Annotated in this window: 382 protein-coding genes, 19 tRNA genes, 18 pseudogenes and 1 riboswitch (2 of these 420 cut by a window edge); of the genes and pseudogenes, 214 read left to right on the forward strand and 205 right to left on the reverse strand. The window is 57.5% G+C overall.

Features of this window, described 5'->3' with window-relative positions; all coding sequences use genetic code 11:
- Together ygfK and mocA are read right to left on the reverse strand one after the other, a co-directional pair.
- Positions 1 to 2,187: the 5' portion of a putative selenate reductase subunit YgfK gene (gene ygfK / locus WJM78_RS10235; protein ID WP_339015507.1), read on the reverse strand. Its footprint begins 924 nt before the window's first position; the window shows 2,187 of its 3,111 coding nt (coding positions 1-2,187); it begins with the start codon at positions 2,185 to 2,187; the stop codon falls past the left edge of the window.
- 402 nt (positions 2,188 to 2,589) lie between these two features.
- Positions 2,590 to 3,228, reverse strand: coding sequence for a molybdenum cofactor cytidylyltransferase (mocA, locus tag WJM78_RS10240; RefSeq protein WP_339015509.1), 639 nt, complete (start codon positions 3,226 to 3,228; stop codon positions 2,590 to 2,592).
- On the opposite strand from mocA, the gene yqeC reads away from it, so the two are divergent.
- Both yqeC and yqeB read left to right on the forward strand, forming a co-directional pair.
- Complete coding sequence (gene yqeC, locus WJM78_RS10245; RefSeq protein WP_339015511.1) at positions 3,221 to 4,075, forward strand: selenium cofactor biosynthesis protein YqeC; 855 nt, start codon at positions 3,221 to 3,223, stop codon at positions 4,073 to 4,075. The genes mocA and yqeC overlap by 8 nt on opposite strands.
- A 27-nt stretch (positions 4,076 to 4,102) precedes the next feature.
- Positions 4,103 to 5,695, forward strand: a complete 1,593-nt coding sequence (gene yqeB, locus WJM78_RS10250) for a selenium-dependent molybdenum cofactor biosynthesis protein YqeB (protein ID WP_339015513.1) — start codon at positions 4,103 to 4,105, stop codon at positions 5,693 to 5,695.
- Between the two features lie 107 nt (positions 5,696 to 5,802).
- On the opposite strand, the gene WJM78_RS10255 is transcribed toward yqeB, so the two are convergent.
- From WJM78_RS10255 to fadI, 13 genes are all read right to left on the reverse strand, one after another.
- Positions 5,803 to 6,888 (reverse strand): calcium/sodium antiporter, encoded by a 1,086-nt coding sequence (locus WJM78_RS10255; protein ID WP_339015515.1) that lies wholly within the window; start codon positions 6,886 to 6,888, stop codon positions 5,803 to 5,805.
- A gap of 167 nt (positions 6,889 to 7,055) precedes the next feature.
- Entirely contained in the window at positions 7,056 to 7,979 is a 924-nt protein-coding gene (locus WJM78_RS10260; protein ID WP_339015517.1) for a DMT family transporter, read from the reverse strand.
- Positions 7,980 to 8,202: 223 nt separating this feature from the next.
- On the reverse strand, positions 8,203 to 9,135 hold the full coding sequence (gene arcC, locus WJM78_RS10265; protein WP_042037628.1) for a carbamate kinase: 933 nt from the start codon (positions 9,133 to 9,135) through the stop codon (positions 8,203 to 8,205).
- 95 nt (positions 9,136 to 9,230) lie between these two features.
- A complete protein-coding gene (gene hydA / locus WJM78_RS10270; RefSeq protein ID WP_339015520.1) occupies positions 9,231 to 10,682 on the reverse strand; it encodes a dihydropyrimidinase in 1,452 nt (483 codons plus the stop codon).
- Positions 10,683 to 10,798: 116 nt separating this feature from the next.
- Positions 10,799 to 12,016: a YgeY family selenium metabolism-linked hydrolase gene (locus tag WJM78_RS10275; protein ID WP_339015521.1), complete on the reverse strand. Its 1,218-nt coding sequence runs from the start codon at positions 12,014 to 12,016 to the stop codon at positions 10,799 to 10,801.
- Between the two features lie 138 nt (positions 12,017 to 12,154).
- Complete coding sequence (gene dpaL, locus WJM78_RS10280) at positions 12,155 to 13,354, reverse strand: diaminopropionate ammonia-lyase (protein WP_339015523.1); 1,200 nt, start codon at positions 13,352 to 13,354, stop codon at positions 12,155 to 12,157.
- Positions 13,355 to 13,479: 125 nt separating this feature from the next.
- A complete protein-coding gene (ygeW, locus tag WJM78_RS10285; protein ID WP_339015525.1) occupies positions 13,480 to 14,667 on the reverse strand; it encodes a knotted carbamoyltransferase YgeW in 1,188 nt (395 codons plus the stop codon).
- Positions 14,668 to 15,083: 416 nt separating this feature from the next.
- Complete coding sequence (locus WJM78_RS10290) at positions 15,084 to 16,976, reverse strand: sigma 54-interacting transcriptional regulator (RefSeq protein WP_339015527.1); 1,893 nt, start codon at positions 16,974 to 16,976, stop codon at positions 15,084 to 15,086.
- Between the two features lie 208 nt (positions 16,977 to 17,184).
- Entirely contained in the window at positions 17,185 to 18,069 is an 885-nt protein-coding gene (locus tag WJM78_RS10295; RefSeq protein ID WP_339015528.1) for an AEC family transporter, read from the reverse strand.
- Positions 18,070 to 18,080: 11 nt separating this feature from the next.
- Positions 18,081 to 18,638, reverse strand: coding sequence for a YaeQ family protein (locus WJM78_RS10300; protein WP_042037313.1), 558 nt, complete (start codon positions 18,636 to 18,638; stop codon positions 18,081 to 18,083).
- A 193-nt stretch (positions 18,639 to 18,831) separates the two neighbouring features.
- Positions 18,832 to 18,972 carry a TIGR02808 family protein gene (locus WJM78_RS10305; RefSeq protein ID WP_005301193.1) on the reverse strand — a complete coding sequence of 47 codons (141 nt, stop codon included), beginning with the start codon at positions 18,970 to 18,972 and terminating at the stop codon, positions 18,832 to 18,834.
- A gap of 289 nt (positions 18,973 to 19,261) precedes the next feature.
- Entirely contained in the window at positions 19,262 to 21,409 is a 2,148-nt protein-coding gene (fadJ, locus tag WJM78_RS10310; protein WP_339015530.1) for a fatty acid oxidation complex subunit alpha FadJ, read from the reverse strand.
- Positions 21,409 to 22,719 carry an acetyl-CoA C-acyltransferase FadI gene (gene fadI, locus WJM78_RS10315; protein WP_339015533.1) on the reverse strand — a complete coding sequence of 437 codons (1,311 nt, stop codon included), beginning with the start codon at positions 22,717 to 22,719 and terminating at the stop codon, positions 21,409 to 21,411. The genes fadJ and fadI overlap by 1 nt, the downstream gene beginning before the upstream one ends.
- A gap of 182 nt (positions 22,720 to 22,901) precedes the next feature.
- Between fadI and WJM78_RS10320 the strand changes: the two genes are divergently transcribed.
- The 11 genes from WJM78_RS10320 (at position 22,902) to WJM78_RS10370 (ending at position 35,298) form a co-directional block, all read left to right on the forward strand.
- Positions 22,902 to 23,852, forward strand: coding sequence for an AAA family ATPase (locus tag WJM78_RS10320; protein ID WP_042037316.1), 951 nt, complete (start codon positions 22,902 to 22,904; stop codon positions 23,850 to 23,852).
- Positions 23,849 to 24,739: a DUF58 domain-containing protein gene (locus WJM78_RS10325; protein WP_339015830.1), complete on the forward strand. Its 891-nt coding sequence runs from the start codon at positions 23,849 to 23,851 to the stop codon at positions 24,737 to 24,739. Before WJM78_RS10320 ends, WJM78_RS10325 begins: the two co-directional genes overlap by 4 nt.
- Positions 24,724 to 25,287 (forward strand): DUF4381 domain-containing protein, encoded by a 564-nt coding sequence (locus WJM78_RS10330; protein ID WP_339015535.1) that lies wholly within the window; start codon positions 24,724 to 24,726, stop codon positions 25,285 to 25,287. Before WJM78_RS10325 ends, WJM78_RS10330 begins: the two co-directional genes overlap by 16 nt.
- Positions 25,284 to 26,279 (forward strand): VWA domain-containing protein, encoded by a 996-nt coding sequence (locus WJM78_RS10335; protein WP_339015537.1) that lies wholly within the window; start codon positions 25,284 to 25,286, stop codon positions 26,277 to 26,279. The genes WJM78_RS10330 and WJM78_RS10335 overlap by 4 nt, the downstream gene beginning before the upstream one ends.
- A 24-nt stretch (positions 26,280 to 26,303) precedes the next feature.
- A complete protein-coding gene (locus WJM78_RS10340) occupies positions 26,304 to 27,818 on the forward strand; it encodes a VWA domain-containing protein (RefSeq protein ID WP_339015539.1) in 1,515 nt (504 codons plus the stop codon).
- A 2-nt stretch (positions 27,819 to 27,820) separates the two neighbouring features.
- The gene (locus WJM78_RS10345; protein WP_422388449.1) at positions 27,821 to 29,356 is read left to right on the forward strand and encodes a hypothetical protein; all 1,536 of its coding nucleotides are present in this window, start codon (positions 27,821 to 27,823) and stop codon (positions 29,354 to 29,356) included.
- Between the two features lie 34 nt (positions 29,357 to 29,390).
- On the forward strand, positions 29,391 to 29,981 hold the full coding sequence (locus WJM78_RS10350; protein ID WP_339015543.1) for a sigma-70 family RNA polymerase sigma factor: 591 nt from the start codon (positions 29,391 to 29,393) through the stop codon (positions 29,979 to 29,981).
- Positions 29,974 to 30,717: a DUF3379 domain-containing protein gene (locus WJM78_RS10355; RefSeq protein ID WP_108535738.1), complete on the forward strand. Its 744-nt coding sequence runs from the start codon at positions 29,974 to 29,976 to the stop codon at positions 30,715 to 30,717. Before WJM78_RS10350 ends, WJM78_RS10355 begins: the two co-directional genes overlap by 8 nt.
- Before the next feature lie 419 nt (positions 30,718 to 31,136).
- Positions 31,137 to 32,435, forward strand: coding sequence for an outer membrane protein transport protein (locus tag WJM78_RS10360; protein ID WP_042037322.1), 1,299 nt, complete (start codon positions 31,137 to 31,139; stop codon positions 32,433 to 32,435).
- A 252-nt stretch (positions 32,436 to 32,687) separates the two neighbouring features.
- Positions 32,688 to 33,944 (forward strand): OmpP1/FadL family transporter, encoded by a 1,257-nt coding sequence (locus tag WJM78_RS10365; RefSeq protein WP_339015546.1) that lies wholly within the window; start codon positions 32,688 to 32,690, stop codon positions 33,942 to 33,944.
- 130 nt (positions 33,945 to 34,074) lie between these two features.
- Positions 34,075 to 35,298 carry an EAL and HDOD domain-containing protein gene (locus WJM78_RS10370; protein WP_042037324.1) on the forward strand — a complete coding sequence of 408 codons (1,224 nt, stop codon included), beginning with the start codon at positions 34,075 to 34,077 and terminating at the stop codon, positions 35,296 to 35,298.
- On the opposite strand, the gene WJM78_RS10375 is transcribed toward WJM78_RS10370, so the two are convergent.
- A complete protein-coding gene (locus WJM78_RS10375; protein ID WP_339015548.1) occupies positions 35,295 to 36,458 on the reverse strand; it encodes an acetyl-CoA C-acyltransferase in 1,164 nt (387 codons plus the stop codon). The genes WJM78_RS10370 and WJM78_RS10375 overlap by 4 nt on opposite strands.
- A gap of 132 nt (positions 36,459 to 36,590) precedes the next feature.
- Here WJM78_RS10375 and WJM78_RS10380 point away from each other — a divergent pair, with 132 nt between their 5' ends.
- Positions 36,591 to 37,007: a MerR family transcriptional regulator gene (locus WJM78_RS10380; protein ID WP_212513099.1), complete on the forward strand. Its 417-nt coding sequence runs from the start codon at positions 36,591 to 36,593 to the stop codon at positions 37,005 to 37,007.
- A gap of 46 nt (positions 37,008 to 37,053) precedes the next feature.
- On the opposite strand, the gene WJM78_RS10385 is transcribed toward WJM78_RS10380, so the two are convergent.
- On the reverse strand, positions 37,054 to 38,292 hold the full coding sequence (locus tag WJM78_RS10385) for a dicarboxylate/amino acid:cation symporter (protein WP_042037327.1): 1,239 nt from the start codon (positions 38,290 to 38,292) through the stop codon (positions 37,054 to 37,056).
- Between the two features lie 269 nt (positions 38,293 to 38,561).
- Between WJM78_RS10385 and WJM78_RS10390 the strand changes: the two genes are divergently transcribed.
- The 3 genes from WJM78_RS10390 (at position 38,562) to WJM78_RS10400 (ending at position 42,088) form a co-directional block, all read left to right on the forward strand.
- The gene (locus WJM78_RS10390; RefSeq protein WP_042037328.1) at positions 38,562 to 38,846 is read left to right on the forward strand and encodes a pyrimidine/purine nucleoside phosphorylase; all 285 of its coding nucleotides are present in this window, start codon (positions 38,562 to 38,564) and stop codon (positions 38,844 to 38,846) included.
- Positions 38,847 to 39,058: 212 nt separating this feature from the next.
- Positions 39,059 to 40,441, forward strand: coding sequence for an L-serine ammonia-lyase (locus WJM78_RS10395; RefSeq protein ID WP_042037329.1), 1,383 nt, complete (start codon positions 39,059 to 39,061; stop codon positions 40,439 to 40,441).
- 276 nt (positions 40,442 to 40,717) lie between these two features.
- Positions 40,718 to 42,088, forward strand: coding sequence for an L-serine ammonia-lyase (locus WJM78_RS10400; RefSeq protein WP_042037330.1), 1,371 nt, complete (start codon positions 40,718 to 40,720; stop codon positions 42,086 to 42,088).
- A 175-nt stretch (positions 42,089 to 42,263) separates the two neighbouring features.
- Here the strand turns inward: WJM78_RS10400 and WJM78_RS10405 are convergent, their stop codons facing one another.
- Entirely contained in the window at positions 42,264 to 43,223 is a 960-nt protein-coding gene (locus WJM78_RS10405; RefSeq protein WP_339015552.1) for a lytic murein transglycosylase, read from the reverse strand.
- Positions 43,223 to 43,501: a YcgL domain-containing protein gene (locus WJM78_RS10410; RefSeq protein WP_042037332.1), complete on the reverse strand. Its 279-nt coding sequence runs from the start codon at positions 43,499 to 43,501 to the stop codon at positions 43,223 to 43,225. The genes WJM78_RS10405 and WJM78_RS10410 overlap by 1 nt, the downstream gene beginning before the upstream one ends.
- A gap of 107 nt (positions 43,502 to 43,608) precedes the next feature.
- Here WJM78_RS10410 and minC point away from each other — a divergent pair, with 107 nt between their 5' ends.
- The 6 genes from minC (at position 43,609) to WJM78_RS10440 (ending at position 47,412) form a co-directional block, all read left to right on the forward strand.
- Positions 43,609 to 44,325 carry a septum site-determining protein MinC gene (gene minC / locus WJM78_RS10415; RefSeq protein ID WP_339015555.1) on the forward strand — a complete coding sequence of 239 codons (717 nt, stop codon included), beginning with the start codon at positions 43,609 to 43,611 and terminating at the stop codon, positions 44,323 to 44,325.
- A gap of 18 nt (positions 44,326 to 44,343) precedes the next feature.
- Positions 44,344 to 45,156 carry a septum site-determining protein MinD gene (minD, locus tag WJM78_RS10420; RefSeq protein ID WP_042037334.1) on the forward strand — a complete coding sequence of 271 codons (813 nt, stop codon included), beginning with the start codon at positions 44,344 to 44,346 and terminating at the stop codon, positions 45,154 to 45,156.
- 2 nt (positions 45,157 to 45,158) lie between these two features.
- Entirely contained in the window at positions 45,159 to 45,425 is a 267-nt protein-coding gene (gene minE / locus WJM78_RS10425) for a cell division topological specificity factor MinE (protein ID WP_042037335.1), read from the forward strand.
- A 193-nt stretch (positions 45,426 to 45,618) separates the two neighbouring features.
- Positions 45,619 to 45,945 carry an HI1450 family dsDNA-mimic protein gene (locus WJM78_RS10430; protein ID WP_041205707.1) on the forward strand — a complete coding sequence of 109 codons (327 nt, stop codon included), beginning with the start codon at positions 45,619 to 45,621 and terminating at the stop codon, positions 45,943 to 45,945.
- Between the two features lie 53 nt (positions 45,946 to 45,998).
- Positions 45,999 to 46,706 (forward strand): monofunctional biosynthetic peptidoglycan transglycosylase, encoded by a 708-nt coding sequence (mtgA, locus tag WJM78_RS10435; protein ID WP_157013414.1) that lies wholly within the window; start codon positions 45,999 to 46,001, stop codon positions 46,704 to 46,706.
- A gap of 382 nt (positions 46,707 to 47,088) precedes the next feature.
- Positions 47,089 to 47,412, forward strand: a complete 324-nt coding sequence (locus WJM78_RS10440; RefSeq protein ID WP_339015558.1) for an HI1450 family dsDNA-mimic protein — start codon at positions 47,089 to 47,091, stop codon at positions 47,410 to 47,412.
- 39 nt (positions 47,413 to 47,451) lie between these two features.
- Here the strand turns inward: WJM78_RS10440 and WJM78_RS10445 are convergent, their stop codons facing one another.
- Both WJM78_RS10445 and WJM78_RS10450 read right to left on the reverse strand, forming a co-directional pair.
- Positions 47,452 to 47,763, reverse strand: a complete 312-nt coding sequence (locus WJM78_RS10445; RefSeq protein WP_339015560.1) for a DUF1289 domain-containing protein — start codon at positions 47,761 to 47,763, stop codon at positions 47,452 to 47,454.
- A complete protein-coding gene (locus WJM78_RS10450) occupies positions 47,764 to 48,642 on the reverse strand; it encodes a CvfB family protein (RefSeq protein ID WP_108536807.1) in 879 nt (292 codons plus the stop codon). It lies immediately after the preceding gene.
- Between the two features lie 213 nt (positions 48,643 to 48,855).
- On the opposite strand from WJM78_RS10450, the gene WJM78_RS10455 reads away from it, so the two are divergent.
- The 4 genes from WJM78_RS10455 (at position 48,856) to WJM78_RS10470 (ending at position 51,238) form a co-directional block, all read left to right on the forward strand.
- The gene (locus WJM78_RS10455; RefSeq protein WP_339015562.1) at positions 48,856 to 50,070 is read left to right on the forward strand and encodes a UPF0149 family protein; all 1,215 of its coding nucleotides are present in this window, start codon (positions 48,856 to 48,858) and stop codon (positions 50,068 to 50,070) included.
- Between the two features lie 170 nt (positions 50,071 to 50,240).
- On the forward strand, positions 50,241 to 50,711 hold the full coding sequence (locus WJM78_RS10460) for a MarR family winged helix-turn-helix transcriptional regulator (protein WP_042037342.1): 471 nt from the start codon (positions 50,241 to 50,243) through the stop codon (positions 50,709 to 50,711).
- Positions 50,708 to 50,896: a DUF4250 domain-containing protein gene (locus WJM78_RS10465; protein WP_212513473.1), complete on the forward strand. Its 189-nt coding sequence runs from the start codon at positions 50,708 to 50,710 to the stop codon at positions 50,894 to 50,896. Before WJM78_RS10460 ends, WJM78_RS10465 begins: the two co-directional genes overlap by 4 nt.
- Positions 50,897 to 51,058: 162 nt before the next feature.
- The gene (locus WJM78_RS10470; RefSeq protein ID WP_042037344.1) at positions 51,059 to 51,238 is read left to right on the forward strand and encodes a hypothetical protein; all 180 of its coding nucleotides are present in this window, start codon (positions 51,059 to 51,061) and stop codon (positions 51,236 to 51,238) included.
- Positions 51,239 to 51,370: 132 nt separating this feature from the next.
- Here the strand turns inward: WJM78_RS10470 and WJM78_RS10475 are convergent, their stop codons facing one another.
- Positions 51,371 to 51,958: an FMN-dependent NADH-azoreductase gene (locus WJM78_RS10475; RefSeq protein ID WP_181364742.1), complete on the reverse strand. Its 588-nt coding sequence runs from the start codon at positions 51,956 to 51,958 to the stop codon at positions 51,371 to 51,373.
- A 226-nt stretch (positions 51,959 to 52,184) separates the two neighbouring features.
- Between WJM78_RS10475 and WJM78_RS10480 the strand changes: the two genes are divergently transcribed.
- The 4 genes from WJM78_RS10480 to WJM78_RS10495 all read left to right on the forward strand — a co-directional run bounded on the left by WJM78_RS10480 (position 52,185) and on the right by WJM78_RS10495 (position 55,488).
- Positions 52,185 to 53,075: a DMT family transporter gene (locus WJM78_RS10480; protein ID WP_339015568.1), complete on the forward strand. Its 891-nt coding sequence runs from the start codon at positions 52,185 to 52,187 to the stop codon at positions 53,073 to 53,075.
- Positions 53,076 to 53,172: 97 nt separating this feature from the next.
- Positions 53,173 to 54,351: a formate-dependent phosphoribosylglycinamide formyltransferase gene (gene purT, locus WJM78_RS10485; RefSeq protein WP_339015570.1), complete on the forward strand. Its 1,179-nt coding sequence runs from the start codon at positions 53,173 to 53,175 to the stop codon at positions 54,349 to 54,351.
- Between the two features lie 125 nt (positions 54,352 to 54,476).
- Complete coding sequence (gene hxpB / locus WJM78_RS10490; RefSeq protein ID WP_339015572.1) at positions 54,477 to 55,136, forward strand: hexitol phosphatase HxpB; 660 nt, start codon at positions 54,477 to 54,479, stop codon at positions 55,134 to 55,136.
- 148 nt (positions 55,137 to 55,284) lie between these two features.
- The gene (locus WJM78_RS10495; RefSeq protein ID WP_005336871.1) at positions 55,285 to 55,488 is read left to right on the forward strand and encodes a CPXCG motif-containing cysteine-rich protein; all 204 of its coding nucleotides are present in this window, start codon (positions 55,285 to 55,287) and stop codon (positions 55,486 to 55,488) included.
- Between the two features lie 128 nt (positions 55,489 to 55,616).
- Here the strand turns inward: WJM78_RS10495 and WJM78_RS10500 are convergent, their stop codons facing one another.
- Positions 55,617 to 56,234 (reverse strand): riboflavin synthase subunit alpha, encoded by a 618-nt coding sequence (locus WJM78_RS10500; protein WP_339015574.1) that lies wholly within the window; start codon positions 56,232 to 56,234, stop codon positions 55,617 to 55,619.
- 130 nt (positions 56,235 to 56,364) lie between these two features.
- Here WJM78_RS10500 and WJM78_RS10505 point away from each other — a divergent pair, with 130 nt between their 5' ends.
- The 7 genes from WJM78_RS10505 (at position 56,365) to WJM78_RS10535 (ending at position 58,774) form a co-directional block, all read left to right on the forward strand.
- Complete coding sequence (locus WJM78_RS10505; protein ID WP_042037351.1) at positions 56,365 to 56,571, forward strand: YaeP family protein; 207 nt, start codon at positions 56,365 to 56,367, stop codon at positions 56,569 to 56,571.
- Positions 56,572 to 56,721: 150 nt separating this feature from the next.
- Positions 56,722 to 58,101 (forward strand): MATE family efflux transporter, encoded by a 1,380-nt coding sequence (locus WJM78_RS10510; protein ID WP_339015577.1) that lies wholly within the window; start codon positions 56,722 to 56,724, stop codon positions 58,099 to 58,101.
- Positions 58,102 to 58,261: 160 nt separating this feature from the next.
- Positions 58,262 to 58,338 (forward strand) — tRNA-Val (locus WJM78_RS10515).
- A gap of 12 nt (positions 58,339 to 58,350) precedes the next feature.
- A tRNA-Val gene (locus WJM78_RS10520) sits at positions 58,351 to 58,427 on the forward strand.
- 18 nt (positions 58,428 to 58,445) lie between these two features.
- A tRNA-Val gene (locus WJM78_RS10525) sits at positions 58,446 to 58,522 on the forward strand.
- Between the two features lie 63 nt (positions 58,523 to 58,585).
- Positions 58,586 to 58,662: transfer RNA gene (locus WJM78_RS10530), tRNA-Val, on the forward strand.
- Between the two features lie 35 nt (positions 58,663 to 58,697).
- Positions 58,698 to 58,774: transfer RNA gene (locus tag WJM78_RS10535), tRNA-Val, on the forward strand.
- Positions 58,775 to 58,881: 107 nt separating this feature from the next.
- Here WJM78_RS10535 and WJM78_RS10540 read toward each other — a convergent pair.
- Positions 58,882 to 61,329 (reverse strand): DNA polymerase II, encoded by a 2,448-nt coding sequence (locus WJM78_RS10540; RefSeq protein WP_339015579.1) that lies wholly within the window; start codon positions 61,327 to 61,329, stop codon positions 58,882 to 58,884.
- Between the two features lie 184 nt (positions 61,330 to 61,513).
- Here WJM78_RS10540 and WJM78_RS10545 point away from each other — a divergent pair, with 184 nt between their 5' ends.
- A complete protein-coding gene (locus WJM78_RS10545) occupies positions 61,514 to 62,005 on the forward strand; it encodes a prolyl-tRNA synthetase associated domain-containing protein (RefSeq protein WP_339015580.1) in 492 nt (163 codons plus the stop codon).
- Positions 62,006 to 62,328: 323 nt separating this feature from the next.
- Positions 62,329 to 62,850 (forward strand): GNAT family N-acetyltransferase, encoded by a 522-nt coding sequence (locus WJM78_RS10550; protein WP_339015582.1) that lies wholly within the window; start codon positions 62,329 to 62,331, stop codon positions 62,848 to 62,850.
- A 75-nt stretch (positions 62,851 to 62,925) separates the two neighbouring features.
- On the opposite strand, the gene WJM78_RS10555 is transcribed toward WJM78_RS10550, so the two are convergent.
- The 4 genes from WJM78_RS10555 to WJM78_RS10570 form a co-directional block, all read right to left on the reverse strand.
- The gene (locus WJM78_RS10555; RefSeq protein ID WP_042037356.1) at positions 62,926 to 63,786 is read right to left on the reverse strand and encodes a PA4780 family RIO1-like protein kinase; all 861 of its coding nucleotides are present in this window, start codon (positions 63,784 to 63,786) and stop codon (positions 62,926 to 62,928) included.
- A gap of 178 nt (positions 63,787 to 63,964) precedes the next feature.
- Complete coding sequence (locus WJM78_RS10560) at positions 63,965 to 64,960, reverse strand: lauroyl-Kdo(2)-lipid IV(A) myristoyltransferase (RefSeq protein ID WP_339015585.1); 996 nt, start codon at positions 64,958 to 64,960, stop codon at positions 63,965 to 63,967.
- 139 nt (positions 64,961 to 65,099) lie between these two features.
- A complete protein-coding gene (gene lpxM / locus WJM78_RS10565; protein ID WP_042037392.1) occupies positions 65,100 to 66,089 on the reverse strand; it encodes a lauroyl-Kdo(2)-lipid IV(A) myristoyltransferase in 990 nt (329 codons plus the stop codon).
- Between the two features lie 272 nt (positions 66,090 to 66,361).
- On the reverse strand, positions 66,362 to 67,354 hold the full coding sequence (locus tag WJM78_RS10570; RefSeq protein ID WP_339015587.1) for a TDT family transporter: 993 nt from the start codon (positions 67,352 to 67,354) through the stop codon (positions 66,362 to 66,364).
- 99 nt (positions 67,355 to 67,453) lie between these two features.
- Here WJM78_RS10570 and WJM78_RS10575 point away from each other — a divergent pair, with 99 nt between their 5' ends.
- Complete coding sequence (locus WJM78_RS10575) at positions 67,454 to 68,383, forward strand: LysR substrate-binding domain-containing protein (RefSeq protein WP_339015589.1); 930 nt, start codon at positions 67,454 to 67,456, stop codon at positions 68,381 to 68,383.
- A 112-nt stretch (positions 68,384 to 68,495) separates the two neighbouring features.
- On the opposite strand, the gene WJM78_RS10580 is transcribed toward WJM78_RS10575, so the two are convergent.
- From WJM78_RS10580 to WJM78_RS10600, 5 genes and pseudogenes are all read right to left on the reverse strand, one after another.
- Positions 68,496 to 69,470 carry a Gfo/Idh/MocA family oxidoreductase gene (locus tag WJM78_RS10580; RefSeq protein ID WP_339015832.1) on the reverse strand — a complete coding sequence of 325 codons (975 nt, stop codon included), beginning with the start codon at positions 69,468 to 69,470 and terminating at the stop codon, positions 68,496 to 68,498.
- 36 nt (positions 69,471 to 69,506) lie between these two features.
- The gene (gene nfo, locus WJM78_RS10585; RefSeq protein WP_339015834.1) at positions 69,507 to 70,352 is read right to left on the reverse strand and encodes a deoxyribonuclease IV; all 846 of its coding nucleotides are present in this window, start codon (positions 70,350 to 70,352) and stop codon (positions 69,507 to 69,509) included.
- A 69-nt stretch (positions 70,353 to 70,421) separates the two neighbouring features.
- Positions 70,422 to 70,757, reverse strand: a pseudogene (locus WJM78_RS10590) (transposase); the annotation flags it as partial.
- Positions 70,758 to 70,922: 165 nt separating this feature from the next.
- Positions 70,923 to 72,752, reverse strand: coding sequence for a leukocidin family pore-forming toxin (locus WJM78_RS10595; protein ID WP_339015591.1), 1,830 nt, complete (start codon positions 72,750 to 72,752; stop codon positions 70,923 to 70,925).
- A gap of 528 nt (positions 72,753 to 73,280) precedes the next feature.
- Positions 73,281 to 73,534, reverse strand: a pseudogene (locus WJM78_RS10600) (transposase); the annotation flags it as partial.
- A gap of 491 nt (positions 73,535 to 74,025) precedes the next feature.
- Between WJM78_RS10600 and WJM78_RS10605 the strand changes: the two are divergent.
- A pseudogene (locus WJM78_RS10605) lies at positions 74,026 to 74,256 on the forward strand (IS4 family transposase); the annotation flags it as partial.
- Positions 74,257 to 74,517: 261 nt separating this feature from the next.
- On the opposite strand, the gene WJM78_RS10610 reads toward WJM78_RS10605, so the two are convergent.
- Positions 74,518 to 78,411 carry an amino acid adenylation domain-containing protein gene (locus WJM78_RS10610; protein ID WP_339015593.1) on the reverse strand — a complete coding sequence of 1,298 codons (3,894 nt, stop codon included), beginning with the start codon at positions 78,409 to 78,411 and terminating at the stop codon, positions 74,518 to 74,520.
- A gap of 873 nt (positions 78,412 to 79,284) precedes the next feature.
- Between WJM78_RS10610 and WJM78_RS10615 the strand changes: the two genes are divergently transcribed.
- Complete coding sequence (locus tag WJM78_RS10615; RefSeq protein ID WP_339015595.1) at positions 79,285 to 79,671, forward strand: MAPEG family protein; 387 nt, start codon at positions 79,285 to 79,287, stop codon at positions 79,669 to 79,671.
- A gap of 109 nt (positions 79,672 to 79,780) precedes the next feature.
- Here the strand turns inward: WJM78_RS10615 and WJM78_RS10620 are convergent, their stop codons facing one another.
- On the reverse strand, positions 79,781 to 81,184 hold the full coding sequence (locus tag WJM78_RS10620) for a DEAD/DEAH box helicase (RefSeq protein ID WP_339015597.1): 1,404 nt from the start codon (positions 81,182 to 81,184) through the stop codon (positions 79,781 to 79,783).
- Between the two features lie 343 nt (positions 81,185 to 81,527).
- Here WJM78_RS10620 and WJM78_RS10625 point away from each other — a divergent pair, with 343 nt between their 5' ends.
- On the forward strand, positions 81,528 to 82,364 hold the full coding sequence (locus WJM78_RS10625; protein WP_339015599.1) for a substrate-binding periplasmic protein: 837 nt from the start codon (positions 81,528 to 81,530) through the stop codon (positions 82,362 to 82,364).
- Between the two features lie 109 nt (positions 82,365 to 82,473).
- Here the strand turns inward: WJM78_RS10625 and aroC are convergent, their stop codons facing one another.
- Positions 82,474 to 83,562 (reverse strand): chorismate synthase, encoded by a 1,089-nt coding sequence (gene aroC, locus WJM78_RS10630; RefSeq protein WP_042037367.1) that lies wholly within the window; start codon positions 83,560 to 83,562, stop codon positions 82,474 to 82,476.
- Between the two features lie 16 nt (positions 83,563 to 83,578).
- Positions 83,579 to 84,514, reverse strand: a complete 936-nt coding sequence (prmB, locus tag WJM78_RS10635) for a 50S ribosomal protein L3 N(5)-glutamine methyltransferase (RefSeq protein WP_108536442.1) — start codon at positions 84,512 to 84,514, stop codon at positions 83,579 to 83,581.
- 84 nt (positions 84,515 to 84,598) lie between these two features.
- Between prmB and smrB the strand changes: the two genes are divergently transcribed.
- A complete protein-coding gene (smrB, locus tag WJM78_RS10640) occupies positions 84,599 to 85,123 on the forward strand; it encodes an endonuclease SmrB (protein ID WP_108536440.1) in 525 nt (174 codons plus the stop codon).
- Positions 85,124 to 85,270: 147 nt separating this feature from the next.
- Here the strand turns inward: smrB and WJM78_RS10645 are convergent.
- Together WJM78_RS10645 and WJM78_RS10650 are read right to left on the reverse strand one after the other, a co-directional pair.
- Positions 85,271 to 85,569: pseudogene (locus tag WJM78_RS10645) on the reverse strand (transposase); the annotation flags it as partial.
- A 148-nt stretch (positions 85,570 to 85,717) separates the two neighbouring features.
- Positions 85,718 to 86,947 carry a methyltransferase gene (locus WJM78_RS10650; RefSeq protein WP_339015836.1) on the reverse strand — a complete coding sequence of 410 codons (1,230 nt, stop codon included), beginning with the start codon at positions 86,945 to 86,947 and terminating at the stop codon, positions 85,718 to 85,720.
- A gap of 191 nt (positions 86,948 to 87,138) precedes the next feature.
- Between WJM78_RS10650 and WJM78_RS10655 the strand changes: the two genes are divergently transcribed.
- Positions 87,139 to 87,717: a PhnA domain-containing protein gene (locus WJM78_RS10655; protein ID WP_339015603.1), complete on the forward strand. Its 579-nt coding sequence runs from the start codon at positions 87,139 to 87,141 to the stop codon at positions 87,715 to 87,717.
- 434 nt (positions 87,718 to 88,151) lie between these two features.
- On the opposite strand, the gene WJM78_RS10660 is transcribed toward WJM78_RS10655, so the two are convergent.
- Entirely contained in the window at positions 88,152 to 89,162 is a 1,011-nt protein-coding gene (locus tag WJM78_RS10660; protein ID WP_339015604.1) for a Wadjet anti-phage system protein JetD domain-containing protein, read from the reverse strand.
- Positions 89,163 to 89,416: 254 nt separating this feature from the next.
- On the opposite strand from WJM78_RS10660, the gene WJM78_RS10665 reads away from it, so the two are divergent.
- On the forward strand, positions 89,417 to 90,706 hold the full coding sequence (locus WJM78_RS10665) for an alpha/beta hydrolase (protein WP_339015605.1): 1,290 nt from the start codon (positions 89,417 to 89,419) through the stop codon (positions 90,704 to 90,706).
- A gap of 86 nt (positions 90,707 to 90,792) precedes the next feature.
- Here the strand turns inward: WJM78_RS10665 and WJM78_RS10670 are convergent.
- A pseudogene (locus WJM78_RS10670) lies at positions 90,793 to 91,101 on the reverse strand (PhzF family phenazine biosynthesis protein); the annotation flags it as partial.
- 241 nt (positions 91,102 to 91,342) lie between these two features.
- On the opposite strand from WJM78_RS10670, the gene WJM78_RS10675 reads away from it, so the two are divergent.
- A complete protein-coding gene (locus tag WJM78_RS10675) occupies positions 91,343 to 91,546 on the forward strand; it encodes a hypothetical protein (RefSeq protein WP_042037373.1) in 204 nt (67 codons plus the stop codon).
- 79 nt (positions 91,547 to 91,625) lie between these two features.
- Here the strand turns inward: WJM78_RS10675 and WJM78_RS10680 are convergent, their stop codons facing one another.
- The 8 genes from WJM78_RS10680 to cmoM all read right to left on the reverse strand — a co-directional run bounded on the left by WJM78_RS10680 (position 91,626) and on the right by cmoM (position 101,689).
- A complete protein-coding gene (locus WJM78_RS10680; RefSeq protein WP_339015838.1) occupies positions 91,626 to 92,429 on the reverse strand; it encodes a hypothetical protein in 804 nt (267 codons plus the stop codon).
- 69 nt (positions 92,430 to 92,498) lie between these two features.
- Positions 92,499 to 93,002: a peptide deformylase gene (gene def, locus WJM78_RS10685; protein WP_339015607.1), complete on the reverse strand. Its 504-nt coding sequence runs from the start codon at positions 93,000 to 93,002 to the stop codon at positions 92,499 to 92,501.
- A gap of 43 nt (positions 93,003 to 93,045) precedes the next feature.
- A complete protein-coding gene (locus tag WJM78_RS10690) occupies positions 93,046 to 93,624 on the reverse strand; it encodes a hypothetical protein (RefSeq protein ID WP_339015609.1) in 579 nt (192 codons plus the stop codon).
- 80 nt (positions 93,625 to 93,704) lie between these two features.
- Positions 93,705 to 94,091, reverse strand: coding sequence for a septal ring lytic transglycosylase RlpA family protein (locus WJM78_RS10695; RefSeq protein ID WP_181364723.1), 387 nt, complete (start codon positions 94,089 to 94,091; stop codon positions 93,705 to 93,707).
- 219 nt (positions 94,092 to 94,310) lie between these two features.
- A complete protein-coding gene (gene mukB / locus WJM78_RS10700; RefSeq protein ID WP_339015611.1) occupies positions 94,311 to 98,738 on the reverse strand; it encodes a chromosome partition protein MukB in 4,428 nt (1,475 codons plus the stop codon).
- A gap of 27 nt (positions 98,739 to 98,765) precedes the next feature.
- Positions 98,766 to 99,503, reverse strand: coding sequence for a chromosome partition protein MukE (mukE, locus tag WJM78_RS10705; protein WP_339015613.1), 738 nt, complete (start codon positions 99,501 to 99,503; stop codon positions 98,766 to 98,768).
- Positions 99,484 to 100,818 carry a chromosome partition protein MukF gene (mukF, locus tag WJM78_RS10710; protein ID WP_339015615.1) on the reverse strand — a complete coding sequence of 445 codons (1,335 nt, stop codon included), beginning with the start codon at positions 100,816 to 100,818 and terminating at the stop codon, positions 99,484 to 99,486. Before mukF ends, mukE begins: the two co-directional genes overlap by 20 nt.
- 94 nt (positions 100,819 to 100,912) lie before the next feature.
- The gene (cmoM, locus tag WJM78_RS10715) at positions 100,913 to 101,689 is read right to left on the reverse strand and encodes a tRNA uridine 5-oxyacetic acid(34) methyltransferase CmoM (RefSeq protein WP_339015617.1); all 777 of its coding nucleotides are present in this window, start codon (positions 101,687 to 101,689) and stop codon (positions 100,913 to 100,915) included.
- A gap of 98 nt (positions 101,690 to 101,787) precedes the next feature.
- Between cmoM and elyC the strand changes: the two genes are divergently transcribed.
- From elyC to WJM78_RS10735, 4 genes are all read left to right on the forward strand, one after another.
- Positions 101,788 to 102,588 carry an envelope biogenesis factor ElyC gene (gene elyC / locus WJM78_RS10720; RefSeq protein ID WP_339015619.1) on the forward strand — a complete coding sequence of 267 codons (801 nt, stop codon included), beginning with the start codon at positions 101,788 to 101,790 and terminating at the stop codon, positions 102,586 to 102,588.
- Between the two features lie 135 nt (positions 102,589 to 102,723).
- Positions 102,724 to 103,479 (forward strand): triose-phosphate isomerase, encoded by a 756-nt coding sequence (tpiA, locus tag WJM78_RS10725; RefSeq protein ID WP_042037381.1) that lies wholly within the window; start codon positions 102,724 to 102,726, stop codon positions 103,477 to 103,479.
- A gap of 151 nt (positions 103,480 to 103,630) precedes the next feature.
- Positions 103,631 to 104,602 (forward strand): 6-phosphofructokinase, encoded by a 972-nt coding sequence (pfkA, locus tag WJM78_RS10730; RefSeq protein WP_212514498.1) that lies wholly within the window; start codon positions 103,631 to 103,633, stop codon positions 104,600 to 104,602.
- A 1,284-nt stretch (positions 104,603 to 105,886) separates the two neighbouring features.
- Positions 105,887 to 107,149, forward strand: a complete 1,263-nt coding sequence (locus WJM78_RS10735) for an amidohydrolase (protein ID WP_042037383.1) — start codon at positions 105,887 to 105,889, stop codon at positions 107,147 to 107,149.
- 68 nt (positions 107,150 to 107,217) lie between these two features.
- Here WJM78_RS10735 and yjjG read toward each other — a convergent pair whose 3' ends face one another.
- From yjjG to WJM78_RS10790, 11 genes are all read right to left on the reverse strand, one after another.
- The gene (gene yjjG, locus WJM78_RS10740) at positions 107,218 to 107,898 is read right to left on the reverse strand and encodes a pyrimidine 5'-nucleotidase (RefSeq protein WP_339015624.1); all 681 of its coding nucleotides are present in this window, start codon (positions 107,896 to 107,898) and stop codon (positions 107,218 to 107,220) included.
- Between the two features lie 8 nt (positions 107,899 to 107,906).
- Entirely contained in the window at positions 107,907 to 109,403 is a 1,497-nt protein-coding gene (locus WJM78_RS10745) for a leucyl aminopeptidase family protein (protein ID WP_339015626.1), read from the reverse strand.
- A 190-nt stretch (positions 109,404 to 109,593) separates the two neighbouring features.
- A tRNA-Met gene (locus WJM78_RS10750) sits at positions 109,594 to 109,670 on the reverse strand.
- A 101-nt stretch (positions 109,671 to 109,771) separates the two neighbouring features.
- Positions 109,772 to 109,848 (reverse strand) — tRNA-Met (locus WJM78_RS10755).
- 102 nt (positions 109,849 to 109,950) lie between these two features.
- Positions 109,951 to 110,027 (reverse strand) — tRNA-Met (locus WJM78_RS10760).
- 102 nt (positions 110,028 to 110,129) lie between these two features.
- Positions 110,130 to 110,206: transfer RNA gene (locus tag WJM78_RS10765), tRNA-Met, on the reverse strand.
- 102 nt (positions 110,207 to 110,308) lie between these two features.
- Positions 110,309 to 110,385: transfer RNA gene (locus WJM78_RS10770), tRNA-Met, on the reverse strand.
- 102 nt (positions 110,386 to 110,487) lie between these two features.
- Positions 110,488 to 110,564: transfer RNA gene (locus WJM78_RS10775), tRNA-Met, on the reverse strand.
- A 102-nt stretch (positions 110,565 to 110,666) separates the two neighbouring features.
- Positions 110,667 to 110,743: transfer RNA gene (locus tag WJM78_RS10780), tRNA-Met, on the reverse strand.
- A 102-nt stretch (positions 110,744 to 110,845) separates the two neighbouring features.
- Positions 110,846 to 110,922 (reverse strand) — tRNA-Met (locus WJM78_RS10785).
- Positions 110,923 to 111,014: 92 nt separating this feature from the next.
- Positions 111,015 to 111,091: transfer RNA gene (locus WJM78_RS10790), tRNA-Met, on the reverse strand.
- 196 nt (positions 111,092 to 111,287) lie between these two features.
- On the opposite strand from WJM78_RS10790, the gene glgX reads away from it, so the two are divergent.
- On the forward strand, positions 111,288 to 113,351 hold the full coding sequence (gene glgX, locus WJM78_RS10795; protein ID WP_339015628.1) for a glycogen debranching protein GlgX: 2,064 nt from the start codon (positions 111,288 to 111,290) through the stop codon (positions 113,349 to 113,351).
- A gap of 72 nt (positions 113,352 to 113,423) precedes the next feature.
- Here glgX and WJM78_RS10800 read toward each other — a convergent pair whose 3' ends face one another.
- From WJM78_RS10800 to WJM78_RS10810, 3 genes and pseudogenes are all read right to left on the reverse strand, one after another.
- A complete protein-coding gene (locus WJM78_RS10800) occupies positions 113,424 to 114,143 on the reverse strand; it encodes a hypothetical protein (RefSeq protein ID WP_339015630.1) in 720 nt (239 codons plus the stop codon).
- A gap of 197 nt (positions 114,144 to 114,340) precedes the next feature.
- Complete coding sequence (locus WJM78_RS10805; protein WP_042034831.1) at positions 114,341 to 115,978, reverse strand: ATP-dependent endonuclease; 1,638 nt, start codon at positions 115,976 to 115,978, stop codon at positions 114,341 to 114,343.
- Between the two features lie 262 nt (positions 115,979 to 116,240).
- A pseudogene (locus WJM78_RS10810) lies at positions 116,241 to 116,378 on the reverse strand (helix-turn-helix domain-containing protein); the annotation flags it as partial.
- On the opposite strand from WJM78_RS10810, the pseudogene WJM78_RS10815 reads away from it, so the two are divergent.
- Both WJM78_RS10815 and WJM78_RS10820 read left to right on the forward strand, forming a co-directional pair.
- Positions 116,370 to 116,707 (forward strand): annotated as a pseudogene (locus WJM78_RS10815) (EamA family transporter); the annotation flags it as partial. The pseudogenes WJM78_RS10810 and WJM78_RS10815 sit on opposite strands and share 9 nt — an antisense overlap.
- A gap of 117 nt (positions 116,708 to 116,824) precedes the next feature.
- Positions 116,825 to 117,712 (forward strand): LysR family transcriptional regulator, encoded by an 888-nt coding sequence (locus tag WJM78_RS10820; protein ID WP_339015632.1) that lies wholly within the window; start codon positions 116,825 to 116,827, stop codon positions 117,710 to 117,712.
- A 41-nt stretch (positions 117,713 to 117,753) separates the two neighbouring features.
- On the opposite strand, the gene WJM78_RS10825 is transcribed toward WJM78_RS10820, so the two are convergent.
- From WJM78_RS10825 to WJM78_RS10840, 4 genes are all read right to left on the reverse strand, one after another.
- Positions 117,754 to 118,533, reverse strand: coding sequence for a TSUP family transporter (locus WJM78_RS10825; RefSeq protein WP_212514264.1), 780 nt, complete (start codon positions 118,531 to 118,533; stop codon positions 117,754 to 117,756).
- A gap of 198 nt (positions 118,534 to 118,731) precedes the next feature.
- Entirely contained in the window at positions 118,732 to 119,496 is a 765-nt protein-coding gene (locus WJM78_RS10830; protein ID WP_339015634.1) for a tRNA-uridine aminocarboxypropyltransferase, read from the reverse strand.
- A 235-nt stretch (positions 119,497 to 119,731) separates the two neighbouring features.
- Positions 119,732 to 120,721: a D-alanine--D-alanine ligase gene (locus WJM78_RS10835; protein ID WP_339015636.1), complete on the reverse strand. Its 990-nt coding sequence runs from the start codon at positions 120,719 to 120,721 to the stop codon at positions 119,732 to 119,734.
- A gap of 192 nt (positions 120,722 to 120,913) precedes the next feature.
- Positions 120,914 to 121,522, reverse strand: a complete 609-nt coding sequence (locus WJM78_RS10840) for a 2OG-Fe(II) oxygenase (RefSeq protein WP_042034837.1) — start codon at positions 121,520 to 121,522, stop codon at positions 120,914 to 120,916.
- Between the two features lie 292 nt (positions 121,523 to 121,814).
- Between WJM78_RS10840 and WJM78_RS10845 the strand changes: the two genes are divergently transcribed.
- The 6 genes and pseudogenes from WJM78_RS10845 to WJM78_RS10870 form a co-directional block, all read left to right on the forward strand.
- A complete protein-coding gene (locus tag WJM78_RS10845; RefSeq protein WP_108536750.1) occupies positions 121,815 to 122,291 on the forward strand; it encodes a glutathione peroxidase in 477 nt (158 codons plus the stop codon).
- A gap of 217 nt (positions 122,292 to 122,508) precedes the next feature.
- On the forward strand, positions 122,509 to 123,912 hold the full coding sequence (locus WJM78_RS10850; RefSeq protein WP_108536749.1) for a DEAD/DEAH box helicase: 1,404 nt from the start codon (positions 122,509 to 122,511) through the stop codon (positions 123,910 to 123,912).
- Positions 123,913 to 125,303: 1,391 nt separating this feature from the next.
- Positions 125,304 to 125,691, forward strand: a pseudogene (locus tag WJM78_RS10855) (IS30 family transposase); the annotation flags it as partial.
- 98 nt (positions 125,692 to 125,789) lie between these two features.
- Positions 125,790 to 126,719, forward strand: a complete 930-nt coding sequence (locus WJM78_RS10860) for an MBL fold metallo-hydrolase (protein WP_339015840.1) — start codon at positions 125,790 to 125,792, stop codon at positions 126,717 to 126,719.
- A gap of 93 nt (positions 126,720 to 126,812) precedes the next feature.
- A pseudogene (locus WJM78_RS10865) lies at positions 126,813 to 126,926 on the forward strand (IS6 family transposase); the annotation flags it as partial.
- Between the two features lie 176 nt (positions 126,927 to 127,102).
- Positions 127,103 to 127,602 (forward strand): annotated as a pseudogene (locus WJM78_RS10870) (transposase); the annotation flags it as partial.
- Here the strand turns inward: WJM78_RS10870 and WJM78_RS10875 are convergent.
- Positions 127,599 to 128,039 (reverse strand): acetyltransferase, encoded by a 441-nt coding sequence (locus WJM78_RS10875; RefSeq protein ID WP_339015641.1) that lies wholly within the window; start codon positions 128,037 to 128,039, stop codon positions 127,599 to 127,601. The pseudogene WJM78_RS10870 and the gene WJM78_RS10875 sit on opposite strands and share 4 nt — an antisense overlap.
- 263 nt (positions 128,040 to 128,302) lie before the next feature.
- Positions 128,303 to 129,148, reverse strand: coding sequence for a DUF5718 family protein (locus WJM78_RS10880; protein ID WP_339015643.1), 846 nt, complete (start codon positions 129,146 to 129,148; stop codon positions 128,303 to 128,305).
- A gap of 408 nt (positions 129,149 to 129,556) precedes the next feature.
- Here WJM78_RS10880 and cyaB point away from each other — a divergent pair, with 408 nt between their 5' ends.
- The 6 genes from cyaB (at position 129,557) to WJM78_RS10910 (ending at position 133,587) form a co-directional block, all read left to right on the forward strand.
- The gene (cyaB, locus tag WJM78_RS10885) at positions 129,557 to 130,099 is read left to right on the forward strand and encodes a class IV adenylate cyclase (protein ID WP_275930829.1); all 543 of its coding nucleotides are present in this window, start codon (positions 129,557 to 129,559) and stop codon (positions 130,097 to 130,099) included.
- Positions 130,100 to 130,178: 79 nt separating this feature from the next.
- Positions 130,179 to 130,691, forward strand: coding sequence for a DUF4823 domain-containing protein (locus WJM78_RS10890; RefSeq protein WP_339015645.1), 513 nt, complete (start codon positions 130,179 to 130,181; stop codon positions 130,689 to 130,691).
- A gap of 25 nt (positions 130,692 to 130,716) precedes the next feature.
- The gene (locus WJM78_RS10895) at positions 130,717 to 131,109 is read left to right on the forward strand and encodes an NUDIX domain-containing protein (protein ID WP_339015647.1); all 393 of its coding nucleotides are present in this window, start codon (positions 130,717 to 130,719) and stop codon (positions 131,107 to 131,109) included.
- Positions 131,110 to 131,286: 177 nt separating this feature from the next.
- Entirely contained in the window at positions 131,287 to 131,793 is a 507-nt protein-coding gene (locus tag WJM78_RS10900; protein WP_339015649.1) for a GNAT family N-acetyltransferase, read from the forward strand.
- A gap of 225 nt (positions 131,794 to 132,018) precedes the next feature.
- Complete coding sequence (locus WJM78_RS10905) at positions 132,019 to 133,137, forward strand: glycerol dehydrogenase (protein WP_339015651.1); 1,119 nt, start codon at positions 132,019 to 132,021, stop codon at positions 133,135 to 133,137.
- Positions 133,138 to 133,254: 117 nt separating this feature from the next.
- Positions 133,255 to 133,587 (forward strand): antibiotic biosynthesis monooxygenase, encoded by a 333-nt coding sequence (locus WJM78_RS10910; RefSeq protein WP_339015653.1) that lies wholly within the window; start codon positions 133,255 to 133,257, stop codon positions 133,585 to 133,587.
- Between the two features lie 135 nt (positions 133,588 to 133,722).
- On the opposite strand, the gene pdxY is transcribed toward WJM78_RS10910, so the two are convergent.
- The 3 genes from pdxY to WJM78_RS10925 form a co-directional block, all read right to left on the reverse strand.
- Complete coding sequence (gene pdxY, locus WJM78_RS10915) at positions 133,723 to 134,586, reverse strand: pyridoxal kinase PdxY (protein ID WP_339015655.1); 864 nt, start codon at positions 134,584 to 134,586, stop codon at positions 133,723 to 133,725.
- Between the two features lie 403 nt (positions 134,587 to 134,989).
- Positions 134,990 to 135,745 carry a DUF429 domain-containing protein gene (locus WJM78_RS10920; protein ID WP_339015657.1) on the reverse strand — a complete coding sequence of 252 codons (756 nt, stop codon included), beginning with the start codon at positions 135,743 to 135,745 and terminating at the stop codon, positions 134,990 to 134,992.
- A 78-nt stretch (positions 135,746 to 135,823) separates the two neighbouring features.
- The gene (locus WJM78_RS10925) at positions 135,824 to 136,387 is read right to left on the reverse strand and encodes a VC2662 family protein (protein ID WP_108536740.1); all 564 of its coding nucleotides are present in this window, start codon (positions 136,385 to 136,387) and stop codon (positions 135,824 to 135,826) included.
- A gap of 316 nt (positions 136,388 to 136,703) precedes the next feature.
- Here WJM78_RS10925 and WJM78_RS10930 point away from each other — a divergent pair, with 316 nt between their 5' ends.
- The 4 genes from WJM78_RS10930 to ybcJ all read left to right on the forward strand — a co-directional run bounded on the left by WJM78_RS10930 (position 136,704) and on the right by ybcJ (position 139,808).
- Positions 136,704 to 137,054 carry a phasin family protein gene (locus tag WJM78_RS10930; protein ID WP_042034856.1) on the forward strand — a complete coding sequence of 117 codons (351 nt, stop codon included), beginning with the start codon at positions 136,704 to 136,706 and terminating at the stop codon, positions 137,052 to 137,054.
- 92 nt (positions 137,055 to 137,146) lie between these two features.
- A complete protein-coding gene (locus WJM78_RS10935) occupies positions 137,147 to 138,931 on the forward strand; it encodes a class I poly(R)-hydroxyalkanoic acid synthase (RefSeq protein ID WP_339015660.1) in 1,785 nt (594 codons plus the stop codon).
- Entirely contained in the window at positions 138,928 to 139,332 is a 405-nt protein-coding gene (locus WJM78_RS10940) for a MaoC family dehydratase (RefSeq protein WP_339015662.1), read from the forward strand. The genes WJM78_RS10935 and WJM78_RS10940 overlap by 4 nt, the downstream gene beginning before the upstream one ends.
- A gap of 242 nt (positions 139,333 to 139,574) precedes the next feature.
- Complete coding sequence (ybcJ, locus tag WJM78_RS10945) at positions 139,575 to 139,808, forward strand: ribosome-associated protein YbcJ (protein WP_042034860.1); 234 nt, start codon at positions 139,575 to 139,577, stop codon at positions 139,806 to 139,808.
- A gap of 39 nt (positions 139,809 to 139,847) precedes the next feature.
- Here the strand turns inward: ybcJ and WJM78_RS10950 are convergent, their stop codons facing one another.
- From WJM78_RS10950 to WJM78_RS10965, 4 genes are all read right to left on the reverse strand, one after another.
- The gene (locus WJM78_RS10950; protein ID WP_212514908.1) at positions 139,848 to 140,321 is read right to left on the reverse strand and encodes a DUF4442 domain-containing protein; all 474 of its coding nucleotides are present in this window, start codon (positions 140,319 to 140,321) and stop codon (positions 139,848 to 139,850) included.
- Between the two features lie 155 nt (positions 140,322 to 140,476).
- Complete coding sequence (locus WJM78_RS10955) at positions 140,477 to 142,228, reverse strand: ABC transporter transmembrane domain-containing protein (RefSeq protein ID WP_339015666.1); 1,752 nt, start codon at positions 142,226 to 142,228, stop codon at positions 140,477 to 140,479.
- Between the two features lie 76 nt (positions 142,229 to 142,304).
- On the reverse strand, positions 142,305 to 144,041 hold the full coding sequence (locus tag WJM78_RS10960; protein WP_042034864.1) for an ABC transporter transmembrane domain-containing protein: 1,737 nt from the start codon (positions 144,039 to 144,041) through the stop codon (positions 142,305 to 142,307).
- Positions 144,042 to 144,182: 141 nt separating this feature from the next.
- Positions 144,183 to 146,984 (reverse strand): response regulator, encoded by a 2,802-nt coding sequence (locus WJM78_RS10965; RefSeq protein WP_339015668.1) that lies wholly within the window; start codon positions 146,982 to 146,984, stop codon positions 144,183 to 144,185.
- Between the two features lie 155 nt (positions 146,985 to 147,139).
- Between WJM78_RS10965 and trxC the strand changes: the two genes are divergently transcribed.
- On the forward strand, positions 147,140 to 147,580 hold the full coding sequence (trxC, locus tag WJM78_RS10970; protein ID WP_042034866.1) for a thioredoxin TrxC: 441 nt from the start codon (positions 147,140 to 147,142) through the stop codon (positions 147,578 to 147,580).
- A gap of 154 nt (positions 147,581 to 147,734) precedes the next feature.
- Complete coding sequence (locus WJM78_RS10975) at positions 147,735 to 149,120, forward strand: SLC13 family permease (RefSeq protein WP_042034867.1); 1,386 nt, start codon at positions 147,735 to 147,737, stop codon at positions 149,118 to 149,120.
- A gap of 65 nt (positions 149,121 to 149,185) precedes the next feature.
- Here WJM78_RS10975 and WJM78_RS10980 read toward each other — a convergent pair whose 3' ends face one another.
- Positions 149,186 to 151,663 carry a glycogen/starch/alpha-glucan phosphorylase gene (locus tag WJM78_RS10980; RefSeq protein WP_339015671.1) on the reverse strand — a complete coding sequence of 826 codons (2,478 nt, stop codon included), beginning with the start codon at positions 151,661 to 151,663 and terminating at the stop codon, positions 149,186 to 149,188.
- Between the two features lie 388 nt (positions 151,664 to 152,051).
- Positions 152,052 to 152,249, reverse strand: a complete 198-nt coding sequence (locus WJM78_RS10985) for a DUF4250 domain-containing protein (protein ID WP_042034869.1) — start codon at positions 152,247 to 152,249, stop codon at positions 152,052 to 152,054.
- 233 nt (positions 152,250 to 152,482) lie between these two features.
- Between WJM78_RS10985 and WJM78_RS10990 the strand changes: the two genes are divergently transcribed.
- On the forward strand, positions 152,483 to 152,974 hold the full coding sequence (locus tag WJM78_RS10990; RefSeq protein ID WP_212514914.1) for a cell division inhibitor SulA: 492 nt from the start codon (positions 152,483 to 152,485) through the stop codon (positions 152,972 to 152,974).
- A gap of 464 nt (positions 152,975 to 153,438) precedes the next feature.
- Here the strand turns inward: WJM78_RS10990 and WJM78_RS10995 are convergent, their stop codons facing one another.
- Positions 153,439 to 154,962 (reverse strand): fumarate hydratase, encoded by a 1,524-nt coding sequence (locus WJM78_RS10995; RefSeq protein WP_042034872.1) that lies wholly within the window; start codon positions 154,960 to 154,962, stop codon positions 153,439 to 153,441.
- 295 nt (positions 154,963 to 155,257) lie between these two features.
- Here WJM78_RS10995 and pabB point away from each other — a divergent pair, with 295 nt between their 5' ends.
- From pabB to WJM78_RS11010, 3 genes are all read left to right on the forward strand, one after another.
- Positions 155,258 to 156,544, forward strand: coding sequence for an aminodeoxychorismate synthase component I (gene pabB / locus WJM78_RS11000; protein WP_339015842.1), 1,287 nt, complete (start codon positions 155,258 to 155,260; stop codon positions 156,542 to 156,544).
- Between the two features lie 82 nt (positions 156,545 to 156,626).
- On the forward strand, positions 156,627 to 157,193 hold the full coding sequence (locus tag WJM78_RS11005) for a CoA pyrophosphatase (protein ID WP_108537642.1): 567 nt from the start codon (positions 156,627 to 156,629) through the stop codon (positions 157,191 to 157,193).
- 216 nt (positions 157,194 to 157,409) lie between these two features.
- On the forward strand, positions 157,410 to 158,708 hold the full coding sequence (locus WJM78_RS11010; RefSeq protein WP_339015674.1) for a serine/threonine transporter: 1,299 nt from the start codon (positions 157,410 to 157,412) through the stop codon (positions 158,706 to 158,708).
- A 271-nt stretch (positions 158,709 to 158,979) separates the two neighbouring features.
- On the opposite strand, the gene WJM78_RS11015 is transcribed toward WJM78_RS11010, so the two are convergent.
- Both WJM78_RS11015 and sstT read right to left on the reverse strand, forming a co-directional pair.
- Positions 158,980 to 159,528 carry a hypothetical protein gene (locus WJM78_RS11015; RefSeq protein WP_339015676.1) on the reverse strand — a complete coding sequence of 183 codons (549 nt, stop codon included), beginning with the start codon at positions 159,526 to 159,528 and terminating at the stop codon, positions 158,980 to 158,982.
- A 94-nt stretch (positions 159,529 to 159,622) separates the two neighbouring features.
- Positions 159,623 to 160,873 carry a serine/threonine transporter SstT gene (sstT, locus tag WJM78_RS11020; protein ID WP_108537643.1) on the reverse strand — a complete coding sequence of 417 codons (1,251 nt, stop codon included), beginning with the start codon at positions 160,871 to 160,873 and terminating at the stop codon, positions 159,623 to 159,625.
- A 337-nt stretch (positions 160,874 to 161,210) separates the two neighbouring features.
- Between sstT and WJM78_RS11025 the strand changes: the two genes are divergently transcribed.
- The 4 genes from WJM78_RS11025 to WJM78_RS11040 all read left to right on the forward strand — a co-directional run bounded on the left by WJM78_RS11025 (position 161,211) and on the right by WJM78_RS11040 (position 168,452).
- Complete coding sequence (locus WJM78_RS11025) at positions 161,211 to 163,136, forward strand: RecQ family ATP-dependent DNA helicase (RefSeq protein ID WP_339015679.1); 1,926 nt, start codon at positions 161,211 to 161,213, stop codon at positions 163,134 to 163,136.
- 568 nt (positions 163,137 to 163,704) lie between these two features.
- A complete protein-coding gene (locus WJM78_RS11030) occupies positions 163,705 to 165,627 on the forward strand; it encodes a PrkA family serine protein kinase (RefSeq protein WP_042034879.1) in 1,923 nt (640 codons plus the stop codon).
- A gap of 25 nt (positions 165,628 to 165,652) precedes the next feature.
- Positions 165,653 to 166,924, forward strand: a complete 1,272-nt coding sequence (locus WJM78_RS11035) for a YeaH/YhbH family protein (protein ID WP_108537660.1) — start codon at positions 165,653 to 165,655, stop codon at positions 166,922 to 166,924.
- Positions 166,925 to 166,934: 10 nt separating this feature from the next.
- On the forward strand, positions 166,935 to 168,452 hold the full coding sequence (locus WJM78_RS11040; RefSeq protein WP_042034881.1) for a SpoVR family protein: 1,518 nt from the start codon (positions 166,935 to 166,937) through the stop codon (positions 168,450 to 168,452).
- A 58-nt stretch (positions 168,453 to 168,510) separates the two neighbouring features.
- On the opposite strand, the gene fadR is transcribed toward WJM78_RS11040, so the two are convergent.
- A complete protein-coding gene (gene fadR / locus WJM78_RS11045) occupies positions 168,511 to 169,224 on the reverse strand; it encodes a fatty acid metabolism transcriptional regulator FadR (protein ID WP_042034882.1) in 714 nt (237 codons plus the stop codon).
- A gap of 332 nt (positions 169,225 to 169,556) precedes the next feature.
- Here fadR and nhaB point away from each other — a divergent pair, with 332 nt between their 5' ends.
- Together nhaB and dsbB are read left to right on the forward strand one after the other, a co-directional pair.
- Positions 169,557 to 171,137 carry a sodium/proton antiporter NhaB gene (nhaB, locus tag WJM78_RS11050; protein WP_108537661.1) on the forward strand — a complete coding sequence of 527 codons (1,581 nt, stop codon included), beginning with the start codon at positions 169,557 to 169,559 and terminating at the stop codon, positions 171,135 to 171,137.
- An 85-nt stretch (positions 171,138 to 171,222) separates the two neighbouring features.
- Positions 171,223 to 171,744, forward strand: coding sequence for a disulfide bond formation protein DsbB (dsbB, locus tag WJM78_RS11055; RefSeq protein WP_042034884.1), 522 nt, complete (start codon positions 171,223 to 171,225; stop codon positions 171,742 to 171,744).
- A 44-nt stretch (positions 171,745 to 171,788) separates the two neighbouring features.
- Here dsbB and WJM78_RS11060 read toward each other — a convergent pair.
- From WJM78_RS11060 to WJM78_RS11085, 6 genes and pseudogenes are all read right to left on the reverse strand, one after another.
- Positions 171,789 to 172,076: pseudogene (locus WJM78_RS11060) on the reverse strand (IS4 family transposase); the annotation flags it as partial.
- 278 nt (positions 172,077 to 172,354) lie between these two features.
- On the reverse strand, positions 172,355 to 173,410 hold the full coding sequence (gene aroG, locus WJM78_RS11065) for a 3-deoxy-7-phosphoheptulonate synthase AroG (RefSeq protein WP_339015685.1): 1,056 nt from the start codon (positions 173,408 to 173,410) through the stop codon (positions 172,355 to 172,357).
- A 230-nt stretch (positions 173,411 to 173,640) separates the two neighbouring features.
- The gene (aroA, locus tag WJM78_RS11070; RefSeq protein ID WP_042034886.1) at positions 173,641 to 174,924 is read right to left on the reverse strand and encodes a 3-phosphoshikimate 1-carboxyvinyltransferase; all 1,284 of its coding nucleotides are present in this window, start codon (positions 174,922 to 174,924) and stop codon (positions 173,641 to 173,643) included.
- A gap of 171 nt (positions 174,925 to 175,095) precedes the next feature.
- Positions 175,096 to 176,184 carry a 3-phosphoserine/phosphohydroxythreonine transaminase gene (gene serC, locus WJM78_RS11075; protein WP_339015688.1) on the reverse strand — a complete coding sequence of 363 codons (1,089 nt, stop codon included), beginning with the start codon at positions 176,182 to 176,184 and terminating at the stop codon, positions 175,096 to 175,098.
- Between the two features lie 223 nt (positions 176,185 to 176,407).
- Positions 176,408 to 177,337 (reverse strand): electron transfer flavoprotein subunit alpha/FixB family protein, encoded by a 930-nt coding sequence (locus WJM78_RS11080; protein WP_042034889.1) that lies wholly within the window; start codon positions 177,335 to 177,337, stop codon positions 176,408 to 176,410.
- Between the two features lie 94 nt (positions 177,338 to 177,431).
- Positions 177,432 to 178,184 carry an electron transfer flavoprotein subunit beta/FixA family protein gene (locus WJM78_RS11085; protein ID WP_042034890.1) on the reverse strand — a complete coding sequence of 251 codons (753 nt, stop codon included), beginning with the start codon at positions 178,182 to 178,184 and terminating at the stop codon, positions 177,432 to 177,434.
- Positions 178,185 to 178,310: 126 nt separating this feature from the next.
- Between WJM78_RS11085 and WJM78_RS11090 the strand changes: the two genes are divergently transcribed.
- The 3 genes from WJM78_RS11090 to WJM78_RS11100 all read left to right on the forward strand — a co-directional run bounded on the left by WJM78_RS11090 (position 178,311) and on the right by WJM78_RS11100 (position 182,023).
- The gene (locus WJM78_RS11090) at positions 178,311 to 179,969 is read left to right on the forward strand and encodes an electron transfer flavoprotein-ubiquinone oxidoreductase (RefSeq protein WP_339015690.1); all 1,659 of its coding nucleotides are present in this window, start codon (positions 178,311 to 178,313) and stop codon (positions 179,967 to 179,969) included.
- Positions 179,970 to 180,462: 493 nt separating this feature from the next.
- Positions 180,463 to 181,410: a magnesium/cobalt transporter CorA gene (corA, locus tag WJM78_RS11095; RefSeq protein ID WP_042034893.1), complete on the forward strand. Its 948-nt coding sequence runs from the start codon at positions 180,463 to 180,465 to the stop codon at positions 181,408 to 181,410.
- A 151-nt stretch (positions 181,411 to 181,561) separates the two neighbouring features.
- A complete protein-coding gene (locus WJM78_RS11100) occupies positions 181,562 to 182,023 on the forward strand; it encodes a DUF2919 domain-containing protein (RefSeq protein ID WP_021139146.1) in 462 nt (153 codons plus the stop codon).
- A gap of 15 nt (positions 182,024 to 182,038) precedes the next feature.
- Here the strand turns inward: WJM78_RS11100 and WJM78_RS11105 are convergent, their stop codons facing one another.
- Positions 182,039 to 182,791 carry a hypothetical protein gene (locus WJM78_RS11105; RefSeq protein WP_339015693.1) on the reverse strand — a complete coding sequence of 251 codons (753 nt, stop codon included), beginning with the start codon at positions 182,789 to 182,791 and terminating at the stop codon, positions 182,039 to 182,041.
- Between the two features lie 259 nt (positions 182,792 to 183,050).
- Here WJM78_RS11105 and WJM78_RS11110 point away from each other — a divergent pair, with 259 nt between their 5' ends.
- The 5 genes from WJM78_RS11110 (at position 183,051) to WJM78_RS11130 (ending at position 189,292) form a co-directional block, all read left to right on the forward strand.
- A complete protein-coding gene (locus WJM78_RS11110) occupies positions 183,051 to 184,286 on the forward strand; it encodes a siderophore amonabactin export MFS transporter (RefSeq protein WP_275929880.1) in 1,236 nt (411 codons plus the stop codon).
- A 56-nt stretch (positions 184,287 to 184,342) separates the two neighbouring features.
- On the forward strand, positions 184,343 to 186,316 hold the full coding sequence (locus WJM78_RS11115) for a siderophore amonabactin TonB-dependent receptor (protein ID WP_212513867.1): 1,974 nt from the start codon (positions 184,343 to 184,345) through the stop codon (positions 186,314 to 186,316).
- Between the two features lie 74 nt (positions 186,317 to 186,390).
- Entirely contained in the window at positions 186,391 to 187,407 is a 1,017-nt protein-coding gene (locus WJM78_RS11120) for an amonabactin ABC transporter permease subunit 2 (protein WP_042034899.1), read from the forward strand.
- 14 nt (positions 187,408 to 187,421) lie between these two features.
- Entirely contained in the window at positions 187,422 to 188,489 is a 1,068-nt protein-coding gene (locus WJM78_RS11125; protein ID WP_339015698.1) for an amonabactin ABC transporter permease subunit 1, read from the forward strand.
- Positions 188,489 to 189,292, forward strand: a complete 804-nt coding sequence (locus WJM78_RS11130) for an amonabactin ABC transporter ATP-binding protein (protein ID WP_339015700.1) — start codon at positions 188,489 to 188,491, stop codon at positions 189,290 to 189,292. The genes WJM78_RS11125 and WJM78_RS11130 overlap by 1 nt, the downstream gene beginning before the upstream one ends.
- 75 nt (positions 189,293 to 189,367) lie before the next feature.
- Here WJM78_RS11130 and amoD read toward each other — a convergent pair whose 3' ends face one another.
- A complete protein-coding gene (gene amoD, locus WJM78_RS11135) occupies positions 189,368 to 190,093 on the reverse strand; it encodes an amonabactin biosynthesis phosphopantetheinyl transferase AmoD (protein WP_339015702.1) in 726 nt (241 codons plus the stop codon).
- A 158-nt stretch (positions 190,094 to 190,251) separates the two neighbouring features.
- Here amoD and WJM78_RS11140 point away from each other — a divergent pair, with 158 nt between their 5' ends.
- The gene (locus WJM78_RS11140; RefSeq protein ID WP_339015704.1) at positions 190,252 to 191,196 is read left to right on the forward strand and encodes an amonabactin ABC transporter substrate-binding protein; all 945 of its coding nucleotides are present in this window, start codon (positions 190,252 to 190,254) and stop codon (positions 191,194 to 191,196) included.
- Positions 191,197 to 191,278: 82 nt separating this feature from the next.
- On the opposite strand, the gene WJM78_RS11145 is transcribed toward WJM78_RS11140, so the two are convergent.
- From WJM78_RS11145 to WJM78_RS11175, 7 genes are read right to left on the reverse strand one after another with little or no spacing between them, the layout of a single operon-like run.
- On the reverse strand, positions 191,279 to 192,841 hold the full coding sequence (locus WJM78_RS11145) for an amino acid adenylation domain-containing protein (protein ID WP_339015706.1): 1,563 nt from the start codon (positions 192,839 to 192,841) through the stop codon (positions 191,279 to 191,281).
- Positions 192,838 to 199,101, reverse strand: a complete 6,264-nt coding sequence (amoG, locus tag WJM78_RS11150; protein ID WP_339015708.1) for an amonabactin biosynthesis non-ribosomal peptide synthetase AmoG — start codon at positions 199,099 to 199,101, stop codon at positions 192,838 to 192,840. Before amoG ends, WJM78_RS11145 begins: the two co-directional genes overlap by 4 nt.
- An 8-nt stretch (positions 199,102 to 199,109) precedes the next feature.
- Positions 199,110 to 199,859, reverse strand: coding sequence for a 2,3-dihydro-2,3-dihydroxybenzoate dehydrogenase (dhbA, locus tag WJM78_RS11155; protein ID WP_042034237.1), 750 nt, complete (start codon positions 199,857 to 199,859; stop codon positions 199,110 to 199,112).
- A gap of 29 nt (positions 199,860 to 199,888) precedes the next feature.
- The gene (gene amoF / locus WJM78_RS11160; RefSeq protein ID WP_339009248.1) at positions 199,889 to 202,993 is read right to left on the reverse strand and encodes an amonabactin biosynthesis non-ribosomal peptide synthetase AmoF; all 3,105 of its coding nucleotides are present in this window, start codon (positions 202,991 to 202,993) and stop codon (positions 199,889 to 199,891) included.
- Positions 202,990 to 203,901 (reverse strand): isochorismatase family protein, encoded by a 912-nt coding sequence (locus tag WJM78_RS11165; RefSeq protein ID WP_339009249.1) that lies wholly within the window; start codon positions 203,899 to 203,901, stop codon positions 202,990 to 202,992. The genes amoF and WJM78_RS11165 overlap by 4 nt, the downstream gene beginning before the upstream one ends.
- Positions 203,902 to 203,918: 17 nt before the next feature.
- Positions 203,919 to 205,595: a (2,3-dihydroxybenzoyl)adenylate synthase gene (locus tag WJM78_RS11170; RefSeq protein WP_339009250.1), complete on the reverse strand. Its 1,677-nt coding sequence runs from the start codon at positions 205,593 to 205,595 to the stop codon at positions 203,919 to 203,921.
- Positions 205,592 to 206,755, reverse strand: a complete 1,164-nt coding sequence (locus WJM78_RS11175; RefSeq protein WP_339009251.1) for an isochorismate synthase — start codon at positions 206,753 to 206,755, stop codon at positions 205,592 to 205,594. The genes WJM78_RS11170 and WJM78_RS11175 overlap by 4 nt, the downstream gene beginning before the upstream one ends.
- Before the next feature lie 325 nt (positions 206,756 to 207,080).
- On the opposite strand from WJM78_RS11175, the gene WJM78_RS11180 reads away from it, so the two are divergent.
- Positions 207,081 to 207,632, forward strand: a complete 552-nt coding sequence (locus WJM78_RS11180; RefSeq protein WP_042034245.1) for a lipoprotein — start codon at positions 207,081 to 207,083, stop codon at positions 207,630 to 207,632.
- A gap of 145 nt (positions 207,633 to 207,777) precedes the next feature.
- Positions 207,778 to 209,775: a hypothetical protein gene (locus WJM78_RS11185; RefSeq protein WP_339009252.1), complete on the forward strand. Its 1,998-nt coding sequence runs from the start codon at positions 207,778 to 207,780 to the stop codon at positions 209,773 to 209,775.
- A gap of 96 nt (positions 209,776 to 209,871) precedes the next feature.
- On the opposite strand, the gene glgC is transcribed toward WJM78_RS11185, so the two are convergent.
- Positions 209,872 to 211,146, reverse strand: a complete 1,275-nt coding sequence (gene glgC, locus WJM78_RS11190; RefSeq protein WP_042034247.1) for a glucose-1-phosphate adenylyltransferase — start codon at positions 211,144 to 211,146, stop codon at positions 209,872 to 209,874.
- Between the two features lie 188 nt (positions 211,147 to 211,334).
- Here glgC and WJM78_RS11195 point away from each other — a divergent pair, with 188 nt between their 5' ends.
- Positions 211,335 to 212,975 carry an EAL domain-containing protein gene (locus WJM78_RS11195; RefSeq protein ID WP_339009253.1) on the forward strand — a complete coding sequence of 547 codons (1,641 nt, stop codon included), beginning with the start codon at positions 211,335 to 211,337 and terminating at the stop codon, positions 212,973 to 212,975.
- Here the strand turns inward: WJM78_RS11195 and WJM78_RS11200 are convergent.
- The 13 genes from WJM78_RS11200 to WJM78_RS11260 form a co-directional block, all read right to left on the reverse strand.
- A complete protein-coding gene (locus WJM78_RS11200; protein ID WP_042034250.1) occupies positions 212,938 to 213,432 on the reverse strand; it encodes a hypothetical protein in 495 nt (164 codons plus the stop codon). The two genes, WJM78_RS11195 and WJM78_RS11200, sit on opposite strands and share 38 nt — an antisense overlap.
- A gap of 169 nt (positions 213,433 to 213,601) precedes the next feature.
- Positions 213,602 to 213,964, reverse strand: a complete 363-nt coding sequence (locus WJM78_RS11205; RefSeq protein WP_339009254.1) for a DUF2750 domain-containing protein — start codon at positions 213,962 to 213,964, stop codon at positions 213,602 to 213,604.
- Positions 213,965 to 214,146: 182 nt separating this feature from the next.
- Entirely contained in the window at positions 214,147 to 215,451 is a 1,305-nt protein-coding gene (locus WJM78_RS11210; protein WP_339009255.1) for an inosine/guanosine kinase, read from the reverse strand.
- A gap of 185 nt (positions 215,452 to 215,636) precedes the next feature.
- Positions 215,637 to 216,029, reverse strand: coding sequence for an MAPEG family protein (locus WJM78_RS11215; RefSeq protein ID WP_042034254.1), 393 nt, complete (start codon positions 216,027 to 216,029; stop codon positions 215,637 to 215,639).
- A gap of 73 nt (positions 216,030 to 216,102) precedes the next feature.
- The gene (hemH, locus tag WJM78_RS11220) at positions 216,103 to 217,077 is read right to left on the reverse strand and encodes a ferrochelatase (protein WP_042034256.1); all 975 of its coding nucleotides are present in this window, start codon (positions 217,075 to 217,077) and stop codon (positions 216,103 to 216,105) included.
- 88 nt (positions 217,078 to 217,165) lie between these two features.
- Positions 217,166 to 217,810, reverse strand: coding sequence for an adenylate kinase (adk, locus tag WJM78_RS11225; protein WP_108535583.1), 645 nt, complete (start codon positions 217,808 to 217,810; stop codon positions 217,166 to 217,168).
- Between the two features lie 256 nt (positions 217,811 to 218,066).
- On the reverse strand, positions 218,067 to 219,980 hold the full coding sequence (gene htpG, locus WJM78_RS11230) for a molecular chaperone HtpG (RefSeq protein WP_339009256.1): 1,914 nt from the start codon (positions 219,978 to 219,980) through the stop codon (positions 218,067 to 218,069).
- 195 nt (positions 219,981 to 220,175) lie between these two features.
- Positions 220,176 to 220,778, reverse strand: a complete 603-nt coding sequence (gene recR / locus WJM78_RS11235; RefSeq protein WP_042034260.1) for a recombination mediator RecR — start codon at positions 220,776 to 220,778, stop codon at positions 220,176 to 220,178.
- 196 nt (positions 220,779 to 220,974) lie between these two features.
- Positions 220,975 to 221,826, reverse strand: coding sequence for a formate dehydrogenase accessory sulfurtransferase FdhD (gene fdhD, locus WJM78_RS11240; protein WP_287146473.1), 852 nt, complete (start codon positions 221,824 to 221,826; stop codon positions 220,975 to 220,977).
- Positions 221,823 to 223,955 carry a sigma 54-interacting transcriptional regulator gene (locus WJM78_RS11245; protein ID WP_339009257.1) on the reverse strand — a complete coding sequence of 711 codons (2,133 nt, stop codon included), beginning with the start codon at positions 223,953 to 223,955 and terminating at the stop codon, positions 221,823 to 221,825. The genes fdhD and WJM78_RS11245 overlap by 4 nt, the downstream gene beginning before the upstream one ends.
- 402 nt (positions 223,956 to 224,357) lie before the next feature.
- Complete coding sequence (locus tag WJM78_RS11250; RefSeq protein ID WP_042034265.1) at positions 224,358 to 224,756, reverse strand: hypothetical protein; 399 nt, start codon at positions 224,754 to 224,756, stop codon at positions 224,358 to 224,360.
- Between the two features lie 100 nt (positions 224,757 to 224,856).
- The gene (gene fdhF / locus WJM78_RS11255; protein WP_339009259.1) at positions 224,857 to 227,001 is read right to left on the reverse strand and encodes a formate dehydrogenase subunit alpha; all 2,145 of its coding nucleotides are present in this window, start codon (positions 226,999 to 227,001) and stop codon (positions 224,857 to 224,859) included.
- A gap of 119 nt (positions 227,002 to 227,120) precedes the next feature.
- The gene (locus WJM78_RS11260; RefSeq protein ID WP_339009261.1) at positions 227,121 to 227,735 is read right to left on the reverse strand and encodes a 4Fe-4S dicluster domain-containing protein; all 615 of its coding nucleotides are present in this window, start codon (positions 227,733 to 227,735) and stop codon (positions 227,121 to 227,123) included.
- A 499-nt stretch (positions 227,736 to 228,234) separates the two neighbouring features.
- On the opposite strand from WJM78_RS11260, the gene WJM78_RS11265 reads away from it, so the two are divergent.
- Both WJM78_RS11265 and WJM78_RS11270 read left to right on the forward strand, forming a co-directional pair.
- On the forward strand, positions 228,235 to 229,620 hold the full coding sequence (locus WJM78_RS11265; RefSeq protein WP_339009263.1) for an AAA-like domain-containing protein: 1,386 nt from the start codon (positions 228,235 to 228,237) through the stop codon (positions 229,618 to 229,620).
- Entirely contained in the window at positions 229,586 to 230,236 is a 651-nt protein-coding gene (locus tag WJM78_RS11270; protein WP_339009265.1) for a hypothetical protein, read from the forward strand. Before WJM78_RS11265 ends, WJM78_RS11270 begins: the two co-directional genes overlap by 35 nt.
- Before the next feature lie 430 nt (positions 230,237 to 230,666).
- Here the strand turns inward: WJM78_RS11270 and WJM78_RS11275 are convergent, their stop codons facing one another.
- From WJM78_RS11275 to WJM78_RS11295, 5 genes are read right to left on the reverse strand one after another with little or no spacing between them, the layout of a single operon-like run.
- Positions 230,667 to 231,251 carry a DUF1349 domain-containing protein gene (locus WJM78_RS11275; protein WP_042034272.1) on the reverse strand — a complete coding sequence of 195 codons (585 nt, stop codon included), beginning with the start codon at positions 231,249 to 231,251 and terminating at the stop codon, positions 230,667 to 230,669.
- A gap of 33 nt (positions 231,252 to 231,284) precedes the next feature.
- The gene (locus tag WJM78_RS11280) at positions 231,285 to 232,430 is read right to left on the reverse strand and encodes an MFS transporter (RefSeq protein ID WP_042034274.1); all 1,146 of its coding nucleotides are present in this window, start codon (positions 232,428 to 232,430) and stop codon (positions 231,285 to 231,287) included.
- 44 nt (positions 232,431 to 232,474) lie between these two features.
- Complete coding sequence (locus tag WJM78_RS11285) at positions 232,475 to 233,110, reverse strand: HAD-IA family hydrolase (protein WP_339009266.1); 636 nt, start codon at positions 233,108 to 233,110, stop codon at positions 232,475 to 232,477.
- 16 nt (positions 233,111 to 233,126) lie between these two features.
- The gene (locus tag WJM78_RS11290) at positions 233,127 to 234,188 is read right to left on the reverse strand and encodes a zinc-dependent alcohol dehydrogenase (protein ID WP_339009267.1); all 1,062 of its coding nucleotides are present in this window, start codon (positions 234,186 to 234,188) and stop codon (positions 233,127 to 233,129) included.
- Positions 234,188 to 235,432, reverse strand: a complete 1,245-nt coding sequence (locus WJM78_RS11295; protein WP_339009268.1) for an aspartate aminotransferase family protein — start codon at positions 235,430 to 235,432, stop codon at positions 234,188 to 234,190. Before WJM78_RS11295 ends, WJM78_RS11290 begins: the two co-directional genes overlap by 1 nt.
- A gap of 1,027 nt (positions 235,433 to 236,459) precedes the next feature.
- Here WJM78_RS11295 and WJM78_RS11300 point away from each other — a divergent pair.
- From WJM78_RS11300 to hypB, 17 genes are all read left to right on the forward strand, one after another.
- Complete coding sequence (locus WJM78_RS11300) at positions 236,460 to 237,155, forward strand: 4Fe-4S dicluster domain-containing protein (RefSeq protein WP_339009269.1); 696 nt, start codon at positions 236,460 to 236,462, stop codon at positions 237,153 to 237,155.
- Positions 237,155 to 239,038, forward strand: coding sequence for a hydrogenase 4 subunit B (gene hyfB, locus WJM78_RS11305; protein ID WP_339009270.1), 1,884 nt, complete (start codon positions 237,155 to 237,157; stop codon positions 239,036 to 239,038). The genes WJM78_RS11300 and hyfB overlap by 1 nt, the downstream gene beginning before the upstream one ends.
- A gap of 1 nt (position 239,039) precedes the next feature.
- Positions 239,040 to 239,993: a respiratory chain complex I subunit 1 family protein gene (locus tag WJM78_RS11310; protein WP_339009272.1), complete on the forward strand. Its 954-nt coding sequence runs from the start codon at positions 239,040 to 239,042 to the stop codon at positions 239,991 to 239,993.
- A 64-nt stretch (positions 239,994 to 240,057) separates the two neighbouring features.
- A complete protein-coding gene (locus WJM78_RS11315; protein ID WP_108536148.1) occupies positions 240,058 to 241,776 on the forward strand; it encodes an NADH-quinone oxidoreductase subunit C in 1,719 nt (572 codons plus the stop codon).
- A 9-nt stretch (positions 241,777 to 241,785) separates the two neighbouring features.
- On the forward strand, positions 241,786 to 242,364 hold the full coding sequence (locus WJM78_RS11320) for a formate hydrogenlyase complex iron-sulfur subunit (protein WP_339009275.1): 579 nt from the start codon (positions 241,786 to 241,788) through the stop codon (positions 242,362 to 242,364).
- Positions 242,364 to 243,179, forward strand: coding sequence for an NADH-quinone oxidoreductase subunit B family protein (locus WJM78_RS11325; protein ID WP_212513349.1), 816 nt, complete (start codon positions 242,364 to 242,366; stop codon positions 243,177 to 243,179). The genes WJM78_RS11320 and WJM78_RS11325 overlap by 1 nt, the downstream gene beginning before the upstream one ends.
- The gene (locus tag WJM78_RS11330) at positions 243,172 to 243,585 is read left to right on the forward strand and encodes a formate hydrogenlyase maturation HycH family protein (protein WP_339009276.1); all 414 of its coding nucleotides are present in this window, start codon (positions 243,172 to 243,174) and stop codon (positions 243,583 to 243,585) included. Before WJM78_RS11325 ends, WJM78_RS11330 begins: the two co-directional genes overlap by 8 nt.
- Positions 243,585 to 244,076: a hydrogenase maturation peptidase HycI gene (gene hycI / locus WJM78_RS11335; RefSeq protein WP_212513347.1), complete on the forward strand. Its 492-nt coding sequence runs from the start codon at positions 243,585 to 243,587 to the stop codon at positions 244,074 to 244,076. The genes WJM78_RS11330 and hycI overlap by 1 nt, the downstream gene beginning before the upstream one ends.
- A 212-nt stretch (positions 244,077 to 244,288) precedes the next feature.
- A tRNA-Sec gene (locus WJM78_RS11340) sits at positions 244,289 to 244,380 on the forward strand.
- A gap of 302 nt (positions 244,381 to 244,682) precedes the next feature.
- Positions 244,683 to 246,122, forward strand: coding sequence for an L-seryl-tRNA(Sec) selenium transferase (selA, locus tag WJM78_RS11345; RefSeq protein ID WP_339009279.1), 1,440 nt, complete (start codon positions 244,683 to 244,685; stop codon positions 246,120 to 246,122).
- 4 nt (positions 246,123 to 246,126) lie between these two features.
- Positions 246,127 to 248,061, forward strand: a complete 1,935-nt coding sequence (gene selB, locus WJM78_RS11350; protein ID WP_339009282.1) for a selenocysteine-specific translation elongation factor — start codon at positions 246,127 to 246,129, stop codon at positions 248,059 to 248,061.
- The gene (gene hypF / locus WJM78_RS11355; RefSeq protein ID WP_339009283.1) at positions 248,058 to 250,472 is read left to right on the forward strand and encodes a carbamoyltransferase HypF; all 2,415 of its coding nucleotides are present in this window, start codon (positions 248,058 to 248,060) and stop codon (positions 250,470 to 250,472) included. Before selB ends, hypF begins: the two co-directional genes overlap by 4 nt.
- A gap of 5 nt (positions 250,473 to 250,477) precedes the next feature.
- Positions 250,478 to 250,729 (forward strand): HypC/HybG/HupF family hydrogenase formation chaperone, encoded by a 252-nt coding sequence (locus WJM78_RS11360; protein WP_021140358.1) that lies wholly within the window; start codon positions 250,478 to 250,480, stop codon positions 250,727 to 250,729.
- On the forward strand, positions 250,723 to 251,835 hold the full coding sequence (gene hypD, locus WJM78_RS11365; protein WP_339009284.1) for a hydrogenase formation protein HypD: 1,113 nt from the start codon (positions 250,723 to 250,725) through the stop codon (positions 251,833 to 251,835). Before WJM78_RS11360 ends, hypD begins: the two co-directional genes overlap by 7 nt.
- A gap of 85 nt (positions 251,836 to 251,920) precedes the next feature.
- Entirely contained in the window at positions 251,921 to 252,925 is a 1,005-nt protein-coding gene (gene hypE / locus WJM78_RS11370) for a hydrogenase expression/formation protein HypE (protein ID WP_212513341.1), read from the forward strand.
- Between the two features lie 69 nt (positions 252,926 to 252,994).
- Entirely contained in the window at positions 252,995 to 253,336 is a 342-nt protein-coding gene (gene hypA / locus WJM78_RS11375; RefSeq protein WP_339009286.1) for a hydrogenase maturation nickel metallochaperone HypA, read from the forward strand.
- A gap of 1 nt (position 253,337) precedes the next feature.
- Entirely contained in the window at positions 253,338 to 254,351 is a 1,014-nt protein-coding gene (gene hypB / locus WJM78_RS11380) for a hydrogenase nickel incorporation protein HypB (protein ID WP_339009288.1), read from the forward strand.
- A 101-nt stretch (positions 254,352 to 254,452) separates the two neighbouring features.
- On the opposite strand, the gene WJM78_RS11385 is transcribed toward hypB, so the two are convergent.
- From WJM78_RS11385 to hybO, 11 genes are all read right to left on the reverse strand, one after another.
- The gene (locus WJM78_RS11385) at positions 254,453 to 255,094 is read right to left on the reverse strand and encodes an ATP-binding cassette domain-containing protein (RefSeq protein WP_339009290.1); all 642 of its coding nucleotides are present in this window, start codon (positions 255,092 to 255,094) and stop codon (positions 254,453 to 254,455) included.
- Positions 255,094 to 255,882 (reverse strand): ATP-binding cassette domain-containing protein, encoded by a 789-nt coding sequence (locus tag WJM78_RS11390; RefSeq protein WP_339009292.1) that lies wholly within the window; start codon positions 255,880 to 255,882, stop codon positions 255,094 to 255,096. The genes WJM78_RS11385 and WJM78_RS11390 overlap by 1 nt, the downstream gene beginning before the upstream one ends.
- Entirely contained in the window at positions 255,876 to 256,688 is an 813-nt protein-coding gene (locus WJM78_RS11395) for an ABC transporter permease (RefSeq protein ID WP_339009293.1), read from the reverse strand. The genes WJM78_RS11390 and WJM78_RS11395 overlap by 7 nt, the downstream gene beginning before the upstream one ends.
- Positions 256,678 to 257,688: an ABC transporter permease gene (locus WJM78_RS11400; protein ID WP_339009295.1), complete on the reverse strand. Its 1,011-nt coding sequence runs from the start codon at positions 257,686 to 257,688 to the stop codon at positions 256,678 to 256,680. The genes WJM78_RS11395 and WJM78_RS11400 overlap by 11 nt, the downstream gene beginning before the upstream one ends.
- On the reverse strand, positions 257,673 to 259,280 hold the full coding sequence (locus WJM78_RS11405) for an ABC transporter substrate-binding protein (RefSeq protein WP_339009297.1): 1,608 nt from the start codon (positions 259,278 to 259,280) through the stop codon (positions 257,673 to 257,675). Before WJM78_RS11405 ends, WJM78_RS11400 begins: the two co-directional genes overlap by 16 nt.
- A gap of 115 nt (positions 259,281 to 259,395) precedes the next feature.
- A complete protein-coding gene (gene hybE, locus WJM78_RS11410; RefSeq protein WP_339009298.1) occupies positions 259,396 to 259,911 on the reverse strand; it encodes a hydrogenase-2 assembly chaperone in 516 nt (171 codons plus the stop codon).
- The gene (locus tag WJM78_RS11415; protein WP_339009299.1) at positions 259,893 to 260,423 is read right to left on the reverse strand and encodes a HyaD/HybD family hydrogenase maturation endopeptidase; all 531 of its coding nucleotides are present in this window, start codon (positions 260,421 to 260,423) and stop codon (positions 259,893 to 259,895) included. Before WJM78_RS11415 ends, hybE begins: the two co-directional genes overlap by 19 nt.
- The gene (gene hybC / locus WJM78_RS11420; protein ID WP_339009301.1) at positions 260,423 to 262,126 is read right to left on the reverse strand and encodes a hydrogenase 2 large subunit; all 1,704 of its coding nucleotides are present in this window, start codon (positions 262,124 to 262,126) and stop codon (positions 260,423 to 260,425) included. Before hybC ends, WJM78_RS11415 begins: the two co-directional genes overlap by 1 nt.
- Complete coding sequence (gene hybB / locus WJM78_RS11425) at positions 262,123 to 263,310, reverse strand: Ni/Fe-hydrogenase cytochrome b subunit (protein ID WP_339009303.1); 1,188 nt, start codon at positions 263,308 to 263,310, stop codon at positions 262,123 to 262,125. The genes hybC and hybB overlap by 4 nt, the downstream gene beginning before the upstream one ends.
- A complete protein-coding gene (hybA, locus tag WJM78_RS11430) occupies positions 263,303 to 264,322 on the reverse strand; it encodes a hydrogenase 2 operon protein HybA (protein WP_339009305.1) in 1,020 nt (339 codons plus the stop codon). Before hybA ends, hybB begins: the two co-directional genes overlap by 8 nt.
- Positions 264,323 to 264,324: 2 nt before the next feature.
- Complete coding sequence (gene hybO / locus WJM78_RS11435; protein ID WP_108536220.1) at positions 264,325 to 265,458, reverse strand: hydrogenase 2 small subunit; 1,134 nt, start codon at positions 265,456 to 265,458, stop codon at positions 264,325 to 264,327.
- A gap of 696 nt (positions 265,459 to 266,154) precedes the next feature.
- Between hybO and WJM78_RS11440 the strand changes: the two genes are divergently transcribed.
- The 5 genes and pseudogenes from WJM78_RS11440 to WJM78_RS11460 form a co-directional block, all read left to right on the forward strand.
- Positions 266,155 to 266,523, forward strand: a complete 369-nt coding sequence (locus WJM78_RS11440; protein WP_042034315.1) for a response regulator — start codon at positions 266,155 to 266,157, stop codon at positions 266,521 to 266,523.
- Positions 266,524 to 266,539: 16 nt separating this feature from the next.
- Positions 266,540 to 267,322, forward strand: coding sequence for a methyl-accepting chemotaxis protein (locus WJM78_RS11445; RefSeq protein ID WP_339009309.1), 783 nt, complete (start codon positions 266,540 to 266,542; stop codon positions 267,320 to 267,322).
- 440 nt (positions 267,323 to 267,762) lie between these two features.
- Positions 267,763 to 268,917, forward strand: a complete 1,155-nt coding sequence (gene alr / locus WJM78_RS11450) for an alanine racemase (RefSeq protein ID WP_209418471.1) — start codon at positions 267,763 to 267,765, stop codon at positions 268,915 to 268,917.
- A 412-nt stretch (positions 268,918 to 269,329) separates the two neighbouring features.
- Entirely contained in the window at positions 269,330 to 270,538 is a 1,209-nt protein-coding gene (locus tag WJM78_RS11455) for a tyrosine-type recombinase/integrase (protein WP_339009315.1), read from the forward strand.
- Between the two features lie 288 nt (positions 270,539 to 270,826).
- Positions 270,827 to 270,949, forward strand: a pseudogene (locus WJM78_RS11460) (IS3 family transposase); the annotation flags it as partial.
- A 94-nt stretch (positions 270,950 to 271,043) separates the two neighbouring features.
- On the opposite strand, the gene WJM78_RS11465 reads toward WJM78_RS11460, so the two are convergent.
- On the reverse strand, positions 271,044 to 271,943 hold the full coding sequence (locus tag WJM78_RS11465; RefSeq protein ID WP_339009317.1) for a LysR family transcriptional regulator: 900 nt from the start codon (positions 271,941 to 271,943) through the stop codon (positions 271,044 to 271,046).
- Positions 271,944 to 272,052: 109 nt separating this feature from the next.
- Between WJM78_RS11465 and WJM78_RS11470 the strand changes: the two genes are divergently transcribed.
- The 3 genes and pseudogenes from WJM78_RS11470 to WJM78_RS11480 form a co-directional block, all read left to right on the forward strand.
- On the forward strand, positions 272,053 to 273,351 hold the full coding sequence (locus WJM78_RS11470; protein ID WP_339009319.1) for a serine hydrolase: 1,299 nt from the start codon (positions 272,053 to 272,055) through the stop codon (positions 273,349 to 273,351).
- Positions 273,338 to 273,508 (forward strand): H-NS family nucleoid-associated regulatory protein, encoded by a 171-nt coding sequence (locus tag WJM78_RS11475; protein WP_339009321.1) that lies wholly within the window; start codon positions 273,338 to 273,340, stop codon positions 273,506 to 273,508. Before WJM78_RS11470 ends, WJM78_RS11475 begins: the two co-directional genes overlap by 14 nt.
- Before the next feature lie 310 nt (positions 273,509 to 273,818).
- A pseudogene (locus tag WJM78_RS11480) lies at positions 273,819 to 274,022 on the forward strand (integrase core domain-containing protein); the annotation flags it as partial.
- A gap of 115 nt (positions 274,023 to 274,137) precedes the next feature.
- On the opposite strand, the gene WJM78_RS11485 reads toward WJM78_RS11480, so the two are convergent.
- Positions 274,138 to 274,947, reverse strand: coding sequence for a LysR family transcriptional regulator (locus WJM78_RS11485; protein WP_339009323.1), 810 nt, complete (start codon positions 274,945 to 274,947; stop codon positions 274,138 to 274,140).
- Between the two features lie 1,135 nt (positions 274,948 to 276,082).
- On the opposite strand from WJM78_RS11485, the gene WJM78_RS11490 reads away from it, so the two are divergent.
- Genes WJM78_RS11490 through WJM78_RS11515 form a run of 7 tightly spaced genes read left to right on the forward strand, consistent with a single transcriptional unit; the run spans position 276,083 to position 292,405 of the window.
- Positions 276,083 to 283,612: a neuraminidase-like domain-containing protein gene (locus tag WJM78_RS11490; RefSeq protein WP_339009325.1), complete on the forward strand. Its 7,530-nt coding sequence runs from the start codon at positions 276,083 to 276,085 to the stop codon at positions 283,610 to 283,612.
- Positions 283,613 to 283,666: 54 nt separating this feature from the next.
- Positions 283,667 to 287,977 carry a SpvB/TcaC N-terminal domain-containing protein gene (locus WJM78_RS11495; protein ID WP_339009327.1) on the forward strand — a complete coding sequence of 1,437 codons (4,311 nt, stop codon included), beginning with the start codon at positions 283,667 to 283,669 and terminating at the stop codon, positions 287,975 to 287,977.
- A 57-nt stretch (positions 287,978 to 288,034) separates the two neighbouring features.
- Positions 288,035 to 288,349 (forward strand): phage holin family protein, encoded by a 315-nt coding sequence (locus WJM78_RS11500; RefSeq protein WP_339009328.1) that lies wholly within the window; start codon positions 288,035 to 288,037, stop codon positions 288,347 to 288,349.
- On the forward strand, positions 288,346 to 288,732 hold the full coding sequence (locus WJM78_RS11505) for a M15 family metallopeptidase (RefSeq protein WP_339009330.1): 387 nt from the start codon (positions 288,346 to 288,348) through the stop codon (positions 288,730 to 288,732). Before WJM78_RS11500 ends, WJM78_RS11505 begins: the two co-directional genes overlap by 4 nt.
- Positions 288,729 to 289,094: a hypothetical protein gene (locus tag WJM78_RS11510; protein WP_339009332.1), complete on the forward strand. Its 366-nt coding sequence runs from the start codon at positions 288,729 to 288,731 to the stop codon at positions 289,092 to 289,094. The genes WJM78_RS11505 and WJM78_RS11510 overlap by 4 nt, the downstream gene beginning before the upstream one ends.
- Positions 289,039 to 289,320: an Rz1-like lysis system protein LysC gene (gene lysC / locus WJM78_RS22820; RefSeq protein ID WP_422388450.1), complete on the forward strand. Its 282-nt coding sequence runs from the start codon at positions 289,039 to 289,041 to the stop codon at positions 289,318 to 289,320. Before WJM78_RS11510 ends, lysC (WJM78_RS22820) begins: the two co-directional genes overlap by 56 nt.
- A complete protein-coding gene (locus WJM78_RS11515) occupies positions 289,310 to 292,405 on the forward strand; it encodes an RHS repeat domain-containing protein (RefSeq protein ID WP_339009334.1) in 3,096 nt (1,031 codons plus the stop codon). The genes lysC (WJM78_RS22820) and WJM78_RS11515 overlap by 11 nt, the downstream gene beginning before the upstream one ends.
- A 294-nt stretch (positions 292,406 to 292,699) precedes the next feature.
- On the opposite strand, the gene WJM78_RS11520 is transcribed toward WJM78_RS11515, so the two are convergent.
- Both WJM78_RS11520 and WJM78_RS11525 read right to left on the reverse strand, forming a co-directional pair.
- Positions 292,700 to 293,617: an IS5 family transposase gene (locus WJM78_RS11520; protein WP_339009335.1), complete on the reverse strand. Its 918-nt coding sequence runs from the start codon at positions 293,615 to 293,617 to the stop codon at positions 292,700 to 292,702.
- Between the two features lie 131 nt (positions 293,618 to 293,748).
- Positions 293,749 to 293,877 (reverse strand): annotated as a pseudogene (locus WJM78_RS11525) (IS4 family transposase); the annotation flags it as partial.
- A gap of 327 nt (positions 293,878 to 294,204) precedes the next feature.
- Here WJM78_RS11525 and WJM78_RS11530 point away from each other — a divergent pair.
- Positions 294,205 to 295,479 carry a hypothetical protein gene (locus tag WJM78_RS11530; protein ID WP_339009337.1) on the forward strand — a complete coding sequence of 425 codons (1,275 nt, stop codon included), beginning with the start codon at positions 294,205 to 294,207 and terminating at the stop codon, positions 295,477 to 295,479.
- 29 nt (positions 295,480 to 295,508) lie between these two features.
- Positions 295,509 to 296,645 carry an ISAs1-like element ISKpn31 family transposase gene (locus WJM78_RS11535; RefSeq protein ID WP_339009338.1) on the forward strand — a complete coding sequence of 379 codons (1,137 nt, stop codon included), beginning with the start codon at positions 295,509 to 295,511 and terminating at the stop codon, positions 296,643 to 296,645.
- Between the two features lie 228 nt (positions 296,646 to 296,873).
- Here WJM78_RS11535 and WJM78_RS11540 read toward each other — a convergent pair whose 3' ends face one another.
- The 3 genes from WJM78_RS11540 to WJM78_RS11550 all read right to left on the reverse strand — a co-directional run bounded on the left by WJM78_RS11540 (position 296,874) and on the right by WJM78_RS11550 (position 300,691).
- Positions 296,874 to 298,583, reverse strand: coding sequence for a relaxase/mobilization nuclease domain-containing protein (locus WJM78_RS11540; protein ID WP_339009340.1), 1,710 nt, complete (start codon positions 298,581 to 298,583; stop codon positions 296,874 to 296,876).
- Positions 298,574 to 299,272, reverse strand: coding sequence for a plasmid mobilization protein (locus WJM78_RS11545; RefSeq protein WP_339009341.1), 699 nt, complete (start codon positions 299,270 to 299,272; stop codon positions 298,574 to 298,576). Before WJM78_RS11545 ends, WJM78_RS11540 begins: the two co-directional genes overlap by 10 nt.
- Before the next feature lie 282 nt (positions 299,273 to 299,554).
- Entirely contained in the window at positions 299,555 to 300,691 is a 1,137-nt protein-coding gene (locus tag WJM78_RS11550) for a tyrosine-type recombinase/integrase (RefSeq protein ID WP_059112249.1), read from the reverse strand.
- A gap of 333 nt (positions 300,692 to 301,024) precedes the next feature.
- Between WJM78_RS11550 and WJM78_RS11555 the strand changes: the two genes are divergently transcribed.
- Positions 301,025 to 301,942 carry an IS5 family transposase gene (locus tag WJM78_RS11555; RefSeq protein ID WP_339009342.1) on the forward strand — a complete coding sequence of 306 codons (918 nt, stop codon included), beginning with the start codon at positions 301,025 to 301,027 and terminating at the stop codon, positions 301,940 to 301,942.
- 104 nt (positions 301,943 to 302,046) lie between these two features.
- Here the strand turns inward: WJM78_RS11555 and WJM78_RS11560 are convergent, their stop codons facing one another.
- The 3 genes from WJM78_RS11560 to dauA form a co-directional block, all read right to left on the reverse strand.
- Complete coding sequence (locus WJM78_RS11560; protein ID WP_339009343.1) at positions 302,047 to 303,321, reverse strand: tyrosine-type recombinase/integrase; 1,275 nt, start codon at positions 303,319 to 303,321, stop codon at positions 302,047 to 302,049.
- Between the two features lie 83 nt (positions 303,322 to 303,404).
- Positions 303,405 to 303,492: transfer RNA gene (locus tag WJM78_RS11565), tRNA-Ser, on the reverse strand.
- 458 nt (positions 303,493 to 303,950) lie between these two features.
- Positions 303,951 to 305,687 carry a C4-dicarboxylic acid transporter DauA gene (dauA, locus tag WJM78_RS11570; RefSeq protein ID WP_339009344.1) on the reverse strand — a complete coding sequence of 579 codons (1,737 nt, stop codon included), beginning with the start codon at positions 305,685 to 305,687 and terminating at the stop codon, positions 303,951 to 303,953.
- A gap of 589 nt (positions 305,688 to 306,276) precedes the next feature.
- On the opposite strand from dauA, the gene WJM78_RS11575 reads away from it, so the two are divergent.
- The 11 genes from WJM78_RS11575 (at position 306,277) to WJM78_RS11625 (ending at position 318,337) form a co-directional block, all read left to right on the forward strand.
- Positions 306,277 to 306,352, forward strand: a tRNA-Asn gene (locus tag WJM78_RS11575).
- A gap of 2 nt (positions 306,353 to 306,354) precedes the next feature.
- A tRNA-Asn gene (locus tag WJM78_RS11580) sits at positions 306,355 to 306,430 on the forward strand.
- Between the two features lie 285 nt (positions 306,431 to 306,715).
- The gene (locus WJM78_RS11585; protein ID WP_042035645.1) at positions 306,716 to 307,204 is read left to right on the forward strand and encodes a YqhA family protein; all 489 of its coding nucleotides are present in this window, start codon (positions 306,716 to 306,718) and stop codon (positions 307,202 to 307,204) included.
- A gap of 123 nt (positions 307,205 to 307,327) precedes the next feature.
- On the forward strand, positions 307,328 to 307,777 hold the full coding sequence (locus WJM78_RS11590; RefSeq protein ID WP_339009346.1) for a hypothetical protein: 450 nt from the start codon (positions 307,328 to 307,330) through the stop codon (positions 307,775 to 307,777).
- A 4-nt stretch (positions 307,778 to 307,781) separates the two neighbouring features.
- On the forward strand, positions 307,782 to 310,787 hold the full coding sequence (locus tag WJM78_RS11595) for a hypothetical protein (protein WP_339009347.1): 3,006 nt from the start codon (positions 307,782 to 307,784) through the stop codon (positions 310,785 to 310,787).
- Entirely contained in the window at positions 310,787 to 311,626 is an 840-nt protein-coding gene (locus WJM78_RS11600; protein WP_339009348.1) for an FTR1 family iron permease, read from the forward strand. The genes WJM78_RS11595 and WJM78_RS11600 overlap by 1 nt, the downstream gene beginning before the upstream one ends.
- Positions 311,627 to 311,713: 87 nt before the next feature.
- Entirely contained in the window at positions 311,714 to 313,138 is a 1,425-nt protein-coding gene (locus WJM78_RS11605; protein WP_339009350.1) for an NAD(P)/FAD-dependent oxidoreductase, read from the forward strand.
- Between the two features lie 142 nt (positions 313,139 to 313,280).
- The gene (locus tag WJM78_RS11610; protein WP_339009352.1) at positions 313,281 to 313,847 is read left to right on the forward strand and encodes a hypothetical protein; all 567 of its coding nucleotides are present in this window, start codon (positions 313,281 to 313,283) and stop codon (positions 313,845 to 313,847) included.
- Between the two features lie 152 nt (positions 313,848 to 313,999).
- Positions 314,000 to 315,367, forward strand: coding sequence for a hypothetical protein (locus WJM78_RS11615; RefSeq protein ID WP_339015845.1), 1,368 nt, complete (start codon positions 314,000 to 314,002; stop codon positions 315,365 to 315,367).
- A 15-nt stretch (positions 315,368 to 315,382) separates the two neighbouring features.
- Positions 315,383 to 317,053: a hypothetical protein gene (locus tag WJM78_RS11620; RefSeq protein ID WP_339009354.1), complete on the forward strand. Its 1,671-nt coding sequence runs from the start codon at positions 315,383 to 315,385 to the stop codon at positions 317,051 to 317,053.
- Positions 317,054 to 317,140: 87 nt separating this feature from the next.
- Complete coding sequence (locus WJM78_RS11625) at positions 317,141 to 318,337, forward strand: Bcr/CflA family multidrug efflux MFS transporter (protein WP_339009356.1); 1,197 nt, start codon at positions 317,141 to 317,143, stop codon at positions 318,335 to 318,337.
- A gap of 111 nt (positions 318,338 to 318,448) precedes the next feature.
- On the opposite strand, the gene WJM78_RS11630 is transcribed toward WJM78_RS11625, so the two are convergent.
- Entirely contained in the window at positions 318,449 to 318,916 is a 468-nt protein-coding gene (locus tag WJM78_RS11630) for a DUF4357 domain-containing protein (RefSeq protein WP_042035635.1), read from the reverse strand.
- A gap of 197 nt (positions 318,917 to 319,113) precedes the next feature.
- Here WJM78_RS11630 and WJM78_RS11635 point away from each other — a divergent pair, with 197 nt between their 5' ends.
- The 5 genes from WJM78_RS11635 to WJM78_RS11655 all read left to right on the forward strand — a co-directional run bounded on the left by WJM78_RS11635 (position 319,114) and on the right by WJM78_RS11655 (position 325,236).
- A complete protein-coding gene (locus WJM78_RS11635) occupies positions 319,114 to 319,794 on the forward strand; it encodes an ABC transporter ATP-binding protein (protein ID WP_339009359.1) in 681 nt (226 codons plus the stop codon).
- A gap of 27 nt (positions 319,795 to 319,821) precedes the next feature.
- Positions 319,822 to 322,263, forward strand: coding sequence for an ABC transporter permease (locus tag WJM78_RS11640; protein ID WP_339009361.1), 2,442 nt, complete (start codon positions 319,822 to 319,824; stop codon positions 322,261 to 322,263).
- Complete coding sequence (locus WJM78_RS11645; RefSeq protein ID WP_339009363.1) at positions 322,260 to 323,324, forward strand: lipocalin-like domain-containing protein; 1,065 nt, start codon at positions 322,260 to 322,262, stop codon at positions 323,322 to 323,324. Before WJM78_RS11640 ends, WJM78_RS11645 begins: the two co-directional genes overlap by 4 nt.
- A 234-nt stretch (positions 323,325 to 323,558) precedes the next feature.
- A complete protein-coding gene (locus WJM78_RS11650; RefSeq protein ID WP_181364658.1) occupies positions 323,559 to 324,041 on the forward strand; it encodes an MgtC/SapB family protein in 483 nt (160 codons plus the stop codon).
- Positions 324,042 to 324,426: 385 nt separating this feature from the next.
- Positions 324,427 to 325,236 (forward strand): DUF2971 domain-containing protein, encoded by an 810-nt coding sequence (locus WJM78_RS11655; RefSeq protein WP_339009366.1) that lies wholly within the window; start codon positions 324,427 to 324,429, stop codon positions 325,234 to 325,236.
- Positions 325,237 to 325,729: 493 nt separating this feature from the next.
- Here the strand turns inward: WJM78_RS11655 and WJM78_RS11660 are convergent.
- From WJM78_RS11660 to WJM78_RS11685, 6 genes and pseudogenes are all read right to left on the reverse strand, one after another.
- A pseudogene (locus WJM78_RS11660) lies at positions 325,730 to 325,906 on the reverse strand (alpha/beta hydrolase); the annotation flags it as partial.
- 171 nt (positions 325,907 to 326,077) lie between these two features.
- The gene (locus tag WJM78_RS11665; RefSeq protein ID WP_339009368.1) at positions 326,078 to 328,897 is read right to left on the reverse strand and encodes an FAD-binding and (Fe-S)-binding domain-containing protein; all 2,820 of its coding nucleotides are present in this window, start codon (positions 328,895 to 328,897) and stop codon (positions 326,078 to 326,080) included.
- Entirely contained in the window at positions 328,897 to 329,541 is a 645-nt protein-coding gene (locus tag WJM78_RS11670; RefSeq protein WP_339009370.1) for a LutC/YkgG family protein, read from the reverse strand. The genes WJM78_RS11665 and WJM78_RS11670 overlap by 1 nt, the downstream gene beginning before the upstream one ends.
- Position 329,542: 1 nt before the next feature.
- Positions 329,543 to 330,979: a LutB/LldF family L-lactate oxidation iron-sulfur protein gene (locus tag WJM78_RS11675; RefSeq protein WP_339009372.1), complete on the reverse strand. Its 1,437-nt coding sequence runs from the start codon at positions 330,977 to 330,979 to the stop codon at positions 329,543 to 329,545.
- The gene (locus tag WJM78_RS11680; protein WP_339015847.1) at positions 330,972 to 331,748 is read right to left on the reverse strand and encodes a (Fe-S)-binding protein; all 777 of its coding nucleotides are present in this window, start codon (positions 331,746 to 331,748) and stop codon (positions 330,972 to 330,974) included. The genes WJM78_RS11675 and WJM78_RS11680 overlap by 8 nt, the downstream gene beginning before the upstream one ends.
- A gap of 12 nt (positions 331,749 to 331,760) precedes the next feature.
- Positions 331,761 to 333,458, reverse strand: a complete 1,698-nt coding sequence (locus WJM78_RS11685; RefSeq protein WP_275931214.1) for an L-lactate permease — start codon at positions 333,456 to 333,458, stop codon at positions 331,761 to 331,763.
- Between the two features lie 60 nt (positions 333,459 to 333,518).
- On the opposite strand from WJM78_RS11685, the gene WJM78_RS11690 reads away from it, so the two are divergent.
- Complete coding sequence (locus WJM78_RS11690) at positions 333,519 to 334,496, forward strand: LysR family transcriptional regulator (protein WP_339009374.1); 978 nt, start codon at positions 333,519 to 333,521, stop codon at positions 334,494 to 334,496.
- Here the strand turns inward: WJM78_RS11690 and WJM78_RS11695 are convergent.
- Positions 334,484 to 335,281: an alpha/beta hydrolase gene (locus WJM78_RS11695; protein WP_339009376.1), complete on the reverse strand. Its 798-nt coding sequence runs from the start codon at positions 335,279 to 335,281 to the stop codon at positions 334,484 to 334,486. The two genes, WJM78_RS11690 and WJM78_RS11695, sit on opposite strands and share 13 nt — an antisense overlap.
- A 106-nt stretch (positions 335,282 to 335,387) precedes the next feature.
- Here WJM78_RS11695 and WJM78_RS11700 point away from each other — a divergent pair.
- The 4 genes and pseudogenes from WJM78_RS11700 to WJM78_RS11715 all read left to right on the forward strand — a co-directional run.
- Positions 335,388 to 335,612: pseudogene (locus WJM78_RS11700) on the forward strand (MmcQ/YjbR family DNA-binding protein); the annotation flags it as partial.
- A gap of 241 nt (positions 335,613 to 335,853) precedes the next feature.
- On the forward strand, positions 335,854 to 336,558 hold the full coding sequence (locus WJM78_RS11705; RefSeq protein ID WP_339009378.1) for a hypothetical protein: 705 nt from the start codon (positions 335,854 to 335,856) through the stop codon (positions 336,556 to 336,558).
- A gap of 9 nt (positions 336,559 to 336,567) precedes the next feature.
- Positions 336,568 to 337,191, forward strand: a complete 624-nt coding sequence (locus WJM78_RS11710) for a TIR domain-containing protein (protein ID WP_339009379.1) — start codon at positions 336,568 to 336,570, stop codon at positions 337,189 to 337,191.
- Between the two features lie 92 nt (positions 337,192 to 337,283).
- Positions 337,284 to 337,361, forward strand: a pseudogene (locus WJM78_RS11715) (MmcQ/YjbR family DNA-binding protein); the annotation flags it as partial.
- 73 nt (positions 337,362 to 337,434) lie between these two features.
- On the opposite strand, the gene WJM78_RS11720 reads toward WJM78_RS11715, so the two are convergent.
- The 12 genes from WJM78_RS11720 to WJM78_RS11775 form a co-directional block, all read right to left on the reverse strand.
- Positions 337,435 to 337,950 (reverse strand): hypothetical protein, encoded by a 516-nt coding sequence (locus tag WJM78_RS11720; RefSeq protein ID WP_339009381.1) that lies wholly within the window; start codon positions 337,948 to 337,950, stop codon positions 337,435 to 337,437.
- Positions 337,951 to 338,147: 197 nt separating this feature from the next.
- Complete coding sequence (locus tag WJM78_RS11725) at positions 338,148 to 338,504, reverse strand: hypothetical protein (protein WP_331484940.1); 357 nt, start codon at positions 338,502 to 338,504, stop codon at positions 338,148 to 338,150.
- A 130-nt stretch (positions 338,505 to 338,634) separates the two neighbouring features.
- Positions 338,635 to 342,252, reverse strand: a complete 3,618-nt coding sequence (locus WJM78_RS11730) for a phage tail tip fiber protein (protein ID WP_339009386.1) — start codon at positions 342,250 to 342,252, stop codon at positions 338,635 to 338,637.
- 333 nt (positions 342,253 to 342,585) lie between these two features.
- Positions 342,586 to 343,617 (reverse strand): IS630 family transposase, encoded by a 1,032-nt coding sequence (locus WJM78_RS11735; RefSeq protein ID WP_339009389.1) that lies wholly within the window; start codon positions 343,615 to 343,617, stop codon positions 342,586 to 342,588.
- Positions 343,618 to 343,903: 286 nt separating this feature from the next.
- A complete protein-coding gene (locus WJM78_RS11740; protein WP_339009391.1) occupies positions 343,904 to 344,293 on the reverse strand; it encodes a hypothetical protein in 390 nt (129 codons plus the stop codon).
- Positions 344,293 to 344,820, reverse strand: a complete 528-nt coding sequence (locus WJM78_RS11745; RefSeq protein ID WP_339009393.1) for a hypothetical protein — start codon at positions 344,818 to 344,820, stop codon at positions 344,293 to 344,295. The genes WJM78_RS11740 and WJM78_RS11745 overlap by 1 nt, the downstream gene beginning before the upstream one ends.
- Positions 344,820 to 345,425: a hypothetical protein gene (locus tag WJM78_RS11750; protein ID WP_339009395.1), complete on the reverse strand. Its 606-nt coding sequence runs from the start codon at positions 345,423 to 345,425 to the stop codon at positions 344,820 to 344,822. Before WJM78_RS11750 ends, WJM78_RS11745 begins: the two co-directional genes overlap by 1 nt.
- Positions 345,426 to 345,519: 94 nt before the next feature.
- On the reverse strand, positions 345,520 to 345,762 hold the full coding sequence (locus WJM78_RS11755) for a hypothetical protein (RefSeq protein WP_339009397.1): 243 nt from the start codon (positions 345,760 to 345,762) through the stop codon (positions 345,520 to 345,522).
- Between the two features lie 12 nt (positions 345,763 to 345,774).
- Positions 345,775 to 346,173: a hypothetical protein gene (locus WJM78_RS11760; RefSeq protein WP_339009399.1), complete on the reverse strand. Its 399-nt coding sequence runs from the start codon at positions 346,171 to 346,173 to the stop codon at positions 345,775 to 345,777.
- A gap of 40 nt (positions 346,174 to 346,213) precedes the next feature.
- Positions 346,214 to 346,513: a hypothetical protein gene (locus WJM78_RS11765; protein WP_339009401.1), complete on the reverse strand. Its 300-nt coding sequence runs from the start codon at positions 346,511 to 346,513 to the stop codon at positions 346,214 to 346,216.
- Positions 346,514 to 346,603: 90 nt separating this feature from the next.
- Complete coding sequence (locus tag WJM78_RS11770) at positions 346,604 to 347,326, reverse strand: hypothetical protein (RefSeq protein ID WP_339009403.1); 723 nt, start codon at positions 347,324 to 347,326, stop codon at positions 346,604 to 346,606.
- A gap of 96 nt (positions 347,327 to 347,422) precedes the next feature.
- Positions 347,423 to 348,097 (reverse strand): hypothetical protein, encoded by a 675-nt coding sequence (locus tag WJM78_RS11775; RefSeq protein WP_339009404.1) that lies wholly within the window; start codon positions 348,095 to 348,097, stop codon positions 347,423 to 347,425.
- A 169-nt stretch (positions 348,098 to 348,266) separates the two neighbouring features.
- On the opposite strand from WJM78_RS11775, the gene WJM78_RS11780 reads away from it, so the two are divergent.
- A complete protein-coding gene (locus WJM78_RS11780; RefSeq protein ID WP_339009406.1) occupies positions 348,267 to 348,743 on the forward strand; it encodes an endonuclease domain-containing protein in 477 nt (158 codons plus the stop codon).
- 100 nt (positions 348,744 to 348,843) lie between these two features.
- Here WJM78_RS11780 and WJM78_RS11785 read toward each other — a convergent pair whose 3' ends face one another.
- The 6 genes from WJM78_RS11785 to WJM78_RS11810 all read right to left on the reverse strand — a co-directional run bounded on the left by WJM78_RS11785 (position 348,844) and on the right by WJM78_RS11810 (position 353,316).
- Positions 348,844 to 349,638, reverse strand: coding sequence for a hypothetical protein (locus WJM78_RS11785; protein WP_339009407.1), 795 nt, complete (start codon positions 349,636 to 349,638; stop codon positions 348,844 to 348,846).
- A 583-nt stretch (positions 349,639 to 350,221) separates the two neighbouring features.
- A complete protein-coding gene (locus tag WJM78_RS11790; RefSeq protein WP_339009408.1) occupies positions 350,222 to 350,473 on the reverse strand; it encodes a Rha family transcriptional regulator in 252 nt (83 codons plus the stop codon).
- Positions 350,474 to 350,588: 115 nt separating this feature from the next.
- Positions 350,589 to 351,707 (reverse strand): DUF3800 domain-containing protein, encoded by a 1,119-nt coding sequence (locus WJM78_RS11795; RefSeq protein ID WP_339009409.1) that lies wholly within the window; start codon positions 351,705 to 351,707, stop codon positions 350,589 to 350,591.
- A 173-nt stretch (positions 351,708 to 351,880) separates the two neighbouring features.
- Positions 351,881 to 352,150, reverse strand: a complete 270-nt coding sequence (locus tag WJM78_RS11800; protein ID WP_339009411.1) for a hypothetical protein — start codon at positions 352,148 to 352,150, stop codon at positions 351,881 to 351,883.
- Positions 352,150 to 352,788 carry a DUF3289 family protein gene (locus tag WJM78_RS11805; protein WP_339009414.1) on the reverse strand — a complete coding sequence of 213 codons (639 nt, stop codon included), beginning with the start codon at positions 352,786 to 352,788 and terminating at the stop codon, positions 352,150 to 352,152. The genes WJM78_RS11800 and WJM78_RS11805 overlap by 1 nt, the downstream gene beginning before the upstream one ends.
- 3 nt (positions 352,789 to 352,791) lie before the next feature.
- On the reverse strand, positions 352,792 to 353,316 hold the full coding sequence (locus tag WJM78_RS11810) for a PAAR domain-containing protein (RefSeq protein ID WP_339009416.1): 525 nt from the start codon (positions 353,314 to 353,316) through the stop codon (positions 352,792 to 352,794).
- A gap of 868 nt (positions 353,317 to 354,184) precedes the next feature.
- Between WJM78_RS11810 and WJM78_RS11815 the strand changes: the two genes are divergently transcribed.
- The 29 genes from WJM78_RS11815 (at position 354,185) to WJM78_RS11955 (ending at position 376,650) form a co-directional block, all read left to right on the forward strand.
- On the forward strand, positions 354,185 to 354,700 hold the full coding sequence (locus WJM78_RS11815) for a GIY-YIG nuclease family protein (RefSeq protein WP_339009418.1): 516 nt from the start codon (positions 354,185 to 354,187) through the stop codon (positions 354,698 to 354,700).
- 57 nt (positions 354,701 to 354,757) lie between these two features.
- Positions 354,758 to 355,003: a hypothetical protein gene (locus WJM78_RS11820; RefSeq protein ID WP_339009420.1), complete on the forward strand. Its 246-nt coding sequence runs from the start codon at positions 354,758 to 354,760 to the stop codon at positions 355,001 to 355,003.
- 59 nt (positions 355,004 to 355,062) lie between these two features.
- A complete protein-coding gene (locus WJM78_RS11825) occupies positions 355,063 to 355,341 on the forward strand; it encodes a hypothetical protein (RefSeq protein WP_339009422.1) in 279 nt (92 codons plus the stop codon).
- Positions 355,342 to 355,351: 10 nt separating this feature from the next.
- Complete coding sequence (locus tag WJM78_RS11830; RefSeq protein WP_339009425.1) at positions 355,352 to 355,510, forward strand: hypothetical protein; 159 nt, start codon at positions 355,352 to 355,354, stop codon at positions 355,508 to 355,510.
- Between the two features lie 127 nt (positions 355,511 to 355,637).
- On the forward strand, positions 355,638 to 356,774 hold the full coding sequence (locus WJM78_RS11835; protein WP_339009338.1) for an ISAs1-like element ISKpn31 family transposase: 1,137 nt from the start codon (positions 355,638 to 355,640) through the stop codon (positions 356,772 to 356,774).
- A gap of 190 nt (positions 356,775 to 356,964) precedes the next feature.
- Entirely contained in the window at positions 356,965 to 357,405 is a 441-nt protein-coding gene (locus WJM78_RS11840; protein ID WP_339009427.1) for a hypothetical protein, read from the forward strand.
- Positions 357,406 to 357,603: 198 nt separating this feature from the next.
- The gene (locus WJM78_RS11845; RefSeq protein WP_339009430.1) at positions 357,604 to 358,002 is read left to right on the forward strand and encodes a P27 family phage terminase small subunit; all 399 of its coding nucleotides are present in this window, start codon (positions 357,604 to 357,606) and stop codon (positions 358,000 to 358,002) included.
- Positions 357,992 to 359,746: a terminase large subunit gene (locus tag WJM78_RS11850; protein ID WP_339009432.1), complete on the forward strand. Its 1,755-nt coding sequence runs from the start codon at positions 357,992 to 357,994 to the stop codon at positions 359,744 to 359,746. The genes WJM78_RS11845 and WJM78_RS11850 overlap by 11 nt, the downstream gene beginning before the upstream one ends.
- A gap of 46 nt (positions 359,747 to 359,792) precedes the next feature.
- Complete coding sequence (locus tag WJM78_RS11855) at positions 359,793 to 360,980, forward strand: phage portal protein (RefSeq protein WP_339009434.1); 1,188 nt, start codon at positions 359,793 to 359,795, stop codon at positions 360,978 to 360,980.
- Complete coding sequence (locus WJM78_RS11860) at positions 360,949 to 361,620, forward strand: HK97 family phage prohead protease (RefSeq protein ID WP_339009437.1); 672 nt, start codon at positions 360,949 to 360,951, stop codon at positions 361,618 to 361,620. The genes WJM78_RS11855 and WJM78_RS11860 overlap by 32 nt, the downstream gene beginning before the upstream one ends.
- 75 nt (positions 361,621 to 361,695) lie before the next feature.
- The gene (locus WJM78_RS11865) at positions 361,696 to 361,950 is read left to right on the forward strand and encodes a hypothetical protein (protein ID WP_339009440.1); all 255 of its coding nucleotides are present in this window, start codon (positions 361,696 to 361,698) and stop codon (positions 361,948 to 361,950) included.
- Positions 361,928 to 362,752, forward strand: a complete 825-nt coding sequence (locus tag WJM78_RS11870) for a phage major capsid protein (RefSeq protein ID WP_339009442.1) — start codon at positions 361,928 to 361,930, stop codon at positions 362,750 to 362,752. Before WJM78_RS11865 ends, WJM78_RS11870 begins: the two co-directional genes overlap by 23 nt.
- Before the next feature lie 53 nt (positions 362,753 to 362,805).
- Positions 362,806 to 363,345, forward strand: coding sequence for a head-tail connector protein (locus WJM78_RS11875; RefSeq protein ID WP_339009443.1), 540 nt, complete (start codon positions 362,806 to 362,808; stop codon positions 363,343 to 363,345).
- 2 nt (positions 363,346 to 363,347) lie between these two features.
- A complete protein-coding gene (locus WJM78_RS11880; protein WP_339009445.1) occupies positions 363,348 to 363,680 on the forward strand; it encodes a phage head completion protein in 333 nt (110 codons plus the stop codon).
- Positions 363,677 to 364,210 (forward strand): hypothetical protein, encoded by a 534-nt coding sequence (locus WJM78_RS11885; RefSeq protein ID WP_339009447.1) that lies wholly within the window; start codon positions 363,677 to 363,679, stop codon positions 364,208 to 364,210. Before WJM78_RS11880 ends, WJM78_RS11885 begins: the two co-directional genes overlap by 4 nt.
- Positions 364,188 to 364,550 carry a hypothetical protein gene (locus WJM78_RS11890; RefSeq protein WP_339009449.1) on the forward strand — a complete coding sequence of 121 codons (363 nt, stop codon included), beginning with the start codon at positions 364,188 to 364,190 and terminating at the stop codon, positions 364,548 to 364,550. Before WJM78_RS11885 ends, WJM78_RS11890 begins: the two co-directional genes overlap by 23 nt.
- A 5-nt stretch (positions 364,551 to 364,555) precedes the next feature.
- The gene (locus WJM78_RS11895) at positions 364,556 to 364,996 is read left to right on the forward strand and encodes a hypothetical protein (RefSeq protein WP_339009450.1); all 441 of its coding nucleotides are present in this window, start codon (positions 364,556 to 364,558) and stop codon (positions 364,994 to 364,996) included.
- A gap of 63 nt (positions 364,997 to 365,059) precedes the next feature.
- Entirely contained in the window at positions 365,060 to 365,362 is a 303-nt protein-coding gene (locus tag WJM78_RS11900; protein ID WP_339009452.1) for a hypothetical protein, read from the forward strand.
- Between the two features lie 236 nt (positions 365,363 to 365,598).
- A complete protein-coding gene (locus WJM78_RS11905) occupies positions 365,599 to 365,850 on the forward strand; it encodes a hypothetical protein (RefSeq protein ID WP_339009454.1) in 252 nt (83 codons plus the stop codon).
- Between the two features lie 31 nt (positions 365,851 to 365,881).
- The gene (locus tag WJM78_RS11910) at positions 365,882 to 368,464 is read left to right on the forward strand and encodes a hypothetical protein (protein WP_339009457.1); all 2,583 of its coding nucleotides are present in this window, start codon (positions 365,882 to 365,884) and stop codon (positions 368,462 to 368,464) included.
- Between the two features lie 64 nt (positions 368,465 to 368,528).
- A complete protein-coding gene (locus WJM78_RS11915) occupies positions 368,529 to 368,909 on the forward strand; it encodes a hypothetical protein (RefSeq protein WP_339009460.1) in 381 nt (126 codons plus the stop codon).
- 9 nt (positions 368,910 to 368,918) lie between these two features.
- Positions 368,919 to 370,604, forward strand: coding sequence for a hypothetical protein (locus WJM78_RS11920; RefSeq protein WP_339009462.1), 1,686 nt, complete (start codon positions 368,919 to 368,921; stop codon positions 370,602 to 370,604).
- Between the two features lie 59 nt (positions 370,605 to 370,663).
- The gene (locus WJM78_RS11925; protein WP_339009464.1) at positions 370,664 to 372,106 is read left to right on the forward strand and encodes a pyocin knob domain-containing protein; all 1,443 of its coding nucleotides are present in this window, start codon (positions 370,664 to 370,666) and stop codon (positions 372,104 to 372,106) included.
- A 48-nt stretch (positions 372,107 to 372,154) separates the two neighbouring features.
- The gene (locus tag WJM78_RS11930) at positions 372,155 to 373,291 is read left to right on the forward strand and encodes an ISAs1-like element ISKpn31 family transposase (protein ID WP_339009338.1); all 1,137 of its coding nucleotides are present in this window, start codon (positions 372,155 to 372,157) and stop codon (positions 373,289 to 373,291) included.
- A gap of 170 nt (positions 373,292 to 373,461) precedes the next feature.
- Positions 373,462 to 375,087: a tail fiber domain-containing protein gene (locus WJM78_RS11935; RefSeq protein WP_339009466.1), complete on the forward strand. Its 1,626-nt coding sequence runs from the start codon at positions 373,462 to 373,464 to the stop codon at positions 375,085 to 375,087.
- A 17-nt stretch (positions 375,088 to 375,104) separates the two neighbouring features.
- A complete protein-coding gene (locus WJM78_RS11940) occupies positions 375,105 to 375,563 on the forward strand; it encodes a hypothetical protein (protein WP_339009468.1) in 459 nt (152 codons plus the stop codon).
- A gap of 11 nt (positions 375,564 to 375,574) precedes the next feature.
- Positions 375,575 to 375,943, forward strand: a complete 369-nt coding sequence (locus tag WJM78_RS11945) for a D-Ala-D-Ala carboxypeptidase family metallohydrolase (RefSeq protein ID WP_339009470.1) — start codon at positions 375,575 to 375,577, stop codon at positions 375,941 to 375,943.
- Between the two features lie 42 nt (positions 375,944 to 375,985).
- Entirely contained in the window at positions 375,986 to 376,285 is a 300-nt protein-coding gene (locus WJM78_RS11950; RefSeq protein ID WP_339009472.1) for a hypothetical protein, read from the forward strand.
- Entirely contained in the window at positions 376,285 to 376,650 is a 366-nt protein-coding gene (locus WJM78_RS11955) for a hypothetical protein (protein WP_339009474.1), read from the forward strand. The genes WJM78_RS11950 and WJM78_RS11955 overlap by 1 nt, the downstream gene beginning before the upstream one ends.
- An 11-nt stretch (positions 376,651 to 376,661) precedes the next feature.
- On the opposite strand, the gene WJM78_RS11960 is transcribed toward WJM78_RS11955, so the two are convergent.
- Together WJM78_RS11960 and WJM78_RS11965 are read right to left on the reverse strand one after the other, a co-directional pair.
- Positions 376,662 to 377,189, reverse strand: coding sequence for a hypothetical protein (locus tag WJM78_RS11960; RefSeq protein WP_339009475.1), 528 nt, complete (start codon positions 377,187 to 377,189; stop codon positions 376,662 to 376,664).
- Between the two features lies 1 nt (position 377,190).
- Entirely contained in the window at positions 377,191 to 378,687 is a 1,497-nt protein-coding gene (locus WJM78_RS11965) for a recombinase family protein (RefSeq protein WP_339009476.1), read from the reverse strand.
- 36 nt (positions 378,688 to 378,723) lie between these two features.
- On the opposite strand from WJM78_RS11965, the pseudogene WJM78_RS11970 reads away from it, so the two are divergent.
- From WJM78_RS11970 to WJM78_RS11980, 3 genes and pseudogenes are all read left to right on the forward strand, one after another.
- Positions 378,724 to 378,867: pseudogene (locus tag WJM78_RS11970) on the forward strand (MmcQ/YjbR family DNA-binding protein); the annotation flags it as partial.
- A gap of 17 nt (positions 378,868 to 378,884) precedes the next feature.
- Entirely contained in the window at positions 378,885 to 379,361 is a 477-nt protein-coding gene (locus WJM78_RS11975; protein ID WP_339009477.1) for a GNAT family N-acetyltransferase, read from the forward strand.
- Positions 379,362 to 379,416: 55 nt separating this feature from the next.
- Positions 379,417 to 379,752 carry a DUF3802 family protein gene (locus tag WJM78_RS11980; RefSeq protein ID WP_042036798.1) on the forward strand — a complete coding sequence of 112 codons (336 nt, stop codon included), beginning with the start codon at positions 379,417 to 379,419 and terminating at the stop codon, positions 379,750 to 379,752.
- A 368-nt stretch (positions 379,753 to 380,120) separates the two neighbouring features.
- Here WJM78_RS11980 and msrA read toward each other — a convergent pair whose 3' ends face one another.
- Positions 380,121 to 380,753 carry a peptide-methionine (S)-S-oxide reductase MsrA gene (msrA, locus tag WJM78_RS11985; RefSeq protein ID WP_042036796.1) on the reverse strand — a complete coding sequence of 211 codons (633 nt, stop codon included), beginning with the start codon at positions 380,751 to 380,753 and terminating at the stop codon, positions 380,121 to 380,123.
- A gap of 270 nt (positions 380,754 to 381,023) precedes the next feature.
- Here msrA and argA point away from each other — a divergent pair, with 270 nt between their 5' ends.
- Positions 381,024 to 382,352, forward strand: coding sequence for an amino-acid N-acetyltransferase (gene argA, locus WJM78_RS11990; RefSeq protein ID WP_042036795.1), 1,329 nt, complete (start codon positions 381,024 to 381,026; stop codon positions 382,350 to 382,352).
- Between the two features lie 108 nt (positions 382,353 to 382,460).
- Positions 382,461 to 382,685, forward strand: a riboswitch (Lysine riboswitch).
- 89 nt (positions 382,686 to 382,774) lie between these two features.
- A complete protein-coding gene (gene lysC / locus WJM78_RS11995; RefSeq protein WP_339009481.1) occupies positions 382,775 to 384,127 on the forward strand; it encodes a lysine-sensitive aspartokinase 3 in 1,353 nt (450 codons plus the stop codon).
- A 95-nt stretch (positions 384,128 to 384,222) separates the two neighbouring features.
- Here the strand turns inward: lysC (WJM78_RS11995) and WJM78_RS12000 are convergent, their stop codons facing one another.
- The gene (locus WJM78_RS12000) at positions 384,223 to 385,311 is read right to left on the reverse strand and encodes a hypothetical protein (RefSeq protein WP_339009482.1); all 1,089 of its coding nucleotides are present in this window, start codon (positions 385,309 to 385,311) and stop codon (positions 384,223 to 384,225) included.
- Positions 385,312 to 385,565: 254 nt separating this feature from the next.
- Here WJM78_RS12000 and WJM78_RS12005 point away from each other — a divergent pair, with 254 nt between their 5' ends.
- On the forward strand, positions 385,566 to 387,827 hold the full coding sequence (locus WJM78_RS12005) for an LTA synthase family protein (protein WP_339009483.1): 2,262 nt from the start codon (positions 385,566 to 385,568) through the stop codon (positions 387,825 to 387,827).
- A gap of 69 nt (positions 387,828 to 387,896) precedes the next feature.
- On the opposite strand, the gene WJM78_RS12010 is transcribed toward WJM78_RS12005, so the two are convergent.
- Complete coding sequence (locus WJM78_RS12010; protein WP_339009484.1) at positions 387,897 to 388,910, reverse strand: S66 peptidase family protein; 1,014 nt, start codon at positions 388,908 to 388,910, stop codon at positions 387,897 to 387,899.
- Between the two features lie 346 nt (positions 388,911 to 389,256).
- The gene (locus WJM78_RS12015) at positions 389,257 to 389,574 is read right to left on the reverse strand and encodes a heavy metal-binding domain-containing protein (protein WP_042036789.1); all 318 of its coding nucleotides are present in this window, start codon (positions 389,572 to 389,574) and stop codon (positions 389,257 to 389,259) included.
- 418 nt (positions 389,575 to 389,992) lie between these two features.
- On the opposite strand from WJM78_RS12015, the gene WJM78_RS12020 reads away from it, so the two are divergent.
- Genes WJM78_RS12020 through WJM78_RS12030 form a run of 3 tightly spaced genes read left to right on the forward strand, consistent with a single transcriptional unit; the run spans position 389,993 to position 393,049 of the window.
- Entirely contained in the window at positions 389,993 to 391,102 is a 1,110-nt protein-coding gene (locus tag WJM78_RS12020; RefSeq protein WP_339009485.1) for a hypothetical protein, read from the forward strand.
- A gap of 24 nt (positions 391,103 to 391,126) precedes the next feature.
- Positions 391,127 to 392,203, forward strand: coding sequence for an HBL/NHE enterotoxin family protein (locus WJM78_RS12025; RefSeq protein ID WP_042036787.1), 1,077 nt, complete (start codon positions 391,127 to 391,129; stop codon positions 392,201 to 392,203).
- Between the two features lie 45 nt (positions 392,204 to 392,248).
- A complete protein-coding gene (locus WJM78_RS12030; protein ID WP_212513836.1) occupies positions 392,249 to 393,049 on the forward strand; it encodes a hypothetical protein in 801 nt (266 codons plus the stop codon).
- 81 nt (positions 393,050 to 393,130) lie between these two features.
- Here the strand turns inward: WJM78_RS12030 and WJM78_RS12035 are convergent, their stop codons facing one another.
- Positions 393,131 to 394,423, reverse strand: coding sequence for an NAD(P)/FAD-dependent oxidoreductase (locus WJM78_RS12035; RefSeq protein ID WP_042036783.1), 1,293 nt, complete (start codon positions 394,421 to 394,423; stop codon positions 393,131 to 393,133).
- 78 nt (positions 394,424 to 394,501) lie between these two features.
- Positions 394,502 to 395,041, reverse strand: a complete 540-nt coding sequence (gene ycfP / locus WJM78_RS12040) for an alpha/beta hydrolase YcfP (RefSeq protein WP_181364808.1) — start codon at positions 395,039 to 395,041, stop codon at positions 394,502 to 394,504.
- A gap of 483 nt (positions 395,042 to 395,524) precedes the next feature.
- Here ycfP and WJM78_RS12045 point away from each other — a divergent pair, with 483 nt between their 5' ends.
- Positions 395,525 to 396,922, forward strand: coding sequence for a nucleobase:cation symporter-2 family protein (locus WJM78_RS12045; RefSeq protein ID WP_339009491.1), 1,398 nt, complete (start codon positions 395,525 to 395,527; stop codon positions 396,920 to 396,922).
- Positions 396,923 to 396,978: 56 nt separating this feature from the next.
- Here the strand turns inward: WJM78_RS12045 and WJM78_RS12050 are convergent, their stop codons facing one another.
- Both WJM78_RS12050 and WJM78_RS12055 read right to left on the reverse strand, forming a co-directional pair.
- Complete coding sequence (locus WJM78_RS12050; RefSeq protein WP_339009494.1) at positions 396,979 to 398,787, reverse strand: M3 family oligoendopeptidase; 1,809 nt, start codon at positions 398,785 to 398,787, stop codon at positions 396,979 to 396,981.
- A 155-nt stretch (positions 398,788 to 398,942) separates the two neighbouring features.
- Positions 398,943 to 400,721, reverse strand: coding sequence for a M3 family oligoendopeptidase (locus WJM78_RS12055; RefSeq protein WP_339009497.1), 1,779 nt, complete (start codon positions 400,719 to 400,721; stop codon positions 398,943 to 398,945).
- A gap of 311 nt (positions 400,722 to 401,032) precedes the next feature.
- Here WJM78_RS12055 and WJM78_RS12060 point away from each other — a divergent pair, with 311 nt between their 5' ends.
- Positions 401,033 to 401,635 carry a DUF924 family protein gene (locus WJM78_RS12060; RefSeq protein WP_042036777.1) on the forward strand — a complete coding sequence of 201 codons (603 nt, stop codon included), beginning with the start codon at positions 401,033 to 401,035 and terminating at the stop codon, positions 401,633 to 401,635.
- 67 nt (positions 401,636 to 401,702) lie between these two features.
- Here the strand turns inward: WJM78_RS12060 and secF are convergent, their stop codons facing one another.
- The 9 genes from secF to hinT all read right to left on the reverse strand — a co-directional run bounded on the left by secF (position 401,703) and on the right by hinT (position 409,895).
- On the reverse strand, positions 401,703 to 402,617 hold the full coding sequence (gene secF / locus WJM78_RS12065) for a protein translocase subunit SecF (RefSeq protein ID WP_181364867.1): 915 nt from the start codon (positions 402,615 to 402,617) through the stop codon (positions 401,703 to 401,705).
- A gap of 115 nt (positions 402,618 to 402,732) precedes the next feature.
- A complete protein-coding gene (secD, locus tag WJM78_RS12070) occupies positions 402,733 to 404,535 on the reverse strand; it encodes a protein translocase subunit SecD (protein ID WP_042036775.1) in 1,803 nt (600 codons plus the stop codon).
- A gap of 156 nt (positions 404,536 to 404,691) precedes the next feature.
- The gene (locus WJM78_RS12075) at positions 404,692 to 405,165 is read right to left on the reverse strand and encodes a hypothetical protein (RefSeq protein ID WP_287147033.1); all 474 of its coding nucleotides are present in this window, start codon (positions 405,163 to 405,165) and stop codon (positions 404,692 to 404,694) included.
- Positions 405,166 to 405,272: 107 nt separating this feature from the next.
- A complete protein-coding gene (locus WJM78_RS12080) occupies positions 405,273 to 406,130 on the reverse strand; it encodes a DUF6279 family lipoprotein (RefSeq protein ID WP_339009510.1) in 858 nt (285 codons plus the stop codon).
- 116 nt (positions 406,131 to 406,246) lie between these two features.
- Positions 406,247 to 407,080 (reverse strand): phosphotransferase, encoded by an 834-nt coding sequence (locus WJM78_RS12085; RefSeq protein ID WP_339009512.1) that lies wholly within the window; start codon positions 407,078 to 407,080, stop codon positions 406,247 to 406,249.
- Entirely contained in the window at positions 407,070 to 407,666 is a 597-nt protein-coding gene (gene lpoB / locus WJM78_RS12090; RefSeq protein WP_339009514.1) for a penicillin-binding protein activator LpoB, read from the reverse strand. The genes WJM78_RS12085 and lpoB overlap by 11 nt, the downstream gene beginning before the upstream one ends.
- The gene (locus WJM78_RS12095; protein WP_042036812.1) at positions 407,666 to 408,058 is read right to left on the reverse strand and encodes a YcfL family protein; all 393 of its coding nucleotides are present in this window, start codon (positions 408,056 to 408,058) and stop codon (positions 407,666 to 407,668) included. The genes lpoB and WJM78_RS12095 overlap by 1 nt, the downstream gene beginning before the upstream one ends.
- 62 nt (positions 408,059 to 408,120) lie before the next feature.
- Positions 408,121 to 409,545: a hypothetical protein gene (locus WJM78_RS12100; protein WP_339009516.1), complete on the reverse strand. Its 1,425-nt coding sequence runs from the start codon at positions 409,543 to 409,545 to the stop codon at positions 408,121 to 408,123.
- Positions 409,545 to 409,895, reverse strand: coding sequence for a purine nucleoside phosphoramidase (gene hinT / locus WJM78_RS12105; RefSeq protein WP_042036766.1), 351 nt, complete (start codon positions 409,893 to 409,895; stop codon positions 409,545 to 409,547). Before hinT ends, WJM78_RS12100 begins: the two co-directional genes overlap by 1 nt.
- A 250-nt stretch (positions 409,896 to 410,145) precedes the next feature.
- Between hinT and WJM78_RS12110 the strand changes: the two genes are divergently transcribed.
- Entirely contained in the window at positions 410,146 to 412,158 is a 2,013-nt protein-coding gene (locus WJM78_RS12110) for a methyl-accepting chemotaxis protein (protein ID WP_339009521.1), read from the forward strand.
- 84 nt (positions 412,159 to 412,242) lie between these two features.
- On the opposite strand, the gene WJM78_RS12115 is transcribed toward WJM78_RS12110, so the two are convergent.
- The gene (locus WJM78_RS12115; RefSeq protein WP_339009523.1) at positions 412,243 to 413,142 is read right to left on the reverse strand and encodes a 6-pyruvoyl trahydropterin synthase family protein; all 900 of its coding nucleotides are present in this window, start codon (positions 413,140 to 413,142) and stop codon (positions 412,243 to 412,245) included.
- Between the two features lie 79 nt (positions 413,143 to 413,221).
- Between WJM78_RS12115 and WJM78_RS12120 the strand changes: the two genes are divergently transcribed.
- The 4 genes from WJM78_RS12120 (at position 413,222) to WJM78_RS12135 (ending at position 417,009) form a co-directional block, all read left to right on the forward strand.
- Entirely contained in the window at positions 413,222 to 414,565 is a 1,344-nt protein-coding gene (locus WJM78_RS12120) for a dihydroorotase (RefSeq protein WP_042036761.1), read from the forward strand.
- A 239-nt stretch (positions 414,566 to 414,804) separates the two neighbouring features.
- Positions 414,805 to 414,881 (forward strand) — tRNA-Pro (locus WJM78_RS12125).
- A gap of 231 nt (positions 414,882 to 415,112) precedes the next feature.
- Positions 415,113 to 415,544: a CC0125/CC1285 family lipoprotein gene (locus WJM78_RS12130; protein WP_422388451.1), complete on the forward strand. Its 432-nt coding sequence runs from the start codon at positions 415,113 to 415,115 to the stop codon at positions 415,542 to 415,544.
- Positions 415,545 to 415,749: 205 nt separating this feature from the next.
- Complete coding sequence (locus WJM78_RS12135; protein WP_042036811.1) at positions 415,750 to 417,009, forward strand: dicarboxylate/amino acid:cation symporter; 1,260 nt, start codon at positions 415,750 to 415,752, stop codon at positions 417,007 to 417,009.
- 387 nt (positions 417,010 to 417,396) lie between these two features.
- On the opposite strand, the gene WJM78_RS12140 is transcribed toward WJM78_RS12135, so the two are convergent.
- From WJM78_RS12140 to WJM78_RS12170, 7 genes are all read right to left on the reverse strand, one after another.
- The gene (locus WJM78_RS12140; RefSeq protein ID WP_275930027.1) at positions 417,397 to 418,347 is read right to left on the reverse strand and encodes a TerC family protein; all 951 of its coding nucleotides are present in this window, start codon (positions 418,345 to 418,347) and stop codon (positions 417,397 to 417,399) included.
- Positions 418,348 to 418,648: 301 nt separating this feature from the next.
- Positions 418,649 to 419,644: a murein tripeptide/oligopeptide ABC transporter ATP binding protein OppF gene (gene oppF, locus WJM78_RS12145; protein WP_043141223.1), complete on the reverse strand. Its 996-nt coding sequence runs from the start codon at positions 419,642 to 419,644 to the stop codon at positions 418,649 to 418,651.
- Entirely contained in the window at positions 419,645 to 420,625 is a 981-nt protein-coding gene (locus tag WJM78_RS12150) for an ABC transporter ATP-binding protein (protein WP_108535802.1), read from the reverse strand.
- Positions 420,626 to 420,679: 54 nt separating this feature from the next.
- On the reverse strand, positions 420,680 to 421,591 hold the full coding sequence (gene oppC, locus WJM78_RS12155) for an oligopeptide ABC transporter permease OppC (protein WP_042036753.1): 912 nt from the start codon (positions 421,589 to 421,591) through the stop codon (positions 420,680 to 420,682).
- Between the two features lie 14 nt (positions 421,592 to 421,605).
- Positions 421,606 to 422,526 (reverse strand): oligopeptide ABC transporter permease OppB, encoded by a 921-nt coding sequence (gene oppB, locus WJM78_RS12160; protein WP_339009532.1) that lies wholly within the window; start codon positions 422,524 to 422,526, stop codon positions 421,606 to 421,608.
- A 96-nt stretch (positions 422,527 to 422,622) separates the two neighbouring features.
- The gene (locus WJM78_RS12165; RefSeq protein WP_042036750.1) at positions 422,623 to 424,242 is read right to left on the reverse strand and encodes an ABC transporter substrate-binding protein; all 1,620 of its coding nucleotides are present in this window, start codon (positions 424,240 to 424,242) and stop codon (positions 422,623 to 422,625) included.
- A 279-nt stretch (positions 424,243 to 424,521) separates the two neighbouring features.
- Positions 424,522 to 425,157 carry a YchE family NAAT transporter gene (locus tag WJM78_RS12170; RefSeq protein WP_042036749.1) on the reverse strand — a complete coding sequence of 212 codons (636 nt, stop codon included), beginning with the start codon at positions 425,155 to 425,157 and terminating at the stop codon, positions 424,522 to 424,524.
- Between the two features lie 348 nt (positions 425,158 to 425,505).
- Between WJM78_RS12170 and WJM78_RS12175 the strand changes: the two genes are divergently transcribed.
- The 11 genes from WJM78_RS12175 (at position 425,506) to WJM78_RS12225 (ending at position 439,856) form a co-directional block, all read left to right on the forward strand.
- Entirely contained in the window at positions 425,506 to 425,706 is a 201-nt protein-coding gene (locus WJM78_RS12175; RefSeq protein ID WP_249126588.1) for a 2OG-Fe dioxygenase family protein, read from the forward strand.
- A 295-nt stretch (positions 425,707 to 426,001) separates the two neighbouring features.
- Positions 426,002 to 428,671, forward strand: coding sequence for a bifunctional acetaldehyde-CoA/alcohol dehydrogenase (gene adhE, locus WJM78_RS12180; RefSeq protein ID WP_212513525.1), 2,670 nt, complete (start codon positions 426,002 to 426,004; stop codon positions 428,669 to 428,671).
- Between the two features lie 110 nt (positions 428,672 to 428,781).
- Entirely contained in the window at positions 428,782 to 430,017 is a 1,236-nt protein-coding gene (locus WJM78_RS12185) for an HD-GYP domain-containing protein (RefSeq protein WP_339009533.1), read from the forward strand.
- Positions 430,018 to 430,370: 353 nt separating this feature from the next.
- Entirely contained in the window at positions 430,371 to 432,041 is a 1,671-nt protein-coding gene (locus tag WJM78_RS12190) for a sensor histidine kinase (protein ID WP_042036745.1), read from the forward strand.
- Positions 432,038 to 432,742, forward strand: a complete 705-nt coding sequence (gene btsR, locus WJM78_RS12195; protein WP_108536265.1) for a two-component system response regulator BtsR — start codon at positions 432,038 to 432,040, stop codon at positions 432,740 to 432,742. The genes WJM78_RS12190 and btsR overlap by 4 nt, the downstream gene beginning before the upstream one ends.
- Before the next feature lie 140 nt (positions 432,743 to 432,882).
- On the forward strand, positions 432,883 to 434,298 hold the full coding sequence (locus WJM78_RS12200) for a carbon starvation CstA family protein (protein ID WP_042036743.1): 1,416 nt from the start codon (positions 432,883 to 432,885) through the stop codon (positions 434,296 to 434,298).
- Positions 434,299 to 434,591: 293 nt separating this feature from the next.
- The gene (locus WJM78_RS12205; RefSeq protein ID WP_042036741.1) at positions 434,592 to 434,930 is read left to right on the forward strand and encodes a DUF3302 domain-containing protein; all 339 of its coding nucleotides are present in this window, start codon (positions 434,592 to 434,594) and stop codon (positions 434,928 to 434,930) included.
- A 3-nt stretch (positions 434,931 to 434,933) separates the two neighbouring features.
- Positions 434,934 to 435,971, forward strand: coding sequence for an HlyD family secretion protein (locus tag WJM78_RS12210; RefSeq protein ID WP_339009537.1), 1,038 nt, complete (start codon positions 434,934 to 434,936; stop codon positions 435,969 to 435,971).
- 113 nt (positions 435,972 to 436,084) lie between these two features.
- The gene (locus tag WJM78_RS12215) at positions 436,085 to 437,845 is read left to right on the forward strand and encodes a DEAD/DEAH box helicase (protein WP_339009539.1); all 1,761 of its coding nucleotides are present in this window, start codon (positions 436,085 to 436,087) and stop codon (positions 437,843 to 437,845) included.
- A gap of 133 nt (positions 437,846 to 437,978) precedes the next feature.
- Positions 437,979 to 439,415 carry a D-alanyl-D-alanine carboxypeptidase/D-alanyl-D-alanine endopeptidase gene (dacB, locus tag WJM78_RS12220; RefSeq protein WP_339009540.1) on the forward strand — a complete coding sequence of 479 codons (1,437 nt, stop codon included), beginning with the start codon at positions 437,979 to 437,981 and terminating at the stop codon, positions 439,413 to 439,415.
- A gap of 177 nt (positions 439,416 to 439,592) precedes the next feature.
- Entirely contained in the window at positions 439,593 to 439,856 is a 264-nt protein-coding gene (locus WJM78_RS12225) for a GrxA family glutaredoxin (RefSeq protein WP_042036732.1), read from the forward strand.
- Between the two features lie 60 nt (positions 439,857 to 439,916).
- Here WJM78_RS12225 and WJM78_RS12230 read toward each other — a convergent pair whose 3' ends face one another.
- On the reverse strand, positions 439,917 to 440,129 hold the full coding sequence (locus tag WJM78_RS12230) for a DUF1653 domain-containing protein (RefSeq protein WP_042036731.1): 213 nt from the start codon (positions 440,127 to 440,129) through the stop codon (positions 439,917 to 439,919).
- Between the two features lie 362 nt (positions 440,130 to 440,491).
- Here WJM78_RS12230 and WJM78_RS12235 point away from each other — a divergent pair, with 362 nt between their 5' ends.
- Positions 440,492 to 441,706, forward strand: a complete 1,215-nt coding sequence (locus WJM78_RS12235; RefSeq protein WP_029300366.1) for a pyridoxal phosphate-dependent aminotransferase — start codon at positions 440,492 to 440,494, stop codon at positions 441,704 to 441,706.
- 194 nt (positions 441,707 to 441,900) lie between these two features.
- Here WJM78_RS12235 and fabV read toward each other — a convergent pair whose 3' ends face one another.
- The 9 genes from fabV to WJM78_RS12280 all read right to left on the reverse strand — a co-directional run bounded on the left by fabV (position 441,901) and on the right by WJM78_RS12280 (position 455,527).
- Positions 441,901 to 443,094, reverse strand: coding sequence for an enoyl-ACP reductase FabV (fabV, locus tag WJM78_RS12240; protein WP_275930036.1), 1,194 nt, complete (start codon positions 443,092 to 443,094; stop codon positions 441,901 to 441,903).
- A gap of 219 nt (positions 443,095 to 443,313) precedes the next feature.
- Positions 443,314 to 443,538, reverse strand: a complete 225-nt coding sequence (locus WJM78_RS12245) for a hypothetical protein (RefSeq protein ID WP_139742731.1) — start codon at positions 443,536 to 443,538, stop codon at positions 443,314 to 443,316.
- On the reverse strand, positions 443,535 to 445,484 hold the full coding sequence (locus WJM78_RS12250) for a hypothetical protein (protein ID WP_339009547.1): 1,950 nt from the start codon (positions 445,482 to 445,484) through the stop codon (positions 443,535 to 443,537). Before WJM78_RS12250 ends, WJM78_RS12245 begins: the two co-directional genes overlap by 4 nt.
- A 12-nt stretch (positions 445,485 to 445,496) precedes the next feature.
- Positions 445,497 to 445,901: a hypothetical protein gene (locus WJM78_RS12255; protein ID WP_339009549.1), complete on the reverse strand. Its 405-nt coding sequence runs from the start codon at positions 445,899 to 445,901 to the stop codon at positions 445,497 to 445,499.
- Between the two features lie 2 nt (positions 445,902 to 445,903).
- Positions 445,904 to 446,707 carry a hypothetical protein gene (locus WJM78_RS12260; RefSeq protein ID WP_339009551.1) on the reverse strand — a complete coding sequence of 268 codons (804 nt, stop codon included), beginning with the start codon at positions 446,705 to 446,707 and terminating at the stop codon, positions 445,904 to 445,906.
- Positions 446,708 to 447,487: 780 nt separating this feature from the next.
- Positions 447,488 to 448,693 carry a hypothetical protein gene (locus tag WJM78_RS12265; protein ID WP_339009553.1) on the reverse strand — a complete coding sequence of 402 codons (1,206 nt, stop codon included), beginning with the start codon at positions 448,691 to 448,693 and terminating at the stop codon, positions 447,488 to 447,490.
- A 38-nt stretch (positions 448,694 to 448,731) separates the two neighbouring features.
- Positions 448,732 to 452,325: a curculin (mannose-binding) lectin protein gene (locus tag WJM78_RS12270; protein WP_339009555.1), complete on the reverse strand. Its 3,594-nt coding sequence runs from the start codon at positions 452,323 to 452,325 to the stop codon at positions 448,732 to 448,734.
- Positions 452,322 to 452,690, reverse strand: a complete 369-nt coding sequence (locus WJM78_RS12275; protein WP_339009556.1) for a hypothetical protein — start codon at positions 452,688 to 452,690, stop codon at positions 452,322 to 452,324. The genes WJM78_RS12270 and WJM78_RS12275 overlap by 4 nt, the downstream gene beginning before the upstream one ends.
- Entirely contained in the window at positions 452,687 to 455,527 is a 2,841-nt protein-coding gene (locus WJM78_RS12280; protein WP_339009558.1) for a tape measure protein, read from the reverse strand. Before WJM78_RS12280 ends, WJM78_RS12275 begins: the two co-directional genes overlap by 4 nt.
- Positions 455,528 to 455,673: 146 nt before the next feature.
- Here WJM78_RS12280 and WJM78_RS12285 point away from each other — a divergent pair, with 146 nt between their 5' ends.
- The 3 genes from WJM78_RS12285 (at position 455,674) to WJM78_RS12295 (ending at position 458,384) form a co-directional block, all read left to right on the forward strand.
- On the forward strand, positions 455,674 to 456,363 hold the full coding sequence (locus tag WJM78_RS12285; RefSeq protein ID WP_339009560.1) for a helix-hairpin-helix domain-containing protein: 690 nt from the start codon (positions 455,674 to 455,676) through the stop codon (positions 456,361 to 456,363).
- Positions 456,364 to 456,425: 62 nt separating this feature from the next.
- Positions 456,426 to 457,271, forward strand: coding sequence for a hypothetical protein (locus tag WJM78_RS12290; protein WP_339009562.1), 846 nt, complete (start codon positions 456,426 to 456,428; stop codon positions 457,269 to 457,271).
- Positions 457,272 to 457,475: 204 nt separating this feature from the next.
- A complete protein-coding gene (locus WJM78_RS12295) occupies positions 457,476 to 458,384 on the forward strand; it encodes a DUF4145 domain-containing protein (RefSeq protein ID WP_324043926.1) in 909 nt (302 codons plus the stop codon).
- A 73-nt stretch (positions 458,385 to 458,457) separates the two neighbouring features.
- Here WJM78_RS12295 and WJM78_RS12300 read toward each other — a convergent pair whose 3' ends face one another.
- The 5 genes from WJM78_RS12300 to WJM78_RS12320 all read right to left on the reverse strand — a co-directional run.
- A complete protein-coding gene (locus WJM78_RS12300) occupies positions 458,458 to 459,207 on the reverse strand; it encodes a hypothetical protein (RefSeq protein ID WP_339009565.1) in 750 nt (249 codons plus the stop codon).
- Positions 459,207 to 459,665, reverse strand: coding sequence for a phage tail terminator protein (locus WJM78_RS12305; RefSeq protein WP_339009567.1), 459 nt, complete (start codon positions 459,663 to 459,665; stop codon positions 459,207 to 459,209). Before WJM78_RS12305 ends, WJM78_RS12300 begins: the two co-directional genes overlap by 1 nt.
- On the reverse strand, positions 459,662 to 460,078 hold the full coding sequence (locus WJM78_RS12310) for a gp436 family protein (protein ID WP_339009569.1): 417 nt from the start codon (positions 460,076 to 460,078) through the stop codon (positions 459,662 to 459,664). Before WJM78_RS12310 ends, WJM78_RS12305 begins: the two co-directional genes overlap by 4 nt.
- Positions 460,075 to 460,383, reverse strand: coding sequence for an HI1506-related protein (locus WJM78_RS12315; RefSeq protein WP_339009570.1), 309 nt, complete (start codon positions 460,381 to 460,383; stop codon positions 460,075 to 460,077). Before WJM78_RS12315 ends, WJM78_RS12310 begins: the two co-directional genes overlap by 4 nt.
- A gap of 102 nt (positions 460,384 to 460,485) precedes the next feature.
- Positions 460,486 to 461,373, reverse strand: the 3' portion of a protein-coding gene (locus WJM78_RS12320) for a Mu-like prophage major head subunit gpT family protein (protein WP_042037288.1). The gene runs 21 nt beyond the window's last position; 888 of the gene's 909 nt are visible here — the last part of the coding sequence; its start codon lies off the right edge, out of view; its stop codon occupies positions 460,486 to 460,488.

The following is a 461,373-nucleotide window of genomic DNA, read 5'->3' on the forward strand; positions in this document are numbered from 1 at the left end:
CGCTTCCAGAACCTCCTCGCGATAGGCGGGCATCTCTTTTTCGCTGCGACGGTAGATCACGGTCACATCGCTCACACCCGGCACCTTGAGGGCGGCGCGGGCGCAGTCCATGGCGGTGTTGCCAGCGCCGATCACCGCCACATGGCGGCCCAGCGGCAGCGGTTTGCCCTGATTGAAGCTGCGCAGGAAGTTGAATGACTTGTAGACCCGATCATGACCCCCTTCGAGACGCATGCCGCCATTCTTGTCGGCGCCGATGCCGACGAAGACATAGGTAAAGCCCTGGGCGTGCAGCTTGTCGATGGTGAGCGCCGGATCGCAGTCAAACTCGAACTTGACCCCGTGGGCGGCGACAAAGTCGATATCGTGCTGGATAAGCTCGGCCGGAATACGGAACTCGGGGATGATGTGTTTGACCACGCCACCGGCATCCGCTTCGCGCTCGAACACGGTGACCGGATGACCGGCACGGGCCAGGAAGTAACCGGCGGAGAGACCGGCAGGGCCTGCGCCAATCACCGCAACCGGGTGCTTGTCACCGCTGCCTGCCGGCTTGTGCCAGCGCGCCTTGTACCCTTCCCAGCCGCGCTCCAGCGCGACCTTCTTGAGCTCGCGGATATTGAGCGGGCTGTCGTAATCCAGACGAGTGCAGTTGTACTGGCACTGGTGATCGCAAATATGGCCGGTGATGGCGGGCAAGGCGTTGCGCTGATAGATGAGTTCCAGCGCAGCCACATACTCCCCCTCGCCCATCAGACGAATGTACTCGGGGATATCCTGATGCACGGCGCAGGCGGTGACGCAGGGCGCTACGTAGCAGTCGGTCAGCGGCAGGCCGCCACCCACTTCGATGCGATCGTCGGACTTCCACTCCTTCTGGGTGTAATCCATAGTCAGCGCCTTGGCGGCAAGCGCTTCCAGCTTGGCCACATCCACCTGACTCATGCCCCAGCTATCGGAAGCGTCGATCTCTTTGAGGCACTCGATCTGGCGCAGGTAGCCACCCGGTTTGAGCAGGTCGGTGGCCATGGTGATGGGGCGAATACCGGTCTCGAAGATCTCCGCGATATTGAACTTGCTGGCACCGCCCGAGTAGGAGATGGGCAACTTGCCATCGAAGGCGCGGGACAGCACAGCAGCCACGTTGATGGAGAGCGGGAACAGCGCGCGGCCGGACATGTACATCTCATCACCCGGCAGCGCCCCCTTGCGGTTGATGGTGCCCAGGGTGTTGGTGAGCTTGACCCCGAAGGTGAGCCCCTTCTCGGCCCCCAGCGCCAGCAGGCGGGTCAACATGGCCTTGGCCTGATCCAGCTTGAGGTCGTGATCGAACGACGCTTCGCTCAGACCAATGTAATCAAAGCCGCAGGTATCGAGGATCTCGCGTACCCGCGGGTAGCCCAGCAGGGTCGGGTTCAGTTTGACGAAGGTGTTGAGCCCCTTATCTTCCAGCATGTAGCGGCAGATGGCCTCGATCTCGTTGGGCGGGCAGCCATGCATGGTAGAAAGGGTAACGCCGTGCACCAGATCGGCCGGAATGCGATCCGCCAGTTGTTGCAGGCGGCTGCGGCGCTCCCCCAGTCCCAGATCGGCGATAAACTGCGGGTCGGCCACCAGCTCGCGCACCACCTGCTGATACTCGGCAAATTGCGGGCTGCTGCTTGCATCCTTCAGGCTGTGGATGAACTGCTGCATTGGCGGCTGTTTGATGCCATCGAGGTTGTACCCCACGCTCATGTTGAAGATGAAGGACTTGGCCTCCCCCTCAAGGCGCGGGTCAAACACCTCTTCCAGCAGATAGAGGGCAAACCAGGCTTTCAGGTACTCGTCAAATGCCTTGGGCAGGGTGAACTCGGTAGACCACTCGGTGTTGAAGCACTCGTCTTCGGCATCAATGCAGGGCTTTGCCAGTTCGAGACGGTCCAGGATCTGCACCGTCTTGAGCTCGATAAAGCGCCCGCCGGTCAACCAGGAAGTGACGATATTCTGGGCCAGCTGGGTATGGGGGCCAGCCGCCGGGCCTATGGGGGTTTCGCAGGTTTCACCGAACACAGTGATCTTGCGCGCGTCCTGCTTGCGATAGAATTGCGCGGCGGGAATACCGAAAATGCTCTGACTCTCTTTATATTCCGCGAAAATACGGGTCAGAAGGTTCTTGAACGGAACGGGTCGCATAATATCGCCCATGGTGATCTCCTTGCTGCGGCTTTGCTCATTGACTGGGTGAATAAATGGGGTTCATTCACAAGGCAACCCCTTGAAACAGACAAGAGCAACAATCAGGCCAGTGCTGGCACATTTAAATTTGTGAGCGTAAAAGCGTGAGGCACCTCGAATTAATGATGTATCGACTTGCAATACCGGCCTCGGGGATGAGAGTGGCTATCAATAACGTGAATTAATAACATTGTAAGAGCGCCAGATGCTGAGAAAGTCTCACGTTAGCGGGATTGAATATCAGTTTGATAATCTCGTGACGCCTGCCTTTATCAGGCCATGCAGGGTGATAATGTCTGCCACCATACCGGCAAAAAAGCCCTGTTAGCCCTGGCTCAGAGTTTCATAATTATGCATTCCAGACAGCCAGGCTCAGCCCGCGCCGTCTGCCCGCAGCAGTGCCTGATAACGCTCCTGGGTGTCCACATCCAGCAGGATGGCGTCACTGTGTGCCTCGACGAAGCGATGGGGATGTGCCATCAGCCAGCGGCGGATGGAGCCCTGAACAGGTGCCTCGGCCAGCGCCTTGCCAAGCGATGATGGCAGCAACACCGGGTGCCCTGACTCTCCCTGATAGCGGGGGAAAAGTGTGTGGGGGCCCCGTGCCTGCCAGAGCCTCTGGTAGACATCGAGGGGAATGCAGGGCAGATCGCCGTGGGAGATGAAGAGATAGTCGCTGCTGCTGGCCGCCAATGCCAGCCGGATGGAGCTGCCGAGCCCCTGTGCATAATCATGGTTTTCCACCAGCAGGATCTCGGGTCTGTCAGCATAGCGTGCCTTCAGCTCGTCACCCCTATGCCCCACCACCAGAATAATCCGATCACAGAAAGCGAGGGCATTTTTGAGACTTTCATCAAGAATCGTGCTCTGGCGATACGGTAGCATCAGTTTCCACGCGCCCATTCGCGACGAGAGGCCGGCTGCCGTTATTATGCAGTCGCATCTCGCTCTGGAATGACAGTGCTGTTCACTGCTTGCGCCCTTATTTGAATCGGTCGTTGCCATGCCCATTACCTCACCTGTCCAGCGTGCCTTTCCTGATATTGACACGCTATTAAACCCGCTCACCGAAAATATAGATAGCCGTACTACCTTAATTAGCCTATGTGGCGCAGGCGGCAAAACCAGCACCCTGTTCTGGCTGGCCGAATATTTTTATCAGCAGGGTAAAAGGGTGTTAATTACCACCACCACCCGGATGTTTCTGCCAGCCCAGTCACACTATCGGGAATTGATCCTGGAAGCCGACCCCGTCCGCCAGCTTACCCGCTGCCAGCAAGTGCCCGATGGCCCCACCCTGGTCGCCCTGTTCAGCCATATCGATCGGACCAGCGGCAAGGTGGCAGGCCTGACACCCGAGCAGATCGATCTGCTCAAGGGGCAGCAGCGCTTCGATCTCATCCTGGTAGAGGCAGACGGCGCCCATCACAAGTTATTGAAAGTGCCCGCTTTGCACGAACCTTGCATTCCCCTGAGCAGCGACTGGGTGATCGCCCTGGTGGGTGGCGCCATGGTGGGGGCCAAGGCAGACCCGCAGCAGATCCACCGCTGGGCCGAGCTCCAGGCCCTGTGCGGGATTACAGCCGGTGAGCCGCTGGATTGGACGCTGTTTGACCGGCTCATATCCCACCCTCAGGGGATGTTCAAGGGCACCCCGGCCAGGGCGCGGCGGATCTGGTTTATCAATGGCGATTATCAAAATGAGGCGTCATGGCAGCCGCAGTTGATAAGGCTGCTGGCCCGTCACCCCGAGCTCCACGCCATCTGGCAGGGGGCGGTGCGCGAGCCTATCGCCATTCGTCATGTGGTGCGCCAGGCCCCTCTGGATGGCGAACTGGTGGCGTCACCGCGCGCCTGACCCGTTAAGGATGAAATGAGGTACCTTATGAATCTTTTTTCACACGCAGCCCGACTGGAACAAGCCAACACCCCGTTCGCCATTGCCCAGATCATCGAGAGCCGTGGCTCCACCCCCCGCCATCAGGCCCAGATGCTGGTGATGGCCGATGGCCAGATCCTCGGCACCATAGGCGGGGGCATGATAGAGCGGCTGGTGATCGAAGAGGCGGTGGCCGCCATTGCCGAGCGCAAGCCGCGCATCTTCCACGGCCGGATGGCCCGCAACGGCGAACATGCGGTGGGGTCGGATTGCGGCGGCGCCATGTCGGTCTATATCGATGTCTACGGTCTGCGCCCCCATCTGGTATTGATTGGCGCCGGTCACGTCAACCGGGCGCTGGCCCATGCCGCCGCGCCGCTCGGCTTTGATATCCATGTGGGCGACTGTTTTGAAGGGAGCCTCAACCCCGACCACTTCCCCGCTGGCACCCATCTCAAGCAGGCCGACTCCATCAGCGCGGTGATCGAGGCGCTGGCCATCGAGCCCGCCAACTTCGTCATCATCGCCACCAACCATCAGGACAAGGAGGCGCTGGATCGGCTCATCACCCGTCCCCTCGCCTATCTGGGGCTGCTCGCCAGCAAGCGCAAGGTACAGACCTTCACCCAGGCCCTGCGCCAGCAAGGGGTGAGTCAGGAGCAACTGCAGCGCTTGCACGCTCCCATCGGCTACAACATAGGTGCCGAGACCCCCGAGGAGATCGCCATCAGCATCCTCGCCGAACTCTTGCAAGTGAAAAACGGCAAGACAGGTGGCCTGATGCAGGACGATGTGCGCCTCAAGCGGGATCAGCTGGTGGTGATGCGCGGCTCCGGCGACATCGCCACCGGGGTGGCGCTGCGGCTGCACAATGCGGGCTTCAAAGTGGTGATGCTGGATCTCGACAAGCCTACCGTGATCCGCCGCACCGTCGCCTTCGCGCAAGGGATGTTTGACGGTGAAACCAGCGTCGAAGGGGTGCGCGCCAAGCGGGTCGAGAGCGTCGAGCAGGCGTTCGAGCAGCTGGATAGGGGCATTATCCCGCTGCTGGTTGACCCCGACTGCGCAACCCTGAGTGAGCTCAAGCCCCGCTATCTGGTGGATGCCATCCTGGCCAAGCAGAACCTCGGCACTCACAAGGAGATGGCCCCCATCACTGTGGCCCTCGGCCCGGGCTTTGAGGCGGGGCGCGACTGCGATGCAGTGATCGAGACCAACCGCGGCCACCATCTGGGACGGGTCATCTATCAGGGCCCCGCCCAGCCCAACACCGGCATTCCCGGGGTGATCGAGGGGCACTCCGCCCGCCGGGTGGTGCGCGCCCCCGCCCCCGGGGTGATGAAGAGCACTATCAAGCTCGGCGATCTGGTGCAGGAGGGCGATGTGATTGCCCATGTGGGGGATGCCCCCATCATAGCGCCGCTCTCGGGCATGGTGCGGGGGCTGCTCAGCGATGGCATCGAGGTGCCGGTCGGCTTCAAGATCGGCGATATCGACCCCCGCGGCGAGCGCGCCGATGCGACGACTGTCTCTGACAAGGCCCGCGCCATCGGTGGCGCCGTACTGGAGGCCATGATGCACTTGGCCAAGCGTAGATAAGGGATGAGCCACGAGTTGCTGACTCGCAACCCGCCACACAAAGAGAAAGCCCCACAGTGATGGTGGGGCTTTTTTCGGCCTGTCACGTTACTGCGCTCAAACGTATATCACGGCATGACCCGCTGCTGACGCCAGGCACGAAACGCCAGCACAGCCAGGGTAATCGCCGTCAGGGGTAGCACAAAGCCGATCAGCGCCGCACTGAACTGGCTTTGCAGCGGATTGGATGTGGCTTGGAGGATAAGCCAAGTGGTGTAACCGATGTAAAAAGCCAGAAACAACGCCCCTTCCCAGCGGGCGATGGTGTAACCGGTAAAGAAGATGGGCAGGCAGGCGATCGCCACCGCAATCATCACCGGAATATCGAACTGCAGGGCGGTGGCCGACACCTCAAGTCCCCCTGGCGTCACCATGGAAGTAAGCCCCAGTACGCAGAGAATATTGAAAATATTGCTGCCTACCACGTTACCCACCGCGATATCACGCTCACCGCGCAGGGCCGCGACGATGGAGGTCACCACTTCCGGCAGCGAGGTACCGGCTGCCACTATGGTCAGGCCAATCACCAGATCGCTGACCCCGAAGTAGTGGGCAATCTCTACCGCGCTGCCGACCAGCAGCCGGGAGCCCAGGATCAACAGCGCCAAGCCTGCCACGATAAAGAGCAGATTGCGGGGCAAGCTGGCTGAAGTCACCGGCTCTTTTTGGCCAAACTCCTGCTCATACTCGGCCTGCACTGCCTTGGTTTCACGGCGGCTCTGGACAAACAGAAAGACGGTGTAAGCAAGGATACCGGCAAACAGCAAGGCACCTTCGAAGAAAGAGATACGGCCATCCCAACCAAACATCAGCACCAGCAGCGATACGGCTATCATCAAGGGCACATCGAAACGCACCAACTGCTGTGAAACCACCAGCGGCACGATCAAGGCCGAGACGCCGAGAATAAACAGCACGTTGAAGATATTGCTGCCGACCACGTTACCCACGGCGATCCCCGCCTGCCCCTCGAGGCCCGACTGAATGCTCACCGCCAATTCAGGGGCACTGGTACCAAAGGCCACTATGGTCAATCCCACCACCAACGGGGAGATGCCCATCATGGTGGCAAGGCGTGATGCCCCCCGCACCAGGTATTCAGCTCCCACCACCAGACACACCAGGCCCATGGCCAACCACAACAACGTCATCATACGGTTTCATCCTTGCAGTTAAAGTCCTTGAAATTATCATTTCAAATCAGATGCCTGCGCGCCTGCACAACTATCTTTCGCCATTGTAACTGGGCCTTGTGCCCCTGTCTCGGGCTCTGTTGAGTGGCCGGTCATTTACCTGCAAGAGGCCCTCGCCGCCGCGACCGTCACACCAGCTTGACGCGGGTTGCCCCCGCCACCGACACCACGGAGCGCTTGCCCTTGCGGCTGATCACCAACAGCGCCAGCACGATGAGTGCGATGCCGCTGCCCTCCACCGGCCCCGGGCTTTCGCCGAGCAGCCACCAGGAGAGCAGTACACCGGTCACAGGCACCGCCAAGGTGCTGAGGCTGGCAATCCCCGCCGGCAATTTTTTCAGCACAAACAGCCAGAGGCTCCAGGCCAGCGCGGTGGCGAAGATGGCGCTGTAGGCGAGTGCACCAAACACATAAGGCTGCCAGTCGATGGGCCGCTCCGGCACCAGCGCCGCCACCAGTGCCATCACTATGGTTGCGTAGATCATCTGCCAGGTGGTGAGGGACATCAGATCCACCTCGGGGTAGCGGGCATACATCCGCTTGGCGATGATGGCGCTGATCCCCCAGCAGATGCCAGACGCGATCCCCAGCAGCGCGCTCTTGAGGGATTCAAGGTGCAGCAGCCAGGGCTGGATCACCAATAGCAGCCCGCAGGCGGCCACCCCGACCGCCAGATAGTGCAACTTGCGCATCCGCTCACCGAGAAAGAGCGCCGCGAAGATCACCACCCAGAACGGCATGGTGTAGCTCAAAATGGCCACCTTGCCCGCCCCGCCGCTGATAAGAGCCCACTGGGCCAACCCCACCATGCCGCAGGTCTGGAACAGGGCGATGGCCAGGGTATAGCGAAATGGAGTAGGCCTGAGATAACGGCGCCCGCGCAGGGTCAATACCAGCAACAACACCAGAGAACCGCACAGGCAGCGCAGGGCTGTGAACTCGAATGCCCCCGCGTAGAGCATCACCTGCTTCATCACGATCCAGCTGTAACTCCAAATAGCGGTGAGCAGGACCAGCCCCCCCAGCGCCGCCATATTGATCTTTGTGCTCATTTCGTACCACGCATTGCTCTGCCTTTCGCCTTTTGTTCAGTTGGTCACCCTTTCTCGGGGTGGCCATCTTACCCCTGTGCTCGCGGGCTGCCCACGATCTATGGGCAAATAGCCTACGGACAAATAGCCTGCGGGCAAATCGGCCTCAGCCACGGCAGCGCCCTTGCCAAAAACAGCAGGGGGCCAAGGCCCCCTGTCTATCAACCCGCCATCGCGCAGCACACTACAGGCTGATCAGGGTACCTGTCTTGCCGGCGATCCCCTCGGCCGCCTTCTCCAGCAGGGTGATCAGGGATTTTCGCCCAGGCAGGGAGGTGGCGAACGAGAGCGCTGCCTCCACCTTGGGCAACATGGAGCCCTTGGCAAACTGCCCCTGGGCGATAAAGCTGTTGGCATCGGCCACGCTCAGGGTATCGAGCCACTGCACATCGGGCTTGCCGAAGTTGATGGCGACCTTCTCTACCGCGGTGAGGATGATCAGCATGTCAGCGTCGATCAGTTCCGCCAGCTTGGCACTGGCCCAATCCTTGTCGATCACCGCACTGACGCCGCGCAGGTGGTTCCCCTCCCGCAGCACCGGAATGCCGCCACCACCGACTGTGATCACCACCTGACCGGCGGCCAGCATGGCAGCGACTGTCTCTTTTTCGATGATGTCGATGGGTTTGGGGGAGGCCACCACCCGGCGATAACCGCGACCGGCATCCTCTTTGAGCCGCTCCCCCTTGGCCATCAGTACCTCGGCCTCCTCCTTGCTGAAAAAACCGCCGATGGGCTTGCTGGGGTCGAGGAAGGCGGGATCGTTTTTATCCACCTCAACTTGCGTCACCAGAGTGGCGACCGGCTTGTGGATGCCGCGAGCAAGCAGCGCCTCGCGCAGGGCGTTTTGCAGGTCATAACCGATATAACCCTGACTCAGGGCCACGCAGACCGACATGGGCAGATGGGGGGACTTGGGGTCGTGGCGGGCCGCCACCTCGAACGCCTGCTGGATCATCCCCACCTGCGGCCCGTTGCCGTGGGTGACCACCACCTCGTGCCCTTGGGCAATCAGGTCGGCGATGGTGTGCGCCGTGCTCTGCACCGCCTTCATCTGCTCGGGCAGGTTGTTGCCCAGAGCGTTGCCCCCCAGGGCCAGTACGATACGCTGTTTCATCTTGTGCTCTCCGATGATGAGGGTTGGCCGGCGTCATACCGGCCCGATTGTTCGCTCTATCGCTGCTTTTTGTGCCGTGGCAAACGGCCCCCGCCCTAACGGGTTACCAACTGCGTGGCGCAAGGGGGTGGCGCGCTGACCGCTTTGCCCAGCAGCGGATCAACCAGCTGCGGATCAAAAGGTGCCCGGGCCAGAAAGCGGCCATGCCCCCGTTGCCCGGTAAATTCGCCGTCGCGGGCCACTATCTCGCCGCGACTCAGGGTCATCCTGATCCGGCCGGAACAGCGCATCCCCTCGTAGGGGCTGTAGTCGCCGTTATCGTGCAGTGCGGCGTGGCGGATTTGGGTCTCACCACGGGGATCCATCAGCACCAGATCGGCGTCAGACCCCGGCTGCAGGTTGCCCTTGCGCGGCCAGAGGCCAAACAGGCGCGCCGAATTGGCGCTGGTGAGCGCCACGAAGCGCGACGGCGAGATGCGCCCACCGAGCACCCCGTGGGCAAACAGCAGCAGCATCCGGTTCTCGACCCCGGGCAAACCGTTGGGGCAGCGGCTAAAATCGCCGCCTGATAGGGTCATGCGCTGGGCGTGGGAGAAGTTGCAGTGATCGGTCGCTACCGTATCGATGTCGCCCGCAGCGACGCCGACCCACAGCTTGTCCTGCTCGCGGCGTGAGCGCAGCGGCGGGCTCAGCAGGAAGTCGACCCCGTCTTCGCGGTAGTAGCAGGCGTCATCGAGCAGCAGATATTGCGGGCAGGTCTCTACCCAGACCGGCTGACCCTGACGGCGCGCCAGTTTCAGATACTCCAGCCCCAAGCCGTTGGAGAGGTGAACGATATAGAGCGGCGCATTGCCCGCCAGCCCTGCCAGATTGATCATCCGGGCAATCGCCTCCGCCTCGCACTCCAGCGGACGGCTTTGCGGGTGATACCAGGGTTCATGGTGGCCCGCAGCCAACAGGGCCGCACGGCGCGCCGCGATGGCAGCATCGTTCTCAGGGTGGACGGTGGCGAGCGCCCCCACCTCTTTGAGGCGGGCCAGGGCGCGCAGCACGTCATGGTCCCCCAGCTTGTACTGGTAGGTGAGGTAGAGCTTGAAGCTGCTTATCCCCTCCTCCTGTACCATGGTGGCCATCTCATTAAGGATGGCGTCATCCACATGCTGGATCACGCCGTGAAAGCTGTAGTCGATCACCGCCTGATCGGCGGCGTAGTCGTGATAGCGGGCCAGCTGGTGATGCAGATTGCACCCCGCCGGGCCAAATCCCATGTGATCGACGATGGTGGTGGTGCCACCACAGGCGGCGGCACGGGTACCGCTGAAAAAGTCATCGCAACTGCGGGCGATGCCCACATCGATATTGAAGTGGGTGTGGACATCGATGCCGCCCGGCATCACGTAACAGCCGCTGGCATCGATCACCTCGGTCTCGCCATCGGGCTGGATATCGGCGGCGCGCGCGCGGATCACCCCGTTTTCGATCAGCAGATCCTGACGATATTCCCCTTGTGAATCGACCAGCACACCGTTTTTGATCAGCCGTTTCATCCCCACCACCTCGAACCTCAGATCGCTTCAAACACCAAGGCCCCGCCTGACCACAGACGGGGCACTTGCCACACTTGCAACAGTAGGGCGGCGATAGCGCTCGCCCTCCGCCCCCCTTACTTGTCCAGCTCGGCCAGATAGAGCATGGGGATCACCGCGTACATGGCGGCGCACTTGACCAGATGCTCTTTCCAGGTCTTCTCGTTCGGCGCGTGGGCTTCCGGCTCTTTACCCGGGCCAAAGCCGATGACCGGAATACCGTGGCGACCCATGATGGAGACCCCGTTGGTCGAGAAGGTCCACTTGTCCACCACCGGCTCCTTGCGGAACAGCTCGCGATAGGCCTTGGAGAGGGTTTTGACCGTGATGTGATCCTCTTCCACCTTCCAGGTCGGGAAGTAGCACTCGGTCGGGTAGACCAGACCTGTGTAGGCCGGACGGTCGTACTGGTACATGGAGACCTCGGCTCCGGCGGCTTGCACCGCAGGCAGGGCGCGGATCTCGTCCAGCGCACCTTGCCAGCTCTCGCCCCAGGTGAGGCGGCGGTCGATGGAGACGGCGCAACTGTCCGCCACGGCGCAACGGCTTGGCGACGTGAAGAAGATCTCGGAGACGGTCAATGTGCCCTTGCCGAGAAAGTCATCGTTGCCGAGGTTGTGGCTGAGCGCCTGCAACTCGCCCAGGATCGGGCCCATCTTGAAGATGGCGTTGTCACCACGCTCCGGCGCGGAGCCGTGGCAGCTCACCCCTTGCACCTCGACACGGATCTCCATGCGGCCGCGCTGGCCACGGTAGATCTGGCAGTCGGTGGGTTCGGTACTGACCACGAACTCGGGGCGGATCTTGCTCTGCTCTATGATGTACTGCCAGCACAGACCGTCGCAGTCCTCCTCCTGCACTGTGCCGGTCACCAGCAGGGTGTATTGATCTTCCAGCCCCAGATCCTTGATGATCTTGCCGGCATAGACCATGGAGGCCATGCCCCCTTCCTGATCGGAGGCGCCACGGCCGCCGATGATCTCGTGATCTTCCATCCCCTCATAGGGGTCGAAGGTCCAGTTGGCGCGGTTGCCGACCCCTACGGTATCGATGTGGGCATCCATGGCGATCAGGTGCGGGCCCTGGCCGATATAGCCCAGCACGTTGCCCATGGGGTCAATCTCGACCTTGTCGAACCCCACTTTTACCATCTCCTGCTTGATGCGCAGCACGACGCGCTCTTCATCGCAGCTTTCACTCGGGATGGCGATCATGTCGCGCAGGAACTGACTCATCTCGGCCTTGTACTGGTAAGCCTTCTCCAACACCATTTCAAACGGAATTTGCTTGCTCATTGTAATTCTCCAAACATTCGAGAGTGCGCGGCCTGTTCGTCGGCAACGCCCTGTACCCGTCACCGCGCCCCGTGGGCGAGGCGCGATCTGTTCTTTAATTCGTGTCTCTGTTCTTGCAGGGAGTGACTCGCAGCCGGGTTAATCGCAGGCCGGGTGTTTGCCTTCCCACACCACTTCCCGATAGTGGGTCACATCGGTATCCCCTTCGGTGTTGATGATCAGCACCACCGAGTCGCGCTCCAGCCCGAGGCGAGCCATCAGCGCCTCACGATCCGGGTGGTGACGCACTGCCGCCAGCACGCCGGTACCGACCGAGCCGGACTCACCGGAGATGATGCGAGGGTCATTGCCAAGGGGATTGCCCAGCACCCGCATCCCCAGCGCCGACACCTTGTCGTGGCAGGAGATGAACTGGGTGGTACAACTCTTGAGCAACGGCCAGCCGAGGGGATTGGGTTCACCGCAGGCGAGACCGGCCATGATGGTGCGCATGTCGCCCCCCACGTTGACCATCTCCCCCGCCACGCCGGAGCGGTAGATGCAGTCGGCCTGATCCGGCTCGATAACTATGCTGTGCAGGTTTCTCGCCCCGAAGCAGTCCACCAGATAACCGAGCACCCCGCCCGCCAGCGCCCCGACTCCGGCTTGCAGCAGCACGTGAGTGGGCTGTTTAATGCCCATCCCCTGCATCTGCTCGACCGCTTCATCGGCCAGAGTGGAGTAACCCTGCATGATCCAGGTCGGGATCCTGGTGTAGCCCTCCCAGGCGGTGTCTTGCACTATGTGCCAGCCGCGCTCTTGGGCCATCTTCATGGTCAGGCGCACGGTATCGTCATAGTTCATGTCGGTGACGATGCACTCGGCCCCCAGCGCCAGGATGTGATCCACCCGCTCCTGCGTGGAACCCTTGGGCATGTAGACCACCGCATGCTGCCCCACCTGCTTGGCGGCCCAGGCAACGCCGCGACCGTGGTTGCCATCGGTTGTGGTGGCGAAGGTCATCGGCTCCTTGATGGTGCGTTTGATGAGATCGAAGGAGAAATCCTCGATGGCCACCCCGTATTTTTCACAGAGCAGGTTGGCGATGGCGTAGACGCCACCCAGCATCTTGAAGGCATTGAGGCCAAAGCGCTTTGACTCGTCCTTGACCAATATATTTTTCACCCCGATATAGGCGGCCAGCGCTTTCAGGTCGCACAGGGGGGTCGGCTCATAACCGGCCAGTTTTTTATGAAAGGCACGCGCCTTTTGTGCTTCAACACGGGAAAACAGCGGTGATGGCTCGGCGGTAAAAAAGCGGTTATCGGCAATATCCATCTTCAGAGAAAATTGGGACATGAATACCTCACAGAGAGTCATCTCGCCGGGGATCATTGATTAAAAGGGGCACCGGGGAGAGAACCCGTGATAATAATTTCACCATGATGGCCGGGCGGGGAAATGTTCCCGGCCCGGCCCAACCATTATTTGACGCGCTTCTGCGCCTCTTTGAGCAAGCCCTCAAGCGCGGCACCCGGCGCCGAGAATTTACGGGCAACTATCATGGCGGCGATAATATAGGGCTTCCAGCTGGCCTCTTTATAAGTGGCGATGCGGTATTTCTCGAATACCCCTTCGCTCACCTCGCCCGCCTGACAGGAAACGCCGGAAATATCGGCGGGCAGGCAGTGCATATAGAGCGCTTCGCCCCCCTTGGTAAGGGTCATCATCTCCTCGGTGCAGTGCCAATCCTTGTGCTTGGCGTTCTGCTCCAGACAGTGTTTCTCCAGCTCTTTGAGGCCGGCGTGGTCGTTGGCACGCAGCAGCTCGGTGCGCTGCTCCATCACCTTGTAGGGAGCCCAGGACTTGGGATAGACGATATCGGCGTCCTTGAACGCCTCTTCCATGGAGGTGACCTGACGGAAACTGCCGCCGGAGGCCTTAGCGTTCTCATGGGCCACCGCGATCACGTCCGGGATCAGGTCATACCCTTCGGGATGCGCCAGGGTCACGTCCATGCCAAAGCGGGTCATCAGCCCTATGATGCCCTGCGGCACGGAGAGCGGCTTGCCGTAGCTCGGGGAGTAGGCCCAGGTCATGGCAATCTTCTTGCCTTTGAGGCTCTCCAGGCTGCCGAAGTGCTCCTGCAACCAGGCGAGATCAGCCATGGACTGGGTCGGGTGATCAATGTCGCACTGCAGGTTGACCAGGGCCGGGCGCTGGGGCAGCACCCCCTTCTCGAACCCTTCATCCAGTGCGGCGCCCACTTCACGCATATAGGCGTTACCGGCACCGAGGAACATGTCGTCACGGATCCCGATGGCATCGGCGCAAAACGAGATCATGTTGGCGGTTTCACGGACGGTCTCGCCGTGGGCGATCTGGGATTTGCCCTCATCCAGATCCTGCTGGGTGAGGCCAAGCAGGTTCAGGGCCGAAGCATAGGAGAAACGGGTACGGGTCGAGTTGTCACGAAACACCGAGATACCCAGGCCGGTATTGAACAGCCTGGTGGCGATGTTCTCGGCCCGCAGCCCCTTGAGGGCCTCGGCTAGCTTGAGGACCAGCGCCAGCTCCTGGGGGGTCTGCTCCCAGGTCAGCAGAAAGTCCTTTTCATGCAGGTTGGATTTGAGCTTATTGATCTCTTTGATTAACTGGTTCACTGCTTTCATCGTTAGCCCCAATCTGTTGATGAGATATGGATTGCTCCCCTTCCACTCACAAGGTCACCGAAAATAGGGTCATTGGGTGAGTTCATCGGTCAGCGTCAAATAAAAGCAATCAATAAGCGTGCCAATGCGGTATTTCAGGAGAAATAACGAAAAACAGAGAAATAGATGTGCGCCAGCGCACATGAAAGCGCCATTTAGCCATACTGGGTGGCACTTTCACGATAAATGCCGGCACACCTCAGTGACATTTAAAATAGTGCCAGGATAAGCGCTGATAATTATCACCCTGGCTATCAGATACGGGCAGCGAATTGATAGGCAAGGCGGGTAAATTATCATAATGATAATTTCCGTGCCCCAGACGCAGCCATTATCTGCGAGCAAACCGCCGCTTGCGACCAGCGGCGGTGTGAGGATCAGGCTTGCGCGGCGATCTCGTACTTCTTGATCTTGCGATAGAGGGTCGCAATTCCAATGCCCAGCGCCTGGGCAGCCAGCTTCTTGTTGCCAAGGCGCAGCAAGGTCTCCTCTATTGCCTGCTTCTCCATGCTCTCCAGCCCGTTTTCCCCGAGGGGCAGCTCCCGGCTGCGCTCGGACGGGCCGGTTTCAGCCATGGCGGGAGAGGCAGTGGCCGGCGCGGGACGACCCGCAGCCACCGGGTTCTCCCCGGCGCCGGGCCATTGATTGTGCAAAAGATGGGAGGGCTGCTGCAAATCCTCAGATATCGCCTCTGCATCACGGCGCTGGTTGCGCAATATGTTGGGGGGCAGGAGTATGCTCTCGATCACCTCCCCCGCCTGCACCACGTTGACCAGGTATTCGATGAGGTTGCTGAGCTCGCGCACGTTGCCGGGCCAGCGATATCCCTCAAGCAGGCCCATCACCTCCGGGCTCAGCCCCGGATAGATGAGGCCAATGCGGCTGGTGTGCAAGTTGAGGAAGTAGTGGGTCAGCAGCGCCACATCCCCTGCCCGCTCACGCAGCGGCGGCAGGTGAATGGGGATGACGTTGAGACGATAGAAGAGGTCTTCGCGAAACTTGCCCTCGGCAATGTACTGCTCCAGATGCTGGTGGGTCGCGGCTATGATGCGAATGTCCACCGGCACGGGGCGGCTGGCACCTATCGGCGTCACTTCCCGCAGCTCCAGCACCCGCAGCAGTTTGGCCTGCATGGTGAGCGGCATGTCCCCTATCTCGTCGAGAAACAGGGTGCCCTGATGGGCGGCCTGGATCAGCCCCTGCTTGCCGCCACTGGAAGCGCCGGTGAAGGCCCCTTTCACGTAACCAAACAGCTCACTCTCCAGCAGTTGCTCCGGAATGGCGGCGCAGTTGATGGCGATGAAAGGCTTGTCATGGCGAGGGCTGAGGCGGTGAATGGCGCGGGCCACCACCTCCTTGCCGGTGCCGCTCTCACCGCAGACCAGCACGCTGGAGGGGCTCAGGGCGATGCGATGGAGCAGTTTTTTCAACGCCCGCATCGGCTTGCTTTCGCCGATCAGGAGCGCCATGCCCTCGTCCGGCTCCAGCGGTTGGCTCAGGGCCGGATGGGACTGGTGAAACGCCATCAGAAACAGCTGCTGGCCCTGCACATGGTGCAGCTGGCCTATGATGAGCTCCTGGCGATCAGCCAGTGTGATGATGTGCTGCATGTGCCCGGTCAGCCCCTGCTGGGCGAAGGTGAGCGGACGCACGCCAATCTCGCGCCCCAGCAACTGCTCTTGCTGGCAGTTGAGCTGCTTGAGCGCCACCTCGTTGGCATAGCACAGCTGGCTCTTCTCGTCGAGCAGCAGGCACCCCTGATCCATGTGACTCATCAGGGTCAGGAACACCTTGTTGACCCCGTCTGACAAGCCACGGGAATCGAGCAGCTTGGCCACGAAGATGCTGGAGATGTGCTGCACATAGTCGCACACCTCCTGCAGGTTGTTATTGAGGCGGGCCTGCTGCTCGGCGTTGAAGGCCACCAGGCTGATGACCCCGATGCAGGTCTCCTCCACCATGATGGGCACCCCGAGGAAGGCGCGTTCCCGGCAGCTATCCTTGCAGCTGCACCCCTCACAGACAGGATCCTCGCTGGTGTGGGTGACTATCTTCTCGCTCTGGTGTTCGATCACGTAGCGCAACAGGCGGGAGTCCCCCTCCAGCTGGCGGCCGAAAAACGTGCCGTAAGGGCCGGTTCCCGCCACCCGCACCATGTTGGCGTCGACGATTTCCACTTCCAGTTGCAGCACGCTGGCCAGCATCTTGGCAAAGCGCAAGATGGTGGGCTGGATCTGCATCAACAAACATTGGTTACTGACGGACATCATGCTGTTAATCCCTTGGCTCCCACCCAGGGTGGGATTCATGCTGGCCAGATACTATGCCAATTCGACGGCAGCAACTTCGCCGAGGATCACGAAAAGGGAACTTGCACTCCCCCCTCTGCCGGGAGTGAGAGTTGGCGCAGACTGGGGAAAATGAGAGCGAAGGAGCAAGCCAGGGACGCCAGCAGGCGTCCTTGCAAGCAACACAGGGTCAACCGCTCAGATGCAGGGCCAGCCAGACCGCCAACGGGATCACCACGACCGAGAGCGCATTGCCGCCGAGCACGATACTGGCCACCTTCTCGGGCTGGCACTGGTACTGCTCGCACAGCATGTAGTTGAGCACCGCAGGGGGCAGCGCCACCGACAGCATCAGCAGCGGGATCCACTCCGCCTGCAACGGCAGCAACCAGACCGCCAGCCAGAGCGAGACGCCGCCCGCCAACAGGTAGAGCAGGTTGCACTTGAGGGCGAGCCCCAGGTGGTCAAGCTCCCCTTCCATCAGGCGGATACCGAGGGCAAACAGCATCAGGGGCACCGAGATCTGGCCGAGCAAGGAGGCGCTGGTCACCAGGTATTCCGGCAGCGCAATGTGCAGGTTAGCCACCAGCAAACCGGCGAGGGCGGCCCACAGCACCGGGCTGCGCAGCCAGAGCCAGCGGGAGGTGTTAGCCGAGAGGATGAACATGCCCACCGAGAAGTGGAGCAGGTTGGAGAGCACGAACAGTATGATAATGGCGCCCAGCTGCTGCTCGCCAAAGGCCAGCACCATCAGCGGAATGCCGAGGTTGCCCGTGTTGCGAAACATGGCGGGCAGGATCAGCGCCGGCCGGCTGATGCTTGTTAGCCTGAGCAAGGAGAGCAGCAAACCCGGCAACAGGATAACCAAGGCCCCCGCCGCGATGAGCGGCAGGTGGGCCATCAGTGCCAGCGGGTACTTGACCAGTGCCGAAAACACCAGCGCCGGGGTAAACAGCTCGATATTGGCTCGGTTGACATAGCCCAATGCCCCGCCCGGTCGCAACCGGCCATAGAGCGCGCCGAGGCCCACCACGGCAAACACAGGGATGACGATATTGAGCAGTGCGCTGAACATGGGCGGGCTCTTTACAGTTCGCGGGCGGGTGGCCCCATCAGCAAGACGGGATCCAGTGTCACTTCCAATGTGCCGTTGCTGACCCAGAGCTGACCGTCGGAGATGGTGCAGGTGAGGTGCATGGTGCGCGCCACCATGGCGGTCAGTGGCAGGGTCTGACTGTCGGAAAGCTCGATCACCGTGAGGTTGTCGTGCTGGCTGAGCTTGCCCTGATTCTGCTTCCACCAGACGTGGGTGCCACGGCCACCGTAGAGGTAGAGCACCACATGACGGGAGCGGTTACACGCCTTCTTCAGACGGCGCTCGTCGGGCTGGCCCAGTTCGATCCAGAGCTCGATTTCGTCGGAGTAGTTCTTGCGCCACAGCTCGGGCTCGTCGTCGGCACTGAGCCCCTTGGTGAACTCCAGCCGCTCGGCGGCGTGCCAGGCGAAAGCCGCCAGCCGGATCATCATGCGCTCATCGGTCTCGGAAGGGTGACGAGCCAGGGTCAGTGAGACGTCCTGATATTGGTGGCGGTCCATGTCGGACAGGCTGAGTTGAGCCTTGAATACGGTTGCCTTGAGAGCCATAGAAACCTTGAATACCTTGAGTGATCAATCCGGGGTGGAAAAACTGCGCGTCAGTGTAATCAAAATCGGCGATCGGTTCGACCACCTTGACCACACATTTGGCCTGAGTCTCGCGGATAAGTGTCGAAAAAGGCTAAAAAAACAAATGCCAGTCCGAAGACTGGCATTTGGCGGTATGAACGAAAGAAGCGTATCACTTCTCGGCGGACTTGACCCCGAAGGCATTGAGCAGCAAGCAGCAGGTCACTGCCACCGCCACAAACCCGCTCAGGAAGATAAAGGGCATGGCCCCGTATCCCAATACAGTCCAGATGGTTTGTTCAAGCAGACTCATTATGTGTCCTTCATCCAGTGAAATGGGTGTTCCTTTCGTGACGGGGTTATCTCCCCGTTCCTGATGACGCTATTTGACCCCAACCGGCGCCTGAGTCCTATGCCACCAAAGTAATAAATAGGGGGCTACTTTGCGCTGGATCAACAATTTAGCCCTTGGCCAGGCCAAATATGGACACAATTCAACCCATGTTGCCTGCCGCCCCTTCAGGGATCGCACAAAATGCAGGAGGCGACCCGGGGGTCGCCTCCTTGAGATGGGCCCTGCCGTCACCGGCACGACACTCTGCTTAGTAGAAGCTCAACTGCTCCGCCGCCATCGCCTTGAGACGTTCACAGGGTGCAAAGCGGTCGCCGTAGCGTTTCTGGTAGTGATCGAGGCGCCCCACCAGATGTGCTATGCCGAGCGTGTCCATGTAGCGGAACGGGCCACCGAGGAAGGGCGGGAAGCCGATGCCGAAGATGGCGCCTATGTCGCCGTCACGGGCCGAGGCCACCACGCCGCTGTCCAGCGCCATGGCCGCTTCGTTGAGCATCATCAGCACGCAGCGTTCGGCCATCTCCATCCGGGATTGCTTGGGCACAGGCTTGACTCCCAGCACGGCGTAGACGCTCTCGTCCACCGTCTTTTTGCCCTCTTTGCCGGTCAGCTTGTTGCGCGGCGCCGCCTTGCCGTAGAGGTAGAAGCCCTTGCCGTTCTTGCGTCCCTTACGATCGTTTTGCAGCAGCTTGTCGAACGCCTTGGGCGCCTGGAACTGCTCACCGCCCAGCTCTTTCTCCAGAATGGGGGAGATCTTGGCCCCCACGTCTATCCCCACCTCGTCGAGCAGGGCGATGGGGCCGACTGGAAAACCGAAATCGAGCAGGGCGCCATCCAGCACCTCCACCGGCTCCCCTTCCAGCACCAGCCGCGCCGCCTCGTTCATGTAGGGGGCCAGGATACGGTTGACGTAGAAACCGGCCTCGTCTTTCACCACGATGGGCGTCTTGCCCTGGGCACGGGCAAACGCCAGCGTGGTGGCTATCGTCTCGGCACTGGTGCCAGCGTGCGGAATAATCTCGGCCAGCGGCATCTTGTCCACCGGGCTGAAGTAGTGCAGCCCCACGATCCGCTCCGGGTGCGCCGCCTCGGCCGCTATCTGGTGGATGGGCAGGGAGGAGGTATTGGAAGCAAAGACGGTGTGGTCACCGCACTCACGCTCCACCTCCTTCACCATCTGATGTTTAAGCGCGAGATCTTCAAACACCGCCTCCACCACCATGTCCACCCGGTGAAAACCCGAGTAGTCCAACGTGCCTGACAGCAGGCTCATCTGCTTCTCCAGCTCGCTGCGCAACATGTGGCGACGCTTGAGCTTCTTGGCCAGGATCTCGTAGCTGTAGCGCATGGCATTACCGATACCACTACTTGCCACATCCTTGATCCGCACCGGCACCCCCGCCTTGGTGGCGGTCACGAAGGCGATGCCGCCCCCCATCAGGCCCCCGCCCAGCACGGCGGCGTGAGTGACCTTGCGCGGTTCGGCCCCCAGATAGGTGACCTCCTTCTTCATCTCGGTGGTGGCAAAGAAAATGGAGCGCAGGGCGGCGGATTCCGCCGTCATCACCAGCTCGCCAAAGTGGCGGGATTCGGCGGCAAGGCCTGCCTGCATGCCCTCTTCCACCCCGATGCGTACCACCTCGAGGATCCGCTCCGGCGCCGGGTAGTTGCCCCGGGTCTTGGCTTTGACCCCCTTGTGGGCCTGATCGAACAGGACCTTGCGACCCAGCGCATTGGTCTCCAGCAGCTTGCCCTGCAGATCCCGCTTCAGCTCGTGGCGGGGTTTGCCCTTCTTGGCCAGCTTGATGGCGGCCTCAAGCAGGATGGAAAGTGGTACCACATCGTCCACCAGCCCCAGTTTTTTGGCCTGCTTGGCTCTTACCTGCTTGCCGGTCAGCATCAGATCCAGTGCCTTGGCCACCCCGATGAGGCGCGGCAGCCGCTGGGTCCCGCCGGAGCCCGGCAGCAAGCCCAGTTGCACTTCCGGCAGCCCCAGCACAGTTTTAGCGTGATCGGTCACCACCCGGCCATGGCAGGCCAGCGCCAGCTCCAGCCCGCCGCCAAGGCAGGGGCCATGAATGGCGGCGATCACCGGGATGGCCAGCGACGCGATCTCGGCAAAGATCACCTGCCCTTCCCGCGACAGCGTCTGGGCATCCGGGGCACTGCTACAGGCCGCCAGCATGCTGATGTCGGCACCGGCGATGAAAGAATCCTTCTTGCCGGAGACCACCACCAGACCGATCAGCTCCTTGTTGGCCTTCACCTCGGCCAGCACGGTGCGGACCTCGTCCACGAAGGCGGCCTTCAGGGTATTCATGCTCTCGCCCGGTACATCCATGGTGAGAATACCGATGCCATCCTGGCGTACCGCCAGGGAAAAACTCTTCTCGCTCATCACTCTACCTCCAACACCATGGCCACACCGAGCCCACCCGCCGCACAGGCGGTGTTAAGCCCCAATCCCCCACCTCGACGACGCAGCTCGTGCAGCGTCTGGGTGATCATGCGCGCGCCCGTCGCGGCAAAAGGGTGGCCGTAGGCCAGGGAGCCACCGAGGACGTTGAACTTGTCCATGTCCACTTCACCTATGGCTTGGCTGCGCCCCAACTTGTCACGGGCAAACTCGGCGCTCGCAAACATCTTGAGGTTGGCCAGGGTCTGGGCGGCAAACGCTTCGTGCATGTCGATCAGGGTGAGATCGGCGAGGGTGATGCCGGCGCGGTCCAGCGCCAGCGGCGTAGCATAGGAGGGACCCATCAGCATGTCCTGCCAGACATCGATGGCAGAGAAGGCGAAGCTGCGGATATAACCAAGCGGCTCAAGTCCCAGCTCTTTGGCCCGCCCTTCGCGCATCAACAGTACGGCGGCGGCGCCGTCGGTAAGCGGGGTGGCGTTGGCGGCAGTCACTGTGCCATGCATCCGGTCAAACACGGGTTTGAGCTTGGCATAGCTCGCCAGATCGGACGCTTCGCGGATGTTGTTGTCTCGCTCCAGCGGCGACGTGTAAGGGGGCACATGGGCGGTAAACACCTCGCCGCTCAACTTGCCATCGGCCCAGGCTTGCGCCGCCAGGCTGTGGGAGCGGTGGGCCAGCGCATCTTGCGCCTCGCGGCTGATCTGGTGGCTCTTGGCCATCTGCTCGGCGGTCTGCCCCATGGAGAGGCCAGTGGAATACTCGGCCACAGCGGGCGGCACCGGCATCAGATCCTTGATCCTCAATGTCCGCAGAATATTGAAGCGCTGCTGCAGGTTACGTGCCTTGTTGAGGTCCACCAGGGCGCGCGCCAGCTTCTTGCTAACGCCGATGGGCAGTACGGAGGAGGAGTCTGCCCCGCCGGCGATGGCGATGTCGACCGTGCCGGCCATGATGGATTCGGTGACGTTAGCCACCGCCTGGAAACTGGTGGCGCAGGCGCGCGACACGCTATAGGCATCCGTGGTAACGCTCATGCCGGTGCCGAGCACGATTTCGCGGGCTATGTTGGGCGCTTCCGGCATCTGTACCACCTGGCCGAACACCAGCTGGTCGATGAGTGTGGGATCGAGATCGGTGCGGGCGAGCAGCTCGCTCACCACCAGCTTGCCAAGATCCACCGCGGGCACGCCGTGAAAGGCGGTGGCCTGCTTGGCAAAGGGGGTACGCAAACCCGCCACGACGGCAATCCGTTCGCCCTGGCGAGTCGTCAGTTTCAATGGCTGTTTCATCCTGGCTCCTTGGGTTAAAAGGCAGAGGTCTGACCTCATTGCGCCACATCTTAACAATCCACTCACAAATTTCATACGGCTGATTGAAACTTAATTGGCCCCATCTTTGCCCCCTCCCTCGCCCTCGGGGGCCAACTGGAGTATAAAAAGAGCAACCTCCATAAAAACAACGGGTTCATCACATGGCAGCAGCCGAGTTCAGACAGCTTGGGGACTATCTTGGCAGTCAAATTCTGGGACAGGGAGCACTGATAGAAGGGCTGCTGATCGCCCTGCTATGTGAAGGACATGTGTTAATCGAAGGCGCCCCCGGTCTTGCCAAAACCCGCGCCGTCAAGGCGCTGGCCGGGGCCGTGGAGGGGCGTTTCGCCCGCATCCAGTTTACCCCCGACCTGCTGCCTGCCGATCTCACCGGCAGCGAGGTGTTTCACCCGCAAGACGCCAGCTTCGTGTTCCAGCCCGGCCCCCTGTTCAACCACCTGGTGCTGGCGGACGAAATCAACCGGGCCCCCGCCAAGGTGCAATCCGCGCTGCTGGAAGCCATGGCCGAGCACCAGATAACGGTGGGCAAGAAGAGTTGGCGCCTGCCACCGCTGTTCATGGTTGCGGCGACCCAAAACCCCATAGAGCAGGAAGGGACCTACCCGTTGCCGGAGGCCCAGCTCGACCGCTTCCTGCTCAAGCTGCTGGTGGAGTACCCCAGCCCTGCCATGGAGCTCGCCATCTTGCAACTCAACGCCCGGGGCGAACAGCTGACGCCACCGCCAGTCACCCTGAGCCAGGCCGACCTGCTGGCGGCCCGCTCGGCGGTACAGGCAGTCCAGATGCAGGGGCGACTCGAGCACTATCTGGTGCAATTGGTGTGCGCCACTCGCCCGGACAGCGGCCTTTGCCCAGAGCTTGCGCCCCTTATCGCCGTGGGTGCCAGCCCCAGGGCCAGCATAGGCCTGGCCCGCGCCGCCCGCGCCAAGGCTTGGCTCGCCGGACGGGACTTCGTGCTGCCGGAAGACATACAACAACTGGCACCGGCCATACTGCGCCACCGCCTCATTCCCAGCTATCAGGCACTGGCAGACAACCTGGACAACGACATCCTGATCGCCCGACTACTGGACGCAATACCGTGCCCTTGACTTCCCACCCGGCCCCCCGCGCACATCCCGATATTGCCCTCACCCTGGCCCAGTTGCTGGCCATCCGGCTGTGGGCGAGACAGGGGCCGAAGCCGCGTGTCCAAGCGGCCCAGCAGGGCCGGCTTGGCCGCATGCCGGGGCTCACCTTTCGCGAGCTGCGCGCCTATCAGGCGGGGGATGAGGTGCGCCACATCGACTGGCGGGTCACAGCCCGGCTCGGTCGCCCCTACACCCGACTCTACAGCGAGGAGCAGGATCAGGCCCACTGGCTGCTGCTCGATCTCTCCCCCGCCATGTACTTCGGATCCCGTTGCCAACTCAAGGCACGCCTGGGCTGCGAGCTGGCGGCGGCCCTCTTGTGGCAGGGGGAGAAACAGGCCAACACCCTGATCTGCCACGGCGTTGAGTGCCATGTCCACCCCCAGCGCGGCCCCCTGGTGCCCTTGCTGGAGGCCCTGTGTCACCACTACGACAAGGGGCTGGATCGCACGCCCCTGCCGCGATCACTGGCCCAGACCCTGGCACGGCTCACCCTGCCTCATGGCGCCAGATTGACGATCATCACGGATCACCAACCCTGCGATGCGGCCCTCTGCCAGCAGTTGCAACTGCTCGGTCGACGCCACGACATCCACTGCTGGCAGATCCGGGATCCGCTGGAGGCAGACCTGCCCGACCAGGGACGGCTGGCGGTGCAAGCGGGCAGACAGAGAGGCTGGCTCGACGCCACCCAGCCAGGCTTTGCCCACCGCTACCAACGGGCGGCCGAGCGGCTGGCCCGGCAAAGCCATCAGCAACTGCTGCCGCTGGTGCAGCGTCTCTACCGGCTCGACAACGGCCAGCCGCTGCAACGCCAGTGGCAGGAGGGTGCGTGTCGCCAGTTCTGAGCCTGCTCGCCGCCATCTCCAGCGCGCCTCCCGTGTCCGCGCTGGCGGCGCAGCTGCGCGACATCCACCCTGGCCCCATGTTGGTCCAGGCACCGGATCCCCGCCTTCAGGGCTGGTGGGCGCTGCTGATCATACTGCTGATGGGGGCGCTGATCGGCGCGGCCCTGCTCAGCCTGCTGCGCTATCGCCGCTGGCAGCGACAAATCGACTGGCAGGCGCCCGAGCTGGTGCCCCGACTGCAGGCCGCGCTGCGCGAGGCCACCCTTGGCCGCTGGCCCGAGGTGCGCACCTTGCAAGGGGAGGCCTGGCTCGCGTTTCTGGACAGGCAGGGAGGCAGCCAGTTCCGTGAGTTTGCCCCCCTGTGGCCACACTGGCTCTACGGTCAGGGGATACCGGATCCCCGCCAACGGGAGGCGCTGCGCCGCGCCTACCTCCGTTGGGGGCGAGCCTGCTGCTGCCTGCCACAGAGGGTGATCACACTGAGGATCCGTTGGCAACAGGGTCTGGCGCGCCTGCGCACCAGCACTAGGACCGGGAGATCATCATGATCCTCGCCTGGCCCTGGTTTGCGCTGGCACTGGTAGTGCCACTCCTGGTGCGCTTCGGCCTGCCGCCGCGTTCAACCGACCAGCACCATGGAACTACGCTGGCGCACGACGGCTTTCCTCTGTTGCGTGCCCACGCCGGCCAGCCACTCTGGCGCATGGCCCTGTGCTGGTGCGCCCTGGTGCTGGCCCTGTGCCGCCCCCAATGGCAGGAGCCGCCCCTCGTCAGTTACCAGAGCAGCCGGGATCTGATCCTGGCGGTGGATCTCTCCGACAGCATGCGTACCCAGGACATGCTGGATGAGGGGGAGCAACGGGACAGGCTCAGTGCGGTGCGCCAGCAGATAAGTCAGCTGATCCAGGCCCGCCCCGGCGATCGCATCGCCCTCATCGTCTTCGCCGATCACGCCTACCTGCTTTCGCCCCTGACCCAGGAGACCCAGGCTCTGCTCACCCTGGCCCGCGAGCTGGACTTCGATCTGGTGGGCCGCACCACGGCACTGGGGGAAGCCATACTGCTGGCCCGCCAGCACGCCGACCCCAACCGCCCCACCGCTCTGCTGCTGGTCACCGATGGTCGCAACACGGCGGGCAGCGCCGATCCCCTGAGCGAGGCAAAACGGGCCGCTGCCAGCGGCATGACCCTCTATACCCTGGGGGTGGGGGCCGATCCCGATACCTTCGCCGAGGCACTGGCTCCGGCTCAGAGCGATCCCAGCACCGAGCTGGACGAGGCCCTGCTGCAACAACTGGCCAAGATGGGCCATGGCCGCTATTTCCGCGCCCGCACCCAAAGCGATCTCGATGCCATCAACCAGACCCTGGATACCCTGGAGCCCGTCGCCACGCCCCACACCCACTATCGACCCAACGTCGAGCTCTACCCCTGGCCGCTGGCGCTGGCCTGGCTGCTGCTGATCTGGCCCGCCCGGCTGCGCTGGCCCCGCTCCTTGCGTCTACGCTGGCGACTGCCACGGGGGCAGGCTCATGATTAAACAACGCTGCCAGGGATGGCCGTCATGGAGCTGATCCTCTTGCGCCCGCTCTGGCTGCTGGCCCTGCTGCCCTGGCTGTGGCAGGGCTGGCGTCGTCGCCGGCAGCCACCGTTGCTCGCCCCTGCCATGCAGGCCTACCTGCTGCCGGGGCGCCGCCGTACCCTGCCCTGGCTCTGGCTGGCGGGTCTGCCCGTCATACTGGCCCTCAGCGGCCCCGCCCTGCGCCAGCAGAGCCAGGCCATCCCGACACCGGCCCTCGACATCTGGTTACTGGATCTCTCCCGCTCCATGCTGGCTACCGATCTGCTGCCAGACAGAGCCACCCGGGTGCGGGTGCTGCTGCAGGATATGTTGGCCGAGGCCCACCCGGGCAAGGAGGGGCGCCCCATCGCCCTCATACTGTTTGCCGGCGATGCCTACCTCGCCATGCCTGCCACCCGGGATCACCAGGCCATGGCGCTGCTGTTGCCCGACCTGCGCCCGGCCATCATGCCCAAACAAGGGAGTGCCCCCGAGCGCGCCGTGGCGCTGGCGCTCGACCAGATCCCCCCGGGCCAGCAAGCACGCCTGCTGCTGGTCACCGACGGTCTCTCGGCGCAGCAGGCAGAGAGGATCCGTGCGCTCTGGCCCTGTCAGGGCAGCCTGTTTTGTCATCAGCAGGCGGCGCCCCGCCTCGATATCCTGCTCGCCAACGGCGGCAAAAGCAGCAGACTGCCGCCCGCCACCAGCGAGGTACAAGGCTTTGGCGCAACCTTAGGCCGCGAGCTGCCCGCCCCCGATGTGGCGACCATGCAGCAGCTGGCCAGCGAGCTTGGCGGTCAGTTGCAATGGCTGCAGGCCGGGCTGCCACGCTTTGCCCCCCTCCCCATGAGCCAGACGCTGACGGCCCATCAGTCACGGGATCTGGGCCCCTGGTTGCTGCTGCCCCTGCTGCCCTTGGCCCTGCTGGCCCGCGTCGGCACGCTCTGGCTGCTTCTGCTGGCCGCAGGTACTGGCCTCTTCAGTCCACCTCCCTTGCAGGCCAGCCCAGCCTCCGCGTTATCCACGCAGGAGAGCCAGGCCTGGCAAGCGTTCCAGCAGGGGCACTATCTGGCAGCGGCTCGCCGCTTCCAGGACCCCGTCTGGCAGGGGAATGCCTGGTACAGAGCCGGTGACTACGCCCGGGCCGTCGCCGCCTACACCCGTGCCAACAGTGCAACCGCCCACTACAACCGGGGCAATGCGCTGGTACAGCTCGGGGATCTTGCCGCCGCCGAGCAAGCTTATCTGGCAGCGCTGGCGCTAGAGCCCGGCCACCAGGATGCACTCTATAACCTCGCCCTGCTGCGAGCCCAGCCGCCCCAGGCCAGCCCGGCTGCGCAAGATCCCAAGCCCATCGACGCCCCCGAGCAGGCCACCACCCCGGACGCGCCGCTGCCGCCAGCCCCCCCCGTGGTGCTGCTGGAGCAGCGGCTGCGCAAGGAGGCCGAGCGTCGTCAGCTCAAGGAAGAGGTGAAAGGCACCTGGAATAGAGCACTGAAAGGGGATGACACCTGGTGAAAATCAATCCTCTGCTGTGTGTGCTGCCTTGCTGGCTGCTGCTCTGCCTGCTTTCAACCCCTGTGCTGGCCGCGCCGCCAAGGGCAGAGCTGTTGCCGGGGGCCGACAGCCGTGACTGGCTGCTGGTCATAGAGGCGGACGGGGAGCGCCAGAGCAACGAACTCGTCATCGCCCCCCTGCTGCGCCAGTTCGCAGTGGGCAAGGTAACCATGAGCCGGGTCACCACTCCCGTGCACAGCCTGACCCGTTGGCAGATCCCGCTGCACACCCTGGATACGAGCCCCGAGGTTGTGCCCTCCCTATCACTTGGGCAGGAGCAGACTCCAGCCTTGCCCCTGCCGCTGCGCCGCCAGGCGGGCACACTGGTAGCGCAACCCAGCCAGGCCATCTCCCCCATAGAGCTGCAGGCCAGGGTGCTGCATCAGGGGCCGCTTTATCCGGGCCAACCCTTCATCTATCAACTCAGCCTCTGGTTACCCGCCAACATGGAGGCCCCCAACCTCACAGAGCCAGCCAGCGACGCCTTCACCATTCGCCGCCTGGGCGAGGATCAGTGGCAGGCCCCGGCAGGGTCAGGACTGCCGGGCCGGCTGACCCGCAACTGGCTGCTGCAGGCCAGAGAGCCCGGGCTACATCCGCTGGTATCGCCGCGTTTTCAGGGCCGTCTGCCCCAGGATAACGGCACCAGTGACCCCCTCTCGGCCAGAGCGGACACCCTGTTTGTGAAAATCGACCTGGCGCCGCAGCAACCAGTGGCCAGCCAGTTGACCCTGAGCCAGCAGTTAAGTCCGGCCTCGGGTGCCAGGGTGGGAGAGCCGGTGATCCGCACCCTGACGCTGGTGATGGAAGGGGGCGATGGCAACCGGCTCACCCTGCCCAAGCTCACCGGGCCCTCAGCCCTGCCCGCCGCAATGGCGGCAAGACCGGATGGAGAACAGCAGCAGGAGCGCTTTCTCGCCAAGGGGGTGCTGCGCTTCGAGCGCCAGTGGCGTCAGGCCTTGACGGCCACAGCGCCAGGCGACTACCTGTTGCCAGCCATCACGCTGCCCTGGTTCAACACCCGGAGCGGGCGCATCGAATACGCCCGTCTGCCCGCCACCCCGCTGCGCATCGAGGCAGTCACACCGACACAGGAAGCCTTCACCGGACCAAACCATGAGAGCCTTTACTGGGTGATCTGGGCCCTGCTGCTGCGCGCCCTCTGGCAAGGGTGGCCACGCTGGCACGCCTTCTATCGCTTGCAGCGGGCACTGCGGCGCGAGGATGCAAACCATGCCAGAGCGACCTTGCTGGCATGGGCCAGCCTGCGCTGGCCACGACGCTATGCGCACCGCACCGCACACCTCACTGACTTGCCCTGTCGCCATGCCCCCGCGCTTGCCACCGGACTCGCCGCACTGGATCGCGCCTGTTTTGCCACCCAGGCCTCCCCCTTTGACCGTCAGCCCCCATGGCAAGGCCTCGCCGGCCCGCTATGCGCGTATGAACCTGTTGCGATAGCCTCTGGCCTCATGCTACTGGCACGCCTGGGTCAATGACCCTTGGGGACACTCATATAAAGGAAGCCCAGCGATGGCGTTAGGTATTTTCAAAAAAAAAGGAGCCACCGTCGGAAAGGATCCCACGGTTTCCCCGGTCTATGGAGGCATGGCAGACAAACAGACCAAATACGAAGCCCTGGTGCATGCCCTGCACGGGGACATTTATCGCTACGCCTACTGGCTATGCCGGGATCCGCAGGTAGCGGAGGATCTGGTGCAGGAGACTTTCCTGCGCGCCTGGAAGGGCATCGACTCGCTGTTCGATGACAAGGCCGCCAAGACCTGGCTCATCACCATATTGCGACGGGAGAATGCCCGCCGGTTCGAGCGCAAGCAGTTCGATCTCATCGATCTCGACGAGCATCCCCAGAGCGATCCGGATGCCTTGCACAACGAGCAGGAGATGGAAAACGAGTGGCTCAGACGCCACATAGCCCGCCTGCCCGCCGAGTATCAGGAGCCCCTGCTGTTGCAGGTGTTGGGGGGCTTCAGCGGCGACGAGATAGCGGCGCAACTGGGATTGAACAAGAACACCGTCATGACTCGCCTGTTTCGGGCCCGCAACCAGATCAAAGAGGCCATGGAGTCAACGACACAACAGAGAGGACACACCAATGGATGAGCTGGAATTTCGCCGGCGGGCCATCACCCATCCGCTGGAGCATGACCCCGCCTTTCTCGATGCGGCGCAGGCCACCCCCGCCAATCGCAAGCATCTGGACGAGATGAAGCAGCTGGACCGTCGCCTGCATCAGGCGCTGGAGGTCGAGGTACCGGCCGGGCTGGCCGAGCGCATCCTGCTCAGGCAGGCGCTGAACGCCGAACAGGAGAGCCAGGTTCCCCTGCAAGTAAGCCCGCGCAGCCAATGGCGCCCGCTGGCCATGGCTGCTTCGGTCGCCTTCCTGCTCGGCATGAGCACCCGCTGGCTCAGCTGGCCGCTGACGCCACCGGCTGAACTCTCCCTTGCCCAGGTCGCCATGGCCCACGTCTACGGGGAGGAGCCCTTCATCAAGGATGTGGATGAGAAGGTGAGCCTGCGCACCATCAACGCCAAGATGGAGAAATATGGCGCCACCCTGATGGGCATGCAAGACCTGAACGTCACCTACGTCAATCACTGTGCTTTTTACCAGGGACCGGCGCTGCACATGGTGTTCCAGGGCAAGATGGGACCCGTGACCCTGTTCCTGGTGCCCAAGCATGTGCCACTCACCCTGCAGCCCACTTTCGAAGATGGCCAGCTCAAGGGGGAGATAGTACAACTCAAGGGGGCCAACATGGTGTTAATCGGTGACATGCAGGAGCCACTGGATCCGATGGTGCAGGCGCTGGGGTCCCGTCTGCACTGGTCGATTTAACAGGAGTTAACCCAATCCTGACTCGCATCGCATCGCATCGCATCGAGTCAACTGCACGGGCAGACAATCCGGTTGTCTGCCCGTTCCTCTCCTTTCCCACCACAATCCTCACTCATTTGCCGCCCAATCACTGCAAATGGTCAAAATTATTTTTGTGATGCGGATCAGCATTAACGCTCGGATTTCATTCAATAAGTGGCAAAAGAGACTATTTAAACGCCAAGTTAAAACAAATGATTAACACAATAGTCACTTTTATGTATTCTGCTGTCACTGGTCTGATTTCTTACCTCCTACCAGAACCATAGAATCACGCCAGAATTGAATGGGAAGAAGCTGAAATAACAACAGATCTTGTCATATACGGTGGCAAAAAAGCCCTGATGCTGACAGAAAATCTGCCTACAAGAGAGAACACTATGACAACTGCCTTTTTCAAAAAGAGCCTGATCGCTGCCGCCGTCACCCTGGCCAGTACCCAAACCTTCGCCTCCGCGTTCCAGCTGAACGAACACTCAGCCTCCGGTCTGGGTCGCGCGTACTCAGGGGAAGCCGTCGTGGCGGACAATGCCTCCGTGGTGTCACGCAACCCGGCAGCCATGACCCGCTTTGACAAGATGGCACTCTCCGTCGCCGGCACCTATATCAAGCCGGATGTGGATGTAAATGGTGATATCTATGCCGGCCCCACCAAGTTGGCAAGCGCCAGCGAAAGCGGTATCGCGCCAAGCGCCTTCGTGCCTGCCACCTACTTCATCCAGCCGCTGAACGATCAGTGGGCATGGGGTATCGGCATATTCTCCAACTACGGTCTGTCCACCGAATATTCCGACAACTTCAACGCAGGCTCCATTGCCGGCGATACAGAGCTGCTGACCGTCAACATCAACCCGAACATCGCCTACCGCGTCAACCAGCAATTCAGTGTCGGTGCGGGTCTGAACCTGGTGTATGCCGAGGCTGAATTGAACCGCCGAGCCGGTGTGCTGGCCGCCGTGCCGCCACTGAGTGGCGTGCCGGGCATCGGCAAGGACACCATCGTCAGCCACATGAAAGGGGATGACTGGGGTTACGGCTGGAACGTGGGCACCATGTATGAGGTGAACGAGAACAACCGTTTCGCCCTGACCTATCGCTCCCAGGTAGACCTGACCTTCAAGGGTGACTATCGGGGAACCTCCTCCGGCTTCAAGACAGTCGGTGGCGAACTGCCGCTGGAGCTGCCAGCCCAGGCCGAATTCGCCGGTTACCACCGCCTGAACCAGCAATTTGCCACGCATTACTCGGTGAGCTGGACCGACTGGAGTGCCTTCCAGGAGCTCAAGGCCACCAGCGGCCAGTGCAACAGCGCTGACGGTGTCGGTGTCTGCCTGCACAAGCCGGAGAAGTTCAAGGACTCCACCCGTTACTCGCTGGGCGGCACCTGGTACGTCAATCCCGCTTGGGAAGCTCGCATCGGCTTCGCCTACGACAAGACTCCGATCACGCAGGAATACCGCAGCCTGAGTATCCCGGACTCCGATCGCATATGGTACAGCGCCGGTGCCACCTACCACATCGACAAGGACATGAGCGTCGATTTCGGTATGGCCTATCTGGACGGCAAGAAAGTTGACGTCAACGAGAAGCTGGTCGAAAACAGCGAAGCGCTGCGCTGGAAGGGTACCTCCCACGGTAACGCCCTGCTGGCCTCCGCTCAGTTCAACATGAAATTCTGATCGTCAGCCAATTGACAAGAGCGCCTACGGGCGCTCTTTTTTATGCCCAATTTCGTTTTCAGCGTACATCTGTAGCAAACAGTTGTTCACTTTTCCTTTTTTATCAAGCTATTAGCCCCCTATCCTTCAGCATTTAATCTTGTTTTTCTCCCCACAACGCCTCTGCCGTTGCCTTACTGGTCATACCATATAAAATCCTGCACCCGACCATAAGACAGATTGAACGCCAAGTTCACTTTCAAGGACCATCCCATGCACTCCACCATGACGCCGTCTCTCATCGCCCTGCTGATGCTATCAAGCCAGGCCCAGGCGGCAGGTTTCCAGCTGGCAGAACAATCCGCCACCGGCATGGGCCGCGCCTTCGCAGGCGAGGCCGCTATCGCCGACAATGCCAGCGTGCTCTCCCGCAACGCCGCCGCCATGACCCGCTTCGATCGCATGGCCTTCTCCGGCGGCTTCATCTATGTGCGCCCCGACGTCAACATCCAAGGGATCACCCGGGTCCCCACCGCCATGGGACCCGTTACGCTGGATGCGAGCGCCCACGACATTGCCGATGATGCCTGGATACCGAACGCCTACCTGATAGTGCCGCTCAATGAGCAGTGGCGACTGGGGCTGGCAGCGACCGCCTACTACGGCCTCGGCGTCGAGATGCCGGACAACTATAATGCCGGTCACTTCGGCAATGTCTCCGATATCAAGACCCTGGATCTGAGTGCCTCACTGGCCTATCGCATCAACCGTGTCTGGTCTGTCGGTGCCGGCATATCCGCCATTCAGGGGGAAGGGGAAGTGGGTGGCACCTTCCCCTCCAACAACAAGATCGCCAAGCACCTGAAGGGGGATGGCTGGGCCATGGGCTGGAACCTGGGTACCCTGCTGACGCTGTCGGATGCGACTCGCATCGGCCTCTCCTACCGCCACGACGTGACCCTGAGGCTCTCTGGCGATGCCATCGGCATCGATCAAAACGATCAGCCATTTACCGATACCGGCAGCCTGGAACTCCCCCTGCCCGCCACCGCCGAACTGGCGCTGTTTCATCAGCTGACGCCTAGCCTGGCGCTGCACTCAAGCATCAACTGGACCAACTGGAGCAAGTTCGTGCAGCTCGAATCCGAGCTAGACCACCACGGCGTCATGCACATCAAGGACGAACATTGGGAAGACAGCTGGCGCTACGCTCTGGGCCTGACCTATCAGCTGGCACCACAATGGCAACTGCGCTCCGGCCTGGCCTATGACCACAGCCCGGTGCCGGCAGATCGCCGTACCATCTCAATCCCTGACTCTGATCGGGTCTGGTATAGCGCCGGGGTGGGTTACCAGATCGACCGCCACCTCTCGCTGGATCTGGGTCTGACCCTGATCGATGGCAAGAAGGTGGAGGTGACCGAAACCATGCAGCTGAAACCCGGGCTACCGCAGACCACCTCCACCTTCCAGGGTACCTCGGAAGGGGATGCCTGGCTGGCCGGCCTGCAGTTGAATTACCTCTTCTAGCCCAAGCAGAGGCAGATCTCTCCTGCCATACAAGCACTATGCCAGTTATTGACCGTTTCCAGTCCGGTAGCACTGGCATAGTGCGCATCTTCACAATAAAATCAGTCCAGTACCCACACTGGAGAGATGCATGTATTCATACGTAGCAAGGCAGCCCATCCTGGATCGGGAATTGAATACCCACGCCTATGAGCTGCTGTTCCGCGACAGTCTGAATAATGTCTTTCCGGTGATCTCCTCCCAACAAGCCACAGCCAGACTGGTGGTCGAGCAGTTCCTGCAACAGAACATCGATCAGCTGCTCGGTGGGCATCCCTGCTTCATCAACTTCCCCCACTCCCTGTTGCTGGAGGGGCTGGCCGAATGCCTGCCACAAGATAAGGTGGTCATCGAGATCCTGGAAGATGCCGATCCCGATGATGCCCTGCTGGCCAAGGTGCAGCAGCTGCATGGGCTAGGTTATCAGCTGGCGCTGGACGACTTCACCATGTCGGACGAGTGGGAGCGCTTCCTGCCCTATATCCACATCATCAAGTTCGATCTGCGCGCCACCTCGCTGTTGCGGATCAAGATGTTCATCCAGCAGCATAAGCACCTCTCGCTCACCTATCTGGCGGAGAAGGTAGAAGACAAAGCGGAGTTCGAACGGGTGAAAAAACTCGGTATCGATCTGTTCCAGGGTTTCTTCTTCAGTCGACCCGAAATGGTGAAACAGGCCACCATGCAGCCCGCTCAGGTGGTGGTGATGCAACTGCTTAATGTGGTCAATCAGGAGGAACCCGACCTCAATCGCATCGAGCAACTGCTAAGTCAGGACATATCGCTGTCACTCAAGCTGCTGCGTTACGTCAACCACCTGAAGAGCCACGCCAATCCGATCTCCTCCTTTCGCCAGGCGGCCGTCTATCTTGGCCACGCCCAGCTCAAGCGCTTTGTAACCCTGGTCGCCACCACCAGTGCCGGCCATGGCAAGAGCGCCGAGCTCTATCAGATGTCCATGATCCGGGCCCGTTTCTGCGAGCTGCTGGCCCACGCCCATGCCCCTACCCAGCAGGCACAGCAAGCCTTCATCACAGGGTTGTTCTCGCTGCTGGATGTGCTGATGGAACAGCCGATGGACAAGCTGCTCGGCACCATTCCCCTGATCGAGGAGATCCGGGTCGCCCTGCTGGAACGCAAGGGCAACCTGGGATTTTATCTCTCGTTCTGTGAGGATTATGAGAGTGCAAACTGGCAGCGCATCACCGCCAAAACGGCCCGGCTCGGGCTCAATGAAGAGAAGGTCAGCCAGCTCTATCTGGCCGCAACGGCCTGGGTCAACCAGCAACTCCAGGCCATGGCAGACACGGATTAACCCAGCTCGATGGCAACCGCCGTCGCCTCTCCCCCACCGATACACAGGCTAGCCACTCCCCGCTTCAGGCCACGCGTGCGCAACGCATGAATGAGGGTGACCAGGATCCGGGCGCCGCTTGCCCCCAGGGGATGACCCAGCGCGCAGGCCCCGCCGTTCACATTCACCTTGTCATGGGGCAGCTTGCAGCCCGCCATTGCCAGCATACTGACCATGGCAAACGCCTCATTGACTTCGAACAGGTCAACCTCTTCCACTCGCCAGCCCACCTTGGCCAGCAAGCTGTGGATGGCGCCGACCGGGGCGCTGGTGAACTCGGCAGGGGCGGCCGCATGACTCTGATAACCCACCAATCGTGCCAGCACGGGCAGACCCAGTTGCGCGGCCGTCTCGGCCCGCATCAGGATCAGCGCCGCCGCCCCATCCGAAATGGAGCTGGCGTTGGCTGCCGTGATGGTGCCCTGCTTGCTAAATGCCGGTTTCAAGTGAGGGATCTTATCGGGCCTGGCCTTGGCGGGTTGCTCATCCTCGGCAAGCAGCAGGGTATCTCCGGCCAGCACCGGTGCCAGCTCATCCCTGAAGGCACCGCTTTGTTGCGCCGCCAGGGCGCGCGCCAGGGAAGCGATGGCAAAAGCGTCCATGTCGGAGCGGGCCAGACCGGCGCGATCAGCACTCACCTGAGCGTAATGTCCCATCAGTTGTCCTTCATAGGCATCCTGCAGGCCATCAAGGAACATGTGATCCAGCACACTCTGATGCCCCATTCGAAAACCGCTGCGCGCCTTGTCAAGCAAGTAGGGCGCACGGCTCATGCTTTCCATACCGCCTGCGATCACGATGTGAGTGTCACCGAGGCGCAAGCCATCTGCCGCCAGCATCACCGCCTTCATGCCGGAACCACACACCTTGTTGACCGTGGTACAGGGGATGCTGTCCGGCAAGCCGGCCTTGAGCACCGCCTGACGCGCAGGCGCCTGGCCCACCCCGGCACTGAGCACATTGCCCATATAAGCTTCATCTATCTGCTCCCCCTTGAGGCCGGCTTGCACCATGGCGGCCGCAATGGCGCAAGCGCCCAGCTCAGGGGCAGACACATTGGCCAACGCCCCCTGGAAGCCCCCCATGGGGGTGCGTTTGGCCGCAACAATCACAATATCCATCAATTGCACTCTCCTTGTTACCTGGACATAACATATGCTGCTCCCGCTGCGGGAACAAGACTTGCGGGGCAGTTGACGTTTGGGTAAGGTGCCAGCCTGCATTGACAACAAAATGACAGTCAAGATAGCGCCATGAACCGAACCAAGGATGACTCACGGACCTACAGCATCAGCGAACTGGCCCGTGAATTTGATGTGACGACCCGAAGTATTCGTTTTTATGAAGATCAGGGACTTTTGAATCCCGCCCGTCAGGGACAGACCCGGATCTACAGCCGGCAGGACCGGGTACGCCTCAAGCTGACCCTGCGCGGCAAGCGGTTGGGTTTCAGCCTGGCGGATATACGCGATCTGTTCGATCTCTACGATGCGGACAAGAGTAGCCGAACCCAGCTGCAGACCATGCTGGGGTTGGTTGCCGACAAGCGGGAGATGCTGGAGCAGCAGCTGGAAGACATCAAGATGGTGCTGCTGGAACTCGATGCCGCCGAGCAGCGCTGCCAGCAGGCACTGAACCAGTTGCAGAGAAGCACTGGGGATAAACCATAAAAAGGGGCCGAACGGCCCCTTTTTCAATGACTCGTTTGTGTTCTTGTTATTTTGACCAACGATCCGGATCGTAATCCGGGCTGTAGCGGTCGACGATAATGGCGCAGGCCGCGTCCCCTGTGATATTCAGGGCGGTACGGATCATGTCGAACAGGCGATCCAGTGCAAACAACAGCGGCAGCCCCTCGATCGGGATCCCGGCAGCCAGCAGCACGGCCACCACCAGGAAGCTCGGGCCCGGCACTCCGGCCTGACCAATAGCTCCCAGGGTCGAGGTCACTATGATGGCGGCCCAGGCACCCATGGAGAGATCTATGTTGTAGACCTGGGCGAAGAAGATGGCGACCAGACCGTAATAGATGGCATTGCCGCTCATGTTGATGGTGGCACCGAGCGGCAACACAAAGGAAGCCGTGGCGTTGGTCACCTTCAGATCCCGCTCGCAGGTTTCCATGTTCACCGGCAGGGTCGCCATGGAAGAGGCGGTGGAGAAGGCGACGATCTGCGGCTTCTTCATGGCAGAGAAGTACGTCATCACCGGCGTATTGGAGAAGATCATCACCAGCAGCGGGTAGACCACAAAGCCGAAGATCAGCGTGGCAGCCACATAGACCACGAACAACTTGAGTACCAGGGTCAGCACGTCGAAACCGTAGGTGCCTATGGCCTCGGCCATCAGACCAAATACCCCGAGCGGTGCTATCAGCATCACCTTGTTGATCATCCAGACGAAGGCGTCCACCAGCGTGTTGAGCCCGTCCACCAGCGGCTTGGCGCGCTCGCGGGGCTGCTTGGCCAGCGCGATGCCGAGGAACATGCAGAACACCAGGATCTGCAAAATGTTGGCCTCGTTCAGTGCCTGGAACACGTTGGTCGGGATCATGCCAAGCAGGGTCGACACCGCATCCGGCAAGGCGCCCTTGTCAGCGTAGTCACCGGAGAACATGGAAGCCATAGAGCCAAAATCGACCCCGACGCCCGGTTTGAACATTTGCCCCATGACCAGCGCCAGCAGCACGGCCAGCGCAGAGGTACCGAGGAAGAAAACCAGGGTGGTGACCCCTATCTTGCCTGCCGCCGGGCTGGCGCCCAGATTGGCCGCGCCCGACAGTATGGCGACGGCCACCAGCGGGATCACCAGCATCTTGATCAGCTGGATAAAAAGGGTACCGAGCGGCGCAAAGATGGTGGCTTGTTCACCCATGAACGCCCCCACCAGTGCCCCCAGCACCATGGCCACCACAACCTGGAAGCCAACGTTCTTTATGAGTCCTTTTGTTAACACAGAATGTTCCTTTTATTAGCAAATATTCACACTTTCCCAGTGTAATTAACCAAACAGGGGAAGAAACCTTGTTCATTCCCCTGAGCGCGCGCTTTATCTCACATTTATCTGCTATTTTAAATCGCCAGATCGTTAACGGGAGTTATTGATAAGTTTGCAAAAAAGTAAAGATTCAAAAGGAACATGGTGATTTTTGCTGCTTTGTTCATGACAACTGACAAAAAAATGTGCTATTTTTGCTATTCAAACGTGCATACAGGGATGGAAACATGCTGAAAGTTAACGAATATTTTGACGGAAATGTAAAATCCATTGGTTTCGAGCAAAAAGGAGATAAAGCCACGGTCGGCGTGATGAATGCGGGCGACTACCAGTTCAATACCGCCGCCCCCGAGCGGATGACGGTGGTCAAGGGTGCCCTCACCATACAACTGGCCGATGAGGATGAATGGCGCACCTACAGTCAGGGCCAATCCTTCGACGTGGCGGGCCACTCCTCTTTCAAGCTGGAGGTGAAAACCCCCACCGCCTATCTGTGCGAATTCCTCGACTGAGTGACCGAATGCAGATGAGTGGCTGAACCGTGCCAAGGAGCGGGCCCAAGTCCCGCTCCTTCTCTTTGACGCCCGCGCGCTCATTCCAACCTTTCCTGCCCGCTGCCAGCCACTCATTTGTATGCCGCCATCACACGCCTCAGCTTCCCTGCTTTCCATCGACTACAAAAAAATTACAATGTTTAGACAAACCCCATAATCGGAGTGGTGTCATGATCAGTGTCTTCGACCTGTTTTCCATCGGGATCGGCCCTTCTTCTTCGCATACCGTGGGGCCGATGCGGGCCTCCTGCACCTTTGTTAAAGAGCTCAAGCGACAGGGTCTGCTACCCCGGATCGAACGGGTAGAAGTGGAATGCTACGGCTCCCTTGGTCAGACCGGCAAGGGCCATGGCACCGGCAAGGCCATCATTCTGGGGTTGGCCGGCTTTGATCCGGAATCAGTGGACATAGAGGCGATTCCCGCCTTCCTCAGCGAAGTGGATCGCAACCAGTCGCTGCTGCTGGCAGGCGAGCAGCCATGCCAGTTCGCCCGAAGTGGCGCCATCATCTTCAATCGCCGCAAGACACTGCCCGCCCACTCCAACGGCATGACGCTGCGGGCCTTCGCCAGCGAAACCCTGCAGTTCGAGCAGACCTACTACTCGGTCGGCGGCGGCTTCATTATAGAAGAGAGCCACTTTGCCAACGCCAAAGAAGAGGCGGCCCGCTTCGATGCCGCCCATCCCATTCCCTACCCGTTCGAGAGCGGCGCCCAGCTGCTGGCCCATTGCCAGGAGAGTGGCCTCTCCATCTCGGGTCTGATGCTGGCCAACGAGAAGGTGTTTCGCAGCGAACAAGAGATAAAAGCGGGACTGCGCAAGATCTGGCAGGCGATGCAGGCCTGTGTCGAGCGCGGCTGTCGCAGTGAAGGGGTACTGCCAGGTGGCCTCAAGGTGAAACGCCGGGCCCCGGCCCTCCATCGTCAGCTCAGTTGCGAGACCAACTTCAACAAGGATCCCCTGATGGTGATCGAGTGGGTGGACTTGTTTGCGCTGGCCGTCAACGAAGAGAACGCCGCCGGAGGCAGGGTGGTCACCGCCCCCACCAACGGCGCCGCCGGCATCATTCCCGCCGTGCTGCACTACTATGATCGCTTCGTACGCAAGGTGGATGATGAACTGCTGCTGAGCTACTTCCTTACCGCCGCCGCCATCGGCATCCTATATAAGAAGAACGCCTCCCTGTCGGGGGCCGAAGTGGGCTGCCAGGGGGAAGTGGGCGTCGCCTGCTCCATGGCCGCCGGCGCCCTGACCGAAATCCTGGGTGGCAGTCCCGCCATCGTCGAGAATGCCGCCGAGATCGGCATGGAACACAACCTGGGCCTCACCTGCGATCCGGTGGGCGGGCTGGTGCAGGTGCCCTGCATAGAGCGCAACGCCATGGGCGCGGTCAAGGCCATCAATGCCTCCCGCCTGGCCCTGCGTGGCACGGGTGAGCACAAGGTGTCCCTGGACAAGGTGATCAAGACCATGTGGGAAACCGGCAACGACATGAAGACCAAGTACAAGGAAACCGCTCGCGGTGGCCTGGCGGTTAACATTACAGAATGTTAATAACAGCCAATTGACTCCACTTCGTCCCAAAATACCCGGCCTGGCCGGGTATTTTTATGGGCAAACGCTTAACAAAATGGATAAGCATCAAAATAAATTTTATACTCGCGTCTCTGATTCAACAAAAATAGATCTATTTCAACTTTTTTTAGGCTTTGAACCGTTACACTGCGGTTATCTGGTTCATTGACCTCGGCGACGACGCCCTCGTCCCATGGATCACCCCGTTTCTGCGAGTGGGCATGGCGCCCCCTTCTATCCTGAGGTAATTGTTACATGATCAGCGTTTTTGATATCTTCAAAATCGGTGTTGGCCCCTCCTCTTCCCACACTGTCGGCCCGATGAAAGCTGCCAAACAGTTCGTGGATGAACTGCGTGCAGGCGGCAAGATCCGTGACATCACCCGGATCCAGGTCGATGTTTATGGCTCACTCTCCTGGACCGGTAAAGGTCATCACACCGATACCGCTATCATCATGGGTCTGGCGGGTAACCTGCCGGAAAACGTCGACATCGACGCCATCCCTGAATTCATCTCCCGCGTAGAGCAGACCGGCCGCCTGCCGATCGGCCTGCACTGCCACACTGTCAGCTTCCCCAAGGGTGCCATGGTCTTCCATGATGAGGCCCTGCCGCTGCATGAAAATGGCATGAAGCTGACCGCCTTCATCGAAGATGACGCTGTCTACAGCAAGACCTACTACTCCATCGGTGGTGGTTTCATCGTCGACGAAGAGAACTTCGGCAAGGCCGACAGCGGCGACATGTCTGTCAACTACCCGTTCAAGAGCGCGGCGGAGCTTATCGCCCACTGCAGCCAGACCGGGCTCTCCATCTCCACCCTGATGCTGGAGAACGAGAAGTGCTTCAACACCCCGGAAGAGATCTACAAGAAGCTCGGCAAGATCTGGAACACCATGCGTGAAGGGATTGAGCGTGGCTGTCGCACCGAAGGTGTGCTGGCCGGCCCGCTGCGTGTGCCCCGCCGCGCGGCGCCCCTCTACCGTCAGCTGACCACCAACGAAAATCTCTCCAACGATCCGATGAATATCATCGACTGGGTCAACATGTTTGCCCTTGCGGTGAGTGAAGAGAACGCCGCCGGTGGCCGCGTCGTCACGGCACCGACCAACGGCGCCGCCGGTATCATCCCGGCCGTGCTGGCCTACTACGACAAGTTCATCCAGCCGGTGGGTCGCGACGAATACACCCGTTTCTATCTGGCTGCCGGTGCCGTGGGCATGCTCTACAAGATGAACGCCTCCATCTCCGGCGCCGAAGTGGGTTGCCAGGGTGAAGTGGGTGTCTCCTGCTCCATGGCCGCCGCGGGTCTGACCGAACTGATGGGCGGCAGCCCGGAGCACGTGTGTGAAGCCGCCGAGATCGGCATGGAGCACAATCTGGGTTTGACCTGTGATCCGGTTGCCGGTCAGGTGCAGGTACCTTGCATCGAGCGCAATGCCATCGCAGCCATGAAGGCGGTCAACGCCTCCCGCATGGCCCTGCGTCGTACCTCCAAGCCCCGCGTCTCCCTGGACAAGGTCATCGAGACCATGTACATCACCGGCAAGGACATGGACTCCAAGTACCGTGAAACCTCCCGTGGTGGCTTGGCCATCAAGGTGATGCAGGTTGCCTGCGAATAAGCAGCGGCTGCCAAAAATACAAAAAGGCGGGAATTCCCGCCTTTTTGTTGCCCGTTATTTCGATTGCCTCGCCTGACTTGTCATCCCTGCTCATCCCATATTCCCGCGCCCCATTCATCCCTCAAGATAAATACAGTGTTCCACACACCACCTGAATCGTCCGGGTCTGCACCGATTATTCCACGAGGCGATCGGCCAGGGTGCCCACCGCCACCACGAAATAGTGGGAGCGATTCCAGTGGCGCAACACCAGATAGTTGGGATAAGCCAGATAGGCGCGGCCCTTGGCATCATCGGGGCGCACCAGAGAGGCCTGCATCTCGACCCCGGGCAAGGGTGAACCATCAAGCTGACGAACGCCGAGAGCCTGCCACGCCGACAGCTGCCGGGTCTGCTCCAGCCCGAGCAAGGCGGGATCCAGCCCCTCTGGCAACTTGACCTGACGCCCCCAGGTTTCATCGCTGTGCCAACCATTCTGCTGCAGATAATTGGCTGCCGAACCAAACACATCCGCGAGATTGCCCCACAAGTCCTTCTTGCCATCCCCATCCTGATCGACCGCGTACTTGAGGAAGGAAGATGGCATGAACTGCACCTGCCCCATGGCACCGGCCCAGGAGCCCTTGAAGGCGGATGGGGTCACATGCCCCTGCTCTATGATGCGCAGGGCATCCAGCAGTTGCCCCTTGAAAAAGTCCTCCCGCCGACCATCCCAGGCCAGGGTTGCCAGCGAGGAGATCAGCGGATAGGTGCCGGTCAATTTACCGAAATTGGTTTCTATGCCCCACAAGGCGACAATAAAACGGGGCTGCACGTCATATTCTGCCCCTATTTTTGTGAGCAGCGGCAAATGCTGACGATATAGGGCCTTGGCCTGATTGACTTTCCATTGCGGAACCGCGCGTGGAATATAGCTGTCCAGCGTCAGTTTAAATTCTGGCTGGTTTTTATCGTGTTTGATGGCGGGCTCGATGACCCGAATATTGGCAAAGGCAGCGGCCACCGTTTCGGGCTTGATACCGGCGGCCAGGGCCTGCTGTTTGAGTCCAGCCACATAGGCGTAAAAATCGGGGCTGGCCTGCAACGGGGCACTTAACAGCCCGCTGAATAATAACAGAGCCAGCCGACACTTCATCAGCGCGAGGCCTTTAATTGTGCCTTGTGCTGTTCCAGCAGATTTTCCGGCGGCGGTGGCACCTGCAGATAGAAGCCCTGGCTTGTCAGCGCCGCCATCACCCGGCTGGTCGAAGCAATCCCCAAGGGCCTGGCTGGGTCCAGCTTGGTCATCAATACCAGCTCAGGGCGACCAAATGTCCTCATCAGCACCTCGGGTACACGGGAAAAATCCTCTCTTCTTTCAACAAAAAGATAGGTCTCGGCTTTTTTGCGACTTTTATAGACTGCACATAACATGGAAATTGATATAATCCGACGGGTTTATTGCCTCTGATGGTGGCAAACTATAACATCAGGAATTGAATAACAATAACGGATTACCGTCTCTGTCTCGGGGAAGATTCATGGTTGAGCGCGATAACGAATTGAAAGGGACCACCTTCACTATTTCTGTGTTGCATATCAGCGATGGCAAGCCTGAGCGGATCCGCCAGTTGCTGGCGGCAAAGGTCGCCCAGGCACCCCTGTTTTTTAATTGTGCTCCCCTCGTCATCAATGTGGAACGGCTTGCGGATATTCCCGACTTCGAACAGCTTAAGGAGCTGGTGGAGTCTGAGGATTTCGTGCTGGTCGGGATCACAGGGACACAAAATGAGGCGATGAAGACGGCCGCCAAAGCGGCGGGGCTGGCGGTGATGGCCTCTGGCAAGAGCCGCAAGGCCGAGCATCCGCCGGAAAAAACACCCATCCCGGCGCCCGTGGTCGAGGTAAACGCCACCCCGGCGCCTCTGGTGCCGAGCAAGGTACACGTGGGCCCGGTGCGATCCGGCCAGCAGCTCTATGCTGCTGGCACCTCGCTGGTGATACTGGGCTCGGTGAGCCCGGGAGCCGAAGTCATCGCCGATGACAGCATTCATATCTATGGCACCCTGCGCGGCAGGGCCATAGCCGGTGCCAAGGGCAACACCCAGGCACGGATCTATTGCCAGCAATTACAGGCTGAGCTGCTATCCATCGCAGGCACGTTTCAACTGAGCGATGCACTGCCGGCCGGCCTGATACAACAGCCAGTACATGTCCGGCTGGATAACGAACAACTCCGAATAGACCATATCAAATAGAGTTACAAGGAAGCGAGAATGGCGCGAATCATAGTCGTTACATCGGGTAAAGGTGGCGTTGGCAAGACCACAACCAGCGCGGCCCTGAGCACAGGTTTGGCTCAGCGTGGCCACAAGACGGTGGTCATCGATTTTGACATTGGCCTGAGAAATCTGGATCTCATCATGGGCTGCGAGCGGCGCGTGGTGTATGACTTCGTCAATGTGATCAACGGTGAGGCCAACCTCAATCAGGCCCTCATCAAGGACAAGCGCTGCGAAAATCTGTTCATCCTGCCTGCCTCCCAGACCCGGGACAAGGACGCCCTGACCCGTGAAGGGGTCGAGAAGATCCTGGATCAGCTGGCGGAGATGAAGTTCGATTACATCGTCTGCGATTCGCCAGCCGGGATCGAAGCGGGTGCCTTGATGGCGCTCTACTTTGCCGACGAGGCGATCGTCACCACAAACCCGGAAGTCTCTTCCGTGCGTGACTCGGATCGCATCCTCGGCATCCTGGCCTCCAAGTCCCGTCGTGCCGAGCGCGGCGAAGACCCGATCAAGGAACACCTGCTGCTCACTCGCTACTGCCCGACCCGCGTCAGCCGTGGCGACATGCTGAGCGTGCAGGATGTACAAGAGATCCTGGCTATCAAGCTGCTTGGGGTGATCCCGGAGTCCCAGGCTGTACTGCGCGCCTCCAACTCGGGGGAGCCGGTCATCCTGGACAAGGAGTCCGATGCCGGTCAGGCCTATGAGGATGCCGTTGCCCGTCTGTTGGGCGACACCAAGGATTTTCGTTTTCTGGAAGAAGAAAAGAAGGGCTTCTTTAGCCGACTGTTCGGGAGTTAAACATGTCATTATTGGATTATTTTCGTTCCAACAAGAAACAAAACACCGCACAACTGGCCAAAGAGCGGTTGCAGATCATAGTCGCGCACGAGCGTTCATCCAGAGGGGGGCCGGATTACCTGCCCCAGCTCAAACAGGACCTGCTCGAGGTGATCCGCAAATATGTGCAGATAGACCCTGACAAGATCACGGTCCAGCTGGACAAGAAGAGTGATGAGCTGTCGGTGCTGGAGCTCAACATCACCTTCGCCGATGACAAGAAGGGATGAGCTGACGCCCCATGCGTGACCCCTTCCCTCAATGAAGACCGGATCCTGTACCAGGATCCGGTTTTTTATTGTCACAGATGGGGCCGGCTCGCGGAGCAGATCTCGCCAAGGGAGAAGGGGCCAGCTAGAATAGCGCGCGCCACCGTCCGGCATCGCCAGCGGGGCTTCTTTTTTTATTATCTGGAACAGACCAATGTCTTTGAACGACGAAATGCACAGCGTCGAGGAACTGCTCGACACCGCCCTCGAACTCTTCATGGAGCTGGCCTCCGACAACCTGCCGGAGCAGGAGATAGCCCTGTTCAACCAGGCGTTCAACGATCGGGGTCTGCTGGCGGAGACCGATCCGGCCGATGACTGGGAAGCGGACGTGGGTTTTGCGGTGAGCGATGCCGAGTACGCCGAGATTTGGGTCGGGCTTGGCAATGCCGAGCAAGAGTATGAGCATCTGTTTGCCCGCATGCTGCTCTCCCGCCGTGTTGACGAGAAATTCTGCCACATCGAATGGCTGCCCCAATAATTCCGGATCCCGATGATCCGCGCCACTACATCTGGGAGAGCGAGCCCGAGCCCGTGCGACCCGCACTGGGGCGACGCCTGCTGAGCTGGCTCGGCAGGCTGCTGCTGGCAGCGCTGGTCAGCTCCATCGTCTCGGTGGCACTGCTGCGCTTCATCGATCCCCTCATGTGGTCATGGCGCATCGAGCGGGCCCTGTTTCCGCCCGCCAAGGTGGCCGAGGTCAAGCACGACTGGGTGCCGCTCGAGCGCATTTCGCGGGAGCTGCAGCTGGCGGTGATCGCCGCCGAGGATCAGCGCTTCCCAGACCATAACGGCTTCGACATGAATGCCATCAGCTCGGCGCTCAAGCACAACCAGCGCAGCGAGCGGGTGCGGGGCGCCAGCACCCTCAGCCAGCAGACGGCCAAGAATCTCTTCATGTGGAGCGATCGCAGCTTCTTGCGCAAGGGGATCGAGGCCTGGTTCACCCTGCTGATGGAGCTGGGCTGGGACAAGTCACGCATCCTCGAGGTCTATCTCAATATCGTGGAGTTCGGTCCCGGCATCTATGGCGCCGAAGCCGCCGCCAGGCACTATTTTGGCAAACCGGCCGCCCGCTTGACCCGCTATGAAGCCTCCCTGCTGGCCGCCGTCCTGCCCAATCCCTGGCGCTATCGGGTCAAGCCGCCCTCCCCCTATGTGCAGCAGCGTTCGGCCTGGATCCGCCGCCAGATGGGGCAGCTGGGCCAGGTCACCCTCAACAGGGTGCACCAGGCCGACTAAGGCATTCGGGCTCGGTAGGCGCACCTCAAACCTATGGGCTCGACCCCATCACGCTCCCCGGCCACAGAAGGTCAGTCAGAGTTCGGCGGGGAAGTCTCGGCCGGTGGGCCCAAATGACCGCCAACCGTGCTCTGGTGCAGCGGTAGATAGTGCCACCACCAGGCCTCCCGCCGTCGCTTGATCTGCTGTCGCCGCACCCGTCGCTTCATGTTCTCACTCCTGTGAACACGGACCGGGCTCAGCCAGCCCGGGTTAACCACCTCATCAACCATACCTCCTGTCCGCTTCGTTGGATAGGCAACAAGCGGCCATCCGCACTGGTCTGGCCGCCACCGTCAATACTTGCTACAGTAGCGAACCTCGATGTATCTGGAGTGATTTCATGGAACAGCGTACCCCGGATCAGCTGGTCGAATGGGCCTATGATCAGTTTCTTGAGCAGGCCGCAGACATGCTGGCCCCCGAACAAATCGTCGACATCACTCTGGAGTTCGAACAGCGTGGCGCCGTCGAGGCGACTCTGCCCAACGGAGACTGGTCAACCGAACTCGGTGTACCGGTCGACATGGAGCGCTGGGTCGAAGTGTGGGTTGGCTTGCTGGACCATCAGGATGAGTTTGAGGTGATCTATGCCACCTTCCTGCTGCCCCGTTATCTGAACGAGCACCCTGTTCATGTGCGCTGGCACCGCCAGCAACAGGCATAAAAAAGGCGCCATGGGCGCCTTTCTTGTTTTTGTTCTTCGCTAAGCCTGCGCCGCTATGGCCTTGGCCAGACAGCGTCGACACCAGCAGGTGCTGGCCTGTTGCATCGGCAAGGCAGGCAGCTGGCTGCACCAGCACTGATCTATGGTCTGACCGGCCGAGACGGCGCAAAACGCCGGTTCGCCACAGCCAGGGCACACATGGGTGCTTTTTAACCCATCCAGCTCTGCCATCACCGCCAGCTGGGCGTCGCTCTCCATGGCCGACCAGTGCCCTATCTCGGTCAGGGTACGACCACAGCCGAGACAGAGCCCATCCCTGGCCTGACACTGGCCGATACAGGGACTCGGCATTTATTCGCCGTCCGGCGACGCTGCGGTCTCTGCCTCGACCAGCGTGATGCAGTTGTCTTCGATGACAATCTTACCCTGCTTGTAGAGACCGCCGATGGCCTTCTTGAAGGTGCCCTTGCTCATGTTGAACAGCTTGTAGATGAGCTCGGGTTCACTCTTGTCGCCCACGGCCAGGCTGCCACCCTGCTTCATCAGCCGGGTCAGGATCCGGCCACCTGCGTCGTCCATCCGATCCATTCCCGGCTTTTGCAGGGTCAAGTCCAGTTTGCCATCATCACGAACCTGCTTGACCCAGGCGGTCAGCGGTCGACCTGTCATCACCCGGCCAAACACCTCGTTCTTGAACAGCATGCCGGAGTATTCACCGTTGACGACAGCCTTGATGCCAAGCGGAGTGTGTTCGCCCGGCAGCGCCGTGACCTCGTCGCCAGCCTTGAAGGGTGGCTGATCAGTGCGCAGGAAACGTTCCAGCCGGCTGGTGCCCACCATGCGGCCCTCGTTGTCGAGCATCAGGTGCACCAGATAGACGTGGCCCACCTGCATGGGTTTGTTCTGCTCGCGAGTCGGCACAAACAAATCCTTTTTCATGCCCCAGTCGAGGAAGGCCCCGATCTTGTTGGCATTGACCACCTTGAGGCCGACTATGTCGCCCACCATGGCAAAGGGCTTGTCGGTAGTGATCACCGGCTCGCAGTCGGCATCCAGATAGAGAAAGACTTCCACACCGTCATCCTCGGCCACGCCTTCCGGCAGCTGACGCTTGGGCAGCAGCAGCTCGCCATATTCGTCGGCCGCAAGCCAGGCGCCCCTGTCTTCTAGCTCGATTACGGTGAGGGTGTTCATCTTGCCAATCTGTAACATGGTGATCTCTTCTTTCATTATCCGGATGGCCAATATTTCATTGCCCGTATGGGCGCGCATGTTACCTCAAGAGCGGTAACCGGGCCTAGTCCCCTTGCCCTTCTCCCACACGATTTTCGGGGTAGCCAGCTCGGCTTGTGGCGATATCATCGCCAGTCAGCCAGGGCTTGGCTGCAAATAACCCCACTTTTTGGTAGACTGCGCCGCTGTTAAAATCCAGAGGAACTGTCGATGAATCCATCCACTCGTACCCGTCATCTCAATCAATGGATCCAGACCCACAGTGGGCAGGACATGACCTACCCGGCGCTGCACGGTTTTCTGTGTGCCCGCCTGGTGGGACCGGATGCCCCTGACTGGCAAGCCCCGCTGGCGGGACTGCTGGAACAGGATGCCGAGCTGGATGAGAAGAGTGCCGAGGCATTGCACCACCTGATCGCCGAGCTGGAAGCACAGGCTGACGTGGCCCAGCTCGCCTTGCCAAGCCAGTGCCGCCTCCCTACCGACAGCCCGGAGCAGGTGTTTGCGCAGAGCCACCCCCTTGGCCAGTGGTGTTACGGTTTCAGCCAGGGGTTTGCCTGCTGGCCCAAGCCGAAGGATCTGAACGATCCTACCACCCAGTACCGCTTCAGTCTGGCCGCCGAACTCAGCCTGTTTCGCGACAAGCCCATGGCCCAGATGCTGCACGTGGCGGCTGGCAGCGAGCTGCCCTTCATGGAGTTTTGCAAACGCCAGCGTCAGAACATGAAGACGGCGCTCAATCAGCTGCTGCAGTTGGATGAGTATCAGGCAGTGCCCGACGCTCAGGCAGCCCTCGACAGCAAGCAGGCCGAGCAGTGGCAACAGTGGTTCGAACTGGCCGATGCCTGCCGCGATCCCCAGGCTCGCCTTGGCTGGTTTGACAAGGTGATTATCGATGCCGAGCCCCTGTTCGACGACACCTTCTGGCAACAGATGGCTGGCCACAGCTGGAGTGCCTACGAGGCCCGCCCCCTGCTCGCCGCCAGGGCCGGCCGGGCCGATTGTCTGTTGCGCCTCGGCCAGCTGGAGCAGGCTCGCCAGGAGTATCTGGCGCTGCTCGACCTGTGCATCGCCGATGAGCTGGGCTGCCGTTATACCCTCTCCAGTCTCTATGCCCTGCAAGGGGATTGGAGCGCCCTGCGCGCCTTGCTGGTCCGCTTCGACGAGGCCTCCAGCTGGCTGCTCTACAACAGGGCGTTGATGGCCTTTGTCTGTGATGGCCCCGAGGCGGCGCTGCCACAGCTGGATGCGGCCATCAAGGCCAACGCCCACGTGCCGGCCTGTCTGCTGGGTCAGCGCAAGCTGCCCAAGCAGGAGCCCCAGAGCTGGCAGGCAGGCAGTCGCGATGAGGCGGCGCGCTACACGTTGCAGAGCCGCGAGGCTTGGCTCAAGCACAACGCCTTGATCTGGCTGCGTAAAGGCTGACCAGCCCGAGGCAAAAACCAGCCTCGAACAGACCCGGTTGCGGCGGATGACGTGCGCAACCGCACATTTCTCTGGTGCTTGTTCAGACAAATGTCCTTGTGTTACGTATCATCAAGGTCAAAGTATCAAGAGAAACTGCACCCGATGCAGCCGTCACAGCAGGATGTCATATGTCAAAGATCATAGAGCTGCTTGCGCACTACCCTCCTTATCAGCTGGTTCACGCCGCCGAAATGGTGCGCGATACCTTTGAGCAGTTTTACCAGCAGCGCTATCAGCTGACGGTGCCCCAGTGGCGCCTGATGATGGTGCTCGGCCCCAACTACCCCATTAGCCAGAAAGAGCTGGTAGAGGCAAGCGGGATGGACAAGGTGCGGATCTCCCGCGAAATCCACCGCCTGGTGGAGAAGGGGATCCTGTTTACCGAAAGCAGCGAACAGGACAAGCGGGTCAGTCTGGTGTCACTCACCCAGGCCGGGCTCACCTTGTTCCAGCAACTCAAGACCGAAGCGGGCAGCTGGCAGCATACCCTCACCGACTATCTGCCCACCGAGGCGCGCCAGACCATTCGCCTGCACCTGCAAAGCGTCAGCGACGCCATCGAACAGCTCCATCTGCTGGATAACGAGCACACGTCATGAACCTGAATAACGTCGCCACCATGGACATCAACATGCTGCTGAGCCTTGTCAACATGCAGCTGCGTGATCGTTTTGATGATCTGGATGATCTCTGCAAGGCACAGGAGATCGACCAGAAAGCCTTGGTCGCCAGGCTTGCCAGCGGCGATTTCCACTACCGGCCGGATCAGAAACAGTTCAGATAGGGATCCGGATCACAACCCGGCCAACGGCACTGGCTCTGGCGGTAAAAGCTGATATGTTGATGGTTGCCCCGTGCAATGACACCCAGCGACATGTATGGATACATCAAGCTGTCATACTCGGTGGTTAGCCTTTCACTCGCGACCGCTAGCCAAGGACGACCCATGATGCTCCTGACCCGACAGACCAGCCTGATCACCCTCTGTAGCCTGCTCATCATCAGCCTGTTTTACCCCCGCCTGCCCGACAGCGCCGAACAGTGGCTCAGCACCCTGTTACTGGGCTCCCTGGTCGCCGTGTGCCTGATGGTGGGCAGTGGCTGCCGCCGCTTCATTCGGGATTGACTCGCGCCCTCTGCTCCTGTTGATCCATGTCTCTGCGCCCGCACCAAACCAAACAACGCAGCCCGAGGGCTGCGTTGTTTGGTTGGACATGGCGGGGGCGCCATGCCGCACTCGCCATGGCCAGTCTTTTGATCAGAGTGCCAGAGTTTCCAGCTGCCCCTTGGCCTGCGCCATGCCTTTGGCTTGTGCATCCGGGCCCATCCCCATTCCCTCGGCGTAGATGAAATCCACCTCTTTGATGCCGATGAAACCGAGCACGGTACGCATGTAAGGTGTCACCAGATCGGTGGCGCTGCCGACGTGCATGCCGCCGCGGGGGCTTATCACCAGGGCACGGGTGTTCTCTACCAGACCGACCGGACCGGTTTCGGTATAACGGAAAGTAACGCCAGCGCGAGCCACCAGATCGATCCAGTTTTTCAGCTGGGTCGGGATGTTGAAGTTGTACATGGGGGCCGCAATCACCACCAGATCGCTCGCTTTGAGTTCGGCGATCAGCTCGTCGGACTGGGCGATCACCGCCAGCTGGCGCGCATTGAGGTTGTCACCACCACGCAGGCCGGAGGCCAGCTCGCCATCCAGCACCGGCAGGTTGAGGGCGGCCAGATCCCGCACGGTCACGGTATCGCTCTGATGCTGGGCGAGGAAGCCGTCGATCAGGGCGTTGGATTGGGAATATTGACCCAGGATACTGGATTTGAGTACGAGGATATTGGCCATGGTGAAACTCCATTTGGTTGTCGGTTGAACAGCGTTGCTGTCGATGGAGGTCACTCTAAACATTGTGCTTATTTGCTGATAGCGAAAATAGATGCTCAACTTGTTCAAAATTTTTGATGCAAGGCCACTTCCTCGCCAGCCAGCCCCGCGGCCGCGCTTCAACCCTTGGCAGAACAAACGATTGCCGTTATGATCCGCCGCACTTTTTTCCAGCGACCCGGATCCCATGATACCCTCGCGCAGGCACTCTCCTCTGGCCGGTGCAGTCTGGATGATGGTGGCAGGACTCTGCTTCGCCGCCGTCAACAGCCTGAGCCAGTATGTCAGCTTCACACTCGGCCTTGCCTCTACCCAGGTCGCCTTCCATCAATACCTGATCGCCCTGATCTGCCTGTTGCCCTGGCTGGTTCGTCACGGCCTGCGCCAATCCCTGATGACCAATCAGTTCCGGTTGCACCTGCTGCGGGTGTTGCTGGCAGTGATCGGCATCCAGCTCTGGCTGTGGGCACTGGCGGTGCCCGTTCCCATCTGGCAGGGGATCGCTCTGCTGATGACCTCACCGCTGTTTGCCACCTTGGGCTCCGCCCTGCTGCTCAAGGAGCAGGTGAGCCGGGCCCGTATTCTGGCCACCCTGGCGGGCTTTGCCGGCGCCATGCTGATCCTCGCCCCCTGGGCTGACGATTTCAGCTGGGCCTCCCTGCTGCCGGTGGCGGCGGCGCTGTTCTGGGCGGGCTACTCCCTGCTGGTACGCTATCAGGCGGCCAACGAATCATCCCACACTATCGTGGTCTACCTGCTTATTTTCAGTACCCCGTTCAACGCCATGCTGGCGCTGCCAGTGTGGCAGTGGCCCACCGAGCCACAATGGCTGCTGCTGGCGGCAGCGGGCATTCTGTCGGCACTCGCGCACATGTCCATCGCTCGCGCCTACAGCGTGGCGGAAGCCTCCTTCGTCCAGCCTTTCGATTTTGCCAAGCTGCCGATGAACGTGCTGGCAGGCTGGCTGGTCTTTGGCTGGGCGCCTCCCGGTAGGCTGTGGCTGGGCGCCGCCATCATCATTGGCGCCATTACCTTGCTGACCCATCTGGAGCAGCGCGCTCACAAACCCGTTTCCTGAGGTACGCCATGCGTGCCTCTTTTTTTGCCCGCTATTCCCGCAATCAAGTGTGCAATAGCGGCCATCAACAGTGACCATCGACATCAGGAGAGATCGTATGTTTGGAACCGCAACCCGCCCCGGCGCCACCCGTGCCCTGCTGCTGGGCTCCGGCGAACTTGGCAAGGAGGTCGCCATCGAGTTGCAACGGTTCGGGATCGAAGTGATCGCCGCCGACCGCTACCCCAATGCCCCCGCCATGCAAGTAGCCCATGCCGCCCGGGTGCTGGATATGCTCGATGGCAACGCCCTGCGCGAGCTGGTCGCCGAGATCAAACCCGACCTCATCATCCCCGAGATTGAAGCGATCGCCACCGATACCCTGGCCGCCCTTGAGCAAGAAGGGGTCAAGGTGGTGCCCAACGCCCGCGCCACCCAGCTCACCATGAACCGGGAAGGGATCCGCCGCCTCGCCGCCGAGACCCTGGGTCTGCCCACCTCCCCCTACCGTTTTGCCCAGAGCAAGGAGGAGTTTGTCGCCGCCGTTGAGGCCATCGGCCTGCCCTGTGTGATAAAGCCGGTAATGAGTTCATCTGGCAAGGGGCAGAGCGTCTTGCGCGATCTCGCCAAGCTGGATGAGAGCTGGACCCATGCCCAGGAGGGTGGCCGCGCCGGTCGTGGCAAGGTGATTGTCGAAGGCTTCGTTCCTTTCGAGTACGAAATCACCCTGCTCACGGTACGCGCCGTCGATGGCATTCACTTCTGCGAGCCGATCGGCCACCGTCAGGAAGATGGCGACTACCGCGAATCCTGGCAGCCGCAGGTGATGAGCGAACTGGCGCTGGCTCGCTCCAAAGAGGTCGCCGCCAAGGTGGTCGAGGCGCTGGGCGGCTATGGCCTGTTCGGAGTCGAGCTCTTTATCAGGGGCGATGAGGTGTGGTTCAGCGAAGTCTCCCCTCGTCCCCACGACACCGGCATGGTGACCCTGATTTCTCAGGATCTCTCCGAATTCGCCCTGCACGTACGCGCCATTCTGGGGCTGCCGGTCGGCACCATCACCCAGTACGGGCCGAGCGCCTCTGCCGTGGTGCTACGCGACGGGCACAGCCAGAATATCCGCTATCAGGGGATTGGCGAGGCATTGGCGCTGGTACCGGGTGCCCAGCTGCGGCTGTTTGGCAAGCCGGAGATCGCCGGTCGCCGCCGTCTCGGCGTGGCGCTGGCCCGCGCAGAGGATTGCCCGGCTGCGGTGGAAAAAGCCAAAGCCGTGGCCGCCAAGGTCGAGGTGATGTTCTAAGGGCTTTTTTTGCCACAGAAAAACAAACGTTTGCCGAGTGATCGGGCGCAAGGGGCATGGCACTGCCCCTTTTGCATTTGCCGGTCAGGCTTATAATCCCCCTTCCAATCTGTCAGGAGTACAAGATGTTAGCTGCGGTGATCTTCGATATGGATGGTGTTCTGATCGACTCGGAACCCTTTTGGCAACAGGCCCAGATGGCCGTCTTCTCAGAGCTGGGGCATCCCCATAGCGAGGAGGATTGCAACGCCACCATAGGCGTGCGCATCGATCAGCTGGTCGCCCACTGGCATCGGCTCCGCCCCTGGGTGGGCCCCAGCCAGGAAGAGGTGGTGCAGCGCATCCTGGATCGGGTCAATGCCCTCATTCTGAGCGAAGGTCAGGCCAAGGCGGGTGTGCTGGACGCGCTCGACCTTATCGAGGCGCGCGGCCTCAAAGTGGGTCTGGCCACCTCCTCCCCGTTCGCTATGGTGGAGGCAGTACTCGGCAAGCTCGGCATCCGCGATCGCTTTATGGCGGTTCACTCCGCCGAGGTGGAGCGCTTCGGCAAGCCGCACCCGGATGTCTATATCCACGCCGCCGAGAAGCTCGGCGTCGAACCTGTGCACTGTCTGGCCATCGAAGACAGCTTTACCGGCCTGCTGGCGGCCAAGGCGGCCTCCATGAAAGCACTCATCGTGCCGGATCCCGCCCTGGTGGGCGATCCCCGTCTGGCTATCGCCAACTACCAGCTAAGCTCGCTGGCCGAACTGGATGCCGACATGCTGGCCAGCTGGGTGGCGTGAACGCGCGCGCCTGGGGCGCATAGGGCCAGAAAGCCTGAAGCACCCCACCTTGATCTTGGTCATAAACGTGCACTTGCTCGCGGTTAACCCCCTCCTGGCCGACTAGAATCAGGGAAGATAGGCGGCCACTCGGCCCCAGGAGGTCACTATGATCGAGTACACCAGCAAGCGTATCGTCTGCCCCCACTGTGGCCACCACACCCGGGTCGAGCTGGATGCCAGCCAGGGGGATCAGGAGTTCTACGAAGATTGCATGGCCTGTTGCAACCCCATCCACCTGCGGCTGCACCGGGATGAGGCCCGCGACTGCCTGCAGCTGTTTGTGGATGCCGACGACGAGCAGCTGTTCTGACTGCGAATCACAAAAAACAGTCACGCGGTTTTGACTGCAATCGAACACGAACAAGGGATCACAAAGGGCCTGCAGGATGCAGGCCCTTTTCTATGGCAAGTCGCCAGAAGCGAGCAAAACCTGGCAGATCACCCCGGCTGGCGCGCCGCCAGCACCCGCTCCACCGTATCGACGATGGCCTGGGTCTGGGGATCGATCTCGATATTGGTGTGCCAGCCCGCTTTGACCCAGCCCTGGTTGGTACGGGCCAGGGTCTCCGGGATCAGGTTGACGCAAAATGTGTTCTCACGCACCTCCCCCACGGTCAGGCTGATGCCGTCGATACCGATGTAACCCTTGGTCAGCACATATTTCATCAACTCGGGGGCCAGGCGATACCACACCTGACGGTTGTTGGGGGTGTCGATGACGGAGATCACCTCAGCCGTGCCCATGATGTGGCCAGACATAGCATGGCCGCCAATCTCGTCACCAAAGCGGGCCGCCCGCTCCACGTTGACCTTGTCCCCCGTTTGCAACTGACCGAGGTTGGTCAAACGCAAGGTTTCCTGCATCAGATCGAAGCTGACCAGATCCCCTTCCACCCGGGTAACCGTCAGGCAACAGCCGTTATGGGCCACGGAGGCGCCGAGCGCCAATCCCTCGCCCCAAACCCGGCTTGGCATACGGATCACGTGGATGCGAAAGTTGGGCTGCTCTTCAATGGCCACCAGTTCGGCGGTCCCCTGCACTATGCCGGTGAACATGTCTCGTCTCCTGCTACGAAAAAAAGGCAGGTTAACCCCGCGTTGCGGCACTGACAAGCGCACCAGCTGACAAGCCAGCCCTCGATCGCTATAGTGGCGGCGTTTACATTCGGGTTAACGAGGAAAAGAAATGCAGGTATATCAATGTTGTGAGGCCATTCGCATCGCCTATAACCAGATCGGCTCAGGTGATCAGGGCTATGTGCCGCAGGCCATCGCCGCGACCATCAGGGCGCTCAACGCCGTGGCCTCTGACGAGCGGGTGCCAGCCGACCTGCGCGAGCAAGCCGCCTATGCCGCCGCCAATCTGCTGATCAGCGATCACGAAGACGCCTGAACCCGCTACAAAGCCATGGCTCAACCGTTTCGCGATGGTTGATTTTCAGGCTAGAATGCCCCCCCGCATGTTGTCTCCCCGCAGTGGGGAGACAAAAGCCCATCCGTTACCCGCTCTTTCTCTTTTTATCTGATCCACTCGGAGGTGTCAGTGCAACGTTACTTGTCCGAGGCGAGGCAGCTCGTTCGTTTAGCCAGCCCCATTCTGGTGGCCCAGGTGGCCCAGATCGCCATGAACTTTGTCGATACCGTGATGGCGGGACAGGTCAGTGCCGTGGATCTGGCGGCTGTGTCGGTTGCCTCCAGCTTCTGGTTGCCGATCATCTTGCTGGTGCAGGGCATCATCATGGCGCTCACCCCCATCGTCTCCCAGCTCAACGGCGCCCGTAAACGGGACGAGATCCGCCCGGCCGTGCACCAGGGTTTCTGGCTGGCCCTGATGGTGACCCCCATCGCCATGGTGGCGCTCTATTTCAGTCCGCTGGCGCTGCACTTCATGGACGTGGATCCGGTCATGGCTGCCAAGACTGCCGGCTACCTGCACGCCATTTTGTGGGGCCTACCCGCCTTCGTGATGTTCCAGGTGCTGCGCAACTTCAGTGAGGGACTCTCCCACACCATGCCAACCATGGTGATCGGCTTTGTCGGGCTGGCGGTCAATATTCCCGCCAATTACATTTTCATTCACGGTCATTTCGGTATGCCCAAGCTCGGCGGCGTCGGCTGCGGTGTGGCCACCGCCATCGTGCTGTGGGCCATGCTGCTGGCGATGATCGTCTACGTGAAGCTCTCCCCCCACTTCAAGAAGATCAACTTGTTCGCCCAGCTTGCACGCCCCAACGGCAGCCGGATGTGGCGACTGTTTCGCCTCGGCTTCCCCATCGCCATGGCCATTTTCTGCGAAGTGACCCTGTTTGCCGTGGTGGCCCTGATGCTGGCCCCCTTTGGCGCAGAGACGGTAGCGAGCCACCAGATTGCGCTCAACTTCTCCAGCCTGGTGTTTATGCTGCCCCTCTCCATCGGGGTGGGTGTCACCATCCGGGTCGGCCACAGCATAGGTGAAGGCCAACCCCATCACGCCCGGGTGGCCGCCCGTACTGGTCTGATGCTGGGCATGGCCGTCGCCGTCTGCACCGCTGCCCTGACCGTGCTGCTGCGCGAACAGATAGCGACTATCTACACCGACGACCTGCAGGTGATCACGCTGGCCGCTACCCTGCTGTTCTTTGCCGCCATCTATCAGGTTTCCGATTCGGTGCAAGTGGTGGCGGCCGCGGCACTGCGCGGGTACAAGGATACCCAGGCGATCTTCTACGTCACCATCGTCGCCTACTGGGGACTGGGGCTGCCGACCGGCATGATCCTGGGTCTGACCGACTGGCTGGTACCGCGGATGGGGCCGCAGGGCTTCTGGATCGGCTTTATCGTCGGCCTCACCAGTGCCGCCCTGATGCTGGGGGCGAGATTGCGCTACATCTACGGTCGTTTTGCCACCCCGGAGGCCTGCACTACCTTGTCGCGGGCCCAGTAACAGGGCGTTGGAAGCGACAACTCGCCTGCAAAATCAACAGGCTGCGCAAGAACTGGGCAAACAGTCTCCTTTGTGCGTGCGGCCTGTTGACAGCCTTGGGGGGCATGGGTAGTATGCCGACCACGTCAGCAGTGCTGGCGTAGTGAAGAAACAATGAAGTGGGTTTATAGCTCAGTTGGTTAGAGCACTACCTTGACATGGTAGGGGTCGTTGGTTCGAATCCAATTAAACCCACCACTTTTCTGTGATGCGTCCTTAGCTCAGCTGGTTAGAGCACCACCTTGACATGGTGGGGGTCGGTGGTTCGAATCCACTAGGACGCACCATCACAGAATACCGAGTATGCGTCCTTAGCTCAGCTGGTTAGAGCATCACCTTGACATGGTGGGGGTCGGTGGTTCGAATCCACTAGGACGCACCATATTCCCGTGAGTTGACCTCCTTCAGGTTCAACCTCATGCGAATAGAAAAAGTTGCCTGATGTGGGTTTATAGCTCAGTTGGTTAGAGCACTACCTTGACATGGTAGGGGTCGTTGGTTCGAATCCAATTAAACCCACCACTTCTCGCAAATGGAAAAGCCGCATCGCGCACCCTGCGTCCTTAGCTCAGCTGGTTAGAGCATCACCTTGACATGGTGGGGGTCGGTGGTTCGAATCCACTAGGACGCACCAGATTAGAAAAGCCCGCTCATCGAGCGGGCTTTTTGCATTCTGCTTTACTGCCATCGCTTCCCCGCCATCCTGACACAGCCCCGCCCCTGGTTGCGGGTGCGACGTCGCTAGAAGAGATCCAGCTGCTGGCCGCAGATCCGGTCGAATGACTCGCCGATGAAGGGCAGTATAGCGTCGGCGATGGGCCTTAGCTGCTTGTCGATGTAGTGCTCGTAATCGATGGCACTGCGTCTGTATTCCAGCGGCTCCGGGCCGCCCAGCGTCATCAGATAGGCGATGGTGCCCCTGTGCTGATAACGTTGGGGCTGACCGCGGCGCAGGTTCTCCTCGTCGGCCAGCCGCGCCGCCCGCACATGGGGCGGCACATTCTTCTGATACTCTTCGAGCTTCTGGCGCAGCCGCTTGCGGTAGATAAGCAGATCATCGTGCAGGCCAGTCCGGGTCTGATCCACTATGGTGCGCACATAACCGCTGGGGTCCTCATCGTGAAACACCAGCTCGTAGAGCCGGGTCTGGAATTGCTTGGCCAGCATGGTCCAGTCGGTGCGCACCGATTCCAACCCCTTGAACACCAGGTGCTCCTCCTCCCCTCGCCCCTCTTCCTGTTTTCCAACCAGGCCGGCGTAGCGCTTCTTGCTCCCCTTCTCCAAGCCGCGAATGGTGGGCATCAAGAAGCGACGATAGTGGGTCTCGTACTGGATCTCCAAATGGCTCGGCAGGTCGAATTCACGCTTGATCAGCGCACTCCAGTTGTCGTTGATCATTCGGGCCAGCTCATGGCCAATTTCATCCGCCTGCTGCGGGCTTGTCTCCCTCCCCAGGTGGACGAAGGTGGAATCGGTGTCACCGTAGATCACCTCAAACCCCTGCGCCTCGATCCACTCCCGGGTCTGCTGCATGATGCTGTGGCCGCGCAAGGTGATGGAAGAGGCAAGCCTGGGGTCATAGAAACGACAGCCACCCGAGCCCAGTACGCCGTAAAAGGAGTTCATGATGATCTTGATAGCCTGGGAGAGCGCCTTGTTGCTGGCTGCCTTGGCCCTGTCCCGCGCCGCCCACAGGGTGGCGATAAGATCCGGCAGAAAGTGGCGAGTACGGGAAAACAGGGCGCCGCGAAAGCCGGGAATGGCCTCGTCCGGGTGCTGCAACCCCTCAATCAACCCCATGGGATCGATGCAGAAGGTGCGAATGATGCTGGGATAGAGGCTCTTGAAATCGAGCACCAGCACGTGACGATAGAGACCGGGTTTGGAGTCCATCACATAGCCGCCGGGGCTCGCGAGCCCGCCATCGGCAGGCAGATTGGGCGCCACGTAGCCGCCGCGGTGGAGCCGCGGCAGGTAGAGGTTGGTGAAGGCCGCCACCGATCCCCCCACCCTGTCCAGCTCAAGCCCGGTGAGAGAGGCCCGCTCGATGGCAAAGGGGATCAGGTGGCAGTAGTCGAAGATCTCCCACACCAGCCTGCAATCTTCCAGGTTGTAGCGGGCGAGCGCCTCCTTGTCGGAGTGGAACAGTTCGGTGATCTTCTCTCCCCGATTGGCCACATCCTCGATATCCTTGCCGCGGCCGAGCAACTCGCTTGCCACCGCATCCAGGCTGTAGCTGGCAAACTGCCAGGTGGCGCTTTTGAGGGTATCGATGCCGTCGAGCACCATGCGGCCCGGGATGATGACGTTGCCGGTCTGGGGATCGTTTCGCGATGAGCGCCAGAAGCAGAGTTCACGCCCCCGCCCAAGGCGCAGCCGCCGCTTGTTGAGCTCGGCGCGGCGCAGCAGCAGACGAAAATCGAAATTGACCACGTTCCAGCCGATCACCAGATCGGGGTCGTGCTGGCTGAACCAGGTTTCCAGCGCGCTCAGCAGGCCATTTTCATCCGCCACCCACTCGATGCGAGTCTCCCACGCCTCGGCACCGGCTTCGGGGGCGCCAATCATGATGACCCGCGCATCCTCACGGCTATAGAGCCCTACCGAGAAGAGGGCCCCGTCCATGGCACACTCCACGTCCAGCGACACCCAGGAGAGGCTCGGCGTCACCGCCTGCGGGGCGCAGCGCGCCTCGTTCACCTCCCAGTAGCCACGCTTGCCCCCCTTCTGCAAGGCATGGCCGCCAAAACGCACCCCGGCGGTGATGAAGCGCTCCATCAGGAAACGCTCCGGCAGCCGGATATCCGCCTCGAAGTGCTCCAGCCCGCGAATGAGCAGCAGCTCGATGGCACGGTGAAAGGCGCTCAGGGTCGAAAAATAGCAGCCCACCACGGCACGCCCGTCGAAGGTGTGCATCGGCAGGCGGCGAAATCGCCCGCTCACCCCAGCCCCCTTGAACAGCTCGGCCGCCTCCTGCATGTGGCTCTGCGGCAGGAAGAACACGGGCTCTTGCCCCGGCACCACCAGCCGCACCGGCCCCTGCGCGCTCCAGAGCCACATCACTATCTCGGTGCGCCCCCCTTGCCCGGCACGGCCACGTAGGTCCCGGCCATGACGGGTCAGGATAAAACCGTCGCGAGGAGGCGTGGCAGGAGAGGTGACAGTCACAGTGGGCTGGGTCGCAGTCATTCAGGATAAAGAGGTCGGCCTTGGGATGAGACTATTGTACGTTCATACAGTGCCTGGCCGCAATCGCCACGCCAGGCTGCGCGGCAGGCGCCAAGCTGGTAAGCTCGACCCTCTGCCCATGCGCCGGGTGCCCAGTCATAACGGCCCGTTCCCTGCGCCTATTTGCCTACTACAAGGAGCCCTGGTGACACTCTATTCCCTGCTGGACCGGCTGACCATTTCCTACCAGCGCATCGACCATGCCCCTGTCTTCACCTGTGAGGAGGCGAGCACACTGCTGCCCGATCTGCCCGCCGCCAGGACCAAGAACCTGTTTTTGCGCGACCCGAAAAGTGAACGGCTGTTTTTGGTGGTGGCGCCGGAGGAGAGTCGGGTCGATCTCAAGGCGCTGGCCATGGCGCTCGGGGTCAAGCGGCTGAGCTTTGGCTCCCCCGAGCGGCTCAATGCGGTGCTCGGCCTCACCCCCGGCGCCGTCACCCTGCTCGCCATGGTGCGCGACACAGAACGGGCGGTGACGCTGGTGGTGGACCAAACCATCTGGCATGCCGAACAGGTGCAGTGCCATCCGCTGGTCAACACCGCCACCCTCATCATCACGCTGGACGATGTGCGCCGCCTGCTGGCCCACCTGGGTCGGGAGGCCACCATCATGGCGCTGCCGGTGCAGCCAACCTGACCCACTCAGATCAGTAGCGCGATCGACGCCCCCCGTCTCGAGTTCTTGATGAATCGAATCAGCTGCCGCCATCGTTCCGATTGTGGTCGCTATCGGACTACAACAGCTCAAGCCATTGATAATGAGCGGGATGCATCTTGTCATCCAGCACTGTCATGGCGACCCTCAGGGTCGAGACACAGTGACCGGCAGGACGAAGCCCATAGAGACCCCTTGATGCAAAATCTGTTTTCCTCAGTACAGTTGTCGAGGCTGGTGCTGTTTGTCACGCTGTCGCACGTCGGTGGCGCGGCCAAGCCCCTGCAGACGGCAGCGCTGCGCGCATGACGGCCACCATAGTGTGCCGGGCCGCGCAACGTGCCGATGCGCCCGCCTATCGCCGTTATGTGGCCGAATGCGGTGAAGCAGGCCTGCCGCTCTATCAGGTGGCGCAGTTTGATCCCGATGGCTGGCTGCAAAGCCTGCTCCATCATGCCGAGGGACGCCAGCTGCCCACGGGGTATCCGCCTACCACTACCTACTTTGCGCTTGAGAAAGGGGAGATCCTCGGGGCCCTGCGCCTGCGCCACGGCGACAATCCGGCCACCCGGGCGTGGCTTGGCCACATCGGCTACGAGACCCGCCCCTCCCGCCGTGGTGAAGGGGTCGCCCGTACCCTGCTGCTCTGGTTGCAGCAACATGTATTGACCAGCCCAGTACTCATCAGCTGCGACGAAACGAATAGAGCCTCCCTCAAGATCATTGAATCTGCCAACGGACAATGGCTGGATCGCCGCTACCATGCCGGAGATAACTGCTGGGTGCGGTTTTACCGGATCTCTCCCTCTGGATGGCGGCCAGCCTGACTCTGTGCGGGCCCAATAAAAAGAGCGCCGCTAAGGCGCTCAGGGTGTGACTGATGAGGTGATGATGAGGGGCGATCAGTAACTGTCTTCCTGCTCGGCGTTCATTCGGGCCAGACGGGCATGGGCTTCCTCTTCGGCGCTCTCGATTTCATGCAGCACGGCATCGATATCGATGGCCTCGGTGCTCTCCTCGAACAGGCCGGTCAGCTCGCTCTCGGGGGTCAGCTTGCCATCTTCGAACAAGGCCCACATCTCCTTGGCGTAGCGGGTCTTGAGCAGCTCGGGGGCATACATGCCGTAGTAGTTGCGCATGTTGTTGACGTCCCGCTCCAGCATGGCCTTGGCCTGGTTGTTGGCGGCGGCATCCACCACCTGGGGCAGATCTATGATGACGGGCCCCTGGCCATCCACCAGCACGTTGAATTCGGAAAGATCGCCGTGGATGAGGCCGGCACAGAGCATGCGCACCACGTAGCGGATCACCTTGGCGTGATCGGCGATGGCCTGCTCGGACGAGAGCGCCACATCGTTGAGACGGGGGGCCACGTTGCCCTCCTCATCGGTGATGAGCTCCATCAGGAGCACGCCGTCGAGGCAGACATAGGGCTGTGGCACCCGCACCCCGGCCGCCGCCAGCTTGAACAGGGCATCGACCTCGGTGTTCTGCCACACCTCTTCGTGTTGCTTGCGACCGTACTTGGAGCCCTTCTCCATGGCGCGGGCGCTGCGGCTGTTGCGTACCTTGCGCCCTTCCTGATAGACCACAGCCTGCTTGAAGCTGCGCTTGGACGCCTCTTTATAGACCTTGGCGCAGCGGATCTCGTCACCGCAGCGCACCACATAGACGTCGGCCTCTTTGCCGCTCATCAGCCGGCTGATGACGTCATCGACCAGGCCGTCATCAACCAGAGGTTGGATTCGATTTGGAATTTTCATGGCCGCCCTTTTACCCTATTTGCGCATCAGAAGATAGCCCCTGTGGGGCCAGCGTGCATATCCCTGTTATCTGGCGCCCTGCGGCGCCCTAATTGCCGACTTTTTGCCCACCACACGGCTTGCAAGACAAGCGCTTGTCGCCACCCTGTGCCCAACATGCCAACCGATGTCTTTCCCTTCAGGGTTCGGGTGGCAGACCGCGGCGGATCCGCTTAATCCCCTCTTCATAGAGACCGTCCGGCCCCGCCTGATGCTCCTGGGTTTCGAAGATCTTGAGAAACCACATGTACTGCTCGGGATAACGGCGCAACTGTCGCTCCACCATGCAATTCATGGCGTTGACGTCGGCGGTCAAATCGTCCGTGGGGTAAGGATCAAACGGGGGGTCAATCTCAAGCCGGTAGCACTCTTCATCCTCGTCGTAGCAGGCGAAGATGGGCACAGCCCTGGCGCCGGTCAGCGTCACCAGCTTGGGCAGGGCCGGCAGGGTCGCCTTGGGGTGGCCGAAGAAGGGGATGAACAGGCTGGCCTCGCGGCCATGATCCTGATCCGGCAGATAGAAGAAACTGGCGCCGCTGCGAATGGCCTTGATGGCCGGCTTGATGCCGACACTGCGCTCATACACCTTGCCCCCCTTGGCCCGTTCGCGGTTGATGTACCAGTCAAATACCTGATCTTTCGGGCTCTTCATCATGGTGCACAGAACAAGCCCCTCGTCGCTCAGGTAGCGGCCAATCATGTCCACCGCCCAGGTGTGAGGCACCACCAGTATCATGGGACGCCCGGCGGCCTGTTCCGCCGCTATATGTTCCCAGCCCCGCACCTTGATGCGGCTTTTAAGATGCGCGGCGCTGCGCAGGGTCAGCTCGCCAAAGCCCATGAAGGTCTTGAGGCCGGTGCGGATCGCTTTGAGCAAGAGAGTGCGGCGTCCGGCCGCATCCAGCTCGGGAAAACAGATCTTGAGATTGGTCTCGGCAATGTAAGCCTGCTTTTTGGAAAGGCGCAGCAACGCCGGGGCCATGGCATTGGCAAACCACCCGCGTACGCCGTGAGGCACCAGGGCCAGCAGGCACAAAAAACCAAGCGCCAGCCAACTGCCCCACCAGCGCGGATGGAGCAGACGGGCATGAAATGAGGAGTCAAAAACCGGATCGTGTGAGGACATGGCCACCATCAAGTCATAAAAAATAAACGGTTATTGTAATTATCCTGATATTTTTTTCCACTTTGGGGTGCCACGGGCTGCGCAAGCCCAGGCGTGGCGCCCACAAAAATGGCCCCGAAGGGCCATGACAAACAGCGCTGACACCCGCTCAGGGACGAGGGGGAAGATCGCCCCGGATCCGCTTAATGCCCTCTTCGTAGAGGCCATCCGGCCCTTCCTGATCCTCACGGGTATCGAAGATCTTGAGGAACCACATGTACTGGCCGGGATGGCGGGTCAGCTGCTGCTGCACCATGTCATTCATGCGACAAGTATCCGCCATCAGATCGGCGCTGGGATAATCCGTAAACGGCGCCTCTATCTCCAGACGGTAGCAGTAGTGCGCCTCGTCATAGCAGGCCAGCAAGGGCACAGCCCGGGCACCGCTGAGCTGCACCAGACGTGGCAGGGCTGGCAGAGTTGCCTTGGGATAGCCGAAGAAGGGAGCGAAGATACTCGCCTCACGGCCATGATCCTGGTCCGGCAGATAGAAGAAACTGTGTCCACGCTTGATGGTTCTGATCACCGACTTGATACCGGCACTGCGTTCATAGACACGGCAGCCATTCTTGGCCCGCTCCCGATTGATGTGCCAGTCAAAGACCGGATTGCGGGCACTCTTCATCATGGTGCACATGGGCACGCCGCGCTGAGTGAAGTAGTAGCCGGCAGCATCGACCGGCCAGCTATGGGGGACCACCAGGATCATGGGGCGGCCGGCGGCCTGCTCCGCCTCGATATGCTCCCAGCCACTCACCTGGATGCGCTTCATCAGGTAGGCGGGACTGCGCACCGTGAACTCACCAAAGCCGAGCAGGGTCTTGAGACCGATGCGAATCGAGGTCATCAGGATGGCATCACGCTCGGCTTGGCTCTTGTTGGCAAAGCAGATATCCAGATTGGTTTTGGCGATGTAGATCTGTTTCTTGGAGACCTTGAGCACCAGCGGCGCCAGCCATTCTGCCAGCTTGTCACGCCAACGCGGTGGCACGAAGGCAAGCAGACACAGCGCACCCAGTGCCAACCAGCTTGGCCAGTAACGCGGTCGCAATAAACGGGTCTGAAAAGAGGTGTCAAACACAGGATCTAGGGAAGACATGAATGAGGTCAAACGAAGAAAATGGGGTTGCATTGTATTCATCCTGACAGGTAATACCAGTGAAATTCATCATGAGCACCTCAGGGTGAGCGCTGGTTCAAAAAATGGATTCCCCAGCGGCAAAAAAGTCTCCTTCGACACTTAACAGCAGACAAAAAAGCGCTCCGACTGGCGAAGCGCTGTCACTAGGTCTGGCCAGTGGAGTATGTCATCACCCATGCTCTTCTCGTTGACTGACCCCTTATCCCCTTGCTCTCCAACAGGATCTTTACCTAGCGGCGGGCTTCATACCGAGCCATGCCGGACACCCTGCCACTCTCACCCAGCGGCAGGAAGAACATCAGATAACGCAAGGCCACGTAGCCGACAATCAGGGTGGCGACGCCCAGTTCGAAGTGGGCAAGCAGATTGATCTGCGCCACATAGTGGGTCGCTTGCGGCCACTGCGCCAGCAGGTGTCCCACCTTGAACAGGGCGGTGGCACCTATCACCAGCGGGAAGGTGAAAGCGGCATACCCCGGCGAGAACGGCAGACGCAGCAGCTTGAAGAAGGCGAGGTAGATGATGCCGGTCATCAGGATGGCGATCCCCAGCAGCACGGCCACCAGCAGCAGGGAAGGATCCTCGGTCACCGTCAGGTAGCCCGCCAGTGACAGGCTGGCAGGGGCTGCCAGAATGGCGATGGTCGGCTTGGCGGCATCCGGCACTTCATGGCTGAAGATAAGGCGGTAGAGCATCAACGGCAACATCAGGCCGTAGCAGAGCAGGCCGAACCAGAGCAGAGCGTCGGCCAGCACGGCAAACTGGCCGCCGGGAAAGGCGACGTCAGCCACGATAATGCCCACCGGCGGTACAAACCAGCTCGGCACCATGTGATGGATCTCGAACTGCTTGGCCCTGTGCCAGATGAAGGTCGCCAGGAAGAGAAGGTGCAGTACCACGGCAAACAACCAGAGCCCCTCGCCCATGCCCGGGCTCAACATGCCAACGGCTTTGGAGACCACCATGGTGGCCATGGCATAAGTCGGCACCACGCTGCCCACCACGGGGTGAGCCAGATCCTGCCACAGCAGGCGCGGATGGAGCAGAAACTTGAAGGTGAGGATCATCAGCAGCACGGCGGCGATGGCGGCGCCCAGCAACTGCAGGCGACCATCGAACTGACCGGCATTTTCCCAGCACCAACCTAGACTGGCGATCCCGAGTGCCAGGCCCGCCATGGGGGTCGGGGCTTTGCCCAAGGATTGACGGGTTCTTGCGATCATGTCTGAAACCTCTTGTGAGAGACGATGGGCATAGGATAAAGAGCAGCTATCGTTTACGATATCTAAATGAATCGAACCAATCGTTCAGGCTAACCAAACATGAAGCTGACCCTGCAACAACTCAAGGTATTCGCCACCATCGCCCGCTACGGCAATCTGGGGCTGGCCGCCAACGAGCTCTGCCTGAGCAAGGGCGCCGTCTCCCAGTCGTTGCAGGAGTTGGAGCGCCAGCTCGCCACCCCCTTGTTCGATCGCATCCATCCCAGATTGCAGCTCAACAACGAGGGGCGCTTGCTGCAACCGGCCGCCGAAGAGCTGCTGACCCGGATGCAGGATATCGAAACCCTGTTCAGCCCCGACGCCGAGCCGAGCGGCCAGCTGCGCCTCGGCGCCAGCCAGACCATAGGCAACTACCTGCTGCCCACCCTGCTGGCCAGCAGCCAGCAGGAGCTGGGCCTGCCCCCCAGGGTCACCATCACCAACACCCACCAGCTCTGCCATCTGCTGGCCAACTTCGAGCTGGATCTGGCCTTGATAGAGGGGCTAAACCACCACCCGGATCTCGTCAGCGAACCCTGGCTCAATGACGAGATGCTGATCGTGGCCCACCCCGGCCACCCCCTCGCCCGGCGCAACCGCCTGTCGCTCACCCAACTGAGCGATGAGACCTGGGTGCTGCGCGAACCCCGGTCGGGCAGTCGCGAACAGTTCGAACAGCAGATCCTGCCCGAGCTGCCCCGCTGGCAGGCGGGGCTGGAGCTCAACACCCTGGAGGCGGTGATGCTGGCGGTTGAAAAAGGGCTGGGGATCTCTTTCATCTCCCGCCTGGCGGTATCGGACAGGTTGCAGGCCGGTCGGCTGGTCGCCTTCTCCCTTGCCCGGCGGTTTCCCCGCCAGCTCTCCCTCATCTGGCATCGGCAAAAATACCACTCGGCCACCCTGCGCCGCTTCCTGCAGTTTTGCCGCGCACAAGAGGGTGCCCTGCCTCAACCTCAGGCGGCCACAGCAGGGTCACCAACGAGCAGATAGGGTGCTCGACACCCCTCGCGCGCCAGCCTGTCTCTCGCCGCTTCCCGCTCAAGCCGGCAAAAGATCAGATAAAAAGAGAGGGCGCTCCGGCGCCCTCTCTGCATAGCCATGATCACGAGCCGACTTGCAAGCCGCGCTCGACCCACCCCAGCACGTCTCTGGTCAGGGCCTGCGGCACCCAGGGGGAGTCGTTCAATCCCTGCCTGACACAGGCGGCGAAATGATCCGCCTCATGCTGCATGCCACCGCCTGCCACCGGCTCTGCTATGTCTCCCGGCCAGGCAGGCAAGGGATCGCCCGTGAGCCAGCGAACCTGTTGTGGGTTCCACCACTTGCCGACCAGTTGCAGGGCCCAGCCCTCGCCGCCCAGATACGCCGCCTTGTCGAGATCCTGGACGATGGAGGCATCCAGCTCAGCCGCAAGGGGGCCGGTAAAGGCAAAATGCACTGACTCATCCACCTCGCCCGTTTGGCGTACCAGACGCACCTCTGGCTCCCCCGCCGGGAGATCCCGCTGCAGGCAGATCGCGGCGTAGAGCCAGAGCGGATAGACACCCACATCCCAGGCGGCGCCCCCGGCCAATGCAGGATCAAACAGCTTGCCGTCTCGCGCCTGTACCGAGCCGAAGGCCGCCCGCAGCCGGTTGGGTGCCGGCAAGGCACTGAGCCGCTGGAGCAACGTGCGCATGGCGGGGAAGCACATCACCTTCATCGCCTCCATCAGCAGCAGGCCACGGGCCTGGGCGAGCTGCACCAGCACATCCCAATCAGCGACGTGAGTCACTGCCGGTTTTTCCACCAGCACGTGCTTGCCCGCCAGCAACATCTGCCTGATCAGGGCGGCATGCTCGGGATGGATCACCGCAACATAGACAGCCTCCACCTCCGCACTTGCCGCCAGCGCCTGATAGCCATCATAGGCAAGAGGCAACCCCTGCTCCTCGGCAAAGGCCCGGGCCCGCGTCTGATCACGGGCGGCGATCGCCACCACTTGCCCCAGGCGGGCATGTTCATTCACGTCCCGGCAGAAGCGACGAGCAATGGCCCCTGCTCCGGCAATGCCCCAGCGCAGTGGCGCCCCGCTCAGTCCCTCTGTTTACATCCGTTCTGTCTCCTGCACGGGTTATGCCTTGGCCAGACTGCGCAGCCAGCGGATCTCGTCGCCCCAGATCGTCTCGTCGATGGTCTCCAGGATCAGCGGAATGCCGTCGAAGCGGTCGTCATTCATGATGTGGTGGAATACCGCCTCCCCCAGATTGCCTTCACGCAAGCTATGGTGGCGGTCGACCCGGCTGCCGAAGGTGCACTTGGCGCCGTTGATATGCATCCCCTTGAGATACTGGAAGCCGACGATGCGATCGAAATCGGCGAACACCTGAGCACAGGACTCAGGGGTACGCAAGTCATAACCGGCGGCGAAGGCGTGGCAGGTATCGAAGCAGATACCGACCCGACTCTTGTCCTCCACCCCGTCGATGAGGGTGGCCAGGTGTTCAAACGACCAGCCGAGGTTGGTGCCCTGCCCGGCGGTATTTTCGATCACCGCTGTTACCCCTTGGCTGCGTTCCAGCGCCCAGTTAATGGACTCGCTCACCAGTGTCAGGCTGGCCGCTTCCGGGATCTGTTTGAGGTGGCTGCCGGGGTGGAAATTGAGGTAGCAAAGCCCGAGCTGCTCGCAGCGCTTGAGCTCATCAAGGAAGGCATCGCGAGACTTGGCGAGTCCATCGGGATCGGGATGGCCCAGATTGATGAGGTAACTGTCATGGGGCAGGATCTGCTCCGGGCGAAAGCCGGCTTTCTCGCAGGCCAGCTTGAAGGCGCGAATGCTGGCCTCCGACAGCGGCGCGGCCTGCCACTGGCGCTGATTCTTGGTAAACAGGGCGAAGGCGTTTGCGCCGATAGCCTCTGCGCGGGCGATGGTGTTCTCCACCCCGCCGGCGGCACTGACGTGGGCTCCGATATATTTCATGAGATCTCCTCTGCTCTGTGAGAGCGCCATTATGCCGATCTCCCCCGCCAGCGCCAAACCGGGATCCTCGATAGCCGCCATAGACGCACTGTATGTTCGCAGACTGATTTTGCCCGCCATCAACTGTTTAAACCGGCACATCGCCGTTTCCACCAGCGAGCGACGGTGAGACCTCGACATCTTCTTCCAGTGCGCCACCCCTTCCTTGCGCATCACCAGCGCCGCCTCATGTATCGGATCTCCCTTTTTCCATAACCCCGCACGCTTGCGAGGTGAAATACAGGCTGTCGCTCCTTTGTGCGCGATCAGCTGATGGCTGGCTTTGCTGTAATAGGCGCCATCTGCATAAACTCGCCCCAGCTTGCGCCGCAGTGGGCTGAGCAATGTCGGCAGCACCTCAGCGTCAGTGGTGTCCCAGCCCCCCTCGGTACAGACCTTCTACAAGCTGGCCGAGCGGCTCACCCCGCTGATCGAACCCAAGGCCTGACTCTCGGCTGACCCTCATGAAAACGCCGGCAAGTTGCCGGCGCTTTTATTGGTCAAGATACTAACATTCAATCACTTGCCGGTTTACTTTTCTAAGGCGAAAACCTGGGTGTAGTTGGTCAGGGTACGCAGACTGACGTCACCAGGCAGGCCATTCTCGTCATAGAGCGCCAGCGCCCCCGTCTGCGTGTTGTGACCCAGCAGCTGATGGGTGCTCTTGTTGCTGAGCGCATCACTATTAGGCTTCCACTCCCAATGTTGTCTCAGGTCTAGGCTGCAGACCTGCATCTTTCCGAGGTTGCTGGCATCCAGGCAGTAGCCGGTATCCCGTGCACTAACATAGCGGCCGTACTGGTCATAGATGAAAGACTGGTCGGTCGAGGTCTCGTTACACATCACGGCGCTCACGTTTTGCTGGGTATTGACGCTCAGGCAACGGTTGCTAAAGCCCCCCAGCTGCAAGTTGACCGGGCGACCGCCGGTAAACACCGGGTGCTTCCAATCCACCGTGAAACTGGTGGATGCAGTCACCCGTCTGCGCATATTGGCATCGTCGAAGCCATAGTATTTCGTCATAAATGCAAAATCGTATCCGGTGTAAATGGGACGGATGTTGACCGAGGAGTCAATGTAAAAGTCGGTGGAGCCCGTCTCGCCCGCGCTCGCCTTGTAGATGACGTCAAGATTCGGCACGAATCCCATGTAGCTGAGCGGCTTGATGCGATTGTGATCCACAGGGTAGCCTTTGTCCTTATTCAGGGACTCATTAGAGTAGAGCAGAGACTGCGCAGTGGCATATTGCTCCCGCACCCAGCTGAAATTCACCTGCTGGGCGCTCCCCGAGTAATTGACCCTATAGTCCTGAGTGTCATAGGTGAGCGTGCGACTCTGGGTGAAGGTGCCCGAGCCATTCAGCATGGCCTTGGGCCCAGCCTTGCTCAGATCGCCACCGCCGCTTACCCCCACAGTGACGCCGGAGGTCACACTCTGCTTATACTCGGTGTTGAGGTTGGTGGGCTCGCTCTTGAGCACAGACGCCTTGGTGTTGGAGGCTGCGATGGTGAAACTGTAATCCTGGGCGATGGCGTCTGTGCCAAAGTCCATGTTTTCTGGCGTCCTCCAACTAGGGTTGTTGGTTGCAACATAGTCCAGCCTATTGTTGAGGTGGATGCCGGCACCGGCCGACTCCTCATCCAGCGAGATCCGCACCAACTTGGCGTCCGGCGTGGCGGCGCCCGTGGTGTCAGATTTCAGGGAGCGCATCAGATTGACCCGATAGACCAGCGAGATGTTCGGCGAGTCACAAAAATGCCAATCCCCCTGACCCCAACGGTAAGAGCGCGGGAAGGTGCACTCGGCGTTACTGATCGGGCGGTTGACGTTGAGATAGAAGGCCACGTGAGGCAAGCTGGCGTCAGCGGCGGCCGGCTGGATCAGGGAGCGTTTGCCCCGCTTGGCAAGACTCTCGACCCGCTCCATCACCTGATAGAAGGCCGGATCATCGACGCCCCCCAACGGAGTAAACATCAGCGCTCCCTTGTAAGCGGAGACCAATACCCAGTCCGCATCGAACGAAATACCGGTCAGCCGCTCCATGGCTTTTTTGGCCTGTTGCCGCTCGTCCTTATCCGTGATGGCGCTGAAATCGATGAAGACGCGCTCACCCTTCACCAGCACGCGTTCGTGCAGCTGCTCAGGGGTCAGCCCCTTGGTGGCTTGCTGCTCATCCAGCCAGATGCTGGCGTTGAAGTAGACAAGTCCCTGCTCCGATTGCAGGCTGGCCAGCATGGTGATGCCCTGATCGGTACGCTCGCCTATGTCTTCGGCCTGCACGCTGCCTGCCAGCAAAGCCAGGGTGAGCAAACTGAGAGTGGGAACCCGAGTGATGATTTTACGTGGTTTTTTATTTTTCATTGTTAATTCCTTGTCGAAGCACGCCAGACTATTTCCATCATGAGGTGGAACAGCACAACCCTATTGTTGATGATTATATTTCGGCGTGATACTGCTTGCTTGCCGAACAATGCCAACCATTTTTATCGCCGTGAATGAGCAGATGTTCATGGTAGGTCTTTCATATGGCAAAACAAGGACTACGATACAGTCCAGGGTGGAATATTCGGCGCTCGCCGATGCTATTACACGGTGGTCGCGCTGTCATAGCGCTGCCCCTTTTTGATGCGGGCGACACCTGTTTTTAGCCTCGCGTTCCGGTTCATCGCCTGAACGATGAAGCGGGAGCCTGATGTCTTGCGCATTCTGCCGCGAGGAAACACTCAGGGCTATGAGATCAATATCATGGGGTGACCCTCCTCTGTCTGGTGATATTATATTGTCAGCCAACGCCCGCCACAGGCTGAATATTGCCCAGTGAACCGATGATGGAAATAAATTCAGATATATTTCGTTTTCTGTCATCCTATTGATGACGGGCGTGGCATGTCTCGCTATCAGCTGATGGCAGGCTTTGCTGTCGTAAGCACCATCAGCATCAACATGGCCCAGCGTGCGCCGCAGTGGGCTGAGCAATATTGGCAGCACCTCGGCGTCATGGACATTTTCCAACTGCAATGCTGCCGCACGATATCCGGGCTCGCTGGATCAATCGCCAAATGCAACTTACGCCAGACTCGCCGCTTTTCAGCACCGTGTTTTACGACTTTCCACTCGCCATCACCAAATACCTTGAGGCCAGTTGGTGATGGGGTGAAGCGACTTGCCCATGATGCAGACTTGAAGGGAATAGTGGTGATCAGATCGCCACATTTTCAGTTAGTTCCATGCAAGCTGCATCGATTTTGGAAACAACGCCATAAAGTAACCAAAAGAAATTTCTTCCTATTTTTATCCTGTTAGGATAAACGTCACTATTAACTTTTATGCCAATAAGAAGATACTATCTATCTTGATACTTCGTTCGGGTCCTGATGGAGTTTAATTAGGTTTTGTTCGAAAGAAACTAATTACCCGCGACTTTGTGATGCAGTTCTTAACTATATATTATTTGTTTTTTTTTATGTGGCTGGTTAAGGTTCTGTGCAGCTTTATTTTGTTATCTGATTTGTGTTGATCCGCATGGATCTGATTAGAGGGTGAGAATAAGGACCTCATGAACAAAAAATGGAAAATTTATCCATTTAAAATCAATTGGTTAGGAGGTGGCGTTTTTGTGTCATATGACTTGTTCGCACCTTCCCTGAGTGCTCACATGGCGTTGGTCTTCCCTATCCATGATTTTGAGCTGCATGCGGTATGTGTTACCGGGGCATCTCCCGAGGTGGGTGGCAGGCTTCGGTAAACAAGCGGGCAATTCGTATTACCCGCGAGAAGAGAGCGACGTTACCCCCGCAGGGTAACGCCAAGAGCACAGCAGTACAGTGTGAAACAAGCCCATAAAAACAATGCCAGTCAGGCTTAACTGACTGGCATTCAGGCAGATGCCTCCCTTTGTTCTATCAGGTCGGCGGCAGGTTCGTGAACGGGTGACTCATGCTGAACCTCATCCCTGCGATCTCAGACCAAGGACTTTTTCGTACCTCCCTAACCAGAACGGACATTCTCGTCTCAGGCGCCCTACGCTGCGCTCCAATATCGCGGGGTGAATTCGGCCGGTTCAGCCGAGTGGCATCCTCGCCATGACACCGGAAAGATCTCGCGGCAAGCCGGGCGCCCCCGAAACCTACGCCCATTCTACCAGGGCTTGCTGGCTGGCCCTGACGATCGGGGCCCGCCGCTGCAACTCGGCAGAGAATTGAGCGCCAAACTGTTCCAGATACTGGCGTTGCAGCAGGCATTCATGGGGCGCGTTCACCTCGTACTCTATCAACTTGCCGGAGATATAGGGCTGCCACAGCGACGGCTGCTGATCCTCGGGACGCAGGATGTCGGTGGTGGCGCGGATGAAGATCAAGTCGCCGTCGTAGCGTTGGTAGCGGCAGCGAGCGAGCAGCTCCAGCATCAGCTTTGAATCATTCACCAACCGGGTTAGGAACTCCTCGCCAACCTGGCTGCCGCCCAGCACCTCCTCCATGGCACTCTTCAACCCTTTGATGCCGGCGCGCGGCGCGCCGACGATGGCGCGAGTCATCCGGGTGATGATGGTGGCGTCGTCCAGTTTCAACGAGGCCGGCCCGCCTTGCAGCGGATAGCTGTCGAACATGCACAGGAAGCTGACCTCGTGGCCGTCGGCCTGCAGCATGGCGGCCAGGCGCAGCGCCAGATTGCCGCCCACCGACCAGCCGGCCAGCTGGTACGGCCCACGCGGCTGCACCGCCTGGATACGCTGTCGGTATTCCTGTGCCAACTCGTCCAGCGATCCGATGACGCGGTCCGGATCGCGCAGTATCGGTGACTGGATGGCGTACAGCGGCTGATCCTCCGACAAGAAGGGCAACAGGCCGGCATAGGGCCAGGCGATGCCGCCGCCCGGATGGATGCAGAACAGCGGTGGTCGGCCACCCTGGACGCGCAGCGGCAGCATGGCGTCGAAGGGGTCGCTGAAAGCGGCTGGCCGCTCCAGGCGCTGAACCAGCTGGCGCGGGGTCGGGGCGGCCAGGAAGTCGGCGATACCCAAGGAGACGCCGAAGGTTTCCCTGATGTTGTTAATCAGCTGCAGACCTAGCAGCGAATGCCCGCCCAGCGCGAAGAAATTCTGATTGGCGTAGACCTCGCCGCATTCCAGCACAGTCGCGAACAGCCGGCACATGATCTCTTCTTCCGGGGTGCGCGGCGGCGTTTGCTCGCCGTCGTCCTGCAGCGTCGGCGTGGGCAGTTCGCCAGTGGCCAGTTTGCCGTTGGGCGTGAGCGGGAAGACCGGGACCACCATGATGACACTGGGGATCATGTGATGGGGCAATTGACGGCTCAACGCCTGTTTCAGCCCCTCGCTGTCCAGCTCCAGCTGCTGGTTGGCCACATAGCCGACGATGGCCGGGCCTTGAGGCAGATCGCGCAGCAAGGCGACGGCATCCTCTACACCGCTACAACCCAGCAGGGCGTTTTTGATCTCGTCCAACTCGATCCGCAGCCCGCGCAGCTTAATCTGGTTGTCCTGGCGGCCTTGATAATGGATGCGGCCGGCATGGTCGAAAAATACGCGGTCGCCGGCCCGGTACATGGTGTTGCTGGGGTCCAGGATATCGGGGACGAAGCCTTTGGCCGTCAGCTCCGGACTGTTGCGGTAACCGCGGGCCACGCCGGGTCCGCCGATGAACAAGTCTCCCCAGGCGCCAGGCGGCAACAGCCGTTGCCGTGGATCCACCACGTAGAGCCGGGTGTTGGCGGTGGCGGTACCGATGGAGAGGTCGCCATCGCCATAGTCGGCGTTGATCGAGGTAGCGAAGGAGGTTTCGGTCGGGCCGTAGACATTGAGCAGGCGGCAGTGGGAGAAGCGCGCCAGCAGCGCCGGCGTGCAAGGTTCGCCGCCCAGCATCAGGACGGTGTCCCGGGGGAAGTCTTCGGTCTGGTGGTAGGCCAGCAGGCTGGGCGTCATCACCAGCAATTTGATGTTTTCCCGTTTCACCAGAGCGGCCAACGCCTTGCCGGGCGCGCTGGATACTTTATCACAGATGACCAGCGTGGCGCCGGCCAGCAGCGTCATCATGATTTCCAGAACCGACATGTCAAAACCGGCTGCGATGAATTGCAGCACACGTTGGCCTGCTTGCAGCTCAGCCGCCCGGATGGCGGTGTCCGCGATGGGCACCAGGTTGCGGTGAGTCACTTCCACGCCCTTGGGTTTGCCGGTGGAGCCCGAGGTGTAGATCAGATAGCTGAGAGCCGCAGGGGCCACGCGGGGGAGCGGGAGAGCGGCAGGCGGCAGCGCATCCAGCGCCGCAGCGTCCAGGAAAAGCAGTTTCTCCGGCGCGAGCGCGGTGTTGACGGCGTTGCCGGCGGTAACGATGACCGCGGCCGGCGCGGCATCGGCCAGGATGTATTCGATGCGGGCCTCCGGCAGTTCAGGATCAACCGGCACATAACCGGCGCCGAGCTTGAACAGCGCCACCGCCGCCACCGCCCATTCGATGCTGCGCGAGACGATGACGGCAACGTCGTCGCCGGGCCGCACGCCACGCGCCAGCAGCAAGCTGGCCAGGCGGTCGGCGCGGTCATCCAGCTCGGCGTAGCTGAGTTCGCGCTCGCCTTGGCGCAGGGCCGGCAGGTGACCATGGCTCCTCACGGAAGCAGTGAAGGCATCGGCAAAGACAGGTGAAGCGTCTGCCTGCGCCAACAACGGGTAATAGCGTTCGCGCTCGCCGGGCAGCAGCAACGGATAATCCTCGGCGAGGGTGTCCGGCCCAGTGGCGAAATGCTCCAGCAACTGGGTCATCCGCGCGTAATGCAATTCCAGCGCCTCAAGCGGGTAGAGATCGGCGTTGGCGTTGAAGCCTATCTCCAACCGGCCGTCAACGTTGCGGTCGAAGATGTCTATACCGAGATGATCGGCAGGGCCGTTGGCGACGTTCTGAACCGTGGCTTCACAGCCATCGAAGCCCATGTCCTGCTCATAGGCAACGATATTGAGCAGGGTGTTGAACAGTGGTTTTTGGCCGCGTTCCGCGTACAGGTCGCGGATCATGGCTTCCGAACGGTAGCCTTGGTGCAGCAGATGACGCCGCAACTGGCGTTGGATGTCCGCCGCGACCGACAATATTGTGGATGCTGGCGTAAACGAAATGCGCAGTGGCAATATGTTGGCCACCATGGCTGGGATCTCGCGCAGGGCCTTTAGCTGGCGGGCTGCTACCGGCATGCCCACCGCCAGATCGCTCTGGCCAGTCATCCTGTAAAGATAGGTAGCGCAGGCCGCAAGCAACACGCTGGACAGGCGAAGTCGATGCAAAGTGGCGGCTTCGCGCAACCCTTCCACCGCTGCGCCGGAAAAGGTCTTGCGCAGCCGGTTCAGCTTGCGTAGAGGCATGTCGCCGGGCACCAGCTGAGTGGGAGCGGGCAGCTCCAGACAGTATTGGCGCCAGTAAGACTGGTCCTTGAGATAGGACTCGCTCTGGCGATACGCCTGTTCTGCTTCGAAGACCCGGCTCAGCGGCTGCGCAGGCAGAGACTCGATTGCCTCACCACGCGCCAACCGGACATAGCAGTCGGTGATGTGCTTGAACAAGATGGCGTGGCCGAAGCCGTCCACCACCAAGTGGGACCCCAGCTCTACCATGCAGTGGCGGCGGTCAGCCAGCTTGACGACCAGAAATCGAATCAGCGGTTGATGGGCAAGATCCATATCGCTGGTCAGCAACGCCTCTAACATGGCCGAGTAGGCCTGCTCCGGATCCGGTGTGGTGGACAGGTCGTGCCAGGAAAAATAGGTGTCGTGCAGTGTCGAGTTGAGGCGTTGTCGGTATTGCCCGGTAGCCTGGTCCTTTTCGAACGCGGCGCGCACAGTTTCGGCCTGCTGGCACACGGTTCTGATGGCCTGTTCCAGCAACGATGTCTGCAAATTTCCGTTGAATTCTATCACATCACACAGGTGATAATGGAGGTTGCGGCCTTCCTGACCAATAGCGAGACAGACTTCCTGCTGGGCCGCGCTCAGCGGGCAGCTTAATTCTTCATTTAACATATTTAACAAAATCCTGATGGCGATTTTTGGTTTGCAGGAGGTGGCCTGTGACAAACAGATGAGTTACAAGAGCAATAACCTAAGAGGCTTCTCCACTGGGGGAGAAAAATGGTCTCACGTGAACCCCATTCATGGCAATTTATTTTTTAATTGGTTGCTTAAGGAGGGTGCGAATGAGTGGAATGAGTGGATCTGTCTTTATCATGAGTAACGGGACTGGAAGCAGGCGATGAGCCCATTTGTCCCTGATGGAATTGGCTGGCGCCTCTATCAACGCGACGTACCCGAGCGCCCAGTTTCACCTCGGGTTTTGCCAGCCAGGGTCTGACCCACCTCGTTATCACGTCATGATTGCCTGCGTAACTGGTGGTTCTTCTCAACTCTGCTTGCTGTGAGCTTGTGACTCTCCCCCGCTTGCTCAGGGCGCCCTCGTTACCGGAGGTCGCCCCTTTTCATACCGCTATTCCAAAATCGGCTTCAAATTCTCGATCATGGGCGAGCGCGACCACAGCCACATGGTGGTGAGATCTCGCTGTGTCAGCCCATCACGCCTGCCCGCCAACTACCTGCGTGCTGAGCCTTGCGAACCGCCCTGCGTAGCGCAGCTCATGCCCCGTGAACGAGTAGAATGCGCAGATAACTGTCGTCACGCTTACCGATGCCCAATCAGGTTTGCTTGCCACCACTAGCATGTTGCCGTGGCGCCAGTGGCCACCAGCGCGCTCGGCAGTTGATGAGCCCATGGCGGGTCAATCTGCTGCAATTTGCTGCTACCCTCAGAGGCAAACCATTGAGGCGCCAGCAATATCGGGGCAATCAACGCGAAAGCGGCTTGCAAGCGACTCGACATCATCAAACCGGGAGCCAGATACCATGACCATACTGCCTGTTTACGCGGCCCTGCTCGCCCTGCTGTTTGTGTTGCTGAGCATACGCACCATTCGTACTCGCCACCGTCAGGGGGTGGCGCTGGGGCATGGCGATGATCCTGCCATGCTGCGGGTCATGCGGGTGCACGCCAACTTTGCCGAGTATGTCCCCCTCGCCCTGCTGCTGATCTATTTTGTCGAATCCAGCCACCACACCCCCTGGCTTATCCATCTGCTGGGGGCCGCCCTGCTGTGCGGCCGCCTCAGCCATGCGTTTGGCATGAGCCGCACGCCAGAGAACTTCCGCTACCGGGTGGTAGGCATGGGGCTGACCTTTACGGTGATCCTGGTGAGCGCGGCCCATATCCTGATCACGGCGCTGATCCCCTAACCGTTTGCCGACCGGCTAAGCGCTGACTCGCGGACAAAAAAAAGCCCTGCCAGATTGGCAGGGCTTTTTAGATCAACCGATCAGCTGGGGAGAGAGGCTCCCGAGCCGCTTACTGGTTGTGGGTAGAGCGACGGGGGCGACGGGCCTGAGCCGGTTTACCCGCGCCATCAGCCGGACGCTGACCGCCCTGCGGCTTTGGCTTGCCACCGTTACCGGTGCGGGCACCGCCGGCGTTGCCGCCATTGGCGGAGCGACCGGCGCCCTGACGCTGGCCCTGACCCTGCGGACGCGGCGCAACACGGCGCTGCTCGCTCGGATCACGGGGCTCTTTGCGCAGCGGCGCGCCGATACCACGGGCTATGTTGTCCAGCGTTTCGCGGGAGGCTTCGAAACCGGCCACCTGCTCGCACGGGATGTTCTGCTTGGTCAGACGCTCGATGGCCTTGATAAGCTTCCCTTCGTCGGCAGCGACCAGGGAGATGGCGTGACCGGCAGCACCGGCACGACCGGTACGGCCGATGCGGTGAACGTAATCTTCCGCCACGTTGGGCAGCTCGAAGTTGACCACTTGCGGCAACTTGTCGATATCCAGACCACGGGCAGCGATGTCGGTCGCCACCAGCACCTTGACGTTGCCATCCTTGAAACCGGCCAGGGCACGGGTACGGGCACCCTGGCTCTTGTTGCCGTGGATGGCGGCGGCGCTGACGCCGTTCTTGTCGAGGGTCTCGGCAACACGGTTGGCCATGTGCTTGGTACGGGTGAACACCAGTACCTGCTGCCAGTCATTGCTGGTGACCAGATGGCTCAGCAGACCGATCTTGTTGGCCTTGTCGCACGGGTGCACCAGCTGCTCGATACGCTCGGCAGTGCTGTTGCGCGGCGCCACTTCGATCACCGCCGGGTTGTTGAGCAGGCCAGTGGCCAGCTCGCGGATCTCTTCGGCAAAGGTCGCGGAGAAGAGCAGGTTCTGACGCTGCTTGGGCATCAGGGCCAGGATCTTGCGGATGTCGCGGATAAAGCCCATGTCGAGCATGCGGTCCGCTTCGTCCAGCACCAGGATCTCGACTTCGTCGAACTTGACAGCATTCTGGTTGTAGAGGTCCATCAGGCGGCCAGGGCAGGCAACCAGCACGTCCAGACCACGGCGAGTCGCCATCATCTGCGGGTTGATGCTGACACCACCGAAGACCACGTGGCTGCGCATCGGCAGATGCTTGCCGTAGTTGCGCACGCTCTCGCCCACTTGGGCTGCCAGCTCACGAGTCGGGGTCAATACCAGGGCGCGGATCCGGTTGGGAGAAACTTTACGCTTGCTCTCCATCAGACGCTGCAGCATCGGCAGGGTAAAGCCTGCGGTCTTGCCGGTCCCTGTTTGGGCCGCCGCCATCAGGTCGCGGCCAGCCAGAACGGCGGGGATCGCTTGCAGCTGAATGGGAGACGGGGTGTCGTAGCCTTGCTCGGCAACGGCACGCAACAAGGGTTCGGCCAGACCGAGGGAAGAAAAACTCATAATTACCTGCTAGGGATAGTGGCGCCGGGGATTTGTGGTGGGGCTCCTCTGCTGAGCCGATGCCATCTCACAAGATCTGGGCCTATTGAGAAAACAACGATTTCCCCGGGGAGCAGAGCAAAGGGGAAAGAATAGAGGCGCAGTCTAACGGAGTTGCTCGGGATAAACGAGAAAAATGTGATGCTCCTCCCAGCACGAACAGAAAAGTCCCACACTCCCCTGCGAATAATCCTGTTGATAACAGACGCACATACCACACTATTAACTGGTAACACAATAACCACCCTCGCACGCATGGGGGGCAGAAGCACGGAATAGAAGAACAGAGTAACGAGGTTTAGCTATGACCACGCGATATTGTCCCCTCGGCAATTCCCGCAGCAGATGGCAGGCAGGGATCGGCATGCTGCTTCTGCTGCTAGCCCCTGCGCTGCAAGCCAGTCAGACCATGACCGTGGCCTGGAGCCACTGGCCTCCTTTTAGCCACATAGACAACCGGGGCGAGCTGGATGGGCTGGACATCACGCTGACCCGCCAGATCCTGCAACAAGCAGGTGTTACCCCCAAGTTTCGCGAGCTTCCCTGGGCACGGGCGGTGCATCTGGTGGAACACGATCAGCTGGACGTGGCGATGGCGGCATTGCCGCTGCCGGCTCGTCAGAAGTATGCCCGCTTCTCAGCGCCCTATCGCCAGAGCGCCTATGTACTACTGAGTCATAATCCCATCCCCGGTCAACAGGATCGCTGGGAGAAGCTCGATACCCTGCCGACCCTCTGTCACGAGAAAGGGCTCAAGATTGGCAAGCTGCGCGGAACTCGCCCCATCCATCAAATGGATGAGTGCCCCGCCCTCAAGGTGGCAACCGAGTACAATACCGATGATCGGCTGATCGATCTGCTGCTGGCCCATCGGCTCGATGGCATCATCATGGAGTGGCAATATGCCGGTTATCGGCTCTCCCAACTGGGTGCCAAAGGGGTGATCCGCTGTCAGTTACTGCTGCACCACCAACCGGTCAGTCTGATGTTTGCCAAGGAGAGTATCAGCGATGAGCAGCTGACCCGGGTCAATCAGGCCATCACTGCCCTGCCTAAAACCCATGGCCAGTTTTCGCCCCCCACCTGCCGCCTAGATGCTGATCCCCAAGCGGCCGATCTGCTGACCCGGCACCAACCATAGCCCTGCAACTGCCAACAGGCACTGCACAGACATGACAAAGGCGACCCAAGGTCGCCTTTGTCATTCGTGACCGCTCATCAGCCGATGATGCGACAGGGTGCTATACCGATCAACGCAGTTGCGGGGTATGGGTCAACACACCCTGATTCTGGGCGCGGTGGCGCAGCAGGTGATCCATCAACACCAGCGCCAGCATGGCTTCGGCGATGGGGACAGCACGGATGCCGACACAAGGATCGTGTCGACCCTTGGTGATCATCTCGATGGCCTCGCCTTCGGTATTGATGCTCTTGCCCGGCACAGTGATGCTGGAGGTGGGCTTTAAGCCTAAGCTCACTACGATATCCTGACCGGATGAGATGCCGCCCAGAATGCCGCCCGCATGGTTGCTGGCAAAGCCGGCCGGGGTCATCTCGTCACGGTGCTCCGAGCCTTTTTGCTCTACCACTGCGAAGCCGTCGCCAATCTCCACCCCTTTCACCGCATTGATGCCCATCATGGCGTGGGCGATGTCGGCATCGAGGCGATCGAAGACCGGCTCGCCGAGGCCCACCGGTACATTGCGCGCAATAACTTGCACTTTGGCACCAATGCTGTTGCCCTCTTTTTTCAGATCGCGCATGTACTGATCGAGCGCTTCCAGCTTGCCCGCATCGGGGAAGAAGAAGGGATTCTGCTCAATCTGCGCCGCGTCGAACGCCTCGGCCTTGATGGGGCCAAGCTGGGAGAGGAAACCGGTGAGCTCGATGCCATGCATCTGCTTGAGGTACTTCTTGGCGATGGCGCCCGCCGCCACCCGCATGGCGGTCTCACGGGCGGAGGAGCGACCACCGCCCCGATAATCCCGCTGACCATATTTCTGGTGGTAGGTGTAATCGGCATGGCCCGGGCGGAACACATCCTTGATGTCGGAGTAGTCCTTGGAGCGCTGATCAGTATTCTCGATGAGCAGCCCGATGGAGGTCCCCGTGGTCTTGCCCTCGAACACCCCGGAGAGGATCTTCACCTCATCCGGTTCACGGCGTGGGGTAGTGTAACGGGAGGTGCCGGGCTTGCGCCGATCCAGATCTCCCTGCAGATCCGCTTCGCTTATCTCGAGCCCGGGCGGGCAGCCATCGACGACGGCGCCCAGCGCCAAGCCGTGGCTCTCGCCAAAGGTGGTGACCCGAAAGAGTTGGCCAAAACTGTTTCCTGCCATGGGTGCTCCTTGCTGCTTAGCTCTTGTAAATCGCGAAATGGTCCTGGTATTGCTCCAGCTCGGCCTTGGTCATCACGAACACGCCGTGACCACCGTTCTCGAACTCGACCCAGGTAAAAGGCACTTCCGGGAACTGGGCTTCCAGGTGGATCATGCTGTTGCCCACCTCGACCACCAGCACGCCGTCATCCTTGAGAAAGTCAGCGGCATTGGCCAGCAGGCGCTTGGTGAGCTTGAGACCATCGGAGCCGGAAGCCAGCGCCAGTTCGGGCTCGTGGCGGAATTCATCCGGCAGATCCGACATGTCTTCGGAGTCCACATAGGGCGGGTTGGAGACGATGAGATCGTACTTGTCACCCGCCGGCAGATCACGCATCAGATCGGAGCGGATAGGAATGACCTGCTGCTCCAGACCGTGATCTGTGATGTTGCGCTCAGCCACATTCAGCGCATCCACGCTGATGTCGATGGCATCCACTTCCGCATCCGGGAATTCATGGGCCATGATGATGGCGATGCAACCGGAACCTGTGCACAAATCCATGATCCGGGTCGGCTCATGCTTAAGGAAAGGGGCGAAGCGGTTGGCCACCATCTCGGCAATCGGTGAACGGGGGATCAGTACTCGTTCGTCCACGTAGAACTCCCAACCGGCATACCAGGCCTTGTTGGTCAGGTAGGCGGCCGGCACGCGCTCCTGCACACGGCGAATGACGAGCTCGGCGATGCGATGACGCTCGCTGGTGGTGAGGCGGGAGTGGCGCATGCCAGGATCCGCGTCCGGTGGCAGATGTAGCGTGGGCAGTACCAGCAGCACAGCCTCATCCCAGGCGTTGTCGGTACCATGTCCGTAGAAAATCCCGGCGTCGTTGAAACGACTCATGGCCCAGCGCAACATGTCCTGGATGGTGTGCATCTCGGCAACCACCTCATCGATAAATATCTTGTCCAAATCCACCTCCAAGTCGAGTAATATCCGGCCCGAGCACCCACTTACAGTAGCGGGCAAGACGCATACCTAATAAATGAGCATCTGATGAAAAAAACGCCCTCACCGACGATCGAGGAAAGCCTGCTGTTTCGCGATGCGGTCAAAGGTACCCGGAAAATTAAGCAAGATACCATAAGGGCCGACCTGCGCCCGGTCAAGCAGAAACGCGAACTGCGCGAAAGCCGCGAAAAGCTTGGGGTTGGCCACTTTTTCAGCGACGAGTACCAGCCTCATCTGGACGAGGATGGCCCGACCCGTTACGTGCGTGACGATGTGTCAAAATTCGAGCTCAAAAAGCTCAAACGCGGCATCTATCCGCCGGAGATTTATCTGGATCTGCACGGCATGAACCAGCAGCAAGCAAAACAGGAGCTGGCCGCCCTGCTCACCCTCTGCCAAAAAGAGAACATCCATGTCGCCTCCGTGATGCACGGCATCGGCAAACATATTCTCAAGCAGCGCATTCCCAGCTGGTTGGCCCAGCACCCCAATGTGCGAGCCTTCCATCAAGCCCCCCGTGAATGGGGCGGTGACAGCGCCATTCTGGTATTACTCGATATCGAAGAGTAGTTGGCCACGCATGCGCCCCACATTCGATATCAATATGTTATTGACAGTGGAGGTCGCATGTTTACTCAGGGTTCCCATGCAGACATGCCGTCATCCCTTGATGCCGATGCCATAGGTGCCGCCAGCAACAACTTGTACCGGGACATACCAGACTCGCCGTTTCTCGGCACTGTGTTCTCTGACTTTCCACTCGCCTTCCTCAAACACCGCCAGGCCTGTCGAGTCGATCGGTGATACGACCCTTTGAGGGCTGCCGATTGGCCACCTGCACAGTGCAAGCATGCTGCTGACCAGCCAGGGGCGGGGGCACACAGTGGCCACTCGAACAGGGAGTTGAGTTGCCCCTGAGCTACTCGCAAAGTCAGATTGAAAATCCCCTTGAGCATCAGGAAGGTGCCGATGGTCTGGCCGGTGTATGGCTGGCTGCAGCGCCGTCGCACGTGATGGGTGCACCACACAGCAGCTTATTTTGAAGCTGAGCGGTGTTTCCCATACCGATGCGGCTGTGGGCCCTGAAACGGACGCTGACTTGTCTGATGAGCCACAGTATGCCCCGCTGGCAGCAGGGCAATCCGGGGCATATCACTGAGGGGTTTATGCGAGCGAGGATCGCACGGCGCGGATCAAGATATTTCTGGGGGTCATGGGTTTGTCGCAAAACTCGCCCACTTCCACCCGGTAGCCCTGTTCTTGCAGGAAGAGCGCCCGATCGAGCGCCAACCAGATCTCGAGCGGCCGACGAAACAGATGGCGTACCAGCTCCATGCGGGCGACATCGCCATAACGCGCCTCCCCCTGCGCCAGAAAAGTGGCAAGGTCCATTCCCGCAGGCAGGGCTATCCCCTTGCGATCGGCCGCCCATTCACAAAACGCCTCGAAACTGCCGGTAAGCAGGCTTTTTTGCATATTGGGCACCGGCAGGTATTCGTTCACCCCGCGCACCTGGCGCTGCAGGCAGTCAAACCCGAGCCGCCACACCACCTCCAACTCGCGCAGGCGCGAGATGCGAGCACCTGAGGTCACCGTCTCCTGCAGCGGCAACCGCAGATCCGCCTTGGCCAGGTGCAGATCACTGGCTCGAGCGGCGGCGGACAGGGGGACATAGTGAGAGCCACGGATCAGGTGATAGCAGCAAGGGGATATGGTCACCCCCTGGGCGCCACGCTCGGCCACCAGCGCCAGCAGATGGGTGTGCAGCTCGCCGCAGGCGTGCAGCGCCATGGCATGATGCTCGGTGGCAAGCAACTGGCCGGCATCGACCGCAAAGGCATCCGCCTGCACAAACTGCATGCGGGCCCCGTCACGCGCCGCCAGCCGACGCCCCTCCTCACAGAGCGGGCCTTGCAGCTCCAGACTCAGGATCTCTGCCCGGCGATGCAGGGAAACCAGCCGCCCCAGATGCCCCTTGCCCGCGCACCACTCCAGATAGGAGCCTTGATGGGGTGGCAGGCAGCCGGTAAAGGCCTCTATCTGTGCCTGCTTGCGTCCCGGCATGTGCAGCGCCATCTCCTTGGCGCACTGGATGGGCTCGGGGGTAAAGCGCGCGAGTTCACTCAGGGCATGCAGCGTCTCCCCCGCCGGGATCCAGGGGGCTAGCAGGCCGCACAGCGCCACCATGTCACCATCGAGTCGATTGATCTGCTCAAGGGGCATGGCATTGAGCCGTGCGGCCAGCGCAGGGGCCTCGTCGGCGAATGCCAGGTTCAGGTGATGATAGGGTTGGTATTGCCACCAGCGCCGGGTCTCGGTCAGCAATCTATCCAGTTGTTGAAAACGTTGAGCCAGCACGCGTGCCCCTGTCTTGCAGTCAAAAAAGAGGCTTATTCTAGCGATCCCTCCCCAAAAAGCACTCGCCAATGCGGGTCTGTCGCCGTGAGCACAGGTGTCAGCCTGGCAAACAACCTGTAGCCCGGGCGTTGGCCTGACAAAGCGAGGGGTTTTATGCTATGTTTCGCCCCCTCTTTACCCTGGTTCGCTCAGGCGGGCCATTTCACCAACATTAATGGAACCAAAACATGACCATCAATGCCATCCTGCAAGCGCGCGCAGACGCCAAGTGTGAACTGTGCGGCGCCGAACAGGCACTGACTGCCTTCACTGTGCCCCACTCACCGGCCAGCGATGATGATCACAGCCTTGCCCTGTGTGACACCTGCCGTAGCCAGCTGGAGCAGCCGGAGACCACAGTGGTCAATCACTGGCGTTGCCTGGGCGACAGCATGTGGAGTCAGGTTCCTGCGGTGCAGGTCATGGCGTGGCGTCAGCTGAAAAATTTGTCCGGCCAGGGCGAAGTGTGGGCTCAGGACATGCTGGACATGATGTACATGGAAGACGAAACCAAGGCTTGGGCCGAAGCCGGTCAGGCTGGCGACGATGACGACAGCGTACCGACCCTGGATTCCAACGGCGCTATGCTGGTCGAAGGCGATTCGGTTACCTTGATCAAGGATCTGGACGTCAAGGGCGGCGGCTTCACCGCCAAGCGCGGCACCCTGGTCAAGGGCATCCGCCTGACCAACAACCCGCTGCACATCGAAGGCAAGGTCAACGGCGTGCAGATAGTGCTGGTCGCCGCCTACCTGAAAAAAGCCTGATATAACCCGGTTTGCCCGTGATACCAAGAGCGCCCCACGGGGCGCTTTTTGCTGGCCACGCTATGCCGCATATACCTTCTGGTCATAGCCCAACCCAAACCGACGTCTCCTGCAACCGAGGCTATACGCAGCTAATGCTGCCCTGTTTTGCCTCCCCCCCCAGGCTGAAATGTGCAGTTTTTTTCGACAGAAACTTGCCTCATACGGAAACCTTGTGGCACTCTGGGACGTCGATGGACAGACTCACGGACACCCATGGTGTCCCCACTGCAAAAGGAGCAACACAGATGGCCAAAACCAGCAAGAAAGATATCAAGAAGAAGATCGCCGCTCGCCTCGAGAAAATTGCCAAGCACGAAGGCAAGATCAAGAAGCTGAAAAAAGCCCTGAAGTAAGGGCCGGCATGATAAACAAACCGCCATCAGGCGGTTTTTTTATGGCGACATTAGCCGCAAGCCCCCCCCCAATGGCCATGGCTGCCAACGCCTGGCCAGCACCAACACCTCTTGCTCCAGCCACAACCCGTGTGCGATCAGATGCGTGAGCGCCTCCGCCAATGGATCACCGGGCCTGCCTGCCGCAAGTTCGGTACACCAAGGGATTTTACCTCTGTTGACCTGTTGCCCCTCAAGCCGATGGGTCAGAGGGCGAGCATAGTGATGGATATACGCCATCAGAGTGTCGGGCAACCAGAGTGCGAGGGGCCGATGAATGGCACCGGCCAGCTCGGTGGCAATATCCAATCCCCGCAGATCCAGATCGCCAAAGTGAGCCCAGGGCACAGCCGCAGGCAACAGCGGAATCACTTGCCGTGCCAGCTTGGTATTTCGGCCAGGCACATAAAGCAGCAGGTCCCCCGCTTGCAGTGGGTAATCCACGAAGGCGCCCTTGTTCTCCACCGTTACTATCTGCCGCCCTTGCCACTCAATGCCCTGCAACCTGGCCACGCTGCGCTCCGGCAAGGCCAGCTCTCCCAATAGCGCCATCTGTGCCGTCATCTCGTGGTGCTGACCGCCCAGATCGATGAGTGACAGCGGGCTCAGGGTACGCAGCCGGATCACTTCATCCTGCGTCAGTGCTATGTCCATCGCACCTTGAACTGGGCCTGTGTCGCTACGTGGATGCTTGCTATCCCCATGCCAGAGGGCATGAAAACTGGCCTGATTCAGGGGCGATGGCAGCGTCAATCCTAGGGTCTGCACGCTGTCTCGTTTGTCCAGCATCTGAGGCATTGTTTGGGTCAGCTGCTTTGCAAGATAGTCGTGCCCTTCGGGGGTCAACATATAGCGAGCGCTGCGCCCCACCGGCTTGACACCGCCCACAGCCTGCAACAAGGCAAGCAGCTCTTGTCCATGCTTGCTATCGAGTGAATACCCCTTCTCATTTGTGCTATCCAACAAACGGGCACAGAGATCCTGTACTTTGCGATCATCAAACAGTGACATCCTCGCCTCCTCATTACGGTGCCATATGACCAAGTAGAGAGGATTTTACTGTCCGTTACCGTGACCCGTCTCGCACCAGGAAAAGCCCTCTCGCGGCCCCCACGCAGTAAGAGGTTCGGCCCCGCAGGATCTGCCCGCGGCTTCACTGGTAAACCCGAGGTAAACACGGCAAGCTGGATGGGTCTGTGCCAGCCAGCACGCCACCCAGTTGGTACAAGCCTGCTTGCTGACACCATCTCTCCGAGGGCGACCCCATGACCCAGTCGACAAAACAGCCGCCGGTTTCCTCCTGGCATCTTTCCGATATCCGCGAGCTGGCCCACTTGCTCACCCAGGCCCTGCCTGCGGCAGTGCAGATCACCGAGGCCGTCCATCAGGCTGTGTTGAGTGGCATGGGAATAAGGGGTAAGGCCCAGGGTCAGACCCGGGGGATCACGGGTCTGGTCTACAAGGGGGTACACGGCGCTGCCCATACCCTGAGCGGTGGCATCCATGCCCTGCTTGCCCGTTTGCCGCCAACGCCTCCCTTGCACCAGATCCCCGAAACGCCCAAACGCGCCGCCCTGCTCGCCACCCTCAATGGGGTGATGGGGGACAAGCTGGTCGAGAGCCACAATGCCCTCGCCACCCCCATGACACTGCGCTATCACGGTGAGCCCCTGGACTGGCACGCCATGCCGTCGAGCCTGCCCGCCGAGAGCCGGGTGCTACTGATGGTGCATGGCCTGTGTATGAACGATCTGCAGTGGCAGAGCCAAACCAGGGGGAAGGAAAAAGAAAAAACGCTCAACCTGGGGGAGAGGCTGGCCGACGAACTGGGCTATGTGCCCGTCTATGTGCGCTACAACTCGGGCCTGCCCGTTGCGCAAAACGGGCGGGAGCTGGCTAGCCAACTGGCCCAGCTGACACGCCATTGGCCTGGCCAGATCAGGGAGATTAGCGTGCTGGCCTACAGCATGGGGGGGCTGGTGATCCGCAGCGCCTGTCACCATGCCCGCCAGCGTGAGATGGACTGGCCCGACGTCCTGAAAAACATGGTGTTTCTCGGCACGCCGCATCATGGCGCCCCCCTTGAACACGCCGGCCACTGGCTGGAGCAGCTACTGCCGGCCACCGCCTATACCCAGCCCTTTGTCAGGCTGGCACAGCTGCGCAGCGCCGGTATCAAGGATCTGCGTCACGGCAAGGTGATGGACTCGCCGCCCCCGCAGGGCGATACGCACACCTTGCCCGATCCTCGCCCTCCCATGCCCTTGCCCACCGGCGTGGCCTGCTTCACGGTAGCGGCCACCACGGCGGCCAAGCGCGGTCTGCTGGCTGATCGGCTGATCGGCGATGGCCTTGTGCCCCTGCGCAGCGCCCTCGGCCAACATGACGAGGTGCGCCACCAGCTGGCATTCCCCCCTTCCCACTGCTGGATTGCCTACCGCACCAACCATATGGCCCTGCTCGGCAGCCTGCAGGTCAGTCGTCAGCTGCTGCAGTGGCTCACCCCCGTTCACGCAAAGTGCTGCCCGTCTGGGGAGCATGGCCAGAACGCATAACGGGCGCAATAAGCCGAGACTCGCTGAAGTTCGCACCAGCACAAGGTCAAAAAACGCCCGTGGGCGGTTATTTCATTGCGTGTCACTCACATCAATCTGGCTCGACCAAATACCCGGATTGAGCTGCCGGGTTCGGCCGGGATCTCGGCGTGCAGGTGCGACGCCATCCCCATATCCTCCCCCTGGAAGAGATCTATGATGCCGCCGTGGGGCCAATGGATATCTCGCAGGTAACCGGCAAAGGCAGCGGTGGCTGCACCTGTGGCAGGATCCTCATAGACGCCACCATAGGCGAAGGGGTTGCGGGTATGAAATAGCTGATCCCGGGCTGCATGGGCCAACAATATGGTGACCAATCCTTCCCTTTGCATCAGGGTTCGCCCCTGCGCCAACTCCTTCATGACCACTCCTTGCTTACGTGCTGAAAAAGGCGGGAGCCTCACCCTGTCCCCTGTTATGGAACCCCAGCGAGGGACACGTGTGAACGCAGGCCATGCCGCCATCCATAAGATAAGCAGACCCAGCTTACCCGTTAAATTAAATGCCGCACAGGTGCCGCTTGGGCGCCGCGGATCCGGACAATGGCAACTAGCCTTGTAATGCGTGTCTGTATACGGTCCTGCAATGGAGAACCCTATGTATTCGTACACCCTCACCTTCAAGGAAGAGATCGACAAGTTGACCGCCCCCGAGCAGGAGATCACCTTGCAAAGCCCTGCCCAGGCTGGCGACTTTATCATTCTCTCCGACGGCAGCCGCCATCAGGTGATGTTTGTCACCCACCGCGCCCACTACAGCAGCCTCTATCTCGATAAAGGGGTCAGAGTGCCGCAAAGCTAGCGAAGATCATCCCTCAGTTTGCGAAAGCAAAAGAGCGGCACCTGGCCGCTCTTTGATCTCTCTGTATGTGGATTTGCTGTCACAGCACCTTGATCACCGGTTGGTGCACTATCTCGACGTCGTTTTTATAGACCACCAGCTCACCCGGTGGCACGCCACGCTCACCCAGTACGGTGACGACGCACTCGTAGCGGTAGGGGCCGCTTTTGAATTGATAGGTATGGTTGCCCCCCGTCCCATCCACCCTGACAGTGCCATGTTTCAGCACCAGATCCGGCTTGTCACTGAGCGCTTTGCCCTTGGCCCAGGAGGCGTAGCGATAGCGGCTATCACCCAACTCGTCGATGCGGATAGTGAATTTCTCGGTCTGCCACATCAGCTCGGGGCTCTTGTACTCCCGCACACTGGGATGCAGACCGCTTTTCTGCCTGGCGATAAGCTCCCCTTTCAATTTGGCGGCCCGCGCCGTCTGATGATGGATACCGATCACCTTGCCATCAAAATCCAGCCACACCTCGCCACTGCCCAGCATGATGCCGCGCCAGCCCATGGTCTGCCAATCCTGCCCGACCCGGGAGCTGGCAATGCTGTTTAAAATGGCGTCATCAAACACCTCGTCAAAACGGGTCAGCGTCTCCGCCGGGGTTTTGATGGCGGGAATGGGATACTCCAACTTGAAGGGGTATTTCATTTGATTGGCAAGGGCCTGATGATCCCGGGCTTCTGCCGCATCGACCAACTGCTGCACAAAGGGACGATACTCGGCCGGCAACTGCTCTTCGTCGGCAGATACGGGGAGCGCTCCCCAAAATGTACTCAGCAACACAGTAGCCAACAACCCAATGCGTCTGCCAGTTCGGTTAAATAGCACCTTGATATTCATGGCAATACTGTGTGTCAGTTTCACGCCTCCCCATATCCATAAACCATCAAACGTTCTCATCAGAGAGTGCTAGCTTGCAGACTTGATGGATTTTTTCACTTTTTTCAGTGCCATCTGCCGCTTGAGTGGAGAAAGATAATCAATAAACAGATTTCCATGAAGATGGTCAATTTCATGTTGCATGACAATCGCCAAAAACTCACTGCTCTCGATGGTAATGGGTGTGCCCTCTCGATCCAGTGCAGATACCACCACCGAGCGGTAACGCTCAACATCCGCATAATAATCGGGAACAGATAGACATCCCTCTTGCCCAAAAGCCTTGTCAGTCCCACTGTTCACTTCCGGATTGATCAATACCAGCGGTTGATCCCTGCTCTCTGACAAGTCGATAATAACGATTGCCTCTTGACGGCCGACTTGGGTTGCGGCCAAGCCAATACCATTTTCCGTCGCATACAGGGTCTCCAGTATGTCATCAATCAGACTCTGCACGGCAGTGATATCCTCAACCCGTTCGGCCTTGAGCCTCAATTTGGGGTCGGGAGCCGTCAAAATATTCAAAATTGCCATCACAACTCTCCAAAATGGGATCTTTACGTGTCAATCATGCTTTCTATAAAGGAGGAATACCCAATGCTTTCAGTGCTTTATTTAACTCCAATTGATTGTCATGGTCCTCAGAATACTTAAAGATTGATGTATTGTTCAGCTTGTTGCAGATCCAATAAATACTTGCCGCAGACTTTATGGATTTTTTAAAGTCCAGTGACACTTCATTTTTACTTGAAACCAAATTAACCAATTGATTATTGAACCCATTAAATTCTTTGACAAGACAAATCAACGCTTTAATTGCTTTGCGCTCATCGAAACTAATTTGTGAATATGCAGATTTAAGAACATCATTTAAAAAATAGACATCGATAGTATTTAGCCCCTTGAAAATAGCTGTGTCACTTTCACCAGACTTATAGCTGGTAAGTTCGACTTGGGAATCATATAAATCAATGGCGAGTTTTTTGGCTTGTCTCTCAACATCTTTCAATTCTTCTTGATAATTTAATAAAAGCTGTAAAGTAGCAGCTTTACTTTTCATTTTCTCTGTTATTGGTACTAAATAAACCCCACAAGCAACACCAATAAGTGGAGTGATAACCTTCACGATATTGTCTACTACATCGACTGTACTCATTTTTTTCAATTACCTTATGAAAAATAACGTCTCGTTACTCTCAACATTTCAATACATCAACTTTGACGCCAGGAGTTCCCTTACAGCACCTCGACCTTTACCTTGATAATCCCATCGCGAATATTGCCGATGGTGCTAAAGGCAGACTTGGAGAGATCGATAATGCGCCCGTTTTTAAAGGCGCCGCGGTCATTGACCTTGACCACCACGCTCTTGCCATTGGCGAGGTTGGTGACGCGCACCATGGCCCCAAAAGGCAAGGTCATATGGGCGGCACTATTGAGGTTATTGCGATAGCGCTCGCCGCTGGCGGTCTTTTTACCGTGATAGCGGTCGGCATAATAGCTGGCGTAACCGGTCTCGCTATAGCCGCGCCAGCTGCCGCCGTGACTCTCGTCATAACGGCTGCTACAGGCTGCCAGCAGCAGGCAAAGAGATAACAGCAGCCCTTTCTGGATATGTTGCACCTTTCCCCTCTCTTCTTCTTTCTGTTCTTCTATGTGGTTCGTGACACTGGTGGCACGTTCGCAGGCAGGCTCACCTTGCCATCGGTCCAATGCACTCACCATGTTGCCACGCAGTGACCGCGCGGCTACTTTGCCATATCTTCCACGCAAAAAGGGAGGCAAATGCCTCCCTTTCACCTATTTACCCGTCATCCCTTGTCAGGATGAGCCAGAAACAGGTCAGGCAATCAGCTTGTCATCGCTAAAGCCAAAGCCGCGCAGCCCCACCACATGCACATGCTCGTGCTTGCCCTGTACCTTGCGGATGAGCTTGTAGGTGGTGCCCTTCTCGGGACTGATGTTCTCCGGCGCCGCGATAAGCAGCTGCATATCCTGCCGCTCGCACAGCTCGAACAGGGTGGCGATGGATTTGCCATCCAGACGGGCCGCTTCATCGAGGAACAACAGGCGGCAGGGGGCGATATCCTTGCCGCGCAGACGGCGGGACTCCTCCTCCCAGCTGATCAGCACCATCAGCAAGATGGCCTGACCGGTACCGATCGCTTCACCGGTGGAGAGCGCGCCGCTCTCGGCCCGCAACCAGCCATCGGCGCCGCGCTGCACCTCGATCTCCAGCTCCAGATAGTTGCGATAGTCGAGCAGCACGTCGCCCATCACCTGATAACTGCGATCCCCCTGCTCGGTTTGCGGGTTGAGGCGCTGGAACAACTTGGCCATCGCCTCGGAGAAGCTGAGCTCCTTGTCGGCGAACAGATCGTTGTGCATGGCACTCTGATCCGCGAGCGCCGTCAGCAACCGAGTGTGGGCCTCGCGGATATTGACGTTGAGCCGCACCCCACGCACCAGACCGAAGGCGATGTTCTGCAAGCCCTGGTTAAGCACCCGGATGCGGTTCTGCTCGCGGCGGATGATGTTGGTGATCTTGGCCGCCACCTCATGGGAGGAGAGCGACAGGTGATTTTCCCGCTGCTTGAGCTCGTCAGCCAGACGGGCCAGCTCGATCTCCATCTCCTCGATCGCTTCGACCGGATCATCGGAGCGGATGATGTCGTTGCGGATGCGATCTTTGAGGTAACGGTAAACCTGCACGTAGAAGGCGACCTTCTGCTCGGTGCTGCGGTTGCCCTCCGACAGACGCAGCGCATCGCGCAGCGCTTCGTCGTGCGCCACCGCCACCCGCAGGGCACCGAGGGCCTTGTCCGACATGGAGCGCAGCTCGTCGCTGTCGAGATAAGCCAGCTCGCGCTTGTTGAGGCGCTTCTCGACGTCGGTCTCCCGCGCCAGCCGCACCACCCGCGACCAGCTCGCCTTGTGACCCACCAGGGATTTGCGGGCGCTGTAGTAATCCTTGCCCTCCAATTTGAGACGACCGCCAAGGGATTCGATTTCGCGCTTGGTCACCTGCAACTGGGCCTCGGCGCTGGTGCGACGGGAACGGGTGCGAATGAGCAGCTCTTCAATCTCTTTCTTGTGGGCGCGGGACTTCTCTTCCATGTCCTCCGACAGCGTCAGCCCCATGGCCGCCAGCTCCTGCTCGAACTCGGTCAGGGTCTGGCGCTTGGCCGAGGCGCTGGAATCGAGCGCGGTGCGCAGCTGCAACGCTTCTGTGTGGCGCTGGGCAATTTGCTTGTGCTGCTCCCCGGCAGTGCGGGCCGCCAGCTCGGCGGCTTTGAGCTTCTCTTTGAGTCGCTCGCTCATCTCGGAAGCCTTGCCCAGCAGGTCTTGCGCATCCTGATAGGCAAAGTGCGGCAAGCGGGCCACCAGCTGATCGAGGGCATAGCAACGGCGCTTCTGCTCGGCCAGCAATTCGCTCGTCTCGTCGAACGCCGCCTGCAGGGCGGCGAGATCCTGCGGATCCTGACGCAACACCTGCACCATGGTTTCAAGCTTCTCGAGCGCCTTGCCGTGCTTGGCGATAAAGGCTTCGGCCTGTTTCAGGGCTTCCACGTCGGCGTGGGCCGCCTCGAGGCGGGCTGCCAGGTCTGTCTCGGCAAACAGGTGGGCAAAGGGCAACATCCCCTGCACCAGCTGGATATAGCGGGCCAGCTGGGCGGTGGCCGCTTTGGCCTCGGCCAGCTGCTTGTCGCACTCGGCTATGGTTTCTTGCAGCTTGCGCTGCTCATGCTGTTTGGCCTGCACTTCGGCTTCGGGATCGGGGCGGAAGGCGATATCCAGATGCTGACCGATAAAGTCACGGAAGTGACCGTAGAGACGGTGGTACTTCTGCTGCTCAAAGGCGGCCTTGGCATAGCCCTCAATCAGGTTTTCCCGCTCGAGATCGAGCTGCTCGATCCGTTTTTCCCGGGCGGCGCGACCAAACAGCGGCAGCTCGGGGTAACGGGAGAAGCGCACCTGACGCTTGCTGGTGCGCACCAGCACGGCGTCCCCCAGTTCGTCCGCTTCCACCAGATCCTCGTCAAAAGAGTCGGGATTGCCCTGAATGAGGTAGATATCCTCCGGGCAATCTTCCAGCTTTTGCAGCCGCTCGATGGCGCCCTCAAGGTCGAGCACCACCAGGGCGCTGCGGGCCGGGCCGTAGAGCGCGGAGTAGTAAGGGGCATCGTCGATGGAGATGTCGTCATAGACATCGGAGAGCAGCACGCCCCCCACCTGCTCGGCGATGCGGGCCAGGCGCGGATCCGCCTCGCCAGCCCCCAGTTGCAGGTTGCGAATTTGCAGCTCCAGCGCCTGCTTCTGCGCCGCGATGCGGTTGCTCTCCTGCTCGAACTCGCGCTCCTTGTCGAGCACGCTCTGCATGCCGGACGAGAGCGCCTCGGCGGTGGCGAGTGGCAGACCACTCTGCTCGCGCAGCTGCTCGAGCTTTTCAAAGGATTTCAGCCAGCGCGGGGCCAGCTTGGTCAGCTCCGCGATATCACGGCCCAGCTGGGCGCCCTGATGCTCGAGGCTGGCACGGCGCTGGTTGACCTCCGCCTGCTGATCGGCGAGCTCTTCCTGACGGGTACGCTGGGCCTCAAGAAACAACTCCAGCTCGTCTTGGCTCGCGATCAGCTGGCCAGATGCCTCAGCCAGCTCGTCGCGCAAGCGCAGCAGCGCCTGCTGGCTGTCGCTCTCTTTCTCAAGGCGAGCCAGCGCGGCGCGCAGTCCCTGCCCCTGATTGACGCGGGCCTTGTCTTCGATATGACGCTTGAGCAGCGCCTGCGCGGTGGGCCAGGCGGCATCGCGGGCGGTTTCGGGGGCAATGCTGAGCAGCAGCGTCAGCGCGGCCTGATGCTCGGCTACCGCCGCCTTGGCCAGCGCCAGCTGTTGCTCGGCCCCCAGCATCCGGCTGGTGAGGCTCTGCTCGGCGGCGCGGAACTGGTGCAGGGTGTCGCTCGCCTGTTCGGCGCTCAACCCCGGCAGCTCGCACTGTGCGCGGGCATTTTCCAGCGCCTGCACCGCCTGACGGTACTGGATGGCGCGGGTCTGCTGAATGTCCAGCGCCTGCTGGTAGTCGGCGAGCTGCGTCTTGAGGCTGTCTACTTCGGCCTGCGCCAGCTCCTTGCGCTCTTCCACTTCCAGCAGCTGGCTGTGGATCTCTTCTACTACTGCTTGTTGCTGTTCGAGTTTGTCAGTGAGATCCGCCAGATCGGCGCGATACATCTCGATCTTCTTCTGCAAGCTGACAGCAGCCATCACCTTGGCCAGATGCTCGGCAGCCGATTCCAGCTCGTCGGTCAGCAATTTCTCGCGGTTGGTGAGCTGCTCCACCTCGTCGGCCAGATAGATGGCGCGCTGGCGCTCTTCGGCCAGAATGCGGCGTTTCTGTGCCAGCTCCTGACGCGCCTTGAGCGCCAGCTCGGAGAGACGGTTCTTTTCAGCGGCGTTGCGCACATAGTCCGCCGCCACATAGTGGGTGGTCTCGGTGATCAGGTTCTTGAACAGATCCCGCTGACCTTGCGTCTCTTTAATGGCTTCCAGGGTGCGGCGGTTCTCGTAGATGGCCGCCTCCATGTCCGCAAACGCCTTGCGCACGCCGGAGTTCTCCGGCAGCAGGTATTCGCGCAAGGATCGGCTGATGGACGAGGAGATGCCACCGTAGAGAGAGGCTTCGATCAGACGGTAGAACTTGCCGCGATCTTTTTGATCCCTGAGCTTCTTCGGGGTGATGCCGAACTCGAACATAAAGTTGTGATAGTCGGTCACCGTATTGAACTTGGCGACCTTCAGCGCCCCCAGCTCGGCGGCGGCCCCTTTCAGATCGGCAAAGGCACGAATACGCCCCTTGCCACCATCGAGTTTTTCCAGCAGCAGATCTGTGGGTTGCAGCTGCTCCGGCACATCCACCAGCGCGAACGGGGTGATGTTGACCTTGTTGTCGCGGTTTTGGATCTGCTCCAGGTGCACGCCGACCCAGATCCGCTGTTCGCGGCTGTTCATCACCTCCAGCACGGAGTAACAGGAACCCCGTTGCAGCTTGCCGTAGAGCCCCTTGTCGCGCGACGCACTGGAGGAGCCCGCTTCCGTGGTGTTGCGAAAATGGAGCAGAGACTGGTCGGGAATGAGCGCCGCAATAAAGGCCGCCATGGTGGTGGACTTGCCCGCCCCGTTGCCGCCGGAGAGCGTCGTCACCAGCTGGTCGAGATCGAAGGTGCGGGCGAAGAAGCCGTTCCAGTTGACCATGGTCAGGGATTTGAATTTGCCTCTCACGACGTTGCCTCCATCAGGGCCTTGTATTTAACGCGGCAGGTCATCTTCTACCTCCAGTTCAAGCTGTTCTTCATCAAGATCCGCTTCAATGTCTTCAAACAGCGAGTCGCTGCTCGGCATCTCGTCATCGTGGAAGATCGCCTCCCCTTCCTGGATCATCCGCAGCTGCACGGCGCGGGGATCTTCGTCGGAGCGCACGTCGGCGGCAAAGCGGAATACAGATTCGTTGACCCGAAATTTGTCGCTGTTGCCAAGGGAGGTGATCATGCCAAGGCGGCGCAGGCGGCGCATGGAGGTGCGGATCTTTTCGAGCAGCTTCTTCTTGTCGAGATCGGTGCCGCCGGAGCGGCTGTTGACCATCCGCAGCAGCTGCTTCTCGTCGGCCAGGCTCAGCACCTCTTCTTGCAGCTCGCCCATGGCGAACACCCCTTCCGAAGCGAGCCGGTCAGGGCTTAAGAACAGGTAGCAGAGCACCTTGCCCACCAGCATATCGAGCTCGGAGAGCACAGTGGTGCCGATGTCGGCGCTGGGGCGCGGACGCAGGTAGAAGAAGCCTTCCGGCGCCTTGATGAGTTCCACCTGATAACGGCCGTAGAAGATCTCCAGCTCGTTGTGGTACTCCACCAGCGCCGAGTGCTGTTCGAAATCGTCGGCACTGATGTGACGGCCCGAACGCAAGGCGGTGTCGATGCGCGGAAACAAGGGGTTGGCAATCGCCTCTGCAAGCCGCAGCGGCAAGGGAAACTCAGTATTGATCAATGACATAGGCCTGAACCTTGGATCCAGCTTGGTTAATGGGTTTCCATGCGGGTTGGTGGTGCAGCTCGCGCTCACCGCTGGCATGGCCCAGGCGCACGGCCTGGTCGATCAGAAGACGCGCCACATCGAAATGGGCGTGAGCCGGGTAATCCAGCAGGTATTCCCGCAGCACATCGGCCAGGTCCAGCTGATGGCCCTGTTCGGGGTAACGGGCCAAGTAGCGCTCGATGCGCTCGGCCAGCTCCTGGTTGATGTCCACCATCTCCATGTACTCCATCTCGAGGGGCACCTCGCCGGTCACCTCCTCGTCGTGAATGGCAATGGTTTCATCCCGCAGCTCCAGCAGACGGGGCTCCTCGGCGATACGCAGCAGCCAGTTATGCTGCTCGAAATTGCGGATGGAGTCGCGCAGCCGCTGGCTGAAGGCGCGGTTCTTGTCCATGTCAATGGCGTTGCGGATAAATTTGTGAACGTGCCTGTCGTAGCGGGACCAGAGCTCGATGCACTGCTGGCCCCAGCTGGTGATGACGTCAAGCCGCCCTTGCAGGGCATGGGTCAACTCCTCGACGTGGAACAGATCGTCGCGTCCCTGGGCCACTTCCTGAATGTTGAGCAGCCCCGCCTGCAGGCGGTGGCCGGCGGCGTCCAGGGTATCTTGCAGCTCGCGCAGGGTCTGGCCGGTCTCGTGCAGCAGTTTTTCGCAGCTGTGAATGGCATCGATCCAGTTCTGGGTCAGCAGGGCCGCTATCTCGCTCTTGACCTGATTTTGCTGCTCATCCATGGCGCGCTGGGTGAGATCGATGCGCCCCAGGGTCTCTTCCAGTGAGAAGGTGAGCCGTGGCAGCACCTCGGCATCCCACTGCTCGCGGGTATTAGTCTCGAGCGCCGCCTTGCGGGCGGTGTCGAGCTCAGTCGCCAGGTGTTCGAGCAGGATGGAGAGCTTGATGGAGTCGATCTGGCGCTGATCCATGAAGAAGTCGACGATCCCCATTCCCAGCCGCGACAGACGATAGAGACTCTCCCCCGCCACCATGTCGGTGTTGAAGCGCGACAGCAGCTGCTGGCGAATGAGGTCGTTGATGGCGTTGTTGGCGCGACCGGTCAGAGTCTCGTCCATCTGGCCAAAGGCGTTGCTGACGTAGCCAAAGGCATCGTGCAGCGCCGCTTCCGACAAGTCCGACTCATCTTCGGACAGTGTCTTGATTGCAATCAGAAAGGCCAGCCGGTCGGTAGGCAGGCTCAGCGCCAGCTCCTCCTGCCTGACCCACCCTACTATCTCCGGCAAAAAACGCTCGGGCAGGGTACGGGATGTACTCATCATGACGTCATCATCTCGTTGTTATCCATTTGGATGGCCTCATCATGGAAATCTGGCCATCTCGTTGTTATTACAAGGCTGCCAGACAGACTGCTTGTCAGCTTGACGGTTTCTGCGCCATCACATGGATATAGCGACCCAGGGAGATAAACGGCTCCTGGCGGCAATATTGCTGCTCCATGGCCAGCAGATCATCGAATTTCTCGACCTGATCCTGCTTGTGGCGCATGTAGTCATGGATGACCCGCACCCCTGTCTTGCCGATGATCTTGAGCCCCCCTCGCCCAATCCAGTCGTACACCTGCTCCGGCAACTGCGGATTGGTAGGGGTCAGGGCGGTCTGGCGTTTCTTGCGAAGGCCGAGGCGCACATAGTCAAAATTACCCACCACCAGGCTCTGAAACAGCAGGCCATGACGGTTGTAAAAAAGCAGCGACAGTATGCCCCCTGCATTGACGAAAGGGAACAGACCGAGCAAGGTCTGGCGCGGCTCGGCGAGCCACTCCAGCACGGCGTGACAGAGCACCAGATCAAAGGTACCGGTCACGTGGCTCTTGAGATCCTGAATGGGGCACTGGATGAGACGAATTCTCTCTTCCAGCCCCTTTTCAGCGATCTGGACCCGTGCAAGTTCAAGCATGTCGGCGGAGAGATCGCACAGCTCCACCTGATGACCCATGGCCGCCAGCTTCTGGGCAAAGTAGCCAAATCCGCCCCCCGCATCCAGGATGCGCAGGGGCCGGTTGCCAAGGCGAGCCAAGCAGGCTTCGATATCGCTCCACACCACAGTGGTGCGAATGCGCCCCTTGGTGGAGTCATAAATGTTGCGAGCGAACTTGTCGGCGCGCCCGTCAAAACTCTGATCTTGCTTCAAGACACACTCAACTTTTGGCCACAGGATTGGGCCTGACGAAAAAAGAGGGGTATTCTGTCACATCCCGAATTTGCTGAAAACTCAAGGACGACATCCCGGTGTTTGAGCTCAACCTGTTTGCTGCCAACTTATTTGTTATCAAGAAATGGCTAGGCCAATTGCTGATGCCGCTATCCTTCTCCCTCTCATTGTTGTTGCTGGCGCTCTTGCTGCTCTGGTTCACCCGTTTTCAAAAAACCGGCAAGCTGCTGGCGACCCTCTCCTTGCTGGTCGTCGCCCTGATGGGCATGCGACCAATAAGCTATGAGCTGGCTCGCCCGCTGGAGCAGACCTTCCCGCCCTTCGAGATAAGCCAGCACCCGGATATAACCGCTATCGTGGTGCTGGGCAACGGCCATGTGAGCGATCCGGCGGTGCCCGAGCGCGCCTGGCAGAACAATATAGCCCTCGCAAGAACCCTGGAGGGTGTGCGGCTGGCCATGGCCTATCCACAAGCGGAGCTCATCTTCTCCGGTTATGTGTCCGGAGATCCCCTCTCCAACGCCGAGGTCAATGCCCGCATGGCGATGAGTCTGGGCATTCCCCGCTCGCGGATGACGTTGTTTGAAAACAACAAGGATACCCATGACGAAGCCGTCAGCATCAGCCGTTATCTCAAGGGCAAGCGGGTGGCGCTGGTCAGTTCGGCCACCCATTTGCCACGGGCCATGGCGCTCTATCAGGGACAGGGACTCAACGCTGTGCCGGCCCCTACCGACTACACCGCCAAGCAAAGTCAGGTGGCGCAACCCCTCTACAGCTACCTGCCGAAGGGGCGTTATCTGATGTATTCCGAGGCTGCCATTCACGAATGGATTGGGGTATGGTGGGCCCGTTTGCGAGGGCAGGTTAACGATTGAGCAATCGAGCCTTTCATTCCTGATTTGGATCAGGAAAGCGAAAAAAAATTACGTTATTTGCCGCCGGGTCAGCTATCTTGGGCTCGGTTCAATTCATATAATGTCGCGCAATCAAATGCCTAGGAGATATACAAGATGAGACAGCACCTGGTAATGGGTAACTGGAAACTGAACGGCACCAAAGCTTCTGTCGAAGCTCTGATCAAAGGACTGACCCCGGCTGCTGCCGCTCATCCTTCTGTGCAAGTCGCCGTCTGCCCGCCGGTTATCTTTTTGGGTCTGGTTGAGCAGCTGACCGCCGGCAGCAAGATTGCCTACGGTGCCCAGAATGCCGACGTTCACGAGTCCGGTGCCTTCACCGGCGAGAACGCCCCCTCCATGCTCAAAGCCTTCGGTTGCACCTACTCCCTGGTCGGTCACAGCGAACGCCGCACCCTGCATGCAGAGAGTGACGACGTGGTCGCTGCCAAGTATGAAGCCATTCAGAAAGCGGGTCTGGTTCCCGTATTGTGCATCGGTGAGACGCTGGAACAGTTTGAAGCTGGCGTGACCAAGAAAGTGGTTGAAGCCCAGCTGAAAGCCGTCATTGACCGTTGTGGCATCGCCTCCTTCAGCAACGCCGTGGTTGCCTACGAGCCGGTATGGGCCATCGGCACCGGCAAGACTGCCACGCCGGAAATCGCTCAGTCCATCCACGCCCACATCCGTCAGTACCTGGCCGGGTTTGACGGCGCCGTGGCTGCCAAGGTACAGATCCTGTACGGCGGTTCCGTCACTGGCGCCACTGCAGCCGACCTGTTCGGTCAGCCGGACATCGACGGCGGCCTGGTGGGTGGTGCGTCCCTGAAAGTGGACGACTTCTCCCAGATCATTGCTGGCGCAGCCAAGTAAGCTGTCGCCCTGGAGGGGGCGCTTGCCCCCTCCTGCATATCGCTTTTCCTATGGTAGCCCCCGCATCCCATACGAAAGCCGATTATAGTCAATGTGGCTTATCTCATATTTTCAAAACTTCGTATTCGACAACTTAGATCCAGAGGCACTCATGACCAAACAAATCAAACGTATTGGTGTTTTGACCAGTGGTGGTGACGCACCGGGTATGAACGCAGCCATCCGCGCCGTGGTGCGTGCTGGTCTGCACCATAACCTGGAAGTTTACGGCATCTATGATGGCTACCTCGGCCTGCATCAGGGCAGGATCGTCAAGCTGGAACGTCACAGCGTCTCCGACGTGGTAAACCGTGGTGGTACCTTCCTGGGTTCCGCCCGTTTCCCCGCCTTCAAAGACCAGAAAGTGCGCGCCGAAGCGATCGAGAATCTGAAAAAACACGGTATCGACGCCCTGGTAGTGATCGGGGGGGATGGCTCCTACATGGGTGCCAAGAAGCTGACCGAGGAGGGTTTCCCCTGCATCGGCCTGCCGGGTACCATAGACAACGACATCGCCGGTACCGACTTCACCATCGGCTTTGATACCGCCCTGAACGTGGTGGTCGACGCCATCGACCGTCTGCGCGACACCTGCAGCTCCCACCACCGTATCTCGGTGGTCGAGATCATGGGCCGCCACTGCGGCGATCTGGCCATGTCTGCCGCCGTTGCCGGTGGTGCAGAGTACGTGATAGTGCCAGAAGTGACCTTCGACAAGGACAAGCTTCTGCAGCAGATCAAGGAAGGCGAAGCAAAAGGCAAGAAGCACGCCATTATCACCATCTGTGAGCACGTAACAGACGTGAACGCCCTGGCCAAGGACATCGAAGCCATGACAGGCCGCGAGACCCGCGCCACCATACTGGGCCACATCCAGCGTGGCGGCTCACCCACCGCGCGCGATCGCATCATGTCCAGCCGCATGGGTGCCTTCGCCGTTGAACAGCTGCTGGCAGGTCAGGGTGGCCGCTGCGTCGGGATCCAGGGCAACGAGATGGTGCACCACGACATCATCGACTGCATCGAGAATCTCAAACGCCCGTTCGATCAGGAGCTGTACGATCTCTCCACCACCCTGTTCTAAGCGTCCGTCGCTTGCTCAGCCTGTGTGACAAAAAACCCTCCGCTGGAGGGTTTTTTTATGCGAGTCCTGTACCCGGCAACGGGCGAAACTGGCAGTTGTAGGCCCCCTCTCTCTTACCGCACTACTGCTGCGCTGTTTCCCCCCAGTCTTGTCCCCATGCCCACCATACCGGCGAACGGAGCCGACCCCCGCCTCCTAAACCCGCGAATAGTCAGTGGCGACCCTCTCGCCGTTGGTGAATGGACGCCGGTTTGTTGCCAAGGTTAGCCGCTCACGCCTCTCGGGTATGCCGACTGGCTGGATAGCCTCTACCGGCATCGGGCGCAAGGTCAGCCCCCGGACCTCCTCCCACCACCACAGGCAACCGGTGACGCCGGGGCACACAGACACATGGCATGAGCAAATGTTCGCCCTGCAGGGGCCACCATACGCCCCACCCTCAATGGCAAACCTCCCGTTTTGTTCGCTATTTTTACGCGCTGACTGAGAAGCGGGTGCAGCCCCCGCCCCCTGAAGGAGGCGTCCTGTCAGGCTTCACGGTACAAGATGCGACAAAAAATGGATGCAGCCTTCACATTCAGCCAAGGAATAAGCCAACCTGCTTTCGACGACAACTTCAGACGCCAAAGAGGGGCTTGAAACCGAATTAAATTTCAATCAACCCCGAAAAGCCTCATATAAAACCCATCAAAAAACCAACGTGACAAACATATAACAATATGAATTTTATAGACTTACACCTCAAACCCAAAGCGCTCATCAGCATCACAGAGAAGGCAAGATGATAAAATAGACGCCAAAATGCAAAAATGAGGCTTTAGACCCACCACCACTCAAAATGGCAACATAAATACATTTTACTATTGTTTTACCGCACAGTTATGGTATCTTTGTTCCATCAACAGTCAGCCAAGGGAGACAAAATATGAAAGAGTTTGTTGTTACTGCCGTTTTTACCGTGTTTTTCACTCTGGTTGCCGTCTCTCTGCCGTCGTTGTCACAGCTTTGAGCCGGTTAGTCATCCAGCATCTTGTATGACTGAATGACAGCCAGAGCACAGGCGCTGACTAATTCACCACTCTCTGTCTTTTTTGGCTACTTCACCCTGTGTGATACCGAAAGCCTTATTTAGAACTGGTTGATGCACACTATATAAGCTGCATGTCACTGCCACCGCCCACAAGGGGAGCCTCATCGCTCCCCTTGTTGCATTTCCTCTCCGGGATTTACTCTTGCTCCCCTGCCCGTCACAATATCCGCTTGATTCGCCATGCAGGAATTACCATGACCCAAGATGCTCTACGCCAGTGGCGTCGTGATCTTCATCGTCTGCCCGAAGCGGCCTGGTGTGAATTTCGCACCAGCTCCCTCATTGCTCACCATCTTTCGGAACTCGGTTTCTCCGTCATGCTCGGTGACAAGCTGCTGGCCAGCAACCTCATCATGGGACGGGAGGTAGACGTACAAGCCCAGAAGGAGCGGGCCCTGCGTCAGGGGGCCCATCCCGACTGGCTGACCCGCATCAAAGAGATAACGGGAGTAATGGGGGTATGGGACAGCGGTCGTCCAGGCCCGACCCTGGCTTTTCGCTTCGATATCGATGCGGTAGAGGTCGATGAGAGCCAGGATGAGCTGCATCCCCCCAGTCAGGAAGGGTGGCAATCTCGCAATGCCGGCTGGATGCACGCCTGTGCCCATGACGGTCATACCGCCATCGGGCTGGTGCTGGCCGAGCGGATCGCCGCCCAGGCAGAGCAACTCAACGGCCGCATCAAGCTGTTTTTCCAGCCCGCCGAAGAGGGGTGCCGTGGTGGCAAGGCGCTGGCAGCCGGCGGTCAGCTCGACGATGTGGATGCCCTGCTGGCGCTGCACATCGGCATTCATGCCAACAGTGGCGAGCTGGTGGTCAATCCCACCGAGTTTCTCTGTTCAACAAAATTTGACGTGGAGTTTATGGGGCGCGCCGTCCATGCCGGTCTTGAGCCCAATGCGGGCAGCAATGCGCTGGCGGCAGCCTGTACGGCGACCACCGCCATGCTCGGCATTGCCCGTCATCGCGATGGCATGACCCGTATCAACGTGGGCCAGCTCAGCGGTGGCAGCGGTCGCAACGTGATCCCGGGCCATGCCCGCCTGCAGGGGGAGACCCGAGGTGCCACCCCGGCGCTTAACGATTACATGTTCGGCCAGGTACAGCAGATAGTGGAAGGGGCTGCCATGATGCAGGGCGCCACCTACCTCATTCGCAAGCAGGGGGAAGCCATCGGCATCGAGAACAGCCCGGCCCTGCTCGAAGAGATAGTGCCGCTGGCTCAGGCGCTCAAACTTGAGACCATCCACACCCGCCGCTTTGGCGCCAGCGAGGATGCCGGCTTTCTCATCGAGCGGGTGCAGCGCAATGGCGGTCAGGCCGCCTACCTGATCCTGGGGGCCAATCTGGCGGCGCCTCATCACCACCCAGAGTTCGACTTCGACGAAGCCGTGCTGGAACACGGGGTCGCCCTGCTCGAATCCTGGCTGCTCAGTCGTCTGGTGCCTGATACATGACAAGATGACAAAAGGCAGCGCTGGCGCTGCCTTTTGTGTTGCTGACGATCTGCTCGCCGCCTTGGGGCTTACTGCCCCAGCACTATGGTGGAGAGATGAGCGAAGTGGTGGATCTCGTGGGTCGCCTCGCACGCGGTATCGTGACGGGCCGGGTTGTACCAGCAGGTAGCCAGCCCCTGCGCCGCAGCACCGGCGATGTCGGTCTTGGGGTTGTCCCCCACCATCAACACCCGCGCAGGGCTCGGCTGCCCCATCAAGGCAAGGGCATGCTGGAAAATGGCGGCGGCAGGCTTGGTCACCTGCACCTCGTCCGAGATGACCAGGGGCTCGAACCAGCTGCTCCAGCCCAACTTACTGAGGCGACCCCGTTGCGGCAGGCTGAAGCCATTGGTGATGATCCCCATTCGCACCCGGCTCTTGAGAGCGTGCAGTGTCTCCAGCACCCCCTCCAGCGGCACACTCAGAGCGATGATCTGCTGCAAGAAGGTGTCATTCATTGCCATGGGGGCCACGTCGACCTGCTCGGCAAACAGGGCGAAACGGGTCTGCTGCAGGTGGGCCGCATCGATCTCACCCGAGTTGTACTGCTGCCACAACCTGTGATTCAGTACCTGATACTCCGCCATCGTGGGCGGTGTCGGCGTCACGCCATAAAGCTGCAGGGTCTGCTCCAGAGCCTGGGCGACCGGGAAATCGAGCAGTGTTTCGTCCAGATCGAACAACACCCAGTCATAACTTGGTACTTTCACACGATTCCTTACTGTTCTTGTTTGTCGAGTTCATGGCGGCGGCCCAGCGGGCTGGCGAGCAAGTCCAGCGTCAGCCTGACCCCGAATCCGGTCACTTCGCTGCTGACCACGCCGTTGCCCCCCTTGCTGCGAAAACCGCTCAAATCGAGGTGCAGCCAGGGGGTCTGGGCAGGCACGAAGCGGTTGAGAAAACGGGCGGCGTCGATGTGATCCGGCGATGCGCCCGGCGCACACTGTAGCAGATCGGCCCACTCGCTATCGAGGTTGTCGTCATAGTCCTCATCCAGCGGGAAGGGCCAGACTCGCTCACCGCTGCGCTGGCCCAGGCTTATCAGCTCGGTGAACCAGTGGGGCCGATTGGTGAAGGCGCCACTGTAACGGCTGCCCAGCGCCCGCTTGCAGGCCCCCGTCAGGGTGGCGTAATCGATCAGCAGATCCGGATTGTCCTGCACTGCCATGCAGAGGGTGTCCGCCAGCACCATGCGCCCCTCGGCATCGGTGTCCACCACCTCTATGGTGGTGCCGTTGAGTGCCGTGACTACCTCTCCCGGCCGGTACGCGAGCGGGCCTATGTGGTTCTCGGCGATGGCAAGCCAACAGTGCACTTCGTAGGGCAGGCGGGCGCGGCTGATCGCATAGAGGGCGCCCAGTGCCACGGCGCTGCCGCCCATGTCCAGATGCATGCCATACATACTGCCAGCGACCTTGAGGTTGTAGCCACCCGAGTCATGACAGATCCCCTTGCCCACTAGGGCTATCCGGCGCACCGGATTGGGCGGGCAGTAACTGAGCTTGACCATGGCGGCCTGGTTGTCTTCCGAGCCTTTCGCCACCGCGATGAAGGCGCCGGCCCCCCGTTCTGCCAGTTGAGCCTGATCGTACTCGTGCCACTGCCAGCCTTCGACCTGGGCCAGCTGGCGAGCCCACTCCCGATAGCTGCGGGCGGTGAGATCGGAGGCTGGCGATACCGCCAGATGCCGCGCCATGCCATTGCCTTCTGCCTCGGCGTAGATCCGCGCCAGATCCAGCACGCAGCGCGGCGACACCGCAATCTGCTGATAGCGCCACTCATCTTCGGCACGATGCTTGTGGCTCGGCAGCGGCACATTGGCCGCCAACAGGCAGGCCAGTGTCAGCTCGGCGAGCTGTGCCCTCTCCCCCTCGTCAAACCCTTCCAGATGCAGCCCCATCCGCTCGATCTTGAGACCGGCCAGCGGGGCTATCCAGGATCTGGCCTGTTTGTAGAGGGCGTGATCCCGGGTGGGATGGGCTCCGATGAAAATCACCAATTGCAGGCTGTTGTGCAGCACCAGGCTGTAGGGCGCCTTCTGCCCCAGCGCTATCTGGGTTGCCACAGCGGCAAACTCCGGCCTGGCCAGCACAGGGTCGCGCAGATCTTCAGCAATCAGCAGCAGGTTAGCCGAAAGCCCATTGCCCATGGCCTGGCTCAGGGTGGCATCCTGAATATCGATCTGGGGGGGGAAATAAGTGAACTGTTGCATCATTGGGCAGGGGCCTCGTCCATGAAGAGATATCGCTGATGATACCCAACAAAGCGCGGGGACAGCCAGATTTTCACTTGAAAATCAATATCAAACGCGATTATACGCACAAATGATGAGCGACCGGAAACGGCACAAAAAATATGGAGGGGAAAACAAGAGGAAAAACGAAATAGGAGAAACAGAAGAAAGTTGGTTGCGGGGGCCAGATTTGAACTGACGACCTTCGGGTTATGAGCCCGACGAGCTACCGAGCTGCTCCACCCCGCGTCCGAATTGTACTGCCTTTATCACCGCGCACTACCGAGCAGAGGTAGTTCGCTGTCTTTAGTTCACCGCTTGGCATCAGCCTCGCCATGAGCACAAATAGTTGGTTGCGGGGGCCAGATTTGAACTGACGACCTTCGGGTTATGAGCCCGACGAGCTACCGAGCTGCTCCACCCCGCGTCCGAATTGTACTGCCTTTATCACCGCGCACTACCGAGCAGAAGTAGCTTGCTGTCTTTACGTTCACCGCTTGGCATCAGCCAAGCCATGAGCACAAATAGTTGGTTGCGGGGGCCAGATTTGAACTGACGACCTTCGGGTTATGAGCCCGACGAGCTACCGAGCTGCTCCACCCCGCGTCCGAATTGTACTGCCTTCATCACCGCGCACTACCGAGCAGAGGTAGTTCGCTGTCTTTACGTTCACCGCTTGGCATCAGCCTCGCCATGAGCACAAATAGTTGGTTGCGGGGGCCAGATTTGAACTGACGACCTTCGGGTTATGAGCCCGACGAGCTACCGAGCTGCTCCACCCCGCGTCCGAATTGTACTGCCTTTATCACCGCGCACTACCGAGCAGAAGTAGTTTGCTGTCTTTACGTTCACCGCTTGGCATCAGCCTCGCCATGAGCACAAATAGTTGGTTGCGGGGGCCAGATTTGAACTGACGACCTTCGGGTTATGAGCCCGACGAGCTACCGAGCTGCTCCACCCCGCGTCCGAATTGTACTGCCTTTATCACCGCGCACTACCGAGCAGAGGTAGTTCGCTGTCTTTACGTTCACCGCTTGGCATCAGCCTTGCCATGAGCACAAATAGTTGGTTGCGGGGGCCAGATTTGAACTGACGACCTTCGGGTTATGAGCCCGACGAGCTACCGAGCTGCTCCACCCCGCGTCCGAATTGTACTGCCTTTATCACCGCGCACTACCGAGCAGAGGTAGTTCGCTGTCTTTACGTTCACCGCTTGGCATCAGCCTCGCCATGAGCACAAATAGTTGGTTGCGGGGGCCAGATTTGAACTGACGACCTTCGGGTTATGAGCCCGACGAGCTACCGAGCTGCTCCACCCCGCGTCCGAATTGTACTGCCTTTATCACCGCGCACTACCGAGCAGAAGTAGTTTGCTGTCTTTACGTTCACCGCTTGGCATCAGCCTCGCCATGAGCACAAATAGTTGGTTGCGGGGGCCAGATTTGAACTGACGACCTTCGGGTTATGAGCCCGACGAGCTACCGAGCTGCTCCACCCCGCGTCCGTATTTTTCCGACTTGGCTGAGCAGTAGCCAGTTCGAATTCTCTTTATCTTCAATGCGTTAATCGGCGTTGTTGACTCAGATATTCAGATGGTTGCGGGGGCCGGATTTGAACCGACGACCTTCGGGTTATGAGCCCGACGAGCTACCGAGCTGCTCCACCCCGCGTCTGAGGTCGCCAATAATAGGCGCCAGCGCTCAGATTGCAAGTAAATATCCTAAAAAAACTTCATTCGTAGGTTAAAGCGGCACAAATTGAAGGATTTTGCAACAGAGCGCTGTTATTTAAGACAAGCAGGTTTGGGGCCAGCATGGCGCACTACACTGCATTGGATTGTGACTCCTCCTTTTGGGTAGGTTTATCATGCGTATATCCGCCGGTCATTGCCGTCAATTGGGGGCCACGCCCGAGCACGACGGCGTCAATTTTGCTATCTGGGCCCGCCTGGCCAGTCGGGTCGAACTGCTGCTGTTCGCCAGTGCCGACGATACCACCCCAGAGGTGATCCCTTTGTCACCCCGTCTCAACCGTACCGCTTATTACTGGCACATCCATATAGAAGGCATACCACTGGGTCAACGTTACGCCTATCGCATTCAGGGTCCGTGGCGTCCCTACTACGGCACCCGCTTCGATGCGGACAAGGTGCTGCTGGACCCCTATGGTCGCAGCATTGAGCTGGGGCCGACTTACGACCGCAGGGCTGCGGCTCGCCCCGGCAGCAACCTGGCGGAATGTGCCAAGAACCGGGTGGTGGATACCCGTGACTACGACTGGGAGGGTGACAAGCTACCCGCTCACTCCCTCTCCCGTTCGGTGATCTACGAACTGCATCTGGGGGGATTTACCAAGTCGCCGAGCTCCGGCGTGGCCCCTGCGCTGCGCGGCACCTATCTTGGCCTCATCGACAAGATCCCCTATCTGCAATCCCTCGGCATCACCGCCGTCGAGCTGCTGCCGGTGTTCCAGTTCGATCCCCAGGATGCCCCCAAGGGGCTCTCCAACTACTGGGGTTACAGCCCGATGTCGTTTTTTGCCCCCCACGCCCAATATGCCAGCGGCCCTGATCCGCTCACCGAGTTTCGTGACATGGTCAAGGCGCTGCACAGGGCCAATATCGAGGTGATCCTGGACGTGGTTTACAACCACACGGCCGAGGGTGGGGGCGATGGCCCCACCTTCTCGTTTCGCGGCATAGACAACGAGGCCTACTACATCCTCGACAGCAATCAGCAGGACACCAACTATTCGGGCTGCGGCAACACGTTCAACGGCGCCCATCCAGTGGTGCTGCGCATGATCATGGACAGCCTCCACTTCTGGCGCCAGGAGATGCACGTGGACGGCTTTCGATTCGATCTGGCCGCCATCTTGTCGCGAGATGAGTCCGGTATGCCCCAAGCCAATGCGCCGACCCTGCGCACCATAGACACGGATCCCCGCATCGCCGATATCAAGCTCATCGCCGAGGCCTGGGATGCTGGGGGACTCTATCAGGTGGGCAGCCTGGCTGGCGCCCGCTGGCGTGAGTGGAACGGCCAGTTCAGGGACGATGTACGCCACTTCCTGCGCGGGGATGACAACGCCATCGCCACCTTCGTGGAGCGACTGTGCGGCAGCCCGGACATCTACCACTATCACCACGCCGATCCGGAGAAGAGCATTAACTTCGTCACCTGCCATGACGGCTTCACCCTGTGGGACTGGGCCAGCCATGACCACAAGCACAACGAGGCCAACGGTGAAGAGAACCGGGACGGCTGCGATCACAACTTCAGCTGGAACCATGGCCAGGAGGGGCCGACCGAGGATCCCCAGATCAATGCCCTGCGGGTGCGTCAGGCCAAGAACATGATGGTGGCGACCCTGCTGTCGGTGGGCTCCCCCATGCTGCTGATGGGAGACGAGGTGCTGCGTACCCAGCACGGCAACAACAACGGCTACTGCCAGGACAACGAGACCTGCTGGATGAACTGGCAGCCCAGCATCATGGGACAGGAGATGTTCCGCTTCATAAAGGAGCTGATCCAGTATCGCAAGCACCTGTTCCAACGACCCGAGCAGGAGAGCATGCCACTGTCGCTGACCGAGATCCTGCGGCACAGTGAGATCTGCTGGCACGGGGTCAATGCCGCCCAGCCAGACTTCAGCCCCCACTCCCACGCCATCGCCATGTCGGCGCTCTCCAGCGAAGCCAAGCTGGCGCTCTATGTACTGTTTAACGCCTACTGGGAGCCACTCACCTTTAACCTGCCAAGCCCGCCCAAGGGGGTGGGTGGCTACTGGCGCCGGATCCTGGATACCGCCCTGCCCTCACCCCATGACATCGGTACTTTCGGTATGCCGCTGGAGGGGCTGACCCGGGAATACCTGGCCCAACCGCGCAGCAGCTGCCTCTTTATCTGCGGGGCCGACGCCTTCTACTAGGCCCGGGTTACAGCCAACAAAAAGCCCCCCTGACAGACTCAGGGGGGCTTTTTTCATTCATGCGGCGACGGCTCAGGCCAGCTGGTGCAGCACGCTGGTCGCCGCTATCTGGGCTATGATGAGGCCGCACAGGGCGGTGGAGACCACCACGGGCGCCGTCTCCCGCTGTAGATAGATGGGGCTGAACCAGAGCAGCAGGGCCACAATCAGCAAGATGGTCTGGGTCAGCACACCGGGGATCAAGGCATCCAGCTCAGCGCCACTGCCCTGCCATCCCACCAACACCGCCAGCCAGAGCAAGCTCAGAATAGCGGCCACCAGCCCGGCCAAGGGCAGCAGCAGGTTGAAGGCCTGCAGGCGGTGACGCGCCCGCAGCAGCATCAGGTGCGCAAAGGCCGCCCCCAGCACAGTCATCTGCAGCAGGCCGCTCAGCCAGCCCTGTATTTGCAGCAAGCCAACGCCATAGACCAGCAGCGGCATGGCAGGCAACCAGAGCAGGGTGGACGGAATGGCACGCTTGCCCTCCAGCCGGGATTGGGCCAGCGACAGCACTATCCCCAAGATCAGGGCAGCACCACCACTCCAGATCAACCAGCTCGCCATCCGGGCCTCCACCGCCAGCATCAGGGAGAGGCCGGTGATCACCCAGATGGAGAAGAGCTGAGCCGTGATCCGCGAGCGCTGGCCCGGGCAGAGGTCACCGCGCCACAGCACTATGCCAAGGGCGATGAGTGCCCCCAGCGCCATCAGACCGGTCAGGGGAAAGAGCCAAAAAGGGAGTTGGACGAACATGACGCCTCCAGCAGCAAGGATTCAGGATGCGCCTGTGGGGCGCCCGGGAAGGGGGCGAGTATACCCAAACCCAGGCCCATCCCCAATCCCTGCAACCGCTGGCCAGGGATTTTGTGGCGGCGCCTTGTCAGCCTGCCGGGGCAACAGGGCCATTCCCCTGTTCTGCGGCTTCATACGCCCGGGGGCAGACGGGCGGATCAGCCCTGACCGCGCGCCAGCGCCACCACCTTGGCAAACATCTGGCGGATCACCGGCGGAATGTGCTCGCCACCGAGTCGCTCCGCCTCCTCCACCACCGCCAGCGCCATGCCCGGTTTGCTGCGGTGGTGAATGGCCTTGTTGATGATGCGCCCGGCATTGAGGGTCGAGCGGCCGCCGACGCCGGCCTCGCGCCTGAACACCGCCTCGAAACCGTTGTGATAGAGGTAGTGCTCTATGTCCGCCGCCGGCAGCTGGGTCAACCGATCCCGCTCCCGCTCTCCCTTGAGCAGTGCCCTGGCCGAGGTGGCGTATTTGAGCCCCGCTTCGTCGCCATCGGTGAGCAGGTGCCACTCTATGCCAAAGTCGCGCGCCACCTTGATGAGCGGCGACTGGCCGCATTGGGCGAACTCTATGATGCGCACCCCTTCCGCCCGCAGACTGTAACCGCAGATCTGGGCCAGCTCGGAGAGCAGCCAGATCTCTGTCTCCCCCTCCACCAGCAGCCAGCAGCGGGCAAACATCGACATGGGTCGGTTGATGCGCACGTGAAAGGCAATCTTGCGCAGATCATCGCTGCTGTAATGTTCGCCACCGAGCTGATGGCAGACGATATCCTGCTGGCGACGCACCAGCCGGCGCACCTGATTCAGGGGCAGGGAGGAGAGCAAGTCGCCCGAGTTGGTGGTGAGCAATTTCTGACCAGGCAGCTGCTCCAGCAGGCCCCAGGCCAGGGCCAGCATGGTGGGGTGCAGGCGACTTTCGGGATCTTCCAGGATCATGATGGGGCGCGCGCCCTGCTCCAGCTCGCGGTTGCCACGGGCGTTGAGCAGGGTGGCCGCCATGCCCGCCATCGCCAGCTGCAGCGCCCGATTGTCGGCATTGCGCAGCAACGCCTGCAGATTGCCGGGGTTACGCAACGTCATGGGGCGGTTGACGATGTCCCGCTGACTGCGGGGCTTGTTCTTGATGGGGGCAAGGGCATTGAAGTAGTGATCCATCAGCTGGCGCACCGCCTGCAACGCTTCTTTGAGCTCGGGCTCGCCGATGCGCTGAGGCTCGTCGATCAGCTTGTTGGCCAACTGACTCAGCCGGTTCTGCGACAGGTCGTTCCACTTCAGCACCTCCACCCCACTGCGGGCAGTGCGGGCATCCCGCAGCCGGAACACCGGGTTCATGGTGATCAGCAGGCAGACCAGTTCATGGGCATTGTCGATGGGCAGGCTCTTGCCGATGCCGTCGAGAAAGTCATGGGTGGTGGTCACGGATCCGTCAGCCTCCAGCTCGGCGCTGGCGCGATAGTGGATGCGATGGAATTTGTCTTTGTGCTTGACCCAGGAGGCACCCAGTCGGGCCAGACGATGGGAGTGCAGGCACATCTGGGGTCTGTGCTCACTGAAGGTAAGCACCAGTTGCAGATTGCGGGCGGGGGCGAGTTCGGGATCTTCCGGTTGGTGAAAATCGTCGGCCTCGAACTGATAGGGTTCGGCATCCTGCCCCAGCAAGCACCAGAGGGCGCGCAGCAGGCTGGACTTGCCCCAAGCGTTCTCACCGATGAGAACCGTGGTGTTATCCAGCCCGAGCGAGAGGCGATTTATCCCGCGAAAACCTTTGACTTCAATGCGTTCCAGAAACATGCGGCCATATCCAGTCCATCCTGATGGCGCAATAGTGGCAAAGTTGCCGGAAAAATCCTATCGGGTCGTGTCGATTTTCAGCGGGAACTGTGAGGCACTACGGGTTCGGGAGGGGTGGGAACACAGGTGCGATCTTGGGGGGCATTCCAGTGGCTGAACCAAAGGTGGCGGGTACGGATCTGACGTTTGCGATAATTCAATGGGCATTCCTTTCAATGGGTAAGCGGTCAATAGTACACCAGTTTTACCCAGAGTCTCAGCGTTATCTGTGACGATAGGATGACAATTGTGCGCGCCACTGGCCCGGCGTGAGGCCAAATGCCTCGCGAAAACGGTTGCCAAAGTGGGCCTGGGAGGAGAATCCGTACAGGATGGCGATGCTGGCCAGGGGCTCGGGCCCATTCCCATCGAGGTGTCCGTGCTCTATCGCTTCCTGCTGGCGGTGCTGGCACTGTTTGCCCTGCTCACCGTCAGCGGCCGTTTTCCGCGCCTGCCCTGGGCAGGTCAGCGCTACGCAGCCCTGCTCGGCGCCTTGCTCTTTTCCACCAACGTCCTCTGTTTCTATCACGCCACCCTCTATATCCGAGTGGCATGTCGGCAGTGATTTTCGCCAGCGCCACTATCTTCAACGGCCTCAATCTCTGGCTGTACGAGGGATTTGTCTGGCAGACGGTCTCTGTGGTGGGAGTGGTGTTCAGTTTGCTCGGCAATCTGGTGATCTTCGCCCCGCCCGTGCGGGAGTGGCGCTGGCGGCCAGCCAAGGCGGTGAACGACACTTGCTCCTGAGACCATCAGCCTCTAAGGTAGCGCCATTCGATCTGCGTGATGGCACCACTAGGGGGCAAGATGTTACTGGAAGGGCTGGAGACGCTCAGCCTGCTGGCAAACGAGGGCACCATGGCCAAGGTGGCCAGCCGCCTCTACATCAGTCAGTCGGCGGTGAGCAAGCGCATTGCCCAGCTGGAACAGCGCCTTGGCAAGAAGCTGATAGAGCCGGATGGCCGCCAGATCCGGCTCACCCCGCAGGCGCGGGAGCTGCTCGACCGGGTGGCCCCGAGTCTCGCCGAGATGAAGGGAGTGCTGGCCGACAGCCAGACGCTCACCGATCTGACTCCCCTGCCCGTCGCCTGCTCCGAAACCCTGCTGGCGGGCTACCTCGCCCGCTTCATGCACGACTACCTTGGCCGCGATCCTCACATTGCCCTCTCCACCCATCACACCCCCGTGATCCTGGCGCGGGTGCGCAGTGGCGACGCCCTGCTCGGCATCTGTGCCGGACGTCTGCCGCCCGGCCATGGCCTGGGCGCCGAGCTATTGCTGGAGGAACCCTTCTATCTGGTGGGCAACGATCAGGCTGAGGGGATTGCGACAGATCAGCGGCCATTCGCGCAGGGTCAGGGGCACAGACGCAAGATCCTGACCATGGATCTGGATAACCCCTCCAACCGCTACCTGCGTGACCCCTTGGCGCAATTGGGCTTGGTGCCGGCCATGGAGCTGGACTCCTATCTGGCCTTGATCGAGCTGGCCAAGGCGGGCATAGGGCCAGTGCTCTTGCCGGCGGGCTTGCTGGCACTGGTGGGGGAGCCGGGAGAGAAGGCGCGCCCCTTGCCCGGTCTGGGGCGCCCACTGCACCTGGTCTACCGCCAGAGCAGCCTGAAGCGGGAGCGCATTGCCCGGCTGGTGAGTGCGCTGCGCGCGCAGTTTCGCCACCTCGGCGACGCGGCGCAATAACCCCACACCCGCGCGTGGGGGCTGGCGGTCAATCTGCCGCCTCACGGGATCCAGGCAAACAGCTCGGGATACTGGCTCCACACCAGCTTGGCAGACATCAGCAAGGAGACGGTCACCAGCAGCGGCTTGATCAGCTTCACTCCTTTTTTCAGCACCATCTTGGAGCCGAAACGGGCGCCGATAAACTGCCCCAGTGCCATGCAGAAACCGACACTCCACACCACCTTGCCCCCGAGGGTGAAAAACAGCAGGGAGGCGATGTTGGAGGTGAAGTTGAGCAACTTGGTGTGAGCCGTGGCCCGCGCCATGCCAAACCCCGCCAGCGCCACGAAGCCGATGGCAAAAAACGACCCCGTGCCCGGCCCGAAGAAGCCGTCATAAAAGCCCACCCCGCCCCCCACCAGCAGCGCAAACAGCATGGGGGTGAGACGGCGGGAGCTCTCGGCATCGCTCACCCTGGGGGAGAAGAAGAAGTAACAGGCAAATGCCATCAGCAGAAAGGGCAGCAAGCGCTCCAAAATGGCGGCATCTATGGTCTGCACCGCCAGGGTGCCGATGGCGGCGCCGATGAAGGTGCAGATCACCGCAGGCCAGATCATGGTCCACTCCAGCAGCCCCTTGCGGGCAAAGAACCAGGTGGCAGAGAAGGAGCCAAAACTGCTCTGCAGCTTGTTGGTGCCCAGTACCAGCGCCGGCGGCATGCCGGTGGCCAGCAGGGCTGGCACGGTCAAGAGACCACCACCGCCGGCGATGGCATCGATAAAGCCGGCGATAAGGGCCACCCCGAACAGGGCAAGCAGGGTTAACAGTTCCAATTCCATCCATAGGCCTCGCGAGATTGGAGTGCCCGACACGGGGGCAACCCGGGTTTAACTGACTGAGTGAACGCGCCGGACAAGCAGGCGTGAACGCTATCCTAAAGGGCGCGCGTCCATGAGGCTAACGAAACAGTGGCAGCCAATTGATTCCTGATTTTCATCATTCTTGTTGGCCTCACCTTGTTTGTCCCTTCGCCGCCATCAGGCGACGCTATCGACCAGCTCCGCGAGAACGCTGCCCCTTATCGCGGCCAACGCCTGTTGCAGCTGCATTTCATCCTCACCCGGTGCCCGGCTTACGCGACCGGCCATGTAGCGGCGGCTGAACAGATTGAACCAGAGCTGCAACGCCTGCCCTGCCTGCAGCTGACCGGCCACCTCCAGCACGCAGGCCGCCACTTCGGCGGTGCAGAGGTGCTCGTCGCAGTTGGCGACCCGCATGCCATAAGTGGAGAGCGCATCCGGCCTGACCGCCAACACCGGGAAGCCATCCAGATAAGGGCTCATGTTGAACATCTTGCGTGCCTCGGGCCAGGTACCATCCAACAGGATGAAGAGCGGCTTCTTGCCAGGGGCGAGCGTGACCTGTTCGGTCACTCGCGCCGGGTTTTTCTCACACGCGGGGAACACCACATAGGGCTGCCAGGCGGGATCGGCCAGCAGTGCCAACAGATCGGGATGGGGCTTGGTACGCGACCAGAGGAAGGCCCAGGTGGTCTCCGGCAACACATCGGCGATGAGGCGACCCGTGTTGGAGGGCTTCATGGGCTCGCTGTCATACATCAGCAGGCAGAAGCCGGCCTCGGCCTTGAGCTCGGGGCGCCATTCGCAGGCGCACCAGTCGCGACGCAGCTGACAGGCATCGCAGCGTGGCACTGTGCCGCCACGGGCGAGAAAAGGACGGGTGGAGATGCTCTTGCGCCATGCGCGCAGGCGATTGACGGCGTGATCTGGAATTGGCTTCATGGGGCGCGGCTCGGGCGGTGCACTTTTGCGGAAAAAAAGGGGGCAGATTGTAACGAGCCGCCCGCCGCGCAGCAAGGCCCCCCCTCCGGGACAAGCCGGAGTGTCGGCACATGGCCCTGCTCGCGGATCCAACAAGGGTACATATCTGGTTGTTCACCCTGCAAGCCAGTGATATCGCCAACCGCGATAACGACAGAGGGGCCCGTGGGCCCCTCTGTCGTTATCGGCAAGCCTGTCAGGCGGCCTTGCGCAGGATCTGCTCAAGGTAGTGGGCGAAGCTGTGACCGTGATGCTCCAGCAGTTTCGGGAACATGGAGATGGAGGTCATGCCCGGGAAGGTGTTGATTTCATTGAGCAGGATCTCCCCTTCGTCGGTCAGGAAGAAGTCGATACGCGAGAGGTGTGTCAGTTTCAGCTGACGGAACGCCTTAAGGGCATACTCGTGGATCGCATCGGCCTGCGCCTGGGTCAGGCCTTCAGCCGTGAGACTGGTCGCCGTGTGGCTGGCGCTGCTGTACTTCTCTTCATAGGTGTAGAACTTGTCCTGCGGGACACAGATCTCGCCAGGATAGGTGGCAATGAGCTCGTCACCGAACTGGTAGACAGCCACTTCCAGCTCCCGTGGCTTGACCGCTTTTTCGATCAACACCTGCTCGGAGTAACCGAAGGCATCCTTGATGCCCTGCACCAGGTCAGCTTCGTTGCTGGCGGAGTAGCAGCCCACGGAAGAACCCTGGGAGGCGGCCTTGATAAAGACCTTGCCCCACTTGGCCAGCGCAGCTTTCGCCTCGGCAAGCGCCGCTTCATTTTGCTCGGTCAGGAACAGGTACGGGGTGTTGGGGATGCCGATGGCGGAGAGCCACAGCTTGGTGCTGATCTTGTTGAAGCAGATCTTGCTCGCCTCGGCATCGCAACCGAGATAAGGCAGGCCCGCCAGTTCGAGGAAAGATTGCAGATCGCCGGTCTCACCCGGGTAGCCGTGGATGCAGGGCACCACGTAGTCCACCGGACGGGCCACGCTGTCAAACGAGAGCAGCTTGTCCAGCCCCAGCTTGCACTCGCGGCCGTCGGCACAGAGCCAGCGGTCAGCGAACATCTCGACCCGGGTCACCTCGACGCCGGGCAGGAAACCGAGTTGTTGCTCGAGGAAATTGGCGCTGCGCAGAGAGACTTCGTGCTCTGAACCACCGCCGCCGCACAGCAGCAAGACATGCATGTTCTTCATTAGATGTGATCCCTTGGGAAAAGCGGCCTCGTCATGACCATTTGATAATCCAACCGTACTGAAAAACCGGACGAAGCCAAGTGCGGGCCAGTGTAGCAAGGGAAATAAAGCCTTGTCAGCTGATGGGCCCCCCATCCCTCGGCTCTTGGCCGTAAAAATTCCCCCGTGTGTCAAAAATTGGACGAAAAGGCGTCAGCGGGGCGGATCCAGGCGTCCCACGCCGTTGCCATTGACCCTAAACCAGCCGGCGATGCTGTAACGCTCCCGATTGGCGGGCAACACCTCGTGGGGAAACTCCTCCGACAGGAACAATACCAGCCGCCCCCCCTTGGGAGAGACATCCATCAGCAACTGCTCGTCGTTGTCGTAGACCCTGAGTACACCGCCCGCCTCCGGTTGCCAGTCGTTGTTGAGATAGAAGACCGACGTAAGGCGGCGGTTGGAGCGACCGGCGAAGGCATCGCGGTGGGTGGCATAGAAATCCCCGCTGCGATAGCGGGCGAAGTGGGCTTCGTAATCGAACAGCCCCAGCATCAGCTGGCGGTTGGCGGCGAGGCGCAGGGATTCCATGCGCGCAAGATAGGCCGCCACCGGCGCACCAAGGTCGGGATCCAGCCAGTGGATCTGATCACGGCGAATGTCGGGGTTACCCTGATGCAGCGCGGCGCGGCCAATCCCGGCCGGTTGCCACTCGCACGGCAAACAGGCTTTGAGGGCATCCACGTCGGCGGCGGTTAAAAAATCATCCACTATCACCCATCCCCGGGTGTAAATGGCATCCATGACGGCTTGATCGTCCAAGGGTGACTCACAATAAGTGGAGAGAGGGCGCTTTTTAGCGACTTCCCGGTCAAGACACAAACCAGATTGCTTCTCCTGAGAAGTCCCACCATCAATACGCTATCGCGCCACAGAAGGCGCCCTTTATCGTACCGGCTTGGCAGCCCTGTGATCCGGATCCACAAAAAGATGAAGACATGCCGCGCGAGAGCCATGGCGCAAACGGGGCACATGCCCCTTGCCCCCGCCGCCCTGGCCAGTTAACGTGCATGACAACCGCCCTGAATGGGCCCTATTCCCCCAGGAGTGCACCATGTCTTTGCCCGACTTCACCCTGCAACACCTCGACGGCTCCGAGCTCTCACTTACCGCCCTGCAAGGCCAGGTCATCCTGGTGGTCAACGTGGCCAGCCGCTGCGGTTTTACCCCCCAATACACAGGGTTGGAGGCGCTCTACCAGCAGCTGGGACCCAAAGGGCTGGTGATCTTGGGCTTCCCCTGCGATCAGTTCGGCCATCAGGAACCGGGGGATGCGGACGACATCGCCCGCTTCTGCTCGCTGGATTACCCGGTGAGCTTCCCCATCATGGCCAAGTGTGAGGTCAACGGCGAGCACGCCCACCCCTTTTACCGCTGGCTGAAACAGCAAAAACCCGGGCTACTGGGGCTGGAAAACGTCAAATGGAACTTCACCAAGTTCCTCATCAACCGCGAGGGCAAGGTGGTCGAGCGCTTCGCCCCCCAGACCAAACCAGAGAGCCTGCTGGACGAGATAAGCGCACTGCTCTGAGACTCGTCACGGAACCAGACTCACACTGCGGCCCGGGCAAGTAATACGGCTACTGCGTGCAGGCCGCATATCTGCTATATTGCGCCCCCATTATCTTTTCTATGTTGCGGCTGGCTGCCAAGGTGGCCCGCTGCATCTTATGTTGTGGCAGACCAGGCGTTAGCGCATGTCTGTCACGCGTTGAGCCCAAGGCTCACCTCAGGAGTCTCTCTCGAACATGTCATTTAACGAACTGGGTCTGTCACCGCACATTCTGCGGGCCGTCAAGGAATTGGGTTACGAACAGCCAACCCCCATCCAGCAGCAAGCCATTCCGGCTGTGCTGGCAGGTCAGGATGTGCTGGGCGGCGCCCAGACAGGCACAGGCAAAACGGCCGGTTTCACCCTGCCCATGTTGCACCGTCTGCTGGCCAACCATGGCCGCGGTGGCCGTCGTCAGGTACGTGCCCTGGTGCTGACCCCGACCCGTGAACTGGCCGCCCAGGTGGGCGAAAGCATCATCAAGTACGCCCATCACCTGCCGTTTCGCACCCTGATCGCCTACGGTGGCGTCAGCATCAAGCCCAACCTGGAGGCCATCAAGCTTGGCGTCGACATCCTGGTCGCGACCCCGGGTCGCCTGCTGGATCTGCTGACCCAGCGCGCCCTCACCCTGACCGAGCTGGAAGTGCTGGTGCTCGATGAGGCGGATCGCATGCTCGACATGGGCTTCATCACCGACATTCGCCGCATCATGAAGGCGCTGCCGGAAGAGCGGCAGACGCTGCTGTTCTCCGCCACCTTCTCAAACGAGATCAAGGAGCTGGCCGACGATCTGCTAAAGAGCCCGACCCTGATCGAGGTGAGCCCGAGCAACACCACAGCCGAGCAGGTCAACCAGCGCATCATCAAGGTCGACCGCGAGCGCAAGCGCGAGCTGCTCTCCCACATGATCGGCCGCAATAACTGGCAACGGGTGCTGGTGTTCGTGCGCACCAAACAGATCGCCGACCGCCTCGCCCACCAGATGGAAAAAGACGGCCTCAATACCGTCGCCATCCACGGTGACAAGAGCCAGGGTGCCCGCAACCGGGCGCTGGCAGATTTTCGGGAAGGCAAGGTGCGGGTGCTGGTCGCCACCGACATCGCCGCCCGTGGTCTCGATATCGATCAGCTGCCCCATGTGATCAACTTCGAGCTGCCTCAGGTGGCCGAGGATTATATCCACCGCATCGGTCGTACCGGCCGTGCCGGTCGGGGCGGCGAAGCCATCTCCCTGGTCAGCCAGGATGAGCAGGATCAGCTCAAGGCCATCGAGTCCCTGATCGGCCTCACCATACCGAGCGAGATCCAGGCAGGTTATGAGCCGAGCGGCAAACCGACTCGCCAGACCCTGCCAGGCAGCAAGCCGGTACAAAACCCGCCGCGGGATCGCGGTCATGCCAACGCCAAGCACAATGCCAAGGCGTCCGCCAAGGGCAAAGGCAAGCCGGGAGCCGGCAAACCCAAAGCCGATGGCAGCAAGCAACCGGCACCGGCGCGCCAGAAGGATCGCGGTGGCGTAGACGCAGGGCACACCCCGATGCGCCGCCTGCCCCGGGCCCAGCGCGACAGCTATCAGGACAACTCCAACGAGGAGTAATGCCAGCCGTGAGCGGTCTGCACTGAAAAACAAAAAAACCGCCTTTCGGCGGTTTTTTTGTTGGCGGGATAGTGCATGCGGAAAGACCCTTTCGAAGCGCTCCAACATCCCCTCTTTGACTCGATGACTGTCCAACAAACAACTAAGTGAGACGATAACTGATATAGCAACCATCTGTTTCTATAGAACTTTATTATATTTTTCATCTAAAAAAGCTATGGTGCTGCTTGTATACAAACAAATATTTATGTTGACAATATGAATAAATAGTATACTGTGCTTTTTCAAATGAAAAATGAAAATTCTGGCTAATGGTTGATCGACAGCGGATTGCTAAATGGTTTTTATATCTAACTTGCTTAGTTGTGCTAACTTGCATGACACAGCGAGTCGCTGTGTATCATCAGTCAGAAATTGCTATAGAGTTGCCTAATGCAAGCGTAAATGAATCTTCGATTAGCAGTGATGAAGATCCGACTTCCTCTGTTCCATGTAAGCCAAAATTGCTGACGACCGCCTCCCTGGTGATGTTTGAGACTGTATTACTTTCCATGGGAATGCTGTTCCTGATTCAGTCCCTGTTCATTGTTCCTTGCCGACGTCTCCCCCCTTCAAGAGTTATATCTCCAACTACCCTCCGACTACATCTTCAACTATGCGTGTTCCGAGAATAAGTTAATCGTCTCGCTATACAAGGCGCTTTGTTTTTATTTAAAAAAGCATTGACTTTACTTGAAATCATATCTATCACCTATACACAAGGTGTAAAAAATATCGGTTTGAGTGAAGCGCATATTTCATATTTTAAATATGTGACAATGACTTTAAAAAAACAATAAATGTGCTTGCTTTACATCTCACATTAACGATAGCCTCGTATAGCTTGGTAAACATAAAGCTCACCAAGTGTTGTGTTAAAGATATACTCAACTTCATTCAAGATGCAGGTGGTCGATAATATAAATAAACATCAGAAGCATAGCGTTCGATGTGACTGAGTAGATAAGGCTCCGCCAACTATCTGGCACCTTGAATAACAACTGACATCATCTAACCAATGAACTTAAGATGGATTTCCACTCTCAACCTTTGTTGGGCTAAATGAGATTCCTTCGTGAATCAAGACAATAAGTTCAACGTTCTGTCATGATGGTAAAGTGGGTGTTAGCTGCTGATAGGCCATCCCTCTTTCTGCGAAAAGAATATGAGCGGGTCGTCATGAACTACCGGCCGCAAACAGAAGGGAAACGATACCAAATTACTCTACTGTATGAAGATAATGTTACCCCGGCAGAGTTAAGAAAACACCTTGGTGTTTACAAGTCTACTGTATCGCGCAATTGAGCGTCTGAGGGCTATGAGCCCAATCCTTGGTGACGGGGAGGCTGACCGCTATCGTGCCACTCGCAGAGTATAAGAGCCTTATTTATCTGACGAAAAAGTTTTTATAAAGCAGATAACGAGGTCAGTAATGCCATTATCTCGCTACTGAATGATAACTCAGACGTCTGCCATTGCATCACGTTCGATAATAGTGGTAATAGCCAAAGCATTGGACGCTGAGATGTACTCCGCTCATCCCTGCGCCTCCTATGAGCGAGGGCTGAATGAGAACACAAACAGGCTTCTTCACCAGCTTATCCCGACGGGGGCTGACCAGAAGAAGATTTACAACGCTATCAGGGGACGCTAAACAGCAAGCCACGCAAGTGGTTTGGGTTCAGACAACCTTCGGTGGTGTTTGCAGAGCTAAGAAAGGCGGCTTGGCGTTGCACTTAGGACTTAAATCCGCCGTTACCTCAAAAAAGGTTAATTTTATGTTTTTAAAAAAACTTACAAGCTTGAGATTTACTCTGCTTACTATTATTACAACTGTCATGTTACTTAATGCGCCTTCTGTCTTTGCAGAAAGCAAACCTTCTATAAAAGTCACGTTGCTTGGTACAGGAAATCCAGAACCATCTATTCAGCGCTTTGGCCCAAGTGTACTCGTAGAGGCAGGGTCGGAAAAAATGGTTTTCGATGCTGGGGCTGGTACGGCAAAACGGTTATGGCAGCTAGGTATTCCTCTCGGTAACGCCGGTCCCTTTTTCCTGACACATCTTCATTCCGACCATACAGTTGATATCCCTGATATTTGGTTGAATGGTTATGTTGCAACTCCCTACGGCGGTCGTAAAACTCCGTTGGAAGTTTATGGACCTGAAGGGACTAAAAATATGATGATGTACTTAAGGAAAGCGTTTGATTGGGATATCCATGGTAGGGAACGTGGCCCAGGAAAGCCTGTTGTCGCTTTTACCGCAACAGAAATTAAAGAAGGTGTTGTTTTTAATAGAAATGGCGTAGTGGTGACTGCATTTCTTGTCGACCATGGACATCCTGATCTTACCCCTGCATTCGGTTATCGAGTAGACTATGCTGGGAAATCTGTTGTTATCTCTGGCGATACTCGCTTTAACAAAAACCTGATAAAATTCGCAAAGGATACGGATGTTATTATTCATGAAGTAATCGCAGCAAATCCAAAATTATTAGCCCAATCTGAAGCGGTTAGAGGTATCGTGGGATTGCATACCCCCCCTGATGATGCTGGAAGAGTATTTAGTGCTGTCAAGCCAAAACTTGCTGTTTATACTCATATTGTTCTGTTAGGTAATAGTTCTTTTCCGGCACCTAGCGTCGATGAACTGGTCCCTCTTACCAGAGAGACATATATAGGGCCGGTAGTAGTTGGCGAGGACTTAATGAGAATTAACATTGGTGATACAGTTAGCATTGAAAAATTGACACTTCCAGCCCATTAACATGATTCTTTTTCATTAAAATGTCGTCGGGTAACAGGGTTTTGTCGCATTAATTCGTTGTCAGGTAACATACTGTCGTGATGCTACTCACAGATGTCTCTGATCCGCAAAGCGTTCAAACCTCGGAATTATCCCGTAGATATGATGGCTCAGTGTATATACGGATACCTCGCCTATTCACTGAGCCAGCGAAACGTCGAAGAGATGACAGGCCAACCGCATCAATGATTAACATTCATTTTGCTGTCAAAATCCTTCGCTCAGTATCTGGGGCAAGAGCATGAGTGGGTTATTTTTAATCAACCCACGAATTCAGATAATAAGGGCCGCGAATAAAACCGAATTGATTCGAATGATGCCAATCCCCACATAGGCGGGATGACTGCTGGCGTCGCCTGCCTGATTGGCAGGCTCAAGGTATCTGGCAACGACGTCACGTAGCTATGCTGACCCAGCGACACCAAGATGGCGCATAGTGTTGGAACGTCAGGGCATCGCACTCGCAGTGCTTGTCTCAAGTGCCCATCGCCATGACTCAATGATGTTCGAGCCACTGCTAGATGTTCTCCCCGTGTTAGCAGGTAAGAGAGGACGGCCAAGGCGCCGCCCAGACAAGTTGCACGCAGACAAGGGATATGACTTTCGCCGTGACTGTGATTATCTGAGGCAACGGGGAGTCAATGCTCACATTGCCCGGCGGGGCATCGTCGATAGCAATGAGCGATTGGATCGTCATCGCTGGGCCGTAGAGCGAACTCATGGGTGGTTAGCCGGCTTTGGCGAGCTGCGTATTGGTTTCGAACGACGGCTGGATATCCCTTTTGCATTGCTAATGCTGGCGTGTGCCGTGATCTGTTTGCGCTTTGTGGAGAGGTTTTGTTAGCAGGATGCCAGCACCATATGCAACAGCGGATAGGGCTTGCCCTGGCCATCCAGTGGCGAGCGTCCCGTCATGACGAAGCCCATGCGTTGATAGAAGCCGAGTGCCTGCCCATTCTGTTCGTTGACGTCCACCCGGGTCGCCCCTTGGCAGCTGATGGCATGGGCCACCAGCTGGCGCCCGATACCACAGCCTCTTGCCTCGGGTGCGATAAACAGCATCTCGATATTGCCATCGAGCACACCGCAAAAGCCGACGATACCAGCAGCCTCATCCCTGGCACAGACCAGATCGACGGCGGCGAAATAGTGCTCCAGGAGCAGCGGCTTGAGGGCATCAATCTCAGCCTCTGGCAGAAAATGGTGAGTGGCACGCACCGAGGCTTCCCAGAGGGCGATAAGGGTCAGGTGATCCCGCGTATTTGCTTGTTCAATCTGCATGATATGACTCTTGTTATGTGGGACGGACAGCCTTACCAAGAAGTCTCGACTGTGTCACTGCCATCCGCTTGCTGGATGACAAATCCCTGCTCGATAACGACCTGGAAAACCAGCTGTTCATACCGTCGGTGGACCGCCTCCCGCCCTTCCCCCGACAACCGCATCACCTGATAGCAATCCTGTTGCCAGACGATGGCCACCGTGGGGAACGGGATGGCAGGAGGGCGAGTCTTCCCCCGCAGACACGGGGGAAGGGGGTGGCATCAGCGGGTCTTGACCGCCTGCAGCAGGACTGACACGTCAGGCCCGAACTGGCGGCTGCGAATGGCGTCGCGGATGTCACTTTCGCCATAGCGGCTGGCCGGATAGACCAGCACGCAGGCGGTGTCGCCCGGTTTGAGGAAGTGGGTCTCGCCAAAGGGGGTATAACGGGTAGCCCCTATGCTGATGAGCGCATGGGACGGGTAGCCAGCCTGAGCCAACAGCCCCTGGATATGCTCCGCCGGGCCCTCATCCTGCTGATGGTTGAACTTGTCGATGGCCCAGTCCAGCAGCTGTTGATGAAAATAGCTGTAATCGACGGCAGCGCTGTCTACCCCATAAGCGTGCAGCTCGCCGTCACGCTCAAGGTAACAGGCGATGCGATAGTCATCGAGCTCGCAACCGGCTGCGAAATGGGAAAGTGGCAACAGATTGGCCGCCAGCCCCTTGCTCTCTTCCCCCCAGTTCTTCTTCTCGCTGATTTTTTTGGCATTGGGACGACGGATGGAGCAGTCGTTGTAGGCACCAAAGGCGCGGGGATGGATGGCCGACACCTGAGTACCCGCATATTCCAGCTCGCACCAGAGCACCACTTCCGGCTCGATCTGCACCTTCTCGTCACCGCTGACCGCCGCCTCTGGCAAGAAGATCGCCTTCTCGCTCAGGGGAAAGACACCGAGCTGGCCCGGATGACCCGGCACATAAAAGGGGAACAGCGCCTTGGGTGCGCTGGTGTCACGTACCACCACAGCCACGAAATCCGAGGCTTCTCCTGCCTGCTCCAGATGACCGGCGAAATTACCCGCCACCCCGAGTCCGATAAACTTGCTCTCTGTTGTCACTTGCATCTGATCACCTGCATCTTGCCAAAGGACCCACCCAACGGGATCCGCTACCACGAAAGTGGCAAGGATTAAACCACAGTGACTGGCCCTCGCCCAGCCCGGACGCCCCATCCTGTGCGCCAGCCCGAACTTTTCGGCGCCCATTGGCGACTCTCTAACCAGGACCCACCACCTGTTAACACCCGTTTTTCATTCTCTCTCTTGCTGACAGACTGGCGGCCAGCCGCATCACTGACAAAGGCAATCCGCCGATCAGCAACGCCTGCAGAAAAGCGCTCTGCTGGAAAATCGCAAAGCGCAAACGAGCCCGACGGGAAACAGATCGTTTTCACCTCCAGCAAGGCTGATCCCTTGGCCCAACCCGTCAACTTTGGTAGGCTGCCGTCCAGCAAGCTTACAAGGACAGCCTCTATGTCACAGGATCATTTTCAGGGCCGCTATGAAGTCGAATTCAAATATCGACTGGATGACAGACCCGCCTTCATCTCCGCGCTCAAGACGCTGGATCCGGAAGTCATGCTGGAAAACAATCTGGAACAGGACAGCTACTTCGACACACCGGAACCTACCCTGGCCAGAGAGGGCAAGAGCTTGGTGATCCGTACCATGCAGCCTTCCGGCATAAAGCTCTGGATCGTCAAGGGGCCCGAGCGGGATCGCTGCGAGGCGGTCAATATCACGGACGCCGACAAGGCTGCGAGCATGCTGCAGACCTTGGGTTATCAGCAGGTGCTGGCCATCAGCAAGCGGCGCAGCATCTACTTTGTTGGCCCTTTCCACGTCACTCTGGATCACTTGGACGGGCTCGGCGATTTTGCCGAGCTGGCCATCATGACCGATGACGAAGATCGGTTGGAGGAATATAGAGCCGAGTTGGAGCATCTGGCGATAAAGCTGGGCTTGAAGCAGCGAGAATATCGATCCTATAAGGAGTTATGTGAGCTTAATCAATAAGTTATATTTTTAACTTTGGTATAAAAATCACACTTTATCTAAAAATCAAAAAACAACTGATTAAACAAAGGAATGTATTTTGAAGCCCTATCTCGGTGCCCTTTTTTCCTTGCTTGCTGTCGGCTGCAGCTCGACCTATCAACAAGCTGATGTACAAACGATGGCTAATAAACTCGATGCCAGTCAGGGGGTACTCATTTCGCAACCCCAAGATGGGTCATATGAAACTACGCAGTATCAGAATTCGGGACAAATGACAGCCCAAGCAATCTATGCTGCATTTTCCAAGAAAGCCCACAAAGTCGAGATCACGACCAGTTGTCATGGAGATCCTTGCCTGAACAACATTGAACCGACTCAGTTCAGATATTATGTGAAACCCGTCATTCTACATTGGGAGGAGCGGGCAACAGAATGGTCTGGAAAACCGGATGTAATTGAAATTCAGGTAGTTATCTACGACACAATGAGCAAAAAGAGCATAGCAAACAGCTCATTTAAGGGAAAAAGCAAATGGGCTACATTTGGTGGCGATCATCCACAAGATCTACTGCCTGAACCGACCGAAAAATACGTGAATGCTCTCTACTGACCATTTCAACCACCGGGACAAAACCATGATCGACAAACTCGCTTGGCTGACCTTCCAGGATCAGCAACTGCTCTGCGCCCGCTCCCATGGCAAGGCCATCTACTACATTCCCGGCGGCAAACGCGAGACGGGAGAGAGCGATGAAACTGCGCTGGTGCGGGAAATAGAGGAAGAGCTGAGCGTGACCCTGCAAGCCGACAGCCTGCGCCTTGTCTGCGAGTTCCGTGCCCAGGCCGATGGCAAGCCTGAAGGCGTACAAGTCCGATTACGCTGTTACACCGGCGAGGCCAGCGGTACGCCTGTTGCATCGGCCGAGATCGCCGAGCTGCGCTGGTTGGACAGCCGCCATCTGGCCGAGATCTCCCCCGTCTCACGCCTGCTGTTTACCTGGCTGGCAGAGCAGGGGCTCATTCGCTGAGGCATAGCGCAGGCAGGCAAGCGTGATCCGGCGCAACCAACTGGGGCCTTCGGCTTGAAATCGGCGTCAGAAACGGCGAGGCTAACCAGTCATGCGGTAAAACACGGATACCTTATCTCTGTTTGCCGCACAGCGGCGCATGCCCGCTGTCGTGACCACGTTTGACAAGGACTCCCGATGGACATAGTTGAGGTTGATTCCACCCTGGGCATCAAGCCTGCGCTCATCACCCTGCTGCAAGACAGCGTGGCAAGCGGCGCCTCCGTGGGATTTTTACCGCCGCTGACGGAAGAGCAGGGGCTGGGATACTGGCAAGGGATCGAAACGGAGCTGGCGGCAGGCCGCCGTCGGCTCTGGGTCGCCTTCGAGCAGCATCAGCTGGTCGGCGCCGTGCAACTGGCGCTCTGTACCAAGGCCAACGGCCGCCACCGGGCAGAGGTGGAGAAACTGATGGTACACAGTCACGCCCGTGGCAAGGGGATCGGCCGCGCCCTGATGGCCGCCCTGGAGCAAGGGGCCCGTGACGCCGGGCGTACCCTGCTGGTGCTCGATACCCGGGTCGGCGATGTGGCTTCCCGCCTCTATCGCCAGCTGGGCTATCAGGAGGCTGGCCAGATCCCGGACTTTGCCCGCAGTGCCGACGGCCCCCTGGCGGCCACCCTCTTCTTCTACAAGCCGCTCTGAGTTTCCCCTGCAAAGATGGCCTTGCGCCCGGCTCCCAGAGAGGGTGCATGCTTGCCATCGGCATCTCATTGCCCCGAGCAAACCATCAAACAGGCGCCTTGATTAATTTAATCGAGAGATGAGTCCCACTCTCCCTTCACCTGATGGCGGACGAGGCGTATGGTGTGCAAGAAAGACCCGTTTGCATACCAACCGGGTACCACTCACAGCCTTGAGGAATCCTGCATGCCTATTCTGCCTCGTACCGTCACCTCCCCAAAAAAATTCATCATCGGTCATGACCTTCTGCCCCAACTCCATGATCATGTGAAAGATTTTGGCGACAACGCCCTGCTCGTCAGCGACGAGTTCATCCTGGAACGGGTGCGTGAAGAGGCGCTGGCCGGCCTGCTGCAAGCAGGCTTGACGGGTGCGGTCGAGAAGTTCAACTACGAATGTACCGACATCGAAATCCGCCGCCTCTGCGATCTCGCCGAACAGCAGGGCGCTAACGTGATCGTCGGGATCGGCGGCGGCAAGACCCTGGACGTGGCCAAGGCCGTCGCCTTTTATCTGCGCCGCCCCGTGGTGCTGTTCCCCACCATCGCTTCCACCGATGCCCCCTGTACCGCGCTGGCGGTCATTTACAATCAGGCGGGCGAGTTCGAGCGCTATCTGTTCCTGCCCCAGAACCCGGACGTGGTGATCGCCGACACCGCCATCATAGCGGCGGCCCCTGTCCGCTTCTTCGCCGCCGGCGTGGGGGATGCGCTGGCCACCTATTTCGAAGCCCGCGCCTGTTATCGGGCCGATGGCATCAACCTGGTGGGAAAACGCCCCTCCCGCACCGGGCTTGGCCTGGCCCGGCTCTGCTATGAACTGCTGGGGGAAAATATCGAGATGGCAATGGACGCGGTGCGTCATCATGTCACCACGCCGGCGCTGGAACAGATCATCGAGGCCACCATCTACCTGAGCGGGGTCGGCGCCGAGGCCGGTGGTCTGGCGGCGGCCCATGCGGTCAACAACGGCATGTCGGTCGTGCCCGAGCTGCACCGTGCCCAGCACGGAGAGAAGGTGGTCTTCGGGCTGCTGACCCAGCTGGTGCTGGAGCGCGCCCCCCAGGCCGAACTCGACGAGGTGATGCGCATCATTCATGTCGCCGGTCTGCCCATGACACTGCAGGAGATGGGGCTGACCCGCTTTGTCGAGAGCGAGTGGCGCCAGGTGGCAGCGCTTGCCTGCGATCCCCTCGACACCATGGGCAACATGCCCATGGCCGTGAACGAGCAGGATGTCTACGGCGCCATGATCGCGGCCAACGCCATGGCAGAGCGCTATCGGGCCCGCCACCCCAACCATTGATCAATGGATAAAACGCATCCCTGATCAACAATGACAAGGCCAGCCGTGCGGCTGGCCTTGTCTATTGCGCCCCGAAATGCTGGAATGCCCCTTCCCCTCTCAGAACAAGGAGTCACCATGATATTGGAAGTCGCTCATCTGCAGGTCATCCCGGGGCAGGCTGCCGCCTTCGAGCAAGCCTTTGGCCAAGCCCAGGCCATCATCAGTGCCATGCCGGGTTACGCCGGGCACCAGTTGCAGCACTCGCTGACCGATCCCCACCGCTATCTGCTGTTGGTCAGCTGGCAGCGGCTCGAAGATCACACTCAGGGCTTTCGCGGCTCACCCCAGTACCAGCAGTGGAAGGCGTTGTTGCATCACTTCTACGACCCCTTCCCCACGGTGGAGCACTATCAGGCGGTGGCACAGTGCCAGAGGACCGGACCAGGCCAGAGCATCAGGAGCTCATAGCAAGCAGCCAAGGCCCGCGGGCCACACATTTATTACCCGCAGAGCCTGGCACTGACATAGCCATCTGGCCCATGCGGAATCACCAGCTGGGCTATCCGGATAATCACGCCACCCGGTTCTTAAAGGGAACCGGTATCAGGCCAGCCGTTCGGCCCGCGCCGTGATCACAGGCTCGGCAAATGCCGCCTGCGCCGTGATCAGCTGCAACTCATAAGCCTGTGCCTGCCAGGTGTGCAACAGCACAGTGTCCACCGCCGCATTGGTGCGTTCAAACGCCGTCACGGCATCAAAGCCCGCCTGCAGATTGGCCAGCATCAGGGCACTGATGAGATCCCCCACTCCCACCGGCTGACGGGCAAATTCATAGAGCGGACGGGCGATCAGGTAATCCCCATCCGGGGTAGCCAAGAGCATCTCGAAGCGACCCGGCTCGCGAGCGGCGCGACCCAGATGCTTGACCAGCACCATCTTCACCCCCCGGGCCAGCAGCTGATGCGCCGCCGCGCGCGTCTGGATCAGATCCGCCAGGTGCGTGTCACACAGTGTCTCCAGCTCCAGCAAGTTGGGGGCCATGATGTCGGCCACCGGCAGCGCCTGCTCGGTGAGAAAACGGGTGACGCCGGGGGCGACTATGCACCCTTTCTCCGGGTGTCCCATGACGGGATCGCAGAAATAGATGGCATCAGGATTGGCGGCCTTGACCGCAGCCACCACAGTCAGGATCTCGTCCCCCTGCTCGGCAGAGCCCAGATAGCCGCTCAGCACGGCGTCGCACTGGCCCAGCACCTCGATATCCCCCAGCCCCTTGCACAGGGCACTGATGTGACCGGCAGGCATCGCCATCCCCTGCCAGCCTGCCGCGTATTGGGTGTGGTTGGAGAACTGCACCGTGTTGACGGGCCACACCTCCATGCCGAGACGGCGCATGGGAAACACGGCGGCGCTGTTACCGGCACAGCCAAACACCACGTGGGACTGGATTGAGAGAATGCGTTTCATCGACATCACCGCAGAGAAGAGTCAGGGGAAAGGCGCAATATATCGGATGAAGATATTGAACTTCCACTTTTGTGCAGCACAAAGCCGTATTTGGCCTTAAAAACTGCCCACGGAAGGTTCATTTGCCCAACCAGCCTCTTTAGGCACAGTCGCCGCGGCTTTCTGCCTTACCAGATGTGAATCGGATAAGGGGTCACGGTTTATGCTTTGTGAGGTGGTTTCAGCCTCTTGTTTGATGGCATATGAGCATGATAAAGCAGCGCAGCACGTGGCCAGTGCTGAAGGGAAAGAGAATAAGATCCCGCTGGGCAATCAGCTGATATCAGCACCTGCCAGCCAGGCGTGGCGGGCGCAGAGTGGGAAGAGGGAAAAATCCGCTGTCACCATCAGGCCCACCTTCTGCTCAAGGGCGCGCGAAGTGATAAACCCAGCCTTCATCCAGTGCCATGTCAGCGGGGGGCTGTATCAGGGTCGGCAACAGAGACACACTCCCCTTGGCGGCGTATTGCAGCGCCATCAGGGCGCAGATCGCAGCATCGTAGCGATCCGTACCCGTAACCAACTCTGCAGGCAGATGGGGTTGCAGCTCGGCCCTGACCGCAGAGGCCTTGCCACCCACTTTGGCCAGGGCGGGATAGACCTCCAGCACGGCGCGATCGGCCTCTGGCTGCTGCCTGGGTACCAGTTGCAAGTCCGCCAGCCTGGGCAGCATGGCGAGCGCCAGGGTGGCGTTGTTACCAAGCCGGTCGAAGGTGGCAGAAAGGGGCTTCTTGCCATATTGCTGGTGCAACCAGCGCTCACAGTCGCGATAGGCATAAGGGTTGTCTATCTCCCGCTGCGGCACGGCGCACCCGGTCGCCCTCCCTGCCAGCAGATCGCCCAGAGCGCGTGGAAACGCAAGCGGCGCATCGATCCCCAACGCCAGCTGCGGGCAAGCTAACACCTGCATCAGGTTCATCTCATCTTGCAGCGCCGGGCGCAGCAAGGCATCCAGATCCGGCGCCACCCGCGAGCTCAGCCGGAACAGGGGCGACACTCCAAACCAGTGCAGGCGTTGCTCGCGCGCCTGCCAGCCCACCACAGCCACCGCCTGGGCATTGCCCTGCCAGCCTCTCACATCCCAGCCGATACCGATGGCGTCCATGTGTTTCATTGTCATGCCCGTGTCACCTCTGCGCACTATCAATGGAGCACAGGGTAATGGCTGCGTCCCCTAAAGCAAGGCTAGGCGCGCACCTTAGAAGGATTTCTTGAAATTGATCAGCGGCAGTATGGGGAAAATGCCGTTCTCGGCGTAGTTGGCCAGGCCTATCTGCAACCCGTCCAGATGCTTGGTGGCGTTGATGAACCCCAGCTGGAAGGTGGTGCGCTCGGCATAGTTGACGAAGCCCACGTTGGCCAGGGCATTGCCCTTGGCGATGTTGACGGCGCCCCAGTTCAGGCCCTGTACATTGTTGGTCAGGTTGACGAAGCCAAAGTTGATCCCCCTGTCCTGTCCCTCGTGCCAGTTGACGGCGTTGATGGCCACCCCATTGAACTGGTGGCGCACCCGTCCGGCACCGAGGAAAACGCCAAGCTGCAGGCCGCTGAACTGATCCACGTCGGAGAGGGCCAAGATGGGCAGGTCTATCCCCTTCACCTGACCAGTGCGGCCATAGAGAAAGGAGGCCCTGACACCTTCGACCTGATGGGAGGCGGGCAGATTGACACCGGGCAGCGAGACCTGGATGGGTGTGCTGGCATGGGCAACACCACCCAGGGCAAGGGAGCCGCAGGCAAGCAGCAAATAGGCAGGTTTCATCGGGGCTTTCCTTCACAATCAGAGAGAGGCCAGCCTATCAGCACTCGCGTGCGGGAACGAGGCCAGGCCAGCGCTGCTGCGTCACTCCCCGTCTGAATTCATTCGCATAAACTGGACAAACCAGAGTCAAGTTTTAAGCAAAAATTAACATTTATATTATTTACACCAAGCCTCATTTGGTAACACAATACCGAAACGTACGTTTGAACAGAGCAAACGACACGTAACGACTTAAGGATGTAGTCGAACGGATGTAACCGAAGAATGGGCCTGTCGGCCTGTTGCCATACCCTTCTGTCAACCACGGAGACACGCGATGAATATGGACGTAATCAAGACCTTTACCGAGCAGATGCAAGACTTTGCAGCCCCCCTCACCCGTTATAACCAGCTGCTGGCCAGCAACATCGAACAGCTGACCCGGCTGCAGCTGGCCTCCGCCAATGCCTATGCCGAACTGGGATTGAGCCAATTGCAAGCCGCCGGCAAGGTGCAGGATGCCCAAAGCCTGGCGGCTCTCGGCACAGTGCAGCTGGAAACCGCCAGCCAGCTCTCCCGCCAGATGCTGGATGACATCCAGAAGCTCAATACGCTGGGTCTGCAGTTCAAGGAAGAGCTGGATACCCTGGCGGCCGACGGCATCAAAAAGAGCACGGGCAAGGCCTGATATCCCCCGGCTGCCCGGTGCGGGCAGCCACATCTCCCCATGACCCGACACGACAGGCTCGCCCTGCCACGGGCGTGGGTGAAGGAGAGAACATGAGCCAATCATCTTACGGCCCGCTGTTCGAGGCCCTGGCCCACTATAACGACAAGCTGCTGGACATGGCCAAGGCACAGACAGAGCGTACCGCGCAGGCGCTATTGCAGACCAATCTGGACGATCTCGGCCAGGTACTGGAGCAGGGCAGCCAGCAACCCTGGCAACTGATCAACGCCCAGATGAACTGGTGGCAGGATCAGCTCAAGCTGATGCAGCACACCCTGCTGAAAAGTGCAGGCCAGGAGAGCGAGCCGGTGATCACGCCGGAGCGCAGCGATCGCCGCTTCAAGGACGACGCCTGGCGTGATCAGCCCCTTTATGACTACCTCAAGCAATCCTATCTGCTGACTGCCAGGCACCTGCTGGCGTCGATAGATGCGCTGGAAGGGTTGCCCCAGAAGACCCGGGAACGGCTGCGATTTTTTACCCGCCAATACCTCAATGCCATGGCACCCAGCAATTTTCTGGCCACCAACCCCGAGCTGATCAGACTCACGCTGGCATCCAACGGCCAGAATCTGGTGCGCGGACTGGCCCTGCTGACCGAAGATCTGGAGCGCAGCGCCGATCAGCTCAACATCCGCCTCACCGACGAGTCCGCCTTCGAACTGGGGCGGGATCTGGCGTTGACGCCGGGCCGGGTGGTGCAGCGCACCGAACTCTACGAGCTTATCCAGTACAGCCCAACCACAGAGACGGTGGCCAGGACGCCGGTGCTGATAGTGCCGCCCTTCATCAACAAGTACTACATCATGGACATGCGTCCCCAGAATTCTCTGGTCGCCTGGCTGGTCGCCCAGGGCCAGACGGTATTCATGATCTCCTGGCGCAACCCGGGAACAGAGCAGGCCAATATCGATCTCGACGACTACGTGGTCGATGGAGTGATCGCCGCCCTGGACGGCGTGGAAGCAGCCACAGGTGAACGTGAGGTGCACGGTATCGGTTACTGCATCGGCGGCACGGCCCTGTCGCTCGCCATGGGCTGGCTGGCGGCGCGGCGCCAAAAGCAGCGGGTACGCTCTGCCACCCTGTTCACCACCCTGCTTGATTTCTCCCAGCCGGGGGAGATCGGCATCTTCATCCACGAGCCCATCATAGCGGCACTGGAGGCCCAAAATGAGGCTAAGGGCATCATGGATGGACGCCAGCTGGCGGTCTCCTTCAGCCTGCTGCGAGAGAACAGCCTCTACTGGAATTACTACATCGACAGCTACCTCAAGGGTCAAAGCCCGGTGGCATTCGATCTGCTGCACTGGAACAGCGACAGCACCAACGTGGCGGGCAAGACTCACCGCAGCCTGCTACGCCGTCTCTATCTGGAAAATCAACTGGTGAAGGGGGAGCTCAAGATCCGCCACACCCGCATCGATCTCGCCAAGGTGAAGAGCCCTGTACTGCTGGTCTCGGCCATGGACGATCACATTGCCCCCTGGCAGGGCACTTGGCAGGGCATGAAGCTGTTTGGCGGCGAGCAACGCTTCATCCTGGCCGAATCGGGTCACATCGCCGGCATCATCAACCCGCCAGCGGCCAACAAGTACGGTTTCTGGCACAGCGATGCAAGCAGTGACACACCCGCCGCCTGGCTCGCGCAGGCCACCCATCAGAGCGGCTCCTGGTGGCCACAGATGGCCGCCTTCATCCAGGCGCGAGAGGAGGAGGCCACGCCTGTGCCCGCCCGCATCCCGAGCGAGGGAATGGAAGCGGCGCCCGGCGGCTACGTCAAGGTGCGGCTCAACCCCGTTTTTGCCAAGCGTCCAGAGGCGGAGCCGGCATGAGCCCACTCCCCTTTGAAATTGGGCAAAAAGCCAGCCTGACCAAGCGCTTCAGCGCGGCAGAAGTCGGGGCATTCGCCGGCTTGTCGGAGGATTTCAATCCCCTGCATCTGGACCCGGCCTTTGCCGCCACCACGCCGTTCGAGCGACCCATTGTGCACGGCATGCTGCTGGCCAGCCTCTTCTCGGGGCTGCTGGGCCAGCAGTTGCCGGGCAAGGGCACCGTCTACCTGGGGCAGAGCCTCTCCTTCAAGCAACCGGTGTTTGTGGGGGATGGGGTGACGGCCGAGGTGGAGATCATTGCTCTGCGGGCCGACAAGCCCATCATCACCCTGGCCACCCGCATCGTGATAGCGGCCGGGGCCCTCGCCGTGACTGGCGAGGCGGTGGTGAAGTTTGGCTAAGTGCTGATCACAGCCCCCTCCTTCAGCCCGGCCCCACCGGGCTGAATTTTATAGATCCCGCCCTGATGACGGCGGCTCTCCTCAGCCATTATTCCCTAGCCTGCTCGCCCTGACGCGGATCCCCTCTCATTGGCCACCGGCATTGCCTGAAGATAGACGCCCTGCCCCTTTCATTGACGGCCCGAACTGCCTAGAATAACCGCCCTGCTGTTTCAGCCATTCATCCATCTAGAGGATTTCCCATGGAGACGTTTCTGCTCGAAGGCCACCCCTTCGTTGCCTTGTGTGACCTTATCAAGCATCAGGGCTGGGCCGATTGTGGCGGCGCGGCCAAGGCCCTTGTCGCCGATGGTCTGGTGGAAGTGGACGGCCAGATTGAAACCCGCAAGCGCTGCAAGATAGTGGCCGAGCAAGTGGTCAACTTCAATGGCATGAAAGTCGTGGTGAAAGCGGGTGTGAGCCCGGAGATCCTCTGATACCGGCTTGAATAAGGGCGCCGACGCGCCCTTTAGCATTCAGCTGGCCTTGATCGACAGGGTCAGCACGAAACGCGCCATCGCCTCATCTCCGTTCAATGACGGACAGGTGGCCACCACCTGGATGGGGCGATTGACGCGCTGACCGCTCGCCAGCGACTCGTCGATCATGGCGTCAATCTCCTCCCCCGCCGCGCAGTCAAACTGCACGTCCCCCTCGGGCCGCTTCAGAAACTCCCCCTGCACATCCTTGAAGGCGAAGTGTACCTTCTTGCCCCTCGACCGTCCCTTCTCCATCACCAGCAGGCCGCCCACCAGATCGGCGCCGGTCGCCAGGGCACCAAAATACATGCTGCCCAGGTGATTGCGGGTACGCCAGCCAAGGGGAATGCGAATGCACAGCGCCTTGGCGTCCATCCGTTCGATAACGGGGGCACAAAAGCCGATGACGGGAATATAACGCCAGGCAAACAGCCGTAGCGCCATATTGGCTTTGAAACGTTGCAAGTCCATATGCGAACTGATCCGACGAGTTAATGTAAACAGCATGTTGCCACGCAACCCCCTGCTCTACAAGGTTGCCGAGCACGCTTCTGCGGCTTGTCGGCAAACACAAAAAAGAGAGGTGACCCTGGGGCAACCTCTCTTTTATACGACTGGCCTCGCCATCAGGCCCGCTTCTCTTCCAGCCAGGCCCCCTGACTCTGCATCTCGAACAGCTGGGCGTAGTGCCCTCCCTGCGCCATCAGCTCACCATGAGTACCCCGCTCGCTTACCTGGCCACGGGAGAGCAGCAGGATCTCGTCGGCATCGACTATGGTCGAGAGCCGGTGGGCGATGGCAATGGTGGTGCGGCCACGGCGTGCCGCCGAGAGCGCCAGGGAGAGCGCCAGCTCGGTCTGGGAGTCCACGCTGGCGGTGGCTTCATCCAGAATGAGGACGCGCGGATCGCCGACCAGCGCACGCGCAAACGAGAGCAGTTGGCGCTGACCGGCGGAGAGGTTCTTACCCCCCTCCTCCATCAGGGTGTCCAGCCCATCTGGCAGACTCAGCACGAAATCGGCCAGCTGTACCTCGGTCAGCGCCTGCCAGAGCCGCGCCTCATCGAGGCCGTCACGACCCAGACGCAGGTTTTCCGCCAAAGTCCCAACGAAGATAAAGGGATCCTGCTGCACCAGACCTATGCTGCGCCGCACCGCCGCCAGCGACAAGGTGTCCATGGGGCGATCATCGAAACGAATGGTGCCCTGATCCAGCGGGTAGAAACCCATCAGCAGGCTGATGATGGTGGACTTGCCACTGCCGGTGTGGCCCACCAGCGCCAGCATCTGCCCGGGGTGCACGACAAAGCTGACCTCGCGCAGCACCTGTTGCTGACCATCGTAGGAGAAGCTCACCTTGTCAAAGCTGACCCGCCCCTGCAGGGACTGGGTCTCGCCCTCAGTGCTCTCACGGGGCTCGTCAAGCAGGGCAAATACCCGCTCCCCGGCCACCATGGCCTGCTGCAACTGATTGAGCTGGTTGGTCATCTCGATCAGCGGCTCAATCATGCGACCCAAATAGCTGATGAAGGCGTAGAGCACCCCCACCTGGATAGCGCCGCCCGCGTTCAATCCTTCGTGAGCAAACAAGGCGAGCAAGCCTATCAGCACCATCATGTAGAACAAGTCGATGAGGGGGCGCAGCAAAATACCGTTGATCTTGAGGCCCTTGAGCCGCGCCGACCAGTGCTGCTGGTTCACCTCGGCAAAGGCGTTGGCGAAGTGGCGCTCCTGCACCATTGCCTGGATAACCGGCATCCCCTGCAGCGACTCGTTGAGGCGACTGTTGATCTCGGACAGCAAGCTGCGGGTCGTTCGCACCACGGGCACACTCAGTTTCTGGTAGAGCCACATCACAGCGGCCACTGCCGGTAACAGGAAGGCGCACACCAGCATCAGCCGCATATCCAGCAGGGCCATGGAGATGAGGATGCCGCACAGCAGCACCACCTTTTGCACCAGCAGGCCAATCACCTGCACATAGAGGTTCATGATCGCCTCGGTGTCGTTGGTGATACGGGAGATGAGCGAGCCCGAGCGATGTTTGTCAAAGTAGCGGGCCGGCAAGCGTATAGCAGTGGCAAATACCTGCTCGCGCAGGGTCTGTACCACTGCCTGGGCGATGCGGTTAAAGCGCAGGGATTGCAGGTAGAAACCCGCCGCCGAGAGCACCTGCAGGCCGAGATACCCGGCCGCAATGGCGGCAATGGCAGGCCACACCAGCTGACGCGGCGCCAGGTAGTCATCGATGAAGAGCTTGATGAGCAGAGGGCCCGCCACTTCGGCACCGGTGGCCAGCAGCAGGCAGATCCCGGCCTGAATCAACCAGCGGGGATAACGGGCACAGTAAGCCAGCAGGCGTTTAATCGTTGGATTCACCGGCGCCCCCCACATCTTGTCCCAGACGTAAATAACGGGTTCAGCAAGACCACCAGCCGCCGTTTCATGGTCAGGTTCACAGGCTCTCCTCCACGTCTTGTTCCAGCCGCTGATAGCGAACCATGTCTGCGTACCAACCGTTGTGAGCCATCAGGACGCCGTGACGGCCCCGCTCGCTGACGCGCCCCTGCTCCAGCACCAGGATCTCGTCAGCCTGCTCCACCGCCGTCATACGGTGACTGACCAGGATCAAGGTGCGTCTGTGAGCCTTGAGCGCTTGCAAGATCTGCAGCTCAGTATGGGCATCTACCGCCGACAGGGCATCGTCCAGCACCAGGATCGGCCCCTCCAGCAGCAGGGCGCGGGCAATGGCGAGCCGCTGCTTCTGGCCGCCGGAGAGGGTCACCCCCTTCTCTCCCACGTCGGTCTCATAGCCCCTGGGGAAGCGGCGGATGTCATCGTGCACGCAGGCGATGCGCGCCACCCGCTCTATCTCCTCAGCGCTGGCATCGGGCCTGCCAAGGGCGATGTTGGCGGCTATGGTGGTGGAGAACAAAAACGGCTCCTGCGGCACATAGGCAAACTGGTCACGCAGCTCGCCAAGGGCCAGCTGCGCGATGGGCACGGCGCCCATGGTGAGCTCGCCGGCAGTGGGGTTGGCAAGGCGCATCAGCAACTTAAGCAAAGCGCTCTTGCCCGCCCCCGTGCGACCAACCACCCCCAGCATGCCGCCGCGGTGCAGGGTGAAATCGATATCCTGCAGCAAGGTGCGCTGCTCCAGCTGGTAGCTCACCCCCTTGGCCTTGAGCGGCAAAGCAGAGGTAAACGTGGCCGGCTGGGCAGGCTCTTCAATATCGCTGCGCTCGGCCAGCAGGCTCTCGATGCGGGAGTAGGCAGCACTGCCCCGCTCTATGATGTTGAACAACCAGGCGATGGCAAACATGGGCCAGATGAGCTGACCCAGATACATGGTGAAACTGGTGAGCTCCCCTAGGGTCAGCTCGTCACGCACCACCAGCACGCTGCCACCGGCAACGGCGAGAAAATAGGAGCAACCGATACAGAGATAGATGACGGGGTCGAACTTGGCATCGATGCGGGCCACCGCCATATTGCACGCCCCCGCTTGCCGGGTCAGCTCGGCAAAACCCTTGTCCTCCAGAGATTCAACCGCATAGGACTTGAGTACACGCACGCCGGAGAGCGCCTCTTGGGTCTTATTGTTAAGGCGGGAAAAGGCCCCCTGCGCCGCCTTGAACTCCTTGTAGATCTGGGTGCCAAAGCGGTTCATGAAAAACGCCATCACGGGCAGGGGCAGCAGGGAGAGCAGCGTCAACTGCCAGGAGTACTGGCTGCACATGATGGAGAGCACCAGCGCCCCGACTATGATGGAGTCCACCAGGGTCAACACCCCTTCCCCGGCCGTCATCTCCACCGCCTGGATATCGTTGGTGGCGTGAGCCATCAGATCGCCGGTGCGGTGACGCTGGTAAAAATCGGGGCTCATACGGGTGAAGTGGCTGAACAGGCGGTTGCGCAGCACATAGGCCAGCCGGTAAGAGGCGCCAAACAACATGACCCGCCACACGTAGCGCAGCAGATAGATAAGCAGACCCAGTACAAACAGCCCCGCCAGGTAGCGTATCAGGGTATCGTTATCGAGAGAGCCCTTGGCGATGCCATCCACTACCCAGCCCACCACCCTCGGGGGGATCACGGTCAACACGGCCACCATCATCAACAAGGAAATGGCGACCAGATAACGCCGCCACTGCTCCTTGAAGAACCAGCCCAGCCTTGAGAATACGCTCACGTAGATATCCTTTGTCGCGATCAGCCAGAGGCTGCCGCCCGTCACGGGAACACGCAATGCAATCGCCCCCAGAAGGGGGCGATACGAGAGGGCCATGATAGCCTGAAGTGGCTGGCTTGAGAATAATTGCTATTTATCCCGTTACGATAAGCGATCATCTCGCTGTTCAAAGGGACTGTATGGCGTTTCCTGCTGCTCACCGGTCAGCAAGAAGTGAGACACCTCATCCCGGGTCAAGCTGAATACACGCTGCAATTGCTCCAGATCCGGCTCGGTCAGCTCCTCCTGCTGACGCAAGCGCCACTCCAGCTCCCCCGCCATGATCTGCAAGCGGGAGGCCGAAATATTGGCCGACCCCCCCTTCAGGGTATGCAGCAACCGGCAGGCGATATCTGGCTGCTGACGGCGCAGGGCGGAACGGATCTCCCACAGATCATCCTTGTGCTCGGACATGAACAGCTTGAACAGGATTTGCAGTGCCTCCTTATCCTGCTCCAGCCGTTTGAGGGCATCCTCCAGATCCAGCACCCCCATCAGATCCGGCGGCTTCACCTCCAGCGGGACCCGGCATTCGCCGCTGGCACTCTTCACCCACTGCAGCAGGTTGTTGTAGAGATCCAGCTTGCTGACCGGTTTGGTGACATAGCCGTTCATGCCGACCCCGAGACAACGCTCCCGATCACCGGGCATGGCGCTGGCGGTGAGCGCTATGATGGGAACATCGTGCTTGTCCACCATCTTGCGGATCTGGCGGGTCGCATCCAGGCCATCGAGCACCGGCATCTGCAAGTCCATCAGGATCACGTCAAATAGCTGCTCGGAGACCCGCTCGACCGCCTCACGGCCGTTGCTGACCACTGTCACCACGGCATCCACCCGGCGCAGGTATTCGATGATGAGCTGCTGATTGACCCTGTTGTCCTCCGCCAGCAAGACCCTGACGCCTTGCAGCAGCTCACGGAAGTGTTGCTGATCGCCCTGGGCTTCGGCCTGGCGGATCTGCTGATCGTGGGAGCTGCCATTGAGCAGCTCATCCACCTTGGCCAGCAGGGCATTCTCTGTCATGGGTTTGGACAGGAAGTGGGTCAGCCCCATGCTCTCCATACGCCCGTGCAGTCCCTCTTTGGCCCAGGCGCTGGTCATCAGGATGGGCAAGCGCCTCCACTGGCTGTGCTGGTACATCTCGAGGGCCAGATCCAGGCCATCCTCCTGCCCCATACGCCAGTCCAGGATGGCCAGCCGTATGTTCTGGCCCTCCTCGCGCAGCACCTGACGAGCCCGGGAGAGGCTGTTGACCGCCTCCACCCGGACACCGGCACGACCGAGAATGTCCTTGGCAAGATCCAGCACCAGTTCATTGTCATCCATCACCAGAATGAGCGGTTGATGCTCGAAGAAGACCCGACGACCAGACACCCCATAGACGGCCTTGGTCATGGGGATCTCGAACTGGAACACAGAGCCTGTGCCCGGCTTGCTCTGTACTGTGATCCGCCCCCCCATCAGCTCGACCAGCCGCTGGGAGATGTTGAGACCAAGGCCGGATCCCCCATATTTGCGGGTGTTCCCCGCCTCCAGCTGGGTGAAAGGCTGGAACAGCTGGGCCTGCTTCTCCTCGGCGATGCCGATCCCGGTATCCCGCACGCTAAAACGCACCCGCATGGGATGCTGGTTGACCAGGGTGATGGCCACTTCCACCTCCCCCCGCTCGGTAAACTTGATGGCATTGTTGACCAGATTGACCAGCACCTGACCAAGTCGCAGCGGATCGCCGCGCAGGAAATCGGGCACGGCCTGTGACTTGTTGATGATGACCTCGATCTGCTTGCGCTCGGCCAGATCGGCAAACATGCCGGCGAGCGAATCTATCTGCTCGCTGAGATCAAAGTCGATCTCTTCCAGAGTCAGCTTGCCGGACTCGACCTTGGTCAGATCCAGAATGTCATTGATAAGCAACAGCAAGGTATCTGACGAAGATTTGATCTTGCTGAGGTAATCCCGCTGCTGCTGATCCAGCTCGGTCTGCAGCGCCAGCGAACTGAAGCCTATGATGGCGTTCATGGGGGTGCGGATCTCGTGGCTCATGTTGGCCAGAAAATCACTTTTCGCCTGGGCCAGCAAGCCGGTCTGACGCGACAGATCGCTCAGCTTCTGGTTGCGACGCCACAGGGTGACGGCCACCAGCGCGAAACAGAGCATGGCCCCCCCCAGCACGATCAGATAGAAACGGCTCTTGAGGGAGGAGGCCTGATCCATCTTGCTCTGCTTCCAGACCGACAACCCATCAAGCTCATGCATGTCGATAACCTGGTTGCGCAGCACGTGGTAGTCCACCACCTGGTGGCTGACGTCTTCGCTCAACTGGGCAAGACCTGCCACCTCGGGAAGGGAAGGATAGGCCGTCTTGAGCCGTTGTTGCAGCTTTTCCAGCTGCTCCTGCTCGCCCTTGTCCCAGCTGCGCTTGAGGTAGCGACTGAGTTGTGCCAGCTCGGTCAGATCTATGGCCAAAGGAGCATCTGCTGGCAGGGTCGCCAGCAAGGCGTTGAGCTGTTTTTGAAACGGCTGCTCTATGTACTCGATGGCCATCTCCATGGAGTAGAGTTTGGCCAGATCCAGCAGGTAGCTGTCGATGTCGTGCAGCAGGGATTGGGAGTGAGGATTATCAGCAGCGTCGGGGTCATTACGCACCTCGCGCACGAAGCTGTCGAGATTGCTCGACAGCTGGTTGAGACGCTGCTGCACATTGCCATCATTGGCCTTCTCTCGTCCCAGCAGATAAACGGTATCCGTGTTGACCCGGTTGAGGATCAACTCCGCTGCCACGCTGAGTTCGGAGGCCTTCTGCTGCTGACTGAGCAGTTGCCAGCAATAACCGGAGAATGCCAGCAGCGCTACGATGATCAGGCTCAGGACAACACGATTGACCCGTGTCACATTATTCATCCCGTCTAGATTCTCATGTCATGGCCGTGTATCCGCCGACAGAATGCCGAAACCGGATCACTGGCAGTGAAAGATAACTGACTGCTATGTTACCGTTACTCGGCCCTGTCAGTGCAAGAAAGATGTTGCAGGGCTTACGCATACAGGAATCAATTATGTCATTTATCACTACCTATTGTAGTCATTGCTTCACCAAGAACCGCCTGCCTGACGAAAAACTGGATTCAAACGCGAAATGTGGCCGTTGCAAGGCACCGCTGTTTGGTATCACTCCCGTCATGAGCCGTGAGGAACAGTTCGATACCCTGATCCAATCCGACCTTCCGGTCGTGGTCGACTTCTGGGCCAGCTGGTGCGGGCCATGCATACAATTTTCACCAATTTTTCAACAAGTTGCCAGTGAACTTGAACCTAACATTCGCTTTGCCAAGGTCGATACCGAGCAGCAGCAAGCCATCGCGGCCCGCTACGCCATCCGCAGTATCCCCACCCTGATAGTATTCAAGCAGGGCAAGATAATGGCGCAGCGCAGTGGTTCCCTGCCCAAGAGCCTGTTCAAGGAGTGGCTCGCCTCCTTCATTCCTTCCGCCAAATGATAATTAAATGTTTAATTTTTGTTTTTTTAATGTTTTCACCCACCTTGACTCTGTGAGTCTCGGCATGATTTGACGACTTCCCCCTGTTTCACACAGCGGGATAAATGTAATCTCGGCAACACAACAACAACCATAAATTAACCGAGAGAACGCTATGCACACATCTGCTGTCCCCCCCGCTACCCCATCTCGCTGGCTAGACATCAAATCCGGGATTGTCATCCTGGATACGCTGCTGCTCTGTGCCATGCTGGCCTGGCTACCGTTTGATCCCATGGTCAACAAGGGGCTGGGTATTCTGGTCTTCATCGCCATTCTCTGGCTGACTGAAGCCCTGCACGTGACCATCACGGCCCTGCTGGTGCCACTGCTGGCGACCGTGCTCGGGGTGTTTGACATGAGCAAGTCCCTCACCGACTTTGCCAACCCCATCCTATTCCTGTTCTTCGGGGGGTTCGCCCTTGCGGCCGCCCTCTCCAAACAGGGGCTGGACACCCTGATGGCGGGCAAGGTGATGCACCTGGCCAACGGCCATCTGGGTTGGGGCGTCATACTGCTGTTTACCATCACTGCAGCCATGTCCATGTGGATCAGTAACACGGCCACCACCGCCATGATGCTGCCACTGGCCATCGGCATGCTGGCACGGCTCGACAGCAAGCAAGATCGCGCCACCTTCGTGTTCGTGCTGCTGGGGATCGCCTACAGCGCCAGCATTGGTGGCATCGGCACCCTGGTCGGCAGTCCGCCCAACGCCATCGCCGCCGCCCAGATGGGGATTGGCTTCACCGACTGGATGAAATTCGGCATCCCTGTGGTGCTGATCCTGATGCCCTGCGGCATTGCCCTCCTCTATCTGGTCACCCGTCCACAACTCAACCACAGGGTTGAAATCCAGGATGTCACCATCAACTGGACTCGTGAACGCAAGGTCACGCTGGCCATCTTCCTGACCACAGTGGTGCTCTGGATTGGCTCGCAGCCCATCTCCAACGCTTTCGGCGGCGTTCCTCAACTCGATACCCTGATCGCCATGGGCGCCATCGTGGCCATCGTCGTTAGCCGCGTCGCCAGCTGGGATGACGTCAACCAGAACACCGACTGGGGCGTGCTGATGCTGTTTGGCGGCGGCCTGACCCTGAGCGCCATCCTCAAGGCCACCGGTACCAGTGCCTTCCTGGCCAGCCACCTGTCGGCCGTGCTCTCCCATGCCAACATCTTCATCGTGTTGTTGATGCTGGCGGCCTTCGTGGTGTTTCTGACCGAACTGGTCTCCAATACCGCCACCGCCGCCCTGCTGATCCCGCTGTTTGCCGGGGTGGCCGAGGCGCTGGGCGTATCCCCCATCGTCATGGCGGTACTGATCGCCATCGGGGCCTCCTGCGCCTTCATGCTACCGGTGGCCACCCCACCCAATGCCATCGTCTTCGCCAGCGGTCATATCCGCCAGAAAGAGATGATGAAGGCGGGGATGGCACTGAATATCGTGTTCACCGTGCTGCTGGCAGTGCTTGCCTACTTTGTCGGAGACATTCTCTGATCCGCTGACTCGCACCCAGCAAAAAGCCCTCGCAATGCGAGGGCTTTTTCATATCAAGACGGTGATCAACCCGTAATGTTGCAGCGCTTGAGGTTCCAGATCCGATCCACGTAGTCCTGGATGGAACGATCCGAGTTGAACTTGCCCATGGTGGCCGAGTTGATGATGGCCTTCTTCGCCCACAGTGCAGGATCCCGATACCAGGTATCGATGAGCTTGTGAGCTTCGGAGTAGGAGGCAAAATCGGCCAGGGTCAGGTAAGGATCGCCCCCTTCCAGCAAGGAGCGCTTGATGGAGGAGAGTTCACCCGGCCGACCCGGCGTGAAGTAGTCGGTATCGAACCAGTCCAGCACAGCCTTGAGCTCGGAGTTGGCATAGTAGAAGTCATACGGGTTGTAACCGCGTCCCTTCAATGCCTTCACCTCGTCCACATTCAGACCGAAGATGGCGCAGTTTTCGGCACCCGCCTCTTCCGCGATCTCGATGTTGGCCCCATCCAGCGTCCCTATGGTGATGGCGCCGTTCAATGCCATCTTCATGTTGCCGGTACCGGAGGCCTCGTAACCGGCGGTGGAGATCTGCTCGGAGACATCGGCAGCCGGGATCAGCTTCTCGGCCAGGCTGACGCGGTAATTCGGCATGAACACCACCTTCAGCTTGCCCTGAATGCGAGCATCGTTATTGACCCGCTCAGCCAGCTTGTTGATGGCATAGATGATGTCTTTGGCCAGCTTGTAACCGGGCGCCGCCTTGGAGCCGAAGATGAACACACGCGGGTGCATGTCATAGTCCGGGTTGGCCAGCAGACGACGGTAGAGTGCCATGATGTGGATAAGGTTAAGCTGTTGGCGCTTGTACTCGTGCAGACGCTTGATCTGGACGTCAAAGATCGCCTCAGCGCTCACATCAATGCCGGTTTCGTCCTTGATGACCTTGACCAGCTTCTCCTTGTTATGACGCTTGATGGTCATGAATTGCTGCTGGAACGCCTTATCGTCGGCAAATTTCACTACGCCACGCAGTTTGTCCAGTTGCAGCGGCCACTCCTTGCCCACCACTTCGTTGTAGAGGCCAGCCAGTTCCGGGTTGCACGCCAGCAGCCAACGACGCGGGGTCACACCATTGGTAACGTTGCACAGCTTCTCTGGCCACAGCTCGGCATACTCAGGGAAGAGATCCTCTTTCACCAGCTTGGAGTGGATCTCGGCCACGCCGTTCACCTTGGAGGAGCCGATCACCCCCAGGTTGCCCATGCGCACCTTGCGCACATCTCCCTCTTCGATGATGGAGAGCTTGGCCTTGATGGCATCGTTGCCCGGCCACTTGGGCTCGACCAGCTCGCTCAGGAAGCGGGCATTGATCTCGTAAATCACTTCCAGATGACGAGGCAGTACTTTCTCGAACAGACTGACCGACCACTTCTCCAGCGCTTCCGGCAGCAGGGTGTGGTTGGTGTAGGAGAAGACCTGATAGCAGATGGCCCAGGCAGCATCCCAGTTCAGATCTTCCTCATCCACCAGCACCCGCATCAGCTCGGGGATGGCCACGGTCGGGTGGGTATCGTTGAGCTGAATGGCGATCTGAGCGGCAAAGTTGCTGAAATCCGAGCCATGCACCCGCTTGTAGCGGCGCATGATGTCCTTGATGGAACAGGCACAGAAGAAATACTGCTGGATCAGGCGCAGCTCCTTACCCGCGTCTGTCTCATCGTTCGGATAGAGTACCTTGGAGATGGTTTCAGCCTGGGCTTTCTCGGCCTGGGAGTCGATGTAACCACCGGCGTTGAACACGTCCCAGTCAAAAAACTCGGAGGCGCGGGATTCCCACAAACGCAGTATGTTGACGGTATGTCCACCAAAGCCCACCACAGGGATATCCCAAGGCACCCCTTTGATCTTGCGACCAGCGTGCCACACCTTCTTCAGACCACCGTTGTCACCAAACACGGTCTCGACATAACCGTAGAGTGGCACGTCTTGCACGGACTCGGGACGGCAGATCTCCCAGGGGTTGCCATATTCACGCCAGGAGTCCGGACGCTCTATCTGACGACCATCCTGGATCTCCTGACGGAACAGGCCGTGCTCATAATGGATGCCGTAACCGACAGCCGGGTAATTCAGGGTCGCCAGCGAATCGATGAAGCAGGCGGCCAGGCGGCCAAGGCCACCGTTGCCGAGCGCCATGTCCGGCTCTTGTTCACACAGGTCGGTCAGTTCCAGACCGAGTTCACCCAACGCCTCTTCACACACTTTGTACAGGGAGAGGTTGTGCAGGTTGTTGGAGGTCAAACGCCCCATCAGGAATTCAGCAGAGAGATAGTGAATGGCACGAGTATCTTTCTTGAAGTGAGTCTGCTGAGTGCGGGTCAGGCGCTCGTACACCTGTTCGTTGACGGCGGCTGCGGTCGCTTTCCACCACGCTTCTGGCGAGGCTTTCTGTTCGCTTGTACCCAAGGTAGAACGCAGGTGACGCACGATACTCGCCTTGAGCTGATCTTTATCCAGTTGGAGATCCTGGTCTGTCTTCTTCTTGGTAGCCATAAACCATTTCCTTCGTTACAGAATAATAAAATTGTTATCCCATTAGGGACCGGTGCTGTTGTTCTCTCAGAATATGTTCCGGCGTGGGCATACTAGCTAAAGCTGATGGTTGAAAAGTTAACGCAAGTCACACTTTAACGCATAAAAATGACAGTTCAAGCTTGAAAACCCTTTCCTGAAACTGATTAACTACGGCCACTCATTTCATTTAAAATCAGTAACTTAATAAATAAATGAAAATATAAACCCGTGAATAGGTTTTCAATCATTGCCAAGTACTGAAAATCCATGAAAATAACTGAAAATACAGTGCGCATTGAAATCGTTTTCAATGCGCACTGTTCATAGGACCAGACTGACGACAATCTATGATGGCGATCTCCCCCCTTTAACCATGTGCCTTGAACTGATTGCTCATGGGGTCGTAGTGATAGCCTATCTGCAATAAACGGGTCGCGAGCTGATCCTCCGTCATGTCGTAATAGGCCAATAACTCCTCCAGACCATCGCACTCCAGCCGCAGCTTCTCATTGATGATCCCGAGCAGAATATTGGCATCTATTCGTTGCAAGGTGCTAACGTCCATCCTCATCTCTCCTCTTCACAAAGTGACTGTATAACCATGGGCGCCGGCTCCCACTTTGTCCATAGCCTAAAAAACACCCACATTCAGCGAAAAATAAATATCTTTTAAAATCAATTGCATGAATATAATTCCTGCCAGCTTGATCACATTATTGACCATAAATGGCTTGTCACTGGTGTGAGTTGCAACTACTGTATGCACATACAGCATGGTTATTCATACAGGAAAAGCATATGAGCCAGCCCATGAGTCATCCCCTTTTTGCCGCCTCTGTCAGCATGAGCAATCCTTGGCCCACTCGGCATCAAGGCAAGATCGAAGATGAACCTCTCACGGCATCTGCCAGCCAGGAACCGCCGCTGCTCGATGAGCTGGTGAGACTGAGCCACGGCGACACGGGCTGGATCCTGCTCATTGCGCCGCCGGGTCTGCCGGTAGCCAAACAGCTGCAGGCACAGGGGATCAATCCTGATCGCGTGCTGGTGGTACACAGCCCCAAGATCAAAAACTGGCAACGCATGCTGGAGCAGAGTCTGGGTAATGGCCACTGCGCGGCCGTCCTGACCTGGCTGCCTGAGCAGGTCTCGCTGGATCGCGCCAAGCTAAGCAAGCTGGGACAACGCTTCGGGGTGCTGACTCGCTTCTTCGAACCGGCAAGGACCGCCCTCCCCGTTCACAACGGCGCACTGGCCTATGGCGGACAGGATGTCTATCTCAACCATTGATACCGGGCCGATCGAGCGAAAGGATAAAACCGTGCAAAGGCAGAGTGGGATGAACAGTCGTAGGCACAGACGAGGTCATCAACAAAGATTACAGGGGGGCAAAATACCCCAGTGAGCAACGTTCAAGCAGGACGACCCCGCCCATGAGCAGGTCGCCAATCTGGCCTGCCACGCATAGAAAAAGGCGCCCCTGGGGTCTAATGCAAGTCAGTTAAGAGAGTGTGAGTCTCAGCCCGCGAGGGATAAGGGCCAAAGAGTGAGGGAGGCATCATGCCTCCCTCTTTTTATTGGATGCCAGTCAGGGCAAAGGTGTCAGCCAGATTGACGTGTTAACCCTGGCACAGCTCCTGTTATTCAACATTTCGAATACTCAGTCACAAAAATGCTTAACTGACTGGCATCAGACCCTGGGGTCACTTTTTTACGCAGTGCCTATTGTTGAATAGGACCTGCGAGTTGGCGACTCAGGAGAGCTTGGTATCGAGCTCGGCAATCTTGGCTGACCAGTAGGCCGGGCCTGTTTCATGTATGTTGTTGCCCCGAGAGTCTACCGCCACTGTTACCGGCATGTCTTCCACCTCGAATTCATAGATGGCTTCCATCCCCAGGTCGGCAAAGGCCACCACACGCGCCTTCTTGATCGCCTTGGCCACCAGATAGGCGGCGCCACCGACGGCCATCAGATAAACGGCCTGGTGCTGCTTGATGCTCTCGACCGTCTTGGGGCCACGCTCGGATTTGCCGATCATGCCGATGAGGCCGGTTTCACCCAGCATCATGTCGGTGAACTTGTCCATCCGGGTGGAGGTGGTGGGACCCGCGGGGCCAACCACTTCGTCACGTACTGCATCGACCGGGCCGACGTAATAGATGAAACGGTTGGTAAAATCGACCCCTTCCGGCAGACCTTCTCCCTTCTTGAGCATGTCGGCGATGCGCTTGTGGGCGGCATCACGACCGGTGAGGATCTTGCCAGAAAGCAGCACGGTATCACCGCTCTTCCAGCTGGCAAGCTCCGCCTTGGTGATGCCGTCGACGTTGACGCGACGCACGTTGCCACCCGCTTCACGGGTGATTTCCGGCCAGTCGCTCAGTTTCGGCGGGGTCAGTTCGGCGGGGCCTGAACCATCCAGTTCGAAGTGAACGTGACGGGTGGCGGCGCAGTTGGGGATCATCACTACCGGCTTGGAGGCCGCGTGAGTCGGGGCGCTCTTGACCTTCACGTCCAGCACTGTGGTGAGGCCGCCCAGACCCTGGGCGCCAATCCCCAGCTTGTTGACCTTGTCGTAGAGCTCTACCCGCAGCTGCTCTTCGGTGGTCTCGGGACCACGGGCGATCAGCTCCTGAATGTCGATGTGCTCCATCAGGGCCTCTTTGGCCAGTACCGCGGCTTTTTCGGCGGTACCGCCGATACCGATGCCCAGCATGCCGGGCGGACACCAGCCGGCGCCCATGGTCGGCACGGTTTTCAGCACCCACTCAACCACATCATCAGAGGGGTTGAGCATCACCATCTTGGATTTATTCTCGGAGCCGCCACCTTTGGCCGCGATGCTCACTTCCACCTTGTTGCCGGGGATCATATCGATATGCACGACAGCAGGGGCGTTATCCTTGGTGTTCTTGCGGCTGCCGGCCGGATCGGCCAGTACCGAGGCGCGCAGCGGGTTGTCAGGATTGGTGTAAGCGCGGCGGGTGCCCTCGTCCACCATCTCCTGCACTGTCATGTCGCTGTCCCACTGGACTTGCATGCCGATCTTGACGAAACAGGTGACAATGCCGGTGTCCTGGCAGAGCGGACGATGCCCTTCGGCGGACATGCGGGAGTTGATCAGGATCTGGGCCAGGGCATCCTTGGCGGCCGGGTTGATCTCGCGGTCATAGGCAGCCTTGGCAGCATGGACGAAATCGAGGGGGTGATAGTAGGAGATGTACTGCAGGGCGTCGGCGACGGAATCGATAAAATCCTGTTTTTTAATGATGCTCATATCATCCTCACTGGTCCTTGTCTTCACCATGACGGCAGAGCAAGGGCTTCCATATAAGCCGTGCTTCGGTGTGGTGGTGCCAGGCGAGGTGCCTGCCGATCCGAGAGACAACGGCGTGTTTTTTCTAAAAATTCCGGCGCCTATGATACGCTTGCCCCCCCGTACCGGCTAGGGAGCAGGGTGCAAACTGTTGCCTGTGTAACAAAAAATGAAACCAACTCTTCATATCCACCATTTTGATCACCAGACGGCGCTGCATGCGCTGTTTACTCGTCTGCATCATCAGCCCTGGGCCATGTTGCTGGAGTCGGCCGGCCCTCAAGGGGCGGACAACCGTTTTGACATCATCACAGCCGACCCGCTGGCGACCCTGCAGACCGAGGGGCCCTTGACCTGGATAGCCCAGGGTGAACAGCGCCGGTCGTTTGATGCCGATCCCCTGACCCTGCTGGCACAACGGCAGCGCGAACTGCTGGGTGAAATGGCGCCACACAGCGACACGCTGCCTTTTATTGGCGGCGCCCTCGGGCTGTTTGGCTATGATCTGGGCCGCCGCTTCGAACGGCTGCCGGTGCAGGCGGAACAGGATCTGTCTGTGCCAGACATGGCGGTGGGCATTTACGACTGGGCGCTGCTGCGAGATGTGGCGAGCGGCGCCTGGCAGCTGGTGCACTGGGGTGACAAGGCCGGCCTCAATCGCCGGCTGCAGTGGCTGGCCGCGCAGTACGAGATACCAACACCGCCATTTGCCCTGCAGGGGGAGTGGCGCAGCAACATGAGCCGCGCCGAATATGGCGAGAAATTTGCGCGGGTACAGGCTTACCTGAGTGCCGGGGACTGTTACCAGATCAACCTGACCCAGCGCTTCAGCGCCGCCTATCGCGGTGATGAATGGCAAGCTTATCAGGCGTTGTCACGCGCCAACCGGGCCCCCTTCTCGGCCTTTATCCGACTGCCCCAGAGCGCCATCCTGAGCCTCTCCCCCGAGCGGTTCCTGCTGCTCGATGATCGCCATATCGAAACCAAGCCCATCAAGGGCACTCGCCCACGGCTTGCCGATCCACGGCAAGATCAGGCCAGCGCCCTCGAACTGGCTGGCGCCGACAAGGACAGATCGGAAAATCTGATGATAGTGGACCTGCTGCGCAACGATATCGGCAGGGTGAGCCGCCCCGGCTCAGTCCACGTGCCGAGCCTGTTCGCGGTGGAATCATTCCCGGCGGTGCATCATCTGGTCTCCACCATCCACGGTGAGCTGGACAGCTGCTGGCAGGCGGTGGATCTGCTGCGTGCCTGCTTCCCGGGCGGTTCCATCACGGGTGCCCCCAAGATCAGGGCGATGGAGATCATAGAGGAGCTGGAGCCCCAACGACGCAACGCCTACTGCGGCAGCATCGGCTACCTGAGTCAGCATGGCCGGATGGATACCAGCATCTGCATCCGCACCCTGATAGCGGCAGATGGTCAGCTGCACTGCTGGGCCGGTGGCGGCGTGATCGCCGACTCCGAGGTAGACAGCGAGTATCAGGAGACCTATGACAAGGTGGCTCGCATACTACCGCTGCTGAATGCGCTGCGCTAAGCACCTGACGCATGGACAGAAAGGGCGCCACGCGAGAGACTCAAGGACAGAACCAGGCAAAGAGTTGAGAGACATAGCCGAGATGGACCGCACCGAACTGTTGACCCGCTTCTTGCTGCAATGCCCCGCCCCGGCCCATCGGCTGACGGAGGCAGGGCTCAAGCCCGCCGCCGTCTTGCTGCCGCTGGTAGCCCGGGCCGACGGCCTGCAGCTACTGCTGACCCGTCGCAGCCCGTACCTGCGCCATCATGCGGGGCAAATCAGTTTCCCCGGTGGCAGGCAGGATCCCGACGACCGGGATCTGATCCACACGGCATTGCGGGAAACCCAGGAAGAGCTCGGCATCGCGCCCGCCCAGATCGAGATCATCGGCACCCTCAGCTCCCTCAATACTGTCTCCCAATACGAGGTGCTGCCGGTGCTGGGACTGGTTGCAGCCGATTATCAGCTCACCTTGAGCCAGGATGAAGTCGAGCACGCATTTGAAGTGCCGCTGACCCATCTGCTGGATCGGCGTCACCATATCGCCCTCACCATCCCAAGAGGTGGCAAGCAGCACACCATCTACTGGATCCCCTGGCAGCAGCACTTTATCTGGGGGGCCACCGCCAGCATGATTAACCAACTTGCCCAACACCTTGCGAGATAACAATTTACTTACATTTGACCGAGCGAGATTTAATCATTAACACTAAAATAACGTGCCAATTGATAAACAAAAATTGAACTTTTCTTGTTTTGATCACATTTCCATAAGAAAGTGCGGTTTTCTGTGCCGTAAAGATGAATTTGATCAACATTTTTGATTAAAAAAATCGTATCCTTGCGCCGACTTAATAAGAACCACACATTCGGGGTGAGATAGATGTCAAACACAGTCAATGGCACGCAGGAAGTTGCGTCGTCAACAGAGCAAGGGACCCGCTCTACTCAAGCTACTCGTTGGGAAAAACGCGACTCTACCTGGGTCATCAGCCTGTTTGGCACCGCCGTTGGCGCCGGGATCCTGTTCCTGCCGATCAACGCCGGTATGGGTGGCTTCTGGCCACTGGTAGTGATGGCGCTGCTGGTTGGCCCAATGACCTACCTGGCTCACCGTGGTCTGGCTCGCTTCGTCCTCTCCTCCAAAAAGCCCAATGCCGATATCACTGAAGTGGTAGAAGAGCATTTCGGCGTCGGTGCAGGCAAGTTGATCACCCTGCTCTACTTCTTCGCCATCTACCCCATAGTGCTGATCTACGGCGTGGGTATCACCAACACTGTCGAGAGCTTCATGGTCAACCAGCTGCAGATGGTGGCACCACCACGTTGGCTGCTCTCCATCGTGCTGATCATGGGCATGATGTCGGTAATGCTGGCCGGCGAGAAGCTGATGCTGAAAGTGACCGAGGTCCTGGTCTACCCGCTTATCGTCATTCTGGCCGGTATCTCTTTGTACCTCATTCCTGACTGGACCGGCGCTGCGCTGGAGCAAGTGCCCTCTGCCAAGGATTTCGCCACTACCCTGTGGCTGACCATCCCGGTACTGGTCTTCTCCTTCAACCACAGCCCGGCTATTTCCAGCTTTGCAGTGGCCCAGCGCCGCGACTACGGTGACCAGGCGGTCCAGAAATCTGATGCCATCCTCAAGCGCACCGCTGGCGTACTGCTCTGCTTCGTGATGTTCTTCGTTTTCTCCTGCGTCATGAGCCTGACACCGGCTCAGCTGGCTGAAGCCAAGTCCCAGAATATCGCCGTGCTCTCCTATCTGGCCAACCAGCATGCCAGCCCCCTCATCTCCTACTTCGGTCCGCTGGTTGCCTTCGTGGCCATCGTCTCCTCCTTCTTCGGTCACTATCTGGGTGCCCGAGAAGGTCTGAAAGGGATGATCGTGCAGAACATGCGCAAGTCAGGCAAAGAGCCAAATGCCAAGAAAGTCGAGATGTTCATCATCGCCTTCTTCATCCTGACCCTGTGGGGCACTGCGGTGGCCAACCCATCCATCCTCGGTATGATTGAATCTCTGGGCGGCCCCATCATCGCCACCATCCTCTTCATCATGCCGATGTACGCCATCAAGCGCGTGCCCGCCATGGCGAAATATCAGGGCCATATCAGCAACGTATTTGTCGCTGTAATGGGGATGATCGCTATATCCGCCATTCTGTTCCAGCTGGTTGGTTAATCCCCCCACCTGCCTCTGATAGCAAAAAGCCAGCCGAACATTCGGCTGGCTTTTTTATTGCGCTTGTCCCGCCCTGAATATGCTTAACGCCTCATCACGCAGTTACTGCGGTGACGTAAAAGCCCAACTCACACAACGACCAGGGGCACAGCCCTTATCCGGCAACAGCATCATGATGTTGTCAGCGACCCGCGGCGCACCTCAGCCAACAAAAATGCCAGTCGGGTGAGCGACTGGCCTCTCTTGAAAAACACCGACTCTCTCTTGCTGACTAGAGTGGCTGTGCTTCCAAAACGAACGGCGTGATGCCGGTGATCTCAGGGATGCCGAGTAGCAGGGTGTCTTTCTGACCATGGCTACCGGGCTTCATGGTCAGATATACGGTGACACTGGCGTCGCGATTGGCAAATTCGCGCATCTTTTTCTCCCACATCCCCTCATATATTTTTCCATCCTTGATATCAGCAGACCCTGTTAGGGTATTGAAGCTGCACGACCGGTTACTCCAACCACTCAATGTCAGCTTGTTCAGACCTTGAGTGTTGGCCTCTGTCTCACCGCTGACAGAACACCCCTCTTTAAACAAGATGGTCGGCTTGATCCCCGAACCCTTGTTGCTGCGCTCGGTTTTAACATCCTGAAACAGCGCACTCTCCCCAAGGTTGTACCAGGAGTCTGCGTTGATCGCTGCTGTTGCCATCGGTTGCAATGCAATCTGACCGCCCCAATTCTGAATAGTGAGCGCTGAATCGATGTTGGCTTTGACGGATCGATAATCCAGAACCCTGAGTGACTGGCTGCTTCCCGCTGCACCTGACACTTTTCTTGTGAGCACCTCCCCCAATCAATCTCGGCGAGTGGATGTAAAAAACCCCTCGAAAAGAGGGGCTGAATCAAACACTTAATCTATCGGATCACGCCTCGCCGCTGGGCAGTGCTGCGGGTTCCAGCAGCGATTCATCCTCGGCCATACAGGCAGCAGCGGTGAACAACACGTCGGTGGAGCTGTTAAGCGCTGTCTCGGCAGAATCCTGCAGCACGCCGATGATAAAGCCCACGGCCACTACCTGCATGGCGATGTCGTTGCCGATGCCAAACAGGCTGCACGCCAGCGGGATCAGCAGCAGTGAGCCACCGGCCACGCCGGAGGCGCCGCAGGCACTGACCGTCGCGACCACGGAGAGCAGCACGGCAGTGGCCAGATCCACTTCCATGCCTAAGGTGTGTACCGCCGCCATGGAGAGCACGGTAATGGTGATAGCGGCACCAGCCATGTTGATGGTGGCGCCCAGCGGGATAGAGACCGCGTAGGTATCTTCCGGCAGGCGCAGTTTTGCACACAGCGCCATGTTGACCGGGATATTTGCGGCAGAGCTGCGGGTGAAGAAGGCGGTCATGCCACTCTCTTTAAGGCAGGTCAGCACCAGCGGATAGGGGTTACGCTTGATCTTCCAGAACACGATCAGCGGGTTGACCACGAAAGCGATAAACAGCATGCAGCCAATCAGTACCATCAGCAGTTGGGCATAACCAAACAGCGCATCAAAGCCGGTTTCGGCCAGGGTCGAGGCAACCAGACCCAGAATACCCAGCGGCGCACAGCGGATCACCGCTTTCACTATGGTGGAGACACCCTGGGAAAGATCGGTGATCAACGCCTTGGTGCTCTCGTTGGCATGGCGCATCGCAATGCCCAGGCCGATGGCCCACGCCAGGATCCCGATATAGTTAGCATCCATCAGCGCCTTGACCGGGTTGGTCACCACATTGAACAGCAGCGTCTGCAACACCTCTGTGATGCCACCCGGCGGGGTGATCTCGGCAGTATTGGCCACCAGATGCAGGTTGGTGGGGAACAGGAAGCTGGCGATCACCGCCACCATGGCGGCAGCAAAGGTGCCAAACAGGTAGAGTGCGAGCAGCGGGCGAATGCGGGTCTTCTGACCTTGCTTGTGACCGATGATCGCTGCCATTACCAATACAAAGACCAGCAGTGGAGCAACCGCCTTCAACGCGCCAACAAACAGGCTGCCAAGCAGACCCGCTGCCTTGGCCCATTCCGGCATGAACATGGCAAGGAGGATACCGAGTACCAGACCGACCAGGATCTGGCTAACCAGACTGGTGCTGTTGACCAGTCGCATGAGGGGGGGGTGTTGTGTCATCAAATAGTCCCTGAGCACCGAAGTGCGTGAATCATTAGTCCTGTTGGCAATCGCTACGCCAGGCGACACCCATGTCACAGGCTGGCGTCATCTGCCCCGGCAAACCTTCTATTGAGCCTGTCCGGAAACACACGGGATTGCGGACAAGGAATATCCCATCTGCAATCGCTTTTTTCCACATAATCACTGAAAAATATCCGGTCAACCTCACAAAAAACCGACAACAATACGACAACACAATATCAACAGCACCCAATTGGGTGCCGTTTTCCCCTGGTTAGCCGTCCAGATACTCCCCGGCGGTGGTATCATGGGGGTTTTACACTGGAGTCCTGCCATGATCTCGTCCCTGTTGACCCGCCACTTCGGCTTCGACCAGTTAAGGCCCGGTCAGGAAGCGGTGATCAGCCGGTTGCTGGCAGGCCAGAGCGCAGCCGCCATCTTTCCCACCGGCTCCGGCAAGTCTCTCTGTTACCAGCTACCCGCCCTTGCCTTGCCCCACCTGACCCTGGTGATCTCCCCGTTGATCGCGCTGATGCACGACCAGCTCGCCTTCTTGCGCAGCAAGGGGATAGCCGCCGCGACCCTGGATTCGAGCCAGACGCCGGAGGAGAGCCGCCATGTGATGCAACAGGCCAGCGACGGTCAGCTCAAGATCCTGATGATCTCGGTAGAGCGGCTCAAGAACGAGCGCTTTCGCCGCTTCATCCAGCAGGTGCCGCTGTCGATGCTGGTGGTAGATGAGGCGCACTGCATCTCGGAGTGGGGTCACAACTTTCGACCCGACTACCTCAAGCTGCCGACTTACCGCCGCGAGCTGAAGATCCCCCTGGTGTTGCTGCTGACCGCAACGGCAACGCCGGCGGTCATGGCAGACATGCAGGCCAAGTTCGATATCGAGGATGAAGGGCTCATCGTCACCGGTTTCTATCGCGCCAACCTGGATCTGGCCGTCGTCCCCCTGCCCGCCGAGGCGCGCGATGGCTGGCTGCAAGCGGAAGTGCGGCGCGAACCCGGCGCCCCCACCATCGTCTACGTCACCTTGCAGCACACGGCGCAGCAATGTGCCGCGCTGCTGCAACGGGCGGGGATCCGGGCGTGTGCCTATCATGCCGGGCTCGACTCGGCCCTGCGCAGCCAGATCCAGCATGACTTCATGGCAGGCAAGGTGGATTGCATCGTGGCCACCATCGCCTTTGGCATGGGTATCGACAAGGCGGATATTCGCCGGGTCATTCACTACGATCTGCCCAAATCCATCGAGAACTACAGTCAGGAGATCGGCCGTGCCGGGCGGGATGGGCTCCCTTCCCGCTGCATAGTGCTGGCCAATCGCGCCCAACTTCCCGTGCTGGAGAATTTCGTGTACGGGGATACGCCCGATCGCGCCGCCATAGTAACGCTGCTCGAGATCTTGCAACAAAGCGGCAGCGAGTGGGAGTTTGGTCTGCTGCGCCTCTCCAACGACACCAACATCCGTCAGTTGCCGCTCAAGACACTGCTGGTCTATCTGGAGATGGCAGGCATCATAGCGCCAGCCTACAGCTATTTCGCCGAGTATCGCTTCAAGTTCGTGCTGGATAAGGCCGAGATCCTGGCCCGTTTCAATCCGGATCGCCGCCAGTTTCTGGAGCAGCTGTTTACCTGCGCCCCGCAGGCGCGCAGCTGGTGTACCATGGACTTCGATGCACTCTGGCAAGGTTACCAGGGAGAGCGGCAGCGAGCCGCTGCGGCTCTGGATTATCTGCAACAGCAGGGCTGGATAGAGCTGGAAAGCAAGCAGATGACAGATGTCTATCGGATCCTGCCCCAGGCAGTGGACACCGACGTTCTGGCCAATGAGCTGTATGCCCTGTTCGAGAAGAAGGAGTTGAGTGAACTGGCCCGGTTGCAGGCCTTGCTCGCGTTTTTTACATCGACTCGCTGCCTGAGCCATGAACTGGCCCGCTACTTTGCCGATGAGCAGGCGCCAAGCCAATGCGGGCACTGCTCCGTCTGCCGTGGCGAGGTCGCCATCCTGCCACCACTACCAACCCTCACCCTGCCCAACGAAAACGGGTTGCTCGCCTGGTGCGATCCCCTGATAGCCTTGTGCCACACTCGCCATCCTCGCATTCTGACCCGTTTTCTGTGCGGCATAGCCACGCCACTGACCACCCGGGTAAAGGCAAAAAGCCTGGCGGGCTTTGGCCAGCTGGCCGCACATCCGTTTGCCGACGTGCTGGCAGCGGTGTCACGGATCTACCCCGCCCATCACGACTGAGCATCTCTGTGCTCATGCACACTGCGTTGAAAAAATAAGACCCTCGCTGTTGCGAGGGTCAAGCCAACGGAAACGTGCTTAAACAGAGCTTTGTATCCGCAGCCAACACTCTCTTGCTAAAGCGCTGACTGCCTGACACAGGGCCAATCTAGAGCAGCCTCAATGTAGCGTCAATGTAAAAATTAGAGCGGAGACACCAAGCCATTAGCATTACGCTGACGTAAACGTAATAAATTTCCTTCTTGCTATTTTCCCTCCCCCTTGCCCCGTCTAGGCTGCAGCCAGATGACCCGATAAATTCGATCTTCTTTCCATTTTCTGGCAAAAATTTATTTTTATGTCTTTGACATTTACCTCACTATCGTGGCAAAAATAATTTAACAGTCAGTAACATAGGTGTGTCACTGATTGCGCCTTCCCGCATCAGGATCGGGAAGTACCCTTGCAAATTTAAACCAATAGATGGTGATGGATTACTGAGGGCTGTTGACTAGGCTTAATGAGGTAAACAGAACAAAAGTAGTGATCCACTCTTTTCAGGGTAAGCGACTATAACGAGGGCAAAGTTATGGGCATCTTCGAGCATTATCAACAGCGATACGAGAAAGCCAGGGAAGAGGAGTACAGCATCCAGGAGTTTCTGGATATGTGTAAGCAGGACAAAGCCTGCTATGCCTCCGCTGCCGAGCGCTTGCTGGTCGCCATCGGCGAGCCGGAAATGATCGACACCTCGGTCAATCCCAGACTCAGTCGTCTTTTTTCCAACCGCGTCGTCGCACGCTATCCCGCCTTCAAAGATTTCTACGGTATGGAAGAGGCCATCGAACAGATCGTCTCCTACCTCAAGCACTCGGCTCAAGGGCTGGAAGAGAAGAAGCAGATCCTCTATCTGCTGGGGCCGGTTGGCGGCGGCAAATCCTCTCTGGCTGAAAAGCTCAAGTCTCTGATGCAGAAAGTGCCTGTCTATCGTATCAAGGGCTCACCGGTCAACGATCACCCCTTCTGTCTGTTCGACATCGAAGAGGATGGCGAGCTGCTGGAAAAAGAGTATGGCATTCCACGCCGATACCTGCGCCCCATCATGTCGCCCTGGGTGGCCAAGCGACTGCACGAGTTTGGTGGCGACATCTCCAAGTTCAAGGTAGAGAAGGTCAACCCTTCCATCCTCGATCAAATTGCCATCGCCAAGACGGAACCGGGTGATGACAATAACCAGGATATCTCCTCTCTGGTCGGCAAGGTCGACATCCGCATGCTGGAGCATTTTGCCCAGGATGATGCCGATGCTTACTCCTACTCGGGGGCGCTGTGCAAGGCGAACCAGGGGATCATGGAGTTCGTGGAGATGTTCAAGGCACCGATAAAGGTACTGCATCCACTGCTGACCGCCACCCAGGAGGGGAACTACAACGGCACAGAGGGACTTTCCGCCCTCCCCTTCGACGGTATTCTGCTGGCTCACTCCAACGAGTCCGAGTGGCAGCAGTTCCGCAACAACAAGAACAACGAGGCCTTCCTCGACCGTGTCTACATCGTCAAGGTGCCCTACTGCCTGCGTGTTTCGGAAGAGGTGAAGATCTACGAAAAACTGCTTATAAACAGCGAGTTGACTGACGCCAAGTGCGCACCTGGCACCTTGGAACTGTTGGGTCAGTTCTCCGTCCTCTCCCGACTGAAAGAGCCGGAAAACTCCAGCCTCTACTCCAAGATGCGGGTCTATGATGGCGAGAGCCTGAAAGACACGGATCCCAAGGCGAAGAGCTATCAGGAGTACCGTGACTACGCCGGTGTAGACGAGGGTATGAATGGCTTGTCAACCCGCTTTGCGTTCAAGATCCTCTCCCGCGTCTTCAACTTCGACCACGCGGAAGTGGCAGCCAACCCGGTGCATCTCTTCTACGTGCTGGAACAACAGATAGAGCGTGAGCAGTTCCCGCAGGAGCTGCACGATCGCTACCTCGAGTTCATCAAGGGCTATCTGACGCCGCGCTATGTGGAGTTCATTGGCAAGGAAATCCAGACCGCCTATCTCGAGTCCTATTCCGAGTACGGCCAGAACATCTTCGATCGCTACGTCACCTACGCCGACTTCTGGATCCAGGATCAGGAGTACCGTGACCCGGAAACCGGTCAGCTGTTTGATCGCTCGTCGCTCAACAGCGAGCTGGAGAAGATTGAGAAACCCGCCGGGATCAGCAATCCGAAGGATTTCCGTAACGAAATCGTCAACTTCGTGCTGCGTGCTCGGGCCAACAATGCAGGCCGTAACCCCAACTGGACCAGTTACGAGAAGCTGCGCACCGTGATCGAGAAGAAGATGTTCTCCAACACGGAAGAGCTGCTGCCGGTTATCTCCTTCAACAGCAAAACCTCGGCCGAGGAGCAGAAGAAGCACGATAACTTTGTCGAACGGATGATGGAGAAAGGCTACACCCGCAAACAGGTGCGACTGCTCTCCGAATGGTATCTCAGGGTACGCAAGTCATCCTGACCCTGCCGTGGTTCAAGGGGGAGTTATGGCGCATTTTATCGACCGCAGGCTCAACGGCAAAAACAAAAGCGCTGTCAATCGGCAGCGCTTCATCCGCCGCTACAAGAAGCAGATAAAACAAGCGGTCTCGGATGCTGTCTCCAAGCGCAGCATTCAGGACGTAGACAAGGGCGAAAGTATCAGCATCCCGACCAAGGATATCGGCGAGCCCCATTTTCATCAGGGGCACGGCGGTAAACGGGAGATGGTGCATCCCGGCAATGACCAGTTTGTCTCCGGTGACAAGATTGACCGCCCCAAGGGAGGGGGCGCAGGTCAAGGAGCGGGAGAAGGCCAGGCATCCAATCAGGGGGAAGGCGCTGACGATTTTGTATTCCAGATCTCCAAGGATGAGTATCTCGATCTGCTGTTTGAAGATCTGGAGCTGCCGCGGCTGCAGAAAACCCAGCTCAACCAGCTCATGGAAGTGAAAACCTACCGGGCGGGCTACACCTCCAACGGGGTGCCCGCCAACATCAACGTGGTGCGTTCCCTGCAAAACTCGCTTGCTCGGCGTATGGCGTTGCAAGCCGGCAAAAAACGCCAGCTGCATGAACTGGAAGAACGGCTGGTACTGCTGGCGGCCGATCCCAACGAACATTTCGCCGAAATCACCCTGCTTGAGAAGGAGATCAGGGAGCTGAAACGGCGGATCGCAGCGGTGCCTTTTATCGACACCTTCGATCTCAAATTCAACAACTTCGTCAAACGGCCCGTGCCTTCCAGCCAGGCGGTGATGTTCTGCCTGATGGACGTGTCGGGTTCCATGGATCAGGCTACCAAGGAGATGGCCAAGCGCTTCTATATCCTGCTCTATCTGTTCCTGAGCCGGACCTACAAGAACGTGGAAGTGGTCTATATACGCCACCATACCCAGGCCAAGGAGGTGGATGAGCACGAGTTTTTCTACTCCCAGGAGACCGGCGGCACCATTGTCTCCAGCGCGCTCAAGATGATGAACGACATCATCAACGAGCGTTACCCCGCCCATCAATGGAACATCTATGCCGCGCAAGCGTCCGATGGTGACAACTGGGCCGATGATTCACCGCAATGCCGGGAGATCCTGATGCGGGACATAATGCCGCAGGTGCGGTACTACTCCTATATCGAGATCACCACCCGCGCCCACCAGACTCTGTGGCACGAATATGAGTCGGTGGCCAGCCAGTTCCCACATTTCGCGATGGAGCACATTCGCAAGGTCGAGGATATTTATCCGGTATTCCGGGAGCTGTTCAAGAAGCAAGCGGCGTGAGGGAGGTCATATGGTAGAAACCGCAAGAAAAATAGCGCCATTGGACGATGGCCCTGACTGGAACTTCGATCTGCTGGAAACCTATCATCAGGAGATCGCCCGGGTCGCCAAGTTCTATCGACTGGATACCTACCCCAACCAGATCGAGGTGATCACGGCAGAGCAGATGATGGACGCCTACTCCAGCGTCGGCATGCCCATTGGCTACCAGCACTGGTCATTTGGCAAGCGCTTCATCCACACCGATCGCAACTACAAGCGCGGCCAGATGGGGCTGGCCTATGAGATCGTCATCAACTCGGATCCCTGTATCGCCTACCTGATGGAGGAGAACACAATGCCGATGCAGGCGCTGGTGATGGCGCACGCCTGCTATGGCCACAACTCCTTCTTCAAGAACAACTATCTGTTCAAGACTTGGACCGATGCCTCTTCCATCATCGACTACCTGTTGTTCGCCAAGAACTACATCACCGAATGCGAAGAGAAACACGGTATCGATGCGGTGGAGAAACTGCTCGACTCCTGCCATGCGCTGATGAACTTCGGCGTTGACCGTTACAAGCGACCGCAAAAGATCTCGCTGGCAGAAGAGAAGCGTCGCCAGAAAGCGCGGGAAGACTATCTGCAAACCCAGGTCAACGAACTGTGGCGCACCCTGCCCAAGCAGCATAAGGCCCTGGGAGTCGAAGACAGACGCTACCCGGCCGAACCACAGGAGAATATCCTCTACTTCATCGAGAAAAATGCCCCCCTGCTTGAGCCCTGGCAGCGCGAGATAGTGCGCATAGTGCGCAAGATCAGTCAGTACTTCTACCCGCAAAAACAGACTCAGGTCATGAATGAAGGGTGGGCCACCTTCTGGCACTACACCATCCTCAACCACCTGTATGACGAGGGCAAGATCAGTGATCGATTCATGATAGAGGTGTTGCACAGCCACACCAACGTGGTGTACCAGCCCCCCTACAACAGTCGCTACTACTCGGGGATCAACCCCTACGCCCTCGGTTTTGCCATGTTTACCGATCTGCGCCGCATCTGCGAGAACCCGACGGAGGAGGACAGATACTGGTTCCCCGATTACGCCGGCACCAATTGGGTGGATACACTGCATTTCGCCATGCAGAACTTCAAGGACGAGAGCTTCATCAGTCAGTTCCTGAGCCCCAAGGTGATGCGGGAGATGAAGCTGTTCGCCATCGACGATGACGATCTGAAGAACTACCTCAAGGTCTCCGCCATCCACAACGAGGAGGGTTATAGACTGGTGCGCAATACCCTGTCAGCCCAGTACAACTTGAGCAATCTGGAGCCCAACATTCAGGTCTACAACGTTGCAGTAAAAGGAGATCGGTCGCTGACTCTGCGCTATGTGCCACACAATCGGATCCCGCTGGGGGATTCTCGCCACGAGGTACTCAGGCATCTGCATCAACTCTGGGGATTCGATGTGGTACTGGAGCAGGATAACGGCGACTTGCCCGCTGACATCATAGGCCGCTGTCCGGAGAAAAAACCGGTCTAAGGCCACTTTCAGCCATAAAAAAACGCGCCAGAAGGCGCGTTTCTCTTTGCATCAACAATCAGTTATCGCACAGATTGCTCGGCATGTCCTGGCGCAAGCGGGTCCACAGCTTGCCGGACTCTATCCCGTACTGGCGTACCGTCATGAACACGGCTTCATGATTCTTGGTCTCGGCCAAATCCAACAAAGTCTTGTAATAGGCATCCGCCGTTTCACGAGCCTGCTTGTCAGAGAAGTAGTAACGTCCAACCCGACTATAGAGCCCCTTGAAACCATTGAGGATCAAGGCGTAGATCGGGTTGCCGGAAGCAAAGGAGAGCTGATGGTGCAGACGATAATCAAACTCCGCATACGCCTCCGGAGTGCTATCCACAGCCTTGGCACCACGCAGTATCTCGGCAGCTTGCTCAGGATTATTGCGAATCGCACCACGGATGAAAATGGTGCAGATATTGGTACGCGCCGACAACAGCTGAGCCACCAGATCCGGCACCTTGTCCTGATCCAGACGGGCCAGAGTTTCCAAGATGTTGAGACCCGAGGTCTCCCAGAAATTGTTCACCTTGGTCGGTTTGCCATGCTGGATGGTGAGCCAGCCATCGCGGGCCAAACGCTGCAACACTTCGCGCAAGGTAGTACGAGTCACCCCGATCAGCTCGGACAGCTCACGCTCGGCCGGCAATATGGATCCTGGAGGAAAGCGATTGTTCCAGATGGACTCGATAATGTATTCCTCGGCAAACCCTGCAGGGCTCTGCGCTTTTATGACCATGTAGTGACTCTGTTGTAGTACGTAAAAAGGCCCCCGAATAATAGCAAAGCAGAGAGGGCTGGCAAGCAGAAGGTCAGTCCTCTGCTCACATAAGCAGGTCGCCTTGTTAAAAAAATGTATAAAACCACGCGATAGGTGCCAGCCAACCCCGCCGTCTGGCGATAAAACAGACATTCTCTTGGGCAAGGGGCACTATGTTATTTATAGTTACGCCTCTTTTTGATTAAAATCATGAGGAATCAATCTGATAAGGGACAACATCCGGATGTTCTGGTCGAGCCTGTCTTGACTGCATAGACGCAGATACCAACAACAAAACAGAGACCCATATTATGCCAATCAGCTTAGGGCAAGCCTTTGCCAAGAACTTCCTGGGCAATGCACCCCAGTGGTACAAGGCCGCCATTTTGCTATTTCTGCTAATCAACCCGATCGCCTTCTATCTTGATCCTTTCGCCGCCGGCTGGCTGCTGGTGGTTCAATTCATCTTCACCCTGGCCATGGCGCTCAAGTGCTATCCACTGCAACCCGGTGGCTTGCTGGCTATCGAGGCTGTGCTGATCGGCATGACCTCGGCAGAGCAGGTCAAGCATGAGCTGGTGGCCAACATAGAGGTGCTGCTGCTACTGGTGTTCATGGTGGCCGGCATCTACTTCATGAAGCAGTTGCTGCTCTACGTGTTTACCAAACTGCTGATCCGGATCCACTCCAAGACCCTGCTCTCCTTGGCGTTTTGTCTGGTATCGGCCTTCCTGTCTGCCTTCCTTGACGCCCTGACAGTGATCGCCGTGGTGATCAGCGTCGCGACAGGCTTCTACGCCATCTACCACAAGGTCTCCTCTGGCAAGGAGTTCGGCAATCAACACGACTACACCAATGACAATTCCGTCAACGAGCTCAATCGCCAGCATCTGGACGACTTCCGTGCCTTCCTGCGCAGCCTGATGATGCACGCAGCCATAGGGACAGCCATCGGTGGCGTCTGCACCCTGGTGGGAGAGCCGCAAAACCTGATCATAGGTGAGCAAGCTGGCTGGCATTTTGGTGAGTTTGCCATCCGTATGTCACCGGTCACAGTTCCCGTGTTTTTCTGCGGCCTGCTCACCTGCATCCTGGTCGAGAAGTGCCGCTGGTTTGGCTATGGCGCCCAGTTGCCGGATGCGGTGCGTCGCATCATGGAAGATTACAACCGCTACGAAGAGGCCGAGCGCTCCCCGCAAGACAAGGCCAAGCTGATAGTACAGGCGCTGATCGCCCTCTGGCTGATCACAGGGCTGGCCATGCACCTAGCGGCGGTGGGGCTGATCGGGCTATCTGTCATAGTGCTGGCTACCTCACTGACTGGCATCACAGATGAGCATTCGCTCGGCAAGGCGTTCCAAGAGGCACTGCCCTTCACCGCCCTGCTCGCCGTCTTCTTCAGCATAGTGGCCGTCATCATCGATCAGCAGTTGTTCAAACCCGTGATCCAGTGGGTACTGGCCGCCGAGCCGGACGATCAGCTCGCCCTCTTCTATCTGGCCAACGGCCTGCTCTCCATGGTCAGTGACAACGTCTTCGTCGGCACCGTCTACATCAATGAGGTAAAGACGGCCCTGCTCAACAACGCCATCAGCCGTGAGCAGTTCGATCTGCTGGCTGTCGCCATCAACACCGGCACCAACCTGCCATCCGTCGCCACCCCCAACGGCCAGGCGGCCTTCCTGTTCATGCTGACCTCGGCACTGGCTCCATTGTTGCGCCTCTCCTATGGCCGTATGGTATGGATGGCTCTGCCCTACACCCTGGTGCTGGGAGTGGTGGGTTTCCTCTCGGTGGAGATGCTGCTCGGCCCGATGACCGAGTGGTTCTATCAGGCTGGCTGGCTGGTACTTGACAACGTCACGCCTGCGGTTCTGCCTGCGCTGCATTGACCCCATAAGGGCCCGCCAGGGCCCTTTCTTTTTAGCCACTGCTCTGCTCTAATTCAGCCACTGTTTTTTCTGTGAGATCAACCAGATGATTGAGTTTCTGCGACGTATTGCCGCCCATCGACTGGCATGGGGCCTGCTTGCCGCCTCCGCCCTCTTCCTCGAGTTGAGCGCCCTCTTCTTCCAGCACGTGCTGGGTCTGCATCCTTGCGTCATGTGCATCTATGAGCGTATCGCCACTCTGGGGGTCATACTGGCAGGCTTGCTCGGCATGGTAGCGCCGCAGAAGTGGTATGTGCGCTGGAGTGCCCTGCTGCTGTGGGGCTACAGTGCCTTCCGCGGCCTCCAGCTGGCACTGCAGCATGTGGATTACCAGATGAACCCCTCCCCGTTCAACGTCTGCAGTCCCTTTGCTGATTTCCCGAGCTGGGCCCCCCTCGATCAGTGGATCCCCTGGCTGTTCTTCCCGGATGGGGATTGCAGCGAGATCAGCTGGCAGTTCCTGGGCTTTTCCATGCCCCAGTGGCTGGTGGCCATCTTCGCCGCCTACCTGCTGGTCTTCGTAGTGGTCGCCATCGGCAACCTGGTCAAGGGGCGCTGCTGCAGCTGACGGTATCACATAAAAAAGGGTCTACTGGCTCTAATGCCAGTCAGTTAAGCCTGACTGGCATTGTTTTTATTGGCTTTTTTCACACTGTACGGCTGTGGTCTCGGCTTCACGCTGCGGGGATAACTGCGCTCTCTTCTCTGTGGTCATACGAACTGTGCCGCTTGTTTCTCCAGATCTGCCCCTCGCCCCGGGATATACCCCGGTAACACATAGGCCATACAGCTCAACTCATGGACAAGGTAGACCGACGCCATGTGAAAACTCAGCTGATTTACCGTGTATCCCGCCGCCATCTTCGTCATCTGGCTACGTAGCGGGTTGTGCACCAGCAACCGGTGCTTGATGCTTTTGTCCCCAACCATTTGGCGCGCTTGCAGGAAGGCGCTGGGGGGCGACAACGGGGCTGCACCTGGCAGCATGACTGGCGTGAAGAAAACCGATAGCCTGTGTAATAGGCATAAAAAATCCGAAACCAATCAACAGGTTTCGGATTTTCACACATCAGAAGAAGCGGTCACTGGCCCCTGAACTGATCCACATTACGGACCCGGGTCGCGCTTTGTGTATTGTCTGGCTGCTGCCGCAGGCAGTCAGCCGGGACAGTGCAGGATCAGCCTGCGTTGCGAGTCGCCACCGCATCGGCCAGCGTACGCAGCAGCACGTCGGTATCGGCCCAGCCAATGCAGGCATCCGTGATGCTCTGACCGACGGTGAGCTCGCACCCGTCCACCAGATCCTGGCGCCCTTCCACCAGGTGACTTTCCACCATGACGCCAAATACCGCCTTGCTGCCGGCGCGCAGCTGGCCAGCCACATCCTCGGCCACCACCATCTGGTTCTTGAACTGCTTGCTGCTGTTGGCGTGGCTAAAGTCGATCATCACCTTCTGCGGCAGACCGGCCTTGTCCAATCCCTTCACCACCTCATCAACATGCGCGGCGCTGTAGTTCGGCTCGCGGCCGCCGCGCAGAATAATGTGGCAGTCCGGGTTGCCCCGGGTCGCAACAATGGCGGAGTGGCCATACTTGGTGACCGACAGGAAATGGTGTGGCGCGCTGGCGGCGCCGATGGCATCGATGGCCACCTTGATGGTGCCATCCGTGCCGTTCTTGAAGCCCACCGGGCAAGAAAGACCGGAGGCCAGCTCACGGTGCACCTGGGATTCGGTGGTACGGGCACCGATGGCCCCCCAGCTCATCAGATCCGCCACGTATTGCGGGGTGATCATGTCGAGGAACTCGGAGGCGGTCGGCAGCCCCATGTCATTGAGATCCAGCAGCAGCTTGCGACCGATGCGCAGGCCGTCGTTGATCTGGCAGCTGTTGTTGAGGTAGGGGTCATTGATCAGCCCCTTCCAGCCGACCGTGGTGCGTGGCTTCTCGAAGTAGACCCGCATCACGATTTCCAGCTGCCCCTTGAGCTCGTCACGCAAGGTCTTGAGACGCTTGCCATATTCCAGCGCAGCTACGGGGTCGTGGATGGAGCAGGGACCGATCACCACCAGCAGGCGCTGATCGTCACCGGCCAGGATCCGGTGAATGGCCTGGCGGGATTCGAACACGGTAGACGAGGCGGTCTCGGTGGCCGGAAACTTCTCAAGCACCGCAACCGGGGGTAATAACTCTTTGATTTCACTGATACGAACGTCGTCGGTTTGATGCTGCATGACAAGACTTCCTGCTAGATGACTGCGATAAAGAAACCTCAATCTAGCCCGCAGTCGGGACGGTGTAAATAGAAAATTACATTATCTCATCAGGAATTTTCAGATCGTGTCTTGCAAGTTTGCATATTACTGCTAGCGCTCAGGGGCAAGTGTGCTGAGCAGAGCAACAATGGGGCAGTCACAAGCGGGGCTGATATGAAAAGGCCCGCACCAAGGCGGGCCCAACAGGGTCACATGGCCTGACTGACGCTGGCCAATTTGTCGAAGTAGTCCGGGAAGGTCTTGGAAGTACAGCCCGGATCATTGATGGTGACGGCGGTATCTGACAGCGCCACCAGCGAGAAGCACATGGCGATACGGTGATCGTTGTAAGTGTCGATCTCGGCATGCTTGAGCTGGGTCGGCGGGGTCACTGTGATGAAGTCATGTCCCTCCTCCACCTCCACACCCAGCTTGCGCAGCTCGGTGGCCATGGCGTGCAGACGATCGGTCTCCTTCACCCGCCAGTTGTAGATGTTGCGAATGGAGGTGGGCCCCTCGGCAAACAGCGCCGCAACGGCAATGGTCATGGCCGCATCGGGAATATGGTTCATGTCCATATCCACCCCGTGCAGCGGTGCCTGCTCCGCCTCGATGAAATCATCGCCCCAGGTGATGCGCGCGCCCATCTTCTCCAGCACGTCGGCGAAGTGAATGTCGCCCTGGATGCTGTGCTTGCCGATGCCCGTCACGCGCACCTTGCCCTTGATGGCGCCGGCCGCGAGGAAGTAGGAAGCGCTGGAGGCATCCCCTTCCACCAAGAAATCGCCCGGGCTGATGTAGGTCTGGTTGCCCTTGATGTAGAACAGCTTGTAGTTGTCGTGCTCAATCACCACCCCGAACTGCTTCATGATGTGCAGGGTGATGTCGATGTAGGGCTTGGAGACCAGCTCCCCCTTGATGTGGATGCGGGTGTCACCGGCCGCCATGGGCGCCGCCATCAAAAACGCCGTCAAAAACTGGCTGGAAACTGAGCCGTCGACGTGCACGTCACCGCCCCACAAGCCCTTGGCGTCCACCACCAGCGGTGGGTAGCCGTCTTTTTTCAGGTACTGGATATGGGCACCCGCTTCGCGCAGGGCATCCACCAGATGGCCGATAGGACGCTCTTCCATGCGCGGCTCGCCGCCCAGGGTGTATTCGCCGGAGCCGAGACACAGCGCGGCGCAGAGCGGACGCATGGCGGTGCCAGCGTTGCCGAGGAACAGATTGACTGGTTCCTTCACCGCGAAGCTGCGGCCCAGACCGTGCACAGTGCACGCTGTCTTGTCGGCGGAGAGCTTGTACTTGACCCCGAGCTGGGTCAGTGCCGCCAGCATGTGACGTATGTCATCGCTGTCGAGCAGGTTGGTCAGCCGGGTAGTGCCGCGGGCCAGGGCCGCCAGCAGCAGGGCCCGGTTGGACACGCTCTTGGAGCCGGGCAGATTGACCTCACCGGCCACACGAGAAATAGGTTCCAAACGCAACGAATTCATAGACTTCCTGTACTGTCTCAAATAATTCACCTGACCGGACGTTAGCAGCCCGCGCCTTGCTCGGCAAGACCGCTCACTGCACAAAAGCGGGCCAGACTCGCGGTTGATCAGGATCCACTGAAAAAACAGACGCCGGGGAGTCCCCGGCGTCTGTCATGGGGGAAAAACGCCTCAGCCGTGACGTTTGGCAAAGCCATCCATAAAGCTCACCAGGGCCTTCACCCCTTCCAGCGGCATGGCGTTGTAGAGGCTGGCTCGCATGCCACCGACGATACGGTGCCCTTTCAGTGCCAACAGACCGGCCGCTTCCGACTCGGCCAGGAACTGCTTGTCCAGGGCATCGTTCTTGAGCTGGAACGGGATATTCATGCGGGAGCGGCAGCTGGCATCCACCTTGTTGCCATAGAAGCTGGACTGGTCGAGATAGCCGTAGAGGAAATCGGCTTTTTCCTTGTTGCGCGCCTCCATCGCCTCGAGCCCGCCCTGTTCTTTCAGCCACTCGAACACCAGACCGGCCAGATACCAGGCGTAGGTGGGCGGCGTGTTGAACATGGAGTCGTGCTTGGCGGTGAGCTGGTAGTCAAAAATCGAGGGCACGTCGGCTCTCGCCTGGTTCAGCAGGTCGTCACGTACGATGGCGATAGCCAGCCCTGACGGGCCTATGTTCTTCTGGGCACCGGCGTAGATAACACCAAAACGGCTCACATCCATGGGACGGGAGAGAATGGTGGAGGAGAGATCCGCCACCAATGGCACATCGCCGGTGGCCGGGATGTCAAACATCTCTATGCCATCGATGGTTTCGTTCGGGCAGTAATGTACAAAGGCCGCATCGGCGCGAAACGCCGGGGTCGGCAGCAGGTGGGAGATCCCCTGCGCATTCTTGGCAACCCCCGGGAAGGTCTGGATGTCACCGTACTTGTGGGCTTCATCGACGGCGCTCTGGGCCCAGACACCGGTCAGCAGATAATCGGCCTTTTTGTTGGCGCCACCCAGCAGGTTCATGGGCACGGCGGAGAACTGGCCACGACCACCACCGTGCATGAAGAGCACCTTGTAGTTGTCCGGCACCGCCAGCAAGTCGCGCAGGTCAGCTTCGGCCTTCTCGGCGACCGCCATATAGGGCTTGCCGCGATGGGAGAGCTCCATGACCGAGGCTCCCAGCCCCTGAAAATTACAAAATTCGCGCTGGGCGCGCTCCATGACTTCAACCGGCAACATGGCGGGGCCGGCGCAGAAGTTGTAAATCTGTTTGCTCATGACGCTTTCCGTGAGTGGATGAGAGTAATCGATGACGTGTCTGGTTTTACACAAGAGCCGCCCCAGGATCAAAGGCTTTTTGGGCGCTGGCTCAAGCTTTTATCGCCCGGGTCAAGTCGGGCTGCCATCGAAAAAGCCCTGAACAGGTCAGGGCTTGCAGGGAACATGCATGGAAATGGGGGCAGACCGCATCAATGGCAGGTAAGGCCTCTTTTCAACAAATTCACAGCTTGGCTGTGAGTTCGGGCAGCAGGGTGAACAGATCCCCCACCAGACCGTAGTCAGCCACCTGAAAGATGGGGGCCTCGCTGTCCTTGTTGATGGCCACTATCACCTTCGACTCTTTCATGCCTGCCAGATGCTGAATAGCCCCCGAAATGCCAACCGCGATATAGAGTTCAGGCGCGACCACCTTGCCGGTCTGACCCACCTGCAGATCGTTGGCCACATAACCCGCATCCACCGCCGCCCGCGACGCCCCGACCGCGCCGCCCAGCTTGTCGGCCAGCGCCTCGATAAGGGCAAACTGCGCCTTGGAGCCAAGCGCCCGTCCGCCGGAGACCACCACCCGCGCCGCCGCAAGCTCGGGCCTGGCGGATCGCACGGCGCACCGCTCGACCAGCCGGATCCGGCAGGCCACATCGGCCACCGGCAGCCGCTCGACAGCAGCCTGCCCAGCCCCGACTTCGGCCTTGGCAAAGGCGGTCGGCCTGATGGTGAGCACCTTGATGGGAGCACTGCTCGCCACCCGGGCAACGGCATTGCCCGCGTAGATAGGGCGCAGGAAGGTATCGCCGCTCTCTATACCAGTCACCTCGGAGAGCATCTCCACCCCGAGCCTGGCCGCGACCCGTGGCAGCAGATCCTTGCCCTGGGTGCTGGCCGCCATCAGACAGTGCTGATAGTCACGTGCAATGTGGGCGAGCAGCGGATCAACCCCGTCGTTCAGCCGTTCCGCCAGTATGGGATGCTCGGCCAGCAGCACCCTGTTCACCCCTTGCAGACAAGCGGCCTGTTCGCCCGCCTCGGTCAGCCCCTGACCCAGCAGCAACAGATGCACCTCGCCGCCAAGCTGGCCTGCCGCCGTGACCAGTTGGGCCACGTTGTCGGCAAGCCTGCCCTGATGATGTTCCGCAATAACCAGTACGCTCATGGCAGCACCCTATCGTTAGTAACGCTTTCCATCGCGCCAACCCTCATACCAACCAGGGGCAGGCACGCACTATGTTTCACCATCATCAATGCGCTCATGGCAGTACCTTGGCTTCGTGCTTGAGTTTGTCCAGCAGCTCGTCCACCGAGCCGACCCGGATGCCGGCACGACGCCCCGGCGGCGCCATCACACCAAGCAGCCGGGTATGGCCAGCGGGTTCGACGCCGAGGGTCGCGAAGGGGGCACTCTCGAGCGGCTTGCGCTTGGCCTTCATGATGTTGGGGAGCGATGCAAAGCGAGGTTCGTTCAGGCGCAGATCCACCGTCACCACGGCAGGCAACGGCATACCGAGGGTCTCCAGGCCACCGTCGATCTCGCGGGTCACCTGCAACTCCCCCTCCACCAGCTTGATGGCGGAGGCGAAGGTAGCCAGCGGCCAATCGGTGAGGGCTGAGAGCATCTGGCCCACCTGGTTGTTGTCAGAATCGATAGACTGCTTGCCAAGCAGCACCAGATCCGGCCGCTCCTGCTCACACACCTGTTGCAGGGCGCGCGCCACGGTAAGCGGAGTAAGGGTCTCATCGATCACATAATGGCGGGCCCGATCCGCCCCCAGCGCCAGGGCATGGCGCAACTGCTCGACCGCCGCCTCCGGTCCGAAGGTCACCACCACCAGCTCGGTCGCGATGCCGGCTTCACGTAGCCTCACCCCCTCCTCCACCGCAATTTCACAAAACGGGTTGATCCCCATCTTCACATTGGCGAGCTCCACGTCGGAGCCATCGCTCTTGACCCGGATCTTGACGTTGTAATCCAGTACCCGCTTGATCGCGACCAGCAGCTTCATGACGCGCATCCCTCGCTTCGGTTGAGTGAATCCATTGACGAGCCCTCGCATTTTTTTGCTTACAATTGCTTTACGTTTACGTAAACTACCAGCACTACCCTAGGCCAAGTCAAGCGCAGAGGCAAGATGGAACGCGAAGCAATGGAATTTGATGTCGTCATCGTCGGTGGCGGCCCGGCAGGCCTCAGTGCCGCCATCGCCCTGAAGCAGCACAATGCCGATCTCTCGGTCTGTCTGCTGGAAAAGGGGGCGGAAGTCGGCGCCCATCTGCTCTCCGGAGCCCTGTTTGATCCCGTCGCCCTCAAGGAGCTGTTGCCGGACAGCTGGCAGCAGGCGCCCCTTGGCATACCCGTTAACGATGATCAGGTGCATCTGTTACAAAACGAGCGGCGCGCCCTGCAACTGCCCCATTGGGCTGTGCCGCCGCGCATGCACAACGATGGCAGCCATATCCTCAGCCTGGGCAACCTCTGCCGCTGGCTCGGTCAACAGGCCGAGCAGCTGGGAGTCGAAATATACCCGGGTTTTACCGCAAGCAAGCTCATCATGGAAGCGGGACGGGTGAGAGGTGTGATCACCGGCGATCTCGGGCTGGACAGAGCTGGCAATCCCAAGGCGGATCACGTGCCCGGCATGGCGCTCTATGGCCGCTACACCCTGTTTGCCGAAGGGGCTCGCGGCCATCTGGGCAAGCAGTTGATCGCCGAGTTCAATCTGGAAAACAGCGCCCAGCCGCAGCACTATGCTATCGGCTTCAAGGAGCTCTGGCAGGTGCCCGCAGAGCAGGCCAAGCCGGGTCTGGTGCTCCATGGCAGCGGCTGGCCACTGGTCGAGCGCCGAGCCAGCAAGAGCCAGGGCGGCTTCTACCTCTATCACATGGAAGGCAATCAGGTGACGGTCGGGCTCATTGTCGATCTTAACTACAGCAACCCCTGGCTCAGCCCGTTCGACGAGTTCCAGCGCCTCAAGCACCATCCACTCATCGCGCAGACCCTGCAGGGCGGCGAGCGCATCAGCTACGGTGCCCGCGCCATTACCAAGGGCGGCTGGCACTCCCTGCCGCGCATGCACTTTCCCGGTGGGCTGCTGATCGGCTGCGATGCCGGCACCCTGGACTTTTCCCGTATCAAGGGCATTCACACCGCCATGAAATCAGGCATGCTGGCGGCGAAAACCGTCGCCATGAGTCTGCGCGGCGGCGATGAGGGGGGCCAGGATCTGGCCGAGTACAGCGATGCGTTGCAACAGAGCTGGCTGGGGCAGGAGCTGAAGAGTGCCCGCAACTTCGGCGCAGCCCTGCATCGCTGGGGCCCCTTGCTTGGCGGCGCCTTCAACTGGCTGGAGCAACGGCTGCCTCGGTCTCTGCTCTCCCTGCGGGGATCCCCCTTTACCCTGCTGGACAGGGAGCCGGACTACCGTCAACTGCGCATGGCCAGCCGCTGCGATCCCATCGATTATCCCAAACCCGATGGCAAACTCAGCTTTGACAAGCCCTCCTCCGTCTATCTGGCCAACACCAGTCACGATGAGGATCAACCCTGCCACCTCACGTTGCAGGACGCGAGTATCCCGGTGGCGGTCAACCTGCCCACCTGGGCCGAGCCCGCCCAGCGTTACTGCCCGGCCGGGGTGTTCGAGATAGTGGAAAGCGAGCGCCAGCCTTACTTGCAGATCAACGCAGCCAACTGCATTCACTGCAAGACCTGTGACATCAAGGATCCCAGCCAGAACATCATCTGGACGCCACCGCAAGGAGGGTCCGGGCCCAACTATCCCAATATGTGACAAGGCCCGGCAGAACTTGAGACCCACCATATGAAGGATGCCCTATTCCAGCACATCGTCTGGACGCCACCGCAAGGAGGGTCCGGATCCAACTATCGCAATAGGTGACAAGGCCCGGCAGAACTTGAGACCCGCCATATCAAGAATGCCCTATTCCAGAACATCGTCTGGACGCCACCGCAAGGAGGGTCCGGACCCAACTATCCCACTAAGGTCTGTCCCCCCAGACGGGCACTCGGCGCAATGCGGCAGTCAACAGGCTGTCACTTTTACGGCCAGATCCGCTGATCCGACCTCGCTGTTTTTTTGAGCGAACAGGCTGAACCTCGGATGAATAGGCCCTGACAAGCACGCCCCGCCCCTGTATAGTTCGCCGCATTCAGGTTTTCCATCGGCCCGTTTTGCTTATCCACGGGATCGCTTTCTATGCGATCTAGGCCGCATGACCTGTGCAACCATCCCTGATTACCCATGACTTTTTAAGGGGGGACAGATGATCACCGCCTACATTCTCAATAACAAGGTACTGGACATCATCACGCTCGGGCCTGACGACATAGTGCCTGACAACACCGTCTGGCTGGATGCCTATAAGCCGGACACGGCAGAGCGAGAATGGTTGACGGGCCTGTTTCTGGAAGAGGTCCCCGACAAGGAAGAGCTGGACGACATCGAAGCATCCGCCCGTTTCTACTGGGATACCGATGGTCTGCACATTCACTCCCTGTTCCCCCAGCGGATCGGCCGTGACACCAAGGGTGTTCACGTCTCTTTTACCCTGCGCAACAACCTGCTGATCAGCATCCGCGAGGATGACATCGGGCTGGTGCGCCTGCTGCGCCACTATATGCGCCAGGACAGGCTGGAGGTGGAGGATGCCCTCGACATCCTGCTGGAGGTGCAAAATCTCAAGGTGGAATACCTCTCCGACCTTATCGAAGATGGTTACAAGACCTTGGAAAACACCGCCGATCAGATCTTCGAGCCGGATCAGATCAATCCCATGCTGAAAGAGTTGATGGCGCAGGAAGAGGCCAACGGCCAGATCCGTCTCTCTCTGCACGATACCCGCCGCGCCCTGCGGTTTCTCAAGCGCAGCCTGCGCCAGCGCATGAGCCTTGAGCAGAACAAGTGGATCGACGAGATGCTGCACGACGTGGAGTCCCTCTTGCCCCACACCCAGTTCCTGTTCGACAAGATCAACTTCCAGCTGGAGGCCTCCATGGGGGTCACCAATCTGGAGCAGAACAAGGTGATCAAGATCTTCTCGGTTGCCGCCGTGATCTTCCTGCCGCCGACCCTGATCGCCAGTATCTACGGCATGAACTTCGGTCGCATGCCGGAGCTCGCCTGGGAGTATGGCTATCCCATGTCGCTGGTGTTGATGGTGATGTCATCGCTCGGTACCGGCCTCTTCTTCAAGCGCCGAGGCTGGCTGTAAACACCGCCAGACAGTGCGATAACAAGAGACGATGAATTGGGGGGCATTGGCCCCCGATTAATTCGTGTCCCCCGGCACGCCTTGCAAAGGGCCCCAGCCTGCCTCATATCCTCTTCATCATTTGCACAACCCAAGCGGATAACGGGCGACCATGACCCTCTACCCCGAACACAGATATGACGATCACGGCCAGCTGCGCCCTCCCCTCTGGTTTTGGCCCATCGCCCTCTTGCTAACCCGCTCGGTCTGGCTGTTTCTGATGGCCGGCGTCACCCGCGAGAGCGGCAGCGAGATCCTGACCCTCTTCTATCCGGACAAGATCAGCCTCTACATCAGCCTGCTGACCGACGTACCCGCCATGCTGGCGCTGCTCGCCTTTGGCGGCACCTATCAACAGACTGACAGCGTACGGGCCTGGCTCAGACGCCACAGCCGCGGCCTCTTGCTCTGCTCCACCATCAGCGGCCTGGTGATGCAGCTGCACAGCCTCAACCTGCAGAAATGGTCGTTCAGCTGGCCAACCGCCCTGGTGCTGATCGGCAGCCTCTGGGCACTCTGGTACCTGCTGCGCAGCCGCCAGATCCGCGAATACGCAGCCGATCAACCCCACTGATCACGCAGAGGTCACTCATTGACGAGTGACCCGGATCTGCAGGGTCTGGCGATCGCTCTGGCTGCTGCGGCCCCCCTGCAACTGGGTGCCCAGGCTGCTTCCTTGCTGGGCTGAAGTGGTGGATAGTTCCCCCACCGTCAGCCACTGGCCCGGGGCCCCGCTCACCTCGGTGGCACTCTGCCCCCTGCTGACAGTGCCCTGATCCAGCCTGGCCTGCTCGCTGCTCAGCGCAATCTGCACCCGCTCCCCAATCAGGGTGGCGGTAGCATAGAGGCCGTTGATGATCGGCATCAGACCCACCACCTGACCGCCGCGCCACTGATAGAAGGTGACCGGCTGGTAGGAGCCCATCTGCAGTAACACGGGCCGCCCCGACAGGCCGCGCACCTGCCAGCTGTCGTTCTGGCGACGCTGGTATTGGCGGGCATCGCCTTCCAGCAGCCACTGCCGCTTGGCCGCATCACGACCGATCCCCGCCTCCATCTGCTGGCCGCTTGCGGCGCCATCCACCCGCCATTCGATAAGCAGGCTCTGGGGCGGCTGGTTGAGTTTGGCCAGGGTCGCTTCGGCCTCTTGCAACTGGGCCACACTGCCGCTCAGCACCAGCTGGTTGCCCATGGCACTCACCCCGAGATCCGGGTAGATCTCCTTGAGGGTCTGCACCATGGCCTCGGCCTCGAATACCGGGATCACCTTGACCTCGGCCCGCAGCGGCAGACACCAGAGCCCGCACAGCAACAAGATCCCGCTCCAACGCCACCTTTTCATCTCTCTCTCCTGTCCGGGGACCCGGCTCACCGTCTCTGCCTGTCTGGCTATCACCATCATGATGCATCTGCCTCACTTTTCAATGACGTAGCCCCCACAAGCGATGGCGACATGGACCAGAGCCCCTCCCCCCTTGACAGCCTGCGAGCCAAAAGGGACCGAGATGGATCGAATAACACAAATAAAAATGATTACCATTTGTTGTCACGAAAAAGTCGCTCGGATACAATTCGGTCTCATTTTTTCGAGCCACCTGCTGATGAAGCCTGTTACCGCCACTCCCCCCCCTGCCATCATCCATCTGGCGATGCTGATCAATATGCTCTCCATGGGCAGCATGATGATGGTGATGCCCCTTGGGCCGGATCTGGTCATCAGCCTCGGCATGCAACCGGAGCAGACCGGTTATTTCAGCGGCGGTGCCACCCTGGGCGCGGCCCTGATGGGGCTCATTGCTGCCCCCTGGCTCGATCGCGTCAACCGCAAACCCGCCCTGCTGGTGCTGCTGACCCTGCGCTTCTTGCTGCTGATGGCCTGTGCCTTGGTCCAGCACAGCCAGCAGCTGTTGATACTGTTCATTCTGTCGGGCTGCGTGGCCGGGCCCCTCTCCGCCATCCTGATGGCCGCCGTGCTGGATCTGGTACCAACCGCCGAACGGGGCCGCCGCCTCGCTTATGTTGGTATGGCCTTCTCGCTCGCTGCCATCCTGATAGTGCCCATCGCCCTGGTGCTGTCCCAATGGCTCGGCTGGCAGAGCCCCTTCCTGCTGTTTGGCGCTGGCGGCCTGCTGCTGGCCCTGCTCTGCGCCCTGCTGCTGCCCTCCCTGCCGGTCACCCGCTATCCCCACGGCAGCGGGCTGCGCCAGCTGCTGGGATCGCCGCTATGCCAGGGCGCTCTACTCATTCTCTGCTTACAGATGTTCGGTCACTTCCTGCTGATCCCGCACTTTGCCAACTACTTCCAGTTCAACCTCGCCTTCCCCCGCGAGCAGATCGCCGCGCTCTACCTGTTTGGCGGTCTGGCCAGCATGGCGACTATGCGTGTGTGCGGCAGCTGGATAGATCAAGGCCGGGCGCTGGCCGCCATTCTGATCACCAGCCTGTTGCTGGCCCTGATCACCTTGCTCGGCTTCGCCGCCCCCGTTGGTGTGCCCATCTACCTGCTGTTTACCCTCTTCATGGCGCTGAGCTCGGCCCGCTCCAGCACCACCCTGGCCATCACGGCGGCCATTCCGGCCCCCCATCAGCGCGCCGCCTTCATGTCCTTCCAGGGCACGGTGACCAACGTGGCGGCCGGGCTCGGCAGCCTGCTCTCGGCAAGGTATCTCGTCTCGGACAGCACGGGTGCCCTGCACGGCTTTGCTGGGCTCGCCTGGATCAATATTGGCTGTGGCCTGCTGGCCTGCGGCGGTGTCTGGCGCTTGCTCAAGGGGCTGGCGCAGACAAGGAATAACAATAACCCCGCGTCTGGTACCGCCAGACAGGGAAGTCAGTGAGCTACCGGCCCCAGAGCCGGACCCCATAACCTCTGTTTATTCATGGAGTTTTGACAATGCAGTTGCAGCATGGCGTATTTCGTTTGAACCCGATTCTGCTCTCCCTCGGCCTGTTTGCCTTGCCGGGCCTGGCCCAGGCAGAATCGGTCAAAGCCAACGAGACCATGGTGGTCACCGCCACCCAGACCCAACACACCGAGCTGTCCGCCCCGGCCAGCGTCTTCGTGGTGACCCGTGCAGATCTGGACAGGATGAACGTCAACAACATCGGCGATGCCCTCAGGCGCGTACCTGGCGTCAACATCATTGCCACCAACCCCACCGGCCGCAACGAGATCAAGATCCGCGGCTTGGGGGGTGACTACACACTGCTGCTGATCAACGGCAAGCGGGTCAACGCCCGCGAGACCCTGGGCAGCGCCTACGGCAACGACTTCGACCTGAGTTCCATCCCCATGGCCGCCATCGAGCGCATCGAGGTGATCCGGGGCCCCGTCTCCTCCCTGTACGGTGCCGATGCGCTGGGTGGCGTGGTCAACGTGATCCTGCGCCAGGCCAGGGAGAAGACAGAAGCGGCCTTCGGCTACACCCACACCATGCCCACCAAGGGCGACGGTGGCGATGCCAACCAGGGCAGCGCCTTTGTCTCCGGAGCCCTCATCGACAACAAGCTGCTCGGCAGTGTGGTGGTGGAAGGCTATCAGCGTGACCGCTGGCACAGCGATCAGTCCAACAACCCGGATGCCGATGCGCTGGAAAAACGAGAAGTGGTCAACGTGCTCTCCAGCCTGAAGTGGCTGGTCAGTGACAATCAGGATATCGATTTCGATCTGGGCTACAACCAGAACGACATGGACAGCTACTTCAACAATGTGCCCCGTGCCCCGACGGCGCCGGCGACCCCGCATAACGTGCAAAAGCTCGAACGCCTGAGCCTGGGTGTGACCCACAACGGCCATTGGCAGCACGTTGATAGCCGTGCCCGCTACTACTTCGAACAGACGGATCTGATGGATGACTCCCAGCTCAATGGCGGCGCCGCCGATGTCACCCAGACCAACCACACGGTCGATGGTCAGCTGAGCGGCTATCTGGGGGATCACCTGCTGACCTCGGGCGCCGAGCTGCGCAACACCGAGCTGGAGCACAGCCGCAGCATCACCAACGGCAGCGTGGATGCGAGCCAGAGCGCCCTCTATCTGCAGGACGAATTCAGCTTGGGGGATCTGGCGCTGACCCTGAGCGGCCGCCTCGACCACCATGAAACCTATGGCAACGAGTTCAGCCCGCGCGCCTATGCCCTCTACAAGCTGAGCGACGAGTGGGTGATCAAGGGGGGCGCCGGCAAGGCGTTCAAGGCACCGACCCTGGCCCAGTCCAGCGAAGGCTTCGCCACCACGGCCTGCCGTGGCGCCTGCAAGGTGGTCGGCAACCCGAACCTGCAACCGGAAACCGCCGTCAGCTATGAGCTGGGCACTGCCTACGAGAGCGAGCGTTTCGGCGCAGGGGTGACTGGCTTCCACAACGACATCGAGGACTTGATCCAGAGCGATCAGTGGGGCCCGGGCTACCGTCCGAGCGTCATGACCTACCTCAACGTCAAGAAGGCGCGAGTGAAAGGGCTGGAGCTGACCGGCTGGGTCGATGTGCGAGACGACGTCAAGCTGACCGGTAACTGGAGCCTGCTGGATTCCGAAGACAAGAGCACGGGTGACGATCTGACCAAAACCCCGGATCACACCGGCAACCTCAGCCTGGATTGGCAAGCCACCGAGATCGTCAGCACGCACCTGGCCTGGCAATACGTGGGCAGTCAGTTCATCAAGGTGCCGATGCACAACTCTGAGGCGTTAAAGTCCAAGCACTATCAGACTCTGGATCTCAACACCAACTGGACAGTCACGCCAGCGCTCGACTTCAAACTCGGCATCACCAATCTGACCAGCACCCAGCGTGACCAGGTCGCCACCGACGCCGACTTCATTCTGGAAGGTCGTACCGTCTATGCAGGGGTGAATTACAAGCTGTAATCCTCCGTTCGGGAGCCCTGCCGACAGGGCTCCCTTTTTCCGTTTTTATCGCCTCGACAATAAGGAGTATCCGGGTGCTCAGACACCAAACACAGCTGTTCTGGCTGGGAGTTGTTCTCCTGTTCATGCTGATCTGTCTGTCACTGGCCACGGGGGCCGGTGTCTATGGTGGCCGCGAGGTCGCCGGATTTTTGCTGGGCGATCCCGCCCTCATGGCCGACCAAAAGCTCGCCATGATCATTCATACCCTGCGTCTGCCCCGCACCCTGTGTGCACTGGTGGTGGGCGTCTGTCTCGCGCTGGCGGCCTCCATGCTGCAAAGTGCTACCCGCAATCCGCTGGCCGAGCCCGGCCTGCTCGGCGTCAACGCCGGCGCCGTCTTCGCCCTGGTGATAGGGCTGACCTATTTCGGGGTCGAATCGGCCTACGGTTATCTGCTCTGGTCCGGCATGGGGGCCCTGCTTGGCAACCTCATCGTGCTGGGCCTCGGCCTGATGGTGGGCCGTTCCAACCCGCTCAAACTCATCCTGGTGGGGGTCGCCCTCTCCGCCACCTTTGGCGGCCTCTCCAACTTCCTGCTGCTCTCCAACAAGGTGGTGCTGGAGCAGTTCCGCTTCTGGAACCTGGGGTCTCTGGCGGCCTCGGATCTCGACGCCGTGCTGACCGTGGTGCCCTTTGCCCTGGCCGGTCTGCTGCTGACCCTGGCGCTCTGCCGCCAGCTCACCCTGATGCAGATGGGAGACAACCAGGCACAGGCCCTCGGCATACGACCGACCCGGGTGCGGATCGGCGTGCTGCTGGCCGCCACCCTGTTTACCGCCTGCGCCATCGCCATTGCCGGCCCCATCGGCTTCGTCGGCTTTCTGGCCGCCTACTGCGCCCGCCTGGTGGAGCCGGTGCGCCTCGCCATCCAGGTGCGTTTCTCCGCCCTGTTTGGCGTGCTGTTCCTGCTCGGCGCCGACATCCTGGCCCGCTGGCTGATCCAGCCATTCGAGCTGCCCAACGGGGTGATCCTGGCGCTGATCGGCGCCCCTGTGCTCATCATGGTGGTGCGCAGCGGCGGCTTCCGCTCCCTGCTGGCCGTCAAATAAGGTCACCCTGCCTCATGAACAATTCAATGAACACATCGCTGAACGCTTCCCTTCCCTCCGGCACCCTCTGCCTGCGCCTCGGCAGCCGCACCCTGTTGCTGCACCGCCGCGCCTGGCTTATCACGCTGGGGCTGCTGGTGGTCCTGGTGCTGCTCTCCCTGCTGGCGCTGACCCTGGGCTCAAGCAAGCTCACCATGCTGGGGGTAGTAAAGACCCTGCTTGGCGAGGGGAGCCGACTCGATGAGGTGACCGTCTTCAAGATCCGGCTGCCGCGCATCGTCGCCGTGCTGGTGGCCGGCGCCGCCATGGGCCTCTCCGGCAGTCTGGTGCAGACCCTCATTCGCAATCGTCTCGCCACCCCGGACATGATAGGGGTGAACGAGGGCGCATCGCTCGCCATCATCGCTTTCTCCCTCTACCTCACCCTCGGCAGCTGGCCCTGGTGGGCCGCTCCGCTCGGCGCCCTGTTTGCCGCCGCCGTGCTCTACGCCCTGTGCAACAAGCTGGGAGAGCAAGGCTATCTGTTCGTGGTGATCGGCATCGGCGTCTCCGAGCTGATGAACGCCATCGGCCAGTTCGTGATGTCTACCCAATCGCTGGTGCACCTCACCAGCCTCTACCTGTGGAACATGGGCAACTTTGTCGGCCAGGGCTACAACACTGTCGTGCCGGTGGGGATCCTGATCCTGCTGGTCTGCCCCTGGATCATTTATCTCTCCCGTGCCCTCGGTGTGCTGCGTCTGGGCCCTGTCACCGCCCAGAGCCTGGGAGTGAACGTCAACCGGGTGCAACTCGGCGTGCTGGCCCAAGCCATCGTGGTGGCGGCCCTTGGCACCGCCATCGGCGGCCCCGTGGTATTCATCGCCATGGCCGCCCCCATACTCGCCTCCTGGATGAGCCGGGATCGCATTGTGCCGCTGTGGATTGCCGCCCTGTGCGGCGCCCTGCTGCTGCTGGCGAGCGATACCCTGGTGCGGGTGCTGGCCAGCCCCCATGAGGTCGCCACCGGCATCATGACCCGTATTCTTGGCGGCATACTGCTGCTGTTTATTCTGATCAAAGACAGACAGAGAACCGACTGATGACCCTCACCCTAAATCGCCTCCACTTCGGCTATCAGCAAAAACCCGTCTTCAACGACATCTCCTTCACCATTCCCAAGGGCAAGCTGATTGGCATCGTCGGCCCCAATGGCGGTGGCAAATCCACCCTGCTCAAGCTGCTGGCGGGCCAGGAGCAGCCCCAATCCGGTGAGATACTGCTCAAGGGCAAACCGCTGGAGAGTTACGGCATGAAGGCGCTGGCCCGGGAGCTCGCCTACCTGCCCCAGCGCCCCCTGGTGCCCGCCGGCATTCAGGTCGAACAGCTGGTGCAGTACGGCCGCCATCCCCATCAGGGCTGGTTCAATCAGTGGAGTGAAGAGGATGCTCGCATGGTGCGCTGGGCCTGTGAGCGGATGCAGCTTGGCGACATCTTGGCGCAGAGCGCCAGCTCCCTCTCCGGCGGCCAGGCCCAGCGGGTGTGGCTCGCCATGGTACTGGCCCAAGACGCGGACATTATCTTGCTGGATGAGCCCACCAGCGCGCTGGACATAGGCCACCAGACGGAGGTGATGGAGGCCATCCACCAGATCACCGCCGAGGGCAAAACGGTGCTCATCGTCATTCACGATCTCGCCACCGCCGCCCGCTACTGCGACGAGCTGATCGCCATCGGTGAGGGCAAGATCCAGGCCATAGGCCCGGCTCGCGAGGTGGTGACCAAGCCGCTCATCGACCGCCTCTACCAGACAGACGTGGACATACTGCATGCCCCCGGCGATGGCGCTCCCATCATAGTGCCGCGCCGCCGCCCGCAGGCGTTTGCCATGCAGCGGCAGGCCTGAGCGCAGGACCAAAAAACCGCCTTGATGGCGGTTTTTGACTGGCGCCGTGAACGGGATGATGAGTCCTGTCACCGCTCACAGCAGCAGGGTCGTGAGCACGCCCCCCGGCAATCGCTGCCAGTGCAGGGTGCAGTGCCAACCGGCGGACAGCTCCGGGGTCAGCGCACTTTTGAGTTCGAAAGTGAGGGTCTGCTCCGTCATGGTCAGCCAGCGGGCATCGAGAAAGTCGAAGTAACGCCCCACTCTGGGGTAGAGCGCCTTAAACAGGCTCTCCTTGGCTGAGAACACCAGAGTCAATCCTCGGGCCGGGCCGACCGGACAGTGCTGCAGCCTCGCCCATTCAATGTGATCCACAATGCCGGGCCAGAGCTCGCACGCCTGCTCGTCTTCCAGCCAGGCCTCCAGATCCAGACCCATCCCTGCCTGGCCGGGGCGTACTGCGCACAAGGCCATACCCCGCCCCTGCAGCAGGCTGTGGCTGATGCTGCCCTCAAACCCCAGAGGCCAGCGCGGCTCGCGGGCCGCCCCGATGGCGACCACATGATCAGCCAACCCAAAGCGGTGCAGGGCCTGGCGCGCCGCCAGCCGGCCAGCCAGAAACTCCCCCAGCCGCTTGGGCACCGCTCGCTGCAAACTGTCAGGTAGCAGGATCCCGGCCTGCTGATAGCAGGCCGGGGTGAAGGCGGCAGGATCGAAGCAGACTCGCTGCAGCGGAAGTTCAGCAACACCGGGCAGCGGCAGGCTGTCGGCATGCAGGATAAAGCTACCTGGGGATGTGGCAGCCAGGGAAGCGATTGACATCGAAAAGGCCCTTGGTTCGAGAGCGGCCATGATAGCAAATCGCCCCTCCCAAACGCCACAAACGCAAATGACAACTTTTATCATTTGAATTTGTGATAAGATAAGTCCGCCCGTTTGGGGCCCGGTTTTTCGCTGATTTCACCAAGAAGGATGTAACGATGAAGATCTCCTCCCCCCTGGCCACCGCGCTCATACTCGCCAGCCTGGTCGGTTTTCAGGCCGAGGCCAACACCGAAACCCGTCAGGTGACCGATGCCAATGGCAAGACCCAGGTCGTGCCCGCCCAACCCAAGCGGGTCGTGGTGCTGAGCGAAATCGATCTGGATACAGCCCTGACCCTGGGGCTGCAGCCGGTCGGCACCGTCAACGGTCGCGGTCAGGGCACACTGCCCCGCTACCTGCTGAACAAGGCGGGCGAGCATATCGCCGTGGTCGGCGATCTGGACAACCCCAATCTGGAGCGGCTGATCGATCTGGAGCCGGACCTCATCCTGACCGGCCAGACCAAACCCGAGCTGCTGACTCTGCTGCAAGAGATAGCCCCCACCGTCGTCACCGGCAACTGGGGCGACTCCTGGAAGGAGATCTTCAATCGCAGCGCCCACGTGCTGAACCGGGACACCGAGGGCAAGGCCTTCCTCGCCCAGTATGACGCCCGCCTGCAGGAGGCACGCAGCAAGCTTGCCAAGCATCAGGGCGAGCGCCTGAGCATAGTGCGCTGGAACCCGAAGGGCCCGAGTTACATGCACAGCGGCACCTTCGCCAGCAGCGTGGTGGAAGAGATGGGGCTGACCCGTCCCACCCACCAGATCGGCGACAAGACCCCCCACTCCCCGGCCCTGAGTCTGGAGTCCCTCAACCTGCTGGACGGTGACTGGCTGGTGATCGGCACCCTGAGCGCCAGCGGCGATGCGGTGGATGCCATGAAGCAGGCCGAGCAGACCCCCGCCTTCCAGCAACTGAACGCCATCAAGGGCAAGCGCTTTGACGCCGTGGACGGATCGCTGTGGACCTCCACCGGCGGCCCCCAGGCTGCCCTCAAGGTGATCGATGATGTCGAGCAGCTGCTCGCCAAACCGGACGCGGCCCCCATCACCCAATAAGCCCCTGCGCCACCTGCGCTCCTGTGGCAAATAAAGAAGCCCGCATCCTGCGGGCTTCTTGTTGATGAGCTTTTCGGTCGCCCTATTCAGGCAGTGGCAGCGCCTTTCTATCGAGCTTACCGCTGCCAGTCTTGGGCAAGGCATCGAGCAAAAGAATGCGCGCTGGCACCATATAGTGCGGTAACGTGGCCTGCAGCCCCTTGCGCAGGGCAAGGCGATGGAGGATCACCCCGGCGTTGGCCTCCACATAGCCCACCAGCATGGCCTCGTCCCCCTCGCCGACGAGGCGCACCGCCGCCTCCTGCACCCCGGGTTGACGACGAAGGCCCGCCTCTACCTCCCCCAGCTCGATACGAAAACCGCGCAGCTTGACCTGATCGTCGCGCCGCCCCAGATAGAAGAAGCGATCCATCCCCAGTCGGCGCACCCGGTCTCCGGTGCGATAGAGGCGATGGGCATCGACCCGCAGGAAAGCCGCCGCCGTCAGGCCGGGCTTGCGCCAATAGCCTTCACACAGGGCCGGGCTCTCGATGCAAAGCTCCCCACACTCCCCCTCAGATACCGGCAACCCCGCCTCGTCCAGCACCCAGTGGCGGTAGCCGGGCAGGCTGTGGCTGATGGTGATCTGCCCATTGGGTGGGGGCCAGCGCACCTCGCTCACCAGGGACCAGACGGTGGCCTCGGTCGGCCCGTAGCAGTTCCACAGCCGTTTGGTGCAGCCGCAGAGCTGCTCGGCCAATCCCGAATCCAGCGCCTCGCCGCCACACAGGGCGGTGAGGCGCGCGTCCCCCTGCCAGCCTGCTTTGAGCAGCATGCGCCAGCAGGCTGGCGTGGCCTGCAACCAGTTGATGGAAGGGTCGGCCTCGAGCAACGCCATCATTCCCAGGGGATCCTTGTTGTGCTGGCTGCCAGCCACCGTCAGCCGGCCACCGCCCCAGAGCGGCCCCAGCATCTCCAGCAGCGAAATATCAAAGGCTGGCGTAGTAATAAAGAGCCAGTGGCAGTTCGGCGAGAGCCCGAGCCGCTCGCGGATCCCGTCGAGGAAGCAGAGCAAGGCCCGCCGGCTGATGACCACCCCCTTGGGCTCGCCGGTGGAGCCCGAGGTGAACATCATGTAGGCCGCCAGCGCATCGTCCACCCTGGGCCACTCAACCTCCGCGTGACCCAGACCGGCGAGGGAGCGCAGCGGACAGCCGCAGGCTGGCACCGCCCTATGCCCATCGCAGATCACCGCCGAGAGATGGGCCTGACGGGCGATGCCCTGCAGCCGCTCCACCGGAAAATCCGGCTCAAGCGGCACAAAAGTGAGGCCAAGCCGCAGGCAGGCCAGCACGCTGGCCACCAGATCCGGGCCTCTCTCCAGATAGAGGCCGACCCGCTCTCCCACCGCCAACCCCTTCAGACGGGCGGCGATCTGACCGACCCGCTGGTTAAGTTCGCCATAGTTGAGCCAGGCACCGGGGCCTTGCTCACTCATACCGACCCCGCCCATGCCGATGGCGGGGGCCAGCGGGGTGGCGGCGAGGCAATTGGCCAGACGCGAGCTCAGGGTCTGCTCGGCGGCCAGCCTGCCTTGCGGCGAGCCCACCGCCCGATTGGCTTTCTGTTTGACGAAAGGTTGGTCAACCTGGTTCAGGGCACTCATAGCACCTCCTCGGGCAGCCGCACCAGCCAGTGCTGATAGAGCCGACTGGGGGACGGGTGGGCCTTGAGATCTCGCAGGGTGAGTGGTGCACGCTCGCCGGCGAAGGCGGTATTGAGGGCCGCCAGCAGGGCGAGCTGTTGCACCGAATCCACCCCAAGTTCACACAGGGTCTGCTGCCAGACACCGGGCACACCGCATTGCCACTCCCACAGGGCCACCAGCGGACGGGCCGCAGGCGGACAGGGCTTGGCGACTGGCGCTGCGGAGCGCCCTGCCACAGGGGCAGGCAGGCTCATCTCATCGAGTCTGGCCGGCAGCGCAAGGTTCGCCCCCGCCAGCCAGCCGAGTTCAGCCAGCCAGGCGGCCAGCACAGCGTCTGCCTGCGCCATGGGGATCAGATCCCCGTCGAACTCGAGGCGCAGGCTGAGCTGGCCCCCTCGGGCATTCACCACCAGGGAGAGCGGCAGTTCTACCTTCTCCACCACGGCGCCGAAGTGCGGCACCAGTTGATGGGGCTCGGGCTGCTCCGGCTGCGCCAGCACAGGGTAGTTTTCGAACACGAACAGGCTCTGGAACAGACGGGCCCTGCCCTGCGTCAGCGCTGCGAGCGACTGGGTACCGTGCTCATTGAGTGCCATCAGGTCCGACTGCAGCCGGGCGATATGCTCGGCCAGGGTCGCCTCGCTGCGCCAATCCAGGGCGAGCGGCAGGCTGTTGATATAGAGGCCAACACTCTCGGTGATCCCCTCGATGGGGAAATCCCGGCCCGGGGTCACGTTGCCCACCAGGGTGATGTCGTCGCCACAGCAGCGCGCCAGCAGGCGATGCCAGGCATACTGGGCCAGCAAGCCCGTGGTCACCCCCAGCTCGCGAGCACGGGCTTCCAGTTGAGCCGACACGTGTGGCGCCAGGGGTTGGCCGCACACCGCAGGCCTGTGCTGTGTCAGCTGCGGCTCCAGCGCCACCCCGAACAGGCAGGAGAGATCGTTGGGCCGGGCCAGCAGCTCGGCGCGCCCCTGCCAGTAGGCCTCGCTGGCGCGGGTTTGGCTGGCAATATGGCGGCCAAATTCGAGCCAGGCCCCATCCGGTTCGGCGTGCGGCAGCAGGCCGTTCATCAGGGCTTGGTAGCAGCGATGCAGGGCGCCCAGCAGCACGGGGCCACTCCAGCCATCCAGCACGCCATGGTGGGCACTGAAGATAACCTTGTGGTGATCGGGCGCCAATTTGAAGCAGGCGACCCGCAACAAGGGAGCCTGTTCCAGCGGGATCGGGCGGGCCAGATCCTGCTGGCGATAGGCTGCGATGCGCGCCTCGGCCTGCTCATCCCCCACCAGATCCTGATAGTGGAATGGCAGCTCGGCATGGCACAGGATACGTTGTAGTGCCACCCCATCCGCCAGCACCAGTTCGCTGCGCAGGGCCGGCCAGCGGGCGATCTGCGCCTGCCAGGCCTGGCGGTAGACGGCCAGGTCCAGCGGCTGGCGATACGCCATTTCGGTCTGCAGATGGTAAGCCGTGTCACGAGGCGCCAGCGTCCTGTGATAGAGCATGCTCTGCTGCAACGAGGTCATGGGCAACAGTGTCTCCACCTCGCGCCCGCTCAGCACCTGGTCGAGCGCCGCTTGCGAGAGACCAAGCCCCGGGAAGTCGCTCGGGGTGTGGCGCGGGGCGCTCACCCCACAGCAGTGATCCACCAGGGCACGCAGGTTGGCCGCCAATCTCACCATCAGGGCGTCGCTCCCTTGCTGGTTGAGGGCGCCGACCTGGCGCAGAGTGAGGCAGCCGTCATAGATGCCCCCGTGCAGACTGATGAGCTCGCGCGGCAAGTTGTCCGGCGACGTGGGCGCCCCTGGCGCCATGGGCAGAGGCTGCCAGGGCTGACCTGCGGCACCCTTCGCTCGTGATGCCTGATGGCTGCCCCCCAGGTAGTTGAAGACGATGAGGGCCTCGGGCAGCTCCCAGCCACGGGGATGGTGCAGACGCAGGGCATTGAAGCCCACCCCCTTGTCCGGCACGACCCGCAGCCGCTCCTTGGTGGCGCACACCAGCGCATCCCACTCTGGCTCATCGGCCAGCGCCAGCGGATAGGTACTGGTGAACCAGCCCAACGTGCGGCTCACATCGAGCTCGGCGTCTATCGCTTCACGGCCATGCCCTTCCAGCATCACGCAGTGCCGGCTACCGTAACCGAGATCGCTCAGGGTGCGCGTCAGGGCGGCCAGCAACAAGTCGGGCACCCGGGTGAAGAAGGCCTGATTGGCAGGGTCAATCAAGCGGGCCGTGGTCTCCTTGTCCAGTTGCAGCAGGCTGGCGGCGGCGCGGCCATCGGCGGCGCGCTGCGCTTCCAGCAGGCCTCGCTGGCTGCCCTCCCCCTGGGCCAGCCAGAACGCCAGCTGATCCTCTTCGCGCAGGGCGTAGGCGGCCAGCCCTTCGCCCCACTGGCGATAGCTGCTGCCCTTGGCGGGCAGGGGCTCGCCCCTGCTCGCCCGGGCGAGATCCTCGGCCAGAATGCGCCAGGAGACGGCATCGATAACCAGATGATGGAAGGCGAGGAAGAGCCCCTCCACCGGCTCTGCCTCACCCTCGATGGTCAGGTTGCGCAGGCGGGCCCAAGCCAGGGTGTGGCCACTGGCGGGATCGAGATCCCCCTGCAGTTCGGTCAGCCGGGCCTGCAGTTCAGCCGCGCCGAGTGCCCCTGCATCCAGGGTCGGCAAGGATGGCAGCGCCAGCTCGGCCAGATAGCGCTGGCCGCCCGGGGTCACGGCCAGGCGCAGGGCGTCGTGGTGCTGGCGCAGGGTGGTCAGCCAGCCATGCAGGGCGGCATCGTCCACCCCGGCGGGCAGGCGCAGTATCACCCCCTGATTCCAGTGGCCCGGCCTCGCGAAGCCCTGCTCGAAGAACCAGTGCTGGATGGGATGAAGTGGGAAGTCACCTGTCAGGCAGCCCTGCTCCGTCTGGTGATTGACCGCCTGCTGCTGGCCGAGCTGACGGCAGAGATGGCGCACGGTTTTGGCCTCGAACACGTCCTTGACGCTGCAGTGCAGCCCCGCATCCCGCAGCCTTGTGGTGAGCTGGATGCTGAGGATGGAATCCCCCCCCAGACGGAAGAAGTCATCCTCCACCCCAAGCGGCTGCTTGAGCACCCCCTGCCAGATGGCGAGCACGGTTTGCTCCAGCTCGCTTTGTGGCTCGCGCTTGCTCTGTTGCCAGTCAATGGCTGGCAGGCGGCGCAGGTCCAGCTTGCCATTGGGGGTAAGCGGCATCTCGGTGAGCCAACAGAGCCGCACCGGCACCATGTATTCGGGCAGGCATTCGCCCGCCTGTTGCAGCAGGGCCTCGCCGTCCGGCTCACTCGCCCCCGCATGCAAACAGGCGTACGCCAGCAGGCGGCCGTCTTGCACCACTACCTTGATCTGGCGAATGGCCGGGCACAGCGCGGCGACTTGCGTCTCTATCTCGCCGGGCTCGATGCGATAGCCCCGCAGCTTGATCTGCTCATCAATCCGGCCCAGATATTGGATATTGCCGTCGCGGCGCAGCAGGGCCCGATCGCCGGTGCGGTAGAGGCGATGGGCACGACCGTCGAGAGCCAGCTCGATAAAGGCCTCTTGGGTTCGCTCAGGCAGATTGAGGTAGCCGCGGGCAAGGCCGAGACCACTCAGGCAAAGCTCGCCGGGCACCCCCACCGGGCAGAGGTTGCCCCCTTCGTCCAGGATCAGCGCTTTTAAATTGCTGATAGGCTGGCCTATGGTGATGGGCTGACCCAGCACGAGCCGCACGCAGAGCGCCGTGACGGTGCACTCGGTCGGGCCATACATGTTGTAGAGCGCAACCCGCTCCCCCCAGCGTTCCACCAGGCTGCTCGGGCAGGCTTCGCCGCCAAAGCCGATGGCCTTGAGGGAACCGAGATCGGTCGGTGGCAACAGGTTCGCCAGCAGGGCGGTGGGCAGGATCATATGGCTGGCGCCACAGTTGATCGCGGCCGTGATGGCTCCTTCGCCCGGCTCGCCAAAATGCAGGGCTGCGCCGCAGTAGAGTGGCAGCAGGGTGGTCATGTTGCCCGCATCGAACGACAGAGACATGCTGTTGAACATGGTCCCGTTCTGATCAAGGGCGATGCGTTCTGCATGATCTGCCATCAGGTTGACCAGGCTGCCCTGCTCCACCATGACCCCCTTGGGCAGGCCTGTACTGCCGGAGGTGTAGATGATCTGGGCCAGCATGGCGGCGTCCCGGGGGATGGCGGGAACCTTGCTTGGCAGCCCATCCAACGCCAGCCGATGCAGGTTGTGGTAACCGACATCTGTGTCCATAAGGGTCTCGGCGAGCCGGGCGTCCGGCTCCCCTCCCAACACCAGCACAATGGCGGCGTCGCTCAGGATATGGGCCAGCCGCTCGGCGGGATAGGCGGGATCCAGCGGCACATAAGCCGCCCCCGCCTTCCAGCTGGCGAGCAGGGCGACCACGAAGGCGATATCCCGTCTGGCCTGGATGCCGATGGCGGCCCCATGCGTCACGCCTCGGGCCAACAGCCAGTGGGCCAGCCGGTTGGCGCGCTCTTCCAGCTCGCCGTAACTCAGGGCACCCTCGCCGTCACTCACCGCCAGCGCGCCCGGGAACTGCGCGGCCCGCCGTTCGATATGGCAGAGCAGGGTGTCGCGGCTGGGGTAATCCAGCGGCAGGCTGGCGAGCTCAGCGGCGAGCGCCGCCTGGTCTTTACCTGCCTCCAGCGGCAGTTGCCAGATATCGGTCTCGGGGGCCGCCACCACGGCGCGCATCAGGTGCAGCAGCCGGTCCGCATAACGTTCAATAGTGTCACGCTCGAACAATGCGGTGGCGAACAACCAGTCCACCCGTACCGAGTCCATCAGCTCGGTCACCTTGACCGAGATGTCAGTCTTGGCGGGCAGCACGGGGGAGGTCTCCTCCACCAGCTGGCAGCCGGGGATGAGATCGTTGAAATCTACCTTGGCCTGATAGACCAGCATGATCTGGAAGATGGGGTTGATGGCGGTGGTGCGATCGGCGCCAATGGCCTCGGCCAGCGCCTCGAAGCGGTAGAGCTGGTGATCGAAGGCCGCCAGATCCTCTTCCCGGCACTGTTGCAGGTAGTCGACAAAACTGGGGTGACCGTCTAGCCGGGTGCGCAGCACCAGGGTATTGACGAAGAAGCCCACCAGTGACTCGATTTCGTGGCGCTCGCGATAGGCGAGCGGCGTGCCGATGACCACCTCCTTCTCGCCGCTCTGGCGCACCATCAACAGGGCAAACAGGGCGTGCAGGCCGATGAAGTTGGAGGTGTTGTGGCGCTGGCACAGCCGCTTGAAGCTCTCCCACAGGGCGTTGTCGATGATGGAGAAGACCAGCTCGCCGCCGCTGGCCTGATGGGCCGGCCGCGGCTTGTCGAGCGGCAGGCCGTGCACCTCGGGGCTGCCACCGAGGCGGTCAACCCAGAACGGCTTGAACTCGGCGTGATAGTCGAGAAAGCGCGGCGAGTTGAACCAGTGGGCATAGTCAAGATAGGTGAGCGGCAACTCGGGCACGCTCAAGGGCTCCCGGTTCTGATGGGCCAGGAAGGCGCGCTTCAAGTCGGCAAACATGTTCTTGACCGACCAGCCGTCCGAGATGATGTGGTGCTGGGTGATAAGCAGCACGTGCTCGCGCTCGCCGAGGCGAATCAGCTGTACCCGGCTGAGGTCCCCTTTGGTCAGGGAGAAGGGGCGCCCTATCTCTTCGCGTACCCGTCTGGCCACATAGGCCTCGCGCTCGGCTTGCGGCTGCTGGCTGACGTCTTCCACAGGCAAGGTGAAGGGAACATGCGGCAGTATCTCCTGAGCCCCCCTGCCCGCCTCGTCCTTGACGAAACGGGTGCGCATGCTGGGGTGGCGGGCAAAGAGGTGATCGAAGGCGAACGCCAACGCCGCCGTATCCAGCTCGCCGTGTACGCGAAAATAGACCGGCATATTGTAGAGGTGGGAGGCCTCCTCGTACTGCTCGATAAACCAGAGTCCGCTCTGGGAGGAGGAGAGTGGCCCGCGCAGAGCCCCTTGCGCTTCACTTTGCGCAAGAATGGGCGCCTCGAAGGCGGCGCGGGCGGCCAGACAGCGCACCAACTCAGCCTTGTGCGCCTTGATGGTGGCGCCAATGGCGGGGGTCAGCGCCTCCTTGCTCGACTGGGAGACCAGCTGCCCCTTGTCGTTGAGGGCCAGCTTGATCCCCTGGCGTTCCAGCTGTTTTAGCAGCGTTATCATATTGTTCATCACTTACCTCAGGCGCTCAGGGTGGCGCCGCCGTCGACGACCAGATCCTGCAGCGTGATATGGCTGGCCAGGCTGGATGCCAGGAAGAGCACGGTATTGGCGATCTCCGCCGGGGTGGCGATTTTGCGCAGGGGAATGCCGAGCTTGAACTGATCCGGCAGCCCGGCAAGGGTGCGGGCCATGGCCCCCTCGTCCGGCAGCATGCCCCGCAGCATGGGGGTATCCGTCGAGCCCGGCGACACCAGGTTGACCCGCACGCCAAAGGGGGCCAGCTCCAGCCCCACCGTCTGGGTCAGACTAGTGACCGCCGCCTTGGAGGCGCAGTAAGCCGCCATCTGCATGCGCGGCACATGGGCGGCGTTGGAGCCGATGGTGACGATGGCGCCGCGCCGCTGCGTCTTGAAGTGGGGCACCAGGGCCCGCAGCAGATAGAAGACGCCGCTGGCGTTGACCGTCATGCAGTCGTGCCAGTCGTCATCGCTCAAGGCTTCGGTGGGACCGAGGCGCAAGACCCCGGCTCCGTTGACCAGCACATCCAGTCCGCCGTCTGCCAGCAGTGCTGCGCAACAGGTGTTGACCGCTGCGGCATCACCGATGTCGAGCAGCCGGGTGGCATAGGGGTAGTCTGCCTCGGGGAACGCCAGATCCAGCCCCACCACGGCGGCGCCAGCGGCCACGAACTGCTCCGCCACCTCGCGCCCTATGCCACGGCCGGCCCCGGTCACCCAGACCCGCTTGCCACTGAAATCAAAGGCCATTTTTTGCTGTTCCATCTTCACGCACCCCATCACCAGACCATCTCCACGCTCTCTTCATCCTCGGTCAGCTTGCCGTCGAGGAAGCGGCAGAAGTCATCGAGACGGGGATGATCGAACACGTCGGAGACCTTGACCTGCACCCCGAACTCGGCACCGAGCCGGTTCACTATCTGTATGGTCTGCAGGGACTGGCCCCCCAGCTCGAAGAAGTTGTCCGCAGGCGCCATGGTGGCGAGCCCCAGGATCTGCTGCCAGATGGCGCCAACCCGGTTCTCCGTCTCGCTGCCGAGGGATTCTTTGCCAAGGAGTAGCGCCTCGCCCCCCCCCTGGTACTGAGCCAGCAGGGCCTTGCGATCCAGCTTGTTGGAGCCGGTACGGGGCAGCTGGTCATAGTGGCGATAGTCGGTGGGGATCATGGCGACGGGCAGCACCTTGGCGAGCTGCGCCTTGATGGCCCGGCTGTCGCGCTCGGAGCCTGCCACGAAAGCCACCAGCCGGCGCACGCTGCCAAGGCTAATGCCCTGCACGCAGGCCTCGTCCACCCCGGACAGGACCAGCAACTGGGCCTCCACCTCGCCGGGCTGGATGCGATAGCCGCTGATCTTGAATTCGTTGTCGCGCCGACCGAGATAGACCAGGCGGCCAGCCACCAGCCGCACCCTGTCGCCAGTGCGATAGACGGGCAGCGCCTGCTCACCGACCCGAAGGGTCTCAAAGCTCCCCTGCACGCCACCCACATAGCCGTTGGCAAGCTGCGGGCCGAACAGCACCAACTCACCCTCGCTGGCTGGCTGATCCCCTGCCCCCAGAATGAGCGCCTGCATGCCGGGCAGCGGCAGGCCGATGGGCAGCTGGGTCTGGTTCGGGTCTTCCTGCTGCAGCTCCTGGGTGGCGACCACCACAGTGGTCTCGGTGGGGCCGTAGGTGTTGAACAGGCGCACGTCGGCGCGACCCTGCCGCTGCCACTGGGCCAACTGCTCGGGGTAGACCGCCTCGCCGCCTATGATGACGGTGGCCAATCCCGAGGGAATGTGGGCCTGGCCCGCCGTCAGCGCCACCACCCACTCGTTCCAGAACGCCGTGGGCAGATCGAGGTGGGTGATCCCCATCTCCTCCACCCCGGCTGCAAAGGTGGGCATGGATTCGAGCAGGGTGTCGGTGCGCAGCACCAGGGTAGCGCCAGCGCTTAAGGTGGCGAACACCTCCTCTATGCTGGCGTCGAAGTTGAAGGGGGCAAATTGTAGCATCCGCGCTCCTTCATCCAGGTGATAGCGGCAGCGGGCGGCGGCGGCGAAGTGATCGAGCGCCCCGTGACTGACCGCCACCCCCTTGGGCAGACCGGTCGAGCCCGAGGTGAACATCAGGTAAGCGACGGCGCGACCAGCGGCCGGCTGATTCAAGCGGTTGTCGCTCAGCAGATCCCCCGCCAAGAGGGTACGGCCTTCAAACAGGCTGGCCAGCTTGTGGCGATACTCCGCCTGGGTGATCAGGGTCTTGACCTCGCCAAGGCGCAGGATATGGCCCTGGCGCTCCAGCGGCTGCTCGGGGTCGAGCGGCACATAGACGGCGCCCGCCAACAGCACCGCCAGCTGGGCGAAGATGGCCTGGGGGCTGCGGGCCAGCATGACGCCCACCTTGTCGCCGGGGGCAACGCCGGCAGCCTGCAGGGCCGCTGCCATCTGCTCGCAACGAGCCAACAGCACCTCATAGCTGACGCTCGCCTCCCCCTGTATCAGGGCGATCTTGTTCGGGGTCTGGGCGGCGAAGTGGCCGAGCGCGTCCAGCACAGGGCGCACCTTGATCACTTCGTGAGCCGGAGCCGTGATCATGGATCCCAGCCGCTGCTCGGCCAGCCAGTCGGCCTTGAGGGTGCCCAGGGTCTGGGCGGGCTCGGTGAGCCAGCGGCCCAGCAGGGCGAACAGGGTATCGGCGATAGTCGCCAGATCGGCCTGCTGATAGCAACCGGGATTGGCATCCAGATCCAGTCTGGGTTGACCATCGGCCCCCACCTGCACCTCTATGGTGAGGTCCTCCACCGGCCCGGCGCTGATGTTGAGGATATGGGCACTGAGCGGCCCGAAGCGGCGGGCGTGATCGAACGGCATGATGTTGACCAGGGGGCCGAACAATCGCTTGTCTCCTCCCACCAGGCCCAGGTCTCGGCGCAGCAGCTCATAGCGGTAGTGCTGGTGCTTGCGCACACCGCGCTTGGCCTTGGCCACGGCCCCAGCGGCCCCCGCCAGATCCAGCCCCTCGTCGAGCACCAGCGCCAGCGGCGTGATGTTCATCTGCATGCAGGGCACGGTTAGCGACGCCGACCCGATGCGGTTCATCATCATCAGGCCGAGCAGGGTCTGTTGCTGGCCGCTGGCAAGGGAGAGCTGGGCCGAGAGGCCGGCCAGCAGCAGATCGGGCCAGCCCAGCTTATGTTCGTCGGCAAAGCCGGTCAGCGCCTGCCACAGCGCCGCCGGCAGGGGCCGGCTCTCGCGAATAAATTCGGCGGCGATGGGGGCGCGAGTGTCGCTAAAGGATGTCACCTCGGGCCAAGCCTGCAATTGCGCCTGCCAGAAGGTGCGAGCGGCGGCGTTCTTGCCGCTCTCCTCGCGGGCCCGCTCTTCGGCCAGTACCTCATCCAGCAGGCCAAACGGCGATGGCGACGGCGCAGCCCCGGCCAGCCCTTCGCCATAGAGTTCGGCGATGCGCTGGAACAGCAAGGTGGTGCCAAAGCCGTCCAGGGCGATGTGGTGCACACAGCTGTAGAGGTAATCCCGGCCGGGGCCACGCAGCAGAGCGAAGCGGCAGGGAGCCGCCTCGGTCAATGCGAACGGGCGGCGCAGATCGGCCCAAGCCCAGTCGCGGGCGGCAGCCTCGTCGTCGCTTTTAAGGTTCACCTCGTCATAGGTGAGTGGCGCATTGGAGGAGACGAAACCGACCGCCTCCCCATCGTCTTCAAAATGGCCCTTGAGCGCCTCGCACTCACCCACAGCCCGGGTGAGTGCCGCCACCAGCAGGGCTGCGTCGACCTTGCCATCGAAGGCGATACACTCGGCGGTGTTGAACATCGCCTTGTCGTCGTTGAGTAGATGACCGGACCAGAGCCCCTGCTGGGGTATGGTCAGCGGGAAGCGACTCATGGGGTCACCTCCAGGGTCTTTTGTTCGGCAAGCTTTGTTTCGATCACACGCCACCAGCCGTTAAGGGTCGGCAGCTTGGCGAGATCCACGAAACCCAGCTCCACCCCGGCGGCGCGCCACTCGGTGAGCAGGGACATGAAGCGCACCGAATCCAGACCGTAGTCGATGAGGTTCTCGTCCGGGTCAAACTCCCCTTCGTCCTCATCGATATGGCTCAACAGCCGCGCCTTGAGTCCCTCGTAGGTCAGTAATGGATTGGTCTGGGCGGCGAAAGTGGAAGCTGGTGCAAGTGCCAGCACCTCCTCGCAGGGGATCACCTTGCCGCAGCGGGTCGCCACATAGTCCAGTGCCATCTGGTGATCGGCCTGGGAGAAGTCCGCCACCCCGTCTGCCAGGAAGAAGGGCTGGATGTCGCGCATGAAGGCGTCGCAGGCGGTCATCATGCAGCCGATGTGACCATAGATGCCGCCGATGATGAGCTGATCCCGCCCCTGGGCTTTGAGCACCAGCTCGAGTTCGGAGCGCTGGAAGGCGCTGTAGCGCCACTTGACCAGCACGCTATCGTCGCTCTCAGGGCGCAGCCCTGCCACCACCTGCTGCAGCTCGGGGCGCGTGTTCAGACCCGGGCCCCACATGTCGTTGAGCAGGGCGCGATCGTCGGGGGATTGATCCTTGGGCTGGGCCGTGTAGTAGACCGGGATGCCGAGGGCCTTGCACTGTTTGCGCACCGCGGCCAGACGCTCGGTGAGCGTGGCGATCAGCGGGCTGTTCTCGCCATAAAACGCGGTGAAGTACTCCTGCATATCGTGAATGAGCAAAGCAGCGCGTTTGGGCTCCAGCGTCCAGTTGACCTTGTTGGCCTTCCACTGCTTGGGCATGGCGTAGTTGTTCAGGGTTGGGATAGCCATAACGTCATGATTCCTTTTTAGTTTTGAGCTGTTGTCAGGGGCTGGCTTGCGGCGATGATCTCGGCGATACGTGCACGCAGCCCCTGTTTGTCAATCTTGCCCACCGCCGTCATGGGCAGGGCATCCAGGGTTTCGAAACGGTCGGGCAGCTTGAAGTCCGCCACGCCGCGCGCGCGCAGAAACTTGCGCAAGGCCAGCGGCTTTAACCCGGGATCCGCACTGACGATAAAGGCGCAGCTCTTCTCCCCCATGGCGCTATCGGGCATGGAGACCAGGGCCGCCTGGGTGATGGCCGGGTGGTGCAGCAGCTGGTTTTCCACCTCTTCCGCCGCTATCTTCTCGCCGCCCCGGTTGATCTGATCCTTTTGCCGCCCCACCACCGTCAGGTAGCCGTCCTGGTCTTGCACCACCAGATCGCCGGAGCAGTAGAAGCCCTCGCTATCAAACACCCGGGCGTTGTGGGCCGGGCTCTGGTAGTAACCACGGAAGGTGTAGGGGCCACGAGTGTGCAGGGCACCGGGCTGGCCGGGGGCGACCGGGTTGCCCGCCTCGTCCAGAATGCGCACCTCGTCGTCCGGGCTCATGGGGCAGCCCTGGGTGTGAATGATCTTCTCGTCGGGGTCAGAGAGCCGGGTGTAGTTGACCAGCCCCTCCGCCATGCCGAACACCTGTTGCAACCGGCAGCCGAGCAGCGGGGTGATCTTTCTGGCCACCGCTTCGGCCAGCTTGGCGCCCCCCACCTGCAGCACGTCGAGGCTCGCAAGCTGGCTGCGCACGGCCGGGTCAGATTCGGCCGCTTGCAGCCAGAGGGCGACGGCTGGCGGCACCAGGGAGGTGAGGTTGATGCGGTGGCGGGCTACCAGCGGAAAACAGCTCATGGGACCGGGATCTGGCGCCAGCACCACGGCGCCGCCCGCCTCGAACACCCCCAGCGCCCCGGGGGAGCTCAGGGGGAAGTTGTGGGGGGCCGGCAGGGCGCACAGATAGCGGGTATGGGGGCCCAGCCCGCAGAGATCAACGCTGCGGCGCACGCTGTAGTAATAGTCGTCATGGGTGCGGGGGATGAGCTTGGGGGTGCCTGTGCTGCCGCCGGAGAGCTGGAAGAAGGCCACCTCGTCCGCCGGACTCGGGCCATAGGCGGGGACGGCCCATCCCTCGCTCTTGGCCTGATCACTCAGCCAATGAGTCAGCCCCAGTTCCCCGTTCTCGCCATCAAGCAGCGCCAGCTCGGCGCCTATGCTTCGCAGCAAGTCACTGTTGCGATCCCCATTGGCAAACAGCGAATGGGCGAGCGAGCCAATAAAGAGCCGGGGTCGGATCTGCTCGGCGTAAGAGGCCAGCTCCAGCCGGTTGTGGCTAAAGAGGGCGTTGACCGGCGCAATCCCCGCTTTGAGCAGGGCGAAAAACACCAGATAGAACTCGGCCACATTGGGCAGCTGCACCAGAGCTGTGTCGCCCACCTTGAAGCCATGACGAACGAGCCGCCCGGCCAGCCGACTGGCGCCTTCATCCAGCTCGCGATAACTGACACTGCGCTCGCCGCAGAGGATGGCAGTGGCATCCGGCGCCACTTCACACTGGCGATCCAGCATGATGGTCAGGGGCTCACCGCGCCAATAGCCCTTGGCACGATACTGCTCGGCCAGTTCCCGGGGCCAGCGGGTGTAAGGCAGGAAGCGGTTGGCCTGAGTCATAGCGCCACCTCACTGCCAAGGCCCAGGGCGTTTAACATGGTGCCCAGCTTGGTGCCGGTCTCGGCCCACTCCATGGCGGGATCCGAGCCTGCCACTATGCCGGCGCCGGCAAACAGCTCCACCTGATGGCCATTGAGCACACCGCAGCGGATCACCACGGCCCACTCCCCATTGCCCTGGCTGTCACACCAGCCGACGATGCCGCTGAACAGGGCGCGTCTGAAGGGTTCCTGCTCGCGGATAAACTGACGCGCCAGCTCGGTGGGATAACCGCACAGGGCCGGGGTCGGATGCAGCTGGCAGGCCAGGGAGAGCACAGAAGCCTGACCCGGATGCAGCTGGCCAGCGATGGGCGTGCCCAGATGCCAGAGGGTATCCGTGCTCATCAGGGTGGGATTGGCGGGAATGGCCAGCTCGCGGCAGTGCGGGGTCAGCACCCGGCGGATCTCGTCGATCACCAACTTGTGTTCATGCTGATCCTTGCGGGAGGCCAGCAGATCGCGGGCCACCTGCCGGTCCTGCTCCGGCTCGCCGTAGCGCTTGGCAGAGCCCGCCAGCGGATGGGTGAAGACCTCGCCCCCGCTGACCCGCAGCAGCAGCTCCGGGCTGGCGCCGAGCAAGCGGCGATCTTGCCCGAGCGGCAGGGAGAAGTGAAAGGCATGGGGGTTCTGGCTCATCAGGCGGGCCAGCACCTGCTCGGGATCGGCGGGCTTGTGCAGCGTGAGGATCAGCTTGCGCGACAACACAACCTTGGCAAGGTGACCCTGTGCAAACGCATTTAGCGCCGAGCTGACCGAGGCCTTGAATTCGGCCGCCGCCGGCGTGCTCTGCACCGAGATGACCTGGTTGGTCTCGGCGGCACGCTCCGCTGCGGGCGTTCGCACTCCCCGCTCATAACGGCCGGGCACATAGAGGCAGGAGGCGTCGGCCGGGTCGAACGCGAAGGCGCCGATCAGCAGCGGATTAGCTTGCCCTGCGGCCTCGGCCGCCGCCAGAGCCCTCGCTATCTGTCGCTCCAGCAAGGACCATTCGCAGGCGGGCGTGGTGATAGGCTGACCCAGGTCGTAGGCGCTGATCGTGCCCTGACTTGAGGTAAACAAGAAATCGGGCGGGGACGCAGCCTGGGCAGGCGCGCTATTTTCCATCACAAGAGTATCCACGTTACACCCTCAAATATGATTCAAAATGATAATGATTATCAGTTTGCATTTGTGGGGCGGTAAAATACTCGCTTTGAAATCACCCGGTCAATGGGATTTTTATATCGATAAAACTGGAACTTATCTGTGGATATTGGACAAACCGCGCCACTGGCGGCCTGCCATGCCAGGCATCTAAGGGGTTGCTCGTATGAATACATATTCCATACCCCATATGAGGCGGCGGCAAAAACGGGAGCCGCGTGCTCAGACTGGCAGCCAGGGGTATTTCCCCCTAAGATGGCGCCCTCTGTTTGGTCACGTCCCTCAACTTACGGAACTGTCGATGTTAAAGTACCTGCTTCTGCTCCCTCTCAGCCTGCTGCTGGCAGCCTGTTCGCTCACCCAGTACAACGTCAGCGAAGGTGAAATCAACCAATACCTCAAAGAGAGGGTCGCCTTCGAGAAACAGCTGGGGATCCCCGGCATCATGTCGAGCAAGATCCGCCTGGATGAGATGCACAGCCGCATCGGCCGCGCCAGCGCCGATCGGGTGGAACTTGATGCTGCCGGTGATCTGCAGGTCAGCAGCCCCCTTGGCAGCCAGCAGGTGAAGATCCGCATCTCCCTCAGCGCTCGCCCCGACTATGTGGCCGAGCAGGGTGCCATCTACCTGCGTGACCTCGAACTCATCTCAATCCAGACAGAGCCAGCCGACGTGGGTGCCGCCCTCACACCACTGCTGCCCACCTTCAACCAGTCGCTCTCGCTGTTCCTCTCCCAGACGCCCGTCTACCGGCTGGATGACAGTCGCAAGAACGAAGCCAGGATCAAGGAGAAAGTCGGGGCACTCAAGGTGGAGCCCGGCCGACTGGTCATCCCCTTCAAACTGCTGTGACCCCCAAGCCGTGCCCCTCTGCTCTTAAACCCCCGGGCGCGGCTTTTTCTTCTCAAGCCCCCCACCTTGGTACATAATGCGCACCATTCTCATTTAGATTCATGAGAAGCGTCATAATAAAATCAAACATATGGTGAGAAGGGACATGAGAAAAACCGTACTGGTCCAGGCGATCGCCTGCGCCCTCCTGAGCGGTGCCGCACACGCCGCCGTCAAAGTCGAAGACAAAACATTCAATACCGCCGCCAACATGCTGGCCTACACCGAGTTCGAACTCTCCGGCGAGCCGCTGGCCGAGGCCCTCGGTCTGGATCTGGATGTGCTGGACGCCAACCGCGCCAATGAGCCAACTCCGTTCGACTTCGCCGCTGGCATCGAATCCTACGAGTACTCCGAAGAGGCCATGTACGCCCTCAACTACCAATCCGGCATGGGTCCTCATCTGGTGAACGGGCCGCAAAACCTGGCCCGTGGCGGCACCATGGCCTCTCTGGGGCAACGGGTACTGGCCATGGCCGATGCCGTTGGCTTCCCGGCCGATGAAGTGCCACAAGGCATGTATCCCCTCTCCCTGCCCTATGCCTCCGCCAATCCGGAGTTTGCGCAAGCGGTGAACACCACCCCGGTCAACGGCGATCAGATCACCATCAAGACCGCCAAGGGCAACGAGAAGAGCGTCAGGACACTGATACCGGCCTACTTCCGCGACTACACCACCCTGCGCTGGAGCGGCAGTGACAACCTGCTGGTGCCCGCAGCCGTGGGCGGCATATTGCTCAAAGAGGTGATGTGGTCCCAGGATTTCCTCGGCGGTATGCACGTGGCGGAAACCGATGAAGAGGTGGAAGCGGCTTCCGCCACCATGGATCAGGATGGCAAGCACAAGCTGGGCGTCTCCGCCGCTGACGGTTTCAACGGCATGATGCTGACCGAGCAATCCATCGACAAGCTGACCATCATGCAGAACCAGCTCGGCTTCGACGGCAAGCAACTGGGCGCCAGGATCACCCCGCAATACGATCCGGCCAAGGGCGTCGTCTACTTCCCCCATCAGGTGAAAGTGACCGAAACCAGCAAGCATGACGTGGGCGCCATCGGCAAGCTGGAAGTGGTGGATGACTCCGCCCAGCTACGCGATGCCTGGATGATGCTGTGGCCGCTCTCCGAGTTCTATGCCTTCAGCGATCAGCGCAGCGCCAACACCAACCAGAACGCGGCCTTCCACGCCGTGTTTGACGGCGCGCCGTTTGCCGCCGCCCCGGCTGCCAACCAGGCCAATGATCTGGGCAAGGCAGTCGCGGGCAGCGATGCCTTCTCGCTGGCGATCAATCTCTCCAACCTCACCTTCAAGAACCTGGCCGCCCTGCACTTTGATGCCAAGGCCGGCACCCTGGTCGACAGCTGGCAGGCGGGCAAACAGGGCAAGCACGTCACCACCTTTGACGCCGCTTACGCCCTGGTCGCCCTGCAGATCTTCCAGCGCGCTCAGGATGCGCTGCCAGTCGGTTACGCCGCCGGTGACAATGGCGAGCTGAACCTCAAGACCAAACAGGGTCAGCAGGCACTCGATTTGATCCGCAAGCAGGCCGATTTCATCCTTGCCAATCTCAAGGGCAAAAACGGTCTGGTGCATGACGGCGCCACCCTGGGCGGCAAGCTCGACGCTGGCCACTCCATCGATGCGCAGTTCGCGGCCATCCGTGGTCTGACCGCCGCCTTCCTCGCCACCTCCGATGCAAAGTACCGCACGGCCGCCCGCGAGCTGTTCATCGCGACCGACAAGGCCTACTTCAATCAGAAAGCCGGCACCTGGCTGGCGGGTAAACAGGGTGAATACACCCCCTGGACCCAGGCTGCCATCTCCGGCGCCCTGCGCTCTGCCATGCTGAACCTGCGCAACGAAGGGGCCGAGAAGGCGCCCGAGCTGGAGCTGGCCAAGCTGACCGGTCAGTACGTCAGCTGGTTCCGTGGCACCGTCAACGGCGGCATGCAGATGGCCGAGTGGATCGGTGACTCCGGCGAGAACATCATCGAAGGTGCCGGCAGCGACACCGACGAAGATGGCGTACCGCAAGTGACCGCCGCCGGTGGCCAGCACGGCACCGCCATGGTGATGGCCGCCAAAGCGGTGGTAAGCGAGTAATCATCGCCCTTCACCAGCATGAAAAAGGGAGCCAATCTGGCTCCCTTTGCATGACAGCGTCTGACACAGTTTCAAGGTACTTTTTTCACAACCCGGCTAAACCAGCTTGTCCAGCATCTCCTTGGTCACCAGCACGATCCCCTGCTCGGAGCGGTAGAAGCGGCGGCTATCCTCATCGGCATTCTCGCCCACCACCAGCCCATCGGGCAGGACACACCCTTTATCCACGACCACCCGGCGCAGACGGCAACCGGCGCCAATCTCGACCCCGGGGAAGATGATGGCCTGATCCAGGGTGCAGAAGGAGTGCACCCGCACATTGGTAAAGAGCACCGAGTTGAGCACGAACGAGCCGCTGACGATGGTGCCGCCCGAGAACATGGAGTTGATGGTCATGCCGTGCTGACCATTGCGATCCTGCACAAACTTGGCCGGTGGCGTCAGGGTCTGGCTGGTCCAGATGGGCCAGTTCTGATCGTAGATATCGAGCTCGGGCAGTACAGAGGCGAGATCCATGTTCGCTTCCCAGAACGAATCCAGGGTGCCCACGTCACGCCAGTAGGGCTTTTGCCCCTCGCGCGCCCCGACACAGGACATGTTGAAGGGGTGAGCAAACGCCATCCCCTCCTCCACGATACGGGGGATCACATCCATCCCGAAGTCGTGTTTGGAGTCCTGATTGAGAATGTCCTCCTCCAGCAGCTGATAGAGGTACTCCGCCTCGAAGATATAGATCCCCATGGAGGCCAGCGAGCGATCCTCGCAACCCGGCATGGCAGGCGGATTGGCCGGTTTCTCCACGAAGGCGCGGATCTTGCGCTGCTCGTCAATATCCATGACCCCGAAGGCAGACGCCTCTGCCCGTGGCACCTCGATACAAGCCACTGTCACCTTGGCACCGAGACGCACGTGATCAAGCAGCATGGCGGCGTAATCCATCTTGTAGATGTGATCCCCCGCCAGCACCACCAGGTATTTGGGGCCGTAGTCACGGATGATGTCGACGTTCTGGTAGATGGCATCGGCGGTGCCGCGATACCAGTGCACCTCATCTACCCGTTGCTGGGCAGGCAGCAGGTCGATGAATTCGTTCATCTGGTAACGCAGGAAGGACCAGCCCGATTGCAAGTGGCGCAGCAGGCTGTGAGACTTGTATTGGGTGACCACACCAACGCGGCGGATCCCCGAGTTGATACAGTTGGAGAGCACAAAATCAATGATCCGGAATTTGCCACCGAAATGGACGGCAGGCTTGGCGCGGTTGTCAGTCAACTGCTTCAGGCGACTGCCACGTCCACCCGCCAGCACCAGTGCCATACTCTGGTTCAATAATTGTCGTGCTTTGGCACTATTTTCGGGCTCTAACAACATGATTTACCTCTGCCTTGTTTGATCTATTTTCAACCCATCTTCGCCTGTTTCGGCACCTGTGAAAGTGGTTTCACTCACAATTAACCGATTTCAATTGGCCCTTTTCCAGGAGGTGAGCGGGATCCCATGCTTTACACCCTGAGCTTGGTTAGAATTTCAACATCACACGAATCATCAAGGATGACAAGATGTTGAACAAGCTCGGGAGTAACCTGTTACTGATCGCGGCCATCACCTGTGTTGCTCTGCTGTTGTTACAAGGTATCTGGCTCGCCGTACAGGCAACCCCCTTCACCCTGATCCTCATCGTCGGCACGACCCTGCTCGGCTTTGGCCTGCTGTTCATGCTGGCCTATCGCGCCCGCAACGCCGAGCGTGATCAGCAGGAACAAGTCTGGCTCACGGCACTGCGACTGCGCGATCCCGCCTGTCTGGAGAGCCCGGCGGCCCAGGAGGCCTTGCAACAACTGCTGACCCGGTTCAGTGAAGCCGAGCTCGACGCCCACCGTCAGATCAGCGAGCTACACCATCAGGCGACCCAGGATGAGCTGACCCAATTGCAAAACCGCCACGCGTTCCGGCGCGACATGACGGCGTTGCTGCAGCGGGATCAGGATACCCAGACCGCCACCCTGGTGCTGATCCGCGCCACCGAACTTGGCAAGCTCAATGCCCAGCGCGGCTTTCAGTCGGGGGATGCCTATATCAAGGATATTGCCAATCTCATCACCCGGGTGGTCGGCCGATTCCCGGGTCATCAGGTCTATCGCATCTCGGGAGCCGACTTCGCCGTGCTGGTGCAGCCGGTGGCCAACATACCGCCGCCCCTGCTCGGCCGGGATCTGAAAGTCGCCTTCGACCACTATCAGCAGCAACATGAACTGGAGAGCGCCGCCTACTCGGGGCTAACACGCCTGAGCAGCGGGCAGAAGATAGAGGCGATTCTGGCACGGGCGGATCTGGCTCTGGCCCACGCCCAGACCGAAACGGTCAACGGCTGGGCCATTCAACAGGACGATGACGTGGTGGAACTGCAGGGCCAGCACCACTGGAAGCTGGTGCTCAATGATCTGCTGGAGCAGGAGCACATCAGTTTTACCTATCAGCCCATCCAGCCCATGCACCCCAGCATGCTGGCCTACAACGAGATCTATGCCCGCTTCAGCGGCGCCGACGGCACTGTGTTGCCGACCGACACCCTGTTTGCCATGGCTCAACGGCTGGACATGGTGATGCGACTGGAGCAGATGCTGATCATCCACGTCATGCGCCAGTACCGGGCATTCGGCGCCAACCAGAGCCGCTGGGGCATCAGCCTCTCCAGCAACCTGTTGCAAAACAGCGCCTTCCTGATCTGGCTCGACCGGCAATTGCTCAAGGATCCCAACACCAGCGCCAATCTGGTATTCGAGCTGGATGAGGAGCATCTGGAGCGCAACATGACGGGGGCCAAGCGGGTGTTCGAGCTGCTCAGACGCAACGGCAGTCGTTCCGCCATCTGCAACTTCGGCAAGGGGATAGGGTCGTTTACTCTGTTTCGCGAGCTAAAACCCGACTACATCAAGCTGGATCCTGCCCTGCTCACAGGGCTGGAGCAGGACCTGACCAATCAGCAGTTCGTGCGGATGATCGTTGATGTATCACACCGCATGGGCTGCCAGGTGATAGCGGAAGGGGTGGAGCAGCTTGGCCAGAAACAACTGCTACAGAGCATGTACGTGGACGGGTTGCAAGGTTATCTCATCGCCAAGCCCCAGCCGTTGCGGCCGGATATCAGCCACCTTGGCCTGTTTACTGAGGACGCTTCAACTTCAGCAGAGTCAGAATGATGTCATTGAGCTGGCGATAACGTTCCAGCTCCTTCTGATCGTAACGGGTCGCCAGGGTGGTGGGATTGTGGCGATTCTTGAGGTAACGGTTGATCTGCAGGCGGTTGAACCCCGCCACCTGATAGATCTGGCCCAGCAGGCCATTAAGCTCTTCGTGCTCGAAGCCGGCCCTGGCGAGGTAATCGCTCTGGGCAGGGCTCTCCAGCTGACTGCCCTGTTTGGCGATGCGGCCAGTCTCTTGCAAATAGGAGAGCCACTGTTCGAGATAAAGCGGCTTGCAGCCCGCCAGCAGATTGAAGAAACCCACTGCATCGCAGCGGCACCCGGTTAACAGCAGCACGGCCAGTTGATCGTCATCGCAGCTGAAGGTGACGGGGCCGCTCTGCCCCCAGTCCAGCGCCTGGACCCGGATCTCGGCGCGCTCCCCTGCGATGCCGGTTACGTCGAATACAAACATGGCTCCTCCCGCTCGGCAAAAGGTTGATGATGGACCATACCCCCTACAGGTGCAAAGCCAAATCGCCTTTTCATTCAGCATTCTGTACGCGGGCCATAAAAAAACCGACATCCTCGCGGATATCGGTTCTTCAGGCATCCGATGGCCGTGGCCATCAATGCAGAACGGTTCAGGCGTCCAGTTCGACCAGTGCCTTGGCCAATTCTATGGGTTCGATCTCCTGGCCTTCCAGATCGGCATTCCAGTTCGGGCCGATCAGCACATCGTCCTCGTCCAGATCGTTGATCCAGATGTCGAGGAACTCTTCCAGCTCGATCACTTCCGGCTCGTAGTCGGCCCACTCGTCCACACAATGCAGGCGGGCATCGACCTCGGCCGACCAGAGCGGCATCACATCGGCATCTTCAAATTCGGCAGAGCGGCAGACGACCCAGTCTTCACCGTAACGCAAGCCCCACACCTGACCCGACTCGCGGACTTCTTCGATGAACAGTTGGAAATTGGCGTCAAGATTGTCAGTTAACTTACTCATGGGGCTCTCTCTTTATCGGGTGCTGCGGCCACGGCAGTGCCGAGTGGCAATGCGGTGGCCAAATGGTGTCGCAAAAGTGACATGGACTCAAGCATCTTGGGATTATTCGCACAAAAAACTGCCCGATGCCGTGTTTTACCTGATAAAACGCCTCCCGAAGGAGGCGTTTGCCATGGCCGGGATTAACGCTCCCAGTAAACCTCTTCCAGGCTGTCTTCCTTCTCGGGCAGACCACGAGAGAGGCGCGGGCTGCTCTGGGCCAGCACCTCATAGCTGACCCGGTTGGCGTACTTGCACACCTGGGCCAGGGAGGAGTAGGTCAGAAACTCGGACATGTGCTTGGCGGAGTTCGGCACATTCATGCGGTGATAGGCGTTGGCCACCATGTCGTGCAGCACGGCAGAAAGCGCGCCATCCCCTGCCCCGTTGGTGTTCTTGATCTTCTCCGGGCCCCCCATGTAAGGGGAGATGTGGGAGTAGATGCGGGCAGGCTTGCGGCACTTGTCACGGGCCATGGGACGACTGAACTCATACATGTTGAACTCGGGGATGACACCGGGCAGCAGGGTATGAGTGGTCTCGCGCTTGTAGTCTTCCTCCGTGTAGCTCGCCATGTAGAGGCCGATGGGACCGGCAGTGCAGAGCACCATGTCGGCCCAGTCCAGCGCCTTGTCAGCGGCGCCAAGGGGATCGGCAATGCCGGTCAGGGCCTCGGCCTCATCTTCATTCATCGCCAGCACAGTCACGTTCTCGGCGATGAAATCGCGCCACCACTGGGGATTCTCGGCAATGACGAAGCGGGTGCCCAGCGTCAGCACCACGGGCACGCCAGCCTCGCGGGCGTAGCGCACGGCAGCCATGGCGGCCTCCTTCATGGGAGTGCCATCTTCACCGCGCACCAGATAGGCGGTGATCACCAGGGCGGAGGACTCCTTGATGACGGCTTCGGGAATGTGCGCCACATCGAGGTGATCCATCTTGCCGGCGTTGATGCCAAAGCTGCGCTCACCGCACTCGGTGATGAAGGTGAAGCAGCGACCGACCGGGCCATCCACCGGCTGCAGGTAATCGAGGTTGACGCGGGAAGAGGTGTTGCACAGATAGCGGTAGGCGTAGCTGCCGATGCGGATATCCTGGCTCATGACGCCAAGCAGGATGGAGTGGGAATCCGCCAGCACAGAGTAGTTGTGCATGGTGTTGCCTATGGTGCCACCGGCAAACTCGCTCACCACCATGTTGTTGGCCTTGAGCTCTTCGTAGACCCGTTCGGCCACATCGTCACTGATCACCACAGAGTGGCCCTTGCTCAGACCATAACGGTTCAGGAAGTCCTCATCCACATGGGCTTCGATGTCCACCAGGGTCTGATCGATTCCCACCACATAGGCTTTGCCAAGTTCGGTAAGCAGGGGATTTTGCGGGATCAGGGGATCACGCCTGTCGACCGGGAAGTAGTGTTTGGACTTGCGCTGACCGGGAAATTTCATGGCAATGTTCTGTGCTCTGGGGGAAAGAGGGGCGGGATTTTAACACAATCCGCCGCGCCGAAAAGTCGCCTGATTAAAATAGGGCGTCAGTATAGACAAGGGCTGCAGAGGAAAACGTTTATCCCATTCCCATCAAAAAACCACTTCACCGTGAAGTGGTTTTTCAGTCAGCAAAGACCAGGAGATCAGCCGAACGAGAGCCCCTGCACCAGGGCCAGCACGGAGAAGAGTCCCAGGGCCAGCCAGAACAGCAGGGTACCAAACAGCCGTGGCATATTGGGGGCCCTGGGGATCTGGATACCGATGGCATGCAGTATGCGCCCTACCAGCAGGCAGAGACCGCCAAGATGCAACCAGAGCGCACCGACCCCCGCCAGTTCACACAGGGCCATCAGCAGCAGGGTCAGCGGCACGTACTCGGCGAAATTGCCGTGGGCGCGGATCGCAGAGCGCATCTCGGGCGCCTCCCCTTCCCCTATCATCACCTTGAACTGGGCACGGCGCTTGACCACCCAGAAGGAGAGCAGCAGGAACAACAGCCCCAGCAGGCCCGCGTAAATCAGCGTGATATGCATCATCATAGCACTCCTTATCCTTGGATCTTGAACGCGGAAAAAACCTGGTCGGCTCGCGCTGCGGGCAAGGTGCTCATCATGCCAGCTCGCGGCAGATGAGGGACACCATCATGCGAATGTGGGCCTGATCGCTGTTGAGAGCCGGTATGTATTCAAACTGCTCGCCACCGGCGGCCATGAAGATCTCCCGGTTCTGCACCTCGATCTCTTCCAGGGTTTCAAGGCAGTCGGCAGAAAAGGCCGGGCAAACCACATCGAGCCGCTTGATACCGGTCGCCGGCAAGCCGGCGATGGTCAGGTCCGTGTAGGGCTTGAGCCACTCCTCCTTGCCAAAACGGGACTGGAAAGTGGCGGTCCACTGGCCGGCCTCGAGCCCGAGCGCCTCAGCCAGCAGAGAAGCAGTGTGGCGACACTGGTGACCATAGGGGTCGCCTTCGTTCTCGTAACGCTCCGGAATACCGTGGAACGACATCAGCAGGTGATCTCCCTGCCCGTGCAGCTCCCAATGGCGGCGCACGCTCATGGCCAGCGCCTGAATGTATTCGGGGTGGGCATGGTAATCACGAATGAGCCGTACCACCGGCAGGTTGCGCTCTTTCTTCATCGCTTTGGCCCAGGCATCGAACACCGGGGCCGTGGTGCTGACCGAATATTGCGGATAGAGCGGCAGCAGGATAACCCGGTTGACCCCCTTGGCCTTGAGCGCCTGCCAGCCATCGTTGATGGAGGGCGAGCCATAGGTCATGGCCAGCTCCACCGGCACCTCGACCCCTTCCCGCTTGAGCTCCTGCTCCAGCGCCGCGCGCTGCTGCTTGCTTATCACCATCAACGGCGAGCCCTGCTCTGTCCACACCTGCTGATAAAGCTTGGCCACCCTGGGGGAGCGCGTCGGCAAAATGATAAAGTGGAGCAGCGGGCACCAGAGGTAGCGAGGCAGGTCGACCACCCGCGGGTCGTGCAGAAACTGGCTGAGAAAGGCCTTGACGGCGGCCGTGGTTGGCGCGGCTGGGGTCCCCAGATTGACCAGCAAGATCCCGGTTTTCGTGGTCACGTTAGCGTCCTGTCTTCCTGTCTGAATGCAAGAAAGGGCCCATGCCGGGCCCTTGTCTCAATTGCCATCGGCACGAGCCATGGCGGGCTTAGCCCAGTATGGTTGCCAGCTGCTTGCTGACCAGATCCACCGGCTGAGTGCCGTCGATCTTGACGTAACGGGTGTTGCCCGCGTCCGCCTCTTTACCGTAGAAACCGATGAGCGGCGCGGTCTGCTGATGGTAGACATCCAGACGCTTGCGCACTGTGGTCTCTTCGTCATCGGCACGGATCACCAGATCCTCACCGGTCACGTCATCCTTGCCTTCCACTTTCGGCGGGTTGAACACCACGTGGTAGGTACGGCCCGAGCCGGAGTGGACACGACGACCGCTCATGCGCTTGACGATCTCTTCGTCCGGCACAGCAAACTCCAGCACGAAGTCGACCACAACACCGGCATCCTTCATGGCTTGCGCCTGGGGAATGGTGCGCGGGAAACCATCCAGCAGGAAGCCGTTGGCGCAATCCGGTTGGGCGATACGCTCTTTGACCAGGCCGATGATGATGTCGTCAGAGACGAGCTGACCTGCGTCCATCACGGCTTTGGCCTTGAGGCCCAGCTCGGTGCCCGCCTTGATCGCCGCACGCAGCATGTCGCCGGTGGAGATCTGCGGAATACCGTGTTTTTCCATGATGAACTGAGCCTGAGTACCTTTACCGGCACCCGGAGCCCCCAACAGAACAATGCGCATACACGCTCCTATTGCTTGGTTATTCAATTCTTGAGAAGGCAAAAAACTACACGGTTTCGCTCATTTTCACAAGCTTGCCCCGTGTGAGTGGCTTATTTTTCACCATGTTACCAAAGCGGCGAGGCGACTCGAGCCGCAACGCTACCCTGAAAAAATGAGTGAAAATGCAGCGCCCTCCATAACAAGGAGAGGCGCTTGCCCCTTGTCAGGCAAGCGCCATATAAAAAAGGCCCACTGCATGCAGTGGGCCGAAACATCATGCCAGGAGTAACAGACGGTTGATACGGGAGACGAAGCTCGCCGGATCATTCAGACCGCCCTGCTCTGCCAGCTGGGCCTGTTCGTGCAGCAGGGTAACCCACTCGCCGAACAGCGCCTCGTCTTCGATGGTGTCGAGCTTCTTCACCAGCGCATGGTCGGGGTTGAGCTCCAGAATGTACTTCTGCTCAGGTACCGGCTGGCCGGCTGCGCGCATCAGCTTGATCATCTGGGTGCTCATGCCGTGATCGTCGGTGACGATGCAGGAGGGTGAATCGGTCAGACGGTGGGTGACTCGCACCTCTTTCACCGCATCGGCCAGGCTCTGCTTGACGCGCGCGACCAGACCGGCGTTGACCTTCTCGGCCTCTTCTTGCGCCTGCTTGGATGCCTCGTCCTCCAGCTCGCCGAGATCCAGCTCGCCACGGGTCACCGAGACCAGCTGCTTGCCATCGAACTCGGTCAGGTGGCTCATCAGCCACTCGTCGACGCGCTCCCACATCAGCAGCACTTCGACGCCCTTCTTGCGGAAGATCTCGAGGTGCGGGCTGTTCTTGGCGGCAGCGTAGGAGTCAGCAGTGATGTAGTAAATCTTCTGCTGGCCTTCCTTCATGCGGCCCACGTAATCCTCGAGAGAGACGGTCTGGGCTTCGCCCTCGCCCGCCGTGCTGGCAAAGCGCAGGAGCTTCGCGATCTCTTCGCGGTTGGTGTGATCCTCGGCCGGGCCCTCTTTGAGCACGTTGCCGAACTCGCTCCAGAACTTGGCGTACTTCTCGCTGTCATCCTTGGCCAGCTTGGCCAGCATGGTCAGCACCCGCTTGGAGCAGGCCTTGCGCAGGGAGACAGTCACCTTGTTGTCTTGCAGAATTTCACGGCTGACGTTGAGCGGCAGATCGTTGGAGTCCAGCACCCCTTTGACGAAGCGCAGGTAAGCCGGCATAAACTGCTCGGCGTCGTCCATGATGAAGACGCGCTGCACGTACAGCTTCAGGCCGTGTTTCTGATCCCGGTTGTAGAGATCGAAGGGAGCACGGGCCGGCACGTAGAGCAGGCTGGTGTACTCCTGCGCCCCTTCCACCCGGTTGTGACCCCAGAGCAGCGGATCTTCAAAATCGTGGGCGACGTGCTTGTAGAACTCCTGATACTCCTCGTCCTTGATCTCTTTCGGGCTGCGCGTCCACAGGGCAGTGGCACGGTTGACCTGCTCCCACTCGCCCGGCGTGCCGACGATGGTTTCGCCATCCTCTTCACGGTCCGGGGTGCCCTCTTTGTACATCTCCACCGGCACGCTGATGTGGTCGGAATACTTGGCGACCACGGCGCGCAGACGCCAGTCGTCGAGGAACTCACTCTCTTCTGCTCGCAGGTGCAAGATGACGTCGGTACCACGACCGGCTTTGGTCACATCGGCCACGGTGAAGGAGCCTTCCCCTTCCGATTCCCACTGCACGCCTTGCTCAGGCTCGGTACCGGCGGCGCGGGACACCACGGTTACCTTGTCGGCCACGATGAAGGCGGAGTAGAAACCGACCCCGAACTGACCAATCAACTGGGAATCCTTGCCCTGATCACCGGACAAGTTTTTGAAAAAGTCAGCGGTGCCAGACTTGGCGATGGTACCCAGATGCTCAATCACCTGATCCCGGCTCATACCTATGCCGTTATCGGAGATGGTCAGGGTCCGATTCTCTTTATCAACCACCAGGCGAACGCGCAACTGGCCGTCGTTTTCAAACAAAGAGGCATCGGAAAGCGCCTTGAAGCGCAGCTTGTCCGCCGCATCGGAGGCGTTGGAGATCAGCTCGCGCAGGAACACTTCTTTGTTGGAGTAGAGGCTGTGGGCCATCAGGCTCAGCAGTTGTTTGACTTCAGTCTGAAACCCGTGGGTTTCGGCATGAACGCTTTGGGTCATCGACACTATCCTCAGGCGATTCGGGTTGAACACATTCCTGATACAAGATGGGGCCTGGGATCCCCATTTCAAGGGGGACAAGTCTGCTGACGGTGCGAATGGCGATTTTTGCGCCAGCGCACTGACAAACGCAGCCCATCGGCCAAACAAAAAACCCGCCGGGGCGGGTTTGAAAAACAAGTGACTGACGCGAACTTAGTTAAGGGGCTGACGCCCCATCAAGGAGTGAGAAAGCGTGGTGCCATCCACCAGCTCCAACTCGCCCCCCACCGGCACGCCGTGGGCAATCCGGCTCACCTTGACGCCGGCAGCGCGGGCCATGTCGGCTATGTACCAGGCGGTGGCATCCCCTTCAATGGTGGGGTTGGTGGCCAGGATCAGCTCGCTGATGGACTCCGCCTTCAGACGCCGCTCCAGGATCTCCAGCCCCAGCTCTTCCGGGCCTATGCCATCGAGGGGTGACAGGTGTCCCATCAGCACAAAGTAACGACCGGAGAACTGGCCTGTGTGCTCGATGGCGGCCACGTCCGCCGGACTCTCCACCACGCACAGCAGGCCGCTCTCTTCCCGCTTGGGATTGGTGCAGATCTCGCAAAGCGTGTTTTCGGTGAAGGTGCGGCAATGGCTGCAGTGGCCTATCTCGGTCAGCGCCCGGTTGAGCAGCTGGGCCAGGCGAAAACCGCCACTGCGTTCGCGCTCGAGCAGGGTAAACGCCATGCGCTGGGCCGACTTGGGACCGACCCCCGGCAGCACTTGCAGGGCCTTCATCATCTCATCCAGCAAGGGGCTGAATTTCATGGGCTAAGTATCCTTTGACGCTGTGTCGGCGGGCGGTAACCGCAGGCGGCCCTTGCGGGTGCGGGTTGCTCTTCGCCCAGCCGAACCAATCTTGTTGGCGCAGGACTATACCCGAGCCGCCCCCCGTCCGCCAATGGCCTTGTGCCTGCCGGCCCGATGACGTCGCCCACCGCATGAGACAGCGGCCATGACCAGACTACCCCAGCCCGATACGCTGACGGCCGCAGTAGATCTCGGCGCGGCCCGGACGGCAAAACCCCACCAGGGTGAGCCCGGTCTGCTCGGCCCGCTCGACCGCCAGCTCAGTGGCGGCCGAGATGGCGAGCAAAATCTCCACCCCGGCGCTGGCGCACTTTTGCACCATCTCGAAGCTGGCGCGGCTGGTCACCAGAATGGCGCCATCCCGTCGACCGGTGCGGCACAAATGCCCCACCAGCTTGTCCAGCGCGATATGGCGCCCCACATCCTCACGGATGGCGAGAATATTGCCCTCCCCGTCCAGATGCACCGCGGCATGGGTGGCGCCGGTGCGCAGGCCTAGCAACTGGAGCGGGCGCAGGGCGGTCAGCACCTTGTCGATATGACCCACCGCCAGACGCTGGCTGTCGGGCAGCCTTGGCTGGGTGCGGATCACCTGCGCCAGACTCTCGCTGCCACAGATGCCGCAACCGGTGCGCCCCGCCATGGTGCGCCGCTTCTCTTTAAGGCGATGCACACAGCGGTTGGCCAGGGTGATATGAAGCTCAATCCCCTGACAGCCGTCAATCTGCTCGATGTCGTGCATGTCGTGGAGGCTGTCGATGATCCCCTCAGAGAGCGAGAAGCCGATGGCGAAATCCTCCAGATCAGAGGCCGAACACATCATGACGCTGTGGGCGATGCCGTTATAGACCAGCGCCACTGGCGTCTCGGAGGGCAGTTCCATCTCGCTGTCGCAGGTCAGTGTATCGGCACGATAGTGCACCACCTCACGATGGATGGCGCAGCGGGACAATTCGCTTTGCTCTGCGTGTTCCTCCGGCAGGCTTGTCTCTGTCTCCCCCCTCATGAGGCGACCCCATCGATGATCTCGGGATCTCTGGCCGAGATACCGAGCCGCTTCATCTTCGACAGCAGGGTGGTGCGTTTCATGCCAAGGCGTGCAGCGGCCCCCCTGTCACCTGCGACGATGCCGTTGCAATCGCGCAGGGCGGCGATGATCGCCTCGCGCTCATCGGTCGGCGCCTCGTTGGCAAACAGCGGCGAGGCGGGTTCGTCATACACCAGGGTCTCTATCTTGTGATAGCCCTTGAGCGGCATCAGCTCGTCGGGGGAGAGGTTGAGCACATGGCCCCGGGTCATCACCACAGCGCGCTCTATGATGTTTTCCAGCTCGCGAATGTTGCCGTACCAGGGGAGCGACACCAGCATCTTCATGGCATCTGCGGGGATCGAGGTGATGTTGCGGCGCATCCGCTTGGCGATCTTCTTGATAAAGAAATTGACCAGCAGCGGTATGTCTTCACGCCGCTCGCGCAGGGGCGGCAGCTCGATGGGAAAGACGTTGAGCCGGTAGTAGAGATCGCTTCTAAAACGCTTGTTCTTGACCATGGAGAGCAGATCGCAATTGGTGGCGGCCACCAGCCGCACATCGATGGCGATGGGGTTGCTGTTGCCGACCCGCTCCAGCTCGTGCTCCTGCAACACCCGCAAGAGCTTGGGCTGCAAGTCCAGCGGCATGTCCCCCACCTCGTCGAGAAACAGGGTGCCCTTGTGGGCCCGCTCGAAGCGACCGATGCGCTGGGCCAAGGCGCCGGTGAAGGCCCCCTTCTCATGGCCGAACAGATCGCTCTCGATAAGCCCGGTGGGAATGGCGGCGCAGTTCACCTTCACCATCTCCTGCTCGTGGCGGGCACTCAGCCGATGAATGGCCTGGGCAATCAGCTCCTTGCCGGTGCCGGTTTCCCCCAGGATCAGCACGGAGCAGTCGCTCTGGGCCACCAGTTTCACCTTCTCCAACACGCTCGCCATGGCGGCGCTTTGATAGATGATGCTGGAGAAATCGGCGTTGGGTTCGAGCTCCGCCACCCGGATCGTCTTCTCGCGGGCCCCCGTGGTGTTGGAGATCTCCTGCTGCGCCTGCACGTTGTTCATGGCAATCGCCGTGCGGGCCGCCACCTGCTCCAGCAGGGAGATATCGATGTCGGCAAAAAAGTCCGCATTCCGGTGAGAGAGGATCAAGACCCCCAGCAGATTACCCCGATAGCGCAGCGGCAGAATGCAGGAGCTGTCCGCATCGGTCGGCAATATCTGGGAGGTGAAGCGGCAACTCGCATCACAGCCGTGGCCCTGATCCCGATAGATGAAGAAGGGTTCGCTGTGGCCAAGCGCCCCCTGCAAACAGCGCTTCTCGAAACAGGAGTGGTTGATGATACCGGGCTGATCGCACGCCTGCTGATTGACCAGATAGCTCTTGAAACTGTCGGAGGTAGCGTTGTACTCCGCCAGACACAGGCTGCTGATGGCGAAGTGATGCTGCAAGATGGCAAACAGGCTCTTGGGCAACTCGGCGATGCGCACTAATTTAATCACCGCATTGGTCACATCCACCAGGATCTTGCAGCTGTCGCGCTCAAGGCGCAGGGAGTTGGCCTGCTCCAGGGTGCGCTCCTTGTCGAGCACGTTTTCGAGCGCAATGGCGACGATGGCCGCCAGCTGGGTCAGCTTGGCCAGCGTCTCCATGGTGAAATTGTCGAGCCGGGTGTTGATAAACTCGACCCCACCAAGATGGCTGCGGGCGGTGGTGATGGGGAGCTGGCAGTAGGAGCGCAGCCCGGCATAAATGCCTTCTGCCTCAAGGGAGGGGCTGCGATTCTCAAAGTGGGCGGCCGCAAGAATGATGGCCTGCTCCTGGGCTTCTCGGGCGGGACAAGGGGGAAAGTGCAGTTCTGCCTTGGGGCAGACAAGGTGCTTTGGGCCGGAATGTCCCATGAAGTAGAAGATGGCCTCCTCACCTGCACCCATGTTGAGGATCAGGTTGACCCGGGTCACGCCGCCAAAGCTTGCATCTATCTTGTTGAGTTTGTGGATAAAATCATCGAGCGTCACGGCCGACAGGAGGGATTTGGAGAGCAGGAGGAAACCGTCGTCCCAGATGGGAGAGATCTCGTCCAGGGGGATGGCACTCACATTTAGCATTGCGGCCTCGCGTTATATCGATTTAGTCACCCGTCAGGCTGTCCATGCCATCGCATCACGACCAGATCACGTCACCAACATAAATAGCCGCAGCCCATCAAGAGGGCTGCCAATAAGAAAAGCGGTGACGAAACGTGTCGCATGTTGCCATTCCAGAGCGGTTATTAACGAACGACAACAAAAAATAACATTGCTATCGGGGATATATTGGAACGGCGACTTATCATAGATGAGCACTAATTTCATTACAATCCGATTTAATATATCTGATGGCCATATTTAGCCAGTGATGACACCAAACCTTGATCCGCATTATGGCGGCCGATAAAACGGCTGTCGTCAACTGTCAGATCTACCCATCGCGGCCCCTGCAGCCGGATCCCGGCCCTCGTTGGTGGCGAGTCACGAGCTGATAAGCCGACTGTGGCAGCACTTCAACCCGCCGAAGATAAAGAGGGCCGACAGGCTCTGGAAGGCCATCAGCAGCCAGCTGGCGTTGTCGGCAAGCTCGGCGGTGACGCTCTGGTGAGTGAGGTAAACCAGCAGGGTGACCGCCCCCAATAGCAGGCAGTTGATCAGGGTGGTGGAGACAAAGGCGATGAGCCAGGCCACCGGCACACTCAGGGCGGCCAATACGCTGCCCATGGCGAGCCGTGCCGCCATAAAACAGCCGAAGAAACCGAAGCCGAGCAGAAATATCATCTCGTCGTGCCACATATAGCAGCCCATGCCAATCAATATCGCCGCCAGATAGGTGCCAATATAGAAAAGTCCGAATAATCGGCTAATTTCGCTGTGCATCATTCAATTCCCATCAAATGGTGGCAATAAAAGGGGACCCGACTCAACCATATAAGTCGGGAACACCTTATTTATGCAGGATGACCCTGTTGTCGCCGGACTAACCTTTGACTGCGCTGCGCAATTTCGCCTTGAGCGCGCTGTACTCGGTCTGGACGTACACCTCCGCCTCAGCCTGACCTTCAATGCGCTCGATTTTCACCGCGCAGTACTTGTACTCGGGGGTGTAGGAGACAGGATCAAGGTGCTCTATGGTCAGCTCGTTGCACGCCCCGATCCACCACTGGTAGGTCATGTAGACCACACCGGCGTTGACCCGCTCGTTGTAGTTGGCCCGGGTGATCACCTTGCCGCGCCGCGACGAGATCCATACCAGCGCCTGATCCTTCACCCCGAGCTTTTGCGCATCGCTCGGGTGGATCTGCACATAGCCCGGCTCATCGGCCAGGGTTTGCAGCGCCGAACAGTTGCCGGTCATGGAGCGGCAGGAGTAGTGCCCGACCTCCCGCACGGTAGAGAGCACCAGCGGATACTCGGCGCAAGGCTGCTCCAGCGGCGCCCGCCACTCGGAGGCAATCAGCTGGCCCTTGCCGCTCGGGGTAGTGAACACATTTCCCTCGAACAGGGTGCTGGTGCCCGGGTGATCCTCGGTCGGGCACGGCCACTGCACGCTCTTGAGATCCGCTATCTTGTCGTAGCTGACCCCGGCATAGAGCGGGCAAAGGGCGCGCATCTCGTCCCAGATCTCTTGCGTGTTCTGGTACTCCATGGGATACCCCATGGCGGTGGCCATCAGCGAGAAAATAGCCCAGTCCGGTTTCACGTTCTGTGGCGGAGTCACCGCCTTGTAGAAGCGCTGGAAGCCACGATCTGCCGAGCTGTAAACCCCCTCGTGCTCGCCCCAACTGGTGGCGGGCAGGATCACATCCGCCATCTCGGCGGTCTGGGTCATGAAGATATCCTGCACAATCACCAGATCCATGCCGCCCAAGGTGCGGCGGAACTGGGCCAGATCAGCCTCGGTCTGCGCCGGATCTTCGCCAAAGATATAGAAGGCCTTGCACTTGCCCTCCTCCACCTTGTGACTCAGCTCCGTCAACCGGTAGCCGGGCTTTTGGGAAAGAGACGGCACGCCCCACGCCTTGGCAAACTTGGCGCTGATGGCCGGATCGCTCACCGACTGATAACCCGGGAACTGATGCGGCAGCATCCCCATGTCGCAGGTGCCCTGCACGTTGTTCTGCCCGCGCACCGGACCGCAACCGGTGCCACGGCGACCGAAGTTGCCGGTCAGCAGCGCAAGCCCTGCCAGCCCCTTGACCACATCCACTGCCTGACCGTATTGGGTCACCCCCATGCCCCACAGGATCATGGAGGCAGGCGACGCGGCATAGGTGCGAATGGCGGCGCGGATATCGGCGGCTTTGAGGCCAGTGATCCCCTCCACATATTCCGGGGTGTACTTGGCGACCGTGGCCTTGAAGGTGTCGAACCCTTCGGTGTAGTTGGCGACGAACGCTTTGTTGTAGAGCCCTTCACTGATCAACACGTTGGCAAAGGCGTTAACCAGCGCCATGTTGGAACCGTTTTTGAGCGGCAGCCACTGATCGGCGATGCGGGCGGTCTCCACCATGCGGGGATCACACACAATCACCTTGGCCCCGTTCGCCTTCGCCTTGAGGATATGGCGGGCGACGATGGGGTGAGAATCAGCAGCATTGTAACCAAACACCAGCAGGCACTTGGTCTCTTGAATTTCGGGAATGGCGTTGCTCATGGCGCCGTTGCCTACCGTTGTCTCCAGACCGGAGACTGAGGGTGCGTGTCACACCCTCGCGCAGTGGTCGACGTTGTTCGTTCCCAGCACTGCGCGGGAAAATTTTTGCATCACATAGTTGGCTTCGTTACCCGGGCCACGGGCCGAGCCGGTGGTCATGATGGCGTCGGCACCGTAGGTCGCCTTGATGGCCGCCAGACGGCTGCTGGCAAAGTCGATCGCCTCATCCCAGGAGACGGATTCGAGCTTGCCACCGCGCTCGCGGCGGATCATCGGGCTCTTGAGACGGGGGGTCAGCAGGTTGGTGTCGTTCAAGAAATCCCAACCGTAATAACCCTTGAGGCAGAGCTGCCCCTCGTTGGTCCGGCCGTTGGCGCCTTCGGCCCCCACCACCTTGTCGTTTTCAACCAGCAGGTTGATCTTGCAACCGGTGCCGCAATAGGGGCAGACAGTAATGACTTTTTTCATGACTCACACTCTTGTTTGTTAACGGTAAAAGGCCTTTAACGAAAATGGCTGGTCAGGGGTAGACAGCACAGGGGCGCAAGCGTCAGTCAGCAAGGGGCTGCGCACGCCATCCCGATGCGTTATCCCTGTGCCAACACCGGCTGGCGCTGGCAGGCCCCCATCGCCTCGGCACTGGCCAGTTGCTTCTGGCGATTCATCTCGCCGAGCGATGCCGGGGTCACCAAACGCAGCGCCTGGGTCGGGCACACCTCGACACAGGCCGGGCCCGCGTCACGGTGACGGCAGAGATCGCACTTCAAGGCTTGCGCCTTGGTCTGCGGGCGCTTGAACAGCGCACCGGCAGCGGGCGCCACCTCTTTCACCACCACAGCCATGGCACCGTAAGGACAGGCCACCACGCAGGATTTGCAGCCGATACAGCGCGCCTGCAACACCTTGACGCAACCATCTTCGGTCACGATGGCATGGTTGGGGCAGGCCAGGGCGCACGGCTTGTCTTCACACTGGCGGCAGAGCACAGGCGTGGTCACCTTGCTGCCCACGATCACCTTCAGCCGCGGCTGGAAATAGCTGTCTTTGGAGACCAGATGTCCATCCTCAATGGCAAGCTGCAGGCCCCCCTCCCGCTCAAGGGTCCCGCTGCCGGAGCTTGACTGGTGTGACACGGCGCAGGCCACCTCACAGGTACGACACCCAATACAGAGACTGGGATCTGCAATCACGAAGCTGTTCATAGAGAGGGATCCTAAATGGTTCGTTACTGCCGCACTGGCATCGCCCGGCGCGCCCAGGTGCCAGCCCCGGGGGGCCCACACTCACACACCGGCGACGCAGCCGACCTACTCACCGAGCATTTATCAGACCAAAAACGGACATGAGCGAAATAAAATTCACAAGCCACTGAAAATAAAGGGGTAATCAGAATATTGGGCGGAGAATATCAGGCCAGTGACGATGACGACAGCCCCGCAGAACGAGGTCGACACGACAAAAGTGACGAGCTCGACACTGGCTGACAAAGGCGTATTACCCTACCCTTTCATGCCAACCGAACAAATAACAACCAATCAATAAGTGATTTGTTGATCTCGGACAGATTTTACTCCGATCGCCCTTTTTACCTCCTACCCAATTGGATAGCATGCCTCAGTTGGCAACCTTTTCCATTAGAGGCGATTTTATTCATTGCTAACGAACACTGAATACATTCATAACAACAGCTATAGGATTTTTATGCTGGATAAAACAGTTACAAACCCAGGATTTCACAAACAATTTTTGCTAGAACGATTTAATTCTGAGGAAAAGAAAATCCTTAATTCCCTTTCTCAAAAATGGTATCTAACCAGTTCAGGTGAATCGCTTAAAGTCGCACAATCAACATATAACTACTTTTTGATGAAACCTACACAAAAAACTTCTGAAATGTTTAATATTGAACGCGAGGTTGTTTGTGTATTAAGTAACTATGCTAATTTTGAACCTAGGTCTTTGGACTTTTTTGAACAAGTATATCGCCGCCTACCAAAAATGCGGGCAGAAACAGTATGTGCAATTTTAATAAGTCGTGCAGATGATGTAGAGGAAAAAGTTGAGGGATTACTAAAGGCGGACCCAGAGCATCAAATAATCATACCTATCACATATAATGAAATGAGTGGAACGGAAGCAACTAAAACCCTTGAGAATAGAATACGAAAACATTTCTACTCTAGAGATTTATTTTCTTTCTTATCTCCACTTAAAAAAGACACTTACTTTTTTGGACGTTCAAACTTAATAAATGAAATAGTTAGCAGATATCAATCTGGAGAGCATACAAGTCTTTTTGGCCTTAGGAAAAGTGGAAAAACCTCTATCGTTTACGCAATCCAAAGACGCTTAGAATCAAATAATGACTGTGTTGTCTCACTAGATTGTGAAAGCCCATCTATTCATGGGCTTCGCTGGAATGAACTACTTGAACGACTTGTTTTGCAATACCACAAAACAAAGAGTTCCAAAGTAAAAATAGATACAACAGGACGGTACGACTCTAAAAATGCAGCAGATAGTTTCGAAAATGACATTCAAAAAATATATAATTCAAAAAAGAAATCTAGCACATTATTTATATTCGATGAGATAGAGCGTATTTCACCAAAGACAGGCTCATCAATACACTGGAGAGAACACGAAGATTTCATATATTTCTGGCAAACTATGAGAGGATTTTATCAAAAACATCCCCATATATTTTGCTATATGCTAGTTGGTACAAACCCAAGCTGTATTGAATCACCAACCCTACTCAATCATGACAACCCAATATATGCGTCAATACCTAGTCAATATGTCCCACCATTTACATCGGAACAAGTGCATCAGATGGTCACTAAACTTGGCGATTACATGGGGCTAAAGTTCGATTCTCTTATTTCAGCCAAACTTACTGAGGATTATGGTGGCCATCCATTTTTAATTAGGCAAGCGTGTAGTCACATTAATAGACTGGCAAAGTCTGAAAGGCCATTCTTCATTGATAAAGCTATATATCAGAAAGCCAAGGGCGAGTTCAGAAAACACTCACGAGATTATCTCGATAATGATGATTCAAGTGCTATCAGAGTGGTATCCTGACGAATATGACATGCTTTGCATGTTAGCACAAGGTGATATATCTACTTTTAATTCATTCGCAAATGAGCATGTCAGTCAGACTTTACATTTAGAAGGATATGGGTTAATACAAAGTAGCGATTCCGGGTTCTTTTTCAATCTTGAAGAAGTTTCGGAGTTACTTCGAAAAAAACATAAACATGAAAAAATAAATTTAACGGATGAAGAAAAAGTTCAAGAGGTATCATTGCGAAGAAATAGAATTGAAAAAGGTCTTCGTATATTAATAAGAAATTCTCTGAAGATATCCATGGGGACACAAAAAGCTAAAGCAGCAATCATAGCTTCGGTACCAGAAGCAAGAAGAACTCATTTACAGAACCTTGATATTTCTGATTTGTTAGATAGGGACTCATCACCTTTATTTTTCCTTGAACTCATAAACATATTAAAAAGAACCTGGGAGAATTTCAGCAATATTTTTGAAATGGAAAAAACAAAACTAATTGTAATGCTGGAGGACATAAATAATTTTGGCCGTCCTGATGCTCATGCAAAATCAATTTCAAGTGATGATTTTCAACAATTAAGAATATATTTTAACAAACTGGAGTGTGTTATTGATGATTGGGTTTGAGTAAACTCATAATTATAGTGTCGTAGAGTTTAATAAGCACAGCGTATTGCACCTCTACTCTTACGCATTTAATTAGTGGTGCAATTCACTTCGTTCATTGCACCCTACGTATATATCCTCTCTCCTTTAATCATCATACTCACCTTGCAAGTGTGATTATTTATCACGGTTTTCCTGATAGTGCGCGCCGGATCTGTTCGAGATCCTGCCCAACCGGGTGATAAGCCAGGCTCGCAGGTGGATATTGGCGGGGCGCCCGCCGTGACAAAAGTCACCATACTGGCACGGCAGTCACTGACGGCTTGGCAGAAGTGGGGCGGATGGGCTGGCTGGTGTCATTTATTACGCGGCCAGCTATCAGCAATGGCGGTGCAATGGCAGATGCCAATGCACCGCACTGCGCTGTTATGGTGACAGCGCCCTGCCCTGACTAGCTCAGATCGTGCAGTGCTTTGCCAAGCGGAGGGGAAAGACGCATATCAGAGAAGGTCACCGCCAACCCTTCACGCTCCGGCGTACAGCACATGATGCCGATAAAGTTGCATGATGCCGCCGAGAAGGGACAGAGGCGCAACAAGGGCCAATGCTCACCATCGCAGGAATACTGCAACCGCAAAGCGCCATTGGCTAACGTCAAGCGCAGCCAGAAGCGGCCTGCATGGCCTGTAAACACGCCCGTTGCCCAGTCAGAGCAAGGGTTGGTTAATACACTCCCTATCATGGGTTGCGCATCATTGAACTCAATGCCTGCTTTTAACCAGTGCTGCTCGTTCTGAATCAACATCAGGCCAGCCTGGTCATATAGCGTGGTGTAGTCACCTTCGACGCACACTTGAAACGTAAAATCGCCCTCCACTTCACAGCCATAAACATGGCCAGAGTGGCGCTGAAAGTCGTACCAGGTCGTTTGCCAAAAATCACTCTTGTGGTCGGTCACCACCTGCAATTTACCTTCGTTCAAGTGCCAGGTGGCTGGCTCGTTGAGCCAATACCATTTCTTTGTGTCGCATTTCATCGAATTCGCTTCCTTAGCAATATAGGCGGGGCCTCAATCAAGCTGTACCTTGCGATAACTGAGAAACAGTGCGCAAGAGAGCAAGGTTACGCAGGTAAACGCACCAATTAAAGAGAAGATGTGAGCAAGCCCCCCTATGATGGCCGGCCCAATCAGAATACCTGAGTACCCCATCGTTGACACCGCAGCCACCGCCAGCGCATCTGGCATGGCCTTCTGGCGACCAGAGGCGGTAAATAACATGGGGGCGACGTTGGCCAGCCCGAGACCAATCAACAAAAAGGCACACGCCAGCATCCAGAGAGAGGTACTGAGCACCAATATGGTAAATCCACCGGTCGCCAATATTGCACTGGATACAAACACTCGTTTATGGCCAAACATGGCGATCACACGATCACCGGTAAATCGGCCAATCGTCATGGTCACGGCAAACAGGGTATAACCGACCCCGGCTTGATTGGCATTAACATTTGGCTGACCCAGCAACAGTATGCCACTCCAGTCGAGCATCGCCCCTTCCATGATGTAGGCAATAAAGCACAGGGCGCCCAAAATGATGACACTGCCATGTGGCAACACAAAAAATGGCGTATCACGTTGTTCCGATTCATTGAGCAATCCCTGCCAGGCCGACAGGATTAACAGCACCAGAAAAAATTGCACCATAAAAACGACGTTCAGCGACGAGACGCCGAGCGCCAATAGCGCACTGACCACCCCTGCCCCGGTAATGCCGCCCAGACTGAACAGAGCATGGAAGCCTGACATGATGGGCTTGTTCGCACGTTTTTCAGTGATGACGGCATGAATATTGACCACCACATCCATGGCGCCTATTCCTGCCCCAAATATGAATAACGCTATCGCAATTGGCAAAACCTGATCCAACACAACCAGTGCCGGCAAGGTGAGCAGTACAACCAATAACGCCGAGGTAAAAACACGTCTGCAGCCATAGCGTGACGCCAGCATCCCTGATAGTGGCATCATCAGCAGTGAACCGAGACCAAAGGCCAGCAATATCGCCCCCATGGTGCCATTCTCGACTTGCAAACGTTCTTTTACGAGTGGGATAAGCGGGGCCCATGTGGCCAGACTGAAACCTGCAATAAAGAATGCTTTTCGCGTTGCCTGTACGGGTTGCTGGATAAAAAGCGGTATGGCTAACTCTGACATAATGAACTTCCTAAAACAGCTCCCTGTATTCAGGGAGCAAGAGATCAGACTGCGGGGTAAAACGATTTAAAAGCATCAATGTCGCTTAATCGTTCAATGATGGCGACAGCATTTTTATAGTGTTGTTGATCAGATAACGCATGTGGCCAGGCATATACATGTTCAATCCCGGCACGTATTGCTGCCAGCACGCCAAGATCGGTATCTTCGATCACCACCACCTTTTCCGCAGACGTATTCAATAACGCCAGCATGGCCAGATAGGGGTCTGGATGCGGCTTGGTTCGTGCCACATCATCACCAGAAATCAGCACAGGCGTCTCTGTTAGGCCGAGTAATGCGATATTGGCCAAGCAGATATCTCTGGGGGCGGTAGAGACAAATCCAAACTTGATATTTAACTTTTGCAAGGCCGCCGTCAAAATCACGACACCCGGGCGAAGATATGCCTCGTTTAACTTTTCCTTATAGGTGGAAATTGTTTTTGAAACAATGTCTGATTGAAGCGCCTGCGGGACTTTTATATGTTCAAGCGTCTCTTCCAAACTTAAGCCAATCAATTGCTGAGGCTGATAGTAACAGGCATGGTCTGGAGCCAAATGGCGTAATACATCAAAGTGAAGTTGTTCACTGTCAACGATGACGCCATCAATATCAAATATAACCGTAATGGGCTGCATGATGTTTCTCTAACCGTTATTTTATATCTGACAGACGCACCAGCACCTTACAGTTCGGCGTAAAAAATGGCGTCATTGTCTTATTGGCAATATCACAGCCAACTGTTTTGAAGGCTGCCTGATAATCTGAAAAATCGAACACATGACTGATCAGCTTTGCCACTGGAATGTCACCATCCCGGATCATCACGTAGGCCCGCTCAAAACTGTTATTCAAGGAGTCGATGGATCCAATGACAGACAGACTTTTATCTGCAATTTTCAACACATCCAATTTGGCATGTTTGTCTTTCAACGCCACATTCAGTAGTTTCCCACCCGGAGCCAAATGGGAGAAAACAAGCTCGGTAAGTTGGCCAGTCGTATCGACACACAAGTCGATCTGACTCTGTTTACTGCCGTATTCCTGTTCCAGTGCCTGCTCGAAATCACTATATAACATGGTCGATGGCGGCAGGCATTCCCTGGCGAACTCGCTACGGCCCGGATTGTTTTCCACCAGGAAGGGTTTGAGGCCTTGATGATACAAAACCCACAGATAGAGCATCCCCATTGGTCCTGCCCCGACCACGGCGGCCCGAATATTGGTGTGGGTAATCGCCAGCTTATCGACACCGGTAATGGTACAGCTCAGGGGTTCGGTCAGAGAAGCGGCTTCCATACTGACGTGGTCATCCAGTTTGCGTAGAAAAGCCTCTTTGGCGCGATACTGATGAGCAAAAGCGCCATCATAGGACACACCGGCTTCGGTCCCCATTTTTTGTTCGCAGTGGTTGGGATTACCCGTCTGGCACATCCTGCACTCGCCACAGGCATAAGTCGGGTTAACCACAACACGATCCCCAACCTTGAGCCTTGTCACTCTCTGACCAATCCGGGTCACAACGCCACTGGTCTCATGACCCAGCGTGGTGCCCGGCACGGCGACCGGATATGCGCCACTGATGATGCCAACATCAGTCCCACAAATACCGCATACCGCAATATCGACCACAACGTCATCCGCCTCAAGACAAGCAAGATCGTTTACCTTCACTACATCGACTTGCCACGACTTTGAATATTTGAGTGCCAGCATTATGCGACTTCCTTCACTAATGAATGAACTTTGCTCATTACAGAAAATGTTTCATCCAGCTTTAAAATAATTTCAGCCAAATGTTGACGGGTACAAATCAAGGGTGGACGAACTTTTAACGCCCGGCTTTTTCCATAACGCGCACCACGGATAATCAAGCCACGACTGGCAGCAATTTCTATTGCCTTGGCTGCATATTCTGCTGATGGTGTGTCAAAGCCAAACATGTAGCCTAATCCGCGAACACCTGAAATATCACGGTATTTGCTCTGCAGAGACAATAAACTATCACGCAAAAATTCTTCATTCTCTGTCACGTTTGCCAGAATCGCCTCGTCCTCAATGATGTCAATGACCTCATTAAGCGCCACCAGGGAGAGTGGGTTGGCCCCTGACGTGCTGGAGTGTTCAAAAGATTCCAATACATCAAGCTCTGGTTTCATCAATACCCCGGCAGTCGGGATCCCAATACCACCAGCACCTTTGGCAAATACTATGATGTCCGGGTCCAGCTCTTTTGCATAACCATTAGAGGCAAAAAATGTTCCGGTACGGCCAAACCCCGTCTGAACTTCATCAGCAATAATAACAATGCCATTTTTATGGCAGAACTCTCTGAGAGACCGGTAAAACTCTTGCGGGATAACGATATTTCCACCATTACCCATAATCGGCTCGATAATAAGGCATGCTATATTATCGTTGGAACCTAACTGCAGCATTTCATCCAGATCAGGGTAACTCGCCAAAGAGGTATCATCAGCATTCATCGCCATGATACTTGGCGGGGTAGGTATTTTTAATGAACCCGCTATGTTGATGTTGAAATTCTTGATACGGAATGCATTGCCTGAAATCTGGGCGGTAGCGAGAGATTGTCCATGATGTGACAAATAAAGTGATATGACACCCGAACGCTTTGTATATTTTTGTGCCATTCTGATTGCACATTCAACTGCACCAGAGCCAGACACATCACGCAACCAGATTCTATCTATTGCGGGTGGTGTATGCTTACGCAGTTTTTTAAGTATGTGTTGCGACATTTCCCATGTGTAAGCAGAACTAAGGTGAGCGCATCTGTCTATTTGCTTCTTCAGTTTATTGGCCAGTCGCGGATGGGTATAGCCAAGCGGAAGATTGAATGTTCCAGATGCCGCGTCTATATTCTTGACATCATCGACATACAGATATGGACCATCACCACGATAACGCGACATGTTTTTTGTGAAAAAGTCTTCCATTTATACACTCCTTAGTTTGCTTACATACAAGCATCACATTTACCACAGCACTCTATTTATATGCAGATAAACCAGACTAGGCCCGGCCATTATTTGCATAAAAAATTGGACGTGGTTTTCCCCTGCCGAATAATTAAATCAGCAGTTATTACACGAGCAAGCGTGCTGAACGTTACAGAATAAAGCACAGTGTATGAAGAGTCGGCGCTTATTAAAACGCACACAGCCAAGACATGCAATAATTAACAATTGCATCAGCTAAAGTATTGGCCAGCGTAATTAATACTGATGATTTTGTTAAATAACATACATCACTCTACAGACACACTCAGTGATTAAGCGTCTATGTTACATATCACACCCCATCCAAATACCAAGCATCTTGAACAATAAACATCCGAGAGGAAAGTGACCGGTTCAATCAAGCATCAGCAGGAACTGAAACCCATCAAAGATTGATCTTCAGCTGCCACTTTAAAAAATGACCAACATTGCAGACACAAATAATCGATGCCCAAAAACACTAATAATACTAATATCCCATACAGATTCACATGTCACCAAATAGTTTCCAATGAGCCCCGAGAAAGCGATTTCATTGGGTCATGAATGACAATTAAAAACTTTAAAATCAGATTTAAATTTCATCATAGTTGAAAAAAACAAACTCTCTAACTTTGATATAACAATTTAATAGTTATTTATTTCATTTTTAGCTACTTCTTAAGCGTGACCTCCTCATTGAGAGTCTAACAGCGGAGAGTGTTCTGTTTTAATCCATTAAATGACAATTAAGATATTAATGTTTCAGGTGTGCACCTTATTGTGACGAGCCCTCCTCTCCCTTCGTCACAAATGACGAACGTCAGATGTCGACACAGTGCCGCGTCCTTATTACGGCGCAATGCTAAATTTAAACCCTATTTAAAACAGCATCTTGGAATCAATTTCACGATCCGGACCAATCTGGCCCGCATTTTGCCATCTTGCCCCTATTCTCTCCGTTCGCGACACGACAAGGTAGGCTATGAACCGCTTCGTTATCGCTGACCCCAAGCTGTGTATTGGCTGTGGCACCTGTATGGCGGCCTGCAGCACGGTGCACAAGGCGCAAGGTTTACAGCAAGCCCCCCGTTTAACCGTCATGCGACACGAGCAGGCGACCATGCCGGTTCAGTGCCGTCACTGTGAAGAGGCCCCCTGCATCAAGGTGTGTCCGGTCGAGGCTATCTGCCAGACCGACGACAGCGTGCAGCTCAACGAGTCGCTCTGCATCGGCTGTAACCTCTGCGCCGTAGCCTGCCCGTTCGGTGCCATCCAGAGCGGTGGCAGCCGTCCGGTGGCCATGGCCAATAGCTACGACACCTATATCCCCTGCTCCATCCGCTCCAGCAACCCCTCTACCTCCGCCGGTCTGCGCTGCTTTGGTTCAGATCTGCTGAGCTGGGAGCCCGGCGTGCGCAGCATCGCAGTCAAATGCGATCTGTGTGAGTTCCGCGCCGATGGCCCCGCCTGCATCGAGGCCTGCCCCTCCCAGGCGCTCTCTATCGTCAACGACACTGCCTGTGCCAACGCCGCCCGCGATCGCCGCCTGCAAGCGGCCAATGCCCACCCACAAGGTGCGCCCGCATTCTCGGCGTCTGCTTGCGCGACCTCAGCTTGCTCAACCGCCACGGCGACGCCTGTTTCATCCGACGCTTCACTCACTGAGGGATCCTGCTGATGTTGTCCCCGCTTGTTATGGGCACCCTTGTGCTCTTCCTATTGGGCGCCGTGGCCGGTCTGCTGCTGCAAACGTACGCCTCTTTGGCCAACCGCCTCAATAGCGGCTTTGCCCTGTTGGGTTCGCTGGCCGGTGTGGTTGCCGCCATCAAGGCCCTGGCCCAAGACGCACCTATCGACGGTCAACTCTGGCTGCTGGGCTCGGTGCATCTGGATATGCTCTCTGCCCTGATGCTGCTGGTAATAACGCTCGTGGGCGTCGCCGTCTCCCTCTACTCCTTTGCCTATATTCGCGAATATCAGGGCAAGGGGGATGTGGCCATTGGCGTGCTGATGAACCTCTTCCTGTTCGCCATGGTGGGCATGGTGCTGGCCGACAACGCATTGGGCTTTTTGCTCTGCTACGAGCTGGTGACCCTCACCACCTACTGGCTGGTCAAAACCAACCCGGAGGCAGCCAAACAGAGCCGCCTTTACCTGGTGATGAACCATATCGGCATGGCGCTGGTGCTGGTAGCCTTCTGGCTGCTCTGCCGCGAGTCAGGCTCGCTGGAGTTCGCAGCCCTTCGTGAGCACCATCTGGCGGGCGGCTTGGCATCCTTGGTGTTCCTGCTCAGCTTCTGCGGCTTTGGCCTGCGCGCCGGTTTCGTGCCGCTGCACGGCTGGCTGCCGGTGGCCGAGCCCGTCGCCCCCTCCCATATCTCGGCGCTGATGTCTGGCGTCATGGTGAAGCTCGGGCTGTTCGGCATTTTGCGGGTCAGCATCGATTTTCTCGGCGCCAGCCAGCTCTGGTGGGGTTACATGGTGCTGATCTTCGGTGCCTGCTCGGCAGTGCTCGGGGTGCTGTTCGCGCTCGCCGAGCACGATCTCAAGCGGCTGCTCGCCTACCACACGGTCGAGAACATCGGCATCATCCTGATGGGGATGGGGATCGGCATGACTGGCATCGCCAACCAGCAACCGGCACTGGTGGTGCTGGGGCTGCTCGGTGCCCTCTATCACCTGCTCAACCACGCCATCTTCAAGAGCCTGCTCTTTATGGGCACCGGCTCTGTGATGTTCCGCCTGCACACCCGTGACATGGACAAGATGGGGGGCCTTGCCAAGCTGATGCCCTGGACTGCGCTGGCGTTCCTTATCGGCGCCATGGCCATCTCGGCGCTGCCGCCGCTCAATGGCTTTGTCAGCGAGTGGTTTATCTATCAGGCGCTCCTTTCCATGACCAGGCTCGGCACCTCTGTGGTGGCCCCACTGGCAGTGGTGATGCTGGCAGTGACTGGCGCCATGGCGGTGATGTGTTTCGTCAAGGTCTACGGCATCTGCTTTTGCGGTGCACCGCGCAGCGAAAAAGCGAGTCAGGCCCGCGAAGTGCCCCATGCCATGGTGGCAGGCACCCTGCTGCTGGCCGCAGCCTGTCTGGTGCTGGGTCTGGGCGCCCCCTGGATTGCCCCCTTTGTCAGTGGCTACGGTCAGGCCCTCGTCTCCGCTCACGTCACGGGCCAGATGAGCGTTGCCACCGGTGCGACCCTGCTACCGCTCGACAGCTCTCAGGCGATCCTCTCACCGCCCGTGATTGCCATCACCCTCTTTGGCCTCTTCCTGATCCCGCTGCTGGTCGTGGCGCTGTTCAAGGGACCCAAGCTCGGTCGTCGTCACGCTGGCACGCCGTGGGCCTGTGGTTACGCCTACGAGGAGCGCATGAGCCTCACCTCCGGTGGTGTCACCCATACCCTGCGCCAGCTCTGCGCCCCCCTCTATCGCAAACAGCCCCTGCTCGATCTGGCCACTGCGCTGCATGGGGTGAGTGCGTCGTCCTCTGCCGCTGGCTGGCTCTTGCACGGCCTTGTGCTGGCGTTCTTTATCCTGATGGCTGTAGGAGTCTGATATGCCTGTTCTTGAAATGCCGAGCTGGGGCATGGTGGCCCTCGCCCTGACCCAGGCCATCGCCATGCTGGCGCTGGCGCCGCTGGCCACCGGGTTCAACCGGGTGCTGCGGGCAAAAATGCACTCCCGTCAGGGGCCTGGTCCGCTGCAGGATTACCGCGATATCGGGAAGCTACTGCGCCGTCAGGAGGTCACCCCGGAGCCTGCCGGCATCCTCTTCAACCTGATGCCTGCACTGCTCATCGCCGCCTTGATGCTGGTGGCGATGGCGCTACCTACCCTGACCCACAAGTCTCCCTTTCCCATCGCCGGGGATCTCATCACCGATATCTACCTGTTCGCCATCTTCCGCTTCTTCTTCTCCCTGGCGGGGCTCGACAGCGGCAGCATGTTTGCAGGGATAGGTGCCCGCCGCGAGCTGACGCTGGGCATTCTGGTGGAGCCTATTCTGATGCTCGCCTGCTTCATCATGGCGATGATGGTGGGCAGCTCGGATCTGGGCAACATCAGCAGCTATGTGGCCACCCAGCCGCTGGCTGCGCCCATCGCAACCCTGTTGGCCGGGGCCGCCTGCGCCTTTGCGGTGTTCGTGGAGATGGGCAAGCTGCCCTTTGACTGCGCCGAAGCAGAGCAGGAGTTGCAGGAAGGGCCGCTCACCGAATACTCAGGCGCGGGACTGGCGCTGCTCAAGCTCGGCATCGGCCTCAAACAACTGGTGGTGGTGCAGCTCTTTTTGGTGATCTTCCTCCCCTTCGGCAAGGCGGCGAGCTGGAGCCTGCCCGCACTGGCACTGGCAACCCTGATCCTGCTCTGCAAGCTGCTGGTGGCCTTTGGGCTGGCGGGCATTATCGAAAATGCCATGGCCCGCACCCAATTCGTGCGCACCCACAAGCTCACCCGCTATGGCTTGGGGCTGGCCCTGCTGGCGCTGCTTGCCTATCTGGTCGGGGTGTGAGCCATGACGGCCTTTACCTCCTCTTTTTCCGATTGCTCATTCCAGAACATAAAGTGAGAACTGCATGACCATCGCCATTTCGGATCGCATCGGTTGCGACTATATCCAGCAACTGCGAGCGCAACTGCCCCACGCCATCATCGACGAGCAGTGGCAGACCGCCGATCAGGCCACCCTGACCGTCAAGCCCACCAGCCTGGTGGCCCTCACCAGCCTGATCTTCCACAAGCAGGGGGGCTGGCTCTCGGTTTCGTTTGCCAATGACGAGCGCAGCCTCAACGGCCACTTCGCCGTCTACCACGTCTTCTCCATGGAGGGCGAGACCAAGAGCTGGATCACAGTCCGGGTGCTGGTCAACGCCATTGAACAGGAGTACCCCTCCATCACCCCGACCATACCGGCGGCGGTGTGGGGCGAGCGGGAGATCCGCGACATGTACGGCCTGCGCGCCGTCGGTCTGCCGGACGAACGCCGTCTGGTGCTGCCGGATGACTGGCCCGAAGATATACACCCGCTGCGCAAAGACGCCATGGATTACCGCCAGCGCCCCATGCCCACCACCGACACCGAGACCTACCCCTTCGTCAATGAGCTGGGCAATGAGGCCAACCGCATCGTGCCGGTCGGCCCGCTGCACATCACCTCGGACGAGCCGGGACATTTTCGTCTGTTTGTCGATGGGGAAGACATCATCGACGCCGACTACCGCCTCTTCTATGTCCATCGCGGCATGGAGAAGCTGGCAGAAACCCGCATGGGCTACAACGAAGTGGCGTTTCTGACCGACCGGGTCTGCGGCATCTGCGGCTTTACCCACAGCGTCGCTTACACCACCTCGGTAGAGAACGCCATGGGCATTAAGGTGCCCGAGCGGGCCAAGATGATCCGCGCCGTGCTGCTGGAGGTGGAGCGCCTGCACAGCCACATCCTCAACATCGGCCTGTCGAGCCACTTCACCGGCTTCGACACCGGCTTTATGCAGTTCTTCCGGGTGCGGGAAAAGTCCATGACCCTGGCCGAGCTGCTGACCGGCGCACGCAAGACCTACGGCCTCAACCTGATTGGCGGGGTGCGCCGCGACATCTTCAAGGAAGATCGCATCAAGGGTGCCCAGCTGGTGCGGGAACTGCGTGATGAGCTCAAACCCCTGGTGGCCATGCTGCTCGACACCGCCAACATCACCTCCCGTCTGGTGGGGATAGGCCGCCTCGACCCGCAAATCGCCCGCGATTTCAGCTGTGTCGGCCCCATGGTGCGGGCCAGCGGCTTCAAACGCGATGTGCGCCGGGTCCACGACTTTGCCGCCTATCGCGAACTGCCGATGGAGATCCAGACGCTGGCGGGTTGCGACGTGCAGTCCCGGGTGCTGGTGCGCATCCACGAGCTCTACGACTCCCTCGACATGATTGAGTTTGGCCTTGAGCACCTGCCGGAAGGGCCGCTTTTGACCGAAGGGTTCACCTATCAGCCGGGCAAGTTTGCGCTGGGCTTTACCGAAGCGCCCCGTGGCGAGAACGTCCACTGGAGCATGACCGGGGATAACCAGAAGCTGTTCCGCTGGCGCTGCCGCGCCGCCACCTACGCCAACTGGCCCGCCCTGCGCTACATGCTGCGTGGCAATACCGTCGCCGATGCGCCGCTCATTATCGGCAGTCTGGATCCCTGCTACTCCTGTACCGATCGGGTCACCCTGGTCGACCCCAAGAAGGGCAAGTCCACCGTGGTCTCCTACAAGGAGATCGAGCGCTACGGTATCGACCGCAAAAACTCTCCGCTGAAATAAGGGGTCATCATGATCAAGTTGTTCAAGACCATACTCCAGGCGGGCACACCGACCGCCAAGTACCCCTTCGCCCCCTATGAGGTGAACCGGGATTTTCGCGGCAAACCGAACTATCAGGCGGATCAGTGCATCGCCTGCGCCGCCTGCACCAAGGCCTGCCCGGCCAATGCGCTGGTGATGGAAGTGGACATGGAGACCGGCGAGCGGCGCTGGGAGCTCTCCATGGCGCGCTGCATCTTCTGCGGCCGCTGCGAAGAGGTGTGCCCGACCCGCGCCATCGCCCTCTCCCCCGAGTTCGAGCTGGCGGTGACCAACAAGGCCGATCTCTATGAGGAGGCCCGCTTCGCGCTGGCCCCCTGCACCCTGTGCGGCACCTACTTTGCCCCGAGCAAACTGGTGGCGCTGGTGGAGGACACCCTCAAGCAGGCAGGTACGCCGCTCGCTCGCGATGCCAAGCCGCTAGCGCCGCCAGAGCGACTGCACCACTGCCCCGACTGCAAACGAAAACAGAGCATGCTGAGCCAGCCTGACTCGGCCATGACCACACCGATGGCCACACCGATAGCCGCACAACAGGAGTGGATGTGATGAGCAAGATCAAAGGCATAGAACCGGTTGTCGGCCATGCCCATACCCGCGCCGTGCCACTGGCACAGGATCCCGAGATCACCAAACTTAAAAAAACCCTGCTCAAAGACATCCGCCGCTCGGCCTATGTCTATCGGGTCGATTGCGGCGGCTGCAACGCCTGCGAAATAGAGATCTTCGCCACCATCACCCCGCTGTTCGATGCCGAGCGCTTCGGCATCAAGGTGGTCGCCTCCCCCCGTCACGCCGACATCCTGCTCTTTACCGGCGCTGTGACCCGGGCGATGCGAGTCCCTGCCCTGCGCGCCTATGAGGCAGCCCCCGATCCCAAGATCTGCATCGCCTACGGCGCCTGCGGCTGCGATGGCGGCATCTTCCACGATCTCTACTGCGTCTGGGGCGGCACCGACAAGATCGTGCCGGTGGATGTCTATATTCCGGGCTGCCCGCCCACGCCGGCGGCCACCATCTACGGCTTTGCGGTGGCGCTCGGCCTGCTTGAGCAAAAACTCAAAGCCACCAGCCACGAGGTGCAACCGGGGGCGCGGGTGGAGCTGCGCCACACTGGCATCCCCAATGAAATTCGGGTGATGATCGAGCGTGAAGCGCGCCGCATGGCCGGTTATCGTCAGGGACAGATCATCGCCGATGAGTTTATGGCCCTGCTCGAAGGGGCGACCCAGCAGGATGTGGATCTGCGCATCCAAAGCTATCTCGATCAACATGACGACCCGCGCCTGTCGGAGATCGTCAACAACCTGGCGGGCGCCTGCCTTAACCGGGCGGCAGGTAAGGGAGAGGCAGTGCATGGCTGACCAGGTTTACTTTTACCGTCTCTCCCGCAAGTTTGTGGACGAGCAGTTTGACGTACCGGAAGAAGCCAAGGAGGTGATCTACTACAGCCTCGCCATCGGCCACCACCTCGGTATTGTCGATTGCCTGAGCGCCGATCTGGTCTGCCCGCTGGCGGGTTATCGCGACTGGGTGGCCAAGCTACCCGTAGGCAGCGAGGCGCGCCGCAAGATGGAGGGGTTTCTCACCTTTGGCGAGATCACCATCTATCGCGAGCACTGCCATATGCTGGCCTGTGCCTTCGACCGGCTGCGTAAAGCCGAAGGCGTGCTCGATGAGCAGCTGCTGAGCTGGACCAACACCTTTATGGATCAGCTCACCGCCCTCTATAACGATCCCCATATGTACCTGATGGTAAGGAGCCGCTGATGGGCTGCAATCTCGTGTTGACCGTGGGCAATGCCATGATGGGGGACGACGGTGCCGGCCCTTGGCTGGCGGACAAACTGCAAGCCGCCCCCCTGCCCGGCTGGATCCATATTGACGGCGGCATCGCGCCGGAAAATGCGGTCTACAAGGTGCGGGAGCTGCAACCGGCGCGGGTGGTGCTGGTGGATGCCGCCGAGATCGGCGAGAAGGCGGGCACCTTGCAGGTGATCCCCCCCGACACCATCGCCGAGATGTTTATCTTCTCGACCCACAACATGCCGCTCAATTTCCTGATCGACGAGCTCAAGACCTTTGTTCCCGAGGTGATCTTTGTCGGGGTGCAACCGGCCATCGTCGCCTTCTCCTTCCCGATGACCGAGATGGTGAGCGAAGCGATGGATTATCTTTATCAACATCTTGATGCCGCCAAGGACACCCGCTTATTAATAGCGCGGCTGGACCAGTGGAATATTACCAACGCCGAGCGATGACTATGCACAGGCCTGTTAACGCCCGTTATTGACTGACTGCTTTGGCAATGTGATAAACACCCGGTGTTAAATTAAAAACATCGGGTTAATCGTGCTGAACTTGATATAAAACAAGGTTCTTTTGATTTTTCAAAAAACCGCTAACTCTCGCTTTTTTATGATAAAAAAGCGTTGCCAGTCACAAAAAATTGCCACAAAATAGCGTCCATAGTGGAAGTTGATGGGGTCTGGTGGCCTCCTCGGTCTTCAAAACCGATGTGAGCCGAGAAGGCTTTGGCAGGTTCGATTCCTGCCTCTTCCGCCAATTTCATATATTGAGCAAATGTCATCTCGCTGATGTTTATTGGCCTGAATGCTACTTTTAATCGCTTGTTCAATATGTTTGAAGCAATACCTTTAAAGAAGGTGCTTGCCGCTTGCCAATATAATCCGAACACAGGTTATTGCTCTGGCCAACTATTAATTTATCAGCATAAATAGACCATTTATTTATGCACTATGTTTGCAACAATCCGCAAACCGCCAGCACTGAAATAACCCGTCAGCTCGGCCTCTCTATCGGCGACCGGTGTGCATGTCAAACCCACGCACTGCCCTGGTAATCCCATGCCGAACCCATCTCATGCGCCAGCCCTCGCCCACAGCCAGTCCGAAGCACGTCCGACTGCCGACGATTCACTGCCACAGCGTCGCTTACCGCAAGTGGAACAGCTGCTGCAGCAACCCTTTCTCGCGACCTATATCCATGCGCTGAGCCGCCCGCTGGTGACCCAGGCGGTGCGCGAGACCCTGAGCGAACTGCGCCAGAGCGAGGCGTTTCACCAGCACGGGGTTGCCCCCGAGCACATCGAGGCGCTGATTGCCAAGCGCTGCCAGCAGCAGCTGCGCCAGCGTCAGACTAGGGTGATCAACGCCACCGGCACCCTGGTGCATACCAATCTGGGGCGCTCGCCGTTAAGTGCCGATCTGTGGGACGAGGTGCGCGACCTCAACACCGGTTACAACAATCTGGAGCTGGATCTCGCCACCGGCAAGCGCGGCGGGCGCAAGGGGCTGATTGCCCCCCTGCTCGGCTGCCTCACCCAGGCGGAGGATTCACTGGTGGTCAACAACAACGCCGCCTCCCTCTTTTTGCTGCTGCAGGAGATAGCCAAGGGGCGCGAGGTGATCGTCTCGCGGGGCGAGCAGATCCAGATTGGCGGCGGCTTTCGCATCCCCGACATTCTGGCGCTCTCCGGCGCCAAACTGGTGGAGGTGGGCACCACCAATATCACCACAGCCCGGGATTACCTCGATGCCATCACAGATCAGACCGCGCTGGTACTGATGGTGCACAAATCCAATTTCGCCATTCGCGGCTTTACCGAATCCCCCGATATTGGCGAGGTGGCCCGCGCCCTGCCCGAGCACGTGGTGCTGGCGGTGGATCAGGGCTCGGGCTTGACCACCGAAGAGTTTGCACCGGATGAAACCTCGGTGCGCCAATACATCAAGGCGGGGGCGGATCTGGTCTGCTACTCCGGCGACAAGCTGCTGGGGGGCCCGCAATCGGGCATCATCAGCGGACGCAGCGACCTCATCAAGCGGCTGGAAAAACACCCCATGATGCGCACCTTCCGCCCAAGCCGCATCGTCTATTCCCTGTTAGAGCGCCTGCTCATTCACAAGCTCAACAAATCCCCCGTCGGCGAAGGGATTGCCCAGCGCACCTTGAGCAACCCTGCCGCCATGCAGGCGAGAGCCTCCCAGCTGATGGCCGCCCTGCCCGGCTGTTTTGTGCCCATTCCCGCCCAGCTGGTGGTGGGCGGTGGCACCTTGCCGGACGAGTTCTACCCCGCGCCAGCGCTCGAATGCACCGACCCGCGCCCGGCCCAGCAGCTGCTCGATGCCCTGCGGGAACTGCCGGTGCCGGTCATCGCCACCGTGCGCCAGCAGAAGGTGCTGCTCAATATGGCGACCCTGCTGCCGACCGAGATGGATCTGTTGATCGCCCAGCTTAACGAGCTGCTGCTACCTGCCTCGATCAACGCAACAGAGGAGTCCTGATCCCATGACCTCCTATCGCGCCGTTATCGGCCTTGCCGGCCACGTGGATCACGGCAAGACCCTGCTGATCAAGGCCCTCACCGGCATCACCACCGCCCGCGCCCACGAGCAGGCCATCGGCATGACCCAGGATCTCGGCTTTGCCCACTTCGACGACGGTCAGGGCAACACCATAGGCGTCATCGATGTGCCCGGCCACGAACGCTATATCCGCAACATGGTGGCGGGGCTCTGGAGTCTGGATCTGGTGCTGCTGGTGATTGCCGCCGACGAGGGGTGGATGCCGATGACCGGCGATCACCTGCGCCTGCTCAAGGCGATGGGGGTGCCGCGCCTCTTGGTCTGCATCAACAAGTGCGATCTGGTCTCCCCCGACGAGTTGGATCTCCTTGAAGAGAGTCTGCTGGAACGGGTGATGGACGAGAGCGGCATGGTGCCCGACATCGTCAGCGTCAGCGCCAAAACCGGCGCCAATATGGCTGCCCTGCACGCCGCCATTGTGCGCCAGTTGAGGGATATGGCCGAGCATCATGCCCTCCGCGAACAGGCCGCCCCGCGACTGTATGTAGACAGGGTCTTTACCGCCAACGGCACCGGCACAGTGCTCACCGGCACCTTGCAGCAGGGCAGCCTCAAGGTGGGGGACAAGCTGCGCCTCTACCCCGCCGATCGGGAGGTGCAGGTGCGCTCCCTGCAGGCTTATCACCAGAGCGTCGAGGAAATTGGCGCCGTCTGTCGGGTGGCAGTGGGCCTTAAAAAAGTGCCCCACAAGGAGGTGACTCGCGGCTATTGCCTTACCAGCGCAACAGGCCAGTGCGAGGCGGCGACTCACCTGATCGTGCGACTCAACGCCGAGAGCCTGAGCACCAAGACGCTACGCACGCAGGAGGTGGAAGTGGCCCTCGGCAGTTGGCATGGCCGGGCGCGCTTTGTGCCGATTAAAGAGGCACCTATAAACGAGCTGCCGATCAAGGACACCCGGCTGGCGCGGCTGATCTTTACCAGCCCCATCCCCTGCTTCTTCGGTCAGCCCCTTGCCATCATTCGCCACGGCAGCAGCGAACTGTTGCACGGCGCCCGCATCGTCTGGTGCGGCGACATCCATCCTGCCAGACGCAAGACGCTGCACGCCCTGCTGGGCGAGCTGCCAGATCCGCTGGATCGCTACAACCCCGCCACCCTGCAGCTGGGGCTCAACGGCTATGTGCTGGCCAGCCGCTTTGACCAGCAACCTGCGCAGGTCACCCCCCTCGCTGACTGGCTGCTTGATAACCACTGGCTGGCCCAGAGCCGCGACCAGCTGCTCGCCACGCTGGCCAGCGAACCGCTGAGCGCCGCAGAGCTGGCGACCCGCTTTGGCATCGCCCTGCCGGTCATTCAAGCCCTGCTCCAGCAGCTCAAAAGCGAGCAGCTTGTTCGCCTGCACCATGACAAGTGGCAACCGGGCAGCGGCGAGTCGGAAGATGATCTGGGGGAAGAGGCGCAGCTGGTACTCAAGGTGGTGCGAGATCAAGGCAAGGAGGGTTACGAGCCCGGTAAACTGGGCCCCGGCGGCGTGGCGCTGGATCCCTTTATCACCCGCAAGCTGCCCGCAGCCCTGCAGCAGGGCTTGCTGCGCAATGGTTTACAAAAAAACTGCGCGTTGCAAAAGCAGCTGCGCAATCTGGCAAGGCTTCAGTATCTGGTGCAACTCGATGGCCCCATCTACTACGACACCGCCCTTTACAACCAGATGGTTGCCGCCGTGCTGGCGGGCCAGCAGGTGGGAGATCTGATCGACATGGCATCCTTAAAGGAGATCACCCGCTTGTCGCGCAAATACGCCATTCCGTTCTGCCTGCGCATGGAGATGGATGGCTGGGTGCGGCGCGAGGAGAATGAGCGTCGGGTGCTGCGTTTGCCACAGACTCAAGATGCCTTGCAGCAGGAGCCGGCATGACGGCCACCCGACTGCGCCGCGAATTTCATATGGACGGCATAGTGCAGGGGGTCGGCTTTCGCCCCTTCGTCTATGGGCTGGCACTGCGCCACGGCCTTACCGGCTATGTCTTGAACGATGCCAACGGCGTCACCGTAGGTGCCGAGGGTTCCCCCGAGCAGCTAGCCACCTTTGCCCGCGAACTGCGGGAATTGGCACCGCCGCTCAGCCGAATCGATCATTTCAGTGAGCGGGAGCTTCCCCAAGATGCTGACCCCGACCATAATCCCGACTACGATGGCCAATTCCATGGCCAGTTTCGAATTAAAGCGAGCCAGCAGCAGAGCGCCGCCACAGTCGCCATCTCGCCGGATCAGGGGATGTGCGAGGCGTGCGCCACGGATGTGGCCAACCCCGTTGATCGCCATCATCACTACCCCTTTACCAACTGCACCCACTGCGGCCCGCGCTACACCATCATCCGCCGCCTCCCCTACGACAGACCCCACACCGCCATGGCGAGCTTTGCCATGTGCCCGCGCTGCGCGGCGGCCTATGAAAACCCGCTGGACAGACGCTATCACGCCCAGCCGGTGAGCTGCCCCGAGTGCGGGCCCCATCTCAGTTGGCGCAGCGGCCACGGCGATGCCCTGGCCGAGCGCGAGGATGCGCTACAAGCGGCCGCCCGCACCCTACAAGCGGGCGCCCTGATTGCGGTCAAGGGGATGGGGGGCTATCACCTGATATGTGATGCGCGCAGCGAGTCCGCCGTGGCACGGCTGCGCCAGCTCAAGCGGCGCGCGCGCAAGCCGCTGGCGGTGATGATGGGCTCCCTAGCCGAGGCCAAATTGCATGTCACCGGCTGCGAGGCAGAGTGGAAGCTGCTCGCCTCTCAAGCCAGACCCATTACCCTGCTGCGCAAGCGCACTAACGATGATCGGCTCTCAGGATCCCGACAGTCAGCCGCGCCGCTGGCCGAGGGGATAGCCCCCGGCATCCCCTATCTCGGGGTCATGCTCCCCTATACCCCGCTGCACCAGCTGCTGCTGGACGCCTGCGCCATGCCATTGGTTGCCACCAGTGCCAATGGTCGCGGCAGCCCGATCCTCATCGAGTGCGAGGCGGTGATCAGGGAACTCGGCAACGAGATCGACGGCATCCTGGATCACAACCGTCCCATCCTGCATCCCTGCGACGACAGTCTGGTGCAGTGGGCGGGCGGACGGCGCCAGACCCTGCGGCTGGCCCGTGGCTATGCCCCCTGCACCCCCAGCCTGAAACAGGCGGTCAAGGTGCCGCTGCTGGCGGTCGGGGCGCAGCAGAAGAACCAGCTGGCACTCGCCTTCGGCCGCCAGCGAATCTACAGCCCCTATATCGGCGATCTGCACAGCCTGCCGATGCAGGGTCACTTCGAGCAGACCCTGGCTACCTTCCGCGATCTCTACGATCTCAAGCCCGAGCTGCTGGTGTCGGACTGCCACCCGGGCTACCTCAGCCATCAGTGGGCCAAAAGCTATTGCCACGATCACGGGGCAACCCACCTCGAGGTGCAGCACCATCACGCCCACCTGATGGCGGTGATGGCCGAGCACGACATCACGGGCCCGGTGCTGGGTTTTACCTTCGACGGCACCGGCCTTGGCGATGACGGCACCCTTTGGGGCGGCGAGCTGCTGATCGCAGACGTTCAGGGATTTGAGCGGGTCGCCCACCTCGCGCCCTTCAAACTGATCGGCGGCGAGGCGGCCATCCGCGAGCCGGTACGCCAGCTGCTGGGGCTGCTGTTTGAATCGCATAACCCTGAGGAGATCAGTGCCCTCGATATTCCGGCGATCAAGCAACTGCCAGCAGAGCGGATCAACAACCTGCACCAGCTCTGGCGCTTGGGTCGCAACACCCCCTATACCAGCTCTATCGGCCGTCTGTTCGATGCCGTGGCGACGCTGCTGGGGGTGATCGATACCCCGGATTACGAGGGAGAAGCGGGACTCCTGCTGGAGGCGGCCGCCTTGCAGCTCGCCCCCGATGAACAGCCCTTCCCCCTCGCCTTTGGCCTGAGTCAATCAACAGGGGAGGCACTGCAGATCGAATGGGCCGAACTGCTCAATACCCTTATCAACGAACAACGCAAAGGCACCTCCACTGCCAGCCTGGCCGCTGGTTTTATCCGCGCTGTCAGCGCTCTGGTTGTTGCTCTGGCCGAGCGTTTTCCCGGTTATCCGGTGGCGCTCGGGGGCGGCGTCTTTCAAAACCGGGTACTGATGGACCAGCTGGTGCCTGCTCTCGAAGCGACCGGACGGCAGGTATTGACCAGCGAAACCCTGCCGCTCAATGACGGTGGCATCGCCGCCGGTCAGCTCTGGTTTGCCATCCACCATCTTGCCACGCACCAGCCTGCCACTGCCGGTTGTGCTACCTTGTCGGAGTCCTGAAATCCATGTGTCTATCCATCCCCTCTCAGGTGGTGCAGTTGCACCCCGAAGATAACTGCGTCACCGTCGATACCCTGGGGGTGCAGCGGCGCGTCAGCTGCATGTTGCTCGAAGAGCCCCTCAACCTCGGCGACTATGTGCTGCTCCATATCGGCTTTGTGATGAGCAAGATTGACGAAGAGGAGGCGCAGGCCAGCCTCGAGAGCTTCCGCCAGATGGTGGCCCTGATGCCAGAGCAGGATATCTTGCCATGCTGACACTCAATGATCTCTTTCAGGGCTTTCGTCAGCCCGACGTCATCCGCGCCCTCGCAGCCCAAATTACCGAACTGGCCAAAGATCTGCCCGAACCGCTGCGGGTGATGGAGGTGTGCGGCGGCCATACCCACACCATCATGAAATACGGCCTGCACCAGTTGCTGCCAGCCAGCATCGAGTTTGTCCACGGCCCCGGCTGCCCGGTCTGCATCATGCCCAAAGAGCGCATCGATCAGGCCATCGAGCTGGCCCGCCAACCCAACGTCATTCTGGTCACCCTGGGGGACATGGTCCGGGTGCCGGGCTCCAAAGGCACGCTGGCCCAGCAACGGGCCAAGGGGAGCGATATCCGCCCGGTTTATGACCCCCTCGACGCCCTGCGCATCGCCCGTGAGAACCCGGAAAAAACCGTGGTCTTCTTTGCCATCGGTTTCGAGACATCCACCCCGATGACTGCGGCGCTGCTGGCAGCCGCGGAAGAGCAAGGGGTCGATAACCTCTTGTTTCATATCAACCATGTGCTGGTGCCCCCCGCCATTCACGCCGTGATGGCCGACGGGGTTGCCAAGGTCAACGCCTTTATCGGCCCCTCCCACGTCAGCGTCATCACAGGCGCCGATATCTACCTGCCCATCGTCGATCGCTATCAGGTACCGGTGGTGGTGAGCGGCTTCGAGCCGGTGGATGTGATGGAGGCGCTCTTGATGATGGTGCGCCAGAAGGTGGAGGGTCGCTACGCCCTGGAGGTGCAGTACACCCGCGCCGTGACCGCCAGTGGCAATAAAGCTGCCCAGCGGCTGGTCGAGCGCTTTTTCGAGACCCGCGAGCACTTTCGCTGGCGAGGTCTGGGGGATATCAACGCCTCTGCCCTGCGCCTGCGGGATGCCTTTGCCAAACGCGATGCGGAGCGTCACTTCCAACTGGACCAGACCCCCATCGATGACCACAAGGCGTGCCAGTGCGCCGATATCCTGCGCGGGCTGGCCAAGCCCAACCAGTGCAACGTCTTTGGCCGGGGCTGCACCCCGACCCAGCCCATGGGCAGCTGCATGGTCAGCTCCGAAGGGGCCTGCAATGCCTACTACCGATATATGGGGATCCAATGAGAGAAATTCAGTTAAGCCACGGCGGTCAGGTGATGGGTGGAGATGAACCAGCCTGTTTCGGCAATATTCTGGAGAACCAGACCCGATGAGAGAAATCCAGTTAAGCCACGGCGGCGGCGGTGTCGAGATGAACCAGCTGATCAACCAGCTCTTCTTTCGCCACTTTGGCAACGAGATCCTGCTGCGCGGTGAAGATGCCGCCCTGCTGCCGGTGAGCGGGCCCATCGCCTTCACCACCGACAGCTTTACCGTCTCGCCGCTGTTCTTCGAGGGGGGCGATATCGGCAAGCTGGCCATCGCTGGCACGGTCAACGATCTCGCCATGATGGGGGCCAAGCCAGAATATCTGAGCGCCGGCTTTATCATTGAGGAGGGCTTTCCCTACGCCGATCTCGCCCGCATCGTCGAGTCGATGGCCGCAGAGCTGGCCAAGAGCGGCGCCCGCATCGTCTGTGGCGACACCAAGGTGGTGCCCAAGGGGGCGGCCGACAAGATCTTTATCAACACCAGCGGAGTCGGCACTTTCCCGCTGCCCGAACAGAGCCGGGGCATCTCGGTGCGCAACATCAAGGCCGGTGACGCCATTCTGGTGTCGCGGGATATCGGCAGCCACGGCGCCTGCATCCTGATGGCCCGCGATGCCCTGCAGCTGGGGTCGGATCTCAAGAGCGACTGCACCACCCTCTGGCCGCAGGTAGAAGCGCTGCTGCAAGCGGGGATCACCCCTCACGCCCTGCGCGATGCCACCCGCGGTGGCCTCGCCGCCGTGCTCAACGAGTGGAGCACCGCCTCCGGCGTTGCCATCGAGCTGGAGGAGTCCGCCATTCCGGTGTGCGATCCAGTGCGCGGCCTGTGCGAACTCTACGGTTTCGAGCCCCATGATCTCGCCAACGAGGGGACCATGGTGCTGGCCCTGCCTGCCGAACAGGCGCAGGACGCGCTGGGCATCTTGCGGCAATTCAACCCCGCCGCCAGCCAGATCGGCGTGGTGCAGGCGAGTGATCGCCACAAGGTGATCCTCAATAACCCCTGGGGCAGCCGCCGTTATCTGGAGCTGCCGCAGGGGGAACTGCTGCCGCGGATCTGTTGATCGGCCATGCCGTTCACCCAATGACCGGGAGGAGTCACTCCTCCTCCCCATATCGGTTAAGGAGCCACCATGCACGAAATGTCTCTGGCCATGGCCGCCATCGATCTGGCGGCCGAACAGGCCACCCAGCGGGGCTTTAACAAGGTGACCGCCCTCTGGCTGGAGGTTGGCAGCTTCTCCTGCGTTGACCCGGACACCATTGCGTTCTGTTTCGAGGCGGCCGCCAAGGGCACAGTCGTCGAGGGGGCCCAACTCCACTTTCAGCACCAGGTGGCCGAAGCCTGGTGTTACGACTGCAACAAGACGGTCACCCTCACCGAGCGCGGGCAAGCCTGTCCCGAGTGTGGCGGATACAAATTACGCGTCGCGCAGGGGAACAGCCTGCGCATCACCGACATCGAGGTAAGTTGATATGTGTAGCGTATGCGGATGCGGCCAGGCGCGGATCGCCGGCCATAAAGATGATCACGACCATGAGCACCACCATGAACATGGTCATAAGCACGATCATCATCATGCCCATGAGCAGAGCGCACCGCGCACCCTGATCATTCACCACCACTATCACCATCAGGGAGATGTCCATCACCACTACCACGGCGTACGGGCACCTGCGGGTGTAGAAGATCATGAGCACCATCATGATCATCCCCACTCTCATGATCACGGCCATTCCCACGCGCATCCTCATGACCATGACCATGACCATGACCATGACCACCAGCAGGGTGATCTGCACTACGGCAAAGGGGAAGCGGGATTGTCGGTCCCCGGCATGGGGCAGCGTCAGCTGATCGCCATCGAGATGGATGTGCTGGCCAAAAACAACGCCCTGGCCGCTCACAACCGCGAACACTTCGACGAGGCGGCCCAGCTGGTGCTCAATCTCGTCTCTAGCCCGGGTTCAGGCAAGACCACCTTGCTGTGCGAAACCCTGCGCCAGCTGGCCGACAAACGCCCTTGCGCGGTGATTGAGGGGGATCAACAGACCAGCGCCGATGCGGATCGCATCCGTGCCACCGGCGTCCCTGCCGTGCAGATCAACACCGGCAAGGGCTGCCATCTGGACGCCAAAATGGTCCACGACGCCTGCCACCAGCTGCCCGCCAATGAAGGGGGCATCCTCTTTATCGAAAACGTGGGCAATCTGGTCTGCCCCGCCAGCTTCGACCTCGGCGAGAAGTACAAGGTGGCTATCCTCTCCGTCACCGAAGGGGAAGAGAAGCCCCTCAAATACCCGGACATGTTTGCCGCCGCCCAGCTGATGGTGATCAACAAGATTGATCTGCTGCCCTACGTCAGCTTTGACGTGGCCCGCTGCATCGAGAACGCCAAACGGGTCAATCCCTATATTCAGGTGATCCAGGTCAGCGCCACAACGGGTGAAGGGATGGATGCCTGGCTCAACTGGCTGGCCACGGCCTGAACCGGTTAAACGCCACTGATAACTGTGGGTAACAAAAGAAGGAGGCTGATGCCTCCCTCTCTTTTATTGTGCTGACTGCGCCCCCCCCTCACCCCCAGCCCTCAGGCCACATTGCAGACCATCGGCTCCTGCTCAGCAGGTGCCTCACCAAAGCGCAGCACCCGATGACAGATCTGGCGCAGCAGCGCCTGCTGGTGACTGAAGACAAGCATGGCGAGCCCACGCTGCTCGCACTCACGCATCAACTCCAGCCAGAGCTGGCGCTGGATTTGCGGATCCAGCTGGGCAGTCACCTCATCGGCGACAAGCAACCGGGTGCGGGGTTCGAGGGCGCGCAGCAGCGCGATGCGGGCCAACTCGCCACCGGAGAGCTGACCGGGTTTACGACCAAGCCACGCAGGCTTGACCATAAAGCGAGCCAGCATGGCGTCATCGGGGCGCCACACATCCCACAGCGCCTGCCCGGTGGTGCGATAGGGATTGAAAGTGAGTTCCGGGTGCTGGGGCACCAGCTGGATGGGGTTATAGCCTTTAACCTGTTCAGGCACCGGCTGCCCATCCAGCAGGATCTGCCCGCCCGCCCTAACCGGTTGCCAACCGGCCAATACCCGCCCCAGCGTGGTTTTGCCATAACCGCTGGGGGCGGAGATACCGAGCCGCTCGCCCGCTTTCACCGTCAGCGATAGCTCCTGCCAGAGGGGGCGTTCCCCCTGCGCGATGGTGAGATCCCGAACTTCAAACATCAGCAGACCTCCGGCACAGAGAAGAGCGCATTGAACTCGGGCAGCGCCTGCCAATGGGCACGGAGCATCTCGCTCCCCTGCCCCTGGCGCAGATGGTGGCAGCTCAAGGTATCGCTCACCTGCCCCTGATGCAGCGCCACAATGCGATCGGCAAAACGGGCCGCCAGCGCCAGATCGTGGGTGACCCAGAGGATGCCGCTGCCCTGATTGGCCAATTCGCGCAACTGGCTGAGCAGCAGACAGGCCAGCCCCTCGTCGAGCCAGGCGGTGATCTCGTCCGCCAGAATGTAGCGGGCGCCGCCGAGTGCCGCGCTGCAGGCCAGAATGCGCTTGGCCATGCCGCCGGAGAGCTGGCGCGGATAGCGGTCCAAGGTGGCCGCAGGCAGCTGGTAGCGCAGCAGTTGCTCGCCGAGCCGCGAGCGGGAACCGTTCTGGCCACAGAGGCGCGCCGCCCGGCCCAGCTGGTGCTCCACCGTCAGCAGCGGATTGAGGGCGCTCACCCCCTGCGGCACATAGCAAAGAGTGTGGCCGCGCAGACGGGCCCGGCTCGCGTCGCACAGAGGCGTCCCATAAAGAGAGATGGCGCCGCGCATCCGCAGGTTGTCCGGCAGCAGGGTCAGGGCGCTTTGCAGCAACAGGCTCTTGCCCTCGCCGCTCCCCCCCACCAGCGCCACTATCTCCCCCGGCGCCAGTTGCAGGCTGATATCGGTCAGCAATGGCTGCCAGCTGCGCCGCCCCAGCCAGGAGTAGTGGGCCGCCTCTATGGTCACATGGTCAAAACTCAGCATGGTTCACCCCCAAACCAGAGCTGCTGCAGGGCGCGGGTAGCCTGATCAAACAGCAGTACCAGCAGCAGCAACATCAGCCCCGGGAAGAGGGCCAGCCACCAGCCGCCGCCGGCCAGATAACGCAAGGCATCCGCCAGCAACAGGCCAAGGGAGGCCTCATGGGCCGCCAGACCAAAGCCGAGAAAACTTAAGGCCGCGCTGTGTAGCACCGCATGAGGAAACATCAGCAAGGTGCCGATAAACCACTGGGGCAACAACCCCGGCAGCAGGTGGGTACGCCAGCGACGTAGCGCCCCCATCCCCTGACAACGGGCCAGCACCACATAGTCGCTGCAGGCGATCCGCCGCGCTTCTGCGCAGAGAATGAGCGCCAGCTTGGGCCAGTGGGTCAGCGCCACCGCCAGGATCACCCCGCGCATGCCGCCCCCCACGGTAAAACAGATCAGGATCAGCAGCAGCATATGGGGCAGCGCCAGCATGGCGTCGATGAGCAGCCGCACTGCCACATCGCATCTGGGGTGAATAAGCGAGACGCTTGCCGCCACCATGGCCAGCAGGCCACTACAGAGTGCAGTGCTGATGCCCAGCTCCAGACTGGTGAGGGTGCCCTGAAAGGCCCGCAACCAGAGATCCCGCCCCATCTGATCGGTGCCAAACCAGTGGGCCAGCGAGGGGGGTTGCTGGCGCGCCAGCAGATCCATCGGTACATCCTGATGAGAGAGGCTCCAGCCATAAGCAGCCAGCAGCGCCAATCCGATCAGGGCCACGGCCAAGCGCACCATGGAGGGAAGCGGATTAAACAGCATGCTCACCCTCCCAGCCCCGATTGATCCGCGCCAGCAGCAAACTGGCCACCGTGTTGCCAATAAAGACCAGCAAGGTGCAAAAGAGCACTATGCCCATCAGCAAGGGGATATCTCCCCGCAGCCCCGCATCCACGGTGGCTTGCCCGAGCCCCGGATAGGAGAAGACCTTCTCCGCCAACAGCGATCCGCCAATCAGCTCACCGAGGGAGGCAAACTGCAGGCAGATCGCCGGGGTCAGGGCATGGCGCAACACATGGAAGCGCAGCATGGGCCAGCCGCCATCCCCCTGGGCGCGAGCGTAGCGGATAAAGTCGCTCTCCAGCACCTCGGCCACCCGTCCCCGGGTATGCAGGGCAATGTTGCCCACCCCGAGCAACGCAAGCGTGGTGACCGGCAGCAACAGATGGCGCAATCGCATCAGCCAGTCCGCCTCATCGGCAGAGAGCCCCGGCGTCCAGGCGCAGCAGACCGGCAACAGCGGCCAGTGCACCGCAAACAGGGCAAGCAGCAGCAGGCCAACCCAGAAGGTGGGCAGGGAGGCAAGCAGATAGGCAAAGCGGCAAATCAAGCGATCGGGCCAGCGGTTGAGATAGCGACCGGCGCACAGCCCCAGCAGAATGCCGAAAAAGCCGGAGAGCAGCCAGGCCCCCGCCAACAGCAGGAAGGAGGCAGCAAAGCGGCTGCCGATCACCTGAGCCACAGGCGCGTTGTAGAGCATGGAGTAGCCGAGATCCCCCCGCAGCACCTGGCTAAACCAGTGCCAGTAGCGCAGCCAGAGCGGCTGATCCAGCCCCCAACGGGCGGCAATGCGGGCGTACTGCTCGGGCGGCACATGGAGCAGATCGTTGCCGATATAGGCCTTGATGGGATCAATGGGGGAGTAGCTGAGCAGCACAAAGGTGGCGACAGAGACCAGACACAAGAGCCCTGCCAGACGCAGCAGGGCTTTTACCAAGATGTAACCGGAAGAGCTAACGGGCGAACTTAACTGCACGTCCACCGCCAATCCTGCAAGTTGTTGAGCAAAGACCAGCTACCGTGAATTTCCGGCGCCCCCTTGCCAAGATCGATACAGCGGTTGGCCAGATAGGTGTGCTGTACATTGAGCAACCAGGCCCAGGCAGCATCCCCCTGCACCCCGGCGCCGCTCTTGCCATCCCACTCCACCTGCTGCCAGAAGGGCACCGCCGCCTGCCAATCGGGGGCATCCAGCGCCTGCTTGAGGTGGCCATCCACCACAGGGTTGCGGTAGTAGCCAGGGTTGTAGAACTCAACGCCGCTCGAACCGCTCTGGTAGTGGTGATAGAGCTCCATGGGATCCAGACTCCCCCACCCCATCAACACCGGGTTGGCGTGCATCTCCCGCTCCACCTGCTCCCAGCTGCCGGATTTGAGGCTCACGTCAAAACCGATGGGTTTGAGCATGGCCCGCACCGCTTCCGCCAGATCCCGGCGGGTGCTGTCACCACTGGTGTACCAGAGGGTAAAGGCGGCGCGCAGGTCGCCCTTGTGGCGAATGCCATCGCTGCCCATCTTCCAGCCTGCCTCGTCGAGCAGGGCGTTGGCATGGGCGGCATCCCCATCCTTGAAGGCGGTGGCTTTATTCAACCAGGGCAACCCTTCCACTGCGCTGTAAGCGGGGATGGCGTGCCCTTCCAGCAGCTGATCGGCCAGCAGCTTGCGGTCGATGGCGTAGTTGATGGCGCGACGCACCGCCACATCGGCCGTCACGTCGTTGCCGACGGGATAACCCTTGGCATCCTTGCCGCCCGCAGGGGGGACCGGGAAGACGATGCCACGGTTCTCCACGCTCGGCCGTACCCAGAGCTTGAGGGAGGCAGGCACAGTGAGCGCCAGCGACGGGGGTATGCGCACCAGATCGAGCTGGCTGCTCTGGGCGGCGGCATAGGCGCTCTCTTCATCGATAAAGACAAACACCAGCCGTTTGAAATCATTGTTGCCACCGGCGTAATAGGGGTTTGCCTCCACCACCAGTTGCTGACCGGGCAGGAAGCTCACCAGTCGGTAAGGGCCGGCACCGACAGGCTGTTGGGCGTACACCTTGGGATCGTAATCGCGCTTTGACACTATCCCCAAGGAGCCCAGCACATTGACAAAGGTGCTCTGGGGGGCACTTAAGACGATGGCCACCTCGGTGGGCGACACCACCTCGGCCTTCACGAAGTTGCCCATATCGATCTTGCCGCCGCCCTTGGCTGCGCTGTTGTAGGTAAAGGCCACATCCTCGGCAGTGAGCGGCGCGCCATTGGAAAATGTCAGGCCGGGCTTGAGAGTGATGAGCCACCCCTTGCCATCCTGGTTCGGGGTCACCGATTGGGTGAGCAGATCCTGCCAGCTGAGATCGGCGTTTTGTTTAAGCAGCGGGCTGTGCAGCAGCAGGTAGCTGCCGTGACTCCAGCCAAGCAGGGGGTCAAACCCTTCGGTGGGCTCTGCGCCGATGGCGAGTGTGAGTTCGGCAGGCACAGGCTGGGCGGCCAGTGCCGAATGAGCGTGTCCGCCCGAGAGCAGGGCCAGCAAAGTGGCAGCGACGACAGGCACGCCCTTGCGGCGGCCATGGCATTGAATGGTCATAAGATTCCTTGTTCGTTTGTACCACTCACCTCGAAGAAAAACGTCAGACGAAGAAGCGAGTGAGGGGCCAAAACGGGCCCCTATTCTAAACTTGATTTCGCGTGAAACCTAGCGGCTATGCCGGTTGGCCACGCCGGGCACCGAATAGCCGTCTGCGACCCAGATCCACGCCGCCAGCCCCTTGCTGAACCGGCAAGGAGAGCAGCATTTTGAGGGTGCTGCTCACCAGCGAGCGACCCTGCTCGGCCCCGAGATGGGGATCAAGCGGCGACATCAGGGAACAGGCCAGCTGCTGACCCGTCTCGGGCAGTTCGCCCACCATAAAGGTCATGTTGCCGCAAGGGAGCTGCAGAGCGAGGCGATCGCTGCTGCTGCGCACCGGCCACAGTTGATCCGGCCCCGGTAACACCACCACGCTCAACATCCAGGGGGTCAGCACGCAACCGAGCCACTGCGCTTCAAACAGCGTGCACTCCGCCACTATGAGCATGGTGGCGTGATAGAAGGGCAACCCTTGCATCTCTTCGCGAGCGATCCGCTCATACTGGGCGACCAGCAACGGCGCGGGATTGGTGGCAAAACCGATGAACTCCTGCACAGCATCAACCTCGCTTAAATGGGACTGCGCCATAGGCCCTCCTGCTGCTGTTTTGCCCGCTCGGCGTCGGAGAGCGCAATGGCGGGCGCGCCAACACTGGCCAGCAGAGTCAAAATCCGATCCTTCGCCTCCCCCATGGCGGCCGCCACGACGGGGGTGAGGCCGATGCGCGGTTCGAGTGATTCAGGCTCAACACCTATCAGGGTGAGCCGCGTTGGCGACTCCCCCGTCATGTGCAGCGCCGAGAGCACGTCCGCCAGCCCCAGCTGGTGCGGGGAGATCTTGCGGCCAAACAGGGTCGGGATTTCGTCACCTTGCAGGGTCACAACAGTGCCCGGCGGGTTACCGCTGCGCACCGCATCCGCCAGTATGATGTGATCGCGACTGGCCATGGCTTCGAGCAGCTCCATGCCGGCGGTGCCACCATCGAGCAGCTCGATGCCGGGGGCGAAACGATATTCGCGCCCCAGCGCCTCGACGATGCGCACGCCCACCGCCTCATCGCTCAAGAGCAGGTTGCCCACGCCCAGGATCAGGGTGTTCATCACAGCACCTTCACCTGAGTCACGTCGCCACTTTGGGTATCCACCACGTGGACCGCGCAGGACATGCAGGGGTCGAACGAGTGGATGGTGCGCACCACCTCCAGCGGCTTGGCCGGATCCGCCACCGGCGTCCCTACCAGCGCCTGCTCGTAGGGGCCGGGCTCGTCATTGAAGTTGCGCGGACCCGAGTTCCAGGTCGACGGCACCACCGCCTGATAGTTGGCGATCTTGCCCTCCTTGATGACGATCCAGTGTGAGAGCATGCCGCGCGGCGCCTCTTCAAAACCCACCCCGCGAAACTCTTTGCCCGCCGGGATCTCGGCCTTGATGTAGGCGGTGAAGTCCCCCTTGCCGATGTTGTCGACCAGCGCCTTCCACTGGTGCGCCAGGGTATCTTTCAGCACGCAGCAGCGCACCGCGCGGCCTATGATGCGGCCCATGGTGGAGTGCAGCTGTTCGGTCTCGATGGCCGAGCCGGTGAGCGCCTTGTAGATGCCGTTCAGCTGATCGAAATGCGCCACCGTCTCCGGGTGTTTGGCGGCGAGCTTCACCAGCAAGTCTGCGAGGGGCCCCACCTCCACCACCTTGCCGTAGAAGGTGGGGGATTTGACCCAGGAGTATTTGCCATCGTCCTGCCAGCCGGTGTAGTTGGGCTCGGTTGTGCCCTCCCACGGCTTGAGGGGAGCGTCATCCTTATACCAGGCGTGCTTGTTGCTCTCGGCGATGCCATCCATCAGCCAGCCATCCTGATGGCTCTCGATGGGGCGATAACCCGCCAGATTGCCATTCTCGATATAGCCGCCCGGCATCAGGAAGCTGCCACCGTTGGCATCGGTGGGGAGCTCGGGCACGCTCAGGTAGTGCTTGGCCCCCTGCCCCAGATGCAGCCACTCGGGGTAGTGCGCGGCTATGATGGCGGCATCCACCTTGTAGACCTGCTCGATAAACTCGCCGAGCCGGTCGATGAAGCTCTTCACATAGAGCAGCCGTTCCAGGTTGAGCACGCTCGGTGCATCCAGGTTGATGGGATTGGCCACCCCACCCACCGCCAGGTTTTGAATGTGCGGAGTCTTGCCCCCCAAAATGGCGACGATGCGGTTGGCATCGCGCTGGCACTCCAGTGCCTGCAGGTAGTGGGCCACGGCGATGAGGTTCACCTCCGGGCTCAGCTTCATCTCTTGGTGGCCCCAGTAACCGTTGGCAAAGATGCCGAGCTGGCCGCTCGCTACCAGCGCACGGATCTTCTCCTGCACCTTGGTCAGCTCATCGGCGCTGTTGAGGGACCAGGTAGAGACCCCCTTGAGGATATCCGCTGCTTTTTGCGGATTGGCCTCAAGGGCTGCCGTGATGTCCACCCAGTCCAGCGCGGAGAGCTGGTAGAAGTGAACGATGTGATCGTGGATGTTGTGGGCCGCGATGATGAGGTTACGGATGAACTGGGCATTGACCGGCACCTTGGCGCCGATGGCGTTCTCCACCGCCCGCACCGAGGCGATGGCGTGGATCGAGGTGCATACCCCGCAGATCCGCTGCACTATCATCCAGGCATCGCGCGGATCGTTGCCCTTGACGATCTCCTCCATCCCGCGCCACATGGTGCCGGACGACCAGGCCTTGGTGACGATGCCGCCTTCGATTTCGCAGTCGATACGCAGGTGCCCCTCAATGCGGGTGATGGGGTCTATGGTGATACGTTGGCTCATACGTTGGCTTTCCCTCGGGCCTGATAATCTTGGTGAACACGTTCAAGTGATGGCAGTACCGGCAAGAGCCGGATCAACAGCAAATAGGCACAGACTTCGATGGCGACGAAGCCAAGGGAGATCAGCACTTCCGCCGCGGAGGGGAAGTAGTGGTAGCCATTGCCGGGGTTGAAAGCGAGCAGGGAGTAATTCAGTCGCCAGAGCGCCGCGCCCAGCAGCATGCTGAGGGCCCCCAGGAACAACATGCGCGAATCGCGGCGGCTCTTGTCCCAGTGGAACACCAGCAGCGGGAATATCATCAGCGCGATCTCGCTCCAGAACATGATGGAGAAGCGGTTGAACTCGGAGAGATAGGCCGACTTGTCGTGGATAACGATCTCGGCAAAACGCAGCGCCACAAACAGGATCAGGAAGATGTCGATCACCTGAGTCAGCTTGTAGAAGAGCGACTTCTCATTGGGGCCACGCCCCGCCAGCCCGGCCTGCACCAGGGATCCTTCAAATACCACGATGGAAAAACCCATGATGAAGGCGGTCAGCAAGGAGAAGACCGGCAACAGCTCGTAGCTCTGCCAGAGCGGATGGATCTTCTCCCCCGCCACTATCATAAGGGAGCCCATGGAGGATTGGTGCATGGTGGGCAGCAGTGCCCCCAACGCCAGCACGAAGAACATGATCTTGTTGAGGCGAATGAGTGACGCCTCCCAGCCGAATTTCTCCAACAGCACGGGAGCAAACTCCAGCGCCATCACCCCGATGTAGATGGTCATGCAGACCGCCGTCTCGAACAGCACAGAGGCGGTGTTGAAGTGACCGGGCAGGTAGAAGTACGGCAGGTTCCAGTAACGCCCCACATCGATGGTGATGGAGAGGCCGCCCAGCGAGTAGCCGAACAGACTGGCCAACAGGGCTGGGCGCACCAGCGGGTGGTACTCACCGCGGTTGAACACATAGACCGCCCAGGCGAGCGCCCAACCGCCGCAGGCGAAACCGGTCCCGATCAGCAGGTCAAAGGATATCCACAGACCCCAGGGGAACCCCCCGTTCAAGTCAGTGACCGAGCCCAGCCCGAAGATGAGGCGCTTCACGATCAGCATGCCGCACAGCATGGCAAAGGGGGCCAACACCAGCACCGGCCAGCTGACCAGCTTGCCGCCGAGGGGATACGCCTTGTGATTACTCATTATCCTTGCCTCCCTGCTCTTTGCCCTGCTCCTCGTCATGAGGGTGCGCCTGATCGTGCTTACTGGCGTTGCGGCGAATGAGCACCGAAAGCCCGGTCAGCACCACCATGGGCAGCACCATCCCCTTGTAGAGGGTGTGCTGGATATGCTCCGAGCGGGCACCGGAGGAGAGCTCCGGCAGGTCGGGCATGTCGAGCTTGGTATAGGGCACACCGGCCAGCACCAGCACCTGAGTGCCGCCCCCCTCCTTCTCGCCATAGACGTAAGGCTGGTAGTTGGGCACGTCATGCAGATAAGGGTCATTGGCGCAGAGGGTCTGGCGCGGATAGGCGTATTCACTACCGGGGCTCGCCAGCAAACGGCGTTTTGCCTCGGCCATCAGCTCCTCGCGGGTGCCGAAAATCACGGCGCCGGTGGGGCACACCTCGACACAGCCAGGCAATTTGCCCTGGCTGATCCGCTCCAGCCCCTGCTGATTGCAGAGCTCGCACTTGTGGATCGCCCCAAGCGGGTTGTCGTAGTCATATTTGGGCACATCGAACGGACAGCCCACCATGCAGTAACGGCAGCCGGTGCAAACGTTCGGGTCGTAGTGAACGATACCGGTCCTGGGATCCTTGTTGAGAGCCTGCACCGGACAGACGGAGACACAGTTGGGATCGACACAGTGCATGCACTGCTTCTTGATGTAGGCATAGCCATCCACCAGCTGATCCTTGTGCTCCCCGCTGCCGCTATTCCACACCTGAATGATGCTGTTGGTGTAGGGGGTCAGCTTGTCGTTGTTGGACCAGGTCTGCGCCCCCGCCGGATTGGCCGGGTTACCGTTGAGGCGCTGACACTCGGCCACACAGGCCTGACAGCCGACGCAGAGGGTGGAGTCATACAACATGCCGATCGCCCCGGGAATAGGCGGTTTGTTCTTGGCCGCCGCCCTGGCACTGCCGGGCGCGGCGGCCCCTGCCGCCAGCGCGCTGGCGGAGGCGAATTTAAGGAAATTGCGTCTGTTCACGGTCACTCCTCCCGTGATGGGGGCTGCCCGGCTTCATGGCGCTTCTGCTGGCGACCGAGTTCACGCACCGTCATCAGACTCACCCCCACCAGCACCCCGAGGGCGCCACCGATGAGGCCGGTGGCCATCGGCGACATGTATCCTCCCTCCTGAATTGCCACGTCGGGTTTCTCCACCCGCGGAGTCGGGTTCTCTACCTTGGCCAGCTGGAAGATCCCCTTGCTGAAACCTACTCCTTGCTCGTTGCAGCCATAACAGGGGTGGCCTATACCGACCGGCCAGATGCCGCCGCCCACATCGCAGAACTCCAGAGTCGAACAGTTGCCGTAGGTCTCGGGTCCCTTGCAGCCCAGATGGTAGAGACACCAGCCCTGACGGTGGCCCTCGTCACCGAACGCCTTGGCGAAACGACCCGCATCGAAGTGCGGACGGCGCTCGCAGTTCTCGTGAATGAGTCGCTCGTAGGCAAACAGCGGACGCTTCTTGCTATCCAGCGCAGGCAGCTTGCCGTAGGTGATGTAGTAAGCAACCGTGGTGAGGAAGTTGTGGGGATTGGGCGGGCAACCCGGGATATTGATGATCGGGGTGCCGATATTGCCGAGGGCTTCTTCCAGGCTGACGGCCCCGGTCGGGTTACCACCGCTGGCGGGCACACCACCCCAGGCGGAGCAGGAGCCGATGGCGATGACGGCAGCCGCATCGGCAGCAGCACGGCGAATATGGTCGACGATGGGCTCTCCGGCCACCATGCAGTAGACACCACCATCCTTGAGTGGAATGGAGCCATCCACCACCAGCAGATACTTGCCCTTGTAGCGCTCGATGGCGTTGTGCTTGTTCTCTTCCGCCTGATGACCAAAGGCCGCCGAGAGCACTTCGTGGTACTCCAGCGAAAGGGTATTGAGGATCAGGTTTTCTATGGTGGGGTGGGTAGCCCGCAGCAGCGACTCGGTGCAACCGGTACACTCCTGCGCCCCAATCCAGATCACCGGTGGCCGCTCGGGGCCAGTGAGCGCAGTGGCCATCTTGGCCACGGCATGCTGGCTTAATCCCAGGGTTGCGGCCATCCCGGCGCACAATTTCATAAAGTCACGGCGATTAATTCCATGAGCCGATAAAACATTATCCTCGACCATTTTTCTTATTCCCGTTAGCGAGCACTTTTTTGATACATGCTTAATAGCGGAAATGCTAATGACTCCCCTCTCCTCCCGTGTTGATCTCCATCAAGCTGCGAGACATTACCCAGATATATAACTCATCATCATTAATTTAAAAAACCATATACAGCATGCAGTTAGACAACCCATCGATGAGCCAATAAATACCCACAAAAGGGTATTTTTGAATCCAGACGAATTAAAACCATAAAAATCACTCGTTAGCTTTTGATGTTAAATAATAAAAATGAAAGCGGTGTCACACTATTTTTAAATAGCTAATGTTAGCAGCCATGAGTGAACGCAATAAAATAAAGAGGCCAATAAAATATACCTTATCATTTGTGGCCATATATGTAAAAAACAGGGGCAGACTTGCCAATGATATTTATCATCCATGGTTGCTCCGTCAATATCGTGCTCATGGCAGCGCCCATTCAGCTGCTTTTTATTCAGGCAGAACCGCATCATCGCCAGGGCCCTTTCCCGCACGTCACACCTCGACCCCACAGGAGACTGCACAAACAGTGCCAAGTGTCTCCCAAAGCCGGATTCAATATAAAAAATCTCTCCCACATCAGACTCTTGAACAACAATTATCACTGAGGACCTGAGCAGGCCTCGCCCCTGCGCTTGGGGCCCCCTCCTGATGTAGCGCCGAGAGGATGACTTATGGGCAAGACCATACTCGTGGTGGATGACTCCGTCGGGATCAGGGCGGCCATCACCATGACGCTCAGCAGCGCCGGTTTTGACGTGATAGAAGCAGACGATGGTGAGGCCGCCCTCATCCAGCTGGAAAAGCGACGCGTACACCTCATTATTTCAGACCTCAACATGCCTGGCATGGATGGCATGACGCTGCTCAGACGGGTCAAGGCGCAGCAGACGACCCGCTACCTCCCTTTCATCATGCTGACCACGGAGGACTCCGACCAGATCAAGCGAGAGGGGTTCGAGGCTGGCGCCCGGGTCTGGCTGACCAAGCCGTTCGAGCCACTCAAGCTGCTCGATAATGTTTACAAGGTGGTGCAACCATGATGCGGGAGCGACAGTCATGAGCCTGCAACTCGATACCAGGCAAACGCCCCCCACTGCTACCCTGAGCAGTGAAATGCGACACGCCACTGAAAGATTGACCGCCAGCCCCTCCCAGCTCTCCTCCTTCGCCAACCAGGCCAACAGCGTGGTGGTCCAGTCAGGGGAGATCGCCCATGCCGGTGAAGAGCAGGTCAAGCACGCCTCGCAAGAGGTGCTCAGGGTGACCACAGCCGTCAACGACTCGGCCAAACAGGTGCAGGGGCTGTTCGATGACATCACCCGCATCAGCCAGATTTCAGTGATGATCCAGGGGGTGGCGGACCAGACCAACCTGCTGGCACTGAACGCCGCCATCGAGGCAGCCCGGGCCGGTGACATGGGCCGTGGCTTTGCCGTGGTCGCCGACGAGGTGCGCACCCTGGCAGCGCGGACGACCCAGGCGACACAAGAGATCAACGAGATGCTCAAGTCGATCCAGCAGGGGGCCACCGGGGCGGTCAAGGGAATGAATACCTGTGCCGACAGCATGAGCCGGGTGCGAGAAACCACAGACAGCTCCAGCGATACCATGGCCCAGGTGGATCAGAGCTCTCGCAAGGTGGTGGGCCTCATCCAGGAGATCAGCTCCATGCTCCATGAGCAGGCCGCCGCCAGCCAGCTGATTGCCCAGTCGGTCGAGGAGATTGCCCAGATGTCGCTGGAGAACGTATCCGCCGCCGAGAGCGTCAACCACGATGCCTCCCAGCTGACCGACATCATCCATCAACTCAACAAGGGCATCGGTTTCTTCAAGGTGTAGCTGGTCAACAGGGCTGCCATCCCGGCAGCCCTGCTTTTTCCCCTCCCCCGCGCCTTCATCCGGCCAGTCTCGCCCCCCATCCCTGTCAAAACGTCTCAACACGCATAATACCCGACCCCAACTCACTGAAACGCCACATTAACCCCTGCCTGTGGAGGGTCATAACCAGTGATAAATATCGTGTGATAGGGAGCAAAAGAAAGCATCGGGAAGCATATTTATACAGAGGAATATCCCGTATTCATGCCATTACTTCACTCCTATTCGCCACATAATTTACCAAACAAAAAACAACTGATAACATAACTGTACATTTCAAAGCATATAAAACAACATCCGCTGCGCGGTCTGCGGCGACCTGACCCAAGGCGTTCAGGCCAGCGGGTCAAGATTGAGATAAACAGCCAACCCCGAACCTCATCGAGCAGACACCCGAACCCATGATGAACACAGTTACGGCCAGCATCGATGTCGATGCGCTCCATCACAATTTTGCCGTCGTGCGGCGCCACGCCCCCCACAGCAAGATCATCGCAGTCATCAAGGCCAACGCCTATGGCCATGGCCTGCTGCAGGTCGCCAATACCCTGGTCCAGGCAGATGCCTATGCGGTGGCACGACTCGAAGAGGCACTGGTACTGCGTGCAAATGCCATCACCAAACCCATTCTGGTGCTGGGTGGCTTCTTCTCGGCCGAGGCGCTCTCCCTGCTGGCAGCCCAGGAGTTGCAGACCACACTGCACACCTGGGAGCAGTTGGCGCTGCTCGAACGGGCCCAATTGCCGGCCCCCGTCAGGGTCTGGCTCAAGCTCGATACCGGGATGAACCGGCTGGGCGTGAGGGAGCAGGAGCTGCCCGCCTTTATCGAGCGCCTTGGCCGATGCAAGAACGTGGTGCAGCCTTTTCATCTGATGACCCATTTCAGCCAGTCCGACGAGCAAGATAGCCAAGCCACCCAGCAGCAAATCGAGGCGTTCAAGATGCTCACCGCCCACCTGCCGGGCGAGAAGGCCATGGCCAACTCGGCAGGGATCCTGGCCTGGCCGGATTCACGTAGCGACTGGATAAGACCTGGCATCATGCTTTATGGCGCCTCCCCCTTCGGAGGCCAGCTGGCCTCCGATCATGGGCTGCGCCCCGTCATGACCCTCAAGAGCCAGCTAATCGCCATCAGAAAGTGCAAGCGGGGAGAATCGGTTGGATATGGCGCCCATTGGGTGGCCCATCGCGACACCACCCTCGGGGTGGTCGCGGTCGGCTATGGAGACGGTTATCCGCGCATGGCTCCCGAGGGGACGCCCATGCTCGTCAACGGTCGCCGGGTGCCCATCGTCGGCCGGGTTGCCATGGACATGATCACGGTCGACCTCGGGCCACAGGCCAGCGATCAGTGCGGGGATGAGGTGATCCTGTGGGGCGAGGGCCTGCCGGTGGAACAGGTGGCAGAGAAGATAGGGACTATCCCCTATGAACTGCTGACCCGCCTCACCTCCCGGGTGTCCGTCGCGCTTGCCCAGCCCTGCGCCAAGGCACTGTCGCAGGCAGACGCTGACATGCCCTCATATGCTGGCTACGCCCTGCGAGCCACGGCTTAACACAGGATCTCTCATCTTAATTCGGGAGACATGAGGCATAGCGGCAACGAGCAAAAGAGCAGCAGGGCAGCAGGGCAGCAGGGCAGTGACGCCCGCGCTCGGCGAAGGAGCATCCCCCGGCAGGCAGTGAAAGATGACGAGCCTGCCCCTGGATACGGGTCGCACCAGCGATCACGGGAAAAAACAAAAGGGCCTGTCTGTCGACAGGCCCTTTTGTTTTATTTGGCGGTGAGGGAGACCGCCTGAATTAAGTCCAACCAAAACCAGTCACACCCTACATATTCAATTACAATCAGTATCTTACAGGGAAATCAGCCCAACATCGTCCGACTTGAAATGACTCTATCCCGCAGTAAATGGCACAATGGATGGCATAGTCCATGGCATGCCACATTCTCAAGGAATCTTCCCTATGGCACTTCTTACCGATACCAAAGCACGTAATCTCAAGCCGGGTGACAAAGCAATTGCACATGGTGGCGTAACAGGCCTTGCACTTCATCCGTCAACAGCGAAAGGTCGTGGCAACTGGGTGCTTCGCTATGTCAGCCCAGTGACCGGCAAACGCAGAAATGCGGGGCTTGGTTCTTACCCAGAGATATCCATAGCCGATGCCACCAAGCAAGGACAGAAGATGCGAGAGCAACTCGCCAATGGCCTTGACCCTCTGGAGCTCAAACGTGCTGAGGAGAGCAAACCCTCTATCCCGACTTTCGAGGCCGCTGCTCGAGAAGTTCACTCCAAACTGCTACCTGGATGGAAAAATCCCAAACACGGCAAACAGTGGATCTCGACACTCGAGCAGTATGCATTCCCTATGATTGGCCAGTACTCAATTTCTGCCATCACTCCTGCACAGATAGCCGAGGTCTTAATGCCGATCTGGTTGGAAATCCCTGAAACGGCCAGCCGTGTGAAACAACGGCTGCATGCGGTAATGGCTTGGGGCTGGGCGCATGGTCACTGCCAAGCAAATCCGGCCGATGTCGTAAATCACTTGCTCCCACTACAACCCAGCAAAGCCGTGCGTACAGAGCATCAGCCAGCCATGCCCTGGCGGGATATTCCTGCCTTTGTTCAGCTGCATCTGAGAACGGCACAACGTTACGATGTAACACGCTTAATGCTGGAGTTCTTGATCCTGACTGCTTGCCGCTCAGGTGAAGTCAGAGCAATGAAATGGTCAGAGGTCGATCTGGAAGCAAAGATCTGGACCTTGCCAGCAGAACGAATGAAGGCCAAACAAATGCATCGCGTCCCGTTATCTCTTCGAGCCGTCGAGATCCTGATGGGATTGCAGGGGTTGCATGATGAATTGGTCTTCCCTTCACCACGCGATCAAGTTCCACTATCAGATATGGTACTAACGACATTTTTGCGACGGGTAAAAGCACCAAGCTCTACTCCTGGCCGTCTGGCAACGGCACATGGCTTTCGTTCCAGCTTTCGCGACTGGTGCAGCGAGCAGGGCTATGCACGTGATCTGGCAGAACGAGCGTTAGCCCATACTGTGCAGAACAAGGTGGAAGCTGCATACCACCGCACCGACTTGCTAGACCAGCGGCGGCCCATGATGGATGCTTGGGCTGAGTTTGTGGCAGGTGATTTACCGAACAAATAAGAAGGAAGCGGCCATCTGGCCGCTTCTCTATTTTTTTGTGCCGATGGCAAAGAGGGTTCTCAGGGTCCCTCGGGAGTAGTATCTGACCGTAGAGCAACTCGCAGCGTCTTTGAACTGCACTACGAGAGCCTGACTGGCCTGCCCTTCTTCACCAGTTTGTAGTGGTCAATAAATCCGGACACTTGGTTAGGCCGAGTCTCGGCTTGTGCTGGCTGTATTCCATCATTGTATTGATGTGGACGCTGCCAGTTGTAGTAATCCATCAGGTAATAACTGATATCCCGCTTCAGTGAGTATTTGATGGGCTATTACAGCAACATTCGTCCCCATCACTACAACGGTGGTTTGACACCAAATGAATCTGAGCGGCAGTATTGGGCTGCTTATAAAACCGTGGCCAGTTTTACTTGACCACTACATAACAACTGCGAAACTTTTTCCGGCAGACCCGGAAAGGGGCGTAAGTGAGGCCTGCAACTCTGAGTTTTTATCAAGGACGCTACGATTACGAACCACATATATCTGTCTTTCGCCACAACGCTGGTAACAGCGATAGTATTTCATCAATGATCTCTCGCCTATCGCTACCTGGTCTCCAGATGGTAACTATCGTCTGATTGATCCCTTGGCTGCCCACTTCAGTATCAAGCCTGTGGATATTTTTCCACTGTTGCGCATGAAGATGTGTCGGCAAGAATCCCCAGCCGCACCTTTGCTCCAGCAGGACGCGCAGCATCTCCAGTTCGTTAGTCATTATCGTATAGCCTGATATTTGCAGGCGACGCAAAAAGGACTCGTCTGAAGTCTTATGCATGATAATTTGGGGAAGTAGTGAGAGGTCGAGTAGCGAGAGTGGTGTCGTTATATCAGTAAACAGCGTTTTAGCGGCGTAGAAATCCATATCAATTGAGCCTAAAGCCCGCCATTCCATTTCATTCCCCACGCTATAGTTGCACGCCTGACAAATCCCCAGATCGGCCATGCCACTTACTAGCATTGCCTCTGCGTCGTCACGCGAAGCACTGATAAAACTTAAGCGCCCCCCCCTCTTGGCCATAACGCCAATCAACGTCTGCAAAAATGCCCTGGGGACAAAAGGATCGTAGACAAGAGAAATGTTCCGCGTGGCACTTTTTGGCACCGCTCTGGCAAAGTCATCAAAAGCTTTCACTTGGCGCATCAGCAGATGCGCCTGTCGCTTAAGCTGTTCCCCTTCCGGCGTTAATCTTAAGCTGCGGCTTTCTGTGAGGAATAGCTCATAACCCAGTACATCTTCGAGGAAATCAATCAGCTCGCGAAGAGTCGTACGATCTTTACCAAGTTTAATAGCTGCCTTTACCAAGCTGCCATGCTCAGCAACAGCTGTAAATGCCTCCAACTGGGCAAACGAATACATCAATGACATCACATCACTCCCCACTGGATTTGATGAGGGATTTTCCCCCATAACGTGTTTTTCATTATAGGTCGTGGGTTCGTAAACTGAAGCTATTCCTAAACCATACGAGGTCAATATGACAAACAAAACGGTAAATACCCCCCTGCTTGCGAGCCTTGTTTTCAGTAGCCTATTATCCCCTGTCGCCATGGCTGCCTGCGAAGGCACTGACCTGAACGTCTGCCCGGTGCCTTTCGACCAGAGGCTTCCCAACACACATGATATGCTCACCTGGCACCAAGCTCACCGCGTGGTGGGTTTTCGTAATGATTACCGCAACTATGCGGGAGACGTATTTCATCACGGTAATGCCACCCCTCTGCTGGCTGCAGACAAACCGCTGACGGATATCCACTATCAGTTCGATGGCAAGACGTATAGCCTTCAGGATTACCTGAAGCGCCAGAACGTGAGTGGAATGCTGGTATTAAAAGACGGCAAGATTGCCTGGAAATATCTCGGTGAAGGTAATACCGACTCAACGCTTTGGACATCACGTTCGGTTGGTAAATCGGTGGTCTCCACACTGATTGGCATCGCGATTAAAGAAGACAAAATCCACTCGCTCGACGAGCTCATCACACAATACGAGCCCGATTTAAAAGACACTGCGTGGGATGGCGTCACGCTAAAACAGCTCATAACCCACACCTCTGGCGTTGAGTGGAATGAGGATTACACCAACCCGGAATCCGATTTCGCACAGCTCACCGAGTGTGAAGCCAAACCAGGGACTTATGAGTGCGTACGTAAGCTGGTTGCCGGCCTGCATCGTAAAGACCCAGCAGGAGAAAACTGGTCTTATTCATCAGGTGGTGCATGGCTGCTTGGCGACATACTTGAACGTGCTACAGGTATGCCACTTGCTGCATATCTTGAGAAAAGCATTTGGAAACCCTACGGTATGGCTAGCGACGGCGTATGGCATGCCTACATTAAAGGCCAGCACGATGTGGGTGCGCACGGTTTTAATGCTACGCTAGAAGACTGGGGACGTTTCGGGTTATTTATCCTCAATAACGGTATGTTGCCGAACGGCAAGCAGATAATGCCAGAAAACTGGGTTGAGCAGTCTTCTCACTGGACTCATGCCATAGGCTCTGTTTCTAGGGCCCATCCGAATGGACTTTATGGCTACCAGTGGTGGAACAACGAAGTTCCTCTCGATGCTACAAACGTCGCACCAGCGATAAAAGACACAATGAAAAACTCCCTCTGGGCGTTAGGGATTTTTGGCCAAATGATTATGGTGAATCAAAAAGAAAATCTAGTGATCGTCCAGTGGTCTACTTGGCCAGAGGCTGAGCCATCATTTAACTCCCAGCCACTGGAGGCCTCATTAATGTTCAATTCGATTGCGAATGTGCTGCGTTAGATTGAGTTATGGAGTTATTGCAGTTTTGCTACCTATAAGTTCTCAGCCCCAAGTGACCGCTACACTAGAGCGCACTTGGACCGGTCAGGGCCGTACACCCAAGTTCCTGGCTGAGCAGCTCGAGCAAGGTCGTCAATTGGACAACTTTCTCATCTGAGCGAACAAGGTCATGCCATTCATCGGCATGACCCTTCTCCTAAACAGGTGAGAGACTTAGGTACTCGCGGTATCTTTGTGCCTCATGTTTGTATTACTCAATATAACCCGCTCTAACCGTGTATTTTATCATGAAGAGTGTCAGGCCGATGCTCGCTTGTCCCAAAGTCCCAAATATGGATGCGGGCAATCCAGATTGAGTCGGAAAAATCCTCAACCCACTCAGCGGGCCTCACATGAGGCGCCATCACGGAACTCTACTCTACGGCCGATTTAGCTGACTCGAGCAAGCCTGCTGACATGGGAGCGTCAACGCTCCGATGGAGCGGTTGTTCAGGAACTTGAAGACGGAATGGCTCCCGGTAACAGGATACATAAACCAGCGGGAGGCGAAACGGGATATCAGCTATTACCTGATGGATTACTACAACTGGCAGCGTCCACATCAACACAATGATGGGATGCAGCCAGCAAAAGCCGAGATTCGGCCTAACCAAGAGTCCGGATTTAGTTGACCACTACACATTCGCCACTTTGGCACTTTGGCACTTCAGATGCCATTTTGGGTAGGGGCGACCATCCCATTAACAACGCCCTGTTGAGAAGATGTGAGATTACATCTTCACCACTTTAAGAAAGCAGGTTAAAGTCTGTAGCATCTCTGATGTACAATAAAAATGTATCATGCCTACGGCTTCTTTTTAAAGTATTAGTGTAGATATACAATCGCTGATGATAAGTAACTGGCAAAACGTGATATTTACTCTGAGCGGTTGTTACATTTTTAAAAATCAACGCGTCTCCATTCTGGAAATGGTGATTAAGGCAAGTGGAATTATCAACGTGATGTAGGTGGCCTGTGAATCCATGTATACGCAGAGATGCAAGAGCTTTCTTAAATCCGGGCTGGTATGTCATAGCCTTTTCAGTTAAGAGTATTTTATTTTTCCAAGTTGAAGCGAGTTCAATTGGACATATCAATGACAATGTACAATCAACACGACTCATCTCAAAATATTTCGGGGAGGGGAGGTTATCAAAAGAGATGAAAATATCTATATCATCATGAATAGACTCCATATCCTTGATGGCGAGGGAAAAATCCACACGATTGATAACATCGTAAAGTAAGTCACACATTAGGGATGAATTACTTTGCGGGGAGGCAATCTTGAAATAGCTTCCAGAATGGTTAGTCAACATCATATTATTCAGCTCGTGGTAATGTGGTAGCAATTGACTATAAATACGTTTTCCGGCCTGAGTGGGAAGCGCACTATTCCTATCAATGACAAATAGTGATTCACCGACCCACTCCTCTGTCATTTTTAGCATTCGAGAAACTGGTGGAACAGTAAGATTCATTCGTTCAGCAGCTTTTTTAAGGCTACCCTCCTGATAAAGCACAATGAAAACACGCATAGCTTTTGATATAAACATAAGGTCTTATCTCATATTTTTAGTCGCGTCTCTATTAGCGGCTCAATTCATGCATTAATGCCAAGTGGTATTGCATTGATTTTCCATCATTCGCAATAAATTTTTTATTAAAAAATCGCAGCCTTTACCGCATTAGCTGCGCCCCCCCCATCTCTCCATGGCCCATTAACTTCGATAAAAATTTACTTCAGTGAGTGCATTAGACTCTCCTGTTACACAGTGGAAACGCATGATGAGATATTTAACACCTGCCTTCCCCTCTCCAACCTGCTCATGTAATTTAAATAAAAAACAGAGTCAGACTAAATTAAGAACACAAAGCTGGTTATTTTTCACGAGAAAGCGTTCACATTCACTTCATTCATGCCGATGTCACTCCCTTAAAATATTGGAAAAACCTACATCCAATCCAGATTATAAAAAAAATCACATAATAAACACCACCGTTTTAATTAATTATTATCACACACGGAATAAATATTAATGTTTACCGTTTAATCCTTTCTGTTAGGCTCTATCACGCTCTTGGTGAGAACTTTGATGAAAGAGGAATGTCCTCTTTCATTCATTTAACGCTGGCGAATCTTTTCGAGTGGGCCAGACGATATGAGCCTGGGATAGCCGTGTCGCAGAATGCGAGGTAAACCCAGAAAAAGGGGGGAGCAAAAAGCATACTTTGGAGTGAGCGCGTCCGAATTCTGGAGTAATGAACGTTTTTAACGTGAATAGGCTATTTATAGTGAGAGTGCACTCAACATGTTTGCACCTTCCTTTGGGATTTTCCTTCGCGACATTAGATAACCCCAAACAGGTCGGACCGTTATCTTGATTGACGAGGAGAAGGGGTTTGGTGATGGAGCTTTATGCTACAAACTTCGGTAAAGCTGACAGAACTAGCATGTCCGGCAAGATGGAAAGCAAATGTACCCTGAGTGGATGAAATCAAGAAGAAATCGCAATCGGTTCATGACAAGGGCCGAAGCTAAGGAGATAGAGCAAGAAGAATATTGAATTATAGAACCGTCGACGTTGGCACTCGTTACTTAACGATGTATGCCCGGTCAAATTCACCAAACGATATTGGGAGACTGCTCTGGTCTCTCGAGTGGGGCTGTCCGCTCTTGCTAGACACCTCATGCCACAATCTGAAAAAAGAGGAAATATGATGTATTGCACCACCAACATTCTTGACAAGCTGAATGTCGGCCTCCGCACAGTCCAACGGACTGCTTTGAAGGAAGACACCCCCCCTATTTCTCTGGCCGACATGACTAGGCTATCTTTTGCCGAGATTAATAACCTGGCCAAGGACATTTTGAGCTGGGGGGAGAAAAACTTTCTATGCCAGCAAGCACAGGAAGCCTGGAAAGAAAACAAGCTAACAGAGGCAAGAATTTTCAGCCGCGCCAACCCACAGCTGGACCATGCGCTGGGTCTTAGCTTGCAATCCTCTGCCATGCAACGCGGTTATGATGATCTCTTTGGTGGCCGCGCCAGCAAATTCGTCAAACCCGGCGCCGTGGCTTCGATGTTTTCACCCGCAGCCTATCTGACCGAACTGTATCGTGAGGCCCGCAAGCTACATTCTTCCGACTCACCCCATCAGCTGGATAAACGCCGCCCAGACCTTTCCTCCCTGGTCCTGTCGCAAGGCAATATGGACGAGGAGTTAACCACGCTTTCGTTATCCAATGAACTGCTACGCAGCGGTATTCAGGCCAAAGAAGGCAAAGAACCACAAGAAGTCATGGAAATGCTGGCCACTTATCGTTTCGCCGGTACCACACCATTTCATCTGCCCTACGAGGCCAGCCGTCAAAGCCTCTTGCTGAAAGATCCGGAGTTCACAGCCTTCCAACATAACCCTGCGGTTGCCTCTACAGTGGACACTGCCTCCCTGTTGACTTTAATGGCGAATATTCCCCCTGACCTTTATCGCATCTTAACAGAAGAAATTACTACAGAGAATACAGAGCAACTAATTAAGAAAAACTTTGGCGATAATGTTGATCCTTCCCAGTTTCAGGATAAGCGTTATCTCGCTAACTACTATGAACTGACTTACGAGGAATTGTCACAACTATTAGGTGCCATTGAAAACAATAACGATAATATAGACCCTGCAAAGCAACATTACACAAATAACCGATTGATACGTACTGTAAAGGATGATGGCACTCTTAGCGTAAGAATACTAACCCGTATTGGAGGGGGGAATAACAACCAATATAACTATGTAGAGTTAATTCCTGTTGGTGGCAATCGTTATAAAATTCAATTATCCGCAGCCAATGCGGCAGACAAACTTCTGATATCAATTGGTACGGAAGGGGCTGGGAGCAATAACTTAGTAGGCGACGCCACGCTTTCCGGCCTAAATAAACCGGCAAGCTTTGATGTAACCATTGATAGCCAATCCTTTAAAGATGGATTACCAATTGGGATTACGCGCCACACTTCTCCTGGAGCTGGATATTACTATGCAACCTACAAGTTTGAACAGGTCACCTTTCATCCCAATATGTTCTTGTTAAAGCTGAACAAGCTTATCCGGCTATATAAAGCAACCGGCATGACTCCCGACGAACTGCTTACCGTGATAGAGAACAATAACACGGAATTGGTCATCAATAACGATGTTATCAGCCAGCTATTTTGGGTGCATTTTTATATGCAGCGCTATGGCATTGACGTATCCTCAGCACTGGCACTGTGCGGCAGCACCATCACGACTCAGACCGATTCCCAAGTGCAAGCCAGCGCCTTTGACCGTTTATTCAATACCCCGCCGCTGAATGGTCAGGTATTCTACGTGGACGGTACCAAGGTGAAACTGAAGCCTGATGAAATTGATGACAGCTTCCGTAGCAGCGTGCTGAAACGCGCTTTCCAGGTCAACGACGCCGAGCTATACACGCTGTGGGCACTGGCGCAAGGTAGCGAAACGCCGCCGGACTTCCTATGTACCCTTGAAAATCTGTCAGCACTGTATCGTGTCAAATTGATGGCCGATGTACATGACCTAGACGTAACCGAACTCGCCATGCTGATTTCTGTTTCACCTTATGCAGGAAAAATGATCGCTGGCCTTAATTTGGCAGAGTTAAACGGCGTCGTGCAATTCCTTGACGATTATACACGCTGGCTGTGCAAGCAAGGTTGGAGTTGCCATGATCTATATTTGATGACCACTAGCAGTTACAGCACTGAGCTGTCACCGGATATTCAAAATCTACTGGATACATTGAATAACGGTCTGGCCAATCAAGACTTCGCCCAAGCGAATGCAACTGATCGTATGCAAGCCGTCGCCCCCTTGATTGCCGCCGCCACCCAGCTGGACTCGACGGAAACCGCCGCAGCCATTCTGCAATGGCTGGAGCAATTGCAACCCGGTAAACTGGATGTGACAGCATTTCTTTCCCTGGCGGCCAAGGACAAGCCCAGCGATGCCGAAACCGTGCAGCTGGTCACTTTTTGCCAGGTCATGAGACAGCTGACACTGGCCGTACGCGCGTTAGCGTTAAACAGTGTGGAAATCTTGCTGGCGGTTAGCCAGCCAAGCGCATTCAGCGCTGATGTCAAGACCCTGCCGCACACCATCGCCACCTTGCACACCCTGGCGCGTTTCCATACCTGTATGCAACGCTGCGGGACTAAGGCAACGACAACGCTGTTCGCCCTGGGGAATAAATCCCTGACACCCGTACAATTAGCCCAAGCTATGGCTCTTGACGAACAAATGTTGGCCCAAGGACTGGCGCAACAAAATAGCTCGGCCGAGACCTTCAACAGTTGGACAGATATGGACGCCGCCTTACAATGGGTGGATGTGGCCGCCACGTTGGGTATCACCCCAGCAGCGGCAGGCTTGCTTGCCAAGATAAACTACGCTGCCGACAGCCAGCATCCCTCCTATCAAGAGTGGGAGCATATCAGCCATATCTTGCAAGCTGGCCTGGACAGCCGGCAACGCGTAGAACTGCAAACCACGTTGGACGAAGTCACCAGCACCGCACTCGGCGCCTATTTCGTCAAAAATATCGCCCCCAACTGGGTCACCAATCGTGACCAGCTTTACCGCTGGCTACTGGTGGACAACAAAGTGTCCGCACAAGTCAAAACCACCCGCTTGGCGGAAGCGATCGCCAGCGTGCAACTCTATATCAACCGCGCGTTAGCTGGCCAGGAAGAAGGCGTGGATAACCTAGTCAAAGGTCGTGCTTTCTTTCACGACTGGGATGCTTTCAACAAACGCTACAGCAGTTGGGCCGGCCTATCGCAACTGGTCTACTACCCGGAAAATTATCTGGACCCCACTCTGCGCATCGGTCAGACCGGTATGATGGATGAAATGCTGCAATCGCTCAGTCAAAGCCAACTCAACAGCGATACGGTGGAAGGCGCCTTTAAAACCTATATGAGGCGGTTTGAAGAGATTGCCAATCTAGATATCATCAGCGGTTATCACGATAGTGCTAGCGATAAGGAAGGCATCACTTATCTGATTGGCCGCTCTGCCATTGGCGATTATTACTGGCGTTCGGTGGATATCGGCAAAATGGCGGATGGCAAGCTACCTGCCAATGCCTGGAGCGAATGGAAGAAAACCACTGTAGCGGTATCGGCGGTTGGAGACCTGGTGCGCCCTGTTATCTTCCAGTCTCGGCTTTATATTGTCTGGGTGGAAGAACGGCAAGCACAAGACAAAGACAAGCCCCAACCTACATCAGCCTACAGTCTGAAATATGCACACATCTTGCACGATGGTAACTGGAGCTCGCCCATCAGTCATGACGTGGAAAAAAGTGTCCTGCTAACTGGGAGTAGCAAGCTCCAACAGGTCGGGATGTATTGTGCAGAAAGCAAAAAACAAGATGCGTTGCAGCAAAAAATGCTTATCTGTTTTTTTGAGAAAAAAGATCTCTATAGAGAGCTTCCTAGCGATTTTGCTGGGTTTAGCATTTCTGCCAATGGTAATATTGAAGAAACAGATGGCACATCCAGTGTTTTCAGTCGTAATTGTTATAAACAACTGGATACTTTACCATCAAAATATTTAAACACGCCAAATGGCGGCGCTAAATATCATATATCAGCCCCCAAAGGATTAGGTTACACTTGGGGGGCGAATGACTACACCATTATTTTTGGCTGTGGTATGTCTGGTTTGTCAGTTGGCATTACTGACAAAGACTGCAAGATCACGTTCGATGCAAAAAGCCGAGTCGTATACTATGGCTACGGGGGCTCTCGCAGTAGCGATTTGGTCAAGCTGATGAAGGCAGTCGGTAAGATAGATGAGATATTTTATTTTCCCAATTTCGTATCGAAAGGCTCGTATGCCGCTGAAAAAAACTTCGAAACCGAATTGTTAATAAAGAAATCAAACTCAACGCTATATATTGAGTGCTCCGATAACTATATCAATGAAAAGGAGGGAGGTTACAAGCCGCATTATGCCATGAGCGCTTTTAATCCGACCACAAGTTATCAAATGTCGTATGTTGGCAATCGTATTTGGTCGAAAAGTGATACTCACACCCAATTTCCAGAAAATGTATACATCTGCAGGAGCAATCCGTTCCCGAATGTTGGCAGTGATTTTTGGTACAGTGATTTCAGGCTTATTAAAACTGGCATTAATCTTGGAGATATGTACGTATCCGCCAACAACAAAAACCAAACGATTTTAAGTGCAAGCAGTTGTGATAAATACTCTTTGGGTGAATCTCTATTTTCATTTAAAAATAAAGAGATCGTCATCCCTCTCGCTGAATTTAATAATGGCCGGTTCGATCTCGAGCTAACGCTCAGCGGCAAAGCGCAGGATGGCCGGGTTCTGGGTAGCGAAAAATTCGGAGTAACCATATACAGTAATGAGCAGATTAACACCCCCAGTATCGCACTGGAGCACACTAGTGCTGGCTGCCAGTATTTGCAATATGGAGTCCACCGTATTCGTGTCAATACACTATTCGCCAAGCAATTGGTGGCGCGAGCTAATGCGGGTTTAAAAACTGTGTTATCGATGGAGACACAGCAGTTACAAGAGCCAAAACTGGGACAAGGGACTTATGTCACACTGGAACTGTCAAAATACGACCCAACCATTCATGGCAAGTCAAAAGAATTCGTTATCTACGACTACAAAGTTTGGAGCGATAACAGCAAAGACTCAATTTATAGAGGGACGTTGAATGACCATGCGACCACTACTGTAAATTTGTTCTTACCTCGCATGGAGACATTCGGGGACTATGACTGTCTGTATATTTTTGCTAAGTATGAAAGCGGCGAAACCAATGACATCCAATTTTATCGTTCTGATAAAAGCAACCCCAATGGGTGGTATCTGAACCGTGAATATAAGGCCGGCACCTTTAAAGGCTTGGTGTCCGTTAGCAATTTGGATCGCGCAACCGACCCCATGGACTTCAGCGGAGCCAATGCTTTGTATTTCTGGGAGATGTTTTATTATGTACCGATGATGGTGTTTAGCCGTTTATTGCAGGAAGGCTGCTTTAACGAGGCAACGCAGTGGCTGAACTACATCTGGAGCCCGAATGGCTATCTGGAATATGGCCAGCCCGCCACCTATCAGTGGAATGTACGCCCCTTACAAGAAGACACCGGTTGGAATGCCAATCCGCTGGATTCGGTGGACCCAGACGCAGTGTCTCAGTCAGACCCGATGCACTATAAAGTTGCAACTTTCATGGCCATGCTGGATTTGCTGATTGCCCGAGGTGACGCTGCTTACCGATTGCTGGAGCGGGATTCCTTGAATGAAGCCAAGGTGTGGTATACCCAGGCGCTGGATATCCTGGGCGATGAGCCCTACCTGTCGATGGATGCAGACTGGAACAGCCCCACATTGAGCAAGGCTGCAGATGATACCATGCAAGTCCAGGCCCAGCAGGCGCTGATGCAGGTACGAGAGCTGGCAGGGCCGCGGGAAACCCGTAGCGCCAACTCGCTGACCGCGCTCTTTCTGCCACAGCAAAACGAGAAGCTGAAAGGCTATTGGCAGACGCTGACGCAGCGCCTTTATAACCTGCGTCACAACTTGTCCATCGATGGTCAACCGCTATCGTTGTCTATTTACTCCGCACCGATGGACCCAGCCGCCTTGCTGAGCGCTGCGGTGAACGCAACGCAAGGCGGCGATGTGCTGCCCAAGGCGATCATGCCCCTGCACCGCTTCCCGGTGATGTTGGAGAGCGCCCGCGCCATGAGCAACCAACTGAGCCAGTTTGGTAGCACCTTGCTCAGCATTAGCGAACGCCAGGATGCGGAAGCCCTGTCCGAACTGCTACAAACCCAAGGCTCGGAGCTGATGAGGCAGAGCATTGCATTGCAGCAAAAAACCATCACCGAGATTGATGCGGACCATGCCGCGCTAAAAGAAAGCCGCGTGGGTGCCTTGGCGCGTCAGGAGCATTACACCCAGCTCTACGACGAGAACGTCAGTAGTGGCGAGACGCAGGCAATGGGTCTCTACCTAGCCTCCTCCACAATAGCCACATCGAGCCAAGCTGTACACATGGCTGCGGCGGCAGCGGACATGGTGCCCAATATTTATGGTCTTGCCGTGGGCGGATCTCGCTATGGCGCGCTGTTTAACGCCGCCGCCATTGGCATGGAGATTAGCGCCGGTGCCACCCGCATTGCTGCGGATAAAATCGGCCAGTCCGAGACTTACCGCCGCCGCCGCCAAGAATGGCAAAACCTACGTGATAATGCCAAGGCCGAAGTGAAGCAGCTGGATGCCCAACTGGACGCGCTGTCGGTACGCCGCGAGGCTGCCGTTCTGCAACAAGTGTACCTGGAAACCCAGCAAATCCAGGCCCAGGCACAGCTGAGTCTCTTGCGTAACAAGTTCACCAGCAAGGCCCTGTATTGCTGGCTGCGTGGCAAACTGGCCGCCATTTACCGTCAGTTCTACGACTTGACCCTTTCACGCTGCCTGATGGCGCAGGAAGCTTATAAATGGGCGCTAGGCACAGAAACAGCTTCGTTCATCCGCTCCGGAACCTGGCAGGGCAGCCAGGGCGGTCTGATGGCAGGTGAAACGCTGTTGTTGAACTTGGCACAGATGGAGCAATCGTATCTGCAAAAAGATCAGCGGGAAAAAGAAGTGACGCGCACCACATGCCTGTCCACTGTGTACGCCGGAGCTTTTGACCTAGCGGATAACATCCATCAGTTGGTCAATAAGGGTTCTGGCAGCACTGGTAGCAGTGAAAACGGCCTGAGGATGACGTCGGACAAACAGCTGCAAGCCACACTGAAACTCTCCGACCTGAAGATTGTTGGCGATTACCCAGCCGCTTTGGGTAAAACGCGGCGTATCAAACAAATCAGCGTCACGCTGCCAGCCTTGGTCGGCCCTTACCAAGATGTGCGAGCGGTGTTGAGTTACGGAGGCAGCGTGGTCTTACCGCAAGGCTGCAATGCTATGGCTGTGTCCCACGGTATGAATGACAGCGGCCAGTTTCAATTGGATTTCAATGATAGCCGTTATCTGCCGTTCGAGGGGATACCGGTGGATGACGCCGGGACGCTGACACTGAGTTTCCCGGATGCCACGGTGGGGCAGAAGGCGCTGCTGCAGAGTCTGAACGACATCATTCTGCATATCCACTACACCATCCGTTCCTAATAACTCAACCCATAAGAACAGGCCGTCTTCGGACGGCCTGGTAAGGAATTTTTTATGCAAAATTCAGATAATCTAACCTTGGAAGCACCCTCGCTGCCCAAAGGTGGCGGTGCTCTGACTGGGCTGAGCGGCCAAATGGGCGCCGCCGGTCCTGACGGTGCCGCGACCCTTGCCGTCGCCTTGCCCATCAGCGCCGGACGAGGTTATGCCCCCTCACTGGGACTGAACTACAGCAGCCAAGCAGGCAATGGCTCCTTCGGCATGGGCTGGTCCTGTGGAACCTTGGCGATACGCCGTCGCACTCGAATGGGCGTCCCCACCTATACCCCAGAGGATGAATACATTGCCCCGGATGGCGAGGTGTTGGTGCACTGTCTTGACGCCGACGACAAACCACATACTCGCGCCAGCAGCACTCTGCTGGGAAATACCCTGGGTGCGACTTACAGCGTCAGTGGTTATCGCAGCCGAGTCGAACGCGATTTCTCGCGCCTAGAGTACTGGCAACCCACCGAGAGTGGCACGGCCGCCGACTTCTGGGTGCTGTATAGCCCGGATGGGCAGGTTCATCTGTTGGGTTATGAGGCGCAGGCGCGCATAGGCGACCCGAACGCACCGGCGCACACCGCACAATGGCTGCTCAACGCCTCTGTCTCCGCCTATGGCGAGCAAATCTATTATCGCTACCGCCGCGAAGATGAAGCAGGGTGCAGCTCAGACGAGAAGAAACTGCACCCTGAAGCCAGCGCACAACGCTACTTGAGCGAAGTGCATTACGGCAACATCACTCCGGGCCGCACCTTTCCCTGTCTGACGCAAGCCGATGCCCTCGCGGCGGGCTGGCTGTTTGTGCTGGTGTTTGATTATGGCGAGCGCAGTACTGCCCTGGCCGATATTCCGCCCTATGTCGCCTCCGGCGAGTGGACCTGCCGTCAGGACTGTTTCTCCGGTTACGAGTTCGGCTTCGATTTGCGTACTCGCCGCCTGTGTCGTCAGGTACTGATGTTCCATCGGCTGGACACCCTGGCAGGCGTGGCGTCCGGAGAAGATACTCCGGCGCTGGTATCGCGCTTGTTGCTGGAGTACGAGGAGTCTGAATTTGTCTCTACGTTGGCGTCTGCCCAGCCGATGGCCTTTGATAATGATGAGACTCAGTCATTACAGACTTTACCCCCCCTTGTGTTTGGCTGGCAGACCTTCGTTGAACCGCAGGCACCTCAGTGGCACCCCCTGAATGCGCTGGGCAACCTGAACGCACTGCAACCCTACCAATATGTGGACCTGTACGGTGAAGGGCTCGCGGGAATTGTGTATCAGGACGCGGGTGCCTGGTGGTACCGAGCTCCGGTCCGTTTGGCGCAGAGCAATGATGCCAACGCCATAACCTGGGCTCCCGCCAGGCCATTGCCCAGCACCCCCGCCTTGCGCAATAGCGCCACCCTGGTTGACCTTAATGGTGACGGTCGTTTGCAGTGGGTAGTCTCAGCAGTCGGTGTCAATGGACACTATGAGCAGAACCTGGATAACCCCGGCCAGTGGTTGCATTTCACCCCCTTATCCGCATTGCCGGTGGAGTATGCCCATCCACGTGCGCAACTGGCTGACTTGACTGGCAGCGGCTTTGCTGACCTGGTCCTGATTGGTCCGCGCAGCGTCCGGTTATATGCGGGACAAGGTGATGGTTGGGAAAGCGGACAGACTGTGTTGCAATCCGGCAATGTAACGCTGCCAGTGCCCGGCGCCGACCCACGAACGCTGGTAGCCTTCAGTGACCCGCTGGGCTCGGGGCAGCAACACCTGATGCAGGTGAATGCCGAGGGCGTCACCTGCTGGCCGAACCTGGGCCACGGGCGTTTTGGTCAACCGCTGGCGCTGCCGGGTTTTAGCCAGCCGGCGCAAGGCTTCAATTCAGATCAGGTATTTCTGGCGGACATCGATGGTTGCGGGGCCGTGGACATTATTTACGCCCACGCTGACCGGTTGGAAATTTACCGCAATCAAAGCGGTAACGGATTTGCCTCGCCCTTTGTTGTCAGCCTGCCTGGCGGGGTCCGTTATGACAGCACCTGCCAACTTCAGGTGGCTGATGTACTGGGGCTGGGGGTCGCCAGCGTGTTGCTGAGCGTTCCCCATCCCACCCCCACCCACTGGGTATTAACACTGTCGGTGGAAAAACCCTGGCTGCTCAACGAGACCAACAACAACATGGGAGCACATCAAGAACTGCACTACCGTAGTTCAGCCCAGTTCTGGTTGGATGAAAAAGCGCGCACGCAACAACAGGAAGGGGAAGGTCCACGCAGTTATCTGCCATTCCCTCTCCACATGCTATGGCGCACTGAAACCTTGGATGAGATTACTGGCAATAGACTGGTCAGCGAGGTGCGTTACCGTCACGGCGCCTGGGACGGGAGGGAGCGTGAATTCCGTGGATTTGGGTACGTAGAGGTTCAGGACACCGATACGTCAGCGGCTCGCGGAAGTGCAAGCGCATTGGCCATGCCGTTGTTGACGCGCAACTGGTATGCCACCGGTCTTTCAGTCATTGATGACCATCTGCCGACAGAATACTGGTCTGGCGATAAAGATGCCTTCCCAACCCTCCCTCCCCGCTACACCACTGGCAGCGGGGAGGATGAAGTCCTTTGCCCAGAGGATGTAGTCACAGCCAACAGCTTCTGGCTTACGCGCGCTCTAAAAGGGCAACTGCTGCACAGTGAAGTATACGGTCTGGATGGTAGCGAACAGGCCGGTGTGCCTTATAGTGTCACAGAGCAGCGGCCGCAAGTGCGCCTGATTGCCGAGGTTGCCGGCACCCCGGTAGTCTGGCCGTCGGTGCTTGAAAGCCGCAGTTACCACTATGAGCGCGTTTCATCCGACCCTCAGTGCGCGCAACAAATTAGTTTGAGCTGCGACGAAGTTGGCCAGCCGCTGAAGGCTATCAGTGTGAACTATCCACGGCGCCCGCAACCGACGGAAAATCCGTACCCGGACACCCTACCAAAGACATTGTTTACCAGTAGCTACGACGACCAGCAGCAGCTATTGCGCCTGACCCTATCACAACAAAGTTGGCATCATTTGGTGGGTACGGAGCGTGGCATCTGGCTAACAGGGCTGCCCGATGCCAGTCGCAGTGATGTTCTGAGTTTCACTGCGGACCAAGTTCCCCCGTCCGGCTTGAGTTTGGAGGTGCTGGCAACTGACAACAGCCTGATTGGTGATAAGCGCCCCCACACCTTTGCCGGACAACAACAGACGTACTGGTTGGCCGAGGATGGCAACCCTTCTGTCACCAAGCCTGCATTCCCCCCCCGACAGGCCCATACGGTCACCGCCGAGCTGGATGAAGCAATAGTACAAGCGGTTAGCGTATCACTCACGACGGTGGACATTGCAGATGAACTGCGCAAAGCGGGTTATCAGCAGATGGATTATCTGTTCGCTCGGGATGATGAATTTGGCAGGCAACTTTGGGTCATTCGCTCCGGCGACACTCAGAGTGGGGATGCGGCACAGTTCTGGCGACCCATGTCCTACCGGGATAGTCCGCTAAACGGTAGCAATACGCTGGAATGGGATGCCCATTACTGTGTGCCGATCAGACATCAAGACGCCGCTGGTTTGGAGGTCTCAGCGCAATATGACTGGCGTTTTCTAACCCCTCAGCAGATTACTGACGCCAACGCCAATGTGCATCAGGTTCGTCTGGATGGGCTAGGCAGAGTGACCTGCAGCCGCTTCTCTGGCACGGAGAATGGAGTGCCAGCTGGCTACAGTAATGCTGCGTTTATTCTGCCTGGCGATACGGGCAGTGCGCTGACGCTCTTGGCACCACAGCCCATTGCCCAGTGCTTTGTCTATACCCCCGATAGCTGGATGAAAAAGGGAGCGGAAAAGATGCCTCCCCACGTGGCGGCATTGGTTACCGACCGTTATGACGATGATGCCGAACAGCAAATCCGACAACAGGTGATGTTCAGCGATGGGTTTGGGAGAGAGTTGCAAACCGCCACACGCCATGAAACAGGCGATGCTTGGCAGCGAACGGAAGGCGGTGGACTCGTTCTCGGCGCTGACGGTGCACCGGCGACAGCGCCCACTGATTTTCGTTGGGTCGTATCGGGGCGCACTGAGTATGACAACAAAGGCCAAGCGGTCAGAACATATCAACCTTATTTCCTGAATGACTGGCGCTATATCAGCGATGACAGCGCGCGCCAAGATTTATGGGCTGATACACACAAGTATGACCCCACAGGGCAGGTCATACAGGTGACCACTGCCAAAGGGTATCTGCGCCGCACCCTGTTCACCCCATGGTTCTCAGTCAGTGAGGATGAGAACGACACCGCCACCCTATAACGTGATTCATCAGACCGGCTCTCGCTCCCGCGGCGAGAGCCTGAAAGGAGCGTAAATATGCATTTTGGTTCAGTACCAGATAATACCCAGGCAGTGTCTTGGTTGATTGTCGGTTTGTTTTCTGCTTGGGGAGGGTTGGTGCGTTATCTGATGGACATTTGCCCGACCGGGCAGCGATGGTGCTGGATGGCCGCCATATCTCAGGTAACTATTTCCTGTTTTACCGGCTTTCTGGGCGGTTTTTACAGCTATGAACAACATAACAGTGTGCTCATGACCCTGGTTCTTGCTGGCATCTGCAGTACGTTAGGCAGCAGCCTGCTCCGTTGGCTTTGGCGGCGTATTTTACAGACTCCGGAGGTTAAATCATGACGTGGATCTTCAGTCAGCGCAGTGAACGTCACTTGGCCGACATCCACCCTGACCTGGCGAAAGTTGTTCGGCTCGCACTACAGATAAGCCCTGTCGATTTTGTCGTTATTGATGGGCTGCGAACACCAGAAACTCAACAGGCATTAGTGACGGCTGGAGCGAGTCAAACGATGAATAGTCGTCACTTGACCGGGCATGCAGTAGATATTGCCCCCTGGATAAATCGCACCATCCCCTGGAATGATTGGCAGGCGTTTGCCTTGGTTGCACAGGCGATGAAACAGGCAGCTCAGGATTTGAGTATTCCATTAGTTTGGGGGGGAGACTGGAAAACCTTGAAGGATGGGCCGCATTTTGAACTGTCAAGGGGGGCTTATCCGTGATGTTCGGTCTGTTGGGTGGGCTACGAGTCGGCGGTATCACGGTTGCGCTGCTTGGTGGCGTGCTGTGGCTACGACATCAACAGCAAGCCATGGAGCACCTGCGTGTACAAAACCAGCAGTTAGTGATGCAAGGCGACGTGTTGCAATCCCGCTTACTTCAGTGGCAGTCACAAGCGGCCAACTTATCGGCCGCGCTGAATGAGCAAAAGAAACAACAGCACACCTTGGAGGAGATGAGTGAACAAAACCGTCAGCGATTGCAAAAGGCCGTGGAGCGTTCCCCCTGCGCTCGCCAGCCTGTGCCTGTTGATATTATCCGGCTGCAACGCGACGCCCTCAATCGTCGCCCCATGTCCAACTGACATTGTTCCACGACATCTGCTGGCGCCCTGCTTGGCGCCAGCATTTACCGTTACAGCGTGGGGGGATTACCCGGATTATGTCGCACGATTGCATTTGGCGTTGGAGAAATGCAACACCGATAAAGTGGCAATTGAGGCGTTATTGCTTCCAACTACCAACCCTAACGGGAGGGCGCTTGCGCCCTCTCCACTTAAAACCCAAAAGGAGACTGTGTATGCACAGTAATAATACCACGCTATTTGCGGGCACCCCGGATGTCACAATACTGGACAATCGTGGCCTGAGCGTGCGAGATATCCGTTATCACCGCCATCCCGACACACCTGACCGGATAGATGAACAGATTACCCGGCATGTGTTTACGACGTTGGGCCACCTTCAGAGCAGTACTGACCCACGACTGCATGCATCTGGTGTGAACAACTTTGAATATCAAACCACTCTGAGTGGTCAACCCTTGCTTACCTCAGGGATGGATAATGGCACCACGGTAACCTTGAATGACATTGCCGGGCGTTCCTCGCTGGGCATTTCGGCGACTGGGGTTGTCAGCTCCTGGCAGTATGAAGATGACACCCTGCCTGGCCGCCCGCTCAGTCTCACTGAGCGAGCGCCAAATGAGGGGCGGCGTGTCACAGAGCGTTTTATCTGGGCAGGTAACTCGCCGGCCGAGCAAAACCTCAATCTCGCTGGCCAGTGCCTGCGTCACTACGACACCGCAGGGCTCAGTCAAGTGGACGGTGTCGGGCTTACAGGAGCTCAACTGTCAGTCAGCCGTCAGTTGCTACAAGAGGATGTTGACGCTGACTGGCAAGGCAGCGACGAGTCGACTTGGCAGAACATGTTGGCTCCCGAGGTGTTCACTACCCAAAGCACGGCGGATGCCACCGGTGTGGCACTGACCACCACGGATGCCAAAGGCAACGTACAGCGCATGGCTTATGATGTCGCAGGTCTGCTCTCGGGCAGTTGGCTGATACTGAAGAGCGGCATCGAGCAGGTTATTGTGAAATCCCTGACTTACTCGGCTGCCGGGCAGAAGCTGCGCGAAGAGCATGGCAATGGCGTGGTAACACGCTACAGCTATGAACCTGAAACACAACGTCTTATTGGGATTAAAACCGAACGCCCCACAGGTCATAACGCTGGAACCAAGATCTTGCAAGACCTGCGCTATGAGTACGACCCGGTGGGTAACGTATTAAAAATCAGCAACGACGCGGAAGAGGCACGCTTCTGGCGCAATCAGAAAGTGGTGCCTGAAAATACCTACACCTATGACAGTTTGTATCAGCTGGTGAGTGCCACCGGGCGCGAAATGGCCAATGCCGGTCAGCAGGGCTGCAACCTGCCTTCTACCGTCGTCCCCCTTCCCACGGACAGTTCCACATACACCAACTACACCCGCACCTACGCCTACGACAACGCTGGCAATCTGACACAAATACGTCATAGCGCGCCCGCAACAAATAACAGTTACACCGCGAACATCACCATCAGCGACCGCGGCAACCGAGGGGTGCTGAGTACGCTTACGGAAAATCCGGCAGATGTGGACAAGCTGTTCACGACAGGCGGGCAGCAGAAACAGTTGTTGCCAGGTCAAGCTCTGAGCTGGACGCCGCGTAACGAGCTGCTGAAGGTGATGCCGGTGGTGCGTGACGGCAGTACGGACGACAGGGAAAGCTACTGTTATGACGCAGGCAGTCAGCGCATCCTCAAAGTCAGCACCCAGAAGACGAATAACAGCACACAAACTCAGCGAGTGGTTTATCTACCAGGGCTGGAGTTGCGCAGTACAACTACCGGCAGTACAGAAACGGGGAGCCTGCAGGTAATTACCATGGGTGAAGCCGGTCGGGCACAGGTGAGAGTGCTGCACTGGAATAGCGGGAGGCCAGCTGACATCAATAACGACCAGGTGCGTTACAGCTACGACAACCTTATCGGCAGCAGCGGGCTCGAACTGGACAAAGATGGTAATGTCATCAGCCTGGAGGAGTACTACCCGTACGGAGGGACTGCGGTCTGGACGGCCCGCAGTGCGGTGGAGGCGAACTACAAAACCGTGCGCTACTCGGGCAAGGAACGCGACGCCACGGGGTTGTACTACTACGGGTACCGTTATTACCAGCCGTGGGCGGGCCGGTGGCTGAGTGCGGACCCGGCGGGGACAGTGGATGGGCTGAACCTGTTCAGGATGGTGCAGAATAAGCCTGTTACCTGTTACGATGGAACGGGGGAATCAACACAAAACCGAAACAGAAATATTTTCAGACTGGTTGCGTTTGGTCTTCATAGAGAGGGTGAAGGCATGGCAGCATCACTGTCCCGTGGAAAGAACTTAGCCTTCGCTATTGCTGGAGGGTTGGCATTTGCGGGTATGGCAGTAACAGTAGCAATAACTGCTGGTCTTGCCTTAGGGGTGGTAGCAGCTATCGGAGCTGGTGCATTTGCGATTGGTGCAATAGCTGGATGGAACATAAATAAAATAACCTCGGGCGTTGCGAAGTTTATATCACGAAGAGTGCAAGGGAAATCAGTCGCGACTAATGCAGCCGCTGGTGCAGGTTTGGGGAGTGCAACTGCTCACCTGACCGGAGCAAGAATGCAGGGTACGGCCATTGCTGGGATTGCGGGGGGAGTTTCCGGCGCAATGGGGGGCGTTATTGCCAATTCTGACCGGGGGATGGGAGGTGCGCACGCTGCGGGTGTTGCAGTTGGCACGGTTAATACAATGGCAGGTAGTGATGTTAGCTATGCAATGGAAGTCACGTCCGCAACTTTTGGGGCTATTGGTGGATTTATTACAGGTACGCACGGTAGTACCTCTGTTGGGGAAAACACCGGCTATGGTAGTTATATTGGAGGTATGGTTGGCCGGTATGCCGATAATGCTGTCTCATATACATTTAATATCGTTGGTGGAGAAATTGCCAGAAGAGGTGTCCAGTCAATAATAACAAACTATGTAGGTAATAATTTTCTGACAAGATTTGTGGGCAGAAGATTAGGCGGAGCGGTGTTCTCATTTTTACGAAGAAATATTTCAGTTGGCGGTTCGAATGAATGGGTAGGAAGTAGTATCGGGGCTGCGGTCGGTGGGGTTGGCACTGCGTTAAGTATCACTGCACCAGATGCACATCTCCGAACCAGAATTAATCAGCTTGGAAGTTTGGTTAATTATGTCGGAGGGTGGGCAATGACCCAGCTGAGAAGTTTTGTTTTGCCTGCTGCAGCAAGAAACGTCGCTATAGACGCTGGTACTAGTGCGATTCGGCTTGCAACCAAGGGGGCGAGCTTTGCCTGATAGAGCCTGTACATAAATTTGTTTGTCAGTGTGGCATGGCTACCAAGCTCATTTTAAGTTTTGATTTTAACTGACGGTTTAATACAGGTAAACCCAAAACGAACAACCCAATGAGACCAATGCCGATCAGTTAAGGATCCATTGACCGATCCTTCTGATGTGTGAAAATCCGAAACCTGTTGATTGGTTTCGGATTTTTTATGCGTATCGCTCAAGCTCTCGACTTCGAGCCTGTAAAGGCGTTGTTTCCCAAATCAACCATCAAGCCACAACTGCCCCAGCCCCAAGTGACCGTTACACTCGGGGCTTTCTGACAGGCAGACCCAGGGTATTGAGTTTGTTTATGGCGCTGACATACGCCATTACCTCTCCCACTTGGCCGTTGTAGTTACGCAGACTGACTTTCCCCGCCAACAACTGTTTGAACCGATACATCGCTGTCTCTGCAAGTGAGCGACGGTGATACCCCGATATCTTCATCCAGTGCGCCAGTCCTTCCTTGCGCATCACCAGCACTGCCTCATTTCTTGCGTGTCCTTTTTTCCATAACCCCGCGCTTTTGCGAGGCGGGATACAGGCTGTTGCCCCTTTGCGCAAGATAAGCTGATGGCTGGCTTTGCTGTCGTAGGCGCCATCCGCATAAACACGTCCCAGCTTGCGCCGCAGAGGGTTGAGCAAGGTGGGCAACACCTCGGCATCATGGACATTTTCCAGCGAGACTTCCGCCGCCACGATATCGTGGGTCACCGGATCTACCGCCAGATGCAACTTGCGCCAGACTCGCCGTTTCTCGGCGCCGTGTTTTCTGACCTTCCACTCGCCTTCACCAAATACCTTCAGCCCGGTTGAGTCGATAACCAAATCGGTAATACGTCCTTTTGGGGGCTGTCGATAAGCCACCGTCACCGTGCGTGCCCGCTTGCTTACACAACTGTAATCGGGGGCACAAAGCGGTACGTTCATCAACTCGAACAGGGAGTCGAGTAGTCCCTGAGTGGCCCGCAGAGTGAGGTTGAAAATCCCCTTGAGCATCAGGAAGGTGCAGATGGTCTGGTCAGTGTAGAGTTGGCTGCGGCCCCGGCACCCATGATGGCCGTGGTGGAACCAGTTGTTCATGGCCTCGGCATCAACCCAGAAGGCGAGAGAGCCACGGTTAATCAAAGACTGGTTGTATTTAGGCCAGTTGGTGATGGGGTGAAGCGACGTGCCCATGATGCAGACTTGAAGAGGATGGTGGTGATCAGATCACCAAGTCCTCAGTTAGTTCCATTCAAGCTGCATCGATTTGGGCAACAACGCCGTTCGGTGCGCTACCGCTTAGAATATTGGCAGCCACCACGTCACGCCAATCGGCGCTTCAACACCAGCGACAGCAGACTGGCCCACACCAACCCCTCGGCGAGTGCTTTCTGCCCTGTCACAAAATCCTTGTGCCGGTTGTACGATTTCCACTCTAGGAACAGTAACTCAACTGGCGGCATCCACATTTCCACAATGACAGGATAGAGCCAGCAGCAGACTAAACTCAGCCTAACCAAGTGCCCGGCTCTAGTTGACCACTACAGTTCCACACGTCAGGTGCTGAGAATTGACTGATCGGGCAACCCACAAATACCCTCAAATGGAACCCCAAAAAGCTTCCCTGAACCTAAGATTGCATACTATAGTAGATCCAGAAAAATGCCGTATGGCGCAATAATTTTGCTGCATATGTGGCATGTATATTTTTGTTCATGAACTCCATCATGCAGTCCGATGGTACGGTCAGGTGATAGCCCCAAATGGAGGGCATTGAGATTATGAAAAAGAAGATACCTCAACAGAAGGCGATATCTACACTACTGATATTGGGTTCGAGTTCGCTAGTTTTATTTACTCATGCCGGGTTTTCTGCACCTCTTGTTCTCGATAACCTGGGTAACGTTATTAATACTTCAACCAGTCTGGATCGAATTACGGTTGGAGTGAATAACCCGGCCTCATTGACAATTGAAAATGGCGCAGTGGTAGATACCAATCAAGGCGGCTTTTCACGAGTGAGTATTGGTGGCGCCCAATCTGGAGTATTGACTGTTACAGGGGAAGGGAGCTCACTCAATACTAACTCGCTGCTGACAGGTAATGTTGGGGGGCTGGGAGTTCTGATTATTGAAAGCGGTGGTAATGTTACCATAAATGATAGTAGTGAAGAGAGGCCACTAACAATAGCTGATGGCACGACCAGTTCTGGTGCCATAATAGTGCGGGGGAGTGGCTCATCACTGATTAATAACTCATCTTCGTTTTTTGGGGTAGCACCAGGTATGAATGTTGGACATCTGGGGCATGGGGAGTTATCTGTTACGGATGGTGGCACCGTCAAGATTGCGTCAGTGTTGCGTATTGGAGGAGGACAAGGCAATACTTCATTATCGAGAAACAGTAACGGAAGTGTTTATCTCTCCGGTGTCGGATCTACTATTGAGGCAGGCACGGTCTCAGTGGGTGTATTCGGAAATGGTTCCTTAAGGGTGTTAGACGGTGCAAAACTTATTTCGACCCAAGGTTCAAATCATATCGCTCAACTCAATCCGGAAGGAAAAAGTGTTGCCCTGGTGTCTGGGCAAGGTTCTCTCTGGTCGATGGTCGGTTTATTAAATATTGGCTTGGGAACAAGCGCCTCTGCGGTCGATGGCTCGCTGTATGTTGCAAACAATGGCACGGTATCGTCAGCCACGGGGATGGTTATCGCCAGTGGAATAAACTCAACGGGCCTATTAAGCATTGGTGATGGGGAAACCTCTACGGCAGGTTTTATTGAGACGCCAACGGTTACTTTTGGTTCTGGGACAGGTACGTTGAGTTTTAATCACACCAGCTCAAATTACCGGTTCTCTCCTGTTATCCGTGGTGCAGGGCACGTTGATATACACCAAGGGAGTACCACCCTTACCGGGTTAAACACCTACTCAGGTATAACTCATATTATTGCAGGGAATTTATTGGCAGGGGCAGAAAACACCTTCAGCCCAGGGCAAGATCGCGAACGTTTTTTGACCAAGAAAAACAGGTTTGACCCTGCGATCCAGCTGTGATCTTATGCTCCTTTTTCAGGAGTGCCTTCATGTCTATTGATGCTGTTTTTGCTCAGTTTTTCGATGATATTCCCGACCCTCGCCAGCATGCCAAGATTTATTATCCTTTCTACGATGTCCTGTTTCTCACCGTCTGCGCAGTGATCGGTGGCGCAGACGGCTGGGAAGATATTGAAGATTTCGGTGAGGTTCATCTTCCTTGGTTTCAATCCAAGGGGCTGTTTAAAAATGGTATTCCTGTCCATGACACCATCGCCAGGATCATCTCCGGTATCAAACCAGAGCCGTTTCAGGCCGCGTTCGTACGTTGGACTCAAGCCATCAACCAGCACACCGAAGGCGCCTTGGTCGCTATCGATGGCAAAACCCTGCGCAGTTCCTATAACCGTGAAGATCGAACGTCGACCATTCACATGGTAAGCGCCTATGCCGCCGCTAATAAACTGGTGCTCGGACAGATAAAAACCGACGCCAAGTCCAATGAAATCACCGCCATTCCCGACTTGTTGGCGTTGCTCGACATCAAAGGCTGCCTGGTATCCATCGATGCGATGGGGTGCCAAACCGAGATCGTCGAGACCATCCTCCAGCAAAGTGGCGATTACTTGTTGGCCGTCAAAGGCAACCAGCCCAAGTTGTTCGAGGCGGTCCGGCAAGCCCTGGCCCCGCTGGCGGCTACCCCATTATGCGCAGCAACGATGACACTTGATAAGGCTCATGGGCGCATCGATGGTCGTGAGTACCATATCATGGCGGCGGGTGAGTTAGCTGCCCAGTTTCCTCATTGGGAACAGTTGTGCAGCATTGGCGTGGCCATCTCTTATCGCATTGAAAAAATGGAAAAAATCACTCTTGAACAGCGTTATTACATCAGTTCCAAAGCGCTGACGCGGGATGAGTTTTCACGAGCGGTACGTGGGCACTGGGCCATCGAAAATAGCCTGCACTGGGTGCTGGACGTCACGATGGGCGAGGACGATTGCCCAATTTATCGCGGTGATGCCGCAGAGATCCTTGCGTGCATCCGGCACATGGGGCTGAACATGCTCAGGGCTGAAACTTCACGCAAAGCGAGCATCAGACGGAAGCAAAAGATTGCAGGAATGAGCAGTGAATACCTGGAAAAGGTACTCAATGCTGGCCTCAACAAATTGGGTGAATTTTAACAATATGTTCACGCTCTCGCCCTGGCAATCCGCCCCTCACTAACCCCCCAAGCTAACATTTTATTCTGGAGCATACATACTCCCTCCAAAAAAAGGTTATTATTATTTGTTGTTTTTATATATCAATGGTAGATATTCATTATTGCTATTTATAAAAATAAACATTGCAAATAATCTATTATTGATGATGTTCAGAAAATATAAAAAACAAACGCCATTCAGAATATTTTACAAAGAAAGATCTGAATCCATTTCATGACGTGCAGTCCTCTGGCCAGAGTGCTCGTGCTGAGATTTTAATGCATACGCTCCAGGCCTCATCCTGAAACGTGCAATTCTTTTGGCTGCTAATATAGGGTTATCCATTATGATTCTAAGACCTCGAGTAGCAATCTCACCGACCTCTGCGTACTCTCTACGGAGCCGCTCAAGGTCTGAACCTGCTCCTGCAACTGTTCGAGCGAAATGCTCATCTGATGAATGGAGTTCTCGGCAGAGACGTTGCTGTCGCTGGTATGCGTGTTCAAATGCTGCAACATGGTCAGCAAGACCTGATGGTCGTTCATTATCTGCTGCTGTGTGACATGCTGCGATTGAACCTGCTCCCTGAGTGTTGCTATCGAGCTCATCTGCTCGGTGTTGATAAAACTGAGCAACTCTAATAATTGTTTCTCTAAATTCATGATTAACTCCTAGTAATGCTAAAATAGCGCTCAAAATTTTCATCAGCAGTTGAATTAATGCCTTTTCGGTGTCTACTGTTAGGGTTCCTTCAGGGTTAATTGGGGTCAGTGTGTAACCTGCATATAGCTGCATCTGCTGTTGCCAAAAAAGCGCATTTGTTGGCTGTTTGCGATGTCTCTGGGTTATCACTGCGGCCATACCTGTCGGTCGTCTCACAGGCCTCGGAGAGGGCATTGGGTGCAGCGTCTCAGTGACGTTATAGCGGCTCTGATTGAAGGCCCGGCGTTTGGCTATCCGCTCCTCAATCTGCTGCCAGAGTGCATCCAACGACGGTTGTGGAGGTGTTGTTATCGACAACGTCGGTCTCACCGCATCAATACTGGTAAACGCACGGCTAAATAAAGGTCCTTTCAGCCGAAAAGCCTTGATCTTTCCCTCTGGCACAATCCGTATGTAATCCTTTTTAGCCTCGACTTCGCTAATACCATACATTTGTCGAGTCTGAGGTTGCTCCAGCCAATCAATCACAGCCTGTCGGTTACATAACTGACCCTGAGTTACCCGTAACTGCACCGCATCAGATAACGCTGCAATCAAGTCCGCATTTTTACTGTACCGTGGTATTGTTCCTGTCAGCCTCTGGCGTTGCGGATCATCTGGACGTGCGAGGTTATGTTTCAAGTTGAGGTAATCACGGATCGCATTAAAATCTCCTTCCGCACCTGGTGGGTGAGGGTTGAAATATTTTCCAGTGCGAAGATTAATCCGTGGGATTAAGAAATGATTCTCCAGATTTTGTTCATGCGTATGTTGTACCCACAAGATCATCCTGTCCTCTATGGGTAATCCCGCAAAAACCAGCTCCTCCATCAATGCACGAAATTCCTGAGCAATATCAGGATTGGAGCTCAGCGTCTGGTTGTCCTCAATTGCATGTGCAATGACACCGCTGGTGTATTTATATTTATGTGGCGATATCTCGATTGCATAAGCGATGTCTCGTGGATTTCCAGCCAACAGCTCAGGTGGTGGAGTCCGTTGTACACCATGGATCAGTCTCAGTTGTTGGTTCAACCGATGAACCAATGGAGCGTCATTTTTATCACGAGCAACCCTAATCGCATCAGCGATTGTACTACGCTCATTTTTTTGTTGCGGCGTCAGAGCGCTGTAGATACCCAGTAGGTAATCTATTGGGGCGCTGGATTTAGTCTGGCGATGCCCATTGGTTGCAAAAAATCTAATCACCGCCATAGCTCATGCTCCTCATACTCACTCTCGATTAATGCTGGATTTACCTCCACTGCATCCTCGTCATCCTCACCTGAGTGTGACCATATAGTGTCTGGGGTCACAGTATCGCTTTTGTCATGGCGTATAACCCGAGATGGCTGTGTTAATTGTGGTGATAACATCTCGTTAATTTTATCAACCTGCTCTTTATGTTGTTTTTCTAGTTCCCTGAGTTCGCATAAAATAAAAAGTAGATTTACATCGCCCTTATGGGAGTTACACCATTTTACCAGCTGATTGAAATTGTTATAAAACCCGGTCTGTTGCGCAATAAGATTATTTATTGTGTCGCGTAATGTTTCTGCTGGAGAAATGACGATTTTCAATTTTGAGAGAGATTGAGATGCTAACCTCGATACAGTGACTTTTGCATTTTTAGCCTTTTTCTCCCAACGACGTTTTTCCTCATATGTGCAGCGTAGCTCGATTCGATGATCCCGGATCTCTGTAAAACTCGGCAACATTTGTCGAACGATGTCTGTATCCATATTTACATCTCTAGCTATACCGTTAATAGTGACAGCGACATCGTCATTGATGCACCTGATAACGGCCCTTTCAATGAGCAGCATGAGATCAGGATCTCTTGTCAGCTCCTCACGTAAAGTATTATTTTTGCTATTCCTTAATTTTTTATTTTCTTTTCCCACGTATTGTCTCCTGGCTGCTGAACAGCTCTAATTTATATATTTATTTAGCGGGTCTGGGCGGCAGCCCAGGTAGGTCCAGGGCGACAGCCATGGCAAGGCTCCGTACACCGTACATTGCGGAACGCAATTTGTACGGTGTAGGAGTGACCTTGCTCTTTTTATTAAAAGCAATAAACTGCCTGATTAGATAGTAGCGTCAACGATAGTTTTTAGCTGCAACGATACCGTACACACCAAGATCATATTAACCCGATAACTCTCTTTAATTTATGCTATCGTAATTCACTTCTTTTTAAGGAGCATTTCGATTAATGGTATTATCGATTGCATCTCTGGCATGGTCATCAACTCATTCCAATTTCTGTACAATGTGGCAGATGGCGCAGCAGACTGCTCTACCGTATCGACAGCATTCGAATGTAAGCACCGTTGCAAAACCGCTCCTGCCTGGGCTCCGAAATCGACTGCATCCTCGACTAACCATTGGCCATAACAGCGCTGAATCATTTCAGTACCAGCATGCCCCATCTGCCGTGCAATCCATGGTACATTTATTCCGGCAGACAATAGTTGACTGGCAAATGTATGACGGAATTGCGATGGCCCGCGATAATCAACGCCAAGAGAGATACAGTACGGTTTAAAGAATTTTTCTCTGTATTCATCAACTGAGGCGTAAGGACGCCGCTTTGCACAAAAATAGGCTAACAATGTCCGAGATTCGATTAATTTAGTTCGATTATCATTCTGCGTGACTTTTATATTTTTTGCCTTTCTATTCTTGGCTTGTTCTAGCAGCAGAGTTAGCGGTTCTATTGCCTGCGCTGTCAATTCTATTGTTCGTCTAGACCCCTCATTTTTAGGGGTTTTATACACACCATTTACCAAAGCCAGATCTATGGTCAGCATCTTTTTTTCGAGGTCAACCACTTCAGCACTTAAGGCGAGCAGTTCACTAATTCGTAAACCAGTTGCTATCCCTACCTGTATCAATGCAGTTTCAATTTGATAGTTTTCCTGCTTATTCTGTTGTAGCAATAGTGCAATCTCAGACTGCAAGAATGGTTTCGGCTTCTTTCTGATAAATTTACATTTCTTTATGTTTTCCATCGGATTAGATGGAATTAAACCGTCGAGTTTCGCCCTAACAAATACACTGCGCAGAATTTCCAGGTAGTGATTGACTGTACAGCCATTATATTTCTTTAAAAGTTTTACGACCATCATCTCTATGTCTGTAGAGCTAAAGTCGATCAACTTTTTCTTACCGAACCAAGTTACAAGTTGCTTGCTCTTGCGGCGATATGGTCCAATGGTTGATTCAGCATAGCGGGCTTCTTTAAATTTCAGATTTTCATTTATTGCCAGTCCAAGAGTCTTATTTAAATCTTTGGCCTGTGAGTTTTTATCATTGTTCATCGGCTCTAATCCAGTTGATTTGCGCATAGGTTATGAGCATTAAAAAAATAAGTCAACAGATTTTTGATGCACAAACGAAATTGCAAGTCAAGAAAATTATTTGGTTTTTTAAATAATATCGTTCCACCACAACATCTGAGCCACACAGGGCACGATTTCTGGTTGAATTTCCCTGTTGTAGAGCGCGACTGATCCCACCTATCAGATAAGTGAGCACTGAGTTTGGGGCTTATACGTCCATGAGCGGCGTTGTTTCCCAAATCAGAGTGACCTGAATTGAACTTATGGTGGAGACGGTGATCTGATCACCACCACCCTCTTCAAGTCTGCATCATGGGCACGTCGCTTCACCCCATCACCAACTGGCCTCAATACAACAAGTCTTTGATTAACCGTGGTTCACTCACCTTCTGGGTTGATGCCGAGGCCATGAGCAACTGGTTCCACCACGACCATCACGGGCGGCGGGGCCGCAGCCAGCTTTACACTGACCAGACCATCTGTACCTTCCTAATGCTCAAGGGGATTTTCAACCTCACTCTGCGGGCCACTCAGGGACTACTCGACTCTCTGTTCGAGTTGATGAACGTACCGCTTTGTGCCCCCGATTACAGCTGTGTCAGCAAGCGAGCACGCACAGTGACGGTCGCTTATCGACAGCCCCCAAAGGGACGCATTACCGACTTGGTTATCGATTCGACGGGCCTGAAGGTATTTGGTGAAGGCGAGTGGAAGGTCAGAAAACACGGCGCCGAGAAGCGGCGAGTCTGGCGCAAGTTGCATCTGGCTGTGGACCCGGCCACTCACGATATCGTGGCGGCAGAAGTCTCGCTGGAAAATGTCCATGATGCCGAGGTGTTGTCGACCCTGCTCAACCCTTTGCGGCGCAAGCTGGGACATGTTTATGCGGATGGCGCCTATGACAGCAAAGCCAGCCATCAGCTTATCTCACGCAAAGGGGCGACAGCCTGTATCCCGCCTCGCAAGAACGCGGGGTTATGGAAAAAGGGGCACCCAAGAAATGAGGCGGTGCTGGTGATGCGCAAGGAAGGGCTGGCGCACTGGAAGAAGATGTCGGGATATCACCGGCGCTCGCTGTCAGAGACGGCGATGTATCGGTTCAAGCAGTTGCTGGCGGGGAAAATCAGTCTGCGTAACTACAATGGCCAAGTGGGAGAAGTCATGGCGTATGTCAGCGCCATAAACAAACTGAATACCCTTGGCCTACCTGTCAGAAAGCCCCGAGTGTAGCGGTCACCTGGGGCTGGGGAAGTCATGACTTGCTGGCTGATTTGGGCAACAACGCCTCCATGAGCACTACAGCAAAAGTTCACCAGACGGTACTGGATTGACACTTATACTAAGTCTCTGGGAATCAACTCTATCTTTTCTTTCAAAAGAGAGACGCTTACCCGTTTACCATAGCGGCCAAAAGTGATCCCTGTTTTACTATGTCCCGCCAACTCAGCCACAATATGCTCAGCAACGTCCGCCTGTTGCAGCTCATCGATAAACGTGTGTCTCATCCCGTAAATGGTGGGGCGGCCCTGACCTACGATACCAGCCTCATTGAGGTGGCGTTGGAAGCGACAGGTGATGTTATGTGCCCAGTCGGCGTCTTTGCCCGATGGTTGGTCATCGAACAAAAATACCTGCCCCTGACTACGACGACTCTCCACATAGTCCAGGAATTGATGTCCGATCAACGCACTGTGTAGTGGCACGGTACGGTACGCATTGACGGTTTTGAGCTGCTGATCCACCTCTCCCGCATCGACCATCAGACACCAAATCCCCTCGATCAGTTTGATATTTTGCGTTTTGAGCTGGCAAGCCTCGGAGGGTCGCAGCCCGGCATACAGGCACAGCAAGGGTACCCACCAGTCTTGGATCCTCAATTTTTTGCCTTTCTGGGATTGTTTGCTGCGCAGGCTGGCAAACAGCTGAGCCAGTTGAGGGCGATACCAGCGTACTCGCTCCTCATCCGCCCGTTTGTTTGGTTTTTTACCTGCCGTCAACCCATCGAAAGGGTTACGACTGCAATAGTCCAGTGCCACGCACCAACGGAAGAACTGTTTCAGGGCAGCCAAATAATCGGTCTTGGTTTTGAAACTGATGTCGGCCTTACGCAGCAAGCCGTTGCGATACTCCTGTGCCAGCGCGGGCGTAACCTCATCGACTTTAACCCCTTTGGCCCAGGTGACGAAGGCGTTGATCCGAAGTTGGAGCTGGCCCACCGACTTGTGCTGGATCCCCTCACTGGTTTTAGTCTCGATGAATCTCGCCAATGCGTGGGTGAGCGTGATCCCACTGCTGGGGCAAGCTGGGGCATCAACAGAAGGTTCACGAGGTGTGGAAGGTGTTTGAGGAGGGATGAACCCCGCTGCTTTGAACGCGTCTAGATCGGCGCGGATCCAGCGATAGAAACTGCGGGGGGCTGTATCGGCAGGGGTAGCCGCGATAAGTGCGCGAGTACGAGCTGCCACAGCCAGGTTTCGGTCTACGGCGAGCTGACGATCTTTGGTGCAAAGGGAAGTACGGATAGCGAAGGGCAAGCCACGGTCACGTAGTGACTTAGGCAGCGGGAGACGAGTGTAGTAGGTGCCGGAGGCATTTTTACTCAGATACATGATTGTTCCACCCAGTTGATCCAGGAAAAAAATCACGTAAGTCTAGAAATGAAAAAACCCGTTGAAATTCAACGGGTTATATTTGGCGGTGAGGGAGGGATTCGAACCCTCGATACGTTGCCGTATACACACTTTCCAGGCGTGCTCCTTCAGCCACTCGGACACCTCACCAAATTTTCACTTCTTTGAAGTGGCTTTCGGATCACGCGATGCGTGCTTTCTTTGCCGACTTCGTCGGTGGGCAGCCACTCGGACACCTCACCAAATTTTCACTTCTTTGAAGTGGCTTTCGGAGCACGCGATACGTGCTTTTTTGCCGACTTCATCGGTGGGCAGCCACTCGGACACCTCACCAAATTTTCACTTCTTTGAAGTGGCTTTCGGAGCACGCGATGCGTGCTTTTTTTGCCGACTTCATCGGTGGGCAGCCACTCGGACACCTCACCAAATTTTTTCTCACATTTTCAGGTGCCTGAGTTGCACCATCGCTTGCGGGCCATGCCGCAGCGACGGGGCGTAATGTAAGGGATGCTGTATCCTGGGGTCAACGCAATTTTGCAGTTTTCAGTCTGTTTGCTCAAGAACCAAGCCAACTGCGCAAAATCTTGTCACACCGGCATCCCATTTGCTCAGGTTGCCGGCTGTTCTTGGCTATGTTCACCTTTCAATGCCTCTTCCAGCGAGCCATAAAACTCCAGCTGACCGGGTACGGGCCGCACCTTGGCCCGCGCCAGGGTCTTCAGCGGCTGAAACTGCAATTCGGCGACCCGCAGTTGCACCCCGGCCTTGGCCATCTGCTGTTCAAACTGCAGGAAGGCGGAGAGCCCCCCCGCATCCAGAATGGAAACGGCCTCCATCTGCAATACCAGCAACTTGTGTCCCTTGACTTGGGCTACCAGCTCGCCAAAGACCCGTTCGGCGGCGGCGAAGAACAGGGGACCATTGATCTTGTAGAGCAAGGCACCGGCCGGCACTTCGTGGGCATAGCGCTTGTGATCCGCCAGATCGTGCAGCCTGGTCATCTTGGCGATTTCACGCATGAACAGCAGTGACGCCAGGATCACCCCGAAGGTGATGGCAATCACCATGTCGAAGATGACAGTGAGCGAAAGACAGACCATCAATACCAGCACATCGGATTTAGGCGCGCGACGCACCAACTCCACGACCTTATGAGCCTCACTCATGTTCCAGGCGACGATCAGCAGCAGCGCGGCCATGGCCGATAGCGGCAACCAGGAGAGCCAGGGCGCCAGCACCAGAATGGCCGCCAACACCACCAGGGCATGGATGATACCGGAGACAGGCGATGTCGCCCCGGCGCGCACGTTGGCGGCGGAACGGGCAATCGCGGCAGTTGCCGTGATGCCGCCGAAGAAGGGCGCCAGTATGTTACCCAGCCCCTGCCCCACCAGTTCGGCGTTGGAGCTGTGTTTGCGCCCCGTCATGCCATCGAGCACCACGGCGCAGAGCAGCGACTCTATCGCCCCCAGCATGGCCATGGAGAAGGCTGCCGGCAGCAACCGCTGAATGGCCGCCAGGTTCCACTCAACCGGTGCACCATTCGGCCCGGGCAGAGCCCACGGCATCACCAGAGTCGGGGCTATGGGCGGGATCCCCATACCCTGAGTGCCATCGGCCAGGGTATAGCTGAACTTGGTGCCAATGGTGGCCACATCGACCCCGAAATAGTGCAGACCAAACCCCAGACCCACCCCTACCAGCACGGCGGGCAGGTGACCGGGCACCGGCAACCTCAGCCGTGGCCAGAGCAGCAACACGGCCAGGGTCGCAATCCCGACGAGCGTATCGCCCCATTGCCAGCTTGGCAGGGCTAACACCAGTGCCTCAACCTTACCTATGTAGGTCTCCGGCATCTGCGCCACAAACAGGCCAAAGAAATCTTTGATCTGCAAGGTGGCGATCACGATGCCGATACCACAGGTAAACCCCAGGGTCACAGAGAGCGGAATGTACTCGATGAGACGTCCAAGCCGGGCCATCCCCATGGCCACCAGAAAGAAGCCCGAAATCAGGGTCGCCATCAAGAGGCCACCCACGCCAAATTGCTGGGCCACCGGATAGAGGATCACCACAAAGGCGGCGGTCGGCCCCGAAATGGAGAAGCGGGAGCCACCGGTCACGGCGATGACGATGCCGGCTATGATGGCGGTGTAGAGACCGTGTTGTGGCGGCACGCCACTGGCAATGGCCAGTGCCATGGCCAGCGGAATGGCGATGATGCCGACCGTGATGCCAGCGATCAGATCGCGACCAAAGCGGGGGAGGCTATAGGGTTCATCAATACAGGATTGGCGTAAAGCAATGGCCAGCTTCACGCTTTGCAAAGGAGCTTGGTTGTGCATGTATGTCGTAATACCAGAAGAGGGAGATAAAGGCCGGATTGAACCGGCGCCCGATCATCATCAAGGGCCGGCAGAGCTGTCGACGCGGCGATGGTATCCTGGGCAACCATACTCCAGCCGATGAAATATTTCGATGGGCGGGATCAATGAATGACCGTTACCACGCAAAATCGCCGTTTATTGTCCACATATCACCGGTTTTTCTCACCATTACGCCGATCTTTCACTTTGCCTGCTAACTAAATTCTGACGCAGCCAAATCGCTCACCCTATCCGCCACACCTCTTCCCGCCGGGTCCGGGTCATGGCTTCATTGCTCCGGCGCGATGCGCCGCCCTCCCCCTCAGCTCTGCAAGCCAACCGTGTGGCTCACCATCGAGGGCAGCCAGATCCCGGCCAGACACACATGTGTCAAAACGAAAAAGTGCTCGGCAAAGGTCCGTTTCAAGCTGCTGATTGTGCTGAAAATAGTCCACAACGACCATGTTTTGGGCAAACGGGCCGAAATTCGATTTTTTGCGTCGGGTCGCGGGTTGACACCCGGCCAACAGGCTATTAATATCCGCTGCGTCTCAACGAGACAGGCAATTCCTCCTTAGTTCAGTCGGTAGAACGGCGGACTGTTAATCCGTATGTCACTGGTTCAAGTCCAGTAGGAGGAGCCAATTCCCTCGTAGTTCAGTCGGTAGAACGGCGGACTGTTAATCCGTATGTCACAGGTTCAAGTCCTGTCGAGGGAGCCAAATTCCAAAGCCCACCCCTATGGTTGGGCTTTTCATGTTTGTCACTGGTGCCCCACTTTCCTCTGTGTGGCGGACACATTAGGTTGCCGGTCGCCTGCCTCTCACACTCCTGATGTGTGGCCGATAGCGATGTAGGCCCAAAGGCCCCCATCAACATCGAATAACAACCGACAAGCCGGGCCCAGTTTGATGGTGATGCCCTTGCGATGCAGCCAGTCAAAAACCAACATTTGCCAGCCGTTTCGCCCCATAATAAGCACAATTTTCCTCTACTCAGGAGTTCTCATGCGCCGATTCAATTTGATGCTCAATGGCAGCCGGTTGATGATGTTCCCTTTTTATGTGTGCATTCTGGTCTGCGTAGCGCTGTTGATGGTGAAGTTTGCCATGCAGCTCTATACGCTGTGCCGCAACATCATCGACATCCACTATCTTGACCTCATCACAGGGGTGCTGACTCTGGTGGACTTCGTATTGGTGGCGCAGATGTTGATCCTGGTGGCTATCTGCGGCTATCTGCAGTTTATTCAGACCCCGGAGCAGCGCGCGGCGATGACCGACAACTGGTTCAACAAGATCAACTTCGTCTCCCTGAAACTCATCGTCATCAACTCCCTGGTGACCATCTCCGGGATCGAGGTACTCAAAGCCTTTCTGGGCAATAGCTCCGGCAATGAAGTCGAGATTAAGTGGTCAGTTATCGTCTTTTTGGCCTTCTCACTGGCGGCACTTATCTATGCAATCACAGAAAAGTTGGTAGTAGAGCGCGAGTAGCCAGTTCCTGTTTTCATTCAGGATTGATTCATTAAGAGCCGAATTGATAACTCTTTTCATTACCTTTACTGCATTGTAAACTTGCTCCCCCCGGGCTGCACCGCCCGGGCGTTGGAGCCCTCAATGACAAGCCTTTCCCTCTCACCCCGACAGTTCTGGCAGTGGCTGGCCTATCACCACCAGGCCGCCGAGGGCACCCTCTATCTGATGTTCTTCTCCGGCCTGCTGTTGTGGGAGCCGCTGACCCCGCTCTGGTCGCTGGCGCGCTGGGCTCTGTTTTTCCATGTGATGCTCTCGCTCACCCTGTTCCCCCTGCTGTTTGGCGCCTTCTGGCTCTCTCATCGCGCATTGCTGAACCGCAGCAACAAGCCCTACTTGCGGATCACAGGTCGCATCATCGAAGGGCTGCTGCTGGTCTGTCTGGCCAGCAGCCTGCTGCTGATCCTGCACGGCACTCCGGGGGACAGCATGGGCAGCCTCGCCAGCTGGGCCCACTGGCTGAGCGCACTGCTACTCACTCCTCTGGTGCTGCGCCACGCCTGGCGCTGGACCATCTTGCAATGGCGCTCCTGATCCCATGTTGAGGTCATCTCTTTGTGCATGTTTGTCACCCCTGCTGGCCCTCGTCCTGCTGCTGGCAACCCCCTTTGCGCTTGCCCAGCAGATGGGCGCCGGGATGCTCGCCTATGAGGAGGGGCAGAGCCCGCGCCTCATCACCGCCAACCTGAGCGCAGGCTCGGTCACCCTGCTTGAGCGCGATAGCGGCAAGCGGCTAAACGAGGTGCAACTGGGTGGCGATCTGCGCCAGATTGCCCGCGCCGATGACGGCACCCTGCTGGTCACCGACTACAGCGGCGATCGATTACTGCTGCTGGATGATGATCTCGATCTGGAAAAGGCGATCCCCACCGGCCATCGCCCCTACGGGGTCATCTTCGATCCCAAGCGGCAGTGGTTCTGGGTCACGCTGTTCGAATCAGCTCGCCTGCAGGCCTACGACACAGCGGGCAACCTCCAGCTGGATGCAAAGACCGCCGACACCCCGCGCGGACTGGCCTTGACCGACGACGATCGCCTGCTGCTCACCCACGCCATGACCGGCCAGCTCGCCATCTATGATCTCGCCAAGCTTGGCCACAATACCAAGGGCACCTCCCTGCCCAAGCCGCGCCTGCTCACCCTGGCTGAAACCCACAGCAATACGCCGAGCGACTCTCAGGGACTACCGCGCCAGCTCGATGGCATCGCCCTCTCCCCCGATGGCAGCGAAGCCTGGTTGCCCCACGTGCTGTGGAGCTTCAGCCACCCCTTCCAGTTTCAGAGCACCGTCTTTCCGGCCGTCTCCATCATCGATCTGGATGAAGAGAAAGAGCGGATCGATGAAAGAAAACAGCTCTTTTTGCAGATCAATCTGCCAAGCGTCGGCAACCGCAGCCAAATCGTCTCCAACCCGTTCGCGGCGCGCTTCGCCGCCGACGGCAAGCGGGTCTATCTGACCCTCGCGGGCTCGGAAGATCTGCTGGTGTTCGACCTCTCTCGCAGCGGCAAGTCCAACAACAACCGCCACCGCCGCAAGAAGTTTCAGGGGGGCGCCAAGGCGACCCAACTGCTGCGTCACCTGCCGGGCCAGAATCCGCGGGACTTGCTGATCGACGGCGACCACATTCTGGTGCACAACGCCATGGGGCAGGATCTCACCCGCCTCAATAGCGGCGGCAGCGGCCCGTTTGCCCGGGTCACCGTCGATGTGCCCCACTTTGCCAAACTGGTAGAGACAGATCCCCGCCCCGAACCGCTCAAGCGCGGCGAGCGGCTATTCAACCTTGGTAACACAGCGTCCAACTCACGCTTCCCCATGGCGGGGGACAACTGGATGAGCTGCAACGCCTGCCATCTGGACGGCTTCAACTTCACCAACCGCTATCTGATGGCGGCCCATCGCCAGAAGAGCGGCGACAACGCCATCAACGGCCACGTCAACCTCACCAACATGGTGGCGGGGGATTTTGTCGGCGAATACCTGCGCATGACCCAGCAGACCCAGGGCGGCATGGGCCATGACACCCGCGATGGGGCCGAGGCGGTTGACCCCGCCAAGCCTCAGCCCGAGGTGAAGGCGATGATGGAGGATCTGCATGCCTTCGTCACGGCCGATGGCAACCTCCCCTATCTCGCCAACTGGCTGCGGCTCGATACCCCGCGCAGGGATCCCGCCAAGGCACCGACCACTCACCCGAAAGAGTGGCTCAACTCCGCCTCCTGCCAGAATTGCCACCAACAGGCATTCAAGGACTGGAGCGAGAGCAACCACCGACTGATGGGCAACTCCCACCCCTACTACAAGGTGGTGCAGGCGCTGGCCCGTGAAACCGAAGGGGAAGCGTTCGGCCAGTGGTGTCAGGGCTGCCACATGCCCCAGCAGGTGATGACAGGCCAGCTGGATCTGCCCAAGGGCTCCCACATGTTCGAGCAGGGCGGCGCCTCGCTCATTGCAGCCCACAAGGCGGGCGAACCTGTGGTTGAGGAAGGGACCGGCTGCGTGCTCTGTCATCGCATCACCAAGGTAGAAGACGCGGGCGGCAACAGCGCCTTTACCGTGAATTTGAAAGACCGCGAGAGCTATGTGTTCGAGGATGCCCCGGGGGGGAGTCTGCGGCACTGGCTAGGGTCGCGGCAGATCAACGCCCGTCCTGCGGCCCACAAAGCCTCCTATCAGAAGGATTTCTACCGCGATGCGGCCCTGTGCAAGTCGTGCCACAACGAGTTTGCACCGGGCACCGGCGCCAATATCGTCAACACCTGGGACGAGTGGGAGAAATCCAGCTTCGCCAAGGCCAAGGATCCCGCCAAGCGGCGCACCTGTATCGACTGCCATATGAACCCGGAGCCGGGCAATGGCGGCGCGCCGGTCGCGGGCCAGTCCACCGAAAACGGCACCATGAAAGCGCGGCTCTATCGCCACAACTTTACCGGCGCCCAGCACCAGCTGGTGGGACTGCGCAATCCTGCACTTGAACAGGAGAGTCTGGCGCTCTTGCGCTCCAGCGCTACCCTCTCCGCCCGTATCGAACAGGCTGCCGATAGTCAGCAGCTGGTGGTGCGGGTCGCCAATACCGGCGCAGGCCATGCCCTGCCCACCGGAGTGGCCGATTTTCGTGAACTCTGGCTGGAGCTCACTGTCACTGACGCCACTGGCAAAGTGGTGCTTGCCAGCGGCCAGCCGGTGGATGGCGCCGTCCCTGAAGAGGCCCGGCTATTCAGAAAAGTGTTCGGCGATGCCGAGGGCAAGCCGGTGGGGCTCAAGTTCTGGCGCTACGCCAAACTGCTGGAAGATACCCGTATTCCGGCCGATGGCTGGCGTGACGAAGCCTGGCCGCTGCCCGCAGATGCCCAGGGGCCCTTCAAGGCCGATATCACACTCAATTTCCGCACTTACCCCAAGTGGGTCAATGATGCGGTGCGCGCCGCCGAGCCCAGCTTGCCGGAGCCACCCATAGTGCAGCTCGCTCGACTTCAACTCAATCGGCTGCAACTCACCTTGCCGCCTCTTCCCGTCACGCCCGCTACGGAGCCTCAATCCTGATGTTTGCAAGTTTTCTCATTACCCTGCGCGAGGGGCTGGAAGCCTTCCTGCTGGTCGGCATCTGCCTCTCCTACCTCGCCAAGCTGGGGGCGAGTCGCTACAACAAGTTCATCTATCTGGGGGTGGGGCTCGGCCTTGTCGCCTCCCTGATCGTCGCCTTCCTGTTCCAGGTGGTGGTGAGCCAGTTCGAGAGCGAGCGCTACAACCACCTCTTGATGGCGGGGATCCTCATTTTCGCCACTTTGGTGCTCACCTATATGGCAGTCTGGATGCAAAAGCAGGCCAAATCCCAGGTGGGAGCCATGACGGCACGCATCGATGCGGCCATCGATGGCGGCAACCTGTTTGGTCTGGTGCTGCTTGCCTTCCTCGCTGTGATGCGCGAAGGGTTTGAAACCGTGCTCTTCTTCTCTGCCCTGCTCTACTCGGGACAAGGGGTGGATCTGCAATCCGGTCTGATGGGCGCGCTGGCGGGGCTGCTGGTCTCCATCGCGCTGGTGTGGGGGCTGCTGCGCTCCACCCGCAAGGTGGCGCTGGCCCCCTTCTTCCGCTGGACCGGGCTGCTGATCATCATCATCGCCGCAGGGCTACTGTCGTCCGCCGTCAATATGTTGCAGGCGGCAGACATCATCACCTTCTGGACCACGCCGGTGTTCGACATCAGCCACATTCTCGACGATCAGGGGGTGTTTGGTACCTTCCTGCGCGCCCTGTTTGGCTACAATGCCTCACCCGCTGGCTTGCAGCTGCTGACCTGGGCCCTCTATCTGGCGGTCTTCGTTACCCTCTGGCAACGCAGCTATCGCCCGCAGGGAAGTGCCGTGCCCGCCCAAGGCTGAGCCCGTATCACTAAACGGTAACAACACCCTTCGGGGCCGCGCTTTAGCGCGGTTCCCTTATCTATCAAGCAGTTTCGGAAATAGGTCATGAGCGATAACAACAAGAAGCACATTGCGGTGCTGGGTGCTGGCCCTGCCGGTTTGATGGCCGCCTGGCGCCTCTGTCAGGCCGGTTTTGCGGTCACCCTGTTCGAGCAGGAGCAGGTCGTGGGCGGCATGTGCGCCACCCAGACCTTCAAGGGGCGCGATGGGGAGTATCGCTTTGACTACGGCGGTCACCGCTTTATCACCAAGAACCCCGAGCTGCTCGCCTTTATCGACGAGCTGATGGGCGATGACCTGCTCCACGCCGATCGCAAGAGCGTGATCCGCTTTGGCGGGCGCACCTATGACTACCCCCTCAATCTGACCAACCTGCTCAAGACAGCCCCCTTGCCGCTGATGGCGGGCGCGGTAAAAGACTTGCTGCTGTTGCCCTTTAGCAAGAAGCCGGATGATTTCGCCAAGGCGAGCTTTGCCGAGTGGATCCAAAGTCACTTCGGCCGCACCCTCTATCGCCAGTTCTTCGAGGGCTACACCGGCAAACTGTGGGGCATCAACCCGGACCAACTCTCCGCCGACTGGGCAGGTCAGCGCATTAGCCTGATTGACCTTAAAGACGTGGCGCGCCGCCTGCTGCCAAGGCGCAACGGCAGCATTTCGGTGCGCACCTATGCCCGCAAGTATCGTTATCCAAAGTATGGCTTCGGTCAGATCTTCACCACCCTGGGGGAGCGGCTGGTGGCAGAGGGGGCCCTGCTGAAAACCGGTGCCACCATCACCCGCCTTGAGCAGGCTGATGGCCGAATTGAACGGGTTTATTGGCAACAAGATGGCGCCGAGCAGAGCGAGCATTTTGATCAGGTGATCTCCACCCTGCCGCTGCCGCTCACCTGCCAGCTTCTGGGCTTGCCGTGCGATCTCCACTACCGCTCGCTTCGCTTCGTCAATATGCCGCTAAAGCAGGAGAACCTGTCGGACAACACCTGGCAGTACCTCTCCGACCCCCATATTCTGGCCACCCGTCTGCAGGAGCCGCGCCGCCGCAGCCCCTTTATGGCGCCCCAGGGCCAGACCTCGGTAATGCTGGAGATCCCCTGCAACCCGGGAGATGCCACCTGGCAGGCGCCGCTGGCAGACTTGCGCGGTCGGGTTACCGCTGATCTCGCCAGCCTCGGCGTCGATACCGCCAAGCTTGGCGATGAGACATTCGAGGCGCGCAGCGAGTACGCCTATCCGCTGATGGATCTCGGCTATCAGGCTCGCCGCAACGACGCCATCAAGGCGCTGATGCCGATTGGCAACCTCATCATGACCGGCCGTCAGGGGACATTCCGCTACATCTTCACCGACACCGCCATGGAGATGGGGATGATGGCCGCCGACATGGTGATCGACGGGGTGGACAGACGCCACACCATCTTTAACCATCGCAATGAAAATACCGTGATCGAGACCCAGAGCGTGGCCTAAGAGCGATGGCAGGTGCTTAACCGGCACACAGACGCCGCAACACCTTCAACCACCGCAACGAAAACACCGTGATTGAAACCCAGCGCGTGGCCTGAGGGCCGCGCCATTGGCATAACCTCTTGGCATAAGTAAGGAGAACAGGATGACCATACGCCCGGGTTTACTCGCCCTCACCCTGCTGCTGACCCTGAGCGGGCAGGCGCAGGCTTACTCCTACTCCTACGCCGCCGCCGGCAAGGAGCCGCTGATCGATGCGCGCGAGGCGCTGCTTGGCGCCGCCACTGACGGCAAGGATGCCAGCGCCACCTTGAGCGAGATTGCCGACGAGCTGACTTATCTGGAAGAGCATCACAAGGTGGAACTGCAAGCGCCGCTGGCCGCCGCCATCAAGGGGAAAGATGCTGCCGCCACCGCCGCCCTGCTCAACCGCGCCTACAAGGCCGAGATCGAACGCCGCCTCGAAGGGGCCAGCCAGAATCTTGGCGACTACCAGAGCGCCAAGGTGCTGGTGGTCAAGAGCAAGCGCTTCCTCGATGTGATCCTCCCCTCCCTCAGTGAAGGGGATCGCAAGGCGGCCGAACAGGCGCTGGCCAAGGTGCTGGATGCCATCGGTAACCCGGGGGTATTCGGGGTGGGCGCCAAGCCCGCCGATGCCGCCGCCTTTGCCGAAGCACAAAAAGCGCTGATGGCCGTGCTGGCACCGCTCTGATTGCTGTCTGCCAATCATTGCGCCATCTCGCGTTGACAAACGGTGGGTTTCGCTTCGCTCGACCCACCCTACGCTCGGCTCTCTTTGGGCGGGGACAGGGTGAGGGAAGTCGGCGCTACAGCCGATTACGCTTCGCTAATCGACCCTACTTACTGATCCTGCTGCAACTGGCCTGGCTCGGCTGGCTGCTGGCCTTCCCGGTGGCGCTCGATTCCGACGATGCCCTCAATTTCGCCCACGGGGTGACGCGCTTTAGCGTGCTGGAGTTCGCCCCCCACTTTCCGGGTTACCCCGCCTTTATCTGGCTGGCGCGGCTGATTAATCTGGCAGTGGACGAACTGGCCCGCGCGGTGCAATGGGCAAGCCTCTTGGGCACAGCACTGCTGGCGCCGCTCGCCGCCTTGCTGGCGGTGAGATTGTGGCAACGGCCAAGCCTGCTCGCCCCGGTCTGGCTGCTGGTGCTGGCCCTGCCGCTCACCCCGACGCTGGCGCTCTCCGGCCTATCCGACGGGCCCGCGCTCGCCGCCTGGCTCGGGGCTCTCTTGGCCTTGCAGCAGCGCAGAATTGCGCTGGCGGGTCTGCTTCTGGGTCTGCTGCTGGCCCTGCGTCCCTCCTATTTTGTGCTGGCATTGCTGCCCCTTTGGCTAGGGATGGCGCATAAGGGGACACGGTTCAGGTTCGTCCTCCCCATCGCGCTGGTGGGGCTTATCAGCCTGCTCTTTGTCTGGCAGGCCGATGGCTGGGCCTATTTTAGCGAGGGGCGACGCTTTACCGACGGCCACTTTACCCTGTGGGGCAACACGGCGGCGGCCCACGGCGATCGGCTGCTAAGCTGGGCGCACACCTTCAACGAGCAGCTCACTCCGCTTTGGCCCCTGGCTGTCGCAGCCTTGCTGGTGCTGCCGCTCTGGCCAAGATCAAAAGACCACGCTGCCACCCTCTCCTCGCTCTGGACGCTCTACTGGCTTGCCCTGCTGCTCTGGACCCTGTTTGGCCAGAATCCCGACAATCCCCGCCATCTGGCGCCCATCACCCTGCTCGGCATAGTTCTGCTGGCAGGCTGGCTACCGCGCCGTGGCGAGGGGTTGGCAACTGTGGCTGGATTGCTGCTGCTCACCGCGACCTTCACCCTGCCCCGTCCGCCCGCCATGGCGCAGGCGGCCATGCTGGCAGAAAAAACCTGTCCGGCACTGGTGACCCAGTGGGGGGTGCGGCTACTGCGGGAGACCACGGCCTTGGCCGTCACCGATGGCTGGTACCAGGGGGATGCGCGTCTCGCACTCAAGCAAGGGGCCTGTCGCCTCAGTCGCCGCCCCATCGCCGCGAGCGAGATGCCCACTGCGGTGGATCAGCACTGGTTTGCCCCGCGCTTTGCCGCCGAGCCCGGCCTCTGGCTAGCCATCCCTTCGCCTGTGACAGGCAATGGCGCAAATAACAAACAACATAGAAATGGCGCAAAACTCACCCAAACAATTCAAAGACAGGGGAACAACTCGGTTACACTCACTGCGCATCCATAACAAACGAGTCTCATTATGCGTATAACCAGAGAGTGGTGGTGGGTTGTGTTCTGGCTGACCGGGACCTGCGCCCTCTTGTTGCTGCCCTTCTGGCTGCGCGGGGGTAGCCAGGGCCATGACCTGTTCCATCACCTGCTTTCTGGCCACTTCTTCGCGGTGCAGCTGTGGCAAGGGGAACTCTATCCGCGCTGGCTGATGGAGATGAATGGCGCCTTTGGCAGCCCGGTCTTTTTCTTCTATCCCCCACTTCCCTACTATGTGAGCGCCCTCTTCGCCGGGCCGACGCCACTGGCCCAAGAGGCAATGACACCCCTGCTCTGGAGCAGCAGCGTGGCACTCTGGCTATCCGGCCTGTTTGCCTATCTCTGGCTGCGCCCCTTTGCCAGCATGCCAAGGGCACTGGCGGCCAGTCTGCTCTATATGGCACTGCCCTATCATCTGGCGATCGATATCTATGCCCGTTTTGCCCTGGCCGAAAGCTGGGCCTTCGTCTGGGCACCGCTGGCCCTGCTGGCGCAGGATCGCCTCTGCCGACGCGCCCCCTTTGCCCTGCTGCTGCTCGCGCTGGCAGTCGCCATGCAGGCCCTCTCCCACCTGCCGAGCCTGCTGCTCATTCTGGGGTTGCTCACCGTGCGCAGTCTGCTGCTGGCCTGGCGCGGCAAAATGCGCGCCCCGCTGGCTGGCACCCTGATCGGCCAGCTCTGGGGGCTGGCGATGGCCAGCCTGCTGCTGCTGCCTGCACTGCTGGATCAGGGGGGGATCTCCATGGAGCAGATGCGCACCGGCATGTTCGAATTTCAGCGCAACTTTCTCGACCGTTTGCCCGAGAGTCAGGAGGACTGGCGCTTTCGCGGCCATCTTGCCTGGCAGACCTGCCTTACCCTGGCCCTGCTGCTGGTTGCCTGGGCTGCTGCCCGTGAACCACGCCACCCCGAGCTGCTGATCTGGGGCGTGTTCGGCACCCTTTGTTTCCTGATGATGCTCCCCCTGAGCGAACCCCTGTGGCGTCTGCTCGTACCGCTGCAGCTGGTCCAGTTTCCCTGGCGGTTCAATCTGCTGCTGGCCATCGCCACCGTGGCCGTGGTGGCGCTGGGCGTCCCCGCTTATCGCCCGTTGCAATGGCTCTGGTGGGCCCTGCTTGCCCTCACCCTGTTGTCACAGGGGATCTATGTGCGCGAGTCGCCCCTCACCCAGGCGCCGTCAAAGAGCCTGCTCGATGCCGAGTTCGACAGCAAACGCAGTGCGCGCGAATACCGGCCGCAGCAGGTACCGCGCGGCATGTTTGCCCCCACCCTGCTGGCCTGGAGAGAGGAGTTTCAACCCCCCATCACCACCGAGCAGAAGGGGGTCTCGTGGCAGATCCTGAGCTGGCGGCCACGCCATATCGAACTCACCGTGGATGCCCCCGTCCCCGCCAAGCTGATCCTGCACCAGTTTGACTATCCCGGCTGGCAGGCGATGCTCAACCAGCGCCTGCCGCTGAGTGTGAGCAGTACCCACAACGGGCTGGTGCAGGTCTGGGTGCCTGCTGGGCAGCATCAGCTCACCTTTACCCTGAGCGCACGCTGGCCGGAGCGACTCGGTTACGGCATCTCGCTGCTGGCATGGCTGGCATGGCTGCTCGTGCTGACAAAGGAAGTTCGCGCTAACAGAGGGGGAAACAGGGCACCGCCCTCCCCCTTTTGAGAGAGCAGGAACGCCATGCCGGGCGCGACCAAACCTGATAAACTCGCACTTTGCCCATTGCAGCCACGTTTCACCACCGGACAGCCTATGCCCCAGAGCAATACAACGCCCCTCTCTCCCCGTTTTCTGTTTATCCTGCTCGGTGCGCTGGCGGGTCTGACGCCGCTGGCAGTGGACATGTATCTACCCGCTATTCCTGCCATCGCCAAGGATCTCGCCACCAGCATCGACGGCGCCCAGCTCACCATCAGTGCCTTCCTCGGTGGCTTCGCCATTGGCCAGCTGTTCTACGGGCCGCTCGCCGACAGCTATGGCCGCAAACCGGTGATCCTGGTGGGTCTGGTGATGTTTGCCATCGCCTCTGTGGGTTGCGCCATGGCGGACTCCCTGCCCGAATTGCTGGCCTGGCGCATGTTGCAAGCGGCGGGCGGAGCGGCGGGCTCTGTGGTGGTCAATGCCCTGCTGCGCGACCTGTTCGAGAAGGAGGCGTTCTCCCGCGCCATGTCGTTCGTCATCCTGACGATGACGCTGGCCCCCCTGATAGCCCCCGTGGTAGGTGGTTACATCAGCGCCCATAGCGACTGGCGGGTGATCTTCTGGCTGCTGATGGGTATCAGCCTGCTCATCTGCGTGGTGATGCAGTGGAAAATTCAGGAGACCCTGAAGCCCGAACACAGGCAACCGCTCAGGCTGGGGCAGGTGCTGCGCAACTACTGGGGTGTGATCTCCCATCGCGGTGCCATGGGCTATGTGCTGTGCGGCGCCCTGTCGAGCGCCGGCATGTTTGCCTTTATCAGCGCCTCACCCTACGTCTACATCGAGTATTTCAAGGTGCCGACCGAGCACTACGGCTGGCTGTTTGGCCTCAACATACAGCTGATGATGGTGGTCACCTTCGTCAACAGCCGACTGGTGAAAGGAGTCGGCGCCGAGCGCATGCTGCAATACGGCCTGCTGGTACTGCCCGTTGCCGGTGCCCTGCTTATCTACAACGCCTGGAGCCAGACCGGGGGCCTGTGGGGCATCGTCATCCCTGTGGTGCTGTTTGTCGGTCACATCAGTCTGGTGGGGGCCAACGCCATGACGGGCCTGATGGGCCACTTCCCCCAGTCGGCGGGCACGGCCTCGGCACTGGCTGGCACATTGCGCTTTGGCATAGGAGCCCTGGTGGGTATTCTGGTCAACCTCAATCCGCCCGAATCGCCGCTGCCCATGGCCATCGCCATCGCCAGCTGCGGGTTTGGTTCGGCCATCAGCTACTGGCTGCTGGCCGACAAGAAATAAACGCCTGACAACACAACGCCGCCCTCTTTGAGCGCCAAAGAGGGCGGCGTTTTCATGTCCGTTGTGCTGTCCCCACCCGCAGCAGGGAGACGCAGCTGGCTGGCCGGGAAATTACTTCTTGCCAAAGCCCGACTGCTTGAGAGTGTAACCCGCGCTGTTTTGCCAGGCATCCAGACCGCTGCGGTTGTTGCCCGCCACCAGACTGGCGGCCAGGCTCGGGCTGTTGAACAGCTGATCGGCGGTGAACACCAGGCCCCCTTCGCTGCGCAAGGTAAGGATCCCCTTGCCCAGCAGCTCCTGACGCAGTTCGATCACGGCGTCACGCAGGGAGGCGGCATCCTCGCCATTGGCGGTGGAGCCCGCCAGCACCATGAAGCCGGGATGTTGCCGCTTGCCCACCGGATAACCGTGAGCCTCGGCCCCCTTGCCGTTGAAGTGGTACAGCTCGCGCTCCCCCGGCGTGTTGTCGGAGAGCGCCTTTTGCAGGGTCATCAGCTCGTTATAAATCTCGATGGGGACGACGGCAGCCTGCTTGTTGCCCTTGCTATCGATGATAAAACTGACTTGCTTGTGTAACATCCTTGCTCATCCTGTGACCCATGGAAGCTCCTATTCTAACCACCTCTGGCAAGCGGGATCCAGCGAGGATCCTCACCTCTTTTGCAGGCTTGATCACTAACTGGCTCTCTTGAACCGTTGCGAGGCGTGTTGATCATTCTCAAGCGTGATAGCCTAGATAGCATGATGAAAGCCATTGACCATCAAGCGGTTATCCCATGCTGACCCTGCGCAACCTCTGCAAGAGCTTCGATAACGGCAGCGAACGCCTGCCGCTGTTCCATCATCTGGATCTCACCTTGGCCGCAGGCGAGATCACCCTGCTGCTGGGGCAGAGTGGCTGTGGCAAATCCACCCTGCTCAACCTGATCGCCGGACTCATCCCCCCGGATGAGGGGGAGATCTGGCTGGGGGAGACCCGGCTCGACAACCAGTCCCCGGATGATAGGGCCCGCCAGCGCGGTCGGCATTTTGGCATCGTCTATCAGGATTTCAACCTGCTGCCGACCCTGAACGTGGAGGAGAACCTCTGTCTGCCGCTCGCCATCAACGGCCTGCCACAGGATGAGACAAAGATTGACCGCTTGCTGCAACAGCTCGATATGGCCCACAAGCGCCACGCCTGGCCGGAGCAACTCTCCGGCGGCCAGCGCCAGCGAGTCGCCCTGGCCCGCGCCCTCATTCACCAGCCCCAGTGGCTCCTGGCCGACGAGCCCACAGGGAGCCTCGATGAGCACAACGCCGAGCAAGTGATGGCACTGATGATGGAGGCGGTACGTGAAACCGGTGCGGGGCTCTTGCTGGTGAGCCACAACCCCGCCTATGGCGCGCTGGCGGATAGAGTGCTGCGCCTCGAAGGGGGCCAGCTGATTGAGCTCAAGAGGGCGCGCCATGCGTGACGCCAGCGGCGATCGCGAGGCTGTCTCATGCTGCCATTGAAGGCGCTGCTGCGCCTTTATCGCGCGCATCCCTGGCTGCTGTTGATGAGCCTGACCGGGCTCATGCTGGGGGTCTCGCTGGTGGTGGCCATCGAGCTGCTTAACCACAGTGCCAGCACCAACTTCGTCGCCGCCCGCACCCAGCTGGCGGGGGATGCCAACTACCGGCTGGCCCCGAGCGGTGGCCTGGATGAGCAAGGTTACGTACAACTGGTGCGCAGCCAGCCGAGCCTCAATGCCATGCCGCAGCTGCATGCCTGGCTCAAAGACGAGCAGGGACGCAGTTTTCAGCTGCTGGGGATGGATCTCTTCAACCCCGGCCCCCTGCGCCAGCTGTTTGGTGAGGGCCCATCCAGCGAGCCCGCCTTCTCCTTAAGCCGCGCCGACAGTGTCTGGCTGGCGACGCCGGAGGCCAAACGGCTCGACTGGCAGCCGGGCCAGTCCCGCACCTTTGTGCTGGGCGGCGGTGGCGAAGGTGATCGCCCGCTAACCCTGACCCTGGCGGGTACCTTCGAACCCGGCGCCGTGCCCATGGAGCGGCTGCTGGTGACCGACATCGGCCTCGCCCAGCCTCTGCTTGGCAAAGAAGGCCGGCTCGATCGCATCATCTTCAAGCTAAGTGACGCCGAGGCCCGCGCCCTGCAAGCCCTGCTGCAAGCTAACCTCCCCCATCAGCCGCTCTGGCTCGAGCCTATCAGCCCGGCACTCGATGCCAGCCAGCTCGGCGATGCCCTGGCGCTCAACCTCACCGCCCTTTCCCTGCTCGCCATGGCCGTGGGACTGTTTCTGGTGTTCAACGCCCAGCGCTTCGTGCAGAGCGTGCGTCGCCCCCAGCTGGCCCAGCTCATCATTCTGGGGCTGCCGCCGAGCAGGCTGCTGCGCTGGCTGGTGCTGGAGCTGCTGATCCTCGCCACCCTGGGCACCTTGCTCGGGTTGGTGCTTGGTAGCCTGTTAGCCCTGACGCTGATGGGGCAACTGACCCAGGCGCTGGCCGACCTTTATGGCCCCAATCCCATCGATCTGCTGCGTCTCTCCCCTCTGGGCCTGCTCAAGGCGCTGGTGATAGGCCTGCTGGGGACGCTTGCCGCCAACCTGCCCGGCTGGTGGCAGCTGCTGCGCCAATCCCCCCTTGCACTGCGCGAAGGCAACAGCCGCCCGCTGCGACATATCTGGCGTCGGCGGGGGCTTGCCATCACCATACTGCTGCTCTGCGCACTGTGCCTCTGGCTACCACAAACTGGCCTGCCGGGGGCCCTCTTCGTGGCCGGAGGCTGGCTGCTGGCCATGGCGCTCTGGCTGCCCGACGCCTTGCGCTGGCTGCTGGGACGGCTGCGCCGCGCCATGGGGGCGCCGGATCGCCACTACCTTTTGACCGCCCGACTCGGGGTGGCCGAGACCCAATACCATCTGGATCGCACCGCCATCGCCGTGATGGCGCTGCAACTGGCCATCGCCGCGGCCATCGGCATAGGGGTCATGGTGTCGAGCTTTCGCTCGAGCGTGGAGATCTGGCTGGGCCAGCGTCTGGCCGCCGATCTCTATGTCACGGCTCCCAAGGGGGTGGCAGGCAACAAGGGCGTCCTGAGCGAGGCGACCCTGACCGCTATTCTGGCCGAACCGGATGTGGCGCAAGCATCGCGCCGATCGGTGCATCCCGCCCGCTGGCAGGGGCAGCCCATCGAGTGGGCGCAGATGGACTTTATCCCACAGCTTAAAGCCGCCTATCCCCTGTTGGCCGGGCGCTGGCCAACCAACCCCGACGAGGTGCTGGCAAGCGAGCCCCTGACGGTGCGCCTCGGGGTCAAGGTGGGCCAGACGCTCAGCATCACCGCCGAACAGGGGCCAAGGCAGCTTACCGTCACCGGCGTCTATCAGGATTACGGCAGTGACAAGGGGCAACTCCTGCACGCCTTCGAAGAGGGGGCGGTGCAATCCCTCGCCCTGTTCAGTGCCAACCCTGAGCCGCTGGCCGACCGACTGCGTGCCCGTTTTGGCGAACAACTCAATCTGCTCTCAGCCCCATCCATCCACACAGCCGCCCTCAAGGTGTTCGACCAGACCTTTGTGGTGACCGAGCTGCTTAAATTGCTGATTTTGGGCATCGCCTTCGTCGGTATCGGCTCGGCCTTCATGGTGCTGGGGCTGGCCCGGCGCAGTGAATTGCAGACCTTGCAGAGTCTGGGCTTGAGCCCCCGCCACTGTCGCCGCCTGCTGGTGTGGCAGGGGGCAGGATTGGGACTGCTGACGGCGCTGCTGGCGCTGCCGGTGGGTTACGGGCTGGCGTGGGTGCTGATCGAGGTGGTCAACCCCCGCGCCTTTGGCTGGCGCCTCGCCTTCGAGGCCGCCCCCCTGCATGCCATCACGGCCCTGTTGCTGGCGCCTGTGTGTGGTGCATTGGCCTCCTGGTTTGCGGCGAGGAAAGTAGTATGAACAACATCAAGATTGGGCTGCTGCTCGCCTGTGCCCTGTATGGCACGGCCGCCACGGCCAGCGATCTGAGCACCCTGCTCGGCGGCGGCAACGATAACTTCAAAAAGGCCCTGCCGGGCCAGCCTATCCAGTTGCCCGCCGACCACGGCGCCCATCCCGACTACCGATCCGAGTGGTGGTATCTCACCGGCAACCTCAAAGACGAGCAGGGGCGCGAATATGGCCTGCAGTGGACCCTGTTTCGCCAGGGTATCGAGCAGGAGATCAAATCGGACAACCCCTGGCTCACTCCCCAGCTCTGGCTGGCCCAGTTTGCCATCACGGACCTCAGCAAAGGCAGCCACCAACAGGATGAGCGCACCAGCCGCCAGGGCCCGGGGCTTGCAGGCGCCAGCGGCGGTGAATACTGGATCAAGGAGTGGGTACTCACCTCCCGGGGGGAATCGCTCTTTCCCGCCACCCTCAGGGTGCAGAGCAAGGTGGGGGATCTCACCCTCCAGGTCAGCGCAGCCAAACCCGTGGTGCTGCAGGGCAAGCAGGGTTACAGCGAGAAGAGTCCGGGCAACGCTTCGTTTTACTACTCCTACCCGCGCCTGACGCTAAGTGGCACTTTGACCCTGGATGGGGAGACCCGCACCGTCACCGGTCAGGGCTGGTTCGATCACGAGTGGAGCAGCTCGGTATTGGCCGACTGGCAGTCGGGCTGGGACTGGTTCTCGCTGCAATTACGCGATGGCCGCGAGCTGATGCTGTTTCGCCTGCGCACCAAGGCGGGGCGCACTGAACCAGAAAACCGCTACGGCATTTTGATCGAACAAGATGGCAGCAGCCGGGTACTCTCCCCTGACCATATCACGCTGACGCCGGGCAAGACCTGGCGCGGCCCCAAGGGGCAAGCCTACCCCGTGGAGTGGCAACTCAAGGCCGCCGATTTGAACCTCACTATCCGTGCTCGCCAACCCAATCAGGCCATGACAGGACGTTTTGACTACTGGGAGGGGGCTGTCACCGTAGAGGGGGATGCCAAGGGGCTGGGGTATCTGGAGATGACCGGCTATTAAGCCTCCGGCCATCGCCGGTCATCCCTCATACTAACGCCCGCTCCAAAAGCGGGGCGCTATCAAGAACTCATTAACATCCGACAACTTGGCCAGGTTTTTACTCAACAAGGGAAGTCAGCGTTTGATACCCTGCGGATGCGGTCTCATGGCGTATTTTCGTACACCGCCCATGGCGACAGCATTAACCTGTTTGAGTCGTTTAACTCATATGCAGCACGCACAAGGATGGCATTTATGTGGCAAGAGATATGGCAGACCATCGTCTCCGAGTTCACGGATATTCAAGATATCAAGCAGATGACCCAGATTGTATTGCGCCTGCTGGTAGCTGGCCTGCTCGGTGGTCTATTAGGCTACGAGCGTGAACAAAAAGGGAAAAGTGCCGGGATCCGCACCCATATGCTGGTCAGTATTGGCGCCGCCCTGTTCGTGCTGATCCCCCAGCAAGCTGGCGCATCAACCGCCGATATGACCCGGGTATTGCAGGGTCTGACTGCCGGGGTGGGATTTCTGGGGGCTGGCACCATCATTCTGGGCACCCGACAAACAGAAACCAAGGGGCTGACCACCGCCGCCGGTATCTGGGTCACCGCCGCCATCGGCATTGCCGCTGGCATGGGCCGAGAATCCACCGCAGTGCTCGCCACCCTGATAGCGCTGTTTATTCTGACCATTGTGCCTTGGCTGCTGGCTCTCAAAAAAGAGGGCCGTGAGTGATCCTCACTCGCCATACCAATGGCGACAGCTATCAGGGGATAACCGGCTACCAAGGTGGCCGGTTTGCTTGATGAACTGAACCCCATCGCCCATATAAACAGGGCATAAAACTGGCATTGCCCACCAACCCATATAACTTGGTGCCAGTAGTCAAGGATGCCGATCCCGCTGGTTGATCGAACAAACCTCCCCCACTCCGCCCCCTGCCACCTTGGCTCAAGTCTGAGCCCCGTCAAAAAACCATGCAAAATCTGAGCGTTAACTGATTTTATACTCACGGCTACCAGTCAGCGTTTGATACCCTACTCATCCGGCCCATGTAGCCACTAAACAGACCAGATGTGTCTATGGTTCACTCTCGTTCAATCAGGCCAAAGGAATAATCGTGAGTACCGAGTATCCAGAGTTTTTTTACAAATACCGTCCTATTGATAGTCATGACAATTTTCAAGATGATTATGCCATTGATGCCTTGATAAAAAATAAAGCTATCTTTTCCAGTAGGACTAATTTTAATGATCTTTTTGACTCTAAAATAGAGTTAATAAAACCTACACCATTACAATTAAAAGAAATAATGGGGCGAGTAAGTAAACATGAAAAACATTTCATAAGAAAGCTCATTCATAATGGAGGGTTTACCTATACTGGGCTTGAGTTTATTCAGGAATTAGAAAATAATTTCAATGAGTTAATAGATAGCTATGCTTTTTATTGCGTGTCCAGCAACCCTACTAGTAATTTAATGTGGTCACACTACGCGAACTCTCACAAGGGATTCTGTATAGAATTCAAATCTAAGTTTATGCCAGCAGAGAAAGTGATATATCAAGATGAAATTCCAAAACTAAACATAACTGATATATTTCTTTCCAGCTTAAACTTAATAAATGGTGAAGAAGTAGGCATGCATATATGGCAATCTCTTAGAACAAAACTCATTGAATGGAATTACGAGTCTGAGTATAGGTTCCAAGCTAATAACTCAATGGGGAGAATACCTGCTGATAAACAGTTTATGATTATGCCTTACAATCCTGAATTTGTAGAATCAGTCATTTTTGGTTGTCGTATGACGCCCAATGCTAAACAATTCATAATTAATCAAATGCCTTCAGGTACAAAATTTAAGCAAGCAGTTGAAAAAATTAGTTGCATTGAAATTTTCAAATTTAATTATCATACTGATTTGTAATACAAAATTGCAAAACGGTTAACTCTCAAGATGTTAATTTTTATTAATTCCCCTAAAAGGCTTTAAGTAAATGGACTTTCAAATAAATTATATCGCAGACTGTGCAACAGCAGTTGCCGCTGTAATTGCAGCGATTAGTCTTGGAATAAGTGCTTATCAAACTCATCTCTCACGTAGAATCGCAGCAACAGCATTTGAAGACACTATTGATCAATAGTATCGGGATCTAGCCAAAGAAATCCCAGTTGATTTTTTAATTGACAATTGCAGTTTAGTTAGTGGTGATATAAGAGAAATCATTTTCAACTATTTAGACCTTTGCAATCAACAGATTTATCTCCGCGCAATAAGGAAGAATTGGTAAAGCACGCTGGGGAAGTTGGTGCGATGGTATACAAGAAAATCTACGTAAAGCTGCTTTCCACTCAGTTTGGAGTGAGGTTAAAGAGAACGCCTCTTTTTCATATCTCGAACGTTTAGATAAGGAATCCTAGGCGAGGCGGAACCAGCGTGTGAACTCTTTCTGGCACAGCTTGCGGGCCTCACGCACAAACAGGTTGCGCGACTCCTGATGGCGCTGGCGCGGCATGATAATGAAGGCAAACAGCCGGTAGAGCCACATATAGGGTAGGAAGTGCTGGCCGAGTCGGCCCAGCTGCACCAGCACCCGTGGTAACTGCTCACCGGCAGGGCTTGACGCACACAATTTAGCAGGGATGGGATAATCCGTTTTCTCTATGCAGGTTCTGACTATGACGCGCAGCAACTCCTTGGGATAACGCCCCAGGCGTTTGGCGTCTCCACCAACGGCAGGATTTTTTATCCTGCCGTTTTTGTTTTCCTATTTCGCTACCTGATCCACCAGATAGAGGATGCTGTGATAGGGAATACCGGCGTGCTGGCTTAGCCCCATCTCGCAGGTGCGGCTATTGCTAAAACCCTGACGGCAATCGGTGGGCACCTGGGCGGGCAGGCTGGCGAGCGCCGCGGCGTTGAGCTCAGGGGTCATCAACCCCTTGTCACCGGCAAAGCCGCAGCACTGGATATGCTCTGGCACTATCACTTCCCGGGCGCAGGCACGGGCTACCGCCAGCATCTTCTCCCCCAGCCCCATACGCCGGCTGCTGCAGGTGATATGAAGCATCACTGTCTCATCGATCGGTGCAAGGTCGAGATGAGGCAGCAGGTGTTCCAGCACAAAGGCGGAGGGCTCAAACACCCGCAATCCCTTGCCGAGCGCCCCCGAAAGCAGTCGCTGCACGCAGGGGCTGGTGTCGAGCAGCACGGGCCAGCGCCCCTGCTCGCTTGCCTGCCACAGGGCCTCGGCCAGCTCGGTGCGCTTGGTCTGCGCCACCTCGACCATCCCCTTGCTGTCATAGGGCATGCCGCAGCAGAGCCCCTCAACTCTCGCCGGCACTATGACCCGGCAGCCCGCCTTCTTGAGCAAAGATTGCACCACCTGTGGCAGTGACGGGGCACCCGCTTGCTGGCCGAATACCCGGCTGGCGCAGGAGGGCAGATAGACCACAGCACGCTCGCTTGTTGCGCCGTGACCATCGCCTATGCCCGTGCTTGCGCCCCCCGGCTCCCCTTGCGGCCACCGGTAGCGGCTCGGCCCCGGCAGGGTCGGCAGCCTGGCGGGGGGGCGCTGGCCGCTGGCGCGGCGCACCCCGTTCACCAACCCCGCCAGCGCTTTCTCTCCCAACCGCTTGCCGGCAATGCCTTTGAGCCCCAGCGCGCTGCGGGCGGTGCGGGTGACGCCAGCGAAGTGATCGGCGCTCCAGCGGGCGATGGGCACAAAGCGCTGGTACTTTTCGCGGCGCAGCTTCTTGATAAGGCTGCCGGTGTTGATGCCGACCGGGCAGCGGTCTGCACAGAGCCCGGTGGCAGCGCAGGTGTCAATGCCCTGATAGTCAAACAGCCGGACCAGCTCGCGGGAGGGCTCACCGCTGCGTTCGCGGCGCGACAACTCCCGATAGAGCACGATGCGTTGGCGCGGCGAGAGCGACAGGGTGCGCGAGGGGCAGACCGCCTCGCAAAAGCCACACTCGATGCACGGATCCACGATGGCATCGCTCGCCGGCATGGGTTTGAGGTGGGCAAGGTGGGCTTTGGGGTCGTCGTTGATGATGACACCGGGATTGAGCAGGCCATCGGGGTCGAGCAGTGCCTTGATGCGGCGCATCAGCGCCATCCCCTCCGGCCCCCACTCCAGCTCCACATAGGGGGCCATGTTGCGGCCGGTGCCGTGCTCGGCTTTGAGCGACCCGCCAAAACGCACCGCGACCAGTTCGGCCACCGCATCCATAAAGGCGCCGTAGCGCGCCACTTGCGCCGGATCATCGAACCCCTGGGTAAAGACGAAGTGCAGGTTCCCCTCCAGCGCGTGGCCGAAGATGATGGCCTCATGATACGCAAACTCATCGAACAGGGCTTGCAGCCCCGCCACCCCCTCGGCCAGACGCTCGACGGGAAAAGCGACATCCTCGATGATGACGGTGGTGCCTGTGGTGCGCACCGCCCCCACTGCCGGGAAGAGCCCCTTGCGAATGGCCCAGAGCCCGGTGCTCTCGCGGGTAAAAGGCACCGAGGCCACCTGAACGAACTCGGCAGCCATGCCCATCACCTGCTCGCAGCGATCGACCAGCGCCTCCTTGCTCTCCCCATGCACCTCGATCAACAGGGCGCAGGCGGCCAGGTCCAGCCGTTCAATAAAGTCCGGCAGACCGGGCTTGCCCGCCACCGAGCGCAGGGAACGCCCATCCATCAGCTCCACCGCCGCCACAGGCGCGCTTTTGAGGTGCGAGGTGGCCAGACACGCCTGCTCGACATCCCTGAACACCAGCAGGCCCGAGGCCTTGTGGGGGTGTTCCGGCACTGTGTCGAGCACCACTTCGGCGATAAAGCCGAGGGTCCCCTCCGAGCCAATCATCAGGTGGGTGAGGATATCGACCGGGTCTGCATGGTCAATGAGGGCATTGATGGCGTAGCCCGTGGTGTTCTTGAGCCGGTATTTATGGCGAATTTTGGCGGTGAGTTCTGTGTTTGCCAGCACATCGGTGCGCAGCGAAGAGAGCCCCGCCAGCAGATCGGGACGCGACTGCGCAAAGGCGGCGCGGCTGTGCGGGTTGCCGCTATCCAATACAGTGCCATCGGCCAGCAACAGGGTCATGGCATACAATGTGTGGTAGCTGTTGTGGGCGGTGCCGCAGCACATGCCGCTGGCGTTGTTGGCGGCGATGCCCCCCAGCTTGCAGGCGTTAATCGACGCAGGATCCGGCCCTATCTTGCGCCCAAGGGGGGCCAGATAGCGGTTGGCATCGGCGCCGATCACCCCGGGTTGCAGGGCGATGCGCGCCCCCCCGTCCAGAATACGGTGGCCGCGCCAGCTGTCGGTCAGGGTAATGAGCACCGAATCGCTCAGGGCCTGGCCCGATAGGCTGGTGCCAGCGGCGCGAAAGGTGCACGGCAGGTTCAATTCGCGGCACAGCGCCAGCACGAAGCGCACCTCATCCAAAGAGTCGAGGCGCACGATGCGCTCGGGCACCAGCCGGTAAAAGCTCGCGTCCGTACCGTGGGCGAGGCGCAGATCAGGGTCGCTCACCAGCCGCGCTGGTGGAATACGCGCAAGCAGGGCGGCGTCAAACTCGTTCCAGCGCATCAACAATCCTCCACCAGCACCACCAACAGACGGCTCGGGCCGTGGGCGCCGTAGGCCAGGGTCTGCTGGATGTCGGCGGTCTTGGAGGGGCCGGAAACCAGCAGCAAATTGGTGGGCATGGCCTGTTGCCAGCCCCCCGCCGCCACCAGCCCGGCCAGGTTGTCGGCAATGGTAGACGCCGCCAGCAACGCGATATGGCAGGGGGGCACCAGGGAGAGGGTGCGCGGCTCGCCGCCATCAGGTATTAACACCAGGGTGCCGGTATCGGCGATGGCGCCCGCACAGTGGGTGATGCCGGCCTGACGGGTGTCGAACAGCGCATCCTTCCAGCTGGCGAACTCGCCAGCGGGCGTCAATACCGAGCGCCCGGCGCAAGCCACCGCCACCTCATCTTGCCAGCGCCCCCCCTGGCCGCAGGCGAGCCGCGAGATCCCTTCCCCATCCAACCAGGCGGTCAGTTCGCGGGCAAGGTTCGCCGCCTGTACGGTCAGGATCTCGGCGTGGGCGGCGGTGATCCCGCTAAGGAAACGTGCGCGCCGCGTCTGATCATCCTCACCGTGCCAGGGCTGCCAGGCATGCGGTGCAGGCGCAATGGGGGTGGCCGCGCCGCGCAGGCGGTGCAATATGGCCTCTTTGCTCGACATATCAAGACTCCTTTTTTTTCTGGCGCAGCAGGGCGTGCAAGCTTCGGGGGGCGGGCTTGGGGGCCTCGCGGCACTGGGTCCAGGGACCCAGGTGTGTTGGCACAAGAGCACGCAGCCGACCGGCGACACCGGTCGCGGCGTGATAGATCCGTGGGTGGGTGGCGGCAAAAGCAAAACCCTGCATGGCGAGGGATTCCAGACGACTGCCGGCAGCCCCCTGCCCTGCCAGCGGCTCGCGACCCGGCGCCGCCTCGTGCTTGGCCTCCCGGCGCAGGCGCTGCAGCATGTCGGGAATGGGAATGCGCACCGGGCACACTTCGCCGCAGGCGCCGCACAGGCTCGACGCCGTCACCAGATCGCTGGTGCTTTCGAGCCCCAGCAGATGGGGGGAGATGATCTTGCCGATGGGGCCCGGGTAGATGGTGCCGTAGGCATGGCCGCCGATGCGGGTGTAGACCGGGCAGTGGTTCATGCAGGCGCCGCAGCGGATGCACTGCAAGGTCTTGCGCAGCTCCTCGTCCCGATAGGCCTGGCTGCGGCCGTTGTCGAGCAGCACCAGGTGCACCTCGTCCGGGCCGTCCAGCTCCCCTTCCCGGCGCGGGCCGCTGATGACATTGAAGTAGGTGGAGATCGCCTGACCGGTGGCCGAACGGGTCAGGGCGCTGTAAAGGGGAGGCACGTCGGAGAGGAACTCCACCACCTTCTCGATACCGGTGATGGCCACGTGCACGTTTGGCACAGTGGTGCACATGCGCCCGTTGCCCTCATTCTCCACCAGACAGAGGCTGCCGGTCTCCGCCACCGCGAAGTTGACCCCCGACAGCCCCATGCCGGCGCGGCGAAACTCCTCGCGAAGGGCCCGCCGCCCGGTCTGGATCAGTGCATCCACGTCCGTGGTGGGGGTGAAGCCTTCGAGGTTGTGGGCGAAGGTGTCGCTCACCTCCTGCTTGTTCTTGTGGATGGCGGGCATGATGATGTGGGACGGGGTATCGCCGTCGAGCTGGACGATGAACTCCCCCATGTCGCTCTCGAGGCAGCGGATGCCGTGGCGCGCCATCTCGTGATTGAACCCCACCTCCTCGCTCACCATGGACTTGCCCTTGACGATGGATCTCACCCCGTGTTGCTGGGCGATGCCGAGGATGATGGCGTTGGCTTCGTCAGGCGTCTGGGCCCAGTGCACCCGGATACCGTTGCGCTCGCAGCTGGCTTCGAGTTGCTCCAAAAGCTCCGGCAGGCGCGAGAGGCAGCGCTGGCGAATTTGCTCGGCGGCATCGCGCACCGCCGCCTCCTCGACCGGGTCGGCAAAGGCATCACGACGCTTGCCGCGCAGGTAATCCATGGCGCCGCGAAAGTTCTGGCGCAGCACGGGGTCGGCCAGGGCCGCCTCGGCCTGGGGATGGAAGCGGCGCGGCGAATACTTGGCGTGCTCACTCATGGTGGGCCTCCTTTTTTTCTGCCACAGGCTCGCTGTGGGCGAGCAGGAAACTGGCCAGGTGCATGGCGGGAAGTCTCTTGCCCTGAAAGGCCAGGGATCCCTTGATATTGAGCAGGCACCCCCAGTCGGCGCTCACCAGGGTGTCGGCACCGGTCGCCAGCAGGTGGCGGGTCTTGTCCTCCACCATGGCCTGGCTGATGTGGGGGTGGCGCACCGAGAAGGTACCGCCAAAGCCGCAGCATTCGCTCTCGTAGGCCTGTTCATGCAGGGTGACGCCCTCAAGCTGGCCCAGCAGGGCGCGGGCTCGACTGTGCACCTGCATCTCGCGCCTGGCCGAGCAGGAGGTGTGCATGACGATGCTCGCCTCCCCCACCCCGTGCCAGCGCACCCGGCAGATCTGGGCCAGAAACTCGGTGAGTTCGAACACTCGCTCGCAGAAGGCCGCAACCTCGGGGTTGCCGGGAAAGAGACGGCCATAGTGATGGTGCATCATGCCGCCGCAGGAGCCAGAGAGCACCACCACCGGCCAGGGCTCGGGGAAGAGCGCCATCTGGCTTTGCGCCACCTTGCGCGCCTCCTCTTCATGGCCGGAGGTGTAGGCCGGCTGTCCGCAGCAGGTCTGTTTCTCGACAAAGTGCACCCTTATTCCCTCCCGCTCGAGCAGGGCGATGGCATCGAGCCCCGCCACCGGGTCGAACAGATCCACCAGACAGGTGGCATAGAGATAGACATCGGCCGGCTTGGCCGGATAGACCCGCATTACCTTCATCACTTGCTCTCCTTACTTCAATTGCAGCAGTGCGTCCGAGATGTGGAAGCTGTACATGAGCGCCAGCCCGATCAGGCCGGTGGCCAGCAGGTAGTAGAGCGTGGGTAGCGCTGTCTTGCGCAACGTCGCCCCCTCACGGCCGAGCAGCCCCACGGTGGCCGACGCCGCCACCACGTTGTGAATGGCGATCATGTTGCCAGCCGCCGCCCCCACCGCCTGCAGCGCCAGCATGGCGGCGGTCGATACGCCGAGGGTCTGGGCCACTTCAAACTGAAACTGGCTGAACATCATGTTCGACACAGTGTTGGAGCCGGCGATAAAGGCCCCCAACGCGCCTATGGTGGCGCTCAGGGCCGGGAAGAACTCCCCCACCAACCCTGCGGCAAAATTCGCCGTGGTCACCGGCATGCTGGCGAGATCCGCCCCGTTCACACCGGAGTTGATGAAGAGGCGCACCATGGGCACGGTGAAGATGAGCACGAAGCCGGCCCCGATCAAGGTACGGCTGGACTCCCCCAGTGCCCGGCCAAAGGGGACAAGGGAGCGCGATTGCAGCAGGGTGGCCAGCAGGGCGCAGAGCACCAGCAGGCCCCCGGGCAGATAAAGCGGTTCAATGGAGGCGCTCACTCCCGGCTCGCCCAGCAGGTCTGTGAAGGCGAGGCTCACCGACAAGAGGCTTGCCTTGAACCCGGGGCTGACCCGGCTTGCCACCAGCAGGAGTGCCAGCGCCACATAGGGCATCCAGGCCAGCAGCAGCGACATGGGGCGGGCGGCAGCCGCTTTCAGATCGAGCTTGAGGGAGCCCAGCCACTCGGTCGGCCACTCATTTTCAGGGGCGAAATCCCACCCGGTTTTGGGCACCAGAAAGCCGGCCCGCGCCGCCGTTACCACCAGCGCCAACCCCACCAGACCACCGATGAGGGACGGGAACTCGGGACCAAGCAGCATACCGGTCAGGGCATAGGGCACGGTGAAGGCCAGCCCGGCGAAGAGGGCGAACGGCAATATGGCAAGCCCCTCGGTCCAGCTGCGGTGACGGCCGAAGAAGCGGGTCAGCATCATCACCATCAGCACCGGCATCAGGGTGCCGACGGTGGCGTGAATGAGGGCCACGTTGGTGGTGATCTGCTGCAGGTAAACCTCCCAGCTGCTGCCACCGGCACTCAGGGTCTGGCCGATAGTCTGGCTGTCGAGCCCCTTGTTGATCCCTACCAGAATGGGGGTGCCCACAGCACCGAATGATACCGGCGTGGACTGGATCATCATGCCGAGCAGCACGGCAGCGAGCGCCGGAAAGCCGATGGCCACCAGCAGGGGAGCGGCGATAGCGGCCGGCGTACCAAAGCCCGAGGCCCCTTCGATAAAGGCGCCGAAGCACCAGGCGATGATGATGGCCTGGATACGCCTATCCGGCGAGATGTTGGTAAAGCCGCTGCGGATCGCCGTGATGGCGCCTGTGTGTTTGAGGGTGTTGAGCATCAGGATGGCGCCGAACACGATCCAGAGCACGGTCAGCGTGATCAACAACCCCTGCAGGGTAGAGGCGATCACCCGGGTCGGGCTCATCTGCCAGCCCCACAGGGCGATCAAGACGGTCAACAGAAAGGCGATGGGCATGGCGCGTTTGGCGGGCCAGTTGAGGCCGACCAGCAGCACGGCGGCCACCAGGATCGGCGAGAAGGCCATCAGGGCCAGCAGGGTGTCTGTCATCATTGCGTCCTTGTCCGAGTGGTGCAGAGGTGCACCTTGTTGTCTTTTTGTTAAGCGGACGTGACCTTACTCTCTTCCCTTTTCGCGATATATGGAAATAATGAACAACATTCATTCCAAAAGTTGATCAATATGGCCCGTAGCGACGACCTCATTCTCTTCGCCCAGGTGGTGGAAGCCGGCTCCTTCAGCAAGGTGGCCGAACAAAATTCCCTTACAAATTCAGTGGTTAGCAAACGAATTGGGCGCCTGGAGGACGATCTCGGGGTGCAGCTGCTCTATCGCACCACCCGCAGCCTCACCCTGAGCGAGGCGGGCAAGGCGCTTTATCAGGGTGCCAAAAATGTGAAGGCCGCCGCACTGGACGCTTTCGACGCCGTGGCGGGGTTTGGTGAAAAGGTGAGCGGCCATGTGCGCATGTCAGTGCCCACCATTTCGGGGGAGCTGCTGCTGGCAGATGCGGTGGCCGACTTTTGCCAGCAGCACCCTGGGCTCACGGTGGAGATGTCGCTGGAGAATCGCTTCGTCAATCTGGTGGAAGAGGGGTTTGACCTGGTCATTCGCACCGGCTATCTGGATGACTCGAGTCTTATCGCCCGTCACATCCTCGATTCCCAGTGGGTGATCTGCGCCTCCCCCGGCTACGTGCGCCGCTTCGGAGCACCGCGCGAGCCCTCCGATCTGCTGGCACACAACTGCCTGCGCTACGCCTACCAGAGCACGGGCGCCTCGGAGTGGGCCTTCAGGGGGGAGAACGGCAACTATCTCTTGTCGGTGTCGGGCAGCTTTTGCACCGACAACGCCGGGGCCCTGCGCAAGGCTGCACTGGGGGGGCGCGGCATCGTCTATGTGCCGCGCTGCCTGGTCTATCACGATCTGATGAACGGCGAGCTGGTGGACCTTTTTCCCGATCAGGTGGGCAAGAAGCTCGGCATCTACGCCGTCTACCCCTTTACCCGTCAGCCGCCGCGCAAGATAAGGCTATTGATCGAGCACATCCGCCAGCGCTACCTCGACATCGCCCATTACTTCGGGTGAGTGGATGAGGTCTGGCGGGCGATAAAGTCCAGCGTGGCGCGATTGAACAGCTCCGGCTGCTCCACATTGCAGACATGGCCGCACTGTTCGATCACCGCCAGCGAGGCGCTGGCATCGCGGGCCACCTGCTCGCGCACCGGTGCCAGGAACATGTGATCCTCCTCCCCCATTACATAGAGGGTCGGGATCGGCAGGGTGCGCTCCTTGAAGTAACGCATCAGCGGATTGACCTCGGTGGCGAGGCGGAACCAGCGTTTGAACTCCTTCTGGCACAATTTACGCGCCTCACGCACGAACAGGTTGCGCGACTCCTGATGATGCTGGCGCGGCATGATGATAAAGGCGAACAGCCGGTAGAGCCACATGTAGGGCAGGATATGCTGGCCGACCCGGCCAAGCTGCACCAATACCCGAGAGCGAATATCAAGCCGCAGTATGGCGCCGCCCAGCACCATGCTCTTGACCCGCTCCGGGCAGAGCTCCGCCAGATGGCGAATAAGGATGGTGCCCAGCGAAATGCCGACAAAGTGGGCGCAGCGGATATTGAGATGATCGAGCAGGCGTACTATGTCCTCAGTCACGGCTCGAAAGCTGTAGTGACCCTTGACCACCTGCTGCAACCGGTGAGACTGCCCGTGGCCGCGCAAGTCCAGCAGCAGCACGTTGAAGTGCTCGCGATAGGCGCGCAGCTGCTTGAACCAGATGGAGGAGCTGCCACCGGCACCGTGCACGAATACCACCCAATCCCTGTCGGGGCCAAGCTCGAACGTCTTGTGATACAGCATCTTGCGACTCCCTCATCGACGGCATTGGGGTATAGTAGGCGCGCATCTTAACAGATATTCTCACCCGACTAATACGTTTGCATGGCAACTGGCGAGGAACGTGAGCATGGAGTTGACGAGTTTGAGAGCCTTTCTGCTGACCCTGCCGGGCGCCACCGAAGACACGCCGTTTGGCCCGGAGATCCTGGTCTACCGCATCGCCGGCAAGATGTTCGCACTGGTGGATTGGCAAGCAGCGCCGCTCACCATCAACCTCAAATGCGAGCCCGACCTCGCCCTGCTGCTGCGGGAGATCCACCCCGAGGTCACACCCGGCTGGCACATGAACAAGTTACAATGTCAATTCAGCACGATAATTTAAAACATACAATATAAATAGATCTTCATCTATCGACAAAGACTGAAGCATCTTGACTGAATGGGTATGGAACTCTTCCATGGCTTGTTCAAAAGGCTCGATTCAAGGCTCATGAGCCGTTAGATATCATTGACTTTTGACGTAAACAAAACAACTAGTGCCTCTTTTGAGACTGAGTGTATAATGCACCATTCCTTATATAATGGACACTAGTATGCCCTCAGAGATTGCAAGTCAGGCAATATCAACGATTGCTAATCAGTCAACACCAACTGGTGAGTTGTTTTCTATATCGATAAATAAAGATTTTGGTTTTTCATTCCATATTGCACCGATTTTAGAAAACATTTTTTATATAATCGTTGTTACTTCTATCATCGTGTATTTTGTCCAGTTTATAAGGGGGCGAGCTTTTTTTAAGAGATCAGAGATAGAAATATCTGAAGCTGAAATCGGCATTGGAAATAACAAAATAAAACTCACACCAAATTATACAGATAAACAAGTCGCATATAAGATATGGGTCGAATTAAGCACTCGAAAGATTGGCATTCCTCTTGATTTAAAGCATGATGTAATTGAAGAGGTGTATAACTCTTGGTATCAGTTCTTTACAATAACAAGAGAACTAATGAAAGAAATAGACGTAAGAAAAATCAATAGGGATGATACAAAAAATATAATTAACATCTCTATGGGGGTATTGAATGAAGGTATTCGCCCTCATTTAACTGAATGGCAGGCAAAGTATAGGCGTTGGTATAGAGTGGCATTGGATAATGAAGATAATAAATCTAAAACTCCGCAGGAAATTCAGGCATCATATCCTTATTATCAAGACTTATGTGCAGACCTTACAAGAGTGAATTCAAACCTACTTAGATATCGAGATGTAATGAAGCAAGTTGCTGAACAATAGGAGGCTAAAATGCATAAGGTTTTTATCAGTTATCATCATAAAAACGATCAGTATTACAAAGATTTTTTGATTGAAATGAATCGGTTGAGCCCTATTTTTATCGATGGTTCCGTAGACTCTGGCGATATAAGTGATGACCTTACAGACCAGGAAATAAGACGTATAATAAGAGATGACTATTTGAAAGATACTACAGTCACAATTTTGCTGGTAGGGACTGAAACAAAATATCGTAAACACATCGACTGGGAAATATTCTCCAGTATGATTGATGGTAAGGTTAACAAAAAATCTGGATTGTTGGTAGTCAATCTACCAAGCACTGGGTGCACATATTTTAGAGCATCACATGGAGAGGAAGAAAAAAAAGCCATTCATCCCAGCACTACTTCATGGACTAATTTGAAAACAAGAAAAGAATTCGATGAAAGATTCCCCTATGTTCCAAAGCGAATTCTTGACAGCATACATAACAAAAGTGCAAAGATATCCATAGTGAATTGGGATACTATTCAAAACAACTGGGGTGGGTTGGAAATGCTTATCGACTTAACATTCAAAGATAAAAGTGAATGCGAGTATGATTTAAGTGAGCCAATGAAGAGAAAAAACTTTAACCCTGTTATTGCATGACTACGAAATGAGGCAACTACATTTTAGTTGCCTCTCTTTAATGCCATTAACTCACTTCTGCAATCGCTTAACAGTTGCCACTGAGCAACCAAGAGCCCCTTACCATCAACCTCAAATGCGATCCCGAGCTGGCGTTGCTGCTGCGCGAGATCCACACCGAACCCAAACCAGACTAGTACATAGCAAGTCACAGCGTCAATTCAGCACGACAATTAGCGCACAAAAAAGCCACCCGAAGGTGGCTTAGATTGTGATGTCGGCTTGTGCAGTCAGTAGCAAAACCCGAGTGAATACAGGCAAGCGATCTTTGATCAGACCCCAATCCTGTGTGTCGTTCATCTTCACAGACATTCGAGCGGTACGACCCAGATTCATACCCAGCATGATCTCAGTAAAGCGCGGTTGCTTTGTCTGATGAACTACATAGCCAAACGGTAGATCGATCATCAACAGCAAACTAGCTAACTCTACCCATTGATGATCCGTCATCGCTTTCAGTTTCATTACCGGACACGGCATAACGTGGATGCCTTGAACTTCCATCCCGATTAGTTCAACTGCCCCACCCTTCCCAAATTTCAGAATGTGACTAGCGTTATCTCCGACAAATGTTAGTCCGAGTTCACTATCTACGATCTCGCCAAACTGTGCCAGAACGTCTAGGATCGCTTGCTTGTCTTTCAGTGTGTCACCGCTACATCCCTTGATTACTTGCAGTCTTGCAGCTTCCGAGTGACGGTGATTGTCATTTGTAATCATATTGTCTCCTATTGCTTGTGACAGTATTTAGAGACGAAAAAGCCACCCGAAGGTGGCTTAAAGTTGATATCTGATTGTCTATTTGGATACGATTAATAAGTGCAATAATCGATTACGTTATTGTTATTAATATACCCATCACTGGTTGTTCAATGATAACACGTATTTCTAGGGGCTTCGCAAGAGCCCCTTTTTTATCAGCGATGAAAACCTGTCAGCCAGACATAGCGTGTATTATTTCGACCCACTTCAACGTCCGTAATTTTCTTCAAGTCACTCCATAGAAAGTCTTTGCAGATACCGAACTTGACATCAACGCGAGCGACCTTAGACGTCAGACTATGATGCGGTGTAACTTGCAGAATCTGGGCTAACTTTGCCTTACGAGTTTCTTTATCGACAATCATGATGAATCGCTGACGCTTGATTCGTTCAATGCTCCCACGAAAACCGACAGCTTTACCCGTGTTTACTATTTGTTCAAAGCTCATTTCTTCATTGTCTTTGTTGCGAGAAGGAACAACTACATAGCAATTAGTTTTCTCGATATTCATAATGACAACCCAGTTAGTTAACGTTGGTGTTATCGCTCTTGCTGGCGATAACAGCATACTATCACTGGCCTAATTAGTGTCAACATTGGTTTCTTATTAGTTACAAACAAAGGCACCTTCGGGTGCCTTATTAGAACGAGAATCCAATATCACTAGATGTTGTCTTCCATGTCTCGAATGTTATTTCGGTATCAGTTGTTAGCGGGTCTGCAAAAATACCACCGCTGAATCTGTTTGCTACCCATCTAAAACTTCTCTCATAACAAGTTATCTGGAACTGCAATGTATGTGCAACGTTAGCAGCTAAGACAAGTCCTCTGATTGGTGCAGCAAGCCATGGAGTCCAATAACTACCTGGGACGTTTTTGTTTTCACCCCAAATTTGAGATCCATTATGTAATACTCTATGTCCAGAAGAACGAGGAGAACCATAATCGCCATCGGGCTGAATACTAGCAAAAAGAGCGCCACTAGCATAAAGAACGCGATCAAACCTCTCAGCCGGAATAGTAACTGTGAGGTAAGTGACGAAAGTTCCGCCGCCTACGTCTCCGCTTATATTAGTTGATCCATATTTTCTGATAGTTTTCTTGTAGATGTCACCCTTGATCTTACTTGCTTCAATCTCACCACCGAAATAGCCGTTATTAGCAAACAAGTTACCAACATGGTCAACACGGAAGTTACCGTTATTGTTATACAAGAAGTTATGTCCAGTATTACCAGAGATATAGCCATTACCAACAGCAAGATACCCGCTAATAGCCCCGCTCTGTGCGTTGATAGCACCAGTGAAACTACCACTAGTGGCAGTGATATGGCCGCTAATCTCTGCACCGGTAGCAAACAGCTTACCAGCAGTATTAACCCTGAACGGTGCTGCACCACCAGAAGCATTACCAGCATACAAACGCCATGTACCGTCAGCACCATCTAAAGACGCAGATGTATTACCACTGCCAGCTCGGATCAAAGTGCTTGAGTTAATACTCACGCCTTGAATACTACCCGCTGTGATATTCGCTGATGTCAAGTTATCAATCAGTGCATTTCGGATTAATGTCTTGCCTGCATTGATTTCAAATACAGCTTGAGCATTAGCACCATTAGCAACACGGAATCGATCTGCTATAACGTCAAAGGTGCTCTCTGTTCCAGTGTTAGCCAGAATCAGGCCGCTTACCTTGTTATTAACGTCTAGCTTGATCTGATGCATTGCTTTAACTTTGCCATCGACACCACTAATAGCTGTGCTGTTCTGGGTGATTTCAGCATTAACACCATCAAAGCTCGCCTTAACAGCAACCTTATAATCAGCCAGTGCTTTCTTGTCGTCTGCAATAGCAGTTGCGTTAGTTGTCACATTCGCGTTTGTTTTATCGAACTCAGCATCAACAGCCACTTTATAATCAGCCAGTGCTTTCTTGTCATCGGCTACGGTAGTAGTCAGATTGGTCACATTAGCGTTTGTTTTACCGAACTCAGAAGTAACAACAAGCTTATAATCAGCCAGTGCTTTTACGTCATTAGCAATTGCAGTCTGACTAGCTGTAATCTTGGCAGTTGCATCTTTGAATCTGGTATCAACAGAGGTAGATAGTTCAGCCAGATTACCGTCAGTGCTTGCGATAGCCTGTTTATTTGTCTCAATAGCAGCGCCTTGAACCTTCACAACATCATTAGTAGTTTTGATCTCGGTAGCATTCTTGATAATGTCGGCCTTGTTGGCGTCCAGTTCTTTTCTATGCTGATCGATGTCAGTTCTACCTTTGATAATGTCAGCTTGTGCTTGATCGAGTTCTTTACCCAGACTGTCCCAGCTTTCTGTTTTAGTCAGCAGTTCATCCAGCCCTTTCATTTCAAAAGCAATAGCCTTTGAATAGCTCATGCTGTCTTTGCCGAACAGATCATAATGACCCAGCTTGACGAACCAGAATTTACCGTCATCAGGCCATAGAATCTGAATAAATCCAGTCTTACTAGTACCTTTCAGAGTCGATGCACTCGGCACAAAGTTAGCGTTAGTACCGATGTGAATTTCTGTCTGGACGTAATCATCATCAGCGGGGCTATCCCAGTTAATCAACAGATTCGCGATCTCGCCGTTAACTACTACTTCACTAGGCTGTGCTACCTGATCGTTATGAGCTTCTACCGCAACGTCCAGTGATTTGCTGTTGTCAGTCGATACAATGCGCACAACAAAGCGCAGATCGCGGGATACGCTGGCCTGTGCGTTTTGGCTGTATGTATAGACTAAGCGTGATGTTGTGCTTGTCAGCGTCTCGATGTACTTAGCTGGCTTGCCCTTGTAAACATCGATTTCGTAATAGCTCAGAACGTCACCGACATTAGAAACACCGTCATAGACAGGCAGATCTGGGATACCAGTCAAAGCCGTCTTGCTCATATCATCCCAAGCAACGATACAATCACGAGTGCTGAAATCAGCTTTCAAGCCAGTTACTTTAGGCAGTGTTACACCAGCTTTGATTTCTTTGTTATCGATTCTGACCCAATCAGATGTATTACCGAAATACGAGCGAGTCATAACACGAAAATCATAATGCCCAGCTTTCAAGCCATAGAACTGATAAGCGTCATCTTTAGTTTCATAACGAGTCCAAGCTGTATCACCTTGATCGTGACGCTTGTATTCAACAACGTTAGTATGCTCTTTCTGATAACGAGTGCTCCATTTGACAACGCAACTACCAGAGCGGGTATATCCGCTTTGTGTGAATGTCAGATCAACAGGTGATAGAACTTTCAAACTCGGAATAGCAACAGGCGGTGAAGTGATACCATCATCGGTATAGCCAGCTTCATCATAAACTAGATCGCTGTATTCAGTAGCAACGACTTTAGTAATCAATGCCTTTTCATCAACGCTAGATGTCAGACTTTGGACTCTAAACTTTGCCTTAGTCAATGCGTAATCCGGCATAGTGATTTCAAATACACCCAACACACGGAGATTTACCTTAGTGTTATCAACATCGAAACTTACCGATTTCTGTAAAGTCGCTTTACGCAAATTCTTATTTGCCAGTTTCTTAACTGTCTTGAAATCTACATCAGAACTATCTACCAAGAACGGGTACTTAAATGTCTTCTCTTTGACGTATCCATCAGCCTTGATAATTGCGCTGTTGTTCTTGTTTTTAGGTATAACATACTGATCTTTGTTGAATACAGTGGAGCCATTTACGAACTCAATCTTAACGGCGTTGTAATAGTCCCCAGAGTTAGCATTGCTCAATGAGAAGTTACCAACGATATCGCTTTCGGTGATACTAGCGGTAACTGGTGTAGCTTTATCGGCTTTTACCTTGATAACGCCATCTTCGAAATACAAAACAGCATCGGAAGAAGTAGCCATATCTACAAGAATCTTTGCATAGTCTTGTGACTGATCGATATAGCCATCAAACTTAAATCCAGTTTGATCATAGTAGTTCGCCAGTGTAACGAAGCTTGCTTTATCAACTGAATCGAGTGGCAGACCTACGCCGTAATATTCATCGATCAAATAGGTGTACATCACTGCGGCTGGGTTTCTGTAGCACTCGGTGGTGCCGTTCATCCAGATTCGTTTAGTTACGTCATCAACAGCGCCTTGAACGTCTGTAATGAAGCGTGGATCGATTACCGCGTTACCATGAATAACAGCTTCAAACTTATAGTTAGGGGAAATCAATCGGATGTTGTTATCACCGCCCTTGTTAATCCACCGTTCGATTAACATGCTTGCGCTTGCCGTTCTATCACCTCGATGATTAACAGTCCACTCACCGTCAGCGTGTGCAATAACTTCTTGGTATGCTTGCTCTTTGACTTTACCAGAGCGCAGACCCCAACCCAGATTAGGGAACTCTTGTGATTTATAGCCTAGTGTATTAACACCACTCCATTTATCGACTTGTGCGCTATTAGCATCACCATATACAGGGACGCCATCAATATAGAGTTGTTCGAATTTAAGAATCGGCCCGATGCCGAATGAATAAACTTGAGTCAGCCACTTAGTATCTGAGTTTTGAACGTTCTGCCATACCCTAAATAACTGATCCTAATAGTGCTACACCTTCACTGTTCCATAGCCATTCCCAGGGAAAGGAGACACGGTATCCATGAAGTGTTTCACTCGAGCCAGCAAGCTGGTCATCCCTCTGCACTGATGATTGCGCGTGATGGTTTCATGTAACTTGTGCCACAGCCGTTCTATGTGATTAACCCAAGGACTGTAAACTGGCTGGAATACCAGGCAGAACTTGGGGTTCTTCTTCAACCATCGCTCGGTCTGTTTGCTTTTGTGAATGATGTAGTTATCGAGGAGCAGCGTGATGGTTTTGGCTCGTCGGTAGTGGTGACGCAGTTTTTCCAGCATGGCGATAAACAGGGATGAGTTTTTCTTTATCCCGCTGACGTAAAGCACTCTTCCGTTGCCTGCATGAAGAACGCCTGCCAGGTAATGCTTGGCATTCTGCCCCGGTGTGACAACACGCTTTTGCTGCGCTCTGAACATCCAGTCGGCCCCTAATTTGGGATTGAGGTCTATATCGACTTCATCCTCATAAAACACCGGATTATCGGCATCACAACGGGCCAACGCGGCGTCGATATTCGCCATTTTCTCCTGATAGGCCGGGTCTTTTATCCGCAAGGTCGGCACGGGCCTGCGCCAGACAATACCCATACGAGGTAACCATCGACGAAGTGTGGAGGCGGCCACATTGAGCCCTGTTAACCGATTGATTTTGATAGCCAATAGTTCGGTACACCAACGGCTGCGCTGATAACCAAAATCTTGCGGAGAAAACTGCATGAGCAGCACCAGTAAGGTGACCATCTTGGCGATAGGTAAAACTGGGGCACGGCCAGCCGGTAAGGCTTCTAGTGCATCTATGCCTTCATCTCGATACCACCGAAGCCAACGACCGATGGTCGAGCGCGCAGCGCCGGTAAGGTGATGAACATCGGTGACCGTACGTCCTTCATGTAACAGCAAGATGGCCATCAAGCGACGAGCATGTCCTTTATCACGCGTGGCATGGATGATTTTGTGAATACGGCGCCGCTGTGGTCGTGGCAGGGGTGGTAGGATAGGCATCAACTCAGTCCTTTGGGTGTGGCTTGTTTTGTTTGGCGACTAATCAGATCGCACAAACTGGACTGAGTTCCCTTCCTCCTGTGATCTACTATTCGGAACAGCTATTTAGAAGCTGGGACAGAACATCTACCGAACGCAACGAGTTTTGGATCGTCTCGTCCTTTACGTTGAACGTTAGAGCCAACATCGCTCGGCCCATTCATCGCACCTGGCTTCATGCTGATTACCATAGCCAAACTGACTACAGCAGAAGCCGCACTGATTGCCGCTAGAACACCAGCGACGGTTATAGTTGCCATCTAAAAATCTCCAATTCTGATAAATCGTTAATGTGTCTGTATTTAAACGTTTCGTTTTCATCAACGCCGAATAAGTAGCCATCGAAATAAACCCCGCAATGAAATCCATAATGTATAAAGTCAAAGTCTTGAATCTCGTTCTGATTAACAGGAACACACCCAATATCGAGTAGATAATCCGCCATGTTATTCATGCCGCTATGCTTACGAAGGAACTTAATACCAGCTTTTACCGTGTCGTATTTGCCGATGATTTCTTCTAGCTTGTCGTATTCAGTGAGTTCTAAAATCAATGTGGTGCAATCAAGAACAGACGGGATTCTCACCCGTCCATTATATCGATCAAGAATATTGATCTTGTCTGTGAGGCTTAACATTACTGCCTCCACATAGCATCATCTGGCTGTTCAATGCTTGCATATTGAAAGAATAGATCGCCCGAATGGTGGAACTGATGTGTAGCGTTATTAGAACGCATGATTTCTGGCTTACGGCTCAAATCAAAGATCGATGTAGTTTCGATAGCCATGATAGCGGAGCCGTTGTTGTAATCGATTCTGACTTCCGGTGAAGCGGTGATCCCTCGGTAATATAGTTTTGCTTCTGAAACTACATTAGTGCCTTCATCATAAGTAGCTTTGTAAACTCTGATTGGCTGATCCAGAAACTTAGTGTTATTCACTACCTTGATAAAGTCGATATCGACACCAGACATAGTTAGTTTCAATCGCTTGTTGCTCAAGGTATTTTCTTCGGTGATCTTATCAATGGTAAGCAGTGCGCCATATGGCTGATAAGTCTTGCCGTTATATGTGATTTGATGGGCTGCATCTGTTAGATACATCGGCTGTCCAGTTACCTTTGTCAGATCGAGTTCAACAAGCGCACAGATAATTCCATTCATTAGATATTCTCCCATGCTGATAGTTTTACGGATGTTCCCTTTGCTAGGGTGATCTCTGTCTTGTCCTCTTCGAGACGCAATACAGGCTTTGGGTTAAAGTTCAATACAGCCGATTCAGCGACTACGTTTCTAGCAGCGGGGAAAAACTCCACGCTCTGATTCGCCTTCGCATCAGATAGCAGGGTGTGAATCTTAGAATCGTTTGGGAACGTGAATACGCTACCCGCTGGGATAGTCGAGCTAACCCCCGCTAGAGTCATAGAAGTGCCACCAACAGCGATAGGGCTCGCCACAGTCGCATTTCTGACATCGGTGTAAAGTGGGTTATACCAAGGCTTTTCGTCTAGCGAGAATCCAATGGGCATAAGATCCAGCACGAACGGATTTAAACGCCCTCTGACGTTCAGCCAGAACGCTCTAAAAGCCTTTACGTCATGATCCGTGGCTAGATATACATTCAGCTTGAAACCCATTCTATGAAGCCCACGCGAACGGGTATTAGTGGTGTAGTTGCTAGATTGAGTTAGAAGATTGGGAGTTTCTTCCATCAACTCAACGTCTGAAATTATAAAGCCGTCAGTCGGCGAATTTGTCAGAGTTTGCATGTTTGCTCCTAATAGTTATATCTCTATTTAGCAAACAGCGGGCAATAAAAAAGGCACCCGAAGGTGCCTTGATTATGCAATGTTGTTATTTTATTTAGATAGCAGGCTCGATTTTCTGCTTTGCTTCTTGCTCTTTCATCGCCATATGAGTGGCGCTATCACAAGCACACCACATGATGATGAATCCCAGAATCGGAGAAATCATCATTGATACAGCAGCCCAGCCAGCGATAGAACTTGCTTTACCAGTCTTGGAATAAGCACAACCCCCGACCCAGAAACAGATTGTAATGTAGATAGCGGAGAACAGCAGTGCAGTAATAATAGCTTCGATCATTTTAATACCTCTTTAGATTGATGTGATAAATTCAATAAGTTCGAAATCGTTGGCAAATCCACGTTCGATTTCAATTTCTGTCCCACACTCGCTGATCATAATACCCATGTATTTGATAGAACGTGGATTACTGTGATGATATTCAGAGAAGTAAACGGTCAGCGTTTCGGACTGATTATCTTGTGTTGTTACATTGAATGCCATAGTGCCGTTCAGACGTCCTACACCGCGCGTTTTATAACAAGGAACAGACTTTATATACTCTTTGATATCTTCCCGTTCTTTATTAAGATGATACATGGATTCATTGATAACTGAATCAACTCCGCATTCAAAATCATCTGAGAAGAAGTGGACATTCTTTTGTGCCAGACGCTTGTTGATCTTGCGTCCGAGTTTATTAAAGTTCATTTATATTTCTCTATTAGGCGAGTCTCCCCGTCCCTGTTGATTATAGAATAGTGATTACATCGTCAGTTGTTTCTTGATAGCACTGATCGCCATCATAGATCTCTACAGATTCGCCATTTTCATTCCAGATAGTACCGAGAATGAGGGACTTATCTTCTTTATGCTCGCTTGCATAAACTGTACTGCCGTTGACATTTAATTTCAGAGTAGCAGCGATAACTGGGATATTCTTAGACTGATCAAATTCAATCAGTTCAACGTTCATTTCACGGCGATTGAGTTCAGAGATCACAAGTTCGATCATCTGACGATATTCTTTGTTCTTAAAAATATTTAGCATATTAACTCTCGTTTAGTTCTCGTTGTTTCGACGTGGCCATACCAATCAGAACTAACCACACCGTCAAGCATTAGTTTTAAAAAGTTTAGGTTAGTTTTTCTTAGCAGCTTCGATAGCAAAGTTTCTAATGCTCAAGATGTAAGCAAATGCATGTTCAAGATCTTGTGTGAGCTTCTGCCAAGTCTTGCAAGCGTTGAATCCAGTAGCCAGATAGTTGTAAGTGCCATCACACAGCCAGAGCGCATCACCGTACCAGTGATCGGATGGTTCATCGGAGCTATCTACAGATACGGGCTCGATTTCTTGTGGGTCAAACAGATCAGTCATGCTCCAACTGAAGCGATTCAAATGATCGAAATCTAGTGTTAGTTCAATGTCATTGATCATCATCTTGCCTGTTAGATTGCCATGCTGATTAAACATCCAATCAATAGGCTCAGGTGCATAGAGTTCGGCAAGAGCTTCGGCGATGTCATAGATCTTATAAACGCCAGATTCAACACCAAATAGAACACTAAAAATAATTTCGTGGATCTGAGATGGCTTCCGGTCTTCGAATTGAGTAGTTGCAACGTTACGATTACGATCAAGGCTATACATTTGCCAGATTTCTTTACCCTTAGTGATCACGATATCTTTATCAAAGACTTTGATGCCGAACCCTGAAAGTTTGCCATCAAATCGCAATGTGATCTGGTGATAGTTGCCGCGACTCTTGATTTTAGTTTCAGTTCCAGACAAGCCGAAGCTTTGGAAGATGTCAGTGATTTCCAGTGCCAGATCGAAGCGAGTAGTAGGCAGTGATTTACGCATTACGATTTCCATTTTAGTCTCTTTAATTTAAGTTCGTTAGATGTGGCCACCTGGCCACATTCAATAATTAGTATTGGGTTCTAGTAACAGAAGTGTTTAACGGCCGATCGCATTCAGCGCGAATTTGGCACCATTGACATGGTTGATTATGGTTTCTGTTGTGAGTTTTTTTGCGTCTTCATCACATGTAGCATATACATAGCAACCATCTTTAAAAATATCTTTGCTATCCATTTTACCAGCCACTCTATGACACATGGAGAAATAGCATTCGTCCATGTTATCAAGTAAGAATGATTTAAAAATCAATGCCATTGCGGTATCTTTATCAAGATACAACCATGCGATCATACCGTCCTTAATTACTTCAAATCTAACATCTTCTAATTTATATTGATCATTAACAACACAAGCCAGCTTTATAGCATCAGCGACACCAGATTTGAAACCGCTTATAGCTTCGATCACCAAAGAAAAGAAGAATGAATCACCGAAGCACTCAGTATTGGTCAGGCGTGACTTTACTTTTTTGCCACGACAGATCTCAATTCGATTGTGATAAACACAGATTGAACCGCCATCATTTTTAACATTAGATTTGTAAGTCGGGCAGATCTCAAAATGATTTTTACGCTTAGTCAAAGTTGCACCACTGAACAGGAGGCTGTATTCAGGCTCTGAAAACTTCACTGCGATAAGCTTCGCCACTGACTCCATGTTGGATTTGTTGAAGTCGTAGGTCATTTTGAATTCTTCGTTTTGTTTGTACATTTTAGTCTCTTTAGTTTGGTTAGTGGGGCGTCTCTCCCCGATGAATTTAACTATACAGAGACTAATCAGACTAATCCAGAACTTTTAAAACAAATCGGTTAGTTTTGTTCTGACCGCCTAAAAAACAAACGATGTGATGATAAATACTCCTAAAACAGGAGTAAAACTAATGATACTAACAACCAAGACAATACCAGAGACTAAACAACGCTTATTTCTTGAGCAGAAAGGGATCTGTCCCCTATGCCAGCGTGAACTTGATACACATATAGAGAAGAATCACCTCGATCACGATCACGCGCTTGATGGTGCTCAAGCTGGACGAGTGCGCGGGTTGCTGTGTCTGTACTGCAATCCACTAGAAGGAAAGATACTGAATGAGTTCAATCGATCTGGGCTCGCCAGTCGCTCGGTGAACTACGTTCGTTATCTCCGACAACTAGCAGACTACCTAGAAGCAGATAACAGCGGTAACGCGATACACCCTCGATTGCCGACTGATCTGAAAGCAAGGTTCAAGAGACTATCTAAAGAACAGATGATCGCTGAACTATCAGCCAGGGGAATCAAGCATAGTGCCCTATCCCCTAAAGCTGATCTGATCGCTTGTTACAACAAGGCAATCAAAGACGCGATTTCAGTCTGAAAGTAACCCATCAGCCACCCCATAGAGCAGCCAAGAACGAGCGCGATTACAATTCGTACCGCTGGATTACTTGTGATGTGTTTGCCTAGTTCGATGTACTTCATAGATTACCTACCAAGCTATCGATTTCTTGATTGATGAAGTCATTACGATCATAACGGCCATTAGCCGCTGGTGCGTTGGTGTAGCGTTGCGGAACAACAGGGGTATTAGCCCCTGCTTTCAGTTCGAGTTCTGCCATACGAGCGGCCATTGCTGCCATTTGTGCTTTCAGTGCTGCCAGTTCGTCTGCTTGTTCGTTGATAACGTCAGCGTGTTGGTTCACCACTTCTTTGATTTCAACAGTAGCAACGTTGTTTTCAACAAGGGTAGATTCAACTTCAATCGGCTTAGATACTTTGTTAGCTTTGCGGCCACGAGTTTCGACTTTGCCAAAGTCTGTTTTAATACGCATAGATTTTCTCTCCGTAGTCAGGGAATTAAAGTCTTTAGAATAAGACTCATACACACTAAACCCAGCCTTATCTTTGTTCTTGGTAATCAGATAGCCGTAATGAGTTATGTAATTGCTATGCTCAACTTCGATAATATCGAACATAGAAACTGTCATAGATTTTTCGTCAAAGTAGAACCAATAGTTCTTCTCTTGTTTGATATTGTCACGTTCGAAAATGGAAGCAATAGCGCGTCTGATTGCTCTACCCTCTGCGGAACGAGTTGGGTAGCCAGCGGCTTTTAGAAGTTTGTCAAACTCGGCACAAGTCATTCTGGTGAACTCACGAATAGTATTACCGTCTTGAGATTTCAAGCTGGTTATTTCAAGATCAGTCCACTTGCCATGTTTACCATGTTTGATAATAGCGGTGGTGTTTAGATAGTAGTTTGAGGATTTCATTCTTATTATTCCTGTGCATTTGATTGAACGACATGTTCAGATCCTTATTGATTGATGAATACGACAAAACCACGACAAGCTATTGCTTTCGTGTTCATTCTCGCCCGTCAAAGCGATTTACCGTTCTAAGGTGCTCACTGTTGACGCAATGAGCAGCCCCATCATAAGGATTCAAATAACTAGGGACGTTAAATGAAATGGTGCAGAAAGCACCTTAGAACGGTAATGAATGTGTTTTGTATCTATGTGTTCATAGTAACACATAGATTTAGTAGAGTAAACTTCCCCTATATTAGTTAGACAACACGGAACCAGATTAGTTCAATATACTATATCGACTGTTTTCAGAAAAACTTTAATCTATACTCTATATAGTGATGATTTTCTGGATTTCAAGTGCTCATACACCTATGTAGTGATCTTTTTCCAGAAATAGTCAAACTAATTGTTACACTAATACACTTTATTAGTGCAAATATAGCAGCCGGAGAAACACCCTTTTCACAAAGGTAATTCCCCTAGGGAACAATGGAATGTCTAGTAATATTGTTTCTCCGGCTGCTATAACTACTCTATTTAGTAGTTAGTTTTTGGTAGTGAAAAACTGTTCAACCTTGTTCAGCAGATCCATTCTGTCTTTCACTTCCATCTTATTAGCCGATGTAGCGATGATGATAGCTTGCTGGCGATTGATGTTGAACGCCGGATATTCGCGCCCTTTCTTATCGGTGAAAGTAGTCTCTGCGATTTCAGGGAATAGATTCCTGACGCTACGGGTAACGAAACGATGTTCTCGATTCAATACTTCGGAGAGTTCGCGGGTGTTAATTTGCATTCTGTATTCCTTGTGTGTTCTGTTTCTTGTATTTAGTATCTCACGGAAATAGCAGTTTATAAACTTTGACAATAAAAAGCGCCCGAAGGCGCTTATAGGTTGGATTTACTGGCTATTAGATGCAATGTTTAAGTCGTCGTTCTTCTTCTATGGCAGTAAATTCCCGTGACTTACGCATCATTTCCGCTGTAAGCTCTGGTAAGCTCTCAAATTGCTCCACAGATCGTTCGTATATTGCTTCAAGTGAAATAATAGATGTTCTAGCGGTCAGAGAGTTCAAATAGACAAATCGTTCCAGCTGTTTAGGTAATTCCTTTTTAGCCATATACTGCTTGAATATCCATAGATAGCAATCTACAAGCTCTAGCCCTATGTTTTTAGTGCTGGATTGAAAAACTAAGGGCTTAGCTGGCATATTGCGTAGATCCATAACCGGTAATCCTGGGCCTATCTCCCACGGCTGTTCTCTTACCTGATAGTAAAACTCGCTCAACTCTTTCTGTGTGGTGTTGAACTGAGACTGTTGATCTACGATGATTTCAGCCTTTCGATTGGGTCCATTGAGACGGGAACAAATACCATGAATCACAGACTGAAAGCCTACCATGTTAGGCATTATCCGTAGCTTCTCTTTATTCTGTTTGCAGTTATATCCCAGTTCTTTGAAATTAGCGTTTGCCCATCTAAGACCATCAGTAATCAACGTCCTTGAACGTGCATCTGACAATGCATGTACACGGCTTAGTAGGGTCTGACATACTTCACTAAACAAGGCGTATGACCTATCATCGTGGGCCTCTAATCGTGCTGCCCAAGCCTTTTTAGCCAGTTCATCATCAAATAGATGTGCAAGCTTAATCAGCAAGACATATCGTAATGGTGTCCAGTATGACGACCATGTAACAGCCGGATTTAAACCTTGATCGAACGTTTGGTCATAGAATGAGATAATCGCGTGGTCTTTTTTATTCACCTGCCATATATCAAATCTAAATTTGAATCGTTTTTGTAAAGCCAGAATTTCGTCTGAAATATCAGATAGGCGTTGCATACCGAGTTCAGCAGCATGAAGGCGTTCCACCCCAAGTTTCTTTCTTAATTTCAGAATGGTTTCCGATGTCACGTCATTGAGATCGTTCTTACATGACAGAACACCATATGAAAGAACTGGCTGTGATTCATCAAACAGATTTGGTCCTGTGTGTCCGGTTTCATCGACATAGAAATACATCATTAATCCTCAATGGTTACGATTACATGAATACTATCATAATCATGACATTGATTATATTGATACTGCTCACAATAGAGCTGTCAAGATATGTATTTAGAAACCAGACAAGTCATTGCTATTAAAGTAGCAGAAAATAAAAAAGCGCCCGAAGGCGCTTTGTGCGATCAGTAATCTCAACTAGCTATTTGTTTCATTAGCAGCAAGATCAACGCAATGCTGCCTGTATGAACGCACGTATAGACCCACGCTTTATATCTAATGCTATCTATCACGCCAGCAATAGCGATGAACACAGATACAGGAACAGCCATCATGGGAACAGCGAAATACAAGAAATCAAGACTTGCTGGCACAGGCTCGTTTTTGTTCAGCGCGGTATGCAGCAAGAACAGAATCAATACACCGTACCAGACGAATACAACCTTGTGAGCTTTCGCTTTCATCAGAACGTACCTTCGATGGGAATATCAAATACCATTTCTGTTATGAATGGCTTGTAGTCATAGCCTTTGTAACGTTGCAGCAAGAACCAGCTTCTAAACGCTGTGAAGAATTCAAATCCCTTGCCCCCGTTAACGTCAAGTTCGTCAAAACCGAAGTGATCTTGAATCTGATAGCTTAGTTTACCGCGATACTGACGATCTTTGAACTCAAGTTCGGTTAGCTCTACCTTAGCCGCAAAGATGTCATGAACAGCTATCCCTAGCCCGTTGAATCTGTCTCGGCGGTCATCGAACTTAGGCAGTGATACCGTTGTATTAACCCTCTGTGTAACCGATTCTCTAGTGATAGACGGCATACTGTCGAACTGGCTAAGCAGACGCTTTATCTCCTTATCTATCTCAGCGTGAAACAGCTTCGTCGTCCTGTGCTCTTTCATCGCTTTGGTGAGTAGATCACTAGAATATTTTTCACCGCTACCGGTTTCGAATCTATCAATCAGATCATCGATAACACTACCGTATTCACCTAGCGACGATACAAACTTGCTTGCGGCTCTGAATTCGAAAAAATGGACACTAGCCGGATAAGCCAGCTCTTGAGCATTCAGCGCGAAATTATATATCTGCCCAAGACTCATTATTTAGGCAGCAGTGTAATCACCGTGCTTGAGATCATCAGCCTCATAATCATCCATCTGGTTTTTCGTGTGATAGATAACACCACGATAGCCAGGAACCGGCTTCCAGTCGTCTGTAGTAGCGACAGTAGCGAATAGCTCAGCGATGCTTTTATTACCCGATGCGACTTCACTAAACGTCTGGTACGTCTGTTCAGAGTGTTCTGGGCTCATGAACGGCATCTTCATAGACACAGCGCCTTGATCGTCAGCGACAACATAAGACGCCGGATTACCTATGAGAACGTTTGACTTCGGTGGACAACCACATTGAACCCAATCACCCTCGATAGCGACAGGGATGTTATTGATTACCACTCGTATTGATTTAATCGGCACGATAGCACCGATACCAACCTTGCAAGCCGGACAAGTCGCCTTCATCCCTATTACTGTTGTGCCTTGATTGTTCAATTGAACGTCTGGATAGCACTCTATGACAACGCCGCCGGTTGTGGTCTTGTCACCTAATCCTATAACTCTGGGCATAGAGCCTCCTTCATACTGGGAGTCTCGTTTATCATCTGATAGCAGTTTCAAGCAACTGTGAAAAACTACAGTTGCACTGATCAAAAAATGAGCGTGACACTATTTCTTGAAAACGTGACACTATTTCATTGGAGAAGCGCATGGCCATTGACCCCGACCATAATAAAACAAATACGTATCGCGCTTGCGCGCTCACGATTCGTGGCTAGTAATACTCTGAAATAGCAGTCTACAAAACCGGAACGTGGAGCGCAGCGACACGGCGGAGCGCAGCGTAGCTATCTAACGAACATCATTGAATCATTCTCTATTGAAATAGCGATGTCGCTACGCGGTGATAATTTCAGATCAGATAGCAATTGTGAGTTCGCTGCGCTCACAGTCTGGCGACTAACTTATGGTAAGAAGCAGATCACGGAGTCGTGACGCGCAGCGGCACTATCACCTTACTACTTGATAGAGATCTTACTATCAGACTACTTATTAATCAGTAGCGATAAAATAAAACTTCTTATATATCTTATATGAGAATCTAAATTGTCTTCCTTTTAGGTATCAATGAGTTAGAAACTAGCAACGAGATAGCTACGCTACGCTCCGCAGCCTACGGCTTAACCTTTCATCAAGAAGCAGTTCAGATCATCACTGACCATCGCTATCTATCAAGACCCATCACCAAACGCTACCTACCATCTTACCTGCTCGTTACCAGTCTTACCCAGTACGTACCTATTCATAAACTAGCCTGAACTCACCAATCGCTACCTATCGCTAATACCAGCCTGAGCCATGATCGGCTATCGCCTTATTTTCTCTGTGTTCGTTTTTCAACTCGCTAAATAGCTATATAACGAACATAAGGAAACATATGTCTACTCTCAAACGTGCTATCAAAGCCTCAGTATTCACCAATCTTAAAAAACGCCTTGCTACTGAAAATCAAGCTCTGATTTCATACGCTAATCCAGAAAATCAATATAACGGTATCGATACTGTTCTGAATCTGAAATGCCATCATTGCGGTAAACAACACCAGATGACCTATCGCGCTTTCGTCAGCAATAAGCAAGGCTGTTCTGAATGTCAGGGATCGCGTCCTGCTGTTCTGTATATGATGAAGATCCACGACACAGACGCTACCGAAGCAATCAAAATCGGTGTTACCTCTTCATTAGAACATCGTATGAAAGACATCGCTAATGGTACTAAACGGAAAGTGGAATTGCTCTGGACTAAAGAATATCAGAATAAATCTGCTGCTATGAAAGACGAGTCCAAGATTCTGAAAGCGATGAATGAATTCCGTATCAAGCTAAGTTTTACCACTGAGGCAGTAAAAGCCAGTGCTATGAACGTTCTGGTAACTCAACTCAAAACACTATAAGGCATCTTCGGGTGCCTATCTCTAAATAATCGTATACGTACCACATAAGGAACAAAAATGATCTCTTACACTGAATTAGCCCGTCTATGTGAAATCTCAGAAGATGTTATGTATAACATGGTAGAGCGAGTAATGGACGAACTCGATACCGATATGAATACCGAACTGAACTGCTTTGAGGCAATCGCCGTTGTGTTGTCTATCGTACCACTTGATAAAGCATTCGGTGTAATAACAGAACTAAATCAGATGTCTGGTGAACCATTCAATACAGACGAACTAAATGAAATGATCAAACAATAAGGCATCTTCGGGTGCCTTTTCTTTATCTAAATAACAGGTATCTATAAAGGAGAAATCAAATGATGCGAACAGTTCCCCTAGTAGTAGGGAAAGAATGGGTGGAAATCAAGACTGCTATTAAGTATGCCAGTGGTGATATTCTTCTGTTTAACAATAGTCTTACCTCTAATGTCCTTCTGTCTGAAACTGACATTAAGCCTAAAGCTAACGATCGTGGTGTTGTGCTATCTGGCTATGGACAATCTCGTTCAGCAATCAGTATGCCAGCCACTACCGGTACAGTGTATGCACGTTCAGAAGATGGCTTAGAGGTAGAACTCGTAATACAAACACAATAAGGAGAAGGCAATGAATCTAGTAATTGCACTGCTCAGAGGAATCAAGACACCGTGGATCAAATGGTCTATCGCTGGTGCAATCGCTTGTGCTATTGCTGCTGGTGTATTTGGTGGAGTGATTGAACCATCTGAGTTAGCGACTTACATCGCTACTATGGCAACGCTGTAAACAACGGCTCCTCTTTAAGGGGGGCTGTTTTTACAGGGCAAGATCGCGAACGTTTTTTGACCAAGAAAAACAGGTTTGACCCTGCGATCCAGCTGTGATCTTATGCTCCTTTTTCAGGAGTGCCTTCATGTCTATTGATGCTGTTTTTGCTCAGTTTTTCGATGATATTCCCGACCCTCGCCAGCATGCCAAGATTTATTATCCTTTCTACGATGTCCTGTTTCTCACCGTCTGCGCAGTGATCGGTGGCGCAGACGGCTGGGAAGATATTGAAGATTTCGGTGAGGTTCATCTTCCTTGGTTTCAATCCAAGGGGCTGTTTAAAAATGGTATTCCTGTCCATGACACCATCGCCAGGATCATCTCCGGTATCAAACCAGAGCCGTTTCAGGCCGCGTTCGTACGTTGGACTCAAGCCATCAACCAGCACACCGAAGGCGCCTTGGTCGCTATCGATGGCAAAACCCTGCGCAGTTCCTATAACCGTGAAGATCGAACGTCGACCATTCACATGGTAAGCGCCTATGCCGCCGCTAATAAACTGGTGCTCGGACAGATAAAAACCGACGCCAAGTCCAATGAAATCACCGCCATTCCCGACTTGTTGGCGTTGCTCGACATCAAAGGCTGCCTGGTATCCATCGATGCGATGGGGTGCCAAACCGAGATCGTCGAGACCATCCTCCAGCAAAGTGGCGATTACTTGTTGGCCGTCAAAGGCAACCAGCCCAAGTTGTTCGAGGCGGTCCGGCAAGCCCTGGCCCCGCTGGCGGCTACCCCATTATGCGCAGCAACGATGACACTTGATAAGGCTCATGGGCGCATCGATGGTCGTGAGTACCATATCATGGCGGCGGGTGAGTTAGCTGCCCAGTTTCCTCATTGGGAACAGTTGTGCAGCATTGGCGTGGCCATCTCTTATCGCATTGAAAAAATGGAAAAAATCACTCTTGAACAGCGTTATTACATCAGTTCCAAAGCGCTGACGCGGGATGAGTTTTCACGAGCGGTACGTGGGCACTGGGCCATCGAAAATAGCCTGCACTGGGTGCTGGACGTCACGATGGGCGAGGACGATTGCCCAATTTATCGCGGTGATGCCGCAGAGATCCTTGCGTGCATCCGGCACATGGGGCTGAACATGCTCAGGGCTGAAACTTCACGCAAAGCGAGCATCAGACGGAAGCAAAAGATTGCAGGAATGAGCAGTGAATACCTGGAAAAGGTACTCAATGCTGGCCTCAACAAATTGGGTGAATTTTAACAATATGTTCACGCTCTCGCCCTGGCTGTTTTTATTTTGAACACGAAAACTATCATAACCACACGTCTCTAGTTTTCACGCTAATTTTAGTTTGAAATGTTTTTTCTCTGACTGTGTTTTCACCTCTAAGCCACCTTCGGGTGGCTTTTTTATTGCCCGTTAATCGCTAAATACAATAAAGGAGTTACCTATGAAAAAACTATGTTCACACCCTGGCTGTCATGTCGTCTTTAATGGTTCTGGATTCAAATGTCCGATACATCGTCCAGTGAAATGCCGCGAGCCAAATAGAAATATGAAGTTTTATAACTCTAAAGGCTGGAAAACTTTATCACAGATGCACAGACAGGAATATCCAATCTGTGAGTGGTGCAATAGAAATCTGGCCGTTGAAGTCGATCACCATCTTGAAATAGAGAATGACGAACTGAAAGAGTTCTGTCGGGACGATAACAATCTGGTATCTGTGTGTAAATCTTGCCACATAACAAAGGGTATTCAAATCAGAAAACTTACTCAAAAAGGAAATATCAATGCATTACGTAACTGGCTTATTCAAAGCCATCCGAGAACTGCCGAATCGGATTATCTCAAAATGGCAGCAATCACGCTCCAATCGAGCGGAGACTAAATTTAAATCTCAGTGCGTAGTAATCCCATTCGAGGGAGTAACTATCAATCAGGTGCTCGCCTATAACGGCATGTTGTATCGCTGCTTCATCACTGAGTCTGATTTCTACATCGTGGATTTCAATAACGATACCGTGAGAGACACCAGAACTATTATCGCTATCTTGCAACTGGTGAGAAAGAATATTAAGGAGCCGAAATGTCAGTAATCTATATGCCGCAAGGGGTGAATGTTATCTATAAAAAGATCTTGGCTACCCTCAAGAAAGAACGAGAGATTAAAAAGTCAGATCTGGATGCAATCGCTTTGCTTGCCCAAAACATCATCTATTACCAAGACGCTAACAGAACTATTGATGAACACGGATTCATGATCACAAGTACCACAGAAAAGGGTACGACTATTAAGCAGAACCCTGCCTGTATCGCCGCTGATAATGCACAGCGAATGATGGTGCGATTAATGGAACAACTGATGATGACACCGAAATCTAAAGTTCTAGCTGACGGACGTTCTGAACTCAAAGAGGAAGAAGTTGATCCTATTGCTGCTGCTCTACTCAACTTGAAGAAGAAGAGGGAGAAAAATGGAACTTAACGATCTCAACATCAGGGCAATAAAGCCGGAGTTGGTAGATCGTTATGGGCACAGTATTCAAGGGGACTATTTTCAAGGGATCGAATCTGCTTACCAATATTGCTTTGATGTTCTTACACACAAACGACATAGCGGCCAAGCTGAATACAACGCTTGTCAACGCTTTCTAAACGATCTGAATAGGGTAGATATCAAACTAGATCTGGATCTCGTGGAGTTCGTTCTAATCGTTGCCAATAGCTTACGACACCCTAAAGGGCCTATTGCTGGCGAGCCGTTCTATCTACTACCGTTCATGGTGTTTATTCTGTCTCAAATGTTCGGTTGGCATTACACAAACGAAGCTCGTGAAACATTACGTGGTCAACGCCGCTTTATTAAAACGTTCTGGGCTGTTGCTCGCGGTAACTCTAAGACTGTAGTTGGTGCCGTTGCCAGTATTGTAAACATGCTGCTAAACGAGAACGGTAATCCAATCGGTACATGTTCAGCACCAGTACAAAAGCAATCTAGGATCTCTTTCGAAGATATCAGCACAATGATCCAGAAAGCCAGCCCTAGTATTAGAAAACGCTTTGACTGTCTGAGTAATGAAATCAGGGTTAAAGGTGGCGGGAAAATAATCCCAACATCTAGCGAATCAAAAAACTTAGACGGCTTCCGTATTGCAGGACTCGCCCTATGTGACGAAATTCACGCGCACCCAGATAGCTCTATTATCGATGTTCTATCTACTGGTATGCAGTCCAGTAAAGACCCACAGCTCCTGATGATTACTACCGCTGGTATTGATACTCAGAGTTATGGACGGGAAATGTTTGATTATGCCTGTTCTATTGCGGCTGGTGAAATCGAGAACGATAGATTCCTGTCAGTTGTGTATGCAGTCGATAAAGCTGATGAAGCGAATTGGAGAGATGAAAGCGTTTGGGCTAAGGCTAACCCCGCATTGGGTCACGCTGTTGGATTAGAAGCATTACGCGCTGCCTGTGTTGAGGCTGATCGTTCTGAGAGTGCAAGAGCTAACTTTCTAACTAAGCACCTTAACGTTTGGGTTGATTTCTCCGAAGCTGGATTTATCGCTGCTATCGATCTAATTGAATGCAGAGATCACGATCTTTCTATTGATGACTTCAAAGGCGAAGATTGTTACATCGGACTGGACTTGGCATCAGTTAGCGATCTATCTGCATTGACTTACCTTTTCCCTAAAAACGATAAGCTTTATGTATTTCAACGAAGTTATTTGCCTCGTTCTGCATTGACAGGATTAAAGGAAAAGGACTCAGCTCGTTATTACAACGCACAGAAAGCAGGTGAACTTATTCTGACTGAATCGGAAGTTACCGACATGGAATATATTAAGTCAGACATTGTAAGAGCCACTAAAACTTATAACGTCAAAGGGCTGGCGTGTGACGCTGCCGCTGGCGGCGTTCGATTCTCTGCTGAAATGATGGACGAATACGGGATAGAAATGATCTCAGTTAAACAGGGGTTTGGCTTGTCAGATAGTGCTATTAGATTTCAGACAAGGATCAAAGAACGAACCCTAGTTTATAACGATTCAATCTATGAATGGGCTTGTGTTAATGCTCTTGTGAAAATCGGCACGTTCGATGATCTATTTGTTCACCGCCCAATGGATAGCACAAAGAAAATTGACCCGCTTATAAGCTCCCTGATTGCTTTGTCTATGATTGACGATGGCGAATCAAACGACATCTTTGTCGGGTTCATTTAAAGATAACACTAAATAGCTGTATACCTTATAGCTATAGGAGTTATCGATGTACAACCTACGAACAAAGAGCGACTTTGTAGATCTTGGTTCGTTCATTCTTGGTGGGACTAATGTTTCTCAGAGAATGAAAGATCCAACCGTCAACGCTTGCGCCCGTATTATTAGCCATGCATTAAGCGGCATCCCGTTCTATGCATACAAGAATAAAAAACTTTATCAGCCTACCGTCATGAACGTTAGCCGAACCCCGAACACCTATCAGACACAATCTGATCTAATGGGGCAAATCGGCTATTTGCTCGCTATTCACCAACAGTGTTTCTTAAAAGTGGAAGTTCTTGGCGGTAGATTGGTATCCATTGAATGCTTGGAACAGCCAAATCAAATCTCTGTTTCTAAAACTCGTTCTGGACTTGTTTATGCAGGCACAGACAATTTTGGGAACATTGTTAAGTCCGAACAGATTCTTCACATTAAGCTAAGTGGCAATAGTATCACTCAAGCTTTCGATTATCTGGACTCGGCAAAATCAAGTATCGAGTTATCACTAAATAGCCTTGAAAACGCTTCGAAATATTACAAAAGCGTCGGAAATCCCCGCGCTGGTGGGTTCATAACATTCCAAGGTAAGCTCAATCAGGAGACTTACACAGCTTTTAGAAAGCGATTTAATGAAAATCCAGACGGTGACGGCGCTCTTGTAGTATTAGATAACGGCGCATCTTTTGTGCCAAATACTACTAACTTACAACAAAGCCAATTCGTGGAATCTCGCGTTAGTTCAACTCGCGAAATTGCATCGATGATGGGTGTCCCGCTTGCTCTATTGAATATGCAGGACAGTAATCTCAAATCCCAAGAAGAAGTTATTAAGAACTTTTTTACTATGACTATCGGCCCGATGCTGAAAGTTATCGAGGAAAAACTTAATAGCAAACAAACACCTCAGCATGAAATTAGATTCGATACTACCGGATTCCTACGTGCTGACGCTAAAACAATGGCTGACGTTGCTGGCTCACTTCTGACTAAAGGCATTATCTCGATTAATGACGCTCGCGAAATGATTGGCGAAGAACCGTTAGATAATGGCGATTTACACGCTATCGAGACAAATAACCTTCGGTTTGGGCGTTTGGAGGATCTTCTAAATAACAGTACATCGGAACAAGTCGTTCCTGATAATACTGGAGACCCTTCAAATGAATCACCAACTGCGAGTGAAGTTAAATAACTTTACCGAGTCAGAACAAGAAACTGGTGTATTTGAAGCGTACGGCAACGTTAAGTGGGTAGTTGATAGCTATCGAGAAGTTGCCGTTGATGGCGCATTTAAGAAATCAATCGCTCGTCATAAATCAGAAGGCACTATGCCGAAGATGTTGTGGAATCACAATCCCGATATCGTAATCGGCAAATGGCTTGAAATGGAAGAAGACGATCATGGATTAAAGGTTAAAGGCCAACTTGCTTTAAATACTCAGCGCGGACGCGAAACATACGAGCTATTAAAAATGGGTGCTCTCGATGCATTGAGCATTGGGTTTACTGCACCTAAAGAAAGCTATGGCGCTAAAGACGATGTTACTTATCTGGAAGAGATCGATCTCTACGAGGTAAGCGTTGTTACTTTCCCTGCTAATAAGCAATCAACAGTTACCTCTGTTAAATCCGAGGAAATTGAAGAACTAAATACATCAGAAGAAGAACAAGAACAACCCGCAGAAACTTCCCCTGAAACCCAGCCAGAAGTATCTGAACAAACTGAAATCGTTGAGCCTGTTATTCATCAGAAGTCATTCGCGGAGATTTTTGCAGACGCAAAGATCAAGGCAACTATTTCCCTGATTTCCAAAAAAATCATTCGGGAATAACTCACTAAATAACACAAATACAGCACTCGCTGTTGGGTGCTGATTTACCTATTCATAAACTAAGGGGTATTAGAAATGGAAAAAGAACTTGAGCAACTGCTGGCTGGCCAAACTGAGCAAGCCGAACTGATTTCTAAACTGAAATCTGAGCTAGTTGAGCTGAAAGAAAAAGGCGTTGATCCGAAAGCACAATCTAAAGAACTGCGTCAGAAGTTTTTCGAACTGATCAAAACTGGCGAAGCTGCTATTGAAAATGGTCGTGTTAAAGCTGATCGTCTGGGTCAAAACGGTGATCTGATTATCGCTGATGTTAATCAGCGACATCGTTAAGCGTATGCGTGAATCCAGTGAACTGGTATCCATGTTTGGTCGTGAGCAATCAGCAAACACCGATTATTCTCGCCGTGTTGCTAAAGGCAAAGTCGCTACTTATTGGGATGGCACTACCGCTACTGCTGGCGCTCCTGAACTGGTAGTTGTCAAAATGACTTCCGGTAAACTGATTTCTACCCCAGAAGTACACGAAGATCAGATGGCTGATGCTTTCTTCGCTGCTGAATCTTTCCTGATGGAAGAAGTAACTGCCGAAGTCGGTGATGTTTCCGCTAATGCAATTCTGGCTGGTGACGGTGCTAATAAGCCGATGGGCTTTATTAATTATTTCACCAAAGAAGAAGGCGTTAAAGCACTGGCTGATCGTAAAGTAGATCATTTCCGTGTTATCGCTAAAGCTGATGGCGAAGAACTGGTAGACACCCTGCGTAAAATGGTAATCGAACTGCCATCTGCTTATAAAGGCCGCGCTAAGTTCGTTATGTCTGTTCATGCCTACGAACTGATCTCCAAAGAGAAATACACCACTGGCGAAAGCGTTATTCAACGTGATCCGAACGGTGCTGTTGCTGGTCGTCTGCACGGCTACGATATCGTGGTAGATCGTCTGCTGCCTGATACCGCTCCTGTAATGTTCGGTGATTATCAAGCTGCTTTCGCAGTTGTTGAACTGCCGAATCACATGACTATGCAGCGTAACCCATACGTTAAGGACTTTATGGTTCGTTTCGTAATCGGTATGCGTCTGGGTACTATCACCAAAGCAAATGACGCTGTTGTTGGTATGTTCCTGGCTTAATTGCCAATAAGGGAGAGAACGGTTCTCTCCCTTTTTCTTTATAAGGGGATACCATGTTCTATAAAGTGATAGAAAAAGAAGACGTTGGATCAACTATTATCCCGAACGATCTTATTCAAGATCACGTTAGAAACTACGATCAAACTGATGAAGCATTAATGGATCAATATCGAGACGCTGCAATTAACTTTGCTGAACGTTGTATGAATCGCTCGATTGGCCCAACCAAAATACATGCCTCGTTCAGTCGCTATAAAGCAAGGTTCGTTGTTCCTATGGGAGAAGTAAAATCTATTGATAGCATTACAGCATATCGTGATGGTGTCGAAATTGAAGTAACTAATTTCAGATTCAATTCTGTTTCAGATGAGGTAATTCTGAACTCTGAATACTCAGATTGTGAAGACTTTCATGTGATAGCTAATGTTGGCTGGACTGCATTTGAAGTTCCGAAATCTGTTATTCAAGGCATCTTGCAACTGATTACAACCTTCTATGAACAACGCGAAGATCAATCATTCGGTGTAACTGGCGTGGAAATTCCATTTAGCCATCGATATCTGTTTGACCGTTGGCATATTCCGGCGAGGTAATCATGCGAACAGGACAAATGAATAAAAAAATCGAGGTATGGGATCAAACAGAAAATATTAGTCCAGTCGGTATCGTCACCAAAACTAAAGATCTATTGATCGCCTGCCCTGCTGCTATCGAGTTTGTTAGTTCTGAACACGTTGGCGGTATTACCAAGGGAGTAAACAAGAAAGTCAAGATCACCATCAGATATAACCGGCAATATAAAATCCCGAGCGAAACAATGTTTATCCGATTTGACGATAAAGATTGGGACATCGTTGACGATGAAAACTGGTATTCAATGAATAAATACACCGTTCTAACTTGCGTATTGCGAGGTAAACACCAATGAAGGTGAGCGCAAAAATGCAAGGGCTCGGTGATCTTAATACTCTACTCGATTCACTTACTGATCCAAAGTTCAGGGCAGCGGCTCTAAGAGCTTCCGCAAAGAAAGCAATGGAACCAGTAAAGCAAGTTCTTGAAAGCAAGGCACCGTCAATGGTGAAAGCTGGTGTGACTTCTAAGACTGTTATTAATACCAACAAGAAAATGAAGATCAATCGAATTAAAGAACAAGATCGAGGCGAGTTATTCAGCCAAGTTACATTCGTAAATGAATACTACGGGATGGCAATGATTCTCGAACATGGCCGATCAAAGCGTCTTGCTAAAACAGAAGACGGGAAAGTATTCCACTCGTGGGGCAAGGCAACAAAATACGTTGAACGTGATATCGGTACAACTGAGCCTAAAAACTTTGTCTCTGAAACTGCTACTCAAACAGAAGCGGTGATGGTGAATACATTTGCCGAGTCACTGAAAACAGAAGTCGAGAAACAATTTAAGAGGATGAACCGTGCTAGAAACAAACCTAGTTAAATGGTTACGCCTTGTTTTCAACTTACCTGTTTACGCATTCGAAGTACCGCTTAAAGAATCTGGAACTTGTTGGGTTTATGAAAATGCTGGCCGTGGCATTAGAACTCTATATCACGATGGCAGCGAAATAATCCAGCGAACAATCAAGCTTACCAAATCCGCTACTTCATACGAACAGATATTAGATGATTCCAAGCTAACTAAATATATCAAGGAGCTAGCCAAACTTGGCGATCTCCCAATTCTTCACGCTCGGATTGATAACTTTACCGATCTATATGACCGAGAGAATGAAATCTTTGAGCGAACTTACACCATTCACTTTAAATACAAGGAATAAATAAAATGGCAGGTCTTACCGACATTAGTGTATCTAATTACACCAAAGTAGAATACAAATCAGGATCTACTTCTAAAGCAATCCTGAACGTTGAAAGTTTCAGTGGCCTTGGTGGCGAAACTAACATTATTGACGTTATGCAATTTAACGCCAAATATGCTCGCCGTCTGATTGGATCCTCAAGTGCAAGCCCGATTGAAATTGTATGTACTTATAACCCATCTGATGTTTCTTTTGTTGATCTTCTGGCTCTGCAAAAGAACGAAACCAAGACTGAATTTAAAATCACCCAGTACGCTAACGCAGAACAGAAAGTTGGTAGCACCATCACTGTTAACGCATTCGTTAGCTCTATCGCCTATGGTAACGAGTTTGACGCACAGCGTACCGTAACTTGGACTCTGGCTGTAGATGGTGAAATCGGTGCTCCGGTAGCTCTGGCTTAATACTAGAAACGCTAAATAAAGGGAGAAGCAAACGCTTCTCCCTTTTTTATTTGGAGAAACAGAATGAACTTTATTGAGAAATACGCAATCAAGCCGATTAAAACTACTATGTCAGACGGCACCGAGATCTTTATTAAAGAACTCAACTATAAAGGCGCTATGGCAGTTGCTAGTGAATATGATCCGGCTGAACGCGCACTAGCTACCCTGATTAATGGACTATGTGACGAATCCGGTAAGAATGTATTCGCAGAAGAACAGCGCGATTGGATCAAAGAAAATCTGCCAGTTCAAATCATTCAAGAAGTCGCAAGCATGATCGCTAATGTGAGCCAGCGAGATCTTCTAAAAAAGTCCGAAGCCTGAGCCATAACGCTGATAGAAAGTTCCTCATTGAACTAAGTCTAAAGCTTGGCATTCCCACATTCGAGTTAGAGAAATGGCCCACAAGTATTGTCGATGAATATCGCGCTTATAACTACCTAGAGCCATTCACTACCAAAGCAGAAGCGTTAAGACAGGCAACTATCGCGCAACTGATTCTTAATCAGAACAATACCAAGAAATCACAGTTTGTCCCAGCTCAAGACATATTCCCTTATTTGAAAGATAACCCCGATTGGCTTGATGACGAGCGAATTAAGAAAGCTCTTAGGATTCTCAAGGGATTACAGACGGCTGAACAACTGGCTGATTTCGGTATGAAGATCTTGGAAGAAATAGATATCGAGAAGAAGAAGCCAGAACGCGATCAGTTCTATCTATCTCGCTTGTCTGACTTATCCAAAGAATGCCAACGGCGCTTTCAGGCAGAACATTTAAAGCAATTAAACAACAACGGGGAGACGGCATAACGCCCCTCCCCTTTTTATTAAGGAGAACACAATGACAGTTAGTATTAACTTAACAGCTAATACCGCTCAGTATGTGGATCGTATTAAACAAGCGAGAACACAGAGCGAAAGCGACTTAGTTAAAATGGAGCGCAACTTTGAAGAGTTCGCCCGAAATGTAAACGATAACTTTACCAGTGTTGACGGTGCTATTAATCAGATGCTCGGCTCAATGCGCGGTATGTCTGGTGGTGGCTTTGCTGTTGGTATTGGTGCAATCGGTGCTGCTGGTGTCGCTGCTGCTGCTGGCCTGAGTATGATGGCTATCGAGACAATGAAAGCACAGAAAGAAATTGAGCGAGCGGCTAAGTTGTCTGGTAGCTCGGTAGAAGAGTTCAATAAGCTGGCTATCGTTGCACAACAGAATGGAATGGAAGTCGATAAACTCGGTGATATCTATAAAGATGTGTTCGATCGGATCGGTGATTATGTCACTGCTGGTAGTGGCCCATTACAAGATTTCTTCGATGCTATTAAAGGCAAGTCTGATTTCACGATTGATGATTTGATCGGTAAGTCTGCACCAGAAGCATTAAGCGCAATCGCTACAGAACTTGAAAGAGTCGGCGCAAGCACAGCACAGATCACATTCGTGATGGAATCAATCGCCAGTGACTCTACCTTGCTATTTGACGCGATCAAGAATGGGCAAGATGGATTGAATCAAGCTCTTGAGGGATACGCTACCAAACGCGCCATGTTGTCTAATGGCACTATGGATGATATTGCCAGAATGGATTCAAACTGGAGCAGCATGTGGGCTAATTTCGGCGTCATGATGTCCGAGAAGTTCGATACCCTGTTTGTAAAACTCGGTGTATTAGCTAAAAAAGCCTCTGATATGTTTGCCGATTCTGTTGATGAAATGCAAATGAAGAAATTCGAGCAGGATTTCAGAGACAGAAAAATCACTGTAACGCTAGAGAACTACGATCAAGTTAAAAAACAGTTTGAACAACTGGACGTTAATAAAGTCAGATTCAGCGGCCCTCTGAAAAATAATGTTACCAAAGACGAATTGGAACAGATGCGTCAAGACGCAATAAAATATCAACAGACAATAGGGCAACAGATTTCTAATGTAGGCGAAGCGGCTGAATATAAAAAACAGAATGCTGGCACAGGTGGAACTGGCTCTGGATCTGGACTGTCTTCAAGTGCTCAAACTGCTACCGCTAAGAGTGTTGAAGAAGCAAAGAAGATGATTGCCGAAACTCAGAAACGGGCACTTGATACAGAGAAAGAAATCGCGGATACCAGAAATACTATTCGACATGCCGAAGAAACTGATAATCAGGATCTATTAAAACAGGCAAATCAAACTCTGTTGAATCAACAAAAGAATCTTTCGGATCATAACGAGAAGATCAAGGGACTGGAAGAAACTAAATCCACTATTGTCGAGCGAGAAAATCAGAAGCGTGAACAGGCTGAGAATAAAGCTGTACAAGCAAAGCAGAAAGCAGCACAAGACGCCGAACGAATCGAACGTGAAAGAGCACAGGCACAACTTGCTATTCAAACTGACGAAGCTGGAAGACTTGAGATTCAATACCAGCAACAGATCGCTAGTTTTGAAGACATGCTATCCAAGAAACTTATTAGCCAAGAACAGTTCAACGCGAAGCAAAAACAGCTAGCCGAGAAACACCAGCAAGAACTGGCTGATCTTGAGCGTAATAAGGAGACTGAAAAACTCCAGATTCAACGCGATGTTGCTACTACTCGCCAACAGGAAGCTGATACCGATCTAGCACTACGCAATCAGAAACTCTCTGAATATCTGGAAGAAGGTAAGATTACCCAGACTCAATATGATAATGCTATTGCCGAAGCGAGACGCGAACATAATTCAGTAATGACTGAGGAAGATATTCGTTATGTTCAGGATAAAAATACTCGTGATGTTATGCAAGCCGAAGCTGGTCTTGCTTATCTAAACGAACAGCATGAACTGGGACTTATTAACGATCAGGAGTTCAACGAGCAACGTATTGCCGCAGAACAAAACGTTACTGATGCTAAACGCCAGTTAACCAATGCACAGCTAGATCAATTCAGTCAGTTGATGTCTGGTGTTAGTGGACTAGCCGAGAAAGGCAGCAAACAACAGAAGATGTTATTTGCCGCAGAGAAGGCCGCGACAATCGCTAAGATGACATTAGCCGGATTTGAAGCTTGGTCAAACGTAGATAAAGATCCATCTATTCCGACTACTACAGGCAAGATGATTGCTAAAGCTGGTGTCGTTGCTCAATACGCTGGACAGATCGGCTCTGCTGCTGCTGTTACTTTGGGTCAGTTCCACTCTGGCGCTGATGAAGTTGATTCCACTGGTAGCTATATCTTGAAAAAAGGTGAGCGTGTTGTCCAACCAGAAGCAAACAAAGATCTGACTAACTATCTTGCTAATAATGAGAAGGGCGGCAAATCTATTGTGATGAACAGCGATCTAGTTATTCAAGGTGGTAGTGATATTGATGAAGGTAAATTCCAGAGCTATCTGATCAAACATCGTGAATCTGTTGCATTGGCTATGAAACAAGCTGAACGTGAAAACCCAAGCTTTAGATAATACAGGCACCTTCGGGTGCCTTATCTTTCACTAAATACAGTTATTAACTATAGGAGTAAAACAAATGGCCATTAAACGTGGTAAATACGATCTCCAAGTTTATCGTGGAGACACACCGACTTGGAAAATGCAACTCTTTCAAGTGGACGATAAAACCGGAGATAAATCACCAATCGATCTATCTAATGGATTCACTATCAATGCACAAGTGAGATACAACTCAGAGGCAAATGATATTCTTTATACGCTACCGATTCAAATTGTGGACGCTAAGAATGGTGTTATTAAGATCACTGTTCCGAAGTCTGCAAGCGAAACTCTTTTGCCTGCTGGTAGTTCCCTTGCTGATACGGCTGTATATGACATGCAGCTCAATATACGTGATTCTGTTTTCACAATCTTGACTGGTGGCTTCTCTATCGTTCGCGATGTAACAAGACTATAAGGGGGAATAATGAGTTTACTTGTAGAAATTTCCCAGTTTAACGATCCGTTTAATGGGACTACCGAAGTAGTTTTGGTAGAGGGAACTAGCGTTTATGACGAGTTTCTAAACGGGATCAGAATCGAAGTTAAAGGACTTGCCGATCAAGTCACTGCTGATAAAAAGGTAGTAGCGACTGACAAAGCAACCGTTACAACTCTCAAGGGTCAGACTCAGACATTAAAGGATCAGACTCAGGCGCTTAAAACTCAAGTTGATACCGCTAAGTCGGCTGTTGATAAAGCTCTGGCTGATGTTCAGGCACTCGATAAAGAGGTACATGACCACGTTGTTGATGTTACCGCGCTGAAAGACGAGGCAACAAAGCAAGCTGGTATCTCTACTGCACAAGCTACCAAATCGACACAGGAAGCGGCCAAAGCTGCTGCTAGTGCATCTACTGCTACCACACAGGCAAACACAGCCAAGACGCAGGCAGACGCGGCAATCAAAGCTCTGAATGACTTCAAAGCTAACCCATCAACAACTGGTGATCTGAATGTTGGCGGCGTACTCAAAGTTAAGGGCGTTGATATTGCCTCTATCTATGAGACACAGACAGAAGCAGATAAAAAACTAGCAGATGGCAAAGCTTATACTGATGCTGAACTAGCTAAGTTAAGAGCAACGGATCAGGCTACTCTTGATACATTGACTAAGTTGAATAAAGAACTAGCGGAAGGTGAAACTCTGATTGATGGTATTCAGAAAGCTAAAGTCGCTAAAGCTGGTGATACCATGACTGGTACTTTGAAGTTCGGCACCGCTAATAACGTCTATGATATCGAGAGTATGAGTAATGATGCTGGCAACGTTAAGCGGTATTTGCGTAAATTTAGATCTGGTGCTCCGTCTACTATTTGGCATGAAACTATCAATGATCGTCTGTATGTGTTGGCTACGGGTGTAACTGACACCGCACCACAATTTACAATCAGCAATGGCGATAGCGCAACATTTCAATATCCTGTATTGACTAACAGCCCGCAATCCACATTAGCAAATAGCCTTGTTCGCAAAGACTACGCTGATGCTATTGACGCAAAGAACGTTGCTAAAGCTGGTGATACCATGACTGGTAAACTAACAGTGCCTAGCTTTGTTGATAACACAACAAACATTGGTAAAGACGTATTGCCTTACGTCACTTTAACTGGTGCAGATGATTGGGCTGGCCCTGTTGGACAATCTCGATTTGTTACACCTACTTCTGTTGGTGGCCCTGCTGGTAATAAGGGTGGATATTGGAACATATTATCTCGTCGTGATTCTGCTGGCGGATACGCTGGTATCTTTATTCCATATATGAACAGTGAGAATAAATGCTATATAGGTTCTAATGATAGTGGAACCAATGCACCGATCTGGGCAGATATTTATACAAATCTGAATAAGCCTAAATGGGAAGACGTTGGCGGTAGTGGATTCTTCAATATCGTTACTGATCACATTCAAGCTAAGGACAAATGGGTACGTGCTGGCGGTGCTGCTACTGGCTTTATTCCATATGCTTCCGGTACAACTGGCACAAGTTCTATCGGTACTTCTTCATGGTGGTTCAAGGATAGCTTTGTTGTGAATACAAATACTAAGCTTGTCGATTTTGGCAACTGCACAATTAAAGAAGTAGCAGGAGATCTAGTGTTCTCCGTATAAATAAATCCCCCGAGAGTTATCTAAATACTATTAGATTAACTCAAAGGGGATTATTTTTTATGACTGACGCTTTAAAAATTAATAAGGTGGCACAGACTATTGACGCTATCAACGGCTTTACTATGGCGGTTGGTGGGAAAGAAGTCTATCACCCAGATAATAAGCCGTCTGCTGCTGACCTTAATGTGGTCAATAAAGCGGGCGACACAATGAGCGGTAATTTGATTGCTCCGAAAGTCCTTGTCTCTGCTGCACAAGGCACCGAAGCCAACGCGCTGGCTCGTAAAGATTACGTTGATGGTAAGTTTGCTACTGTAACGGCACCGACTGCTGTTCTGCCTATGATCATTGATGCAAACAAAGCGATCAGTATTAAGCCTGCTGCTGCTAATACCGCTGGCTCTATGTCTGCTGCTGATAAAAGTAAACTGGATGGTATGCAAGGATTCGCTGTTGATGGTAAATCCGAGAAGCTGAAAGGGCCAATTAACTTTGATAGTCTTGAATCAAGTGGATTCTATAACTTGTATTCAGCAAAAGCCACTGGCTCAGTTAACCCGCCACCGTTTGATTACGGCACAATGATCGTTATTGGCTCTGATAAAGATGTAAATACTTTCGTTACTCAAGTAGCAACAGATCAAAGAACTGGGATTAGTTATACCAGAACACGTAATGACGGCACAATGGTATGGACTGGCTGGATTGAAAACGCCAACGAGTTTAGTGAAATGGGATATTCATATCATAATAAATTCGAAATCGGTGGAGACGCTGATACATTTTATCCAGTTGCAATTAATGTCCGTGGGTCTTCTGATGGATTTGGATGGAAGCGGTATTGTTTCTCTCGTGCTTATAATGAAAAGGCACCAGATACTTGGAACAACAAAACTCACAGGGGTGCGCTGACTCTTGCAATCGAAATGACAAACGATTCTGGGTGGGGCGGAAACTCACATAGAGTTAATGTGAGTGAGTTTCATTCTGGATATACAACCGTTGCTGGCGGTCTCTTTTATACAACGCAAAGTCTAATTGTTTGGCTACGCGGCGGTGGTGCTACTTATTGGTTCCATAGCGATGAAGGTATCAAGGGTGGCATTGTTGTTAACTTAGAAAAATACGTTGCACCGGATAAGAAAGATTTTTTGCCAAGAACAATGGAAGAAGCTGGCGTAGGCGTAACTAATGAAATCATGCCTTTGTTTGTCGCTCGTAATGGCGAACTATATGATCGCAATCGTAGAGTTCTAGTTGCTGACGGTTCTATCCCAATGATTGGTGATCTCAAAATCGAGAAAGAGCAAGCTGCATTGATTTTGAAAAACGCCGCTGGAGCTGCCGTTGATAAAGCAGAAAACTATGGCCGTATTAGATTTGAACATGCTACTGGTGATCAACATGTTGAGTTAATGCATTCAGTTCACGATGAATACAGAGCTGGGTATGGATTCAGGGCAAGATCGCGAACGTTTTTTGACCAAGAAAAACAGGTTTGACCCTGCGATCCAGCTGTGATCTTATGCTCCTTTTTCAGGAGTGCCTTCATGTCTATTGATGCTGTTTTTGCTCAGTTTTTCGATGATATTCCCGACCCTCGCCAGCATGCCAAGATTTATTATCCTTTCTACGATGTCCTGTTTCTCACCGTCTGCGCAGTGATCGGTGGCGCAGACGGCTGGGAAGATATTGAAGATTTCGGTGAGGTTCATCTTCCTTGGTTTCAATCCAAGGGGCTGTTTAAAAATGGTATTCCTGTCCATGACACCATCGCCAGGATCATCTCCGGTATCAAACCAGAGCCGTTTCAGGCCGCGTTCGTACGTTGGACTCAAGCCATCAACCAGCACACCGAAGGCGCCTTGGTCGCTATCGATGGCAAAACCCTGCGCAGTTCCTATAACCGTGAAGATCGAACGTCGACCATTCACATGGTAAGCGCCTATGCCGCCGCTAATAAACTGGTGCTCGGACAGATAAAAACCGACGCCAAGTCCAATGAAATCACCGCCATTCCCGACTTGTTGGCGTTGCTCGACATCAAAGGCTGCCTGGTATCCATCGATGCGATGGGGTGCCAAACCGAGATCGTCGAGACCATCCTCCAGCAAAGTGGCGATTACTTGTTGGCCGTCAAAGGCAACCAGCCCAAGTTGTTCGAGGCGGTCCGGCAAGCCCTGGCCCCGCTGGCGGCTACCCCATTATGCGCAGCAACGATGACACTTGATAAGGCTCATGGGCGCATCGATGGTCGTGAGTACCATATCATGGCGGCGGGTGAGTTAGCTGCCCAGTTTCCTCATTGGGAACAGTTGTGCAGCATTGGCGTGGCCATCTCTTATCGCATTGAAAAAATGGAAAAAATCACTCTTGAACAGCGTTATTACATCAGTTCCAAAGCGCTGACGCGGGATGAGTTTTCACGAGCGGTACGTGGGCACTGGGCCATCGAAAATAGCCTGCACTGGGTGCTGGACGTCACGATGGGCGAGGACGATTGCCCAATTTATCGCGGTGATGCCGCAGAGATCCTTGCGTGCATCCGGCACATGGGGCTGAACATGCTCAGGGCTGAAACTTCACGCAAAGCGAGCATCAGACGGAAGCAAAAGATTGCAGGAATGAGCAGTGAATACCTGGAAAAGGTACTCAATGCTGGCCTCAACAAATTGGGTGAATTTTAACAATATGTTCACGCTCTCGCCCTGGGTATGGATTAAGAGTTCTTAAATCAGAAGATAATAAAGGTGGTGCTGGTGCTTGGCTTGATGTTCAAGGCGATGTATTTGCACAAAACTTTATTCAGACAACAGCGCAATCAACTAACGCTGCCTCTTGTACTCGTAAAGATTATGTGGACGCTATTGACGCAAAGAACGTTGATAAAGCTGGCGATACCATGACTGGTAACTTGACTTTTGCTAACGATAGTCAGTTGATTTGGAGTCGCAACTCTGATTTTGCTAAGATTGGATTCAAGAATGATTCCGACTCAGATGCAGATGCCTATATGTGGTTTGAGACTGGAGATAACGGAAACGAGTATTTCAAGTTTAGATATCGTATGAGTGGCGCAACTACTCCGATTGATTTGCTTGATATCGCTAAAGGTAAAGCTGATTTCCATGTTCCGATATACGCGGATGCGGTCAAAAACGCGATGGTGGTAAATGGCAAAGGTAGTATTAGTTTCCAAGATGGGTCTAACACAAGATTCCATTTATTTTCGGAAGGAAACGCAATCAAGATCAATCATGGAATCAACGGTGAAAATGGCATTGTTAATATTCTAAGCGATGGCGCTATTAGCTCAATCGGTACGTTCACTGCTAAAGACTTCTTGCAATCAACAGCACAAACAAACTTGCCAAACGCAAGCACACGTAAAGATTACGTTGATAACTTGGTTAACGTGTTAAAAGGTGATGTTTATTCTAAAGGCGCATCCGACGGTAGATACGTGGATATAGCTGGCGATACCATGACTGGTATTCTTAACATGAAAGACGCACAAGCTGGCGCGGCTACATTCTCAACTGGTGCGAGTGCTGTATTTACAAATGGTCAGTCTAACGCTTGGTATCATATTAATAGACCAGCTGGTGATAATGGACTTGTTATTTCTGAGGGTGTAACTCCGATCAATCAGATTGCTAACTTCTCCGTTGGTAAGATCGATTTAAAACGCGAGACTCAGATTAGCTCTGGTAAGTTACAAATCGAGAACGCTGGACATAATATTCTTGAATTCCATACTCCTGGTAAACACGCCAGAATGATTTGGATGGATGGAACAACCGGTGATTTGAACTTCGGACAATCTAACGGTGCATACGTTGAAGCATCAAGATATATGACTCTAAGAACTGATGGTTCTGGTATTAATCTGAATGGCACAAACTGGGCTAAAGGTTCACATGCATTTCTAGATCAATGGGCAAGACAAGCTCCGCTTAACGTCGATTTCGGTACTGTAAATGGTGGCTCTGATTATTATCAGATTGCGAGTGGTAGAACAGTTGCCACTGGCGCTGGATATACAACTGATACCGAATTCGGTGTATTGCGTTCCGGTAATATTTGGGGTCAAGCTGTTATCAGAGTTGGATCTGGTGAAGCTGCAACATCAAAATCTCAGTTCGCGTATACATTCGATATTAGCGGTAACTTCTCTGCTGCAAACGTTCGCATTACATCCGATGCTAGATTGAAATCTGACTTTAAGCCGATTGAAAATGCTTTGTATAAAGTAGAACAGTTGACTGGTAAGACTTATATCAAGCAAGGTAAAGAAGAACGCGAAGCGGGTATTATTGCACAAGACTTGCAAAAGGTACTGCCTGAATCTGTCGGTGAGTTCAATCACGCTGATGGTAATAAATATCTGAGTATCGAAATGGCGGGCGTTAATGCTCTGCTGATTGAAGCAATCAAAGAACTATCTGAGAAAGTTAAACAACTGGAGGCAAGGGGGAAGTAATTCCCCTTTGATTTAATATGACAGTACCTAATATCCCATTCTGGCTATCTGATGCTAATACAGAGTTCGGTGGCAATGGATGGGCAACTGATATATGCGCTAAAGCTGGATTGGCATTACCTGTCAATCTAATTAATTTAGCTGGGAGAAGTAGCGATACAAAGATTGTTATGACAATCGGTGTATTTAATCCCGGATATGAAAATCAGATCGGCTATTTTAGTAATGCTGCTGGTGCTATATCACCTAATACCCACAAAGGCAGACTGATTACCACTATTGGCGGATTCGATGATCAGCCAGATCTTCTATATGTCGGAGTAGATAAGCCATCTCCATTGACAGTAACAATAGAAGGCGCTGGGACGATGATTATTCCAGCCGGAGAGGGAAAAATTAGATGGCCAGGAATTATTAGTTGGCTATGGGCTAGAAATGGCCAAAAGGTAAACGTAACTCTTAAATCAGATTCTTAATAAGGAGATATATGGAAATCGAAAGCAAACACTTTAAAGCGATAGAACTCCGTTGCAAGTGTCCGAACTGTAGACAACAGAAAGCACACCAAATCACACCAGACGCGCTAGGCCGACTCGAAAAACTTAGAGATAGGGTTAATCGCCCCATTGCTCTAACGAGCGCCTATCGCTGCGGTATGCATCCAGAAGAAGCGAAGAAAGCACAAGCAGGACAACATAACAAAGGCACTGCTTTTGATATCGCCGTTTCTGACGGTGCTCAACGAATGGAGATCGCTAGACTCGCTATGGAGCTGGGATTTAACGGGATTGGTGTCGCCAAGTCTTTCGTGCATGTTGATTGCAGAAACTCAACGCCTGTTATGTGGACATATTAAGTCTCTAAATATAGTTATATTATAACTATTAAGGAGAATAAAATGTCAAAAATTATTAACTTCCGAGTTATGCGAGGCACTACTTTACGCCAGATGTTCAAATGGGAAGATTTCGGATTGGTAGCTGGCGATGTAACTTGTATTGCTCGGGAAGAAATTACGTCAAACGGTGTTAGTGCTGCTGCTAAGTTTAAATGTGGTATTAGCTATGAAGGGCTGGAAGTTTATCTGTCGAATGTAGAATCACAACGACTACGGAATTATAATCGCTACGCTATTGCTGTCCAGCTTAATAATGGTGATGTGGTGCCGTGTCTGAGTGGGTACGTGGAGATTCGATAATGATCAACATTAAGAACTTCACGCCGTCAGATTGGCTTAAAATAGGTGGACTTATAGTAGCATTGGTAACGGCTTATAACATGATTGGATATACGTCAGATAAGGTAAGCAATCACGATCGCCAATTATCATGGCTACAGGGAGCTGCCAAATCACAAGATACCGAACTAGCTTTGATAAAACAGCGACAAGATCAAACCGATAAACAGTATGTTGCTATCGGTGAAAAGCTTGAGAAGGATCGAATTAGAAACGAGGCTATTTACGAAAAAGTCAACGATACTCTTTCGCAACTTCAAGTTTCAATCGCTAAGTTAAACGCTACTATGGAATCCATTCAGCGTGAAAATAAAAAGGGCCGCTAATGCGGCCCTTTTTATTGTGATTGCTCTGTTCGCCAGATCATTCTTTCAACTTCACTTTCACCGACTATTTCAATAGCCTGCTCTTTCGTGATCTCAATACTAGCCCACCCGAACTCAGGATCTTTTTCCTTCTGCTCGTTGAACCATTTAGCCATAGCTCTGTTCGGCTTACCAAGTGGCTTGCGATACGCTACTGATTCGATACCCTCTTCATCGAAGTACCGATAGAATCTGTTTTCAATGACTGCCCTGACACCATCAGAACGAGCCGCATTACTTGCTCTCTGAGTTCTAGGCTTAGACTCGCCAACAAGTTCTTCTGGGTCGATACCCTTCGCTTTCAGCATAGCAAGAACTTGATCTATCTCTGCTTTGCGCTTGCTGTCGTGATACTGATTAAACGAAGTGTACAAGCGATCAGAAAGCTTGGCGAACTCGTCCTGTTTCATATCTACATGTTCGAGATAGCCAGTAATCGAATCTCTTGACCCAAGAATTTCTGAAACGATGTCGTACTTATCAGCGATGCCCAATACCATGTTAGTCCTCATTAAGTTTCTTGATTTCGTTTAAGAACTTTTCGGTGTCAGACTCGAACACGATAACGTTATTACCAGATTTCTTTCCAGTACCAACATTAACACCGAATACTTTTTTGTGACCATTAGTTAATTTGACGTTAATTTTACATAGATTGGCAGTTCTGTCAACGATTACTTCTGAGATTAGCTGCCGCAATACTAATCGCTGCTCATCGATACTAAGCTGGAATACCTCTTTGATTACTGTAGTAGGCAAGGTAACGATCTTGCTTTCATCTGCTATCTGCATTTTAACAGAAGTAATGTCTTGATATGCTTCTTTCAGGCTATCGACATCACCAGCTTCAACTAGCATTTCCTTTACTTTCTCAAGCTTAGCCAAACGCTCTGTAAGCTCTGGCAACTTACTAACTATCTGATTGCTTATACTCTTGTAGGTAATGCGGCCCAAGCATTCCACTAGCGTCTGATCGAAGTTTCGGATCATCTTCTGATTACAAGCGCCAACTTTTGATCTCGAACATTTCCTATACTTCTCGCCACCGCTCCCGATCTGAATACTCATAGCAGCACTACAAGAGCAAAAAATCATATTGTGAAATGCAGTGCCATTACTCTTTCGACCTGGCTTTTCGCCGTTGATCTGAATCTTCTGCCAAGTCTCAAAATCACATACCGCAGGAAATGCACCTGATATAGAGCTAACGAGTTCACTATTAGAAGTTCTTACCTCATTGCCGTTATCATCAAACGCTTTCTTAGACTTAGTGGTAAAGAAATCTTTCGTGCCATATAAAGCGGAGTTCTCAATCGCTATTCTGACGGAAGTGTGACCCCAATTTGATCCGCGACTTGACTTAAATCCACGTCTGTTTAGTTCAGCGGCTATACCCAATGCGCCTACACCCTGCAATCGGAGATCAACTATCAGCTTTATGATCTCTGCTTTCTCATTGAAAACAAACTTATCATCGACTTTATCAAGCCAGAACGGCCAGCGACTAACATCACCTTTCTGACGCTTTGACTTATAAGCAGCGGCAACAAGATCGGACTTTCTCTGGCTTTCTTTCTCTGCCAGATCAGCACTGAACATCAGCAATATGTTTTGCACAACATCATTAACATTCGCTTTTGTGTAAATCTGATTCTTGTCAAGTATTACCAGATTGCACCCATGCTGAACTGTTATCTGTTTGATTAGCTCTCTGGTATGCTCCCATCCACGGCGACTAAGACGATCTGTTGATTCGAATAACACATAGCTACCACGAGGAATTTTACCCTCTTCCATTGCTTTGATTAGCTGTTCGAACATAGGCCGTTTGATCGACTTCCAGCCACTGACACCGAGATCGCGAAAGCTCGTTTGTTGTAGCTCGACCCCGTTTGCACCGCACCATTGCTGGGCTGCTTTAACCTGGCGGTTTATACTGTCGCCATCCGCTTGCTGACTGCTTGAAAAACGAGCGTATAGCCAAGCTTTTGATTTCATTACTAAATCTCGGTGAATTAACTCGTGTGTATTTTACACTCTAACAAGCAGCACTGGAACACGGTGACCCTGAGCGATACGCTGGCCTGCGATCTGTGGCAAGGCTGGGTGCACCACTCCTATGAGCGGGTGGTCGCCGGCCTGCCCAGGGCCAAACGGCCGCAAGCCCCGGCACTATGATGTCTGTGAGCCACCCCATGCCAAAGCAGCCCAATCTGGTCCCGCTGAGCGAGCCGCATATCCCCGCCCTTATCACCCTGTTCGAGCAGTCGGTGCGCCAACGCGGCCCCGAACACTACAGCGAGGCGCAGGTGGAGCAATGGGCCCTCGGCGCCCATCATCCGGGCCTTGCCAGCCAGTTGCGTGATCACCACGGCTGGGTGCTAGAGCAAGGGGGCGCCATACTCGGCTTTGTCACCCTCAGCGACGATGGTCACCTGAGCCTGCTCTATGTGAGCGCCGATCATCAACGGCAGGGGCTCGGTGGCCGCTTGCTCGACACCGCCCTCAACCAGGCCGGTCGGCTCGGTATCAAGACCCTGACGACGGAGGCCAGTGCCTTCAGCTATGGGCTATTTTTACGGTATGGCTTTCAGCTGACCGGATTGGAAAGCGTGGAGCGCGGCGGGGTCGGGTTTATCCGCTATCGTCTGCACTGGCGCTTGCCAAGCTAGGTCCAGCCACTAAAATACGCACAGTTTTTCCGTATTGTTGAGGATTTAAGCCGCCATGGTTGTAGAAAGCGAAGGCTATATCGCCCTGATTGAGTATCTGGTGGAGAGTCTGGGACTGTTTGAAGCCCAGCAACAGAGCAGTGGTGAACAGACCATCGAAGATCTGGTGAGCAGCCGGGTCGCTGGCAACCTGATGGCCATCTGCGAACAGAACCCGCAGCTCGATCCCAAGTTGCGCTTCATGATCATGCAAGAAGCCGATGCCGTGGTCGCCGATCTGGAAGAGGTGCTCTCCGCCGTCTGGCTGCGCGCCCCGACCCCGCCCCAGCAAGCCTTTCTCGAAGAGTTCATCGATCTCATCAAGAACCTGTTTGACGGCGCCATCAGCTAGCCCGTCGAGACAGCTTGCCGCCGTGGCGCACACTCGTGCGCCGAATATCCCCGCCAACAGCCTAAATGAAAAGGGCCGCCTTCAACGGGCAGCCCTGCTTGCTATCATTTCAACTCATCAAGCTTTTCAATGACTTTTAATGAATATCGAGGCAAGAAATGTGTCTGGTCTTGGCTTCCATCCTTGGAAGCTACCCAGTTAGGCAAGGTCGATCCGCTTTAGTTCCCGGCCATGACCCATTTTTTTTACGATTTTTTTCACTGCGCTGACACTCAGCTTGTTCAGCGCTACCTGACCGCCAAAAAAAGCCGCAAATGCGGCTCTTTTTCATATGGCAAACAGGGCGTTGTCGAACGCGGTACAGCCTCTTAGCGAGTCAGGCTCGGCGGCAAACAGACACCTATGCCACCCAGTCCGCAATACCCTTCCGGGTTCTTCTCCAGATATTGCTGATGGTAATCCTCCGCGTAATAGAAGGGCGCCAGCGGCAAGATGCGGGTGCTGATGGCGCGGCTGTCGCCACTGGCCATCATGGCCTGCTGATAGGCCGCCATGCTCTGCTGGGCGATGACCTGCTGGCTCTCGTCGGCATAGAAGATCACCGACCGGTACTGGGTGCCAATGTCACCGCCCTGGCGCATACCCTGGGCCGGATCATGCTGCTCCCAGAACAGCTTGAGAAGATCGCCGTAGCTGATCACCTTGGGATCAAATACCACCTGCACCGTCTCGGCATGGCCGGTCAGCCCGCTGCACACCTCTTTGTAGGTCGGATTCTGGGTAACACCGCCCTGATAGCCAGCTGCGGTGGAGTACACCCCGGGCTGTTGCCAAAACAGGCGCTCCACACCCCAGAAACAGCCCATGCCAAACCAGGCTACCGCCATCTCTTCAGGCCAGGGGCCCTGGGTCAGGTGGCCATTGACCGCATGTTGCTGGCCAATCACCATCGTCTCGCGGCGTCCCGGCAGCGCGTCTGCCGGTGAAATAATCTGTTCCATGAACCCTGTCCTTGTATAAAAACCTGTGCGATTGCACAGCTGACGAAAAGGAGTCTCGAAGATAACAGGTTATGAGCCGGGATCAACCAAGGCCGCAGCCACGCTGGGGTAGCGGCATCCTTCAGTGCCCGGCAATCGCCCGATGGGGTCCCTCATCCCCGGTCAGCCCAAATGGTGGCAAAAAACGTAAAAATCAATATTTAGTCTTGATTTGTGAATTTATTTTCATATATTGAGCCCATTGCTGTTTTTTTATGGAAGAAACCTCAAGTGCGTGAACGTGAACCCAGCCTGGTCTATGCCTTTCGGCAGTCTACCCCCTATGTCAACGTGCACAGAGGTGCCACCTTCGTGCTGATGATGGGCGGGGAAGCCATCTGCCACCCCAATTTTGCCAATATCGTCAGCGATATCGCCCTGCTACAGACCTTGGGTATTCGCCTGGTGCTGGTGTTTGGCTCACGCCCGCAAAATGATGAGGCGCTGGCTCGCGCCGGTATCGAGGCCCAGTACCACAGACGGATCCGGGTCACGGATGATGCCAGCTTCACCATCATCAAACAGGTGTGTGGCGGCCTGCAGTACGACATCACCGCCCAGCTCTCCATGGGGCTGGCCAACACCCCCATGCAGGGGGCGCGCATCAGCGTGGTGAGCGGCAACTTCGTCACCGCCCAGCCGCTGGGGGTAGATGATGGCATCGATTTTTGCCACAGCGGTCGGGTACGCCGCATCGACGTGGAGGGGATCACCCGCCAGCTGGATAAGAAGAGCCTGGTGCTCATCTCCCCCATCGGCTGCTCGGTCACCGGCGAGAGCTTCAACCTGAGCTCGGAAGAGGTCGCCCGCCGGGTGGCGGTGGATCTGAAAGCAGACAAGCTCATCTGTTTCAGCAGCACTCAAGGGGTAATGGACAGACATGGCGAGGCCATCTCCGAGCTCTTCCCCGAGCAGGCCGAAGAGCTGCTGGTGGAGCTGGAGCAAGCAGGGGAAGAGATGTCCGGTACCGCCCGCTACCTGCGCGCGGCCATTGCCTCCTGCCGTGGCGGCGTGCCCCGCTCCCATCTGGTGAGCTATCAGGATGATGGCGCCATGCTGCAAGAGCTGTTCAGCCGCGACGGCCTCGGTACCCAGATTGTACGGGAAAGTGCCGAGCGGGCCCGCGCCGCCACCATAGAAGATATCGGCGGCATTCTCGATCTCATCCGCCCGCTGGAGGAAGAAGGGATCCTGGTGCGCCGCTCCCGCGAGCAGCTGGAGATGGAGATCGACAAGTTCACCATCATAGAGCGCGACGGCCTCATCATCGGCTGCGCGGCGCTCTACTGCTTCATGGAAGAGGCGATGGCGGAGATGGCCTGCGTCGCCATTCACCCCGAGTATCGCAACTCAAACCGGGGGGATCAGCTGGTAGCCAAGGTGGCCGAGCGGGCCAAGCGGCTCGGCATTCGCCGTTTGTTCGTGCTCACCACCCGCTCCATTCACTGGTTCCGGGAACGGGGCTTCGATCCACTGGAGGTGGAAGACCTGCCGGTGGAACGGCAGCACTTCTACAACTGGCAGCGCCGCTCTAAAGTTTTGTCAAAGACCATTTCGTAAGTTATTGATCTTGTGTCGGGTTGTCGCCGATTGTTAACTTTTTCACAATCTCGATTGACAGTGCAATCCAGCGCAGGGTATTTCTAATTGTACTCCACCGCCTGCGGTGGAGCCAGAAGAGGAGCGCTGCCCAGGCAGCCCGAGGGAGGACGCCAGCGTCCGATGAACTTGGGTCAGGGGGTGCAGCGCCGAGACGAGTGAGGCAACTGGATACCTCAACGTCGGCTGCGGGGGCTGAATCCTCCGGGCTGTCATCGGTAGTGGTCATCCCCCACCGAGCCCCACAAGGGGCTGGTACGGGATGGGCTCTGCAGGTGGAGTGCTTCTGGCCGGGATAGCTTCTCTGATTCCTGCCATTTTCAGCCTCCTCCTCTCTTTTTGCCCGATGGATCCAGATTTTTCAATTAAGACAGGAGTAAGCAATGAGCCCGATCAATGTCGCCAAGTTTGGCGGAACCAGTGTCGCCAATGCCGCAGCCATGAACCATTGCGCCGACGTGGTGCTGGCCAATCCGGCCACCCGGGTGGTGGTCCTGAGCGCCAGCGCCGGTGTCACCAACCTGCTGGTGGCCCTGGCCCAGGGCGATCTGGACGAGGCTGGCCAAGAGGCTCAGCTGGCTAAACTGGCCGAGATCCAGCAGGCCATACTGACGGCGCTGGGCGACCCAAGCGATGTGAGTACCCTGATCCATGCCACCCTCAGCGAGATCCGCACCATGGCGCGCCAGGCCAGTCAGCACACGGATGCCGAGCTGGCCGATCGCCTCATCGCCTGCGGCGAGCAGATGTCCACCCGCCTCTTTCACGAGCTGCTGCGCCAGCGCGGCGTCAAGGCTCACTGGCAGGATATACGTCAGCTGATGCGCACCGACAGCCGCTTTGGCAAGGCGACCGTGGATCTCGCCGCCACCCGCATCCTCTGCCAGCAGGCGTTGGCCCCCCTGCTCGGCGACAGCCTCATCATCACCCAGGGCTTCATCGGCTCGGATGCCGACGGTCGCACCACCACCTTGGGTCGGGGCGGTTCCGATTACAGCGCAGCACTGCTTGCCGAAGCGCTGGATGCGAGCAGCATAGAGATCTGGACCGACGTGCCCGGTATCTACACCACGGATCCGCGCCTCGTCACCCGCGCCCGCCCCATCCCCGAAATAAGCTTCGTCGAGGCGGCCGAGATGGCCACCTTCGGCGCCAAGGTACTGCACCCGGCCACCCTGCAGCCTGCGGTACGCCAGGACATACCCGTGTTTGTCGGCTCGGCCAAGGATCCGGCGGCCGGCGGCACCTGGATCCGTGCCAGCACCCGCACCAGCCCGCTGTTTCGCGCCGTGGCCCTGCGCCGCCAGCAGGTGCTGGTCACCCTGCATAGCCTCAACATGTTCCACGCCTATGGCTTCCTGGCCGAGGTGTTTGGCATCCTGGCCCGTCACCGCATCTCGGTGGATCTCATCACCACGTCGGAGGTGAACGTGTCGCTGACCCTGGATCACACCGGCAGCCAGAGCAACGGCGAACCCATGCTCAGTGACAAGGTGCTGGCCGAGCTGGGTCAGCTGTGCAAGGTAAAGGTCGAAACCGGGCTGGCCCTGGTGGCACTCATCGGCAACCGCATGAGCGAGGCGGCCGGGGTGGGCAGCCAGGTCTTTGACGCCATCCGCGAGCACAATATCCGTATGATCTGTTACGGCGCCAGCACCCATAACCTCTGCTTCCTGGTCAAGGAAGAGGAGGCTGGCCACATCGTCAACCGCCTCCACCAGGAGCTGCTCGACTGAGCCAGCCAGGATTTGACACTGCATAAATGAGGGGCACCCAGGGTGCCCCTCATTGCGTTGCTACGAGTGTCATTGACCTAGATACCCGCGCCCGCTTAGACCACCAGGGTGGGCACCGGCAGCAGACAGGCGCAGATCTCCTCGCGCAGGCCAGCAAGCCGGGCCAGCAGCGCCGCCTGGTCGAGCCCGGCTTCGTCAGGCCCCAAGTTGTCCACCAGCTCGGCGAAGTGCTCGGTCACCGCCCGCTCCAGCCAGTCGAGCCGACGCAGGGTGAGCGGGCCGCAGCTCTTGCCGCTGAGATCATCCTGGATGTCGAGCCTGTGGCTGCGATACATGTCGCGCCACCAGTTGGCGGCGAGCGCCGCGTCGCTGGCCAGTGCCGAGCTCCACTCCCCCTGCAAGCCCTGCAAGCGGGCCAGCACGGGGGCGCTGGCGCCCTCCCGTGTCAGGTATTGCAGCTCGCGCTGCACCCAACTCAGGCAGAGGCCGCGCCAGTAGCGAAACTGCGGCAGAGGGTCCGGCTCGTCGAGCCAGAGGCCCGAGAGAGTGCGGGTCTCCAGCCGCTCGGGCACATGAAACTGGGGATCGGCGAGACCGTTTGAGTTGAATTCATGATGGGGATCGAACGGCCACATGTAGCCAAAGTCGAACACGGTGATCTGCTGGCCATCGTCGAGCAGGTTGCCCGGGCTCGGATCCCAGTCAAACCAGCCCCAGTGGGCAAGCTCGGCCTGCACCGCCAGCATCTGAGCCAGATTGCGCTCGTTGAGATCATGCACAGGCACGCCCCGCAGCCAGGGGGAGATAAGCAACCCGGCCCGGGCCGAACCAAAGCAGGTACAGACCACATTGGAGAGAATGGTGGGGTGCAGCTCGCGCAGGGCCTCTATCTCGCGCCGCCGCTCCAGCTCGGTCAGGAAGGCGGTCTTGCCATCGACGTTGGCCACCAGGGAGTCGTGCCGGCGCCGTTTCAGGCACCAGTGATGTCCGTCCACCTTGAGGTGAAACACCTCGGCGGTGAGGCCGTGACGATACACCTTGAGCACGGTGGGATGATCCGCCTTGAGTCTCACCAGCTGCGCCAGTGGCAAGGGGCAATCCCGCTCGCGCCCAATCCGGATCTCCTCCTTGCTCTCCAACATGCGGAGCAATCTTGCCTGACGTGCCGCTACCTTGGGATTCATACATGCACCTCCATCATTATTGAGAGACTAAGCAGTAAGGCAGGCACAGACCAGAGGCAAAGCGTCATGATGACGCTTTCATCACACAATGAGTGTGACCGTCCGATCCGGATCACAGTTTGCATGGCTTCATGGTCACGACATATTCATTGTCTTGTCATTAAATTGACAACAAGGAACAAGCCCCCCACCATCGGGTCAAATTAAATGCAGCAGCCAGTTGCCGTCATCACTCGCTCAAAGGATGAGCTCATATGAAAGTCCCCCCTTCAGCACGCTTGTCAGCCAGGGTACCCAGCCTGCCCTCTCTGCTGCTTGGCGTGCTGGCCGCGCTGCTGCTGCTGACCCTGATACTGCCGCTGATTAATCCCGGCAGCTGGCTAGGTCGGGCCCAGCCGCTGGTACTGGGGCCTGCCGATCAGCCGATTGCCACCCTCACCCGTCACGCCCTGCTCTACAAGAGCGACAGCCGAGGCCTCTACCTGGTGGTGCGCAGCCAGTGGCAGTTGCAGGGGCCGCTGCAGGAAGGGGACAGGGTTCGGGTGGAGTTGCTCAACGAACGGGGGGAGCGGATCGATCAACTGAATCAAGCGGTATACAAGCGGCAGGTGTGCAGCGAAACCCGCTGTACCCTGGATCTCAACAGCACACTAAGGGCGCCAGACGATGCCCTATCCAGCCGCTATCAGCTGCGGATCGGCCTGCTGCTGGCGGATCGCCCCGAGAGTGCCGACTTCAGCCAGATCCTGCAGACCCTGCCGGAGCAGGGCTTCAACCTCAGCTACCTCTTCACCAGTCTGGTGCTGGTGCTGGCCCTGAGCGCCGCCGTGCTCAGAACCGTGCTGCCCCGCCTCAGACGCAGCTTGCGCTGGCGGATCATCGGCAGCCTGCTGCTCGGCAACCTCACCTTCGTGCTACTGCACGGCTTCGTGGTGTTCAAACTGGGGGAGTTTCTGCTCTGGTCAGGCTTTCGGCCCGAGCACTACTACCTCGCCTGGGGCAGCATGGTGCTGGGCTGGAGCCTGTGTGCACTGGCGGGTTTCAATCTCTACATGGGGCTGGTCTTTACCGCACTTTCCGGAATCGGTTTGCTCGCCAACTTCATGAAAATTGCCATCTACGGGGTGCCGCTGGGCGGGGACGATCTCGGTAACCTGCTGGCGCTGCTGCGTATCCTGTTGGGGCAACATCCCGTGTTGCCAGTGCTGGGCGCCAGCCTGCTGCTGTTTCTCTGCTGGCGTTTCGCCCTGTCACGCTGGATCCTGCGCACCGCCGCCGCCACCGCCGCCTTCTTTGCTCTGTGTGTATTCGCTACCCAGACCGGCAACAAGCTGCTGGGAGCCAACATTCGCTACGTGGACAGGGCGGTCAACTATCACAGGGACATCATACGGGCCGGCCCTGGCCTCTACCTGTTCAATCTGGTGGACGAGATGCTGCAAAATGGCAGCGTGTTTCGCTACCCCTTGCAGATCAATGAGCTCACTCCCCAGCTCAGCCATGCGAGCGAGGTGCAACCCCCCCGCTTCGATCTGGTGATAGTGCTGCAGTACGAGTCGCTCTGGCTCGGTTGGCAGGGCAAGATCTGCGCCCCACCCCCTACCCTGAGCCTGCCCGCCAGCGTGCAGCAGTGGCACAAGACCATCCACTCTCCCACCACGGGCGGCATGACGGTGCTGGCCGAATTCGAGATGAACACGGGCCTGCCGGTGGGCCTGCTCAGGCAAGGGGTCGTGCCTTACTACTACCTCTCCGAGCAGGTGCCCGGCCTTGCGCAAAGTGCCAAGCAAAGTGGCTACAAGACCCTGTTTGCCCACCCCTATGTGGAGAAGTTCTGGGGCCGCGCCAAAGCGATCCCGGCCCTTGGTTACGAGGAGCGCTGGTTCGATAGCCACTTCACCACGCTCGAACATAAAGGGCTCTATATCTCGGATGATGCCCTGATCGATCACCTGCTCAAGCGCAGCGAACAGGATAACCAGCCATTGTTTGCCTATGCGGTCACCATGCAGGGCCATGGCCCCTTCGACGGGGATCGCTATCAGGCCCAACAACTCGACAAGGCCTGCCCTGATCAGAGCGCAGCAGAGCGCCAGCTGCTCAACACCTACTACACGGGCGTGGTGGATGCCATGGCCTCGCTGGAGCGGCTGCTCAAGACTCTGGACCAGTCCGGCAAGCGGTATCTGGTGGTAGCCTTTGGCGATCACCAGCCGTTCCTGATGTCGGCAGGCAAGGGGATTCATGGTGACAAACCGCCTCGCGATGCCACTTACCAGATCCCCATGATGGCCTTTACCCGCAATGATGGTGGTATCTCACTCGCGCAGCAGTTTGCCCCTGTGCGCCAGCTCTACCAGATGGGCCAGGCCACCCGCCAGCTGCTGGCGGGAGACTTGACCCCAATCCCGGAGCTGGCCCTGCTCCATCCTGTGCTGGGTGAAGAGAAGGGATTCGACGTCTCGCCCCTGGTGCCACAGATCCGGGCCAGCTTCCGGCCGGATGCCCTGCCCTGATCCCGAACCTGAGAAAGGCAAAGAGGCCGCTGTTGCGGCCTCTTTGCATACTACGGTTGACGGGATGACTCACTCGCCAAGCCAAGGTTCGCACAAGGTGAGGGTCTGGGCATCGAGATCCAGCTCAACCTCGATGCCAAGAGGCAGGGTCAGCATGGGGTGGGTGTGGGCGCAGTCAAACTCCGCCAGGATAGGAAAGGCCGGCTCCCCCACCACCTCCAGCAGGATATCGAGCGGCCGCTTGCCACTGCCCTGATGGTTGAACAGCTCGTGCTTGCCGAGAACCAGGGCGCCGATGCGGTCAAACACCCCGCACAGCTTGAGATGGGCAAAGGAGCGCTCCACCGTATCCGCTGTCAAGAGGCTGTCTTCCAGCAGCAGAATATCCCCGCGCGCGATGGCTGGCATATAGGGGGAGTCCCAGATCCCCGCCATGGTATTGAGGTTGCCACCCACCAACCGTCCCCGCACCCGACCAGCCCCCACCGAGATCTGCCGGTTAGGCTGACACTGCTTGGCCCGCGTCTGGTTTTCCCAATCGAGCCGCTCGTCGGTCCAATAGGCTGGGGTCGGCAAGGTATGAGGCACGGCGCCCCCACCAGCCAGGCAGATCTGGCTAAACCCGGCCAGGGTCTCATCCACCAACGGGGACAATTCACCGAACGAGGCCACCAGCGCCGGGCCATAAAAGGTAACGAGGCCGGTTTTGGCATAAATGCCGAGCAGCAGGGCCGTCACGTCCGAGTAGCCGATGATGATCTTGGGATCCCGCTTGAGCGCATCAAAATCGAGATAGGGCAACAGGGAGTTGGAATTACTGCCGCCAATCACCGACATGATGCAGCGCACCTCGGGGTCGCGAATAAGGGCATTGAGCTCTTCGGCCCGCGCAGCGATGGAGCCGGATCGCCAGTGATCCTGCTGGCCGGTCAGGCTGCCCGCCTTGAGCCTGAAGCCCTGCGCTTCCAGAAAAGCCCTTGCGCGAGCAAAGCGATGTGGCGCCCAGGCCGTGGCCGCGCTGGAGGGGGAGAAAAAACCTATGGTATCGCCAGGTTTAAGCCCTGGCGGCTTGAGTAACATCATCGCAAGAAATCCTGTTCCGAATATGGCCATCCAGGGCATGGCGCCCACAAAAGAGGACTCATAATAGCCACTCCATGATCCTGCCGTCACCAGGAAAAGATGACAGCGTCAACGTACTGGTCAGCTCCAACCGGTGGATGATCACGGGCTCAAGCCCAAGCATGGGGGTACGGAACGCGCCACTCGCTCGTCAGTTTAGAGCCGTACTGCGTATAGAGGCTGACCCTCAAGAGCAGGTAGCGGATCGGTCGCCATCCACCCACTCCGGGGCGCAGAAACTGAAAAACCGGCAGCAGGTTGCCGGTTTTTCAGTGTTCTCAAGGGATCAGACCAACCTCAGTAGGGATCAGACCAACACGGCGGTACCGCTGATGCTGACCATCAGCATGCTGCCGTTTTGCCCCACCACCTCGTAGTCGATATCGATGCCGACCACCGCATTGGCCCCCAGTGCGCGGGCACGTTCTTTCAGCTCATCGAAGGCAATCTCGCGGGCACGGGCCAGCTCTTTTTCGTAAGCACCGGAGCGGCCGCCTATGATGTCGCGGATCCCGGCAAACAGATCCTTGAAGATGTTGGCGCCGAGGATGGCTTCGCCAACGACGATGCCGCGATATTCACGAATGGTCTTGCCTTCCAGAGTGGGGGTGGTTGAGAGGACCATCTTGGTTTCCTTATCGATTGTACTGGGGAGAGAGCCTAAAACAGCGATAGTTTCCAGGCAAGCAAACAGACTCGATGCGTGTCTGTTGGATCATGGTGGCTGGTGTTCGGAGGGGAAGGCTCCGCAGAGAGTGGTCATCAACCAACGGACGACAACGCCTAGCAACCGGCAAGACAAGCACCAAAAGGCGCTCATTAGCCGATTTGGCTCAAACTTCAAGTGATACAAGTGTCAGTTGTGACCCATTTCGCCTTTCCATAGGGTGAGTCTGTCCCGGCCCTACGCCGGAGACTGACCCACTTCGTCACGAGGACAGCATCATGATGCAGCTCGACACCCGACCACCTCACCCCAGCCCCTCAACGCGGGTACGTTTCCACGCAAGCCACCTCGCCGAAGCCGGTACGGAGGCCACGCCATGACCACGATCACCACACTGGATCTGGGGGATCAAGGCCTGCTGGCAGCCTACCTGTCTGCGGCCTCACCGGCCCTACTCAACCAGAGCTATGCCAATCTGCTGCTGATGCAGCAGTCCCTGGCCAGGAGTGAGCTCGACTCATCTTTGGCCGTCAAGATTGAGGCCTACCAGGCGCAGATGCTCAACCAGGCGCGCTACTACCAACAAGATAACCTGCCTGGCTTTATCAATCTGATGAGCCATGGCTCGAATTTCTACGCCCTTGTCGCGGCGTTCAACCGGCTGCTCGGCCAGGATGACGATGCGGCTGTGCTGGCCGGGCGAGCCCGGTTGGCAGAACAGCTGACCTCGCTGGCCGATCAGGCCCAGAGTTACCGGCTCATGGCCCAGACACTCAATACCCGGTTCCAGATCGCCTGGGGTTCGCTGCGTCCCCTGATGGACAACTTCCTTGGGGTGATCACTCGGCTCGAGCAGGATCTGATCGCCGACGCCCAGCGCCAGGCCAAGGCCATCGACGCACTGAACCAGGCCATAGCGGCAAACATTCAGGCCATTGTCGACGAAGGTGGCAAGGCCGGTGACGGCGTAGGCCAACTGGGCCGCGCTATCGTGACCTCGTTGGCGCTGGAGGAAACCCCCGCCGGCAAGCCTGCCGCTAGTCAAAGCTCAGCCAAGGGGTCAGACCAGCAGACCCAATACATGATCTCCGGTATCCAGGCCCTGTCATCCGGCATAGCCGGTGCCAGCCTGGCGGCCAAGGAGCTCAAGGCCAATACCCAGAAACTGGCACTGGCCTACCAGGCGCTGGCCGAGACCAACGCCATACTGACGGTCGCAAAGTCAGTGCAGGCCCAAAACCAGCTGTTTGTCAGCACCTACGAGACGGTAGCCCGGGCGATCACTGGCCTGCCCCTGGGCTGGCAAAAGGTGGCCGATGCCTATCAGAGCGCCGTACCCGTGGTGGCCGACCTCAATAACAGCGGCGATGTACGTCTGCTCAGGCGCACCCTGGCGCTGAATACCCAATCCTGGCAACAGCTCTCCGATCAGGTGAATGACATCAAGGCCGCCTACGCCGGCAACGGCGTCCTGCCCGACGCTTAATCCCACCATAAAAGGACGATAGACATGATGAATGCAACCATCTCCATGGACCAGAGCATGGCCGGTCAGGCCGGGCAAGCGCTGCAGATCCAGACCTATTGCAACAGCGTCAAGCAACAAGTGCCAGTGGACTTCAGCCAGTTCCCGAATCTCAAGGAGAATCAGACCCAGATCAACCAGGGACTGGACGTCGCCAAAGGGCATGCGGACCTGTACCTCAACCAGATCCAGCCACAGATCATCACCAACATCAGTAACATCTCCAACTACTACGCCCTGCAAAATGCCATCCCGACCGTGCTCCCCCCCGGTTCCACCAAGGCCCAGTGGCTCAGGCAGTTGAACGTTATCAAGGAACAAGCCACCGAGTACCATAAGATCTCTTCCGATACTCGTCTCATTATCCTGGATCTCAACAACCAGCTGATCATCGACTCTCGCAACTTCCAGGGCATAGTGGTGAACCTCAACAGCAAGGTACAGGGTGACAACGGGGTGCTGGCTCAGCTCAACGGTGACATCGACAAGGTCAACGCAGCCATCGACGGCGCCATCGCCGGCATCGTGGTTGGGGGGTTGTTAGTGATTGGCGGAGCCTTCGTCACCGCCATAGGCGCAGTGGCCGACTTCGTCACCGCTGGCACCTCGACGCCTGTGGTCATCGGTGGCGTCGCCATGATGGTTGCAGGTGCCGCCGGTATTACGGCAGGCTCCATCGTGCTGCACAACTCGTTGGGCGCCCGCCAGGATCTGTACCAGAAGCGCAGCAGCCTCAACAGCGAGGTACTGATCGCCACCCAGATCGGCAATGGTTATCAAGGGCTCCAGGTGCAGGCCCAAAACGCTGTCTCTGCCGCGACCCAGATGAGCAATGCCTGGGACTCCCTGACCTCGGATCTCGGCAGCCTGATCACCGATCTGGACAAGGGCATCACCAGCGGCGACGACATCCGCCAGCTCTGGTTGACCGCTGCCGACACCACAGTGAAGACAGTGCTCACCGACGTGAACACCATCAAAGCACAGATGGCCGGTGTCAGCCCCATACAAGTGCCCAGGACCGCCACCATAGCCGATTTCGTCGGCCGCCTGGCCGCCTGATGCCCAGAGGGCGGACCACCGCCCTCTCCCTATCGAGAAGACACCATGAGCAACGGAATCTTATCCCAGGCTATTGCCAACATGCAGCAGGCAGAAGCCACCATACAGTCCTTTAGCGGGCTCCCCCAGGGCGCCATCAACATTCAGCACAATGTGACCGAAGTCATTGCCAATCTGCTACCCGAGGTGCTGACGATGCAGCAACAGGTGCTGGTCTTCGGTCAACGCCTTGAGGGACAGCTGGAGCAGCAGCTGGCCAACCCCAACGGCCTCACGCCCCAGTCCCTGCAGGACTTCATTAATCTGGTGCAGGATGAGATAACGCCGATCCAGTCTTTGATGGCCCACACCTTGGGGGCAAGCCAAGCCGCCAATAGCCGTATCCTGCAGGACAACCTGGACCTGCAGCGGATTGGCGTCGAGCTGCAGGCCACCATCGCCGGGCTGCAGTCAAGCCTGGCGGGAGCCCGCCAAGAGCTGGATGAGCTGAACAAGAAGAAACTTTACCTGCTGGGCCTTGGGCTGCTGGGGCTACCCGGCCTGATCGCCATGGCGGTGACCTTGTCGCAAGCCCAGAGCAAGGTGAACAGTCTGGAAGGACAAGTCAGCCAGATAGCGGGGCAGATCCAGCGCCAGCAAGGCTTCCTCGGACAAACCAACGCCTTCTCTCAGAACTTCAGCACACTGATAGATCGCCTGACCAAGGTCGGCAACACCATCACCATCCTCGGTGGCGACATAGCCAACGTGGCCCACGATGCTGGCCAGAGGGATCCTGAAGTAGCGCGACTCTTCTTCACTGCTGCACTGATGGAGGTGAAAACGCTGATCAATGATGCCTCCTGACGTACGAATCACATAAAAAGAAAAGGAGAGGCCTGGCCTCTCCTTTTTTGTGCGTTCAGCACCGGCTGTTCCGACTGCGGCTTAGTGCAGTTTCAGCGTCGGGCGCAGCACCCGGTTGATGCGGCCCACCAGCATGATGAGGCCAGTCTTGACGTAGCCGTGCAGGGCAACCTGGTGCATCCGATAGAGCGAGATGTACACCATGCGGGCTATGTGGCCTTCCACCATCATGGAGCCACGCATCAGGTTGCCCATCAGGCTGCCCACGGTGGAAAAGCGACTCAAAGAGACCAGCGAACCGTGATCATGATAGAGGTAGGGCTTCATCTCGCCACCTGCCAGCTTGGCCAGGATGTTCTTGCACGCACGGGTCGCCATCTGGTGTGCGGACTGGGCGCGTGGCGGCACGAACTTGCTATTTGGCTGCGGGCAGGCGGCGCAGTCACCGATGACGAAGATGTTCTCGTCACGGCTGGTCTGCAGGGTCTCTTTCACCACCAGCTGGTTGATGCGGTTGGTCTCGAGCCCGGCGATATCCTTCATGAAATCCGGTGCCTTGATGCCGGCAGCCCACACCATCAGATCCGCTTCGATGAGTTCGCCGTCCTTGGTGTGCAACCCTTCGGCGGTGGCTTCGGTGATCATGGTGGCGGTACGCACGTCCACCCCCAGCTTCACCAACTCCTGATGGGCGGCACCGCTGATGCGCTCCGGCAGCGCCGGCAGTATGCGGGGGCCAGCTTCCACCAGGGTCACCTTCAGGTTGTCGGTGGTGAGGTGCTTGAAACCGTAGGCATAGAGCTGCTCCACCGCGTTGTAGAGCTCGGCGGAGAGCTCGACGCCGGTGGCACCGCCGCCGACGATGGCGATCTTCACCTTGTCACCGGGCTGGTATTCGGTAGCGAACTGCAGGAAGCGGTTCATCATGCTGTTGTGGAAGCGGTGTGCCTGGGAGGGACTGTCCAGGAAGATGCAGTGATCCTTGATGCCCTTGGTGTTGAAGTCGTTGGACACGGAACCGATCGCCATCACCAGGATGTCATACGGCACTTCCTGCTCATGCACCACTATGTCGCCGTTCTCGTCGACTATCTTCGCCAGCACGATGCGCTTTTCATCGCGCTTGATGTCGGTGAGGGTGCCCAACTGGAAATCGAAACCGTGGTTTTTGGCATGGGACTGGTAGCTCAGGGCATCGATACCCGCGTCCATGGAGCCGGTGGCCACTTCGTGCAGCAGGGGTTTCCACAGATGGGTACGGTTACGGTCGACCAGGGTGATCCTGGCCTTGTTCTTTTTGCCCAGCTTGCGACCCAGACTGGTGGCCAGCTCCAAACCGCCAGCCCCGCCGCCGACGACAACAATATTGGTCATGGTTAATTACCTCGGTTCCATTAAAGCGAAGGGAGCCATCGGCTCCCTTGATAGTTGAATCCATGACGTGACGAGCAATCAGGCTTCCTTGAAAGCCTTCATCTGTTGCAGGTGGTGAGAGATGTTCTTGAACTTGTGAGTCTCTCGCTCATCCCACAGGATGTTGTAATAATTCTTCAATTCACGCTCAGTTTCGCCATTATCGCGGATTTCATCCTGAACGGAAAGGATGCAAAGGCAATTTCCTGAATTTTTACTACGAAATTCAGACACACATTTGGTGCCTATATCCTCGTACTCTTCCGGTCTGTCTATCTTGCCCTGCATGGTGATCTCAGGGTGCAGATTGGGATTGAAAATCACCTGCTTGATGCCGCACAAGAAGCCGATCCGCTCGCTCCAGTAGCCTCCCAGCCCCACCCCGCAGATGAGGGGCTTGGGGTCTGTGCTCATGTCGAGCTGCTTCTTCACTTCCTTGAGCAGATGGCTCATGTCATGACGGGGGTGAACCGTGCTGTAGTGCACAAAACGCACATCATCATCGATAAACTGCAACTGCAGCACTTTTTCATGATTACCGGGGCTGGTGGCATCAAAACCATGCAGATAGATGATCATGGACAAGACCTCATAAACTGTGTCGGTTCTATCGAAACTACCCCAGCGGCAGGGCTCTGCGCCACCAAAACATCCCACTTTCTTGCTTTGGATCACGCCTGCGGTTGCGGATGAAACCAGAACCAGGATGCCTTTACCCCGCACGCGTATCAAAGTGAGAGCCCGCAAGGCAGAAATGATACGCCAGCTACCAATGTGAGAGCCCGCCCCGCAGGCCGGCCAACGATGACCCACCCACAACCTTCCACCCTGTGATCCCGCCCACAAAACCGCCAGCCAACGTGCCACCGCTAAGCCAATGTGCACGTTTTGTGCAGTACCAACGTCCATGGGTGCGCACCCAGGGTGGCCATCCACGCCGATCCTGCCTGCCCGCACACAAGGTCTGCGCTCGCATCCCCGTCCAGCCCATAATCCCTGAGCGGGGTGGCCAGTCCCATCTTGCCCGGCCGTGCCGCTCGGGCCGCAAGGAGTGATGTATTCATGAACCAGACCAATCCCCCCGGGACGACCACCTGCCGCCCCGTCGATGAAGTGGAACGCATGCTCCCCCCTGGCCAGCTCTTTACCCTGGGTTTGCAACATGTGCTGGTGATGTACGCCGGTGCCGTGGCGGTGCCGCTGGTGATCGGCGGCAGCCTGGGGCTGCCCAAGGCACAGATCTCCTACCTCATCAGCTCTGATCTGTTCTGCTGCGGTATCGTCACCCTGCTGCAGTGTCTGGGGATAGGCCGGTTTGCCGGGATCAGGCTACCCGTCATCATGTCGGTCACCTTCGCCGCCGTCATGCCCATGCTGGCCATCGGTGCCAACCCGGATCTGGGGCTGACCGGCATCTTCGGTGCCACCATCGCCGCCGGGGTCATCTCCACCCTGCTGGTTCCCTTGGTCGGCCGCCTGATGCCACTCTTTCCGACCGTGGTGACAGGTGTGGTCATCACCTCCATCGGGATCAGCATCATGCAGGTGGGGATCGACTGGATGGCGGGGGGCAAGGGCAATCCCGAGTACGGCAGCCTGCGCTACATAGGCACCAGCTTCCTGGTGCTCGCCTTCATCTTGCTGGTGACCCGCTTCACCAAAGGCTTTTTCAGCAACATCTCTGTGCTGCTCGGCATACTGTTCGGCTTTGTCATCGCCATCGGCATGGGCGAGGTGAACCTGACCGGCCTCGATGAGGCGGCCTGGTTTGCCCCCATAGTGCCGTTCGCATTTGGCTGGCCCACCTTCGATCCCATCTCCATCGCGACCCTCACCGTCATCATGCTCATCACCTTCATCGAATCCATGGGGATGTTTCTGGCCCTCGGCGACATAGTCGGCCACCCGGCCACCCGGGGCGACATAGTGCGAGGGCTGCGGGTAGACGGCATAGGCACCGTCATCGGCGGCATCTTCAATAGTTTTCCCCACACCTCGTTTTCCCAGAATATCGGGCTGGTCAGCGTGACCGGGGTGTCGAGTCGCTGGGTCTGCGTCATGTCGGGGGGGATACTGCTCGCCTTTGGCCTGATCCCCAAGATGTCACTGATGGTCGCTTCCATTCCCCCCTTTGTGCTCGGCGGCGCCGGCATCGTCATGTTCGGCATGGTGCTGGCCACCGGCATTCGCATCCTGGCGCGGGCCGATTACAACTGCAATCGTCACAACCTCTATATCGTCGCCATCAGCTTAGGCGTCGGCATGATCCCCACCGTCTCCGGCCACTTCTTTCAGCACTTTCCCGCCGTGCTGCAGCCGCTGCTGCACAGCGGTATCCTGCTGGCGACCCTGAGCTCGGTGCTGCTGAATCTCTTCTTCAACGGCTACCAGCCGGATCTCAGCCACCAGCCCAGACCCCTGCTGGTGGGCCCGGTACGGCCAGTCGACCCCCAACCATAAAAAAAGCCGCCGGGCAGATACACTGCCCGGCGGCACGTTCACCTGCCTGAGTCCCCTTAACCGCAGGTCTGCTCGAAGCGATCCACCGCCGCCGCCACCAGCGCCATGCTGCACTGCCAGAACGCGGCGTCACGGATATCCTGACCCAGATGTTTTGCCACCAGATCTTCGGCGCTCATACGGCCGGTATCACGCAACAGGGCGCGATAGGCCTCGGCCACATTCGTTTCCCCCGCCGCCTTGCGGCTCATCAACTGCTGATAGACCCCGAGGCTGAACAGATAACCGAACAGATAGGGGTAGTTGTAAAAACCGAACCCCGCGATGGAAAAATGCGCCTTGGCCGCCCAGAACATCGGGTGATAGTGGGTCAGGCTCCCCTCATACCAGCGGCCCCACGCCTCGTCGGTCATCGCCTTGAGTCGCTCTGCCGACACATAGCCCTGCGCCCGCTCCGCCACCAGCGCCAGCTCGAAATCGAAGCGGGCCGGAATGTTGACCAGGAAGGTGGCAGCGCCATCGGCTTCCGCCCAGGCGATGGCCCGCTGCTCTTCCGGGCTTTGGGCCTGTTCAAACAGGGCGCTGCGCACCAGGGTTTCGGCGAAGATGGAGGCGGTCTCCGCCAGCGTCATGGGGTAACGACGCTGGCTCATCGGCAGATCGCGAATGACCCAGTTGTGCCAGGCGTGACCCAGCTCGTGAGCGAGCGTGATGACGTTGTCCATGGTGCCGGCATAGGTGATGAAAACCCGAGGCTCCACCGGATCGGCAAACTTGGTGCAGTAGGCGCCGGTGCGGCGATTTGGCGTGGGCGCCGCATCAATCCACCCCTTCTCGGCCATCATGCGGGCAAAGTCCCCCATCTCGGGATCAAAGCGGGCAAAAGCCCCCTCGATGATTGCGATCGCCTCCTCGAACGGGATGGTGCGGCTGCTGGCGGCCGGGGGCGGTGCAAACAAGTCCTCCGGCCCCGGATCTGTGATGCCAAGCTGCCGGGCCATCAGCCCCAGCGCCCGCTGGCCCAGACCCCGGGCGTGATACGTCTCGGCCATGAGCGTATCCAGGGTGGTGCGCTCGATATGGCTCTGATGGCAGGAGAGATCCAGCGCATCGAGCACACGCTGCTTGCCGCGCTGGCGCGCCAGCTCCAGCCGCCAGCCATTGAGGGCATTGAGGATGGCCGCCACCGTCTCCTGCTCCCCTTCCCAGCCGGCACTGATGGCGTCAAAGGCCTCGCGGCGCAGGGCTCGCTCCGGGCTGGAGAGCAGGTTGCTCGCCTCGGCCAGCCCCATCTCGCGGCCGTCAATAACGAGGCGGATCTTGCCCACCAGATCGTTGTAGAGGTTGCCCCAGGCGTGCAGCCCATCGGTGCCAAGCCCAATCACCAGCTGCTCCGCCTCCACCGGCAGGCGCTGATCCTGCAGCCGGCGCTCATGGCGCAGCCGGTACGCCTCCTCCCCCAGCAAGGGATCCTGCATCAGCCGCTCAAACTCGGGCTCGGGCAGTGCCAGCATCAGATCTTCCACCGGTGCCAGGGTCTTGAACAGATCGGCGTTGAGGGCGCGGGCACGGGACGCCAGCTGTTTGGCCTGCGGATCCCGCGCATCCTGACTGCCGCGGCATGCGGCCAGAATCGCCACGTTCCAGCCAATATTGTGAATGTCCCGAGTCCGCAGGCGCACCTCCCGCAAAAAATCGGGCAAGGCATCGGTGCTCTCCAGCATCGGGGCAAGACCGTCGATAAAACCGGCCAGCTCGGCGAGGTTGGCACGGGCCAGGCTCATGTCAGCGTCCAGCTCGGGGCAATCAAGGGCGGGATAGATATGCTGGTTGTGCCACTGTTGTGGGTAAATTCGTTGCTGCATCAAACGCTCGTCATCAATATCTGGGGGCAGAGGCTGCCCGGGGTGAAATGCGCATGGCCAGGCCGCTGCAGGCCCGCCACGCAAGAGACAGGGGTCGCCGGGGCGACCCCGAACGGCCAGTCTGATCAGCCAATGCGATCAGAGGAGCCAGCCCGTCACACCAGTCGTTCGAGGCGCTCGACCGCCTCCTCCACATAGCGCAGGCTCTCCTGCCAGAAGGCGGGTTCGCGAATGTCGACTCCCAGGTGTTTCTCCACCAGATCCTCGGCGCTCATGCGGCCCGTGTCGATGAGCAGCGCGCGATAGGCGTGGGCAAACTCGCCCCCGGCCCGCTCCTTCTGGGCATAAAGCCCCAGGCTGAAGAGATAGCCGAACAGGTAGGGGTAGTTGTAAAACCCGAGTTCGGCGATGGAGAAGTGGCCCTTGCTGGCCCAGAACAGCTCGTCGTACTGGCTGAGGGTGTCACCATAGCACTGCTGCTGCGCGGATTTCATCATCTGCCGCAGCTGGCTTGCCCCCACATAGCCTTGCTCCCGCGCCGCCACCAGGGTCCGCTCGAAGGTGAAGCGAGCCGGAACGTCGAGCAGCAGGCTGGCGGCGCGCTCCCCGTCCAGCCAGGCGATGGCCCTGCGCTGCTCCATGTTGTCGGTGGCGGCCAACAGGGCATCACGCACCAGGGCCTCAGCAAACAGAGAGGCGGTCTCGGCCAGCGTCTTGGGGTAGTCGCGCTGCTCCAGCGGCACGTCCCGCAACAGCCAGCTGTGCCAGGCGTGTCCAAGCTCGTGGGCCAGGGTGATGAGGTTGTCCATGGTGCCCTCGAAGGTGAGAAACACCCGAGGCTCGGGAGGATAGGCATATTCGGTACTGTAGGCACCGCTGCGCCGGTTTGCGCTGGGGGCCGCATCAATCCAGCCCTGCTTGGCCATCATGCGGGCAAAGGCCCCCATTTCGGGGTCAAACCCGGCGAAGGCATCGGCCACCAGGGTCAGCGCCTGCTCGAAGCTGAGCAGGGCCGAGGGCGCGGCAGGCGCAGGGGCATAGAGATCCCAGGGGGAAAAATCGGTGATCTGCTGGGCGCTGGCCATGGCGCGCAAGGCTCGCCGTCCCAGCGCTTTGTGGGCGTCAGCCTCGGCCATCAGGGTATCCAGGGTGGCGCGTTCGATATGGCTCTGATGACAGGAGACATCCAGCGCATCGAGCCTGTGCACCTTGCCACGCTGGGCGGCGAGTTCGTTGCGCCAGCCGTTGATGGCGTTGAGGATGGCGGCCACCGTCTCCTGCTCTGCCTGCCAGGCGGCCTGGATGCCGTGCCAGGCGCTGGCACGGCGCGCCCGATCCGGGTGAGCCAGCAAGTTGTCCGCCTGGGCCAGTCCCATGGGTTCGCCCTCCACCACGGGCCTGAGTCGGCCCACCAGACTGTCGTAGAGATCGCCCCAGCCTTGCAGCCCATCCACCGAGAGCCCCTCGATCAGCTGCTCGCTCTCCAAGGAGAGCCGTTGATCCTGCAGGCGGCGATCATGACGGATGAGGTAGGCAAGCTCGAACAGCTCGGGATCCTGCAACAGGGCCCGCACCTGCCCCTCGGGAGCGCTTGCCCAGAACAGGGTCACCGGTTTGCTGAGCTGGGCCAGGGTCGCCTGCAACTGCTGACCCCGGGAGAGCAGCACCTTGGCCGCCTCGTCGCGACCATCTCGGCTGAGCCGGTTATAGGCATAGATCTGGCTGTTCCATTCCAGCCGACGCACATCAGTCCAGCAGGATCTGATGGCTCGCAGCAAGTGGCGCAAGGCATTGATGTCGGTGGTCTTGGGCAGTTCATCCAGCAAGCGTTGCAGGCTGTTCAGGGCCTCGCGGGCACGCTGGAAATCGGCGTCGATTGCCGGGCAATCGGGGGCGGCATAGATGTGATCATCCAGCCAAACGGGTGGGTTCATAACTGTCCTTGTTTGTTTGCATCCAGGTCGGGTGGCATCGCCTCTGCGGGCGAGTGCCACGGACGATAGTACGAAGGCGGTCGGCATTTGCCCAGCCCCCATCCAAGTCAGCAAACAGCAGACACAGTGGCCGGTACGACGGCTTTATCATCGAGCAGGGCAGACGCCACACGTGAGGACCGACCAGAGGGGGGTCCTTATTTCAGGCAAAAGATGGCACAGTGTAACGAGAAGTCGCCCGTAAGGCCGCAACCACACCAGGGTCAATGGACCCTGCTTCACCCCGAGTCATCCCGGCTCAAGGAGTTCCCATGCAACCCTGGCAATCTCTACTCGATTTCTGGTTTGGCGATGACACCGACGACGCCACCCGCGCCCAACGGCAAGCCCCCCTCTGGTGGGGAAAAAGCAGCGCAACCGATGCACTGATCACCCGCCGCTTTGGGGCACTGGCCGAGGCTGCCGCCACTGGCACTCTGGCCCACTGGGCCGAGGTGCCCGTCGGCCGGCTGGCGCTGATCCTGCTGCTGGATCAACTGCCACGCAACATCCATCGCGCCACCCCAGGCGCCTTTGCCCAAGATGCCGGGGCCCGGGATCTCTGCCTCAAAGGCTTGTCGCTGGGGGCAGACAAGGCGCTCTCGCCGCTGGCCCGGGTCTTCTTCTATCTGCCGCTGGAGCACGCCGAATCGCGAGAGCAGCAAGTCCGCAGCGTGACCCTGTTCGAAGCACTGGCAGCAGAGCAGGTCAACACACAGGCGCAGGCCACCTTCGAAGGATTTGCCGACTTTGCCCGCCGTCATCAGGTGATCATCGAGCGCTTTGGCCGCTTCCCTCACCGCAACGCCATCCTGGGTCGCACCAGCACTGCGGAGGAGGCTGAATTTTTGCAGCAACCGGGCTCCGGCTTCTAGGCTACCCGCAGAGATAAAAAACGGGCCCGATGGGCCCGTTTTGCATGCAGGGAGTGAACAAGGGGCATCACGCCGCTTCTGCCAACTCCTCCTCTTTCTTCTGGTAGGCCTGGGGCGAAAGACCCAGCAGCTCCTGCACCGTGGAGGCGACCGTGATGGAAGAGAGGGTCCCCACCAGGATGCCGGCGAACAGGGTGAAGGCGAAGCCGTAGAGGGCGTCGCCCCCGAACAGCAGCAAGGCGCCCACGGTAAAGAGGGTGGTGCCTGAGGTGATCATGGTGCGGCTGAACGTCGCCTTGATCGCCACGTCCGAGCAGTCGTGGATGGAGAGCTTGGTGCGTGAGCTCAAGATGTCCCGCAACCGGTCCGAAATAACGATGCTGTCGTTGAGCGAATAGCCGATCACCGCCATCAGGCCGGCGATCACGTTGAGGTCAAACTCGATGTGGAACAGTGCCAGCAGCCCCAGAGCCACCAGACCGTCGTGCAGCACCGACACCAGGATGCCGATGGCCTGACGCCACTCGAAGCGCACCGCCAGGTAGGCGGAGATGGCGAGCGACGCCACCAGCACCGCCAGCATCCCCTGCTGGAATAGCTCGGCGCCCACCTGAGGGCCGACGATGGTGGTGCGCAGCAGCTCCACCGGCAAGTTGAGCTGTTGACCCAGCATGAGTGCCAGCTCTTCGGCCGGCCAGGGCAGCTCGTGGGGCGGCAGCTTGATGAGCCACTCCCCCGGGATACCGGCGCCGCTCAGCTCGACCGCCCCTGCCAGCGGGGCGCTCAGCAGGGCGTTCAGTTCATGAGCCTCTTTCAGGGTCTGGATGCGAAATTCCAGCAATATGCCGCCAGTGAAGTCGAGCCCGAGCGACAACCCGTTGATGGCCAGCACGGCTATGCTCGCCACTGTCAGCAGCACGGAAATCCACAACCCGATGTAACGCCAGCGGGTCAACCCCATGGCAACGATCATTCTCAACATAGTTTTATCCTCAACAACAGCTGACTCGGGCTTCCCAACCGGAAGCGCATGGCGCAGGCGCGGAGCAGGCTCGAACGCGCGACGCGATGGCACAAAGTGAATGCAGGGGTCACGATCACACCCTCAGCAGCTTGTCGCTGCACTTGCCCCACAGGGGGTTGATGATGGCGCGGGTGCCCCAGATGCCGGTCACCATGCTGGAGATGAGACCCAGGATCAGGGTGATGGAGAAGCCCTGCAGCGGGCCCGAGCCGATGGAGTAGAGCACCACTGCGCAGATCAGGGTGGTGATGTTGGCATCGAAGATGGTGCGAAACGCCGAGCGATAGCCAAAGTCGATGGCGTTGGCAAGGCTCCCCCCCTCCCGCAGGCGGTCTTTGATCCGCTCAAAGATCAGCACATGGGTATCCACCGCCATGCCGACCGTGAGTACCAGACCGGCGATCCCTGGCAGGGTCAGCACGGCCCCCGGCAGCACGGCCAGCATGCCCACCTGCATCAGCAGGTTGGCGATGAGCGCCGTGATAGCGACCCAGCCGAACTTGCGATACCAGGCCATCATGAACAGCATCATGCCCGCCATGCCGAACGCCAGCGCGGTGAAGCCCGCCTCTATGTTCTGCAAGCCGAGAGTTGGGCCGATTGAGCGCTCCTCCAGGATCTTGAGCGGCGCAGTGAGGGCACCGGCCCGCAGCAGCATGGCCAGCTCTTGCGCCTCAGGCAAACTGCCAATGCCGGTGATGCGGAACTGGTTGCCAAGGGCGGTCTGGATGGTGGCGACGTTGATCACCTCGCTCTGGGCACGCAGCTGGCCCTGGGCGTTGGTCTTGTATTCGGTGAAGACGGTGGCCATCGGTTTGCCCACGTGCTGGCGGCTGAACTGGTTCATCTTGCTGCCACCCAGGCTGTCGAGCACGATATTGACCTGGGGTTGGCCCATCTCGCCCATATTGGCGCGCGCATCGACAATGTGCTCACCAGTCAGCACCGGCTTGCGGGCCAGACCGACCGCCTGACCGCTGCGATCCGCCATGAAGAAGCGGCTGTCGGCCTGGGCCTCGTAGAAGGCCAGCGACGCAGTGGCGCCTATCACTTCCTTGGCTTGCTTGGGATTGTGCACCCCTGGCAGCTCGATGCGGATGCCATCCTGGCCCTGACGCTGGACCGAGGCCTCGACGATGCCAAGCTCGTTGATCCGTTTTTTCAGGATCGACAGGTTCTGGGTCACGGCGTTGTTGGCCAGCAGGGCGCGCTCGGTCTCGCTCATCACCAGTCGCAGCTCATTGCCGCTGCGATTGAGGATCCACTGATCCTGCCGGGTGCCGGCGGAATCCTTGATGATGTTGAGCCAGGGTGCCTGATCGGCCACCTCGGGCAGTGTGACTCTCACCTCCCCTTCGCTCACCCGGGCCACGTTGGCGCCCCGCAGGCGCGCCTCGCGAAACTGGGTGCGCAGCGTGTCCACCAGGTTTCTGGTCTGGTTGTCCACCACGAAGCTGAGATCGACCCCGATCAACAGCTGGGAGCCGCCGCGCAAGTCCAGCCCGAGCTTGATGGGGGAAGCGCCGAGCTGGCTGATCCAGGTCGGGGCATTGGAGTAGAACTCCAGGGTCAGGGCCGCGCTGTCATAGCCCTGCTGCTCCAGCAGCTGCTTGGCCCTTTGCTGTTCGGACTGGCTGTTGAACACCAGCTCGACCCGCTCTTTCTGTTGCACCTGTTTGACCGGCACTATCCGGTTGTCGGCCAGCAGGGTGCGCTGCGCCTCGGTCAGGCTGGTCTGGCCGTGCAGGCCGAGGGAAGGCTGCTCACCGAAGAAGGTGGGCAGGGAGTAAAACGCAAAGGTAACCAGCATGAGCAGCAGCAGGGCATACTGCCACATGCTCATGCGATTCAGGGTGGTACGACTCTTTTTGCTCATGGCAAAAGCCTCTGTCAGTAGAAGGCGGCGCGCTCGCCACCCATGGCGGGGGCGGTACGCAAGAAAACATAAATGAGATCAGGGCCCGTTCACGCGCGGTGAGCAGGCTTTACAGGAGACGATGAGGCAGTGCAGCAAGGCCGGACCCCATCGGGATCAGGCGAGGTAACTCTGGGAGAAGCGGTATTGCAGGTGTTGACGTTGCAACCTGTGCCGGTGAATGGTGGCAAAGCAGTCGCGGAAGCTGTTTTTGGGGTAGAAGAGGGCCGCGTAGAGCAGCAGGCCACAGAGCAGCAGCAGGATAGCCTGCTGCGACCAGCTCATGATCAGCTCGTAGACGACGCTGCCGGGCTGGTGATCACTGCGCAGGGAGTGTTCGAGCCGCAGCAGATGATTCTGGTAGGAGCCGACAAACTTGACGACACCGTCGTCGCTGTCGCTGGCGCTGTGGATCACCCGCGCGGTATCGGGCTGATCGCCTGTGCCGACATCACTCATCAGCTGGCCATGCTGGGAAGCGGCCTGAGGCGCGGATGCCTTGAGCCCCTCCACCGAGACGGTAGAGAGCAACAGAGTGAGCGAGATGAGCAGTGTCATCAACGCCAGTTTCACTTTGTCCAACAGGCTCAAAAAGTTAATTCCCGAATAATAGAAAGGGCAAACTACCACAGGCGCCCAACAAGGACAAGGGCGGCAGGGCCATCAAACCTCGCACGGCGCCCTGCCGAAAACAAGACTCACCCCTGCGACATCTGCCTGAAATCGCGGGCATAGCCCTTGAGCAGGGTGTAGAGATGGGCGCGCTGGGAGATGTCCAGCGACTGGCTCAGGGCGCTCAGCCAGTTGACGGTGCGCTGGCGGGACTGATCCGTGTAGCCGGTAAAACGGCCATCCATGAGTCCATCCCCCTGCTGCAACAGGGCGGTGAGCTGGGCGCCGAAGTCCGGGCTCTGGCGCTGCTGCATCAGCCTGTCCAGCTCCTTGGTCCAGGCGCTCTGGAACTCCAGCCAGGGGGCCTGCAGCTCGTACTGCCACGCCACCCACTGTGCCACCAGCGGCGCCTGGGCCGGCTTCACCTCCCCAATCCAGAACACCAGCCGCTTGTTCATCCTGTCGGTGAACTCCCTGAGCCGCTCGGCCTTGGGCTGGCGGGCAAAATCCTGCTCCCGCTCGGTCTGCCGGCTGAGCCTGTCCTTCATGAACATGGCCACCTGCTCCTCGGTCAGGGTACGGGCCAGCCGGACGGCGCGGGGAACCGTGTTCTCCAGGGTGCGAGTCAGGCTCTGCTGGGCCGCCTCCAGATGAAGAGAGACCTGGGCCGGGCTCATGGGGCTCACCACCGCCTTGGCCAGCGCGTCCAGATCATCGGCGTAACGGGGCACCTCATACTGACGGTGCCAGGCCATCAGCCCCTTGACCTCGTTGCCCAGCAGCCGCTTCTGGCTGCGATCCAGCGAGAAGTAGTCATCCAGCTGCCAGACAATGGCCACGTCCAGCCAGTAATAGACCACCCGGGTGGAACAGCCCAGCAACAGCAGGCAGAGCAACAACAGACTCCAGCTGCGGGGCTGACGCCAGGAAAAGGAGGTCACCATGCACTACTCCAACGGTTGACGAGTTAATGATTCATCTCGATCTGATCCTGTAAGGGCCAGCCACTGAGACGTGGGCGATGCGTGTCGAGCCGCCCCTGACAACCCCGCCACCGGCACTACTCCAGCCGTTGACGATTGCTGTCGATCAACGCCTGATAATCGGGCCCGGGGGCTTGCTCGGCCATCAGCAGCGCCCACAGCAGCCCTATGTAGTCGACCCAGGGCAAGAAGGCCTGACTCTGAAAGCCCTTTGCTCCCAGCGCCCCCCCTGCCCGTTCAAGATAGCGCTGTTCCAGTGCCTCTCGCTGGTCGTCGTTCCAGCCGTGGGTGCGCTGTATGCTGGCGACCTCGAAACCGGGATGGCCAGCGGCGCCATACTCCCAGTCGATGACCCAGGGGCGCGATCCCAACAAATTAGCCGGATTGAGATCATGATGGCAAGGGAGCCAGCAATCGGCCGGCTCACAGCTGGCGATCAGCCCCCGCTCCAGCGCAGGCAACCATTCAGGGATCCGGGCCAGGCGGCCACGATAACCGGCGGCATGAGCCCGCACCGCCATCACCACGGCGGGCACCGGCAGCCGGTGCAGTCGCACCAGCACCTCGGCCAGCAGACGGGGCTGCTCGGCGGATGGCGGGGGCGCCTCGGCCCAGTTGGGTTCATCGCACCAATCCAGCAACATCAGACCGCTGGCGGGGTCGCTGTGATGGCAGGGCAACGCCAGCCCCTGACCGATGGCCCCCCGATAGAGCTGCCACTCGGTCGCCCTGTCGATGCCGAGCCGCGTCGGATCCGGATGACCGAGCCGCAAAAAATGACTGCGCCCCGAGGGGAGGCGCAGTCGATAGTTGCAGTTGGTCAGGCCGCTGGCCAGCGCTTCCAGCCGCCCCGAACACCAGGGGGCCGGCAGGCTGGCCAGTAGTGCGAGCTCCGCCAGATCACCAGCCAAAGGTGGATTTCTTCGCCTGTTTGCGGATCTCCTTCTGATCGGCCCACAGCAGCTCGCCGTTTTGCAGATCCATCAGGTTCATGGTCATCTGGTAGTAGACATTCTTCACCTTGCCATTGTCCTTGACGATGCTGGCGAGGTTGCCATAGATCATGTAACGGGCCCCGGTCTGCTTGCCCAGACGCACCATGGAGGCGGGATCCACCATGCCGCTGCCCTGCTGGTACTCAAGCTGCTGCTTGACCGCCGCCACCTTGCTCATGTCGACGAAACGGAACTTGCCGGACCGCAATAACTTGGTGCGGATGGTGTCGGTGATGGCCTCGGTATCTATGTGCTCCGAGGTCTTGTTGCGGATGGAGTCCATAAACATCACCGGACGACCGCCGGCGGTGATCTCGCTGGTGGCCGATGAGGCGAGCATGGAGTCCGCCATCTTGTCAGCGATGGCCTGCAGATCCGATGAACCGTAGTCCACTGTCACCGTCTCGGTTTCGGTCGGGTCGCCATAGCTGACAGTGGTGCTGGAACAGCCGCCGAGCAGCAGGGCGCCAGTCAATATCAGCAGGGCATGATTCATTTTCATCAGTAGGATTCCTCAATCACTTCGCGTACATAAATCCGGTATCCCCGGGCGGCCGGGCTCGGCGCCAGGGCTGAGAGGGTGCGGCTCTGATAGCCGTGGAGCTGAATAGGAGTCCAGCCGCGCCCATCGCTGGCCACCTCCTGCCCCGCCTCATCATACCAATAGAAGAGGTATTGCAGCCTGTTATCGCCACGCTGGGTACTGGCCGCAGCCACATTGACCTGCAGCAGGCCATTTTGCTCGCGCCGGCTCAGTTCGGTCAGGGTCACATTGACGTTCTGATGCTGTTCCTGCACGGGTGCCGCCCCCGCCGCGCCATAGAGCGCCACGCCGGACGTATTGGTGGCGCAGCCGGTCAGCAGCATCGCCAGGGCCAAACCGTATGCTTTCATCTTGATCTCCTTCGTCGGCAGGCCACAGGTCACGCCGGTTTATCGTATCTGTCACGCCATCCTTATAACGGCATAACGCGGGTGGTCAAGCCAGCCCCGAGGCGCTGTACCCAGACCAGGGTGGTGTGTCCCTTGTGGATGGTGAGTGGCACCTGGCGCTGGGCGCCGCCCGCCCCCAGGGTGAGCTGCACCTCGCCAGCCGGCAGCATGCCCTGCCAACTGGACGCCAGGGCCGGCAACGTCAGCCAGCTGCGGGTATCGGCCCGCTCCGAGAGGATATTGAAGATGCCGACCAGAATATTGCCCACATCGCCCCCCTCTTTGGCGGCGGTGTGCCTCAGCTGCTCCTTGGCCACCAGCCGCAGCGCCTGACGGGTCAGCATGCCCGGCAACCGCTCCTGCAGATCCTTGGCGGCCAGCGCTTCCAGCCTGACCAGCTCGCTGGTCTGCTCGATTCGCTTGCCAACCGAGACGACAAGGGGCCCTGTCTGGCTGGCTCTATTGTCGTAATAGGGGATGGCAACGGTAAAGGTGCGAAAATCGCCGCGAGAGGTGGCGATGGGCAGCGGCAGGAACAGCTCGCGCCGCGCCGGGATCAAGCCATCTTCAAACAGCACCACCAGCTGCCCCTGATCCTTGGCAAGCGGCGGCGCCTTGCGACCCACTTTCTTCTCGGTCTCGCGGATCTCGTCCGCGGAGCCCCGTAAACGGGCGAGGCGCAGCAAGGCATCCTGCAGGCTCTGGTTGTCCGGCGCTATCTGGTAGCCACGCTGATAGTCGACCCAGGCATCGTTAAGATCCCCGGCAGCCTCATACAGCACGCCAGAGAAATAGAAGGTATAGGCGTTCTGAAAGCCGTTTTTCACCTGGCCAATCAGCCGGTCGAGATCCGGAGCCCCGTGCGACATCATCTGGCGCATCTCGCGCTCTGTAGTGGCTTCAGCCCCCTTCTCTCTGGCCTTGTTCAGCTCCCCCGCCCGTGCCTTGAGGGCCCGCTCCTGCACCTGATTGGCCCGGCGTACCTCCACCAGGGCGCCGTCGGCATCTCCCCGTTGCAGGTAATTGAGCGCCAGATAGTGATGCAGCATGGTGCGCTCATAATCCGGCGTCAGGTAAGCCATGCTCTGATCGTTAGTAAGCAGGCTACCCGCCTGACCCAACCCTTGGCTCAGCCGGTATTGGGCCTGATTGTCTTCCCACTCAAGGCGGCTGTCGGCGGCGGTGAACGCCTGCTTGCTGCCCGTATCCTGACCTGCCAGCCAGGCGATGCGGCCCTGCTCGAGCCGGTCCAGCACATAGCTGTCGTCCCCTTGAGTGGATTCGCGCACCGCTGGCAACGCCTCGGCGGCGTGCCCCAGCAACAGCTGGTTGCGCAGCGGCGCCATCTGATCGGAATAGGAGACGAATATGTCCTGCCAGTGGGAGGCGCAGCCCCCCAGCAGGGCACTGACCAGCAGAAGAGCGGCCAGACGGGGAAACCGAAGCATCACAGGCTAAGCAGCGGCCCCAGGGATTGACCCCCCAGCAGATGCATGTGGATGTGGTAGACCTCCTGCCCGCCGTGGCGATTGCAGTTCATGATCAGGCGATAGCCATCCTCGGCAATCCCGGCCTCGCTTGCCAGCTTGCGCGCCACCGTGAACATGCGACCAAGGGCCAGCTCATGTTCGGCTTCCACGTCGTTGACCGTGGGGATCAATACGTTGGGAATGATCAGGATATGGGTCTTTGCCTTGGGCTGGATGTCCCGGAATGCGGTCACCAGCTCGTCTTGATAAAGGATGTCGGCGGGGATCTCTTTACGGATGATTTTGCTGAAAATGGTTTCTTGCGCCATGGATAACTCCTTTATATGAAAAAGAAAATTCAACACCCACCTCAAGTTGCTCCCGAGGTGGTCATCAAGGGGTGTCAAGTGTGACACAAGCCAACATTTGACACAGCCGTTGTCCCATTTTCTTCAGTTATTGTTAAAAATACCGATAGCCGGAAGACGTCAGATGGCGTCACTCGCCCAGGGTGGTAGCAGGGTATCAAATGGACGGGGTATTCAGGCAAGGGACTTTTGCATATAAAGCGGGACAATAATGAAACAAACAATGTCAGACCTCTCCATCTTGCAGCGGGTCTATTTAGGCTTTGCCATTCTGGTGGCCGTGATGGCGGCCTCCTCGGTACTCACCTTTCGCAGCCAGCGCGAGCTCAATCAGGCGCTGGATCAGGTCACCCGGCAATCCATGCCACTGGTGATCGCCAGCAGTCAGACCCAGATCAGTTTGCTCAGCGCCAACAAGTGGCTCACCGACGTGCTGACCGAGCAGGATCCCAAGCAGATCCAGGCCGAGGTGGCCGCGCTACAACAGGCCAAGGCCCAGGTCGACAAGACGCTCGCCACCCTCAGTCGGCAGGCGGCGGCTCACCCTGAACTGCAGGGCGAGATGGCGGCACTGAGCACGCTGGTCAGCGACTATCTGCAACTGACCGGCACCCTGCCTGCCGAACATCAGGCCTTGCTCATTCGCTTGCACAAAGTGAACCAGGCCAAGGGGCAATTCCAGGTCAGTCTGCCCCAGTTCAAGAAGAGCCTGGGGGACATGATGGTCACCATAGACGACAACTTCATCAAGATGCTGTCCGAGACCCTGACCACCAAACTCTCCGCCATCGAACTCTCCACCATGGATGCGCTCAACCAGACCATACCCGCCCCCATCGCGGGGGCGCTCAAACGCAACAAAATGCAGATAGAAGGCTTCAACAGCACCATCCAGGATCTGCAGGGAGAGCTCAAGAACTTCGACAATGACATGGGCCACTACGTGCACGGCTTCGTGCGCGATACCACCGCCAGCGAAGGGGTGCTCTCCCAGTACCTGGCGCTGATGCAGCAGCAAGAGCGGATGCGCGAGCAGAGCAAGCAGGCCAGCAAACTCATCGTCAGCATCCAGCGCAAGCTGGAGGGGATCACCGACCAGAGCCAGCAGCTGATGAACAACAACATACGCGCCTCCGGCAAGGTGCAGGCCCAGAGCACACTCACCCAGGGGATCAGCATCGCCATCGCCATCCTGGTGGCCATTCTGGTGGCCTACACCCTGGGCAAGGCCATTCGCCGCCCGCTCAAGGAGCTGCTACGGGTGCTGACCGAGGTGACCCAGGGCGACATGACCCAGCGCATCGGTTTTCGCAGCAAGAACGAGTTTGGCCAGCTCGGCAGCCAGATCAACCTGCTGATCCAGCAGATGGGGAACGTGCTGACCCAGCTATCCCAGGCCTCAACCCAGCTCAACGCCACAGCCCACGACAACCGCCACACCACCGAATCGGTGCGGGTGGATCTGGAGAAACAGCGCCAGGAAACCGCCTCGGTCGCTGCCGCCATGACCCAGATGGAAGCCTCGGTGCGTGAAGTGGCCCAGGCAGCCAACCAGACTCTGGAGCGGGTGCAGGACGTGGAGAAAGCCTCAGAGACAGGTCGTAAGGTGATGGCCGGCAACATCACCACCACCCATCAGCTGGCGGGCAAGTTGCAGCAGACCGGCAAGGTGATCGGCGATGTGAGCGCCATGAGCAACCAGATCGGCAACATACTCGACGTCATTCGCGGCGTCGCCGAACAGACCAACCTGCTGGCGCTAAACGCCGCTATCGAGGCGGCCCGGGCCGGCGAGCAGGGCCGCGGCTTTGCGGTGGTGGCCGACGAGGTACGCAGCCTGGCAGGACGCACAGCCCAGTCCACCAGCGAGATCCAGACCATGATCGAAAACCTGCAGCAGGGGGTCGCCAAGGCGGTCACCGTCATGCAGGAGTGCTCCCGCGAGATGGACAGCTGCGTGAGCCAGAGCTCCCACGCTAACAACGCCATGGAGGAGGTGCAGGGGATAGTGGTGCTGATCAGTGACATGTCGAGCCAGATCGCCTCCGCCGCCGAGCAGCAGCAGGCCACCAGCGCCGACATCGCCACCAACCTCAACCGCATCTCGGATATCTCGGATCTCAACTATCAGGGGATCGAGCGGGTGGCCGAGACCAGCCAGCAGCTCGACTCCCTGGCCGAGCAGCAGGAGAGCCTGGTCAAACACTTCCGACTCAGCGCCTGATCAGGCAGTCTGTTTTTCCATTGCCCTGAAACGACAAGGCCCCGCAGATACGGGGCCTTGGTTATTCTGACAACGAACGCGGGATCAGGCGTAGGCGATGGCGCCCTTGCCCACCCCTTCATACGCCACGATTTTCACGAACTTGTCACCCACCGCTTTTTTCACTTCACGGGCTATGTAGCAGGCCAGCAGTTCTATGGTGGTATCGGTGTCGATCATCTCCACCTCCCCCGCCGGCATGGCAAGCTGGAACAATCCCTGAGGGGCCACGTACTTGAAGCCGAGGTGGTGCTCACCCGGATGCGTGTTGGCCGCATCATTCAGGGTGCTTTTGGCCAGCTCGCTCAGGCTCAGTTCGCCGAGAGCCACCTTGTCCTCTTCGGTGCCAAGGTAGATATCGGCCCAACGCTCGGCCCAGTTCAGCTCCAGCTCACCATCGCGCTCACCGTCCACGTGGATCTCGATGGGAGAACGATGGCCGTGGGCGATGCGCTGGCAGTTGCCATCGTGCTTTTTCAGGCCGTGGCTGTAGTGGTAGAAGGCGCCATCGATCTGCTCCTGGCGCAGGGTCAGCGCCAAGTCCTTGATGTTGCCGGGCAGCCGCTGGGCCAGCACCGCCAGCAGATAGCGAGTGACGGACTCCTTGTCTATCTGGGGGGCCGGAATGAAGGCAAACCCCTGAGTGGGGCAGCGCAAGTGAATAGAGCGGCCAGGGCGCAGCAGATCGACCGTGCTCTCCTCCCCCTCCAGATGGGCCACATGGACCAGGGCGCATTCGGCCGGTACCAGCAGCTTGTGATCCACCTCTTCATCGATGATCGACTTGATCAGTTTTTTCACCCGACCAAAGTCAAGCAGCATGCTCATCTCGTTGAGCTCGCCGCTCATCTCGACATCCACCAGCCAGCTCTCCCCTACCATGCCACGGCGTTCACACAGGTAGCTGGAATCGATCACGGTCAAATCTCTTACAAATAACTTCATCAGTCAGGCCTTGCTACAGAGAAAGTGCAGTTTGCGATATTATGACCCGCGATCACTGACAAAGGAACCGGACTCCCCCATGAACAAATTGCTTATCAAGAATGCCACCCTGGTCAATGAAGGCCGCATCTATGCCTCGGATGTATTGATTGAAGGGGAACGGATCGCCCGGATCGCCCCTCACATAGAGGCGCCCGATGCCGTGGTGATAGATGCAACCGGTCGCCACCTCATCCCCGGGATGATCGATGATCAGGTCCATTTCCGTGAGCCAGGCCTGACCCACAAGGGGACCATCGCCAGTGAATCCCGGGCCGCCGTGGCAGGGGGCACCACCAGCTTCATGGAGATGCCCAACGTCAATCCCCAGACCACTACCCTCGATGCCCTCGAAGCCAAATACCAGATAGCCGCCAACGCCTCCGCCGCCAACTACAGCTTCTATCTCGGCGCCACCAACGACAACCTCGACGAGATAAAGCGCCTCGATCCCAAGCAATCCTGCGGGGTCAAGGTGTTCATGGGCTCCTCGACCGGCAACATGCTGGTGGACAACCAGGAGACACTGGCGGCGATTTTCCGCGAGAGCCCGGTGATGATAGTCACTCACTGCGAGGACACCCCTTCCATCAAGGTGCTGGAAGACGAGGCCCGCGCCAAGTGGGGCGAGGATGTGCCGATGCGCGAGCACGGTCGCATTCGCAATGACGAGGCCTGCTACAAGTCCTCCAGCATGGCGGTGGGTCTGGCGAAAAAGTACGGGGCCAAGCTGCACGTGCTGCACCTCACCTCCGCCAAAGAGCTGTCGCTGTTTACCGCCAGCCACGACTTGAGCGAACTCAAAGACAAGAACATCACCGCCGAGGTGTGCGTCCACCACCTGTTCTTCAACGAGGCGGATTACGACACCCTGGGCAGCCAGATCAAATGCAACCCGGCAGTGAAGACAGCCGCCGACCAGCACGCCCTGCTGGATGCGGTGCGCAACGACGTGCTGGACATTATTGCCACCGACCATGCTCCCCACACCTGGGAGGAGAAGCAGAACAGCTACTTCAAGGCGCCGTCCGGCATCCCTCTGGTGCAGCACTCCATGCTGGCGCTGCTGGAGCTCTACCACAACGGCGTGTTTTCACTGGAGACTATCGTCAAGAAGACATCCCACGCAGTAGCCGAGCGCTTCCAGGTGCAGGATCGCGGCTACATTCGTGAGGGCTACTTCGCAGACTTGGTGCTGCTGGATCTGGGCAAGCCCTATGTGGTCAACGACAGCAACCTGCTCTACCTGTGTGGCTGGTCCCCCTTCAACGGTTACCGCTTCCACAGTACGGTGGAGATGACCCTGGTCAATGGCCAGATCGCCTGGCAAAACGGTCAGGTCACCGATCAGGTGCTGGGCAAGCGGCTGACCTTCAACCGCTGATCCCTTCATCAGTGATGCAAACGGCCGCCTCCGGGGCGGCCGCTTTCATGGTGGGTTGAAACCTGCGTAGCAAAAGGCCCCTGACATGGGCCCTCAATGGCCGAATGTCGCCGCCATGGCGGTACTTTGAACGCCAATTGCTCGTAAAGCAGGCAAACGGTCTCGGAGTGGGATTTCCCCTGTTGACAGGATCGGGGCATCTCCATAAACTCAGCCCCCGTCAGCCGAGCTGACTCCGTCGGTGTGTAGCGCAGCCAGGTAGCGCATCTGCATGGGGTGTAGAGGGTCGGAGGTTCGAATCCTCTCACACCGACCAAATTCCCCGGTAAAGGCCTTGTCAAACGACAAGGCCTTTTCTTTTATCCCCAGTATCCCCACGGTGACCCGACCGGCGATTGTCTCACGGATCGGTTTGTGCTGTAGTGGTGAGGTGTTTCGCCAAACGGCCCTCATGATGCAACGTCTGCTCCCCCTCTCCTTCTGCTCCCGTCGCCATGCACGACGGTTTGCCAGCGCGGCAAGCCTGCCTGATCTGGTGCTGGCCTGCCTGCTGAGCGCCCTGCTGCTCGGCTGTGCCACCCCTTATCACAGCGAAAAATCATTCTGGAACGGCCAGACCGGCTTCTCCCAGACACAACTTGGCCCCGACAAGTGGCAGCTGGAGTTTGTCGGCAACGAGCTGATCGATCGCGAGACGGCCCGCAAGTATGTGCTCAAACGGGCGGGTGAGATGGCACTGAGCCAGGGCTACGAGTGGGTGGAGGTGAACGAGCTGACCCTGTCGCGGGATGCGGTCAGGGTCACCCCCTCGCATCCGGTATTCGGCTTTGATACGGACGAGCCGGACCCCTTTCTGGCGCAGATGCAGGTACAGCACACCACCTCGGCCCTGCTGATCTTCACCCTGTCTCATCGCTCATTAAACGAACAGGGCATGCAAGCCAGTTATCTCGCCAACATCAAAATAAACAGTGATTAATATTGATGAAATGCAAGATCCATATCACATACAACTAATGGCAACATAAAATTCTGCTACAAGACTCTGGATTTACCCCCCCGGATTAGGCATGCTGCAAGCACACCGGCTGTCAGGGATCTACTGCCCGGATCACAAAAACGGACTTGAAGTGGCCCCCCTGCCACCCTCAACGCGTTGCACTTATCAAAACTGGGACCCCCCCATGAAAATGAATAAATTGACGGTTGCCATCCTCATCGCAATGCTGGTTGGCATCCTGACTGGTCAGGGCTATCGCATGTTTGCCCCGGATCAGGCTGCTGGCTTTGCCAGTGACATCACCATACTGACCGATATCTTCCTGCGACTGATCAAGATGATCATTGCTCCCCTTGTCTTCACCACCCTGGTCGTCGGTATCGCCAAGATGGGTGATACCCGTACCGTGGGCCGCATCGGAGCCAAGACCCTGGGCTGGTTCATGCTGGCCTCCTTGCTCTCCCTGACCCTGGGTCTGGTGATGGTCACCCTGATGCAACCGGGTGTGGGGCTCTCCCTCTCCCTGCCGGATGATACTGCCAGTTCCGGCGTGGTCGCCGGTGCCATCTCCCTCAAGGACTTCGTCACCCACGCCATCCCGAAAAGCGTGGTGGAGGCCATGGCCACCAACGAGATCCTGCAGATAGTGGTGTTCTCCCTCTTCTTCGGGCTGGCCGCCGCCGCTCTGGGCGATGCCGCCAAACCCGTGGTCAAGCTGATGGCCAGCGCCGCCGAGATCATGCTGAAGGTGACAGGCTACGTGATGAACTTCGCGCCGTTCGCCGTGTTCGGTGCCATCGCCGCCATGGTTGCCAAGGAAGGGCTCGGCATACTCGCCACCTACGGCACTTTTATGGCCCAGTTCTATCTGGCCCTGGCCTGCCTCTGGCTGCTGCTCATCGCCATGGGCAGCCTGTTCATTCGCCGCCGCGTGCTGACCCTGCTGGCCATGATCCGCGAGCCCATCCTGCTGGCCTTCTCCACCGCCAGCTCCGAGGCCGCCTATCCCAAGACCCTGGATCGGCTGGAGAAGTTCGGCTGTGACAAGCGCATCGCCAGCTTCGTGCTGCCCATGGGTTACTCCTTCAACCTGGACGGCTCCATGATGTACTGCACCTTCGCGGTCATGTTCATCGCCCAGGCCTATGGCATAGAGCTCTCCCTGGCTCAACAGATCACCATGCTGCTGTTGCTGATGGTCACCTCCAAGGGGATGGCCGGCGTGCCGCGCGCCTCTCTGGTGGTCATAGCCGCCACCCTGAACCAGTTCCATATTCCGGAAGCTGGCATCCTCTTGCTGCTCGGCATAGATCACTTCCTCGACATGGGCCGCTCCGCCACCAACGTGCTGGGCAATGCCATCGCCGCCAGCGTAGTGGCCAAGACCGAAGACAGCCTGGGTGAAACCGAGCCGCTGGGTGAGGTGGATACCGCCAAGGCGTGATCTTTCCCGCCAGCAAGATACAAAAATGGCCAGCGGATACGTAACACCCGTCACTTAAGCATTTTTGTGACTGAATATTAGAAAGGTTGAATAACAGGAAGGGTGCCAGGGTTAACCCGTCAATGTGGCTGACACCTTTGCCCTGACAGGCATCCAATAAAAAGAGGGAGGCATCATGCCTCCCTCACTCTTTGGCCCTTATAGCTCGCGGGCTGGACTCACATTCTCTTAACTGACTTGCATTAACCTTCAAGCCACCTTTTTCTTTTTACGGGTCACAAAGAGACTTAGCCCCATGGACACCAACAGGATCAGCGCGACGACACCGAGTGCTATGTCATTCAGGGGGATCTGGAACTGTCCCCTCCGAGATGATGTTCAGCGCCTTCAAGCCACCTTTTTCTTTTTACGGGTCACAAAGAGGCTTAGTCCCATGGACGCCAGCAGGATCAGCGCGACGACACCGAGTGCTATGCCGGTCGGGATCTTGAAGATATCCAGCAACAGCATCTTGACCCCGATAAACATCAGGATCAGCGCCAGACCGTACTTGAGCAGGGCAAAGCGATCAGCCACGCCAGCCAGCAGGAAGTACATGGCGCGCAGCCCCATGATGGCGAAGATGTTGGAGGTCAGCACGATGAAGGGATCCGTGGTCACCGCGAAGATGGCCGGGATACTGTCCACCGCGAAGATGAGATCGCTCACCTCCACCAACACCAGAATGAGCAGCAGCGGCGTGGCATAACGCACACCGTCACGCCAGACGAAGAAGTTCTCCCCCTCCAGCGTCTCGGTCACCTTGAAGCGGCGGCGCATCCAGCCCAGCAGCGGGTTGTTGGCCAGATCTGGCTCCTTGTCGGCCGCCCACAGCATCTTGGCACCGGTCAGCAGCAAGAAAGCGCCGAACAGATAGAGGATCCAGTGGAACTGCTCGATGAGCCAGCTGCCCGCGAACACCATGCCGGCCCGCATCACGATGGCGCCCAACACCCCGTACAGCAGCACCCGGCGCTGCAGCTCGGCCGGAATGGCAAAGTAGCTAAACAGCATCAGCCAGACGAAGACGTTATCCACCGCCAACGCTTTCTCGATGAGGTAGCCGGTGAGGAACTCCAATCCCTTCTGGTTGGCAATGTCACGGCCAGCGCTGTGATCCAGCCAAAACCAGATGGCCAGGTTGAAGAGCAGGGCCACGCTGATCCAGATGAGAGACCAGATCCCCGCCTCTTTGAGAGACACCTTGTGTGACCTGCCACCACCGACAAAGCGTATGTCAATCCATAACAGGACCAGCACTATGCTGAAGAAACCGGTCCACATCCACCATTCACCCATTTTTATCCCTCCCAAAAATGACAAAACCCACGTCCGAGAGGCGTGGGCTTGCATTTGGAGCAGATACGCCTTGCCTCTCGGCAAGGTCTCACTTACAGCCCATTTTCATCGACTGCCCGGCTGCCGGGTGCACTGCAGGATATGGGTGCACCGTAATGACGACAAACCAGCGAGAAGTTACTCCCCTTGTTAGGCAAAGAGTAACAGTGGCCAAAGAGAACGCCAAGAGAGATCTTCCCCTCTTGCCCAAGTTAATCGGGGCTCCATCTGGGAGCCCCGCAAAACGTTCAACAAACCACCATCAAAGCGGATCAGCCTTGAGGCAGGAGACCGCATGGTCGAAGTTTCCCTCAAGCATGGGGCGGGTCTTGGCACACTCGGGGCCAGCTACCGGGCAGCGGGTGCGAAACACGCAGCCGGACGGCGGGTTCATGGGAGATGGCAAGTCCCCCTCCAGGATCTGGATGACCTTGCTGCGCTCCAGATCCGGATCCGGAATGGGCACGGCCGACATCAGGGCCTTGGTATAGGGGTGCAAGGGGTTTGCGAAGATCTCCTTGCGAGTACCGAGCTCCACCGCATTGCCCAGATACATCACCAGCACCCGATCCGAGATGTGTTTGACCACCGACAAGTCGTGAGCGATGAAGATGAGCGACAAGCCCATCTCCTTCTGGATAGCCTTGAGCAGGTTCACCACCTGGGCCTGGATGGAGACATCCAGCGCAGAGACCGGCTCGTCACAGATGATCATCTTGGGTTCCAGGATCAGTGCCCGGGCAATCCCGATCCGCTGGCACTGGCCGCCGGAGAACTCGTGCGGGTAGCGATTGACCAGGTTGGGCAAGAGGCCCACCTTGGTCATCATGGTGCGCACCTTCTCCTTCACCTGCTCTTTGGAGAGGTTGGGATAGAAGGTGATGAGCGGCTCGGCGATGATGTCGCCTATGGTCATGCGCGGATTCAGGGAGGCCAGCGGATCCTGGAAGATCATCTGGATCTCCTTGCGTTTCTCCCGCAGCGCCTTCTGATCTAGCTTGGTCAAATCGTTGCCCAGCCACACCACCTTACCATCGGTAGCCGGTACCAGGCCTATCAGGGCACGAGCGAAGGTGGACTTGCCACAGCCGGACTCGCCCACCACACCCAGGGTCTCCCCTTCGTACAGGCGCAGAGTCACCCCGTCTACCGCCTTCAACGCCGAGGGCTTGGCCCAGGGCCAGGCTCTGTCACTCTTGATGCTAAAGTGGACCTTGAGGTCAGACACTTCCAGCAGCAGTTTCTTGTCAGTACCCATTTAATTCGCCCCCTTGATCATGGCATCCGATACCCAATGGCAGGCCCGTTCGCGGCCGTCGTTGAACGGGGTCAGGATCGGTGACTGCTGACCGCAAATCCCGCTGACACGGTGGCAGCGCTCCTGGAAGGGGCAGCCGGTGGGCAGACGCAGCAGGTTGGGCGGATTGCCCGGAATGGTAGGCAGCTCTTCCCCTTCGGTGTCGAGGCGGGGAATGGCGCGCAGCAAACCTTCGGTATAGGGATGGCTCGGGCGATAGAAGATGTCCTTCACCCGGCCGTACTCCATGGTACGACCGGCGTACATCACCAGCACCTTGTCACAGATGCCCGCTACCACACCCAAGTCGTGGGTGATCATGATGATGGCGGTGTTGAACTCGCGTTTTAGCTCGTTCATCAGCGTCATGATCTGGGCCTGCACCGTCACGTCCAGCGCCGTGGTCGGTTCATCGGCGATGAGCAGCTGTGGCCGGCACAAGAGGGCCATGGCAATCATCACCCGTTGACGCATACCGCCAGAGAACTCGTGGGGGTACATGTTCATCCGCTTGCGCGACTCGGGGATCTTCACCGCATCCAGCATGCGTACCGACTCTTCGAACGCTGCGGCCTTGCTCACACCCTTGTGCAGCATCAACACTTCCATCAGCTGATCCTTCACCTTCATGTAGGGATTAAGAGAGGTCATGGGATCCTGGAAGATCATGGCGATCTTCTCGGAGCGGATCTTGTTGAGCTTGTGTTCCGGCAGGTTGAGGATTTCGTCGCCCTGAAACTTGGCCGACCCCGTGATGATGCCGTTCTTGGCCAGCAGCCCCATGATGGCAAATGCAGTCTGGGACTTGCCGGAGCCGGACTCGCCGACGATCCCCAGGGTCTCGCCAGCCGCCAGGGAGAAGTTGAGGTCGTTGACCGCCACCACATTGCCGTCCGGGGTCTTGAACTCGACCCGCAGATCTTTTACATCCAGTAACTTCATATAAAAACTCCTTATCGATCTTTCGTGATGCTTTCCTGTCGATCCGATGCTCGATTAACGATCTTTCGGATCGAGGGCGTCACGCAGACCATCCCCGAGGAAGTTGAAGCAAAACAGGGTCACCACCATGAAACCGGCGGGGAACAAGAGTTGCCAGATGGCCACTTCCATCGACTTGGAGCCTTCATCCAGCAGGGCCCCCCAGCTGGTCATGGGTTCCTGGACGCCGAGGCCCAGAAAACTCAGGAAGGATTCAAACATGATCATGCCCGGTACCAGCAAGGTGGCGTAGACGGCCACGATACCGAGCACGTTCGGCACTATGTGACGGGTGATGATCTTCCACTTGGAGACGCCACAGACGTGGGCCGCCTCGATAAACTCCTTGCTCTTGAGACTCAGGGTCTGGCCTCGCACGATCCGCGCCATGTCGAGCCAGCTCACCGCCCCGATGGCGATGAAGATGAGCGCCAGATTGCGGCCGAAGAAGGTCACCAGCATGATCACGAAGAACATGAAAGGGAAGGCGTTGAGGATCTCGAGTACGCGCATCATCAGACTATCGACCCGACCGCCGATGAAGCCGGAAGCGGCGCCATACAGGGTGCCGATGACCACGGCCACCATGGCGCCCATGATGCCGACCATCAGCGAAATGCGGCCCCCCAGCAGGGTACGCACGAACAGATCACGTCCCAGACTGTCGGTACCGAACCAGTGGCCAGTTTCCATATCCGGTGCCGCCTGCATCGCGCCCCAGTCCGGATCGTCGAAGGTATATTGGGACAGGTGCGGCCCCACTATCACTGCCAGACCGATAATGGTCAGTATGATGAGGCTGGTCAGCGCGGCCTTGTTACGCAGGAAACGGCGACGGGCATCCTTCCACAGGGAGCGTCCTTCCACCACTTCCACTTGCTGTGCGAACGCCGCTATGGCTTCGCGTTTCTCAGTTGTGACAACCATGATCTACTCCCGACTTAGTAACGGATCTTGGGATCGATAAAGGCATAGAGAATATCGACCACAGCGTTAAAGGTGATGGTGAGGGCACCGACCAGAATGGTCAGCCCGAGCACCATGGAGTAATCACGGTTGAGGGCACCGTTGACAAACAACTGACCAATTCCCGGCAGACCGAAGATGGTCTCAATCACCACGGAACCCGTGATGATGCCGACAAAGGCCGGGCCCAGATAGGAGACCACCGGCAGCATGGCCGGGCGCAGCGCGTGTTTCAGTATGATGTGACGCAGCGGCAAGCCCTTGGCACGGGCGGTACGGATGAAGTTGGAGTTCATGGTCTCGATCATGCTGCCACGCATGATGCGCGAGATGGCGGAGATGTAGTACATCATCATGCCGAACACCGGCAGCACCATAAACTGGATACCCCCCCCCTGCCAGCCACCGGCCGGGAACCAGCCCAGATTGATGCTGAAGAAGAGCACCAGCAAGGGTGCCAGCACAAAGCCCGGGATCACCACCCCGGCCATGGCCGACGACATCAGCAGATAGTCGATGATAGTGTTTTGTTTCAAGGCCGCTATGGTGCCGAAAGTGCCCCCCAGCAAGACGGCAAAGACGAAAGCCGCGCTCCCGATCTTGGCAGAAACAGGTAACGCCTGGCTCACCAGATCATTGACGCTGAAGTCCTTGTATTTGAAAGAGGGGCCCAGATCGCCCCGTAACAGGTTGCCCAGGTAGGTGAGGTATTGCACGCCAATGGGCTTGTCCAGGCCGTACTTGGCCTCGATATTGGCCAACACTTCCGGCGGCAGGGCACGTTCGCTGGTGAAGGGGTTGCCCGGCGCGAAACGCATCATGAAGAAGGAGACGGTGATCAAGACCAGCAGCGTCGGGATCGCTTCCAATAGCCGTTTAAAAATGAATTTCAACATAGACAATTCCTGTCCTGTACAGCTTCCAAAGGGTCGCGGTTGTAATAAAGGCCCGCCGTCTGGCGGGCCTGCTTGTTATGCGACTTGTTATGTTATTCAGTGAGCAATGATGTACATGTCTTTGCTGTAGAGGTTATCCAGCGGGTTGGCCGGATAGCCGCCCACATAGGGCTTGACCATGCGAGAGGTCACGTACTGATAGATAGGGGCAATCGGCATGTCCTTGGCCAGGATCTCTTCGCCCTGGACATAGAGCTTGTTGCGCGCATCCGCATCAACCTGATCGCGTGACTCGTCCATCAACTTGTCAAACGCAGCATTGGAATACTTGCCATCGTTGTTACCGTGAGTGGTCTGCATCAGATCCAGCATGGAGGAGGCTTCATTGTAGTCGGCGATCCAACCGCGACGAGCCACGTCAAACTGACCTTGCTTGAGCGTCTCCAGATAGGTTTTCCACTCCTGGTTCACCAGGCTGACCTCTACCCCCAGCTTTTTCCACATGGAGGCGACGGCGACGGCCACCTTCTTGTGGTTGTCATCTGTGTTGTAGAGCAGTTCAAACTTGAGTGGATTACCCGGGCCGTAACCGGCATCGGCCAGTAGCGCCTTGGCCTTGGCATCGAGCTCCGCCTGGGTCAACTTGGACCAGGCCGGGGCAACAGGTTTGAAGCCATCAACGAAGTCCGGCACCAGGGCATAGCCTGGGGTCTCTCCCTTGCCCATCACCTTGTCGGCTATCACATTGCGATCGATGGCATAGGTGAGCGCGGTGCGTACCCGCACATCATCATAGGGTTTTTTCTTGGTGTTGAAGGTGTAGTAGTAGGTCCCCACATAGCCACTCACCTGCACCTCATCGGGTTTCTCTTTTTTCATCTGCTTGAAGCGTTCGATGGGCATGTTGTAGGTGAGATCCAGTTCGCCCGCCAGATAGCGGTTCAACTCGGCATTGGTAGACTGGATCGGCAGGTAACTCACCGTGTCGACCACCGTTTTGCTGTTATTCCAGTAGTTGGGATTACGCTCGATATCGACACGCTCGTTGACCACCCAATCTTTGAGCTTATAGGCGCCGTTGGATACCATATTTTCCGGCTGGGTCCACTTGTCACCAAACTTCTCGATCACCTTCTTCGGGACTGGGTAGGTGGTGGTGTGAGAGAGCATGCTGACGAAGTAAGGAATCGCTTTTTCAAGCTGTACTTCAAAGGTGTAATCGTCGGTCGCCTTCACGCCCAGGGTGTCAGACGGCTTCTTGCCGGCAATGATTTCGCTGGCGTTGAGGATGGTCGGAATTTCCATGTACCAGGCGTAGGGAGAGCCAGTCTTGGGATCCACGGCCCGCTTGAAGGCGAACTCGAAATCGTGGGCAGTAACCGGTTCACCATTGGACCATTTCGCATCTTTGCGCAGGTGGAATACGAAGTGTTTGTTGTCCTTGGTTTCCCAGGACTCGGCCATGGCAGGGAGCACTTCCCCTTTGGGACCGGAAGAGACGAGACCTTCGAACAGGTCGCGCAAAATATTGGATTCAACCGTTCCTTCGGTTTTATGAGGGTCGAGGGTAGCCGGCTCCGAGCCATTGCCTTTGACCAGTTGCTGGACTTCAGCCAGCTTGGTTCCCGCCGGGACATCGGCAGCCTGAGCCACGTTGACGCCACCAAACAGGGCAGCCATCAGCAGTGTGTTAATCATTGTTTTTTTATGAGTCATTTCCCTACTCCAACAAGAACATTCCATGCGTTTGTCCATCAACGAGATAAATACCCGCTGCCAGCATAATTCCCTGACAATTCTAATAATGCAATAGATATCATCAGACCAAGCTGGGCTTCATGGTTAAAAAAACAGCTTTTAGCCAATTATTCAGCATTTAAATATGGCGTTGCGGACGCTTTTTATACAGACCCGCTCGATTCTAGGAAATGACCAACAAAAAAGAAACAATAAAAAGCCGGTCACGAGGACCGGCTCAGACAAAACAGACCTGAATCACATCAATCCGGGGAAGACCCCCTTGATCCCCGCCACCATGATCTCGATGCCGAGCGACATCATGATGAGACCCATGATCCGGGTGACCACGTTGATGCCGGTGTTGCCCATCAGCTTGAACAACAAGGGGGCGGCGCGGAAGATGAGCCAGGAGCAGAAGGCAAATACCATCACCACCAGCGACATGCCCAGCATCTGGGACCAGGTACTCTGGCTGGCGTTGACAATAGAAGAAGAGATGGCCCCCGGACCCGCCATCAGCGGCAGTGCCAGCGGCACCACAGCGACTGATTCCCGCGCAGCCAGCTCCCCTTTCTCCTGCTTGTTATGCTTCACCTCCCCCAGCTTGCCCTGCAGCATGGACCAGGCGATCAGCGTGATGAGCGACCCGCCGGCGATGCGAAACGACGCCAGCGAGATACCAAAACCGTCCAGGATCAGCTGCCCCATGTACATGGAGACCAACAGGATGATCATCACCGCAATGTTGGCGGTGGTGTTGGTCTTCATCCGCTCTTCCGGGGTTTGATGGCCGGTCAGACTGACAAAAACCGGCAGCAATCCCAGCGGATTGATGATCGCGAACAAACCGATGAAAAACTTCAGATATAAAGAGACGTCAATTGCTGCCATAGGCGCCATCCAGAAGGTAAGCAAAGCCACGCGGGCCACCCCGATAAACCGAGCGTAAATTTACACCATGCCCTCAACCTGCACCAATCAAATAATCTCACCCTTTCCGTGGCTTTTCAGTTAGTTCCTCTAATGTATCGCCAAAATTCAACACATTGACTTGTTAATAAACATTGTTACCATTTAACACACTGATAAAATCACTTCGAGTTTTATGTGGTCATGCCGTTTTGGTGCGACATTTTCTCTCAACAAACAAGGATTTTTTAATGATTGATACGGACATCAAGTTGCAATGGCGCCTGGCTTCGCAACCGGCAGGCACGGTCGATCCCCTGCTCGGCTTTTTTGACCGGCGGCAATGAGGGTGTCAGTGGCGGCGATCTTCAGCGCTATCATGGATTAAAAGAACAACCATTTTTTCAACAAGAATTAAACGCTGGTGGGTATCTGCTCCTGGATGATCGCCGTTTCTATCACAATACGGCCCCCAGACTGCCCCAGGCCCCGACCCGAGGACACCGGGACGTAATCGTGCTAACTGCTTGAAAAATGGTATCTAGCGCCTTGTTCACGCGCCATTCAGCCCACTTTCTCCCTGCGCTACATTCGCGTAACATCCGAAAAACATGTATTGTGAAACAAAATTTCTTTTGTTCTTTTGTTACACATGATCCAGATCAACTTTTTCTGAGTCAGCCGCGCTCTATAATCGACTCAGAAAGCAATTTAGTAAGGCATGTAAATACCCCCTTGTAGTGATTCTCGCCTTGACAAGGCGACTATAATTGCCGGGCATTGCCAAGCTCTTACTAAACAGTTTTCAAATCATCAGGAGATAAACATGGCAGTAACCAATTTGGCCGAACTGGATGCACTGGTCGCCCGCGTTAAAGAAGCACAGCGTGAATTCGCCAGCTTCTCGCAAGAGCAGGTAGACAAGGTTTTCCGTGCCGCCGCCCTGGCCGCCAGCAATGCCCGTATCCCCCTGGCCCAGATGGCCGTGGAAGAGTCCGGTATGGGGATCATCGAAGACAAGGTTATCAAGAACCACTTCGCCTCCGAATACATCTACAACGCATACAAAGACGAGAAGACCTGCGGCATCCTGAGCCAGGATGACGAGATGGGCACCATGATCATCGCCGAGCCGGTCGGTATCATCTGCGGTATCGTTCCGACTACCAACCCGACTGCTACCGCGATCTTCAAATCGTTGATCTCCCTGAAGACCCGCAACGCCATCATCTTCTCCCCGCACCCACGTGCCAAGAACTCCACCAATACCGCAGCCAAGCTGGTACTGGATGCAGCCGTGGCCGCTGGTGCACCGAAAGACATCATCGGCTGGATCGATCAACCGTCCGTGGAGCTCTCTAACGCGCTGATGAAGCACAACGACATCAACCTGATCCTGGCCACTGGTGGCCCGGGCATGGTGAAAGCCGCTTACTCTTCCGGTAAGCCTGCTATCGGTGTGGGTGCCGGTAACGTGCCGATCGTCATCGACGAAACCGCCGACGTAAAACGCGCCGTTGCCTCCATTCTGATGTCCAAGACCTTCGACAACGGTGTGGTCTGTGCTTCCGAGCAAGCTGTTATCGTCGTTGACTCCATCTACAACCAGGTGAAAGAGCGTTTCTCCAACCACGATGGCTACATCCTGTCCAAAGATGAAGCAGACAAGGTACGTAAAGTGCTGCTGATCAACGGCGCGCTGAACGCAGATATCGTCGGCCAGCCGGCCACCAAGATCGCCGCCATGGCTGGCGTGACTGTGCCTGCCACCACCAAGATCCTGATCGGTGAAGGCCTGGAATTGTGCGCTGAAGATGAGTTCGCTCATGAGAAGCTCTCCCCGACCCTGGGTATGTTCCGCGCCAAGAACTTCGAAGAAGCCGTCGAGATGGCCTGCACCATGGTCAACATCGGTGGTATCGGTCACACCTCAGGTCTGTACACCGACCAGGATCGCAACCAGGATCGCATCAGATACTTCGGCGACAAGATGAAGACCGCCCGTATTCTGATCAACACCCCCTCCACCCAGGGTGGTATCGGTGACCTGTACAACTTTGCTCTTGCTCCTTCCCTGACCCTGGGTTGCGGCTCCTGGAGTGGCAACTCCATCTCCGAGAACGTCGGTCCCAAGCACCTGATCAACAAGAAGACAGTCGCAAAACGGGCAGAAAATATGCTGTGGCACAAACTTCCGAAATCCATCTATTTCCGTCGTGGCTCCCTGCCGATCGCCCTCGGTGATCTGGAAGGCAAAAAGCGTGCAATGGTTGTCACCGACCGCTTCCTGTTCAACAACGGCTATGCCGACGACGTGGTTCGTCTGCTCAAGAAGCTGAACATGGAAGTGGAAGTATTCTACGAAGTAGAAGCTGACCCGACGCTGTCGGTGGTTCGCAAGGGCGCCGAGATGGCCAACTCCTTCAAGCCGGACGTTATCCTGGCACTGGGTGGTGGTTCACCGATGGATGCCGCCAAGATCATGTGGGTCATGTACGAGCACCCGGATACCGCGTTTGAAGATCTTGCCATGCGCTTTATGGACATCCGCAAGCGTATCTACAAGTTCCCGAAAATGGGCGTGAAGGCCGAACTGGTCTGTATCACCACCACTTCCGGTACCGGTTCTGAAGTCACCCCGTTTGCGGTCGTGACCGACGACGCCACCGGCATGAAGTACCCGCTGGCTGACTACGAGCTGACCCCGAACATGGCCATCGTCGATGCCAACCTGGTCATGAACATGCCCAAGTCCCTGTGCGCCTTCGGCGGTGTGGATGCAGTCACTCACGCCATGGAAGCCTACGTTTCCGTACTGGCCAACGAGTACTCAGACGGTCAGGCGCTGCAAGCCCTGAAACTGCTGAAAGAGTACCTGCCGTCCAGCTACCAGAACGGTGCCAACGATCCGGTTGCCCGCGAGAAAGTACACAACGCAGCCACCATCGCCGGTATCGCGTTCGCCAACGCCTTCCTGGGTGTGTGTCACTCCATGGCGCACAAGCTGGGTGCAGAATTCCACATTCCGCACGGTCTGGCTAACGCCCTGCTGATCAGCAACGTGATCCGTTACAACGCCAACGACAACCCGACCAAGCAGACTGCGTTCTCCCAGTACGACCGTCCGCAAGCTCGCCGTCGTTATGCCGAAGTGGCTGACCACCTGGGTCTGAGCGCAGCCGGTGACCGTACCGCTGCCAAGATCGAGAAGCTGCTGGCCTGGCTGGATGAGCTGAAAGCCACTCTGGGCATCCCGGCCTCCATCCGTGAAGCTGGCGTGAACGAAGCCGACTTCCTGGCCAAGGTTGACCAGCTGGCGCTGGAAGCCTTCGATGACCAGTGCACCGGTGCCAACCCGCGCTACCCGCTGATCACCGAGCTCAAAGCCATACTGATGGACACCTACTACGGTCGCCCCTTTACCGAGGAAGCACGAGTAGCAGTGGAAGCCAAGGCTGAGACCAAGGCGGACAACAAGAAAAAATCCAAGGCCTGATAATCGGACTTGAACTAGAGAGCCCGCGCACATGCGCGGGCTTTTTTGTTTGTCTATCTCTCTAATTTTGCTAGCTTGTTGGTAAGCATTCATGGACCTCGAGTTAGCACATGTCGCTGATACAAGCCTCGATAGAGCAGTTACGGATCGGCCACTACATCCATCTCCCCACGGGATGGACCAGTCACCCTTTTATGTTCAATGCCTTCAAGATCAAGGATCAGCAACAACTCGACATCATTCGCCATCTCGACCTCAATCTGTTGATGGTGGATCCGGACAAGAGCGACCTGCCCATAGAGCCCATCTTGCGCGGCGATATTCCCGCCGCCGGCCCCGATCTGTCGATCATCGATGAGGTCATAGACACGGGCCTCACTCCCTTCGACGAGAAAGCTTTCCGCCGCTCCCTGCGCGCCGCCGACAAAGCCTTTGGCCAATCCATGTCCGAGCTGCGCGATGCACTGGGGGCCCTCAACCTCAAGCCTGACGAAGGGCTGGCTAATACGGCGCAGATAGTGCGCAATGCCGCCGCCCGCATCAGTGAACACGAGGGGCCACTCGGCCTGCATCTCATTCGCAACCCGCACACCGACATATTGCTGCAGCACAGCCTGAACGTGGCTTTCATCGCCATGCTGATGGCCCGGGAACTCGGCATGAACCCCATCGAGATCGAGGAGACTGGACTGGCAGGCCTTGTACACGATATCGGAGAGCTGAGAATCCCGAGCCAGATCACCCAGAAACGAGGGGATCTCAACAAGTCAGAGCAAAATTTTCTCAACATGCATCCCCAGTACGGGCTGGAGATGCTGACCCAGTTGCAGGCATGTGAGTTCAAGATCCGCCAGGTGGCCCATCTGCACCACGAGCGGCTCGATGGCAGCGGCTTTCCTCTGGGTATCAAGGGCGGCGAGATCCCGCCACTGGCACGGATCATCGGACTGGTGGACTACTATGACGAGCTGCTGCACCCGCGCAGCAGTGCGACCCCGGCCGCCCCGAGCCAGGCCATCAGCCAGCTCTACAAGCTGTCCCAGAAGAAGTTCGATCAGGATCTGGTCAAGCTGCTGATCAAGGTGTTGGGAGTCTATCCCCCCGGTTCGCTGGTGCAGCTCTCCGACGACTCTGTGGCGCTGGTGCTCTCAACCGAGCCCACCATGCCCCTCAAACCCAAGGTACTGCCCTACCTCAAAGCGCAGCGACCGGAAGGGGTGGCCATGCTGGATCTGCGGGAGGATGAGCGCACCATCAAGTCATTTATCAAGCAAGAAGACCTGGATGAGGGACAAAGGCTGTTTTTTAACCTTACCCGGCGCTTCTGTTACTATTTTGCCTTCTGAGTTATCCCCAGAAGCTGGGGATAACTCATTGGACAAACCTGAATAATTGCCCAATTACCTTCAAAAGGGGTCACTGCCGACCCTGGATAAAAAACGCCCAGCCAGGGGGCCGGGCGGAGCATGCCACCTCCGTGTGGCGTATCCAGCGGATACATTCATGCTCCATCCAGCAATACCAACCCTGGGGCGATTATACAAATATCAATTTAACATGCTGATTTGATATGGTTTTATTTCACGTTTCTGGCAAACTTCGCCCACAATCGAACGCACCTTGCTCACAGAACAAGATCCTGATCACACTTATTCATTACTGCCGCTTTTTTCGGCACGGACTCTGAGGAACGTTTTTTATGCAGTTGGTCCTCTCCCTGCTTCAACAGATGAGCGTCAGTCTGGTGATCGCCTATCTCTTCTCCAAGAGTCCGCTGCTGCGTCCCCTGGCCAACTATTCCGTCAGACTTCCTCACAAGATACTGATATACATTATTTTTTCCAGCTTTTGCATCCTCGGCACCTATGTCGGGCTCGATATCGATGATGCCATCGCCAACACCCGGGCAGTCGGCGCCGTATTGGGGGGGCTGCTGGGAGGCCCGCTGGTGGGCTTTCTGGTAGGGCTGACCGGTGGCCTGCACCGCTACACGCTAGGGGGATTTACCGATCTCGCCTGCGCCATCTCCACCACCCTTGAGGGCTTGCTGGGGGGGCTGGTGCACTGGCGGCTGATGCGCTCCGGGCGGACAGATGCCCTGTTTGAACCGCGTATCGCCTTCTTTACCACCCTCTATGCCGAGATCATGCAGATGCTGATCATCCTGCTGGTGGCCACCCCGTTCGAGCAGGCTCTGCTGCTGGTGCGCACCATCGCCACCCCCATGATCCTGGCCAACTCCTGCGGCGCCGCGCTCTTTATCAGCATGATCCGCGACCAGCAGCGGATGTATGAAAAATTCTCCCGGGTCTTCTCCGCCAAAGCGCTCAATATCGCCAATCGCACGGTCGGCATCATGAGCCAGGGCTTTACCCCGGAGGCGAGCCGCAAGATTGCCCGCATCATTCAGGAGGAGACCGGCGTAGGTGCTGTCGCCATCACGGATACCGACAAGATCCTCGCTTTTATCGGCATCGGAGAAGATCACCATCTGCCAGGTACGCCCATCGCGTCAGCCACCACCATGAAGGCCATCACGCACAACAAGGTGCTGTTTGCCGATGGCAACAGCCAGCCCTATCGCTGCAGCCTCTCGCCTGCTTGCCAGCTGGGCTCTGTGCTCGTGATCCCGCTGCAGGGTGACAAGGGGGTGATCGGCACCATCAAACTCTATGAACCGAAGAAACGGCTGTTTCTCAAGATCAACCACACCCTGGGGGAAGGGATCGCCAACCTGCTGTCACAGCAACTGCTGGCTGGTCGGCTGGAGCAGCATCAGCGGCTGCTGGTGCAATCGGAGCTCAAGCTGATCCAGGCCCAGATCAACCCCCATTTTTTGTTCAACACCCTCAATACCATCAGTGCCATCACCCGGCGCGATCCCGACAAGGCGCGGGATCTGCTGCTGCACCTGTCGCTGTTCTTTCGCAAGAACCTCAAGCGCCAGAGCGGGCTGGCCACCCTGCAGGAGGAGCAGGAGCACTGCCAGTCTTATCTGGAGATCGAGCTAGCCCGTTTTGGCGACCGATTGACGGTGGTCAACGAGATCCCGCTCCACCTGGCCACCTTGCGCCTGCCAAGCTTCACCCTGCAGCCGCTGATCGAAAATGCCATCAAGCACGGCATCTCGACACTGCTGGAACAGGGGCGCATTCGCCTCTATACCGAGGAACATACCACCAGTGTCACCATCCATGTGGAAGACAACGCCGGCGCCTGGCAAGAACGGCCCGCCGGTGACGGTCTTGGCATGACCATCGTCGACCGACGGCTCAAGAGCGCCTTTGGCGAACGCTACGGCGTGACCATTGCGTGCGAGCCGGAGCAGTGGACCCGGGTTTCGTTCACCATCCCCAAGGAGCAACCATGATCCGCACCCTGATTGTTGATGACGAACATTACGCCCGCGAGGAGCTGAAACTGCACCTTGCCAGCGATCCCGCCATCGAGATAGTCGGTGAAGCGGCCAACGCCATCGAGGCGCTGCCACTGATCCAGCGGCTCAAACCGGATGTGGTGTTTCTCGACATCCAGATGCCCAAGCTGAGCGGCATGGAACTGGTGGCCATGCTCGATCCCCTGCCCCGCATCGTGTTTGTCACCGCCTTCGACGAGTATGCCATTCAGGCATTTGAGGAGAACGCCTTCGACTACCTGCTCAAACCGGTGGAACCGGCACGGCTGGCCAAGACGCTGGCTCGCCTCAAGCAGGATATCTCCCCGCAGCCGGTCGAGCGGCTGGCCCCCACCATCGAACACATTCCGGGCTATCTGCACAATCGGGTACGGCTGCTGCCGATCGCTCAGGTGGAGTATGCCTTTTCCGATCTCGGCGGCGTCCACGTGGCTTGTCAGGGGGAGCTGTTCCACACCCAGCTCACCCTCAAATCCCTGGAGGAGAAGAGCCTCCTGTTGCGTTGCCACCGCCAGTACCTGGTCTCCCCCAAGGCCATCTTCGAGATCCGGCTGCTGGATAACCAGCTGGCGGAGATCCTCACGCCGAGCGGTGCCCGGGTGCCGGTCAGCCGTCGCTATCTCAAGGAGCTAAAGGATCAACTGGGGCTGGACTGACCCAGGGAATGTGCGCCTGATCACAGCCGCTGACCACTCGGCGCGCCAAAGCGCCACTCGGGAGGTTTCGCCTGCCAGAGAGAAGCAAGCGTTTTAAACTCGCGACGCATACTAAAAAATAACAATGCAGGAGCGTAGTAATGATCTGGTTCTTCCTATGTGTCGGCCTACTTGTCGCCGGCTATTTCATATATGGCAAATTCATAGAGCGGATATTCGGCCCGAAACCCGAGCGCGCCACCCCCGCCATCACCATGGCTGACGGGGTGGACTATGTCCCCATGTCGGACAAAAAAGTCTATCTGGTACAACTGCTCAACATCGCAGGCGTCGGCCCCATCTTCGGTCCCATCCTCGGTGCCCTCTACGGCCCGGTCGCCATGCTGTGGATCGTGTTTGGCTGCATCTTCGCCGGCGCAGTACACGACTACTTCTCCGGCATGCTGTCGGTGCGCGCCAAGGGCGCTTCGGTACCGACCGTGGTCGGCGAGCATCTGGGCACCGTCGCCAAGCACTTCATGAACCTGTTTGCCGTGGTACTGCTGATGCTGGTTGGCGTGGTGTTCGTGCTGAGCCCGGCAGGCTTGCTCGCCAACCTCACCTCCACCGATATGGTCTACTGGATTGTGGCGATTTTTGCCTACTACATCCTGGCGACCATAGTCCCCATCGACAAGATCATCGGCCGCTTCTACCCCATCTTCGGCGCACTGCTGGTGTTCATGTCAGTCGGCCTTATCATTGGTCTGATTGTCTCCGGCAAAGGCTTCTACAACACAGGGATGGACTTCTCCAACCTGCACCCGACCGAGTTGCCGCTGTGGCCGCTGCTGTTCATCACCATCGCCTGTGGCGCGGTATCGGGCTTTCACGCCACCCAGTCACCGCTGATGGCTCGCTGCATGCAGAACGAGAAGTCCGGTCGCTTCATCTTCTACGGCGCAATGATCGGTGAAGGGATCATCGCTCTCATCTGGTGTACCCTGGGTCTATCCTTCTACGACAGCACCGAAGCGCTCAACGCCACCATGGCCAACGGCGGCCCGGCGGCTGTGGTACATGAAGTCTCCACCAGCCTGCTCGGCACCGTGGGCGGCATCCTCGCCATCCTCGGCGTGGTGATCCTGCCCATCACCTCCGGCGATACCGCGTTTCGCAGTGCTCGCCTGATCGTGGCGGACTTCCTCAAGATGACCCAGAGGCCGCTGGTCAAGCGTCTGCTGATCGCCATCCCCATGTTCATCCTTGGTTTCATCATCTCCAAGGCCGAGTTCGGGGTGATCTGGCGCTACTTTGGCTGGGCCAACCAGACCACGGCCGTCATCATGCTGTGGACTGCGGCGGCCTATCTGGCCAAAGAAGGCAAGCTGCACTGGGTCTGCACCATCCCTGCCATGTTTATGACCGCCGTGGTGTTTACCTATCTGGCCAACGCCCCCATAGGCTTCGGGTTGGAAATGGGCATCTCCACCATCATAGGCCTCATCTGCACCCTAGTGACGACGGTGGCCTTCCTGGTGAAATTCAGACCGGCACTGGTGAGCAGCACCAGCTAACGTTGACCGATTCAAACACTGAAACAAAGGGAGCCATTTAGGCTCCCTTTTCATTACTCATTTCACGCCAGTGGTGTCATACTTCTCCAGTAAGTCATTGTCATCGATAGGACTTTTTTGGACTTGCGACGTATGGCACACCATACTGTTTGACGACTTCAGACTCACTTAAGCTCCAGTACAACAATGTTGCTTAAGATGCCGTCCTCAAAACCGATAAACGTGTGATTCCCCATTGCTTTATAAAAAATGGAATCCAATGACTGGTTGTATATCAAACCTCTGGAGACCCCATGTTCCTTGATTATTTTGCCCTTGGCCTGCTCATCTTTGTCGGGCTGGTCATTTTTTACGGAGTCATCGTGATCCACGATATTCCTTATGAAATAGCCAAACACCGCCAGCACCCCCATCAGGATGCCATCCACGTGGCGGGATGGGTCAGTCTGTTTACCCTGCATGTACTCTGGCCATTCCTCTGGATCTGGGCCACCCTCTATCGCCCCGAGCGGGGATGGGGCTTCAACCAGCGCCTTCAGCAAGATGAGGACGAGATACAACTGCTCAAGCAGGAGCTAACCGATCTCAAAACGCGCATCCATACCATCGAACAGACTGAACAACAGGGATAAATCATGGACCTGCTACTGATCCTGACCTACACAGCACTGTGCGTGGCCGTGTTCAAGATTTTCCGCATTCCGCTCAACAAGTGGACCGTCCCCACCGCAGCACTGGGTGGCGTGGTGCTCATCGGCACCCTGATCATGCTGATGAACTACAACCACCCCTACTCCGAGATGGCGCGCAACTACTATGTCTCCACCCCCATAGTGCCGCTGGTCAAGGGCAGGGTCGTTGAGGTTCCGGTGCAGGCCAACCAGCCGGTGAAAAAAGGGGATGTGCTGTTTCGCATCGATGGCGAGCCGTTTCGCCTGAAAGTGGAGAGCCTTACCGCACGGGTCGAATCCAACCGCGAGCACCTCAAGTCCATTGAGGCGAGACTGCGCTCAGCCAAGCTGGATCGGGATCGCGCCAAAGAGCTGATGCAACGCAATGTAGGCAAACAGCGAGATTTGGATGTCAGCCAGGCCAACGTAGACGATATCGTGGCCCAGATTGACCAGCAGAAAGCCACCCTGAACGATCTGCAAGCCCAGCTGCTGGAAGCCAAGTATCAGCTGGCCCAAACCGTGGTCTATGCCCCGAGTGATGGCCATGTGGTACAACTGGCCCTGCGCCCCGGCATGATCGCCACCCCCTTCATGTACCGTCCGGTGATGACCTTCATCCACCAGAACGATACCGCCTATGTGGGCTGGTTCTGGCAGAACAGCATGCAGCGTCTGGCCGTCGGCGACGAGGCGGAAGTGGTGATCGATGGCGTGCCCGGCAAGATCTTCAAGGGCAAGGTGACGGCAGTGGTTCCGGCCATTGCCGCCGGTAACGTACAGGCCAACCTGGGACTACTGGATCAGAGCACGGCAGTGCGTCCGGGTCGGCTGCCGGTGGTCATCTCCATCACTGACCCCGAGTGGGCCAAGTATCAGGTGATTGCAGGCTCCAGTGGGCAGGCCGCTGTCTACACCCACTACTTCCACCATGTCTCCGTGATGCGGAAAATACTGCTGCGCATGGCGAGCTGGATGAACTACATCTTCCCGTTCCATTAATCAGCACAATCCCTCCCAGCGGGCCGGCATCATGCCGGCCCGCTGTTTTTGTGGTAGCAAGATCCCTATAATGGCGCCATCCTGCGCCGCACCATGCCCAAACGCCACTCCCCATGTTCGTTCTCAGACCCTATCAAACCGACGCCGTCAATGCCGTGATCAGCCACTTTCGCCAGCACCCGGACCCCGCCGTGGTGGTGCTGCCAACCGGTGCAGGCAAGAGTCTGGTGATCGCCGAGCTGGCCCGCAAGGCGCGTGGCCGCGTGCTGGTGCTGGCCCACGTCAAGGAGCTGGTGGAGCAGAACCACGCCAAGTACGAGGCGTGGGGGCTCAAGGCCGATATCTTCGCCGCAGGGCTGGATCGCAAGGAGGCGAGCGCGCAGGTGGTGTTCGGATCGGTGCAATCGGTCGCCCGCAATCTGGCGGCCTTCGACGGCGCTTTCTCGCTGCTCATCATCGACGAGTGTCATCGGGTTTCGCTCGATGATGACAGCCAGTACCATCAGGTGATCGAGCATCTCAAGGCCGCCAATCCGGCTCTCAAGATCCTCGGTCTCACCGCCACCCCCTATCGGCTGGGGCTGGGCTGGATCTACCGGCGCCACTACCACGGCATGGTGAAGAGTCACGGCGAGCGACTGTTTGGCGACTGCGTGTTCGAGCTGCCCCTGCGCTTCATGGTGAAAAACGGCTACCTGACGCCACCCCGTCTCGTCGATGCCCCCATCGTCCACTATGACTTCAGCAAGCTGGTGGCGCGGGAGAACGGCCTGTTCAGCGAGGCGGATCTCAATGGCGAGCTCAAACGCCAGCAGCGGGTTACCCCCCATATCCTGAGCCAGGTGCTGGAGTACGCCGCCGACCGGCAAGGGGTGATGATCTTCGCCGCCACCGTCGAGCATGCCAGCGAAGTCCACGGCCTGCTCGGCGTCAAAGGGGAGCAAGCGGCCCTGATCACCGGCGAGACGCCGGGCCCGGAGCGCGACGCCCTGATCCATGCCTTCAAGGCGCGAGAGCTCAAGTTTCTGGTCAATGTGGCCGTGCTCACCACCGGCTTCGATGCCCCCCACGTGGATCTCATCGTCATGCTGCGGCCTACCGAGTCGGTCTCGCTCTATCAACAGATCGTCGGCCGCGGCCTGCGCCTCTCGCCGGGCAAGAGCGATTGTCTGGTGCTCGACTATGCGGGCAACAACTTCAATCTGTTTGCCCCCGAGGTGGGGGAGCCCAGGCCTCACGCCGGCACCGAGCCGGTGCAGGTGCCCTGCCCCGCCTGCGGCTTTGCCAACACCTTCTGGGGTAAAACCGATGAGGATGGCAAGGTGATTGAGCACTATGGCCGCCGCTGTCAGGGCTTGTTTGAAGATGACGAGGGCAACCGCGAGGAGTGCGACTACCGCTTCCGGTCAAAAATTTGCCCCGCCTGCGGCGCCGAAAACGACATCGCCGCCCGCCGCTGCCAGAGCTGCGATCAGCTACTGGTGGATCCGGACGACAAGCTGAAAGAAGCCCTCAATCTCAAGGATTGCATGGTCATTCGCTGCGCGGGGCTGACCCTCACCGCAGGGCGCGGCAAACAGGGGGAACGGCTGGAGGTGACCTACCACGATGAGGATGGTCTGACCCTGAGTGAATACTTCGGTTTTCACTCCCCGGGCGCACAACGCTTGTTTCAACAGCGCTTTGTGCGTCATCATTGGCCCGCCCCGGGGCTGGAGCCCGAATTCACCACCCTGGCGAGCGTGCTGGCCGCGCAAAGTCAGTTCCGTCATCCGGATTTTGTCATCGCCCGCAAATCGGGCCGTTTTTGGCAGATAAAAGAGAAAATTTTTGATTATGACGGCCGCTATCGCACCGCCAACTCGATGGCGTGATAGTCACTGGCGACCGGCATAAATGGCATGAATTGCGTTACCCCCGTCGATCCCGCATCGACGGGTAACACCAGGTTGAATTATCAGGGTCGGCATCGCACTGCCGACACCCTTCGTCACGTTAGAGGATCTTATGCAGCGGCTGTTGATTGGTTTTTGTGCTCTCTTTTCTCTGGCGGCTCAGGCCGCCCCGCTGACGCCCCCTCAGGGTGGCCAGTACGCCATCATAGTGCAGGGCAATAACGGCGTTGAGTTTGCCCGTCATGCGGATCAGATGATCGCCCCCGCCTCCACCATGAAGGTGCTTACCGCATTGGCCGCCCGCCTCGAGCTCGGGGCCGATTTTCGCTTTGCCACCGATATTCAGGCCCAGCCGGGCGCCAAACAGGGTGACGCTATCAACGGCGACATCTGGATCAACTTCGTCGGCGATCCCACCCTCTCCCGAATGGATCTGCTGGCCCTGTTCAAGCAACTCGGCGTCACCCGCATCAAGGGCAATGTCTACGTCAACACCGGCGCCTACAACGGCTACGAGCGCGGCAACGGCTGGTCGTGGGGGGATCAGACCCTCTGCTTCGCTGCCCCTGTATCGTCGGTCATCATCGACAAGAACTGCGCCTATGGCACCATCACCGCTACCCAGATTGGCAAACCGGCCACCGGCAATGTGGCCACCGGCGTGGCCATCGGCATCGGTACCGACAACGTAGAAGTGATGAGCTACGGCGACATGGCACGCCAGTTCTGCGCGCTGGAAGTGGACATGGCCAAGGGCAACTTCTACGAGCTCAAGGGCTGTATTACCCCGAACAAGGAGCCTCAGGGTCTGCGTTTCGCCATCCATGACGTGGAAGCCTGGGGCTGGGACAACATCCGCTGGGCGATGAACCGGGCCGGCATCAAGCACGAGGGGCTGCTGCGAGTGACCCACAAGGTACCGATCGGCGCCGAGACGCTGGGCACCCACTATTCGGTCTCATTGCCCATCATGCTCTCCAAGATGCTGAAAAAGTCGGACAACCTCTACGCCGACACCTTCCTCAAAACCGTGGGCCGTCACTACTACAACAAGCCGGGCAGCTATCGCAGCGGCACCATGGCAGTGCGTGCCATCCTGACCAAAAACGGTATCGATCTGGGCAACGCCACCCTGGCCGACGGCTCGGGTCTCTCGGCCCACAACCTCATCAGCGCCCGCCAGATGCTATCGGTGCTCAACTTCATCCAGAAAAACGATGCCGAACTCGGTCTCATCAAGTTGCTGCCCAGCTCTCAGGTGGATGGCACCCTGGCCTGGCGGCGCAGTGTCACCGCCCCCATGATGAAAAACAAGGTGCATGCCAAAACCGGCACCATCACCGGCACCTCCAATCTGGCCGGCTTCATCGATACTGCCGGGGGTCAGCGCAAGGCCTTCGTGATGTTCCAGCGCGGCCTGTCGCAGGATCCCGCCACCCACGAGCGCTATCGCGCCAGCAAGGCCGCCTGGCCATGGACAGTGTTCGAGAAAGGGGTGCTTGAGAGCATCTATCAACAGCAGCCGATCCAGATTGCCGAGCCGCAGTGAGCGGCTGAGAATTGGGTGGCAACCATCGCCATATCGCCGACCCGCGATGCGGCAATAGGCCCACTCGAATCACGGTATCGATAATTTCGGCTTCAAGTCGCCACGAGGCATGGCTATGCTGTTGCCGGCCTCATATCAACGGCCATACAAAAACGGCTTAAAGAACGGAGAATAAATATGTTTGCAGTGATTTTTGGTCGTCCGGGTTGCCCCTACTGTGTCCGTGCCGTACAGGTCGCCGAGCAGCTGACCGAGCAGCGCGATGACTTCAAATTCCGCTACGTGGACATCCACGCCGAAGGCATCACCAAAGAAGATCTGGCCAAGAGCGCCGGCAAGCCGGTCAATACCGTGCCGCAAATCTTCCTGGACGAGCAGCACCTTGGTGGCTGCACCGATTTCGAAGCCTATGCCAAAGAGAACCTGGGTCTCTACCAGTAAGCTCCCCCGCATGGGAAAAAGGCGCCTGATGGCGCCTTTTTTGATGGTGCAAACCGCCGTTCAGCCCGCGGTCGGGGTGAAGCGGCTCACCACCTGCCCCTGATGCTCGATCCACTCCATGAACAGGGCGACAGGACGGGCATAGACAACCCCATCCTGCTCGGATTGATAGATCACCAGCGGCTCCCGGGTTTCGGTGTGCAGGGCCAGGGTGAGCACCTGATAAAACCCTCCCTTGAAGTGGCGATAACGGCCGGGCGCGGGTGCGTGCATGGAAATACCTCAACAGATGACCAAAATGGGCCCATCAACGACGCGCCAAGGCGCGACACAGGAGACAAGCCACGACTTTTTATCGCAAGCCAATCGTGCCATTGGATGCGAATATTTCAACACAGTTGGGCAACTTTGTTAATCAGCCCCTCATCTTTCACTAGTGAACCTCGGCTCACACAAACGATTGTGCTGAATTTAACGTTTCAGCAACCCTGTTTGAAGGCTAAAAATCAGGGAATTCTACTAATAATAAGATTGTTCTAGCATTCAATTCTGTGAAGAATAGAGGAAAAGAAATTTGATACTAAAAATCGCCTTTTTCGCCAACGCGTCCCCACGGGGAAGGAAGCACACTCACCATGTTCACTATCGACAAGTCGCACAAGCTCGACGATGTCTGCTATGACATTCGCGGCCCGGTGCATAAAGAGGCTCGCCGTCTCGAAGACGAAGGCCACCGCATTATCAAGCTCAATATCGGCAACCCGGCCCCGTTCGGTTTCGATGCGCCGGAAGAGATCATCAAGGATGTGATCCTCAACATGCCGCTGAGTCAGGGCTACTGCGATTCCAAGGGGCTCTTCTCGGCCCGCAAGGCGGTGATGCAGTACTACCAGCAAAAAGGGATGCGCAAGGTCGATATCGATGATATCTACATCGGCAATGGCGCGAGCGAACTGATCGTGATGGCGATGCAGGCGCTGCTCAACAACGGCGACGAGATGCTGGTGCCCTCCCCCGACTACCCGCTCTGGACTGCCGCCGTCACCCTCTCCGGTGGTCATGCGGTGCACTATCGCTGCGACGAAGGCGCCGACTGGTATCCGGATCTCGACGATATCCGCGCCCGTATCACGCCGCGCACCCGCGGCCTGGTGCTGATCAACCCCAACAACCCGACCGGCGCCGTCTACGGCAGCGAGTTCCTGCTGGAGGTGATCGAAATCGCCCGCCAGCACAACCTCATCATTTTCGCCGACGAGATCTATGACAAGATCCTCTACGACGACATCTCTCACACCAGCGTCTGCACTCTGTGTGACGATGTGATGGTGGTGACCTTCAACGGTCTATCCAAGGCCTACCGTGCCTGTGGCTTCCGTCAGGGCTGGATGGTCATTACCGGCCCCAAGGGCCGTGCCAAGGGGTATATCGAGGGGCTGGAGATGCTGGCCTCCATGCGGCTGTGTGCCAACGTGCCGATGCAGCACGCCATCCAGACCGCGCTCGGTGGCTACCAGAGCATCAACGAGCTGATCCTGCCAGGCGGCCGCCTGCGCCGTCAGCGGGACAAGGCGTGGGAGCTGCTCAACGAGATCCCCGGGGTCTCCTGTGTCAAACCCAAGGGGGCGCTCTACATGTTCCCGCGCCTGGATCCAAAGGTGTATGACATTCGCGATGACCAGAAGATGGTGTTCGACCTGCTGCAGCAAGAGAAACTGCTGCTGGTGCAGGGCACCGGCTTCAACTGGCCGGCGCCGGATCACTTCCGACTGGTGTTCCTGCCCCGTGAAGAGGAGCTGGAAGAGGCCATTGGCCGCCTCGCCCGCTTCCTCAAGGGTTACAAGCAGTAAGCACAACTCATCGCAATAAAAGGCTCCCTTGGAGCCTTTTTTCATCTTGCGCGCCATGATACAGGCAACCAATGTGGCACTATCCCTCTCACGACCATAGTGCGAGGCAACCACACAACCTCAACACCATTGCGTTGATAAAAAAAGCCCCCTCTTTTTCCAAAGAGGGGGCCCTGTTTTCGCTTGCGTCAGGATCAGAGCTCGACTACGTCGAATGTCACGTCCGGGTTGACATCCGCCTCGTAATCCACCTCGGCCAGACCGAAACCGAACAGGCGCAGGAACTCCTGCTTGTAGCCGGTGTAGTCGGTCAGATCGGAGAGATTCTCGCTGGTGATGGAGGGCCACAGATCGCGACAGGTCTGCTGCACGTCATCACGCAGTTCCCAGTCATCCATACGGATGCGGGCCTGCTCGTCCAGTACCAGCGCCTCCCCATAGAGACGGGTGCGCATCATGCGATCCACCTGCTCCATGCAGCCCTCGTGAATGCCCTTCTCCTTCATGATCTTGAAGGCCATGGAGATATAGAGCGGCATCACCGGAATGGCGGAAGAGGCCTGAGTCACCACGGATTTCAGCACGGCCACGTGGGCGGTGCCGCCCTTGGCAGCCAGATCGCCACGGATGGCGGTAGCGGCGCGGTCCAGATCTTCCTTGGCGCGGCCCAGAGTGCCATGCCAGTAGATGGGCCAGGTCAGATCGGTGCCGATGTAGGAGTAAGCGACGGACTTGGCGCCGTCGGCCAGCACACCCGCGTCACGCAGGGCAGCCATCCACAGCTCCCAATCCTGACCGCCCATGACGGTGATGGTGTTCTGGATCTCTTCCTCGTTCGCCGGCTCGACGGTGGCGGTGATGATCTGATCCTTGTTGGTATCGATGGCGGTGGTGGTATAGACCTCACCGATCGGTTTGAGGGCAGAACGCACGACTTCACCGGTTTGTGGCATCTTGCGCACTGGTGAGGCCAGGGAGTAGACCACCAGATCAATTTGACCCAGATCGGCCTTGATGAGCTCGATCACCTTGGCGCGGCACTCGTTGGAGAAGGCATCGCCGTTGACGCTTTTCGCATACAAACCCGCCTCTTTGGCGGCCTTGTCGAAGGCGGCTGAGTTGTACCAACCGGCGGAGCCCGTCTTGGTCTCGGTGCTCGGCTTTTCGAAGAAGACGCCAATGGTGGCAGCGCCGCTACCAAAGGCAGTGGCAATCCTGGAGGCCAGACCATAACCGGTGGAGGCGCCTATCACCAGCACCCGCTTGGGGCCATTGGCAATCATGCCCTGCTCTTGGGTGTAAGCGATCTGGCGACGAACATTGGCCTCACAGCCAACCGGGTGAGTGGTGGTGCAGATAAAGCCGCGAACCTTGGGTTTGATAATCATATGGGGGTCTCGGATCCGTTAAATGGATGAAATCGGTGCATAAGATACCTCATCTTGCCGTGATAGGGTGCTCTGATGTGTTGAACTGCGGGGAAAATGTGTAGCCCGCCGCCGAAAATGAAAAAGAGTTACGGGGAATATGAAAAGCTACCGGCCCAGTAGTTTATCAAACTTGGTGGCATCGGAAACGCTGAGTTTGATAAGCCGGTTAAACCGGCATTAAACCTCTATCTCATAGGTCGGTAAATCCGGCGCCTCTCCTGCCAGCTCCCCTCCCCTGTAAAATGCCTTCTTGCCGATGGCTACCCCGGTGCCCCGTACTGTGACCGTCCCACCCGCCAACGAACTGAGAGTGGTCGTCGTGGTACCTACTGCTGTCACGGTACCAACCAACAAGGGATCAGCGCCGGGCACCAGCTCCAGGAATCGCTTAAACAGGTTCATACAAATCGCTCCACACTCAGTTGCTGGCGTACCGTCATGGCCCGATTCTGCAGCGCAGCAGAGACCCTGACGCCCCGGTTATAGCCCTTCCAACCATCCACTGCGAGCAGTGCGCCCGGCAGGATCAGTCCGGTATCAGCAGACAACGGCAGCTCGATGGTCTGGGTACGCCTGGGCATGGTCTTGGCCAGCCCCACCACACCTTGGGCTCGGGCTGCCGTCACATCACATACCAATGGGTGGGTAATGGTCGGCGCTTGCTGTTCGCCAGCCGTCCCCTGGCGCACCACCCGCGCACTGATGCCCTGGTGGCCACCGCTGACCCAGATCCCGTTGGCGGCATGACCCGGCTGGAAGTCACTGCCCAGGGTGGTAATGATGGCGCGGGGGATCGCCACATCGGCCTGAGCAGTATCGAGCTGCCATGGCACAGTGGGATAACGTGGCTTGATGACCAGATGGCGGTTGCGCTGGTGTGGCAGCACAAAACCACCGGCCGCCTCGGCCAGATACTTGACCACCTCGATCGGGGTCTGGTTATCCAGGCTAAAGAACCCGGCAGGCACCAACCACTCAGCCGCTTGCCAATCCAACGTCCAACCAACAGGCAATACGGCCGCAGCCAGCTGGGCCATGGTCGCAGCAGCACGCTCACTCACCGCCTGCGCCAATACATGGGTCGGCGACAAGTAAGCGGTGCGAGAGCGTCCCGTCAGCGTTGCCGACTCGCGGCCAAAGCTCTGGCTAGATTGCCAACCATCGCACATGCAGTCCCATTGCTGACCGTTGATATGAATGCTGACCTCTTCCTCATCGGTCAACGCAGCCGCCGCGATACGGGGGATCTGGGCACTGAACTGCCACGCCCAGGAGTCGGTATCGAGCTCGATACTCACCGCAGTAGCTGGGATATCGAGTCCATCGCGTACCCGCACGATCTTAGCTGTATTGCTCACCAGATAAACCCTCCGGGTTGGAATGACGATTGCCGCATCACTGCCCTGCCAGACAAACTCCAGCTCTGCCGTGTCGCGCTTGCGCCCGAACGCCAAGCGCAGCACCCGCTTATCTGGGCGGATCGGTGGCTTGGGTGGTTCTGGCGGCGGCGTCTTGCCCTTGGGTGGCCACATGGCCTCGTCCCAGCCATCACGCCAGCCCTCTATCAGCGGCTTGCCGTGGTGCCAGGCTTGAGCGGCAACCCCTTTACCGATGGGGATACCCTCTTGCCACTGGTCAGCCTGCCAAAACTTGTCAAAGCGCGGCGGGTTGGTGAACCCGACCAGGCGCCAGCTGCCAACCGGCGCCGCCTCAACCCACAGGGACTGATTCGCCACATGGCCAGCGGCCAGGCTGTCATTGCCCTGACGGCTCTGCTGGCTGACCGGCAGCCCCTCGGCAAAGCGCTGTTGATTGGCCATGAACGTCTGGGGCATCTGCTCGCCCAACTCGGCCACCTGCTGCTGATGCGCGTCTGCCTGTTGCCACAGGTCGCGGCTGGTTGCCCGCTCGGTGCCTGCCTTCTGCCATTCGCTACTGAGTGCCTGGGATTGGCTATCCGCACGCGCCCAAGTATCCCCCATTGCACTGGCAGGGCCCCGGAATACGTTCTGGTCATACTCCCCGGCGATCATCGGCACCGGGGCGCGGGATGTGCTGGCCATGACGCACTCAATGACGAACGTGCCGACCAGTTCCCCCCGGCTATGGGTATGGCTGCTCAGCCGCCCCGGCAACACCACCGAACAGCCCAGCTGAGCACTGGTGCGATGCGGGGCGCCAGCCAATACCGATGCCAGCACCAGACCCGGTGACGCACTCAGGCTCGGCGGCAAGTTGGTACCGTTAAGGATACCGACCAGACGCACCACCTCAGACTGGTTCAGCTCCAGTCGGCCGTTGATGCTGCGAGCTTTACGCAGCGCTAGGCTGGCATCCTTTCTGGCCATATGGCCCCCCGGTTACGGTTCAGTGATGGTGGCGGTATTGATGCGGATCAGCGCACCGGCAAAAAACTCCGCTGCGGGCAGCTCCAGATCGGCGCCGCTGCCAGGCACCCCGACATCGAGATCCGCCACAAAGGCCCCATCCCGGTCGACAATGCGCCCCCAGGTGGGGGCGCCGCTGCCAGTGGCCATCTGCTCGGCCAGGGGTTTCAGGGTCAGCACCCCACCGCTGATCGTCTTGGCGCAAGGGTGGTTGAACGTGAGCACCACCAGAGCCAGCTGGTCGGTGATGGCCGCCCCTGGCGCCGGTTTGGTGCCGGTGTAGATGGTCAGCTTGGCACTGGCCCCGGTGCCCGTATCAATGGCCGTGGCCAATAACTGGACACGACTGGTGCGCAGCCCTTCGGCATAGGTGAGCATGGTTATGTCCTCTTGAGGGGAGCAATCATGGGGAACGGCGCAGGCGCCACGCCTCCGCCAGGCGGGTATGGTTTCGGCGCCTGATAGTCGGCGGCCACGGCGTTGTAGTCGGCGGGGCCATATGCCGGGTCGTCCTGAGCGACCACCATATAACGGCGATTCAGCCACAGCAGATCGAACCGATAGACCCCATCCGATGCGCGGCTGTAGGTCTCGCCAACCAGCTCGCCATCCTGGGTGAAGCAGAGCACCCGGCGCCGCACTCCCACCCCGCTGATGGTCACGGTGCTCTCGATATAGCCCTGCTCCACGTTGCGTACCCCATCGCGGATCCAGAAATAGTCCCGTCCCTTGCAGAGCGGGTACTGGGTCTGCTGTTGGATGTTGACCGGCCCCGCATACATCGGCGGGGTGCCGCGCCATGCCACATCTTGTGGCTGGAATTGGCTACGCGACTCTTGGTTGGCTGCAACGGCGGTGATGGTATGGCGATATACCAGATAGGTGTATTCGGGCAGTAACGGGGTGAACTCGGTGCCTATGGTGGCCAGCGTCTGCCCAGGCTGTAGCTCTACCCAGATCCGGCTCTTTGGTGGGGCAATAAACTGCGATGAACGCACCACCACCTTGGTCTGGTAGTAACCGAACACCTGGCCATTGATGGCCGCCAAGCCCAGATAGGGGGCATCGGTTGATCCCTCGGACGTTACTCCCCCCACCTTCAACTTGGCCACGCCATTGAGGTAAGCCAGCTGGGCAACCACGGCGCCAGCCGCATCAAACAGCACTCCCGTTTGGCCTGGCAAAATATTTCTAGCCCAGGCGTAGGATGGCGCCGAGCCAGAAGCAACCAGCCCAACCCCAGGTTGATGGGCAATAGCGGCACCAGCTGGCAATACCAAATCAGGCTGCAAGGCGGTGTACTGCTCCGCTGTCAGTGCTGAAAAGTCGCCATTAAATTGAGTTGGGCTTTGCTGGATAATCACCCGCACATGAGCAACACCAGTCCCTGTATACGTTGACTGGGCTCGGAGATTACTAAACCGCATCGCTGCAAATTTTTTCGGTTGGCAGGCAAAACTAAACGACTGGTTGCGGTTGCTCACCGGGTCAGTGGTAAAGACTAAAGCACTATCGGTAAAGCTCAAGGCGCCAAAGGTGAGAGGGTATGCCCCTGACTGAGCAGCCTTCGTCAAGCTGTCCAGGTTCTGGCCATACCAGATTCCATGGCGATAGGCTCCATCATAACGGGTGCGAATTGCTGCCAGTACCGCACCGGCATCATCCAGAAACTCCAAATCCATATCTGCATAATCTGGGTTCCAGTTTCCGTTGCTTATTTCCAACCTGAAAACGTAGTTTCTGAGTGCCAAGAAGATCGTCTTGGTAGGGAGCACTCCCGTATCCCCCCCAACACCAGAGCCGTAGATAAACTTGAAAATTCCTATATCTACAGTCTCGCCAAAATTGGCATCCCAATCAGGCCCGTCCGAACTTTCAACGTTGTAAAAAGGGATATTTCCCGATCCAGATTGGGATTGCACAACAACTAGGAAACCCCTACTCGGTAAGAAAGTTGCCATGACTTACCTCCAGGGGCCCGTAATGTCGAACCCAATCAGTGAGCGAGGATCTACGCTACGGACATTTATCTGATAAAGGCCACGGATAAACCGCACCCTCTTGCCTGGCAGCGCAGGCAAGTCACCAAAGTTTTTACGATGCCAAGCGCCTGTATCACCATATGGCACGATAAGGCCAGGCATATAACCGCGCAGATGGCTGCCGTTCTCCAGTACCATGCAGGGATCAGTTGATAAATAAAATCCATTATCAGGGCCATTTGGCTGAGCCAGGCCGCTACCAAAACGACCAAACATCCCTTTCAACCACCATGACGTGGCACCAAATAGCTGATGATATGGGCGAGCAATGGCTCGTTGTTCTGTATTATCAAAAGATGTTAGCGATGTACCCCAGTTATTAGGGTTAATAGCGTCTCGATTATCCCATCTAACCAATGGGTCAGCAGGGTTTGTCGTGGAGTAGTGACAAACTACGGCGTGATAGCGATCTCCTGGCCTGACTGTCCTGATATATCCAGCACAATAAACCGTTTGAAAACTGTAGTTGCCGATAGATGGTAACCAATAGAACAGCTGTTGATCACCGATAAGATCCCATGTCTTTGCTGTATAGCGTTGGGTCGCTGGCCAACGATGGTCATAGATAGTGGTAAAGGTGTTGATATCCACTACATCCTCTACCATGGTTATTTTTGCTAGGTAGTGGGTTGAACCATAAGTACCAGTCCAGCCATTGAACGCGCTGTTATCAATCCGAAACGATACATTCCCCGACTCGCTGACATTGGTGGGGCGCACGATAAAGATCTTACAGTCCCCGCTTTCGTGGGTGATCGTCCAGCCCAGCGGCGCCACCTTCATGGTCATGGCCGCGCCCGTTCCTGGTGCCCCAGGGTTGCCGCCATCAATCTCAAACCAGACCTGAGTGGCGGTTACCTGCAACACCCTATGCTCGCCGTTGTAGGCGGCAGGCGATGCCCCCTCGACCTGAACAACTGAGTCTTGCAGATAGGCATGCCCACCGGTAAAGGTCGCCACCGCCCACCCCTTGGCGACATCGAAAGCCAGCGCATTGATGGTCAGGGTGCCAAAGCCGGTGACCAGCACCGCCTTGAGTAGCGCCGCCAGGGCGCCCTCTGCGGTATCGCCCAGACTCGGTGCGCCCTGCATCTCGCTTGCAAACCATTTGACCTTGTATTCAGCCATCGCTTTTTCTCCACGGGTAAGGCGCAACGCCTCACCGGTTAACGGTTGACGTTGCCCCTGAGCTGGGCCTCGAAACGGTCGGTATCCACCGCTGCCACCGACTGCAAGATGGTGCGGATAAACCAGATCGGGTAATTGGCGGCGTAGGTGTTGAACCGCAGCACGTTGCCCGCAGCCCACCCGGCCCCCCAGCCACGCCGGTCAAGCCTGAAATAGGGCTGGCCGTTGTTGGGGTTGATGGGGGCAAAATCGGTATTCACATCCCCCACCGCGATTTGGCCCACATGCTCGCCGACCAAAATAAACGTGGTGGTGGTCTGGAAGATGATGGCCCAGCGCTCTTGCAGGGTCGCCCGGTTGGTCACCACGATCGGGAAGTCCGTGTCGTTGTATTCCGCCGTGCAGGGGTCGCCAATCAGAAAATCAGACCAGTTATTTGTCCAGGTGCGTTGGTCGAACAGCGCCCCATAGCGGGCCCACAGGTCACCGATGATCAAGGCGCTGGATACCAGGGTATCCGCCGCCTCATAGTTGTGACTGAGGGGCCGAGCCAGGGTGATGCGGCCAGAAATCTCCACATCGGTGGCCAGGCTCATATCCTCGATCCGGTGAACCACGGTCAGCGGCTCTACATAGCCGGTCAGATTCAGTGGGCTGGCCAAGGTCACCATCCCGCTGTTCATGTTGACGCTGTAGAGCTGCGGTGCCAGCTCCTTGCCGTTCTTGTCCTCCACCCGGCAATAGGCCAGCCGTTCGCGCCCGGTGTTGAGCTGCTGCCCGGCCTGCCCCCCCATAGGGAAGGCTCTGCGCTTGGTGGAATGCACCACTACGATGTAACCCTTGCGAATGAAGGGCACCCGACCATCGGATGGCAGGCGCACCGGATCCAGCTTGATGAGATCCGCATCAAGCGGCAGATAGCTATACACCACCGCATTAAACCGGATGGTGTCAGCCACCACCGACAGGGGGCGCCAGATCTTGCCATCGACCAGCCTATCCGGGTCGTACCAGGGTTTACCCTCGTTGCCCGCCGCCGTCACCAGGCGGCCAAAGCGCACCGATACCACCCCGGTCTGATAATCCACATTGCCGCTCACGTCAGTGCTGGTGATGGTGCCATCGCCGTTGGCGGTCACCTCGAACCGGCGCCCGTCTGCGGTGTTGCCGCTCAGGTAGAGGCTGGATGGCGCAATGGGCGCCCCCGGCGTCCTGAATGTCACCTCGTCCACCGTCTGCGCCACCAGGCTGGTGACCAGCGAACTCAGGGCAGGCACGGGCGCCGCGCCGGGGTTCCAGACCGTGACGGTCGCCTTGCCGGTGGCGTAATCCAGCGTCCCGGCCTGCTCACCGGCCCCGGTGGCGGGGTCGATGTTGCGATAAAGGATCCCTTGCCTGTCCACATAGAAAGACCCGCCCAGGGCAAAGCGCACTGAGTTGGCCAGGATTGCCTCGCCGTTGCGCGGGGTGATATCCAGCACCAGCGGGGTGGCTGTCACTGTGTCCTGGCCCGCTTGGCTTGCATTGTTGCTGCGGTACTCCACCTCGACCCAACCACTGTCGTCCACCGGGAACAGGTAAGCGGCCTGCACGTAGTAGATTTCCACCAGTGTCCAGCGCTGGCGGGCTATGGTGTTGCCCTGACTATCGGTGTAGGTGCCGATGGTGCGCCACTCATAGCGGGTTTTCGGAATGCCGCCCTGGCCATCCGGCGTGATGGTGATCTTGCCGGTGGTGTAGTTGACGCTACCCCGCTCCACCCCCGCCGCATCCAGCAGCTTGCCCGCGCCGTTGTCGCGCACACTGATGATCGGGTCGCTTGTAGCGATCACCAGTTCGGTGTCGTCCTTCACCTCCTCATATAGGGCATTCCAACGCAATGAGACCATACGGGGGGTCAGGTTCTGCTTGGCCAGCTGCAGGGTGATCGTCCCGTCCGGGTTGCGGGCCGGGTAGTCAAAGCGTTGGGTATCCGGGTCGCCGTACTGGTAAACAACCTGGTACTCCTGACCGCCATCGGGCAGGGTCGCCACCCGCAGGGCCAGATCGCCGGTCACATAATTGATGGTGCCGGTGGCATCGCCGGTCAACTGGCCCGCCCCGTTGTCGATGGCGGTTTTGGTCGCGCCACCGGCTTGCCAGGTCAGGGTCAGGCTGTTGGGGGTGATCCCCTCATGAGCCAGCTTATGGGTCAGCTGCACCGGATCCAGCACCATGCTGGCACGGTTGAGGTAAGAGACCTTGGTACCCCAGCTGAACATGATCGCGCTGTTCACATCCGGCAGGGCCCCCAGGGTCAGCACCACAGAGCCGGTGGTGAAGTTGAGCAGGCCAGAGCCGTAGGATTTATCCTGGCCAAACAGCTCCCCGCGCCCGTTGTCTTTCAGGTCGTACCATTTGCCCTGAGCCAGATAGCTGACGGTCAGCGAACCGGGGCAAGGGGTGGGCAGCAGGGTCGCGGTGTAGGCATAGCCCCGGTTGTTGGCGGCAATCTGGATCTGGGCCGTGTCAGCGATGCGCGATGGCATCACTGCCGCGCGAAAGCTCACGGTTTTGCTGGCCGCGCCGTAGTTCGGGCACTGGCTGTTGAAGGTCAGCAGGCCGCGCCCGTAGTCGATAGCCCCCACCACGGTACCAACCAGGAACAGCTCGCCGCCCTTGTCGGTGATCACTGCCGCGCCGATGGTGACCGATACGCTGCCAGGCATGGCACCAATCCCCAGGAACAGCCCCTGACTCGGGCTGACCGGTGAGGTGGTGGTGAAGGTATGGGGACTACCCACCCCGGATTCCAGCAGGGCGCCAAGCTCACCGGCAGCGGTCAGATCCACCACCGGGGTTTCACTGCGGGCACTGGGTACCAGCTGGGTAAAAATGGTCTTGGCCTGCACCCGCATTGCACCCAGCGCCGCATCCGCGACCAGCTTGGTGGTCGAAAAGTAGTTGGCGGCATCGGCCACCACGGTTTCCCGCAGGGTGGTCTTGGTGGTTGCCTGGTCATAGGGGCTGGGCTGCTCCCCTTCAAAGGTGTAGCGCAGTGGGTCAGTGATCACGCAGGTGACGACGTTGCGGGTGAACTCGCCCTGATAGCCAGATACCCCGAACTTGCGCAGCTCGGCGGTTACACGGTCAATCCGCACATACTGCTCAACCTCGTTCCCCTTCCCTTCGTTGCCGACCAGCACCAGCACCTCCCCGACCTCCGGCAACCGTACCTCAAGGCGTTGCAGGATGCGGATCGCCCGCTGCCCTTCCAGCTGGGTATCGTAAAGCACCCCCTGCCACTTCGGGCCTCGGGCCTGATAGCGCTCCAGGGTGTTGCGGGCGTTGCCTCTGGTATCGTTGTGATCTTTGGTGGTCATCAGCGTCAGGTTGACGCTGGGATCACTGGGCGGCAGCAGCACCATGGCGTTGGCGCCATAATAGGTGTCGGTGTCGTCCGTCTGCACCGCCAGAAACGCCTTGCGCATATTCACGGTGCCATAGGCCCGATCCATGTCGCTGACGTCAGGGAACAGGCTGTTATGGTTGCCGCTGATGATCTCGCGGCCAGTGATGCGACCACCGCCGTCATCGGTATCAACCAGGCGCTGGCTGGCCAACAGCACGATATCGCCAGATAGAATGGTCATGGGGTTACCTCAGTCAGATTCAGGGTCACGGCATAGGGGTCGCCCCCTTCCGGGTCGGCCATCTCGACCAGTGGCGTGGCCACTACGCCAGGGCGGCGCCACACCACGGTGCGGGCCATGCCATCGAGCAGGGTCAGCGTCATCAGCTTGGCCACCTGCGCCTCCAGCACCTTGAGCTCCTGCACCTTGGTGCGGGAGCAATGCCCGCTCAGGGTCAGCGGCCGCCCCTCGGGCTTGGCGGTCTCCTCCACCAACAGGGCGCCGCTCAGGGTCGGGGTCACCACCTGCTCGACCGGCGCCCACTCGAACTCGTCGCGCCAGACCAGATCATCTGGCAGCAGCACGCTGTTTAAGGTCACGTTCATTGGCGAAGTCCTTGCTGTTTAAGAAGTGAGATCAGGGCATTCGCATTGGCCTCATCGGCCTGCAGTTCGGCCGAACCCCCTGCCCCTTTGAGCTCGATGGTGATCCGCTCGGACAAGGGCTTGCGTGTCCCTGGATAGTTGGCATTGGGGGTGGGTGGCTCTACAGCTGGGACTGGTAACTGGGCGGCTTGATTGGTTTTGGCACTCTCTTTGGCCAACGCTTTGTTGAGCTCCTCTTTAAGGCGGGCCTGCATCGCCTCCATCTCTTTTTGGAATTTCTCGCCGTAATACTTGCTCCACTCGCTGTAGGCCGGAATGTCTTTGACCTTCTGGCTGTAGCGGGTCAGCTCCTCTTCCACGCCAGCAAGCGTGTTGGCCAGCCCCTCGGCATTGCCACGCAGACCGTTGAGATCCACGGTTTTGTAGTAGAAGGAACCGGCGTTCACGGTGCGAGTGATATCGCCTCGACCACCGCCCCCGCCGCTACTGATGAGGCTGGCATTCGTCTGCTTGGCTTCATCCTGTACCCCTTTAAGCCCTGCCCGCATCGCATCGGTGGCCCCTTTGGCCCGTGCGGCGGCCTCGTCAAAGCCATCGCCGATGGCCGCCACCGCCTTTTTGGCCTCCCCGCTGCCCCCTTTCACCTTGCTCATAGCGTCGCTTGCGATGGCCATGGAACGGGCCAGCGCATCCCCGGTGATCTTGCCCTGGGCGGCCAGTTGCTTCTGCCGCGCGATCACCGCATCGATCTCGGCGGTGGTCTTGGCGCTGTTATAGGCGGCAGCCAGCGCCTCCTCGATGGCGGCACTACTGGCACCCGTGTGCGCCACCAATACATCCAGGGCGCCGATGGTCTTCTGAAATCCCTCACCGATACGGCCATTGGCCTGCTCGAAATCAAGGCCGAGCACCTTAAACGCCTCAGCCAGTTTGGCTGGGCCATCAGCTGCGGTTTGCTTGGCCACCGCATTGATCTCGGCCAGATAATCACGGGTACTCTTGGCCTCATCACCCAGCGCTTTAACGGCTGCGGCGCCTTGTCGCCAGCGTCCAGTGGCCTCGTCGTAATGCACCTTGCCCTCGGCGACCAGGCGATCGAGATCCGCCATGCTGGTGATGGCGAAACCCAGCTCGGCTGACAGGGCGGCAAACTGACCATTGAGGCGGGCCTGCGTCTCGGAGCGCAGCCCTTGCGCCTCCCGGAGCGCCAGCTCAGCCTGCACCAGCTGGCGCAGGGCCGACGCGAACTGGGTGATCTGGATGATGGACTCGACCGCCACAGCGGCCAGCAGCCCCTTAACGGCGGCGCCCAGCACCCTGACCCCTATCGCAGCACCGGCTGCTGCTGTGCCCGCTGTCGTCATACCGCCTGCTGCTGTCGCTGTCGCCACAGGCATGGCAATAAACTGGGCGTAGAGGCTGCGCAGATCACCCATCCAACCCGTGATTTTCAGGCCTACCCAAGCTTGGGCCAGCACGGTCAGCGCGGTGCGCCACTCATAGAGGGTCTGGATCAGCGACTTGAGGGTTTCCCCCATGGAGATAAAGCCATCGGAGAGGCGCTTGGCCCATGCCTGCAGGCGGCCATCCCTGGCCATCACCTCAAATTCGGCATTAAGGTTGGCCAGCTGGTTTTTGAGCCAGGCCAGCGCCCCGTTCTCGGCCACCATCCGGTAAAACTTGGCGAGGTTGTCCTGGGCATTGGAGATAAGCCCGGAGAGCAGGCTCATGTTGTCGGCAGCGGCACCGCGCGATTGGGCAGCTATCTCGTTCATCAGGGCAGAGATGGTCTCGCGGCCCAGCTTGCCTGCCTCAGAGAGCTTCTGCAGCTCGGCGGTATTCTTGCCTGTCACCTGCTCCAGCATCTGCCAGACCGGCACGCCCCGCTCGATCAGCTGCAGGATCTCCTCCCCCTGCAGCTTCTGCTTGGCCCAAGCTTGGCCGAGCGCCAGGGAGATGCCCTGTACCTCTTCAAAACCGCCGCCCAATTTGAACGCCTGATCGACAATGCCCTGCATGGCCCCGGCCATGGGGTCGATGCCGAACGCCTTGAGTCGCACAAATACCTGGGTGACGTCACTGAGCTGCAGGGGGGTGCTCTTGGCAAAGTCCTGGATCCAGGCTGACGCCTCTTTGCCACCGGCAATCGACCCCATCACTGCCTTGAGCTGCACATTGAGGCGTTCGGCCTGATCGCCAGTCTGGAACATGGCCATCAGTTGGCTGGTGAGGGTCTGGATACCGAACCAGGTACCGGCCATGGCCACCAGGCGCCCGGTCAGGCTGCCGATAGCCCCTTGAAAACCACCGGCATGCTGCCCACCCTGGCTAAGCTCGCGGCCCAGCCGTTCGGTCTGGGCGACACTCTTAGTCAGCTCACGCTGCAGGCGCTGCTGTTCCTGGGCAAGGTTCCTGGTATCGAGCCCGGACTGCTTGAGCCCTGCATGCAGGCGGGTATGACTGGCGGACTGAGCGACCAGCTGGCGCTCCAGTTGCTTGACCTCGGAGGCCAGCAACCGCTCTTGTTCGGCCAGCGCCTTGGCGTCGCCACTGCCTGCTTGTTGCTCACGGCGCAACTGCTCCAGCTTGTCACGGCTGAGCACTGTGGCCAGTTCGAGCTGGGTCAGGGCGGCTTTGGAGTCATTGAACTGCTGGATCAGCGCCTGCTGGCGGCTTAACGATTCAAGGCTCTCGGCCAACTGTGCCGTTTCGGCGGCCGTCTTGTCAGAGAGTGGGCCCAACTCCTGCACCTCACTCGCCAAGGCGGCCAGGTCTTCCCGGCCAGTGACCTTGGCCGCCAGCTCCAGGGCTAGTTTGAGGGTGGTAGAGGTGGACATGGGGCATTCCGATCAGATTCAGATTGCCCCATTGTGGAGATATGGCAGAATTGGTGGGTTTATGGCGAGTTACAGATACCTATCACAGGAATACAGCAAACTTTTCATTAATCTATGCGATTTAAATTAATGTTTTGGAGAGTTCAATGAGTTGGCTTAAGCGCATTTTTTCTGGCTGGCGAGAGACGAGATCAGAATCAACACAACAGAAGCAGATAATCCATTTAGACGATCAGTCATATCATTCCAACAAAGACATCATCTCCGGAATGCAGTTCATCTCCACCCTGCAGCTCAGAACTCCTTTACAAGTGCTAAGGCACCACGGTGAAATTTTTGATGGCCCACCGAGCCAAACACCTCACTATGGATCGCAAGCAGACGGCATCTGGATCTTTCATACAAGTTCATTTCGTGAAATGGGCATAGCCATTGACGAACCCGAGCTCACTCATGCTTCTGACATTGGCCCAATTGAACCATCTCTATATATTCCGTTCTTGACCCTATTCAGAACCATAGTAGAGGGGAACTTGACTCATGAAGAAAAGCTGACTCAGTTATCCTCGCTTCCAAAACAATCCCCCCTATTTGAAGAGATATGGCACAAACTTTCTAATAATTATGAAGATTTCCCTGCATCGTTCTTCTATCTCCAGTTCACAATCCTTCCAGGTATTGGCAAGCAATCGGCAAAAAAACTTTACGAGTATGGATTTCGCTCCATTCCTGAGATAGTTAACGCAAGCATGTCGCAACTTACCGCAGTGCCTGGATTAGGAAAAGCTACTGCGACAAAGATCAAGGCATTTCAGCTTGATAGTATCGAGCAATAACGTCTGATGATTAAAATTGAAACAACTTGATAATGATACTTCATTGAGGTCTGAAAGCGTCCATGACAAGCATAAATTTTCATCCATTTTTACTGGATACCTGGCATTCCATACCAGGCATTCTTAACTCTGCTTTTATCAGTGCTTTTCTTTCTTCCTTAGCTGGTGCTGGGCTGGGGGTCTTGGGAGCCCAAAAGCTAGCTGAACGTGCAACAAGACGAAAAGAGTTACTCGATGCCTTGAGGCAGGCAAATGCCTTAACTGTCTTAGTCGCCACCATAACAAACCAAGCTATGAGGATTAAAAAACAACATATCGAACCACTATCCAAAAGCTATTTTGATGAAAGAAAAAGGGCTGAGCCTATAAACAAAGACTATGTTAATGGTAATAACAACATAAGTATTGAATTCACACTTGACATATTTCACATTCCGCCATTATCTACCAAAACTGACACCCTTAACAATTTAGCACACTCGACTCCGCTATTACCAGGCAAGGCACTAGCACTCATTTTTATGGTAGAGCAGGCCCTGATAGAAATGTCTCATTCAATTAAAACTCGCTCTGAACAAATCGAGCTATTTAAGAGCCAAGATATGACATCCATGACATCAATTCAAAACTATTTTGGTTTAATGCGAAGAGATGGATGCATTAATTTGCTTTACCATGACTCTATTGTCAACGTTAGGGATTATACAGATGATGTTATATTTTTCGCTGTGGAACTTGCGGAAGAACTTCAAGCACATGCAAATAACATACATAAAAAATTACTCAAACTAACTAAGGATGCAGGCAACGTAAATACTGTAGATTACTCTACTCCTCGACAATCAGGCCTCATTCCCTCCAAGAAAAATTACGAAGGATGGTTATCTGAATTCAAAAACCATGACTGAATCCAGCTAGCCTCTGACAGGGGAAACACCACACCATACATGGGATACCTATCTTGAATATTCGCTCCATAGCTCGTAGGTTCGATTAGCCGGTAGGCGTAATCGAACATTCGCGGAACCTCACCCGCCAACGCGGCTAGGTCTTCCCGACCGGTGACCTTGGCCGCCAGCTCCAGGGCAAGTTTGAGGGTGGTAGAGGTGGACATGGGGCATTCCGATCAGATTCAGATATGCCCCATGGTAAAGGGATGGCAAAATGGAAGGGTTTATGGCGAATTACTGAGGTATCGCGCAGGAGAACATTCGATTCACAGCGCTTACCCAATCTACAGCGTTAAAAATGTGAACACAGGACTGATGATGGACCGCTCGTTATATAGACATTATTTCACTGACACTAACACCCCAGACTGGATGTGTCCCACATGCCAAAAAGGGATTCTTCGTATCGTTGAAAATTCCTTTAATAAGATTGAAACACGAGACTCTCGACAAGCACATTGCCATCCTAACTGGGAGCCCTGCTTCACAACTTACATTTATTCATGCCTACTTCGATGCCACAACGAACGCTGTCAGGAGATTGTTGCCAACACAGGTACAGGAAGTGCTGATATTGAGGGTTTCTATAATGAGCGCGGACAACCAGATCAGGTGTGGGTAGATCATTTCTACCCAACGTTTTTTGAGCCACCACTCGCAATTATTGATATCCCAGCAGACTGTCCTGCTGAGGTGAAAGAACCGCTACAAGAGTCGTTTCGTCTATTTTTTTGCTCGCCAGCATCTGCAGGCAACAATGTCAGAATGGCTATGGAGTCCCTGTTAACTCAACTTGGCGTACCCACTCACAACCCCAAACGTCTAACTCTCCAAGGTCGCCTGAATCTCCTTCCAGCTGAACATTCCGAATTTACCCCCCTGTTTGAAGCCATTAGACTCTTTGGCAACGATGGCAGCCATCCAGGCAGCAAGATCACTCGCCATGATGTAATGGATGCTTACGGCCTCATAGAACACGTGCTGCAAGTACTCTATAAACCAGTTCCCAAGCTACCCACAGAGATTGTGGAAAAAATAACCAAAAAATTCACTCCGAAGCCGAGTAGCTAACTCAGACGTTGGTTGTGAATAAAAGAAAACGGCGGGCCTCCCCGCCGTTTTTCATGCCCCGCCTCCCTTATCGTCACTCCGTCACTGGTCGATCTACGTAGAAGGGCGCAGTCTCGCCATCCAGGGCCAGCAGCTCCCCTTCCAACTCAATCTCGATGGGTTTGTCGCTCAAGAAATCCACCGCCTTCTTGGGGGCCAGACTGGCGCGGGGCACCGTCAGTATGATGGACTCGCCGCCGATCACGCTGCGCCCGTCCAGAACCAGCTTGGCTTTCACCTCCGGCTGCACATTGCCGGCGATGCGCGAACCGGTAACGGCGTTATAACTGGCGCTCACAGTCACCGGCCCGCCATCTGCCACGGTGCCCGCCTTGGTAGCGCGCAGCAGCCCCAGTGCATAGTTGATCTCGAAGTCAGTCCCGAGCACCAAGGCGGTGGCCCCCTCCTTCACCACCAGACCGGTGGCCGAGAGGTTGGTCTTGCCGAGTGACAACCATTTCGGATGGGCGGGCAGGGTCAGCGGGACCTCGGTCAGCGTCCCCGCCCCCTGGTTGATAGGGCTCTCCAGCCCCATAAAGGCGGCGGCCAGCAGGACCGGCGGGATCTCGCTGGTCTTGATGGTGACAGTGGCGGGCTTGGGCACGAAGTAGGTCTCCCGCGCCTGGCCCAGCTTGCCCTTGCGCTTGCTCGGAATGCTGATTTTCTCGCTGTCCGGTTTGACCTCCAGGCTGTTGACGTCCACCGGGCCTATCACCCCGTTCGACACGTTGTTGGTGAAGGTCTCGATATAGAGATCCCCTTCCAGGTGCAATGTTTCGCTCATCAGCGTTCTCCCTTGAATTTCACTGTCGTCTTGAAAGCAAGGGGCAGATACGCCACCCCGCCCTTATAGCTCGGCCGAACCGATGCGGTTTCACGCCGAAAGGTACTGTCTCCGCAGGCCCGCCCGGCAACGGCCTGCAGCATCCGCCCCATCCACACACCAGCGCAGGCCTCCTTCGGGCTGGCGCGATGCACCAGCACCAACAGCCAGACCTGATCGAACGCGCTTTGCCGCCCCGACTGGGTGGTGTCGCTCTCCCGTTCGCCCTGGTAAATAACATGGATGGCCGGGGTGTGCTGACCCAGGTTAGCCACCGCATCCAGGTCGGTGGCCACAAACACCTCCTTGAGCCCTTTCACCTTCAATGGCAGCAGCAGTTCGCGCAGCCACTCACCTGCAGCGAGGTAATCGAGCTCGGGGGATGAAGTGCTGGCTTGAGTGCTGGCTTGAGTGCTCATAGAAAGCCCCCATTGCTTCGGCCAAAGACACGGCCATCAGAGTGCAACTGGGCCAGGTTCTGGCTCTCCACCTGCTCACCATCGACCGCCAGGCCCAACGCCAGCTCCCCCTTGCCCACCAGCTTAAGGAAGGCCAGGGCGGCCTCATTGCGCTTGGCGATCTGCTCCGGCGCCTGCTCGCCATAGAGGCGGTGACGGGCAATATCGGCGCAAATAGGTACCAGGGCACTCGGGATATGGGCCAGCGGCAAGGGGTAGCGCCCAGCCAGGTAGCCATCGATCAAGGATCCGGCATCCTGCAGGGCGATGGTGATAGCCGCCTGATCCAGCTCACCGGTCGGCGTCATGGCCAGACGCAGCAGCTCCGCCTCGCCAAACCGGGTCACCATGTCATTGACGCTGGCGTAGCTCATTTGCCCTTACCCTTGCCGCTGGCGGGCTTGGCGGCAGGCACCTGGCTTTGGGGCGCTGTACTCAGACCACCCACTGCTGCGTCCAGCACCCCGCCCGTCTGCGGTGGGTCAGCTGGCGAAAGCTCGGCATCCTCAGCAAGCCGCACGACCACCAGACGCGGATCGGCCTCCAGGGTCTCGCACTGCAGAGGCGACACCGCCATCTCAGACTTGCCTGGATCAATCGCCAAGCCCGCTCGGAAATAGACCTGACGAAGCGTTGATTCTTTTGTGAAGTGAATGCCAACTCGAATAGCCTGTTCCATCTCATGTTTCCCTCTGTCTCGTTCAGTCCAGGATCCTGTTTAAACGGGGGTTAAACACCCGCCCTGGCTCGTTTAACCTCGCCGTTAAACAGCACGGGTGGCTTACAGGTAGTCAGCCACCACCAGCTTCAGCTTGCCCTTGAGCTCGTTGCTGCTGCTATCGGAGAGCTCCCGCTCCAGCATCCGGGTTGCCAGCTTCTCAAGGGAAGGCGGTACCACCAGCAAAGTCGGCTTCACGCCAAGCTTGCGGCCGCCATCCGCCTGGAATTCCCGCATCCTGGAGAAGGCATCCCACAAGTTGTCTGGGGTGAGCGCCCGTTTGTTGGCGAACGCCAGCTGCCAGAAACCAAAGCCTGCGGCATCGCGGCAGTCCACCCCGTAGCGGAACTCCTTGCGAGTGAACACGGCTTCATCATCGATCTTGGTCATGGCGATAAGCTGCGGCGCCTTGCGCTCCTGGAAGATGATGGGCTTGAGGGCGCGGCTGGTATCGAGCAGGAACCAGGGTTCACCGGCATAGGCGCCATCCACCACCAGGTTGGCGCTCATTACCGGAGTCCCCGTGCCATCGGCTTTGGGATAGACGGGGTGATCGGTGTCGAAGAAATACTGAGCGTCGTAGCAGGGCGTGGTGAAGCCAGCCCCGAGCAGGCCGAAGCAGAGCTCGTCGGGATGTACCCCTGCCGCCAGACCCATCTCTTGAAACAGGGGGGCATAGATGCCCAGCTCATCATCCTCGATATCGTTGCGATCGACCCCCACAGTGGCCTCGAAGTCTTCGTTGACGATCTGGTAACCGTGCGCCTTCATCGACTCGATCACCCGATCCCCGACCCACTTGCGCAGACTAGGGAACTTGCCGAGCCAGCCATAGGTATTGGATTTGGTGGTCGATTTGATGACGGTCGCGATCTCGGTGTATTGGGTCGGCGCCTCCCCCTTGGCGTCTTCAAAGTTCTTCTTGAAGCCGGTGAAGAGGGACTGCAGCAA

Origin of the sequence: Aeromonas popoffii (assembly GCF_037818705.1) — a bacterium.
In the GTDB taxonomy this organism is placed as follows: domain Bacteria; phylum Pseudomonadota; class Gammaproteobacteria; order Enterobacterales; family Aeromonadaceae; genus Aeromonas; species Aeromonas popoffii.

Excerpts from the sequence above, each read along its gene's own strand:
- oppB (WP_339009532.1), bottom strand. The coding sequence starts at position 422,526 with ATGTTGAAATTCATTTTTAAACGGCTATTGGAAGCGATCCCGACGCTG.
- WJM78_RS10625 (WP_339015599.1), top strand. The coding sequence starts at position 81,528 with ATGACCACGCGATATTGTCCCCTCGGCAATTCCCGCAGCAGATGGCAG.
- WJM78_RS12285 (WP_339009560.1), top strand. The coding sequence starts at position 455,674 with ATGAGTTGGCTTAAGCGCATTTTTTCTGGCTGGCGAGAGACGAGATCA.
- WJM78_RS11100 (WP_021139146.1), top strand. The coding sequence starts at position 181,562 with ATGACCCTCTACCCCGAACACAGATATGACGATCACGGCCAGCTGCGC.
- WJM78_RS11520 (WP_339009335.1), bottom strand. The coding sequence starts at position 293,617 with ATGGGCACGTCGCTTCACCCCATCACCAACTGGCCTAAATACAACCAG.
- dpaL (WP_339015523.1), bottom strand. The coding sequence starts at position 13,354 with ATGTCCCAATTTTCTCTGAAGATGGATATTGCCGATAACCGCTTTTTT.
- WJM78_RS11835 (WP_339009338.1), top strand. The coding sequence starts at position 355,638 with ATGTCTATTGATGCTGTTTTTGCTCAGTTTTTCGATGATATTCCCGAC.
- WJM78_RS11440 (WP_042034315.1), top strand. The coding sequence starts at position 266,155 with ATGGGCAAGACCATACTCGTGGTGGATGACTCCGTCGGGATCAGGGCG.
- WJM78_RS12270 (WP_339009555.1), bottom strand. The coding sequence starts at position 452,325 with ATGACCATTCTATCTGGCGATATCGTGCTGTTGGCCAGCCAGCGCCTG.
- WJM78_RS11820 (WP_339009420.1), top strand. The coding sequence starts at position 354,758 with ATGATCTCTTACACTGAATTAGCCCGTCTATGTGAAATCTCAGAAGAT.
- WJM78_RS11735 (WP_339009389.1), bottom strand. The coding sequence starts at position 343,617 with ATGCCTATCCTACCACCCCTGCCACGACCACAGCGGCGCCGTATTCAC.
- WJM78_RS11005 (WP_108537642.1), top strand. The coding sequence starts at position 156,627 with ATGGACCGCACCGAACTGTTGACCCGCTTCTTGCTGCAATGCCCCGCC.
- WJM78_RS12230 (WP_042036731.1), bottom strand. The coding sequence starts at position 440,129 with ATGCACGCACCCGCGCCCGGCCGTTATCGCCACTTCAAGGGAGGGTTT.
- WJM78_RS11090 (WP_339015690.1), top strand. The coding sequence starts at position 178,311 with ATGGAACGCGAAGCAATGGAATTTGATGTCGTCATCGTCGGTGGCGGC.
- WJM78_RS10735 (WP_042037383.1), top strand. The coding sequence starts at position 105,887 with ATGACCCAAGATGCTCTACGCCAGTGGCGTCGTGATCTTCATCGTCTG.
- WJM78_RS10370 (WP_042037324.1), top strand. The coding sequence starts at position 34,075 with ATGTATTCATACGTAGCAAGGCAGCCCATCCTGGATCGGGAATTGAAT.
- WJM78_RS11755 (WP_339009397.1), bottom strand. The coding sequence starts at position 345,762 with ATGATCGAAGCTATTATTACTGCACTGCTGTTCTCCGCTATCTACATT.
- dacB (WP_339009540.1), top strand. The coding sequence starts at position 437,979 with ATGCAGCGGCTGTTGATTGGTTTTTGTGCTCTCTTTTCTCTGGCGGCT.
- alr (WP_209418471.1), top strand. The coding sequence starts at position 267,763 with ATGATGAACACAGTTACGGCCAGCATCGATGTCGATGCGCTCCATCAC.
- WJM78_RS11955 (WP_339009474.1), top strand. The coding sequence starts at position 376,285 with ATGATCAACATTAAGAACTTCACGCCGTCAGATTGGCTTAAAATAGGT.
- WJM78_RS12235 (WP_029300366.1), top strand. The coding sequence starts at position 440,492 with ATGTTCACTATCGACAAGTCGCACAAGCTCGACGATGTCTGCTATGAC.
- WJM78_RS10480 (WP_339015568.1), top strand. The coding sequence starts at position 52,185 with ATGATACCCTCGCGCAGGCACTCTCCTCTGGCCGGTGCAGTCTGGATG.
- WJM78_RS12165 (WP_042036750.1), bottom strand. The coding sequence starts at position 424,242 with ATGACTCATAAAAAAACAATGATTAACACACTGCTGATGGCTGCCCTG.
- WJM78_RS11855 (WP_339009434.1), top strand. The coding sequence starts at position 359,793 with ATGTACAACCTACGAACAAAGAGCGACTTTGTAGATCTTGGTTCGTTC.
- WJM78_RS10655 (WP_339015603.1), top strand. The coding sequence starts at position 87,139 with ATGACCATCAATGCCATCCTGCAAGCGCGCGCAGACGCCAAGTGTGAA.
- WJM78_RS11330 (WP_339009276.1), top strand. The coding sequence starts at position 243,172 with ATGGCTGACCAGGTTTACTTTTACCGTCTCTCCCGCAAGTTTGTGGAC.
- WJM78_RS11485 (WP_339009323.1), bottom strand. The coding sequence starts at position 274,947 with ATGTTTATATCAAAAGCTATGCGTGTTTTCATTGTGCTTTATCAGGAG.
- trxC (WP_042034866.1), top strand. The coding sequence starts at position 147,140 with ATGTCATTTATCACTACCTATTGTAGTCATTGCTTCACCAAGAACCGC.
- WJM78_RS11925 (WP_339009464.1), top strand. The coding sequence starts at position 370,664 with ATGACTGACGCTTTAAAAATTAATAAGGTGGCACAGACTATTGACGCT.
- WJM78_RS11875 (WP_339009443.1), top strand. The coding sequence starts at position 362,806 with ATGTTCTATAAAGTGATAGAAAAAGAAGACGTTGGATCAACTATTATC.
- WJM78_RS11455 (WP_339009315.1), top strand. The coding sequence starts at position 269,330 with ATGGCACTTCTTACCGATACCAAAGCACGTAATCTCAAGCCGGGTGAC.
- WJM78_RS10445 (WP_339015560.1), bottom strand. The coding sequence starts at position 47,763 with ATGCCGAGTCCCTGTATCGGCCAGTGTCAGGCCAGGGATGGGCTCTGT.
- WJM78_RS11590 (WP_339009346.1), top strand. The coding sequence starts at position 307,328 with ATGACAAGCCTTTCCCTCTCACCCCGACAGTTCTGGCAGTGGCTGGCC.
- WJM78_RS11930 (WP_339009338.1), top strand. The coding sequence starts at position 372,155 with ATGTCTATTGATGCTGTTTTTGCTCAGTTTTTCGATGATATTCCCGAC.
- WJM78_RS10880 (WP_339015643.1), bottom strand. The coding sequence starts at position 129,148 with ATGCAAGTGACAACAGAGAGCAAGTTTATCGGACTCGGGGTGGCGGGT.
- fadJ (WP_339015530.1), bottom strand. The coding sequence starts at position 21,409 with ATGAGCGAGAAGAGTTTTTCCCTGGCGGTACGCCAGGATGGCATCGGT.
- WJM78_RS11980 (WP_042036798.1), top strand. The coding sequence starts at position 379,417 with ATGGTTGTAGAAAGCGAAGGCTATATCGCCCTGATTGAGTATCTGGTG.
- WJM78_RS11730 (WP_339009386.1), bottom strand. The coding sequence starts at position 342,252 with ATGTTAATCGAACGGTGGATTAACAAGGGCGGTGATAACAACATCCGA.
- WJM78_RS10300 (WP_042037313.1), bottom strand. The coding sequence starts at position 18,638 with ATGGCTCTCAAGGCAACCGTATTCAAGGCTCAACTCAGCCTGTCCGAC.
- WJM78_RS12015 (WP_042036789.1), bottom strand. The coding sequence starts at position 389,574 with ATGGTCCTCTCAACCACCCCCACTCTGGAAGGCAAGACCATTCGTGAA.
- WJM78_RS10675 (WP_042037373.1), top strand. The coding sequence starts at position 91,343 with ATGTATTCGTACACCCTCACCTTCAAGGAAGAGATCGACAAGTTGACC.
- oppF (WP_043141223.1), bottom strand. The coding sequence starts at position 419,644 with ATGGGTACTGACAAGAAACTGCTGCTGGAAGTGTCTGACCTCAAGGTC.
- WJM78_RS12290 (WP_339009562.1), top strand. The coding sequence starts at position 456,426 with ATGACAAGCATAAATTTTCATCCATTTTTACTGGATACCTGGCATTCC.
- amoG (WP_339015708.1), bottom strand. The coding sequence starts at position 199,101 with ATGAACAATATGATAACGCTGCTAAAACAGCTGGAACGCCAGGGGATC.
- WJM78_RS12295 (WP_324043926.1), top strand. The coding sequence starts at position 457,476 with ATGGGGCATTCCGATCAGATTCAGATATGCCCCATGGTAAAGGGATGG.
- WJM78_RS10575 (WP_339015589.1), top strand. The coding sequence starts at position 67,454 with ATGAAGCTGACCCTGCAACAACTCAAGGTATTCGCCACCATCGCCCGC.
- WJM78_RS10295 (WP_339015528.1), bottom strand. The coding sequence starts at position 18,069 with ATGTTCAGCGCACTGCTCAATATCGTCATCCCTGTGTTTGCCGTGGTG.
- WJM78_RS11640 (WP_339009361.1), top strand. The coding sequence starts at position 319,822 with ATGCTGCCATTGAAGGCGCTGCTGCGCCTTTATCGCGCGCATCCCTGG.
- WJM78_RS10405 (WP_339015552.1), bottom strand. The coding sequence starts at position 43,223 with ATGAAGTGTCGGCTGGCTCTGTTATTATTCAGCGGGCTGTTAAGTGCC.
- WJM78_RS12245 (WP_139742731.1), bottom strand. The coding sequence starts at position 443,538 with ATGAACCTGTTTAAGCGATTCCTGGAGCTGGTGCCCGGCGCTGATCCC.
- WJM78_RS10335 (WP_339015537.1), top strand. The coding sequence starts at position 25,284 with ATGATCCTCGCCTGGCCCTGGTTTGCGCTGGCACTGGTAGTGCCACTC.
- WJM78_RS11290 (WP_339009267.1), bottom strand. The coding sequence starts at position 234,188 with ATGCTGGCACTCAAATATTCAAAGTCGTGGCAAGTCGATGTAGTGAAG.
- WJM78_RS11025 (WP_339015679.1), top strand. The coding sequence starts at position 161,211 with ATGATCTCGTCCCTGTTGACCCGCCACTTCGGCTTCGACCAGTTAAGG.
- WJM78_RS10450 (WP_108536807.1), bottom strand. The coding sequence starts at position 48,642 with ATGAAAGAAGAGATCACCATGTTACAGATTGGCAAGATGAACACCCTC.
- WJM78_RS11445 (WP_339009309.1), top strand. The coding sequence starts at position 266,540 with ATGAGCCTGCAACTCGATACCAGGCAAACGCCCCCCACTGCTACCCTG.
- WJM78_RS11515 (WP_339009334.1), top strand. The coding sequence starts at position 289,310 with ATGCACAGTAATAATACCACGCTATTTGCGGGCACCCCGGATGTCACA.
- WJM78_RS12305 (WP_339009567.1), bottom strand. The coding sequence starts at position 459,665 with ATGAGCACTCAAGCCAGCACTCAAGCCAGCACTTCATCCCCCGAGCTC.
- WJM78_RS12055 (WP_339009497.1), bottom strand. The coding sequence starts at position 400,721 with ATGAACCCACCCGTTTGGCTGGATGATCACATCTATGCCGCCCCCGAT.
- WJM78_RS10925 (WP_108536740.1), bottom strand. The coding sequence starts at position 136,387 with ATGAAACCTGCCTATTTGCTGCTTGCCTGCGGCTCCCTTGCCCTGGGT.
- WJM78_RS10805 (WP_042034831.1), bottom strand. The coding sequence starts at position 115,978 with ATGTTTCTGGAACGCATTGAAGTCAAAGGTTTTCGCGGGATAAATCGC.
- arcC (WP_042037628.1), bottom strand. The coding sequence starts at position 9,135 with ATGAAACAGCGTATCGTACTGGCCCTGGGGGGCAACGCTCTGGGCAAC.
- WJM78_RS11605 (WP_339009350.1), top strand. The coding sequence starts at position 311,714 with ATGAGCGATAACAACAAGAAGCACATTGCGGTGCTGGGTGCTGGCCCT.
- WJM78_RS12060 (WP_042036777.1), top strand. The coding sequence starts at position 401,033 with ATGCAACCCTGGCAATCTCTACTCGATTTCTGGTTTGGCGATGACACC.
- corA (WP_042034893.1), top strand. The coding sequence starts at position 180,463 with ATGATCACCGCCTACATTCTCAATAACAAGGTACTGGACATCATCACG.
- fabV (WP_275930036.1), bottom strand. The coding sequence starts at position 443,094 with ATGATTATCAAACCCAAGGTTCGCGGCTTTATCTGCACCACCACTCAC.
- WJM78_RS11315 (WP_108536148.1), top strand. The coding sequence starts at position 240,058 with ATGACCATCGCCATTTCGGATCGCATCGGTTGCGACTATATCCAGCAA.
- WJM78_RS11685 (WP_275931214.1), bottom strand. The coding sequence starts at position 333,458 with ATGACAGACACCCTGCTGGCCCTGATGGCCTTCTCGCCGATCCTGGTG.
- purT (WP_339015570.1), top strand. The coding sequence starts at position 53,173 with ATGTTTGGAACCGCAACCCGCCCCGGCGCCACCCGTGCCCTGCTGCTG.
- WJM78_RS11915 (WP_339009460.1), top strand. The coding sequence starts at position 368,529 with ATGGCCATTAAACGTGGTAAATACGATCTCCAAGTTTATCGTGGAGAC.
- WJM78_RS10920 (WP_339015657.1), bottom strand. The coding sequence starts at position 135,745 with ATGACAATGAAACACATGGACGCCATCGGTATCGGCTGGGATGTGAGA.
- WJM78_RS12100 (WP_339009516.1), bottom strand. The coding sequence starts at position 409,545 with ATGCTTCGGTTTCCCCGTCTGGCCGCTCTTCTGCTGGTCAGTGCCCTG.
- WJM78_RS11560 (WP_339009343.1), bottom strand. The coding sequence starts at position 303,321 with ATGTATCTGAGTAAAAATGCCTCCGGCACCTACTACACTCGTCTCCCG.
- WJM78_RS11555 (WP_339009342.1), top strand. The coding sequence starts at position 301,025 with ATGGGCACGTCGCTTCACCCCATCACCAACTGGCCTCAATACAACAAG.
- WJM78_RS12300 (WP_339009565.1), bottom strand. The coding sequence starts at position 459,207 with ATGAGCGAAACATTGCACCTGGAAGGGGATCTCTATATCGAGACCTTC.
- WJM78_RS12265 (WP_339009553.1), bottom strand. The coding sequence starts at position 448,693 with ATGGCTGAATACAAGGTCAAATGGTTTGCAAGCGAGATGCAGGGCGCA.
- WJM78_RS10380 (WP_212513099.1), top strand. The coding sequence starts at position 36,591 with ATGAACCGAACCAAGGATGACTCACGGACCTACAGCATCAGCGAACTG.
- WJM78_RS10660 (WP_339015604.1), bottom strand. The coding sequence starts at position 89,162 with ATGTCACTGTTTGATGATCGCAAAGTACAGGATCTCTGTGCCCGTTTG.
- WJM78_RS12020 (WP_339009485.1), top strand. The coding sequence starts at position 389,993 with ATGACCACGATCACCACACTGGATCTGGGGGATCAAGGCCTGCTGGCA.
- WJM78_RS11395 (WP_339009293.1), bottom strand. The coding sequence starts at position 256,688 with ATGCTGTTTAATCCGCTTCCCTCCATGGTGCGCTTGGCCGTGGCCCTG.
- WJM78_RS11885 (WP_339009447.1), top strand. The coding sequence starts at position 363,677 with ATGAAGGTGAGCGCAAAAATGCAAGGGCTCGGTGATCTTAATACTCTA.
- serC (WP_339015688.1), bottom strand. The coding sequence starts at position 176,184 with ATGAGCAAACAGATTTACAACTTCTGCGCCGGCCCCGCCATGTTGCCG.
- WJM78_RS11865 (WP_339009440.1), top strand. The coding sequence starts at position 361,696 with ATGGAAAAAGAACTTGAGCAACTGCTGGCTGGCCAAACTGAGCAAGCC.
- WJM78_RS11805 (WP_339009414.1), bottom strand. The coding sequence starts at position 352,788 with ATGAGTCTTGGGCAGATATATAATTTCGCGCTGAATGCTCAAGAGCTG.
- WJM78_RS10555 (WP_042037356.1), bottom strand. The coding sequence starts at position 63,786 with ATGAAAATTCCAAATCGAATCCAACCTCTGGTTGATGACGGCCTGGTC.
- WJM78_RS10665 (WP_339015605.1), top strand. The coding sequence starts at position 89,417 with ATGACCCAGTCGACAAAACAGCCGCCGGTTTCCTCCTGGCATCTTTCC.
- WJM78_RS11085 (WP_042034890.1), bottom strand. The coding sequence starts at position 178,184 with ATGAAGCTGCTGGTCGCGATCAAGCGGGTACTGGATTACAACGTCAAG.
- WJM78_RS11630 (WP_042035635.1), bottom strand. The coding sequence starts at position 318,916 with ATGTTACACAAGCAAGTCAGTTTTATCATCGATAGCAAGGGCAACAAG.
- WJM78_RS12030 (WP_212513836.1), top strand. The coding sequence starts at position 392,249 with ATGAGCAACGGAATCTTATCCCAGGCTATTGCCAACATGCAGCAGGCA.
- WJM78_RS11770 (WP_339009403.1), bottom strand. The coding sequence starts at position 347,326 with ATGCGTAAATCACTGCCTACTACTCGCTTCGATCTGGCACTGGAAATC.
- WJM78_RS11165 (WP_339009249.1), bottom strand. The coding sequence starts at position 203,901 with ATGGCTATCCCAACCCTGAACAACTACGCCATGCCCAAGCAGTGGAAG.
- WJM78_RS11265 (WP_339009263.1), top strand. The coding sequence starts at position 228,235 with ATGCTGGATAAAACAGTTACAAACCCAGGATTTCACAAACAATTTTTG.
- WJM78_RS11275 (WP_042034272.1), bottom strand. The coding sequence starts at position 231,251 with ATGAAATGCGACACAAAGAAATGGTATTGGCTCAACGAGCCAGCCACC.
- WJM78_RS12010 (WP_339009484.1), bottom strand. The coding sequence starts at position 388,910 with ATGATGTTACTCAAGCCGCCAGGGCTTAAACCTGGCGATACCATAGGT.
- pabB (WP_339015842.1), top strand. The coding sequence starts at position 155,258 with ATGTTGCTGGAGTCGGCCGGCCCTCAAGGGGCGGACAACCGTTTTGAC.
- WJM78_RS11500 (WP_339009328.1), top strand. The coding sequence starts at position 288,035 with ATGCATTTTGGTTCAGTACCAGATAATACCCAGGCAGTGTCTTGGTTG.
- WJM78_RS11115 (WP_212513867.1), top strand. The coding sequence starts at position 184,343 with ATGCAGTTGCAGCATGGCGTATTTCGTTTGAACCCGATTCTGCTCTCC.
- WJM78_RS11035 (WP_108537660.1), top strand. The coding sequence starts at position 165,653 with ATGGCGCATTTTATCGACCGCAGGCTCAACGGCAAAAACAAAAGCGCT.
- WJM78_RS12095 (WP_042036812.1), bottom strand. The coding sequence starts at position 408,058 with ATGAAAGCATACGGTTTGGCCCTGGCGATGCTGCTGACCGGCTGCGCC.
- WJM78_RS10910 (WP_339015653.1), top strand. The coding sequence starts at position 133,255 with ATGATATTGGAAGTCGCTCATCTGCAGGTCATCCCGGGGCAGGCTGCC.
- adk (WP_108535583.1), bottom strand. The coding sequence starts at position 217,810 with ATGCGCATTGTTCTGTTGGGGGCTCCGGGTGCCGGTAAAGGTACTCAG.
- minC (WP_339015555.1), top strand. The coding sequence starts at position 43,609 with ATGGTTGAGCGCGATAACGAATTGAAAGGGACCACCTTCACTATTTCT.
- WJM78_RS11625 (WP_339009356.1), top strand. The coding sequence starts at position 317,141 with ATGCCCCAGAGCAATACAACGCCCCTCTCTCCCCGTTTTCTGTTTATC.
- pdxY (WP_339015655.1), bottom strand. The coding sequence starts at position 134,586 with ATGAAACGCATTCTCTCAATCCAGTCCCACGTGGTGTTTGGCTGTGCC.
- WJM78_RS11040 (WP_042034881.1), top strand. The coding sequence starts at position 166,935 with ATGGTAGAAACCGCAAGAAAAATAGCGCCATTGGACGATGGCCCTGAC.
- WJM78_RS12275 (WP_339009556.1), bottom strand. The coding sequence starts at position 452,690 with ATGAACGTGACCTTAAACAGCGTGCTGCTGCCAGATGATCTGGTCTGG.
- WJM78_RS11210 (WP_339009255.1), bottom strand. The coding sequence starts at position 215,451 with ATGAAATTTCCCGGTCAGCGCAAGTCCAAACACTACTTCCCGGTCGAC.
- fdhD (WP_287146473.1), bottom strand. The coding sequence starts at position 221,826 with ATGAGGGGGGAGACAGAGACAAGCCTGCCGGAGGAACACGCAGAGCAA.
- WJM78_RS10350 (WP_339015543.1), top strand. The coding sequence starts at position 29,391 with ATGGCGTTAGGTATTTTCAAAAAAAAAGGAGCCACCGTCGGAAAGGAT.
- WJM78_RS12150 (WP_108535802.1), bottom strand. The coding sequence starts at position 420,625 with ATGAAGTTACTGGATGTAAAAGATCTGCGGGTCGAGTTCAAGACCCCG.
- WJM78_RS11785 (WP_339009407.1), bottom strand. The coding sequence starts at position 349,638 with ATGAAATCCTCAAACTACTATCTAAACACCACCGCTATTATCAAACAT.
- WJM78_RS10595 (WP_339015591.1), bottom strand. The coding sequence starts at position 72,752 with ATGAAAAATAAAAAACCACGTAAAATCATCACTCGGGTTCCCACTCTC.
- WJM78_RS11860 (WP_339009437.1), top strand. The coding sequence starts at position 360,949 with ATGAATCACCAACTGCGAGTGAAGTTAAATAACTTTACCGAGTCAGAA.
- secF (WP_181364867.1), bottom strand. The coding sequence starts at position 402,617 with ATGTTGAGAATGATCGTTGCCATGGGGTTGACCCGCTGGCGTTACATC.
- WJM78_RS11670 (WP_339009370.1), bottom strand. The coding sequence starts at position 329,541 with ATGTCGAGCAAAGAGGCCATATTGCACCGCCTGCGCGGCGCGGCCACC.
- msrA (WP_042036796.1), bottom strand. The coding sequence starts at position 380,753 with ATGGAACAGATTATTTCACCGGCAGACGCGCTGCCGGGACGCCGCGAG.
- WJM78_RS11845 (WP_339009430.1), top strand. The coding sequence starts at position 357,604 with ATGTCAGTAATCTATATGCCGCAAGGGGTGAATGTTATCTATAAAAAG.
- WJM78_RS11250 (WP_042034265.1), bottom strand. The coding sequence starts at position 224,756 with ATGCACAGCGAAATTAGCCGATTATTCGGACTTTTCTATATTGGCACC.
- WJM78_RS10985 (WP_042034869.1), bottom strand. The coding sequence starts at position 152,249 with ATGGACGTTAGCACCTTGCAACGAATAGATGCCAATATTCTGCTCGGG.
- nhaB (WP_108537661.1), top strand. The coding sequence starts at position 169,557 with ATGCCAATCAGCTTAGGGCAAGCCTTTGCCAAGAACTTCCTGGGCAAT.
- fadI (WP_339015533.1), bottom strand. The coding sequence starts at position 22,719 with ATGAAACAGCCATTGAAACTGACGACTCGCCAGGGCGAACGGATTGCC.
- WJM78_RS10825 (WP_212514264.1), bottom strand. The coding sequence starts at position 118,533 with ATGGAATTGGAACTGTTAACCCTGCTTGCCCTGTTCGGGGTGGCCCTT.
- WJM78_RS11720 (WP_339009381.1), bottom strand. The coding sequence starts at position 337,950 with ATGATTACAAATGACAATCACCGTCACTCGGAAGCTGCAAGACTGCAA.
- WJM78_RS11775 (WP_339009404.1), bottom strand. The coding sequence starts at position 348,097 with ATGTACAAACAAAACGAAGAATTCAAAATGACCTACGACTTCAACAAA.
- WJM78_RS12315 (WP_339009570.1), bottom strand. The coding sequence starts at position 460,383 with ATGGAACAGGCTATTCGAGTTGGCATTCACTTCACAAAAGAATCAACG.
- WJM78_RS12115 (WP_339009523.1), bottom strand. The coding sequence starts at position 413,142 with ATGAAGTTATTTGTAAGAGATTTGACCGTGATCGATTCCAGCTACCTG.
- WJM78_RS11765 (WP_339009401.1), bottom strand. The coding sequence starts at position 346,513 with ATGCTAAATATTTTTAAGAACAAAGAATATCGTCAGATGATCGAACTT.
- WJM78_RS12140 (WP_275930027.1), bottom strand. The coding sequence starts at position 418,347 with ATGGGTGAATGGTGGATGTGGACCGGTTTCTTCAGCATAGTGCTGGTC.
- WJM78_RS10975 (WP_042034867.1), top strand. The coding sequence starts at position 147,735 with ATGCACACATCTGCTGTCCCCCCCGCTACCCCATCTCGCTGGCTAGAC.
- hybB (WP_339009303.1), bottom strand. The coding sequence starts at position 263,310 with ATGAGTAATCACAAGGCGTATCCCCTCGGCGGCAAGCTGGTCAGCTGG.
- WJM78_RS11110 (WP_275929880.1), top strand. The coding sequence starts at position 183,051 with ATGAAGCCTGTTACCGCCACTCCCCCCCCTGCCATCATCCATCTGGCG.
- WJM78_RS10830 (WP_339015634.1), bottom strand. The coding sequence starts at position 119,496 with ATGAAGCCAATTCCAGATCACGCCGTCAATCGCCTGCGCGCATGGCGC.
- WJM78_RS11810 (WP_339009416.1), bottom strand. The coding sequence starts at position 353,316 with ATGCCCAGAGTTATAGGATTAGGTGACAAGACCACAACCGGCGGCGTT.
- WJM78_RS10355 (WP_108535738.1), top strand. The coding sequence starts at position 29,974 with ATGGATGAGCTGGAATTTCGCCGGCGGGCCATCACCCATCCGCTGGAG.
- WJM78_RS10390 (WP_042037328.1), top strand. The coding sequence starts at position 38,562 with ATGCTGAAAGTTAACGAATATTTTGACGGAAATGTAAAATCCATTGGT.
- WJM78_RS12135 (WP_042036811.1), top strand. The coding sequence starts at position 415,750 with ATGAAAATGAATAAATTGACGGTTGCCATCCTCATCGCAATGCTGGTT.
- WJM78_RS12025 (WP_042036787.1), top strand. The coding sequence starts at position 391,127 with ATGATGAATGCAACCATCTCCATGGACCAGAGCATGGCCGGTCAGGCC.
- hypD (WP_339009284.1), top strand. The coding sequence starts at position 250,723 with ATGCTGACACTCAATGATCTCTTTCAGGGCTTTCGTCAGCCCGACGTC.
- hybO (WP_108536220.1), bottom strand. The coding sequence starts at position 265,458 with ATGGTCGAGGATAATGTTTTATCGGCTCATGGAATTAATCGCCGTGAC.
- lysC (WP_339009481.1), top strand. The coding sequence starts at position 382,775 with ATGAGCCCGATCAATGTCGCCAAGTTTGGCGGAACCAGTGTCGCCAAT.
- WJM78_RS12185 (WP_339009533.1), top strand. The coding sequence starts at position 428,782 with ATGTCGCTGATACAAGCCTCGATAGAGCAGTTACGGATCGGCCACTAC.
- def (WP_339015607.1), bottom strand. The coding sequence starts at position 93,002 with ATGGCAATTTTGAATATTTTGACGGCTCCCGACCCCAAATTGAGGCTC.
- WJM78_RS12250 (WP_339009547.1), bottom strand. The coding sequence starts at position 445,484 with ATGGCCAGAAAGGATGCCAGCCTAGCGCTGCGTAAAGCTCGCAGCATC.
- WJM78_RS11530 (WP_339009337.1), top strand. The coding sequence starts at position 294,205 with ATGAAAAAGAAGATACCTCAACAGAAGGCGATATCTACACTACTGATA.
- WJM78_RS11540 (WP_339009340.1), bottom strand. The coding sequence starts at position 298,583 with ATGGCGGTGATTAGATTTTTTGCAACCAATGGGCATCGCCAGACTAAA.
- WJM78_RS11760 (WP_339009399.1), bottom strand. The coding sequence starts at position 346,173 with ATGAACTTTAATAAACTCGGACGCAAGATCAACAAGCGTCTGGCACAA.
- WJM78_RS11145 (WP_339015706.1), bottom strand. The coding sequence starts at position 192,841 with ATGAGTGCCCTGAACCAGGTTGACCAACCTTTCGTCAAACAGAAAGCC.
- WJM78_RS10690 (WP_339015609.1), bottom strand. The coding sequence starts at position 93,624 with ATGAGTACAGTCGATGTAGTAGACAATATCGTGAAGGTTATCACTCCA.
- WJM78_RS11745 (WP_339009393.1), bottom strand. The coding sequence starts at position 344,820 with ATGAATGGAATTATCTGTGCGCTTGTTGAACTCGATCTGACAAAGGTA.
- recR (WP_042034260.1), bottom strand. The coding sequence starts at position 220,778 with ATGAAATTCAGCCCCTTGCTGGATGAGATGATGAAGGCCCTGCAAGTG.
- WJM78_RS11675 (WP_339009372.1), bottom strand. The coding sequence starts at position 330,979 with ATGAGTGAGCACGCCAAGTATTCGCCGCGCCGCTTCCATCCCCAGGCC.
- lpoB (WP_339009514.1), bottom strand. The coding sequence starts at position 407,666 with ATGAAAATGAATCATGCCCTGCTGATATTGACTGGCGCCCTGCTGCTC.
- WJM78_RS11830 (WP_339009425.1), top strand. The coding sequence starts at position 355,352 with ATGAATCTAGTAATTGCACTGCTCAGAGGAATCAAGACACCGTGGATC.
- WJM78_RS10930 (WP_042034856.1), top strand. The coding sequence starts at position 136,704 with ATGAATATGGACGTAATCAAGACCTTTACCGAGCAGATGCAAGACTTT.
- WJM78_RS10455 (WP_339015562.1), top strand. The coding sequence starts at position 48,856 with ATGAATCCATCCACTCGTACCCGTCATCTCAATCAATGGATCCAGACC.
- WJM78_RS12210 (WP_339009537.1), top strand. The coding sequence starts at position 434,934 with ATGGACCTGCTACTGATCCTGACCTACACAGCACTGTGCGTGGCCGTG.
- WJM78_RS11815 (WP_339009418.1), top strand. The coding sequence starts at position 354,185 with ATGTCTACTCTCAAACGTGCTATCAAAGCCTCAGTATTCACCAATCTT.
- WJM78_RS11740 (WP_339009391.1), bottom strand. The coding sequence starts at position 344,293 with ATGTTAAGCCTCACAGACAAGATCAATATTCTTGATCGATATAATGGA.
- hybE (WP_339009298.1), bottom strand. The coding sequence starts at position 259,911 with ATGGCGCAGTCCCATTTAAGCGAGGTTGATGCTGTGCAGGAGTTCATC.
- WJM78_RS11680 (WP_339015847.1), bottom strand. The coding sequence starts at position 331,748 with ATGAAGGTAATGCGGGTCTATCCGGCCAAGCCGGCCGATGTCTATCTC.
- WJM78_RS10305 (WP_005301193.1), bottom strand. The coding sequence starts at position 18,972 with ATGAGTCTGCTTGAACAAACCATCTGGACTGTATTGGGATACGGGGCC.
- WJM78_RS11105 (WP_339015693.1), bottom strand. The coding sequence starts at position 182,791 with ATGAAAAGGTGGCGTTGGAGCGGGATCTTGTTGCTGTGCGGGCTCTGG.
- WJM78_RS11825 (WP_339009422.1), top strand. The coding sequence starts at position 355,063 with ATGATGCGAACAGTTCCCCTAGTAGTAGGGAAAGAATGGGTGGAAATC.
- amoD (WP_339015702.1), bottom strand. The coding sequence starts at position 190,093 with ATGTCAATCGCTTCCCTGGCTGCCACATCCCCAGGTAGCTTTATCCTG.
- mukF (WP_339015615.1), bottom strand. The coding sequence starts at position 100,818 with ATGATGAGTACATCCCGTACCCTGCCCGAGCGTTTTTTGCCGGAGATA.
- WJM78_RS11185 (WP_339009252.1), top strand. The coding sequence starts at position 207,778 with ATGAGAAAAACCGTACTGGTCCAGGCGATCGCCTGCGCCCTCCTGAGC.
- WJM78_RS10360 (WP_042037322.1), top strand. The coding sequence starts at position 31,137 with ATGACAACTGCCTTTTTCAAAAAGAGCCTGATCGCTGCCGCCGTCACC.
- WJM78_RS10610 (WP_339015593.1), bottom strand. The coding sequence starts at position 78,411 with ATGTTAAATGAAGAATTAAGCTGCCCGCTGAGCGCGGCCCAGCAGGAA.
- sstT (WP_108537643.1), bottom strand. The coding sequence starts at position 160,873 with ATGACACAACACCCCCCCCTCATGCGACTGGTCAACAGCACCAGTCTG.
- WJM78_RS12205 (WP_042036741.1), top strand. The coding sequence starts at position 434,592 with ATGTTCCTTGATTATTTTGCCCTTGGCCTGCTCATCTTTGTCGGGCTG.
- WJM78_RS10560 (WP_339015585.1), bottom strand. The coding sequence starts at position 64,960 with ATGGTGGCCATGTCCTCACACGATCCGGTTTTTGACTCCTCATTTCAT.
- WJM78_RS10745 (WP_339015626.1), bottom strand. The coding sequence starts at position 109,403 with ATGATGCAACAGTTCACTTATTTCCCCCCCCAGATCGATATTCAGGAT.
- WJM78_RS12190 (WP_042036745.1), top strand. The coding sequence starts at position 430,371 with ATGCAGTTGGTCCTCTCCCTGCTTCAACAGATGAGCGTCAGTCTGGTG.
- WJM78_RS11415 (WP_339009299.1), bottom strand. The coding sequence starts at position 260,423 with ATGAACACCCTGATCCTGGGCGTGGGCAACCTGCTCTTGAGCGATGAG.
- WJM78_RS11295 (WP_339009268.1), bottom strand. The coding sequence starts at position 235,432 with ATGGAAGACTTTTTCACAAAAAACATGTCGCGTTATCGTGGTGATGGT.
- WJM78_RS11920 (WP_339009462.1), top strand. The coding sequence starts at position 368,919 with ATGAGTTTACTTGTAGAAATTTCCCAGTTTAACGATCCGTTTAATGGG.
- WJM78_RS10875 (WP_339015641.1), bottom strand. The coding sequence starts at position 128,039 with ATGCAGATTGAACAAGCAAATACGCGGGATCACCTGACCCTTATCGCC.
- WJM78_RS10980 (WP_339015671.1), bottom strand. The coding sequence starts at position 151,663 with ATGGCTACCAAGAAGAAGACAGACCAGGATCTCCAACTGGATAAAGAT.
- WJM78_RS11635 (WP_339009359.1), top strand. The coding sequence starts at position 319,114 with ATGCTGACCCTGCGCAACCTCTGCAAGAGCTTCGATAACGGCAGCGAA.
- WJM78_RS11595 (WP_339009347.1), top strand. The coding sequence starts at position 307,782 with ATGTTGAGGTCATCTCTTTGTGCATGTTTGTCACCCCTGCTGGCCCTC.
- WJM78_RS12310 (WP_339009569.1), bottom strand. The coding sequence starts at position 460,078 with ATGAGCTACGCCAGCGTCAATGACATGGTGACCCGGTTTGGCGAGGCG.
- WJM78_RS11620 (WP_339009354.1), top strand. The coding sequence starts at position 315,383 with ATGCGTATAACCAGAGAGTGGTGGTGGGTTGTGTTCTGGCTGACCGGG.
- WJM78_RS10410 (WP_042037332.1), bottom strand. The coding sequence starts at position 43,501 with ATGTTATGTGCAGTCTATAAAAGTCGCAAAAAAGCCGAGACCTATCTT.
- WJM78_RS10470 (WP_042037344.1), top strand. The coding sequence starts at position 51,059 with ATGATGCTCCTGACCCGACAGACCAGCCTGATCACCCTCTGTAGCCTG.
- WJM78_RS12120 (WP_042036761.1), top strand. The coding sequence starts at position 413,222 with ATGAACAAATTGCTTATCAAGAATGCCACCCTGGTCAATGAAGGCCGC.
- hycI (WP_212513347.1), top strand. The coding sequence starts at position 243,585 with ATGGGCTGCAATCTCGTGTTGACCGTGGGCAATGCCATGATGGGGGAC.
- WJM78_RS11490 (WP_339009325.1), top strand. The coding sequence starts at position 276,083 with ATGCCACAATCTGAAAAAAGAGGAAATATGATGTATTGCACCACCAAC.
- WJM78_RS10540 (WP_339015579.1), bottom strand. The coding sequence starts at position 61,329 with ATGACTGCGACCCAGCCCACTGTGACTGTCACCTCTCCTGCCACGCCT.
- WJM78_RS11695 (WP_339009376.1), bottom strand. The coding sequence starts at position 335,281 with ATGCTGTATCACAAGACGTTCGAGCTTGGCCCCGACAGGGATTGGGTG.
- WJM78_RS11725 (WP_331484940.1), bottom strand. The coding sequence starts at position 338,504 with ATGAATATCGAGAAAACTAATTGCTATGTAGTTGTTCCTTCTCGCAAC.
- selA (WP_339009279.1), top strand. The coding sequence starts at position 244,683 with ATGCCGAACCCATCTCATGCGCCAGCCCTCGCCCACAGCCAGTCCGAA.
- WJM78_RS11180 (WP_042034245.1), top strand. The coding sequence starts at position 207,081 with ATGTTAAAGTACCTGCTTCTGCTCCCTCTCAGCCTGCTGCTGGCAGCC.
- WJM78_RS10465 (WP_212513473.1), top strand. The coding sequence starts at position 50,708 with ATGAACCTGAATAACGTCGCCACCATGGACATCAACATGCTGCTGAGC.
- tpiA (WP_042037381.1), top strand. The coding sequence starts at position 102,724 with ATGAGACAGCACCTGGTAATGGGTAACTGGAAACTGAACGGCACCAAA.
- WJM78_RS10255 (WP_339015515.1), bottom strand. The coding sequence starts at position 6,888 with ATGATGACGTTGTTGTGGTTGGCCATGGGCCTGGTGTGTCTGGTGGTG.
- WJM78_RS11300 (WP_339009269.1), top strand. The coding sequence starts at position 236,460 with ATGAACCGCTTCGTTATCGCTGACCCCAAGCTGTGTATTGGCTGTGGC.
- WJM78_RS11780 (WP_339009406.1), top strand. The coding sequence starts at position 348,267 with ATGATACTAACAACCAAGACAATACCAGAGACTAAACAACGCTTATTT.
- WJM78_RS10400 (WP_042037330.1), top strand. The coding sequence starts at position 40,718 with ATGATCAGCGTTTTTGATATCTTCAAAATCGGTGTTGGCCCCTCCTCT.
- WJM78_RS10430 (WP_041205707.1), top strand. The coding sequence starts at position 45,619 with ATGTCTTTGAACGACGAAATGCACAGCGTCGAGGAACTGCTCGACACC.
- hxpB (WP_339015572.1), top strand. The coding sequence starts at position 54,477 with ATGTTAGCTGCGGTGATCTTCGATATGGATGGTGTTCTGATCGACTCG.
- adhE (WP_212513525.1), top strand. The coding sequence starts at position 426,002 with ATGGCAGTAACCAATTTGGCCGAACTGGATGCACTGGTCGCCCGCGTT.
- WJM78_RS11130 (WP_339015700.1), top strand. The coding sequence starts at position 188,489 with ATGACCCTCACCCTAAATCGCCTCCACTTCGGCTATCAGCAAAAACCC.
- mukE (WP_339015613.1), bottom strand. The coding sequence starts at position 99,503 with ATGTCATTGATCAATACTGAGTTTCCCTTGCCGCTGCGGCTTGCAGAG.
- WJM78_RS11800 (WP_339009411.1), bottom strand. The coding sequence starts at position 352,150 with ATGAAAGCGAAAGCTCACAAGGTTGTATTCGTCTGGTACGGTGTATTG.
- WJM78_RS10615 (WP_339015595.1), top strand. The coding sequence starts at position 79,285 with ATGACCATACTGCCTGTTTACGCGGCCCTGCTCGCCCTGCTGTTTGTG.
- WJM78_RS10860 (WP_339015840.1), top strand. The coding sequence starts at position 125,790 with ATGTTACTTAATGCGCCTTCTGTCTTTGCAGAAAGCAAACCTTCTATA.
- hypB (WP_339009288.1), top strand. The coding sequence starts at position 253,338 with ATGTGTAGCGTATGCGGATGCGGCCAGGCGCGGATCGCCGGCCATAAA.
- WJM78_RS10460 (WP_042037342.1), top strand. The coding sequence starts at position 50,241 with ATGTCAAAGATCATAGAGCTGCTTGCGCACTACCCTCCTTATCAGCTG.
- WJM78_RS11950 (WP_339009472.1), top strand. The coding sequence starts at position 375,986 with ATGTCAAAAATTATTAACTTCCGAGTTATGCGAGGCACTACTTTACGC.
- WJM78_RS10820 (WP_339015632.1), top strand. The coding sequence starts at position 116,825 with ATGTTACTGGAAGGGCTGGAGACGCTCAGCCTGCTGGCAAACGAGGGC.
- smrB (WP_108536440.1), top strand. The coding sequence starts at position 84,599 with ATGAAAAAAACGCCCTCACCGACGATCGAGGAAAGCCTGCTGTTTCGC.
- dauA (WP_339009344.1), bottom strand. The coding sequence starts at position 305,687 with ATGCACAACCAAGCTCCTTTGCAAAGCGTGAAGCTGGCCATTGCTTTA.
- WJM78_RS10395 (WP_042037329.1), top strand. The coding sequence starts at position 39,059 with ATGATCAGTGTCTTCGACCTGTTTTCCATCGGGATCGGCCCTTCTTCT.
- WJM78_RS11385 (WP_339009290.1), bottom strand. The coding sequence starts at position 255,094 with ATGTTTGAAGTTCGGGATCTCACCATCGCGCAGGGGGAACGCCCCCTC.
- WJM78_RS10900 (WP_339015649.1), top strand. The coding sequence starts at position 131,287 with ATGGACATAGTTGAGGTTGATTCCACCCTGGGCATCAAGCCTGCGCTC.
- WJM78_RS11710 (WP_339009379.1), top strand. The coding sequence starts at position 336,568 with ATGCATAAGGTTTTTATCAGTTATCATCATAAAAACGATCAGTATTAC.
- WJM78_RS11870 (WP_339009442.1), top strand. The coding sequence starts at position 361,928 with ATGTTAATCAGCGACATCGTTAAGCGTATGCGTGAATCCAGTGAACTG.
- WJM78_RS11215 (WP_042034254.1), bottom strand. The coding sequence starts at position 216,029 with ATGATGCATATCACGCTGATTTACGCGGGCCTGCTGGGGCTGTTGTTC.
- WJM78_RS12170 (WP_042036749.1), bottom strand. The coding sequence starts at position 425,157 with ATGGCAGCAATTGACGTCTCTTTATATCTGAAGTTTTTCATCGGTTTG.
- oppC (WP_042036753.1), bottom strand. The coding sequence starts at position 421,591 with ATGGTTGTCACAACTGAGAAACGCGAAGCCATAGCGGCGTTCGCACAG.
- WJM78_RS10990 (WP_212514914.1), top strand. The coding sequence starts at position 152,483 with ATGAGCCAGCCCATGAGTCATCCCCTTTTTGCCGCCTCTGTCAGCATG.
- WJM78_RS10290 (WP_339015527.1), bottom strand. The coding sequence starts at position 16,976 with ATGATGTCCGTCAGTAACCAATGTTTGTTGATGCAGATCCAGCCCACC.
- WJM78_RS10275 (WP_339015521.1), bottom strand. The coding sequence starts at position 12,016 with ATGAGCAAGCAAATTCCGTTTGAAATGGTGTTGGAGAAGGCTTACCAG.
- WJM78_RS10905 (WP_339015651.1), top strand. The coding sequence starts at position 132,019 with ATGCCTATTCTGCCTCGTACCGTCACCTCCCCAAAAAAATTCATCATC.
- WJM78_RS10995 (WP_042034872.1), bottom strand. The coding sequence starts at position 154,962 with ATGAGCATCATTAAAAAACAGGATTTTATCGATTCCGTCGCCGACGCC.
- WJM78_RS11790 (WP_339009408.1), bottom strand. The coding sequence starts at position 350,473 with ATGCAAATTAACACCCGCGAACTCTCCGAAGTATTGAATCGAGAACAT.
- WJM78_RS11910 (WP_339009457.1), top strand. The coding sequence starts at position 365,882 with ATGACAGTTAGTATTAACTTAACAGCTAATACCGCTCAGTATGTGGAT.
- selB (WP_339009282.1), top strand. The coding sequence starts at position 246,127 with ATGACCTCCTATCGCGCCGTTATCGGCCTTGCCGGCCACGTGGATCAC.
- WJM78_RS11405 (WP_339009297.1), bottom strand. The coding sequence starts at position 259,280 with ATGACCATTCAATGCCATGGCCGCCGCAAGGGCGTGCCTGTCGTCGCT.
- cyaB (WP_275930829.1), top strand. The coding sequence starts at position 129,557 with ATGTCACAGGATCATTTTCAGGGCCGCTATGAAGTCGAATTCAAATAT.
- WJM78_RS12225 (WP_042036732.1), top strand. The coding sequence starts at position 439,593 with ATGTTTGCAGTGATTTTTGGTCGTCCGGGTTGCCCCTACTGTGTCCGT.
- WJM78_RS10940 (WP_339015662.1), top strand. The coding sequence starts at position 138,928 with ATGAGCCCACTCCCCTTTGAAATTGGGCAAAAAGCCAGCCTGACCAAG.
- ybcJ (WP_042034860.1), top strand. The coding sequence starts at position 139,575 with ATGGAGACGTTTCTGCTCGAAGGCCACCCCTTCGTTGCCTTGTGTGAC.
- WJM78_RS12045 (WP_339009491.1), top strand. The coding sequence starts at position 395,525 with ATGAACCAGACCAATCCCCCCGGGACGACCACCTGCCGCCCCGTCGAT.
- WJM78_RS12000 (WP_339009482.1), bottom strand. The coding sequence starts at position 385,311 with ATGAATCCCAAGGTAGCGGCACGTCAGGCAAGATTGCTCCGCATGTTG.
- WJM78_RS11170 (WP_339009250.1), bottom strand. The coding sequence starts at position 205,595 with ATGACTCAGGCCAACCGCTTCCTGCCTTACACCCGCTGGCCCCGGGAA.
- WJM78_RS11900 (WP_339009452.1), top strand. The coding sequence starts at position 365,060 with ATGAACTTTATTGAGAAATACGCAATCAAGCCGATTAAAACTACTATG.
- WJM78_RS12005 (WP_339009483.1), top strand. The coding sequence starts at position 385,566 with ATGAAAGTCCCCCCTTCAGCACGCTTGTCAGCCAGGGTACCCAGCCTG.
- WJM78_RS11320 (WP_339009275.1), top strand. The coding sequence starts at position 241,786 with ATGATCAAGTTGTTCAAGACCATACTCCAGGCGGGCACACCGACCGCC.
- WJM78_RS11470 (WP_339009319.1), top strand. The coding sequence starts at position 272,053 with ATGACAAACAAAACGGTAAATACCCCCCTGCTTGCGAGCCTTGTTTTC.
- WJM78_RS11280 (WP_042034274.1), bottom strand. The coding sequence starts at position 232,430 with ATGTCAGAGTTAGCCATACCGCTTTTTATCCAGCAACCCGTACAGGCA.
- WJM78_RS11535 (WP_339009338.1), top strand. The coding sequence starts at position 295,509 with ATGTCTATTGATGCTGTTTTTGCTCAGTTTTTCGATGATATTCCCGAC.
- WJM78_RS11645 (WP_339009363.1), top strand. The coding sequence starts at position 322,260 with ATGAACAACATCAAGATTGGGCTGCTGCTCGCCTGTGCCCTGTATGGC.
- dsbB (WP_042034884.1), top strand. The coding sequence starts at position 171,223 with ATGATTGAGTTTCTGCGACGTATTGCCGCCCATCGACTGGCATGGGGC.
- aroG (WP_339015685.1), bottom strand. The coding sequence starts at position 173,410 with ATGCAGCATCAAACCGACGACGTTCGTATCAGTGAAATCAAAGAGTTA.
- mocA (WP_339015509.1), bottom strand. The coding sequence starts at position 3,228 with ATGGGCATGGCAACGACCGATTCAAATAAGGGCGCAAGCAGTGAACAG.
- WJM78_RS10845 (WP_108536750.1), top strand. The coding sequence starts at position 121,815 with ATGTCTTTGCCCGACTTCACCCTGCAACACCTCGACGGCTCCGAGCTC.
- WJM78_RS11360 (WP_021140358.1), top strand. The coding sequence starts at position 250,478 with ATGTGTCTATCCATCCCCTCTCAGGTGGTGCAGTTGCACCCCGAAGAT.
- WJM78_RS11585 (WP_042035645.1), top strand. The coding sequence starts at position 306,716 with ATGCGCCGATTCAATTTGATGCTCAATGGCAGCCGGTTGATGATGTTC.
- btsR (WP_108536265.1), top strand. The coding sequence starts at position 432,038 with ATGATCCGCACCCTGATTGTTGATGACGAACATTACGCCCGCGAGGAG.
- ygeW (WP_339015525.1), bottom strand. The coding sequence starts at position 14,667 with ATGAAAGCAGTGAACCAGTTAATCAAAGAGATCAATAAGCTCAAATCC.
- WJM78_RS11495 (WP_339009327.1), top strand. The coding sequence starts at position 283,667 with ATGCAAAATTCAGATAATCTAACCTTGGAAGCACCCTCGCTGCCCAAA.
- WJM78_RS11600 (WP_339009348.1), top strand. The coding sequence starts at position 310,787 with ATGTTTGCAAGTTTTCTCATTACCCTGCGCGAGGGGCTGGAAGCCTTC.
- WJM78_RS10505 (WP_042037351.1), top strand. The coding sequence starts at position 56,365 with ATGCAGGTATATCAATGTTGTGAGGCCATTCGCATCGCCTATAACCAG.
- WJM78_RS10850 (WP_108536749.1), top strand. The coding sequence starts at position 122,509 with ATGTCATTTAACGAACTGGGTCTGTCACCGCACATTCTGCGGGCCGTC.
- nfo (WP_339015834.1), bottom strand. The coding sequence starts at position 70,352 with ATGAAATATATCGGAGCCCACGTCAGTGCCGCCGGCGGGGTGGAGAAC.
- yqeC (WP_339015511.1), top strand. The coding sequence starts at position 3,221 with ATGCCCATTACCTCACCTGTCCAGCGTGCCTTTCCTGATATTGACACG.
- hypF (WP_339009283.1), top strand. The coding sequence starts at position 248,058 with ATGACGGCCACCCGACTGCGCCGCGAATTTCATATGGACGGCATAGTG.
- dhbA (WP_042034237.1), bottom strand. The coding sequence starts at position 199,859 with ATGGCCTTTGATTTCAGTGGCAAGCGGGTCTGGGTGACCGGGGCCGGC.
- WJM78_RS12215 (WP_339009539.1), top strand. The coding sequence starts at position 436,085 with ATGTTCGTTCTCAGACCCTATCAAACCGACGCCGTCAATGCCGTGATC.
- WJM78_RS11200 (WP_042034250.1), bottom strand. The coding sequence starts at position 213,432 with ATGTTTGTATTCGACGTAACCGGCATCGCAGGGGAGCGCGCCGAGATC.
- WJM78_RS11505 (WP_339009330.1), top strand. The coding sequence starts at position 288,346 with ATGACGTGGATCTTCAGTCAGCGCAGTGAACGTCACTTGGCCGACATC.
- WJM78_RS11550 (WP_059112249.1), bottom strand. The coding sequence starts at position 300,691 with ATGAACAATGATAAAAACTCACAGGCCAAAGATTTAAATAAGACTCTT.
- WJM78_RS10495 (WP_005336871.1), top strand. The coding sequence starts at position 55,285 with ATGATCGAGTACACCAGCAAGCGTATCGTCTGCCCCCACTGTGGCCAC.
- WJM78_RS10800 (WP_339015630.1), bottom strand. The coding sequence starts at position 114,143 with ATGTTCGTCCAACTCCCTTTTTGGCTCTTTCCCCTGACCGGTCTGATG.
- hypA (WP_339009286.1), top strand. The coding sequence starts at position 252,995 with ATGCACGAAATGTCTCTGGCCATGGCCGCCATCGATCTGGCGGCCGAA.
- WJM78_RS11840 (WP_339009427.1), top strand. The coding sequence starts at position 356,965 with ATGAAAAAACTATGTTCACACCCTGGCTGTCATGTCGTCTTTAATGGT.
- pfkA (WP_212514498.1), top strand. The coding sequence starts at position 103,631 with ATGACCAAACAAATCAAACGTATTGGTGTTTTGACCAGTGGTGGTGAC.
- hinT (WP_042036766.1), bottom strand. The coding sequence starts at position 409,895 with ATGGCGCAAGAAACCATTTTCAGCAAAATCATCCGTAAAGAGATCCCC.
- hyfB (WP_339009270.1), top strand. The coding sequence starts at position 237,155 with ATGTTGTCCCCGCTTGTTATGGGCACCCTTGTGCTCTTCCTATTGGGC.
- WJM78_RS12200 (WP_042036743.1), top strand. The coding sequence starts at position 432,883 with ATGATCTGGTTCTTCCTATGTGTCGGCCTACTTGTCGCCGGCTATTTC.
- WJM78_RS11245 (WP_339009257.1), bottom strand. The coding sequence starts at position 223,955 with ATGCTAAATGTGAGTGCCATCCCCCTGGACGAGATCTCTCCCATCTGG.
- WJM78_RS12255 (WP_339009549.1), bottom strand. The coding sequence starts at position 445,901 with ATGCTCACCTATGCCGAAGGGCTGCGCACCAGTCGTGTCCAGTTATTG.
- WJM78_RS10620 (WP_339015597.1), bottom strand. The coding sequence starts at position 81,184 with ATGAGTTTTTCTTCCCTCGGTCTGGCCGAACCCTTGTTGCGTGCCGTT.
- WJM78_RS12035 (WP_042036783.1), bottom strand. The coding sequence starts at position 394,423 with ATGACCAATATTGTTGTCGTCGGCGGCGGGGCTGGCGGTTTGGAGCTG.
- WJM78_RS10965 (WP_339015668.1), bottom strand. The coding sequence starts at position 146,984 with ATGAATAATGTGACACGGGTCAATCGTGTTGTCCTGAGCCTGATCATC.
- WJM78_RS10935 (WP_339015660.1), top strand. The coding sequence starts at position 137,147 with ATGAGCCAATCATCTTACGGCCCGCTGTTCGAGGCCCTGGCCCACTAT.
- WJM78_RS11030 (WP_042034879.1), top strand. The coding sequence starts at position 163,705 with ATGGGCATCTTCGAGCATTATCAACAGCGATACGAGAAAGCCAGGGAA.
- WJM78_RS10260 (WP_339015517.1), bottom strand. The coding sequence starts at position 7,979 with ATGAGCACAAAGATCAATATGGCGGCGCTGGGGGGGCTGGTCCTGCTC.
- WJM78_RS11960 (WP_339009475.1), bottom strand. The coding sequence starts at position 377,189 with ATGGTATTGGGCATCGCTGATAAGTACGACATCGTTTCAGAAATTCTT.
- WJM78_RS11140 (WP_339015704.1), top strand. The coding sequence starts at position 190,252 with ATGAAGATCTCCTCCCCCCTGGCCACCGCGCTCATACTCGCCAGCCTG.
- WJM78_RS11125 (WP_339015698.1), top strand. The coding sequence starts at position 187,422 with ATGAACAATTCAATGAACACATCGCTGAACGCTTCCCTTCCCTCCGGC.
- glgX (WP_339015628.1), top strand. The coding sequence starts at position 111,288 with ATGCGTATATCCGCCGGTCATTGCCGTCAATTGGGGGCCACGCCCGAG.
- WJM78_RS11945 (WP_339009470.1), top strand. The coding sequence starts at position 375,575 with ATGGAAATCGAAAGCAAACACTTTAAAGCGATAGAACTCCGTTGCAAG.
- lpxM (WP_042037392.1), bottom strand. The coding sequence starts at position 66,089 with ATGTCTTCCCTAGATCCTGTGTTTGACACCTCTTTTCAGACCCGTTTA.
- WJM78_RS11475 (WP_339009321.1), top strand. The coding sequence starts at position 273,338 with ATGTGCTGCGTTAGATTGAGTTATGGAGTTATTGCAGTTTTGCTACCT.
- WJM78_RS11965 (WP_339009476.1), bottom strand. The coding sequence starts at position 378,687 with ATGAAATCAAAAGCTTGGCTATACGCTCGTTTTTCAAGCAGTCAGCAA.
- WJM78_RS10365 (WP_339015546.1), top strand. The coding sequence starts at position 32,688 with ATGCACTCCACCATGACGCCGTCTCTCATCGCCCTGCTGATGCTATCA.
- WJM78_RS11285 (WP_339009266.1), bottom strand. The coding sequence starts at position 233,110 with ATGCAGCCCATTACGGTTATATTTGATATTGATGGCGTCATCGTTGAC.
- WJM78_RS10500 (WP_339015574.1), bottom strand. The coding sequence starts at position 56,234 with ATGTTCACCGGCATAGTGCAGGGGACCGCCGAACTGGTGGCCATTGAA.
- fadR (WP_042034882.1), bottom strand. The coding sequence starts at position 169,224 with ATGGTCATAAAAGCGCAGAGCCCTGCAGGGTTTGCCGAGGAATACATT.
- WJM78_RS10950 (WP_212514908.1), bottom strand. The coding sequence starts at position 140,321 with ATGGACTTGCAACGTTTCAAAGCCAATATGGCGCTACGGCTGTTTGCC.
- WJM78_RS10835 (WP_339015636.1), bottom strand. The coding sequence starts at position 120,721 with ATGAAGAACATGCATGTCTTGCTGCTGTGCGGCGGCGGTGGTTCAGAG.
- WJM78_RS10475 (WP_181364742.1), bottom strand. The coding sequence starts at position 51,958 with ATGGCCAATATCCTCGTACTCAAATCCAGTATCCTGGGTCAATATTCC.
- WJM78_RS10440 (WP_339015558.1), top strand. The coding sequence starts at position 47,089 with ATGGAACAGCGTACCCCGGATCAGCTGGTCGAATGGGCCTATGATCAG.
- WJM78_RS11705 (WP_339009378.1), top strand. The coding sequence starts at position 335,854 with ATGCCCTCAGAGATTGCAAGTCAGGCAATATCAACGATTGCTAATCAG.
- minD (WP_042037334.1), top strand. The coding sequence starts at position 44,344 with ATGGCGCGAATCATAGTCGTTACATCGGGTAAAGGTGGCGTTGGCAAG.
- WJM78_RS11975 (WP_339009477.1), top strand. The coding sequence starts at position 378,885 with ATGCCAAAGCAGCCCAATCTGGTCCCGCTGAGCGAGCCGCATATCCCC.
- WJM78_RS11205 (WP_339009254.1), bottom strand. The coding sequence starts at position 213,964 with ATGAGTAAGTTAACTGACAATCTTGACGCCAATTTCCAACTGTTCATC.
- WJM78_RS11650 (WP_181364658.1), top strand. The coding sequence starts at position 323,559 with ATGTGGCAAGAGATATGGCAGACCATCGTCTCCGAGTTCACGGATATT.
- WJM78_RS12050 (WP_339009494.1), bottom strand. The coding sequence starts at position 398,787 with ATGCAGCAACGAATTTACCCACAACAGTGGCACAACCAGCATATCTAT.
- WJM78_RS10570 (WP_339015587.1), bottom strand. The coding sequence starts at position 67,354 with ATGATCGCAAGAACCCGTCAATCCTTGGGCAAAGCCCCGACCCCCATG.
- WJM78_RS12080 (WP_339009510.1), bottom strand. The coding sequence starts at position 406,130 with ATGGTGACCTCCTTTTCCTGGCGTCAGCCCCGCAGCTGGAGTCTGTTG.
- WJM78_RS12110 (WP_339009521.1), top strand. The coding sequence starts at position 410,146 with ATGAAACAAACAATGTCAGACCTCTCCATCTTGCAGCGGGTCTATTTA.
- WJM78_RS10320 (WP_042037316.1), top strand. The coding sequence starts at position 22,902 with ATGGCAGCAGCCGAGTTCAGACAGCTTGGGGACTATCTTGGCAGTCAA.
- WJM78_RS11665 (WP_339009368.1), bottom strand. The coding sequence starts at position 328,897 with ATGCGCTGGAACGAGTTTGACGCCGCCCTGCTTGCGCGTATTCCACCA.
- WJM78_RS11390 (WP_339009292.1), bottom strand. The coding sequence starts at position 255,882 with ATGCTGAGTTTTGACCATGTGACCATAGAGGCGGCCCACTACTCCTGG.
- WJM78_RS11750 (WP_339009395.1), bottom strand. The coding sequence starts at position 345,425 with ATGCAAACTCTGACAAATTCGCCGACTGACGGCTTTATAATTTCAGAC.
- WJM78_RS10550 (WP_339015582.1), top strand. The coding sequence starts at position 62,329 with ATGACGGCCACCATAGTGTGCCGGGCCGCGCAACGTGCCGATGCGCCC.
- WJM78_RS11850 (WP_339009432.1), top strand. The coding sequence starts at position 357,992 with ATGGAACTTAACGATCTCAACATCAGGGCAATAAAGCCGGAGTTGGTA.
- WJM78_RS10895 (WP_339015647.1), top strand. The coding sequence starts at position 130,717 with ATGATCGACAAACTCGCTTGGCTGACCTTCCAGGATCAGCAACTGCTC.
- yqeB (WP_339015513.1), top strand. The coding sequence starts at position 4,103 with ATGAATCTTTTTTCACACGCAGCCCGACTGGAACAAGCCAACACCCCG.
- WJM78_RS11880 (WP_339009445.1), top strand. The coding sequence starts at position 363,348 with ATGCGAACAGGACAAATGAATAAAAAAATCGAGGTATGGGATCAAACA.
- WJM78_RS11010 (WP_339015674.1), top strand. The coding sequence starts at position 157,410 with ATGTCAAACACAGTCAATGGCACGCAGGAAGTTGCGTCGTCAACAGAG.
- WJM78_RS11610 (WP_339009352.1), top strand. The coding sequence starts at position 313,281 with ATGACCATACGCCCGGGTTTACTCGCCCTCACCCTGCTGCTGACCCTG.
- hydA (WP_339015520.1), bottom strand. The coding sequence starts at position 10,682 with ATGAAACGGCTGATCAAAAACGGTGTGCTGGTCGATTCACAAGGGGAA.
- WJM78_RS11195 (WP_339009253.1), top strand. The coding sequence starts at position 211,335 with ATGTTGAACAAGCTCGGGAGTAACCTGTTACTGATCGCGGCCATCACC.
- WJM78_RS10375 (WP_339015548.1), bottom strand. The coding sequence starts at position 36,458 with ATGGATATTGTGATTGTTGCGGCCAAACGCACCCCCATGGGGGGCTTC.
- WJM78_RS11260 (WP_339009261.1), bottom strand. The coding sequence starts at position 227,735 with ATGAACAGCTTCGTGATTGCAGATCCCAGTCTCTGTATTGGGTGTCGT.
- aroC (WP_042037367.1), bottom strand. The coding sequence starts at position 83,562 with ATGGCAGGAAACAGTTTTGGCCAACTCTTTCGGGTCACCACCTTTGGC.
- WJM78_RS12280 (WP_339009558.1), bottom strand. The coding sequence starts at position 455,527 with ATGTCCACCTCTACCACCCTCAAACTAGCCCTGGAGCTGGCGGCCAAG.
- minE (WP_042037335.1), top strand. The coding sequence starts at position 45,159 with ATGTCATTATTGGATTATTTTCGTTCCAACAAGAAACAAAACACCGCA.
- WJM78_RS10680 (WP_339015838.1), bottom strand. The coding sequence starts at position 92,429 with ATGAATATCAAGGTGCTATTTAACCGAACTGGCAGACGCATTGGGTTG.
- WJM78_RS11795 (WP_339009409.1), bottom strand. The coding sequence starts at position 351,707 with ATGATGTATTTCTATGTCGATGAAACCGGACACACAGGACCAAATCTG.
- glgC (WP_042034247.1), bottom strand. The coding sequence starts at position 211,146 with ATGTTGTTAGAGCCCGAAAATAGTGCCAAAGCACGACAATTATTGAAC.
- WJM78_RS10340 (WP_339015539.1), top strand. The coding sequence starts at position 26,304 with ATGGAGCTGATCCTCTTGCGCCCGCTCTGGCTGCTGGCCCTGCTGCCC.
- secD (WP_042036775.1), bottom strand. The coding sequence starts at position 404,535 with ATGAGCAAAAAGAGTCGTACCACCCTGAATCGCATGAGCATGTGGCAG.
- aroA (WP_042034886.1), bottom strand. The coding sequence starts at position 174,924 with ATGAATTCGTTGCGTTTGGAACCTATTTCTCGTGTGGCCGGTGAGGTC.
- WJM78_RS11465 (WP_339009317.1), bottom strand. The coding sequence starts at position 271,943 with ATGTCATTGATGTATTCGTTTGCCCAGTTGGAGGCATTTACAGCTGTT.
- WJM78_RS11940 (WP_339009468.1), top strand. The coding sequence starts at position 375,105 with ATGACAGTACCTAATATCCCATTCTGGCTATCTGATGCTAATACAGAG.
- htpG (WP_339009256.1), bottom strand. The coding sequence starts at position 219,980 with ATGACCCAAAGCGTTCATGCCGAAACCCACGGGTTTCAGACTGAAGTC.
- WJM78_RS11270 (WP_339009265.1), top strand. The coding sequence starts at position 229,586 with ATGATGATTCAAGTGCTATCAGAGTGGTATCCTGACGAATATGACATG.
- hybC (WP_339009301.1), bottom strand. The coding sequence starts at position 262,126 with ATGAGCCAACGTATCACCATAGACCCCATCACCCGCATTGAGGGGCAC.
- WJM78_RS11080 (WP_042034889.1), bottom strand. The coding sequence starts at position 177,337 with ATGAGCGTACTGGTTATTGCGGAACATCATCAGGGCAGGCTTGCCGAC.
- WJM78_RS11325 (WP_212513349.1), top strand. The coding sequence starts at position 242,364 with ATGAGCAAGATCAAAGGCATAGAACCGGTTGTCGGCCATGCCCATACC.
- WJM78_RS11895 (WP_339009450.1), top strand. The coding sequence starts at position 364,556 with ATGGCAGGTCTTACCGACATTAGTGTATCTAATTACACCAAAGTAGAA.
- ycfP (WP_181364808.1), bottom strand. The coding sequence starts at position 395,041 with ATGATCATCTATCTGCATGGTTTTGATGCCACCAGCCCCGGTAATCAT.
- hypE (WP_212513341.1), top strand. The coding sequence starts at position 251,921 with ATGAGAGAAATCCAGTTAAGCCACGGCGGCGGCGGTGTCGAGATGAAC.
- WJM78_RS11310 (WP_339009272.1), top strand. The coding sequence starts at position 239,040 with ATGCCTGTTCTTGAAATGCCGAGCTGGGGCATGGTGGCCCTCGCCCTG.
- amoF (WP_339009248.1), bottom strand. The coding sequence starts at position 202,993 with ATGAGTCGCTTCCCGCTGACCATACCCCAGCAGGGGCTCTGGTCCGGT.